The organism is Rhizobium acidisoli (genome assembly GCF_002531755.2).
Classification (GTDB): domain Bacteria; phylum Pseudomonadota; class Alphaproteobacteria; order Rhizobiales; family Rhizobiaceae; genus Rhizobium; species Rhizobium acidisoli.
This window is the reverse complement of record NZ_CP035001.1, coordinates 341,884-709,381: the sequence shown is the minus strand read 5'-3', so window position 1 is coordinate 709,381 and position 367,498 is coordinate 341,884. Positions and strand designations below refer to the sequence as shown.

The following is a 367,498-nucleotide window of genomic DNA, read 5'->3' as shown; positions in this document are numbered from 1 at the left end:
CTCAGGCGGCCTTGTCGTGATCCCAGAAATAAACGGTCGCCGGCTCCGGCTCCCAGACACGGGCATTCTCGATGCCGGGAAGGTTGACCAGCGCGCGGTATTCCGAGCCGAAGGCGACATATTGGTCGGTCTCGGCCATGACGGCGGGCTTACAGGCGATCGGGTCGCGCACCACGCCGAAGCCGGACTTGGTGCCGACGACGAAGGTGAAGAAGCCGTCGAGATCGTCGAGCGCGCCCGTCAGCGCCTGGCCGAGATCCTTGCCCTTGGCCATTTCGGCCGTCAGATAGGCGGCGGCGACTTCGGAATCGTTCTGTGTCTCGAAGGTCATGCCTTCGCGGATGAGTTCGCGGCGCAGATTGTTGTGGTTGGACAGCGAGCCGTTGTGCACGAGGCACTGGTCGGCGCCAGTCGAGAACGGATGGGCGCCGAGCGTGGTGACGGCGGATTCCGTCGCCATGCGGGTATGGCCGATGCCGTGGGTGCCGCCCATGGCGCGGACGTCGAACCGCTTCACGACGTCTTTCGGAAGGCCGATTTCCTTGTAGATCTCGACGCTTTCGCCCGACCCCATCAGGCGGACCGCCGGACGGATCTCTTCGAGCGCCTTGCGCACGGTTCCAAGTTTGGAGGCATCAAGCTCGATGACCGCGTGCGTGCTCTTGACCGAGACATCGGCTTTGATGCCGGCCTTCTCGAGGTCGGTGGCAAGGCCTTCGAAATCCGCGCCCGGATTGGCGGACTGGATGGTGATTTTCGCCCTGCCCTCGGCAGCACCGCCATAGATCGCGATGCCGGCCGAATCCGGTCCGCGATCGGTCATGGTGATCAGCATATCCGAGAGCAGGTTTCCCAGCTGAGATTCAAGGCTCTTGTCCTTGAGGAACAGTCCAACAATGCCGCACATAGCGCGTGCCTCCGTTCATGTTGAGAAACGAGTAGCAGGTCTGTTTCAGGGCATCAACTGGGAAGAATAAATTTTTCTTTTAAGGCAAGTCAGCTTCTGGAGTTCTGCTGGGGATAACTGATGATCGAGAGGTACTTGCTCGGCAGCTTCACCAGCTGTTCCGGCCCATGCGGCGCATCGGCATCGAAGAACAGGCTGTCGCCCGGCTGCATCTGGAAAAGCTGGTCGCCGTGGCGGTAAATGACCTCGCCTTCGAGCATGTAGAGAAACTCCATGCCCTCGTGCTGAAACGTCGGGAAGACGTCGGAATCGGCGGTCAGCGTGATCAGATAGGGCTCGACGATGACGCCGCTGGTATTGTTGTCGATATGGCCGAGCAGATTATATTGATGGCCGGCGCGCGTGCCGCGCCGTTCCAGCTCGATACCCTGGCCCGCCTTGACGAAGACGGCGTTGCGCGGCTCCTCATAGCGGCGGAAAAAGGCGGTCATCGGCACGCCGAGCGCGCGTGACAGCGATTGCAGCGTCGTCAGCGACGGCGAGATGTTACCGTTCTCGATCTTCGACAGCATGCCGAGCGAAATGCCGGTCGCGGCTGCCAGATCGGTAACGGTGATGCCGAGCTTTTTGCGGTAGGCGCGCACCTCATGGCCGATCGCCATTTCGAGGTTGTTTTCCTTCGGTTCCCGAACCGCGTGCGGATCCTGGGAAAAGGGCGTGCGTCCGGCATGCGCCTCTTCCGGTTGATTTGCCGCTTCTCGCTTGGTTTTCATGCTGCCGCCTTCGCTTTTGTCCGAAGCCGACCCTATCGTCATAGTGAAATTTTCTCAACCGTGAAGAAAACCTATTCCCGCCGCGCCTCGCGCGGAGCGATGCCGTAGGCGGCGCGGAACATCCGGGAAAAATGGCTGAGACTGGAAAAGCCGGTGGCGACCGCAATTTCCGAGACCGAAAGCGGGCTCTGTTTCAGCAGGCGATGGGCATGCTGCAGCCTGATCCTGTGATATTGATCGAGGAAGGTGGTGCCGAGATGGGCTGAAAAGAGCCGGTCGAGATGGCGGGTGGTGACGCCGGCGATGCGCGCCATGGCGGCGCGGCCGAGCGGCATCTCGATCGTCTCCTCCATGCGTTCGAGAACGCTGAGCAGCCCCGGATGATGGACGCCGTAGCGCTCGGCGAGCGAGGCGCGCTGCGGGGCGGCGGGCTCGTTGACCTCGGTGTGAAGATACCAGTCGCTGACGCGGCGGGCAAAATCCGGTCCCATGCGCTCGGCGATCAGCACATGCATCATGTCGAGCGGCGCGATGCCGCCGCCGCAGGTGATCCGGTTGCCGTCGATCATGAAACGCGCCTGGCGTGGCGTGAGGTCCGGGAAGGCCTCGAGAAGGGCGGCGGCATGTTCCCAATGGATGGTAAAATCGCGGCCGGCAAGCAGTCCGGCGGCAGCCATCAAATAGGGACCGCCCGAAATGCCGCCGATCCTCACACCTTCGCGCGCCAGCTGCCTCAGGCAGGCAAGCACGCCGGGATAACGCCAGTCGCGCGGCAAGCCGCCGGCGCAGACGAAGGCCGTGCCGAGGCCGGAGCCCCTGGCCGGAAGAGGTTCGGCCGGCACGCTGACGCCAGATGATGAGAGCGCCGGCGCGCCGTCCGGCGAAAAGATCGACAGGCGATAGATTTCCCGCCCGGCCAGAAGGTTTGCCGCCCTCAGCGGCTCGGTCGCCGAGGCATAGGACATCAGCGCAAATCCGGGGATCAGGATAAAGCCGATCTCCTGGACATTTCTGTTATCGGGCGAGGACATGTCTCTTTTCTAACCATTCATGTCCTAATTGCGCAAGTGGCGCGTCGCCTTTCTGGCATCATGCGCTCGTTCCATTCGGATTGACCCATGCGCTATTCCGCTCTTTCGATTTTTCTCAACGGCCTTCGCGGCAACAAAGGCTGGGCGCCAGCCTGGCGCGATCCCGCGCCGAGGCCGCATTACGACGTCGTCATCGTCGGTGGCGGCGGTCACGGTCTGGCCACCGCCTATTATCTCGCCAAGGAGTTCGGCATCACCAATGTCGCCGTGCTCGAAAAGGGCTATCTCGGCTCCGGCAATATCGGCAGGAACACCACGATCATCCGTTCCAACTACCTGTTGCCGGGCAACAATCCCTTCTACGAACTATCGATGAAGCTCTGGGAAGGCCTGGAGCAGGACTTCAACTTCAACGCCATGGTTTCGCAGCGCGGCGTGCTCAACCTCTTCCATTCCGATGCGCAGCGTGACGCCTATACGCGCCGCGGCAACGCCATGCGGCTGCACGGCGTCGATGCCGAGCTGCTCGACCGGCAGGCGGTGCGCAAGAAGCTTCCGTTCCTCGATTTCGACAATGCCCGTTTCCCGGTCATGGGTGGTCTATACCAGCCGCGCGGCGGCACGGTGCGCCACGACGCGGTCGCCTGGGGTTATGCCCGCGGCGCAGACAGCCGCGGCGTCGATATCATCACCCAGTGCGAAGTCACCGGCATCCGCAGCGAAAACGGTCGGGTGACCGGTGTCGAGACCAGCAGAGGCTTCATCGGCTGCGGCAAGCTGGCGCTGGCGGCGGCCGGCAATTCCACCGTCGTCGCCGATATGGCCGGCCTCCGCCTGCCGATCGAAAGCCATGTGCTGCAGGCCTTCGTCTCCGAAGGGCTGAAGCCCTTCATCGACAATGTCGTCACCTTCGGCGCCGGGCATTTCTACGTCTCCCAGTCCGACAAGGGCGGCCTCGTCTTCGGCGGCGATATCGATGGCTATAATTCCTATGCCCAGCGCGGCAATCTGGCTTCGGTCGAACATGTCGCCGAGGCCGGGGTTGCAATGATCCCGTCCCTGTCGCGCGTGCGCTACCTGCGCTCCTGGGGTGGGGTGATGGACATGAGCATGGACGGCTCGCCGATCATCGACCGCACCCATATCGATAATCTCTATCTCAACGCCGGCTGGTGTTACGGCGGCTTCAAGGCGACGCCCGCCTCCGGCTTCTGCTACGCCCATCTGATCGCCCGCAACACGCCGCATCAGACGGCGCGCGCCTTCCGGCTCGACCGTTTCGCGCGCGGCCATCAGATCGATGAAAAGGGCGTCGGCGCCCAGCCCAATCTGCACTGAGGACATTTAGACGATGGCAAGCCTGATTTCTTGTCCCCATTGCGGCGTCCGGCCCAAGGAGGAATTCTCGATCCGCGGCGATGCCGGCCTTGTCAGGCCGGCGCCGGACGCCGGTGCTGATGCCTGGTTCGACTATGTCTATCTGCGCGACAATCCGCGCGGCCGCCACAGCGAATATTGGCACCATTCCTCCGGATGCCGACGCTGGCTGATCGTCGAGCGCGATACCGTCACCCATGCGGTCCATGGCGTCAGGGATGCTGCCCTTGCGAAGCTCGGCGGAGAACCGGCATGACGAGCTTCCGTCTTTCCTCCGGCGGCCGCATCGACCGCGCCACGACACTCGGCTTCAGCTTCGACGACAAGGCGCTCGCAGGCCATCCGGGCGATACGCTCGCCTCGGCGCTGCTTGCCAACAGCGTCCAGCTCGTCGGCCGCAGTTTCAAATATCACCGCCCGCGCGGCATCCTGACGGCGGGTGCGGCCGAACCGAACGCGCTGGTGACGACAGGCAGCGGCGGGCGCACCGAGCCGAATACGCGGGCGACGATGATCGAACTTTACGAGGGGCTGGCGGCAAGAAGCCAGAACCGCTGGCCGTCGCTCGGCTTCGATGTCGGCGCGGTCAACGGCCTGCTCTCGCCTTTCCTCAGCGCCGGTTTCTACTATAAGACCTTCATGTGGCCGGCAGCGCTGTGGGAAAAGCTCTACGAGCCGGTGATCCGCAAGGCGGCGGGTCTCGGCAGAGCCTCCTATGAGGCCGATCCCGACACCTACGAGAAATGCTGGGCGCATTGCGATCTGTTGGTGATCGGCGCCGGCCCTGCCGGCCTTGCCGCGGCACTGACCGCCGGCCGCGCCGGCGCCCGCGTCATCCTCGCCGACGAAGGCCCGGAACTCGGCGGCAGCCTGCTTTCCCACGGCACTGTCGAGGGCAAGCCGGCCGACGCGCTTCTCGGCGAGTTGCTGGCCGAACTCGAGAGCCTTTCAAATGTGCGCCGCCTACCGCGCATGACCGTTTTCGGCTGGTACGACGACAATGTCTTCGGCGCCGTCGAACGCGTGCAGAAGCATGTGGCGCTCCCCGATCCGGAGCGCCCGGTCGAACGGTTGTGGCGCATCGTCGCCCGCCAGGCGATCCTGGCGACAGGGGCAGAGGAACGGCCGCTCGTCTTCGGCGGCAACGATATACCAGGCGTGATGATGGCAGGCGCCATGCGCAGCTATCTCAACCGGCAGGCGGTGGCGCCAGGCAAAAGCACGGTGATCTTCACCACCAACGATGCCGGCTACCGCACCGCCGCCGATCTCGAGGCGGCCGGCCTCGCCGTCGCGGCGATCGTCGACAGCCGCCCCGATGCCGGCAAGGGCTGGCAGGGCCGCGCCGAAGTGCTGAAGGGCGCCCGGGTGATCGATGCGTTCGGCGGCCAGCGCCTGCGCGGCGTCAGCGTTGAAACCACAGGCGGTATCCGCCGCATCGACGCCGATGCGCTTGCCATGTCGGGCGGCTGGAGCCCGATCATCCATCTTGCCTGCCATCGCGGCGGCAAGCCGCAATGGTCGGACGAGGCCGCAGCGTTTCTGGCGCCGGCCGCGCAGGACGGTCTTGCCGTTGCCGGCGCGGCTGCCGGGCTTGCGCAAACCACGGCCTGCCTCGGCGATGGCGCCGCAAAGGCGGCCGCCGCCCTGAAGGCGATCGGTTTTGCAGCGGCGGACCCGGCCTTTGCCGCTGCCCCGGAAGCGGCTCGAGGCTCAAAGCCGCTCTGGTCCGTCAAGGGCTCGAAGGGCAAGGCTTTCGTCGATTATCAGAATGACGTGCATCTCAAGGACCTCGGCCTCGCGGTGCGCGAAGGCTACGGCCATGTCGAGCTTGCCAAGCGTTATACAACATCAGGCATGGCGACCGACCAAGGCAAGCTTTCCAACATCAACGCCATCGGCATTCTGGCTGAGGCGCGCGGCGTGTCGCCCGCCGAGGTGGGAACGACGACCTTCCGGCCTTTCTATACGCCGGTCTCCTTCGGCGCTCTGACCGGGGCATCGCGCGGCAAGGATTTCCAGCCGGCGCGCAAATCGCCGCTGCATGGCTGGGCTAAGAAGAACGGCGCGGTCTTCGTCGAAGCCGGCCTCTGGTACCGATCGTCCTGGTTCCCGCGCGCAGGCGAGGCGACATGGCGCGAGAGCGTGGACCGCGAAGTGCTGAACATTCGCAAAAATGCCGGCCTCTGCGACGTCTCGACCCTCGGCAAGATCGAAATCTTCGGCCGCGATGCCGCGCCTTTCCTCGACCGTGTCTATTGCAACGGCTTCGCCAAGCTTGCCGTCGGCAAGGCGCGTTACGGCATCATGCTGCGCGAGGACGGCTTCATCTATGATGACGGCACCACCAGCCGCTTCAGCGACGAGCATTTCTTCATGACGACGACAACGGCGCTTGCCGCCGGGGTGCTGACCCATCTCGAATTCTGCGCCCAGACGCTCTGGCCGGAGCTCGACGTCTGCTTCGCCTCCTCGACCGATCAATGGGCGCAGATGGCCGTTGCCGGGCCGAAGTCCCGCGTAATCCTTTCGGAGATCGTCGACGAGGATATCTCGGATGCCGCCTTCCCCTTCATGAGCGCCCGCAAGGTGTCGCTATTCGCAGGCCGCCTCGAAGGCCGGCTCTTCCGGATATCCTTCTCCGGCGAACTCGCCTACGAGCTGGCCGTGCCGGCCGGTTACGGCGAGAGCGTTGCCGACGCCATCATGGCGGCCGGGGAAAAGCATGGCATCTGCGCCTATGGCGCTGAAGCGCTCGGCGTCCTGCGCATCGAGAAGGGCCATGTCACCCATGCCGAGATCAACGGCACGGTCACCCCAGGCGATCTCGGTTTTGGCCGCATGATTTCCAGCACCAAGCCAGATTTCATCGGCAAGGCGATGCTTGCCCGCGAGGGCCTGCAGGATCCCGAGCGGCCGCGCCTCGTCGGCGTCAAGCCGCTCAACCCGGCAAGCGGCTTCCGCACCGGCTCGCATATCCTTGCCGAAGGTGCTGCGGCAACGCTCGAAAACGATCAGGGCTATGTCACCTCAAGCGCCTTTTCGCCGACGCTCGGCCATAAGATCGGTCTGGCGCTCGTCCGGCGCGGGCCGGAGCGCATCGGTGAGAAGGTGACGGTCTGGAACGGGCTGCACAATGAATACACCGATGCGGTGCTCTGCCATCCCGTCTTCATCGATCCCGAAAACGAGAAGCTCCATGCCTGATCTTCCCGAGCATCGACCGGTTCTCGCCGGCGCTAGATATAACGGCATGACAGGGGCCAGTCTCCGGATGGAAGCCTTGCCGGAAGGCCATCTGCTGCACGTGCTCGGCGCGATCGAGCCGCCGGCACTGGCCGCCGAACTGGTCAAGGCCGGCTTTACCAACAGTTCGATCCGCAAGGCCGGCTTCCGCCAATGGTTCATCGCCGGCGACGAGCCGCTTGCTTCAGCCGGTCTCGACGCCCTGACGGCAGCGCTGGCCGGAAAGGCCTTCGTCATGGACCAGAGCCACGGGCGCGTCCGTATCGGCGTTTCCGGCCGATCCTCGCGGCTGCTGCTCTCAAAGGGCACCGCCGTCGATCTCGATCCGACCGTGTTTGCCGAGGGCAGTTCGGCAATGACCATGGTCGGCCATCTCTCCGTGCAGATCGTCCGCACCGGCGATGACGACTTCGAACTCACGGTCCTGCGCAGCTTCGCCGAAAGCCTCTGGGACGAGCTGAGGCATATGGCGGCGAGCGCCGAAAAGGATGGCGGCGCATAGGGCCTGCTCCAGCAACACTAAGCAGGTTTCATTTCTATGTGCCTGAGCAGCCCAACCGCCGGACATTGACAAGGCAATACCAGGCTCCTATGTTACATGTAACGCCATAATGGAGCCAAACATGGCAACGCCGGTCAACGAAAGAGTTCAAAAGCGCCGCGAGGCCTTGCGGGCTGCTGGGCTGCGTCCCGTGCAAATATGGGTGCCCGATACCCGCCGCCCCGGTTTTGCCGAGGAATGCCATCGTCAGTCCGTTCAGGCAGCCCTTGCCGACGCCGGAGATCGCGATTTGCAGGATTTCCTCGATGGCGCACTCGCCGATCTGGACTCCGAAGGTGAGGCGTGAGGCGCGGTGACATCGTAACCGTCGCAATCACCGGCGATTTCGGCAAGCCTCGTCCGGCGCTTATCATCCAGGCAGATCAATTCGACGCAACGGGCACGGTTACCGTGCTGCTGATTTCTGGCACGCTCATCGATGCGCCGATCATTCGGCCAACCATCGAGCCGACAGCACTCAGCGGTTTGCGCAAAGTCTCGCAAGTGATGGTGGATAAAACCATGTCCGTGAAACGGGATAGAATTGGCCCGATAATCGGCCGCCTGGAAGATGATGCTCTCCTGGCGGTCACAAGATCGCTCGCCGTTTTTCTGAGTATCGCCTGACGGCAAATCCTGACCCGCTTTCCAGCAGTGGAGTCTGCCAATAGCTTTCAAGCCGTTTCCCGCGCGGCGGGCGTCATCCATTCGGCGCGCTCCGCGCCTTGCAGCTCTTCCACCGCATCGGCAGCGAAACTCGGCACGACCCCGGTCCAGAGCAATGCGCCGTCGGAATTGGAATGGCCGTCGCCTTCGAGCTTATAGATGCTCTCGACGATATATTGGCCGTCATTGTTCAGGCCCTTGATCTCGGAAATCTCGATCACCCGGCGTCGGCCGGTGCGCTTGAAACGGGCGATCTGCACGACGACGTCGACTGCCGAGGCGATCTGGGCGCGCAGCGGCCGGAGCGGCATGTCGATATCCGACATCAGCGCCAGCGTTTCCAGCCGGTGCAGGGCGTCGTAGGGCGTGTTGGCATGCACCGTCGACAGGCTGCCACTATGGCCCGAGGTCATCGCCTGAATCATATCGAGCGCCTCGCCGCCGCGGCACTCGCCGACGATGATGCGGTCGGGGCGCATGCGCAGCGACGAGCGGAACAGGTCGCGGATGCTGGCGCCGCCGCGGCCGAAACGGTCGGGCTTCGTCACCTCGAGATAGACGACATGCTCCTTGCGGATCTGCAGTTCCGAGGTGTCCTCGATGACGATGATCCGCTCGTGGTCGGCAAAGGCCTCCGACAGCGCGTTCAGCATCGTCGTCTTGCCGGTGCCGGTGCCGCCTGAAATGATGACGTTCTTCTGCAGCCCGACGGCCGCCTGCAGCAGCGACAGCGACGCTTCGGTCAGGCTGCCCTGGGTGACGAGATCGCGAATGCTGCGATGTTCTTTCAAGAAACGGCGGATGGAGATGCAGAGCCCGGTGCGGGCGGCCGGCGGCTGGATCATCTGCACGCGCGAACCGTCCGGCAGGCGGGCCTCGACGCTCGGCTCCTCCGGCGTCAACCGCTTGCCGGAGAATTGCGCGATGCTGCGCGCGGCCGATTCCAGATCCTCGCGGCTGGCAAAACGCGTATCGGCGCGCTCGAGCTTGCCGCGCCTTTCGACGAAGATATCGGATGTCCCGTTGATCAGGATTTCCGACACGCTTGGATCCTCGAGCAGAAAGCGGATCGGGCCCAAGAGCTTGTCCAGCGCCCGGGTCAGGACCTGGAAGGTCGCCTGTTCGGCGGCGTCGTCGGATACGGCCTTCATCAGAGCGGCATCCCCACCAGAACCGTGCTCATGCCGAACAGTGTCGCCATCATTTGAACTGCGGTTGGAAAGAACATCATCAATGGAATGAGGACCAATGCAAGTATCAGGATGCTGCTCATCGTTTCCATGGTTCGTTTCTCCGGAACGACTGAAGGGCGAGGCCCATAATGTCGGAGAAGCTTAATCCAGATCGCCAAGCAACGCCATGGCCGCGTCCCGCGCGAGCGGCCGATAGGGCCTGCGCTGTGGTGTCTATTCTATCGCCTTGAAAGAATTGACCAATTATGGGGCAGTCGGCGACAGTTGGCAAAGCCGTCACAAAGTAGCTTCTTCGGGGTAAAACTATAGTGTCTTCAGGCGGTTAGTTGAAAATTACCGCCGTCAACTCCGTTTCATCAAGAGACACCTCCCAGACAATTGGAACCCTTCGTTCCGTTTGCTTGACGGAGGGCTGGCCTTGGGCGCACTCTTGGGTCTTAATGGTGTTGCTCAACAAGCGTTGGCCGCCGGGGAAGAAAAGCTGAAGCAGAACATATCATTGGAACGAGCAACGTGCTGGTTCGGATCGATACCGTATGCTTGGTAATCTTCTCTCAGGTCTTCGATCCGAAACAAACCTAGGAACGAGGAATACGCAGATGTTTGGAAAACTCAAGACTCTCGCAATTGCACTTCACCAGGACGAACGTGGCGACATGGCCCAGATCGTCCTTGCCGTCGCCCTGATCGTCATTCCGCTGATGCTGCTTCTACTCGCATTCGGCAAACAGATCGGCGAATGGTTCAACGAAAAGAACACGGCTCTCTCCGACGCTGAGAGAATTCCCGAGCCGGGTCAATAAGCGGATCCCGTGTCATGGATATGACCTACGATCTGACCCTGATGCCTGCGGCGGCGGCTCTTGCCGTCGCCTGCGCCACGACCGCGGCGGTGCTCGATCACCGCCAGGGTCACATCCCGAACGCCGTCACCTATCCCTGCCTGCTTGCTGGCTTCATGCTGGCGGCAGCCGGTGGAGGTCTCGCAGGGATCGGCCTTGCCTTTGCCGGCCTGATTGCGGCCGGCATGATCTTCATCATCGCCTTCGCAGCCGGAAGCTGCGGCGGCGGCGATGTCAAGCTGATGGCGGCGCTCGGCGCCATTCTCGGCCTCTGGCCCGCCATCGACGTGACGCTCGCATCGCTAATGGTCGGCGGCGTGATCGCCCTGTTCTCGATGGCGCGGCGTGTTCAGTGGAGCGTGCTGGCCGGGAACGTCGGACTGTTCGCCCTGCTGCTGCCCGCCGGTTTCCGCGATGCCGCTTCGGTGCTGAAGCCGCGCGAAACACATCATACCGTCCGCTTCGGCGTTGCCGCCGCTCTCGGACTTCTCTGGTGCCTGTTCATGCCTGATTTCACCCCTCTTTCACTCGTGAGGTAACGGCAATGCGCGCGGAACTCGAACGCCCCCTCTTCGACGGTGCCTTCTGGAGTTCGATCCTGCACTCGCGGACCTTCTGGATCCCCGAGGATCACGGCGCGCTCTTCGGCACCTTTGCGATCGCGATGATCCTGCTTGCCTCGATGCTGCTGCTGCCGCGGCTTTCCGCCCGCCGGCGCCGGATATCAGAGCTGCACGGCGATAGCTCCGGCAGCACGACGATGATGGATTTCGTGCTCGTCACGCCGGTCTTCGTCTTCTTCATGTTCGTGGTGTTCCAGTTCGCGATCCTGGCGAAAAACCACCTCTTCACCCATTATGCCGCCTATGCGGCGGCCCGCAGCGCCCGCGTCTATTTCTGCCCGGCTTTACCGATCACCATCCGGAGCTTCATCGACGCCAAGACCTGCGATGACGATGCCGCACCTGGAAAAGCCGATCTTGCCGCCCGCCTGGCGCTGATCCCGGCCGCCCCCTACGACCAGCTGAAATGTGTCGGCGCCTGCCAGCCGCCGGAAGAAGCGCTGAAGAGCCTTGCCGATGCCTCCGGCCTTTCGAAGAACTGGCGGGCGATGCGCAACCAGGCCCGCTATATGTTCGACCCGCAGAACGTCACCGTGACCGTCGATCGCGCGCCGATGGCGCTCTATGCCGCCATCAACCGCTCGCCGCACGTGCCGGTGACCGCCACAGTCGAAGCGCGTTTCCTGCTGCTCGAATATGCCGGCTGGGTCTTTGCCCGCGGCCAGAGGAAAGACGGCCGCTACTACACGATCTCGAAGGCGGAGGTGAACCTGCTATGACACCGACCCTCATCAAGCGCCTGCACCGCGACGAGCGCGGCTTCCTGTCGCCGATCATTCTCTACATGACGATCGCGCTCGCGCTGATGATCGTCTGGATCCTGAATACGGGACAGATGATCTACGACAAGCAGCGCACCCAGGACACGGCCGACGCCGCCGCGCTCGTCCATGCCGACTGGGAAGCGCGCTATCTCAACATCATGGCGATGAACAACGTCGCCTCCTCGCAGGCAACCGTCGTCATGGCGACCTCGGTCGCCTTCCAGCTGACCACGGCGGAGCTGGCGCTGCGCTCGACCGCCATTCTGGCGAAACTCGCCGAATATTCCTTCACCGAGGGCTTCGGCCCGGCGTCCCTGCTGCCGCCGATGCCGCCGATGCCCTATTGCCCGGGCTGGCAGAAGGTCCCGATCGTCGGCGGCATCATTTACGGCGCCTGCCTGGCGTTTCAGGGGTTCCGGGCGACCGAAGCCACCATTGCCATTGCATACACGGTGAAAGCACAGATCGATTATGATCCCTGGGGCCTCATCGAAAAGTCCAGCGACATCATCGACGGCATGAACGATCTCAACGACTACCTCGTCGAGAGCTTTCCCCAGCGTGTCGGCAACGAAGCCCTGCATCTGGTGCGCCTGAACAAGTCGGATCATGTCGTCTTCCATCCGCCGTGCGAATCCTGCAACGACGCCGGAGAAGGTGCCGGCGGCAACCTTCCGGTCGATCGCGACGGCGTCAATCCCGCTGCGGCCTATGCCGAAATGTGCCTGGCGATGAGCAGGGGCACCGAGGGGCAGGACCCGTTCCTGATGCGCGGCGAATTCGCCAATCGCGGCTTCCCCAACGGCAAGGGTCCGCTGACCGCAGGCGGCGTCGACGGCAGCCATATCCGCGACTTTGTCAACCACAAGAGCGGCATCGACAATACGCTGGTGAACTTCTACATCTTTTATGAAGCCTTCGGCCCGGCTTACCTGAGCAAGATCCCGTTCAAGGCGATCATCGAGCAATATGCCGATCTGAGCTGGTGGGAGGAACTGACGCTCGATGCCAGCTTCTTCGTGGCAGAGGAGTTCTTCGGCATCGAGTTCGGCGTCGTGAACCCCTTCCAGCTGCCGATCGACGTGCCGCCGCGCTATTCCGACAAGCAGACGAAGGACGAGAATGATTTCACCCGCAAGTTCGACATGATCTGGAACCAGGTCTGCGGGCCTGCCGGTGGGGCGATCTCTGTGGCGGGCGCCGCCCTGCCAGTCATCTCCTTCCCCAAGCCTTACTGGCTGAAGGGACGCATCCCCTTCAACTTCACGCCCTTCGGCGGCGAGCAGCTTGACGACTACCAGACGCTGGCGATCGTTTCGCGTGCGCCGCGGGCCCGGTTGCAGATCCGCATCTTCAAGGACAAGACGCCATCCGCCTACGCGCTCGCGCAGAGCTGGGTCCACAATTACACGGCCTTCGATCTCTATACGCAGGACTGGCTGGCATCGCTTGCGCCCGCCACGCTCGCCGACGATACCGGCGAGGTTTCGAACACCATCAAGCAGAGCCCGGCTGCCGATAGTTTCACCGGCCTGACCCGCGTCTTCGACAAGGGAGGAGCCAATGCCTGGGCTGCCGTCAACACACATTGATCCTGCCGGCGTAGCACCAGCCGGCGGCCTGATGATGCGGCTGCACCGCGACAGGCGCGGCCTGGCCTCGATCGAATTCGTGCTCGCCGCACCCGTCATCCTGCTGATCGTGATCTTCATGATCCATGCCAACAGGATTTCCACCAAGAAGGTCGGCACCATGCTGGCGATGCGCAACGCCGCCTTCGCCGAGGCGAATGGGCTGGACTGCACGTCGGATTTCTCGAACGTCTTTCCGCTCCCCTCTCTGCCGGCGCTGCCCGGACGCGATGCCATGAGCTGCTCGCGCACCCCCTCGCATGAGGGCGACGGCGACCCCCAGCGCACCTTCGTCTGGGACGACGTCAATAACACGCTGAAAAGCGACGGCCGCGACTTCGGCGACATGGTCGGCGACCTCGCCAATGAAAAGCCGCAGCTGGTCACCGCGACGGCCGACCGCGTCTACAAGTTCAGGGATTCCGACGACCTCGATACGATCAGGAGCGTCCGCTGGAAGGATGCCTTCACGGTGGACGATGCAACGCTGTTTGCCTCGCACAACAACGATACGACCCGCCGCGGCTACGACCCGACGCTGCGCCGGGAAATCCGCGATGTGGCTGATGATTCCGGCGATCTTTTCGACGGCGTCTTTCCGGGAGCGAAATAAGATGAGACAGGGTGCGCGCATCTCAATTCGTTTCGCCAGCCATCTCGCCGGCATAACTCTCCTCATCGGGCTTGTCGCCATGGTCGCGGCCACGCCGGGCCGCGCCGAGGTCTACAAGGATTTCCGGGCGACGCTGAATTCGATGCTGGCCGGCATTCTCGGCGCGCCGGAGCGGGCGCCGCGCGATCTCGTCATCAACGGCCAGCCGCTCGAATTCACCCCCTATCAGAGCGATCGCAGCATTTCCGAGATCACCGACGAATGGCTGCGGGTGCTGGCCGTCAATACCCGGCCTGCCCTGCCGAAAAGCAATGACAGGCAAGAACTGACCGCCGTCATCGCCGCCAATATGCTGATCGTCCCGAAGACCAGCCGCATCCGCGACGATCTCGCCGTGGTGGTCCGCTTCTTCGACGGCGACGGCGAGGCAGCGCTCGATTATCTCCGACGGCAGGACGCGGCAAATCCCTCGGCAAGGGCGCCGATCCCCGGCGTCTCGATCATGATCCGCAGGCCTGCCGATGCGCCGGTGACCGAGGTGCTGATGACCCGTTTCGAAGACGTGGCCTCGTCGCTGCCGGCCTTTGCCGCACCCGCCGATGCCGGCAAGCTGCCGCCGTCGCTGCGTCCGCCGGCCGGTGTCGAGGTGCTGAGCGATATCGGCGACCGCGACAAGGGCCACACGTCGCGCACGGTCGTCTCGAAAGGCTCGCTGTCGGCGGTGCGCTGGTCGGATGCGCGCGCCGAGCTTCTCACCCGTGACGGCTTCACCATCGAGGCGCCGCCGGCTCAGCGCGGCGGGGTCACTGCCCTTTACGGCCGTCGCGGCAGCGTCGAGGCCAATGTTCTCTACACCAGCAGCAAGAGCGACGGCCGAACCGTCGAGGTCATTCAAATCAGGCAACCCTTCGTAGGGGGAATAACACCATGAACTGGAAGCTCATCGCGGCCGTCATCGTCGGGCTCATCACCGGCGTTTTGCTCTACTTCTGGACCGAGAGCGTCAAGAACGAGCAGGTGGCCTATGCCTTCATGCGGCTCCAGCCAGACCGGAAGGTGACGCGCGGTCAGGCGATCACGCCCGATATGCTCGCCGAACCGGTCATGCTGCCGGAAAGCTTCGGGGCGCTTGCCAAGCTCGCCGTTCCGGCGGCCAGCGCCTACCAGGAATGGCTGAAGGACAGGACGGCCGCCGCCGACATCCCGGCCGGCTCGGTGCTGCTTTTCCAGTATTTCGACGACAATGACGGCGGCCGCCTGACGACGATGATCGCGCCCGGCAAACGGGCGCTCACCCTTCCCGTCAACGCGGCCGCGGCCGTCGGCCACTTCGTCGAGCCGGGCAGCTATGTCGATATTCTCGGCACGGTCGATGAGCCGGTCGAGCCCGTCGCACCGGCCGCCGCGACTCAGCCGGCAACCCCCGGCCAGGCACCCGCCGTTCCGGGCCAGGCGCCTGCTGCAGCCGGGCAGCCGCAGGCTCCGGCCCAGCCGCCCTCGCCGGTCGAGCAGATGCTGAAGAATTATCTCACCCAATATCCGGGCGCCGACGAGAATGACGTCAACGCCTACCGTAAACAGGCGCAGGATTATAAACTCGGCATCAGCTCGCGCACACGCGTCGTCACCCGCACCTTCCTGCAGAATGTCAAAGTGCTGGCCGTCGGCGCGGCGACGACGGCGGAAGGCGCGGTCACCAAGGCCAACAGCACCTATAACAACGTCACCGTCGAAGTGACGCCGGCGGAAGCCGAGATGCTGATTTTTGCCATGGGCCAGTCGAACGGCAGCCTGAACCTCGTGCTGCGCAATCCGGCCGACAATACCGTCGAGGAACTGCCGAGCATCAACTGGACGCGCATGTGAGCGTTGCGGGGGAATAAGCCATGCTGTTGAAGATTTCTTATGAGGACGGCAGCGGCCGGGAGGTGATCCCGCTCTCGGCAAACGAGACCTATTTCGTCGGCGAAAGCAGCACGCTGACGCTGCCGGCCGGCGCCGGCGTCGTGCGGCTGCGCGGCAGCCACGTCTCCTCGCCGCAATTCGTGCTGCGCAAATCCGGCCAGGGCTGGTCGGTGCAGCATCACGGCCGCAACCCGACCCGGGTCGATGATCAGCCGCTGCGGGCCGGCACGCCGGTTGCGGTTTCGGCCGGCATGTCGATCTGGGTGCCGAACGTCACGATCGAGCTCGTCGAACCGGCCGCGGCGGCCGAAGCGGTGACGCAGTTTCCCGATCAGGAACGCGTGCTCGCCTTGCAGATGGAGATCCACGAGCGACTGCTGAAGGACACGCAGTACGACCGGCTGGTGAAATCCTCCGATTTCGGCCGCGAGGACACGCGAAACCGCATCCGCGAACGGCTCGACATGTTCATCAAGGAGGCTCTCGACGGGGCGCCGCAGGATCTCGTCATCCTCGTCATCAAGAACGCCGTCTATCGGTGGCTGGCAAAACGCATCGCCCGTACCGGGCGGCGCGACGCCTCGTCGACTGCCGCAAGCCTGTCGCGCGAGGAGCAGGACAATCGCCGCCTCTTCGATGTCGGCAAGGCGCTGATCTCGGCGCTGCAGCTCAAGCTGAATTTCGAATCCACCCGCGCCGACTTCGCCCAGCTCGACACGCGCTTCAGCGCCGCCTTCCAGTCCCGCCAGGCGCTGTTCAATGCCGGCGACCGCTACGAGATCGCCCATATGCATCTGCGCTCCAATATCGAGGAGCTGATGTACCGCTGGGGGACGATCTCGGAACTGATGGATCTCGACGTCATCTCGGAAATCATGGTGACGCGTTATGATGAGATCTACGTCGAAAAATTCGGCCTGCTGGAGCGATATCCCTTCGCCTTCGCCAATGAGCGGCAGTTGATGAAGGTGATCGAGCGCATCGCCGTCGATTCCAACCGCTCGATCAACGAGAGCGAGGCGATGGCCGACTTCCGCATGCCGGACGGTTCGCGCGTCAACGCCGTCATTCCGCCGCTGGCGGTCAAGGGCGCTTGCCTCACCATCCGCAAATTCGGCGGCAAGTCGCGGCTCGACATCAGCAAGCTGGTGACCGCAGGGGCGCTCAGCGAACCGATGCGCGCCTTCCTCGAGGCGGCGGTCCGTGCGCGCAAGAATATCGTTGTCTCAGGCGGCACCGGCTCCGGCAAGACGACGCTCTTGAACAGCCTGTCGCAATTCATCCCGATCGGCGAGCGCGTCGTTGCCGTCGAGGATACGTCCGAGCTGCAGCTCGACGGCATCCATGTCGTCTATCTGCAATCGCGGCCGAAGACGGCGGAATCCGAAACCAGCGTCACCATCCGCGATCTCGTGCGCAACGCGCTGCGCATGCGCCCCGACCGCATCATCGTCGGCGAGTGCCGCGGGGCCGAGGCGATCGACATGCTGCAGGCGATGAACACCGGCCATGCCGGCTCGATGACGACGGCGCATGCCAATACGCCGCAGGACATGATGACCCGCCTGGAGGTGATGGTGCTGCAGGGCCAGAGTTCGCTGCCGGTCATGGCGATCCGCCAGCAGATCGTCGCCGCCGTCGAGCTCGTCGTGCAGCTGAACCGCCTGGAAAGCGGGCGGCGCGCGGTCACCGAAATATCCGAGGTGATCGGCATCGATCCGGATACCGGCCTCGTCATCGTCGAACCGATCTTCCATCTCGTCGGCCGCGCCGGCGGCCAGGCGGTGCATGCCTTTACCGGCTATCTGCCGAGCTTCGTCGCCGAGCTCGTCGAGTTCGGCGAAGACGGCGAAATCGAAAAACTCGATATGTTCGTTTAGGCGGTTCAGGTTTCGCGGAAGCGAAGAATTACTTTTGTTTTTAAGGGGGAAGCCATGGATATCAGCATTCTGCAGATTTTTACGGTCGCCCTCGGCGCGGTGACGGCGGGGCTGCTCGTCTGGGGCGCGCCGGTGCGCTGGCCGGCGCCGCTGTTGCGCGCCACCGAACGCGATATTGCGCTCGCCAGCGAAGCAGCACAGGTCTTCGGCCGCGATGCCGTTCCGCCCTATACGATGATCCTTGCCTACGGCATCACGGCAATCGTCGTCTTCCTGGTGGTCTCGCTGATTTTCGGGCCGATCTTCGGCATCGTCATCGCCATCCCGGTCGCTTTCTTCCTGCCCAAGGCGGTGATCCGCTATTTCCTGCAGCGGCGCTGGCTGCAGATCGAATCGCAGCTTCCCTATGCCGTAGACCAGATCGTCTCGGCGGTGCGCACCGGCAAGCCGCTTGCCGTCGCCGTCAATGCGGTAGCCGATACCGGCCAGATGCCGGCCTCGCGCGAATTCGAGCGCATCGCCCGCGAACAGAAGCTCGGCATCGGCCTGGTCGAGGCGCTCGACCGCCACGGCCGCACCGTGCCGAGCCTGCACTTCAAGATGGTCGATGCGGCCCTCGGTCTCTTCGCCCGCCAGGGCGGCGACATTTCCGAGCCGCTGACGGAAATGTCGAAATCCTTCAAGGAAATCTGGAAGCTCGATCAGAAGATCACCACCTCGTCGTCGCAGGCGCGCATGAATTTCCGCGTCGTCAATGGCGGTGCCCTGTTCATGATCCTGATGATCTTCTTCGGCCAGCCCGAGCTGATCGACAAGGTGTTCGGCAACGCTATCGGCATCGTCATCGCGATCGTCGGCGCCATTCTCTATGCCACCGGCTTCTTCTGGATGCGCTCGATGATGAAGGTGTCGGTCTGATGTCTCAGATACCCCTCGCACCCATCGCCGTCGTTTTTGCCGGCATCACCGCCGCCCTCTTCGCCTGGTGGATCGGCGATCTGCTCGGCAGCATCCAGGTGGTGCGCCGGTCCCGCGGCGGCGACGGCCCGCCGCCGAATGTCGTCGACAGCATCGGCATGCGCACGCCGGTCGAATTCGTGCTGCTGCATTTCGAGCCATGGCTCGCCGATTACGGCGCCCAGCTCGAGCAGAAGCTGATTTATGGCGGCCGGCCCTTCGGCGGCGTGACGGGCCGCGAATATATCGCGCTTCTCGTGGTGCTGAGCCTCTTCGGCTTCATCCTGCTCGGGGTGCTGTTCGGCATTGCCAGCGGCAGCATCATCGGCGGCCTGGTCGCCGGGCTGATCCTCGGGCTGATCCCCGCCATCTATTTCTGGGTGGTCGCCGATGACAAGATGCAGGACCGCAAGGAACGCATTTCGCGCGAGTTTCCCTATTTCCTCGATCTCGTCGTCATGACCCAGCAGGCGCAGGCGACACTGCCGGAAAGCCTGAGGCTTTATGCCGAGGCTGCACCCGGCACGGTGATGAGCGAAGAGATCGATCAGACGCTGAAGGACGTGGCGCTCGGCACCGGCATGGTCGAGGCACTGCAGCGTTTAGAGCGGCGCATGACCGCCGAGGAGGTTATCCGCGTCATCCGTGCGGTGATCCAGGGCGAGGTCGAGGGCAGCAACCGCGTCGAACTGTTGCGCGAACATGCGCGCGACCTGCGCTTCCGCCGCTGGGAAAAAGCCGACAGGGCCAGTGAAAAGCTGAAAGCCAAGATCGTCATGCCGGCGATGATGATCGTCGTGTCGATCCTGCTTCTGGTGCTGGCGCCGGCAATTGTCGAGATGATGTCGAGTGGGATGTTCTGATCATGGCCTTTTCCTTCTTTCGCGGAAACAAACCCAGCCTTCTGCAGACCGGTCCCGGCGGCCAGAGCCGCAGCCATGTGCTCGACCGGCCGGAGATGTCGATCGGCCGGGCTGGCAATGCCGATATCGTCGTCGACGATCCGTTCCTGGCGCCGATCCATGCGCGCATCGAAAAACAGAGCGACGGCGGCTTCATCATTCGCCGCATGGGGCTGAATCCGATCATGCTGCGCGGCGAAGCGCTGCTGCAGACGGCCTCGCTGAAAGCCGGCGATAGTTTTCGTCTCGGCAAGGATGTCGAATTCCAGTTCGTCGTCAAAGCCGCCGCCAAGGAAGCGCCGAAGAAGGAGGCTTCCAAGACGGGAGACGACAAGCCGAAGAAGCCGCTGCTCAAACAGCCGGCCTTCCTCGCCGGCATGGGTCTTGCCTATCTCGCCATCGTCGGCATCATCGGCTACGTCATCCTGTCGGACAGCGGCAGCACCGAGGGAGGGCCGACGGCCGAGCGCATCAATGCCGAGGCCGCCCGCATCCCGACTTGCATCAAGAACGCCCGCCGCATGCGCCAAGTCTCCGAAGCAAGCTTCAATGGCGCCGTCGGCGGCCGCGTCGGCCGCGATGGCGACGCAACCTATGCCGCCCTTTCGCTGGCGGCCGAACCATCGGACGACGCGGCACTGGCAAAGGCGGCCGAACCGATCGTCGAGGCCTACAAACGCACGGCACTTGCCGCCCTTGCCTCGGAAAACCGCGGCAACAAGACGCTGGCGCTGAGCCTCTACCAGCAGACCTACGATCTCGTGCCCGACATCAACTGCTCGGCGGCGCGCTTTGCGCTGCAACGTCGGGCGGCGGTGAAGCCGCCGGCGCGGCGGTGACGGCTGCCTAAGGCGCGAAGCCGGCAACGATTGGAGTTGCTGCACCTGTTGTCGGCACACCCGCCTCCGCCCTTCGAGGCCCCTACGGGGCACCTCTGGATGAGGCTCTCGTGGACTCCGGCGCTACTTTCTCCGACCCTCGTGATTTGCATATGCCATCTCAAGCGCCTGTTGTTGGGCGCGGCATCCTCCAACGTCCCTCATGCTGAGGTGCGCAGCCGGAGGGCGAAGCCTCGAAGCACGCCTCAACGCTGCTTCTTGCATGGATCAACGCCTGAACACCCGCCTCGTCCTTCGAGGCCCCTACGGGGTACCTCAGGATGAGGCTCTCTTGAACCCCGGCGCTGCATTCTCCGCCTCCCCGTGATTTGCATATGGCATCTCAAGTGCCTGTTATCGGGGCGCGGCGTCCTCCAACTTCCCTCATGCTGAGGTGCGTAGCCCGAAAGGGCGAAGCCTCGAAGCACGCCGCAACGCTGCTTCTTGCGAATATCAACGCCCCGAGCGCCCGCCCCGTCCTTCGAGGCAGCATTCTGCAGAGCAGACACGATCTCTCACCCAACCGGATGATTGTAATCACTGGTCCGAACTATAGTTTAGAGCAGATTCCGGCGACTCCACGTGAAGAGTCGTCGATTGGGCTCGATCTTCGCGACGAACTCTTTTTTTAAAGAGCATGCCCGAGCAAGCCGATGTGGCTGGTGGAAAGGAACCTTCATGGCTGGAGCAGCCTTGATCGGTCCGTAGGCTCCATGTCACCGGATGATGTTTCCGAGCTAAACGACATGCGCAGAACAATAACAGTCGGCCTGGGCGCCTTGATCGCCATGTATGTTCTCGGCGGCGTGACCGCGAGACATGAGATCTTTCCTTGGCCACAACTTTCCGTGCTGCGGAAAACGTTTGGCGCAGAGAAGGCGGCGCCTCCAAGCCGTTACATTTTCGACGACAAGGAACGACTGATCGGAGATGAAACAAAAACGCCTGTAACCTGCCCGACCCAAACGGATCGAACTGCTGTCTTACTCATTCTTGGCCAATCGAATGCGGCCAACGACGGTGGACAACGGCACCGGTCAAATTATGGCGCTCGCGTTGTAAACGCCTTTGACAAACAGTGCTTTATCGCCGCGTCGCCACTTCTTGGATCGACCGATACCAAGGGAGAGTACTGGACGCTTCTCGGGAACAAATTGATCGCATCGGGACAAAATGACAGCGTCATCCTCGCCCCCCTCGCCTATTCCGGATCCGAGGTCGCCCGATGGGCGAAGGGTGGTGATCTCAATCCTGTGCTGGTCGATACACTGAAACAGCTTCACGATTCCGGTTATCGGATAACCAGCGTTCTCTGGGTGCAAGGAGAGAAGGACCTCGTTATCGGCACCACTGCGGAGGCGTATGGGCAACGTTTGATGTCGATGGTTGGCACGTTGCGTCAGCACGGCGTCGGGGCACCCGTTTACATCTCGATCGCATCGAAATGCCTCGAACCGAGCAACGGCGGCTTCAAGGAGCATATTCCAGACAATGCGATAGTGCGGGCGCAACTGGCCCTGTCAAAAAGCGGCCACGGTATTCGAGAGGGTGTAAATTCCGACGCGTTACTCGATGGAGATGACCGCTACGACGATTGCCATATCGGCGGCACAGGCGCGGAGAAAGTGTCGCAGGCCTGGCTGACCCTTCTGCGCGGCGATCGCCGCCTGGAACCCTCGGGATAGTTTTCCTGAACCGGTTTTCGCGCCTGCGCGAGCTTCGGCATCGTGTCCGCAGTCTACGCTCATCGAAGCGCAGCAACCAGCGCACCGCCAAACGGCATGGTTGCTTCTGGGGCTATCCGGCCCCAAGCAAAGCAGACCTGGCATCTGGCATCCGCCCGCCGACCCTGCCATAAATTGATTTCATGAGGGAGGCACCATGATGCAGAAGAATGCGCCGGACTTCAGCCTTGAGGGCAAAGTGACTTTGGTGACGGGAGCCAGCCGTGGCATCGGTCGGGCTTGCGCGCTTGCCTGTGCCGCGGCAGGCTCCGATATTGTTTTGGGAGTCCGCGATGTCGCAGCGTCGGCGGGATTGGTTGCCGAGCTCGAGGGGACGGGACGAAAAGTTCTCGCTGTTGAACTGGATATTCCCAACAAGGCCCATATCGCCCAAGCCGTCGACGCGGCGCTGACGACATTCGGCCGGATCGACGTCCTCATCAACAATGTCGGCGTGGCGCCGGGCAATCTCGCGGAACTCGTCGAGGAGAAGGACCTTGACGAGATCCTCGATGTCAACATCAAGGGCACCTTTCTGATGACGCAGGCAGTCGGGCGTCACATGATCAAGCGCAACGGGGGGCGGATCATCAACATCAGCTCACAGGCCGGCACGGTGGCGCTGCGCGGCGAGGCCATCTATTGCATGAGCAAGGCGGCGATCAATCACCTGACGCGCTGCCTTGCCGCCGAATGGGCAGCCTATAATGTGACCGTGAACACCGTATCGCCGACTTTCATCCACACCGATGGCACAGCCCCTTTTCTATCCGATGCCGACAATCGCAAAGCGACGCTCGATCACATTCCACTCGGCCGGATCGGTGAAACCGATGATGTGGTGGGGGCTGTCGTCTTCCTGGCATCGCCGGCTGCGAGCCTGATCACCGGCGCCAACCTGCTGGTGGACGGGGGATGGTCCGTCGCCTGACGACCGCCTCATCCCCTCCGCACGGTCGTTCGGCCGCCGAGCCTCACACAGACGATGCAAGATGGCCGATTACGCCGCTGCTGAGCTGCCGATCGCCTGCCTGAGCTGGCGTATGTCGCGCACCGGGGGTACGCCGAATTGCCGGAGATATTCGCGACTGAATTGCGAGGCGCTTTCGTAACCGACTGCGAAGGCCACATCTGAAGCGGTTCGGTCACCGGAGAGCAGCAGTTGTCGCGCCTCCTGCAATCGAAGCTGCTTCTGATACTGGATCGGGCTGAGCCCCGTCAGTGCCACGAAGTGGCGGTGCAGGCTGGCGCGGCTCATGCCGCTTGCGTCGCAGAGGGCTTCGATCCGCAGCCGCCCGTTCTGGTGATCGCGAATCCACTCGACCGCACGCCGGATCCGGCCAAGCGCCCCCTCGGGCCGGGCGATATGGCGCAGCAGGCGTCCCTGCGGGCCTTGCAGGAGACGATAAAGCAATTCGCGTTCCGCCATCGGCGCCAGAACCGGAATGTCGCCGGGCGTGTCGAGCAGCGCCAGCAGGCGCAGCAGCGTGTCGCGCAGCGGCGGGGTCATCGGATTGATTGCGAGCCCGATGCCAGGCGTATCGGCGTCGCGCACCGGCGGCATGGTGGACGCGATCTCGGCCAGCAATGCGGGGTCGAGGACGAGCGACACTGCGACATAGGGCCGGCCGCCATCGGCATCGTGGATCTGGCCGCTCAGCGGCAGATCCAGCGCGCTGACGAGATACTGCGAGGAGTCATAGCGCAACAGGGTATCGTGGATCACCACATCCTTCGACCCCTGCAGGATGAAGCAGATCATCGAGCGGTACAGGCACGGCGACGTGCCTGATGTCGCTTGCCCCACGCCGATCTCCAGTCGCTGGATCGGCGTAACGGTCATCCCCGATCGCACGTGGCGCAGGGCGAGGTCGATATGCGGCTGGAGATGCTCGGTCATTAGCCTTCTATGGCACTGTTTTTCGAACAAGCAAAGAGCCTGAGACAATCAGGCAATAGATTGAGAGCATTGGGCGGGCGGGCGCCGCTCGCCCGGCTTATCTGGTTGGCATCGGAACGACGCCGCAGTGGTGCGGCATTCCGGCGAGACCACTCCAGGAAGGACAGACCATGACCAAAAAGATCGCACTCATCACCGGCGCCAGCCGCGGCCTCGGCCGCAGCATGGCGCTGCATCTCGCCAAGCGCGGCGTTGTCATCATCGGCACCTATCGCAGCGGCGCGGCAGAGGCCGATACGCTGCGCCAGGAGATCGAGGCGCTGGGCGGCAAGGCCGCGATGATCGCGCTCGACGTCAGCAATTCGGCGAGCTTCCTGGCATTTGCCGAGACGGTGGCCGACATGCTGAAGACCCGGTTCGGCCGCGAGCAGTTCGACTTCCTGGTCAACAATGCCGGCCAGGGCCTGTACGCGCTGATGACCGACGCGACCGAAGAACAGTTCGACCAGCTGATCGACACGCATCTGCGCGGCCCGGTTTTCCTGACGCAGAAGCTGCTGCCGCTGATCGCCGATGGCGGGCGCATCCTGAACGTCTCGTCCGGCTTCGTGCGCGTGACGATGGCGGGCTACGGCCTCTATGCGGCGGCGAAGGCGGCGATCCAGACGCTGACCAAGTTCATGGCGGTCGAGCTCGGCGCGCGGCAGATCCGCGTGAACACGATCGCGCCGGGCGCTATCGCGACCGACTTCGGCGGCGGCGTGGTTCGCGACGATGCGAACGTCAACGCTTATGTCGCCGGAACCATCGCGCTCGGCCGTGTCGGCGAGCCCGACGACATCGGCGGCGCGGTCGCGGCCATTCTCTCCGACGACATGGGCTGGGCGAACGGCACCACCTTCGACATCTCGGGCGGTCAGGCGATCTGAGCGTTGCGCCGCCCCTTCATCCGGAATTGCCGTCACATCGAGAGGCTATCATGCCCGACCCCAGCCTGACACTCATCAGCCACCCGCTCTGCCCGTTCGTTCAACGCGCCGCGATCGTCCTTCTCGAGAAGAACGTGCCGTTCGAGCGGATCAACGTCGACCTCTCGGCCAAGCCCGACTGGTTCCTGGCGCTGTCGCCGACCGGCAAGGTTCCACTGCTCAAGGTGCACCAGACCGACGAGGAGGACGCCATCCTCTTCGAAAGCATGGTGATCTGCGAGTATCTGGAGGAAACGCGGGGCGGCGCGGCGATGTATCCCGAGGACGCGCTGTTGCGCGCCCGGCAGCGGGCGTGGATCGAGTTCGCCACGCAGACCCTGGCCGATGGCTGGCAGTTTCTCAACGCCACCGATCCGGTGACCGCGGACGCCAAGCGGGCCGCGTTCCGCGACCGGCTCCGGAAGCTGGAGGCCGAGCTGGGGTCGGGGCCGTATTTCGCCGGCGCCGCCTTCGGCATGGTCGATGCGGTCTACGCCCCGCTCTTCCGCTATTTCGCGATCATCGATCCCGCGGTGTCGCAGCCGATCTTCGAAGGCTTCCCGCGTGTCTCGGCGTGGCGGGCGGCACTTGCGGCGCGCGCCAGCGTGGGGAATGCGGTGGTCGAAGACTATGCCGACCGCTTCAGCGCGCATCTGCGCCAGCATCAGGCTCTTCTTGCGGCCTGATGCCGGCCGCTGGGGCTAAGCACCCGAACATCATTCAAACAAAGGAGTAACATCATGACCGACCATGCATCCAAGGAAGCCGGCGCCAGGAGCGCGCTGATCCTCATCGAATACCAGAACGACTGGCTGGCCCCCACCGGCGGCATCAACGGCCAGTTCCAGGACCGCGAGCAGATCGAGACCGCGATCGCCAATTCGAAGACGGTCCTCGAAGACGCCCGGCGCCGCAACATCGAGGTCATCCACGTCAGGATGGTACTCGAGCCGAACTACCGGGTGCTGGGCGAAGGGAAGTACGGGCTGCGCAAGATGGTGCGCGACTACGGCTCGTTCCTCGGCGAGCAGACCGATTTCTTCCCAGGGTTCGAGCCTCGCGACGGCGAATATGTCATCAGCGAGCGCACGGGCGGCAGCAGCGCCTTTGCCGCCACCACGCTCGACAGCTATCTGCGCAATAACCGGATCTTCGACATCTACGTCATGGGCTTCGCCCTGCGCCAGTGCGTCGAGTCGACCGTGCGCAACGCCCACGACCTCGGCTATCACACCAACGTCATCTACGATGCGTCGGCGGCCTTCACCCGGGAGCAGCAGACCTCGTTCCTGAGCGACATCGCACCTTTCTACGCAAATGCGATCACGACACAGGCATTCATGGCGCAAGCTTGAGCCATGGCGATGCCAAGTTCCGCCGAGGCGGCGGCGGGCATCGTTGTTCCGGTCAGCATGCGAGCTGCCAGCCATCGCTGTTGCGCGTCGCCAGCCCGGTGGCGCGCACGGCCGGCACGCGCGTTTGCCGTCGAGCTTCAGCCGGTGCCTCCGCACCGGCACATAAAGGTGGCTCATCGCGTCCCGCTGGCGATTGCTGACTAGGCTCCGGCTGGTACGGGATTCATCGATCGAACTTTTTCGAGTGGATGAAAAGCCGTTCGTCCGCCCCATGAAATGAAGATTCCGGTCCTGCCCTGAAAAGCCAAGGCGTTTGTGTAATAGCAGTCGTTGGTCAGGATGTCGTAGCGGCCCATCGCGTTGCGAAACGCGAAGGCCGTGCTGCCATAGCCCACACCGATCGACATGAGGATACCGAGCGGCAAGGCGAGCAACGGCAACCTGCGCTGCCGAACATCCGCCAGCCAAAGGCCCGCTGCCGCGAGAATGCCTGGGATGACCGAAAAGGCGAGAAAAACGAGATCAGGTGAAGCGAGTGCTCCGAAGTCGTCGTCTACGTAAAGCGCCCGGCCAAACTCCATCACCACAGGCATGAAGAGCCCAAACGCGATGGACAGAATCAGCACACAGATAATGCGAACACGCACGGGTCCGTTCCCAAGCTAAGCCGTCTTCGGCAATACGGCAATCATACGATCAATTGGCTCCGCTGCCATGGACTTGCACCGCCTGAGTTATTTCGAAGTTAATAGTCCATCTATTGAGCTGCAGGATCGTTTGGCGGGATCGGTGAAACCGATGATGTGGTGGGCGCCGTGGTCTTCCTGGCATCGCCGGCTGTGAGCCTGATCACCGGTGCGAACCTGCTGGTGGCGGTGGATGGTCCGCCGCCGGCAGGTGGAGGCAGCGCAAGTCTCATCCAGAGGAAAACGACAATTTCCCTAGTTTAGGATCACCTTACATCACCGGCAAATGCGATGGCTATCCACGATTTCTATCAGCATGACCTGGAGAACAATGGGTGTGCCCGTTTCCGGGCACTTTCCGCGGAGATAGTCCGCCGGGTGTGGCGCGAAGCGATCATCAAATTTATTGAAAGACAGCTTCGCCGCCTCCTTATCAGCCGCAATGGCAGACCTTGCCATTGCCGCAGAGCAGACTTCCGTTCGTTTTGACGTTAGTGCATCTGGACACGATTTGCGGTCATCCAATCGACACGCCAACGCTGCCCCGGTAGTGCTCCGACTTTCGCAGGCCGGCAATCACGACGAGCAGGCAAGGGATCACCTCAGAGCGAGTCGATCAGTCCTCCGTCCACGCGCATGGAAGCCCCGGTCGTCGCGGATGCCAAAGGCGACGCCAGATAGGTTACGAGGTTGGCGATTTCCTCGACGCTTGCAGCTCGCTGGATGATCGAACTGCCACGATGCTTCTTGACGAAGTCTGCCGCGACCTCCTCGATCGGCTTGCCCGTCTTCGCACGCTCTTCGGCAAGCATCGCCTCGACACCTTCGGATAGTGTTGGGCCGGGGAGGACCGAGTTCACGGTAACGCCCGTACCAGCCATGCGCTTGGCGAGCCCGCGGGCAACCGCGATATCGGCGGTCTTGCTGACGCCGTAGTGAATCATCTCCACCGGAATGTTAAACCCGGATTCCGAAGCGATGAAGATGACACGACCCCAGTCGACCTTCTGCATGCCCGGAAGGTAGGCACGCGAAAGCCTGACGGCCGACATGACATTTACCTGCCAGTGGCGATCCCACACCTCGTCGTTCGCCTCGAAGAAGTCGAGCGGCTGAAAAATGCCCGCGTTGTTGATGAGGATGTCCACATGAGGAACCTTGGCGACGAGAGCATCACACCCTTCAGCGGTTGCGACATCGGCTGCGACGGCGGCTACGGTGCCGCCGGCACCTTCGGCTTTCAGGCGTTCGGCGGCATTTGCGGTCTTTTCTTCGGACCGTCCGTTGATCACCACGTCCGCGCCAGCCCTCGCGAGCTGGCGGGCGATCGCGTAGCCGATACCTTCGGTCGATCCAGTAATAAGAGCGGTCTTGCCTGCGAGGTCGATCTGCATTCTGCTGCTCCTTGTGAGGTTGGATTAGAACGTATGAACTGGCGGTCGGTCTCGCAACAGCCCGCAACGTCGATACCCGATCGAATGCCTGGAAATCGATGGTCTGCTTCGCCTTTGACCGCGTCCGATAAGCGCCGTCATAGCGGTCGTCGAGCCACCGGCCGCCGTTGCTGCAAAGCGGCTATGGCGCAGTGACAACGCGGGTCGCCGTTGGGCCAAAAGCCGCCATTCCGCCCCATGCGGGTGGATTAGATCACGAATTCCTCCTCGTAGGTCTGTGGCTCGGGAACGACCGTAACCTCCACCGGAACGATCCAATTGGCCGCATAGCTCTCGCAGTCGGAATGCGGGAGGTCGGGCTGCACGCACCCGGCCCCATCGATCGCGCGACATCGCAGTATATATGGCCCCACGTCTTCAGGGGTCCACATGTACTCCCACAAGCGCCATGCAAAGGGACGTTCTGTTTCGAGGAGCCTTCCCTCGCGCCAGCCCCTGCCATCTCCGGTGCAGACCTGCACCTGCCGGATAGCAGACTCTCCGCTCCAGGCGGCTCCGAAAATCCGATACGGTTGGCCGGCGATGAGACGCGCCCCCTGCACGGGACGCGCGATCTGCGCTTTGACTTCCATCTCCGCAAGGGGGACCAGCCTGGGTTCCCCGAGGCTGCGCTCCCAACGGAAATAGTCGCGCGCCTGCCAGTAGCCAAGGAACGGTTGCTCCACAACCGTGATATGCGTGATCCACTTGACCCAAGCCATGCCGAACCAGCCACCCACGACCGCGCGTAGCGGGTAGCCGTGATCAGGTGTCAACGGCTCCTCGTCCATTGAATAGGCAAGGATCGTGCTGTCAGCGATGGCCTTCTCAAGCGGTAAACTGCGCGCAAAAGCGATCGGGCCGGGAGAAGCCGTTTTCTTGTTCGTGTCGACGACGCCGCTGTCGGCGCCTGCGAGCAGAACTTCACATGCGGTTCGCTTAACGCCGGCCATTTCCAAAATCTCGCGCAGAGGAACACCTGTCCACGCAGCATTGCCGACGGCTCCGTTCTGCCACTGCAACCCCTCCCTCGGCGGCACATAGTAGACGCGCCCGTTGCCTGCGCACTCGACGACGGCAGTGAACGTCGTGCTCCGCATCGCCTTGATGCTGTCGAGGTCAAGTTCGATCGGCCGCTCCACCGCCCCGCCAACGCGTAATCTCCAATCTCGCGCATCGAGGTCCGGCGATGGGAAATGGTTTCGCACGAAGAACAGCTCGGTTGGGATCAGCCAATCGGAAAGTGACGCAAACGGAAACTCGATGTTTGGTGGGGATTTCTGTCGAACTATTAGACTGGGTAGCTCTGGTGTCGGCATCGTCCTTGTCTCCCCTTCCAAGAGCACAATGTTGGCACTCGGTCGCGCGAATTCCGGTTCGATCACACCGCCCCTCGCAGTGCGTCTGTCGCGTTCCGTCTTCGGCCCCATCCTAGCACATACCGCACGTTCCTCGGATCGACCTCGAACGGCAGCAAAGGGCCCGAGTGCTGCTATAGGCCCACGTCTCTTTCGCGCCCGCTTGTCGTTCGGGCACTACGCCGGAGAAGACCAGCAACATATTGTTGGTGGGCATCTCGATCGTCTCGCGGAGATTAAGCCCAGCGGCCTCACCCATTTGTTCAAGATCAGCGATATCACGCACACCCCAGGATGGGTTACGCTCCCTTAGAGCCGCGTCGAAAGCAGCGTTCGAGGGGGCGTTGTGTGCCCCGTCGCGCATGAATGGGCCGTAGAGAAGAAGAAGCCCACCAGCGTGAAGCAAACGGCCAGCTCCTGCGAACAATCCTAAGCTTGCCGCCCATGGCGCGATATGGATCATATTGATCGACACGATGGCGTCAAAATGCCCGGTTTGTTCGACGCCCCATTGTCCTGAGCACACATCAATATCCCGCGGTGCCAGCACATTCTTCAGCCCTGCAAATTTGATCCAGCTAGACGTGCTGGTGCGGGCGTCGGCATCCGGATCGCTCGGCTGCCAAGTGAGGTCGGGCATTGCTCCCGCAAAACACACGGCGTGCTCGCCGGTCCCGCATCCAATCTCCAGCACGGCGCCACGTGTTGGAAGGACACGTTTTAGGACCGCGAGGATCGGCGCCGAATTTCGCGCAGCGGAAGGTGAGAACATGCGCTGGTCGGCGCTTATATCGCGCTGTTCCAGCGCAACAGGCGAACGGTCCTTCTTCTCTGGGGGCATTGGCCTTGAATCCCCTTTGGGCGATGTCTGCCACCTTATAGATTGAACTCCTCCCTTGCTACGGCTTGGACGGCTTCACCAGGGCCCAAAAGATACGAATATCATTTGTTCCCGGACGGCCAGCTGCCGCGAAACACTCCAGCGGCTTGAGTTCGATTGCGCGTATGTTGGCAACGCCGAGTTCCTTCGTCGAGGCGGTCATCAGCTAAACCGTTCCACCAGGAAATCGATCACCGTCCGCAGCATCGCTGTCGGCCGGCGGTTCGGCGCATAGACGAGGGACATCGGAACAGGCTTGTAGGACCAGTCCGGCAGCACCTGTTCAAGCCGTCCTTCGGCGATATCGGCGGCGAGCAGCAGTTCCGGCTGGAGAACGATTCCTGCGCCGCTGAGCGCGGCCATGCGCAGTGCCGCCCCCTGGTTGGTGGAGAATTTTCCGGAAATCAACACATCACGCAGTTCGCCTCCCGGTCCGACAAGGTGCCAGCGATCCTGCATGCGCCAATAGGAGTGGCCGAGGCAGAGATGGTTGGTCAGAGCCTCGGGCGAGACCGGGCGGCCATGGCGGGCAAGGTAATCCGGCGAGGCAGCGAGAATCCGCCGGTAGGGCGTGAGTGGGCGGGCGACCAGGCTGTCGTCGGATAACGGGCCGATGTGGATGCCGAGCTCGAACCCCTCGCCGACGAGATCGTGGACATTATTGTCGAGCGACAGCTCGATGCTGACGTCGGGATAGGCGTTCTGGTAATCGATCAGCGCCGGCACCAGGATCTGCGTCCCGAAGCTGACGGGTGCCACCAACCGAAGTCGGCCGCGCGGCGCCGATTGCAGCTCGCTCGCCGAAGCCTCGGCCAGCGCCACTTCGGAAAGCGCGCGTTTGCAGCGCTCGTAATAGAGCTGGCCAACCTCCGTGAGCTGATGGCGTCGCGTGGTGCGATGGATCAGCTTGGCCCCGAGCCGGATCTCGATGGTCTTGATGTGCTTGGCTACCATGGCAGGCGACACTTGCGCGGTCTCCGCGGCGGCCGCGAAACTGCCATTGTCGATGACCCGGACGAACATCGCCATGCCGGCCAGCTTGTCCATGATTGCCTACCTCTAGGTTTCGAATGACGATACCAGGAGCTTATTTATCAACCTCAGTATTTGCAACATGGTGGTTATGCCGCGCCAACGGCGACGGATTGCCAACATGACCAAGGAGAAAACATGCCCATTCTTCACCTGCAGATGCATCCCGGCCGCACCGACGATCAGAAACGCGCCTTCGCCCGCGAGGCGACCAAGGCCGCCGTCGAAACGCTGGCGTGCCCGCCGGAATCGGTGGAAATTCTGATAACGGAGATCGCCAAGGATTCCTGGGCGGTCGGCGGCAAGTTGAAATCTGACGGCTGAGAGCTGAGAGATGACCCGCAGCATCGAAGGTTCGAGTTGCGGGACGCCGCCATGCTATTGGGCAGGGCGCCGGCACGCGGCAAAGCGATGAATGGAGCGAAGGGCGATAAGTGAAAGGCGTGCCGTGTGCCCCCTCATCCGACCCTTCGGGCCACCTTCTCCCCGCTGGGGAGAAGAGGGGAGAACGCCGCTTCGGCACCGACCCTATTGAACGAAGTGCCATTAAACAGGCGGGTGCGTTCGAGCAAGGTCGGCGCGCCTTGCTCCCTCTTCTCCCCTCGGGGAGAAGGTGGCCCGAAGGGTCGGATGAGGGGGCCGCAGCCTCGGCACCAACAACGATTAGTCTATCCCATGGACGTCTGCTGCTGGCGCGAAGCGGCCCGAGCAGCTTTGCCGCCTTTCGGAAGATGCGAAACAACTTGGCCTTAGCCGTTCAACTGTTTATCGCGAAATGTACCGGCTAGGTGTTCGCCGCTCTGATCAACAGGTTTCCTATGACACATAGCTCTTTACAAAGCGGCATCCAAGAACGCTCAGATGAGGAAAAAGTGCGCCTTTGTGCCGCTAACAATGCCGACCTGTATCAGGCAATATTCCGTGCCCACGGATTGCCCGATCAGCGAACCAGCGCATTTTGGTCAAGTGATGCAGCCGCACCTCCATACTATTCCAACATGACGACCCTCGACCCAGATGCAACTGAGGAGCAACTGATTGAAATCGATCGGCTGACAGATCGGCTAGGATGGCGGCCTGGTATCAAAGACGGCTTTTCCAGGCTGGATCTCAGCAACAGCGGGTTCCGGTTGTTGTTTTCCGCATCATGGATTTGGGCTGAACCTCAGAAAAGTTCATCGCGTGTGCCTCAAGGCTGGGTACGCGTTCGCGATGCGGCAGCGCTGGATCGCTGGGAACGTTCGTGGAAAGAGTCTGGTAGCCCGACCGATGCCAACGTCTTCACGCCTGCCCTGCTTTCCGATCCCGACATGCATATCTATGGTCGATTGGCCGGCGACGGCTTTGATGCGGGATGCATCGCAAATCGATCGCCCGCGGTTGTCGGTATCTCCAATATCTTTAGCTTGAGCGGTACGCCGCAGGCCTTCCGGGATGCAATCTCAGTGGCTGCCATCGCTTTTGCAGCCGATTTGCCTCTTGTCGGATATGATAGCGGTAAAGCGCTAAACGAAATGACAGAGCTGGGTTTCAAACCCGTCGGCCAATTGCGCATCTGGCTAGCCAATGCGGAGGAATAAACACTTTCTTCCTCTGTTTTTTCATCGGCGTTGTTTACCGGGAAAACAACGCGATGCCCTCTTATCGAAGTCCTCAGGCTGACGGGCATCGGCGATGCTGTTTGCCCGCTACGGCTCGGTCACCACGGCGATTGTGTAGAAAGTCGTCTCGAAAACAGGCTTGCGAATCAGATAAGTGTGTGCTTATGTGTCGGCATGATCGAGAATGACTTTTTTCGGGCTTTGGCGGACCCGACCCGCCGTGCGATCTTTGAGAAGCTGGCGGCGGGGAGCATGAACGCCAGCGCCTTGCGCAACGGCATGGAGATCAGCCAGCCGGCAATGTCGCAACACCTTGCGGTTCTGCGGAGTGCAAAGCTCGTGAGGGAACAACGGCAGGGGCGTTTCGTGAACTACGAAGTCGATCCGGAGGGGCTTGCTCTCATCGCTCAATGGCTGGCGAAGTATCGCGCCTATTGGCCCGACCGCATCGCAGCTCTCAAGGTCTTGCTGAAGGACATGGATCAATGAACGAAGAAAAGACCGAAGAGCAGGATAGCGGCATCGAGCTGGAATTTGACTTGGTCGATCCGCCGCAAAAGGTCTGGCGCGCTATCAGTATGCCCGAATTTCGCGAAAGGTGGCTGCCAAAGGAGGCATTGGCCGATCCCGATGCGATCGCCGTCACTCCTGGCGAAGAGGTCCGCTACAAGCTGCGCGACGACAGCCCGCCATTCCTTGAAAGCACCGTGACGTTCACGATCACACCGAACGCGACGGGCGGAACCTGCCTTCGGATCGTCCACGAACTGACGGATGTAAGATTCGACGGAATGGCAAGAGCGCCGGCGAACAGCAACAGCCCGCTCCTCATGCTCGCCGCCTGACGCGGCGAGCCTCACCCTAAAACTCTGGAAGTTTGGAGGTCGCCGATGCGCGAAGCGATGCAGCTCGTCCCTATGGTCGTAGAACAGTCCAGCCGGGGAGAACGATCATTCGATATTTATTCCCGGCTTCTGCGCGAGCGGATTGTCTTCCTCAATGGCGAGGTGAACGACACCGTTTCGGCCCTCGTCTGCGCACAGCTCCTGTTCTTGGAAGCAGAAAACCCCAAAAAGCCCATCTACCTCTATATCAATTCGCCGGGCGGCGTCGTGACCAGCGGCCTCGCCATGTACGACACCATGCGCTACATCCGCGCGCCGGTTCACACGCTCTGCATGGGCACGGCGCGCTCCATGGGATCGTTTCTCCTGATGGCGGGCGAGCCGGGTGAGCGGGCCGCCCTGCCAAATGCAAGCATCCTGATCCACCAGCCATCGGGCGGTTTTCAGGGGCAGGCGACCGATATGCAAATCCACGCCGAGGAAATCTTGAAAACAAAGCAGCGTATGACACGGCTCTACGCGGAACATTGCGGGCGCTCCTATGAGGATTTTGAAAGCGCTATGGACCGCGACCGCTTCATGACGTCGCAAGAAGCATTGGAATGGGGCTTGATCGACAAGATCATGCAGCTCCGCGAAGTCCCGGCCGATCAGTAAGGATGGCCGCGCACGGCCTACACGCGGCTTGCGAAGTCCCTCAGATGCGCCAGACCCTCTGACCAATCACCCAGTTTGCTTTGACCGTTGATGTGGCCGGCCGCGCCGATCGTTTTCAACTCGCTGCCCCATTGCTCCGCTCGCATTTGGGCATACGGCAACGAACCATAGGGATCATCGGTACTTGCCACGATGAGAGAAGGAAATCGGAATTTCTTCTCGGGTGGCCGTGCAAAACTTGATGCCTGAGTGGGGAAAGCCGGAGACGCCGGATCAGGGACAGCGACCAACATTGCACCCTTGATCGGCAAGTCGGACATCTGGTGCCAATGCGCCACGAGCAGGCAGGCCAGGCTATGAGCCACCAGAACCGGTGGCGTATGCGTGGATTGCACGGCCTGATCCAGCGCTGCGATCCAGTCTGATAGATCTGGCTCGTCCCAACTCGAAGGGGCAAAACGGCATATCGACGGATCGGCCTTCTCCCAAAGGGTGTGCCAATGGAGATCGCCGGAATTGCCGATACCCGGCAGATGAATGATTTCAGTCATGCTTCACCTCTTGGTCGTTCTCCGCCAAGGATGATTGTTTACGCAGGCAGAATAAATTGGCATTCATCGGAAAAGGCGCCCCTGTTCCGATGGATTTAAAGTCAATGGCGAAACAATTCGATACTCACGCTGCGTTCGATCCGACCGACATCTCCATGATCGAAATCTTGCAGGATGATGGCCGCATCAGCGTTTCCGAACTGGGGAGAAGGGTCGGCCTCTCTCAACCCGCAACGTCAGAACGTCTGAAGCGGCTCGAAGAACGTGGGGTCATCAGCGGTTATCGGGCTCTTATCGATCCTGCCGCGGTAGGGCTTGGAATGATGGCGATCGTTCGCCTGCGCACCACACACGAATACATCAAAACCTGCCTCAAGCAGTTTTCAGAGATGCCGCAGGTTATCGAGGTCCTTAGGCTGACAGGAGAGGACTGCTTCCATCTGAAAGTGATCGTGCCGTCGCCAGCAGAGCTGGAAAGCATCGTCGATGCTGTTGCGCGGTACGGCTCGGTCACCACGGCGATCGTGTTACGCAGCGAGCCCACCAAACGTATCGGGCGTGAGCTTATGATAAAGGGATAGTTTTGTGATGGGTTCTTCCAATGCTTTTAGGAAGGCCGGAATGCTGCATAAGTCAGGTTTTCGCCTTTTCATAGGCCATGAGTAGATCGGTTACGAGAACGCCATTGATCCGCATCCCAGTAAAATCAGCATCTTTGATGTCTGAACCTGCTAAGGTGGCGCCGCTTATTGTCAATCGCGATAGATTTGCATTGGTGATGGCGGCTCCAGACAGATTGACGTTGTTAAAGCGCGCATCCGCAAGGCTGATATCGTCAAAAACCGCTTCACTTAAATTGCTGTCGGTGAATTTTGCCTTGGTCAAAACAGCGTAAAACTGTGCGTCTGCGAGGTTTACGCCATCGAAATTAGTGCCTGCCATATCGGCGCGTTCGTAATGCATTCCCTGCATCTGAGGGCCATCAAATGGGTTGTGTTCCTGGTGATCGCTCATTGTCGTTTCCTCTGCGATGCCGGCAATGATCGCTTATGGCGCCAACCTACGTTAGCTTCTCGAAATTCGGACTATCTTTGCGCCTTCGACGGCAGGTCCGGCCGCCGCGCTGCGACGCCCTGCGGGACGAGACAGAGAGCGGCGATACCAGCCTCTTCGGCCGCACGCAGAAGCGCTTCCCGGAATTGTTCCGGGGCAATTTTCCCGCTGATTGCGTCGACGCAGGCTTTCACGGCCGCCACATATTCCTCGCCGTCATCGCAAGGCCAATCGTTCATCAGGAGACGCGCCGCGTCTCCAAGCGTCCATACGATCTTACGAGATGCCGGACCTCGCAAAGCAAAACCGACCGGCGTGAATGCTGCTGATGTGTTCCAGCACATTATCCTCGACCCCTCAAGGCGGGAATACTGCAATCCCCACTTTTAATATACGCGCATTTTATGAAAGGTGGAATTGAAATTTCTTGAATTGTACCGCTTGAGCGCGAGGCTGCCGAATGAAGAAAAAGGGCGCTCTGCGACCTCATGTTCAAGCGCTGCGTGGACAAGTGTTGCACCGATTGAGGCATGCGGGATTTCTTCCTTTTCGATCTCAACCCTTCGGTACAGTCACCGCAATTCCGCGGTCACCCGGAAGATGCCGCCGGCTGAAGCGTCCGAGCAAACGACGAAGGTCGAGCCTTCCTGCGCCATGAAGGCGACGTTGCCGCCGGCTTCGCAGGGCGTGGCGCTCCATTGCAGGAGGATGTCGCCATTGTCGGGCAGTTTTTCCGTTTCCATCTTTGTCGCACTGGCCATCCATTCGGTTGCCGACGGCAGGTGGACCGGGGCGTTCAACTGTTTCGACAGCCAGGCGGTATAGTTCTGCGCCACGGCGAGCGGCACGTCGTCGGCCGGCAGCTCGGGGTTGTCGCTGTATGCCTGGGCGCTAGCGGGATCGGAGTTGGCGGTGTAATAGGCCGCCATCTCGGCGCGGGTGACGGCCTTTGCCTGCATGCAGAAGGATTTTTCGACCTTCACGGCGCCATTGGCGACGCCGAGCATGCCGCCGAGCTCCTTCATCGAGGCGGTCATCAGCCGAACATTCTCCAGCGAATAACTTCCCGCCGGCACTTGCTCGAAGGCAAGGGTCGGCGAAACCGGGCAGAAACCGCGCGCCGACAGCGCCTCGAGATCGGCAAGGATCGGTTTGTAGGCGACGACGGCGAGCTTATAGGCCTCGGCGCTATAGCGGCCATCGGCCTCGCCGATTTTCGGCGCGAGTGCGGCAAGCGTCGGATCGGCCGCGCCGGCGCGGGTGGTGATCGAGGCGTTGAGATCGGCGACCTTCTGCTTCAGCGCCGTTGCCTCGTCCTTCGACGCCATGACGTCGGCGATGAGGGCGTCGAAAAGTTTGGCGGCGTCGCCATAGCCCGAGGTCGCCGCCGGCATCTGCCATTGCTCAGCCTTGGCCTTGGCATCGGTCATCAGGCCGCTCGCCTTGGCGACGTCGGGACTATCGCCGGCGCCGATGCGATTGACGGTCTCGCGTTTTGCCGTTGCGTTCTTTTCGGCCGCCGCCAGCGTGGTCAGCGCCTTGGCGAGATCATCGAAAGCGGTTTTCGAGGCATCGTAATTGTCGATGGCGCCGTGCATCTGTTTGGCGGCGGCGCTGTCGGCGGCGGCCTTCATCTTGGCGTCGGCCTCGGCGAAACTCGGCGCCTTGTCGCCGCCGGCAGCCGAGGCTGACGCTTTCGCCTTCTCGGCACTCTCCTTCGAAATGGCGATCAGCGCATTGCCGAGATTGATGGCGGCAGACTGATAGCCCGGAAGGGCTTTTTCATAGTCCTCGTCCTTGAGCAGCGCATCGGCGGAGGTCAGCGCCGCCGCACCGGTGTCGTAGGAAAGCTTGGCCTGGTCGCTGGCCGGGCGTTCCGGCGCCTTGGCGGCGATTGCCTTCTGTTTGCGGCTTTCGGCTTCCTTCTTCCAGGTGCCGACATCGGCGACGAGTTTCGGATCCGGGCGCAACAGTTTCGGGATCGTGACGACGCCGACGCCGATGCAGATCAACAGCAGCGCTGCGATCATCGAGATTTTGACGGGCGTCCATTTTTTCGGTTTCGCCGCCTCCGGCTGCTGCGGCATGCCGCCGCGCGGATCCCAGGACATCGGCTGGATGCCTGTCGTCACCCTTGTGTATTCGCCGAGCGCATCGGCGCCGGTGCGCGGGCGCTGGGCCGGGTCGCGGCTCAGCATCCTTTCAATCAGGCTTGCAAGACCTTCGGGAAAGCCGGGGATCAGCACGTCGAGGCGGGGAAAGATATTGGAGGGATCGAGATGGATGTTCTTCCAGCTCTGCTCGCGCTGGTGCTCGTCTTCCCAGACCATGACGCTGTCGAAGACGCTGTTATAGGTCTGGCGCGGCAGGAAGAGCTTGTAGGCGATCATGCCCATGGCGTAGATGTCGAGAGCTGATGAGGCGGAGAAGGTGCCGCTGGCATAGATCTCCGGCGCCCCGAACTCCGGCACATAGGGCGGGATGATGTGCTCGCCGATCTTCGAGATCAGGTGCAGGTTGCCGATCCGGACCGACAGGCCGGAATAATCCTCGGAGACGTAGATGCACTGATCCGTCAGCGCATTGTGGGCGTAACCGGCGCCGTGCAGCGTCGCCAGGCCCTCAAGGATGTGGCGGCCGATTTCGGCGGCGCGCTCGTAGGCCACCATTTCCGTTTCGTCGAGATACTGGTGCAGCGTTTTCGACGGCCGCTTCTCGACGATGTAGAAATTGTCGTCTTCCGGCGATGGCGGGATCAGGTCCTCGATTTCGACGAAGCGCCGTGCGGTCAGCGATTTCGCCTCGTTGATCGAGGTCCAGACCCGCTCGAAACGCGCCTTGTCCAGTTTCAACGCCACATCGGGGGCGACAATGAAGACCGCATGGTCCATCCGCTTGTCCTGAGCGGGATAGACGATGAACTCGTTCTCATAGACCGGCTCGCCGATCGTGTAGCGGGCGATCAGATCACTTCTCATGCACGTGTCCCCCTGCAATCATTGGCATTTCTATTCACCGGCCAGAAGCGGATCGCCGATCAGGCCTGCGGCGAGCAGCAGGCCGGTTCTTGTATCTCTCAGCGCAAAGGCAAAACGGGCATCGGCAACGACGCGAACGAGCTTCGGATCGATGCTGCGTTCGGTGATTACTGCCGTGGCTGCCGCTGCCTCCGTGCCGTTTTCGTCGAGCTTGAGCATCGTCTTCTGAAGAACGCGCGACAAGCGAATGTTTTCCTTGGTGAAACCCGGGAAAGCCGCATCCTTGGCCTTTCCGGCCGCCAAGCCCATCTGATTGAGCACCGGCATCAAATCACGCCCGTCGCTCAGGGAAAAGCGGGGCAGGAAGATTTCACCCTTGGCAGGTTCGAATTTTTCCCCCTGCAGCCAGGAGGTCAAGGCCTTCAGGTCGGCGCCGCCGACACCCTTGCCGGAGCGCGCCGCCACCACGACCATGCTGTAGCTTTCGCCGGCATAGGCAAGATCGACGGCCGCGAATTTCTCGTCGAAGCGGAATTTCTGCCCATCGCCTGCGAGATGCATCATCGGCACCGAAATCGTCGAACCATCAGGCCGCTGAAAGGGGCTTGCCGGGCTTTCTTTCTCGAAGGAGGTCTTCCAGCGCGCCTTGAAGGACAGTGCGCCCAGGCTGACGAAGCCGCCGCCGGGCGGCGCGTCGAGCATGACGGGAATGGCGCCCCGCGTCGTCTCCTTGACCCAGCCGTTGATATGCTCGACCGAGTTCGGCCCGTCGAGATCTTCGATTGATGGTTTGATCCGGTGGGCGGCGAGCATGGACAGCGCGTCGGGGACGAGCACCAGCTTGTCGTCAAAGACGATGGCAACCGCCGTCGCCAGAGGCGCATCCGCCGCTGCCGGCTTCTCCGGGGTCATCGCACCAAGCACCGTCTCCGGTCCCTTCACCTCGCTGCCGAAACCGAGGCCCTTGGCGATCGCGGCCTTGCCTTCAGCAGAGGCGCCGAGGCTGGCAAGGCCGAGGGCTGCGGCAAGGCTTGCCGGCGACACCATGATATTGGCTGCACCCTCCTTTGCCAGCGTGCGCTCGATGAGCTCGGCGGCAAGCCCCGCCTGCGCGGCGAGTATCGTTTTGTTGTCGCCGGTGTTGTCGGCATGGGCTGGGGCAAGCGTCATCAGCGAAGCGGCAAGACCCGCCAGCAGAGTGGATTTCGGCATGGGTTCCCTCCTCTTCAGCGGATGCGATAGAATTTGGAATCGAACGACCATTTGCCCTGCGCGCCGGTGTCGTCGTCGCCGACGATCCTCAATGTTCGGGCGAGATCATAGACATAGTTGAAGGCGGCACGCTGGCCGACCAGCGGCGTCGGCACATCCGGCAGGTCGAGTACTTCGATCGGCTTGTCGCTGAGGATGGCGACGACCATGCCGACGCCTGAAGGTCCCTCCACCACATATTCGAAACCGGTATAGGGATTGCGCGCATCGGGCACGACGACCGGCCGGGCGGGATCGAGCCGGTTGTCGCCGCTCTTGGCTGTCGGCTTCAGCCCCATCGAGCGCTTGTTCGGGTAAAGCTGGGTCAGCTTGCCGGAGGCGTCGATATCGACGAGGATCAGGTAACCGGACTTCTTTGTGGAGACCCGCATCGCCACCTTGTCGCCGATGCCGACCGAGGTGCCGGGCAGCACGTCGACGGCGACGCCCGCCTCATTGTCGGTCTTCAAAGTATTCTCGACGGCGGCGACGGGGGTTTTCGCCTCCTCGCCGGTGATGACATCGCGGCCGAGCGCATCCGGCTGGCCATAAAATTGCGGCACCGGGGTGAAGCGGCAATCGTCGGCATGCGTCCGGCAATATTCGTCGGATTTGCGCCGGACATAATCGAGCAGGGCGGCATTGCTGACATTCGGCTTATCGGCGGCACGCGCCACCCCATCCTCGACGCCTTCGATGAAGCGGCGGGTGAAGACGCCAACCGGCGGCTTGGCCTCGCGGTCGACGAGCGCCCATTGGCCTGAATTGACCGCCGACCAGACCATGGCGTTTTCGCCGCCGAAGGAGAATTTCGCCTCCTTGCCCGATTTGTTCGGCGTTTCGAGTGCTGCCAGCGCCGGACCGAGGCAACGCACGTTGCCGCCGCTTGGTGCCGCCACCGCGCTGCGGCTGCCGGGCCCGACATGGCAGGCATCGATCAGCAGCGTGACGCGGCGGTCCTTGAGGCTGTTCAGCCGTGCGGCAATTTCCGTCTCGCGGATCTGGTTGGTGACCGTCACCTTGCCGGCCTCGCGCACCAGCTTGGCGTCGGCCGCGACAAGCGTCGGGCTGGTCGTCGCCTCGGCGCCCATTTCCTCCGAGCCCTGGCCGCTGAAATAGAGGAAGACCCGGCTGCCAGGCGTCGACTGGCGCACCAGCCAGTCGTCGATTTCGGCTAGGATCGCCTCGCGGCTCGCCTTGCGGTTGGTCAGCGTGTGGATCTGTTCCGGGCGGTAGGCGAGCGTCTTCACCAGGAAGAGCTGCATCGCCTTGACGTCGCTGGCGGAGCCGGTGAGTTTTGCCTCGCGCATCTCGTAATCGTCGATGCCGATCAGCAGCGCGCGATCGCCGGGAGAGCTTTGGATGCCGGGCGTTTGGCCATCGGGGGCCTGGACAGCGGGCGTCTCGATGGCGGGCGGCTGGACGGTGGGTTCCCCGGCGGCAGGCTTGTCAGCCGGCGCGGGTTCGACGGCTGATGCGTCGGGTGTTTGGCTCGTGGTGGCAGGGGCGGTATCGCCGGCGGGCGGGGTGGTGATGGCGAGATTGGCCAGTTTCTGGCCGGATTGCCTGAGCTTGGTCCCGGGGCCGGTGGTGGTCGAGGCGACCTGATCGCTGGCCGGCGTTTCGACATTCGGCACGTCGCCATCGGTCTTGGCGGCGATCCAGTCGCGGAAGGCGGCGACGCGGGTATAGACGCCGTAATGTTCGGCCTCGGCGCAGCCTGCGCCCCAGCTGACGATGCCGAGCTGGACCCAGCTTTTGTCGGAACGCTGGGCCACCAGCGGCCCGCCGCTGTCGCCCTGGCAGGCATCCTTGCCGCCTTCGGCATAACCGGCGCAGACATTGCGCTCGTCGATCGGGTTCATCCGCATCGAGCTGTCGCGATAGGCCGCACGGCAATCCTCACGCGGGACGATCGGCAGCTCGACTTCCTGCAGCTCTGTCGGCAGGTATTTGTCGTCCCAGCCATGATCGGCCTTGGTGTAGCCCCAGCCGGTGACGACGGCCTTGTGGCCGGCCGCCTCCACCTCGTCATCGGAGGCCGAGGCGAGAATGGCCGGCCTGGAGACGGCGGGCTCGGCCAGTTTGATCAGGGCGATGTCGTTGGCGAAGACCTTGCGGTCGAAATCCTCATGAATGACGACGTCTTCGACGGCAAGGCCGGGTTTATCCGGCCCGTCGACGGAGATGACCTTGTCGATCTTCGACTTGCCCTCGACGATCAACAGGTCGCGGGCGAAGAGATCCTGCTTGCCGGAGCGGCCGCTGGTGACGCAATGGGCGGCGGTCAGGATCCAGCGCGGCGCGATCAGCGAGCCGCCGCAATGGCCGCCGAAGCGGCCGCGCTGTTCGGGATCGGGCGCCAGGATTTTTACCTGCCAGGGCCATTGGCCCTTCTTCGCCGCCTGGCCGCCGATGACACGGCCGCCATCTTCGCCGGCAAAATCGGTATCCTGCTGGGCAAGGACCGGTGAGGCCAGCAGAAGCATGACGGCCGCAACGTTGAGGATGCTGCTGATCGACGCGCTCATAGCTTGGCTCCAGCGGAGGTATAGAGGACGGTAAAGCCGACGCGGGCGCCCTCGGGCAGGACGTCGCCGAGCCGCCTGGCGATATTGCCGGCGGTGCGGCGCCTATCGTTCTGCTTCAGGAACTCGACGAGTTCGGGCATCGGGGTTTCGGAGGTGACGGCGACGAGCAGATCGGTGCCGAAAGGGGCGACGACGGACAGATCGAGGTCGAAATTCGCCGGCATCTCAGCCTCGGCATCTTTCTCGGCGGGATAGAGGAACTGCACGGTGCCATCGCCGGTGACGTCGAAGAGCACGAGCTTGCGGCTGGATAGATCGGAGACCGTGACGCCGACGCGCTCGCCCTCGCGATGGACGGTATCGGAGGGCGTCACCCGCACGGTCTGCGGATTGACCTCCGACAGCCGCTTTAGCGTGTCGAGCGCGGCCATCCGGTCGACGACGAAAGGCATGTCGCCGGCGCCGATGCCGGAGGCGACGACATCGCCGCCGGCAATCGCCTCGTGCTTTTCGGGATCGAAGACCAGTTCGGCCTTGGCGCCATCCGTCAGCTTGAACGGCGTGACGGCCGGCTCGATGCCCTGCAGCACCGGCTCGGCGCCGAGCGCGGCAACGCTGATCGGCGCGGGCTCGGCGGGCGGCGGAACGCTTGATTTCTCCGCCGCCGCCTGTGCCCCCGCCCCCTGGTAATCATAAACGACGGCGCGATCGAGATCGGTTCCGGGCGGGCTTTGGGTGAAGATATTCTGCCGCTGGTCGGTGAACTGATAGACCGCCTGGCGCACATATTCGAAGAGTTCGCGACGGCTGACGGCGCCGTCGCCGTTGCGGTCGGCCGCCCCTTCGAAGGCGCGGGCGGTGGCATAACTCAGCGCGCCGCGTTTCTGCGGGATGCCGGGAATGGAGATTTCGGGCGATTTGGTGTTGTCGTCGACGGCGGCAAGGAAGGTCAGCCGCTTGAAATCGAAGCCGGTGGAAAGTGCATCCGCCGTCGTCGAGATCGGCGCGAGGTCGTCCTCCTCGATCGTATAGGACGGCGCCTGGCGCCAGGTGATCTCGGCGCCGCGCGGATCGACATCGCGGGTCATGCCGCCGGCATGGCAGGTATCGGCGATGAAGACGACATCGGCGCCCTTGGCCTCCAGCTTGTGGATCAGCACCTTGAACTCGTCGCCGAAGATGCGCTCGCGCGATCCGGGCAGGCGGGTATCGAAGCCGGCGAGCACATAGACTTCGTCGCGGCCGCTCGGTTTCGAGCCCTTGACGCGCTCCGGCTCGCTGGAGCCGTGACCGGCAATGCCGAGCACGACAAGATCGCCGGTCCCTGCCCGTTCCGTCACGGCTTCGATCGCATGGAAGATGCCCTCGCGGTCGGCCTCGCCGTTTTTCAACAGCGTCATGTCCTCGACGCCGACCGAACGCAGGGAAAGGGAAAGGTCCTCGGCATCGGCGACGGCGCCGTGCAGCGGCGGAACGTTGCGGTAAAGATCGATGCCGATCAGCACCGCCCGGACGGCGCCGCGCTCCGGCGCCTCGATGGTTTTTGCCAGGGTCTCTGTCGCCGCCAGGCTGAGGAGGGCGAATGCGGCGGCCATGGAAACGGATGCGGACATGGCCAAACTCCCCTCGCCCCGGCTATTCGCGGCGCCATTCGACGCGGCGGTTCAGCGCGTCGACATCGTCTTCGGTGAGGTTTGCCGTTGCCGTCACATCCACCGGCTCGGAGGCGCCGCGGCCTTCGGCGTCGATCGAGGCATCGATGCCGTGGCTCTTCAGGAAATCGGCCACCGCCTGGGCGCGGCGTTCGGAGAGCTTCTGATTATAGTCGTCGCCGCCGCGCCGGTCGGTGTGGCCGATCAGGATGATGCGGCCGGGCTTCTGCTCCTTCAGCGCCTCCAGCAATTCCTCGGCGGCCTCGGTGCCGATCGAGGTGAAGCTCGACTTGTCGAAGTCGAAGGTGATCGGCACCGGAATGGAGACCGGCACGATGCCGCGGACATTTTCGGAATAGATGCCGCCGAGCACGCCGCTGCGGTGGTCCTTCTCGGCCGGCACGAAGCTGCCTTCAGGGTTGTCGCTCGTCGGATTGGCGGCCAGGATGCGGGCCTGGGCGGCGCGCTGGATGAGATCGGAGATCGTGTCGGCCGGCGGCGCCTTCGGCGTGCGGGTCTCGTTCTTGATGATCTCGATCGCCTGCTGGTAATCGGCGGCGGCATCGGCAAAGCGGCGGGCGGAGAAATAGATCTCGCCGAGCGTGGCGGAGGCCTGCCAGAGCACCTGCGGACTGTCGGCGGCGACCAGCAGCGGCTCGTAATCGGCGACCGGCTGGTTGGCGGCCATCATCTCCTGGGCGGCGGAAAGCCTGAGGGCTGCAACGCGGCGCTGGGCATTGACCTGGAACTGGCCGCATTCGGCGCTGACGGCGATCGCATCGGCCTCGGAGGCGGCGGCATTGATATCCTTGGCGGCGACGGCGGTGTTCAGCTTGTCGAGAAGAGCGGTGCATTGAGGTGTATCGGCATTCGCCACTTCGATTTCCTCGCCGGCCTGGCTGGGTTCGGCCGAGCGGCCGAGGTTGAGCTGCGGCATCTTGATGCTGAAGCCGCCGGGAAGTTTGAATTGCGGCATCTTCAGCTGCGGCATCGGCAGCTTCGGCATCTTCGTCTGGGAGGACTGGGTCGGCTGCTTATACTGCGTTGGCCGAGTGGACGAGGTGGCGTCGGCGGGGCCGATCAATTGCAGCTCGTCGGCGGCAAGCTCCTGGCCGGGCGCCAGATTGGTGACGATCTTGTATTTCTTCGGCGGCTGTTGCGCGGCCTGCTCCACAGGCTTCGGCGCGACCGGCTTTGGCGCTGCCTTCGGTTTGTCGACCGTTTCCGGCTTCTTGGCGGCTTCCTGTTTGATCACCGGTTTCGGCTTCGGAGCGGCTGCCGGTTTCGGCGGCTTGGCTGCCTGTTCGACCGGTTTTGCTGCGGGGGCGGCTGCGACGGGCGGGGTGGCCGCGGGCGGCAGCGCCGCCGGGCTGTCGACCGTCGTCAGCATCAGCGTCTTGCTGCTGATCTTGGTGCCGAGGCTGCGGGCCTCTTCCAGGCTGCGGGACACGGCATCCATGCCGCCGTCGACCGAGCGGAACATGCCGCTGCCGCTGCCGCCGAGATCGGCAAAGATGGTCAGCGGCTTGGAGGAATAGAAGACCTTGATCTGCTCCTGACCCACCGGGCCTGAGACCTGCAGCCGGGCGCCGCTGGCCGGATCCGGCACCTGCACGCGCTTGCCGGGCCCGACGAGGGCATCGGTCTGATATTTATTCGGGAAAAGCTTGATGACGGAGCCGTTCGGCGAGACGTTGAGCACCGTGACATAGCTGTTCTCCGTCGACTGGATGAACAGGCCGACGACTTCGCCGATGGCGTATTTGGCCTCGGCGCGATCGAAGGTGATGCTGACGGGACCGGTCTGGGCCGGCGCTTCGGTCAGTGTGCGTTCGTTCTGCGCCTCGACGGCGGGAACCACCGCAAAGAACGAGAGAAAGGTGGCTGCGGCTAGGATGGCTTTGCGGTGCGACATGGGAAAACCTCCTCTTCGAACAATCTCACACTGTGTTGAAGATGAGAATAGCACCGACCGGCGAAATTGGGATGGCTTTGCCTGTCTTGCTTGAGGGAGGGTTACAAATTATTTGGAGCCGCGAAGAAACCGTCCCGGAAAAGACGTGCGCAAGACTCTGGATCGGCAATATCCGCCACCGGATCTCGTCTTTTCGACTTTGGGCCTGCGTTTAGTTCTTGGGTTTCTGCCCGGCTGATTTCAAAATCGAGATCAGGTCGCTCATCCCTTCGGGCGAGGAATTATAGAGCCAGAGAATATCCGGGTTATCGACCGCGAATTCCTTGCCGGGGCCCGAGCCCATGTCGCGGCCGGGCGAGGTCGCGTCCGGGAGTTTGTCTTGACCGGGTGTCAGCCCCTTGGCGCTTTCGTGTTCTGCGATGATCGCAGTCGCTGCGGCAAAGGCCTTTTCGTCATGCTGGCGCAGCGCCGCCAGCGCGGGGTTGCGAGCCGCCAGCGCATCCTCGGCCGGGCCGGCATGGCCAAGCTGAGGCATCTGCAGCGCCAGCAGCAGGCCGATCGACAGGGGTATGAGCCGGGATTTCGTCATCGTCGTCACATCCGTCTTATGGGCGCTACCGCGCGCGACATGCTTGCGGACAATAGGCAGAGGCCGGAAAGATGGCAACGGCGCTCACTGCCAATTGGTTGGGAGGGGTGAAATAGGCTTGGGAGCGTTCGCCGGACAGATCGCACATTCCGCTGGCGCCGGCTTTGGCCGGCGTCATCGCAGACAAGCACATCGGATCGAAACGATGTTCGCAGGGATAGTATTCTCCCGGGGATTAGTCGGTGTCATCAGGTAGAATTTTCTAATCAAAATTGTCGTCTAGCTTATCCCTCCGCTTCTTAACAATATAGCTGGAAGGAAGCAGGTGAGGCCGGCAGCCAAAGGGCATGGTTGGCGCCGTTGCGCCGGCAACAGGCCGGCGTTCCTGGCTTTGATTTGTATCAAGGACACGAGAGGGCTCGCCAGTCCATGTCATTGTAGAAATGTTCGGCTTTTGCATAATTCCAGGGGGAGGAAAATATGATGAAGTCCCGTTTCATGGCTATCGCGGCGGCTTCGCTTGCGGCGTCGTTCATTGCTCCGGCAAGCTATTCGGCAGAGGGCGGCGATATCGGCACGCTGACGCCTGAGAAGGCCGACAAGGCGTTCGCCGGCAAGCCGGTCTACTCGCCCTATGCCGGGCGCAACTTCCCCACTCGGCCGCTGTTTGGCGATACGCACCTGCACACGGGTGCTTCGTTCGACGCCGGCGCATTCGGCGCACGGTTGACGCCGCGCGACGCCTACCGCTTCGCGCGCGGAGAGGAGGTCATGGCGTCGAGCGGTCAACCGGCAAAGCTGTCGCGTCCGCTCGATTTCCTGGTTGTCGCCGACCACTCGGACAATATGGGGATGTTCACCGACCTCTTCGCCGGCAAGCCGGAGGTGATCGCCGATCCGCAGGCCAAGACCTGGTACGAGGAAATCAAAAACGGGCAAGGGGGCAAGGCGGCGCTGGAGATCATCTTCGCCTTCGGCAAGGGCACGTTGCCGCAGTCGATGATCTACGGGCGGGACACGCGTCCCTACAAGAACGCCTGGCAGGACACGATCAAGGCGGCCGAGGAATATAACGATCCGGGCCGTTTCACGGCCTTCATCGGCTATGAGTGGACATCGAACACGGCAGGCAACAACCTGCACCGCAACGTCATTTTCCGCGACAATGCTGACAAGGCCGAGCAAGTGTTGCCCTACACGACGCTGAAGCCGCTCGGCAGCGACAATCCCCGCGACCTGTGGAAGTGGATGCAGGCCTATGAGGAGAAGACCGGCGGCAATGTGCTCGCCATCGCACATAATGGCAACCTGTCCAACGGCCGCATGTTCCCGTTGATCGAATCCTTCACCAACAAGCCGGTGGACAAGGACTATGTGGAGGAGCGCGCAAGGTGGGAGCGGCTCTACGAGACGACCCAGACGAAGGGGACGGGCGAAGCCCATCCGGCGCTGTCTCCGAATGACGAGTTCGCCGATTTCGAAATCTGGGATTTCGGCAATCTTGACGCGAGTGTGAAAAAGACGCCTGACATGCTCGAGTTCGAATATACCCGCTCGGCCCTTCGCAACGGCCTGAAGCTGGAAGCCCAGCTCGGCACCAACCCCTACAAGTTCGGCCTCGTCGGCAGTTCGGATGCCCACACCGGCCTCTCGGCCATGGAAGAGGAGAACTTCTTCGGCAAGACGACGCCGCAGGAGCCGAGCCCCGAGCGCCTGACCGCGACCTTCGTCAAGGACGACAAGACCGGGATCACGGTGATGGACTGGGAGGTCGGCGCCTCAGGTTACGCCGCCGTCTGGGCAACGGAGAATACGCGTGAATCCATTTGGGACGCGATGCAGCGCAAGGAGACCTATGGCACAACGGGATCGCGCATGATGGTGCGCTTCTTCGGCGGCTGGGATTTCGCGCCGGCCGACGCCGAGACCCGCAATCCCGGAGCGATCGGCTACGACAAGGGCGTGCCGATGGGCGGCGACCTGACCAAGGCGCCTGACGGCAAGGTGCCGACATTCCTGGTCGCGGCGCTGAAGGATCCGATCGGGGCCAATCTCGATCGCTATCAGATCGTCAAGGGGTGGTTGGACGACAAAGGCGACACCCATGAACAGATCTATGATGTCGCCTGGGCCGGCGACCGCAAGCCCGGCGCCGATGGAAAGCTGCCGTCGGTCGGCAGCACGGTCGACATCGGGAACGCCACCTGGACTAATACGATCGGCGCTCCTGAACTGATCGCCGTCTGGACGGACCCGGACTTCGATCCGACGCTGAAGGCCTTCTATTACGGGCGGGTTATCGAGATCCCGACGCCGCGATGGACTGCCTATGACGTGAAGCGGTTTGGCAACAAGCCGCTGGAGGGCACATCGATGACCGTGACCGAACGCGCCTATACCTCGCCGATCTGGTATACGCCCTGACACGACGAGAAAACCGGTGCTGAAGCGCGTTCTCAAAGAACCCCTCGTGCATTTTCTGGCGCTCGCGCTTGCGATCTTCGCCGGCTACGCGCTGGTCGGCGCCGGCGAAAGGCAGGAACGAATCGTCGTTACCGCGCCGAAGATCGAGCAGATGGCGACCTTATTCACCAAGACCTGGCAGCGTCCGCCGAGCGCGGCCGAGCTCAAGGGGCTGATCGACGATTATGTGAAGGAGGAAGTCCTCGTCCGTCAGGCGCTCGCCCTCGGGCTCGACAGGGACGATGCCGTGGTCAGGCGGCGCCTTCGCCAGAAGATGGAGTTCCTGAACACGGCGGACGCCGAGGCGCTGGAGCCGACCGACGCGGAACTCGAAGCCTATCTCACCAGCAACGCCGACGCATTCAGGATCGAGGGCATGCTGGCCTTCGAGCAGGTATTCCTGAGCCCGCAGCGGCACGGCGGCCGGGCCAGAGAGGACGCCGGCTCCATCCTCCAGATTCTGCTGTCCGATCCGAAGGCGAACCGCTCGCTGCTCGGCGACGCCACGCTGCTGCCGCCCGAGGCTGCGCTCTCCGACAGCGCTTCGATCACGCAGACCTTCGGGGCCGATTTCGCCAAGGCGCTCGACCAGGCACCCCTCGATCAATGGATCGGGCCTGTCGTGTCCGGTTTCGGGCTGCACCTCGTGCGGGTGACGGAGCGTGTGCCCGACCGTACGCCCTCGCTCGGTGAAGTGCGTGACGCCGTCGCGCGGGAGTGGACGAACGCCAGGCGCAGCGAACTCGAAGACCAGCAATTTGCGAAGCTTCTCGGGGGTTACACGGTGACGATCGAGAGCCTTGCCGGCAAGGAGACCGGCCGGTGAAGCCGATCGGCAGAATATTCGCCGTCCTGCTCGCCGTGCTGCTTGCGGCGGCAGCCCAGGCGCACGAAGTCCGCCCGGCCTATCTCGACATGCGCGAAACCGCCACCGACACGTTCGCCGTCGTCTGGAAGGTGCCGGCGCAAGGCGAGATGCGCCTCGGGCTTCATGCGCGGCTGCCGGCCGCCTGCGCGGAGAATTCCGAGCCGGTTCGGTCGATCGAGCAGGGCGCCTATTTCGAGCGCTGGAACGTCGCCTGCGCGGGCGGCCTGAAAGGCGGCGAGATCAGCATCGACGGCCTCAAGTCGACGCTGACCGAAGCGCTGGTGCGCATCGAATATGCGAGTGGAGATACCGAGCTTGCGCGCCTCCTGCCCGATCGGCCGCGCTTCGTGGCGGCCGGCACGCAGACGAGCATCGAAGTGGCGCGAACCTACTTCCTGTTCGGCGTCGACCACATTCTCTCCGGCCTCGATCACCTGCTCTTCGTGCTTGCGCTCATCTTGCTCATCCGAAACCGCTGGATGCTGCTCAAGACCATCACGGCGTTTACGATCGCCCACAGCATCACACTGGCTGGAGCGTCGCTTGGATATTTCAGCCTGCCCCAAAGGCCGGTGGAAGCCACGATCGCGCTCAGCATTGCGTTTGTGGCGCGCGAACTGGTCAAGACGGAACCGGGCGAGAGGCGGCTGTCCGAGAGCTATCCCTGGCTCGTGGCCTTCGCGTTCGGACTGCTGCACGGCTTCGGCTTCGCCGGCGCATTGAAGGAAACCGGCCTGCCGCAATCGGACGTGCCGCTGAGCCTCTTGGCGTTCAACCTGGGCGTTGAGGCGGGGCAGCTCATCTTCGTTGCGGCGATACTGGTCCTGTTCAGGATCGGAGCCGCTCTCGTCGCCTTGCCGCCGGCGCCGACCCGCCGGCTCGGCGCCTACGCGATCGGGACGGCGTCGATGTTGTGGCTCGTTCCCAGGATCGCCGGTCTCGGGATATGAGAGATGGCGCCGAGCAAGGATCGGCCGGAACCGGCCGCGCTTTAGCTCTTTGTTTTGATGCATGTCGTTATCCCGGAACCGCTGCACACTTCCAGGCGACATGCATTAGAAGTGTATCACCAGCCCCAACATCGGGCCCTGCTGGACGACGTCGAAGACAAAGTCGTCGTTGCTGTAATCCACCCCGAGCGCGCGGTACCCGGCAACGGCCGAGACGTTGTCGGCGAACCGGTAGCCGATCGCAGCGGCAACGTCCCAATCGAGGTCAGCGCCGCCGGCGCCGACAAGTCCCCAGCCGGTCAGGTAGACCTCCGGGGTAATGGCGTAGGTGCCTTTGAAGCCGACCAAGCCGTCCACCCAGGTTGCGCTATCCGTTCTGGAGCGCCCGTCCAGAATGCCGCCGTGGAAGGAAAGCTCGCTTTCCACGGACCAGACACGCAGGCCGCCGACGACATCCAGCCGCGCGGAACTGTCTTCGAAAACGGCATAACCGGCGCCGAGGAAGCCTGCGAAGGTCTCACTCGAGAGCTCGACATCGGTTGCTAGAAACCCTTTCGGGGTGCCGGCTTGACCCGAAATCTTCGTGTACATCACATCGCCAACAATGCTGTAGGGGCCATAGCGGGCTTCCCCGATCGCCATGGCACCAAAATCCAGATGATCGAAGATCTCGCTGAAGCTCGCGTCGACATGCACCTCCGGCAGCCCGAACTGGGCGACATCTCCTGACAGGCCCGCCATCCACAAGTATGGCGCGAACGAGAATGTCCAGCCGCTTTCCGTCGTGGTCTGCTTAACCTCCGGCGTCATTGGCGAGCGGATGTCCGCTGCCATGGCGCCGCCGGCAAGGAGGCAGCCCGCGACGGCTGCCAGAGTGCGCTTCAAGCGAGATTTCATGAAGTCCCCCGATCATGTTCGCCCCCGCGAACAAACTAGATTGGCATCCCATCCGATCATGCTCGAAGACCCGCGATTTGGCCAAACAATTTTCGAGACGCCGTATTATAGCGTCGCTGCCGGGCTACAGTTTTCCGGGTTTTTCCTGGTTTTGCACTATCTTCGACAATCGAAGGGGCGCGTTACTTGACCGAGGCGCCGGTCGATCCTGCGGGCTCCTTTTGCGCCAGCCGAATGCTTCAATCCGTTGCTTTGGCGCCGGGTCAGAGGATCTTCAATTGCTGCAGGCTGAGGCGCAGGTCCCGCAGCATTTCGCCGAAGATCTCCTCGATCGTTCCCGTCGACCAGACGACCATGGTGCCATAGGGCGAGCGCTTGCGCTGCATGAAGCCGGCCGTCTCGAAATCGATCAGCGTCTTGCGGCAGGTCTCGCTCGACATAACCGCCACCAGGAAACGGGCGAGATTGGACTGGTCGATGGCGCCGGATTTCTCCGCCCAGTTCTGGATCAGCCGCGGCTTGGTGTCGGCGGTGAACATCGAGGCGAGCGCGCGATCCTGCGACAGCCCCAGGCGCTGCAGCTTGGCCGGATCGCGGGTGAGCGAAACCACGTAATCATTGTGCAGATCGGCGAAGCGCTCGATATCCTCTGCCGTGTTGATGCCGAAGACCTTCATCGAATAGAGGAATTCGGCCATCAGATAGGTCGGCTCGGAGCGCAGTTGCGCCAGGTGCTTGTCATCGGTGCTTTGCGAGGCGGCGCAGACGCGATCGGAGAAGCCTATCCTTGCGGCGCGCACCTGCTCCAGCAGGCTGATATCGAGCGCCAGTTCGTCACCGTTCCATTCCAGCATAAGCATTTCCCGCCAGCAAATCTTCGAGACGATGTTCTTGTACTATCGCCGGCGCCAATCTCCAAATCGTTTGGAAAGCAACGGCTTGCTGACAAGGCGCATCTATCTTACCATTTCGAAGACTTGACGGTCAGAGAAGGCCGAGCCGGCCTGACATCGTCCTGTTCGGGGGTCGAGGACATGCGTAGTTTTGGGTCGCATATTCTGATTGCCGCGGCACTTGCGGTCGCCTCGCCGGTTTTTGCCAAAGACACGACGATTATAGAGCTTCGCAGCGGCGATGGCGGCCGCTCGGTCGGCATTATTTCCGCCAGTGAGGAAGTCGAGGCATCGGGACCTGCGGCGATCACCGTCGGCGACGACGGCACCATCTATATTCTCGACCAGAACAATGGCCGCGTGCTCGCCATCGACGCCGAGCGCTCGCAGGCCGAGCCCGAAATCCTGCCGCTGCCGGAAAATGCCACCCCGGAAGATCTCGCCGTCGTCCACAACGAACTCTACCTCTGGTCGGACGGTGTCGTGCCGCTCGAACGCTCCACCGAGGCCGATGGAAGGTCGCAGACGCTGCGCGCGGTCGATGGCGGCGATGCCGACGATTACACCCGCTCGGTCTTCGCCTCGATGGGCTCGGTGCCGCCGGGGCCGCTGAACAGCATCGTCGACGAGATCGGCCGCAGCACCAGCCGGCCGGCGGCCCGCCCGCCGGTCATTCAATATGTGCCGAGCCGCGGGCTCGGCGATATCGTCGCCGAAGTCTCGGCTGCAAACGACAAGGCGGAGATCCTGCTGCGACGCAGCAGCTCGGAGGAGAATTTCCTGTCGCTGCCACTGACTGCCGAGGGCCGCATCGGCACCGTCGAACTTCTCGACATCGACACCACGGGCAGACCCTATGCGCTGGTCGAACTCGTTCCCGCCGATCAGGCGGAGCGCACCGGCATGCTGGTGGTGCGCTTCGCGCCGAACGGGGCGATCGACCGGGTCTACGACCTGCCGATCGACCCCGGCACGGTCTTTTCCAGGCGTTTCGTGGCGATCGGTCCGCGCGGCGACGTGCTCTATCTCAAATCGCAGGAAAGCCGGGCGCAGGTGCTGCGGCTCGACGGCCGCGACCCTGGCCGAAAGCTTGCCGTCGCGCGGCCGGCAAAACCGCTCAATGCCGGCAAGCCGGGCAAGGCGCCGAAACTGGCGATCGTGCCGAAGTCGCGCAGCGACGTCATCGAGCGGGCGATCGGCTTCGAGACGCTGAACTGGCTGGTGACATCAACCGCCTATGGCAAGGACCCGGGCCCCGGCTGCATCAACATGAACCGGCTGCGCCGGCCGATCTATCTGATCGGCAAGCGCGGCCAGACGGTGAAGGGCGTTCCCTATTGCTGGGGCTGCAAGACCCGGCTCGAGGATTTCATGGACGGCGTCGAAAAGGGCCAGACCGCCGGCAATGTCTGCACCAAGAGCGCGCCGCAATCCAATATCCTCGGCGTCGACTGCTCCGGCTTCGTCAGCGACGCCTGGGGCCTGAAGATGCACGTGACGACGCGCGCCATTCCCGGCATCACCAAGCGCCTCTCCGACCCCTGGTCAATGCGGCCGGGCGACGCGCTGAACAAGCCGGGCTCGCATGTGCTCTTGTTCATGCGCTTCACCGCCGATAGGAAGGTGGAAGTGATGGAGGCCTCGCCGAACGCCTGCAAGGGCCGCGTTTGCCGCAACACCTATTCGCTCGGCAGCCTGCTGATGCGCGGCTACCAGCCGGTGCGCTTCAAGGGGCTGGATGGGTAAAGGTGTGGTGGAAACTGGGATCGCACCTTATTATTGGAGGCGAGCGGACCACATTGCTGACGCGGGTGTCCACGCTGTGATTTGCCACTTCCGCTACCTCGTTCTCGGTCATACCAGACCTTGAGCCGAGAATCCACGCGGCCGCCACCGGCGGTTGCGGCATGGGCCTCGGATTCCTTCCGCCTGCCGGTCAGCCGCGTGGTCGAACTGGGGTCGCGTCTTGCTATCTGAGGCGTGCGAACCACCTTCCTAACGCGGGTGTCCACGCTGTGATTGCCTCTTCCGCCACCTCGTTCTCCGTCATGCTCGGCCCTGAGCCGAGCATCCACACCACATCCACCAGCGGTTGTGGCGTGGATCCTCGGCTCAAAGCCGAGGATGACGGAGCTTGGGGGATGCGTTTCCGCCGAACTCACTCACCTACCTCGTGTTTTCAGATGCGCGGCACTGTCGGCGCCAGCCGCAGCTAGGGGCCTGAGGTGATGATGCCGCGATGCCTGAGGTTGATCAAATCGCGGCCCGAAAGCGATGGTTGTCCGGACATCGACTAGGGTAAAAGGTGTAAAGCGTCCAAACAGCGTCGTTTGTCACTGATCTGGCAGGAAACCAAGACTCCGCGTCTCACCGGAGTCTTGTGGGGTCAGTCGACGGCTTTCTCGATCATACTGCGGAGAGAACGAAACCTTCTGAAGATACGGCTTGTTTCCGTCGGCGGCAGCTTGCGGCGTTAACCGAGAGCGCTACCGCTATGGCGCTCGCTCCTGACGTAGCCAGCGAAATACCTTCTTCTAGAGAAACCATATCGATGTCGAGATCTGCATAATTCACCATATAATACCCTGACGCAGTCTGCATGACTGCGTCAGGCCGGATCAAAAGCAAGTCCTGGGCCACTGTTCCGATAAAAAGCGGGCCACCCCAAACATAGCGGAATGCGTAGATTGGAATTCCGGAGGGTGAGGTGCCGATGCGACGAACTTGCGTCTTCAAGCGGCGATCTGAACCGTCCCACCCCCCACTGGGGCCACCGCTGTCTGAACCCCCAGAGTCAGAGCCGCCCCCCATGCCACCGCCAGAACTGGAATTTCCACCAGAACCATTTTCAGAGCGGACAAAAGCCGGTTCATTGCTCCTGGCGGCTACCCTTCTGACGGTGGGCGTTCGTTTTTTCGCTGTCGGCTGTGTATTGACGGTCGGTTCTTCACTGGCGAACAATGTCCGGGCGCCAGGATCGAAGATGCAGCTCTGCAGGATTGCGCCTGAGCCTGCGATGAATGTCGAGCACATTAGCACGCGGATGATTGGATTGCTGTTCATGTAGGGCGCCCCCATGTCGCCTTTTTAGAAGAGATCGTACCTTGGATTTCGCTTGACCCATGTCGCTTTGGCGAGCTTGACGAGCCTGTCATCCAGCGACTTTGACTTGGGAAGTGCTTTTTGCTCCTGAGCACTTAGCTCGGCGACAAAGCTTGCCTCTGCTTTCTTCTTCGCGGCAGTAGGTAGTGACTTGAGTCCCGCTAGAGCTTGGTTCTTCGGATCCCCTGTTCTCGGCATGTTGACGGCGGTTGCGAGCGCAAAATAACGCGCCGCAATTGCCGTGCTCTCCGGGTCTGCGACCTCGTCCTTTGCTAGTCTGGCGCGGTCGAGCGCTCCCCAGTAGTCACCACGTTCTGCGCCCATCTCCAGCCACTTTATCGCGGCCGACTTGTCGGCGACAACGCCGATGCCGTCTCTGTACATGCGGCCGAGGTTGGTCGGCGCATAAGGCTGGCCGCCTTCTGCTGCTTTGGTGAAAAGCTCCAGCGCTTTGTTGAGATCCTGAGGCACGGCTTTTCCGAACCGGTAAACCAAGGCCAGGTTATTCATTGAATAGATATCGTTGCGTTCGAGGCCTGCCTCGTAGAAACGAATGCCGCGCTCCGGATCGGCGGGAACGTTGACTCCATTGAGGAAAATATAGCCGAGTTCGTTCATTGCGAATGTATGGCCGAGATCAGCCGATTGCAGCATGAGCTTGAGACCTTGCTGGGTATCGGCCTTAATTCCGCGTCCATAGAAGAGGCTCTTGCCATAGGCGTATAGTGCGTAAGGGTCGTTCTTCTTGGCTCCTGCCTGGACAATTTCATTCGCTTTCGCGGGATTGGCCGGCACAGACGCACCAACGATATACAGGCTGGCAAGCTGCTCGATCGCCCGGACATGCCCGGCATCCATCGCCTTCTTGATCGTCGCAAAAGCCGTCTTGGTGTCGCGGTTGGCAAGCTGGGCGCGGCCGAGCTGGTAGACGAAGCGCGCCACCTTGGGATAGGCCTTGATCGCGTCGGTGCAGGCCGGCAGGGCCTCATCGGGGTCAATCTCGTTCGGCAGCTTGCCTGCTGTGACGCCCTGCAGGTCGAGGGGGGCGGCGGCGGCGGTGTCGCAGGCGTCGAGCGTCGGCTTAAAGGTGATGGTGGCGGGCGGCAGGTCGTCGTTGGCGGCCTGCAGCGTCAGGGCGAGAGGCTGGGTTTCGGTGCCGATCCCCGGCTCGTAGGAAAGGGCTGGAATATCGGCGGCTTCAAGCACGTGGCCGAGCCCGATCACCCGGTCGCCGGCGCGCAGCGTGCCCTTGTCGGGCAGGGCCGCGACCTTGAAGGTCATCTCGGTGGCCGATGCCGGTACGTCAGGCAGGCCGGCCTCGACCGGGCCGACGCCGATCGTCGTGTCGACGTCGCGCGGCAGCGCCTTCAAATAGGCATCCGCATCGGCAAGCCGCACCTGCTTTTGCTGTTCGAGCTGGGCGAGCTTGGCGCCGGCATCCGCCGAGACGGTGATCGCGACGACGCCTTGCGTCGCCTGGCCGTAGGGATCGCTGACGGTGTAACCGATCAGGCCGACGGTGCCGGCGTTAACGCCTGATGAATCATAGGTCAGCGCCGTCAGCGCTGCGGCCGGCATCTTGGCGCCCTGTTCGACCGGCTTACCGTCGAAGCTGAGCTTGCCGGTCTGCGGCAGCTGGTTGAGGGTGACGAGCAGCGCCGAGCCGGTCTCGTCATGCGGCGGGGCGATCGTCAGCTTCGTGGCGGCAGCCCCTTCCGGCACGCTCACCTGCTGCATCGCCTCGACGCTCGGCGGCGGCGGCGCCGGAATGAAATAGAAGCTGTCCATCAGCGAGGAGTTTTCCCACGGGACCTGCTTGCCGTTGGTCATGGCGATCACGTCGCGGCGCACATCGGTCAGGACCTGGCGGATTTCCTTGTTGGGTTCGCTGGCGCGTTTGATGAAGGATTCGGAATAGGGGCTGAGCGCACCGGTACCGTCGAGCGCCACCTGGCCCGGTTCGGTGGAAAAGGCGATCAGGCTGCCGAGATCGCTGTCGATGCGGGCAAGGCCGCGGGTGGCGCCGACCGGCTCCAGTTTTTCCGCCATCCAGAATTTCTGGGCGTTGAAGGGATTGTTGCGGCAGGCATCGAGGAAGATCAGCTGCACCCGCGAATTCTGCTTGAGATGGTTGAGGATGAGGTCGAGCGGCATGGTCTGCGTCTCGACGTCATAGGGCGTCTCCAATGTCGCATCGACCGGCACCAGGAAATTCTGCCCGCCGACCTGGATGCCGTGCCCCGAATAATAGATCAGGCCGGCCTCGGCATTGCTGGTCGAACGCAGAAACCGGCGCACCGTATCTTCAAGGCCGATGCGGTCGACATTGACGCCGATCGTCACGTCGAAACCGGCCGCGCGCAGCGTCGTCGCCACCTCTTCGACATCATTGGCGGGATTGGGAAGCGAGGGCAGTGTCTTATAGACCGAGTTGCCGATGACCAGCGCGACGCGGCGGCCGTTTTCACCTTCGGTGATGGCGGCATATGCGGTGGCCGTCGACAGCAGTATTGCTGCGATGGTCAGCAGATAGGCGCATAGTCTCCGGATGTGATGAAACTTCGGCATGGCTCGATCGCAAACATTCTATTGTTTAAGTTCAATAAAATTTGCTGGCCTGCTGGTGCTGGGCCCCCTCCGCATTCACCGTTTGAAAATATTCCTCACTGCTAAAAAAAGCAAGCTTCGCCCGCCTCCAAGTGAATTGGAGCAGTCCCGTCAGATTGGAAGCCCGTCGGCTGCGGGAAAGACTGTCGGCGTCAAGACATTAGCCTGCGGCCGGCAGCCGATACGTCAATTCTGATGACCTATTCTTCGGGCCCTTCCTCGGTCAGCTTTGACGCCGCGCACTGAGCTCATGCAGCCGCCAGATATCGTTTCCTCAAGAATGCCGTCTCATTGCGATGGTTTTCCTTGCCGTTCTCGACTAGCCATAGGTGTTATAGTCGTTTCGAATTCGTCGGTCCTTTGGGGGGCAACACTTGCAGAGAAGGCTCGCAGCTATTCTGATAGCGGACGTCGTCGGCTATTCGCGTTTAGTCGAGGCGGACGAAAACGGAACGCTTGCGGCTCTCGGCAGCTTGATGACGTCGTCGATACGTCCGGTCATCGCCGCTCATGCTGGACGTGTCGTCAAACTCATGGGCGATGGTCTGGTCGCGGAGTTTACCTCCGTGGTCGAAGCTGTTTCCTGTGCCGTCGCCATGCAGAATTCCGTGGCGAGCCAACAGCGTCTCGTCGATGCCACCAGCAAGATCGTCTTTCGCGTCGGAATCAATCTCGGCGACGTCGTGGTAGACGGTGACGACATCCTAGGGGATGGCGTCAATGTGGCGGCGCGACTGGAGCAAATGTGCCCGCCGGGAGATGTTCTGATCTCCGGTGCAGCCTATGAACATCTGCAGGGCAAAATCGACGCCACGATCGAGTACGTGGGCGAGCAACGCCTGAAGAACATCGCGCGCTCTATAAAGGCGTATCATCTGCCGTTGAGCGGAGCGAAGTTTGCCGTTGCGAGCGCCCCAAAATCCACCGGCCCAGCCATCGCCGTCCTTCCCTTTGAAAACATGGGCGGTGACCCTGAACAGGCGTATTTCAGCGATGGAATGACCGAAGACATCATCATCGAGCTTGCCAGGTTCACCGAACTCATGGTGATCGCAAGAACCTCGTCCTTCGCGTTGGGCGGCCGGACGGGTGACTTGCGGGAGATCGGTCGCATTCTCGGCGCGGATTACGTGGTCGAGGGTAGCGTCAGACGATCGGGCAACCGGATCCGGATCACGGTGCAGCTTGTCGAAACGAAAGGCGGCACTCATCGCTGGGCCGAGCGCTACGATGCGTCCATGGAGGATATCTTCTCTACCCAGGAAGAGATCGCCCGCAGCATCGTGGCCATGGTCGCCCAACGCGTCATCGACGACAACGAGATCACCTCCCGAAGACGCCGCCTGGAAGACATGCGAGCCTACGATCTCTTCCTACAGGGCAACCGCCTCTCCGACGACTTCCGGCCGGGAGCCCAGGAGCGCGCCGAGGCGTTGTTTGAAAGCGCTGCCAAGGCGGACCCTACCTTCGCACGCGCCCATACCGGTCTCGCCTATATCTACCTTAACCGCGCCTCGGACGGCGGCCTCGGTATCCCCAGGGAACGGGACGATAACCGGATCAAGGCTCTTCGATCCGCCGAAGCGGCATTCGCCCTCGACCCGAGCGATCCCCGGGTGCAGTGCACTCTGGGTTACATTTGTTTGACCTGGCGAGACTTCAAAAGGGCGGAGCATCATCTCGACCTCGCAAAGGCGATGAATCCCAATGATGCGACCATTCTGATCCTGTGGGCGTGGATGCAGGGATCACTGGGGCAGCCGCTCAAAGGCTTGGCCGGCGCCGAGGTCGCGTACCGGCTGAACCCGCTCCATCCCCGTTGGTACAATTACTACAAATCCCGTCTTCTGTTCCTTGTGGAACGATACAGCGAAGCCGCGGCGCTACTGGAGCAGCGAACGTTCGACACGCCCGAGATAGAGCCGCGCGACATGGCATGGCGCGCAGCCGCCTACGGTCACCTCGGTCGGATCGATGATGCCAAGAAGTGCGGACAAATCTTTCTTGATGCGGTTGCGACAAGATGGTGCGGAGCGTCGATGGCAGGTCCCGCCGACTACGTCAACTGGCTCGTCGATGTCTCGTATCTGAGTGACGAGCATGATGTGATGCGGCTCCGCGAGGGATTAAGGCTCGCTGGTTTGCCGGGATGAGCATGCCGCCGTATCGGCGGCGGTTAATACCCGATCCCGCACGACGCCCCCATGCAGCGCGGCGCTAACCCCGAAACGTATAGTTGCTGATCGAGGCCGGTTTCATCTCGATCGAGAAGCCCGACCGAGAGGGCGGCATATAGGCGGCGTTCTCAATCCGGCAGGGGTCGAGGAAGTGTTCGTGCAGGTGATCGACATATTCGATGACGCGGCCGTCCTTGATGCCCGAGACGGCGATGTAGTCGATCATCGACAGATGCTGGACATATTCGCAAAGGCCGACACCGCCGGCATGCGGCCAGACCGGCAGGCCGAATTTGGCGGCGATCAGCAGCACCGAGAGAACCTCGTTCAGCCCGCCCATCCGGCAAGAATCGATCTGGACGATGTCGATCGCGCCCTCGGCGATGAACTGCTTGAACATGATGCGGTTCTGGCACATTTCGCCGGTCGCGACCTTCACGGGCGCGATCGCCTGGCGGATCTTGCGGTGGCCGGCGACATCGTCGGGGCTTGTCGGTTCCTCGATGAAGAAGGGCTTGGCCGGGGCAAGCGCCTTGACCCAGTCGATCGCCTGGCCGACATCCCAGACCTGGTTGGCGTCGATCATCAGGTAACGATCGGGACCGATCACCTCGCGGGCAATCCTCAGGCGGCGGATATCGTCTTCCAGGTCGCGGCCGACCTTCATCTTGATATGGTTGAAGCCGGCGTCGATCGCCTCTTGGCAAAGGCGGCGCAGTTTCTCGTCTTCATACCCGAGCCAGCCGGCCGAGGTGGTGTAGCAGGCATAACCCTCCTTTTCGAGGATGGCGATACGTTCGGCCTTGCCGGTTTCGGCGCGCTTCAGGATCTCGACGGCCTCCTCACGCGTCAGCACGTCGGTGAGGTAGCGGTAATCGACGATATCGGCGATCTCTTCAGGCGACATCTCGGCGACCAGCCGCCAGACCGGTTTTCCCGCCTGTTTGGCAAGCAGGTCCCAGATGGCGTTGACGACGGCGCCGGTCGCCAGATGAATGGCGCCCTTTTCCGGGCCGATCCAGCGCAGCTGGCTGTCGCTGGTCAGATGCCGCCAGAATTTGCCGGGATGGGCGAGCACCTCGGCAAGCTCGGTGCCGACGACGAGATGGCGCATCGCTTCGATCGCCATGCAGCAGATGTCGTTGCCGCGGCCGATGGTGAAGGTCAGGCCGTGGCCGGCAAGATCGGGCGTATCCGTATCGAGAATGACATAGGCGGCCGAATAATCCGGGTCCGGGTTCATCGCATCCGACCCATCCAGGCTTTGCGACGTGGGAAAGCGGAGATCGAAGACACGAAGGTCGGTAATGCGGGTCATGGTCTATTCTCCGTTAACGGGATCGGCTGCAGGAGGGGCCGGATCGGCCGGCTGCGTGCCGGGCCACATCGCTGAATCGGCTCAGATCGTCCAGCCGCCGTCGATGGCGATCGCCTGGCCTGAGGTGTAGGTGGCGCCGGCAAGATAGACGGCGAGATCGGCGATCTCCTCGGGCGAGCCGAGCCGGCCCATCGGCTGGCGGGCGATGAAGGCGGCGCGGGCGGCGTCATAATCGCCCTGCGCGCGCATGCGGTCCTGCAGCGACGGGCTTTCCACCGTGCCGGGGCAGATGGCGTTGCAGCGGATGCCTTCGGCGACATAATCGGCGGCGACGGATTTGGTCAGCCCGATGACGGCGGCCTTGGTGACGCCGTAGGCGAAACGGTTCGGCACGCCCTTGATGCTGGAGGCGACCGAGGCCATGTTGATGATCGAGCCGTCCTTGCGCTCCAACATGCCGGGCAGCACGGCGCGGATGGTGCGGATCATCGCCTTGACGTTGAGGTCGAGGGCAAATTCGAAATCGGAATCCTTCATCTCCAGGATCGAGCCAGCATGCACGAAGCCGGCGCAGTTGAAGAGCACGTCGACCGCGCCGATCTCGGCGACGAGGGCCTTCACCGCATCCTCTTCGAGCACGTTCAGCTGATGGGTGGAAACGCCGGTTTCCGCGGCTAACGTCGCCAGCGCCTCGGTATTGATGTCGGTCGCGTGGACCTTGGCGCCGGCCGCGGCAAAGGCTGTCGCCGTCGCCCGGCCGATACCCTGGCCGGCGGCGGTGATGAGAACGGTCTTGCCGGAAAGTCTGTTTGTCATGTCACGGGGCCTTTTCTGGAATTGTCTGCGCGGAACGATGGAATGCGTTTTGTCTGACGAAGGCGGGGCTCACCCTTTCCCATTTTGCGCGCTGTGACCGCCCTGCGGCAAGAGAATGCTGGCAGCCTGCCGCCTGGTTTCGTTTCGGAAGCGCGCTAGATCTCACCGGATGTCAAGTCACGTCTTCAGCTATGATTTGTCTGTTTATAGACAAACAGACGATTAGCCAAGGGTCAAGCGCAAACTTTTCCTTTTCCGGCTGCTGTTCTGCGTATATGCAGAATGATATTCACAGGAGGAAGGAATGGAGACCGAGGAGTCAGACCGCTATCGCGCTCCGGCGCTCGACAAGGGCCTCGATATCCTGGAATTGCTCGCCGGCGTCGACAGCGGCCTCACCCAGGCCGATATCGCCAAGCGGCTCGATCGCAGCCCCAACGAATTCTACCGCATGCTCGACCGCCTGGTGCGCCGCGGTTACGTTACCCGGCTGGATGGCGACCGTTATTCGCTGACGCTGAAGCTCTTCGGCCTGGCGCAATTGCATACGCCGGTGCGCCGGCTTGCTTCCTATGCGACGCCACTGATGCGCGATCTCGCCCAGCGCACGCGCCAGGCCAATCACCTCGCCGTCTTCGACCGCGGTGCGGCTGTCGTCATTGCCCAGCAGGAGGCGCCGGACTATTGGGGCTTCTCGATCCGCATCGGCGCCCATATCAGCCTGTTCGACACCGGTTCGGGGCACGTGCTGCTGGCCTTCCGCAGCGCGGAGGAGCGGGAGATGATGATCTCGGAACATGTGCGCAGCCGCGCGGAGATCGAACTTGGGCCCGATTTTTACGATCGTCTCGACCAGATCCGCGAACGCGGCTACGAGATGATGGCAAGCGCCCAGACATCGGGTGTCTACAATCTTTCCGCGCCCGTTCTCGGGCCGGACGGGCGCTGTATCGCCGCCCTTACCTGCCCCTTCATCGCGCTTGTCAACGCACCCACCGCGCCCGATATCAGCCAAGCGACCATGCTGGTGCAAAAGGCGGCCCACCAGCTTTCGCTGCTTGCCGGCGCCGACGTCGCAAGCCCAGCCTGAGGGGCGGCAATTTTTATTTGAACAATCCATTCACCAGGGATAGCGTGCGGCACAGCCTGTCCTGGAGGAGAAAAGCGTGCTCATCGACACTCATCTGCACATTATCGATCGCTCGGCGCTGCCCTATCCCTGGCTTTCCCAGGTGGCCGATCTCGATCATGATTTTCTCTACGAGACCTACGCGGCCGAGGCGCGGCGCTGCGGCATCACCACGGTGCTGCATATGGAGGTCGACGTCGATCCCGCCGCCATGCAGGCCGAGACCGACCATATCGCCGGCATCGCCAAAAAGACAGGCAGCCTGATTGCCGGCGCCATCGTCTCTTGCCGGCCGGAGGAAGAAGGCTTTGCCGCGTACCTGGAGCGGCAGCAGGACGATCCGTTCGTCAAGGGGTTCCGCCGCGTGCTGCATGTCGTGCCCGACGACGTGTCGGAAGGCGCCCTGTTTCGCGAAAACATCCGCCGCATCGGCGGCAGCGGCCTAACCTTCGACCTTTGCACATTGCCGCACCAGGCGGGCCGCGTCGCAACCCTCGTCGATCTCGCCCCGGATGTGCAGTTCGTGCTCGACCATTGCGGCGTGCCCGATATCCGCTCCGATGCCTACGAGCCGTGGAAGGCCGGCATCTCGGAGATCGCGAGGCGACCGAATGTCGTCTGCAAAGTCTCCGGCGTCGTTGCCTATGCCGATGCCGAGACATGGACGGCGCAGACGCTCAGGCCCTATATCGAGCATGTCATAGCAAGCTTCGGTTGGGATCGCGTCGTCTGGGGCAGCGACTGGCCGGTCTGCACGCTCGGCGGCGGGCTTTCCACCTGGGTCGCTGCGACCCATGCCGTGCTGTCCGGCAGCAGCGAGGCGGAGCGCTCCAGGCTGCTTTTTGCCAATGCGCAGCGCCTCTGGTCGCTTTGACGTCACAAAATCACATGATGTGCTGTGCCTTACAAAAGTGCTACTCTGGCATGTCTTTTGCTTCTGTAAGGATGAAGCGACGCAGTGTATCGGTTTGGGACGACTTACCGCCGAGCAATTGCTAGCTTTAGCCATCTCAGGTAAAAGTTGTCTGACACGGATTTGGCGAATAACTTCAGTCCGTGTCCTCAGGAGGGAAAAAATGAAAGAAGAACCGCATTCCGTCGACGTTCACGTCGGAAAGACTATCCGTATCCAGCGTCTATTGAGAAAAGTATCTCAGACGGAACTGGGCGACCGTGTCGGCGTAACGTTCCAGCAGATCCAGAAATACGAAAAGGGTTCCAACCGCGTTTCCGCCAGCATGCTGGTTGAAATCGCCGGCGCGCTGAAGGTCGACGTCAGGACATTTTTCGACGATCTGTCGTCCCCCGATACGGCCAACGACAACCCGGCTCCCAGCGAGGAATTCATTATCTCGCGCGAAGGCGTGCTTCTCAATGCGGCGTTCTTTTCGATCAAGAACGAAGCTCTTCGCAAGAAGATCCTGAAGCTCGTCCAGGCGATTGCCCATACCGAACAGTTGGACGGCGAAGCGGCCGAATAGGCCGGTTATCCCCCAGGCGATCCGCATGAGGGTCAGTGGCGATCGATCAGGATCAGATTCTCGCTGGCGTCCTTCATTGCGATCTTGGCTTTGCTGCCGAGCAGTTTCTCGAGATTGACGTCTAGTTCCCTGTCGGGATCTATGCCGTCCCAATCGATCACGACCTGCAGCAGCGCCATGTTCGTCAGGTGCATCAGATTCCGCAGCTGAAGCTTTTCAGCCTCCTCCTTGGCTGCCGACAGCAGCCGGAAGATCCTTGCGTATTCGCTGCCTGTACCTTCGTTGCGTTGTTCAAACATCGTTCCCGCCCCTTTGGCCGTGAAACCGTACGATTCCATTACCAATGCATTTTCCGCGGTGACCGTTATTCGAGCGTTACAGGAACCGCATTGCGCGTGACTTCGGCGTGCAGCAGCTCCCAATGCGAGGTCGCGGCAAAGCGCCAGTCACGGTTGACGGGCAGGAATTCGTCCCGGCGCAGCCAATCCAGCACCAGCCGGGCGTCGTTGCGCTTGCGTTCGACACGATGCTGGCGGACAGCGGCGAGGATCTGGTCGCGGCGCGGCTTGCGGAAATGGCACTCGTCGACGACCTTGGCATAGGTGCGCTCGGAAAAATGCAGGAAACGGCCGGCAAGCAGCAGTTTCTTGCGCTCGCTGGACGAGATCTCACCACTGGTCAGAAGCGCCTCGATCGTCGGCTCGAAATCGACCCAAGGCACGGAGAGCGGCAGCCAGCCAAGCGCCTGCGGCGCATGCACCAGCGCGACGGCCTCATCGTCGAGCAGCCGTCCGGCCTCGTAATCCTCGAAGATCGAGCCGAGCCCGACCATGCCGAACGGCGCGCATTCGGCCGCCCGCAACGCGCCCATGCTGGCCCCGCCGGCAACGGCGACATCGTGCTCGAGCGCGAACAGAATTTCCTTGTGCCAGACCGAAGGCAGATCGCCGAAATATCCGTCGACGAGACCGATGGCGGTGGCGCCGTCGTGAACGGCCTTCAGGATGTCGCCGCAGGCAGCCGGCGGCCGGAAATCGATGCGAGGGGATGTGGCTCTTACCGCGGCGAGATCGCTGCCAAGGCTCGGACCGACGAACAGCACCTTCATGATTGGGCTCCCCTCATGGTGTTGACCGCCCGCATGCCGAGCTGGATGTACTGGCCGGAGATATCGACCTCCAGGCCCGGCACGATGACCCTGACGACGGAGACCGGCAGAGCCTGGTGCTCAAACGGCACGACGACGATCTGCTCGATGCCGGTCGCCGCCAGCCGGCCGGCGATATGGCCGATGGTTTCCTGGATCGTCGCCGGGCGGCTCTGACGCGGCTGGAAGGCGCGCATACGGCCGCCACCCTCGCAAAGTTCGACCACCTGCTGCATCGCCGCGCTCTGGTCGAGCCGCTGATAGACGCGCGGCGAGAAATCGTCGCGGCTGCCGGCAATTGCGGTCAGCCGGCTCTGCGCCGCTTCGGTGATGGCGCGCAGCGCGGCGCGCACGGGATCGGGATGGCAGCCGCAGCCGCCGCAAACATGGGCCCAGCGTGCATCGACACGGTCGGAAAGATTGCCGGGCATGATGACGGCGAGAAAGGCGGGAACGCCGATATCGGTGGTCATGTCGAGGAGCAGCAGCCGCATGCCGGCGCGCGCGATCCGGTCGGTCATGACATCGATGACTGCGTCGCCGAAGGAGGCGGGATCGATGCGGCTCTCCTTCAGCCGCTCGGGCGATTTCAGCTGGGTCAGGGCCCAGGCGTCGCGCTCCACCAGTTCGCAGAGCCCGTGCAGGACGGCTTCGGACGGCGTGTTGCCGGAGGCTAGCCCATCGCTCGACTGCTCGAAACCCGGCGGTCTTTCGCCGCGATGGTCGAGGCCGACAAGCCACCAGGGCACGAAGACGCTGCTGCCGGAAAGGATGTCGAGCCCGGAACACCAGGGAATGGGTCCGCTGCCGATCTCGTCGGGCGCGCAGCGGGCAACATTGTCGAGATCGATCATGGCGGCATTTTCCGCCCGCATACCGGCGACGGTCGCCTGCGTCAGGTCGGCGGGCGGGATTTCGGCGATCCGTGTTTCGATCGCTTCCATGGCGGCCGAGGTCATGGCGGCATCATTGTCGATGCCTTTGCCCTGGAAGACCGAGAGCGTATGGCTGTTCGGCCGCGTCGCAAAGGCAACGGGGATGTTCAAGACGTCGAGTGCGGTCAACAGGCCGACGCGCGTGATGCCGAATTCGCGCAGATGCGGCCTGATGGCCGCAAGTGTCTGAGCCGGCGTGACGGCGCGGTCGTGATAATCGCTGACGCCGGCCGATGATCGTTTGAGGTCACCGGCAAGCGTTTCAAGATCGGTGAAAACAGACATCCGTTTCTGTTCCTTAGCGGAACCTCAGCGCATGCGTCAGGCTCTCGAGCGCATTGGCGGAAACGCTGAGTTCGTCTTGTTTCATCGCTGCTCTGGCAGCTGCAGAGAAGCGCAGGGACTGGGTCTGAACTGCGGTGGTTTCAGCATTCGTCTTCATGTTCCATCTCCGATTGGTTGGGCAGCGCTTGCTGCCGTTAACCATCGGAGGGAAACATTGCCTACGTCATTTAAGCGTTACAGGCTTCGTTAAAAGGCGATGCATCAGGGAAGACCGGCGAGTTGCAGGCCTTTTATCAGCGGTTCTGTGAAGGCGGGATCGCGATCGGGAACGAAATGACGAATGTCCTCGCTGCGGAAATCGGGGAAGTTTTCCAGCACCGTCCGGGCATAGTTCTGAGCCTTGCCGGTATCACCTGCCATCGCATGCGAGGCGGCAAGCAGACGCGCCGTCGCCTGTTTGGACTTTACCGGTTCCAGCGCGTCGATTGCCTTTTCATACTCCTCGCGCATGAAGTGGATGCCGCCGAGGTTCCAGTAATAATAATCCGGCGGCAGTGGATTGAGTTTGAAGGCCGCGCGGCTGAGCTCCAGCGCCCGGTCGAAATCGCCGTCATGGGAAAGCGCGTCGGCGAAATCGGCGAGGATGTCGGCATCGTTGGGATTGAGATCCTGGGCCTGCTGGAAATATTCCAGGCTTTCGTCGAAGCGGCGGCGATAAAGCGCCACAAAACCGAGCTCGCGATAGGCCCGGCCGCTGTTCGGGTCGGACTGCTGCGCAAGGCGGGCAGCACCATTCGCCTCGTCGAGCAGTTCCTTGTCGCGCATGCCGCGGATCAGCCATTCCATGCCGAGCGCCCGCGACACGCCGGCGTGGGCGGCGGAGAAATGCTCGTAGCGATTGAGCGAAGATTTGAACCATTTGCGCGCCTGGCGCAGATGCTGCAGGTCGGTTTGGGCGATCAGCCGCTTGCCTTCGAGATAAAGGCGATAGGCGGAAGCCGGCGCATCGCCGATCGGCATTGCCAGTTCGTGGCGCTCGATCGTGTCGGCGAGCGAGGAGACGATCCGGCGCGTCAGATGCGCGAAGGATTCGCTGATCTTCTGCATCACCAGCGGCAGTTCCAGCGCCCAGATCACCTCCGACGTCGTCGTCCGCGTCAGCCGGCAGGTGGCAAAGACATCCTCGTCGCGGCCTTGGATGGTGACGTAGACCGCATAGTCGAAGCTGAGGTCGAGCGGGCCGGGCACGGCCCGCGCCGGATCGATCGAGCGGCTGAGGATTTCGAGGCTCGTATGCGCGGCGATCACCTTGAAGCCGCGCTGCTGACTGAGGCCGATGGTGACGTCTTCGAGAAGCGCCCGGCCGACACGCTCCATCAGCGGATCGGTGAAGATGCTTTCGGGCGGCAGGATGATGATGCGCGGCTGGCCGAGCAGATTGGTGAACATGCCTGATGCAGACGGGCGCTCCGGTGCAGCTGCCTGCGCTGCCGGGATCAGGCCGAGTTCACGGGCAAGCGCGGTGGTGCTTTCCTCCGGCTCGGTATCGAAGTCGTCCTTCAGCTGGCTCTTGCACTTCAGATAGGCCTGGCGGGCCGCGGCCACATCGTTCATCCTGACATAGGTGCGCATCAGGGCCCGATAGGCCGTCTCGCTGGCAGGGTCGAGTTCCAGCAGGCGCCGGGCAAATGCCACCTGCTCGTCATCCGATCCGTCTTCCGATGTTTCGATCAGCCGGGTGAGATGGGCCGAGCGTAATTCGTCGATACGCTGGCGCTCAAAGGTCAGCCAGTCCTCGGCGCCCTGCGTCGGCGATTTGGCGCCCTCCAGCAGTTCGCCGTTCAGCATATCGCTGTCTTCGGGGGCGAGCGGCCCTTTCTGTTTAAGGATATGAACGTCGACTTCCCAGCCATCGGCAAGCCCGATATGGGTGCGGGTCGCGGCAAGCAGGGGCGGAAGATCGGTGGGAATGCTCTGCTCGATACGCGACAGCAGCTGGCGCAGGCTGCCGGCGCGCTTTTCCGGCAGTTCCGATTGCCAGAGCTGCCGCCTGACGGTCTCGCGGTCGAGTTCGAGATTGGCTTCGGCGGTCAGCATGGCGAGGAGAAAATAAGACTTCTCCGGCAAGGGGAGTTCCCTCCCCGCTGCCAGCAGCCTCGGTCTTCCGAGCAGGCACAGCCTGTTCTTCGACATCTGTCCGGATGTCCGTTGCATCCCGGTTCTCACCCCTGAAAGCCATGGCGCGCAAACGTAGCGGTCGCAAAATCATGTTAGAGCTATAAGAGCGCCGCGCATAGCGGTTTTTGTTATGAAGAGAAGAAGTTTCAGCGAATATTTGCATTTTCGCGTACCGCTCGCCGAGAAGATGCTTCGGCAACACTTTCCGATGGGGTGCTGTGGACTTTCTGTGGCGGGAGTTGTTTGAGCAATCGCCAGCTTCAAGACCCAGCCGTCAAGCCGATTACAGCCCTTGTGCAACCCGTTTCGGGCTCGTTTCCGTCGCGGCGGCCTCGATGAAATCGAGCCCGATATCCAGTACCGGCGCGCTGTGCGTCAGCCAGCCGACGGAGATGAGATCGACGCCGGAGGCGGCGATTGCTCCAGCCGTTGCCGGCGTGACTCGGCCCGAAGCCTCGGTGATCGCCCGGCCGGCGACGATAGCGACGGCTTGGCGCAATTGATCCGGCGTCATGTTGTCGAGCAGAACGGCGTCGACGCCGGTCTCCATCGCTTCGCGCAGCTGATCGAGGGTGTCGACTTCGACCTCGATCTTCACCAGATGGCCGACGCCGGCCCGCGCCCGGCGGATCGCCTCGGCGACGCCGCCGGCAATGGCGACGTGATTGTCCTTGATCAGCACCGCGTCATAAAGCGCGAAGCGGTGGTTCATGCCGCCGCCGGCCCGCACCGCATATTTTTCCAGCGCCCGCAGCCCCGGCGTCGTCTTGCGCGTGCAGGCGACGGAGGCTTTGGTGCCGCGTATGGCGGCGGCAATCTCGTCCGTCACGGTGGCGATGCCGGAGAGATGGCCGAGGAAATTCAGCGCGGTGCGCTCGGCTGTCAGCAGGCCGCGTGAGGGACCTTCGATGGTGACGATCACGTCGCCGGGTTTGACCGCATCGCCGTCCTGGAGATGGCGGCGCATGGCGATACCAGGATCGACGAGGTTGAAGGCGAGTTCGGCTGCATCAAGGCCGGCGATTACGCCCGGCTGGCGGGCGGCCATGACGACCGTCGAGCGATGGTCGTGGGGAATGACCGACGCCGAGGTGATATCGCCGGCAAGACCGAGATCTTCGAGCAGGGCTGCCCGGACCAGCGGTTCGACGATCAGGCGCGGAAGCGGAACGAGGCTCATCTCAGGCACTCCTTGCAAGAATATAGAGCGGGGCAAGGGCATAGGGCGATGTGGCGCGGGCAATTTCCAGCGCTTGGGAAAGGCGCATCTGGTGCCGGTCGGTAGCGCCGAGCTTCAGCGGAAAATCGGTGCGGGCATGGGCGCCGCGCGATTCCGTCCGCAGGCTTGCAAAGACGGCAATCAGCAGCGCGACGATAGCAGGATCGGCGGTGGGGCCGTCGCCTTCGGCCAGCGGCAGCAGCGCGGCGATAGCGCCCTCAACGGCGCCGGCATTGCGCAAGACGCCGAGATGGCGCGAGACGATCGGCCGGACGAGCGATGCATCGGCTGGCGCCGGCAGTCTCTCGGCGAAGAGGGTGCCGGGACGGCTCGCCGGCATGGAAGAGAGGTCGCGCGCCGCCCGCATGCCCATCACTGCCGCCTCCAGCAGCGAATTGCTGGCGAGCCGGTTGGCGCCGTGCAGGCCGGTCGAGCCCGCCTCGCCTACGACCCAGAGTCCTGCAACCGAGCTGCGGCCGTTGGCATCCGTCGCAACGCCGCCCATGTGATAGTGAACGGCCGGGCGCACCGGAATGAGGTCCTTCGCCGGATCGATGCCGGCCTCGTTGCAAAGGGCTGAGATGACGGGAAAGCGGGTGGAAAACCGGCTGCCCAGCGCATCGCGGGCATCGAGGAAGACCCGGCCGCCGCGGGCGATTTCGGCACTGATGGCGCGCGCCACCACGTCGCGCGGCGCAAGCTCGGCGCCCGGGGTGCGGGCCATGAAGCGTTCGCCGCGTTCGTTGACGAGCAGAGCCCCCTCGCCGCGCACCGCCTCGCTGACCAGCGCCAAAGGCCTGCGACGGGAATCGAGCGCCGTCGGATGGAACTGGACGAATTCCATATCAGTGAGATCGGCACCCGCTCTCGCGGCGAGCGCGATGCCCTGGCCGAAATTGCCCATCGGATTAGTGGTCGCATCGTAAAGCCCGCCGATGCCGCCGGTGGCGAGCACCACTTTCGAACTCGGCAGGATGGCGGCGCCGTTGGCGGTCGCGCAGAGCAGGCCGGCGACACGCTCGCCATCCATCATGATCCGCCGCGCCTCAAAACCTTCGAGCACTAATATGGACGGTGTCTGCTTCACCGCCCGCACCAGCGCGGCGACGATCGCCGCCCCCGAACCATCGCCTTCGGCGTGGACGATGCGGCGGCGGCTATGGGCAGCCTCCAGCCCGAAAGAGAGTTCACCGGCGGCATTTCTGTCGAAACGGACGCCGGCCCGCTCCAGCGCTGAGATCGCCGCCGATGCTTCGGTGATGATGCCGGCGGCGACCGCGGGATCGCAGAGGCCGTCGCCGGCGACAAGCGTATCGGCAAGATGCAGCGCGGCGCAGTCGTCGGCGCCCATGGCGGCGGCGATGCCGCCCTGCGCCCAGGCGCTCGACGTCTCGGTGCCGAGGGCGGCGCGCGTGACGATGACGCAAGGTTCGGGCGCCAGTGTCAGGGCGGTCATCAGCCCGGCAAGGCCGCTGCCGACGATCACCGTCTGTCCGGCGAGATTGTGGAGAATCTCGGTCATATCGCCAGCATCCTTTCGACGGCGCGGCGCGCCGCCACGGCAATTGCCGGGTCGACGGTCACCTCGTGGCGGTTTTCCTCGAGCGCCGCACGGATATTGGCCAGGGTGATCCGCTTCATATGCGGGCAGAGATTGCAGGGGCGAATGAACTCGACCTCGGGATGATGCACGGCGACATTGTCGCTCATCGAACATTCGGTGAGCAGCACGACGCGCGCCGGTTTCTGCCGGCCGACATAATCCGACATGACAGCGGTGGAGCCGGCAAAATCGGCCTCGGCCACCACCTCGGGCGGGCATTCGGGATGGGCGAGCACCGTCACGCCTGGATGGTTTTCGCGCAGCTGGCGCACGTCCTCTGCGGTGAAGAGTTCATGCACTTCGCAATGCCCGTGCCAGGCGATGATCTCGACATCGGTCTCGCGGGCGACGTTGCGCGCCAGATATTCGTCCGGGATCATCAGCACCTTGGGCACGCCGAGCGATTCCACTACCTGTTTGGCATTGCCCGAGGTGCAGCAGATGTCGGAGGCGGCCTTCACCGCCGCCGAGGTGTTGACATAGGTGATGATCGGCACGCCGGGATGAGCCTCGCGCAACAGCGCGATATCTTCAGGCGTGATCGAATCCGCCAGCGAGCAGCCGGCGGCGAGATCAGGGATCAGCACGGTTTTCTCGGGGTTCAGAAGCTTGGCGGTCTCGGCCATGAAATGCACGCCGGCCAGCACGATCACATCGGCATCGACCTCGATCGCCTTGCGGGCGAGCGCCAGACTGTCGCCGACGATATCGGCCACACCGTGAAAGATCTCGGGCGTTTGGTAGTTGTGCGCGAGAATAACGGCGTTGCGGCGGCGCTTGAGCTCGAGGATGGCGTCGACGTCGTTTTCGAACGTCATCCATTCGGCTTTGGGAATGACGCGGCTGACGCGCTCGTAGAGCGAGGATGCGGAAACAGAATGATTCATGACCGGCTCCTTATTATGCTCTATTTGAGCATATCATGGGCAAATAGATATTCTCACGGTGAGCATATGTCAATTGCGGGAGAGCGGTAATTTCGTTCCGGCGAGCGCCCGTTCTTCGAGCACCGTGTGGCGGAAGCGGAAGAGCTTGGCCGGCCGGCCGCCGGTTTCGCTTTCCGTGCCGCCGGTTTCCTCGACCAGTTCCTGCTGTTCGATCAGGCGGCGGAAATTCTGCTTGTGCAGCGTCAGCCCCGCTAAGGCCTCGATGGTACGCTGCAGCCGCAGAAGCGTAAAACTCTCCGGCATCAGTTCGAAGACCACCGGACGGTATTTGATCTTGGCGCGCAGCCTTGCGATCCCGGTCGCGAGAATCCGGCGGTGATCGGCAAACATCGCCCGGCCGAGATTGGCTTCACCAGCGCATCCGGCTTCGGCAACGAGCCCCGCTTCATAGAGCAGTTCGTAGCGCTGCAGCGCCAGATCCTCGTTCCAGCCGCCGCCGTCGAGGCCGAAGGTGAAATCCGCCCGGCGATGGCGGTGATCGCGCCTGAAAGAATCGGCATCGGCCCAGTGGCTCAGCCGCGTCATGATCTCATCCAGCACGGCCGGCCGGCCCTTCCGGTGGTCTTCCCAGGGAAAATATTCATACCAGCCATGCCATCCCGGCCGGCCGGCGCCCGACTGCTCGTTGACGAGGCCGAGATAGCTGATCGAGATCGTCCGCCCGCCGGGGATATCGTTGTTCCGGTCGCGGTCGGCGAAGGTATAAAGCTGCTCGAGATAGCCGACCGGATGCTCCGTCTGCTCCTGCACCCATTCGCGCAGGCCTGATTGCAGGGTGCGATGGCCCATTTCGAACGGGCCCGACGGCAGCGCATTGCCGGAACGGATCGTCATCACACGCGGCTCGTCCCCCGTCACCGCGACGAGCACCGCAATCAATTCCGCATGCGCAAAGCCGATCGTCACAGGGGACCGAATACTCCGTTCCGAAAGGGTCATTCCTGACACAGGCGGGGGCGGAAGCCAATGGCGGGTTCCCCCTTCTCCCCAACGGGAAGACGGTGCCGGAGGCGGTTGAGGGGGCGACTCGGTGTGCAGCGTTTGCCTTTCGCTTGCCGCTCAAGGCGTTCGTTGCTGGCGCTCCTCACCCCCCCCGCATCTGCCCTACGGGCATCTTCTCCCCGCTGGGGAGAAGGGGGAGCAAGCCGCGCGGTGGCCATTCCTACAGCAAAGGGTCTCAAGAGGAGTGGGACGTTGCCACACCCCCCTTCTCCCCAGCGGGGAGAAGATGCCGGCAGGCAGATGAGGGGGTGAGCGAAGCGAATGCGCTGAGCGTAAGCGAAGGCAACGATCAGGCGGGCACTTATCCTCAACGATTTCCCGTCCCGCCGGCCAGCCCATCCAGGAAAATCTTCAATTCCGCTTCGTCGATGCCGACGAGATGGCGGTTTTCCGGGTAGACGCCAATGCGGACATCCTCGGCGAATTCGGTGAAAGCGGCGATGCGTTCGCGCTGCAGCCGGTCGTGTTCGGCGGCGAAGTTGCGGTAGACCTTGGCATGGCGCGGATAATGGTCGCGATTGGCGCCGAGCACGTCGTCGGCGAAGAGATATTGGGCGTCGCAGCCGCTGCCGGCGCCCATGGAGATCATCAGCATCGCGGTGTTGCTGCTGATGGCGGCGGCGACCTCGCCCGGCACGACTTCGATTTCGGCGGCGAAGGCACCGGCCTCTTCCAGCGCCTTGGTCTGCCGCCAGATCTCGGCAGCACTTGCCGCCGTCTTGCCGACGGCGCGGAAACCGCCGGTCCAGGTTGCCTTCGACGGGATCAGCCCGAGATGGCCGCAGACGGGAATGCCCTCATCGCGCATTCGCCGGATCGTCTGCAGGCTGGCAGCGCAATAGACCGCATCGCCGCCGGCCCTCAGCGCGGCGAAGGCGGCGCGCAGATAGTCCTCGGCCGAGACGTGGTCGCCATATTCGAGCCCCGGAATGGCAAAGGGCGTCGGGGCGATTTCGCGAAAGACCGGGCCGAGCAGCGAGGGCGGCACCGAGACGATGTCGATCCCGGCTTTTTCCGCCGCTTCCGCCTCCTCCAGCGAGGTGACGCGCAGCATGGTGAGCTGGCGCTTGCCCTTTTCCGAAAGCAGATCGGCGACGGTCGCGCGTCGATGTTTCTTCATCGTCAATTCCTTTGAAAATATAGGGTGAATATATCGGGCGGCTCAGGCGGCCAGCAGGGATTTCAGTTTGACGTCATTGGCTGCGAGCGCCGCGGGATCCGGATGGGCGCGGGCTGCGATCAGCATTTCGGCAAGGCGGATGTCGCGCGCCACCGCATTGCCCGGTCCGATGCCGCTTGCGGCGATCAATCGGCCCTCGGCGTCGAGATGGAACAGAATGAAGGCGCCTGCGCTGAGATCGCGGCGCTGATGCGTGACAGCGCCTTCGGCAAGGCCGGCAATTTGCAGCGTCATGTCATATTGATCCGACCAGAACCACGGCACCGCTGAAACGGCTTCATCGAGGCCGAGCATGTTGGCCGCGGCCAATGTGCCCTGCTCCTGGGCGTTGCGCCAGGATTCGAGCCGCACCCGGCGCCCGCCATAGATCGACAGCGGAAAAGAGCAGCAGTCGCCAGCGGCAAAGACATCCGGTGCCGAGGTCTTGAGATTGACATCGACGGCAATGCCGTTTTCGACCGTCAGCCCGGCTTTTTCGGCGATCTCGACGTTCGGCCGCGCGCCGATGCCGACAAGGGCGAGATCGGATTCGATCACTTCGCCGCCCGACAATCGGATCAGGGCCTTCCCGCCTTCCTCGGTCAGCCTTTCGATCGAGACGCCGCAGCGGATATCGACGCCCTCGGCGCGGTGGCGCTCGGTCAGGAGATCGGCGATTTCTTCCGGCACGCCGCGCTTCAGCACGCGTTCCAGTCCCTCGATGACGGTGACCTCGGCGCCGAGCAGCCGTGCGGTTGCCGCAAGTTCCAACCCGATGAAGCCGCCACCGATGATGGCGATATGCTTGCCCGGCTTCATCGCATTGCGCAGTGCCGCCGCATCGTGATGCGTCCGCAACGAGCGAATATGGGCGCTGCCCTCCGGCGCGCCGGGGAACGAACGCGCGGCTGCGCCCGTCGCCAGCAGAAGCTTGTCATAGGAGAGCGTCGTCCCGTCGGAAAGCGTGATTGTCCTGGATGCGATATCCAGATCCCTGGCTTCGAGGCCGGTCAGCAGCCGAATGCCGCTGTCGGTGTATTTTTCCACCGCAGCGATGAATTTCGGATCGCTGGCATCGGCGGAACCCGCCTTCGAAAGCGGCGGCCGTTCATAGGGATGAAGGGGTTCGGCGCCGACAAGCGTTATTTCGCCGTCAAAACCCTTTTCCCGCAGCGCGAAGGCGGCACGCGCACCGCATTCGCCTGCCCCCAGAATGACGAAATGAGCCACACCAGCCTCCGTCAGAGCGAGATGAAGACGGCGCCGCCTTCGATCTTGACAGGATAGGTCTTGAGATTGACGCAGACCGGCGCACCCTTGGCTTCGCCCGTCTTGTAGTTGAAGCGGCCATTATGCTTCGGACATTCGATAATCTCATCCATGACGAGGCCGTCGGCGAGATGGATTTGTTCATGGGTGCAGAGCCCGTCGGTCGCGAAGAATTCGTCGTCGGGGCTGCGATAGACCGCAAAGGTGCGCCCGCCATGATCGAAGCGGATGACATCCTCTTCGTCGATCTCGTCCTTGCCGCAGACCTCGATCCAATTTCCGCTCATCTTATCCTCCCTTAATTGTGATTATTGCGCGGCCGGGGCCAGCTCATTGTGGAATTCCTCGCGATAGGGCCGCGCGGTGGCCGGCAGTTCGCGCTTGAGGAAATAATCCTCGTTGCGCAGCTGGCGCAGGAAGGCCGGGATCATCTCGCGGTAGCCTGACAGGATCGAAGCGTTCGGCGCCGGCAGGTCGTGCTTGATCATCGCGTGCAGCCTGGGCAGCGCGTGGTAGGGCACCATCGGGAACATGTGATGTTCGACGTGGTAATTCATGTTCCAGTAGATGAAGCGGCTGATCGGGTTCATATAGACCGTGCGGCTATTCAGCCGATGGTCGATGACATTGTCGGCCAGGCCGCCATGCTGCAGCAGTCCGGTCAGCACATGGTGCCAGGCGCCGTAGAGGCGCGGCAGGCCGATCAGCATCAGCGGCAGGATCGAGCCCATGGCGACCGCGGCGGCGATCGTGGCAAGATAGATCGCCAGCCAGATGCGGGCGATGCGGATCGCTTTCGGCTGCTCCATCTCGGGAATGAAGGTCTTCTCCGCCGCGCCGATAAAACCGGCGGCGTTGCGCAGCATGTCGACGATCGCATGCCAGACATCGAGAATGCCGAAGAAATTGAGCACCAGCCGGAAGAGATCCGGCGGCCGCATGACGGCGATCTCGGGATCGCGGCCGACGATGACCGTATCGGTGTGATGGCGCGCATGGCTCCAGCGCCAGGTCACCGGATTGCGCATGATCATGAAGCAGGCGATCTGATAGACGGCATCGTTCATCCAGCGCGTCTTGAAGGCTGTGCCGTGACCGCATTCGTGCCAGCGGCTGTCGGAGGCCGAGCCGTAGAGCACGCCGTAGGCGAGGAAGAAGGGGACAGCGATCCAGGAGCCCCGGAAATAGATGCCGAGCCCGGCAAGGACCAGCATGCTGCCAAGCCAGATGACGGTGTCACGGATACCAGGCGCATCGGAGCGCTGCATCAGCGCCTTCATCTCCTTGCGCGGAATATCGGTGTGATACCATTCGGCTGCCGCCAGCCCCGTCTCGACGGCGGCGCGGCCGCTTTCGCCGAGCAGGTCGTAGTCCCGTTTCTGTGCCTCGATCGCCATCATCCGCCTCCTGTTCTGCCGTTGCCGAGAGAATAGGTTGACTTCGGAAGAGGCTCAATGCAGGTTTGATGCAATCTATCAAAAGCTATCATGAATGGCTCGCATTCATGATCGAATCCCTCAGGAACCTCATGCGTCGTCCCACCATATCCGATCTCGCCCGCGCCTCCGGCGTCAGCGTCGCCACTGTCGACCGGGTTCTCAATGCCCGCCACCGCGTGCGGGAGGAGACGGCGCGGCGGGTCTATGATGCGGCCCAGCAGATCGGCTACCACGCCGTTGGCCTGATCCGGCAGCGGGTCTTCGAGGACCTGCCGCAATATAAGCTGGCTTTCCTGCTGCAGAAACCGACGCAGTCCTTCTACCAGAGCTTCGTGCGCGAGATCGAAACCGCAGCGCGTGCGGTGACGACCGCGCGCATCCAGACGCAGGTCGACTTTCCCTCCGCCGCAACGCCGGCGGCGATCGTCGAAAAGATCAGGACGCTCGCCGCCCGCAATCAGGCCGTTGCTCTCGTCGGCCCGGATTATCCGGCGGTGACGACGGCAGTCGAGGAATTGAAGGAGCGCGGCATTCCCGTCTTCTCGCTGCTCTCCGATCTCGCCACCGGCGTGCGCGATGCCTATGTCGGCGTCAACAACCGCAAGGTCGGGCGCACAGCCGCCTGGACGATTGCGCGAACGGCGCGCAAGCCCGGCAAGGTCGCCTGTTTCGTCGGCAGCCACCGTTTCCACGGCCATGAATTGCGGGAGATCGGCTTCCGCTCCTATTTCCGCGAGAATGCGCCGGAATTCGACGTCCTGGATACGCTGATCAACCTCGAGACCGCCGAGATCACCCATGAGGCGACGCTGACGCTGCTGCAGAAACATCCCGATCTCGTCGGCCTCTATGTCTGCGGCGGCGGCATGGAGGGGGCGATTTCCGCGTTCCGCGAAGAGAATGTCGATGGCCGGATCGTGCTTGTTGTCAACGAGCTGACGCCGGAGAGCAAGGCCGGCCTTGCCGACGATATCGTCACCATGGTGGTCGCGACGCCCCTGCCCGCTCTCTGCAAAGAGCTTTTGTCGCTGATGGTCGGCGCGATCGAGCATGGGGAGGCCGCCGTTCCCGGCCAATCCTTCCTGCCTTTCGACGTCTACATCTCGGAGAATATTTGAGGAATGATGGAATTCTATCATTGCGGCTGAAATTCTTTCAGCAATGAGGGCAGTCGCCGGCGATCGCGGATGGATTGCCATCCGAATTCCGCTAGAGATTCGCTCGCCCATTCACGACGAACTGCTCCGCTTACCTCGCGGAGACGAGGAGGATATATCCGTCATGACTTCGATCCGCTTTGCGCTCAACCATATGGCAGCGCCGTCGCTTGCCATCGATGATTTCTTCGCACTGACAAAGTCGCTCGGCATTGGCTCAGTCGAGATCCGCAACGACCTTTCCGGCAACGCCATTCTCGACGGCACCAAGCCCGAAGTGATCAGGCAAGCCGCGGCCCGTCATGGGCTGACGATCATCTCGATCAACGCGCTGCAGCGCTTCAACGAGTGGAATGAAGCCCGCGCGCGCGAAGCGCAGGCGCTGATCGATTATGCCAGCGCCTGCGGCGCCAAGGCGCTGGTCCTCGTTCCGAAGAATGACGGCACCGGCTGCGCCGACGGGGAGCGCCAGGCCAATCTGCGCCAGTCCCTGACGGCACTGAAGCCGATGCTTGAAAAAGCCGGCATCATCGGCCTCGTCGAGCCGCTCGGCTTCGAGATCTGCTCGCTGCGCTCGAAGACAGAGGCGGCCGAGGCGATCAAGGAGTTCGGCGCGCAGTCGACCTTCAAGCTCGTGCACGACACTTTCCACCATCACCTTGCCGGCGAAGCCGCAACCTTCCCGGAGCTTTCCGGCCTCGTGCATATCTCGGGTGTCAGTGACCCCTCTGTTTCCGTGGCCGATATGCGCGATTCCCATCGCGTGCTCGTCGACGGCGACGACCGACTCGACAATGCCGGGCAGATCAAGGCGCTGCTGCAGGCGGGTTACAACGGCCCCTTCTCCTTCGAACCCTTCGCAGCCGAAGTGCATGCGGTCGAGGATCCGGCCGCAGCACTTCGCGCCAGCATGGACTATCTCACCGCGCGGGTTTGAAGCCTGAGCGAAATATCTGACGATCGGCCGCCGGCGAGCGGCCGACCGGACACGTTAGTCGCGACCTCGGAACCGGCGCTGATAGGCCGGATCGTAGAGCGAACTTTCGCGGAAATCTTCTGCTGCGAGCGAAGGGCCGACGAAGATGATCGCAGTGCGTTCGATCGGCTCGGCCGCAACCTTCGCCTCGATATCGGACAGCGTGCCGCGCAGCACGCGCTCATCAGGCCAGGAGGCCTTGACGACGATCGCGACCGGGCAGTCGCTGCCATAAAGCGGCGTCAATTCCTCCACCACCTGCTTCAGCGCATGGATTGCCAGATGGATCGCCAGCGTCGCGCCCGTCGCGCCAAACCTGGCGAGCGTCTCGTCGTTCGGCATCGGTGAAGCACGGCCGGACACGCGGGTGAGAACCAGGCTTTGGGCGACGGCCGGGATGGTCAGCTCGCGCCCGAGCGCCGAGGCTGCGGCGGCAAAGGCCGGCACACCGGGCGTCATCGTATAGGCGATGCCGTGTTTCTCCAGCCGGCGCACCTGCTCGGCGACCGCACTCCAGACCGAGAGATCGCCGGAATGCAGCCGGGCGACATCCTGGCCGGCCGCAGCGGCGCTGAGATATTCCGCCTCGATTTCGTCGAGCGACATCGGCGCGGTATCGACGATGCGCGCATTCGCTGGGCAATATTGCAGCAGTTCCGGCGAGACGATCGAGCCGGCATAGAGGCAGACCGGGCATTGGCCGATGAGATCGCGGCCACGCACCGTGATCAGATCTGCAGCCCCGGGCCCCGCGCCGATGAAATGCACCGTCATCTCGTCATCCTTTTATCCAGCGCCACTGGGTCACCGGCATGGCCGGCCGCCAGCCGCTCATGCTGCCGACAGGGCCCGCGCGCGATATGTCGATCCGCGTCAGCGAGCCGCCGTGTTTTGCCTGTTCGGAAAGCAGCATGGCTTCCATCTCCAGCGTCACGGCATTGGCAACCAGCCGCCCTCCCCGCTTGAGCGCAGCAATCGCGGCATCGATGACGCCGGGCTCGCTGCCGCCGCCGCCGAGGAAGATCGCGTCCGGTTCCGGCAGGCCCGCCAGCGCGCCGGGCGCCGTGCCTTCGATGACGGCAAGATGCGGCACGCCGAAGGCGGATGCGTTGCGGGCGACGCGCGCGGCCCGCTCCGGCGACTGCTCGATGGCAATCGTCTTCAGGGAGGGATCGGCCAGCATCCATTCGATGCCGATCGATCCGGAACCCGCGCCGATATCCCAGAGCAGCTGACCGTGACACGGCGCCAGCGCCGACAGCGTCACCGCTCGGATTTCGCGTTTGGTGATCTGCCCGTCATGCTCGAACAGCTCATCCTCGAGCCCGGCGGCGAAAGGCAGAATTCGAGCCCCCTCCCCTGCTGCGATTTGTAGGGCGCAGACGTTCAACGGGTCGATGTCGGCGAGATCGAAATCCTCGGCCAGGGCATTTCTCCGCCGTTCCCGCACTCCGCCAAGCGTCTCGAGCACTGTAAGCCGCGACTGACCGAAGCCGGTGGCGGCAAGCAGCGTTGTCAGCTCGCCGGGCCCCTTTTCGTCGGAGGTCAGCGCGAGGATGCGCCGCCCGGGGTGCAGATGCGGCCGGATCAGGTCGATCGGCCTGCCATGCAGCGAAATCGTCGTGACATCCTGCAGCGGCCAGCCAAGGCGCGACGCGGCAAGGCTGAAGGCCGAGGGCGCCGGGATGGTGTGCATCTCCTCGGCCGCCACATGGCGGGAAAGCGTTGCGCCGACGCCGTAGAGGAACGGGTCGCCGGAGGCGAGCACGACAACGGGCGTGCCGCGCCTTTGAAGGAGGGCATCGACCGAGCGTTCGAACGGGCTCTGCCAGTAAAGCCTTTCGCCTGTGATAAGTGACGCGGCAAGCGCATGGTGCCGCGCCCCTCCGAAGACGGCCGGTGCGGTAGCGATTAGCCGCCTCGCCTCTTCGCCGAGCCCTTCTGGACCATCTTCGCCGATGCCGATAATAGTCAGCCAGCGCGGGCCTGAAGCAGGAGAGACATCAGACATGGGAAGACCTCGCATCCTGATCCTCGGCGGCACCGGCGAGGCGCGGCTGCTCGCCGTAGCGCTGGCGGCACGGGGACATTGCGACGTTCTTCTGTCGCTGGCCGGCCGTACCGAAAAACCGGCCGCGCAGCCGGTTCCAGTCCGCATCGGCGGTTTCGGCGGTGCTGCGGCGCTCGCCGATTTTCTGAAGGCGGGCGGATATGACCTGCTGATCGACGCCACGCATCCCTTCGCCGAGCGTATTTCCGCCAATGCCGCCTTTGCGGCCGAGGCCAGCGGCATCGCTGCGATCGCTCTCTGCCGCCCCGAATGGCAACGCCTGCCGGGCGATCGCTGGCGCGATGTGCGGAGCATTCCGGCGGCGATCGAAGCGCTCGGCCCCTCCCCCGCCACGTCTTGCTGGCGACGGGGCGGCAGGGCGCGCATTTTGCCGAAGCGGCGCCGCAGCATTTCTATCTCATCCGCAGCGTCGATCCCGTCGCGCCGCCGCTGGCGCTTGCCAATGTCGACTATCTCCTCGACCGCGGTCCGTTCACGCTGGAAGGCGAGTGCGCTTTGCTGAAGCAGCACGACATCGACGCAATCATTGCCAAGAACAGCGGCGGTGCCGCCACCTATGCGAAGATCGAAGCGGCTCGCCTGCTCGGCATCGAGGTGATGATGGTGGCGCGCGCAACGGCATCCACAGTCAAAACGGTCGAAACTGTCGAGGCGGCGCTGGCGGCGGTCGATCACCTCGTCGCCCCCGCCATGAAGCGCGGCGTGTAGACAAGGTCCAGCCGGCCGGGCCGCGCGACGATGCGGGTCTCGGCCGAGCCGATGATGACGCAGGTCGCCATATCGGCCATCGAGGCATCGGCCTGTGACAGCTGCTCTACGGCGATGCGCTCGTCCGGCCGGCCGGCCGCTCGCCCGAAAATGACCGGCGTCGTTGCCGGCAGATGCTCGCGCAACAGCTTGAAGGCTTCGCCAAGCTGCCAGGGCCGCGCCCGGCTGATCGGATTGTAAAGGGCGATGACGAAGCCGGCCTTGGCCGCCAATTCGAGACGGTTTTCTATTATATTCCAAGGCTTTAGATTGTCTGACAGCGAAATGGCGCAGAAATCGTGGCCAAGCGGCGCCCCGGCTCTCGCCGCCACCGCCAGCATGGCGGTGATGCCGGGCAGGATGGTGAGATCGACGGCGCGCCAGGCTGCCGGCCCATTCTCGATCGCTTCGCAGACGGCGGCAGCCATGGCGAAGACACCGGGATCGCCGCCGGAGACGACGCAGACCTTGGCGCCATCGGCCGCCATCGAAAGTGCGGCCCCTGCCCTGTCGAGCTCTTCGCGATTGTCCGAAGCATGCCGTAGCTGATCGTCGCGGAGCTGCAGCCTGTCGAGATAGGGTCCGTAACCGAAGAAATCCGTCGCCGCCTCGACAGCAGCCAACGCTTCCGGCGTCATCTGCTCGGGATTGCCGGGGCCGGTGCCGATCACGAAAAGCGCTCCGCTCATCGGCTGCCCTCCCAGCCCGGCACCAGCACGAGCGAAAAATACGGCGCCTCGCCATCAGATCTGTCGGCAAGCTTTTCCATCGCGGCATTCGCCATGGTGCCGCGTTCGACATAGACGGCTTCCGTCAGCCGGCCGGCGGCTTCCAAGGCCCGGCGGATTTTCGGCAGATTGCGGCCGACCTTCATGATGACGGCGGCTTGCGTATCGGCCAGCCGGCGCGTCAGCTCGGTCTCAGTCATCGTACCGGGCAGTACGGAAAGCACATCATCCCCCTGGACGATCGGCATGCCGGCCAAGGACCAGCAGCCCGACATGGCGCTGATGCCGGGGATCACTTCCGTCGGGTAGCGCTGGGAAAGTCTGACATGCAGGTGCATGTAGGAGCCATAAAACAGCGGATCGCCTTCGCTGAGCACGGCGACAGTCAGTCCGGCATCGAGATGGCCGGCGATGGTTTTGGCGGACCGGTCGTAGAATTCTGTGATCAGGCTCTGGTAGCGTTCGTCGTTCTTGTCGATCTCTGTGGTGACGGGATAATAGAGCGGCAGCAGCGTCACGCCGGATTTCAACAGCGGCTCGACAATCGCCTTGCCGTTGCCGCCCCTCCCCTGCTTGGCAAAATAGGCAATGACGTCGGCGCCTTCGATGGCGCGGACAGCTTTAAGGGTCAGAAGCTCCGGGTCGCCGGGACCGGTGCCGACGCCGATGAGACGGCTGCTTGTCGTCATAGGCCTGGCCTCGCCAGCGCATTGAGCGCTGCAGCCGTCATGGCGCTGCCGCCGAGCCGGCCGCGGACGATGGCAAAGGGTACGCCGTAGGAATTCTCCGCCAGCGCATCCTTCGATTCCGCCGCGCCGACAAAGCCCACCGGCATGCCGAGGATGGCTGCGGGTTTCGGGGCGCCGTCGCGCAGGAGTTCGAGCAGGTGGAAGAGCGCGGTCGGCGCATTGCCGATCGCAACGACGCTGCCGCCGAGCCGGTCGAGCCACAGATGCATGGCGGCAGCCGATCGCGTATTGCCGGTCTTAAGCGCCAGTTCCGGTGTGGCTGGGTCGCGCAGCGTGCAGATCACCTCGTTCAGCGCCGGCAGCCGCGCCCGGGTGACGCCCTGGGAGACCATTTCCGCATCGCAGAAGATCGGCGCCCCGCCCTTCAGCGCCGCGCGCGCAGCGCCGACGAAATTGGCAGAGAACACAAAATGCTCGGCCGCCTCGACCAGTCCGCATGCATGAATCATGCGCACGGCGATGTCGGCTTGATCCTCGGTGAAGCGCGAAAGATCGGCCTCGGCACGGATGATCGCAAAGGAACGCTCGTAGATCGCGTCGCCGCTGCGGATGTAATCGTAGTCTGGCATTCTTATTCCTGTCGCAGCGCCTTCGAAACGCCGATTGCGCCAAGCCGTGTAAGGCAGGCGGCGGCCGATTCGCCAGCGCCTCTGTTGTCTTCGATGGACCGGGCGAGCCTCTCTATAGCGAAATCGATCCGACCGCCAGCGATCCGTTCGTCCGGCCGATCCGCCGCTAACCCGTCGAGGATGAGGTCGTAACCTGTCGCTGTGCCCGTCAGCGTCAGTGCCGGCCGCGCATGTGCGCAGCCCTTGGCACAGCCGGAGAGATGCAGCGTAAGCGAACCGTCGAAGAGGGCAGGTGCTGCGGCGGTGATGCGGCGAGCCAGGGTTCGGGTCTCGTAGAAGGCGGAACCGCAGGCGCCGGCTCCGGCGCAGGCGGCGATATGTTCGCTGGTCTCGCCGGGCTGCGCGCTGAAGCCATATTTGGCTGAGGCGATCTGCATAGCCGGCACTCTATCAGCCTGTAGGCCAAGGAAGAAGAAACCGCGACCGGGCGCCAGCCGAATGGCCGTTGCGCTGTGGGCTTCGGCGAGATCGAGCAGAGCGATCAGATCGGACGCCCGCATCTGCCCGAATTCGGGCCTGACGCCGAGTACAGTTTTGCTGTCTGCCAGCCGATGGAGGCCGGAAAGCGGTATGCTTGCTGCGCGAGACGGAATGCAGCGAATGTTATCCACAGCCGGAAAATACGCCCGCAGACGCGCCGGATCGATATCTCGTGTCCGGCTGCCCTGGCCGAGGGCTGCCAGCAGGCTCAGAATGTTGCCGACGGCTGATACCGCGGCCTCGATTGGCCCGACGGCCACCGGCATTGCAGTTTCACCGTCGCCATTGATCGCGACAAGCCAACCCGTGTCCGGTTGCGCGACCACACGGATATCGGCGGAAAGCGCCGACAAGCCGAAGACACCACCGCCGTCGACAACGATCGACAGTTTTGGCGCGAGCCGCGGCGAGGCGATGAGATCGTGAAGCGTGCGGCGCAAGGCCATTTCCATTACGGCCGGATCGCTCCGCTCTTGCGGGTCGATACCATGCAGCGGCGAAATCTCGATCCCCGGCCCGTCCGGCACGGTGATCCCGGCGGCATCGATATCGGCGGCAAGCTGTCCGACGGTCTCGGCCCGCAGTCCGCGAATCTGCAGATTGCCGCGGGCGGTGATTTCCAGAATACCGTTTCCATGCGCAGCGGCTGAGCGGGCAAGGGCTGCGAATTGCGGCAGCCTCAGCGAGCCGCCGGCCGGCCGCAGCCGCACCAGCAGGCCGTCACCGGTCGGCATCGGCGTGGCCAGAGCGGGGCAGGCGCCGCGCCTGCGCATCGCCACCGCCGGGCGGCCGTGCAGATCCGCCTCGCCTGTCCCGTCGATCGTCGTTGTGGCCTCATTGCTCATTCGTGATCCTCTGACCATTTCTTACATGATCGCAGCGGCGCGGCAAAACATGTGGAAAACGTCCGGCCAACTATTCCTCGAAATCCCGTCCTTTTCGCAGCAGATAGATATCCATAATCCAGCCGTGCCGTTGCCGTGCCTCGGCGCGGAGCGCCTGAATCTCGGTGGCGATATCCCCAAGCCGTCCCGCTCTGACGATCTCGTCCTTGGTGCCGAGATAGGCGCCCCAAAAGATTTCGGCGTCGGGATCGTCGATCTTCGCAAAAGCCTGTTCACCGTCGAGCATGACGACCGTCGTGGAGGCCTGGAGCCCGTCCCGCGCCAGCCTGCGCCCGGTGGTGATCTCGACCGGCTTTCCCACCAGGTTGACCGAGATCCTGTGGCTGGCCGCCAAGGCCTGAATGCTGGTGATGCCGGGAACGACGCTGTAATCGAAATCCAGCCCGGTGTCCTGCCGCACCCGTTCGATGATGCGGATGGTGCTGTCGTAGAGGCTCGGATCGCCCCAGACGAGAAAGGCGCCGCGGCCGTCATCGGGGAGGCCGGAGATCAGCTCATTATAGATAAGGGCAATCTCGGCATGCCAGCTATCGACGCTTTGCGTGTAGCTTCTGTCAGCAGTCTGCCTTTGCGGCAGGGCGAATTCTGAAATCCGAATCCCCGGCCGGGTGGCATATCGTTCGCAAATGTCTCGCCGGACCTCGGCAAGCTCTTCCTTGGCTGCGCCCTTCAGCGGCAGGAATATCACGTCGGCGGCGATCATTGCGTTGATTGCCTGTATGGTGACGTGCTCCGGATTGCCCGTGCCGATACCGATGATATGGATGTGCTTCAAGCCGATAGTCCCCGTGAGTCCCGGCGGTCTTGCCGAAAAAGGCGGTGTTCTGCAAGGGCGATGGCAGAGAGTTGGCCGCGGCCAACCGGGCCGGAATGCGTCTCGGCCCCTATTGTTGCCGCAAATTGCGAATCGTGTCACCTTCAATACGCTTTTTGACGCTATGTTGACGAAAAAGCGCATCGAAAAGGATTGGGTGTTTTGGACAACATTAGCGTATCGACGACAGATGTGCGGATCGAGCGGCATGCGAACCAGCTTTCGCGGCAACTGAAGCTGTTGCGCGAGAAGCTGTTTCCGCCGCTGTCGCAAAAGACGCTGCGCACATTTTCCTCAGGCGAGGCCGCCCAGATGATCGGCGTCTCCGACGGCTATCTTCGCCAGCTTTCGCTGGATGGCAAGGGGCCGCAGCCGGAACTTTCCCAGAATGGCCGGCGCTCTTATACGCTCGGCCAGATCAATGAATTGCGCCATTATATGGCAAAGCTGAAGCCGAAGGATGCGCTGTCCTACCTTCCCTGGCGGCGCGCCGGCGAGAAGCTGCAGACGGTTGCCGTCACCAATTTCAAGGGCGGCTCGGCCAAGACCACGACGACACTTTATTTGGCGCAGTATCTGGCGCTGGCGGGTTATCGGGTACTCGCCATCGATCTCGATCCGCAGGCATCGCTCTCGTCCATGCTCGGCGTGCAGCCGGAATTCGATCTCTCCGATGGTGATACGCTTTATGGCGCAATTCGCTATGATGCCGATCGCAAGCCGCTGAAGGACATTATCCGCAAGACTTATTTCGATGGTCTCGATCTAGTGCCGGGCAATCTTGAATTGATGGAATTCGAGCATGAGACGCCGCGGGCGCTCAGTGATCGCCAGCGGCCCGGCGAATTGTTCTTCCGCCGCGTCGGCATGGCGATTGCCGAGGTCGAAGCCGATTACGACGTCGTGGTGATCGACTGCCCGCCGCAGCTCGGTTACCTGACGCTCGGCGCCGTCTGTGCCGCCACGTCGCTGCTTATCACGATCCATCCGCAGATGGTCGATGTTGCCTCCATGTCGCAATTCCTGCTGATGACCTCGGATCTGCTTTCGGTCGTGCGCAAGGCCGGCGGCGATCTGCAGCACGATTTCATAAAATATGTCGTGACCCGTCACGAACCTTTCGATGCCCCGCAGTCGCAGATCGTCGCGCTGTTGCGCAGCCTGTTCAGCGATGACGTGTTGACGGCGACCATTCTCAAATCGACGGCGATCGCCGATGCCGGCCTGACCAAGCAGACGCTCTTCGAGATCGAGAAGGGGCAGGTGCGTCGCTCGACCTATGATCGGGCGCTGGAATCGGTCAATGCCGCCAACGGCGAAGTTCTCGCCGGTATTCACAAAGCCTGGGGCCGCACATGAGCAGACGCGATCGCCTGAAAGGTCTCTTCGACGACACGGCGCAAGAGTTGGCCGCGGCCAACTACGACGAGACCTCTTTGCGCGGATCGGCCGGGCCGGTTCGGACGATGGCGTTGACGCTTGGACGCATGGAGGAAGAGAGCAGGGCGATGCAGGAGGCTTTACTCTCCGGCGAACGCATCGTCGAGCTCGATCCCGACCTGATCGATTCTTCCTTCGTCCGCGATCGCCTTGCCGATCAGCCGCTCGATATCGAGGATGAACTAGTGCGGTCGATTGCCGAGAACGGCCAGGAAGTGCCGATTCTCGTTCGCCGCCATCCCGATGATGAGAGCCGCTACCAGATCGCTTACGGCCATCGCCGCCTGCAGGCCGTCAAGCTGCTCGGGCGCAAAGTGCAGGCGATCGTCCGCAAGCTCGACGATGTCGATGTGGTCATCGCCCAGGGCATCGAAAATTCGGCGCGCCGGAACCTTTCCTATATCGAGCGGGCTGTCTTTGCCCTCAATCTCGAACTCAAGGGTTTTGAGCGTCCCGTTATCATGAAGGCGCTGTCGACTGACAAGACCGAGCTTTCGAAGCTGATCACCGTCGCCAAGGCGATCCCGGCCGATATCGTCAGGTCGGTCGGCGCTGCACCCGGTATCGGGCGTCGTAAATGGATGGCGCTTGCCCAGGACTGGAACGGAATGACAGCGGCGCGGCTTGCCAAGCTCGTCGGTTCGCAACGGTTCACGGCTGAGGAAAGCGACCGCCGCTTCGAGCTTCTGGTTGCCGAGCTGGCCAGGAAAGAGGCGAAGCCCGAACCCACGGAATATGACTGGAAGCCGAAGAGCGGCGGCAAGATTGCCGGCCGAATCAAGAGCGCCGGCAATTCCTTTACGATCGCGTTGAAAACCGGCGACGCGCCGGATTTCGGCGCTTACATTTCACGTCGTCTCGATGAGCTTTACGAAGCCTATCGGGCCGGTAGATTAGAAGCAGGAGAGTAGGCCGCAAAAGAAAAAAGCCTCCGAACGTTGCCGCCGCGGAAGCCTTTCTCATATCTGGACAATCTGAGAATCGCACTTCCTCGAATCGCTGTCAAGCATCTTCGGCATCCTTTTGGGTGGTAGACTTCTTTTGCCTTGAGAAAAGGTGAGGGACATGGAGCCTCAATATGTATCGACGCCCTTTGGGCGGCGATCGATGACGCTTGGCATGCTGGCAAGCCAGGAAAATGCCAGCAAGGTCGAATCCGACGCATCGGTCGACAAGTGGAAGATCTTTCGCGCGCTCTGCGAAGCAAAGGACATGTTCGGCGTATCGGACCGTGCGCTCGCTGTTCTCAACGCGCTGCTGACCTTTTATCCGAAGAACGAGATTGCCGAGGCCAACGGTTTCGTCGTCTTTCCGTCGAACGAGCAGTTGTCGCTGCGGACGCATGGCATGGCCGGCACGACGTTGCGGCGGAACCTGGCGGCGCTGGTGGAGGCCGGCCTGATTATCCGGCGGGATAGCCCGAACGGCAAACGTTTTGCCCGCCGTAACGGCGAGGGCGGGCTTGGAGAGGCGTTTGGCTTCAGCCTGGCGCCCCTCCTGGTGCGCGCCGGCGAGATCGAGGCGCAGGCGGCTCAGGTGCTTGCCGGCAAGCTCGAATGGAAGCGTTTGCGGGAGCGGCTGACACTGTGCCGGCGTGATATCACCAAACTCATCGAGATCGCCCTGGAAGAGGAAATTGCCGGCGAATGGATCGAGATGCAGACGCAATTCAATCTGCTTTCGGCAAGCCTGCCGCGCCGCCCTTCGGCCGCCGAGATGGAAAGCCTGCTGACCGATCTCGAAGCGTTCCGCGAATTGATCGTCAAGACGCTGGAATTGAAGACGAAAACAGAAAAAACAGACGCCAATGACAGCCAGAACGGTCGGCACATACATAATTCAAACCCAAACCACATATCTGAACTTGAACCAAGCTTCGAACCGAAGCAGGGGGAAAAGCCGGAGGAAGAAGCGCGGCCGTGGCGGGAGCCGCCAAAATCCTTCCCGCTTGCCATGGTGCTGCAGGCCTGCCCGGAGATCGTCGCTTATGGGCCGGGCGGCGGGATCGGCAGCTGGCGGGATCTGATGGCCGCGGCCGTCATAGTCCGTTCGACGCTGGGCGTCAGCCCGAGCGCCTATCAGCTAGCCTGCGATGTGATGGGGCCGGAAAACGCCGCGACGGTGATCGCCTGCATCCTGGAAAGGGGCGGCCATATCAACTCGGCCGGCGGCTATCTGCGCGACCTCACACGGCGGGCCGAGCGTGGCGAGTTCTCGCTTGGGCCCATGCTGATGGCGCTGATGCGGGCAAATGGTCCGGCAGCAAGGAAAACCGGATGAACGGCGATGAAAAAGTTTCGCGCCAGCTGCGCCAGCTAGAAGATATGCGGAGCGCCGCTCAGCCGTCTCGACCGCTTCCTTCCCCGACCATTTTGTTGAAATGCGCCGTTAACCATGTCATAGATGGCGGAAGGAAACGTCTCCTTTGCTTCCATTTGTGAAAAACCGTAAAGCTTAACAATGCGCTACGAAATCGACGCTGCGATGCTTCAAACCCTGCTTTCATCCTTTGCGGCAGCAGAGGATGCGCTGGCACGGCTGGATGAGCGGGTGGTGCGTTCGCCGGTTGGCGAGGGGTTTGCCGAACGCAGTCATTTCTTCGATGCCGCCGGCGCGCTGTGGGTGGCCGGCGAACTTGTGCATGTCGAGGATCTGGTTTTGCACGATGCGCATATGGACAGCCGGGCGCCGAGCCACGAACTGACGATCGCCCATTCCGTGCTGCGGGCCCGCCGGCGCATCTGGACCGGAGAACCCGCCTGGGCGCTCGGAGCCTCGGGGCTTGCGACGCTGACGGCGACGCTCGGGGAAGGGGAGGGGGCGGCGCCTGAAGTAAAGAGCCCGGGGGTTCCGGCCGAGACCGACGAAGAGGGCGGGGATGAGGACGGGCCGTTGGCTGCCGAGATGGCCGAGATCGATGCGCTGCTTGCCCGCTCGCAGAAGCTGCTCGACATCCATACGGGCAAGGTGACGGTAAGCGAGACGGCCGCCGCTGCCCCGGCGAGGCGTAATGACGATCCTCTCGGCCTGCTGGGGGATGACGAATGGGACGAGGAACAGCGGCTTGCCGAGTGGCGCGGCCTATTGCCATTGGCCGACAGCTTGCCGCCGGTTCTCGGCGCGATCATTCTTTTCGAAGCCTGGGAAAGGATCGAGCCATTGCGGCGTCAGCACTGGCTCGGCGGTCTTCTGGTTGCAGGCCATCTCCGCGCCCGCGGCAAGGTCGCCTCGCATCTCTTTTCTTTTTACGGCGGGCTGAAGCTGGTGCGCCACGAACGTCGCCGGGCGCGCGACCGGGCGACGCGGCTGCAGGCCTTCCTTGAGGCGATGCATCTGGGGGCTGCCGCCGGACTGAAGGAACTCGACCGGTTATCGCTCGCCCGCACGCAGATGGAGCTGCGCTTTCGCGGCCGCCGCTCGAATAGCAGCCTGCCCGACCTTGCCGATTTCATCCTGTCGCGGCCGATGGTCTCGGCGGCGATGATTGCCCGCCATCTGCGCATTACGCCGCGCGGGGCGCTGAACCTTGTCAACGAGATCGGCATTCGTGAAATCACCGGCCGCGGTCGCTACCGCGCCTGGGGCATCATCTGAAACGAAAACGGCCGGGTTGTCGACCCGGCCATCTCCTTTTAAGTGAGCACCCGATCCGCCATCCTGTCATAGACTGCAGACCAGGCGCTCTTGCGCTTCCATTGCCCCCAGAAGCGCAGTCCTATTCCCGCTCGCCCGTGAAGTTGAGCAGAAGCTGGAAGATGTTGACGAAGTTCAGGTAGAGCGAGAGCGCACCGAAGACGGCGAGCTTCTGGTTCGATTCCTGATCGTAGTTTTCCGAATACTGTTCCTTGATGTTCTGCGTGTCGTAGGCGGTGAGGCCGACGAAGACGACGATACCGATCACCGAGATGGCGAACTGCAGCGCGGACGAACCCAGGAAGATGTTGACGATGCTGGCGATGATAACGCCGATGAGACCCATCATCAGGAACGAGCCCATGCGCGACAGGTCACGTTTCGTCACATAGCCGTAAAGGCTGGTCGCGCCGAACATCGTGGCGGTGATGAAGAAAGTCCGCGCGATGCTCATCCCGGTGAAGACCAGGAAGACGGAGGCAAGCGACAGACCCATCACGGCGCAGAAGGCCCAGAAGGTGATTTGCGCGGTGCCGGCCGACATCGTCTGGATGCGGAACGAGAAGAAGAAGACGAAGGCGAGCGGCGCCAGCATCACCACCCACTTCAGCGGTGAGCCGAAGATCGGCACGTAGAGGGCGGGCGTCGAGCCGACGACGAAGGCGACGAGGCCGGTGATGACGAGGCCGAGAGCCATGTAATTGTAGACGCGCAGCATGTGCTGGCGCAGGCCTTCGTCGAAGACGGCCTGGGTGCCGGCGACGGCGCCGTAGCGGGAATTGATCGGGTTCATGCTGATCTCCTCGGTTTGAACTAATAGAGAGAACGGGCGAGCCGTTCGGCCGCCTGATCGAGATTGAGACCGCTTTCGTCGGCGATCAGCGCATAGGCGACCTCGCCGATCTGCCAATAGGCGGCTTCGGCCTTCTCAAGTGCGAGATGGCTGACCGGCTTGACCTCGAAGGCGCCCGGGCGGACGGCGAAAAGCGATAGCCGCTTTCCATCCGATTGCTCGATCGCCATCTCGACGCTCGGGCCGAATTCGGATGGGAAGATCTGTACGTCGGCGACCTTCCAGTCCTTCGGCAGTTCCGGCATCACGATGGCGGTAGCGGCGCGGATATCATCGGCGCTGTAGGTAGCCGGCGTCTGCGGGGGCATCGATTGGCGCAGGGCCGCAGTCTGAAAGGCGCGGACGGCATCCTCGACATAGGCGGGTGCCGGCACCGATGCCGAAACCTCGGTTGCCGAGAAAGCGCCGAAGGAATTATGCGCCACCCAGCCGGCGGTCACCAGAATGCCGACGGCGGCAATGCGCTGCATGGAATGGAAGATGCGACCATAGGAAAGCCCACGTTCCAGCCGGCGGGCCGCATCGCGCGTCTCCGGGCGGCCGAAGGCGCTTTCTCCGGCCAGCGCCAGGCGCAGCTCGCCCTTGACGCTGAGGTCGGCCATGACCTTGGCGGCAATCGCCGGATGGTCGGAGAGATAGGATTCCACCTGGATGCGGCGGGCGACATCGAGTTCGCCATCGACATAGGCGTCGAGATCGGCATCGAGGATCGGATCAATTGCTTTCATTGCCGTCTCCTCCGATCAGTCTCAGATGCGACTTGCGCGGCGTCTTCTCCTCGAATGCGCGCAATTGCGCGCGGGCGCGGGAGATGCGCGACATCAGCGTGCCTATCGGAATGCCGAGCGCATTGGCGGCTTCCTGGTAGGAAAGGTCTTCGATCGCCACGAGATGCAGCGCCTCGCGCTGTTCCTCCGGCAGGTCGAAAAAGGCGTCGCGCACCTGCTGCAGGCGCACGGCATGTTCTTGGCCGGCCGGTAGCGACTGCTCGGCCTCGACCGCCGCCTCGTCGTGACGGCGCGCCAGCGACCGGTTCTGGCGCAGACGGTCGATATGAGCATTGTGCAAGATGGAGAGCAGCCAGGTGCGCAGATTGCCGCCGCTGCGGAAGCTCTTTTTTTTCTCGAGCGCACGCACCAGCGCATCATGCACCAGATCCTCCGCCTCGTCCGAATTGCGCACCAGCGAGCGAGCATAGCGCCTCAACGCTGCAAGCTGTCCGATGACGTCGAAGGGGCGTTCTTTGCGTTCCATGATTGAGTATACGCAAGCGCGGCCGATTTTATTCCCGGCGCGGCTAAAAAATCATGAGGGTCGAAGATGCCGTCGCCGCGCCTCAAATCCGCGATTGTTTATGACAACTACATGACAGATCATGACGCCGCTGATTTGAGGGGAAAATAAAGAATGAAAGATAAGAAGCGGGTCTACGAAGCTCTCGTAGACGGCGCCATGGAAGGGCTGACGGATCAGGCGCTCTATGATTTTGTCAAAGCGCGTTGTCCAAACGCCACCAGCAAGAAAATCGTCCGGGCCTCGCTTCTCGCCCTGATTGATCCTCATCTGCGAGACCGCAATATCCTCGACGTGATCTACGCGCTTGCGATCAAACATCGGCTGGATGACGGCGAGGGAGAGCGAACTCCATCCGCGCTGGCCGCCAATCAGAACATGCCGCAGCTTTCCTGAACAGCGCCGTCTGCGTCTCCCGACATGGTCAACCGCCGTCCGAAAGTCCTTCGAGGATCGGACAGTCTGGCCTGTCATTGCCGTGGCAGGCATGCACGAGATGCTCCAGCGTGCGCCGCAGTTCCGAGAGCTCGCGGATTTTGCGGTCGATCTCGGCAAGTTTGGTCTCGGCGATATCCTTGACGTCGGCGCTTGCCCGGCTTTTGTCCTCGTAGAGTGCCAGCAACTGCCGGCATTCCTCGACGGAAAAGCCGAGACCGCGCGAGCGCTGCAGGAAGCGCAGCTTGTGAACGTCGGTCGCGGCATAGTCGCGGTAGCCGTTTCCGCCCCTTTCGGGGCGGATCAGGCCGATATCCTCGTAATAGCGGATGGTCTTTGACGGCAGGCCTGAGCGTTCCGATGCTTCGCCGATATTCATCGCCATCTCCTATAATTTTGCAAAGCGCAGTCTCAGCGCATTTGAAATCACCGAGACGGATGAGAGGCTCATCGCCGCCGCCGCGATCATCGGCGACAGCAGCAGCCCGAAGATCGGATAGAGCACGCCGGCTGCGACCGGCACGCCGAGTGCGTTGTAGCCGAAGGCGAAGCCGAGATTCTGGCGGATGTTGCGCATCGTCGCCTCCGCCAGCCGGCGCGCCCTGACGATGCCGGTGAGATCGCCCTTCACCAGGGTAATCCCGGCGCTCTCCATCGCCACATCGGCGCCGGTGCCCATGGCGATGCCGACATCGGCAGCAGCGAGCGCCGGCGCGTCGTTGACGCCGTCTCCGGCCATGGCGATGACGGCGCCCTTGGCGCGCAGTTCGTCGATCAGCGCGCTCTTGCCCTCCGGTAGCATGTCGGCGCGGACCTCGTCGATCCCCAGGCTTTTTGCCACGGCCCGTGCCGTGCGCTCATTGTCGCCGGTCGCCATGATGATCTTCAGGCCGCTGTCGTGCAGCGCCTTGATGGCGGCTTCCGTCGTCGGCTTGATCCGGTCGGCAACGGCGACGAGGCCGGCAAGCGCGCTGTCGACCACCACGAACATCACCGTCTTGCCGTCGCCGCGCAGGGCTTCGGTCTTCTCGGCAAGCGCCGAAGAATCGATGCCGAGATCGGCGAGCATCGCCGCATTGCCGAGCGCCACCATCGTGTCGCCGGCAAGGCCCTGAACACCCTTTCCGGTCTTCGCCTCGAAGCCGGTGACCTCGACGAAGGCGATGCCGCGCGCCTCGGCGCCGGAAACGATTGCCTCGGCGAGCGGATGTTCTGAGCCGCGCTCCAGGCTGGCGGCCAGAGACAGCAACCGGTTTTCGTCGGTTCCATCGAAGGCGACGATGTCGGTAAGCTTCGGCTTTCCCTCGGTCAGCGTGCCTGTTTTGTCGACGATCAGCGTATCGACCTTGGAGAAACGTTCCAGCGCTTCGGCGTCCTTGATCAGCACACCTTCTCCAGCGCCGCGCCCCGTCGCGATCATGATCGACATCGGTGTGGCAAGACCGAGTGCGCAGGGGCAGGCGATGATCAGAACGGCGACGGCGGCCAGCAGCGCGTTGGCAAGGCTCGGCTCCGGGCCGACCGCTGCCCAGACGATGAAGGCAAGGATGGCCGCGGCGACGACGGCCGGCACGAAGAAAGCCGACACCCGGTCGACCGCCCCCTGGATCGGCGCCCGTGAGCGCTGCGCCTTGGCGACCATGTCGACGATGCGCGACAGCACCGTGTCGGCGCCGACCTTCTCGGCCGACATGACGAGCGAACCGTTCTTGTTGATCGTGCCGCCGGTCAGTCCGTCGCCTTTTGACTTCTCCAGAGGCAGAGGCTCGCCTGTAATCATCGATTCATCGACGGTCGACTGGCCCTCGAGAACGGAGCCATCCACCGGCACACGTTCGCCCGGGCGCACCCGCAGCCGGTCGCCGGCCTCAATCTCGTCCACCGGCACGTCACTCTCGCTGCCATCGGCACCAATGCGGCGCGCCGTCTTCGGCGCGAGATCGAGCAGAGCGCGGATCGCCGAACCGGTGCGCTCGCGTGCCTTCAATTCCAGCACCTGGCCGACGAAAACGAGGGCGACGATGACGGCGGCCGCCTCGAAATAGACGGGAACGGCCGCGCCGTGACCGCGGAAACTCATCGGGAAAATGCCGGGCGCAAGCGTGGCGACGAGGCTGTAGACATAGGCGGTGCCGACGCCGAGACCGATCAGCGTCCACATATTCGGGCTGCGGTTGACGACAGATGCCCAGGCGCGGCGGAAGAAGGGCAGGGCCGCCCACAGCACCACCGGCGTTGCCAGCAGCAGTTCGAGATAGGTCGCCTGCGGCTCGCCGATCATCTCCCGGAGAGGCAGGCCGAGCATCGGTCCCATGCCGAGGGCGAGTAGCGGCAGAGCCAGGATGGCGCTGACCCAAAGCCGTCTGGTGAAGTCGACAAGTTCCGGGTTCGGGCCTTCGTCATCAGGCGGAATGCCCATCGGCTCCAGCGCCATGCCGCATTTCGGGCAGTCGCCAGGCCGGTCGCTGACGACTTCCGGATGCATCGGGCAGGTATAGAGCGTGCCCTTCGGCGCCGGCTTTGCCGCCGGGCGGTTGCCGTCGCGATAGGCCGAGGGATCGGCTTCGAATTTTGTCTGGCAAGCGGCCGAGCAGAAATAGAATTTCTCGCCCTCGACTTTTAGAAAATGTTTCGCCGTCGAGCGATCGACGGTCATGCCGCAGACGGGATCCTTTGCCGTCAGGTAATCCTGCGGGGCGGCCGCAAACTTCGTCCGGCAGCCTTCCGAGCAGAAATGATAAAGGCGGCCGTCATGATCGAGCGAAGGCTTGCCGGCCTCCGGATCAGCGGTCATGCCGCAGACCGGATCACGGGTTATGACGCCGGCAGTCTTTTCCCGGCCATGCCCGCAACAGCTGTGATCGTCGCTATTGATGTGGCCGTGATGGTGATCGTGGTCGTGTTTGATATTCATGACTATCTCCTATGCCCTGGGGGCAGTTGGAGAGGCTTATCCACCTTCCAGCAACTGGAAGGTCAAGCGCTAATTTTGACAAGGCCGATTTTTTGAAGCCGCCGCTCTCTCGCCCGATCCTCAGATCGGGCTGATCAGCCCGACCGGCTGGCTGCCGAGCAGGGCGGCGACAGCAATGCTGCCGCCGGGTTCGATCGTCTTGCCGGTCACCAGATCCGCCTTCAGCCCATGGAGAGGGGAGGGGACGGCGATCGCCGTATCCTCCCAGAATTCCGGGCCGGCAAAGAGCACGCCAGGGTCGAGCCAGCCGAACATCAGCCGGGGTGCGGCGACGATCGCGAAATTGTCTTTGTGCACCCGAGCAAACGCCAGCACATGCTCGCGCCGGCTGCCCGTCACCTTCAGCGGCAGATAGTCGCCTTTGGCAAAGAGCCCCGGCTGCCGTTGGCGCAGCTGCAGGCCGATCGCGACGATGCGCTGCTTCAACGCGGCCGCCTGAAGCTTGGCGATCGGCCCGGCTTCCGCGAGCCAGGCGGTGAGCCGTTCGTGATCGGCCGGCCGGCGATTGTCGGGATCGACGAGGCTGAAATCGAAACCCTCGGAGCCCTGGTAGATGTCGGGAATGCCGGGCGCCGTCAACTTGAGGAGCGTCTGCGACAGGCTGTTGAGGTAACCGGCGGCGATGAAGGGCTGCAGCACCCTTTCGAAATCCTCGAGGAAGGCGTCATTCTCGGGTGAAACCAGCGCCGCCGCATAGGCCCTCACCGCGTCTTCATAGGCGGCATCCTGTTCGATCCAGCCGGTGTGGAGCTTCGCCTCGCGCACCGCTTTGACCGCGTAATCGGTGAAGCGCTCGTGAAGTTCTTCCGTTCGCCCTCGGTCGAAATCTTCCGGCCAGATGCCGGCCAGCGCCTGATAGAGCATCCATTCGACATTCGGCTCTGGTGCTGCGCCCTCCGGCAGCTCCGTCAGCCATGGCCGGTTCATCTCACGCCAGCGCGCCACCGCCTGCGCGAAAACATCCGCCCCTTCGCTCAGCGCATAGAGCCTGGCGCGCGCATCCTCGCCGCGTTTGGTGTCATGGGTGGCACTTGCCGACAGCCCGTCCGGCTGCAGCCGTGCCCGCTCGGCCATGCGGCGATGAAAACCCTCCGGGCCATCGGGCGCCTTGCCGGGTTCACCGCCGACTTCGTTTGCGGCAAGCAGCCTGTTGTAGCGGTAGAACAGCGTATCCTCAGTCGCTTTCGCCATCACCGGCCCGCTCAATTGCTGAAAGCGGATGCGGAACTCATGGGCGGCATCCCCGTCGACCTTGCCTTCGAGAAGCCGCAGCACATGATCGAGGGCACGCCGATCATCGAGTCGGCCCATGACCTGCGATGCGGTTGCAGCAAGGACGGCTGAATCCTGCCAGGCGAGCGGACCGCCGTCGCCATAGGTGCGGTAGACCGGGAAGGCGATCAGCAGCTCGGTCAGCGCCGTCGCGATCTCGTCTGTATTGATCTCGGGAAAGATCCCTGCGGCGATCGTTGCCAGTCTGCCGGTCTCGCCGGCGAAGTTGCGCTCGACCATAAGCCGCTTGGCAAGCCGCCGGCCTTCCTCGAGATCGCCGGTCTCGCCGGCGAGGCTACGATAGGCATCGTCCAAGCGGCGCAGGCCGCTGCCATCGACGAAGAGTTCGCTGAGTGCAGCGATGAATTCATATCCCGTGGTGCCCGAGACCGGCCAGCTCTCCGGCAGCGCTTCGCCGGCCCCGAGGATCTTTTCCACGACGATATAGGTGTCTGGCCCAACCGCGTCCCTCAGCCGGTCGAGATAGGCCTTGGGTTCGGCGAGCCCGTCGACATGGTCGATGCGCAGGCCCTGGACCTTGCCATGGCGCACTAGCTCGATCGTCAGCCGGTGCATGTCCTCGAACACGGAGGGATTTTCGACGCGGGTTCCCACAAGCCCGGTGACCTCGAAAAAACGGCGATAGCTCAGATGCCGCGCCGCTTCCTTCCAATGGGTGAGCCGCCAGTGCTGTGCCTCATGCAGGCTTTTGACGAAGTCGCGATCGGCCGAGATCTCGTCGAGCTTTTGTCGAAGAATTGCCCGGTCTCCGCCTTCGAAGAGGATGTCGCGCATGGTGCGGGCAAAGTCCTCGCCGGAGGTTACGGCCGCAGCCTCCGCCATTCTCGTTGCCACCGGATCGTCGAGCCGGTTTGCGATCGCGCCGTAACTGCTGGGGTTAAGCGGCAGCAGCGTGTCGAAATAGGCGAAGGCGAAATTGCCATGCGTTTCGTCGAGCACAATGCGCAGCTCGCCGGCAGCAAGTGCCGCCTCGAAATCCTGGCCGAGCTGCGGCAGGGTCAGCGGCTCGCTCCAGTCGATGTCGAAGTGGCCGGCATATGAGCTCTGTTGGCCGAATGCCAGCACGTCGCGCCACCAGCCGTTTTCCGGCGAGGCGGCCATGTGGTTCGGAACAATATCGAGGATGAGGCCCATGCCGGCCGCAGCGAGGCTTTCCGTCAGCCGCTCGAACCCCGCCCGGCCGCCGAGCGCCGGATCGATGTCGTTGGCGTCGGTGACGTCATAGCCGTGGGTCGAGCCGTTAACGGCGGTGAAGATCGGTGAGGCGTAGAGGTGGCTGATGCCGAGCGTCTTGAGGTAGGGAATAAGGCCGCACGCACGATCGAAGGTCATGCCGTTGCGGAATTGTATCCGATAGGTCGCGGTCGGAAGTGTCATGAGGCCGTCTGACGTTGGAGGGAGACCCTTTCCAACGGTTGTACCGGGGGTTTGGTTCCCTTACAGCGCCGCGCGTCTTTTGAGACGCGCAAAGCACGATGCGCTAGTCGATGAAAACGCCCACGCTTGCGGCGCGTCCGGCCGAGTCGATAACGGTCAGTTTCGAGTAACCGCCGCCATCCGGCAGCCACTGCTGCGTGCGCCGGCGCGAGAGATCGGGCAGCGGCTTGCCGTTGGCAAGCCAGCGGAAGGGAGCGCGGCCGCCCTGCAGCTTCAGCATCAGCGGCGACAGGTCGCCTGCGTCGGCGCCGAGATCGATATGGGCACCCTCGGGCGGATAGACGATTTGGGGCGCGGGCTCGCGGCCGGAGGCGACGAGCAGGCCGCTGGCATTCAGCGCAAACCGCCGCTGGCTGATCGGCAGCTCGGACTGGGCGATGCGCACGGCGCCGGCCGGCGGGCGGGGCAACGGCGTCGTGGCGATGCCGGATTTGGCGAAACCTTCAAACAGGATGGGGGCGGCGGTACCATAGCCGGTCAAACCAGGCACGGCGCTGTTATCCGGCCGTCCGACCCAGACGCCGAGCACATAACGCCCGTCATAGCCGACCGACCAGGCGTCGCGATAGCCGTAGCTCGTGCCGGTCTTGTAGGCGATGCCGCGCTGCGGCGCGCCGGCGGGGGGAATGACGCCGGAGAGAATATCGGCGACGTTCCAGACCGCCACCGGCTCCAAAAGCGGTTCGCCGTCGAGTTTGCCCGGTTCACCGGTGATGCCGTCGCCGAGCCTTGCCGGCTGGCCGCGATTGGCGAGCGCCGTATAGAGCTGCACCAGGTCCTTCAGAGTGATGCCGACGCCGCCAAGACCGATCGCCAGCCCCGGCGTTTCGTTCGGTGGCAAAGCCGGGCGCACTTCGGCGCGGCGGAAGCGCACCAGTAGCCGCGACGGCCCGACGGCGTCGAGCAGTTTGACCGCCGGTACGTTCAGCGACAGCTGCAATGCCTCGCGCACGGTGACATCGCCCTGATAGCTCATGTCGAAATTGCGCGGCCGGTAACCGAAGAAATCGGCCGGCCGGTCCTCGATGATCGTCTCCTGGGAGACGAGACCCTGCTCGAAGGCGAGCCCGTAGATGAAGGGCTTCAGCGTCGAGCCGGGCGAGCGGTTGACGCGCGTCATGTCGATCCAGCCGGAGCGGCTGGCGTCGAAATAATCGGCCGAGCCGACCTCGCCGACGATCGCGCCCGTCTGCGCATCCGCCATCACCATGGCGAGTGAGAGCTTCGGCCCGAGTTTCATCGCCGCCGCCCGGGCGACCGCCTCCAGCCCCTGCTGCACCTGCTTCTTCAAGGTCGTCTGGTGTTTGAGGACCGAAGGCTCCTTGCGCAGAGCCGCTTCGCCGACATGGGCGGCCAGTGCCGGCAATTGCATGCGCCGCGGCGGGATGGCGACAACCTCAGCCCGCGTCGCCTCGCCGTCGCCGACGGCCTCCGCCACGGCGACGCGCTCGAGCACGCGCTTACGCGCCTCATGCGCCGCCTGGAGATTGCGGTCCGGCCGGCGCCGTTCCGGCAATTGCGGCAGGGCGACGAGCAGGGCGGCCTCGGCGACCGTCAGGCGCCGCGGCTCCTTGCCGAAATAGGCAAGGCTTGCGGCGCGCACGCCTTCGAGATTGCCGCCATAGGGCGCATGGGTGAGATAGAGGTCGAGGATCTGCTCCTTCGACAGCCGCCGCTCGATCTGCACGGCACGCACCAGCTGCAGCAGTTTTGCCGAAAGCGAACGTCCGGCCCGCGGCTCAATCAGCCGCGCCACCTGCATCGACAGCGTCGAGGCCCCGGAAACGATGCGGCCGTTGCGGATGAATTGCAGGCTCGCGCGCCCGAGCGCCCAGGCGTCGACGCCGCCGTGATCGTAGAAGCGCTGGTCTTCATAGGCGATCAGCATGCGCAGGAATTGCGGATCGACGTCGGCAACCGTGGTCTTCAGCCGCCAGCGGCCTTCCGAGGTCGCGAAGGCGCGCAGCAATTGGCCGTCGGCATCGAGCACCTCGGCGGAGACCAAATCCGCTTTATCGAGTGGTGGCGGAAAGGCCTTGTCGGCGGCGTCGAGCGCGAAAAGGGCCGCGCCGGCAAGAAGGATGCCGGCGGCGGACCCGATCGCGATCTTGCGCCACAGTCTCATTGTTGCGCTGCCACGACCTCCATCTTGCCGGTCGCGGTACGGGCCGAAAGCTCCGGCCGGTACATGTCCTCGACGCTGGCGGCCGGATGGTCGTAGGTGCCGGGGGTGACGGCGCGCACGACATAGGCGACGTTGAATTCGCGCTCGTCGCCCTGGGCGCGGTTGAAGGCGGCGACGAAGCGGTCGTAGCGGAATTCGGTATGGGCGGCCGCTATCTCGCCGATCCAGTCGAAATTCGTCATCTGGGCGCTGTCGACCAGGTTCGGATTGTCGATCTCGAAACCGGCCGGCAGAAGGTCGGTGACGACGATACGCGACGGCCAGTCGTTGGTCTCGCGCACATGGATGACGACGACGTAGCGTTCGTTCTGCTTGGCTTCGCTGACATTCGCTTCTTCGCCGTCGAGCGTGTAATAGGTGCGCTCGACAATGAAGCCGTCGCCGCCGGCCGGCAGGGGCACGGTCGGGGCGGCAACGGTGGTGACGACAGCCGAGACTGCGTCGCTCGTCTGGTTGGTCAGCGTCAGCGGATGATCGGCGAGCGCATCGCCGCTCATGCGGGCCATATAGGCGCCGGTATGGGCCGCGCCGTTGACATCGACCTTCAACCCGTCATCGCCGCCCTGAATGGCGCGCGCGGCAAGCAGCATCCAGGTCTCTTCCTGAGTGCTCTTGTATTTGCTGCGACCCCATTCCTTGGCGACGGCCTTGGCAAGATCCGGGATGACGGGCGGCACCGGCCGGCTTTCCGCAGCGAGCGCCAGGATCGCCGCGCCATCGCGCAGGATCGTGCCGTAGTCGGTGCGCGACAGATTCACCCGCGACACCATCGATTGCTGCGACATCTGCAGCGCGTCGACGAAGATGTTCTTCGAACGCTGGGCATCGCCATAGAGCGCCAGTGCGGCGGCGATATGCGCCTTGGCAAGCGGCGTCGGGAAGTCGTTGATCATCGTATCGGCATAATAACGCAGATCGCTGATCGCCGCCTTCTTGTTGCGGGCGAGCACATAGATGGCATAGGCGATCTGGTCGCCCTGGCCCTTGATGTCGGTGGTGTAGGAGAGGGTATTCTGCAGGTTTTCGAGCGCCTGCACGAAGGCCTTTTCCGGCACGTCATATTTCATTTCGCGAGCCCGCGTCAGGAAATCGGTGACGTAGCTATCGAGCCAGACGTCGCCTGAATCCGGTCCCCAAAGGCCAAAGCTGCCAGCAGAGGCCTGGTAGGAGAGCACGCGGTAGATCGCGTCCTGCACGCGCTTGTGCACGTCGTCGTCATTTTCGATGCCCGCCTGCTTCGCCACTTCGGCGAGATAAAGCAGCGGCAGCGCCCGGCTGGTGGTCTGCTCGGCGCAACCGAGGGGATAGCGATCGAGCGTCATCAGCAGGGCGGGAATATCGAAGGCGGCCGAACGGGTGACGTTGACGCTGATCGAGGCGCCGGGCAGCACGCTGTCGGCAAGCAGGTTCTTGTCGACGGTGAGTTTGGCCCCGGGCTTCAGCGCCAGCACCCTGCGTTCGGTGATCGGCAGGGATGACGGGCGCACCGGTACGTCGACAGTCTGATCGAGCGAGAGGCCGGAGGCGTCGGAGAGGTTGATCGAGACGCTGCCGGCGCCCGGCTGTTTACCGATGAGCGACAGCGTCAGCTCGGATTTCGCCCCGGCTTCCAGACGGATCGTCTGGGCGGCGGAGGCTTGGTCGATGCCGACCGCGTCATTGCCGGTCAGCTGCAGCTTGTAGTCGCCGGCCGGCGCATCGGTGTTGGCGATGTCGAGGCGCAGATTGGCCTTGTCGCCGGGGGCGAGGAATTTCGGCAGACTCGCGGTGACGACGACGGGATCGCGGATGATGACATCCTTGACGCCGTGGCCAACACCGGTCTTTGACCATGCCACAGCCATGACACGCGCCGTGCCGTTGAATTGCGGGATGTCGAAGGAGACATTGGCCTTGCCTTCGGCGTCGAGCTTCACCGGTCCTGAGAAGAAGGCGACGAGCTTTTGCGTCGGTGGGCTTGCCTGCAGCGCAATGGCACCGCCGTCGCCGCCGGTCCTGAGCTTGCCGGTTGCACCCAGCGAGCCGTCGATCAGCCGGCCATAGAGGTCGCGGATTTCAAGGCCGAGCTGGCGCTGGCCGAAATACCAGTCCTCCGGGTTCGGCGGTTCGTAGCGTGTCAGGTTGAGAATACCGACATCGACGGCGGCAACCGTCACATAGGCATCCTCATTGGCGCCCGCCCCCGCCACCTGCAGGCCGATGTTCAAAGGTCCGCGCGGCAGCATCTTTTCGGGCGTGTCGAGCTTGACCTGCAGCGCCCGCTGCTCGGGATCGACCTTCAGCCATTTGATGCCGATCGAACGCATCGGCATGTGACTGTCCTGGGCATCGCCGGGGCGGAAGAGCGTCGCGGTCACATAAGCGCCGGCACCCCAGTCCGCGGTGACGGGGATGTCGACTTCGCCGCCGGTTTCTCCCATCGTCGCATTTTGCACGGCAACCAGTTTTTCGGTTCCGGCCATGACCATCAGCTCGCCGCCATAGCGCGAGGTGACTTTCAGCTTGGCGGTGTCGCCGACCTTGTAGCTGTCCTTGTCGAGGGCGATTTCCAGCCCGTCGGGTGTTTCGGTCGAGGTGGAGGCCACGAACCAGCCGGCGTCGAATTCGACGCTGGAGGTCGGGCCGTCGGCATCCGGGCTTTCCACTTCGAGGCGATAGCGGCCCCATTTCACCGGCACGGAGATCTTGCCGCCGTCCGCCGTCGCGTCGACGCTGCCATTGGCGATTTGCTCGGCGGTGTAGACTGGCTCGTATTTCCACGCCGTTCCCTCGCGATACCATTGGTATTCGCGGTTGAGGCTGTAGAATTTCCAGCGCAGGCCTTTGGCCTCCTGCCTCTCGCCCTCGGCATTGACGCCGATCACCGTGAAGTTGGCGATCGAATTCTCGGGCAGATCGCCGGAAAATTCCGGCTTGATGCCGATCGAAGCGCGCTCATTCTTCACCGGCAGGGTGAGCGAACGCTCGATGGCACGGCCGCCGGCCTCCTGCATGCTGATATAGACGGTGGCGTTGAGCAGCTGCGTCGTTGCCGGCAGGTCGCCGACGGTCAGATCGGTCGAGGCTTCGCCGTTCTCGTCGAGTTCCGGCAGGCCGTCGATCGACAGGCGCGAATCCTCGCTCGCCTCCTCATCGGCAAGCCCGAAGAGGAAGCCCTGATAGGCGGCGCTCTCGCGCGTCGGCTTGACGACGACATTGCCTTCGAGCGTCAGGCCGGCGGCCGGGGCGCCATAGAGATATTTGCCGGAAACATTGATCGTGGCCGGCGTATCCGGGCCGATTTCCTTGGCCTCGGTCGTGATTTCCATGTCGGTGCGATCCGGCACGAAATCGTCGACCAGGAAGCTCTTGGTGGCGATCGCGCTGCCCTTGGGATCGGTATAGATGTTCATCGTCCAGGTGCCGCGCATGGCGTTTTCCTGGGTCGGGAAATCGATGCTGTAACCGCCGAGATTGCTGGTCTGGCTGACAATCCGCCGATCTTCGACCCCGTCGGGACGGCTGAAGATGAAGGTGAGCGGCAGGTTCTCGATGGCGTTGCCGTCGGTGTCGCGGGCGAGCGCCTGGGCATGCACCGTTTCGCCGGCGCGGTAGATGCCGCGTTCGGTGAAGGTGAGCACATCGATCGCGCCGGGTGCGGCGCGGCCGGTGACGCCGCGGTCGGAGAGGTCGAAGCCGGCCCGCGTCATGTCGAGGAAGACGTAGTCCGACGCGCCGTTCTTGGCGGTAATGACGGCGGGCGTCAGCGCCGCCGTGCCGCGGATCAGGCCGGCGGTGAAGGTGGCGCGGCCGTTTTCGTCTGTGGTCGCGGTGCCGAGCACCTCATTGTTCTTGGCAAGCAGCTGCAGCTCGACGCCCGATATCGGCTTTGCCGAGGCGAGCGAACGGGTAAAGACATTGAGGCCATCGGTGCCGGCATAGGTGGTGACGCCGATATCGGAGACGAGGAACCATTGCGTCGCCTGGGAATCCCATTCCTGCGTCGGGCCGTTCGGGCCGGTTGCAGTCATGACATAGATGCCCGGCTTGCGCTCGGGCAGCGCCTCGTCGACCGGGAAGCTGGTGACGATGTCCTTGTTGAGCTCGTTGGCGATGTCGATCGAACCCTGCCAGACGAGTTCGCCGTTCTGATCCTCGATGTTCTGGGCGCTGTAGCCGTCGAGCTGGCTCAGGAACTGCGAATTGGTCAGGAGCGGGGCGATGGCGCGATCGCCGATGCGGTAGAGCTTGAGGTTGGCAGAGGCCAGGTTGACCGAGACGATCGGAATGCCGCGGCGCGCCGTCGAGGGCAGCACGAAGCTGTCGCCGGTGAAGCGCACCATCTGGCTGCGGTCCTTGATATAGACGTCGATGCTGACAGGTGCTTCGAGCGCTTCGTCGACGGATGACGGCAGGCCGGTGCGGAAGGCGATCTTGTAGGTCTCGCCATGCGTCAGCCCCTCGACGCAGATCTGCTTGTCCTTGGTTTCGAGCGCCTTGGGGGCGGCGCCGTTCAGCGTCACGAAGGGCGTGTAGTCGGTGGTCTTGACGAGCGCCTCGGAGAAGGTGACGCAGGCGCGCGGCGTGGCGCTGTCGGCATCGACCGTGTGTTCGGTGATGCGGAACCCTTGCGTCGATTTCAGCTGCAGATAGGCTGTCTGCACATCATCGGAGGCAACCAGCGCCAGGCTCGCCTTGTAGGCGTCGAGCGCCGGGCGGTAATTGGCGTTTCGGTCAAGGGCGTCGGCGAGGACGGCGAGCGCTTCGGCGCGCTTGGGCTTGGTGCGCGTCAGCTCGTAGCCGTTCAGCGCGTCGAGCACGGCCTGGCCGCTCGTACCGCTCTCGGCGGTGCCGAGCGAAGCTGCGGCGCGGGCGGTTTCGAGCCAGAGATCGGCGTCGTCAGGGGTGATCGACAGCGCGCCATGGAAGGACTTGAGCGCGTCGGCCAGATTGTTGGCGGTGAGGTCGAGACGGGCATTGGCGGTCAGGCTGTCGGCGCCCTGGCCCTGCTGGTCGTCGGTCAGCTCGAGATTGTCCTTGAAGTCGCGGGCCTGCTGGATCAGGTCGTTGGTCAGGAAGGTCAGGCGCGGCGCGGCGCCGAGATCCGGCTCCTTCTGAGCGGTGGTTTCGACGATCTTGCCGGCAATGGCGCCGGGGAAGGCATTCATCGTCTTGAAATCGGATTTCAGGAAACACCATTTCACCTTGGGATTGTAGGTGAAGGCCTTGCAGCTCTTATCGCCGATGCAGGAGGTCTTGCACTGATCGAGCGAGACGTTCTGCTCGGTGCGAAGATCGAAGCCGAAGAAATCGGCGTCCTTGATCGTCTGGATGTCGCGCTTGGTATCCGCAGCGGCTGCGGGAAAACTGACCGCGATCATGGAAAATGCGATTGTCGCGAAAGCAAAGAACGAGCGCACGGACATAAGGTTCCCCCCGGAAATGCAGGCTCTAACCGGCGGCACTCTCCTCACTCCTCACGGGATTGTCAACTCAGGTTGTAGGCTGTTTCAACTTCACACAGACGCTTTCGTCCGGCTGTCACATCGGCGTGAGTGATCGCCTTGTGATTTGCGGCCTCGAAAGGAATAGGCAAGGATTTGGACGATCGCAGGGAGTAGCGCCATGTCCATGTCTTACCGCCGCCGGAGCCTTGCCGCGCTGGCCGCCACTCTTCTTTCAATCGGTGCGAGTGCCGCAGGCGCGGCTGAAGACGCCGTCGTCATCCCGCCGCCTGCCGTCGACGAGGCCGCCGGGGCAGGGACCGAGACCGCCATTTTCGCCGGCGGCTGCTTCTGGGGCGTCCAGGGCGTCTTCCAGCACGTCAAGGGCGTCAAGAGCGCCGTCTCCGGTTATGCCGGCGGCAAGGCGGGAACGGCGCAATATGAAACCGTCAGCACCGGCGCGACCGGTCATGCCGAATCCGTCGAGGTGACATTCGATCCGAAAGAGGTGAGCTACGGCAAGTTGCTGCAGATCTTCTTCTCGGTGGCGCACAATCCGACGCAGCTGAATTTCCAGGGGCCGGATCAGGGAACGCAGTACCGCTCTGCGCTGTTCGTCGCCGGTCCCGAGCAGCGCAAGGTCGCCGAGCACTATATCGGCCAGCTGGACAAGGCCCATGTCTTCGCCCAGCCGATCGTCACCAAAGTGTCGGACACCACCGGCTTCTATCCGGCCGAAGCCTATCATCAGGATTTCCTGACGCTTAATCCGACCTATCCCTATATCGTCTACAACGACCTGCCGAAGATCGAGAACCTGAAATCGCTGTTCCCCGCCGACTACCGCAGCGAGCCGGTCCTCGTCAGGAAAGCCAAGGGGTGATCAGGGCATGATGTCGATGGGCGTATGATCGGGGACGCGAGCCCAGATATCGCGCATCTCGGCGTTGGTGACGGCAATACAGCCATCCGTCCAGTCCCACAGCCGATGGGCTTGCCCGAACATGCCCCAGCCGTTGGGGAGCCCGTGGATCATGATATTGCCGCCGGGCGGAAAGCCGTTGGTTTCGGCATTGCGCTGGTCGTCGGGGCTCGGATAGGAAATGTGCAGGCTGAGATGCGCCATGGACTTCGGATTGCGCCAGTCGATTTCATAACGCCCTTCCGGTGTTTTTTCGTCGCCTTCCCGTTGCTTGGGGCCGGCGTGGGCAGCCTGCCCAAGGGAAACCCGATAGGTCGAAATCGGAACATCCCTTTTGAGAAGGACCATGCGGCGTTCGAACTTATAAACGCGGATGAGGTCGGCCTGTTGCGCGAGCGGGGCGTCCGGAGGCGGTGAGCCCGAGCCGATCCTAGCCATCAATTTCGTATAGGCGAAAAGGCTGACGATCACGATGGCCAGCGCGATAAGCTATTTTCTCAACGTGATCCTCGATCTCAAGCCGACGGAATAATCATATCGTGTCATTGCGCCACCATCCAGACGTGCGCTCGGGATTGAGAGCAATCCGGCGCCAGTTTTTCTTCGCCGGCTTTCTTGTTAAGAATTTATCAACGTTAACAATACCTTAAATCAGAAAAATCGCGTTCCACCGCGGAACATATCGTCAAGTTGCCCGTTACGACAAGGAGTTCCGAGCAGGGACAGCTGCTGGAGCGGATGCCTCTTTCGAAGTATGGCGTAACAAGGGGACGTATCATGGCCACCAATGTCGTGCGGCGCTGGCAACGAGATGATCTCATGAAGCAGAGAGTATTGATCGTCGAAGATGAATTCCTCATCGCCCTGGATCTCGGGGCGACCGTCGAAGGCATGGGAATGCAGGTGGCAGGCCTTGCGAGCGATCGCGAACAGGCGCTGCGGCTGGCGCCGCTCGCCGATATCGCCTTCGTCGACATCAATCTCGCCGACGGCCCGACCGGACCGGAGATCGGCCGGCGGTTGGCGCAAGAGCACGGCATTGCGGTGGTCTTCATGACCGGCAATCCGGAGGTCGTCGCCGACGGCGTCAAAGGTGCGGTCGGCGTGGTGCAGAAGCCGGTCATGCCTTCTGTCGTGCAGCAGCTGGTGAATTATCTTGCCGCACGCCGCGTCGGCATGTTCGCGGTCGTGCCCTCGCAGATGATGGTCTTTGCCTGATCAGGAGGGCTGACCGAGACGCCGGTCAGCCGGCTATGGCGGCAAGCTCCGGCGGACGGCCGCCAATATCCGCCCCAAGCCTGCCATAGGCCTTGAGAAACGTACGGACGGCATTGCGTGCCGCCTTATCAAGCTCTTCATCGCTGGGTGTTTCGCCGAAAAGCGTCATCATCTGGAGGTCGGCATTGGCAAGCGCTACGAACTGCCGGGCGGCGATGTCGAAATCGTCGATGGCGAGCGCGCCCTTATGGGCGAGCCGCGCGAGAAGCGCGGAAAGGGCATTGGTCAGCTTGCCCGGGCCCTGCTGGCGCCAGCTTTCGAACAGGTGCGGATAGCGCTCACCTTCCGTCTGCACCAGCTTGCGCAGGAATTTTCCGTCATGATTGCAGATGCAGTTCTTGTTGAGGCGCACGGCAAAGGCCGTCAGCCCATCCTCCAGATCGTCTGCCTTCTCAGGGAAGCTCGACAGCACGGAGAACAGCATGGCATTGGCGCGGGTCATGACGTCCTCGACGACGGCAACGAACAGCGTCTCTTTTTCGCGGTAGTGATTGTAGATCGTCTGGCGGGAGACGCAGGCGACGGCGGCGATCTCGTCGATGCTGGCGCCGGCAAAACCCTGGCGGCAGAAGACGTCGGCGGCGGCATCGAGGATCGACATGCGCTTGGCGCATTGTCCGCGCTGCGTATGCCCCCCCATCCGGACTGCCGGTGTCATGCGATCTTTCATGACCGCGAAGATAAGGCGTCTTGACCTTTTAGACAATGGCGTCTAGTTTACATCAGTGTCCAAATTTATTGACACGGCTGCTTCCCAGCTGAAGATATGAGTTCCCAACTTCGTCTTCGCGCGAACGATCATCATTGAACCTTTAAGAGCCATGCGGCGGAGCGACGATCCGGCGCTTCCGCTGCGCTTTTATGAAAGATCACCCTTATGACGGCTTCCTTCTTTCGCATGGCCCTCATTCTCGGCCTGCTCTCGGCCATCGGGCCTTTCGCCATCGACATGTATCTTCCGGCGCTGCCCTCCATCGGCCAGGACCTGCATGCCGATAACAACGTCACTCAGCTGACCCTTCTCGCCTTCTTCATCTCCTTTGCACTCGCCCAGCTTGTCTACGGTCCACTGTCGGATATGTGGGGCCGCAAGATGCCGCTTTATCTCGGCATCGGCATCTTCGCCGTCGCTTCGATCGGCTGCGCGCTCTCGACCAATATCGAAACGCTGATCGCCTTCCGCTTCGTCCAGGGCATCGGCGGTGCCGCCGGGATGGTCATCCCCCGCGCCATCGTCCGCGACATGCATACCGGCGTGCAGGCCGCGCGGCTGATGTCGCTGCTGATGCTGGTCTTTTCGATTTCGCCGATCCTGGCGCCGCTGACCGGCAGCGCCGTCATCGAATTCTACGGCTGGCGCGGCGTGTTCTGGGCGGTGACGATTGCCGCCTTCATCGGCCTTGTCTTACTCGCTACCCAGCTTGAGGAAACCCGGCCGGCCAAGGAGCGCAGCGGCAGCGGCCTCAAGAGCGCCATGACGGCCTACCGGCTGCTGCTTTCCGATCGCAATTTTCTGACGCTGACCTTCATCGGCGGCCTCGGCATTTCGAGCTTCCTCGTCTATCTCGCCAACTCGCCCTTCGTGCTGATCCAGCACTACGGGCTGACGCCGACGCAATACAGCTTCGCCTTCTCGATCAACGCGGTCTCCTTCTTTGCGGTGTCGCAGGCGACCGGCTGGCTCGGCGAGCGTTTCGGTCTGGTGCGCGTCATGCGGATCGCGGTCAGCGCCTTCGCGCTTGCCATGGTCGTCATGGCCGTGGTGATGGCGGCGGGCTTCAACCAGCTGCCGGTCATGGCGAGCTTCCTGTTCATCGGCTACGGCTTCCTCGGCCTCGTCATTCCGACGAGCGCTGTGCTGGCGCTCGAGGATCACGGCGCCATCGCCGGCACGGCCTCGTCGCTGATGGGCACGCTTCACTTCGTCATCGCCGCCGTCGCCATGGTGATATCGAGCCTGTTTTTCGACGGCACGGCCGTTCCGATGGCCGCCGGCATCGCCGTCTGCGCCTTCGCAGCCTTCGTGCTGACCCAGGCAACGATCGGCCGCCGTGCCGCGGTTGCCGCCGCCGAATGATCAGGACAAGCCGCACCTGAACCCCGGGCGCGGCCACCAATCAGGGTTGCGGCATCGGAGAAAATACCTCGCGCAATTGAATATTGACGGGCGGCGCTATCTACGTTCCGACCTAGCAATGTCATTCCGGAGAATACGCAATGGTCGATGAGAAGCGGCTGATCTCGAAAATCACCTGGAAGCTGATGCCGTTTCTCGGCATCCTTTATCTCATCGCCTATATCGACCGGCAGAATGTCAGCTTCGCCAAGCTGCAGATGGTCGATGCGCTGGGTATGAGCGAATATGCCTACGGCCTCGGCGCTTCGCTGTTCTTCATCGGTTATTTTCTTTTCGAGGTGCCGAGCAACCTCTTCCTCGACAGGCTCGGCGCCCGCGTCTGGTTCGCCCGCATCCTGGTCTCCTGGGGCATCGTCACCGTTGCCCTCGCCTTCACGCAGAATGCGACAATGTTCTATATCCTGCGCTTCCTGCTCGGTGTCTGCGAGGCCGGCTTCTTTCCGGGCGTGCTCTATCTGCTGACGCTGTGGTTTCCCTCGGTCTATCGCGGCAGGATGGTCGGGCTGTTCATGATCTTCAGCGCCATCGCCAATGCCGTCGGCGCGCCGCTCGGCGGCGTGTTGCTCGATCTCGACGGCCTCTACGGCTTTGCCGGCTGGGAGTGGGTGTTCCTGGCGACCGGTATTCCCGCCATCATCGCCGGCATCGTCACCTTCTTTTATCTTCCCGGCCGGCCGGAAAATGCGAGCTTCCTGACCGGTGCGGAAAAGGACTGGCTCGAACGTCGGCTCGCCGCGGAAAATGCCGGCATGGGCGAACATGCCGGAAACGGCTTCAAGGCGCTGATCGACCCGCGCGTCCTGCTGATGGCGCTTTGCTATGTCGCCTTTCCGCTGTCGGCCTACGGGCTGAGCTATTGGCTGCCGACCATCGTCAAGGCCTTTGGCGTCAGCAACACGGTCAACGGTTTCCTCAACATCATTCCCTGGCTGCTGGTGGCGGTGGCGCTTTATGCCGTGCCGGCGATGGCCGACAAGGCGCAATCGAAGACGCCCTATATCGTCATCCCCGCCTTCATCGGCGCCGCCTGCCTGCTGCTCTCGGCGCTGATCCCGAACCACGCGCTGCAATTTGCCTTCCTCTGCGTCGCTGCCGCCGGGATCTTCGCGCCGCAGCCGGTGTTCTGGAGCCTGCCCTCGCGCTTCCTGAAAGGTGCGGGGGCAGCCGCCGGCCTTGCCGCCATCAATTCGGTCGGCAATCTCGGCGGTTTCGTTGCCCAGAACGTCGTGCCCTGGATCAAGGATCAGAGCGGCAGCACGATCGCGCCGATGTTCTTCCTCGCCGCCTGCCTAGCCGCCGGCGCCCTCCTGGTCTTCTTCGTCACACGTCAGCTGTCGAGCCGGGAGCCCCCGGCGGCACCGAGCCGGGTCTGAGGAGCGTTAGGGCGAAAGGGTGAAAGCATCGCTTTCGCCGGGAACGAGTTCCAGCGGCCAGATCCGGTTGCGGGCGCCCTGCGGATAGTGCTCGGCATAGGCCGGCATGCTGGCGAGCAGGGTTTCGCCGAGCTGGGCGCCGAGATCGCGCAGCGACATGCGGAAAGAGGTCAGCGACGGCTGCAGGAAATGCGTGCGCGGCTCCTCGCGGAAACCGACGACGGCGAGGTCGCGGCCGGGCACGATGCCGGCCTCGGCCAGCCGGCGGTAAAGCCCGATCGCCATCAGCTCGTGGATCAGGATGATCGCGGTCGGCCGATCCTCGATCATCAGCAGTTCGTGGCCGGCCTGATAGCCGCCCTGTTCGCTCGACTTGACGCGGATGACCAGCGCCGGGTCGAAGGCAATATCGTGGCGTTGCAGCGCCTGACGGTAACTGTCGAGGAAGATATAGCCGAGGTTGATGTCGGAGGAGGGGGCGGCGACCGCGATCCGCCGATGGCCCTTTGCCACCAGCCGGTCGACGCCGCGGGCCGCAACGCCCTCGAAATCGAGATCCATCCAGGTATAGCTGCCGCCGGACGCGCTGCGGCCGAGCGCCACGAAGGGAACGCGGGCCTTTTCCAAAAGCTCGATGCGCCGGTCGGTGCGGCGCGTCGCCGAGATGATCAGCGCGTCGACAAGCCGGCGCGCCACCATGCGTTTCAGATATTCATGCGGATCCTCGTCATCCGGGCAGGGCAGCATGACCAGATCGAGCTTGTGCCGGGAAAAGACGCTCTGCAGCCCGTCGGTGACGCCGAGGAAGAAGTCGTCGCTGTTTTCGACCGTCTCGCGGCTGACCTCGAGCATCAGCCCGATGACGTTGGTCATGCCCTGGCGAAGGCTGCGACCCGATTGGTTGGCGACATAACCGAGCTCTTCGGCAGCAGCGAGCACGCGCCGGCGCGTTTCGTCATTGACGTCGGGCTTGCCGTTCAGCGCCCGGGACACGGTCCCGATCGAAATGTCGAGATGCTCGGCGAGCTGGCGAATTCCCTTCATCTCCGACGATTTTCCTCCCGATCGGATCGCATTTGTCCTTTCTTGCCACAGGATGGCGGCTGCGAAAAGTCGGGGGAGGGATTATGGCCTGAAGCTCTGGCGGATGACGAGTTCCGGAATGACGCGTTCGGAAGCCGGCGGAGCGTCCGGGTTTTCAAGCCGCCGCTCCATCAGCGCGACGGCGCGTTGCGCCATAACAAGCGGGTCCTGGCGGAAGGTGGTGAGCTGGTAGCTCAGCCAGGCGGATTCCGGAACGTCGTCGAAGCCGATGATGGCGAGATCTTCCGGAATGCGCAGCCGCGCTTCCTGGCGCGCGATATCCATCAATCCGAAGGCGATCAAGTCGTTGGCGCAGAAGACGGCGTCGGGCTTTAATTTTTCTGAGAAGAGCGCGCGGCCGGCGGTGACGCCGCCCTGATAATCGGAATCGTCGCCGCGTGCGACAACGACGGATGCGCCGAGCGATTCGGCCGCCGACAGGAAGGCGCTTTCGCGCTCGACGATCGCAGGCGTTCCCGAATGGGAGCCGATCACCGCCAGCCGCCGGCGGCCGCTTTCGTAAAAGGCCGTCGCCGCCCTGCGGGAGGCTTCGGAATTGCCGGCGCGCACGTGGTCGGCGTCGGGTTCCGACCGGCCAATGACGACGAGCGGCTGGCCGTTTCGCTGGGCGAGTTCGAGGAAACTTGCCGGCGGCGAGCCGGAGAGGATTATGATCGCCTCGGCGCGGTGGCCGATCAACATCTTCTGGGCGGCGAGCAGCTCCTCTTCCGTCTGGCCGGTATTGACGAGGATCGGAATGCTGCCGCGGCCGATCAGCGATTTGGCAAGGGCTGCGGCCAGATGCGCGCGAAAACCGACTTCCGGCCGGGTCGCGACGATGCCGACGAGGCGGCTCTGATTGGCGAGCACGCCGCGCGCCAGATCATTGACGTGATAGCCGAGCTCTTCAGCGGCCCGCAGCACCTTTTCCCGCGTTGCCGGCGCAACGCTTGCGCCCGGCGTGAAGGTGCGCGACACGGCGGAGCGCGAAACGCCCGCCCGTTGCGCCACCTGCTCGGCGCTGACAAAACGCATGCGCTCTTTTTTCGGCACTTTGCCGTCGTTCACGGGACCATCATTCATTGGTTCTCAGCTATTGCTCGTCTCTGACAGTTGCATGACAGGCGGGCGGCGGGGGAATTTTTTGCAGAGAAAAGCCGAGACTGCGGAAGCAGCCTCGGCCGAGGGATAAAGCAGCGGCGATGAGATCACGCTGCCAAAGCTTAAGTCTTTACTCGCAGACCCGCACGGTTTCGGCGTGGTAGCCGCCGTCATAGCGGTTGCGGACGTCGCGGTCCTCGTACCAGCATCTCGGCTGCGGTTCGACATAGCGTGGGCTCTCCACATAACGCGGGCCTTCATCGACGTAGCGAGGGCTGCCGTTGGCAAGCGCGCCGCCAATCAGGCCGCCGACAACCCCTGCGGCGACGCCGCCGGCAATGATGCGGCCGGTATTATTGTGGTGATGGTGGTCACGCGCGGCAGCGGGCTGAATAGCCGATCCAACTAGGGCCGTCGCGATCAACAGGCTGCTAACAATTCTCTTCATAATGTTCTCCTCAGTGGTACCGGCCCCCGATTAAGAGGGAAATGCGGCAGCAAGGCGTTGGTTCGTTCAAACTTTGCAACATGCGTTAATGCATGTCATCCGTCTTTAGTCTTAGAGCCTTTCCTGGTTAGATTGAAGGATTCTGCCGGAGCAGGTTTTCGTGAGGGCAGAGGCGATCGGCGACGGGCATAGGTACGTCCGAGCCGATCGCCTCTGAGCTAGGCTAGAGAGCCCGGCCCACCGGCCGGACCGCTTCGCTATGGCGAAGCGATAAGTGCGTCCGGCGATTCAAGGGTCTTGCAGATTTGCCAGGCAAATCTGCGGTAAGGTGGCTGAAACGGGCCGCCTGATCGACCGGCCGGCTTGGCCGTAGAGCTTGGCTACGACGCGGCCGGCCGGTCACCATCCGACTCCGTTTGAGCCAACAGAATGCTTCAATCTAACCAGGGAAAGGCTCTAGGTCGCCGATTGCGTCGCGGTCGTCTCTTCCAGCACGTCTTCGGGAATATCGTCGAACGAGGCGTAGTTGAGATTATAGAGCTTAGAATACAGCTTGCCGTTCTTCATCAATTGCCGGTGGTCGCCGCTTTCGATGACTTCGCCGTTCTGCAGCACGATGATGCGGTCGGCCTCGCGGATGGTCGCCAGGCGATGGGCGATGACGAGACCGGTGCGATTTTCGAGAAGCTTTACCAAAGCCTTCTGGATCAGCATCTCGGTATAGCTGTCGATATTGGCCGTCGCCTCGTCGAGCACCAGGATCTTCGCATCCGCCACCAGCGCGCGGGCAAAACTCAAAAGCTGGCGCTGGCCGAGCGAAAGATTGCCGCCGCGTTCGCCGAGAACGCTGTCGTAGCCATCGGGCAGGCGCATGACGAAATCATGGGCGCCGACCGCCTTGGCCGCCTCGATCACCTGTTCACGCGTCGCCTCAAGCTTGTGGTAGCGGATGTTTTCGAAGACGGTGCCGGTGAAGAGGAAGGGTTCCTGCAGCACCATGGCGATCTGCGCACCCAGCGAATCCTGGGTCAGCTCGCGCACATCGTGGCCGCCGACCCGCACCTGCCCCTGCTGCACGTCGTAGAAGCGGTGGATCAGCGACATGCAGCTCGATTTGCCGGAGCCTGTCGGACCCACAAGCGCCACCGTCTCGCCAGGATTGACCTTGAAGCTCACATGTTTCAGCACCGGATGTTTCGGATTGTAGCCGAAGACGACGTCCTTGAATTCGACCGAGCCGTCCATGTCGCGAGACAGGGCTTTGGCGTCGGGCGCGTCCTTAATGTCGACGGGCACGTCGAGCACCTCGGTCAGCCGCTGGCCGGAAGCCATGGCGCGCTGCATCACCGAATATTGCAAGGTGAGCGAACGGATCGGGTCGAAGAAGCGCTGGATGTAGAACAGGAAGGCGACAAGCACGCCGACATCGAGGGCCTGGTTCAGAACGCGGGCGCCGCCGACGACGATGACGAGCGCCATCGCCACACCGGTCAGGCTGTCGACGATCGGCACCATCACCTGGGCATAACGGGCCGCCGTCAGATGCGTCCTGAGGTTCGCATGCGCCTTGTCGTCGTAAAGCGTGAAGTTGACGCCCTGCCGATCCATGCTCTGGACGGCGCGGACCCCGTGGATAGCTTCGGCAAGCGCACCATTGGCCACCGAATTGGTCTCGTGCGCGGCCATGAAGGATTTGCGGGCGAGCGGCAGCCAGAACAGCCGGACGATGAACAGCACCGGCAGCACCGAGAGCGTCAGCAGCCCCAGCTTGAAATCGAGATAGAGCATGACGAAGACGATGCCGAAGAGCAGCACGATGTCGCCGACCGAGAGAACCGAGGTTTCGAGGAATTCCTGCATCGAGTTGACGTCGCCCTGCAGGCGCGACATCAGCCGTCCGACCTCGGTTTTGTCCATGAAGGAGAGCGAGACGCGCTGGAGATGCGAAAACATCGCCCTGCGGATATCGAAGAGCACGTCTTCGGCCACGCCGCCGACCAGCGTCTCCTGCGCGTAGCTTGCCGCATAGTTGATAAGGATGGCGATGGCGAAGGCGGCGATCGACCAGATCAGCGCCGAAGGGCTGCCGCCCGGCGACATGCCGTGATCGATGGCGTAACGGATGATCAGCGGGATCAGCAACTGCATCATCGTGAAGGTCAGGACGGCGACGACCGACCAGGCGACCTGGCGGCGATAGGGGTGAACGAAAGCCCAGATGCGCTTGACGATATTGCCGTCGAAGGCCTTGCCGAACATTTCCTCCTCGACGCGATGCGAACCGACGACTGCTCGCGGTGGGCGGCGCCCATCTTCGCGAACGTCGGGACGCTCGGTTTCCAGTTCCTCGGCCATCCCATTCCTCCCGCGGCCATGACGTCGGATGGCCTGCATTTCATTGCCTTCTCTTCCCGGTTGGGAGGAGAAAGTTACGCGCTCAACACTTCGTCGCCCGGCCGCACCTGCAGCTCGTAGAGCGCCTTGTAGCGCCCACCGAGCGCCAGCAGCGCCGAGTGCGTTCCACGTTCGACGATCCGGCCGTCTTCGACGAACAGGATCTGATCGGCATGCATCAGTGAACTCAGGCGGTGGGCGACGATGATCGTGACGCGGTCGGCGGCATAGCGGCGCATGGCGCTGCGGATGCGCTGCTCGGTGGCCGCGTCGATCGCCGCCGTCGAATCGTCGAACACCATCACTGCCGGCTTCAGCATCAGCGCGCGGGCGATTGAAAGACGCTGGCGCTGGCCGCCGGACAGCGAAACGCCGCGCTCGCCGACGACGGTGTCGTAGCCGGTGGGCAGGCCGAGCACGTAATTGTGCAGCTGGGCGCTCTCGCTGGCGCGTTCGATGCGGCCTTCCTTCGCCCAGGGGTCGCCATAGGCGATGTTGTTTTCGATCGTCGTGGTGAACAGGAAGGAATCCTGCTGCACGACGGCAACCGCCCGGCGCAGCGATTGCAGCGTCGCCTTGCGGATGTCCTGGCCGTCGATGGTGATCTTGCCGCCACTAACGTCATAGAAGCGCGGGATCAGATGGGCGATGGTCGACTTGCCGCTGCCCGGAGGCCCGACGATGCCGATCGTCTGGCCGCGCCTGGCTTCGAAGGACACATCATGGAGGACAATGCGCTTTTCCGAGCCGGGATAGGCGAAGCTGACATTCTCGAAGCGCAGCACGCCGCCGGTCACCGCCAATTCCCTGGCATCCGGCGCATCCTTGATCGCGATGGCGAGGTCGAGCAGGCTGAAGAGGCGTGAGCCGCAGGTGGAAGCGCGGGCGAAAGCATTGACCATCAGGCCGAGCTGGCGCACCGGCATCTGCAAAATGGTCATGAAGGTCAGGAAGGAGGCGAGCGTGCCGACGGTGATCTCGCCCGACATCACCTTGCCGCCGCCGACGAAGAGCACCAGGCCCATCGCCGCGAAGAAGGAGAAGGTCATGGCGCTGGTATTGCTCACACGGATGCCGACGCGCTGATGGGCGAGCGCCAGCGCGTTTTTCGACGCCGCTTCGAATTTCGACATTTCGTGGTCCTGCGCGGCAAAGGCGCGCACGACGCGGATGCCGCCGAGATTTTCCTCCATGATGCGGGTCAACACCGACAGCCGCTCCTGCAGGTCGAGCCATGTGGCGCGCAGCCTGAGCTGCGTCACCGAGGAGCGCCAGCCGACGAAGGGTACGAAGGAGAGCGCCAGCAGGCCGAGCACGATATCGGTCGACAGCAGCATATAGGCGCCGATGCCGATCAGGATCGACAGCAGGATCATCCGGACGAGCGCCGTGGAAAAATACATGCGCACGCCTTCGAGATCGAGCAGGCCGATGGTGATCAGGTCGCCGGAATGCACGGTGTCATGGAAGCTGAAGGAGAGCCGCTGGATCTTCTCGTAGCAGGCCAGCCGCAATTCGTAGCCGATATGATGGCCGACGGCTTCGCTGTAATAGTTCTGGACCATGGTGAAGAGGCCGCGCAGCACGCTGGCGCCGAGCAGGAGCAGCGCCGTGGTCAACAGCGCGTCCTGTGCCGCCTGGCCGGCCGCGCCGCCGCTCATCGCCATCTGCGTGTGGTCGACCGCCTGGCCGAGAAGACGGGGGATCATCAGCTGGAAGGTGGAGGCGACGAGCGTGGCGCCGATCGCAAAGCCCGATTGCCAGGGGTGACGGAAGGCCATCATGGTGATGCGGACCAAGGTGAAGAGGCCTCGGCCCCAGCCTGCCGCAGTTGCAAGCGCCATCGAAGCCGAAGGCTTCGTCGCGCGTATTAACGCATCGCTGCTCACGGTATTTTTTCCAATAGATGTGTGATCGGACGCTGGCCCGAAAAGACGGCAAATCCATGAAAGGATTGATAGCACCATCACTTTTGCCGATTCCATTTGGGGGTTCAAGTAAAGAATTCACCAACTGGTTATTTTTACGTGAGGTCCCCTCGCATCCCCATGGGAACAATCGGCGCGCGGGTGGGTTGCGGCAGACAACCCCCGTGGGGCAATCATTTCCGGAGAGAGACCATGCCGCTGAAAGCCCTCGCTCTCAATGCAACTTTGAAATCAAGTGATGCCAAGGCGCCGTCTTCGACCGACCGGATGATCGGTCTCATCGGCAAGGCGCTTTCGGCCTATGACGTCAAGACGGAGGTTCTCCGGCTTGCCAATTTCAACGTCAAGCCGGGCGTCACATCGGACGAGGGCGAAGGCGATGACTGGCCGAATATTCGCGCCAAGCTGCTCGCCGCCGATATCCTGATCATGGCGACACCGATCTGGCTCGGCCAGCCCTCCAGCGTCTGCAAGCGGGCGCTGGAGCGCATGGATGCTTTCCTTGACGAGACCGACGATCAAGGCCGCATGATCTCTTACGGCAGGGTCGCGGCGGTCGCCGTCGTCGGCAACGAGGATGGCGCCCATCATGTGTCGGCCGAGATCTACCAGGCGCTGAACGACGTCGGCTTCACGATCCCGGCCAATGCCGTCGCCTACTGGGTCGGCGAAGCGATGGGCTCCACCAATTTCGTCGAGCTCGACAAGGTCCCGAAAGTAGTGACCAAAGCCGTCGACATGCTGGCCCGCAATACAGCGCATCTGGCGGGCCTTCTAAATGCAAAGCAATATCCGGGCGAGGGCGGCTGAAGCCGACAAAACGCCTCGATACTTCTAAATCCCGTTATCTTTCAATGGCTTGAATCGCCACGGCAAGAAAGCTCTTGCCATGCGCGAGATTTAGCGCTTTGATACACGACTAGTTTTATAGACTATAGACCGAGCGTGATTGCTCCGCTCGGGCACTGTCGAGGCCTCCGGCTCGGACCTCGATGCTGCGGCAGATGTTCGTAAATGGCCGTATGAGCCTCATCAACGCATGATCCGCTTCTATGCGTTGAAACCTCGATCGACACACGGTGCGGATGAAGCCGCAAAGGAGTTGCGATGACGGTTCAGGGACTTTTTTCCGCCAGAGCTAATGTGGCGGCACAGATATCGGCCGTGCCGCGTATCGCGATCGTCGGCCGCGGCTTTTCGGGCATGATGGCGGCCATCGCCTTGATGAAAACGCTGCGCGCGCCTTTCCATTTGCAGCTGTTCGATCCGAATTCGTCGGTCAGCGGCGGGCAGGCGCTGGCGTCAGCGCGGGCCTCGACGATCCTCAATACCCGCGTGCGCGATCTCTCGGTGTCACTCGGCGACAATGACGATTTCAACGACTGGCTCTGCAGCAATGCCGCCTTCCGCGCCGCGGTGCCGGCCGCCATCCCCGGTTTCCGGCAGATCTTCGTGCCGAAGGAAATCTTCAGCGACTACGTCTATCAGCGTTTCTCGGAAGCGCTTGCCGCGCGCAGGGACATTACCGTCCAGGTCTGCAACGATCCGGTCGTGGCAATCCGCAGGAGCCATGGCAACCGCTTCCTGCTCGAGAGCGCCAATCCTGCCAATCCGCTATTCGATACGGTGATTCTTGCAACCGGCTACGGACTGAACGATCCCGATGCCGGGGAGCGGCAGGCTTCGCCGGTCAGGGCCCAGCGCCTCGTGGCACGGCCGCATGCAGTGCTGCTCGGCAGCGGCATCCGCGTCGTCGACCAGCTGCTGCAGCTGCGCGATTCCGGTTATGCCGGCCAGGTGACGATCATTTCCCGACGCGGCTTCCTGCCTCAGAGCCATACGCCGAATTCAGCCGATCCGGTGTTTCCGGCCGAAGCGCTGCCCGAGAGCCTTCCCGCCATCGTCCGCTTCATCCGCCAGGCCTGCCGCGAGGCTGAAGAAGAGGGTCGTAGCTGGCAATCTGTGATGAACGGCCTTAGGAAACATGCCCGCTCGCTCTGGCGATCGCTGCCGGCCCGCGACAAGCACCAGTTCAACCGGCATTTGCGGGCAATCTACGACAGCCATCGCAACCGCCTGCCGGAGGCGATGCACTTGCGCCTGAAACGCGAGCTTGCCGAAGGCCGCACGGTGCTGCGCCGCGGGCGGGCCGGCCGCCGAGGCCTGAGCGGCCTGTTTTTCACGCCGGCCGGTTCCTCCGCCGAGGAGATCATCCATGCCGAGCGCATCATTGATTGCCGCTGTCAGGCGCCGGATCTTTCGGCGCCGCTGATCCAGAGCCTGTTTTCCGCCGGCCTTGCCATGCCGGACGAGCTCTCGCTCGGGCTGGCGGTGAACGCGCGCGGCGAGCCTTTTTTCGAGGACGGCTCGGCAATCGCCGGGCTTTTTGCCATCGGCCCGCTCGGCCTTGGCAGCTTGCCCGATATCGATCTCGTGCCGGAAATCGTCTCGCAGGCCTATGCCGCTGCCGAGCGGGTCGGTGAGCGGTTCTATCCACAGGTCAAGGCGGTCTGAAAATTAAAGCGGCTTCGGAACTATCCGGCCGCGGCCGCGTTATACAGCGCTGGTGATCAAGAGGGCCTGATGGAAGCGCTGAATCGACAAGACCCGTCTCTTAACGACGAGGGGCGTTTTCGCCTTTTGGTCGATGCCATCACCGACTACGCGATCTACATGCTCAGCCCCGAAGGCATCATCACCAGCTGGAATACCGGGGCTCAGCGTTTCAAAGGTTACACGCCTTCCGAAATTCTCGGCGAGCATTTTTCCCGTTTCTATTCGGAAGAGGACCGCGCCGCGGGCATTCCGGAGCGCGCACTCGCGACCGCCAGGGAGCAAGGCCGGTTCGAAGGGGAGGGCTGGCGCCAGCGCAAGGACGGCAGCCGCTTCTGGGCCCATGTGATCGTCGATCCGATCCGCCGTCCCACCGGCGAACTTATCGGTTTTGCCAAAATCACGCGTGATTTGACCGAACGCCGGGCCGCTGAAAACGCAATCCGCCAGAGCGAGGAACAGTTCCGCCGGCTGGTCCAGGGCGTCTCCGACTATGCGATTTACATGCTCGATCCCGACGGCAATGTCAGCAGCTGGAATTTCGGCGCCGAGCGGATCAAGGGTTACCGGCCTGATGAAATCATCGGCCGACATTTCTCGACCTTCTATACCCCAGAGGATCGCGCCGCCGGCATGCCGCAGACCGCACTTAGCATCGCCCGCGCCGAAGGGCGGTTCGAGAGGGAAGGGTGGCGCGTGCGCAAGGATGGCACTCGTTTCTGGGCGAGTATCGTCATCGACGCCATCCTCGACGATGACGGCCAGGTTCTTGGTTTCGCAAAGATCACCCGCGATATCACCGAGAAGATGGAGACTCAACGGGCGCTGGAGCAGGCACGGGAAGAGCTGTTCCAGTCGCAGAAGATGGAGGCGATCGGCCAATTGACCGGCGGTATCGCCCATGATTTCAACAATCTGCTGATGGCCGTGCTCGGCAGTCTCGAAATCCTGAAGAAACGCATGCCGCAGGATCGGTCGCTGACATCGCTTGTCGACAATGCCATGCAGGGTGCCCAGCGCGGCGCGGCGTTGACGCAACGCATGCTGGCCTTTTCCCGCCGGCAGGAACTGCATATGGAGCCGATCGACGTCTCCGGCCTGGTGCGCGGCATGATGGATATGCTGAGCCGTTCGCTCGGCCCCCTCACCAGGATCGAGACCTCCTTTCCTATCCGGCTGCCGACGATCCTTACCGATCCGAACCAGCTGGAGATGGCAATCCTCAATCTCGTCGTCAACGCCCGCGACGCCATGCCGTCCGGCGGGCGGATATTGCTTCGCGCGGCCGAGGAATCAGTGCCGCCGGGCAAGGGGCCGCTGCCGTCCGGCCGCTATGTCCGCATCGCGGTGATCGATGATGGCGAGGGCATGGATGCGAAGACGATGGAGCAGGCAATTACGCCGTTCTTCACCACGAAGGGTGTTGGCAAGGGCACCGGTCTCGGCCTTTCCATGGTGCAGGGTCTTGCCTCCCAGTCCGGAGGCCGCCTGATGCTGAAGAGCCGCCTCGGGGAAGGCACGACAGCTGAATTGTGGTTCCCGGTCGTCACGCTCGAGCAAGCGACCGAGGTCCCCGCCGACCCGCCGGAACGTGTGGAAAATACGCCGCGCGGGCTGCGCATCGTCGCCGTCGATGACGATGGTCTGGTCCTGATGAATACGACGCTGATGCTGGAGGATCTTGGTCACACCGTGTTCGAGGCGATGGCAGGTCCCGAGGCGCTTGAAATCATGCGCAAGCAGCCGGTCGATCTGGTGATTTGCGACCATGCCATGCCGCGTATGACTGGTGCGGAGCTTGCCGAGGTGATCCGCGAGGAATGGCCGGAGATGCCGATCATTCTCGCAACGGGTTACGCCGAGCTCCCGGAAGGCACGCGCACCGCAAATCTGCCCCGCCTCGGCAAGCCCTTCTCGCAGGCGCAGCTCGCCGACGCGATCAGCCGGGTCGCTTCTTAGCAATTCCTGGAAAAGATTGAAGCGGTTTTCCGGAGTTGCGTAAAAGCGAAAAAAGCTGGAGCGGCTGTGCTATGCGCGACGCTTCTGGTCGCCTCTATCCCCGTCTTGGTCGGCTCCCTCCTGGCGTTCAACCGCTGTGTCTGCCGGCGCGCTGCTCAGCAGGCGCTTCTCGGTCACTTGCAGGTCGAGGATCGCCTGTTCGATCCGCTCAGCCGGAATGTCGCGTGCCGTGAAGCGCCACCGATGATGCTGCCATAGGCCGACGAGCAGGCGTCGGCTCGGGACTTCTATCGTCTCGTGCAGGAACCATGCTCCTCCCACGGCAATGACAAGCGCGACGGCGATCAGCGACGCTTCCGGCATCAGAGATTCAAAACTCCGATGCACCAGGAACATTATCGGCACGTGGAAAAGATAGAGTGAGAAGCTGATCGTGCCTAAAAACCGCATAGGTGCAGCTGCCAGGACATGGGCTGCGATGGGAGGTTGTCGAGCAACGAGCGCAACGATGATCGCTGCGGCGAAGGCGCTTTGCAGGCTCCAGAATTCGGGGGAAAAACCGGGCACGAGATGCCTGTACGTGAAGAACGCCGCCAGAAGAAAGAGCGTGAAAATGCCGGTGAGGGCGGATAGCGTCCATTTATCCCCGTAGGAATGCATCTTCCCGGCAAGGGCGCCGAAAAGAAAATAGGGGAGCTTGGAAAGGAGCATGATTCCAGGCCCCGGCAATTCCAGCAGGCCATCGACAACGACGACCACCGCGAAACCGACAATCAGGCCGCTGTAGCGCTGCGGGCGGGCTAGGCAAAGCCACAGGATCGGAAAGAGCAGATAGAATTGAATTTCGGGTGGAATTGACCAGAAAACGCCACTCGAGCCCAGAAGAAGGACATGGCGGATTAAGTCGGTGCCGCCGGTGATCGGCTGGACGAAGTCTAGATTCTGCATGCCGGACAGTATCGCCACGAGCAGAACGGCAGCCAGATAAACCGGATAGATGCGGGCAAAGCGGCTGACCAGAAAATCCAGGACGTTTTCCTTTGTCACCGGGCGCGAACCGTAGAGATGAGCCATCAGAAAGCCGCTAAGGGCAAAAAACAAGCCGACGGCTTCGGTGCCCATGGCGGTCAAATGCTCGGATGCACTGGGAAAGATAAGTCCGACATGCGCCAGAACGACCAGCAGCGCGGCGATACCGCGCAGGCCATCGAGACTGGGAATGTAATCCGGCCGGTTCATGGGCAGCTTCTAAATATTCTGTCCCGGTAAGCAGTATCGGACATCGCTTTACACTGTGTTAATCCGGTTGCGCGCAAGCGCCCGGCGCAACCACGTGCCGGAGCTCAGACTATTGGCGGCGGCCTCTTCCGATCTCGCCGCGAAGGATAAATACCAGCAAGGCGACCGCCATTGTCGCCAGCCCGTACCAGGTGATCGCATAGACGAGATGGTTGTTGGAGAAATGGATGACGGTCAGGCCGCCGACGGGCAGACCGCCCGGATTTGCGGTCGCATCGGCATCGATGAAATAGGGGGCGACCGCTCCGACGCTGCGCTTTCCAGCGATCGCCGCGACATCGCGCGAATACCAGCGGTCGGCCGCGGCATCGTTGGATTGCAGCAGCGATCCCTTCGGTTCGGTCATCCTGATCAGACCGGTAATCTCGACCGGGCCTGACAATTCGCCCGCGCGGCGCGTGGCCGGATCGCGTCTGTCCATCGGTACGAAGCCGCGATTGACGAGAATGGCAGTGCCGTCGGCAAGGGCCAACGGCGTCATCACCCAATAACCCGGGCCGATCGCGGTCGACGCATAGACCAGCGTCTCCTTGTCGTTTGCCAAAGTCCCGGTCGCACTCACCCGCCGATACTCGTCCTCGGCGGCATTGACCTTATCCCAATCGGCCTGCCCCGGCGCCGGAGCCGGTGCCGCATGCACACGCTGATCGACGCGGGCGATGAGGTCGCGCTTCCAGGAGAGGCGCTGCACCTGCCAGGTGCCGAGCGCTGCGAGGGCTGCGGCAAGCAGCACCAGGCAGACGCAGAAGAACGCCCGTTTTGCCCGGGAAGGCCGTCTTTGCGATTTGTCCGAAGGAGCCACGCTCATGGGCTGAACCGATGCCGGCGGCGCTGCCGCCGGCGCTCCGTGATCGTCACGGCATGTTCTTCATCATCTCGGGGCTCATCGGCATCATGTTGGTGTTGAGATGATGCATGACCCAGAGGGAACCGGAGAGCGCGATGGCGACGATGATGATGGTGAAGATCAGCGCCATCATCGTCCAGCCGCCCTCGCTGCGCGGGTTCATGTGCAGGAAGAAGACCATATGGACGACGATCTGGATGGCGCCGATGCCCATCACCAGCACCGCCGTCACCAGCGGGCTGGCGAACACGCCTGCCATGACGAGCCAGAAGGGAATGGCGGTCAGGACGACGGAGAGGGCGAAGCCCGTCATATAGCTGCGGAAGGTGCCGTGGCCGGCCTGATGGCCGTGGCTGTGGCCGTGATGGGCCTCGTGGGCATCCTCATGTGCGGGTGCTTGCGAACTCATCCGAGAACTCCCAGGAGATAGACGAAGGAAAAGACGCCGATCCAGACGACGTCGAGGAAGTGCCAGAACATCGACAGGCACATCAGGCGGCGGCGGTTGGCTTCGACCAGCCCGTGCATCGACACCTGCACCATCAGCGTGATCAGCCAGACGATGCCGAAGGTGACGTGCAGCCCGTGCGTGCCGACCAGGGTGAAGAAGGATGAGAGGAAGGCGCTGCGCGTCGGCCCGGCGCCATCGTGGATCAGGTGGATGAACTCATAAAGCTCAAGCCCGATGAAGGCCGCGCCGAACAGGCCGGTGACGGCAAGCCAGAACAGAGTTTCCGCCTTGGCGTTGCGCTCCATCTGCAGCATGGCGAAGCCGTAGGTGATCGAGGAGAGCAGCAGCATCGAGGTGTTGAGGGCGACGATCGGCAGATCGAAGAGATGGGCCGGCGAGGGGCCTGCGGCATAATTGCGGCCGAGCACGCCGTGGGTGGCAAACAGCACCGCAAAAATCAGGCAGTCGCTCATCAGGTAGAGCCAGAAGCCGAGATTGGTGCTGTTCTCCGGATGATGGTCTTCCGTCAGGTAGAATTCAGGCTTTTCGGCCGTGTCGATGGTTTGATCGCTCATGGTCATTACACCTGCTCGGCAAGCAGCGCGGTGCGCTTGCCTTCCGTTTCGGTCACCTCTTCGGCGGGGATGTGGAATTCGCGTCGGTAGTTGAAGGTATGGCCAATCGCCACGACCAGCAGACCGACGAAGGAGACGACGACCAGCCACCACATGTACCAGATCAGGCCGAAGGCGAGCGCGACGCTGATGACCGAGAGGATCGCGCCGGTGCCGGTATTCTTCGGCATATGGATCGGCTTGAAGCCTCCGAGCGGGCGCTCGTAGCCGCGGTTCTTCATGTCGTACCAGCTGTCATGGTCGTGCACGACAGGCGTGAAGGCGAAGTTGTAGTCCGGCGGCGGCGAGGCGGTCGACCATTCGAGCGTCCGGCCGTCCCAGGGATCGCCGCTGTCGTCGCGCAGTTCCTCGCGCTTCATGAAGCTGACGACGATCTGGATCAGGAAGGCGGCGATGCCGAGCGCGATCAGGCCGACGCCGAAGGCGGCGATGATGAACCAGATCTGCAGCGACGGGTCCTCAAACTGGCTCATGCGGCGGGTGACGCCCATCAGGCCGAGCACATAGAGCGGCATGAAGGCGAACCAGAAGCCGATTTGCCAGAACCAGAAGCTCAGCTTGCCCCAGAAGGGATCGAGCTTGAAGCCGAAGGCCTTCGGGAACCAGTAGTTCACGCCGGCAAACATGCCGAACAGAACGCCGCCGATGATGACATTATGGAAGTGGGCGATGAGGAACAGCGAATTGTGCAGCACGAAGTCGGCCGGCGGCACGGCGAGCATGACACCGGTCATGCCGCCGATGACGAAGGTCACCATGAAGCCGACCGTCCACAGCATCGGCACCTCAAAGCGGATGCGGCCGCGATACATGGTGAAGAGCCAGTTGAAGATCTTCGCGCCCGTAGGGATCGAGATGATCATCGTGGTGATGCCGAAGAAGGAGTTGACGGAGGCACCCGAGCCCATCGTGAAGAAGTGGTGCAGCCAGACGATATAGGACAGGATCATGATCACGCAGGTCGCGTAGACCATGGACGCGTAACCGAAGAGGCGTTTGCCGGAGAAGGTGGCGACGACTTCCGAGAAGATGCCGAAGGCCGGCAGCACCAGGATGTAGACTTCCGGATGGCCCCAGATCCAGATGAGGTTGATGTACATCATCGGGTTGCCGCCAAGGTCATTGGTGAAGAAGTTCGTTCCGGCATAGCGGTCGAGCGACAACAGGGCGAGCGTGGCGGTCAGGATCGGGAAGGAGGCGACGATCAGCACGTTGGTGCAAAGCGCCGTCCAGGTGAAGACCGGCATCTTCATGAAGGTCATGCCCGGTGCCCGCATCTTGACGATGGTGGCGATCAGGTTGATGCCCGAAAGCGTCGTTCCGACACCGGCCACCTGCAGGCCCCAGATATAATAATCCACCCCGACGCCAGGGCTGTAGGCGGCACCCGACAGCGGCGGGTAGGCGAGCCAGCCGGTCTGGGCGAATTCGCCGATGAACAGCGACAGCATGATGATGATCGCGCCGGCGGTGGTCATCCAGAAGGAGAAATTGTTGAGGAAGGGGAATGAGACGTCGCGCGCGCCGATCTGCAGCGGCACGACGAAGTTCATCAGGCCGGTGACGAAGGGCATCGCCACGAAGAAGATCATGATGACGCCGTGGGCGGTGAACACCTGGTCGTAATGGTGCGGCGGCAGGTAGCCCTCCGACCCGTTGAAGGCGATCGCCTGCTGGATGCGCATCAGGATGGCGTCGGAGAAGCCGCGCAACAGCATGATGACGGCGAGGATCACATACATGATGCCGATCTTCTTGTGATCGACGCTGCAGATCCAGTCGTTCCAGAGCGGCCCCCAGAACTTGAAATAGGTGATGAGGCCGAGCACCGCGATGGCGCCGATGACGACGCCGATGAAGGTCACGACCAGGATCGGCTCGTGATAAGGGATGGCATCGAGGGTCAACCGGCCGAAGACGAACTTCAGGAGGTCAGGATTGGAAAACATGGAACAACCCGTTCATTATGTCTTGCGACGCAAAGCGCCAGGTTAATTGTTGTTGTTGAGCTGCGCCGGCGCAGGATCGGCGCCGTTGTTCATGCCGGGCATGGAATGGCCGTCATGCTGCATGTCCATCCCGGGCATGCCCTGCATGCCGGGCATATCGTGCTGCATGCTGTTGCCATCGCTTGACTTGGCCGGTTCGCTGCGCGCCGGAGCACCCGTTGCCGGCACGGTGGCGGCAGGCGCCACGATGCCTTCGTCGGCATGGCGGTTGTCATATTGCAGCTTGTCGCGATTCTCGGCGCTTTCCTTGCCACCGCCGCCCGTCATGTCGATGTGCATCATCTCGTTCATGCACATCTTGCCTGGTGTGGCGCACATGTTGAGGATGGCGTCGTAGAGATCGGCATCGGCGCCGGCATAATACCGCACCGGCTCCTTCTCGCTCGGCTTTTCGAGCTTCAGATAGGCGTCGCGGTTGAGCATGGTGCCCTGCTGTTTGACCTTGGCCACCCAGGCGTCGAAGCCTTCGCGGGTGAGGCCGTGGAACTTGAAGCGCATATGCGAGAAGCCCGAGCCGCTGTAATTGGCGGAGAAGCCCTCATACTCGCCCTCTTTGTTGATGACGGCGTGCAGCTTGGTCTCCATGCCCGGCATGGCGTAGATCTGGCCGGCAAGGGCGGGGATATAGAAGGAGTTCATCACCGAGGAGGAGGTGATCTTGAAATTGATCGGCATGTCCACGGGCGCGGCGAGCTCGTTGACGGTGGCGATGCCGAGTTCGGGATAGAAGAACAGCCACTTCCAGTCGAGCGCCACGACCTCAACGGTCAGCGGCTTGGTATCGGCCGGGATGGCGCGCGCCGCATCGAGGCGGTCGAGCGGGCGGTAGGGATCGAGCTTATGGGTGGAAATCCAGGTGACGGCGCCGAGCGCGATGATGATCGCCAGCGGTGCCGCCCAGATGACGATTTCGAGGCGGGTCGAATGGTGCCATTCCGGCGCATAGGTTGCGGCCGTGTTGGAGTGGCGGTAGCGCCAGGCAAAGAGCAGCGTCAGGAAGATCACCGGGATGATGATCAGCAGCATCAGCACCGTCGAGATCACGATGAGATCGCGCTGTTGCACGGCGATGTCGCCGGACGGCGCCATGACCACCATGTTGCATCCTGCCAGGAAGAGCAGCGGCAAGACGGATAGAAGGCGGGAAAACTTCATGAGTTTTGGCACGTCTCTAAGCTCTTGTTGTTTCGTTTGTTCCGCGACTAAAGCACTGAACCAGATCGCGACATGAGGTGTTTGGTCGCAGTGCAGCAAGCATGCCGCACTGCGGCGTAAATGCTGTTGTTCTATAGCGTTGAAATCCTGAGGATATCCAGAAGGATTCTTTCGCCAGCGCATGTTTCAGTCCAATATATCCGCAAGTGCCGGCCAGGCCAGCATTTGCAGGGGAAATCACCGTCCGGATCACGCAAATTTTTCCCATCCACGCTTCATTTGCGCCGCGATGATCAACTATTTCAGTCTTACGGACTTGATAAGCCTGCGGGTTTGATCAAGATCACGCTTGGGGCGCCTTGCCGGAAGCGCCTTAACGAGGAGGTGTCTATGGCAACAACATCGCATTACGGACCGTCGTCATCGTCGCTGGAACGCGACGCGCGGCGTATTCACGACGACAAACCGGTTTCGCCAGGCAGCATCGCCATCGGCGTGGTCATCGGCCGCATGTCGGAATTCTTCGATTTCTTCGTCTACGGCCTCGCCTCCGTCCTGGTCTTTCCACAGCTCGTCTTCCCCTTTGCGCCAGACCGGCTGACGGGCACGCTCTATTCCTTCGCCATCTTCTCGCTCGCCTTCCTCGCTCGCCCGGTCGGCTCCGTCGTCTTCATGACCATCGACCGGATGTATGGGCGCGGCACCAAACTGACGATCGCGCTTTTCCTGCTCGGCGGCTCGACGGCCTCGATCGCCTTCCTGCCGGGTTACGAGGAGATCGGCGTCTGGTCGATCGCGCTCTTGGCGCTCTTCCGTCTCGGTCAGGGTTTTGCGCTCGGCGGCGCCTGGGACGGGCTTGCCTCGCTGCTGGCGCTCAATGCGCCGGCCAATCACCGCGGCTGGTATGCGATGATCCCGCAGCTCGGCGCGCCGATCGGTTTTGCCCTGGCAAGCACGCTGTTCGGTTATTTCGTCGCCAATCTTTCCAGCGAGGATTTCCTCTCCTGGGGTTGGCGTTATCCGTTCTTCGTCGCCTTCGCGATCAACGTCGTGGCGCTGTTTGCGCGTCTGCGCCTGGTCATGACCAAGGAATTCGGCACGTTGCTGGAACAGCACGAGCTGGAAGCTGCACCGATCCTCGACGTGCTGCGCGTTCACGGCCGCGACATCCTGATCGGCGCCTTCGTGCCGCTCGCCAGTTTTGCGATGTTCCACCTCGTCACCATCTTCCCGCTCGGCTGGATGAGCCTTTACGGCAACCAGCCGATCGGCGCCTTCATGGTGGTGCAGGTGGTCGGCGCCATGGTCGGCATCGTCGCCATCGTCGCGTCGGGCCTGATTGCCGATCGCATCGGCCGGCGCGCCCAGCTTGCCATCTGCGCCGTCCTGATCGCCGTCTTCAGCTTCGTCGGCCCGATCCTGATCGCCTCTGGCAACAGCGGCCACGACGCCTTCGTCATCATCGGCTTCGGCGTGCTCGGCCTGTCCTTCGGCCAGGCGACCGGCTCGATCTCGTCGCGCTTCGGCCGCGGTTATCGCTATACCGGTGCTGCATTCACCTCGGATCTCGCCTGGCTGATCGGCGCCGGCTTTGCGCCGCTGGTGGCACTCAGCCTCTCCAGCCGCTTCGGCCTGACCTTCGTCGGTTACTACCTTCTCTCCGGCGCTATCTGCACGCTGGCAGCGCTCGCCTTCAGCAGGGCGCTGGAACAGCGCGAATAGGCGGGCTTGAAGACACGGCCTGCATGGGAAACCGTGCAGGCTGGGCTTGCTGATAATTCAAACTTCGATCTTCACTCGGCGTCATCCTCGGCCTTGTGCCGAGGATCTGCTACATATCAACCGGTTGCAGATGCTCGGGACCAGCCCGAGCATGACGAAAGAGGGGTTGGTCCGGCTTTGTCAGTCGTCTGGGCATCCATGGGAAATCATGCAGGCCGCGTTTTCGAACTGCGCAATTCCAATTATTGAATGCATTGCAATCTATAATTAAATGCATTGCAATCTATAATTAAATGCATATCCTTGTCGGCCTGAGAGAGGATATTCCATGACCGCAGAAACCATCGATCATGCGACCCTTTCCCGTCTTGTCGATGCAGGAGCGGTCGAGGCCGCGCATGTCGTCGGCAAAACTGGCGGCTGGTCCGTCGTCATCCGCTACGGCAAATCAGAGCGCTCGCTCGCCGCCCAACGCAGCCGGCAGGTGCGGGTGTTCAAGCGCATGGATACCCTGGTGTCCTATCTCAAGGATGTCGGCATCTCGCAGTTCGATGTCGATGCAGCCGATTACGTTTCCGAGACAACCTCGCGGCCGGATCGGGCCGCCGCTCTGCGCCGGACCCATGAGGCGGCGGAATACGACAAGTGGTTCCGCGAACAGGTCGAAGAGGCGATCCGGGAAGCAGACGATCCGAACGCGGTCTGGATCCCGCACGAAGTCGTCGAAGAAGAGATGGCGCGGGAACGGGCGGAACTGCTGGCGCGGCTTAACGGCGAGGCCAAGTGAAGCTTCTCTGGAGTGCGAAAGCTGCATCCGATCGCAAAAGAGTAATTCAGTTTATCGCCGAACAGAATGTCGGCGCCGCGATAAACCAGCTTGATGAGATCGAGCGTCAGACTGATTTGCTCATTGATCAGCCGGAGATCGGCCGGCCCGGACGAATCGATGGAACGCGCGAACTGGTCGTTTCACGCACATCTTTTATCGTGATCTATCGTGTCCGCCAAAAACTCAAACAGGTGGAAATATTGCGCCTCGTCCATGGCGCGCAAAAATGGCCACCGGCATCCTGACCTGAAATCTTATTGCGCCATCTGCGGCTGCTTTGCCGCGCGGGCCGCGGTCAGTTCCGCGGTGGTGTGGTTCAGGCGGTCGGCCAGCACCCGCATGATTTCCACGGCCATCTCCGGAAAGTCGCTGAGCAGCTTCAGGAAGTGTTCCTTGCTGATGCGCAGCACCTCGAGCGGCGAGGTGGCGCGAACGGTTGCCGTGCGCGAGACATCGCAGAGGATGGCGATTTCGCCGACGATGGAGTTGAGTTCGACATCGGCGACCTTGATCTCGCCGGCGGGCGAGGAGACGATGATATCGGCGGTGCCGGAGAGAATGACATAGGCGGCGTCGCCGACATCGCCCTGATGGAAGAGGTTCTGTCCGGCCTTATAGGTCATGCGGTCGGAGGTGAAGGCCAAAAGCTTGAGCTTGGCTGGCGCGATCCTCGAAAAGATCGGCACCCGGCGCAGCATTTCCACTTCGTCTCTCAACAGCATGAGCGTTTCAATCCCCTGACGCAGGGTTCTTGGAACCTGGCGCCTTCAATTCCTGGCGTCCCCCCGGGAACGCCGACCATCGCCGCCGCTATAGAATATTACGATAACAGTTCCTTGAACATCCCGTTTTTCTCGGAAAGTTCGGGATAGTTTCCGGCTTCGGCCAAGCCGCCGCGGTCGAAGAGCAGGATCCGGTCGAACATCTCGGCAAGGCGCGCATTGGAGAGCACCCAGATGATTGACGGCCGCTGGCCTTCTTCGTGCAGGTCCTGGACGATGTTGCGGGTGATCTGGTCCTGAACGCGCTGGTCGAGCGCCGATAGCGGCCGGTTGAAGATGAAATAGTCCGAGCGTTTCAGCAGCGCACGCGCCAGGTTCAGCTTCTGCCGCTGCACCATGGTCAGCCGCTTGCCGCCGGAGCCGACGTCGAATTCCAGCCCGATCGCCAGGACATCGTCATAAAGATCGAGCGCGTCGAAAAGTTCGCCCATGATGGCGCGGATGCGGTCGGAGGCGTCGGCCTGCTGGTAGGCGATGCGACCGAAGAGCACATTGTCCATCAGGCTTGCCGACGGCGTAAAACGCTCGGCGTCGTAGCGCTCGATCAGCTCGCCGAGGTCGGCCGGGATATGCTCGTGGAACTGCTTGCGGGCGCTGACGATCTTGTCCATCAACTCGTCGGTCAGCAGGCCGAAGCGGTGCCGCGGCTCGATATAGGCAAAACTTAAGCGGATGATGGCCGAACGCTCCTCGGGCGTCGCATCCTCGAAGCGGCGGCTTTGCAGCTTCTGCAGCAGCGCCTGATAGGTCGGGATGTCGTCGGCCGTCATGAAGGTCAGCTGCTGGAAGAACGGATGGTCCGGCGGCAGGTCGTGGAAGAGTTCGACGGCATTCTCGGCGATCTCAAGGCCCATGGCGTAGAGGTCGGTGCTCAAGCCCGTCTCGCGGAACAGCTGCTGGAAATAGGGATGGGCGGCAAGCCGGCGATTGGTCATCAGCGGCCGCTTCATCGTGCCGAAGAGCAGATTTTCGCCGACCGTTGCCTGGGCGTTATAGGCGTCGAAATCGAATGGCACGACGATGCCGTCGAGCCCTTCGTCGCGCAGCCGGTCTCTCAACGAGGCGCGCAGGGCGACGACATGTTCGCTGACGGCGACATGCACGTCAGTGTTGACGGTCGAGCGCAGCGCCAGATCGAGGATATCCTGCGAGATCAGCACGGCATCGAGCACCGGCCGGATGGCTTTCAGCAAATCCTCCGGCCCGCTGGCGCCCGCTGCCTGGTAATCCACCCAGTCGCTGTTGAGATCGAGCGTCGGATTGCCGGCCTTCACCGCCTCGACGGAGTGCCATTTATATTCGAGCGCTTCCTTCTCGTCGTAGACAGGATCGGTCATCGGCGCGTGCTTGAGGCCGTAGAGCAGATTGCTAGCGAGCGTGCCATGAAAGAAAAAGGTATCGGCCGAGGCATAGGAAATGCGCCGGCCGGTGATCGATTCCGGCAGGTCCAGCAGGTCGCGTCCGTCGATGGTGATGCGGCCGGAATCGGGCCAGACCATGCGGCCGAGCGCTTCGGCGAAGGCTTCCGCACCGCTGCCGTTCGGGCCGACGATCGCCACCGTCTCGTTCGGCTTGATCTCGACGGAGACGTGGTCGACGAGACGAGCGCCGCTGTCGTCGGAGAGCGAGAGATTGGTGATGACGAGCGCGCTGGTCAGCGCGCCGACGGGGGCGGTCGCCAGCTCCTGGATGCGGCTGTCGATCAGCGGTTCGACGTTGAACTGCTCGTAGACCTGCTGGTACTTCACCTGCACGTCCTGGCGCATCTGGTCCCAGTCGATCAGTTCCTTCAGTGGCCCGGGCAGGTCCTTGTAGGCCGATATGACGGCGACCAGCTGGCCGATGTCGAGCCTGCCCTGCAACGCCAGGTAACCGCCGATCGCGTAGAACAGGAAGGGCGTCACCTGGGCGAGGAAGTTGTTGATGAACTTCACCAGGAACTTCCACTGGTAAAGGTCGTAGCGGATCGAAAAGATCCGGCCGAGCCGCGAGGCGATGTCGGCGCGCTCGAGGTTGGACGTGTCGTTGCCGTGGATCGTGCCGATGCCGTCGACGATTTCGCCGACACGGCCGGAAAGCTCGCGTGCCGTCAGCTGCCGCTGGCGGCCAAGATCCAGCAGCCGCTTGCGCATGCGGGGAATGACGATGGCCTGGACGCCGACGATGCCGGCGGCAATCATGCCGAGCCAGAAATTCTGGACGATGATGAAGGCGAGCGCGGTGATCGCCTGGCCGCCGAGAAGGGCAGGCGAGACGAAGGCGTCGCCGGTGAAGCCGCCCATCGGCTCCACCTCGTCCTTGATCATCGTGGCGATCTCGGCCGATTTCACCCGCTTGAAGTGGATGGGCGGAAAACGCAGCACCCGGTCGATCAGTTCGAAGCGGATACGGCGCAGCATGCGCTCGCCGAGCCGGCCCTTATAGGTGTTGATATAGAACTTGAAGAGACCGTTCAGCACCACCAGCGCCAGAAACACCAGGCTGAGGGCCATCAGCATCTGGAAGCGGTTGAGCTGCAAGCCTTGAAAGAATTCGACATGGCCGATCAGCGGAATGTCGTAGGCGATGTGCATGAAGGTCTGCCTTGCGCCGGGACCTTCGAAACCATCGCCCTGGATCGGTCCGTTGACGATCTGCTTCGGCAGGTCGAAGGACAGGAAATAGGGCACCATCGAGGCGGCGACGACAGCCAGAATCCACAGCTGCTGCAGCCGCGTGTTCTTCCAGATGTAGCGGGCGAGGCTTTTTTCCATGGCTAACCGTCAGCGTGCTGGGAAATTCCGGGGGCCGGGATGGGGAGCAATTCTGAGAACAGGACCATGCAGCCGGACCGCCGATATCGCAATGAAAACAAGGCGAAGAGACCGGCTGCAGAAAGGCCGATTCTCGCCGGAACTTTGCTTATATCACAGGAATTTTGGATTGCAGCGCCATGCGTCTGAAAAGACGCGAAAAGGGCATCGCAACACTTGGAATTGCTGGATAATTTTATCCATGAATCGATTTCGATTGACGGGATATGCAGCGGCAGGCGGCTCGGCGAGTATCCGGAGATCGGCGCTGCGGGCAAACGAAACCCCCGGAAAAATCCGGGGGCTCGTCGTTGAAGATCTCAAGAGGGGTCGCGCTTAAGCGGCGACCGCTCGCGGCGCGGCGTTCGGATAGGAGCAGCTCATCGCTTCCGCGATCATATCGGCGTCCTCATTGCTGATGCCGAACAGGCCGAAGCGAAGCTGGTAGCCCCAATTGGGGCCGACCCGTGTGAAGGAAAGCCGGTCGAGCAGAGGCCGGATCGGCGTTTCCTCTGCCGACTGCCAATCGACATCGCGCCGCCAGGGCCTGAAACCGCTTTCCATCTCCACCTGGTAAGGCGCACCGTCGCGTGCCGCGCCGATCGCGGTGAAGGCCTGCAGGCGGTCTTTGCCGCCAAAGACGACGGTGGGCGAGTAGTAAATCACGCGATCCCCGGGCGTGATCCGCCTGAGGGGTGATGCCTTGCCGTGACAGACCTGCATGAAGCCGGCTTGACGGCCGATGCGGACATGCTCTGCGGAAGCGACGGCGATCCAGGCTTTGGCCATGGCTCAAGCCTCCTCGGTCACGGTGTAGACGCGCAGACGATGCCCATCGGGATCGGCGGCGACGAAGCTTCGGCCGAAATCGAGATCGGTTGGCGCCATGACGATGTTTGCGCCCTTGGCCTGCCAATCGGCATGGGTCGCATCGACCATGTCTGATGTCGCGACCTTAAATCCTATGTCGCAGCCGCCGCCCGCTGCTGCCGGCGCCGGCTCCACGCCCGCTTTGCCCCAGAGACCGAGCCCCAGGCCGGAAGGCAGGATGAACATGGCGAAGGTCGCGCTCGCCTCCACGGGCTCCTTCCCGAGCAGGCTGGTGTAGAAGCGGGCGCTCGTCGGGGCGTCGGTCACGTAGAGAAGAATGCTGTTGCTGGCGGTCATAAGGCTCTCCTGTTGTTCGTTGGACAGCAGAAGCTTATGGCCAGACACTGCCAAATTCTGGCAGTATCATACGTCTCGATGCGATATTCCCTGGATCTCCCGCCATTGTTTCAGCAGCGCCTGCCGGCGCTTCGGATACCGGGCGTCGAGCACTTGCGCATGCACGATTCGATCCGTGCGAAACGAGCGGAAATCCTGGCGGAGTTCGCACCAGCCAAGGAGGAGGCGCACCTGGTCGAAAAAAGCAAGCGCGAACGGCCACACCACACGCTCCGACGCCACGCCGGCTCCGTCGCTATAGGAGATCAAAAGCTTGCGTTCGGTGCGGATCGCCTTGCGCAGAAGTGCCGGATCGACCTGGTCGACAGGGAGTTTGACGCCAGGCCCCACCAGGAGAGCGGATGCATCCAGTGCGTCGCGCAATTCGGGCGGCAGCACGGCGGCAATCCGCGCCAGCGCATTTCGCGCCGCATCGCGCAAGTGATCGTCCCCTCTGTCCGCCACCCACCGGGAGCCGAGGACAAGCGCTTCGATCTCCTCCGGCGGAAACATCAGCGGCGGCAGGAGAAACCCGGGTTTCAAGATATAACCGACACCCGGTTCGCCCTCGATCGCCGCGCCCTGGGCCTGAAGGCTGGCGATATCCCGATAGAGGGTGCGGATACTGACGCCTATCTCGTCGGCCAGCACCCCGCCACTCACCGGCCGACGGTGGCGGCGCAATACCTGGAGGAGGTCGAGGAGGCGTTCGGAGCGGGACATGCGGCAACTTATACAGGCTTGCTGCTGCCAGATAGTGGCAGCATAAGATTTGGGCGGCTTTGCCGAAGCCGTTGGTTACCCACCTGTGCTCATCGACATCCTCAAAGCTTCGAGTCGCCGGCAATGATGGAGCGAATGATGCCGGCGGTTTTCTCAGCCCCGTCGAGATCGAGCGAGACTGGCCCGGTCCGCGGCGTGGCGAGTGCCTTTTCGACGGCTTCCTTCACATGGCCCGGCGTCAGTCCCGTTTCCGGCAGAATGTCGGCGAGACCAAGCGCCTGCAGCCGCTCGGCGCGCACCGTCTGTTCGGTTTCGCCGCCGGCGACGAAGGGGATGAGGACTGCCCGGCATTCGGTGCGCAGCAGGTCGCCGACCGTGTTGTAGCCTGCCTGGGAGATCGAAACCTTGGCGCCGCGCAGCAGCGAGGGGAAATCCCTGCGGAAGCGGACCAGCGTCACGTTTGGCGCCGCATCCTCAGACAGTGCAGCGAAATCGGCTTCCGGCAGGTTCGGGCCTGCTATCAGCAGCCAGCGAAGATTGCCGGGCAGGAGGGCCGCCGCCTCTTTTGCGGCGCCGATCAGCGCCGCCCCGACCGCGCCGCCGCCTGCCGATGCGATAATGTCGAAGGTTTCGGTCGGTTCCGGTGCCGGCGGCGCTGCGACGAGGCCGGTATAACGCAGCCTGTCGGCGATCTCTGCCGTCAGCGGAAAAGTGTCCTCAAGCCTGGTGAAACCGGGGTCGCCATGGACGAGCACCGCATCGAAATGATCCTTGACCAGGGCCGCAGTCTCCGCGTCGCGGCCGGCCTTGCGGTTTTCCTGCAGGATGTCGCGCACGGAGCTGAGGAGCTTCGGCCGCGGCTCCGCCTTGTCGATCGCCGCAAGCAGCGGCAGCAGTTCGAAGCGCATTTGCCGCCGGCCGAAGGGGAAGGCTTCGATGATGACGACATCGGGCCTGGCGGCGTGGAAGGCCTCAAGCAGCAGATCGCGGCGGGCATTGAGGAAATCCTCGCCGGCGGGGCGGCCCTCGGCATCGGCGAGGCCGGAAAAACCGGCATTGCTGGCGACGACCGGCTGCAGGGCAACGGTCCTGACGCCGTCGCCGGGAAAACCCGGCACCGGCAGGCCGCCGGTGACGACCGTGACGTCGAAGCCGTCCTTGACGAGCGCGTTGGCGATGCGGCTGGCGCGGGCAATATGGCCGATGCCGAGCAGGTGCTGGACGTAGAAGAAGATGCGCGGTGCCGTCATGACGCCTTCTGCCATTCGGCCTCGAACAGGCCGGTGAGCTGCCGGATGCTGGAGTGATAATCGAAATCGTCGCGCACCCGCCTTTCGGCGGCGTCGCCGAGGCGCTTGCGGAGCGCCGGGTTGCGGATCGCCGTCTCGAGCGCCTTGGCCAGCAGCGCCGGATCCTCCGGCGGTACGACAAGGCCGTTTTCGCCGTCCTCCAGAAGTTCCGGAACGCCGGATACCGCCGTCGAGAGGCAGACGAGCCGCTGGCTCGAAGCCTCCACCAGCACGTTCGGCAGGCCGTCGCGGTCGCCATTGGCGGCGATCCGGCAGGCGAGCGCGAAAAGGTCGGCGCGGCGGTAGTGATCGAGCACGTCTTCCTGCGCCATGGCCCCCTTCCAGACGATGCGGTGGGAGAGGCCGAGCTTGCCGGCGAGCGCCTTCAGCTTGGCAAGCTCCTCGCCGCCGCCAATATGGTCCATGCGCCAATGCAGGTCAGCGGGCAGCAGCGCCAGTGCACGCAGCAGCACGTCATAACCCTTCTTCTCGACGGCGCGGCCGACGCTGAGGATGAAGGCGGGATCGTCGGAGTCGCTGCCGGTTCTCTCTGAACGCTCGCCGGCAAAATGGCCGAACCGGGCAAGATCGAGACCGTGGTAGCTCAAGTGCACCGCATCCTTGCGGGAGGTCAGCTTGCGCATATGCTCATAGCCCGTCCTGGTGCAGGTGACGGCCCAGCGGGCGCTGCCGAGTTTTTCCTGCAGCTCCCAGTCCGGCGACGTCCAGATGTCCTTGGCATGGGCCGAACAGGTCCAGGGTGTGCCGGTGAGGATGCTCGCATATTCCGTCACCGAGGCCGGCGTGTGGATGAAATGGGCATGCAGCCATTGCCCGCCATCCGGCCACTCGCGTCCGAGCACCAGCGCCTGGCCGAGACGGCGGAAGCGGTTGCGGGAGATGTCGCGCTTGAGGTCAGCGAGGAAACGTTTGATCAGGACCTTGAAGCCGGGTTTGGAGAACCCGGCGACCAGGCCTTTCAGCACGCGGATCGGCTCCTCGTGCAGATATTCCGGCAGGTAGACCACCCGCGCCCTGATCTCGTCATGCACGGGGTGGCGCTTCTTGTCGGTCGGCCGGCGCATCGAAATCAGCGTCAGGTCAAAGCCGGCCTTTTCCAAGCCGAGCAGCTCCTGGGCGATGAAGGTTTCCGAAAGGCGGGGATAGCCTTTCAGCACGACGAGGATCTTGCGGCGTGGCGGCAAGGCTGTGCCCTATTCCGCGACGAGGGAAAGGTGGCTGGCGCGGCCGTCAATCCATCGCCCGACCGTCTGCGAGATGTGGTCCAGCCCTTCAAGATGCATGTTGCTGCCGCTCTTTGACGGCGGCAGGCGGGAAGGCAGACGTTTCAGCGCCTCGGACATGATGGTGGGATCGGCCGATTGTTCCGGCAGAAGCATATCGACGAGGCCGAGCGCGCTTGCCCGCTGGGCACGCAACAGCTGTTCCTCGCGCGGCTTGACGCGCGGCACGATGAGCGCCGGCTTGTCGAAGGAGAGGATTTCGCAATAGGTGTTGTAGCCGCCCATGGCGACGACGCCGGTGGCGCCGTCGATCAGCTCTTCCATGTGGTTGTCGAACTCGATCACCTCGATATAGGGAATGGCTTCGCCCTTTTGCACCAGCTTGGCGCGCTCGGCCGCCGGCATATAGGGACCGAGCACGACAAGCGCCTTCTGCGTCAGCGTCGGATCGGCCTCGTAGGCGTTCATCACGTCGTGGACGAGATCGGAGCCGTCGCCGCCGCCGCCTGTCGTGACCAGGAGGTAATTATCCTTGCGGGCGTTGATCGAACTCTTGCCCTTGGAGACGCTGCGCTGCAGGAAGCCGACGAAATCCATCTTTCGGCGCAGGCTCGCTGGCACGTCGAGACCGACAAGCGGATCGTAGAAATCCGGCGGACCATAGACCCAGACGCTGTCGTAATATTGGTCGATCTTTTGCATGATGCCGTTCCGCTTCCACTCGGCGTCGAGCAGATGCGGCGCGTCCATCACCTCGCGCAGGCCGAGCACCAGCACGGTGCCGCGGGCCTTGAGATAGGCAAGCGTATCCTCGACCTCGCCCTTCAGTCCCATCGGCTCCTTGTCGACGATGAAAATATCGGGCTGGAAGGTCTCGGCCGTGTGGCGAATGCTCGATTCGCGCATCTTCAGCGTCTCGTGCAGATCGATATGGCTGGCAAGCGAGGTATATTCGCCGTTGCGCAGCTTGATGACGCTCGGGATCTTCACGAAGTCGACGCGGGCACGATAGTCGAAGGCGCCGGCGATCGTCGCACCCGAAATGATCAGAATGTTGAGGCCGCGATAATCCTCGACCAGCGCATGGGCGATCGCGCGACAGCGCCTGAGATGGCCGAGGCCGAAGGTGTCGTGACTGTACATGAGGATGCGCGCATCTTCGAGACGTCTGGCCATGGGTGGTGTTCCCTCCGGGGTGAACAGCATGCGTTAGTACCCCCACCGTCCGGAGGCCACGTGGCGGGGGCGGTACCATAAGGCGCCGCCGGGTTTTCTGCTATTTGTAGGGATCTGCCGCATCACGCAAGCCGTCTCCCAGAAAGTTGAACGCCAAAATGACAAGAACAACAGGAATGATCGGATAGAGCAGCCAAGGATAAAAGGCGATGACGCTGACGCTTTTTGCCTCGGTCAGCAGGATGCCCCAGCTGGTGATCGGCGGGCGAAGGCCGAGGCCGAGGAAGGAGAGCGCGGTCTCGCCGAGAATCATGCCGGGGATCGAAATCGTCGCCGAGGCAATCAGATGCGACATGAAACCCGGCACCAGATGCCGTCCGATGATGCGCGGCGTGCTGGCGCCCATCAGCTGTGCCGCCTGGACGTAATCTTCTTCGCGCAGCGCCAGAAGTTTGGAGCGCACGGCGCGGGCAAGCCCCGTCCAGTCGATGATGCCGAGGATGACGGTGATCCCGAAATAAATGACGATCGGGCTCCACGTCACCGGCATGATGGCGGCCAGCGCCATCCATAGCGGCAGGCTCGGCAGCGATTGCAGCACTTCGATCAGGCGCTGGACGACGAGGTCGAAAATGCCGCCGCGATAACCGGCAAGGCCGCCGATGACGATGCCGAGCAGGAAGCTGATCGAAATGCCGATCAGGCCGATCGTCAGCGATATCCGCGCGCCGTAGAGGATGCGCGAGAGCACGTCGCGGCCGAGCCGGTCGGTGCCGAGCAGGAACATCTGCCCGCCGATCGCCGGGCAGACCAGATGATAGTTCGAGGCGGCAATACCCCAGAATTTATAGGCATCGCCACGGCAGAAGAAACGGATCGGCTGTACGTCGTTCGGCTTGTCCTTATAGACGCGGTGCAGCGTATCGAGATCGAGCGTCATGCTGCGGCCATAGACGAAGGGACCGACGAAATTGCCCTTGTCGAAGAAATGCACACGCTGCGGCGGCGCGTGAATGAAATCGACATTGCGCGTATGCAGGCCGTAGGGCGCCAGGAACTCCACGATCAGGATCATCAGGTAGACGGCGGCGAGAAAGATGCCGGAGATCAAGGCGAGCTTGTGCTGCTTGAACTTCCACCACATCAGCTGCTTCTGCGAAGCTAGATGGATGCGCGATTGCGCCGCCGTCATGGTTTCGGTCGCCAGCGGATCGAACGGCGCGGTCGAGACGTAATGGGGAAGCGGCGCGCCGGGTGCGGGAAGGGGCGACATTATTTGGTGCTCCTGCCTTGCAGACGGATGCGGGGATCGAGGAAGCCGAGGGCGATGTCGGAGATCAAAACGCCGATGACGTTGAGGAAGGCGAGGAACATCAGGAACGAGCCGGCAAGATACATGTCCTGGCTCTGCAGCGCCTTGATCAGCATCGGCCCCGTCGTCTCCAGCGACAGCACGATCGCGACGATCTCGGCACCGGAGATGATCGACGGCAGGATCGAGCCGATATCGGCGACGAAGAAGTTGAGCGCCATGCGCAGCGGATATTTCAGCAGCGCCCGTATCGGATGCAGGCCCTTGGCGCGCGCCGTCGTCACATATTGCTTCTGCATCTCGTCGAGCAGGTTGGCGCGCAGCCGCCGGATCATGCCGGCAGTCCCTGCCGTGCCGACGATGATGACGGGGATCCACAGGTGGGAGAGAATTGAGCGCGCCTTCGCCCAGCTCATCGGCGCAGAGATATATTGCTGGTCCATCAGATGGCCGATCGAGATGCCGAACCAGATATTGGCGAAATACATCAGGATCAGCGCCAGCATGAAATTCGGAACGGCGATGCCGAGCAGGCCGAGGAAGGTCAGCCCGTAATCGCTCCAGCTATACTGGTGCGTGGCCGAATAAATGCCGATCGGAAAGGCAATCAGCCAGGTGAGGAGGATCGTCGTGAAGGAGACGAGGATCGTCAGCCACAGGCGCTCGCCGACCACATCGGAAACCGGCATCTGGTATTCAAAGGAATAGCCGAAATCGCCGTGCAGCATGCCGCCGACCCAGTAGAAATAGCGCACGATTTCCGGCTTGTCGAAACCGTATTGCTGTCGCATCTCCTCGATTTCCTGGAGGTTGGCGGTCTCGCCGGAAGCGCGCAGCTCGGCGATCTGGCTCTCGAAGAAGTCACCCGGCGGCAGCTCGATGATGGTGAAAACCAGCGCCGAAATGACGAAGAGCGTCGGCACCATGGCGGCGACGCGCCAGAGAATGTATCTGAGCACGCCTCAGGCCTCCTTGTACCAGAATGCATCCGGCATGTAGATGCCGAGATAGGAGGTGGGATCGAAGCCGTAGAGGGCTTTCTCCGGCAAGTTCTGCAGCTTTGCAGCGCAAAGGACCGGCTGCAGCGTGCTGTTGATCAGCCCGATGGAGAACACCTGCTGTGTATAGAGCGCCAGCATCTTGTGCCAGATCACCTGGCGCTCCTCGAATTTTGCGGTCGAGCCCCACTGGCCGAGCAGGTCGACCAGTTCGGCCGCCTCAGGCAGGTCGGGCGCTGTGCCCTCCTGGCCGGCGGAGAGGTAATGCATGCCCCAGAGCGGCCATTGCAGCTGATCGTCGAGGGTCGGCGCCAGTCCGGAGGGCGACATGTCGGCCGTGGGAACACCATTGTCGAGGCCGTACCAGATCGACATCATGATCGAGCCGCTCATGGCGCGGTTACGGAAGACGTCGCGCTGCGAGGTGCGGGTATAAAGCGCAAGGCCGATATTGGCCCAGTGATCGTGCACCAGTTCCAGCACGTCGGTGTCGAGATTGCTCTCGCCGGCAGTTTCGACGGTGATCTCGGCGCGCCGCCCGTCCGGCAGCAGCCTTATGCCGTCATCGCCGCGCTTTGTCAGGCCGACCTCGTCGAGCAGCCGGTTGGCCTCGTCGGCATCGAACTTCACGAAGGCATCGGCATATTCCTGCTTGAACAGCGGGCTGTCGGGCAGCACGGTATCGGCACTTGGCGTGCCCAAGCCATAGAAGGCGACCATATTGATCTCGTGCCGGTCGATCGCCAGCGACAAGGCGCGGCGCAGGCGCACATCGCGGAAAAGACCGCGCCATACCTCGTCGGCACAGTTGAGGTTAGGCAGCAGCGTGATGCGCGAACCGCGAGCCACCTTCCAGAGATTGACCTTCACCGGGAAGCGCTTCTCAGCTTCTTTCAGAAAGGTGTAGTCGTTGAAGTCGATGCCGGTCGCCTGCAGGTCGGCTTCGCCGGCACCCGCCTTGGCGGCGATGATCGAGGAGGAGGAGACGTTGAGGATGAACCGGTCGAGATAAGGAAGCTGCCTTCCGGTCTCGTCGACGCGGTGGAAGAACGGGTTGCGCTCGAAAACGAATTGCTCGGCCGGTAGCGCCGTCGTGTTGCGCCAGGGATCGAGCGTCGGCAGGTTGGGATTCTCAGGCCGGTAGGAGCGGGCCATCTTGATGTGCAGGTCCTGCCATTTCTTGACGCGGTTGGCCTGCATCATCTGTTCCATCTTCGCCTGGTCGGGCTGGAACTTCTTATGGAACTGCTTGAGATAATGCGCCGGCCCGACGATGACGAGCGGGATCGGCCCTGCCAGCGTCGGCAGGAACATCGGGTTGGGCTTTTCCCAGGTGTAGCGGACCGTCAGCGGATCGAGGACCTCGAAACGCGGCAGGCTGCCGTGCGGGCGAAGCTCCAGCGCGCCGCCGCCCGGCGTCAGCTTGTCGTTCAGGATGACGTCTTCCCACCAGTAGCGGAAGTCGTCGGCCGTGAACGGCTCTCCATCGGACCATTTATGGCCCTCGCGCAGCGTGAAGGTGAAGATAGTATCGTCTTCCGAGTGGAAATCGGCGAGGATATCGGGCTGGAACTGTAGGTGCTTGTTGTAGCCGATCAGCCGGGCATAGCCGTAAATCGTCATGAAGCGGATGTCGCGCTGGCTGCCGATGATGGTGCGCACCGTGCCGCCGTAGCTGCCGGGAGCGAGCCCCATCTCCTTCAGGTTGACGATGCGCGGGCGGGCGGGAATACGCTCGGCCATACCAGGCAGGCTGCCCGATGCCAGCCGCTCCTTGAGAAACTCAGGCTCGCCGGCCGGCTCCGCCCGAAGCACCGCGGGGGCGATTGCCGCGCCGACAAGGCCGCTCAGAAAGGTGCGACGCGTCACCATCCTCGCAACTCCTTGGCATCGGCGCCTTTGCGGGCGCGCACCAGATGGCCGTCGCCGAGATCGGCATAGGCAAGCTCGGCGGCGTCGTCATGCTCGGCGGTGAAGGTCACGCCCCAGTTCTGCTTGTCGGCCGCGCCGTTTTCCCGGAGCGCCTTGAAATCGAGCGGCCGATCAAGATCGGGGAAGGGGACGGCGGCGAGCAGCGATTTCGTATAGGGGTGCACCGGATCACGCAGGATGATTTCACGCGGCGCGATCTCGACGATGCGGCCCTTGCACATCACGGCGATGCGGTCGGCCATGTAATCGACGACGGCGAGATTGTGCGAGATGAACAGATAGGTCAGCCCCAGCTCCTTCTGCAGGTCCTTCAACAGGTTGAGGATCTGCGCCTGGACGGAGACGTCGAGCGCCGAGACCGGCTCGTCGAGGATGATGAGCTTCGGGCCGAGCGCAAGCGCACGGGCAATGCCGATGCGCTGGCGCTGGCCGCCGGAAAAACTGTGCGGGTAACGGCTGAGGTAACGCTTGTCGAGGCCGATCGCCGCCATCAGGCCTTCGACCTTGCGCTTGCGCTCGTCACTGTCGCCGCGGTCGTGGATCTCCAGCGGTTCGCTGAGGATGTTGCGCACCGTCATGCGCGGCGAGAGCGAGGAGACCGGATCCTGGAATACCATCTGGATCTTGGTGCGCATATCCTGCAGTGCCTCGCCGCGCACCGAAAGCACGTCGATCACGTCCTTGCCGTCGTTGAACTCCACAGCGCCGCTGTCGGGTGTGATGGCGCGCATCAGGATCTTGCTGAGTGTCGTCTTGCCGCAACCGGATTCGCCGACAAGGCCCAGACATTCGCCGCGGCGGATGTCGAAGCTGACGTCGTCGACGGCGTGCACGACGGCGGCTTCGTGCTTGCCGAGGAAACTGCGCTTGCGGGTCTTATAGGTTTTCGAGAGGTTGGCGACCGAAAGCAGCGTGCCCGGCGCCTCCGCCTGCAACGGCTTTTTCTTGCCGACGAGGGTCTCGAGATTGACCGGCACGTCGCGCAATGCCTTCAGCCGCTCTCCGGGTTTCATGTCGAAATGCGGAACGGCGGCCATCAGCGCCTTGAGATAGGGATGCTGCGGATTGCGGAAGATCGCCTCGACCGGCCCGGCTTCCATGATCTCGCCGTGATAGATGACGACCACCTCGTCTGCCATGTTGGCGACGATGCCGAGATCGTGGGTGATGAGCAGCATCGCCATGCCGAGCTTGGCCTGCAGTTCGCGCAGCAATTCGAGGATCTGCGCCTGGATCGTCACGTCGAGCGCCGTCGTCGGCTCGTCGGCAATCAATAGCGCCGGCTTGCAGATCAGCGCCATGGCGATCATCGCGCGCTGGCGCATGCCGCCCGACAGCTCGAACGGATACATGTCGTAGGTGCGGTGCGGATTGGTAAAGCCGACGAGGCCGAGCATTTCCTCGGTCTTCTCACGCGCTTCCTGCTTGTCGATCTCAGTATGGATCAAAAGCACTTCGCTGATCTGGTTGCCGACCGTGTGCAGCGGCGAAAGCGAGGTCATCGGCTCCTGGAAGATCGTCGCCATGCGCCGGCCGCGCAGATCGCGCATTTCCTCGCTGTCGCGCGAAAGCGACAGGATATCCGTCGTGCTGCCGTCGAGCGGATCGGTGAAAAGGATGCTGCCGGAAGCACTGGCCGGGTTGGGCAGGATGCCCATCACCGACTGGCTGATTACCGATTTGCCGGAGCCGGATTCGCCGACGAGAGCGGTAACCTTGCCTGGAAGAATGCGAAGATTGGCTTCCTTTACGACACGCAGCCGGTCGCCGAAAACCGAGAAGGAGATGTCGAGATTTTCAATACGCAACAAATCGGCTGCAGACGCCATACCAATGAAATTCCCCAGTCTTCTATGTTCCCGTTAAGGCACACTATCGCACCGCAAACGGGGTGTCTAGCAGATGACAGTCAAGGGAAAACCACTGCATCTCGCCGAAGTTCCCCAGGCGAGACGCGCAGATTCATTGCAGGCATTCGAGTATCTACTGGATGAACTTCTCCATGGTTGTACGCTCCACGTGTTTCTTCGCGTCCCGGTGCAGGAGAATGACTTGCTCGGCCTCGGAAAGCCCGTTCTGCACCGACTCGCGGAAGCCCTCGTCGACGTTGATCTCGGGGGCCGGCGCCCGCGGCTGTAGTACGGTCACCTTCTGGCGGATGCCGCGCAGCTTTTCTTCGCCGAGCGTCGTCCATTCGCCGCCGCAATAACCGGCGAAAGCCTGGCTGGCGACGACCTCGCGGCCGTATTTCTTAGTCAGGATCTGCAGCCGCTGGACCTCGTTGACGGCCGAGCCGAAGGCGGAAAAGGTCAGCCGGTCTTTCAGGCCGACATTGCCGAACATGACGTTGCCGACATGCAGGCCGATGCCGTAGCCGACTTTGCTCAGGCCTTTCGCCTCGCGGTCCTTGTTGAGTTCGGCGACCCGCGCCTGCGCCTGATGGACGGCGGAAAGCGCTGCCTCGCAGGCTATTTTCGACGGGTCCTTGTGGCGCCCGCAGGGATAGACGGCGAGGAAGCCGTCGCCGAGGAAGCTCAGGATCTCCCCGCCGTTGCGGTTGAAGGGCGCGGCGATCGCGTCGAAGAACTGGTTCAGCGTGTCGATGTAGGCCTGGCGGCCTTCCTTTTCGGCATACATTGTGGATTCGCGCATGTCGCCCATGACGAGTGCCGCACGGATCGTCTCGCCGTCGCCGCGGCGGATCTGGCCATTCAGCACCCGCTTGCCGGCATCGCCGCCGAGATAGGTGGTCAGCATGTTGTTGGCGAGCTTGCCGAGCACGGCCATCTTGGCGGCGACCGCCAGATGGTTCTGCATCCGAAGAAGCGCGTCGATCATGTCGTCGGAGAAGCCGTTGTGGTGGTCGGTCGACCAGGAGCCCATCATGCCCTGCACCGAGCCGTCGCCGAAGGGCTGCACGAAGGCGAGGTAATCGGTGATGGCGTCCTTGCGCAGGTCCTCGAAGATCGGAAATTCGGCCGGCCCTTCCTGCATCAGGCGGCGGCGGATGTGCTGCAGGTTGTTGTCGAGCAGGTAATAATAGGGGCTCTGCAGAAAACGGTCCGGCTTCTGCCCTGCCGGCATGCGGAAGCCCTCGATGGTGACGCCGCTCGCGCGCCGCCAGGTAAAGCTCAAGGCGTCGTAAAGCGGATGCAGCATCGAAAAGGTCAGATGCACCCGTGCGATCGGCAGGCCGGCCGACGCAATCCTCTCGCAGAAACCGCGCACGATGTTTTCAAGCTCGTCTCCGGCCAGCGAAGAGTTCGTCAGCCACTCAGCGACCCGGTCCAACAGGATGGAGGACACGCTGGATTCGATCGTGCTCATTCTCGGTATGATCCTCATAAGGCACGCCATCCCCAAGAGCCAAAAATCCCCTGCCGGCACATTTTCATGCGCAGGTCACAAGGAAATCAGGATGTACGAGCGGTATTATTTGTCAACGATCTGCCGAGAGCCCGACAGCGGCACCCCTCTGCTCCCCTATGGAGGACCGGACGGGCAGTCCTTTCACGGCAGTTTATTGTTGAAAGCCAAAATAGGGATGCTGCAAATGCGAAACAATGGGATCGGGATTTTTTTGTGCGCTCAAGTTGCAACAAAGGATTGTGCCGGGGCATTTCGGCCACACCCGGGTAAGGGATTTTCGATGTGGATATCGGCGAGACCGACCTTCGTCCCGCTCTGAGGGCACGGCTGGGTGGTCGACCAGGAGCGAAGGCAGATGGCGACGGCAGCGCGTTGAACCAGGAAGTGCGATCCGTCATCCGTTGCGCCAACGTCGAGTTTGGCAGAACAGACCCCCATACTCCGTCATCCCAGGCCTTGAGCCTGGGATCCATGCCTGCCGCTGGTGTGAAGGCGCGTGGGTCCTCGGGTCAAGCCCGAGGACGACGGAGCGTGGGGTGGCTTATGGAGCAAGACGGCGAAGAATATGGGACCAGCTGCGACTTTTACGTGAGCTTTGCCGGCGCCTTCATCTTCTTGACGCCCACCGATCCCGGTCGAGGGTGACTGGAACCGGTGAGCGGCAGCTTTTGGGCGCTAACCGGACGGCATTGCCGCCGGGAGAAAAGGACCCGGGTTTAATTCACCGCGATCATGCATTAGATCAGCTTCCTCTTCCCGTTTGAAAGATCCCGCCTTGGCCATCTCCACCTTCGACACGCTCTTGCAGAAGATCGAAACCCGCAACGCCCGTGCCGGCGTCATCGGGCTCGGTTATGTCGGCCTGCCGCTGGCGATGGCGGTGGCGCGCAGCGGTTTTGCGGTCACCGGCTTCGACATCGATCCCTCCAAGATGGTGGCGCTCGATGCCCGCCGTTCCTATATCGACGCCGTCAGCAATGAGGCGCTTGCCGCGGAGATCGAGGCTCGCCGCTTTCAGGCGACCACCGATTTCGCCGGGCTCGCCGAGTGCGACGTCATCATCATCTGCGTGCCGACGCCGCTGACCAAACATCGCGATCCCGATCTCTCCTTCGTCGAGGCGACGTCGCGCTCGATTGCTGGGCATCTGCGCCCTGGCCAGCTCGTCGTGCTGGAATCGACCACCTATCCCGGCACGACCGACGATATCGTCAAGGTCATCCTCGAAGGCACCGGGCTGAAATCCGGTTCGGATTTCTTCGTCGGCTTCTCCCCGGAGCGCGAGGATCCAGGCAATCAGCATTATCATACCGCCACCATCCCGAAGGTCGTCGCCGGCGACGGGCCCGAGGCGCTGTCCTTGATGAAGGCCTTTTACGGCGCGGCGGTATCGACCGTCGTTCCGGTCTCCTCGAATGCGACGGCCGAGGCAGTCAAGCTCACGGAGAACATCTTCCGTTCCGTCAACATCGCCCTCGTCAACGAGCTGAAGACCGTCTATGCGGCGATGGGCATCGACGTCTGGGAAGTGATCGACGCAGCCAAGACCAAGCCCTTCGGGTATATGCCCTTCTATCCCGGCCCCGGCCTCGGCGGCCACTGCATCCCGATCGATCCCTTCTACCTCACCTGGAAATCGCGCGAATACGAGCTCCCAACCCGCTTTATCGAGCTCGCCGGCGAGATCAATTCGGCGATGCCGCGTTATGTCGTCGGCAAGCTTGCCGAAGCGCTCGATATCCGCGCCGGCAAGGCGCTGAGCCGCAGCAAGGTGCTGGTGATCGGGCTCGCCTACAAGAAGAACGTCGCTGATATTAGAGAGAGCCCGTCGCTGCGGCTGATCGAGATCATCGAGGAACGCGGCGGACGGGCGGATTATCACGATCCCTTCGTCGCCGAGATCCCGCCGACACGCGAATACCAGGCGCTGAAGGGCCGCCGATCGGCGGCGCTGACGCCGGAAGCTGTGAGCGGTTACGATGCGGTGCTGATTGCGACCGACCATGACAGCGTGGATTATGCGGCGCTCGCAAAAAGCGCTACGCTGATCATCGACACCCGCAACGTCTTCAACCGGCTAGGCCTTTCGGCCGATCACGTCATCAAGGCATAAAAGCAGCGCGACGGCATAAGCCGAGTCGATCCGCTATGATGACGGCGACAAAGAAACCACCCCGACCGGTCGTTGCCATTTCAAATAAGTCCTTCCCTAAATCAGGATAAGATCAGCCCGTCGCCTCAAAGCGGCGGGTTTTGCTTTGTGCGCCCAGCATGGGCGCATTCTTGTGGGTGGAAGTCCCACCGTAAGCTGGTCATGGCGAGCGAAGTGAAGCGCAACTGCGGAAGGGCGACCGACCGTGGGGAGGAAGCGTGGATCGAAACTGCGGGCCGATGGACAAGAACCGGATATGAGGCGGTGCCGACCAGGGCGAGCGGGCAAAGAACCGCGAAGCTCTTGTGACCAAGGGGCGGTGGCGTAAATCCGGCGGTCGTGCAGGGAAGGAGTGCGTTCTTACCTGGGGAGATCTCGCCTTGTGCCTGAAAGGGCGACGGTGTCGAACCGGAGCGAGAAGTCAGCAGAGGCCGTAGTAGGGAGCGCCTTGGCGCGAACGAAGGGCCGAACGAGAGAGAGTGAAGTTCCCACCGAGGATGAGCAAGGCCATGCGTCAGATGCCGGGACAATCCGGGAGATCGGAGAGGCAAGCGGGTGAAGCCCGTCGGTGCTGCGATCTCGACGAAGCCGCGCCCCCGCCACGGACTGGCAACGACACAGGTGCGGGGCTGCTTGAGGCGGCCCTGAGGCGAGAGAACCTTCAGCGGGCATTAAAGCAGGTACGAGCCAACAAGGGTGCTGCGGGTGTGGACGGCCTGGACATCGACCAGACGGCTGCGATGCTGCGCCAATGCTGGCCTGCCATCCGCGACAGTCTGCGGGAGGGGACGTATCGGCCACAGCCGGTGCGTCGCGTGATGATCCCGAAGCCTGGGGGCGGCGAGCGTGAGCTTGGCATCCCCACGGTGCTGGACCGCCTGATCCAACAGGCGCTCCTGCAAGTCCTCCAGCCGATCCTTGATCCGACCTTCAGCCCGCACAGCTACGGCTTCCGCCCAGGACGCGGTGCGCACGATGCCGTCTTGGCGGCGCAATCATTCGTACAGTCCGGACGGCGGGTCGTGGTGGACGTGGACCTGGAGAAGTTCTTCGACCGGGTTGACCACGACATCCTGATCGACCGTCTGCGCAGGAAAATCCCCGATCCTGGCGTCATCCGCCTGGTTCGGGCTTACCTGAACGCCGACATCGTCGATGGGGATGCGGTCATCAAGCGGACCTGTGGCACGCCGCAGGGCGGGCCATTGTCACCGCTGTTGGCCAACCTGCTGCTGGATGAGGTGGACAAGGAACTCGAACGGCGGGGCCATGCCTTCTGCCGCTATGCCGACGACTGCAACATCTATGTGCGGTCGCGACGGGCAGGCGAACGAGTGATGGCTCTGCTGCGGCGTCTTTATGGCCGGCTTCACCTGACGGTGAACGAAACCAAGAGCGCCGTTGCCAGCGTCTACGGCCGCAAATTCCTCGGCTATGCCTTTCGGCAAGCCGGGGGTGTGGTCAAGCGACGGGTGGCCGACAAGGCCATAAGAGCGTTCAAGGATAAGGTGCGTCATCTGACGACCCGGGTAACGGGGCGGTCCTTGAAGGCGGTGGTCGAACGGCTGGGTGCCTTCGTGCGCGGATGGAAAGCCTACTTCAGACTGGCACAAACACCTCGGGTCTTTAACGATCTGGACGAGTGGATGCGCCATCGTTTGCGGGCTATTCAGCTCAAGCAATGGAAGCGAGGCTGGACGATCTTCCGGGAACTGACGGCAAGGGGAGCAAACCTCAATGCGGCGCGCCAGGTGGCGGGTAATTCCCGTCGCTGGTGGCGCAACAGCGCCAAGCTCCTCAACTCTGTGCTCACGATTAAATGGGCCGATCAACTCGGTATGCCCAGACTCGCCTAACCTCAATCTCTCGAACCGCCCGGTGCGGACCCGCATGCCGGGTGGTGTGGCAGGGGTGCGATCAGCTATGATCGCCCCCTATGCCGTTTTCGGAGCGCCTCTCAAATGACGCTCGGCGCTGCAGAAAGTGATTTGCCGGTCATCCGGCTGGCGGCCACCGCATAACCGCCCGAAGCGCCGTCGATGAAATGCATATGGTCGCGCGAAATCGGCGTCGGCACGAAGCAGGTCATCAGCGCCGAGGCCTGGCGATGCAGCCCGTAGCGTGCAATGCCCTTGGCGCGTGCCGCTTCCAGCAGCGTCTCGATCCGTTTCAGATGTTCGGCGTCGACGTCGACCGTCATCTTCAGCCCGTCGTCGAATTTGCGGAAATCGGAATTGCCGGCGACGTCGCGCTTATAGCGGCGCGCATCGAAGCGGCCGAGCGGAATACCGAGCCGATAGCAGATCACCGTGATGGCGAGCTGCAAAAAGATGATGAGCTTCTGGCGCAAGCGCCGACCGGCGGGGGCTGTGGCCTTGGCCTCGCGATTGATGCCGTGCAGCGAGAAGGCAAGCTCCGGGCCGTCGGCCGGCACCGGATGGCTGCCGCGGTTCTGCTCGCTGGTGATGGCGACGATACCGTTCACGAGGTTGCGGAATTCCTCGCCCGGCCTGCCTTCGCCGGGCACCGCGATGATCGAGACGATCTCGCCGTTCTGCGCATCGATCGGGCTCCAGCGGCAGGAAAGGCCGGTGAGATCGGGGCGTGTTCCGGCCGCTGCGCGCTCGACGGCGTAATGGCCGAGCTTCATCTGTCGTTCCGCCCAGCTGGTGCCGCCGCCCCAGAACATCGCATAGGTGACGTGCGGGCTTGCCGAATAACGCGCGACGCGCACGTCAAGCCCCTCGGCGCGGGTGTCGGCGACCGGAACGATGGCGACGCGCAGCATCAGGCCGAGATCCTCCTCGACCCAGATCTGCACGGCGGAGAGGGCGTCGCGCGCCGCCTGCTCCAGCGAGCCCGGAAGCGCAATCAGCGCGCCGTCGCCGCCGAAGACGAAGGGATAATCGCCCTTGCCGACGGCATTCAAGACAGCCGAAATGACGCTGGCGCCCGCCATGTTGACGTCCTTGTAGCGTCCGCCGGCGATTGCCTGCGTCGAGCCGACGATATCGGCAAGCGCCAGCACCCAGCCATCCGGCAGCGGCCGATAATTGGCGGCATCGGTCACGCCCTCGAAGGCGCTGAACAGCGGCACGGCGGCAAAGAATTCTTCGTCGGTCACGGTTTTCATGTCATCCAGCTTAGCACAGACCCATGTTGCCACTGCAACGCCATTTCCCATGTACGGCAATCGACTTGGCAAGGTTTCATGTGTTAGCACCCGCGGACGATTTTTCATCACGGATACGGATTAGATGAGCCGCCTCGACAGCTTCATTCGCCGGTTGACGGCCCAACGCGACATTTTGAACGCGATCATCGATCTGGTCGGCGAAATGGAAGGCCCGGTGTTGGAATTCGGCCTCGGCAACGGCCGCACCTATGATCACCTGCGCGAAAATTTCCCCGGCCGCCGCATCGTCGCCTTCGACTGGGAGGTCCGCTCCTATTCGGCCTCGACGCCAGCGGCGGAAGATATGGTGACCGGCAATATCCGCGAGTCCGGCCAGGCCTTCCTCGGCATCGGCGCGGCGCTCGCCCATGCCGATATCGGCACCGGCCATGACGAGATCGACGCGGTAACGCTGACCTGGCTGCCGCATCTAATGGCCGGCGTCCTCGCCCCAAACGGCATCGCCGTCAGCGGCCTGCCGCTGGAGCATGCCGAGTTGGTGGCCCTGCCGCTGCCGGAGGGGATCAAGGAAGGGCGGTATTTTGTGTATCGGAGGACATAAGCGGGCGGATGAGCCGGCTACGCGGCGGGGCGAGGCATGCAAAGCACCACATTGTATGAGCGAATCCCCGGCACGTCGCGAACCAAGCCCATCTCGTGGCCATCGAAGTTAAAAGCCTCTCCGCCCAAGCGTCGCTTTTGAACGCCGACGCGGCAGAGCTGCCTCATTGCAATTTATGCGTTTGACACGCTGAGGTCCGACGATCGCAAAGCGGCAGCCATGTTCCTTCGTGACGTGACGAGATCAACATGCGGTTTCACGCCAGAATCGGCAATCAAAGCTGCAACCGCTCTTGGAATGTCGGATCTTATAGCGAGCCAGGGCTTTTGGCGGTGTCTGCCGTATGTGAAGAGGTAAAGAGGGAAAAGGCAAAACCATCGATATCCGGGTTCCCGACAATCGGAAAGTGATTTGGAAAGTCATCCTTGAAAGAGCGAAGTGGTGGCAGGAATGATGTGACCGCCAGCAGTTTTTCCGGGAAGCTCTGCGAAATATCGTGAGCATTCCCGGACAGAGGCAAGGAAGCATCGTTTGATGCGAACTCTTTCAGCTTCGCGGCATTTCGCCACCTGACAACTGATCCAGAAATCGGGATGACGACGACCTGCCAGCGAGGTGCGGGGACTTCACCGTCGCCAGTTTTCAAGTTGACCGCCGTTGGCAATGCCATTCGTCCGATTGGCATACTGCCTACTGGCCGATGGGGCTGATTGGGTCTATAATCATCGATCACCGTATTGGCCGGGGGAGAGCCAGATGCGTGAGTTGATCGGAAGCCTTCTCATCTATTTGAGCGCTGCTGTAGCCGCCCATGGCGGCCCGCTTCACGACGCGGTCAAGAGCGGCGACCTGACGGCCATCGCGGCGGCGCTTGATGCCGGTGCCGACATTGAGGAGCAAGAGAAGGACGCTACACCTCTCTTTCTGGCAATTCGCAGCGGCCATCCCGAAGCAGTGGAATTGCTGATCAAGCGCGGGGCCGGTGTGAACAGCCAGTCGTCGCTCGGCCTGCCGCTTACAGGCGCCGTTTTGACCAACGCCGTCGATATCATGCGCCTGCTGTTGGCGCATGGTGCTGACCCGAATGCCGCAGCCAGGGGTGAGCGCATGCTGCATTTCGCGGTCGCGAACAGCTGTCTGGATTGCGTCAAGGTGCTCGTCGAAGCCGGGGCAGACGTCAACGCCGTCTGGATCCGGGGTGACCCCGCCCGTCTACCGGCTATCATCACGGCCTATCATCTTGCAAAGCATGACGATCATGCCGACATCGCCGCCTATCTGCTGGCGCATGGCGTCACCATTTTGAAACCCGAGCCGATTTCCGCGAAGCTGGCGGACGGCGACCCGGCAAAGGGCGCGGCGTTCTTTGCGCCCAACTGCTCCTCCTGCCATGCCACCCGTGCCCAGGGTGGACCTACTAGGGGACCGAGCCTTTGGAACGTCGTCGGGCGCGACAAGGCTTCGACCAAATTCGACGGCTACTCCAAAACGCTGTCCGCTTGGGAGGGGACCTGGACGTATGAAGATCTCAATATTTTTCTAGCCGGTCCCACTTTGACGACGCCTGGCGTCGACATGGAAATCCGTGGCGCGCCGGATGAAACCGATCGGCTTGATGTGATCGCCTATCTCAGAACGCTCGCTGACACGCCGGTTCCGCTGCCTTGACGGCATGGTGCGCAGCCACGCCGGCGAGGGTGTCGCAGCGTCGCTGCCGCTCCTGGCCGATATCGTTGATTTACTCGGACAAATGGGGCGGGCCGGCATGAGGCTCCTTTTTGAACGCGCGCTTGAGCGCATCGAGGACGACACGAATGGACGGAACGTCCTTGATCTCCGAGTGCACGACCAGCCACAGCTCCCTTAGCAGAGCATGTTCGCCCTCGATGCGCTGGAGATCTCCGGGGACTGCGAAATCGGGTAGCATGACGACACCTCCGTCGAGCCTTGCGGCCGCGACCTGAAACTCGAGAACGGATGATCTCAATGCAATTGGGCGGCCGGCGGCCACTTCCTTGAGACGCAGCTGCTGCGGCGAGGCATTCATCGCTTCGTCGTAGCCGATGAAGGTCCATTCGGACGGCGCAACGGTTTCGAGATAACGCTTCGAGGCGAAGAGATTGAAAGTCAGCTCGTGGAGCTTGGTGATCGAATAGTCGCCATCTTCCGGTCTTGACAGTCGGACCGCGATGTCAGCCTCGCGCCGGTTCAAAGACGTAAACCGTTTCTCGCCAACAAGCGTAATTTGAACACCCGGATGATCGCGCCGGATAGCGACGATCGGTTTTGCCAGAAGCACGCTCGAAAGAGCGGGAGGGGCGCTGATCCGCACATGGCCGCGCACTTCCGTCGCACTGCTGCGCCCAATCTGCTCGACCGCGGCAGTTTGCAGGGCGATGACAGCGGCATGTTTGGCAACCTTCTCCCCTTCCAGAGTGAGAATGACGCGCCGCCCGCGACGGTCGATGAGCTTGCGTTCCAGCTTAGCCTCAAGCGATGAGACGCGCCGGCTTATGGTCGCGTGTTCGACCCCCAGCTGCTTTGCCGCGCCGAGAAACGTTCCCGACTGCGCCAGCGCCAGAAAATGCCGCAAGTCGTCCCAATCGAGTTGTGTGAATTTGTTCCCACTCATTGTGCAGCAATAGGGAATTTTCACAGGTTTGGCCAGCCGGTAGCCTGTGCGCATCAAGGAGATCTCACGATGACAGATCAGATCGTAATGTTGAACGCCCCCGGCGACGTCACGCGGTTTCAGGTACAGGATCACCGTCCGGCCGCTCCCGGTCGAGGCGAGATAAAAATTCGTCATGAAGCGATGGGGACCAACTTCCTGGACATCTATCATCGGAAGGGCATCTATCCGATGCCCTTCTATCCGGCGGTGATCGGTGCTGAGGCTGCGGGTGTCGTGGCAGCGGTCGGTCCTGACGTGACGGGCTTGCAAGAGGGCGACCGGGTGGCGTATGCGGGGCCGCCGGTCGGAGCCTATTGCTCGACAAGGACCATTGCCGCTGAAAGAGTGATCAGGCTTCCCGAAGCGGTTTCGGCGAAAACGGCTGCAAGCTCGCTGCTCAAGGGCATGACGGCCTACATGCTGCTGAAGAAGACGTGCGATGTTCGCGACGGAAGTCGTATTCTGATCCACGCGGCCGCTGGTGGGCTTGGAAGCATCCTCGTTCGCTGGGCCAAGTCGCTCAATGCCACGGTGATCGGCACCGTCAGCACGCCCGAAAAGGCGGTGCTCGCCAAGTCCTTCGGCGCGGATCATCTCATCATCGGGCGCGAGGCCGATATTGTCGCGGAAGTCCAACTGCTTACGAATGGCAACGGCGTTGACGTCGCCATTGACGGAATTGGCGGCGATATGCTGGTCAAAAGCCTTCGTTCGGTCCGAGCCTTCGGGATGGCTGTGACCATCGGGCAAGCCGCCGGACCGGTTCCTCCGGTTCCGGTCGAGGAGCTTCGGCCCGGCAAGTCGCTCTCTCACCCGAGCATCATGGCCTGGTGCGCCGATGTCGACAGATACCGCGAGGCGGCGCAGGCGGCAGTCCAGGCCATGGAAGCAGGGATCGTCTGCCAGATCGCGGCCGAGTTCAGCCTGGCAGATGTTGCAAATGCGCATATCGAAATGGAGTCAGGGCGGGCCGCAGGCAGTATTTTGCTGATCCCTTAAGGCGTGGCGTGCAAAGGGATGGCTCCGTAGCCGCCCCTACGGCAGAAGCAGCACGTTATACTGATCGAATTCGCCGGGCAGATCGCGCACCTTCATCTCCTCCTCGCGGTCCTCGAAGAGGACGAGGCAGTCCTCATAGTAGCTGGCGAGCATGGAGATGAAAGCTCTCGTTCCCTCGGTTCCGTAGAAGAGCGGGGTGATTTCCATATGGAGCGGTACGCGGCGGGCAAGCAGGGGCTGCATCGAGCGGCAGGCGATCGGTTCATAGCCTTCGATATCCATCCAGACGAGGCCGATTGCTCCAGGATCGATCGAAAGGCCGGCGAGGATTTCGGAGACCGGCTTCACCGGCACGCTGATCTTCCTGTCGGTCGGGCTCTGGCGGATGGCGCTGCTCTTGCCGTGATTGTTGCGGTTGAGGAAGAAGTCGATCTCGCCTTCGCGCTCGCCGGCGGCGCAATTGACGAGGTGGACCTTTTCTTCCAGCCGGTTCTGGCGGATGTTAAGTTCAAGCAGCGGGAAATTGCGCGGGTCGGGCTCGATGCTGACGATCCGGGCGTAAGTGCCACTCAAGGCGAAATAGACAGTCTGGGTGCCGATATTGCCGCCGATCTCCAGCAGCGTCGCATCCTTTCTGAGGAGGCCGCGCTCGCGCAGGATGACGATCAGCCGGTCGACCGCGTCGCGCTCGAAATGGCCCTTCCGGAAGACCTTGCGGCCGATATAGTCGCCGGGCGAGAAGGTCATCAGATGGTCGCCGGCGTCGACCGTCATCGAGATGACGCGCGGGCCGATATTTTCGACCAGCAGGCGGCGGCCGAAGCGGGTGTCGAAGAATCGCGAGGCTGCGGTGTTGCGCGCCTTGCGCAGGCGGCGGCTCCAATATTTGGCGGTGAGCCAGGGCTTGCCGGACATCAGTCTTTTCCTTCGAGCGGTTCTGCCGCTTTCTCTCTCGGAATGACGTAGACTTTCAAGGGCAGGGCGCGGCCGCGCACGCTGATTTCACGGCTTTCGATGCCGGAAAGATCAGCGCCGGAGAGGCTCGCCACCGGCTCGGAGATGACAATCGCCGCCTCGAATTCCTTAGCGGCACTTTCCAGGCGGCTCGCGACATTCACGGTATCGCCGATCGCAGTCATGCTGCGCACCCGGCCATAGCCCATTGTGCCGACGACGGCCGGGCCGGTGTGGATGCCGATCGCAATGCGCAGCGGCAGCGCCAGTTCCTCGGACAGCTCCGCGGCGAGTTTCTCGATCTCGGCGACGATCGCCGCGGCCGCCTTCAGCGCCTGGCGGCAGGCTTCCTCAGGCGCGGTGTTGAGGCCGAAAAGCGCCATGGCGCCGTCGCCGATGAACTTGTCGAGCCGCCCGCCCGCCTGCTCCACCGCCTTGCCGATGATGGCGAAATAGCGGTTCAGCAGGAAGACGACGTCGAAGGGGAGGCGCGTTTCCGTCAGCGTGGTAAAATGGCGAATGTCGACGAAAAGCACGGCGATCTCACGTTCGCGCCCCGGGCTGGTCTCCTGGCTGTTGGCGGGAAGGGCGGCTTCGAGCGCCGGCACCAGCAGCGGCGCGACCGCGACATCGCGGTTCGGGCGAAGCTGGCAGGCAAGCCGCACATCCGGGCCGGCATTGATGCGCCTCAGGGTCGTCTGTTCCATCTTGTCGGGGACCGGCAGGTGTTCGTAGTCGCCGAGGATCTGCACCCGACAGGTGGAGCACTGGCCCTTTCCGCCGCAGACGGAATAATGCGGCAGGCCGCCGAGCCGGCTTGCCTCAAGCACCGAGAAGCCGCGCGGCACACGGATCACTTCGCCACCCGGATAATGCACGGCCACCTGGTCGAGGGCCTCCTTCAGCCTGCGCCGGGCGCGGGCTGCGACGACGATCAGGAGCGCGGCCGAGAAAGCGCCGTAAAGCCCTGCGCGGATCGTCGAAACCTGGCGGAGAACCTCCGGGTTCGAGGCATAACGGGAGTTGACCGTCGCCTTATAGGGGCTGTTGGCGATCGCCTGCTGATAGGCGGGGTCGGCAAGCGTGCGGCCCATTTCGACGAAGCCGAGCAGCGAGAGCACCGGCACGAGGATTGCCAGCGCCAGCAGCAGCGGCGCCAGGCCTGGATACCAAGGGCGGTAGCGCAGCCAGAAATGCAGGCCGATGCAGCCATGGATCCAGACGGCGAGGAGACCGAACGCCTGCCGCAGGCCGTTTGCCGGAGCCCGGATCCACAGCGAGCCGACGACCGTCTCGTAGTCATCGATATAGCCATAGAGCTCGTGGGCGATCCGCGTGCCGATGACATGATCGATGAGAAGCAGCGGGATCAGCAGGCCGAGCACGATCTGCGCCATTTCGCCCTTTGGCATGACCAGGCTGCGGCGCATATAAATGGCCCGCAGCACCAGCGCTATATGGATCAGAACCGACGAATAGAAGATGGTCGTGCCGACAGGGTTGCGCCAGATCGCCATGAACAGGCGGGCGGCCTTATCGGCGGCCGAGACGGAAATCAGGCCGATCGCATGGTTCGACAAATGCATGAGGACGAAGATGAAAATGACCAGGCCGGAACCGAGCCTTGCCCTTCTGATCGTACGCTCCGAAAAAATCCCTGTGGCCGAGACCGTCGTCATTCATTCCCGTTCTTGTCGATGCAACCGCAGGCTCATAGAGATTGAGAAAGAGGCGGAATTGCTTCCATCGCGATCACATTCCATATGCTTATGCGCAAGTTTTAGGGAAATGGACAATAGCGGAGTTTCGCCACCGGGCATGCCGGCCGGAAACACTGTGTCTTCATATGAGGGTTGTGCATGCGGGTGGCCTTTTACGCGCCGATGAAATCGCCGAACCATCCGGTGCCGTCGGGCGACCGGCTGATGGCGCGGCTGTTGATCCGAGCGCTTGAAATGGCCGGGCATGACGTCGAGGTCGTCTCCGAATTCCGCACCCATGCCGCGACACCGGAGGCGGCAGCCGACCTCGAACCGGCGATCGGTGCCGAACGGCAGCGGCTGCGGGAAAAATGGGCATCCACGCTGCGACCCGAGCTCTGGTTCTGCTACCACCCCTATTACAAATCGCCCGACCCTTTAGGGCCGGTGATCTCCGCCGAATTCGCCATCCCCTATGTCACCGCCGAAGCGTCCTACGCGGCAAAACGCGATAACACCGGCTGGGCAGACGTGCAGAAAGGCGTAGGCGAGGCGATCCTGCAGGCGGCGGTCAATATCAGCTTCACCGAACGCGACCAGGCGGGCCTTTCAGCCGCCTTTCCGCAGGCGCGGCTTGCCCGCCTGAAACCCTTCATCGACACCGCGCTGTTCGAGAGGGTGTTGCCGACGCCACATCCGCTGCGGCTGACGACGGTGGCGATGATGCGGGCCGGCGACAAGATGGCAAGTTTTACCACGCTGGCAAAAGCGCTGCGGCTGATCGAAGACCGACCCTGGACGCTTGCCGTCATCGGCGATGGCCCGATGCGGCACGAGGTGCAGGCGCTGTTTGCCGGTTTCCCTGCCGGCCGCATCGAATGGCTCGGCGAACGGGATGCGGCCGAGATCGCCGGTTTGCTCGGGCGCGGCGGCCTCTATGTCTGGCCCGGCTGCGGCGAGGCCTACGGTCTTGCCTATCTGGAAGCCCAGGCCGCCGGCCTGCCCGTCGTCGCGCAGGAGACGGCAGGGGTGCCCGCCGTGGTCGAGGCGGGGGTGACCGGCCTGCTGACACCGGATGGTGATGTCGCCGCCTATGCCGCGGCCGTGGCTGCCCTGCTTGACCAGAGGGAAAGACGCGACGCCATGGGGCAGGCGGCGCGTCGCCTCGTGCTTGGGGAGCGCTCGCTGGCGACGGCGGCCGAGCGGCTGGATGGAATTTTGCGGGATTATGCAGGAACAGGAGTGATGGGATGACCGACAGGATGAGCTGGGAGCCGCTGCGCCGCGAGCTCGACCGCTGGCAGGCCGCCGGCCGCGTCGCCCGCTTCTGGCTGCGGGACGACGACGCGATCGAGCCGACGCCTGATCTGGAGAGGCTGCTGGCATCGACCGGCGACAACGCGGTCCCGCTGACGCTTGCCGTCATTCCCGCCCTCACGGGAGAGGCATTGGCGGCGCGGCTGGCGGAGGAAGCAGGTGTCAGCGTCGCGGTGCACGGCTGGTCGCATACGAACCATGCCGGGCCGGAGCGGAAAAAGCAGGAACTCGGTGGTGACCGGCCGGCGGACATCGTGCTCGGCGAACTCAGCGACGGGTTCCGGCTGCTGCAGCGGCTGCATCCGGCCCGCTTTCTGCCGGTGCTGGTGCCGCCGTGGAACCGGATCGACGCGGCCCTCATCCCGGTACTGCCGGACCTCGGCTTTGCAGCGCTTTCGGTCTATGGCCGGGCAAGGCAAAGCGGGGCGATGCCGCTGCTCAACACCCATGTCGACATCATCGATTGGCGCGGCACGCGCGGCGGCCGAGCCGAGGAGGAACTGGTGGCCGAGCTGGTGGCGGAGTTGGAAGACCGGTTTGCCGGCAGCGACGAGCCGATCGGCGTGCTGACCCACCATCTGGTGCATGATGCCGCGGCCTGGGATTTCCTGTCGGCCTTGTTTGCAACGACCGGCCGGCATCCTGCCGTTCATTGGTTGCCGGCAGCGGGCCTTCTAAGTCCATGACCAGCGCCGATCAGGCGTGAACGCGCCCGAGAAAATCTCGCCGGCGACGGTGATCCGGCGATGCCGGACGAGGGCCGCCACGCTTTCGACGTCGCCGCTCATTTTCGGTCTTCCGCAAACTGCTCGGCGCCCTCGACCGGCTGCAGCCACGGCTCGCGGCGTTTGATCCAGAGCTCATAGCGCGGAACCAGCGGCGTCGGCGCTTCGGACAGGATGCCGAGCTTGATTTCCGCTTCCTCGTCATCGACGGAAAACAGCCGCGAACCACAGCCGGTGCAGAAATGCCGGCCTTGGAACGCGCCGGTTTGCCCCGAATGTTCGAATTGGCCGGCGGGCCAGATGCCATAGAAGGTGAAGGCCGAACCGCTTTCCTTCCGGCAGTCCATGCAATGGCAGATACCGACACGGATGGGTTCACCGCGGACAGAGATGCGCACCTGCCCGCAAAGGCATTGTCCGGAAAATACGGTCATGGCTGATCCCCGTTTCGATCATCTTGCGATGCCGGGAAAACGGGCGGGCTCGGGATCGGTTCCGCAGCAGGCTCAAGCGAGGGCCGACTGCAGCCGGCGAAAGCGGCCTGCAGCCTGTCAGATCACCACGGTCTGATTGTCGCGGGCGGCAAAGGATTCGGGGAAGGCGGCTTGGGCCTGGACTTCCATCTGCGCCAGCTGTTCATCGGTGCGCGAGGGGGCATGGTGGAAGAGCGCGAAGCGTTTGGCGCCGGCGATCTTTGCCAGTTCGGTGCCGTGCTGCCAGGTCGAATGGCCGAAGCCTTTGAAACGCTGCATCTCGTCTTCATTATAGGTGCAATCGTAGACGACGAGATCGGCGTCCCGCATCATCTCCAGCGAGACCGGGTCGTAACTGCCGGGAATATGCTCGATATCGTAGATCAGAGCGACAGAACGGCCCTGCCATTCGATGCGGTAGCCGATGGCGCCGCCCGGATGGTTGAGCATGAAGGTCTTGATCTCGATGCCCTTGTGGGGCGTCAGCGCCTGGCCGGGATGGAAGTCGCGGAAGTTCATCGTCGCCTGACAGATGTCGGTCTTCACAGGAAACCACGGCGGGCTGATGAATTGCTCGACCATCTCACGCGTGCTCATCTTGCCGTCGAGGTGGCCGGACCAGATGTTGACGTTGATCGAGGGATAATAGATCGCCTTGAAAAAGGGCAGGCCGATGATGTGGTCGTAGTGGCAGTGGCTGAAGAACAGGTCGACATCGCTGACGCCGTCGGCGAGCAACGACAGGCCCGCCTCGCGCAGGCCGGAGCCGGCGTCGAAGATCATCCTGTGTTCTCCGCAGCGAATTTCGATGCAGGAAGTATTACCGCCGTAGCGGTCGAACTCGGGGCCTGAGACGGGAATACTGCCGCGGACGCCCCAAAATTTTACCTGAAACAGTTCTGTCGTCATCGTTCTTCAAACCGGCCTTCCCGCATCGCCATCGTAAACATAGTTTATCCCGATGCGAAGCAGCAGAATTCCACGGGTTTGCCTGTGTCCCCTTTCATTCTCCTAACCGCTAGCGGAAGAAGAAGTAGATTTTCCTAAGCAATCGGCTTTCGCCTCGGAAAGCAACCCAGTATGGTTGGTTTTCGGTAAACGTGCTGTTGGGGCGGGGACATTTTCCCGTAATCATGCATATTAGATGGTTGCGCGCGATCGAAAAAACAATTGCCGCCCATCCGAGCCCGAATCCACGATCAAACCCTCGCGCTAGAACTCTCTAGGACGGCCGAAAGGTACGCGCATGCGTGGCTGCGGCGAGGCCGGATCCTCATTCCGGTTCAATCTCGGTAGAAAACAGCATCCTCTGAGAAAATGTGCACGCTGAGGCACGAATGTTTCCTTGATCGGTATTGCCGAAGCGCGATATATCCGATGATGTGAAAAATATAAGAGACTCGGTGGATGTTGCAGCCTGTCGTAAACGAGACCATCGCCGAGAGCAGTTACCGGCGCATTCGCGCCGACATTATTTTCGGGCGGCTGGCGCCCGCCCAAAAACTCAAGCTGGAAAGCCTGAAGGAATCCTACGAGACCAGCATCAGTACGCTGCGGGAGGTGCTGAACCGGCTCTCCTCCGAAGGGCTTGTGGTTGCCGAAGGACAGAAGGGGTTCGAAGTCTCTCCGGTATCGGTTTCCGACCTCAAGGAGACGGCGGCCATGAGACTGCTCCTCGAGAGCCATGCGCTGGAGCAGTCACTTGCGCGTGGCGACGTGGAATGGGAGGCGCCGCTGGTTGCGGCCCACTACAAACTGGCGCGGATGGAGCAGGTGATGTCATCCGGCGATACCAGCAGGGCCGAGGATTGGAAGCGCTACGACTGGGAGTTCCACCAGGCGCTGATTTCGGCCTGCGGATCGAAGCTGCTGATGCAGACCCATTCGGTCATCTTCGACAAATATCTGCGATATCAGATGGTTGCCCTGTCTTACCGGGGCGACGTCGCCGCCGAAGAACATCAACAGCTTTTGGATGCGGCCTTGCGACGGGATGCCGAGACCGCCAAGCGGGTGCTTGCCTTCCATATCCAAGGCGGGGTCGAGCATGCTTTGGCGCGGGGGACGTTGAAATGACGACGGATGTTCGCCGGGCCACCACACCAGGAAAAGCCATGCTCAAACACGTCCACGACCCGGCTGAAACCGTAAGCGATGTCGTTTTCCGGCAGATCCGCGAGGATATCATTTCGGGGGTATTGCCGCCGGGGGCGAAGATCAAGCTGGAGCAGGCAAAGGAGCGCTACTCCATCGGCATTTCGTCGCTGCGCGAAATTCTGAGCCGCCTGACCACGGAGAACCTCGTCCTCGCCGAAGGGCAGCGTGGTTTCGAAGTCAGCCCGGCTTCGCGGCGGGAGCTGCTGGAGCTTGCCGATCTGAGGATCGTTCTTGAAACACATGCGATCGGCCTTGCATTCGCTGCGGGAAATCTCGAATGGGAAGGGCGCATCGTCGCGGCTCATCACCGCCTGGCTGCCGCCGAACGAAAGCTGCTGGCAGGCGACACCTCGCGCACGGTCGACTGGGTGCGATATGATTGGGAGTTCCATCAGGCGATCGTCTCGGCCTGCAACTCGGAGACGCTGATGGCGACCCTGTCGTCCGTCTTCGACCGCTTTCTCCGTTACCATATGCTGGCCGAAAGCTTTCGCGGAAAACCTGTCGTCGACGATCACCGGCTGTTGTTCGAACTGTCCATCCAGCGTGACGTCGCCGGCGCGACCGAGGTGGTTAGACGGCACGTCCATAGCGGCGTCGAACATGTGCTGAAGAGCGTCCGCATTCTCTAGAGCCTTCCTGCTCCGGCAGAATGCTTCAATCTGACCACGACAGGTTCCAGAACCAGGAATTAATCGGCGTCTTTCGGAATTCCTTCCGGACGCATCTGTCTTTTCAGCGCGGCGATCCGGAAAATTGCGTTCGGCGCGCCATAGCCGCGATAGCCGCGGCGCTCGACGATCTCGAAAAAGAAACCCTCTCCGTAGGTGCCGCTGTAGAGTTGGAAATATTCGCCGTGCTCGTCCCGGTCATAGAGGATGTTTTCCGCTTTCAGCCGCTCGGTCATGGCGGGATCGAGCCCGAAGCGGGCTTCGACGTCGTCGTAATAGTTCGGCGAAATATGCAGGGATCGGAAACCGCAGCTGCGAAGTTTTTCGGCGGTTGCAAAGATGTCGTCAGTTGAAAACGCCAGGTGCTGGATGCCGGACCCGAACTTCTCGGCGATGAAATGGCCGGCCAGCGTGCGGCGATTTTCAGCCCCGTTCATGGTGATGCGCAGCGCGCCCGACCGGTTCTCGACGACCTGGCTGCGGACTACCCCTGCGGGATCGATGATGTCGACCATCGGGGTCTTATGGGTCTCGAAGATCGAAGTGTAGAACAGAAGCCAGGTCAGCATTTCATCATAGCCGACCGTCTGGGCGACGTGATCGACGCGAATAAGGCCGGCGGACGCCGTGTCGGTGTCGTCGGTGACCGGTCGAAAATCGATTTCGGAAAAGCGGCCAAGGGCGCTGTTGTCGTCGATCAGATAGACGATGCCGCCGCCGACGCCACGAATGGCGGGCAGCTCCAGTTCACCCGCCACAACCGGCTGGGCGAAGGGCTCGGCATCGAGAGCAAGCGCACGCGCATATGCTTTTGCCGCATCATCGACGACCAGCGCCATGGCATAGGCAAACGTCCCATGCACGGCATAGGCCGCATTGGCAAATCCCGCCTGATCGACATTGACGAGGATCCGGATCTCGCCCTGCTCGAACAGAGAGACTTTCTTCGTGCGGTGGACGGCGGTCTGCTTGAAGCCGAGGGTGTGCAGCAAAGCTACCAGCTCCACTTCATCCTGTTCGTCCGTGGCAAACTCCACGAAGCCGACACCTTGGACCGCAGCCCGTTCCGGCATCGCCGCCCCGGCCATGCTGCCGGTGCCAAGATGGCGTCGGACCTGATCGCCAAGATAGATCAGCGAGCGGTGGCCGTCGGAAGCGATCGGCCGCGACAGGCCGCCTCGAAACTGGTCGTTGAAAATCTCCAGGGAGAAGTAGCCGTCATATCCGGTGGCAGCGACGGCTTCGGTGAACGCCGTGACGGGAAGGTCGCCTTCGCCAGGCATGTTGCGGAAGTGGCGGCTCCAATAGAGCAGGTCCATGTCGATCAGCGGCGCGTCGGCAAGCTGGACGATGAAGATCTTCTCTTTGGGAATCGAGCGGATCGAATTGACCTCGATCTTGCGCGACAGAGTGTGGAAACTGTCGAGGATGAGGCCGACATTCGGATGATCGGCGCGCCTGACGATTTCCCAGGCGTCGCGGTGGTCACTGATATGGCGACCCCACGCAAGCGCCTCGTAGCCCACCCTCAGTCCGCGCCGGGCGGCACGCTCGCCGAGTTCCCGGAAATCCTCAGCCGCCCGGTCGATGCCGCCGATGGCGGCCGGCGAGACGTTCGAGCAGACCAGCACCAGATCCGTTCCAAGCTGCTGCATCACGTCGAACTTTCGTTCGGCGCGGTCGAAGGTGCGGCTGCGCAGCGGCTCCGGCATGCCCTCGAAATCCCGAAACGGCTGAAACAGCGTGATCTCAAGGCCGTGGTCGCGCACTAGTTTTCCGACATCGGCAGGGCTTCCGTCGAAGGCCAGGAAGTCGTTTTCGAAGATCTCGACGCCGTCGAACCCCGCTTGGGCAATCGCCTCGAGCTTCTCCGGCAGTTCGCCGCTGATCGTCACAGTCGCAATCGAGGTCTTCATATCAAAACCCTTTCTCATCCCACCGTCAGCCGCAAATCGTTATCATCTATTATTACAAATCTCGTGAGGAATTAAAATAGATGGAGGCATTATAAAATCTCATACGATTTTGAAAAACTCTGTTGATTTTAGTACCTGTCTCTGGCAATCATTCTTGCACAGTCAAAGGCGAGGTGGCTGTCCGGTCGAACGACCGCCAAAAGAGGAGGAAACAGAATGTTCAAATCTATGCTGACGCGTCGAAATGCGATGCTTGGAGCCGCGGCCCTGGTGGCTGCCGTCACCTTGGCGCAACCGGCTGCCGCCATCACGCCTGACGAAATCAAGGCTCGCGGCAAGATCATCGTCGGAATTCAGGGCGACAACCCGCCTTGGGGCTTTGTGACCAGCGGCGGCAAGCAGGACGGCCTCGACGCCGACATTGCGACGCAGTTCGCCAAGGAACTGGGCGTTTCCGTCGAGTTCGTGCCGCTCGAAGTCAACAACCGCATTCCGGCCCTGACGGCGGGGCGCGTCGATGTTCTGTTTGCAACCATGGCCATGCTGCCGGATCGCGCAAAGGCGGTGCAGTTCAGCAAGCCCTATGTGGCCAATGCCATCGTCCTGATCGGGCCCAAATCAGCGGAGATCAAGACCAATGCCGACATGGCCAAGTTCACGGTCGGCGTCGCCAAGGGTGCTGCGCAGGACACGCAGGTGACGAAGAACGCGCCTGAGGGTACGACAATTCGGCGCTATGACGGAGACGCTGCGAGCGTCCAGGCCTTGGTGTCCGGCCAGGTCGACACGCTGGGCGGCAACATTTTCTATATGGACCGGGTGAACAAGGCGCGCCCGGGCGAATTCGAAAACAAGCTTGAATTCCAGAAGCTTTACAACGGCGCTTGCACGCGTCTCGGCGAGAAGGAAATCAATGCCGCGCTGAATGGCTTCATCGACAAGATTAAGGCAAACGGCGATCTCAAGGCCATCTACGACAAGTGGATGAAGGTCCCGGTGCCGGAATTCCCGGAAAAGCTGGAAGGCATTCCGTTTGTGGCCAACTGAGCCAACGGCAAGGGACGGCTGCCCCTCACCCTGACCCTCTCCCCGCTCGCGGGGAGAGGGGCTTGCCCTGCGAAAGGTTTGGTTGGGACGGGCAGGTTGCCGCATAGCCCCTCTCTCCGCGAGCGGATGTCCGATGAGGGCGGGCGGCGATCTCCAGACGAGCCTATCATGAAGGTGGGCAGCTTATGACCGTCAACGCAACCGCCATGCCCAAGGCCCAGAGGTGCGACATGACCAGAACCATTTTTGTGCTCAACGGACCGAACCTCAACCTGCTGGGGGAGCGGGAGCCCGCCATTTACGGCTCGACGACGCTAGCCGATATCAGGGACAGATGCGTGGCAAAGGCTGGGAGCCTCGGCTTTGCCGTCGACTTCCGCCAGACCAATTTCGAGGGTGAGCTGGTCGAAAGCGTGCATGAGGCCCGCAAAGAAGCCTGCGGCATCATAATCAACCCGGCCGGTTACACCTTCACCTCGATCGCCCTTCTCGATGCGCTGAAGATGTTTGATCCGCCTAAGATCGAGCTGCACATCTCGAATGTTCATGCGCGCGAAAGCATCTACCACAATTCGCTGATCTCGCGCGTCGCCACTGCCATCATGATCGGCTTCGGCGCCCGCGGTTATGAACTCGCCGTAGAAGCAATGGCCGACATGGCGGGAGCAGCGAAGGCATGAATTACAAGCTCGATTTCACCCCTGTTATCGATGGGCTGCCGAGCCTTCTGCTCGGTTGTCTCGGGACGTTCCTGCTGGCCATTTGCGGAATGCTGCTGGCGATCGTCATCGGGATCGGCGGGGTTGCTCTGCGCGACTCCGCGCTCAAGCCCTTGCGGTGGCTGGTCATCGCCTTCGTCGAACTGATCCGCAACACGCCGTTCCTGGTGCAGATCTTCTTCATCTATTTCGCGCTTCCGCTCACCGGCATCCGGCTGGATCCGACGCCGACAGCGATCATTGCGCTCGGCATCAACGGCGGCGCCTACGCAATCGAGATCATTCGCGGCGGCGTCCAGTCGATCCCGAAGGGGCAGATGGAAGCAGGCCTGGCGCTCGGCCTGCATAAGGCGCAGGTCTTCCGGCTGATCATCCTCAAGCCCGCACTGCGGGCGATCTATCCGTCGCTGACCAGCCAGTTCGTGCTGTTGACGCTGACCACCAGCATTGCCTCGGCGATCTCGGCCTATGAGCTGACCTCCGTTTCCCAGCGCATCGAATCGGAGAGCTTCCGCAGCTTCGAGGTCTACTTCACGGTCACGCTTTTCTATTTCGTGATCTCCTGGGTGATGATGCGCCTGTTTGCGGCGTTTTCCGCTCGCTACTTCAAATATCCCGTCAAGTAGGAGGAATTCCATGGGTCACGACGAGTTCGTCTTCCTCCTGATCGGCCTGCAATGGACCGTGGTCCTGTCCGCGGTCGGCTTCGTCTGCGGCTGTATTGCCGGGCTCGGCGTCGCTCTCGCCCGCGTCTCGGGCAACCCTCTGTTGGAACGCTTGACCGCCGGCTATATCGCCGTCTTCCAGGGAACGCCGCTTCTGATGCAGCTTTTCGTGGTCTATTACGGCCTGGCTCTGATCGGGCTGATGCTCGATGCCTGGGTGGCCGTCGCCATCGGGCTGACGCTGCATGCCAGCGCCTATCTCGGCGAGATATGGCGCGGATCGATCGAAGCGGTTCCGCGCGGCCAGACGGAAGCGGCAAAGGCGCTTAGCCTCAGATATGTCTCGCGCATGAGGGATGTCATCCTGCCGCAGGCGCTGCGCATCTCGCTGCCTGCGACGATCGGCTTCCTCGTGCAGCTGATCAAAGGCACCTCGCTTGCCTCGATCGTCGGCTTCACCGAGCTGACGCGGGCCGGCAACATCATCTCCAACCAGATCTTCCAACCGCTGACGGTCTTCGGCGTCGTCGGCATCCTGTACTTCCTGATGTGCTGCCCGCTGACGATCCTCGGCGCGCGCCTCGAGCGAAAGTTTGCCGCTTCCGCGCGCTGATCCGCATCCCCTTGTTCTTCGATGCGGGCCCTGTCCGCCAATCCTGGAGTTCTACCGATGACCAGCCCCATGCCCACCCAGGCCGCAGAAACCATGATCACCATGGCGCAAGTGGAAAAGTGGTATGGCTCGTTTCAGGCCCTTCACGACATCAACATGACGGTTCGCAGCGGCGAGAGGATCGTCCTGTGCGGGCCTTCCGGCAGCGGGAAGTCGACGCTCATTCGCTGTATCAACCATCTCGAGACCTACCAGAAAGGCGAAATCCGGGTTGGCGGCATCGTTCTCAGCGACCAGGCCAAAACAATCGATGCGATCCGTCGTGAGGTCGGCATGGTCTTCCAGCAGTTCAACCTGTTTCCGCACCTGACCGTGCTGCAGAACTGCATGCTGGCGCCGATGAAGGCGATCGGCGTCGGCAGGGCGGAGGCCGAGGAACGGGCACGCGGGCTGCTCGAGCGGGTCAAGATCCTGGAGCAAGCCGACAAATACCCCGTCCAGCTCTCGGGCGGCCAGCAGCAGCGCGTCGCCATTGCCCGCGCACTCTGCATGCGGCCGAAAGTGATGCTGTTCGACGAGCCGACGTCAGCACTCGACCCGGAGATGGTCAAGGAGGTGCTGGATACGATGATCGCGCTGGCCGACGAGGGCATGACGATGATCTGCGTCACCCACGAGATGGGCTTTGCCCGCCAGGTCGCCGATCGGGTGATCTTCATGGCCAGCGGCGCGATCGTCGAGGAAGCAGCGCCCGCCGAATTCTTCACCAACCCACGGCACGAGCGAACCAGAAAGTTTCTCGGCGAAATCCTGCGGAAATAAGCGGTTTCAAGGCCGATCTCTCGTCAAATTCTGGAGCCGATGATGAAGCCATTGAAGATTGCAGTCATGGGAGCCGGCCTGATCGGCAGACGCCATGCCGAGCGCGTGATCTCCGAGCCCGGAACGCTTCTTTCCGCCGTGATCGATCCGTCCCCAGTCGGTCGCGACTTTGCCGGCAATGCCGGCATCCAATGGTACGCGTCCTTCCAGGACATCGGCGCCGAGGACAGGCCCGACGGCGTCATCGTGGCAACGCCGAACCAGCTTCACGTCGAGAATGCGATGGAAGTTATCGCCGCCGGCCTCCCTGTTCTCATCGAGAAACCGATCGCCGACGACGTCGACGCTGCCGCGGCGCTGGTGAGCGCCGGCGAAAGCGCGGGGATACCGATCCTCATCGGTCATCACCGCCGCCACAACCCGATGATCCAGGTGGCCAAACAGATCGTCGACGGCGGCAGGCTTGGCCGGATCCTCGCGGTGCACGGCACCTTCTGGGTCGCCAAGCCGGACGACTATTTCGACGTCCCCTGGCGGCGGGAAGCCGGCGCGGGCCCGATCTTCGTCAACCTGATCCATGATGTCGACCTCTTCCGATTTCTGTTCGGCGAGGTCGAGGCCGTGCATGCGATGGAATCGCAGGCCGTGCGCCATCACGCCGTCGAGGACACGGCTGTCGTCTCCTTGCGGTTCGCAAACGGTGTTCTTGCGACGCTGACCGGCAGCGATGCGGTGGCCGCGCCCTGGAGCTGGGAGGCGACCACCGGCGAGAACCCTGCATTTCCCCGCTATGCCGGACATTGCTACCAGATCGGCGGCACGAAGGGTTCGCTCGGCATTCCCGATCTGACGCTGTGGACAGCGACGTCGAAGCCGGATTGGCTGGAGCCGCTTGCCGAGGAACGCGTGGCTTACGAAGCCGCCGATCCGCTTTGCCGTCAGCTCAATCATTTTTGCGATGTCATTTGCGGCGAAGCAGCACCCCTCGTCAGCGGGCGGGAGGGCCTTGCCACCCTCAGGGTCGTCGAAGCGATCAAAAGATCGGCGCGCTCGGGGCAGATGATCCAGCTCTCTGACGCCGGCGCCTCTGCCGATCCCCAGAAAGTCTAGCCACATGATTACCGGCACGACCAAACTCATCGCCCATCTCGGCTACCCTACCGAGTCCTTCAAGGCGCCTCTGATCTACAATCCCTATTTCGAGAAGAACGGCATCGATGCGGTCGTCGTGCCGATGGGCTGCCGGCCGGAAGACTATCCGGCGTTCTTGAAGCTTGTCTTCCGGCTCTCCAATATTCACGGCGCGCTCATCACCATGCCGCACAAGATTGCGACGATGGCGCTGCTCGACGAAGCTTCGACCAACGCCAAAGTCGCAGGCTCGTGCAATGCGGTGCGTCTCGATCCGAACGGCAGGCTGATCGGCGACATGTTCGATGGCGAAGGTTTTGTCCGCGGCGTTCTGCGCAAGGGCAAAAAGGTCGAGGGCGCAAATGCGCTGGTCGTCGGCGCCGGCGGCGTCGGCTCGGCGATCGCGGCATCCCTCGCCAAGGCGGGCGTCGCCCATCTGGCGATCGCCGACGCCAACGAGACGACCGCGGCGGCGCTGCTCGACCGGCTGAAGACATATTACCCCCACCTTCACGTCACGATCGGCTCGCTCGACCCGACAGGCTTTGACATCGTCGTCAACGCAACACCGCTTGGAATGCGCCGGGGTGACCCGCTGCCGATCGATGTCGACCGCATTTCCCCATCGACCTTCGTCGGCGAGGTGGTGTTGAGCAAGGAGATCACCCCCTTCCTGGAGGCGGCCCGGGCGCGCGGCTGCACCTTTCAGGTCGGCACGGATATGCTGTTCGAACAAATCCCCGCCTATCTCGAATTCTTCGAATTCCCGACAACGACGGCCGACAATCTGCGGGCAATCGCCAAGCTCGGTTGATCCCTGAGCCGGAATTGTTCAGGATCGCGCCAATATCGATGACGCGGCGCGCACGCAGAGGCAAATGATGAAGATAAAGCGGAAGTTTAAAAGCGCTGCTTTCGAAGCGATCCACAGTGCGGTCGCCGCCATGCACCGTGCCGGGACAGTCGACAAAGAAACGATGCGCTCCTTCGATGAAACGTGCCTCGTTTCCTCTGAGGTAAAAGCGCGAGGCGCGGACCTGAAAGACCGCGACGCGCTTTAGGCCGTTCCAAGCCGCTTGATATTCCCCGTCAGTTCCCCCGCCAGCCGCAGGCTCGCGGCAGTCGCCATTGCCATTTGCGGCAGCAGCAGCCATTCGAGCGTCCAGGCCGCACCCGAGCGTTCCTGTTCATGGACGAGGGACTGGTGAATGCCGGACAGCGCCGTCGCGTTGAAGCGGGCGAGCGAGACCAGGGTTTCGGCGGCGACGGGGTTCTGTTTGTGGGCCATCGCCGAGGAGGTGCCGCCGCCTGCGATTTCGATCTCGTCTCCTGCCTGGGCAAGCAGAGCGATATCCTGGCCGATTTTGCCGAGGCTGCCCGAGATCGAGGTGAACAGGCCGGCGATATCGGCGATTGGCAGACGCCCGCTCTGCCATTGCCTGGTGTCGGTCAGGCCAAGTTCCTGGGCGAGCGAGGCGCGGATGGCCGGGCCTTGTGGCCCGACCTTGTCGAGAGTGCCGGCGGCGCCGCCGAACTGGACGGGGAAACTTTGCTCGGTCAGTCGGTCGCGATAGATCTCCAATGGCGCGCGCCACGCAGTGAGGCGGTCGCTGACGGAAATCGGGATGGCTGCCTGCATGCGGGTATGACCCATCAGCCGGTTGCGGCCGAACCGGCGATCGAGCGCATCGAGCCCGGCGACGATGGCGGAAAGCCGGCCGGCAAAAAGGAAGACCACCGCCTTCAGGCGGATCATCAGGCTGGTGTCGATCACATCCTGGCTGGTGGCGCCGAGATGCAGGCTTTTGGCCGCTTCCTCGCCGACTTCGCGCAGCTGCTTGATGAGCTCTGGAACGACGACGCCGTCCCTTGCCGTTGCCGCACGCAGACGATGCAGATCGGCGGAGAAGCCGGCGCAGATTTCGGCGATCCGCCTTGCGGCTTCGGCGGGTATCAAGCCATGCGCGGCTTCGGCCCTCGCCAACGCGGCCTCGAAGGAGAGCATGGCGCGGATATCGGCCTCGGCGGAGAAATAGGGCGCGATTTCATCGTCGCCGAGCAGGCCGGAGAGGAAGGGGTGGTCGAAGGGCGATGCGGTCATGGATTGCTCGGTTGTGGTCGTGGCCCCCTCATCCGGCTCCGCCATCTTCTCCCCCAGGGGAGAAGAGATTTGGGGCGGTGTCGGCGCTTACAGGCAGCTGTTTTCGTATGGCACTGTTCCCCTCCCCCCTCGGGGAGAGGGCAGGGTGAGGGGGCTCCTTGCACTTAACCTCAAGGACAGGCCGCTGGCCAGCCCCTTCAAATATCCAGAAACACCGTCTCCTTGGCACCCTGCAGATGGATGTCGAAATGGCAGGTGGCGCCGTCGCGGGTGGCGATCAAGGTTGCGACGCGCTCGCGATGCTCAATGCGCAGAAGCAGCGGGTCGGCGGCGTTGGCCTCGGTTTCCTCAGGAAAGTACATGCGCGTGTGCAGGCCGATATTGATGCCGCGGGCGACGATCCAGAAGGTGATGTGCGGGGCTTGTCTGCGGCCGTCCTTGAAGGGGACGCGGCCGGGCTTGATGGTTTCGAAGCTGTAGACGCCGTCTTCAGCTCGGGTCGGGCAGCGGCCCCAGCCGGTGAAATTGGGATCGGCGGCGCCGCGCATTTCCGAGGGGCTGTTGTAGAGGCCGGCGCTGTCGGCCTGCCAGATCTCGATGACGGCATCGCGCACCAGGGCGCCGGCGCCGTCGAGGATGCGGCCGGTGACGGTGATGCGTTCGCCAAGCGTCTTGTCGTTGACCATCGCCGTGCCGAGGTCGCTGTCGTAGACACCCGTTATGTCGCAGAAATTCGGCGTCAGGCCGATATGGACATAGGGACCGGCCGTCTGCGACGGGGTTTCCTTCAGATAACCGAGCTGCTGCATGGTCAATTGCCCTCCAGCCTGTTTTCGAACATCGTCGAGCGGCGGCCGCGCAGCACGATATCGAATTTATAGGCGCGTGAATCCATCGGGATGGTATTGCCCCAGTCGAGCGGCGCGATCAGCTGTTCGATCGCCGCCTTGTCGGGAATGGTGCCGACGATCGGACATTTCCAGATCATCGGATCGCCCTCGAAATACATCTGGGTGATCAGCCGCTGGGCAAAGCCGTGGCCGAAAATCGAGAAATGGATATGGGCCGGGCGCCAGTCGTTGATGCCGTTCGGCCAGGGATAGGCGCCGGGCCGCACCGTGCGGAAATGGTAGCGGCCTTCCTCGTCGGTGACGGCACGGCCGCAGCCGCCGAAATTCGGGTCGATCGCCGCCAGATAGCTTTCCTTCTTGTGGCGATAGCGCCCGCCGGCATTGGCCTGCCAGAATTCGATCAGGGCGCCGGCGACCGGCTTGGCACGCTCGTCGAGCACGCGGCCATGGACGATGATGCGCTCGCCGATGGCGCTTTCGCCGGGCCGCGCATAATTCAGGATCAGGTCGTTGTCGAGCTCGCCGAGCATCGAATGGCCGAAGACCGGGCCGGTGGTTTCGGAGATCGTGCCGTCGAGCGAGAGCAGCGCCCGCTGCGGCGCGCGCAGCACGGAGGTCTTGTAGCCGGGGGTCAGCGCCGGCGCATGCCAGGCGCGGTCGCGGGCGAAGAAGGCGCCGGTCTCCGGCTTGCGGTTCGGTAGTTCGGACATTTCTCCCCCTCAGGCCACCTTTTCGGCGTCCATTTGTGCAAAGGTCTGTTTGGCGATCTTGATCGCATGATTGGCGGCGGGAACGCCGGCATAGATCGCCACATGCAAGAGCGCCTCGCAGACATCCTCACGGCTCGCACCCGTGTTGGCGGTGGCGCGCACATGCATGGCCACCTCATCGTCCTGGCCGAGAGCGGCAAGCAGGGCGATGGTGACGATCGAGCGTTCGCGCTTGCTCAGCGCCGGGCGCGACCAGACATGGCCCCAGGCGGCTTCGGTGATCAGCTCCTGGAAGGGACGGTCGAATTCAGTCGTAGCGGTTGCGGCGCGGTCGACATGGGCGTCGCCGAGCACGGCGCGGCGGGTCGCCATGCCCTGCCGGTAGCGCTCGGAGGAGGCGGTCTCGTTCATCGGTTGGTTTCTCCAGGCGCAAGAGATGTCAGGAAGGCGCGGATGATCGCCGTCAGCGCTTCCGGCTGCTCGACGCAGGGAATGTGGGCGCAATCCGGGATGACCTCGTAGCGGGCGCCGGGGATCAACTTTGCTGTGGAAAGCACGAGATCGGGCGGCGTTGAGCCGTCCTGGTCGCCGACGATGCAGATTGTCGGCACGGTGATCCTCTTGGCCGCTTCGGTGAAATCGGCATCGCGGATCGCTTCGCACGCGGCGATATAACCCTCGACCGGCTGGCGCGTCAGCATATTGCAATAGCCTGAATAGGCGGTGCTTTCGGGCCGGCGGAAGGCCGGGGTGAACCAGCGCTCCATGATGGCGTCGACGATGCTGCCGATGCCGTTCCTCTCGACCGAGGCGATGCGGGCATTCCAGCTTTCAGCCGTGCCGATCTTATGGGCGGTGTCGCTGAGGATGAGCGCGCCGACGAGATCCGGCCGGCGTTGATAAAGCGACTGGGCGATGAGGCCGCCGACGGAGAGGCCCAAGATGACGGCGTCCTTCACCGAGAGCAGATCGAGCAGGCCGGCGAGGTCCGTGGCGTGATCCTCGATCGACGAGGGCAGCTGGCCGACATCGGAAAGGCCGTGGCCGCGCTTGTCGTAGAGCACGATGGCGTAATCGCCGGCAAGCCGCACCACGACATCGCGCCAGATGCGGAAGTCCGTGCCGAGCGAATTGACAAAAACGATCACCGGCCGGTCAGCGGGCGCGCCGATGACCTGATAATGGATCGTCACGTCGTTTATGCGGGCGAATTGCACGTTAATCTCCTCCGTCATCAAGTCAGCTCAGCTAGGGGTGTTCCTCATCCGGCTGCCGCCACCTTCTCCCCGGCGGGGAGAAGGGGATATGCCGCACCGTCTCCGTCAACCTCAACGCCACGTTTGGCACGTCCCCTCGCCCCGCTTGCGGGGAGAGGGTTAGGGTGAGGGGCATTGGCGCCCTTCGTCATGCTCGGGCTTGACCAGAGCATCCATGCGGCACCCACCGGCAGCCGCGGTATGGATCCTCGGGTCAAGCCCGAGGATGACGGAGAGCGGGGGAGGCCCTCCGCCAAACTCGTCCCGGCAAGCCCGTCCAACGTCCATACTCCTAATCGTGAAACTGACCGGTTGATCCGGTTAAGTAAAATGATATTTATCAGCCTTTCGATAACCCTGGAGTTATGTGAGCGATGATCGACAGCCGCGTCAAGTTTCGTCATCTGCAGACCTTTGTCGAGGTGGCGCGGCAGAAGAGCGTCATGAAGGCGGCCGAATTGCTGCATGTCAGCCAGCCGGCGGTGACAAAGACGATCCGCGAGCTGGAGCAGGCGCTGGGTGTCGACGTCTTCGAGCGTGATGGCCGCGGCATCAAGATCACCCGTTACGGCGAGGTCTTCCTGCGGCATGCCGGGGCGGCGCTGACGGCGTTGCGCCAGGGTCTCGATTCCGTCTCGCAGGAACAGTTCGCCGATGCGCCGCCGATACGCATCGGCGCTCTGCCGACGGTGTCGTCGCGCATCATGCCGCGGGCGATGGAGCTTTTCCTCAAGGAACGGACCTGGAGCCGGGTGAAGATCGTCACCGGCGAGAATGCCGTGCTGCTGGAGCAGCTTCGCGTCGGCGATCTCGACATCGTCGTCGGACGTCTGGCCGGGGCCGAGAAGATGGCAGGCTTTTCTTTCGAGCATCTATATTCCGAGCAGGTGGTGTTTGCCGTGCGCGCCGGCCATCCGCTGCTGAGCGGCGGGCAATCACCCTTCTCAGGTTTCGGCGATTACACGGTGCTGATGCCGACGCGGGGTTCGATCATCCGGCCGGTGGTCGAAAATTTCCTCATCGCCAACGGCGTCTCCAGCCTGCCGAACCAGATCGAGACAGTATCGGACTCCTTCGGCCGCGCGTTCCTGCGGTCGAGCGACGCGATCTGGATCATTTCCAACGGCGTGGTCGCCGACGATGTCGCCGATGGGCGGCTGGCGATGTTGCCGGTCGATACCGGCGAGACGAGGGGGCCGGTCGGGCTGACGATGCGCGCCGATGCCGTGCCGTCCGTGCCGCAATCGATCCTGATGCAGACGATCCGCGAGGCGGCAGGAGAGGTTTCCTGAGATAATGGAGGTGGGCCGATGGAGGATCAAAAGAAGAATCTCGGCAGGCGGGCGACGGAAGCGACGGTGAAATTCGTCGCCGTGCTCGCGGTGATGATCTTCGTCGCTGCAGGTTCGCTGTCCTATTGGCAGGGCTGGCTGTTCTTTTTCAATTTTTCCGCCTGGATCGTTACGACGACAGCCTATTTTCTGAAATACGACCGCGCCTTGCTGGAACGGCGGCTGCATATCGGGCCGGCTGCGGAACGGGAGCCGGCACAGAAGTGTATTCAGCTTTTCAACGGCATCGTGCTGATTGCGCTCTTCATCGGCTCGGCGCTCGATTATCGGTTCGGCGGGTCGGCCGTTCCGGCGCCGGTTGTGATTTTTGGCAACATCCTGATCGCAGCCGGCTTTTACGGCTGCTTCCTGGTCCTGCGGCAGAACAACTTCGCCTCGGCGACGGTCGAGATCCGCAGGGATCAGCGGGTCATTTCGAGCGGGCTCTACAGCATCGTGCGTCATCCGATGTATGCGGCGGCGCTTGTGCTCTTCGTTGGCATACCGCTGTCGCTCGGCTCGTATTGGGGCTTGCTTGCCATCCCTCCTGCCTTAGGCGGACTCGTCGCGCGGCTGCTGGACGAGGAGAAGCATCTGGTAAGAGACCTGCCGGGTTATGTCGAATACCGCCGCAAGGTCCGCTACCGGCTACTTCCTGGATTATGGTGACGCCCGAACCGGCGGTCGGAATAACAAGCTCTTGAAATCTGGTTGTGAAATGCCCAGATTTGGACTATGTCTAGTTCAAGACAGGAGGCTATCATGCGGCATGCACGACGCAGGGAGCAACGGGAAAGCCTAGAGCCGCAGCGGCTGGAAACCGGCCGCTTTGCGCCGGCGAACCGTAGAAGGCTGAGTGCACCGGCCTTGCGGACCTTCCTGGCGATCGCCGATCTCTGGGGCTTGAACGAAGAGCAGCGTCTGCTCGTGCTCGGCTACCCCTCCCGGTCGACCTATCACAGCTGGGCCAAGCAGGCGCGCGAGCATGGGGCTTTCACGCTCGATGTCGATACGCTGACCCGGATCTCCGCCGTGCTCGGCATTCACCAGGCGCTCGGCGTGCTGTTTGCCGACGAACGCGCCGGCGTCGCCTGGTTGCGCATGCCGCATCAGGCGCCGGTTTTCGGCGGGCATCCGCCGCTCGATATCGTGACGAACGGAACCCAGGACGGATTGATGACCGTGCGCCGGTTCCTCGATGGCGCAAGAGGCGGTGTCTATATGCAGCCGAATAGGCTCGACGAGGCCCTCACGCCTTACGAAGACGCGGACATCGTCTTCCGGTGAGCGCGCGTTTTGCCGAAGCGCCGCGTCCCTCCTACCGGCTGATCCCATCGCAATTTCCGCCCATCGGGCTTTTCGATGCGGTGACGCGGGCGGCCGATCTCGACGCCGTGATGGACCTCGTCGGCTGGACCAATGATCGCCTCGTCGCCGACCGGATCCAGCGGCTTCCCGAGGATGAATGGGTTTACGGCACGCCGAATGCGAGCATCGTGATGGCGGCGTTCCTGCATGTCGCGGCCGGCGGCATGCGCTTCAACGGCCCTGATCTCGGCGCCTGGTATGCCGCCGATGCTCTGAAGACAGCCGCCGCCGAGGTTGGCCATCATCTGAGGCGCGAGGCCGTCGCCCGCGGGGTGGCGACGATGGCGCGCACCTATCGAAGCTATGCGGCCACTCTGATCGGCGACTATCTCGATATTCGCGGCGAGCAGACATTGCGGCCCGATGTCTATGACGGCGCGAGCTACGCGGCGTCGCAGGTGCTGGGTGAAGAGGTGCGTTCGAGCGGCGGCGCCGGCATCCTCTACGACAGCGTCCGGCTGAGAGGCGGGGTCAACATTGCCGCGCATCGGCCGCGCAACATTCGCGACGTGCTGCAGGCCGACCACTTCGAAATCACCGTTTCCGCCGCCGACCGGCGCATCGATGTCAGGAAGCTCGCCGCCTAGAGGACGAGACGCTCCGCCCAGGCCTTTGCCGTCTTCGCCATCGTGGCGAGATGATCGGCAGCGGAGAAACCGGAGATTGTTTTGCGTGGCTTCAGGTCGTGATCGCCATCCTCGAGCCAGAGGATTTCGATCCTGCTTGAGAGATCGTAGCCCCGCACCTCCTCCCGCGTGCCGAATTCGTCGCGCGTTCCCTGGCAGATCAGCGCCGGCGTCGTCAGCCCCTTGAGGTGAGCGGTGCGCAGTTTCGTCGGCTGGCCGGGCGGATGGAACGGATAGCCGAGGCAGAGCAGGCCAGCGATCTTGCCCCTGCCATGGAGATCGTCGGCGATCATGCTGGCGACCCGGCCGCCCATCGACTTGCCGCCGATGATCAGCGGGCCGCTGACGCCGAGTTCGGCAACCGCTGCTTCATATTCGGGGTTGAGCGTTTCGGCCCGCGGCGGCGGCTTGCGGTCTCCGCTGCGGCGCGCGGCCATATAGGCGAATTCGAATCTGACAATCCTGAAGCCGACGCCGGCAAGCGCTTCCGTCGCTGCTGTCATCGACGCCGAATCCATCGGCGCGCCGGCGCCATGGGCCAGCAGGATGGTGAAGCGCGCATCCTGCGGCCCCTGTAGCAGAAATCTGTCGAGCATCGGCAATCCTCCGTAGCGTCATCGGAACCATCTCGACGGCCGTGACTTCTTGCCTGAAAGGAGACAGACAATGTCGACGAATGACGAAAACGTAAAGCCCGAGCAGCGGCGCCCCAAAGATGTCAGCGCCGTCCCCGACAAGCCGGAGCCTGCCGATGCAGAATCGCTGGCGCCACCGACGGTGCAGCCGGCTGGGGCGGGCGACAAAAGCGAACGGCCGGTCGTCAATCCCGTCACCGGCGTCGCATTTTAGGGATCGCAAGATTATGATGCAGATCGGCCCTTGAAACCGCGGCGGAGAGGCCGCATATACCAGCCCTGCCTGAAAAATGGATGCATGGGGTATCGACGTCGTCGAACTCTTTGCCGTCCGACAGGATAAGGGCGCTCCCCGCAAGGGTCGAGCGCCCTTTTTGATTTTCAGACATTGCATTCGCCGAGGCGTCTGTTTCGATCCGGGCGATCGTGACGAACTCCCACCATACTCTATATAGCACTTCGGAATCCCGAAATTGGTTGGGGCATTGAAATCATTGTCTGTTTTTCCGCGACCACACTGCGAAAAAGCCGGCAGATTTCGGAATCCCGAAGCGGCAGTCCTTCGGGATTCCGAAGTGGGATTTTTTCTTGCCGCCGTTTTTTCGCCGGCGCTGTCGATTTTCGCATCCGCCGATCGTCATCCTAACGATGTGCTGCAATCGTGCGGCAACTGAAGGAGGAAATGTCATGGATCATCAGCATCTCGTCCCCGCCGCTGTGCTTGCGGCAAAGAACGGCGTCCGCTTCCCCAATGAGAGCGAGGCGTATCGCAGCGCCCGCGACGCGCTGCTCGCCGAAGAGATCGAATTGCGCCGCCATATCGAACGCGTGGCCGTCCAGCGCCGGGCGCTGCCGCCGGGCGGCGAGGTGAAGAAAGATTACCGCTTCGAAGGTGTCGACGGGCCGATCAGCTTCAGCGAGCTCTTCGCCGACAAGGAAACGCTGGTCGTCTACAGCTACATGTTCGGGCCGCAACGGGAGCGCCCATGCCCGATGTGCACCTCGCTGCTGTCGGCCTGGGACGGCGAGGTGCCCGATATGCAGCAGCGCGTGGCGCTTGCCGTCGTCGCCCGCTCGCCGCTCGCACGGCTGCTCGCCTTCAAGAAGGAGCGCGGCTGGCATCACCTACCGCTTTATTCCGACACGACCGATGAATACAGCCGCGACTATCATGCTATCGGCAAAGACGGCAGCGATGACGCCGCTTTCAACGTCTTCACCCGGCGCGACGGCACCATCCGTCATTTCTGGGGCGGAGAGATGGGCCAAGTGACGGCCGATCCCGGCGAGGATCCGCGCGGCGCTCCAGATTTGATGCCGCTCTGGACCGTGCTCGATTCAACGCCAGAAGGCCGGGCGCCGGATTGGTATCCGAAGCTGTCCTATTAAGGCTAAGACCAGCCGCGTCGCGCGTCAGCCGGTGGAGCGGTTTCTGGAGGGCTCGGTCCATTCGATGCTGGTGACCGAGGCCTCCGGCAGCGGCGTCGGGTCGATGTCGTAGATATAGCCGGCGAGCATGTCGGCGGCGCGTTCCGCTGCCTTGATCTTCGCCTCGGTTTCCACGACCGCCTTTCCAATCGCCTCGATGCGGGCGCGGAACATGTGAGCGAGCACATCGCGGCCAGACTGCTTTTCGAGCCGCTCCAGATGCAGGCCGATCCGCGAGGCGTGGCGTTCCAACTCGCTCTTGCTGAACCGCGCTTTGCGCAGTTCCTCGGAAAGGCTTTCCTGCATGACGGCGACGGGATCGAAACTTCCGGGCGCCCGCTCGTCGAGCACCGCGTCGGTGACGAGCTTCTCGATCATGACAAGCGCCTGCAGCTCGGCCGCATCGGCGAATTCGACGTCGTAGCCGGTATCGTCGTAGACTTTGCGGCGGACCGGATCGAGAAGCAGCACATAAGCCTTCTGCAGATTGTCGAAGGTTTGCGAATCGCCGCCCGAATCCGGGTGGGCGACTTTTGCATGCCTGCGATAGGCGGCCTTCAGCTGCGCCTCATCCGCATCGCGTTCAACGCCGAGAATATCGTAGGGATCCGTCACGCCCGCTCCATTGCTGCCCCGCACGTCGGGCGGTCTAGGTCTTGTTCTGCATCAGAAAGGCAAAGTTTAGACCGAAAGCGGGAATGACGTCCATGGCCGGAAATCGCAACGGTCCGCGCCAATGCCCGGACCGTTTTTCGATTATCCAATCTTTGCAAGAGGTTGGGCCGAAATTAGCCGGCGTCGATCGATGCAAGATAACAGGTTGCCTCGCCATCGATTTTGAGTTCGATTTCGCCCGCATCCGTGATCAGCAGCGCATCGCCTGATGCAAGCGCGCCGGTTTCACCTCCCTGTGCGAACGACAGGGCGCCGCGGTGGCAGAGCAATAGGCATGTCGACGACGTCAGCGGCAGGGTCCTGCCGCCATCGATTTCGAGCCGCATCAGCGTGTGAACAAGGGCCGCGCGGCGGGTCATGACGTTGAGATCGGTAATCGCACCGTCCTCGAGCCTGGCGCCGACCGGGATATCCGCTGGGAAGGCGAGGGGATCGCTCGCCGTCGTCAGCAGCGCCGGCGCCCAGCCTTCGATGTCGAGCGTCATGCCGTTGCCGTTCAGGATCGCCAGCGTGCGGTCGATCCCGGGAAAGATCGAAAAGGGCCCATCCGTCGCGACGGTCGCCATGCTGACGCGCCAGTCGAAGCCCGCAAGGCCGGCATCTTCGGGCGAAACGGCGATCTCCACCGTTTCGCCGCCGCCATTTTTCCACGGCATGCGCTTGTGATCGCCGGCGCGCAGGATCCTCACCGGTCTTAGTTCCCGAGAATGCCGGGCAGGCGCAGGCCCTTTTCCCGGGCGCAGTCGAGTGCGATCTCGTAGCCGGCATCGGCGTGGCGCATGACGCCGGTCGCCGGGTCGTTCCAGAGCACCCGCTCGAGACGCTTGGCCGCATCGTCGCTGCCATCGGCGCAGATGACGACGCCGGAGTGCTGGGAGAAGCCCATGCCGACGCCGCCGCCATGATGCAGCGATACCCAGGTGGCGCCCGACGCCGTGTTGAGTAGGGCGTTCAGCAGCGGCCAGTCGGAGACGGCATCCGAGCCGTCCTTCATCGCCTCGGTTTCGCGGTTCGGCGAGGCGACAGAGCCGGAATCGAGGTGGTCGCGGCCAATGACGATCGGCGCAGAAAGCTCGCCGTTCCTGACCATTTCATTAAACGCCAGAGCCAGGCGGTGGCGGTCGCCGAGGCCGACCCAGCAAATGCGTGCTGGCAGGCCCTGGAAGGCGATGCGCTGCCTGGCCATGTCGAGCCAGTTGTGCAGATGGGTATTGCCGGGGGTCAGTTCCCGCACCTTGGCATCGGTCTTGTAGATATCCTCCGGATCGCCGGACAGGGCGGCCCAGCGGAACGGGCCGATGCCGCGGCAGAACAGCGGTCTTATATAGGCCGGCACGAAGCCCGGGAAAGCGAAGGCGTTTTCCAAACCTTCTTCCTTGGCAACCTGGCGGATATTGTTGCCGTAGTCGAGTGTCGGAATACCGGCGTTCCAGAAGGCGATCATCGCTTCGACATGTTCGCGCATCGAGGCGCGTGCGGCCTTTTCCACGGCCTTCGGATCGCTTTCGCGCTTGGCCTTCCACTCGGCCATCGTCCAGCCCTTCGGCAGGTAGCCGTTGATCGGGTCGTGCGCCGAGGTCTGGTCGGTGACCATGTCGGGGCGGATGCCGCGGCGGACCATTTCCGGCAGGATTTCGGCGGCATTGCCGAGCAGGCCGACGGATTTGGCTTCGCCGGCTTTGGTCCAGCGGTCGATCATTTCGAGCGCTTCGTCGAGTGTCTCGGCCTTGGCGTCGAGATAGCGGGTGCGCAGGCGGAAATCGATCGAGTCTGGATTGCATTCGACGGCGAGGCAGCAGGCGCCGGCCATGACCGCGGCGAGCGGCTGGGCGCCGCCCATGCCGCCGAGGCCGCCGGTCAGGATCCATTTGCCCTTGAGATTGCCGCCGTAATGCTGGCGGCCGGCCTCGACGAAGGTCTCGTAAGTGCCCTGCACGATGCCCTGCGTGCCGATATAGATCCACGAGCCGGCCGTCATCTGGCCGTACATGGCAAGGCCCTTCTTATCCAGCTCGTTGAAATGATCCCAGGTCGCCCAATGCGGTACGAGGTTGGAATTGGCGATCAGCACCCGCGGCGCATCCTTGTGGGTGCGGAAGACGCCGACCGGCTTGCCGGACTGCACCAGCAGCGTTTCTTCTTCTGTCAGCGTCTTCAGCGTCGCGACGATGCGGTCGAAATCCTCCCAGGTGCGGGCGGCGCGGCCGATGCCGCCGTAGACGACGAGCTCGTTCGGATTTTCGGCGACGTCGGGATCGAGATTGTTCATCAGCATGCGCAGCGGCGCTTCGGTCATCCAGCTCTTGGCATTGAGCTCGTTGCCGCGGGGCGCGCGGATTTCACGGATATTATGACGTGGATTGTTCATGGCGGTTCCCCTGTTCTCAGGTTTCAATCTTCAGCGTTTCAGGCCCGGTGCGATCTGTTCGATGCGCACCAGAATGTCTTTGAGATGGATGCGAAGCCGGTCCGCTTTAGCGCTGTCATAGGCGAAAGGCGGAGTTTCGGTCTGGAGATGCGTCGATTGCGCGAGCTCCATCTGGATCGCATGGACGCCGGTCTCGGGCCGGCCATAATGGCGGGTCGTCCAGCCGCCTTTGAAGCGGCCATTAAGCACACTGTCGTAGCCTTGCGCCGCTTCGACGACGGTCAGCGTCGCCTGCTCGATGGCGCCGTCGCAGGTCTTGCCCATATCGGTGCCGATGTTGAAATCCGGTAATTTGCCTTCGAAGAGGAAGGGAATATGGGAGCGGATCGAGTGGCAATCATAGAGGATTGCGACGCCGTGGTTTGCTCTGACACGCTCGATCTCGGCGGCAAGTGCGGCGTGATAGGGCGCGTGAAAATCCCGCAGCCGGGCGGCAATATCGGCTTCGTCAGGCGCCTGCCCATCCTTCCAGATCGGCTTGCCGTCGAAATCCGTTTCCGGGACGAGGCCGGTAGTGTTCTGGCCGGGATAGAGGCTGACGCCCTCTGGATCGCGATTGGCGTCGATCACATAGCGGTGGAAGGTGGCGCGCACGGTCGTGACATCATCGAGCAGCCCGTCATAGAGCCGATGGATGTGCCAGTCGGTATCGGCGAGGATCCTGCCATTGTCGTTCAGCCGGTCGGCGATCCCGGGCGGCACATCGGTGCCGGTATGGGGGAAGGCGAGGATGACGGGTGAGGTGCCCCGATGAATTTCGTAGGGTGCGGTCATGGCAGAAACCCCTCCCCAACCCCTCCCCACAAGGGGGAGGGGCCAGAGCCAGCCGCATGCTCTGCGTTCAAGACTGAATGCAGGCGGGGCCTGAGGTTAAGCCGCTCCCCCTTGTGGGGAAGAGTTGGGTTGGGGACTTTTTCCATCATCATCTCAACCTTCCAAAACCGGCAGGATGCCATTCGAAACGGCGGCGTTCAGCGCGCCCGTCGCCACCAGTTCGGCGGAGGCGGCGAGGTTATTGGCCATATAACGGTCGCTGTCGAGGCTCGGCACCTTGCTGCGGATTGTGGCGATCGCCTTCAAAAGTTCCGGGCTGGTCGACAGCGGCGCGCGCAGTTCGACGCCTTGGGCGGCGGTCAGCGCTTCGATGCCGATGATGCCGAACAGGTTCTCGGTCATGCCGAGCAGTCGGCGGGCGCCGTGGCAGGCCATCGAGACATGGTCTTCCTGGTTGGCCGAGGTGGGCGTCGAATCGACCGAGGCCGGGTGCGACATCTGCTTATTCTCCGACATCAGCGCCGCCGAGGTGACCTCGGCGATCATCAGGCCGGAATTCAGGCCCGGCTTCTTGGCGAGGAAGGCCGGCAGGCCGTAGGAAAGCACCGGGTCGACCAGCAGCGCGATGCGGCGCTGCGAGATCGCGCCGATTTCGCAGACGGCAAGGGCGATCTGGTCGGCGGCGAAGGCGACGGGTTCGGCGTGGAAATTGCCGCCCGAGACGACGGAATTGTCCGACAGCACCAGCGGATTGTCGGTGACCGCATTGGCCTCGATTTCGAGCGTGCGGGCGACCGAGCGCAAGAGATCGAGGCAGGCGCCGTCGACCTGCGGCTGGCAGCGGATGCAATAGGGATCCTGCACGCGCTCATCGCCCTCGATATGGCTCTGGCGGATGACCGATTGTTCGAGCAAGGCGCGAAGGGCGGATGCCGTGTCAATCTGGCCCTTGTGGCCGCGCAGCGTATGAATATCCGGATGGAAAGGCGCCGACGAGCCCATGGCGGCATCGGTGGACATGGCGCCGGTGATGAGAGCCGCCTGCGCGGCGCGATGAGCGCGGAAGAGACCGGCAAGCGCCAGGGCCGTGGAGGTCTGGGTGCCGTTGATCAGCGCCAGACCCTCCTTGGCAGCAAGCACGACCGGTTTCAGTCCGGCCCTTTCCAGGGCTTCGGCACCAGTCAGACGTTCGCCGGCGAAGAAGGCTTCGGCCTCGCCCATCATTACCGCCGCCATATGTGCAAGCGGGGCAAGATCGCCGGAGGCGCCGACCGAGCCCTTTTCCGGGATCAGCGGAATGACGCCCTTATCCAGCATGCCTTCGATCAGCCGCACCAGCTCCAGCCGCACGCCGGAGGCGCCGCGGCCGAGCGAAACCAGCTTCAGCGCCATGATCAGCCGAACGATATTCTCCGGCAGCGGCGCGCCGATACCGCAGCAATGCGACAGGATGAGATTGCGTTGCAGCGTGGCGACGTCGGCGCTGTCGATCTTGATCGAGGCGAGTTTGCCGAAGCCGGTATTGATACCGTAAACCGGCGCATTGCCGGCGGCGATCTCGGCGATGCGGGCGGCGGCCTTGGCGATGCCGCCATCGAAGGCGGGATCGAGCCTGGCCGGCGCGCCGGTCCAATAGATGGTCTCGAGATCCTTGAGCGAGACGGAGCCCGGGTGGAGCGTAATGGTCATTGACCGTTCCTTTCGCCTTTGAAGACGCGTGCATGAAGCGGGTTGAAGCCGATGCGGTAGACGAGCTCGGCGAGGCTCTCGATATTCCAGACGGCGAGATCGGCGGATTTGCCGGCTTCGAGCGTGCCGGTCTCGCCGATAAGGCCGAGCGCGCGGGCGCCTTCGCGGGTGGCGCCGGCGATGCATTCCTCGACGGTGAGGCCGAAAAGCGTCGCCGACATGTTCATGGTCAGCAGCATCGAGGTGAGCGGCGAGGTGCCGGGATTGCAATCGGTGGCGATGGCGATCGGCACGCCGGCCCGGCGTAGCGCTTCCACCGGCGGCTTCTGTTTTTCATGGATGGCGTAGAAGGCGCCGGGCAGGAGCACGGCGACGGTGCCGGCCGCGGCCATTGCGGCAACGCCTTCTTCGTCGAGATATTCCAGATGATCGGCGGACAGCGCGCCATAGGCGGCCGCCAGCTTGGCGCCACCGAGATTGGAGAGCTGCTCGGCATGCAGCTTGACCGGCAGGCCGAGTGCCTTGGCCTTGTCGAAGACGCGGGCGATCTCGGTAGTCGAAAATGCGATGCCTTCGCAGAAGCCGTCGACCGCGTCGGCAAGGCCAAGATTATACATGTCGTCGAGACCGGGCAGCACGACATCGTCGAGATAGTCGCCGTTGCGGCCCTTATATTCGACCGGCGTCGCATGGGCGCCGAGATAGCTGGTGGCGACGCGGACCGGCCTGACATGGCCGAGCAGGCGGGCGCTCTGCAGCATCTTCACTTCGCCGCTCCGGTTGAGGCCATAGCCGGATTTGATCTCGAGCGTGGTCACGCCTTCGGCAAGCAGCGTATCGAGGCGCGGCAGCGCCGTGGCGACGAGTTCCTCGACCGACAGCGCGTTGGTCGCCTGAACCGAGGAGACGATGCCGCCGCCGGCCCGCGCGATCTCTTCATAGGTCGCGCCTTCGAGGCGCATCTCGAATTCGCGGGCGCGATTGCCGCCGTGAACGATATGGGTGTGGCAGTCGACGAGGCCGGGCGTTACCCAGCGGCCCTCGAGGTCGACGATCTCGGAATGTTCGATGGCCGATGCCGGCAGCTCGCTTTCGGCGCCTGAAAAGGCGATGCGGCCGTTTTCGATCAAAACGGCGCCCTTTTCGACGATGCCGAGCCCCGCTTTGTCAGGCGCAAGCGTCGCCAGGCGCGCATTGCGCCATAGCGCCGGCCTGACGTCGGCGGATGCGGTTTCCTCTGAAAAATTGTTCCCGGTCATCAGCTTTGCGCCTTTCCTTATGCCAAAACATGTATATACATAATCAACAGGTGACAAGAGAAATTTTGCGCGCTCTTCTGGAAAAGAAAGATCGGCAGCGCCGCAGGAGGAGAAGAAGGCCATGACCATACTTCACGCAAGCGCAGCTCTGACGCCGCAAGGCTGGCAGAAGGACGTGCGGCTGACGCTCGAAGCCGGGCGCATCGCCCGGATCGAAGCGGGCGTTTCCGCCGCGCCCAGTGATGAACGCCATGTTCTGATCGTTCCGGCCATGGGCAACCTGCACAGCCATGCCTTCCAGCGGGCGATGGCCGGTCTTGCCGAAGTCCGCGGCCCGGCAAACGACAGCTTCTGGAGCTGGCGCACGGTCATGTACAAGTTGGCTTTGGCGATGACGCCTGAACATGTCGAGGCGGTCGCGGCCAAGCTTTATGCGGAGATGCTGGAGGCGGGCTTTTCCCGCGTCGGCGAATTCCACTATCTCCATCACGACAGGGATGGCGGCGCTTATGCCAACATCGTCGAGCTTGCCGAACGTATTGGTGCTGCAAGTCAGCAGACCGGCATCGGCCTGACCCTGCTGCCGGTCTTTTATGCCCATTCCGGCTTCGGCGGCGCTCAGCCGATCGACGGCCAGCGGCGCTTCATCAATTCGCTCGACAGCTTCGAAAGGCTGATGGAGGGATGCAGGGGGGTGACCGGCCGGCTCGACGGCGCCGAACTCGGGCTTGCGCCACACAGCCTGCGCGCTGCAACGCCCGAGGAATTGGCGAAGCTAGTGCCGCTGGCGGGCGACGGCCCGATCCATATTCATGTCGCCGAACAGGTGAAGGAGGTCGAGGACTGCGTCGCCTGGTCGGGCGCGCGGCCGGTGGAATGGCTGCTCGATCATATGCCTGTGGATCAGCGCTGGTGCCTGATCCATGCGACGCATATGACCGAGGACGAGACGCGGCGGATGGCAAAGAGCGGCGCGATTGCCGGCCTTTGCCCGATCACCGAAGCGAATCTCGGCGACGGCGCCTTTGCCGCGCCGCTTTTCCTTCAAGAGGGCGGACGATATGGCATCGGTTCGGATTCCAACGTGCTGATCTCCGTAACGGAGGAGCTGCGCCAGCTCGAATATTCGCAGCGCCTGGCGCTGCGTGCCCGCAATGTCGTCGCAGCCCCCGGCGGTTCGACGGCGCTTTGCCTGTTCAACCAGGCGCTTGCCGGCGGCGGTGCGGCGCTAAAAGCCCCGGCCGGTCTCGTAGAAGGCCATCACGCCGATCTCGTTTCGCTCGATGCTTCAGCCGTTCCCTATCTCTGCGGCGACCAGATCCTCGATCATTGGCTGTTTGCCGGCGGCGTTTCGGTCGATTGCGTCTGGGCGCGTGGCCGCAAGCAGGTGGCGGGCGGGCGTCATGTCGGGCGCGAGGCCATCGACCGGCGGTTCCTCGCCGCGATGGGCGAATTGCTGGCTGGCTGAAAAAGCGCTTTTCATGAGCGGGCATTCGCTCTAGAGCGGGAGATCAATGGGAACGTGGCGATGAACCAAAGCAGGGATCCCACCTTGCACCAGCGCATCCTCGGCGAGATCGAGGGCCGTATCGTCTCGGGCGAATGGCCGCCGGGGCATCGCATCCCCTTCGAAGTCGATCTCGCCACCCAATATGACGTCTCGCGCATGACGGTGAACAAGGTACTGACCCAGCTCGCCAAGGCCGGTCTCATTGAGCGCCGCAAGAAATCCGGCAGCTTCGTCACCCAGCCGCAGGCGCAATCGGCCGTTCTCGAAATCCACGATATCAAGGCCGAGGTGCAGTCGCTGAACCTGCCTTATTCCTACGCGGTTTCGAAGACGGCGAGCCGTAAGGCCAAGGCCGAAGACAGCCGCCGGCTGGAGCTGCCTGTGGCGTCCTCGGTCATCGAGGTCGTCTGCATCCACAATGCCGGCACGCGGCCCTTCTGCCTGGAGGAGCGGCTGATCAGCCTTGCGACAGTGCCTGAGGCCGCCGATGCCGATTTTCACACGGTGGCGCCGGGTCCCTGGCTACTCAACCAGGTGCCGTGGAGTACGGCCGAACACCGGATCCACGCCGTCTCCGCCAACGCGGAGGTGGCAGCCGCCCTCGATATCGCCCGCAACACCGCTTGTCTCGTCGTCGAACGCCGCACCTGGAGCGGCGCCGGCCCGGTGACGCATGTGCGCTTCACCTATCCCGGCGATCGCCACGCCCTGGTGGCGCGTTTCACGCCGGCCTCACAGTAACCCAAGTTCCATATACAACACGAGCGCTGTTTTCATTCCTCGAACATCTTGCCGCTGCGCGCTTCAAGCCGGTAGCGATAGCCGGGATAGACGAGGCGGGCAGTCGAGACCACCTGTTTTGCCGACCATGTGCGCCGGCGGATCGTCAGGCAGGGTTCAGTCTTGAGGATGGTCAGGAGTTTGCATTCCCAGGCCTGCGGCATTGCGGCCTCGACCACGTGTTCGGAGCCGCTGAGTGGTGCCGCCGCCGTCAGGTAGGCGTTCGGCGTCAAGGTCGAAAAATCCTGGTCGAGATATTCGGGAGCGGCCTCCGGATGGACGAAACGGTCCTCGATTTGCACCGGGACGCCGTTTTCGCTGTGGACGATCAGCGAGTGGAAGACCGCCGCACCGATCGCAAGTTCGAGCGCGTCGGCGATCTCCGGAGAGGCGGTTTCCTGGGCGAGCACGATGACGGAAGCCTCATGGACATGACCGCGTTCGGCGATTTCCTCGGCGATGTTGCGCACTTCGAACAGCGCCGAATAGCCCTTGCGCTCGGCGACGAAGGAGCCGACGCCCTGGATGCGGACGAGCTCGCCTTCGTTGGCCAGTTCGCGCAGCGCTCGGTTGGCGGTCATCTTGCTGACGCCGAGCTCGACGACCAGCTCGTTTTCCGACGGCACGCGGTATTTCGGCGGCCATTCGCCGCTGTGGATACGGTCGAGGATCACCTGCTTGACGCCGGCATAAAGCGGCGTGCTATCATTTTCAGCCAGTTCGCGCTTCATCTCGCCGGAACGCTTCATTGCCTATTCCTTTTGCACGAATGGAATTCGCCACGTAAATCGACTTTCCTCTTGCATATCACAAAATATCTCATATGGTACCATATACAACCCCCCAATCGGTCCTGGACACAGAAATAGGACGGAATGGGCAAGCCGGCGGAGATCGGCGTGGTGCCGCAAGGTCTGTTTCAACTCCAGAGGAGAATTCATCAATGAAATTCAGCACAATCCTGTTTTGCGGCGTCGCCGCTCTTTCCGCCTTCGCAGCACCCGCTTTCGCCAAGGACTGGACGAAGGCGACCATCACACTTGAGGGCGCCTATGCGCCCTGGAACCTCACCAATGCCGACGGCACGCTCGGCGGCTTCGAGCCGGAGCTTGCAAAAGTGCTCTGCGAACGTGCCAAGATCGAATGCACGCTCGTTGCTTCTGATTGGGACGGCATGATCCCGGCGCTGAACGCCGGCAAGTTCGACGTCATCATGGACGCGCTGTCGATCACCGAAGAGCGCAGGCAGGTGATCGATTTCACAATTCCCTATGCCGCCACGCCCGCTGCCTTCGCCACCGCCAAGGACAGCCCGCTGGCGAAGGCCGCCGGCACCGGTGCCACGATCAAGATGACGCCCGGCCAGACCGGCGTGAAGGAGATCGATGCGCTGAAGGCGGCCTTCAAGGGCAAGACAATCGGCATCCAGGCAGCCACCGTCTACGCCAAGTTCGTTTATGACAATTTCGGCGATATTGCCGAGATCCGCGAGTACAAGACCGGCGCCGACCGCGACCTCGACCTGCAGAACGGCCGCATCGATCTCGGCTTCGACGACGCCGTCTATTTCGCCAATGCTTTCAAGAGCGCCAACGGCGCGCTGGACTTCACCGGCCCGGAGATCGTCGGCTCGATCTGGGGCGAGGGTGAAGGCCTCGGCGTCCGCAAGGCCGATACCGATCTGCGCGATAAGTTCAGCGAGGCAATCAAATCCGCACTCGCCGACGGCACCGTCAAGAACCTCTCGATGAAGTGGTTTCAGGTCGACGTCAGCCCGCAGCAGTAAGCGCTTCGGCCTTTTGGCCGCAGGCGCCGGTCCCCGGCTTTGTCGCCGGGGACCGCGTGTTATTCTCGATCCAGAAAATACTGCCACGGACGGGGAACGGACGATATGGCAAGCTTGGAACTGCTTGGCTTCGGCTCGACGGGATGGGGCGCGCTGCTCATTCTCGCCACCTTGATGACGCTCGCCGTCACCGCGACGGCGCTGGCGATCGGCGCGGTGCTCGGCGCGATCGTCGCGGGGGCGAAGCTCTCCGGCAATCCCTTTCTCGTCGCGCTCGGCAACGTCTATACGACCGTGTTTCGCGGCGTGCCGGAACTGCTGATCATCTATCTCATCTATTTCGGCGGCTCCTCGGCCATCACCTCGATCGGCAAGGCGATGGGTTACGAGGGCTTCCTCGGCCTGCCCTCCTTTGCCGCCGGCGCGCTTGCCGTCGGCATCATCTCCGGCTCCTATCAGGCGGAGGTGTTCCGCGGCGCCTTCCTCGCCATCTCCAAGGGTGAGCTTGAAGCGGCCTCGGCGATCGGCATGCATCGCGCCTTGCGCTTTCGCCGCATCATCATGCCGCAGGTGCTGCGGCTGGCCATTCCCGGCCTCGGCAATGTCTGGCAGCTCAGCCTCAAGGATTCGGCGCTGATCTCGGTCACCGGCCTTGCCGAACTGATGCGCACCAGCCAGGTGGCGGCGGGTTCGACCCGGCAATATTTCCTGTTCTTCATCGCCGGCGGCTGCCTCTATCTGATCCTGACCAGCCTTTCCGACCGCATCTTCAACGGTGCCGAACGCCGCGCCAACCGCAGCATGCCGGCATCCGCCATGGGCCAGGCGTAAGGAGGCGACGATGGATTTCACCTTTCTTGCGTCAACCATGGTCACTCTTCTCAAGGCCGTGCCGACGACGCTGATCCTGTTTTCGCTGTCGATCTTCTTCGGCGGTCTGCTGGCGCTCGTCATCGTCTCGATGCGGGTCAGCGGCAACCGCGTGCTGTCCGGCTTTGCGAAGGGCTACATCTTCGTCTTCCGCGGCTCGCCGCTCTTGATCCAGATGTTCCTGGTGTTTTACGGCCTCGGCCAGTTCAGCGTCATCCGCTATTCCTTCCTCTGGCCGTTCCTGCGCGAGCCGATGGTCTGCGCTGTGCTGTCGCTGGCGCTCTGCACCGCCGGCTACACGGCGGAGATCTTTCGCGGCGGCATTCGGGCCGTTTCGCCGAAGGAGATCGAAGCGGCGCGCTCGATCGGCATGTCCGGCTTCCTGCTGGTGCGCCGCATCCTGGCGCCGATCGCCTTTCGCCATGCGCTGCCGGCCTATTCCACCGAGATCGTGCTGATGATGAAGTCGACGGCGCTCGCAAGCCTCGTCACTGTCTGGGAGGTCACCGGTGTCGCCCAGCGGCTGATCTCGCAGACCTACCGCACGATGGAAGTCTTCCTTTGCGCGGCGATCATCTATCTCCTTTTGAACTTCATCATCCTGCAGGGCATGGCCCTGCTCGAATATTCGCTGTCCCGACACCGCCGCGCGGCCCCGCAGCCGCTGAAGGCCTAGGTAGTTCTTGAACCGATTGGAGCAATCATGCCAGGCGTTACCCGACTTTCGGTCCGCAATATCCGCAAGAGCTTCGGCACGCACGAGGTCCTGCGCGGCATTTCCCTCGATGCGGAAGACGGCGATGTAATTTCGCTGCTCGGCGCCTCCGGTTCAGGCAAATCCACCTTTCTGCGCTGCATCAACATGCTCGAAACCGCAAGCGACGGCGAGATCTGGGTCGATGGCGAGCACATCGAGATGGTGCACAAGAACGGGCGCAGCAAACCGGCGAGCCAGAAGCAGGTGGACCATATCCGCTCCGAACTCGGCATGGTGTTCCAGTCCTTCAATCTCTGGTCCCATATGACGATCCTGCAGAACGTCATCGAGGGCCCGATCCATGTGCTGAAGCGGCCGCGCGCCGACTGCATCGCCGAGGCCGAAGCGCTGCTCGAAAAGGTCGGGATCGCCGATAAACGCCATGCCTATCCCGCCCATCTCTCTGGTGGCCAGCAGCAGCGCGCCGCAATCGCCCGCGCTTTGGCGATGAAGCCGAAGGTCATGCTGTTCGACGAGCCGACCTCGGCACTCGATCCGGAACTCGTCGGCGAGGTGCTGCGCGTCATGCGCGCGCTTGCCGAAGAAGGCATGACCATGCTCGTCGTTACCCATGAGATGAGCTTTGCCCGCAACGTCTCCAATCGCGTCGTCTTCATGCGCGAAGGGCTGGTCGAAAGCAGTGGCAAGCCCGACGACATGTTCACCGGCGGCGCCACGCCCGCCTTCCGCCAGTTCATCGGCCATTTCGGAAGCGGTCAATGACGATCACCATCGAGACCGTGCTGACCTGGCGCGATGTCGCACGTGTCGGGGCAGGGGAGGCGATGTCGCTGTCGCCGGCCGCCTGGGCGCGGGTCGAGCAGGCAAGCGGCATCGTCGCGCGCATCGTCGAAACCGGCGTGCGCGCCTATGGCGTCAACACCGGCGTCGGGGCGCTTGCCGATACGGTCGTCGACCGGGCCTCGCAGAGCCTGTTGTCGCGCAGCATCGTGCTCAGCCACGCCTGCGGCGTCGGGCCGCTGCTGGTGGCTAGCGAGGTGCGCGCCATCATCGCCGCCCAGATCGCCAATTTCGCCCATGGCCATTCCGGTGTACGGCGTGAGATCGTCGAGCATCTCACCGCGATGCTGGAGCATGACTGTATTCCCGATGTGCCGTCCAAGGGCTCGGCCGGTTATCTCACCCACAATGCCCATACCGCGCTGGTTCTGATCGGCGAAGGCAGCGCGACACTTGCCGGTCGGCGCTTGAGCGGCCGCGAGGCGCTGGCCGCGATTGGCCTCGAACCGCTGGTGCTCGGCGCCAAGGAGGGCCTGAGTCTCGTCAACGGCACCGCCTGCGCCACCGGCCTGACGGCTATCGCGCTGTTGCGCGCCGAAAAACTGCTCGACTGGGCCGATGTGATCGCGGCGCTGACGCTTGAGGCGGCAGGCTGCCAGATCGCCGCCTTCGACGAAGCCGTGCTGGCGCTGCGCCCGTCTGCCGGGATCGAAAAGGTCGGCGCCACCTTGCGCGCTAGGCTTCGGAACAGCGGCCTTATCGCCGCCGCCTTCGGCCGGCGCACCCAGGATGCGCTGAGCCTTCGCTCGGTGCCGCATGCCCATGGCGCCGCCCGCGATGTCTTCGACAATTCCGCCCGCATCGCCGATCAGGAACTTGCCTCGGTCACCGACAATCCGGCTGTCTCAGGCACGCCGGAGCACCCCATCGTTTCCTCAGAGGCCCACGCCGTCGCCCCGGCCCTGGCGCAGGCGGCCGATAGCCTCGCCATTGCTCTGGCGCAGATCGGCGCGATCAGCGAAAGGCGCATGGACCGGCTGGTCAACCCGCTGGTGAGCGGCATGCCGCCCTTTCTGGCGAGTGACGCCGGCAGCCATTCCGGCTTCATGATCGCCCAATATACCGCGGCAGCCCTCAGCAACGAAAACCGCCGGCTCGCCGTACCCGCGGCCATGGACGGGGGCCTCACCTCCGGCCTGCAGGAGGATTTCCTCGCACATCCGACAGCCGCCGCCGGCAAGCTGCTCGCCGTCATCGACAATGCCGAATATATCCTGGCGATCGAGCTGATGGCGGGGGCCCAGGCGCATGATTTCCTGGCGGCGACGGCGCCGCGGGCGCCAGGTACGGATCTCGTCTATCGGGCGGTGCGGGAGCGTGTCTCCCATTATGGCGACGAGCGGCCGCTCAACGGCGATATCGAGGCCGTGCGCAGCCTGATCCGCGAGACGGTGCCGCCGGCAATCGTCTGAACCAGAAAATGGTGTGAGCGAGAAAAAATTCTTAGAACGGCTTGCTGGTGGCCGAATCCTGCTTGGTTTTTTCGCCGGCTTCAAGCCGTTTGAGGCAATCACGATACGTCGGGTAGAGCTGATCCACCCGCGACAGCGGCAGCGTCCAGTCGCCTTCGTTGCCGGCAAAGGTCACCTGTACGTCAGGGGTTCCGGCAAAGGAATTCTTGATGATCTTCTTCACGCCGCCGCTTCCTTTGCTGGCCGGCGGCCAGAGACGGAGCGTGGTCTTGTCGAAATATTCGGCGGCGACCACTTTCGTCATAGAACGATCGGTCAGCGTCACCTCGGTGGTGGTGCCGGCCGGAATGTCCCAGCTGTCCTTGGTGACCAGCCAGAAAGTTTCGGTGGCGCTCTGGCGGAATTCCATGGTCTTGCCGAGCTCGCTGTTCCACAGCAGCCGGCAATAGGCAGGGCGCTCGCTCGAGAAGCCGACCGACCACTGTCTTGCGCCGCCCATCCATTCGGTCTCGCCCAAAGCAGCGGCCGGCTGCAGGGCCGCAATCAGAACCACCGCTGTCAGAATTTTCATCGCCGAAACCATCTCCAGGACAAATCGGCTCCATCCATAACAAAAGAAGGTTGAGCTTTTGCTACCGGCTGGGAGCGTCCGACGCCTGCGGCCTGAAGCATGGTGCTAAAAAATGTGAGCGATTTTCAGACGGAACATGATTTACTCCTTTATCCCCTTACTCCTCGCATGAGGTGGGCAGAGCCTTCTCCCAGGCCTGATAGGCATCCGCTTTAATGATACGCAGCTCGAATTCCATCCTCTTATATCTGTGACCCGACATTCTCGTCGCTCCCCCTTGAAACGATCCGGCCACTTTCGTGTCCACCGCGACGAAGCTCAACAGACCGGGAGCGGCATCCGTTTTCAGATTTAGGGCCGGCACCGCCCACTCGTGAAAAACATCGTCCGATGTGATTTTGAGCTGCACGATCTTTCCTTGCGGCAGGACAAGCACTTTGCCGGCGAAACAGCGACTGATATCTTTCTGCTCGATGCGGTAGCGCCAGCCATGCCGATAGCCGATGATCGTGATCGAAAGGTCGGGATCTGCAAGAGACGAATCCGAGAGAGGTAGAACTAGGCCCGGGACGAGGTCGATAGGCGAGCGAGAGTTCGGATTGCTTCCGATCGCCTGCCCTGAACACGGGGCGAGACCGGCGAGAATGCAAAAGCCAATAAAAGCAGTTTTTTTCCGATTGAGCCCCAGCAAGGAAACCTCCCACCTGAACCAAAAACGTCGCCATGAATGTTCTTCATCCTCTATCACCGCCGACATCCCAATTGGCAACCCGCGACGCGCAGAATGACTTGGTCGTTCGCCGCGAGATAGCGGGTTGGGGGGGGTGGTAGTGCTCCTCTGCGCCGCAAGGGCTTGAATTTGCGGCTCGCCTTGCCGATCTGCCGTAGATCAACATGAAGTGGAGGAGCGTGACGGCAGGCATGAGTGAGGTTCAACGACGCGGATTTTTGGCAAGGCTCACTGCATATGAGCCGCTGACGCTGATCATGCTGGCAGCGGTCGCTGGCGGGCTATTCGTGCTGCAGCGGCTGACGAGCGAGGTCCTCGAAGGCGAGACGTTCCGTTTCGACGAAACGATCCTGCTGGCGTTGCGACGGCGAGGTGAGCTTGGCGTGCCGATCGGGCCTGGCTGGCTGACGCATGCCGTCGGCGATATCACCAGCCTCGGCGGTGTCACCGTCCTCTCGTTGATGACGGTGCTCGTCACCGTCTATCTGTTGCTCGACCGGCGCTGGCCGATCGCGATCTTCGTCCTTTCTTCGGTGCTGACCGGCTGGCTGGCGAGCACGATCTTGAAGATCCTGGTCGCCAGGCCGCGCCCAGACATCGTCCCGCATCTGGTCGAGGTCAGCGATCTCAGCTTTCCCTCTGGCCACGCCATGGTCTCGGCCGTGACCTATCTGACGCTCGGGGCGCTGCTGGCGCGCACGCAGCGTTATCGGTCGACGCGAATCTTCGTCATGTTCGCCGGCGTTTTCCTGGCCGTCATCATCGGTCTGAGCCGGATCTATCTCGGCGTTCATTACCCAACGGACGTCTTTGCCGGATGGTGCGCCGGTGCGCTCTGGGCGCTCGGCTGCTGGCTGATCTCTAAGCGGTTCATTCCGAGCCGCGCGCCTGACGCTGCCGCCGAAGCCGGAAATGGCGTCGGCGGCACAAGCGCTTGAGTCATCAGGTGCGGGGTTTCAGGTTTTCCGGGTCGTAGATCGGCTTGTAGCCGACGCCGACAACCTCCACCGGATAGGTCTCGGCAAAGTACTCGATATTCAGCTTGCGCCCGACCTGGCAATGCGACCAGGGCAGATAGGCCAGAGCAATGTTCTTTCCGACCGTCGGGCCGTAGGCGATCGAGGTCGTGTAGGACCGGCGGCCGAGCTCGTCGACCAGAACTTCTCCCGTTGCAGGGTCGACGACCGGCAGGTTGCCGAGCGGATAACGCTTCACCCCCGATTTGTCGGTATTCTCGGTCATCACAAGCGTGCAGAGCATGGCCGGCTGGTGGTCACGCGCCTTGTATTCCAGATGTTTTGCCTTGCCGCGGAAATCGGCTTCCTTGACCTTCGGACGGGCGAGATCGGCTTCGATCAGGTTGTACTGGGTGAGCAGGTCGGCGTTCTGCAGGCGCAGGCTCTTTTCCATGCGGCGCGAGTTTGCATAGGTTTCGACGCCGAAGGCCATCACGCCGGTCGCGCGCAGCGCATCCCAGACGGCGAGGCCGTCTTCGTACTTCATGTGCAGTTCCCAGCCCTGCTCGCCGACATAGGAGATGCGGAAAGCGGTGACGGGCTTGCCGGCGATTTCGATCGGCTTGATCGCCGCAAAGGCGAAGTTTTCCTGGTCAAGCCCGGCCGGATCGGCGACAGCCTTTTTCAGCGTATCGCGTGCGTTCGGGCCCCAGATGCCGATCGTCACGAATTTTTCCGAGACGTCGGTGATGGTGACGTCAAGGCCGCGGTCCTGGGCGACGCGCTTCATATAGTGCAGGTCGCGCGGGCCGGCATCGGCGCCGTTGACGAGACGGCAGCGGTCGGCCATGCGGAAGACCGTGAAGTCGGCGCGGACCATGCCTTCGTCGTCGAGGAAGTGGGTGTAAACGCCCTTGCCGATGTTGGCATCGCCGCCGATCTTGGCGGCGCACAACCATTCCATGAGCTCGACATGGTCAGGTCCCTCGATATCGACCATGTGGAAGTGGCTGAGATTGACGATGCCGCAATCCTCGCTCATCGCCAGATGCTCGGCATTCGATACGCGCCAGAAATGGCGGCTGTCCCATTCGTTCTCGCGAACGGGCACGCGGTCGGCATATTTTTCCAGAAGGTGCTCGTTGGCGGCGTAGCCATGCGCACGCTCCCAGCCGCCGAGTTCCATGAAATAGCCGCCCAGTTCCTTTTCGCGCTCGTAGAAGGGCGAGCGCTTAGCGTTGCGGCCGGACGCATAGGGTTCGCGAGTGTGAACAGCCGGGAAATAGATCTTCTGGGCGGCTTCGAAGCAGCGACCCTCGATGAATTCTTCGGTCAACTGATGCGGATAGAAGCGGGCGTAATCGATGCTGTTGTGATCGATTTCAGTGCGGCCGTCGGTCATCCAGTCGGCGATCAGCTTGCCGTAGCCCGGGCCGTCCTTGACCCAGATGGCGACGCAATACCAGAGCCCGCGAACCTTCTGGCTTTCGCCGCAGGATGCGCCGCCGCCGGCGGAGACTTGCAGCAGGCCGTTGAAGGAGTGACCTTCGTTATAGCCGAGTTCGCCGAGGATCGGCGTCAGCTCCATGGCGCGCTCGAGCGGCTCGATGATCTGTTCCATCTCGAGGTCACGCTGCGAGGGCGAAAGGCGGGCTTCGTGTTTTTCGAGAAGATCGCGCGGATGGCACATGCGCGGATTGTTGGCTTCGTAATAGCCCCACTCGATCTGGCCGCCCTCGGTCGTCGCCGGGTCTCCGGTATCCCGCATATAGGCGGAGTTGCCCTGGTCGCGCAGCAGCGGGAAGCCGATCTCCTTGCCGGTGCCTTCGAACTCGTTATAGGGACCGAAGAATGTGAGCGGGTGATCAACGGGCATGACCGGCAGGTCTTCGCCGACCATCTCGGCGATCAGGCGGCCCCAGAGGCCGGCGCAGACGATGACGTGGTCGGCCATGATCGTGCCGCGATGAGTGACGACGCCCTTGATGCGGCCACCTTCGACGATCAGCGACTTTGCCGGCGTGTTGCCGAACACCTGCAGCTTGCCGGCCTTTTCAGCGGCATCCACCAGCTTGCCGGCGACTGTCTGCGAGCGCGGAATGACGAGGCCGGCGTCCGGATCGTAAAGGCCGCCCATCACCTGATCTTCCTCGATCAGCGGGAACTTCGCCTTGATCTCGGAAGGGCTGACATAATGGGCGCGCGTGCCGAAAGCGCGTGCTGAGGAGAGCTTGCGCTTGATCTCTTCCATCCAGGCGTCGTCACCGGTGCGCGCCACTTCGAGACCGCCGATGCGGGCGTAATGGCCCATCTTCTCGTAGAAATCGATCGAATATTGCGTGGTCCAGACCGAGAGATAGTCGTGGCTCGTGGTGTAACAGAAGTCCGAGGCATGGGCTGTCGAGCCGATATCGGTCGGGATGCCGGACTTGTCGATGCCGACAATATCGTCCCATCCGCGCTCGACGAGATGATGCGCGATGGAGGCGCCGACGATACCGCCGAGGCCGATGATGACGACCTTTGCCTTTTCCGGAAATGCTGCCACGTGCTGTTCCTTTTACTGATCGGACGAACTAATTTTGCCAGCCGCCCTCGACTTGCGACGTGGGCATTATGCATGAGGCTCATGATCGCCAATGGTCCTACGCCGCCGAGGACCGGCGTGATTGCGCCAGCCGCGCACGCCGGGCGCCCCCGGGATCACGGCGCTGCAATCGCCCGCAGCCGGTCGATATCCACGAGCACGATGTCGTCGGAAACGGGCTCGCGATTGTGCAGGCGGAACCATTCCACCGCTTCGCGCACGCGGTCTCCATGCGGGCCTGGATAAGCGCCAAGCCCGAGGACCCATTCGCGGACGGTCTCCCGCTCCATCCGCCCGGCCCGGTACCGATCGCAGACGGTTTTCGCCGAGGCGACGAGATCATTGATGCTTTTCACGAATTTTCCTCAGTGGACGGACGGTTCGTCATCGTCGAGAAACGATCGCAGACCGTCGCGCGCCACCACGGCCAGGAATTCGTCGAAGGCTTCCCGGTCGGTGGCAAAGGGCTCGTCCCAGCGGATCAGATCCTCGGCTTGCGTCACCACTTCCATCGTCCAGTCTTCATTGCTGCCGGATGTGCGGAAGATATCGACGAGCACGGTGACCCCGTCATCGGTGAATTCTCCGGCCAGCTCCGAGTGTTCGAGCTTCTGCTTTTTCGTCATCATTCAGCCACCCGCACCAGGCGGCGCGTCGTTTTCGAGATATTCTTCATATTGAACCGTTTCGGTCTCATTGGTGTCGATCGAATTTGCACGTTTGGCAAGCCGGACGCCGGCCCCTCCACCGTTTTCCGGAATGAAAATGACGCCGCCTGCTTCCAGGGCCTGCTTCATGTCCTGAAGGGTCCGGTCATAGGGCGAGCGTTTGCCGGCCTCGAAATTGGCGATCGTCGCCTTGGCGACGTTGGCCGCCGAAGAAAGATCATCCTGCGACCAGGCCAGAAGGGCGCGCGCGGCGCGGCATTGAGCGGAAGATAGGCACATAGTGATAACCCTACATCAAAAGTGTGATTCTGCCTCGCGAAGTTTCCGAACCAGGTGATGGTAAACACGGGCAGGCGCTTGCCGCCGTTCCAATTCGGTCTCCTTAATGAGCGCTGCGGGCAGATACGTGATGCCGGCGGAAATCTTCTGGATTCTTTCGAACTTAATACTGCTGCTCATCTGCGGAAAGGAAAGGTTGATTGACTGAATATTATTAAAGTCTAATTTTTAAACATCTTAAACACGCGCGCGGGAGGAAACAATGCGTGAGCCGGATATGCAGAAACTCGATGCACTGGTTGGCCGGCTGGTCGGCGATGTCGGCGCCGCCATGTCGGGCGCCTTGGTCGTGCTTGGCGACAAGGTAGGAATTTTCAAGGCGATGGCCGATGGCACGCCGATGAACGTCCAACAGCTTTCGCAAAAGACCGGGGTGAAGGAGCGCTACCTCCGGGAATGGCTGAGCGCCCAGGCGGCGGCTGATTATATTACCTATGACGAAAAAACCGACCGTTTCAGCCTCACGCCGGAGCAGGCGATGGTCTTTGCCGAGGAAAACAGCCCGGCCTTCTTCGTCGGCGCCTTCGAGGTCGTGCAATCGATGTGGATGGACGAGCCGAAAGTCACTGAGGCCTTCCGCACTGGCAAGGGCCTCGGCTGGCACGAGCACAGCACCTGCCTGTTTAGAGGAACCGAGCGCTTCTTCCGTCCGGGCTATAACAGCCATTTGATCGCCGAATGGATACCGGCGCTTGCCGGGGTCGAAGAAAAGCTTAAGGCCGGCGCCAGTGTTGCCGATGTCGGCTGCGGCCATGGGGCCTCGACCATCCTGATGGCGCAGGCCTATCCGGCGTCGCGCTTTACCGGCTTCGACTATCACGGCCCGTCGATCGAAAAAGCCACGGCCGCCGCCGCAGACGCCGGCGTTGCTGATCGGGTAACGTTCGAGCAGAGCCGGGCGGCGGAATTTCCAGGCCGCGGCTATGACATGGTCGCGATGTTCGACTGCCTTCACGATATGGGCGATCCGGTCGGCGCCGGCCAGCATGTCAAGGAAACGCTTGGGCCGAACGGCACGTGGCTGATCGTCGAGCCCTTTGCCCATGATCATCTCAAGGACAATCTCAATCCCGTCGGCCGCGTCTATTACGGCGCCTCGACGATGATCTGCACGCCGGCGTCGCTGTCGCAGGAGGTGGGGCTCGGGCTCGGCGCCCAGGCGGGAGAGATGAAGCTGCGCAAGGTGGCGCTCGATGCCGGCTTCACGCATTTCCGCCGCGCCACCGAAACGCCGTTCAACATGGTATTCGAGGTGCGGGCCTGACCTAATGCATGTCGCCCGGAAATGTGCAGCGGTTCCGGGATTATGACATCCATCAAAACAAAGAGCTTTAGGGAAAGCAGGCGGCAGCTATCTCAGCTTGCCGATGCTGGCATACATGCCGGTGGTGCGGAATTCCGTCGGGTTGGTGCCGTAGACTCGGCGGAAGACCTTGGAGAAATAGTTGGGATCCTCGAAGCCGCACATGATGGCGACTTCCTTAACCGGCAGGAAGTCTGCCTTCGTCAGAAGCTTGACGGCGCGCTGCAGCCGCTGCTGCAGCACGAATTCGGCCGGCGGCATGCCCTCGCTCTCGGCAAAGCTGCGCGAGAAATGGGCGCGGCTGAGGCCGACGATGCCGGCGAGTTCGCTGACTGGTAGCGGCTTTTCCAGATTGGCGTTGATATGGTCGATCACCGGTTGCATGACGCTGAGCTCGGCGGCAAAGGCCGGCGACCCGAAGACGTCGTCATAGAGCGCCATCGCCGCCTCATAGGCAATCGCCGAGGCGGCCCCCGGCGAGGTGGCGCCGGTCACGAGGCGCAGGCTGCAATCGGCGAGATGATCGATGGTCGAGGGCTGCAGTTTCAGCACCGGCCCGGCGGTTGACAGGACCAGCTGGTGGATGCGTAGCGTCTCCTCGCCATTCATCGAAATCCAGAAATATTCCCAGCGGTCGCCTTTCTCCAGCCAGTAGCGGTGGTTGTGCGGCACGAGCACCAGCAGCGTGTCGCCGCCCTGAAGCCGATAATTGCGATTCTGGTAGCGCAGCCGGCCGGTGCCGCTGATCGTGTGCTGCAACACGGTGAAGGGCGTCTGGCCGCGCCTGCGGCCATCCCAGTCATAGGGCTCGTTCTCGCGCACTTCATAGCCGGAGCTGGTCGGCATGGCATGCAATCGCTGCCTGCCGCGGGGCAGCGAAACGGTCCTCATCGACTGTCCGTTTGCAATCAAATTTTGCAGCACAAAATTACCCCTGAAAGCATAATCCTTCTCTGGTGGCCTTGCCGATTTCGGGCATAATCCCGCTCGACAAACAGGGAAGGGACCACGGTCGAGAGAGCGGCCGGGAGGAAAACAGGCAGTTTTTCGGCGTTTTCAGCCTCATGTTCCGGCATGCGGGCCGATCCTCCATAAGCATCTTTTCTGTAGCATTCGAATGGGTCGAGGTGAAGATCATGAGTTTCAAAATCGCTATCATCGGTGCGGGCAGCGTTGGCTTCACCAAGAAGCTGTTCACCGATATTTTGTGCGTTCCGGAGTTTCGCGACGTCGAATTCGCGCTGACCGATCTCAGCGAGCATAATCTCGAGATGATCAAGGCGATCCTCGACCGGATCGTCGAATCAAACGGATTGCCGACCAAGGTGACGGCGACGACCGACCGGCGCCAGGCGCTGACCGGCGCCCGCTACATCATCAGCTGTGTGCGGGTCGGCGGCCTCGAAGCCTATGCCGACGATATCAGGATCCCGCTGAAATATGGCATCGACCAGTGCGTCGGCGATACGATCTGCGCCGGCGGCATTCTCTATGGTCAGCGCAACATTCCCGTGATCCTCGACTTCTGCAAGGATATCAGAGAGGTCGCCGAGCCCGGCGCGAAATTCCTGAACTATGCTAATCCGATGGCCATGAACACCTGGGCTGCGATCGAATACGGCAAGGTCGATACCGTCGGCCTCTGCCACGGCGTCCAGCATGGCGCCGAGCAGATCGCCGAGGTGCTCGGCGCAAAGTCGCTGAGTGAACTCGACTATGTCTGCTCCGGCATCAACCACCAGACCTGGTTCATCGACCTTCGCCTCAACGGCCGCAGGATCGGCAAGGACGAGCTCATCGCCGCCTTCGAGGCGCATCCGGTCTATTCGCAGCAGGAGAAGCTGCGCATCGACGTGCTGAAGCGGTTCGGCGTCTATTCCACCGAGAGCAACGGCCACCTTTCGGAATACCTGCCCTGGTACCGCAAACGGCCGGAGGAAATCACCCGCTGGATCGATATGTCCGACTGGATCCACGGCGAGACTGGCGGCTACCTCCGCCATTCCACCGAAACGCGCAACTGGTTCGAGACGGAATTCCCCCAGTTCCTGGAATCCGCTTCAAAGCCGATCGATCCGGCCAGGCGCTCGAACGAACATGCGAGCCACATCCTCGAGGCGCTGGAGACCAACCGGGTCTATCGCGGCCATTTCAACGTCAAGAACAACGGCGTCATCACCAATCTGCCCTCCGATGCGATCATCGAATCGCCGGGCTTCGTCGACCGCTTCGGCATCAATATGGTCTCGGGCGTTACCCTGCCGGAAGCCTGTGCCGCCACTTGCATCGCCTCGATCAATGTCCAGCGCATGTCGGTGCATGCCGCCATATCCGGCGACATCGATCTCTTGAAGCTTGCCGTGCTGCACGACCCTCTGGTCGGCGCCGTGGCGACGCCTGAGGAGGTCTGGCAAATGGTAGACGAGATGGTCGTTGCCCAGGCGCGCTGGCTGCCGCAATATGCCGACGCCGTGCCGGCCGCCAAGGAGCGGCTGTCGAAATCCAAGGTGCAGACCCGCGACTGGGCGGGTGCCGCACGCCGCAACGTTCGCTCGATCGAAGAGCTGCGCGCGGAAAAGGCGGCGCTGAAACAGGCCGTCTGATTATCGTGAAGGAGGGGTCGTCATGGGTTTCCGGGAGGGAAACCCATGGGCCGCCGGCCCACTTTCACGCCGTTTGAGGAACAGGAGCCGCGTGCCCCGCGCTCCGGAACAAGAGGGAGAAACGATGATGAAATTTCGCAAACTTGGCATTCTGGCCGGACTGACGCTCGGCGTCTCAGTCCTGGCGCTGAATGCATATGCCTCCGAAGCCACGGTTCCGCCGGCGCCGGCGGACTTCCCGGCGGAAGGCAAGATCAAATATGTGGCGCGCGACTCCATCCTGGAGTTCAAGGCGCTACCCGAATATCACGAGCCCGACTGGGTCACGAAGAATTTCGTCGCCACCGGCAAACTGCCGGCGGTCAAAGACCGTCTGCCAAAGGAGCCGATGGTCTTCAAGACGGGCAACATGCCCGACGGCATCGGTGTCTACGGCGATACGATGCGCCACGTCATCGGCGGCCGGCCGGAAGGCTGGAACTACGGCGCCGGCCAGACGCAGGGCTGGGGCGGCATCGACATCGGCCTTTCCGAATGCCTGACGCGCACCGCCCCGCTGTTCCAGGTGGAAGCCAAGGACACCGAACCGCTGCCGAACCTTGCCAAGAGCTGGGATTGGTCTGAAGACGGCCACAAGCTGACCATGCACCTGGTCGAAGGCGCCAAATGGTCGGACGGTGCGCCCTTCAATGCCGACGACATCATGTTCTACTGGGACGACGAAGTCATCGATCCGAACGTCTCGCCGCTCGGCGGCGGCGCCTCGCCTGAGGCTTTCGGCGTCGGCACGACGCTGAAGAAGATCGACGACTACACCGTCGAATGGACCTTCAAGGAGGCCTTCCCGAAGCAATATCTCTACACGATGTCCTACCCGAACTTCTGCCCGGGTCCCTCTCATATCTTAAAACCCCAGCATCCAAAATACTCGAAGAACACCTACGACCAGTTCAAGAACGCCTTCCCGCCGGAGTTCATGAACATGCCGGTCATGGGCGCTTGGGTGCCGGTCGAATATCGCTCCGACGACATCATCGTCATGCGCCGCAACCCCTACTACTGGAAGGTCGACGAGAAGGGTAACCAGCTGCCCTATCTCAACGAGCTGCACTATAAGCTCTCGACCTGGGCCGACCGCGACGTTCAGGCCGTGGCCGGATCCGCCGACATCTCCAATCTCGAGCAGCCGGAAAACTTCGTTGCCTCGCTGAAGCGCGCCGCCGAGAAAACCGCGCCCGCCCGTCTGGCTTTCGGCCCGCGCCTCATCGGCTATAACTTGCGCATGAACTTCTCCGCCAACGGCTGGGGCAACCCTGACGAACGCGGCCAGGCGATCCGCGAGCTGAACCGCAATGAGGACTTCCGCAAGGCCGTCACCATGGCGCTGGATCGCAAGGCGATCGGCGACTCGCTGGTCAAGGGACCATTCACCGCGATCTACCCGGGCGGACTTTCCTCCGGCACCAGCTTCTACGACCGCAACTCTACCGTCTACTATCCCTTCGATCTTAAGGGCGCCAAGGCGGAACTGGCCAAAGCCGGCCTCAAGGATACGGACGGCAACGGCATCGTGAACTTCCCGGCCGGCACGGCCGGCGGCAAGGATGTCGAAATCGTCATGCTGATCAACAATCAGTACACGACCGACAAGAGCCTTGCCGAAGGTGTCGTCGCGCAGATGGAGAAGCTCGGCCTGAAGATCGTCATCAATGCGCTCGACGGCCCGAAGCGTGACGACGCCCACTATGCCGGCCGCTTCGACTGGCTGATCCAGCGCAACACGACGGAACTGTCGTCGGTGGTGCAGAATACCGAGCAGCTTGCGCCGATCGGTCCCCGCACCAGCTGGCACCACCGCGCCGGCAAGGACGATCAGCTCGATCTGATGCCGTTCGAAAAGGAACTGAACGACATTGTCGCCAAGTTCACGACGAGCCCGGACAATGACGCCCGCGTCGCCCTGATGAAACAGTACCAGAAGATCTCGACGGAGCACGTCAACACCGTGGGTCTGACGGAATATCCTGGTGCCCTGATCATCAACAAGCGGTTTTCCAACGTGCCGCAGGGCACCCCGATCTTCATGTTCAACTGGGCTGAAGATTCGGTGATCCGCGAACGCCTGTGGGTGGCCGCCGACAAGCAGGGCAAATACGAGCTGTTCCCCGAACAGCTGCCCGGCAAGCCCGGCGAAAAGGGTCCCGTCAACAACTAGCTCCCTCCCAGCTGAAGCGAGATTCAGGCCGCGCGTGGCGCGCGGCCTGATATGACCAACGAGCCGGCCGCGCTGACAAGGAGCGACTGGCGGCAAGGAAAAGCGGACCGCCCGATGTTACGATTCCTGCTCGTGCGCATAGCCTCCGCGATCCCCGTTCTCTTCATCCTGAGCGTGGTGACTTTCGCGATCATCCAGGCCCCGCCTGGCGACTATGCCGATTATATCAGATCCCAGCTGATCAATCAGGGCGGCGCGTCCTACGCCCAGGCCGAAGCCCAGGCCCAGGCCTACCGGATCGAACACGGCCTCGACAAGCCGATGGTCGTCCAGTACGTCAACTGGATCGGCGGCATCATCACCCGCGGCGATTTCGGCTACAGCATGTTCTATAACAAGCCGGTCGCCGACGTCGTCGCAGAGCGGTTGCCGCGGACGCTGCTTCTGGCGCTCGTCTGTCACATCTTCGCTTCCGTGCTCGGCATCGGCTTCGGCATCTGGGCGGCGACGCGGCAATACAGCTGGATCGACAGCACGCTTTCGGCGGTTTCCTTCCTCGGCATGACGGTGCCGCGCTTCCTGATGGCGCTGATCATCGTCTATCTCCTGGTCTTCCAGTTCAACGTGACCGAAATCGGCAGCTTCTTCTCGCCGCAATATGGCGGGGCGCCCTGGTCCTGGGCGAAATTCGTCGATCTCGTCCACCACGTCTGGCCTGTCGTGGCAATCGCCACCTTCGGCGGGCTCGCCTACAATATGCGGGTGATGCGCGGCAATCTGCTCGACACGCTGAACGCCCAATATGTCGAGACGGCCAAGGCCAAGGGGCTTTCCGGCGGCGCGGTGGTGATGCGCCATGCGGTGCCGAACGCGCTGCATCCGCTGGTCATGTATCAGGGCGTCGTGCTGCCCTACATGCTGACCGGCGAAATCGAAACCGCGATCATCTTCGCGTTGCCGACCGTCGGCCCGGCCATCGTCGGCTCGATGGCGATCGGCGATGTCTATGTCACCGCCACCTTCATGATGGTGCTGTCGGCGACGTTGATCGTCGGCAACATCATCGCCGACATGCTGCTGGCGCTGCTCGACCCGCGTGTTCGCCAATTTGAAGGAGCCTGAGATGCTGGCTTTCGACTCCTCGCCGCCACCGCCGACAAAGACCGAGACCGCGGTCAGCAAACCAGCGCGCGGGCATGAGAGCTATATCGCCCTTGTCTGGCGCCGGCTGCGGCGCTCCTGGACCGGCATGGCCGGTCTCATCCTCGTCGGCCTGCTGCTCTTCATGGCGATCTTTGCCGATTTCGTCGCGCCGATGGATCCCAAGGCGACCGATGTCGGTTTTGCGCCGCCGCAGATGATGAGCTTCCACGACAAGGACGGCAATTTCGTCTTCCAGCCGCGCGTCTACGGCCTGGCCGATTCCGAAGCGCTCGACCCCGTCACCTTCCAGCCGATCGTCGGCGTCGATTACGACAACCCGCGCCTCCTCGGCTTCTTCGTCAAGGGATCGGAATACCGCCTTTTCGGCCTGATCCCGGCGGACCGCCACTTCTTCGGCACGACTGACGGCGAGCCCGTGCATTTCCTCGGCACTGACAAGTTTGGCCGCGACGTGCTGTCGCGCGCCATCATCGGCTCGCGCATCTCACTGATGATCGCGCTGACTGTCGTCTTCATCGTCACCGTCATCGGCACGACGGTCGGCATGGTGTCGGGTTATTTCGGCGGCACCTTCGATGTCTGGCTGCAGCGTTTCGTCGAGCTGGTGCTCGCCTTTCCGCAACTGCCGCTCTATCTGGCGCTGACCTCGCTGATCCCGGTGACGGCTCCGACCAACGTCTTCCTCGGCTTCGTCATCGTCGTCATGTCGGCGCTCGGCTGGGCGCAGATGTCGCGCGAGGTGCGCGGCAAGACCTTGGCACTTGCCCGTATCGATTACGTCCGGGCGGCGATGGCGGTCGGCGCCACCGACAAGCGCATCATCATGCAGCATATCTTCCCGAACGTGATGAGCCACGTGATCGTCGCGGTGACGCTCGCCATACCGAGCGTCGTGCTGCTCGAATCCTTCCTCGGGTTCTTAGGCTTTGCCGTCAAGCCGCCGCTGATTTCCTGGGGGCTGATGCTGCAGGATACGGCGACCTATTCGGTCATCGGCTCCTATCCCTGGATTCTCTCTCCCGTCGGCTTCGTGCTCGTCACCGTTTTCGCCTTCAATGCGCTGGGCGATGGACTGCGTGACGCGGTCGATCCTTATTGAGGTGATTGATATGGCTCTCGCACTGGTCAATTCCTTCGCCCCGCCCGTCCGCCACGATCATGATGGCCGCTCCGACACGCCGATCATCGACGCCCGCAATGTCGCGGTTAATTTCAAGGTCGAGGACGGCATGGTCGAAGCCGTCAAGGACGTGTCCTTCCAGCTCTATCGCGGCGAGACAATCGCCATCGTCGGCGAATCCGGCTCCGGCAAATCGGTGACGGCGCGAACGGTAATGGGGCTGCTGTCGAAGCGCGCCGTCGTCTCCGACAAATCGACGGTTGCCTATGACGGCAGCAATATCCTGAAATTTTCCGAGCGGGCCCGCCGCAAGCTGCGCGGCGACCGCATCTCGATGATCTTTCAGGAGCCGATGAGCTCGCTGAACCCAATCTATACGATCGGCAGCCAGATCGTCGAGGCGATCCGTGTCCACCGCAGGATCAGCAAGCGCGATGCGCAGAAGCGGGCGCTCGAACTGCTCGAACATGTGCAGATCCCCGATCCCGCGGCACGGCTGATGCAATATCCGCATCAGCTTTCCGGCGGCCAGCGCCAGCGCGTGATGATCGCCATGGCGCTTGCCAACGATCCCGATGTGCTGATCGCCGACGAGCCGACGACGGCGCTCGATGTCACCGTGCAGGCGCAGATCCTTAACCTGATCCGCAACCTGCAGAAGGAAATGGGGATGGCCGTCATCCTCATCACCCACGATCTCACCGTCGTGCGGCAGTTTTCCGATTACGTCTATGTAATGCAGCATGGCGAAGTGCGCGAGCACAACACCACCGAAGCGCTGTTTGCCAATCCACAGCACGCCTATACAAGGCATCTGCTTGCCTCCGAGCCGCGCGGCGAGGCCAATCCGCTGCCGGAGGGATCGGATGTCATCCTCGATGCAAAGGGTGTGCGGGTTGCCTTCATGCTGCGCCATGGCACCTTCCTCAAGCCGGCGATGCGCGAGCTTGTCGCCGTCGACAGCCTTGATCTGACGCTGCGCCGTCACGAGACGCTCGGCCTCGTCGGGGAATCCGGCTCCGGCAAGACCACCTTCGGCCAGGCGATCCTGCGGCTGAATACGCCAGAGAGCGGCGAGATCCATTTCGACCATCAGCCGATCCACGGGCTTTCCAGGGCCGAGATGCGGCCCTTGCGCGCCCGCATGCAGGTGGTGTTCCAGGACCCGTTCTCCTCGCTCAACCCGCGCATGACGATCGGCCAGATCATTGAAGAAGGCCTCGTCGTCAACAAGCTGGGCGCGACCCGTGCCGAACGGCAGGACAGGGTGCGCGAGGCGCTGATCTCAGCCGGCATGCCCGGCAACATCCTGTCGCGTTTCCCGCACGAATTTTCCGGCGGCCAGCGCCAGCGCATCGCCATTGCCCGCGCCATCGCGCTGGAGCCGGAGTTCATCCTGCTCGACGAACCGACATCGGCGCTGGACCTTTCCGTCCAGGCGCAGATCATCGAACTGCTGCGCAAGCTGCAGGACGAGCGGGGCCTCAGCTACCTTTTCATTTCCCACGATCTCAAGGTCGTCCGGGCGCTTTGCCACCGCGTCATCGTCATGCAGCATGGCAAGATCGTCGAAGAGGGCCCCGTCAACGAAGTCCTATCCCATCCCAAGACCGCCTACACCGAACGGCTCGTCAAGGCCGCTTTCGAGGTAGCATGATTACCGAATGCCGGAGGTTATAATGGCAGTAAATCCCAAGATCACATTCATCGGAGCTGGCTCCACCGTTTTCATGAAGAACATCATCGGCGACGTGTTGCAGCGTCCGGCCCTTTCGGGCGCGACGATCGCCTTGATGGATCTCAATCCGCAGCGGCTTGAAGAAAGCGCCATCGTCGTCAACAAGCTGATCTCGACGCTCGGCGTCAAGGCCAAGGCCGAAACCTATTCCGACCAGCGCAAGGCGCTTGCCGGCGCCGATTTTGTCGTCGTCGCCTTCCAGATCGGCGGCTATGAGCCTTGCACCGTCACCGATTTCGAAGTGCCGAAGAAATACGGGCTGCGCCAGACGATCGCCGACACACTCGGCGTCGGCGGCATCATGCGTGGCCTGCGCACCGTGCCGCATCTCTGGAAGGTCTGCGAGGATATGCTCGCCGTCTGCCCCGAGGCGATCATGCTGCAATATGTCAACCCGATGGCGATCAACACCTGGGCGATCTCGGAGAAATACCCGACCATCCGCCAGGTTGGCCTTTGCCACTCGGTGCAGGGCACGGCGATGGAGCTGGCACACGACCTCGACATTCCCTACGAGGAAATCCGCTACCGCGCGGCCGGCATCAACCACATGGCCTTTTATCTCAAATTCGAGCATCGCCAGGCCGACGGCTCCTACCGCGACCTCTATCCCGACCTCGTGCGCGGCTACCGGGAGGGCAGGGCGCCGAAGCCCGGCTGGAACCCGCGCTGCCCGAACAAGGTGCGATACGAGATGCTGACGCGGCTCGGCTATTTCGTCACCGAGAGCTCGGAGCACTTCGCCGAATACACGCCCTATTTCATCAAGGAGGGCCGCGACGATCTGATCGAGAAATTCGGCATTCCGCTCGATGAATATCCGAAGCGCTGCATTGAGCAGATCGAGCGCTGGAAGGGCCAGGCGGAGGCCTATCGCAGCGCCGACAAGATCGACGTCAAGCCTTCGAAGGAATATGCCTCCTCGATCATCAACTCGGTCTGGACCGGCGAGCCCTCGGTGATCTACGGCAATGTCCGCAACAATGGCTGCATCACCTCGCTGCCCGCCAATTGCGCCGCCGAAGTGCCCTGCCTGGTCGACGCCTCCGGCATCCAACCGACCTTCATCGGCGACCTGCCGCCGCAGCTGACGGCGCTGATCCGCACCAACATCAACGTGCAGGAGCTGACGGTGCAGGCGCTGATGACCGAAAATCGCGAGCACATCTACCACGCCGCGATGATGGATCCGCACACGGCTGCCGAACTCGACCTCGACCAGATCTGGTCGCTGGTCGACGACCTGCTCGCCACCCACGGCAACTGGCTGCCCGAGTGGGCCCGCACCAGCCGTAAAGTACAAGCCGCCTGACCTCTTTCTCCCGGGTCAGGCGTCAAAGAGCCCCGCGGTATCGCAACGACCGCGGGGCTTTTATTTTGAGATGCAAGTCGGCATCAATTACGGGACCCGAACTATGTCGTTGGAAGAAGCGGAGCTTCGGACCCGTTTGGCTGAAATGCGCGGCGCATCAGGAAATGGCTGTGACGCCAGGCTGTTCGGTGGTGTCGCGCCGTGCCAATGTGTGCCGACCGCGGCGCAGTCCACAAGGCCGGCTTTGAGAGCGGCAATCGGCGGCCGTTCGATATGGCCGCCGATCACCTGAAAGCTTGAGCTCCGATCGGCGGGTTGTGAACGAGGTCCCCGATTGCCCGCGAGCCACCGTTCGCGAGACCACGCCTGGTCCGAGCCTTTGCGTTTCCCCGATCGCCGCCCTGGAAGTCGCTGAGATGACTAGTCGGCGTAGCAATTTGGGCACTGCTGGCAATAATGGCATGGAGCTCCCGCAATGTGTCCGAATCCCCAACCATGCAATCGCGCGTAATGTTGCCACCTTGTCGCACTGGTTATCACCGCACTTGAGCCAGAGCGATCTACACATCTCATTGTCGTGGGGCATGGTTGCGGCTTTTCCTGGCGAGAGCACATGATCTCTTGTCGCTGCAGTTACGGCCATCGTGTCCAACGGTCAAAAGACGCATATACCACAGTGTCCTGGAAGTCCGGGCGCGTCATTGAGATGCTTCCGTGGTGAGTTTTTCCACCGCGCCGGGGCGATAGGGACGGTAAACACAGGGAGATTGCCGTTCCTGTTGTCGTGGAATGACGAGCGCCAAGGTCCGCACGCTCACCTTCACCCTGCTTGTCGTACTCCTGGGCTTGCGATGCCAGTGCTCGCGGCAGCAGCGGTGGCGGCGATTTGTGAGCAACTCACAAACAACCAAAATCATCACTTAAAACCGCTGTCATCCGGCTGCGAAAGAACTCAGTTTCGCCAGAAGCGCTTCTGAAATCGAAAACTGGCGGGCCGTTCCACGTCCCATCGAATTTTTGACGATCGTCTCGTCCAGCATCCCCCGTTTGACCAGGAGATCGACTGTCTCTTTGACGCCGGTGCGTGTTAGTGCAGTAATTTCCATGATGCTAGAGAGGGTTAGCTTCTGATGTGCCTGGTTCATACTGTACAGGATCGTCATCATGCCGACCTGTTTCAGCCTTGCCTGAGGCGTCTCGTCCTCGAGCGGATGATCGAGGATTTCATGCAGGATGAGACCTGAGAAGGCCAGGTTACGCCATTGGGTTGTGAGGGCTCTTGTCATGCTCTTTTACTGTGTTATATAAATCAGTATGAACTCACTACAGGCAAACCGCCTCTTCCGCAATGGAATGTCCTCTTGAGGGTCGTACTCATGAAAAACCTTTTGCTCAACTCGGTCGTCGCGGCCTGCTGCATATTGCCACCCTACCTCATTTCCCCTGGCCAGGCGCAAGCAAATGAATGGGGTTGCGAGGTTATCCTGTGCCTTTCCAACCCTGGAGGTGCGACGCAGTTTAGGGCCTGCCTGCCGCCGATCGAGAAGCTGTGGCGGGAGCTTGCCGCGGGACATTCATTTCCGACGTGCAGCGGCGTCGGCTTCCGCAGCTCACGCCCGGGCTATGAGCCGTATTACTGCGAAACGGGTTACCGGCTGGAGAGCGATTATGGGCCGCGCGGGCAAGAAGCAACCTGCGTGTCAAGCGTCCTGCAGCCGGTGAGCAATGCATTCTGCCCCAGTGTTGGTGAACACTACAGTTCCAACAAGAATTCGGTGCGGTCACCACGCTGGCAGCGCCAGGATGGGCGCCGCCAGTGCATGGGCTATTTGACGGCTCGCCCGAACCTGCGCCCGCAGCCCCACTACGTCGATGTCACCATCGACGGCGCGGCGACGCAACGGGTCTGGTACTGAACGATGGCGGTCACTTTCATTGATCTCGCTCAGAATTGCGCACCCATGGTGGAGGTTAGAACGCTTGCCGCCGTCATCAGTCTCGAGAGCCGTTTCAAGCCTATCGCCATTCGTATCAGAAACGCCCCGCCGCTTGAGCGTCAACCGGCGTCGAAAGCGGAAGCGATCGAGCTGGCGACCTCGCTTGCCGCTGATCATCAGGACATTAAGATCGGTCTTGGCGGCCTAGGCACGCAAGAATTGCTCAAGCTGAAGCTTTCGATCTCGGACGCGTTCGATCCCTGCCTGAACCTCAAGGCCACGGCCACTCTGCTCAACAGCTATTATCGCCTCGCATTGCATGCCGGCGCCGACGCGACGCAGGCCGAGAAGGTCATGCTCCAGTCCTATTATGGCCGGAACGATCCGTCAGTCGGCAAGATGGTCAAGTATGACGAGCAGGTCCGCAAGGAAGCGGTTCGCCTGCCTTCCAACCTGGCCTCTGTCGCCATCCCGGGCGAAGAGATCCCTCCTGCTGAACCGGCAGACAGCCGGGCGGCGCAAGCAATCAGAAAATCCATTTTGCAGCCGCGTGAAGCGGCATCGTGGGACGTCTTCAACGCCGCCCGGCGGCAGACCCAGGTTCTCGTGTTTCAGAATGAATGATTGGAGCAAAGCCAATGATCACAGCAGCAACCCTTCGCCCTGTCGCGGCCCGCGCGTTGATGGCAGTCGCCCTTGCAGCCTGCCTGGCAGAACCGGCTTTTGCCCAGGCAGCCGGCGTGGAAACCGTCTTGCAGAACATCGTCGACATGCTGACGGGCAATATCGCCCGGCTGCTTGCCGTCATCGCCGTCATCATCATCTGCATCGCCTGGATGTTCGGCTACATGGATCTGCGCCGGGCCGGCTTCTGGATCATCGGCATCGGCGGGATCTTCGGGGCAACCGAGCTCGTCAACACGATCGTCGGAAGCTGATCAACATGCCGACAACCGCCGCCATCGAGGAAGACACCCTGTTCCTTGCCTGCACGCGCCCGGCAATGATCGCCGGCGTGACGATGGAAGCGATGGGCCTGAACGTCATGCTGACGACCATCCTTTACATCACCGCCGGATCGATCGCCTACGCGTTGGTCGGCGTCGTCTTTCATTTCATGTTCCGCACGCTCGTCAAGCACGACCACAACATGTTCCGGATCCTGATCTCTTGGATCGAGACCCGCGGCCGCTCACGCAACACCGCCTATTGGCGCGGCGCTACACTCTCGCCGCTGACGCTCATCCGGCGTTATGATGAAAGGGATTTGAGCCTTGCCTAGCATCGCATCTCTTCGCTCCCGCGAACTCGGCCCCGAAACCTACATTCCGTACGTTCGCCATGTCGACGCGTCGACGATCGCGCTTGAATCCAGGGCGCTGATGGTGATGCTCGCGCTCGATGGCGTATCCTTCGAAACCGCCGATGTCCTGGACTTGAACAGCCTCCACCGTGACCTCAATACGCTCTACCGCAACGTCGCCGACGAGCGGCTGGCGCTGTGGACACATGTCGTTCGCCGTCGCGACAACGCCTACCCTGACGGAGAGTTCGCCAATCCGTTCTCACAGGGGCTGAACGCGCGATACCGTGAACGCATGATCGAGGAGGATTTGTTCCGAAACGATCTTTACCTCGCGCTCGTCTGGCATCCGGCCCGCAATCCCGCCGAAAAGGCGGCCAATCTGGTTTCGCGCCTGCGCAGGGCAGGCCGCGCCGGCGTCGAAGTCGACGAAGATGGCCTGAAGCACCTGATGGACAAGGTATCCGACGTCACCGCCGGCCTGAAGCGCTTCGAGCCTCGAGTGCTCTCCCTTTACGAGCAGGACGGCCTCATCTTCTCCGAACCGAGCGAGGTTCTGCATCAGATCGTCGGCGGCCGGCGTGAGCGCGTTCCTTTGATGGAGGGCAGGATATCCTCGGCGATCTATTCCGATCGGGTGATCTTCGGGCGCGAGACCATCGAGATCCGTCATGAGGCCGAAAGCCGCTATGCCGGCATCTTCGGGTTCAAGGAATATCCGGCGACGACCCGCAGCGGCATGCTCGACGGCATCCTGACGGCACCCTTCGAGCTCATCCTGACGCAGTCTTTCGCCTTCGCCTCGAAAGCCGATGCGCGCACGATCATGGGACGCAAACAGAACCAGATGGTGAGCGCGGGCGACAAGGCTGCCTCGCAGATCGAAGAACTCGTCTATGCCATGGACGAGCTGGAATCGAACCGCTTCGTACTTGGCGAGCACCATCTGGCGCTGTCGGTCTTTGCGTCGTCGGTGAAGCAGCTGGCCGATCACTTGGCCAAAGCACGAGCCTATCTCACCAATGGCGGCGCGGTCGTCGCCCGCGAGGACCTTGGGCTTGAGGCGGCCTGGTGGGGGCAGTTGCCGGGGAACTTCCGCTATCGCGCAAGATCGGGCGCCATCACCTCGCGAAATTTTGCGGCACTCTCTCCCTACCATTCCTATCCGGCAGGCCGGAAGGACGGGAATGAATGGGGGCCGGCCGTCGCCATGCTGAAGACGGCCTCCGGCTCGCCCTTCTATTTCAATTTCCATCATAGCGACCTTGGCAACACTTTTGTCTGCGGACCGTCGGGCGCCGGTAAGACGGTGCTTTTGAATTTCATGCTCTCCCAACTCGAAAAGCATGATCCTCACATGGTCTTCTTCGACAAGGATCGCGGCGCTGACCTGTTCGTGCGGGCGGCTGGCGGCACTTACCTGCCGCTTCGAAACGGTGTTGCCACCGGCTGCGCGCCGTTGAAGGCACTTGAACTCACCGCGGAGAACAAGGTGTTCCTCGCCCGATGGGTCGGCCAGCTGGTCGGATCGGCAAAGCGCGAGCTGACGGTTCCCGAGCTGCGCGACATCGCATCAGCCATCGACGGACTGGCGGACCTGCCGGTCGACAGACGCTCGATCGGCGCCTTGCGCACCTTCCTCAACAACACCGATCCCGAGGGCATCGCCGCTCGGCTGAGGCGATGGGAAAGGGGAGGGCCGCTCGGCTGGGTGTTCGACAACCACACCGACGATATCGGGATCGGAGCCAGGTTCATCGGTTACGACATGACCGACTTCTTAGACAACGAGGAAATTCGCGCACCGCTCATGGCCTATTTGTTCTTCCGCATCGAGCAGCTGATCGACGGGCGGCGCATCATCATAGTGATCGACGAGTTCTGGAAGGCCTTGCAGGACGCAGGCTTTCGCGATCTCGCCCAGAACAAGCTGAAGACGATCCGCAAACAGAACGGGCTGATGTTGTTTGCGACCCAGAGCCCGCGCGATGCGATCGTCTCGCCGATCGCCCATACGATCATCGAGCAGTGCCCGACCCAGATTTTCCTACCCAATCCGCGCGGCGATCATGCCGATTACGTCGAAGGGTTCAAACTGACGGAGCGCGAGTTCGAGCTTCTCTCCCGCGAGCTTTCGGTGGAGAGCCGCCGCTTCATCGTCAAACAGGGGCACAACAGCGTCGTTGCCGAATTGAACCTCAAGGGTTTCGACGACGAGCTCGACATTCTCTCCGGCCGCACCGCCAGCGTCGAACTCGCCGAGGTGATCCGGAAGGAGGTCGGTGATCGGACCGAAGACTGGCTGCCGGTGTTTCAGCAAAGAAGGAGGACGGATTGATGGGAAGGGTCAGAATAGGTTTTGCTCTGGCGACGATAGCTGCACTGTCGCCCGTTGGAGCGGCTTTCGCACAGGGCATTCCCGTCATCGACGAGACGGCGATCGCCAAGCAGATCGAAAGCATCACCCAGCTGAAATCGCAACTCGATACGCTCAATCAACAGCTTCAGCAGGCGCAGCAGCTTTACGCATCGCTGAACAAGGTCACCAACATGGCCGATGTCGCCAGTCTGCTGAACGACCCTTCGATCCGCAAGGCGTTACCGCAGAATTTTGATGCCATCGAAGGTCTCCTGAAAGGCTCGGGCACGGGGGCGTTGGGCACCTCCGCCTCGAAATTCCTCGCGAATAATTCCACCTACCGCACCGATGCCAATGATTTCTATGCGCAGGAACTGGCGCGCGCCCAGAACCGCAATGCCGGCCAAATGAGCCTCGGCCAGCAGATTTACGATACCGCCACCAAGCGCATGGACGGCATCGATCAGTTGCGCCAGCAGATCTCCAGCGCCGCGGATGCCAAGGATATCGCCGACCTTCAGGCAAGGCTGCAGGCCGAAACCGCTTTCCTGCAGACCGACGTCCTGCGCATGCAGGCTCTCCGGATGGTTCAGCAGGCACAGATTCAGGTCGACGACCAGCGCAAGGCCGAGGATTGGCGCAAGCGTCTGGATGCCATGGGAGAGGCGCTCAAATGAAAGGCCCGCTGCCTGGCACCGTCATGCTCGCCCTTTCTGGCTGTTTCGGCGAGAAAGGCAGGATCTACAGCGTCGACGAGCGGATGGCCGATGAGGTCCTGCCGGCGAAAATCCCAAGCAAATGCCGCACCAACCCCGGCGCGTTGCGGCGGATGCCCAATCGTCAAAACGCCGAAGCGGCGGACTGGACGCTGCGGCTTGGACACATGAACAGGGCGCTTGGAGGCTGAGCGATGTACCAGGTCTTCAGCTTCGTCGACGGCCAATTCAAGGCGCCTCTGGAAAATTTTATCTCGTCGGGCACATCGAACATTGCCAGCTGGATCGGCGGCCCGCTCACCGCGGCGCTGACGCTCTACGTCGTGCTCTATGGCTACCTTGTCCTGCGGGGCTCGATCCAGGAGCCCATTCTTGAATTCGCATTTCGGGCGATGAAGCTTGCGATCATCGTCATGCTGGTGCGCAACGCCAGCGAATATCAGACCTATGTCACCAACATCTTCTTCGAGACGCTGCCGCGCGAGATCTCGCAGGCGCTGAACTCCGGAACGGCGCCGAGCGCGTCCACCTTCGACAGTCTGCTCGACAAGGGCCAGAAATGCGCCACGGAAATCTGGGCGCGTGCCACCTGGCCGGCCGACATCGTCACCGGTATCGGCGGGATGATGGCGATCGGCGCGAGCTTCACCGTGGCGGCGATCGGCTATATCGTCTCGCTCTATGCCCGGCTGGCGCTCGCCATCGTGTTGGCGATCGGCCCGATCTTCGTGGCGCTTGCGATGTTCCAGTCCACCCGCCGTTTCACCGAATCCTGGATCGGTCAGCTGGCCAATTTCGTTATTCTCCAGGTGCTGGTCGTCGCCATCGGTTCACTGCTGATCAGCTGTATCGACACCACCTTCACGGCAGTCGAAAGTTATACCGACGTCATGATGCGTCCGGTCGCCCTTTGCGCCATCTGCCTTGCCGCTCTCTACGTCTTTTATCAGCTGCCCGGCATTGCCTCCGCGCTCGCGGCGGGCGGGGCGTCTTTGACCTACGGCTATGGTGCCAGCCGCGATGCCCATGAAAGTACGCTCGCATGGGCGGCCTCGCATGGCACCAGAGCGGTTGGACGAGGCGCCCGCTTCGTCGGCCGCCGCCTCAGATCCTATGGGGTCGGATGACGACTTCTCCACGACAAACAATTCAGAGGTTTGCATTTCAATGATCCGCATTATCGTCCCGCTCCTCCTTGCCATGGAGCTCACTGGCTGCGCATCGAAGTCCCACCCCTTGCCCAGATGCGATGGCTATTCGCGCCGGCCGATCAACCGCGCCATGTGGCAGTGGGAGGACGACAATCCCGCCAGGCAAAGAGGAAACGAGGAGGTCCCGGCGACCGGGACCGGCCAGGTGTCTTATCTGGAAGAGCTGCTGACGGAGAAGCCCGCCTCCTTAGCGCATTTTGATATCGCGGGTTCTTATCGGTCATGCCAGGAGGGGTGATAATGGTGAGAGAGGAAAGTCTGAAGAGCTATTTCGACAAGGCGCGCCGCTTCGATCAGGATCGGCTTATCCAGGTCGAGCGGTCGGCGCGCATCGCCTGGTCGATCGCGATCGCCGCAAGCTTGCTTGCCGCCACCTCGATCGTTGCGGTTGCCGGCCTCACGCCCTTGAAGACGGTCGAACCCTTCGTGGTCCGGGTCGATAATTCGACCGGTATCGTCGACGTCGTCTCTGCGTTGACCTCGACGGCTGGCAGCTATGACGAGGCGGTCACCAAGTACTTCGCCGCCAAGTATGTGCGTGCGCGGGAAGCCTATGTCTGGAGCGAGGCCGAGGAGAATTTTCGGACGGTCGCCCTGCTCTCGACCCAGCCGGAGCAGGGCCGTTTTGCGGCAACCTACCGAGGCGGCAACCCTGACTCCCCTCAGAACATCTATGGCCGCGGCGCGACGTCACGCATCAACGTCGTCTCGATCTCGCTGATCAACGCGCACGTCGTATCGGTGCGCTACACCAGGACCGTCACCCGCGGTGACGACGTCAGGACCACCCATTGGGTGGCGACGCTCACCTTCTCTTATGTCAACGCGCCGATGTCCTCGACCGACCGGCTGACCAATCCGCTTGGTTTCGCCGTCAGCGAATATCGCGCCGATCCGGAGGCTATCAATTGAAGCAGACTGTCCTGATCGCCCTCCTTGTTGCCGGCCTTTCCACGACGGCGTCGGCACTCGATATTCCGCGCGGCGCATCGCAGGATAGCCGTATCCGTTTCGTCGACTACCAGCATTATAACATCACGAGGATCGTCGGCACCTTGCGGTCCTCGGTGCAGATCGAGTTCGCCGCCGACGAGGAGATCGCCCACGTCGCGCTCGGGAACAGCGTCGCATGGGAAGTGGCGCCTGCCGGCAATATCCTGTTCCTGAAGCCCCGCGAAAACCAGCCCGTGACCAACATTTCGGTCGTCACCACCAGGCGGGACGGCTCGACTCGCAGCTATCAGATGGAACTGACGGTTCGCGATGGAACCGTCGAGGCCGGGCAGAATACCTACTTCTATGTGAAGTATCGCTACCCAGCCGATGAGGCCGACCGCCGGAGGCTGGATGCCGCTGCCCGTGCGCATGCGGCTCAGGCCGGTGAAGCGGACAAAGTCCTCGCGCTTCATGAAGCCTATGGCCCACGCAACTGGCGCTATTCGGCGCAAGGGTCGGCGTCACTTGAACCGCAGACGGTCTACGACAACGGCAAGGTCACCACTTTCGCCTTTGCCGGCAATCAGGAAATGCCGGCGATTTACATGGCAAATTCCGACGGCAGCGAAAGCCTCGTACCGAAGTCCGTCGAGAACAACCTGGTGCTGGTGCACGCCATCAGCCGCAAGTTCATCCTGCGCAGGGGAGGAGACGTCCTCTGCATCTTCAACGAGGCCTATGATCGGATCGGCATCAATCCCGACACCAATACGACCTCACCTTCTGTCGAGCGCGTTGTTGAGACGCAGCCGGCGACCGGACAATAGGAGGACGTCATGGCCGAGCAAGAGATGACCCAGATTCCCGGGGAGCGTGCCGAGACGTCGACCGGCCGGGGCTCCGACAGCAATCCGACGGTGAGGCGAGGCGTGGTGGCGCTGGCGATCATTGCCTTCGTCGGCTTTGCGCTCTGGTCGATGCGCGGGCACGATAAGCCCGTCGACGGGCTCCAGCCCGAACGCGTTGTCATCCGCCAGACATCGGACTTCGAGCCGGCGAAGGAACCGGTCCAACCCGTCGCCATGCCGCCGGAAACAATCCTGCCGACGCCGGGTATGCCCGAGGAGGGGGGCGAGGATGAGAAGCTTCTCGATGCTGCCCGCCGCGCACCGGTCATCGCCTATGGTGCTGAAAAAGCGCCCCAGTCTCATCCTCGAGACCGGGATGCCAGCGCCGATGCCGCCTCGAATTACATCCCGGTTGGAAATAGCCCAGGCGGTCTCTCCGCCCAGGCGGAAAACGAGGACCAGCGCTTCAATCGCCTGCTGGCGCCGACACAGCTGCAGGGCTCTCGCGCCGGTACCCTTGGAAATCGCGATTTCATCGTCGCCATGGGAACCTCGATTCCATGCGTGCTGGAGACGGCGCTGTCCTCCGACCAGCCCGGTTTCACGAGCTGTGTCATCAACCGCGACGTCTTGTCGGACAACGGCCGCGTCGTGCTGATGGAGAAAGGTACGCAGGTCGTCGGCGAATATCGTGGTGGCCTTCGCCGTGGGCAGAAACGTCTGTTCGTGCTCTGGAACCGGGCAAAGACACCGAAGGGAGTGATTATCACCCTGGCGTCGCCGGTAACCGACGCAATTGGGCGTGCCGGTATCGACGGCTTTGTCGATACCCATTGGTGGGAGCGTTTCGGCAGCGCGATCCTATTGTCGATCGTCGGCGACGCGACCTCCTATGCCAACAGGCAGCTGCAGGACAGTGATGTCGATGCTGACAACACGACGAGCGCCGGCAAGCAGGCCGCGACCATCGCCGTCGAGCAGTCGATCAACATTCCACCGACGCTGTTGAAGCATCAAGGTGAGCTCGTCTCGATCTTCGTGGCGCGTGATCTCGATTTTTCCGACGTCTATCGACTTCGCGTGAGCGAACCGCGCAACCGCATCTACGATCGGGCGGCTCTTGGCGATTTCAGGCCAGCCTCGACCCTTGTCGCGAAATAGACCGGCGATGAGCGAGGGAGCAGACGCCGGCGTCGTACGCGAACTGCTGGTACCGCTGTCGCCTTTTCTCCGTGACAAGTCCCTCTACGAGATCATCGTCAACTGGCCAACCCAGGTGGTCACCGAGGGCACGGCCGGCTGGCAAACCCACGACCTGCCCGATCTGTTGTTCGACAAGCTGATGCGTCTGGCAAGGGCGGTTGCCAGCTATTCCAACCAGTCCATCGACGAAACACGGCCAATTCTCTCGGCGACGCTGCCTGGCGACGAGCGGATCCAGATCGTCATCCCGCCGGCGACGACGAAGGGAACCGTAAGCATCACGATCAGGAAGCCCTCTTCAGTGTCGCTGAGCCTGAACGACCTTGATCAAGGCGGCTTGTTCGCCGAGGTGGCAAGGCAAGAGGCGGGCATCCCCCTGGTCGACAGCAGGCTCCTGGAGCTCTATCGAACGGGATCCTACCAGGCCTTTCTTCGAGAGGCGGTCCATGGGCGCAAGAACATCATCATCTCCGGGGCAACGGGCTCCGGCAAGACGACGCTCTCAAAAGCGCTGATCCGCCATATCCCTTCGAGCGAACGCATTATCTCTATCGAGGACACGCCGGAGCTCGTCATCCCGCAACCGAACCATGTTCGGCTCTTCTATTCCAAGGGCGGACAAGGACTGGCGAAGGATCTGCTCGAATCCTGCCTGCGTATGCGGCCGGATCGCATTCTCCTGCAGGAACTTCGCGACGGGACGGCGTTCTACTACATTCGCAATGTGAACTCCGGCCATCCGGGCTCGATCACCACCGTCCATGCCGACTCGGCCATGCTTGCATTCGAGCAGCTGACACTGCTGGTAAAGGAATCCGAGGGCGGGCGGGACCTGGAGCGAAACGACATACGCGAGATGCTAAAGATCGCGATCGACGTCATCGTCCAGTGCAAACGCATCGATGGCCGGTTTCGGGTGACTGAAATCTACTATCGCGGCGCTGCGGGAACCGAGGCCGTCGATGTTGTCCGTGGCGATCGTCGGAACTGCTGACGCCGTGGTTTCCCGCGGGGCAGGACGGAAGAGGCCCAAGGGCCGGAACGCTTGTCATTCATTAAATGCAACGAGCTTTGCGACACGCGATCTTGGGTTGACCACGCAGGCGGACCCCGCACGGGCCAAATCTCCAATTTCCTGATCGCTATCGTGCTGCGGCTTGATATGTTCCGAGCACGCCACCCTGACCAAACCAGGCAGCACGGCGCGCTTGCCGACAGTTGAGCGCCTCCGCGGCGGATTCAGGACTTCTATCATGCGATGTGAGTTGAGTGGCCGGGCGGAACCATTGCCGTTCGCCGAGGTTCGCCATCTCGCCCGCACCGGTGCAATCCGGCTTGGGCCAACAGGAAACAGATCGGGAAGATGGCGAAGGCACTGGAAGATAAACTGAACGACTGCGTTGTCATCGGGGGTGGTCCAGCGGGCCTCACCGCGGCGATTTATCTGGCGCGCTACCATCTTTCGGTAACGGTCTTCCACGATGACTCCAGCCGGGCTTCCATCATTCCGATGTCGCACAACCACGCCGGATTCCCGGGCGGCATCAGCGGCACCGAGCTGCTGGCGAGAATGACAGCACAGGCTCAGCTCTACGGGGCAGCCATTCGACGCCGCAAGATCACGACGCTGCAAAAAATCGGCAATGGGTTCGTGGCGGAATTCGAAAACGGCAGCATCCGCTCTCGGGCCGTACTCTTGGCTACCGGTGTGGTCAACCGGCGGCCTGCCATGCCGCAGGCAACCCATGATGAAGCCGTGGCTCGTGGCCTCCTGCGCTACTGTCCCGTCTGTGACGGCTTTGAGGTGACTGACAAGCCTGTCGGTATCATCGGAACCGGGACGAAGGGGTTCAAGGAGGCCGTTTTCCTTCGCAGTTACACGAAGGACCTCACGCTGATATCGCCCGAGGACGTCCATGATCTATCCGAAGTCGAGATGTCGTCCTTGGCTCACCTCGGAATAAGAGTGGAGGTCGGCCCCATAGCTTCGACCAATCTCGACAATGATATGATCCGCGTCACAACGCCCACGGAAACCTACGCATTCGCTTCCATATATCCAGCTCTCGGATCTGACATATGTTCGCACCTGGCATTACAAATTGGTGCCCGGGTATCGGACGAAGGATGTATCACCGTCGATGGCCACCAGAGGACCACGGTGCCAGGGTTTTATGCCGCGGGAGACGTCGTCGCCGGTCTTGACCAGATCAGCCATGCCATGGGCCAGGCAGGGGTTGCTGCTACGACCATCCGCAACGATCTTGGCGATCAGGCACCGTTGGTGCGTTGTTGACCTCAATTTCTCCGCGGCCCATTTTGGCCGGCACGTAAAAGCGTATAGCTGGCGTCGCCGTTTGCTTAAGAAGGGCAGGGTCCTCAAACAGCCGGTTGGCGCTAGGCGCCGGTCACTCCAAGTCGAGCGACTGCTTCAGTTCGTCGATGCGCTTGGACGCCTCCGCCTTGGTCAAACTGTCGGCATAAGCGTCAGGCTTGTGCGCCTGTTCTGACAATGTCTTCAGATAGGAGCGCTGCGCGCCGGTCATCGGCTCATCGCCGCTGACCCAATCGTCGGGGTCCTTCTGGGTGTTGGACGATGTTGCGGTCTTCGGATTATCACTCATGGCGTCCTCCTGGATCTGTTCTCTAAACGTTCCAAGGGCCGCTCCGGTTCCAGTCGATGTCGATCATCGCGTACGCCTCGATTGTCGGCCTCTCGTTGGGACCAAGCCGGCGCCGGAGCCTATGCGGAAACGTCGGGCCCCTGCAGACGGTGATGCGCGCCTGCTGTGAGGAAGACTGCGAAACATGCGAGCAAACGCTGCAAATTCGGCATCATCCTAACGTCGATGGCCGGTAACATCCTAGACCCTGTCTTCGCCGCGCGCCTCGCCAGCCACACGTCCCTTCGCCGCAACGGCTGATCAGGAGACTTCGCGGGCGCCGTGGCCGGTTGCTTGTCAACGAGGCAAGTTTCGTAATCGGGCAGGAAATCGCCGTGGAGGCCTACCGTCTTCCGCCCTTACGCGGACATGCTGAGGGGCCAATGATTGCACTGATTGAGTGGGGTGAGCCGTGCGTTCGGCACTAGTTGCTGTCGGGTTTGAGCGTTTCGAGATGCTCGGAACAAACTGTTTTGACTAGGCCGAGCAAAACCGTCGTCTGCTCGCTCAGCCAGGTGAGCGCCTCTCCGCTGATCTCATAATGTTTCGAATAGCGCGCCTTCACATATGCTTCGTTCAGTGAGTTGAACCAGGCGCGTTCTTTGTGCTGATCACGCGGAAAGGCTTCGGCCAGCCGGCGGTCCTGCTCCTCGGCGAGTGAGCGAAGGAATTTGATGTTATGCGATGGTGGGCCGTAATTGGTGAGAGTGAGTAGAACGCAAGAATAGGCTTGCTCAAGCGATTGATGCATCAAGAATGCTGCCTCGTTGAACATGCTGCATTGCTTCGCAGAGTTTGCGAGGGCATTCAGATTTTGTGCCGTGTTAAATCTGTGCCGGAAGTGATCCGTCGCTAACGTCAACCGGTCTTCAAGAGTGAGTGGTGCAGGCTCGGCCAGCCGCTCGTCGTCCAGTTCGTAGAGAACAATGCCTTCCTTGCGAATGTCTGAGAAGAAGTACTGTCCCTCTCTAAGGTAGTTATTCACCTCTCGCCTAGAATGGACGATGAAGCTTACCGGGGTTTCGATCGAGGCGTCGTGGATCAGGCGGTCGGCTGCCTTGTACCAGTATTCGGCGAACTCGCAGAGCTTGCGGTTATTGACGATGATCAGCAGATCGAAATCGGAGCGGTACCCCTTCATAGTGAACGGTTCATCAACCCACCCGCCCCTGGCGTAAGAGCCGAACAGAATGATCTTCAGGATCCGGCCGCGCTTCTTGAAATCCGCCGTGCCGTCCCTCAAGGCATCCTCGAATTCCTCATGCAGGATTTCCAGGACCCGTCCAATCTCGCGCTGTTTGCGAAGCGGCATATGATCGAGAGACGACTTCATGGTACTATCGATAGGCGAAAGATTCAGCACCGTCCACCCACAGTTTTGAAGGGGTCTCTAATGTGGAAGCTGCCTGGATCCGTGGCTTGAAGGATGTTGGCGGCACCGCGACGGAGGTTTGGGCCCATGAGCGACTTCGGAAGCGTCCGGCTGGTAAGGGCGATAAGAAAAGCCTGCGGGCCGCGTCGAGAAATTGCGGCGAATGCGGAAAAAATCTCGATACCGATGCGATCCTGGCACCGAGGTTGGCATGACGGGCGCCAGTGTCGTCAACCGTGACAAAGGGAGCCGAGACCAGGCCCGCATGCAGCACGGCAGCATCCTCGGCATGAAAGCCATCCAGCCGCTCTGTCAAAAACCGGATGACCTGGCGTTTGGAAATCTCGACGCCGACATCGTTCAGCAAGGTCGTCAATCGCTGCGTCGTCACCTGCCCATGGCTATGAAGCATCAGGCAGAAGCGACGCAGACTGGCGCCGTAGCCGCCCTTTATCCCCGCAGGCAGCGGCGCGACGATCGTGCGTCCATCCGGAGTCACCCAGCATTCGCGGCGATAGCGCACCACTTCGGCCCGCACGACCAGATCCCGCACCACGCAATCCTTGTAGCCCTTGAAGCGCGATCCGGGTGGTGCGTTGGCAGGCAGCACCTCTTCGCGCGTGACGCTGCCCTTGTCGCCTTTCGGCCCGCGACGCCGCGCAGGCTTTCGGCTGCCGGCAACCGTTTTGTCACTCGTTGCCTGTTCCATGCCCGATGGCCTGAAGGGTGGGCGCGGCGGCAGGTTTTTGAGCCGCGCAATCTCGTCGCGCAGAAGCTGGTTGTCGACCTTCAGCCGCGTGTTCTCTACCCTGAGCAGGTCGTTTTCTTCACGAAGCTTTCGGTTGTCAGCCTCAAGCTTCTCGATCCGGATTTCTGCCCGATCAGCCCGCTCCACCAGACCAGTCACCAACTCCCGCAGCGCCTTCAGCGACAGCGTGTCGGCATGCTCGACCATGGGGAGGCGGCGCTTCGTCATAAAGGAAGTGAATCATGATTCACAAAAAACAGGAATCCCTTCTGCCACCAGATCTGCTCCAGTTACTGTTGCAGTGTTGCAGCCGGCCTTCGACGCCGGTGTCGCGCTCACGCGTCTTGACGAGCGCATCGCCCGTTCGCCGGTCGGCGCGGGCTGGATCGAACGCGCCCACTTTGCCGACGCCTGCGCCTCGCTGTGGTTCGACAGCGAACTCGTCCATCTCGAAGACCTGGTGCTGCACGACGCCACGAAAGACATTCGTGCGCCGACCCACGAGTTGACCATCGCCCACGACGTTCTGCGAACTCGCCGGCGCATCGCCGCGCAGCCGCCGGACTGGGCCTTGTCCGCGGAGGGTATCCGAACCTTGCTACAGACCCAGGCGCGGCCTGGACCAACTGATGATCCTGACAGCATAGCGAATGGCTCTGGCACCCGATCCGGCAAAATGCTCGAGAGAAGGGGAGGGGGCGAAGATGCGGACATCGGAAATCTCCCTGGCGTCGATTATCCCGTCATCGATGCGCTGCTGGCGCGCTCTGACGCCGCGATCGAACGAGCCAAAAAGCCCGACCGGGCTCCGGCCGATCCCATGATCTATGATCTCTACAGGGATGAAGATGCCCGGCTCGACGAATGGCGCGGCGTCCTGCACCAGGCCCAACGTCTGCCGGCGGTGCTGCAGGCTATCGTCGCCCTCGATGCGTGGACCGAACTCGCCGTACTTCAGCACGCGCCCTGGCTCGGCCGGCTGTTGGCCGCGTCGATTCTCCGAGAAACCGGCATCACGTCAGGCGCCCATCTCGCCGCGATCAATCTCGGCCTGAAATCCATCGCCGTCGATCGGCGCCGGCTTCGCGATCGCGAAACCCGGCTGCTGGTCATCGCCCACGGCTTCTTGGTGGCCGCCGAGATTAGCATGAAGGAGCATGCCCGGCTGGCGTTGGCGCGCACGGTGTTCGAACGGAGGCTAGAGGGGCGCCGCACGACGTCAAAGCTGCCGGAGCTGGTCGAGCTGGTGATGGCGAAGCCGTTGGTGTCGGCCGGCATTGTGGCGAAGACGCTCAATGTGACGCCGCAGGCGGCGCGGCGGATTGTTTTGGAGCTCGGCCTGAGGGAGATGACCGGGAGGGGGAGGTTTCGGACGTGGGGTATCGCTTGACTCACAGGCCGTTTGAGCGAGTTTAGATTGTTCGCGTCGTGGATGGGCGGCGCGATCTTCCGCATCTCTCTGAGTGAATTGAGATTTACAAGCAAGCTCTCACCGCATCGGCCTTAGTCAGCCTTGGCCTGACGACTGGCCCAGTACGACTTGTATTTGGGCCCTTTGGAATCGGGCGGCGACGGTGGCTCGTGAATCAAAACAGGCACCGGCGCGGGAAGGTCTGGCCCGACGATTATGGCTTCACCAGGGGCGAGAGTCGGAATAAACAGAGCGGCGTTGCGATCAAGATCGCCGCAGGCCTTTTCGACCGCATTGCGATCTTCTTCATTGGTCAGGCGATGCACAACCAGTGTGCCAAGTTGGCTGAGAACATCGGCCGGAATATCGCGAGGGCGTTGTGTGGCAAGGATGGTGGTCAGTCCGTATTTACGGCCTTCTTTGGCGATAAGCCCAAACGCTTCAAGTTTCACGCTGGCGTATTCGTCGCCGATGGTTCGGCCGAGGAATTGGTGGGCTTCATCCAGCAGTGTGATCATCGGCTTGTCGCGAAAGGTGTTCTGCCGGGCACGGGCCAGGAGAAAGCGCCCGATAACGTTCATAAGGATTTCGCGCGTGTTGTGCTCGAACCGGACGTTTTTGAAGGAAATGCGGAGGATATCCTGGTCTTCGGAGGCGAAGAACGCTTCCAGAACCGCGACTAAGGACTGTCCGCCCTTGCCGAATAGGCATTCAAGCTCAGGGGAATGGATCAACGTGCGCATGCGCGCGATCAGGCTTTCGCAGTAGCCGACGGCCTGCTCATTGACCTTACCCCAGTGGGTCGGATTGTCCCAATCCGTCGGTTGGACGCACTCCTGCTGAACCTGGTCGGGAAGGCTTTCAATGTCGAAGTGGCAAAGCGGACTGTGAATGACGTCGCTGTGCACTTCCAAAGCTTTCAGGAAGGGCCGGCGATCCTTCTGCTTCTTAAGGAGCAGCTTTTTCTCATAGATCGTCACGCCTTCAAGCTGTCCCTCACTTTTTGCGACAAGCTTGAGGCTCTTGATCGCTTCGCGAAGCTTGGGTCCCTGGCTTTGTCCTGACGGGCGAAACAAGGCAAACAGGTCGTCTTCGGTCATGAACTGATAGGGGAAATGAACCTGCTGGCTGCCGGCTTCTTCGTGGTCGAAGGCATAGTGCGCTGATATGGCGGGGATCTCTGCAAATTCGCCGGTTGGATCAAAGAGAATGCATTTGCCGCCAGCAGCTTTGATCTGCTGGAGTATGGTGGCCAAGGTCCAGCTCTTGCCGCCGCCCGTGGCGCCAAAAACGCCGCAGTGGCGGCCGAAGAGCTTCTCGGGCGGCAAGCGCAAATGTACACCACTGCCCGCATCGAGCGTGCCAATGTCGAGCGCGCTAGTGCTGCTCGCCACCAATGAATTTGCCATCAGCTCACCAAACGTCAACGGATCCGCCAGGTAAACCGCGTCACCGACGCGGGGATGGTGGCGGATGCCACGCATGAGTTTGTTCTGTCGATGATCTACCGAGGCCAGCAATTGCACCCTGCCGACCGGGTGAGGTTCGGGCTGCGTCCCCAAAGTCGGTTCGACGCGTTCTGCGTCCGGTAGCTTGACTTCGACCAGTCGGCCGAGGAGCTTGACGAGCTCGCAATCTACGAACACGAAGTCCCCGACGGCGCCGCGTGCAAGCGCACGTCGCTCTGGCCGAGCGGTGGCATAAGGCAAGTTCACTTGCACCGTCGACGCGGTCACGACGGAAATCGTGCCGACGTAGCGATCCGGATCAACCAGGCTGTGTTTAATCACGACGGCACTCCATCGCCGAAACCTCGCGCAGCCTGCATGCGGTCAAGATGGCGTTCGCGTTCGGTTTGCGCGACAAGATCGGGGATGGCGAGCGCCAGATCCTCAAAGCGGCCGCTGAGTAGCGTAATGCGCTGATCGCCAGTCCGAACCAGCTGTTTAAATCTCTCAAAGTAGCTGCTGACGCGATCCCGCACAGTGCTTGCCTCGGCAATGGTATGATCGCCTTTCATCAGGACGTCGTCTCGAAGAAAGGCCACATCACACACGATCAGCTTGAGGCTCATATTGGCCTCCAGCGCTGCCATCACCGGCTTGCTCAGGTGGTCGTCGTTGAAGCCGAAACCTGAGACAATCAGGGCCGTATCGGGCTCGCGCAGCGCGCTTTGAAATGCGCCCATCATGTCGAGGTAGGGCGGCTCGAAAGCTTCCTGGTATTTGCTGTCGCGCGGAAAGATCAGTAGCGGCGGCTCAGAGCCTTCCGCACGCACGATGTCGGCACCGCGACGCTTCCAGTCGATCGAGCCGTGCAGCTTGTAAAGATGGAAGACATTCTCGATATAATCTGGCCCTTCCTTGGCATTCTCGCGGCGCACGATGTCGTGTGAGAAATTGCCGCGATCGTAGATTTGCGGCATTGAATGGGAAAAGCCATCGATGATGGTAAAGCGCTGGGCCTGTGCTGCGTATTCAAAGCATAGATCATAGTTGGTCGTGAAAAATTTGGCGCGCGGCTTCCGAATGCCGCGTCGCGCGATCTTGCGGATCAACATTCCGTGCGCCTTGAGGTCGGTGTCTTCGCTGACGAAGCTGACGCGCGTGGAGATCGCCTTTTCGGCGGTTTCGATGAAGGTTTCGATTGTTGCGCTATCAGCGTTGTCGAAGAGCTCGACGTAGATTTTGCATTGGGTCAGCAACTTTTCGATGTTGGTGTCGGTGGCCTTCGCCTTGGGAATGAGATCGATGACTTCCTGGAAGGTTTTGTCGGTGGCGGCGCCTTTGACAGCGTTCCAGAGGTCGCCCATGCCGGGCGCGGTAAGCGTGTCCTTTACTGGATTTCTTGCGCAGAACGACGCGCCGGCCCCGGTCAGTACCATAAGGTTCGATGCGTTCAAAGCGACGCTCAACGCAAGGTCGATATCGCGGCTAGCGCCAAAGCTGGTGGCCTTGCCGTCGCCATCAACTTGATCAGCAAACTGAACCCAACCCTTGGCTGGATTGAACAGGCGCAGATTATCGGCAGATGCCGGCAAGACGTCCCAATATCCCAACGAATTTCCCCTCATTTGCGAACGCGATACGATACGCGCTATGCCCGTCATCGGAGCATCGCCGCAGACTACACGTCAAAATAAATTGTGTAAGTGTATCCTGATAGAATTTGAACGATTGGCTGTCGAAAGACGTTGATATTATTGCATATGATCGTTACGCAGGCTCAGAAAGCAAAGCCATGCCAGCGGATGCTCGGTGCGGATGCACTCGGTTGCCTTGGCGAACAGCAGTTCACCGGCGTCTTCACGAAGGCTGATACCATCGCGTGATCCGCGACCGTATCGGCTGGGATTACGGGTTGATTGCTGAAGGGTGATCTGGACAGGTGGATACCTCTGATAATCGGATGGTTGTCGTTCTGCGCTCAAATTGATCCACCTTTGCGGTTCGACGAGAACTACTTCCACAGCGAGTAACCTTGTAAAGTCACTCCCCTGAGTTGCATTGGCCGGTTTAGCGCGAAGTGGAGAAATGCTGCCGAAATTTAACATCCTCTTCTATGTGAGTTAAGTAAGCGCTCAGCGGGCACCCACTTGAGCTGGTCGGGACAACAGAGTTTCATCCTCTCAAGGTGTTGCAGGGCGTCTCTTCGATTTCGACGCCATTTGCCGTCTACGTCTTCACATCGACGCGTTTTCGTTCTACCTATGTTCGCGAGATTATTGGAAGGAAAGCGGCGAACGCTATGTTGATCTACCGTCGAACCAGCCTGCTCGAGTCCTCCGCCCAGACACTGGTCAACACGGTGAATTGCGTTGGAGTCATGGGTAAAGGAATCGCAAAGGAGTTCCGGAACCGCGAGCCGCAGATGTATGCGGCATATCGCAGGATCTGCGAGCAAAAGCTCCTTCGGCCAGGAAAGCTGTGGCTTTGGAAAGGATCGACCCAATGGGTACTGAACTTTCCGACGAAGGATCATTGGCGCAATCCGTCGAAACTCGAATGGATCGAGCAGGGCCTTCAGAAGTTCGTGAGTGGATTCTCCGAGCTCGGTATCCGAGAGATCTCGTTTCCGCGTCTGGGTTGCGGCAATGGAGGGCTTAACTGGGATAACGTGCGGCCGGTCATGGAGCACTATCTAGCCCCCCTGAAAATCCAGATCTTCGTTCACGACTTCGATAAGAAGATCGGCTTGCCTGAACACCTGGAGCACATACCATCTGCTTTGGCAAGTCAGATCGATACGGCACCCTCGTACACCGAGTTTCTGTCGATGCTCCCGCGTGCCATCGAGCTCGCCGGACCGAATTTCATCGACCTGAGCTCGCACGAACGGCTCAGCGCTGAATATGACGGGACCGAACTCCGGCTATCGACGCGGGATGTCGAGTGGGCGTTCGACGCCGAAGACCTCTGGGGCATCTGGGTTTCCCTCCAGAGAGGCTTTCTCACACAAGAGAAGGCCGGGTGGGCGGCCTTCGAAAGCGGGAGCGCGCTGATATCGCTTCTCTCACTGCTACCATTCGTCCGCCTCATCGAAATACAGCGCTTTGGCGACGCGGCATCCGAGCTGGCACTTGAACTGGCCCAGCCGGCAACGAGCATTGCCCCAGCCGATGCGAGGTCAACCGAACAGATGACTCTGCAATGGCACTGAGCGGTGCTTTTGTAGACAGCCATATCACCGCTTGGTCGGCAACTCTGGCGGCGAGCTACCGACCCTATCGTGGTCGGTGGCCGGCAAGGCTTTTTCATCATGCGCCAATCGAAAACGCGGTGGCAATTCTGCGAGACGGGAATCTCCGGTCGAGAAACGACGCCCAGAATGTACGGGTGAGGGATGTCGCCGGCGTCGGCGTGATCGACGCACGCAACCATGCACACGAGTTCGGTCGGATCTATTTCCGGCCGCGTACTCCGACGCAATGGCATATCGAGGGCATCCGTAAGCATGGCGAGTGCGCCCATGGCGAGAACGCCCATGCCCCCATCCTGATCATGTTCGTTTTCGACGCTCGGAGCGTCCTTCTTCAAGATGGTGTGTGCTTCAGCGACCGAAACATGCAGCTCGCGTCTGCTTCCGTGGGTGATACCGAAGCCTATTTCTCGTCGATACCCTTCGACAAGGTCTATCATGAAGGCGATATCGCAGGTGATCGTTCGATCATTGATCACCGCTGTGCGGAGGTTTTGGTGGCTTCGCCGATGCCATTGGCTCAAACCTTGCAGTGGATTTACTGCAGGACAGATGCAGAGGCATCGACGCTCCTCCATATGCTCGGACCTGACGCCAACGGTTGGCGTGACCGCGTGCTGGTATCTGATGACCTGCTCGTATTCGACAAGCGTTTCGTTTACGTCGAAAAAGTCGCGATTGCGCGTGATGGCGTCATTGCGCAGTTGAGCCCTCGCCAGGATTACGCACCCATCGATATCCATGTCGAAGTTTGGTCGTCTGACGGGGTAAAGCGCGTCGATTACCGAAATCTCGCAAGCCCAGCGCGACCACCCCTGCCGTCAACGAGCTGGCGGTTTCCTGCGCAGCTTCAAGATGGCAATTACCTGGTGAAAATTCATCTCGAAAGTCATCTTGGCTTCGCGTCGTTTATGGACGTCGGCAATAACATTTTCCTCTGACGACTATCGAGTGAAGGACGATGACTTGAGCTGGCCCGGCGTAGGGCGGTGATATTTTTCAATAGCTTAGCTAGTTGGACTAGGGGCCGGCGGTTCTTATCCTCTTCACGTGAACCGATCCGATTTTTTAGGCTGTGGGTTGTCGTCTTTAACAGTGACGTCGCGGCCAAGCGCGGGCCGCATGCTTCGCCCCATTGCCGTCGTTCACAATGCCCGGCTTCGTACCCGGAACCAGACTTAGCGGAACTCTCAAGCGCAAATCAACCAATGCGTGGGCAGGATGGACTCGCCAGCATTCAACGTGTATCGACCCAGGTCAACCTGGGGAAGTTAAGATGCCCGGATTGGATAGAAGGATCATCGCGCAATTTGACCACGAGAGCGTCATCGCTCACGTGAAGGCGGACATTCGCAGCGACTTCATCCTGGCCCCCCACTACAACGCGATCTTCAGCCACGCTGGCGAAGAGCTGTGGGAGCAGGTCAAGCAGCAACTGCGCGCGGGGACTTACCAGCCCGAACTGCCTATCACCATGAGCGTGCCGAAGGAGCGCTTTTTCACGCGACCCGGAAGCATCCTCAGGCCCGCCGACCGCTTCATGTACCAAGCTCTCGTTGACAATGCCATGCAGCAGCTGGAAGGGGGCCAGGACCGCAGCCGTTCATTCAGCCACGTTCCGTCGGAAGAGGAAGGACAGATGTTCGTTCCCAACCACCAATCTTGGGAACGATTCCAGGAGCGGGTCGCCGAAATCTGCGGGGATAGCGATTTCATACTGAAGGCGGATATCTCGAACTACTTCGAGCGGCTGCCGCAGCACCCTCGTGAATCTGATGTCGGCGGCCGGCTGCGCTCCGGAGTTTGTAAGCCTGCTGGAAGAAATGATGCTGGCGTTTCGCGAGCGAAACTCGTTCGGCATCGTCCAGGGTGTGTATCCTTCCGACGCGCTCGGCAACTTCTTCCTCTCCGACTTCGACGCTTACTGCGAGCTCGCCGAGATTATGTCGGCGCGCTACGTAGACGACATCTACATGGGTTTCGCGTCCGAAGCGGAGGCCCGCCAGGGCCTCGCTGAACTTATCGAAACGCTGCGCAAAGACGGCCTGCACCTCAACGAATACAAGTCCAAGATCATGCCAGCCCACGAGGTCATCCAGGAAGAGACTGCGATCGACCGGCTGTTCGACGAAATCCGCGAGGAAATCGAGGATGATGACACCTACAATCGCGCCAGCCCGTACGGCTTTGAGGTCGAGTGGGAAGACGAGGAAGACGAGGCAGAAGCAGGCAACGACGACGAGGATCAGCTTGAGAACGCTGCCGTCGAGCGTCTGATGGACAACATCGGCGACTACGCCAACCAGGAGGACCAAATCGAGAAGTTCTGCCTTCCCATCCTGCGCTCTGCCCAATCAGAAAGCGCCGTCGAGCACGTGCTCGGAAAGCTGAAGGACAAGCCGCACCAGACACGGCTGTACTTTTCCTACATTTCCACGTTCGTCCGGACGAGCCAGGATGTAGTCGGCGCGTTGGAAGAACTGGTGGCGGACGACACCGTGTCCGACTACCAGCGGATGTTCCTTCTGGCCGCGCTTGTCAGGGCAAGGAATGTCAGCCGCCCGACGGTGAATACGGCCCTTCAGTGGCTCCAGAACCGCAGGGTCGCGAAGGAGACACGCGCTATGGCTGCCATTTTCGCCGCGAAGCACGGCGTGGCGCAGCAAAAGCGGACGGTGCGCACCTCTTACGAGGACGAGCCCTCCGACTACGTGCGCAGCGCGATACTGTTTTCAGCGAAATACCTCACCGCGGTGGAGCGCAAGACTTGCAAGCGGGCCTGGGGCGGGCACACCCCGATTAACACGCTGATCGCTCAGACCATCTGACGAAAGAAGCCGAGAGCATAGCGCAACATGCGAAGCGGGTGGATGTATGCTCTTTTGAATCGTCTCTGGCGAGTCGACAGTCCGCTTTCGGCCCCCAATCGGTCATTCATCGAGCCAAAATCCGCCACCGAAGAATTTCAGATACATAGTTCTCGTAACGACGTGGTTGTTAGTTCGATTCCGTTCAAGGCGGCCATAGGTGGGCGAACGTTGTAATCCTGGTCAGGTTCGCTTCGGCTTTCGTCCTGCTCGCAGTGGTTTTGACCTTGCCCCCAGGTTTTATCCAGCTTTGAGTTCGCTCCAGCGGTTTGTGAGGTGCTCCCCGATTTTGGGCCAGCGGGAGCTGGAATTTCCGGGATTATTGGCTCAGCTCGGCGGGGGTGCCGAGGAGCCGTTCATAAGCGAAATCGGCACTTTGTTGCCGATCGCTATAGCGCGGGGATCAGGATGAGACGTCTCATCCTGATCCCCGCATTATGACGGACTGTCCGATTCGTCGGTCGGAGTGGCCGCCTGGATTATCGAAAACTTCCGATCGTGGAGCGATTGCGATGGCAACCATCGTCCCTACCGGGACCCCTTGAAAAGCTTCGGGCTGCCGGACAGCTGCGCGTACAGCTTGGCGAGACTTCTTCTCCCTCAACATTTCCGGCGAGACTGTATCCGAAAAGGGGCGCGATTATCTTACGAAAGGTGGGCGGATCGATCGTTAGTATGCAGATCCGCAACGAGAACATAAGCTTCGTGGGACAGTCGTGATGATCCCTGCCAAGAGCGCGAAGAGGAGACCTCGCGTATCCACACGAATAGTCACCGACCCTTTCGCGAAGAACAGACCAGTACGAAGCAAGCTGCTGTGGGGCCAACGCTCTAACTGCCGTCGGCGAACGCGTCCCTAGAAGGACCGTAGCCGAATGACGTTGTCCAGTGATTGAATGTTGGTCGTATGGGCGGCGCCAAGAGCGGCGGCTTTGCTGCGCCGCACTTCCGGCGCTGAGCAGGGCGGCAGATAGTTCGCCCATCCCGGAGTTCCCTGTGGCAGGGCAGGGGTATACTCCCAGCGTTTACCAACTTTTACGCCCTTGAAAGAGTCCCTGATGCAGATCGGCAGAAACGTGAACGATACCTGGTTCAATGCTTGTCGCTTGTGATTGAACAGTCCCTCTCCGGAATTTGGTCCCACAAAGTGTGTCAGCTCCCAATTGGGGCCACCACTTATGGAAGTGGTGGTGGTGAAGTCGATGACGGCATGGATTTGACCGACAGTGTATTCCCCTCCGACCCCTGCGTCAGGCGCGACGCCCGAGTTCGACGCGTTCCTTGGCCAGACCGAGAGGTCGTTCATCTTGGATGCGACGATCCCCATTTGAAGATTGTCTTTAATCCCCAGTGGCCCGGATAGTTCTGCCCCCCTTCCACATGGCAATGTTGGGGGGGTCGCAGTGCTCTGCTCCCGTGCCGTCCCTTTGACTAGACGTTCGAAGTCGACTGAATGGTATGTGGTATTAGCACGATGGCCCTTTTCGCTGACGCTCGCATCCAGACCGATCGTCAAAGGACGAGCCGCAGAGCCAAGACCGGGGAAGGATAACGAGGGGCTACTGCCCGTTGTCTGCTCAGCGTCGACCATAAGCTGAACCTCGCCGACATATTCGATAGCTCGAAAGATGTTCTGGAGATTAAAGACCCGCCATGGCTCCGGTGGCTTGTGATCTTCCTTCTTCAACGGGATGTCGGTTTCGAACTGAGGCATAGGTTCCTTATCGTTAGCGGCCGTCCAAAGCTCGCACTTGAGGTTCGCCATGGTTGAAGCGATCCGCATGATTGGTGCGCCGTATGTTTTGTCGCTGACAGCCAAATCGAAGGGAGGGGCCGCAGTGCACCCAGCCAACAATCCTGCCGTCGTTATAATCGCAAGAAGTCTAAACATCGTCCCCTCCGTAAAAGTACGAAGAATGCGAAGCATTTGATCGGAATGCAACCTGCAATATACAGGTTGCGACTAATTACTTGTGATTACTCAATCGCAAGCAACAGCCAGTCCATTGAAAACACTTACACTACTGTCATTCTCTCGCCTCCAAGAAATTGTATTTGACAAATATTGAATGGGACGCCCGGCGTTCCTTACATTATTATGGGTAGGCATACGCGCTGGGGTGCGGCGCAATGAAAACGCACCGCTTGGTGGGAGATCCCAAATGGCATCTAACGTTCCCAGTGCTCAGATTAACAAGAAGGCAATGTTCATCGACCCGGCGTTCCGGATGTTTGCCAGGGGGTGGGGGTACGCTAAACAGATATTCATCGATCCCGATTTTCGAAGCCGGGTCTTTCACGCGGCTTTTTTTTCGAGCCGGTTTAGCCGCCGTAAACTCGCAACAATCGCGGGAGTTCTCGTGATTGTTGGCGGAGCTGCAGGAAATTTCAACGACATCGTCGAGGCAGGTTCCACGGTGTGGCAGACAACGCGCAGCGTTCTGGATCCTGGTTCGGCACAGCAAGAGAAAGCGGCAGTTGCTCACCAACAGAAGATCGACTTCGAAGAGAAAATGTCCAGTGACATGTTCGAGGATGTGAAACGCTTGCAGTCCATCGTTACCGAGAAAACCAAGGCCGCTCAGATCGCGCCCACGAACACAGAGTCGCCGCGTACCGGTCGAGCCCTGGCTCCGAGAAGGAGCTGATAACACAACGCCAGGAGAAGATTGCCGCTCTCTTGCAATCTGACCCGGCAACCGCAAGCGCTGCAAACCAATTGTTGGACCTGATGGATAAGGCGGCCGCGTGCGGACCTGACAAGTGCGACCTCGACACCTGGACAACCGACTACGCAAAACAGTCTTGCCAAGTTGACCGAACTCTCGCGCTCTGGATTGTCAAAATGCGCGAAGCTGACCCGTCATTTGTACCTTCCTTCACAAAGAGAGCTGGCACGCTCGATTGCGACACCTTACTGTATAAGGCCGCCGCGCCGGGTGCCTAATAGATATCTAGAGAAGTTCTGAAGGCACGATCCTATGACAGTCGCTGACGATCAGTCGTAAGCGCGATTTTCCATGCACATTGACGTTGGCGGCATCTCCGAACGGGCTCTTTTTGCGAAGCGATATCCGGCTCTATCAGTCGGCGGAGGGTTTGGAGAAGTTGAACGGCAGCAGGTTGCCGATGTCGTCGGCTTCTTTGCGCTGAGGCAACTCAGTGAGCACGTGGCGCAGCCAGGAGAGCGGATCGACGCCGCAGGCTCGGCAAGTTAGCATCAGGCTGTAGATCACGGCGCTTGCCCTGGCTCCGTCGGCGGTATCGCTGAACAGCCAAGATTTTCTTCCGGTCGCAAAAACTCTGATGTCGCGTTCCAGAATGTTGTTATCGATCGGCATCATGCCGTCGCTGGTGTAGCGCGTCAGATAATCCCATTGGTTCAGGGTGTAGGACACGGCATCGCCTAGCTTGGTATCCGGTACGACCTTTGGCGCGATATTGTCGAGCCATGACTTGAGTGCGGCCAGGACAGGCAAGCTATGCTGTTGCCGGAAACGGCGAACGCAATCGGCCTGCGTTTCACCGGTGTTGGGCTTGCTCTCTCGTGCCTGCTTTTCGATCCGATAGAGCTGCTCGAAGAAGCGGAGCGCCTGCTCCGGCGGTCCGCCTCCATTCTTCCTGGTTTTGAGAGCCTCGACAAAGCGCCGCCGTGAATGAGCCATGCATCCGACATGGGTTGCGCCATGCAATGTGCGCCAGGCTGTATAGCCATCGCTCACCAATATGCCGCGGTAGTCGCCGAGAAAGGTCTGCGGGTGGACCTGACCGCGGCCCGGTTGATAATCGAGAAGCACGATTGGCTCGTCACTGTCCTCGCTGCTGCGGTATGCCCACATGTAAGACGTGCTGGTGGCTTCCTTGTTCTTTTCTTTCAGGACTTGAACGGTCGTCTCATCGCCATGAACAAGAGGCTGCGATCGAAGCCGCAGCTTCAGAGCGTCATAAATACGATGCAGGTGCTTCTCACTCGAGCCAATCACCCAGTGAGCGAGAGCACCTCGGCTGATCGGAACGCCGGCACGCTCGAATGTCTGAGCCACGCGGTAGAGCGGCGTTCCATCGACGTATTTGTGGACGAGCGCGAAAGCCAGTGTCGAGGCGGTGGCAATGCTGCCCGGCAATGGTTGCGGCGGCATCGATGCGATAACGACAGGCGTGTTGATCCCGGTACGGTCGCAATGGCGGCAGGCGTACTTGAACCGCACATTCTGCAGGACCTTTGCCTTGACCTCGATATGGAGCTGCTCGGTAACGGCCTCGCCCATGCGATGCATTTGGCTGTTGCAGCATGGACAGGCCTTCTGATCGTGGGGAAGGTCGTATTCGACACGCTCGCGCGGCAGGTCTTCTGGTAGAGGTCTGCGGCCCCGCTTTTTACCCACGGCGCCATCGACTGCTGGCAGGCCTGTATCCGGGAGATCGGCAACGCCGTCGCCATAATCACGATCACTCTCGTCCGCGGCTTCTTCGGCTTCGTTGAAGAGGCGGTCAATGTGCTTTTCGCTGCGCGGCGCAAATCGATGCAGCCTTGCGAGCGCCAGTTCTTCTTCCAGCTTGACGACCCGTCGCGAGAGCGCTTCCTTCTCAGCTTTGAGCGCAGCGATTTCGGCGGCATTTGCCGCCAACTGCGCCATCAGTGTTGGTTTCCACGCGGAACTGAGCCGGTTTTTCCACCGAGAAGTGAGCCACCTCTGAGTATGGTTTTCTGATCAGGGTTTGGTCAAGGGATTGGTTTTTTCTCCTTTCCTCTGTGCTGCGGCAGCCGAGCTGGCTTTGAATCGGAAGCTGTCGTTGCCGGTTTCCAGGATATGACAACGATGGGTCAGGCGGTCGAGCAGAGCGGTCGTCATCTTGGCGTCCCCAAAGACGGTGGCCCACTCGCTGAAGCTGAGGTTGGTGGTAATGATGACGCTGGTGCGTTCATAAAGCTTGCTCAGCAGATGGAAGAGCAGCGCTCCGCCTGAGGCACTGAACGGAAGGTATCCGAGTTCATCGAGGATCAGCAGATCGAGGCGAACCAGCGTCTCAGCGATCTGGCCCGCCTTGCCTTTGGCCTTCTCCTGCTCGAGCGCATTGACCAATTCTATGGTCGAGAAGAAGCGAACTTTTCGGCGATGATGCTCAATCGCCTGGACTGCGAGGGCGGTCGCGACATGTGTTTTTCCTGTGCCCGGTCCGCCGACAAGCACAATATTATGCGCTCCGTCCATGAACTCGCATCGGTGCAACTGGCGCACCGTCGCTTCGTTGATCTCGCTGGCGGCGAAGTCGAACCCGGAGATGTCCTTGTAGGCTGGGAAGCGAGCAGCCTTCATGTGATAGGCGATGGAACGGACCTCGCGCTCGGCCATCTCGGCCTTCAGCAACTGGGACAGGATCGGCACGGCCGCATCGAAAGCCGGGGCTCCTTGCTCGATCAGGTCAGTGACAGCCTGGGCCATGCCATACATCTTCAGGCTACGCAGCATGATGACGACTGCGGCGCTGGCAGGATCATGACGCATGGCGACCTCCGATCCGGACGCGCAGACCATCGTAGCGCTCGACATTGGCCTTGGGTTCGTGAAGCAAGGTCAACGCGTGTGGCGTATCGATATCGGGGCCATCGGTCGTCTTGCCGTCGATCAGCCGATGCAGCAGGTTCAGCACATGCGTCTTCGTCGCTACGCCCGCATCCAGAGCCAGTTCCACAGCCCTGACGACGACCTGTTCGTCGTGATGAAGAACGAGAGCAAGGATATCGACCATCTCACGATCACCGCCAGGGCGGCGAAGCATCTGGTCCTGCAGCCGTCGAAAGGCCAACGGCAATTCCAGGAAGGGCGCACCATTGCGCAGGGCACCAGGTTTGCGTTGGATGACCGCAAGGTAATGCCGCCAGTCGTAAATCGTTCGCGGCGGTTTGTCGTGACTCCTCTCAATAACCCGCGCATGCTCGCATAGGATATTGCCCTCGGCCGCAACGACCAGCCGCTCCGGATAAATCCGCAGGCTGACGGGCCGGTTAGCAAACGACGCGGGCACGCTGTAGCGGTTCCGCTCGAAGGTAATCAGGCAAGTCGGCGAGACGCGCTTGCTCTGTTCGACAAAGCCATCGAAAGCGGCAGGTAATGCCATCAGAGCAGCCTGCTCGGCGACCCAGATGTCCGCAATCGTGCCGGGCAAAGTGCCGTGCTGGGTCTCGCGCCACAGGTCTTGGCAATGCTGTTCCAGCCATGCGTTCAACGCCAATAAATCCGGGAAGTCCGGCATCTGTTGCCACAGCCGCGGTCGGGCATCCTGGACGTTTTTCTCGACCTGACCCTTCTCCCAACCCGCGGCGGGATTGCAGAACTCAGGCGCAAAGACGTAGTGGTTCGTCATTGCCAGGAAACGGATATTGACCTGTCGCTCCTTGCCGCGGCCAACACGGTCGACTGCAGTCTTCATGTTATCGTAGATGCCGCGACTAGGCACACCGCCGAACACGCGGAAGCCGTGCCAATGAGCGTCAAAGAGCATCTCGTGGGTTTGCAGCAGGTAGGCCCTGATCAGAAAAGCTCGGCTGTGCGATAGCTTGATGTGGGCGACCTGAAGCTTCGTGCGTTCGCCGCCGATCACGGCATAGTCCTCACTCCAATCAAATTGGAATGCCTCGCCAGCGCGGAAAGACAGCGGAACGAATATGCCGCGGCCCGATATCTGCTGCTCAATCCGCCACTCACGGGCGAAGGCGGCGACCCGGCCGTAGGACCCGGTAAAGCCCAGAGCCATCAGATCGGCATGAAGTTGCTTCAGCGTTCGGCGCTGCTTGCGTGACCTCCCGGCCTCGGTCTTCAGCCAGCCAGCGAGTTTGTCGGCGAACGGATCAAGCTTGCTTGGTCGTTCCGGTACCGTGAACTTCGGCTCGATCGTGCCGGCGCTCAAATACTTCGCGATCGTATTGCGCGACAATCCGGTTCGTCGGCTGATCTCGCGGATCGACTGCTTCTCCCGAAGCGCCATCCGACGGATGATATTTAAAAGTCCCATGTGGATCACTCCGTTGCCCCCGTCGCTCACCGCGTTGGGGGAAGGTTCACATGGCTCAATTCTCAATGGAAATTATGCGCCTAACCGGCTCAGTTCTGCGTGGAAACCAACAGCCGGAGTTTTTTTGTCGTCATTTCACCGATGATGTCTGCAAAACGCTGGCATCTGTTTTCGACACCGAACCACCGTTTCCAGTGTGGAAAATTGAGCTTTTGTACATTGGTCGTGCCGCGATCAGCCTCCATCCGGATCAGCCCTTCGAGATCGAAAGACTTGCCCTTGGCCTGGAGCTTCTCACCTTTGGCTTTGGCGGCCTTCTCAAGTGTGAAGCGCGAAGAGGGCAGTCCCCAGCGGGCGTGGACGAGCTGCTTTTTCTCGTCGGCGGTTTTGCGGACAATCGGCCCCATCTGATCGGGGTTCATCTGGTAGGCCGGCACCAGATCGATCAGGCTTTCGGCGTCCTGGGCCCATCTCGCGACCCAGTCCTTGTCTTCTATGCGATAAGGATTGCACATGCCAGCTATTTACTCCGCCCCGCTCTGATGGACGACAATCTAGCGTATGGCTCCGATTTCGCTAGTCGAGCTGGAAGACGTCGGCATTGTCCTGTCGTTCTCGCAAGCCTGGTAGGGCGGATGGCGAAGCTTACCGTCCGTCGTCCAGGCGCGAAACTCGATCTCGGCAATCAGGGTCGGCTCAACCCAGACAATATCGGCACTGCCGGAATAGGGCAGGGGCGGCTGCTTCCGCTTCCAGCGTAACTTATCCAGCATCTTGCGCAGTCGGATGGGCATGCCAATCGCCGCGCCGATTGCCCCCTTGACTGGCAATAAAGCGTCTTTAGCAGCTCCGTTTTCGGTCCCATGATGCGAATTGCGTCGTCTGCGACCTAGAGGCGCTGTGCCAGACCATCGCGGGCAAGAGGGCAAAAGAAAATGTTTCTATGTTTGCAAAATTCTCGACTTCCTTTCGCGTCTAAGCCTGACATTTGCGACAGCGTAGATGTCACGACGCCGGCAGTCTCATCAGAAGTTTCAGCGGCTCGGAAACAAGCGTGGGATCAATGGATCCCTCCCGCAGGGCCCGCAGGATCTCGAAGTGAGAGGGGATTTCGTTGAGGACTTCTTCGGGCAAGGCGATCGCCACAGCGTCGAAGGGTACCGCCTTTGCGGCCTCTTTCGAGCGACGCTTTCGGCCAGCTTTACCAAGCCCCTCATCGGAACGCAGATCTCGTGGCTGCGCCTTGATTTCGAACGATCGTTTCACTGGTTCCAGGTTGAAAGCGTCAAAGACAACGAGCTCTGGGTTCCGGGCCTTCAAAAGTTCCGCAGCCTCCTCAAAGGAGCACGTTTCATCGGCGCGCAAGAAAACCATGCCGTGACACGACAGAAGCGTGATCCGTGACCGCGAAAACGGGCTGGCGCCGAGGACGTCCGACGTCGCAAAAACTGCGCCGCCGATCAGACAATCACTCAACTCAAGGTCCGAGCCGTCGGCAAGCCAGCGATCGCAGGACTGAAAATAGCAGCTCGATTTCTCGAACCGGACGCGGCGCGTCGCCAGCTGAACATCGCCATCAACAATGACGTGGCCACATTGGATAAAGCTGACATCGCCGAGCGACGAATTACTCCGCAGCCGGATCTTGCATTCGACAAAGCTGCTCATATCTATCGAAACGTTGCGCCCACCCAGGATGAGAGACGACTGGGACAGCTCCAGACCTTCGGCAGCAAATCCATTGCAATCGGCGACAACTGTACTCTTTTTGAGGACGACAGAACGCAGCTCGCCATGGTCGAAAGCCACGTTGTTGAGTTTCCAGTCTGCTCCCTTTACCTTCGTAAAGGCGCATCTGCGTAGCTGCACCCCGTTGAAGTGGACCTGGTCGACATTGATCTTCGAGAGTTCAGCACCGATAATATCAGTATCGATCAAGTTGACGTGCCGCAACAGGACGCCTGATACAAAGGCCAGCTTCTGAAGGCCCGCTCCTGCGGTCTTGCCGGCCCTCAACTTCTGGCGGAGAAAGTCTGCAAAATCGTTCTGGTCCCGCACGAAGCTGCTCAGAAAATACAGGATTTCCCGATCATTCAGAGCGTTCAGTATGTCGAAAAACTGCTCCGGATTGTCGGTTGCGGTAATCATCATGGATTGGGCAAAGAAGAACTCGTAGAATGAGCGGTGGGTAAACGAGATTGTTCCGTCGTCGACAAACCGAACGAACGAGCAGGTTCGAATGTCAGTGATCGCGCCATCGATATCGATCCGCCCCGACTGGCGATTTCTCGACCCTGGCTTGATCACCCCGGCGACGCAGGTTGCAAGTTCATCGATCGAGAGGACGATCTCGCCTTTCTCCTTCATGCGCTGTGCCATGGCGCGGCACGCATCGAGCCGCTGCTCCAGCTTCAGGTACTGGCCAAGCTCTCCTTTGCTCTCGTCCCGTTGTGCCGCCATCTGCGTGTAGATGTCATACAATGTCGCGGCACCAACCTTTTCCGTCCCGCGTATATCGATCGCTCCCTTGATCGTCGTCTTCAGAATCATATCAAGCAGGAGCGGCCGCCGCATCAGATCTTCGAGATCATAGATCTCGCAGAGCAGCCCATAAAAGTCATCGACCGTCATATTCAGCAGTGTGCGGATCTCGTCGGCCCGGACCCTTATCGCTTGCAGGATGGTGGCGGGATCGAGCTGTGAGATGGTCACGACATTGGCGCTGCTTGGCTGTCTCAGAGGCGCAATCGCCCCGCCGGACAAAACCTCTTCCAGTTTGGCCCGGTCGATTCCGCTTTTCGGTAAATGTTTCAGGGTCGGCTGGTTGTCCAGGTGGTTCCGGGCGAGTTTGTAGACCTCCGCGATAGACTCGAAGAATGTGGGACGGCTTGTCAGGATGCAGGCCGACGGGGAGCGTATGATGGGCGAGAGGATCGCCAGATAGCGGGCACGGTCTTCGACCGTCGCACCGGTGAATATTTCATCGAACCCGTCGAGAAAAACGATTAGCCGCCCCACGGTAAGCTCCGCCTCCCAGATCGCGCGGGGAGGGGTGATGTATTGATGGTCGCGAAGCGCCGCCTCCACGAAACTCCAGAGCCCATCATGCTGACGCAGCGACTTTAGCCGCAACATGACGGGAAAGGGTGCCGTGTCATTCTTCAGCTTGTTTTGAGCCGCCTCGTAGAAGGCTCGATCGACGATAGTCGTTTTGCCCGAGCCAAAATCTCCGACGATAACCAACATGGAGCTGTGTGTTCTCGCCCACTGCAGGCAATGTTCGGAGATATCGTCGACCTCGATTGTCTCGATGCGCCCTGCCAACGGATAATATTGCTCGAAGATGCGATTGGTCTGATAGTCCCTGCTGACGCGCAACAAGGATTCGGAGCTGTTGAAAAGGTCCTTTTCGAGCGCGTCGATATGCACAGCTCGAATGATGTCGGTCGGAAGAGATATTTTCGCCTCCCGAGTGATCTTCGCGTCGGTGATCAAGATCGCCGAATTGATGATGCGGGCGTTGAGTAGATCCTCGGCGGCACCCTTGAAATTCCTGACGTCATTGACGCCAAGCGGTTTTCCTCGAACCTTAGCCTCGACCATGATCGAAACGTGACCGATCCCGCCCACATATTTGCGGGCCATGATGTCGACCTGATGCCCGAGGATCAGATGGTCGCGGCTTATGCTATAGCCGAGTGCCTCGTAATATCGGACCACTCGCAGTTCAAAGGCGTCACCCTTCACAGTCGATGCACGCCCTCTTGCAGCCAATTGCTTTTTCGGTGGCATCTGATTCCCCCTGCCGCTCGTCGAGTTCTAGCGGATCGGCCGTCGGGCCGTAAAGGTCCTCCTCCTCGCCGATCCGCTGCTGGGCGATGGCAGCAATTTCCGCTCGAAAGCGGACGGGGTGCTTCAGAACGATCGCCTCATAGCTATCTTGGCCAGAAGCCACTCCTTGATTCCGGACCGCCGCTCAATGACCTGGATTGCTCCATGCTCTCGAATATCTCGCGGCTCATAGCCGATTGAGCGCGGCTGCCCACGCGAAGCCTTAATATTTTGGTAAACTTTTAGAGTGCGTTCGAGTTCGCGTGCGACTTTATCGCTACTGCTGGCAAGCTCGTCCAACGTCCGACATGACACCTTCCCTGCATCGCTTTGGTACCCTGCGTTAGACGATTTCATTCATTTTTAATTTCTGCTTTCGGCGGTTGGCCTATCGATGTCGCAAGAGACCGCAGTGACCATGATGGCCGCTGCATGTTTAAATTGAATAGTTTGCCAAGACCTGTCCTTGGCCTGCCGTTGAAAACGCCTAGATCTGACGAATGAGCACTGCAGCCCGCTACATTTTCGTAAGCGAGATTTTCCATGCACATTGACGTTGGCGGCATCTCCGAACGGGCTCTTTTTGCGAAGCGATATCCGGCTCTATCAGTCGGCGGAGGGTTTGGAGAAGTTGAACGGCAGCAGGTTGCCGATGTCGTCGGCTTCTTTGCGCTGAGGCAACTCAGTGAGCACGTGGCGCAGCCAGGAGAGCGGATCGACGCCGCAGGCTCGGCAAGTTAGCATCAGGCTGTAGATCACGGCGCTTGCCCTGGCTCCGTCGGCGGTATCGCTGAACAGCCAAGATTTTCTTCCGGTCGCAAAAACTCTGATGTCGCGTTCCAGAATGTTGTTATCGATCGGCATCATGCCGTCGCTGGTGTAGCGCGTCAGATAATCCCATTGGTTCAGGGTGTAGGACACGGCATCGCCTAGCTTGGTATCCGGTACGACCTTTGGCGCGATATTGTCGAGCCATGACTTGAGTGCGGCCAGGACAGGCAAGCTATGCTGTTGCCGGAAACGGCGAACGCAATCGGCCTGCGTTTCACCGGTGTTGGGCTTGCTCTCTCGTGCCTGCTTTTCGATCCGATAGAGCTGCTCGAAGAAGCGGAGCGCCTGCTCCGGCGGTCCGCCTCCATTCTTCCTGGTTTTGAGAGCCTCGACAAAGCGCCGCCGTGAATGAGCCATGCATCCGACATGGGTTGCGCCATGCAATGTGCGCCAGGCTGTATAGCCATCGCTCACCAATATGCCGCGGTAGTCGCCGAGAAAGGTCTGCGGGTGGACCTGACCGCGGCCCGGTTGATAATCGAGAAGCACGATTGGCTCGTCACTGTCCTCGCTGCTGCGGTATGCCCACATGTAAGACGTGCTGGTGGCTTCCTTGTTCTTTTCTTTCAGGACTTGAACGGTCGTCTCATCGCCATGAACAAGAGGCTGCGATCGAAGCCGCAGCTTCAGAGCGTCATAAATACGATGCAGGTGCTTCTCACTCGAGCCAATCACCCAGTGAGCGAGAGCACCTCGGCTGATCGGAACGCCGGCACGCTCGAATGTCTGAGCCACGCGGTAGAGCGGCGTTCCATCGACGTATTTGTGGACGAGCGCGAAAGCCAGTGTCGAGGCGGTGGCAATGCTGCCCGGCAATGGTTGCGGCGGCATCGATGCGATAACGACAGGCGTGTTGATCCCGGTACGGTCGCAATGGCGGCAGGCGTACTTGAACCGCACATTCTGCAGGACCTTTGCCTTGACCTCGATATGGAGCTGCTCGGTAACGGCCTCGCCCATGCGATGCATTTGGCTGTTGCAGCATGGACAGGCCTTCTGATCGTGGGGAAGGTCGTATTCGACACGCTCGCGCGGCAGGTCTTCTGGTAGAGGTCTGCGGCCCCGCTTTTTACCCACGGCGCCATCGACTGCTGGCAGGCCTGTATCCGGGAGATCGGCAACGCCGTCGCCATAATCACGATCACTCTCGTCCGCGGCTTCTTCGGCTTCGTTGAAGAGGCGGTCAATGTGCTTTTCGCTGCGCGGCGCAAATCGATGCAGCCTTGCGAGCGCCAGTTCTTCTTCCAGCTTGACGACCCGTCGCGAGAGCGCTTCCTTCTCAGCTTTGAGCGCAGCGATTTCGGCGGCATTTGCCGCCAACTGCGCCATCAGTTCTGCAACGCTCGGCTCGCCGGTTCGGGTCATCCCAGTTTTGAATCTGAACCGCCCCGTTGCGTCAACAGTTCAATTCGCCGCCTTCAACCGGCGATCTGATATTGCCGCACCGGATGACGGATCATCGCGTCGATATCAATCCCGTCGAGAATCCAGTGGAGCTGCTCGGTCGTCAGTGTAACCACCGCCGCCTCTCGGCGCGGCCATCGGAACTTGTCTTCCGTCAACCGCTTCAGGATCAACACAAAGCCCGAGCGGTCAAAGAACAGCAGCTTAACCCGGTCACGGCGACGATTGCAGAAGGCAAAAACTGCGGGAGCAAACGGGTCCAACGCCATCGTCTCCTGGACCAGGACCGCAAGGCTGTTGATGCCGGCCCGGAAGTCGATGGGCTCTCGATGCAGGTAGACCTTCAGATCAGCGCCCAGTCTGAACATGACCCAACGCTCCTATGATTGCGATCAGTCGACTCTCATCGTCGCACTCGACGGTCAGGCTGATCCCGTTGGGTAGGAGTGCGCTCACCTTGGATGCATGACACGGCTTGCCCGCCGCCACGCTCTTCGTCAGTAAATCGCCGCCAGAACCCGGCCGCATAGCTGGAGCAATCTGAACTGGAACAAAAGCCGAGACCGATGGCGAAGGATGCTGCTCCAGTTCCTTCTTTATCCACTTACGAACGAGATTGGCATTCACACCGTATTCCCGTGCTAGCCGAGAGACCGAAACGCCGGGTTCTAAACACGCTGCAACGAGCAGATCACGAGACGCAGGGTCATATCGACGGCGGCCATCGCGACCAACAAGCCGCACCTGCAGTTTAGGAGTATCGTTCATGATTTGGTGTCCACCTATTTTTGGTGGACACTTCATGCATCAGAGCACTGCGCCTCAGAAGGCGCATAGAAATTCGCGCTTACACATTTTCCACCTGATAACGCCGGTCGGCGCGGTGAACGATCTTGCGAAAGCAGATTTTGCCTCTTTGGACGATGCTCGCGCAGAAGCCATGGCGCTTGCAAAGGAGTATATGAGGAGGGCGGCCGGCGACGGGCGGGATGTTTCGGGTTATGCAATTGAAATTTGCAATGAGGCCGGCATAACCCTTTCTGTCGTGACGTTCCGTCAGGCTCGCTAGCAATTTGGGAGTGGGGTCGCAGTCGCAGTTGTGACCCGCGGCTCACGTGTTCCCGTCTACATCCCCGTCTTTATCTAGCATATGCACCGGCAGATAGGTGTTCTTAGCCATCCATTCCCTGACGATGAACCTGATGGTGTCGTTGCGCGTCAGTCCGAACTCGCCAGCCAGGTCACGAAGGACTTCTTCCACATCATCATCCATCGAGACGGCCGAGGCGTTGCGCAGCCTCAGCGCAGCCCGCCGAAGCATGATCTGCAGATCTGGTCGGGAGATGTCAGCAATCCGATCGGCGGCGTCTTCGAGGAGGGTGGCGGTGTCGGTTGCGGTCATTTCTTAGATCCGGTTAGTGACGCGGACGAACGTCCGCCGGGAACCGTGGATATTGACACGTTGCATGTTGCGCAACTTCCGTAGTTTTTCACGGTAGCCTTACCGAAAGGAGAGGATGGTTGCAGCCATCTGACCTTGCCCCCAAGTTTTATCCAATTTTGAGTTCGCTCCAGCGGTTTTTGGTTTCGGTATTCGGGGCGGTAGCGGCGGGTTGCGGTGCGGAGCCGTTCCGGCTGCGCAGCACCGCATCACGTCGCGGGTTTATTGTCTGAGCGAACTCGGCAGGTGTCAGCCAGCCAAGGCCTGAATGCGGGCGTTGCGCCCAAGCTAACAGCGATGCCCGTACAGATGTCAAGCACTGTCCAGTGGTGATCAAGCCGCGCGGCGGAGGCGGTAGCGTCTGAAATTTGGGTACAGCGTGCACAGCGGTCCGCATCATTGAACTGTGCAAAAGTTGGAGTGCATTTTCCGGAAATCAATGCTCCTAATCTAATCGTGTTCGGCAGCCCTGCCTGAGCGACTTCAGAGGCTGCTGTCGAACGAGGCGTTGAGTTAGGCGATCTCGTAGAGAAGATCGCAAATTAGGTCTGCAATTATGCTTGCCTGGGTGTCGCTCATGTAAGCTGCTGTCTCAACCGCCACAGCTTCGACGTCACCGTGATCGACTGCAATCAGGTCGAGCAGCCGGGTAAACTTGATCGTCAGCTCCAGATCGCCAGCAAATTCTTCGATGGTGACGGCGAGCAAGCTCCTCGTGGCTTCGATCAATCGCGACTGGATGGAGTCGGGGGAAGTCGACAGAGCCCTGACGGCTTCAAAAATATCGGCTCTCGTCTTCGGGTATTTTACGTCCATTCAATTCTCTTTCTTGGGAAGCTATCGCGAACGGAGCCTAGTTGGTGAAACGGGCTCTGATCTTGGTGCTGGATGATCGTCGATCCCTCCTATCACGAAGCGTCGTCTTAGTGCCGCAAAATATGGAGCGCTCGGGATAAGCCAGAGGCAGCTCGAGATTTCATGGATCGTTTCCGACGCTCTTCGAATACATTGGCAGGGAGACTGGCGGGATCGGCATCACTGAACCCACGCAAACCGGCTTCGGATCGAGACTGACAAGACGGACAGTTGAAGTTCAATTCCAAGGGACAGCTTCCTATAACTGGAGGGCGGATGGACTGACAGCCACCTTTAGGCTGCCACTGCGCTATCTTTGTTGAATAAAGGCGTGTCGTCAGTTCGACCGGCTTGTTCCCACTTGAACGCTGGCGGAATCAAACTTACGCTACCGCGCCGCGAACGATCCCGTGCAAGCTCATCGGGATATTTAGTTTTGTTTCAACCTGATACCGGAGGCACGAGTTGGCGACCCGAGACGACCACTCCCTTTGGAAAGAAAACCATCTGCGAAGCGCGATCGATGCAGCCGGGGTCGCTCTGTGGTCGTGGAACGTCGAAACCGACAAGTTCGCGATGGATGAACGGGCCTTCGAAATATGGGGCCTGCCTCAAAGTCCGGAGATCACGTTCGAGGATCTGTCGTCCCGGATTCATCCCGCCGACCGCGATCGCGTCAGAGCAGCCTTCTCCGCCACAAGGGCCCAGGTCGGGCGCTACGAAATCGATTTCCGCATTCTGCTGAACGACCTCGTGCGCTGGGTGTCGGCGCGCGGGCAGGGGAGCGACCTGGGTAAGGTCAAAGATACGATGTTTGGGATTTTTCTCGATGTCACTGGCCGAAAACAGGCCGAGGAGGGGCATGAACTGCTCGCCGGCGAAATGAGCCATCGCGTAAAGAATCTTCTGACCATCACCACCAGTCTTACCACCATGACGTCCCGCTCGACATCGACGACAACCGACATGGCCCGCGAACTGATCCAGCGGCTGACGGCCTTGGGCCGCGCCCATGACTTGGTTCGGCCTTTGCCGGGTCACGAGGGAAAGGCAGCGTTGATCGGTGATCTGATAACCGTGCTTCTTGCACCTTACGACGACAATGGCGCGTTCGATCGGCGCATCAGGGTCTCGGTGCCACGGATGAGCGTCGGTGAAGGAACGGCAACCACGATGGCGCTGATCATTCACGAGCTCGCCACCAACTCGCTCAAATACGGCGCCCTTTCCGTTCCTGCCGGCACCCTGGATGTATCCGGCAGTGACGGCGAACAGGACCTGACGATCATATGGACGGAGCGTGGCGGTCCGCCTGTCAAAACCCCGAACGGCGGAAGCGGTTTCGGCAGTTCTATGGTCAGGAGGGCCGTTGCTGGTCAACTTGCCGGCACCATCAGTTACGACTGGTCCGAGGCAGGAGCAATCATCACCCTTGTTATCAGCAAGGCCCGTCTTGTCGCCTGATGGCGACTGAGCTGGCTGAATTCTCCATAGGTCCCATTGCCTTGCGGCCTGCTTTGCCGCTGCTATGTTTCGGCATCATTTCTTAGCCCCGTTCTGAAGTCGTCTACTCTTGACGTGGCCGGGAGCCGAAGCAATCTAAAGGTGAATCTGCGAGGACCCGAAAACTTTTCGTTGACCGGCTCGGCCGGTTCGCCTATAGATGTCGTCATCGAGATTTGCTTGCTGAGCTTTGGTTACCGCGCGATTGGCACCGCGCCTTGAACGAACTTCCCTTTCAAAAATCGCTATCACCGTCTGCAGCGCCTCTTACGCTGCGGTTATCTATCGCTATTGCTACGAAAGGGTTCATCATGACCACTGGCACAGTAAAATGGTTCAATTCCACCAAGGGTTTCGGCTTCATTCAGCCTGACAACGGCGGCGCTGACGCCTTCGTTCACATCTCTGCCGTCGAGCGCGCCGGAATGCGTGAAATCGTCGAAGGCCAGAAGATCGGCTACGACCTCGAGCGCGACATGAAGTCGGGCAAGATGTCGGCCTGCAATCTGCAGAACGCCTAATATCGATATCTGCTTTCCTTTGACCACGGATGTACTGGCACTGCCGGAAGCACGATATCAATTCAAAGGCCAGGCTCACCGCCTGGCCTTTTTGCTTGCACCCTCCGAACTTCGCGGACTGGAATTCCAATGACTGAAACATACAGCAAATCGCGCCAGCAGGCGGAAACCGCCTTCGGCAACCTCCAGGCACGATCGTGTCCCGGCAAGTGGTGTAGCTGACGGGAGGTAGCAAAGCCGAGTGCCCGCGCGCTTCTCGCTGCGCTGTAGCGGGTGATCGGCTTTGCGGGCGGCCATCAGTGTTTTCCGCTAGGGTCGGGTTGTTCAAGACCAACCTGACGGAAAGACCACCGATGACCAATGACATGATGAACGTGCGCTCCCTCGTTGAGAAGAGCGCGGATGCAGATTTATTGCGTGAGATGATTGGCTTTGCCGCCGAGCGGCTGATGGAGTTGGAAGTCGGCTCGGCCACGGGTGCTGACTTCGGTGAGAAGAACCCGATGCGGCTCGCTCAACGCAATGGCTACCGTGACCGCGATTGGGAGACGCGCGCCGGAACCGTCGAGCTTCGCATTCCGAAGCTGCGCAAGGGCAGCTACTTCCCGAGCTTTCTCGAACCGCGTCGGATGGCGGAAAAGGCCCTGACGGCGGTTATCCAGGAAGCGTATATTCAAGGGATATCAACACGCTCTGTCGACGACTTGGTCAAGGCCATGGGCATGTCTGGCATCTCCAAAAGCCAGGTGAGCCGTCTATGCGAAGAGATCGACGTCAAGGTCAAAGCGTTCCTCGACAGGCCAATTGAAGGCGAGTGGCCGTATGTATGGGTGGATGCGACCTACCTCAAAGTCCGGCGCGGCGGCCGCATCGTTTCCGTTGCTGTTATCATCGCCGTCGGCGTCAACAGCGATGGTCGACGCGAGGTCCTGGGAATGGAAGTCGGCACGTCGGAAGCCGAGCCGATCTGGACGGAATTCCTGCGCAGGCTGACACGTCGAGGATTACGTGGTGTGAAGCTTGTTGTCTCCGATGCGCATGAAGGGCTCAAGGCCGCCGTCACCAAGGTTCTCAACGCCACCTGGCAACGGTGCCGGGTTCACTTCATGAGGAACGTACTGGCGCATGCTGGAAAGAGTGGCAGGCGGGTCGTCTCGGCCTTCATCGCCACCGCCTTTGCCCAGGAGACGCCGGAGGCCGCCAGCGCTCAATGGCGCAGCGTCGCTGATCAGATCAGACCGAAAGTGCCGAAGCTCGCCACCATCCTGGACGACGCTGAAGAGGACGTGCTCGCCTACATGACCTTCCCGAAAGAGCACCGGGCGAAGCTTCACTCAACGAATCCAATCGAACGTCTCAACGGCGAAATCAAGCGACGAACGGAGGTCGTCGGCATCTTTCCCAACGACGAAGCCATCGTCCGTCTCGTCGGTGCACTGCTGCTCGAACAGAATGATGAATGGGCCGTCCAGCGCGCCAGGTACATGACGCTTGAGACCATGGCACAAATGAGCGATGATCCCCAAATCAGTCTGCCCGCTGTGGCACGCTGAAATCCCCTCCGACCCAACGTCGGAAAGCACGGCAATCAGCCGTCAGCTACACCACTCCCATGGACACGATCCCAGGCACCGTTTTTCGCCAAGGACAAGGCGAAAGAGGAACTGGACGCCGTCGCGCAATCCCGCGATGCGAAGACGTTGCGCCTGCGCGAGGCCCGTCTCGCGAAGGAATTTGCCGATCACGCTTCGGCGATGTTGGCGTCTGCGAAACGCGTCAAGCGAAGCTGATCGTCTCCTCTTGATGGGGCGGCCTGCTAAGCTTCACTCTAACCAAGGAGCTTCGAAGTGCCTGATACCAAAGACATCCAGGCGATCAACACATCCTGGCAGATCGCGATTCAGGAAATATTGCGGATGATCATCCGCGACATGTACCATGCCGGCGGTGAGGACGCGTTCAAAGGGCATATCAAGCGGATCGAAGAAGCCGCGGTCGATAGCATTTACACCGACCTAAGGCTCCGCGGCACGGACGAATGGACCGAAGTCCTGGTCAAGGAACGCGCCAGCAATTTCGTAACAACGCTACTGACTTCCTTTACCTACTAGCGCGTGAGCAGCGTTGTTTAGTCGCCGGTGTGACCAGTTCTCGGCGCCCATGGGAAGTCATATTTCGGTTTACGCTCGACAGCAGCACCATCGACAGCTTCGCTGGAACTGAGCTCGACCAGGATGTCACGGAGAGCTTGTCCTTGTGGATGACTGCCGGCGATCTCAAGAAATCTTCCTACCTGCATCCTCGTTTCCGCCCCGCCGGAAGCCATGTTCGCGCGATGAAGGACGGTCGGCTCACCGGTCACTCCATCGTAGACAAGGTGCCATGTGTCACCATTCGAGCTGGCAAAAAACTCTTTTGGGTCATTTGACATGTCGATAGCCTCGGCCAACACGGCGGCGAGTTGATCTTGGGTGAAGGGCTTGGCAAGCCGGATCGACGTCGTGTCCCCACCCTTCGGCAGCTCCGCGTATCCCGTCGCCAAGACGACCTTCATGTCAGGCGCGTTTGTGAACCTCCGCGGCCAGCTCGAGCAACGTAAGCATGCGTTTGGCCAGGATCAGCGACATACGAAAGAACTCAGACAAGCGCGTTTGAGGTCTTGCAGCGCGGAGCAGATGCGCGATTATCTGGCCTGCAGGCTTGCCTCGGGACATTTGCTGATATGCCATATCGCCAGTAAAGCTGTCGGCGGACCTTCGACGATGGGCAGACGAACGTACATCATTTGTTACTTCGCACTTGCGGTAATTGTCATACGATTCAAAACCCTAAATAATAACAAAAATCAGTTGCTTAGTCTGGGTTTCTCGACTACGTTTTTTTACAGAAGAGCTCCGAAATAACCGACCCTCGGAGGCGAAACTCAACGGTCGTTTAACCTCGCTTGAGGGAGGATGATGACATTGTTTGTCCGACTTCGTTTCTTCGCAATGGTGCAGCGAGTGCGTGATCTCGTCTCGATCCGATACCGACCTACGACGTAGATGCGTCTCGTCGTAGACCCTTTGTTCCGTTTTCTAAGATGGTGCTCCCGTGCGGCGCGCCCGAGGTTCGGCATGCAAAAGCAAGCTGTCGTATTCAACGGTCAGGAAGTCGGGATCGCGGTCCCTGTCGAAAACCGCCTCAAATTCATCGCTGTCCGCTTCAATGTCATCGACTTGGACAACAGGCTCTTTGACACGGTTACCGAAATCCGGCGCGCCATTACAGAGCATCTCGCGTCCAGCGGTCGCGCGATTACCTCTCACTGAGTGGCAGGAGATATTCTTCAACGCCACGGCACGACTGGGACCGCAGGTTCGTTGCGAGAAGCGGTGGGGCGCAGCTGGAATCCGGCCACAACGTTCAGAGCTTCCGAACGCGCGAACCGGCTCGCTAGTTCTTGAAAACTTGGCGGTCGATCGACTGAACATCGAAGGCAGTCTGTGGTCGGTTCCGCAAACGCCGGCGAAGGGGCGCTGTGTCGATGTCGGACAGGGGTGAGGGGCGCACACGAATGGATCATGGCCCTCATCCCAGTTTCGGCCTTTCAATTCAGCCCTGAAAGGCTCCAGTGCGCCGGGCTACTTGGCAACATGCCAAACGCCGCCGACGCCATCGCCGGTCATATCGCCAGGCTTCTTGTCTCCGACGAAGGTGTAAAGCGGCTTACCTTCATAAGCCCACATTTCCTTGCCGTCGGCCGCCTTGACGAGTGACCATTCGCCTTCGGCCTTGGCCTTGGCGGCGGCGTGGAAGGCCGGCCATTTCTTCAAGCAGGCATCGTCGCAGTTTGATTTGCCCATGGCGTCCTTGTCGAACGTATAGAGTGTCATACCTTTGGCGTCTGCCAGGATCTTACCCATCTTCGTATCGACCATTTTTGCCGGTTCCGCTGCAAAGGCCGAAAAGACGGTTGCAGCCAACAGGCCAATGGAGACGATCAGCGTTTTCATGATTACCTCCGGTTCGGAAGTGCCAGCGGGATGCCGGTAGTGTCCGATGTGAGCAAGAAACGCTTCGGCGAGGTGGCGGTTCCGCGATCTGACCGGCGGCGATACACATTCGGATTTGTCTTATGACCGGCCGAGGTTCCGAGGTTTGAATTGCGGGTAAGCCATGGATGAAAGGACGTGACCTCGCCCCGACTGTTGTGAGTTGCCTTACCAGCCATAGCTGAAGGTAGCGCCGCTGCCGTTATCCCCATCCTGCACCACGTCGGTTTCAGTATTTCGCCCATACTGGAAAATGCCATAGGCATTGTTGTTGCCATTCTGCCGCAAGGTTGCGGAATGACCGCTGCCCCGTTGCTGGATGAAGCCGAGGTTGCCGCGGCCGATTTGGGCGATGCCGGCGGCGTTACCCCGGCCCAACTGCCGGATGTCGGCGTCTTTCAGGCCGCGGTAGAGCGAATAGACGTGCAGTCCGCTTGAGAAAAGACCCCCATCCTCGGCATTATCAGGCGCAAGATTGAACGAGATCCGGCCGCCGGCATAGGCCGGCACAGACAAGGCTATTTGCCCCAGGCTCGCGGCAAGAAGAGTGACGGTAAGGGTCTTAAACACGTTGCGGGTCATCCTGATCTCCATTTGCCGGCTGGACTTGGCCGATGATCGACTTTCGCATCTTCAAGCTGAACCCGTTCGGAATTGCCCGTTCAGTTGTCGTTCAGTCGTTGCCGCCTGGTCGAAGAAAAAGGGCGCCAAAACCGGCGACCCTTTTCAAGAGATCTGCAGAGTGTGGAGGCCGTTCAGTTGCCGCCGGTCTTCGTGCAACTGAAACGCTTATCCCCGATCACGACATCCAGTGTCGCCTTGTATTCGGTTCCCTTGGAGTCGAGCGAAACGGAACTGAGGACAGCCGTATGTCCCGCTATGGAATCGAAGTCGCCACCCTGGTTGATCGTGGAGCTTCCGCCATCCCCTGATTTCTCGACATGGAAGGTGTAAGTACCGCCAACGTGCTTGTCGGCGCGGACGAGCGCATCCAATCTCACCATACCTGCTCCAGGCGTTGCTTTGATTTCGCAAAGCTGCGCCTCGTCAGATTGGTTGGGAGTCGTCACGGCCGCAACGGCGCCGACGGGAAGCAGGACTAGCGCGAGAATCGCCATCAGGCGGCGTGGATGTTTGATATTATTACGCATGGGGCGTCCCCTAATGGCATGCTGTTGCGATCTGACCTCTTTTTACGTCACCGCGCAGCCTGCTTATGGGCAGGCCTGGACGAAGGCCGCGACATTGCCGTTGCCGCCCTGACTGACATTGGCATTGCAGCCACGACCGACCTGGACACCAGCCGCGATGTTGCCATTGCCGTCCTGGGTCAGGATGGTCGTGTGGTTGGAGCCAAACTGGCCGATCCCGGCCACGTTGCGGTTGCCGTTCTGATAGGTGGCGCCATAGTTGTCATGCCCTTCCTGACCGACAGCCGAAAGGTTATGGCGACCATATTGACGGCCGACAATCCGGTTGTAGCCACCGCTCTGGTAGGTTCTGATCCGGTTTGCGTATCCTTCCTGCGCGCCACCGGCAGAGTTCGACCATCCATATTGTTCGATGCTCACATCGTTGGCCATGGCGGGAGCTGCGGCGGTGAGGCCAACGAGCGCGACGAGGGCGGTTGCAATGAAAGACGTGCGGATCATGACTGTGTCTCCTCAGGGCGGATAGGACCGCGGTTGAACGACTTCCTTCTAGACGTCCTCACTGGAACGGAAGCTGAAGGCACCATTCAGTCGGGGTTCATTGGCAGAGATCGGAGCCCGCTGAATTGCGGAGCTGATGCTCGGAGAAGTTTGAGCCAGTCGCTGGAATTCGAAATTCAGATGGCAGTCGTGAGGGCCAGCATCCAACTCGGCAGAGCGTCAAGCAGAACTGTTTGAACCGTGCGATCGAGGCCGGTGAGCGTCATGGCGCCGGCAAGAACGAGCAGCACTCCGAGCGCGATCTTGAGGCCGCTGGCTGTGGTAATCATGCGCCCGCGCCAGCGCAACAAAGCTTCGCGCGACAGCATCGACAGCAACAGCAATGGCAAGGCCGTGCCGATGCCGAAAGCGAGCATGGTCAATGTGACCATGCCAAGATTTTCGCCGCGGGCAGCCATGATGGAGGCAGCGCCCAGGGTGGGGCCGACACACGGCGTCCATACCGCGCCGAGGAGCAGGCCGACACCGAACTGTCCGGAGATGCCCGACGTCGACAGGCCGCTGAAGCGGTTTTGCGTCCAGTTGCTCACTGGACCTGCCGCGGTGGCAAAACCAACCTGCAGACGCGGCACCAGCAGCACCGCGCCGACAAGGATCAGCAGCAAGGCCGCACCGGTGCGGAAGACTGTCATGTCCAGGCCGATCGAGAAGCCGATGGTGGCAACCAACAGGCCGATTGCCGTGAACGATAGCGCCACGCCGGCTGCCAACGCCAGCGGCGCAAGCCGATGCTCCGCCACGGCGCCGGTCAACACGACGGGGATCAGCGGTAGGACACAGGGCGACAGGATCGACAGGATACCGGCGAGCAGGGCGAGCAGCATCGATCTACAGCGCCTTGCGCATGATTGCCTCGATTGCGGCGGGGTTGGTCTTGCCGGTCATCCGGTCGACCTCCTTGCCGCCCTTGTAGACGATCAACGTGCTTTGCATCTGGACATGCAGCAGTTTCAGCACGTCCTTCTGCGTATCAAAATCGACCTGGAACTCTTTCATGTCCTTGAAATCGGGTGTGCTGAGAAGCTTGGCGACGACCGGCTTCTGCAGCTTGCATTCCCCGCACCAGGGGGCGGTGACGTGCACGATGATCGGTCCGCCGGCGGCAACCGCCTCCTTGAAACCAGGCAGCGGGTCATTACCGGCAGCAAAGACGGGTATCGCGATCGCGAGGGCGACAGCGGCGAAGGAAAGAAGGACGTGACGGCGGTTCATACAGGAGTCTCCATGGTGCGAGATGCAGGGGGGAAGTGTGTGAATAGGTCATCAGCAGCGGCGGCTGCGGCCTGTGGCGCGGTGATAGTGACGAACACGCCAGCGGCGTCGTGCGTCAGGTCGAAGGTCAGGAAGGCGCAGCAAGCCTGCTCCGCGCGCACCAATTCGCTGACCTCGGCAAGCGCGTCGGGCGCATAGGTCAGGTTCAGGCGCAGGCCGGTTCGGGTTGCCTGCCGAAGATGGCGGGACGTCAGGGCCCGGATGAACTCGGTCCGCGCCTTGAATGCGTTGGCGTCCAGCGTGCAGGCAATCGGGGCTTCTTGCTTGACGTCGGTGCTGCAAGAGCCGCAGCCACAGCTGTCCGCCGCCATCAGGTTTTCGACGTCGGCCGGTGGCGCAGCCTTTCGCCGCCACAGCAACAACAGGCCAGTTGCAGGCACAACGAGGAGGATCGCGACGGCGCCCCATTTGACAAGTGCGCCGACCAAAACAGCGCTGGCGCTGGCGAGCATAAGAGGCAGGACGCTACAGCACGCGGCACAGGCCGCGACTGCAGCACCTGTCAGCCTCATTCCAGTGTTCATCGTCGACTTCCGCTTTTCAGACTGGTCGAAGCCTACGCCTTCAAGTAACTTGAAGGGCAAGGAGATAATCTGCCATGAACGTTCACATCCGCGTGTTCAGCATCGGCGCCTTGGCAAAGGCGACGGGCACCAGCACGCCGACCATCCGCTACTACGAGGAAATCGGTCTGCTGCCACCGGCAAACCGGACGGCAAGCGGACAGCGCACCTACGACGAAGCCGACATCGGCCGGCTGACCTTCATCAAGCAATGCCGTGACTTCGGCTTCAGCATCGACCAGGTTCGCGTGCTGGTCGATCTGTCGATCAGTACAGCGCGGGCCTGCACCGAGACGCGGGATATCGCACAGGCGCATCTTGATGAGGTCCGCGCCAAGATGCTTGAACTGCGGGCCTTGGAGGCTCGCCTGCAGGGTTTCGTCACGCGATGCAATGACGCCTGCGCCGGTGGACCGGGCAGCGACTGCGTGATTTTCAAGGACATGGCAGCGCCGCAGACCAAAGGCTGCTGCGGCTGAGTGGAGCTCCGCGACGCCTCAACCGCGCCATGGGCATAAGATGCCGCAGAGAGCGATGGCGGTTGCGGCTTCATAATGCCGCGTTCGGTTGAATCCTAATCTGGAAAAGTCTCCATTTTCTCCCTTGCCGCTGCACGGTGGCAGGGGACGGCGCGATGGCGACGGAGAGCCTCGATCCTTGCTCCGAACCATCGGGATAGCGGCACGCCGAGCCGACCGAAATCTGCCGTCGGGCGTTTTGCATGCCGATGCATACGCGTTCTCGCAGACCGGCGCGATGGAAGTTTTAGGCAGCGGCGCGATGGTCATCCCGTGCCGCGTCCCAGACTTCTCTCGCTGCATCCATGTTCATTGCAGCGATGCCAAGACCGACGATCAGGTCTGGCCACGCCGAACTCCAGACAAAGGCGGTGACGAGGCCCGCTCCAATGATGGCGATATTGGCCAGCGCATCATTGCGTGCGGAAAGAAAGGCAGCCCGCGTGAGGCTACCGCTCTCGTGACGGAAAGCCGCAAGCAGGAAGGCACGGGACGGATTGATGGCAAGCGCTCCAGCGCCCGTGACGGTCAACAGAAAGGGCTGCGGCGGCGCCGGATCGATGAAGCTTCGATAGGCCGTCCGAGCAGCAACGGAGAAAAGCACCCATTCCTCGATGATCTTGCCGATGACGCCGAGCTGAGAGGGACGGTTCTGCGCCGCCCGGTTCGGGTCGAGACAAGATCAAGCACGCGGTCGAGGCTGTCGGCTCGTTCTACTCCTCGCAGACGCCCCCTTCTATGGGGCGATCGATCAGCGCCATTTCCTGCAATACAAGGCAACACTTCGCACGGGCTTCGATCTGGAAGCGGTTGGCGTCATCGACCGTGACGAGACCGGACTCGTTCGGCGCGTGACGATGACGTTTGCGCCTGGCTTGCTGACCGCAGCCATCGCGCCGACCTTACCCAGCAGATGGAGCTGAAACGCTCCCTTGGCCGCACCAATACACTGGGACTGAGCATGTGATTTGATGCGCGAAGGCCGACGTTGGCAATCAAGCCGATATCTTTCCGTCAGCCTCGACATCGCCATCGTCGAACCTCTTCCAGGGTCTCGATCAGGACGGACGGTCAAGCATGTCAGTCTCGATCGTAGCTCGGCCGCCAGCCACGCGTGATGCCGCGGCTCATAGCGCCCTCTGCCAGTGCTAGCTGCCGGCGGAGGTGGCGGATATCCTCCAGCAAGGTTCCGACCGCCGCGCGCGCGTCGCCCCCATGGTAGGCGATCACTTCCTCGCCCTGATCAACCACGGCTTCTCCGATCGGCTGCTCGCGCGTATCCGTGCTCCATTCTTCGGTTCAGATTGGCGGCCGCCTCGCCGATGTTCTTATTATGTTCGCACGTGGAGGGGAGTCAAGAGCGCGTGAGAGATTCGGCTACGGTCGGCAATGAGCGACTTCAGCGCTTCTGTCGCTGCTGCCACGGGATGAGATTGCCTTGCTTGTCCCGTAACCCCAGCTCGCATTCATCCGAAATCCTTTGCCGATGCTCCTCGGCTGTGCCTGCAACAGGTAGAAGCGTTCTAACAACGCTTGAGCCTCTTCGGTTGGTAGGCCCATCCGGCGTAACCGCTCAATCAAAGCTATCTGGTGAGCGAGATGCTTCTCGCCCTCCAATACGTGCCTTGCTACCATCTCCGCCGGCGTCTCATAGGTGCCCATGCGACACTGTACCCCGCCACGATCCTTTTGGCGACGACGGACTAATTCAAGCAATTCGTGACGGTTTCGTGGATCTCCGAAATCCAAACACCTGCTCGGGTGCAGCCGACAGCGCCGGTGACTGTGAGGAAGAAAGGCCCCACGATTGCGGGGATTAAGCGGAGGGGTGTTTTCTAGTAGCCGCGCCAGGCGCGACAAGGAGAATATCGCTAAAATCCCTTAGATTTGCAATAGATATTACTTTTTAACCTCCCGATCTCCACCTTTTGATCAAAGATTCGGAACAGACCCGAATTGTACGTGACCGTGCAGAATAAGAAATTCCATATCTATTTGCCCGATTTTATTATAGCCGACATATTGATGTGATACTTCTCATTTGGCCGCTCAACGTTAGTTGCTAGACCCCAAGCAGTTAGATCTCCTGTGCGTTGGGCGGTCACCTAACCTATGAAGAGATCTGTGCAGCAAATCAGCCTCCGCCTAAGAAATACTGACGTTTCGCGTGGCGGCGGGGCGCATAATCAATCTTGGTCAGTTGCTTTTTAAGGCATTGCTGATGAACTGTCGGCATGACAAAGCCGCCTCGCATACCTACACAGCCGCTGCTCGGTGACGTTGACGCATCAATCCGCAGCCGGGCGCGCCGCCGCCGCGATCCCACCCAGCCGCAACTCCCCCTTGATCCTATGCCTGCTCGCATCGATCCGTGCCTCGCGCTGCTGAAGCCACGGCCACCGAAAGGCCCGCAGTGGGCCTTCGAGGTGAAGTGGGACGGGTACCGCCTGGCCGTCCACATTGCGCCATCTGGCGTCCGGATCCTGACGCGGGGAGGGCATGACTGGACCGATCGCTTCCCGGCCGTTGCGGCCGAGGCCAAAAGACTCTCAGTTTCAACAGCTATCCTGGATGGCGAAGCCGTCGTTCTCGACCACCATGGTCGGTCGGATTTCGGTATGCTTCAGCAATCGCTCGGCGGGCGCGGCGGCAAGCGGATGTCCAGAGAGGCAATTTTCATGGCGTTCGATCTTCTCTATTTCGACGGCCATGACCTAACCGAGACGGATCTCGCCTCCAGGCGTCATCTCCTCGAGGGGCTGGTGCCGCCCGCGGGGGAAGATGCCATCCGGCTTTCCGAAGAGATCGATGCGGACGGCGAAACGCTTCTGCGCATTGCCTGCGAACACGACCTCGAAGGCATCATCGCGAAAGACCGCAACAGCACCTATCGCAGCGGCCGCCTCGGGGACTGGGTGAAGATCAAATGCGTCCAGAGCGATGGCTTCTTGATCGTTGGGTATGAGAAGTCGAAAGCCTCATTCGGGGGCATCGGGCGGCTGCTGCTCGCCGCGCGCAAGGGAAACGAGCTCGTTTATGTCGGAGGAGTGGGAACCGGCTTTAACGAACGTTCCGCGGGCCAGCTTCGGAAGCAGATGGACGAACTGATCATTGGCAAGGCCGCTGTCGACACAGGACGGAAGCGTAATGCGGTCTTCGTCGATCCGAAAATTGTTGCCGAGATCGAGTATCGTGCGTGGACACATGATGCGAAGCTGCGGCATGCGTCATATAAGGGGTTGCGGGATGTGGCCGATGAGGCGACGGTTTACGAGCTGGAATAGCTCGGGATGCTATCGGCGCTTCACTTCGCTGCGGGTGTGGGGTGGCGTGGACTTTTCGCAGGAGCGCCCTACATCCACTTTATCGTCAGCAACCGAAAACGTAGGCGCTGATGGCCGAGGGTTACGATGTGCTCCCGCCTGCAAATAGCGGTGTGCACCCAATGCGCAACTCCCCTCTCGAAACTACCTTGTCATCCTCCCGTGCTCTTCTAATCCGATCATACGAGTTGCTGAAATCAACCGATCGTCTTGTAGCTGGAGGACGCTCATCCTCGGAACTGCCGGCAAAAGGCGATCCAGATCCCGCGTCAAGGCAAAGCGACGCCAACTCCGCCGAAAAGGGATAGCTGGTCGTCGCCCGATGACGGAGGTTCGCCAGCATAACGCGGATCAGGCATTGCCGTCGACATCTCCGTCTTCGTCCAGGTGATGCACTGGCTCCTCCCTTGCAACCCGGCCCAGCCGGTCGGATCGGGCGCTGACCGTCAGAGCTAGGACAGCCAGAGCTTCGCATTTCTAACTGGCCAGCGGCGCTGCATCTCTAATCAGCTTTGACAACACTGAAAATAGGGGGGTCGACGGTCCTGTTCCTTTCAAATTGTAAGCGGCTATTTCGGCGTGTCGGCTTTGTTGGCGCGCGCCTGAATTTGCGTGCATCGCTCGAACAGGTGCTCGAACGGCTCGGAATCGCCGAGCAGCAGACCGTCGTCTACCATCCGCGCGTAATCTTCGCCGAGCGCGCGCAGACCTTCTCCGGATGGCGTGAGAACCAGATTGCCGTTGACGGCTGCGGCGTAGTCGATAGGTGAGCGGTCGGCCGCCTTTTGCGCAAAGAACATGGATTTGTGTTTGGCCACGACATTGGCAAGCTGCCGATCCGCGAATGCTTTGTCGGCGAAACCGGCATCATCCAGCCGAACGACGTCATGCCAGTGGCGGGCAAAACGATCGCCGCGGAGACGTTCCTGCAGGCAGAAGACATGGATTGCGGTCGCTTTCTCCCAGAACGTCCGCTCCGCGTGCATGACGCGAGGGCTCGTTTTCGGAAATTCGACACCATCGACGTGACCCGAAGCGTCGCAGCCGACATCGCGGATACTGGCTGGCTCACCGGTTGACCGTGCGCCGAATTCGAGCATGACGCTCGGGGCGACATAGCCGGATCCGCTGCTCACCGCGTCATAGTCCAGATAGAGCGTATAATCCTCGAGGCGAATTGCCGCCGGAAGAGATTGATCGTGCAGCGCGCCGGCGATCACCGGCTCCACCGAGTCCGAGACCCAGACCGGAAGCCGCTTTCGCACTTCGCTGGTCCAGCGCTTCTCCTCACTGCGGGTTTTCGGCAGCGCCTCATCATTGTCGCTGACCAAGTCCGGTGCCAGGGCGCGGATATCATAGGTCAGGTCGACGTCCTCGGAGAACCTTTTGATGACGCCGTAGGCTTTCGAAAGCGAAGTGCCACCCTTGAAGACGAGGTGCTCGCCGAGCTTGGACGAAAAGAGCGTCTGCAGCGTCCAGACGACCCAGACATCCTTTTCGAGCAGGTGAATGGGCCGTCCGGTGCTGTCGGCCGCGACGGCCAAGGCTTCGCGCCGGTCGTCCTTTGACAAGGTCAGGAACTGATCAGCCATGCGCAGCCTTTCCCACGCTTCTTGCAAGCCAGGTCGGGAACTGCGGTGCCGCCGCCACTAGCTCGCCGAACGCGTCTGGCGGCAGCTTTCGCTTGATCCGCGGCAGTGCCTCATCGGCCTTCTCGGGCCCAAGCCAGGCGAGCGCACGGACCGCCACGCCGGCGGGCCGATCGGCCAAGGCCAGTTGCCAGCGAGGCACATGCCTGAGCTCGACCGTCTGCTGTCCAAGGTTCATCGTCCGGCTGCGGCCGGATGTCAGGTAGACGGAGCGGACCGGGACCTGGGTGGTCAGGCCTAGGGAATTCGCAGCGGCGGCGCCGTTTGAGACGATGACCTCGCCGCGTTGCCGCGCCACGGCCTCCACCGCCTGTTCAACTGTCGGCGGCCGGCTGCCAAAACGGCTTTTGACAGGCCGCATATAGATGCCGCGGCCGGCCCGGACGAGCTCGCCGCGCTCGGCCAGGCGCGACAGAGCCTGGTCCAGGGCGGCACGATTTCCGAGATGCAAAAAGCTCTTTGCCGAAAGCGCGGACCCTTCCGGCAGTCGTTCAGCATGGCCCATGATTTGTGACGTCAGCTTTTGCATGACATGTCTCCTGTTAGAAATATATGCAGTTTTCTGACGGTTTGCAATGAGAGGGGAAAGACGACGCGTGTCATACTGGTATTTCTCGCCGCGTTCGTATTCTTTCTGGGAGGATCGAGGAAGGCGCCCGCTGCCTATGCAGGGCGTTGAACGTCGTTGGCAGGCCAGAGCTCTCGAGGCCAGCGACCGGCTTGTTGCCATAGAGTTCGCGTTTTAGGCCAGGAAGATCGCATAATGGATCGAAGGGAACCGGCCATAGTTGCGAAGCAGGAAAACGCACTGCTTGCCAAGCACATAGGTATTTCGCGGCAGTGACCGCGGTTCGAATCCTTTCAAGGCGCAGGGTATTATCGCTCGTTAGGATTCGACTGTGCCCAGGCAAAATTAACCTCTGCGACATCCTGCTCTCCGAGCGTCACGTTTTTTGGGGCCCGACCTGAAGTTCAATGCCCCTACCAGAACCGCGTCCAGCCGCCCAGGCTTACCAGGAACGGATCTCAGCAGCGGACACAAAAGGTTAAAACGTTTTCAGGAGCCGCAGTAGCGCAACGGTCTCGGTGGGGGTCCCGCGTTTAAAGCCAATATAAGTTTGCACCTCCTTGCCATGAAACCTGCGCTTGAACGCGGCTTGGCCTTGAACGTTGAAAATCCTGCGGTTAACCAGCGATGAAACGAACGCGCGCTGATAGAGGTAACGCCAGACGGTGCTATCACGAAATTGGCTTTTCTCGACGCCGGCGAGAGGCGACAAGCCGAGGGTCATGATCTCGGAGCCTTCTTGTCTGAAACGATCGGCAGCATACTTCGTAAGCCCGATTTCAGCATGGGCAGTGGTGCCGGGGAATTTTCGCTTGAAAGCTGCCGTGTAGCCAACGGCTTTGCCGCCGCGAAAGAGCGGGTCGAAGTCGAGCAGGGCGATTGGCTTTGCATGAGGTGATAAAAGAACGAACCGCCGCATCCCCGGCGTAAGGGACAGACGAAATGGTCGGTTCAAAAACCGCATCTCGCGGCGCCGGACAATTCTTCCAGCGCGCCAGTCATCAGAAATCTTCGTAAGCTCGGCGACAAATTCGCCGTCTCCGCACTCGTGTATAGTATAGCCGTTTTTATGCAACCAACGTTCGGAGTACCGGAGAGTTTCGTTGCGCTTGCCCGTGAACGAGTGGGTCGGCAATGAAAGGGCGCTGTCTTTGCCCATTTGATTTAGACGATAACCGTGCGATGCAAGCTCCGCGGCGGTTGATGCGTGAATTTGAACGAAGCAAGGCTTTCCGGATTGGGCGATGAATTGCGCGAGGTAATGGGCCCTTCGGCCTGGGCTGGCGACCGGATCGCCAAGAGCAAAAACATGCCCCATTTTTGTAGCGTAGGCGATGTAGCCGTCTTCGTCGCCAAAGTAGTTGAGATCAGGCTGAACGGCCGTGGAATATGCCAGGGAAAAATCGCCGTACTGGCGGCACAGTGACAGTCGCTGTTCGACCGTCAAATTTACCGACGAGATTGCAGGTAAGCTCCGATCAAGACAGGTATCGATAAATTTTCTCAGGCGCGCCATTTACAACATTTCAAGTCGGAGTTTTGTACCGTCGATGCGTTCGGAAAGAATGTCAATGAGAATCAACTGGATATATCGTGATACAAGCAAATGAGACTGAATCCACCGTAGTCGTGGGGGCTGGTACGGCTGGTCTGATCGCCGCTTTCGAATTGCGGAAGGTTGGAATTTACCCACGGATATTCGAGAAGGCTAGCCGCGTTGGTGATCAATGGCGTGCGAGGCATCCTCAGCTCACGCTCAATACTCACCGGGATCTTTCCTACCTGCCAAGCATGCGGTATCCAGCAGGAACCCCAGCTTTTCCAAAGCGCGATGCCGTGGTCGCCCACCTTGAAGACTTCGTTGCCAAAGAATCGATGCCAATCGAATTTGGGGTCGAGGTCGATCACATATCGATTAGTGAGGGCGTTTATAGGCTCGCGACGAACAAAGGGACGATCACGGCCCGGAACGTCGTTATCGCAACGGGCCGAGACCGCAAACCAATCATACCAGCGTGGACCGGCCTCGAACGTTTCCAAGGCAAAGTCATGCATGCTGCTGAATTTCGCAACCCATGTGATTATGATGGCAAACGCGTTCTCGTCGTCGGATCCGGCAATTCCGGATTTGACGTCCTTAATCATCTGGCGAAGCAAAAAACAGCCGCTCTTTGGCTGTCGTCAAGACATAGCCCGACACTCGTGCCAAAGCGCCTTTTCGGTGTAACCGTCCATCGGCTTTCCCCCTTTCTAGCCTGTTTTCCGACGCGACTGGTCGATGCGGCACTTGCCGCCACGAGCTATGTCGCTTTCGGTGATCTGGGACGGTTCGGTATCGGAAAGCCGGCGGCCGGCGGTGCGACCAGACTAAGAGAAGGTATAGCATTGGCATCAGATGATGGCGCCGTGAAGGCGATCAAAGCGGGGACGATCAAGGTGGTGCCGGAAGTGCAATCGTTTGATGAGGATCACGTCAATTTCAAAGAGGGTCAATCCTGTTCACCAGAAATCGTCATTTCGGCGACTGGATACGCACCCGATCTCGAAGGGATGCTGGGCAGCCTCGGTCTGCTAGATGAACAGGGGCGAACCCTGATCAATGGACCGCAACAATTATCTTATCTTCCCGGGCTTTATTGTATCGGCATGCGAGCGAGCATTGTTGGTGATATTGGAAGTGCGAAGGTTCAGGGGCGCGCAATTGCGAGAGCGATAAGGCGTCGGCCGACGCGATGAATCACAGATGGCAGCGTCTCAAAAGATGCCCGCCTTTGCGAAGGTAGCACCCATTGCCCGCTCCCCTGCGAAGCGCACCATTCGTGGCTTTAGCTGTTCTAAAAAAGACCTAGCCGAAACTTGATGCCGCCTCCGAGCGCCGGAGGCGGCGCGATATAGGTTACTTGGCCTTCATTACGAATTCCGTCGTGTACGTCTTTGATAAGTCGACCGTCTTACCTTGAACATTTTTCGAGAATTCCGAGAGAACGGCGAGAACCGTTTTCGGTCCGTCTTCCGGCATCACACCGTCCGGCGTGAACATCGCCTTGCCATTTTCCAGCGCTTTCACGTAGCCTTCCTTGTCGCCGACGTAAAAGTCACTTGGCATCTTGTCGGCGATCTCGGACGCAGAGTGCGTATTAATGAAGTGCAGCGTCTTGACGAAAGCGTTCGCGAGCTTCTGCACCTCCTCCTTGTGTGCATTGACCCAGTCGGCGTCCATATAAAGAGACGCGGCCGGATAAGTGCCACCAAGGACCGCCTTGGTTCCAGCCATCGTCCGCATGTCGATCAAGACTTTGGCCTCGCCGGTTTTGAGCATACGGGAGATCGTCGGCTCGGTGGTCATTCCGGCTTGAATGGCATCCTGCTGGATGGCGGCGATGAAAGTCTGGCCGGCACCGACGGGAACTGAGGTGAACTCGCCGAGCTTTAAGCCATTCTTGACAGCCAGATACTGCGTCAGGAAATTCGTGGACGAACCAAGTCCGGTGACGCCGAGGTTCTTGCCCTTGAAATCAGCGGGCGACTTGATCTCCGGGTGTTTGCTGGACACCAGTTCGACTTCCCCTGGCGCCTGACTGAACTGCACAACGGATTCGACGAACTTGCCCTTGCCCTGCAGGTCGATGCAATGGTCATAGAAGCCGACCACACCCTGAACGGCGCCGGAGAGCATCTCGTTTTCCGCGTCCACGCCGGCCGGTTCGTTGAGAAGCTCAACGTCGAGATCTTCGTCTTTGAAGTAGCCGAGCGCTTCCGCAAGCTTGGCCGGCAAATAAATCTGCTTTTCATAGCCGCCCACCATGATGGAGATCTTGTCGGCAGCTTGGGCTGCCGTGGCCCCGAGCGAACTGGTTGCCATCGCCAAGGCCAGGCCCGCAGAATAAATGAAAACGCGTGATGAATGCATGAAAGTCTCCTCCTGAACAGGATATCGCCCGCCGCGCTCCTCACGGCGTCCTCTACGAGATCCACATGTGACCGTAACTGCCCCAAGCTTTCAGTGAGCTTTCAATCTAAAGATACGACAACGCCGAAAGCGACGAGTGCTGTGTTAGAGGACGCCTGGCTGCCGATCTCAAGGCGCGGATGTCATCTCAGCCTTCTTCTCCGGCAGAAGCCAAACTTTCGTTTTCATTGGCCGCTGCCAAATCGCCATCCTCCCAGATCTCAACGAATTCCTCGCCTTCATGCCGTAGGCTCATAAAGACGACGATCGCCACGATGGCCGCTAAAAAGATCGCACTTGTTATAATCGTGCCGAGGCCGAGGCCGCCGTATTGCGTCGGCTGAGACATCAGGTCACCGAATGAGGCACCGAGAGGTCTGGTCAGAATGTAGACCAACCAAAAGCCAAGTACCGGATCGAGGCCGAGAAAGAAGTAGCCGATGGTAAGCGAGATGATGACCATGCCGAATAGGACGCCAGTCGCCAGATATCCCAGTGCGAACTTCTCGGCCACCAGATCGCCGGCGGCTGTGCCGAGCGCAAAGGTGAACAGAATAGCGAGCCAATAGAAGGCCTCGCGCCGACCCGTGAATATAGAGTGTATTGAAAGCGTGCGCTCCGTCTGAAACCAGAGCAAGAAAGTCAGCGCCAAGGCGATCGCGAAACCTATCGTGGTATCCACCAGCGGCACATTCAAGTTGTCCACCAGATTGTCCGTGATCAAAGTGCCAACGATGCTGATTAACACAACCGAAAGCCAATACGCAGCGGGAACATATCTCTTTTGGGCAAATTGCCAAATCAACGCCCCCGCGAGAACAACGGACATGATCAGCGATGTCGCCGTCAGACCGACGCCCATCTGCACATTCAGATAATCGGCTGCCGTTTCGCCCATCGTGACAGCCATAAGTTTAATGAGCCAGAAGTCTGGCGTGACGCGGGGGACACGATTGTAAACGACAGCTTTGACGGTTTCGGTGGTGGCGGGCATTGTGGGTATCCTTGAGAAAGCGGTAATGGTCATTGAGGTTGGACAGCGCAGGCATTTCAAGCGCACGTGAGATCCAATGCGACCTCGCCCTATTGAGGAGGGTTAGCAGGATCGTCGAGCTCCACCATAAGGGCAGCGAGCGCCTTATTGACCTTGTCGGCCGATGGGGCTGATTGCCGTAGCGCCTTGAGCGCCGCGTCCGAAGCGACGTCAATATTGTCCCAGTCGGTCGGGTTTAGCGGACGGATCGCTGTCTCGGCCTGGTCCCAAGCTGTTTCGTAGTCGGTAATTCGCTTTGCGGCGGCTGACAGATCCCCCTTGGAACAGAGGGTTTGAACGTCGGCTATGATTGTCTTGAACGATGACAGATCACCAAGGTCTGCCGTTTCGGCGGGTGCTTTGTTGGCATAGAGTTCAAAACCGGTGAAGGCAGCTACCGGTGCAACAATAAGTGCAATGGCGAGAATAATCTGTTTCATCAGCGGATTCCCAATTTCTGGCAGGCTCGAGTGGCAGCCCGCGGCGGTTGGGTGAGCCCCCCTGCCTTGCCACCGGCGTGCGGTTTACATGAGATGACTACGTGGATTCTATTAGCTGAGAATTAGAGCGGTGACGGCGTGAAGGTCGACAGGCAGTAAATCCGCAGCAAATAACCTGCAAAAGGGGCGGCCGTTGATGTCACCGGCCGCCCGAAGTCTCACTTCTTCTGCGAGGTCATTTGCGAGACGACCGCTTTTCTGCCTTTGATCGTGTAAGTCAGCTGGACCTTCTCCCCGACGCGGAGTTTGGTGTCCTCGATTCCCTCGGGCAGGTTGTAGGTCTTGCCGTCCGACAGCGTGATCGTATCGGCATTCTTGCTGATCGCCGTGATCTTGCCGGACGCTTGGGCTGCCAAGGCCATGCTTATCGACGCGAGCGTTAGAATTGCGGTCATAAGGATCTGTCGTTTCATTCTACTTCTCCATTTATGGTTTGGGCCGCCGATATTTTTGCTTTCCCGCAATACGGCATGGGTTGCGCGGAAAGCATGCCCTCACTCACCTCTGAGCTTCTGCGTGACGTGTGTCCGGCTGCGCATTGCTTCGTTCATCGCGGCCAGCAAAGAGGTCCCCCCGGCGGCGGCAACGAGGGTAGCGAGATAGAACCATGGCACCGAAAGCACCTGGGGTGGGGGGTCGAACACTCCGGTCAACAGCTTGACGAGCACATAGGCAATCAGCGTGCCCGCCATGAGACCCAGGACCATACCGCTGCCGGTGACTAATATTGCTTCGCTCCAGACAAAGGCCCCGAGTTGTCGTGGCCGGGCTCCGAGCGCGACGAGGAGCGCGAAGGAGCGCTCGCGATCGACAAACCCGAGACCTAGCACCAATCCACCCGAAGCGGCCAGCATGACCAGCGCGAAGACCAGCTCGAGCCGTGTCAAGCCGGCGAGGTCAACTGCGGTGAGGCTCGACCCGATCAGGGCGACGGCATCGCCGATCTGGCTGACCTTGAGTCCAGGTAGACCCGCAGTCGCGTTTCGGGCGGCCAGAGCGACGCGGGCCGGATCGCCGCTCGAACGGAGAAGGACGATCTCGCTTACGGCGGACCCGGTCTGCTGTGCAATGTAAGCGGCGTTGGCGACCAGAAACGAATCCTTGGGTGCGGTCGGGAATTCGCGCACTACGCCCATAATGTGGAAGGGTACGACATGGTATTGGTGATCGGCCGCGTTTTGCAGGCGAAGATTGATGCTGTCGCCGCGACTGAGTTGATAGTCGTTCACCGTTTCCTGCGATACAAGCACGCCGTCGGGTGTTTGTGCGAGGTCGGTGAGCATCGCCCTGGCGTCGCCGTCGGCGAAATAGGCGTCGGACATCGTCGTGGCTGTGCCGATGCGCGTTGGATCGATGCCAAAGAGATCCTGAAGGTCTGTTCCGACGTAAGCGTAGCGGTGTTGCATCGGCTGCGCGGCCGCCACGCCCGGCAGCCGGTAAAGATGATTGAGCGCCTGGGAAGCGGGCACGGCGGATGTGCCCGTGACGGTGACGTCGGCTCCGTTGGTGAGTTCAGCGTCGACCTTTGCCTGAGCCTCATAGGTCGCGTTGAAAATCGCAGTCGATACGGCGAAGGCAAACGCAAGCGCGGCTAAACCGATGCCAGCACTCAGTCGCCGGCCTTGCCGTCCAAATGTCGCAGCCACCACACCCGCGAGACGTCCGGCGACCGGTCGCAAGGTCCTGGCGATCACCGAGCCGCTTTGCCGCAACGCGGCCCCGACGAGCCTCATGGCCAATAGGGCCAGGCCGATCCATAGCAACACAGGGACGAGGAAGGCCGTGTAGTCGACCGCCGTCGCTGCCACGCCCTCCGGCGCGAGAACAACCTGGTATCCGCTCGCTGCCGAACGCCAGTAGAGCGCCGCCGCCAAAGCCAGCAGGGCCGGATCGAGATAGAAGCGCGCCCAGAGCGGTGCCTGGTCATAGCCGACTGGCCGCCGGGCGGCCGCAATGGTCGAGCCGCGGGCGTCGCGCCAGGCTGGGATCAGGATCGATGCGAGCGAAAGCGCGATCCCGGCCACCGCCACAGCGCAAATCAAGGGAATTGCTCCCCTGCGCAAGAGCGCCACCCCGAGGATGAAATGCGCGGCAAGAGCAGCAAGGAGAATACCGAGGATCGCACCGCCGACACCCGCAACTGCCGCTTCAGCGGCAGCCATGCGAAGAACCGTATCGACGGCTGCTCCTCGCAGGCGCAGCAACGCCTGATCGTGGCGGCGCCTGTCCCGCCCAGCGCCGGCGACCGCAAGCGTCAGCAGGATGGCGAGGATGGCCCCAGGGGCGCCGAGGAAAAGGAATACCAGCCGCGCATAAAGGGCATCCTCGCGCACCGCCGCCAATCGGGCCGCCAGGTTGTTTGCAAGCAGCGCGGTTCCGGCGACGCGAGCCTCGAAATTGTGGCCGCGCTCGGTTGCTGCGGTGCTGGCGGCGACCGGGTCGGATGATAAGTCATGATGATCGAGCTTGACGTGGAACTGGGTCCGAATTGTATCGGGCCGGCTCGCGCGCTGCTCCTCGAACATCTGCTTCCACTGAGGCAAGGGCAACAGCAAAACATTGTCGGGCGGGGCTTGTGGTGTGGCGCCAGCCGGGACACCGATCGCCTGAAACATCGCATCGGCGTTCGGCAAATCGACGATGCCGACGATCGTAACGCTGAAATCAGGCGCTTGGTGCCGGTGGATGGTGACCTGATCCCCCACCGCGACATGCAGGTTGGCCGCAGTCTGTTGCGCGATCAGAACGCCGTCGACCGATCCTACGAGCCGTCGAACCTGTGCTGGGAATTGTTCGAAATAGCCTGGTCCGATGCCAAGTACCGTGCCGCCGCCCGTGGTCTGCACGGTGCCTCCCGTGTTCGCCTCAAAACCAGGTACGTCGGCATAGTCGATCGACTGCAGACCGGTTACCGGGGCGGCGGAGCGGATCACAGCCTCGACCGCACTATGATCCGTTCCCGTCAGCGGTTGAACCTGCCAGTCGACGGGGACCTGGGCGACCGACCGTGCGGTCTTCTGGGCCGCGCTGAATTGCAAAAACGCGCCTAGGCACGCGATGAAGGCGACCGTCAGCGCGACACCGCCGATGGTGCCGACCAATCGGCCGGAACGCGTTCGGACAAGTCCGATCAGCCAGCGCCTGTACATGCCGACCTCTCAACCATGCTTTCGAATTTGCCGTGACGCATCCACCAGATGCGGCTCATCTTTGCCGCCATGCGCTCATCATGCGTCGCGATCACTATGGCGCTTCCCGACTGCCGACCCCAGGCGAGGAGTCGGTCGACCAGCAACACGGCACTGGCCTGATCAAGTTGGCCTGTCGGCTCGTCGGCGACGATCAATTGCGGATTGGTCGAAACGGCCCGCGCTACGGCGACCCGCTCGGCCTGGCCGCCGGAAAGCTGCTCCGGCAACTTTGCCGCCAGCGCTTCGACGCCGAAAGTGGCAAGTGCCGTCAGGGCGCGCGTCTCGGCGTCGGGGCCGCTAGTGAGAAGGATCGGTAACGCGACGTTCTCGACGGCGGTGAGTGCCGGCATCAGGTTCGCAGATTGGAAGACGACGCCGATCCGCTCGGGGCGCAATGTGTCGAACGGACCGAGCCCAGGCCAATCCAATTGTCCTGAGCTTGGCACGTCCAGCCCTGCGATCAAGTTCAAAAGCGTCGTCTTTCCGCAGCCGGAAGGTCCCATGATGGCGATGGTTTCGCCTGCGTGAATCCTGAAGGAGCAGCCCTGAATGGCCGTCACGATACCCCGCTCGCGCTGAAAGCTGCGCCACAGATCCGTGGCCACCGCCAAAGTCTTAGCCATGCACGATGCCTCCATCCCGAATGTCCACAATGCGATCGGCCCGTGCGGCGAGTGCTGGGCTGTGCGTGACGATCAGGACGGCGCCGCCGCTCCGGCAGTTTTCGACGAGGCGATCAATGACGAGTTGTTCTGTCGCCGCATCGACTTCGGCGGTCGGCTCATCGCAGAGCAGGATTGCCGGGTTTGCAGCGAGCGCCACGGCCAAGCCAGCGCGAGCTGCCTCACCGCCTGAAAGGTGGGAAGGTAGTGCGTCGGCGAGCCCGTCGAGGCCCAACCCGCCGACAAGGCCATCGATTTCGTCCGGTCTGCCGCGACCGGAAATCTCCATCTGGAGACGAATGTTGGCCCGGACCGTCAGATGCTCGAACAGATTGCCGGATTGCATGAGCATGCCAAAATGGCGAGCCCTAAGCCGAGCCCGCTCCGGCTCGGGGCGTCGGGTCACGCGCTCGCCCAGGACAGACACGACGCCACCGTCCGGCTCATCGATCCCGGCCAGGCAGGCAAGGAGCGTCGATTTTCCGCTGCCCGACGGGCCTCTCAACGCGGTGAATTCTCCGGCATCGAGCGTGAGGGCCACCCCGCGCAGAGCCACGACTTCGTCGTCGCCGGCATGAAAGAAGCGGTAAAGCTCGGTCGCCTCCAGCGCAGCCATGAACTCACCTCCACTGCAAGGAATTGGAGATCAGTTGCCATTGGTCGACGTTGTCGGCACCGGCCGGAGCGGCAAGATCAAGCGTGACCGCCTTGCCATTCTTGAACAGGATGAAGCGCTCGTGCTCGAGCCTGATCTGTTTGCTCGTGACCGAATTAGGCGCCGAGCTCGACACATAGCTGATGCGGACACCCGCTCCCGCTGCGAGCCTTACATCCTTGACCGCCGTGACTTTGACAGCGTGCTCGGCCGTCTTGAGGTCTGGGATCTCGTGGGCCCTTGCTGAAGAAGCCGTTGGCGCTGCATTCGCGATGCCAACGGTAGCAACTATCTCATCGTATTTATCGAAGAACCGAACGCCATGGTCGATCGCGGACCGCGACCATCCCTCCGGCACCTTCAGATCAAATCCGTCGGGAGAGTTGTAGGTAACGAAGACTTGGTTGTCCGGAATGTCCCCCGGCGGGTTCGTCTCAGGCGCAACGAGTTTCTTCTGCGCCACAGCGGGAGCAAATGCGCCGGATGATACCATGAGCAGCACACCCAATGCGGCGGATATTCGATAGCGGACAGTCATGATCGGCGCTCCTCTGCAAACCTGAGAAGGCATATGACGCCAGCAGAATTAGAAGGGTCTTAGATGATCAGCCGGAATGCAGTCGGCTGCATCAGAATCTGTGCAGGAGAAATCGGTTTAGGTTATCTTGAAACATGCGTGTTCTTGTGATCGAAGATGATGTCATGCTTGGCCGGGCTCTCGTGCAAGCCCTCGACGATGCCGGCATGTCGGCAGATTGGGTGCGTGACGGGCACCTCGGGGGCGAAGCCGTCGCCGTCGGCGGCCATGGTCTTGCGTTGCTCGACCTCGGTTTGCCCGGCCGCTCGGGCCTGGAAATCCTGCGTTCGCTCCGGATGGCCGGCGACAGGAGACCAATCCTGGTGATCACCGCCCGTGACGAACTCGACGATCGCGTCACGGGGCTCGACCTCGGGGCCGATGACTACCTGGTGAAGCCGTTCGAGGTCAAAGAACTGCTGGCGCGCATGCGTGCCGTACTGCGCCGACATGGAGGTCAGGCGGTTTCGATCCTCTGCACGAGCGAAATCGAGCTCGATCTGTCGAGCCATGAGGTGAAATATCGTGGGTGCGGCGAAGTGTTGCCAGCGCGCGAGTTTGTCTTGATTCAGGCACTATTGGAACGTCCCGGCACCATTCTATCGCGCAGCCAGCTCGAGGAAAGGCTCTATGGTTGGGGTGAAGAGGTGGAAAGCAACGCTGTCGACGTGCTCATCCATTACGTGCGGCGCAAGTTCGACAAGGACATCATACGCAACGTCCGCGGGGCCGGCTGGATGGTTCCCAAGTGAAAGGCACGATTTCGATCCGACGCACGGCCTTCATATGGCTTGCCGGGTTAATGGCGACCATCGGCGTCTGCGCGGCGACAACATCGTACTTCCTCGTCAGGAACGAGGCATCCGACTTCCTCGACAATCAGCTACGGCAGATCGCGCTCTATGTCGGTGATGCGCGTTCATCGCCAGAAACAGGCCCAGATAGCGGCGCGCCGCACGATCCCGAAGACGACTTCGTCATCCAGGCCTGGGATGCGGCGGGCAAGCCGTTGCGACAATCGCATCCCGCCGTTGGTATTCCCCGCCAACCAGCGACCGGGTTTGTCGACATTTCGACCGTCAGCAACTATTGGCGGGTCTACACGCTGGCCGCGCCGGATCGAACTGTTCAGGTCTCCCAGGATATGAGCGTCCGGGAGGAACTGGCGGCGAATGCGGCGCTCCAGGCGGCGCTTCCTATTATCGTTCTGATTCCGCTATCATTGCTGACGCTGAGCTGGATTATCGATCGGATCATGGCCCGGCTCAATCGCCTGGCCGTCGCGGTCGCCTCCCGGGACACAACCGTGGACAGCCCTGTTCCGATCGATGACGTGCCAGCTGAAGTCGTTCCGTTCGTAAGTTCGATCAATCTGCTGCTCGCCCGGCTACGCGCATTGCTGGAGAGACAGCGGCGGTTCATCTCGGATGCGGCCCATGAACTGCGCACACCGCTCTCGGCGCTTCAAATTCAAATCGACAACCTTCGGCACGACGACCGCGACGGCCGTTTTTCTCAGGGTTTAGCTGAGCTCGACGCCGGAATCGGCAGGGCCACCCGCCTCGTGAACAAGCTCTTGCGGCTGGCGCGCTACGACGCCCATGAGACCGCGCCCACGTCGCAGGCGATCGACCTTGTCCAGCTCGCGCTCGACACGGTTGCGCGCCTCACCCCCCTTGCCGAGAGCCGGGGGATTGACCTGGGCATCACACGCCAGGACAAGGCTTTCACCATCGGAGCGCTGGCCGACTTCGAAATCATTCTTGAAAACCTCATCGAGAACGCCGTTCGATACACGCCTGCGAGCGGAATCGTCGACGTCGCGGTGCTGACTGGCGGGCAAGAAATTCGAATCGAAATCCGCGACACCGGTCCCGGCATCGCGGAGGAAGACTTGCCGCGCGTCTTTGAACGGTTCTTCCGGGCAGGGCCTCAGGACAGCGAGGGAAGCGGTTTAGGGCTTGCCATCGCGAAAGCGGCAGCCGAACGACAAGGGGCGCGCGTCACGCTCGCTCCTCGCGAGGAGCGGCCTGGGCTTATAGCATCTGTCATTATCGATCTGCCTGAATAACTGCATCCGCTAGCTCTTTGTCCAACCAGATCGAAGGTAACGACGCTTGGCCGAGGAATAGATCGCCAGCCGGCCGTCGCGCAACTCTCTCTCGTTGAGCCTGGCCTTGGGTAACGATGCCGTTATGCAGGGCGGGTTTGCTGGGCGACAGCAGGTGGCGGTAATGTAGCTCTGGAGAAATTCGGGATTTCCTCGATGGTATCAAGCATGTCGACATTGAGTATCGGTCACGGAGAAGTGTCCCCGTGTCTCGGGTCTGATGTGACGGATTGGGTAAGCGGGAGAGTCATCGCCTGTCCAGCTAGGTCCGCGCGGAGCCGGTTGAGTTGGTCGAGGCTGGCAACAGTCTTTTCAGGCATTAGTGTCGCCAGTCCGACGAGCAGGGTTTCAAGGAAGGCCAGCGTCGCGCTGTGTAGGCTGAAATCATCGGCCCGGCCGCGCGGGACTGTCACGACCCGGGTCACACGCCCCGCCAGTTCCCTTTCGAGACTGTCCGTCACGAGGACGGTCTGCAAGCCAAGAGCCTGGGCATGGTTGAGCAGGACGGACAGTTCCCGGTATACCCGGCTGTAGGCCATGATGAACACGACGTCGCCGGCACGCAGCGGCAGAAGTTCGTCCGCCAGAGATAGGCCGGTGGAGGTTAACGCCCGTCCGCTCAGGCCGAGTCTGCCGAGTTGGGTGCAGAAGTATTGGGTCATAGCCGATGTGGGACCAACCCCGAACACAACGATTTCGCGGGCGCCGGTTAGCGCATGGACGATGGCGCGAAAGCTTTGGGCATCGAGGGTGGATCGCAGCGTGGAAATCGCCTCTGCCTGGGCTGTGAGTGTCTTTTCCAGGGCCTGCTCGAGATCTCCGGCATTCTTCAGGATCGTCCGTGACAACCGTTCAGGCAACGTCAGTTGGGCGCTGAATTCGTCGGCGATCGCCCGGCGCATTCCGTCCAAACCCTCGAACCCGAGGGCTCTGGCGGTACGGATGATCGAGGCGTCGCTGGTCCCAATAGCATTGGCGAGCTCGATCGCTGTGTGCACCAAAATCTGATGCAGGTTTTCTGCGAAATATCGCGCCACACGATGTTCGGTGCGGCTGAGGTTGGGGCTACGGGATGCCACCAACTCGGCGAAAGAAGACGCCTGGTTCATTTGATCTCCTTGACCTGTTATACATACTACACCATTATTCTCCAGTGTTGTCACCACAACAATCGGAAAGAGAGCATGCAGAGTTTATCCTGGGCCATCGCCGCGCCGGCCATTGGGGCAGCCTTCATGGCGTCGATTGTTGAAGTGGCCGAGGCATTTACAATCATTCTGGCGGTAGGCACGCTCCGAGGATGGCGCCCTGCTGTCGCCGGTACGGTGGCGGCACTCGCGGTGCTGGCTATAGTGGTCCTTGCCCTTGGCCCCCTCCTCGATAACATTCCGCTGCGTTCGCTGCAGCTCGTAATTGGGGTCCTGTTGCTGTTGTTCGGCATGGGATGGCTGCGCAAAGCCATCCTGAGATCGGCGGGGATCATTCCGCTGCATGACGAGATCGCGGCCTTCCGCGCCGAGCAGGCATATTTGTCGGATGCGATCGCACGCCACCAGACGTCGCTTAACTTACTGGCCGGCATGACAGCCTTCAAAGGCGTGCTGCTCGAAGGTCTGGAAGTGATCTTCATCGTGATCGCCGTCGGTTCCGGCCGAGGCCTCACCTGGGCGGCCTCGCTTGGGGCGCTGGCCGCCTGCCTGCTGGTATTGCTAGTCGGCGTCATCGTCCACAAGCCGCTCTCACGAGTCCCAGAAAACATGCTAAAGTTTTCAGTGGCCATCATGCTGTCGAGCTTCGGAGTCTTCTGGACCGGTGAAGGTCTGGGCATCGAATGGCCGGGGCAGGACCTGATGCTTTTTGTTTTTGCAGCATTGTTCCTGATGACCGGGCTCGCCATGTCCCGCGTCCTGAGATCCGAAGCTGAGGAACTGCTCCAATGACCGTCATCGCGGATGTGTTCAAAGAAATCTTTAGCATGTTTGTCGCCGATGTTTGGTTGACACTGGCGGTACTGGTACTCGTGCTGAGCATTGCAATCGGTATCTATTCCACTCCCAGTTCAATGCATCTGCTGCTGGGCTTCACCATGTTAGCCGGCTGCTTGCTCATCATCGTTGCCGCAACGGTGCGGAATACGCGGCGCATGAAGCGACAAAAAGACCAATGAAACCGTCAAAAACTTTGAAGGCAATCCTCTGCTATGGCGGAGGGAGTGTGATCGCAATGGCTGCCATGATCGCCTGCTATGTCGGCTGGCTTATCCTAAGCGGCAACTTCAATACGGTTGTCTCGGGAGAAGTTTATCGCTCGGCACAGCCGACAGCCGCTGCCCTCTCAAACTATGTCAAAGAGTACGGCATCCGGTCGATCATCAATCTGCGCGGCCAAAATATCGGTAAACCCTGGTACGACGAGGAGGTTGCGGCGAGCAGCGGTCTCGGCATTACGCACTACGACTTCCGGATGTCCGCCGGATCAATCGTGACACAGGAGAGAGCCGAACAACTTATCGCCCTCATGATAAACGCCGAAAAGCCTCTCCTGATCCACTGTCAGGCCGGCGCGGACCGCAGCGGCCTTGCCAGCGCGCTCTATCTGGCCGCCATCGCCAAGGCCGGAGAAGCCGCAGCCGAAAGCCAGATATCGCTTCGATATGGTCATATTTCGCTGCCCTATCTCAGTGCGGCTTACCCGATGGACGTGAGCTTTGAGCAACTTGAACCCTGGCTGGGTTTCGCGCGCCGCTCACTGCAGTGAGGCTTGATACGTCGCGCAGCCTGCTAGTATTTGCGTCTCCGCGGGAAAGAAATAGTGCGACGCCGCATGCTCTGGATGCCCCTAAGGCAGTTGGCATAGAAGGGAAATTTGCTTTAAAAGATTGCAGCGGCGCCGCCTCAGAAAGTGGATCGTTCGCTGGCTTTGAGGTACGGAGTAGGGCGTTTATGGCCTCATCGAACACGGCATTATTCCGGGCGGCGGCGGTATCGTTGCTGCTACTACTCCTGGGGTCTCGTTCGGCCTTGAGCCAGGATGCAAAATCCTCCGATAACCAGTGGATCATAACCCTTGGCGGATCCGTCGAATACGGTCCTTCCTATGAAGGATCGAAGCACCTTTCCTTCAGCGGTATGCCGTCTTTCGATTTTCGTCGTCTCGGCGAAGCGCCCGAATACGGCGCGCCGGACGATAATATCGACTACGGGATGTTCGATATCGGTGGTGTCGATATCGGCCCTGTCGTCAGCCTGAGAGGAGGGCGGTCGGCATTCGACGAATCCGAACTGCAGGGTCTGCATTCGGTCCAGTGGAACTTGGACGCCGGTGTCTTTGCGCAATTTTGGCCGATAGAGGATCACCTGCGTGTGCGGGCGGAAACGCGTCAGGCGCTGTGGGGCGGCGACGGTTTGCTTGCCGATCTCTATTTCGATTGGTTCCAGCCGGTCGGCGATCGCTGGCTGCTGTCTGCCGGTCCGCGCATGTCTCTGGCAAACGGCCCCTATATGCGCAACAATTTCGCGGTGTCCGCCGAGGAAGCTGCCAAGAGTGGTCGCGTCGAGGCGTTCGACGCGAATGGCGGTCTCAAATCCATCGGTTTCACGGTGGCCGCCACCTATACGCTTTCACCGGTCTGGAGCGTGCAGGTCTACGACAAATATAACCGCCTGGTGGGCGATGCCGCCGATAGCCCGATCACCTCAAGGCTTGGCTCAGCCGACCAGAACGTGATCGGTATCACGCTCAGCCGTTCCTTCCAGATCGGCTTTTGAACTTTGCGCCGCCGCTGTTTCATGCTGGGCGATATAGTCTCGCGTCACGGGAATGACGTCGTTGCGCTTGCTTAGCTGGATCTGAAAAACCACCAGATCTTCGTAACGGAATGCGGCTTCGGCGCTGGCAAGGTAGAATTCCCACATGCGGCAGAAGCGTTCGTCGTAAAGTGCGGCAGCCTCCTGCCAGCGGGCCAGGAAGCGCTTTCGCCAATGTGCCAGCGTCCAGGCATAGTGCAGGCGCAGGACCTCGATATCGGCAACCGCAAGACCGGCCTTTTCAATTTCGGGCAGGATTTCCGAGAGCGCGGGAATATAGCCGCCGGGAAAGATATATTTGTCGAGCCAAGGCGTGGTGAAGCCGGGCGTCGCCGAACAGCCGATCGTGTGCAGAACCATGATGCCGTCATTTTCCAGCAGGTCCGCACATTTCTCGAAGAAGGCGCGGTAGGATGCGAGGCCGACATGCTCGAACATGCCGACCGACACGATCCGGTCGAACCGTCCGCTCAGGCTGCGATAATCCTGCAGGACAAACTGGGTGCCTGCCTCCACCCGCTCGTGTTCGGCAAGCCGCTTCTGGGCGTAGCCATGCTGCTCCTCAGACAGGGTGATGCCGAGCACATGCCCGCCCTGCACATGCCTCGCCATGTGCAGGGCGAGCCCACCCCAGCCGCAACCGATATCGAGCACGCTCTTGCCGGGCCCAAGCTGCAATTTCGCGGCGAGATGCCGCTTCTTGGCGTGTTGCGCCGCATCGAGCGATTGGTCGGGGCTCTCGAAATAGGCGCAGGAATATTGCCGGTCCCCGTCGAGGAAGAGTTCGTAGAGCCGGCCATCGAGATCGTAATGGTGGGCGACATTGGCTTTGGAGCGCGCCGGAAAATTGCGATGGCGGAAGATGCGCAGCCAGGTGCGGGCGCGATCGACCACCCTGGCGACGAGCGGATGCTTGGCGTTCTGCGCCTCACGCAGCATCATCGCCAGGAAGTCGTGGAGCGAGCCCCGTTCGATGAGAAAGCGGCGATCCATATAGAGTTCGCCGAGCCGCAGATCGGCATCGATGAGAAATGCCCATTGCGCTGCAAGATCGGCAAAGCTGACATGTATCTGCTCTCCGGACCCGTCGCCGAAGGAGAGCTGCTGCCCATTGGATGTTGTGACGTTGAGGCAGCCGCGGGTGACGATGCGCGCGAGCGCACGCTCCAGAACCCGATTGCTGAACGCCGATGCAGCGCCCTTCGCATTACCGAGGATGAAATTTTGTGTTGGCTGCATCATCGATCCTTGCTGACATGGGCGTGCGGCAGGATCGGTCCAACATCGTTGTCACTGACGGAGCCCGTTTTTTCGGATGCGCCGGCGATCAGCCAGACACCGGCGAGGATCAGAGCGCTGCCGACGATCTGAAGGCTGACGATCGGTTCGCCAAAAGCAAACCAGCCGGTGGCAATGATCAGGACGTAGCTGATGCCGGAAAGCGGAAAGGCCTTGCTGAGGTCGAGTTCGGCGAGCACCGTCATCCAGATGAAGAAGCAGACGATCTCGACCACGACGGCTGCCAGGATCCAGTGCGAGCTCAGCGCATCCTTAAGCCAGGTCGTCCCCTCGGCATTGCCGAGCTGCGTCGCGCCAAGCTTGGTGAAGATCTGGAAAAGCGTGTTGAGGACGGGCACGGCGAGCCATGTCAGGCGCATGGACGTCATTACTTGGCCTCATCCTGCGAAAAGAGCGGGGAGACCAGCCGCAACAGCGCCTGCAGCAGCCGATTGCGGTGGCGGAAGAACATGGTGTTTGTCGTAAGCTGGCTGCCGAGCCGGACCTTGTTTTCATAATAGGCCTGGCCGCTCTGATAATGGGAAAGGCCGCGATCGAGGCAATAGCGCAGATTGGTGAACCAGCTGAGGAAATAAAGGTTGTAGGGCCGTCCTCGCTCGCCGTCCATGCAGAAGAACTTGTCGATCGCGACGCGATCATCATGAAAGATGAGATTGGCAGCCAGCAGCTCGTCCTCGACAAAATAGAGGACGCAGAACGAACGGCCGCGCATATGGGTGAGTATCCCTTCAAAATATGCCGGCGTCAGCTCTTCGAACTGCCATTCGCTGCGATCGCGGGTGTCGTGGTAGAGCGACATGATACGCGGCAGCACGTCACCCACATCCGTTCTGATCTCGACCCTGACGGCGTCGAAGGACTTCATCTTGCGCCGCATGTCCTTGCGCGTGCCCGCAGACAGCTTGGCCATATATTGGTCAATCGTCCGAAAATCGATATCGAGCCAGGCGGATGGCAGGCCGCCGATTGTCGCATAGCGCCGTTCTGAAAACAGGGTGCCGAACTCCAGCGCGACCGGCGCGGGAATATCCTTAACCCCCATCAGCGCGCAGGCTTCCCGAGCCGCAAGACTTTCGAAGGCGTCGAGCAGGTCGCCGAGCAGTGCCTCACGACGTGCCTCGGGCACCTCGGCATGAAAGCCTATGACGCCGTTTTCGGTGCACGGCGAGCCGAGGCAGGCAAGCCGCAGCACTAGGAAACCTGAAACGTGTCGTCGCACGCGGCGGATCAGCCGGCGCGGCAAGCCCTCTTCCAGTGTCGTGTCCAGCGGATAGGGGCAGAGGAACGCCGGCATGGCGGCGCTGATCCTTCCGTTCTCGACGATCGCAATGTAGCGCCAGTCGAATTCGCCGATGCCGGCGTCTTCGATCGCGAGCAGGCAATCATAATCTTCGACATGACCGCGATAGCAGGCGTTCCAGGCTTCGCGGCCGATGGCGCGGATCGTGTCGTAGACCTGTGCAACCGGCCCGCCACCTTCGGCAACAAACTGTCTATAGGCGAGCTTCAGCATGGCCTGCCTCAAAGAAATTGGCGGTGAATTCCGCGACCTGTCGATGCTGGCGGTCGAGATGGATCATGTGGTAGCTGTCCTTGATCCACCTGAGTTCATGCGGACCGCCGATGTGATCGGATATGTAAAGCGCATGCCGGGGGTTGCTGAGATCGTCCTCTTCGGCGTGGAGGATCAGCGTCGGTGTCTGGATCTGCGGCAGGGCTCCGCGCAGTGCCTTGCCCAATCGATACATCTCGACGATGCCGCGGCCGGGGAATTTCTCGAGCATGCCTTCGCCCGCCATGCCTTCGACCATGCGCCGCATCCGCTCGTCCTTGATGCCGAGCGATTGGTTTTCGCTGAAGTTGAGGCGGTCGAGAAAAGGTACCCGCGATAGCCAGCCGATATGCGGCGACAGCATCGTATAGTGTCGCGGAACGTCCCAACCGTCGTAGTGGAAGCAGGGCGAGTAGATCGCGACAGCCTTGATCAGGTCCGGCCGGTGCTTGGCAGCCAGCAACGACAGCTTGCCGCCGACACAAATGCCGGCGGCAAAAACCGTCTGCGTGCGCTCTGCCAGGAATTCCGATCCCCGCACGACGCTTGCCAGCCAGTCTTCCCACTGCGTGCGACGCAGCGTCTTGACGTCTTCGCCATGACCGGCCAGCAACGGCGCGTGAACGCTGTAGCCGCGCCGATTGACCCGGCGCGCCACGAGCTTCATTTCGGCTGGGGCGCCCGTCAGGCCGTGGATCAGCAGCACACCTTTGCCATTGGTTCCTGGCAGGAAGAAGCTCAACTGCTCAGACCTCATGCCGAAGCTCCATCTCGCGGTTTTCCGGAGCCATGAAGCCGAGGGCATGGCAGGTGCTGATCACATGCGTGCCGGCCTTTTCCTGTTCCTCCCTGATCTGTTCGTGCAGTGCCGCAAGCTTCGTCCAGTGGGTGCGTGGCCGGTAATGATGTTCCGCATGGTAACCATTGCCGAACCAAAGCCAGTTGTAGAACGGCTTGTGGCTGCTCACGCCCCAGGCAATCGGTTCGTCCGGATCGCCATGCAGGTGTTCATAATAGCCGTTGAGCGACGACAGGCAGTTGCCGGCATAGTAAAACGGCACGAAAAACAGCACGGCCTTCCAATCGTAGATCAGCGCGATTGCCGCTAGGCCGAGGAAAGCAAGCAGTTCGAAACGGCCCCATGCGGCATCGAAAGGACGGTTCTTGGCGATGCCTTTGTGAATATCGCCGAGACTGTCGCGGAAGAAGCTCTTCAGCGTGTAGGACCAGACATTCTCCGGCTCGCCGTTTCGGCCGTAGCGGTAGATCGACAGTAGATCGATCGTACCGCCGTTTTCATCCGGCCGGTCGCTGTTGCCGGAGTGATGGCGCATATGCACCCAATGGTAATAGGTCTGAGAAAAACCGATCGCCACTGACTCCAGCAGGCTGAAGCCGTAATTCATCCAGCGCGGCTTGAAATACGGCGTGTGGATGAAATTGTGCGAGATGCTGTTGATGTTCCAGGATATCGATACGGCATAGAGGCAGCCCAGGATCGCGGAGATCCAGAGCGGCCGGCTTTCGAAACCGACGATCAGGTAGACGTCAAAGGCGAGATGGGCAAAGGCCGCAAGCACGGGGGCGACATCCCATCTGGTATGAGCAAAGATTTTCATAGTCCGGTTGCTCCCACACAGGCCACGCCGGCGGTAATGAGAAACACGCCCGTCGCGTGGCGAAGGTTGATCTTTTCTTTGAAGACGACCGCGCCGGCGACCACGGTCCCGACGTAGCTGAGCGCCATCAGCGGAAAGGCGGTGGTCAGCGGCACGCGGGCGAGCACGGCCGCCCAGGCAAGCAGCTCGATCGCCCAGAAGGCGATGCCGAGCCAGGTCAGCGGCTTGGCCAGGGTTGCCAGAACGGCGCTGTCGCTGGCCGCCTGCTTGAAGCAAACCTCGCGGGCGGTTTCCGCGACCACGCAGAACAGGATCAGGCCGAACGTCGGCAAGGTGAGGCCGCCAGTCATTCCATTGCTTCCGCCAGGACTTCCAGCAACGCGTGATTTGCGGCGCTGTTGATGTTGCGCACGGCGTCCGCCGCCTGCCGAAGCCGCGGCTGATCGATGAAGATTTCCGCCTGCTTCAGGAGCCGGGTCGTGAAGCCGCCAGCATAGCTCGGCACCGAATAGTCGCCGATGACATCGGCGCCGATGATGCGATGGCGGCTGCCGATCTCGCTGATCAGCGCCATCAGATAGGGCAGCCGCATGCGCCCCTGATCCCAGTTGGTCACGGCGTCATCGGCGGCCAGCACGTCCTTGTCGACCGTGACATAAACTGCTTCGGTGCCGATACGGCTGAGGATCCGGTCGATGAAATTGTCCTCGCCGATCGCGGAGATGGAATTCCAGTACAGGGCGCGCCCGTCCTGCCGGTAGCTGGCGCCGCTGCCGTATTCGGCAGAGACACGGCTTGGCGGATGCTCGTAAGGGTAAAGCTCCAGCTTGCCTTCCCTCAGCCAGCGCAGATTGGCTCCCTTGCGTTCGGGGTTGCGCAGATCGCCGCTGCAGACGCCGACCGTGACGACCTTGTCTATCTTGGGGTTCGACAGGGCGCTGTTGATCCACGAGCCGCAATGCATGCCGCCCTCGAAGTTCACCCAGTCCGGGTGATTGTCGAAATGAACGAGGGTGGTCGAAACCGGCCGCCGTTCGAGGGCCGTGTCGAGAAGCAGAGCGGTCACATGGTGGAAATCGCCCGAGCCCATGAAGGCAAGCTGCGGACCCCTGCCTCGAGAGGGCAGTGACCGGGAGATATCCCGGCCAAGGTCGGAGAGCATCTTCTGCTTGCCCCACAATCTGATTGCACTGCCGCCCCGCTTGTCGACATGGTGGTACGCGCCTGCAAGCGTGCAGGCGCGCACGAAATCAGGCTGCAACTCCAAAGCATCGTCGAGATGAAGGAGGAGAAGCTGCACCGTGCTACCTCAGGGCCGCGCGCGTGAAGAGCTGGTCGAGCAGCGTCAGCGCCAGATCGATCTCTTTGTGTGAGATCAGCAGGTTCGGCGCCAGGGTGATGACGTTTTTGTGGTAGCCGCCGACATCGAGAACGAGGCCATAGACCTTGTGCCCGACCTGGAGGTCGCCCTTCATGCCTTCGTCGCAAAGCCAGTCCATCGTCGCCTTGTCGGGCGTGAAACCGTCTTCCTTGCAGATTTCGCATCTCAGCGCCAATCCGAGCCCGTCGACGTCACCGACGATCGCATGGCGCTTCTGAAGCTGCTTCAGGCCATCGAGGAAATAGGCGCCTTTGGCCATGATCGCCGCGCCAAAATCCTCCTCTTCCAGCATCTTCATGGTTTCGAGCGCAACGGCCGTTCCCATCGGATTGCTGGCGAAGGTGGAATGGGTGGAGCCAGGCGGGAAGACGGTCGGATTGATCATTTCCTCCCTGGCCCAGACACCCGAGAGCGGGTTAAGCCCATTGGTGATCGCCTTGCCGAATACGAGAACGTCGGGCGAGACGCCGAAATGCTCGATCGACCAGAGTTTTCCGGTCCGGTAGACGCCCATCTGGATCTCGTCGACGACAAGCAGGATGCCGTGCTGATCCAGGACCTTCTTGAGTTCGGTGAAGAAGTTCTTCGGTGGAATGACGTAGCCGCCGGTGCCCTGGATGGGCTCGATATAAAAGGCCGCATATTCGGCACTGCCGACCTTGGGATCCCAGACGCCGTTATATTCGCTTTCAAAGAGGCGAGCGAACTTGCGGACGCAATGCTCGCCGTATTCCTCCTTCGTCATGCCCTTCGGGCCGCGGAAATGGTAAGGAAACTCGACGAATTGCGCCCTTTCGCCGAAATGGCCGAAGCGGCGGCGATAGCGATAGCTTGACGTGATCGCGGAGGCGCCCAGCGTGCGGCCGTGATAGCCGCCTTCGAAGGCGAACATCAGGCTTTTGCCGCCGGTATAGTTCCGCACCAGCTTCAGCGAATCCTCGATTGCCTGGGATCCGCCGACATTGAAATGAACGCGCCCCTTGCGGCCGAACTTGCGCTCGGCATCCTGCGCGATCATCGTCGCAAGCTCAACCTTCTCGCGATGCAGATATTGCGAGGCGACTTGCGGCAGCCGGTCGAGCTGCCGATGGACGGCGGCATTCAGCCTTTCGTTGCGATAGCCGAAATTGACGGCGGAATACCACATCTGCAGATCGAGAAACGCGGTCCCCTTTGCGTCATAGACGTAGGAGCCTTCGCATTCTTCGAAGAATTTCGGTTCCACCGCGTAGTGGACCGTATCGCCATGCGAGCAATAGGTCTCCTCCAGAAACCGCAGCTCGGCTTCCGACTTTTCGGTGAGCGCCGTATTTTCCTTGAAGGTGTCGGCGTTGACAATGTTCATGGTGAACCTCTCGGTCTGGTTATGCGATTGAAGATTGGAGCATTGCGCGGGGGGCCCGCGCAATGCCGGGGAGGGCGGCTTGCATCTTTGGGATCAAGTCGGTGAAATCGTCGAAGCCGATGTAGGAAATGCCCTGGTCGCTGCAGTAATCGGCGAGCTTGCCCTTGGCGAAGACGAGGCCGGCCCGGCCGGAGACGCAGAAATCGCTGCGTCCATCGCCGATATAGATCTGCCGCTCGATGCCGCCGATGACCTTGCATTTGCACACGCCCGAGCCTGCCGAACAGCCGGCTGTCGCCGGCGAAGGTGCAAGCGCATAGGTGTGGTGACCATCGACGACCCGATGGGTCAGGATATTGGCGATGACGGGCAGATCCCTGATGCCGTTCAGCGCCAGCACGTGGCGAATGAAGTAATCGACGCCGTCGCTGACGACGGTGATCGGCAGGCCGTTTTCGCGGCAGTAATCACGGAAGGCCACGAAGCCTGGATCGATTGCCACGGTGTCGAGGAGTGCGTCGAGCTCGGGCCGGTTTGCCCGGATGAGGGCGATCTGGCGGCGCATGCACTCGGCTGAGCCGATACGACCGTCCTTCCATTCCTGCTCGATCTCTTCCCACTCGGAATCGGCAAAGCAGGACAGGACGATATCCGTCACATCCTGAATGGAAATCGTGCCGTCAAAATCGGAAAATATTTGCATCCAATGGCCGCCCTTCGACTTGATCCGCGGCTGTGTCTACCGAGAGTCGATGAGGCAAGCCTGAGGGCAAAATGATGCGAAAATGAAAAATGAACGGACGCCGGTAGCAGCGCCTCAGTCTCTGGGCAGGCGCAATTCAACCCGCAGGCCGTTACCCCAGGGAGGTGTCGAAAGCGCGATCGACACAGAAAGTCGTTCGGCGGTATCGGCGACGATCGCAAGCCCAAGGCCGGCACCCTCGGCATGGAGCGTGTCCAGGCGATAGAACCGCTTGAACACGGCCTCCCGGTCCACGGGGGCTATGCCCGGTCCGCTATCGCTGATCGATACCAGCCAGAACTCCCCTTGAGAGGAGAGGATGACCTCAATGATGCCGCCGACAGGCGTATATTTGATCGCATTGTCTAGGAGGTTGCTGACCATCATCTGCAGCAGTGATTCATCCGTCCTGATCTCGGCTGATTCCGGCCCTTCCAGCGAGACGTCGAGATTGCGGCTATTGATGATGTTGCCAAAGTCCGCCACGGTCGACGCGATCATGTGATACAGCGGAACCGGCATTGGATTGAGCGGATGGTGGCTGACCCTGGCAAGGCGTAGCAACTGCTCGATGAGATGGGTGGCTCTGTTGTTGCTGGTCACCAGATCCGAGATGATCGCCTTCTGCTCCTGCTGGTCATCGGTGCTTGCAAGCATCTGCAGCAGCAGCTTGACGCTTGCCTGCGGCGTGCGCAGCTGGTGGGCCGCCAGATCGGAAAAACGCCGCTCAAGGGTCAGCGACCGGCCGAGCTTTTCGAGAAGCTGGTTGATCGACCGGCCGAGAGGCAGGAGGTCCCTGGGCAGGCCCTCCACGGCAATCGCTGAGAGATCGTCCGGCGAACGGGTGCGGATCTGATGCACAAGCCCGTGGATGGTCCGCAGGCCATTGTTGATCCCGAGCCAAATCAGAAAGCCGATCACCGGCACCAGTACGAGCAGCGGAAAGACCAGGTTCAGAAGGATGTTGGAAACGAGAGTGTATCGTAGGGACGTCTTTTCACCGACTTCCATGACGATGCCTGAAGCCGGGATCGGCAACGAATAGACCCGCCAGTTCTCGCCGCGGTAAGAAAGGTCGGTGAAGCCCGCCTTCTGGTACGGCACGTCGGAGAGAAATGCGGTGCTGGAGTAGAACATGATCTTCCCGTCCACCCAGGCGCGGAACATATGCGCATCGGCATAGTCGTCCGCGTCCTCGTTGAAAGCGAGCTGATTGTCCATGCTGAAATCGATGTCATCGATCTGTTGGGGCGTGCGCTCCGGCGAGTGGCGCAACCGGTTGTGCAACAGTCCCCACAAGACGTTCGCATCGTTGATGAGCTGCGCGTCGTAGATATTGTTGATCTCGCGCGTGGCGCTGTTGAAGGCGAAGGCGCCGATCACCAGGATTGTCACCACGACCACGGGGGCAATCCTCAGGAAGAGCTTGCGCGTAAGGGTTGACGGGCTCATCGTTCGATCATGTAGCCGATGCCGCGGATCGATTTGATGAATTCGGTGCCTAGCTTTTTGCGCAGATTGTAGATGGTTACCTCGATGGTATTGCTTTCAACGCTGCTATAGGCATCGTAAAGCGCGTATTCGATATCGTTCTTCGTCACGTAGCGACCGCTGCGCTCCATCAGGAGCTTGAGCAGGTGAAACTCCTTTGCCGTTGTGTGTACCTGTATATTGCCTTTCCGCGCGACCATTGCAGACGGATCCATTTCGACATCGCCGCACCGAAGCAGGCTTTCAGTCCGGCCGTCGCGTCGTCGGATTAGCGCGCGCAGGCGGGCAAGCAATTCGTCGAGATCGAACGGTTTGACCAGGTAGTCGTCCGCTCCCTCGTCGAGACCTTCGACCTTGCGCCGGACGTTGTCGAGCGCCGTCAAAAGCAAGATGGGCACGGTGTTGCCTTTGCGTCTCACGCCTTTAAGAACCTCGATTCCGCTAAGCAGCGGCAGGTTGATATCGAGGATGACGGCTGCAAAAAGCAACTGCTCGGCCGCCTCGAGCCCCGACTCGCCGTCTCGCATCCAGTCGACGCCGTAGGCGTGCTTCTCCAGTGCCCTTTTTAGTGACGAGCCGAGAATACTGTCGTCTTCCACAAGCAGAATGCGCACGTTCGATCCGTCCTGACGCAGGCAAATGAGCGAATGTGGACTCCGATTTGAAGCAGAGTTGTGGCGAGCCTCCCCAGAAACGATTAGATGGACGACAATTTCACCTGGGAGATGTCCGAACCGCGTTGGCCGACATAGGCGCGGTTCGCCATCTCCGTCGTATCTCGAATCATCCAATCTTTCGGTTGGTTGCCACGACGGAGCGGAGGTCCCATCAGAGCAGCCGGTGCACCACCGCTGTGGCGATGACCGTTTTCCAGATAGGACAAATGGCCTCGCCGTTAAATTGGTACGTTCTATCCGGCGCTCGCGGAGGTAAGTTGAAAATGCGAGGCGGTCACCGCGATGTCAAACGACATTCCGCAGTCGGCTTGTGATCCACAGGAGCCGATCCTGTCTGGCGGATCCGCCCCTCTCAAAGCGTCTCACATGCTCCCCGAAATCCCGTGCAAAGCCGCCACGACCTGTTGGTGATCGTATTGCTTCGGAAAAAACACGGTTCTCACCGGAATGTCGCGGTCGCCTAGGCGGAAATGTCCCGAGGTGATGATGATCTGGATCGGCGCCCAACGGTCGCGGATCGCGGCCGCTAGCTTCAACCCGTTCATAGATCCCGGCAGGTCGCGTCTTTGAACACGATCGTAACGTCCCGCCACGCTTCTAGGCTCCGAAAGGATGTAAGCGACGAGAAGGCGAATGCCCATGAAAGCCGCGCGGTGATCCATCGGCGCCTCGACGAGCAGGGGCGCAGATCAATCTTCTCGATAAGGCCCTGGTGATAAATGCCGGCGTGGACGCCCAGGTTCGCGATGAACTGAAAGCATCAAGGAAACGGTGCAGATGAACTACGAGTACGTGCAGCCGACTGAAGAGTGGCAGCGCATGAAAGCTATCGGCTATGGATCTCAAGTTTGATCGCTTTCGCCGGCCTCACGATCGGCGGGATGGTGGCTTACGCCAGCGATGGGGCCGTGGCATGGCTTCGGCACTGGCTGAAGATCAACTGACGCGATGCCTTCAGCTTTAGTGGTGGCAGACCCGAGTAATCAACGACCTGAGTTCTGCGCCACAGATAATTTCTTCTCGTTGCCCGCCGTTGTGGATGAAAACCTCAAGAGCGCTCAGTTCATCCGCATGCTTTCCGGCGTATTCGATTGCTTTTTCGAGAGAGCGGAAAGTCTTATTCTCCGTCTGTGTCGACCAGCAGCCGCCATTCAATATTTGATACTGCTCGATGGGCCGCTCAGCTATCATTTGCTAACCCCAAGCATTTAAAATCTCCTGTGCGCTGGGCGGCCCCCTAATCTATAAAACGCCATCTTTTGTTGCATTCGTCTGGTTGGCAGTAGTTGCAGTCACAGAGTCGCTGTCGGGCAACCGTGGTGGCGCGCACGATTAATTCAGCGATCATCCTTGCTTCCTCGCGCTCCGTTGTTCCGCATCAGCATGTGGTAATATTCCTCAACCTTTCGGATAGCCTTCCGCGGTTCGGCTTCGAAACCTTGCTGCGGCGTCAGCCGTTGACGGACATGCGGGCCGAGGCCGCTCCATCGCCACTGGCCATTCTTTGGACCGCCGCTCTCCATTCGGATCCTCCCGATGATGATTTCACCGTCATAGCCCAGCCAGTCGAGATCCGTCGGATCGTCGTTCTCATCGATCTTCGTGCCGCGCCATGTGTAGAGGGGTTGGTATCGAATGGGCATATTCTACAGCAGATCCGACGGTAGGGACGTGACATCGTCAAAGATGGCTTGGCCAAGTCAATAGTCAATCTGGGTGAATTGCTTTATGAGCCATTGCCGCTGAACTTCCGGGATGACAAAGCCGCCTCGCTCACGTTCGAAGCCGCTGCTCGGTCATGCCGAGGCGCCGATCCGCAGTCGGCCGCGCAAGAAGCGCGATCCGGCGCAGCCTCAGCTCACCCTTGATCCCATGCCGGCGGGCATTGATCCATGCCTGGCGCTGCTGAAGTCGCGGCCGCCGAAAGGCCCGCAATGGACATACGAGGTGAGATGGGATGGCTATCGCCTGGCCGTCCACATCGAATCGTCGGGCGTCCGCATCCTGACCCGCGGCGGCCATGACTGGACCGAACGGTTTGCTGCTATCGCCGCCGAGGCAAGACGGCTTCCCGTATCGACGGCGATACTGGATGGCGAAGCGGTCGTATTCAACGAGCAGGGCCGGTCGGACTTTGCTTCAACAGTCGCTAGGCGGTCGGGGCGGAAAGAACGCGTCTCGCGAAGCGGTGCTGATGGCATTCGATCTCCTCTATTTCGACGGCCATGATCTTATCGGGATTGATCTTGTCTCCGGCGCCACCTCCTCGAGGGGCTGGTGCCAATCCTTTCCGTCTTTTCTTGCAGCATATGTGATTTGCCCCCCACAGATTGTGCCGCGGTTTTCAAGTCCGCGATTTCATCCGCCTCGATTTTCTCGAGGTTGCGATCCTATATAACGAGGTCGGTCGGGTAGCCCGGCTTTAGCATGCCCTTCCAGCTGTCGGCGAATTCGGCAAACGCGCCGCGATTGGTGTTGGCGTCCAGCACTTCCATGAGCGTCCGGCGACTGTCCGGAAGATCGTCGCTCCATGGCTTTCTGGTCATGGCGGAGTGCATGGGGAGACGGGCCAGTCGGTCGAGAAAATCAGGTGATACCAGCATCGCCGATTTGGATCTCTCGCTCCTCAGGCTTGTTGCCATGGTGTTCACGTTCTGGGCGAAGGTTGTTCAAGACCAACCTGACGGAAAGACCACCGATGACCAATGACATGATGAACGTGCGCTCCCTCGTTGAGAAGAGCGCGGATGCAGATTTATTGCGTGAGATGATTGGCTTTGCCGCCGAGCGGCTGATGGAGTTGGAAGTCGGCTCGGCCACGGGTGCTGACTTCGGTGAGAAGAACCCGATGCGGCTCGCTCAACGCAATGGCTACCGTGACCGCGATTGGGAGACGCGCGCCGGAACCGTCGAGCTTCGCATTCCGAAGCTGCGCAAGGGCAGCTACTTCCCGAGCTTTCGAACCGCGTCGGATGGCGGGAAAGGCCCTGACGGGGTTATCCAGGAAGCGTATATTCAAGGGATATCAACACGCTCTGTCGACGACTTGGTCAAGGCCATGGGCATGTCTGGCATCTCCAAAAGCCAGGTGAGCCGTCTATGCGAAGAGATCGACGTCAAGGTCAAAGCGTTCCTCGACAGGCCAATTGAAGGCGAGTGGCCGTATGTAAGGGTGGATGCGACCTACCTCAAAGTCCGGCGCGGCGGCCGCATCGTTTCCGTTGCTGTTATCATCGCCGTCGGCGTCAACAGCGATGGTCGACGCGAGCTCCTGGGAATGGAAGTCGGCACGCCGGGGGTCGTCGCGGACGCATTGACCGCAGCATCCGGCCAAGGTTGACCAACTTTGGCGAAGTAAGCAATAACTGGTCTTGGCGCTTCGGTGCCATGACAGTGTCCGGCTCATCGCGGATCAAAGATGAACATGTTGGATAGCGCCGCCTTTGCCGTCACGGGGCCGATGTCGTTGGCATATACCGATCGCCAATGGTGCAGCCGATCCTTCGCCATCCTCCGTGCAGGCAGCGCGTAATCAGCAGGTGACCCGCCTCGACAAAGATCCTGGAACCGAGAGACAGGTGGTACGGGCATTGGGGTGGCCATTGCCCATCGTATTGCAAGATCCAATGATGCCAAGCTTCGGCTTTATCATCGAGAAGCAGGTGGGCTGACTGCCGAGCTCACGTTGCATGAAATTTGTGAAAAGGTCCGGGTTCGGGATCGAGCGGCGGCCTGTTTATCCACAGCGGGCGCGTTCGGACCGTATGGATTGGCGCGGCCCTTCGAAACGAGAGGGACAGTTCTTTTGACATCCTTTATTCGAAAGCCGACAATGCGCGCTATGAAGCGAAGTCGGCCGGTCGAAATCGGGTATGCTTTGATAATTCGTCACCATCGCCCTCGAAAGTCGAATGCCAACCTAGAGGCTTGAGCCGAGTTGTGCGAAATGACTACCAGCGGCAGATGCGCTTTTTGGTGTAGATCCACCGATGGTGGTGACGATGGCGAACAACCTTCACACGACAGCGTGGACCGCGGCGATAATAATCACGCCCATGGTAGCGACGCCAATCGCGCCGATCGTGGTCTCCATGCCATGACCTACCGTGGCTATCACCAATCGTTACCGTTACACTATCGGCCAGACTTGGGCTGGCTGATGTGAAGATCGACGCCAGCCCAATCATGCTCGCGATAGATAACGTTTTCATTTTGGTAACTCCCTAAATGGCTTCAGCCACAAAACGCGACCTTCAAATGAGAGTTCCCCGGGTCAGGCTTTGGTCCTATCAATCATCGAAAAGATGCTCGACGCCTTGCCGAGTCACGATGCGCTTACCGCCGGAGCCCACGCGTGATCGCCGCTGATCGCCTCGATCGGCAATCGGCCAGGCTGCTCGTCGTGGAGGCGGACGGCACGATGCGCGACCTGCAGAGGGCTAACCTCGAGACGTTATTCGATCCTGGCGATCTGGTTGTCGCCAACGATGCCGCAACCTTGCCTGCCAGGCTGCACGGCACGCATCTCCGATGTGGAAAGATAATCGAGATCCGCTTGGCCGGCTGGCTGTCAGCTTCCGCTCAAGTCCGCTTCCTTGCGATCGTCTTTGGCTCTGGTGATCACCGCACCCGCACGGAAGATCGGCTGCCGCCGCCTGCGCTGTCATCAGGCGATCGCCTCCAGCTCGGCCCACTTGAAGCCAGGGGTCGAGCGCGTTCTCGACCATCCTCGCCTTGTCGAGCTCAGCTTCGAAGGCACCCGAGCAGCCATGTTTGCAGGACTGGCGCAGCATGGCAGGCCGATTCAATACGCGCATGTTCCGGAGCCGCTGGCACTGTGGGATGTTTGGACGAGAATTGCCGCCCGGCCGGTCGCGTTCGAGGCGCCATCGGCTTCCTTCGCGCTCGACTGGCGCACACTGCAAGCTTGGCGTCGGCGCGAGATCGGTTTTGCAACACTCACGCATGCCGCGGGGATTTCTTCCACCGGCGATCCCGCACTCGACTCGCGCCTTCCCTTCGACGAGCCGTACCACATCCCTGAATGTACCGTGGCGCAGGTAGCGCGGGCGCAGCTCAGGGGCAGCCGCATCATCGCGATCGGCACGAGCGTCGTGCGCGCACTTGAAGCAGCCGCCAATCCCGATGGCAGCGTGCGTGCCGGAGATGGTATTGCGACAGGGCGCATCGCATGTGGCACTCCGCTCCGCGTCGTCGATGCGGTTCTCACTGGCGTCCACCAGCCCGGCGAAAGCCATTTCGAGCTGTTGCGCGCCTTCGCGGACGACGGCCTCCTCGCCAGTGCCTCCACCGCTCTAACCGCATGCGGTTACCGTGCACATGAATTCGGCGATTCAATGCTGCTCAACCTTCAACCGCCACTTTATTGGCGCGAACCTTAGATGGATAGAGCAGCTTGCATCGCCGTTCCTTGGCTGGCCCGCCGGCACTGAAGCGTCGCGTAAGCCCGGTTGGAACATCGGCGCGCTCGCGCAAGGTGGTGCTCGGCACCATCATGATCAATGGCAGGATTCAGCAGGAGGGCGATGTGGAACACCTCGTCGCTCAGTAGATCTTCGATCTGTCGTGCCTGCCGGGCGCGACAGTGAATTCTGGCCGCCGACCGGACGCGGCGGCGACGTGTTCGCACACGGCTCTTCAGGCAGCCCGGATTCTCGCGAACGGCCGGCGCCGGGGCTTCGGCTGAGAGATATGTTTGTGCCGGACCTTTGATATCGATACCGTGAAGATCAAGGGCAGGAATTTTCAGTAGATTTGCTGCTGACTAATGGTAGCCACGGCGCAGCGGTGGTTCGATTCCCGTCAAGGCGACTACCTTCGAGCCCGCCTGGTCGGCGCGACATAAGAGAATTGCACCAAATCTGCGTCAGAGCCAGTTTCGGACGCCTATTGACAGTTAGAATGAGCGCCCCGTCTTCGCGCGTTCTCAACCTTTTTTACACACCCTTCGACCTTCGCGATCAGGACGTCGAAGTCAATAGGCTTCGTCAAGTAATCGTCGGCGCCGGACCTCGGCGCCTCCAGCATGGTCGCTTTGTCAGTCAAAGCGGTAAGGAAATGAACGGCGTGCCGGCGAGGCTGGGATAGTTCAACTGGATTTCAGCAACCAGTTCTGAGCCGTTCATTTCGGGCATGGTGATGTCGCAGATCACGATGTCTGGCCAGTTCGAGATCATCAGCTCCAAGCTCTCCCTGCCGGTAGAGGCTTCGTACGCGCCAAAGCCCGCTTCGCTCAATTCTTCGACGATCAGTTGCCTGACTTCTTGTTCGTCATCAATGCAAAGAACACTTATCGTTTCAGCTGTTCCTTTGTTTTGGGAGCCCTGTTCGCGGGATGTGCTGCCGAGGCGGCCGCGGGCAAGGAAACTGTGAACGTAGAACCATGCCCTTTTCTGCTAGCGACGCTTACGGTACCTTCATGGAGCTCGACTATCTGCTTGACGAGGTTCAAGCCAATACCCGTCCCGGCGATGCCCGAGGACGTCCGCGCACGAAAATAGCGCTCGAACATTCGCGGCAAATCGTCCTCGTCGATGCCAATGCCGCGGTCTCTTACAGTCACATATACATTCTGCGCGTCGCTCCACGCCCGCACCTCAATTTCGGGGGAGTGAGGAGAATATTTCGCAGCATTTGAGAGCAGGTTTGTGAACACCTGCTCCAGAGCAGACGCATCGGCAGCAACGTTCTTTGGAAGCGGCTCGAGGCGCAGGGAGACATGGTGCTTTCTGTCCCAGTCATGATGGCGGTCGCAGCAAGCACTGAGAATATCGCCGATGGAACAGGGCTTCAGCGCTATGCTTATCTTTCCCGCTTCAAGTCTTCCGAATGACAGGATGCTTTCCATCAACTCAACCATGCGCGCTACCGACGAACGAATTTGCTCAGCCTTGGTTGACACGAATTCAGCGTCTAGCTGGTCACGGCGGCGGGTCAACCGCTGCGCGGCGCCGTCAATGATCGTCAGAGGCGTCCTAAACTCGTGACTGGCCATGGCGACGAACTGACTTTGGAGGGCGTTCACTTGCCGCTCACGCTCCAGCGCGGCCTCCAATTGTCGAGACGCTTCTTCGAGTTCCGAAGCCCGTTGCCCAAGAGCCTCCGCCCGCCTCCGCAGTGTGATGTCGCGGGCGACGCCGATGATTCCGATAATCTGACCCGAGGCATCACGCAGTGGCATCTTGCTCGAAGAGAGCCACTTCTCCTGTCCCGTCGCGTCAACGACCTTTTCCTCCCGATCGAGCATGGCAACTCCGGATTCGAGAATTTCGCACTCAGTCGACCGAAAGAGGTGAGCTGCCTCCTGACAGTGTAGATCGAAATCGGTGAGGCCGACCAGTTGGCTGGGATGCGAAAAGCCATGGTCTTTGGCCAAAGCAACATTGGCGAAGACGAAACGACTGCTCTTGTCCTTGACCCAGAGATAGTCATGCACTTGGTCGATGAGAGACTGAAACGAGATGAGTTCGTTGATCGCGCCAACCCTTTGCAGCTGTTCGATCTCGCGCACATGGCGGGTGCACCAGCCGCCTGTCGGCAGTCCGTGATGCACGATGCCGATCCGAGTCCCATTGGCAAGAGCGAGGGTGCACTCCTCGATCTCGCCCGTTTTGAGTTCCGTCGGCACCAGACAACGCGAAGCAGCGATTTGGCTACCGCATGCGGGGACGAGCAGAAGCGAGAGTTTCTCCGCAGTGCTGCCGAGGTGTTGATCCGTCACAGGCTGCCCATAAAGATGGCAGAAGGCCGGATTGGCATATTGAAGCCTGCTCGAGGCATCAAATATGGACACTGCCGCCTCGTCCAAATTGAGCGCAGCTCGAAAAAGGTCCGATTGATCAACATCTCCAAGACGATTGTCCTGGCGGTTTGAACCCTCGCCGATATGTGAAGTTCGGTTGTTTCGTTGCCACATTCAGAAATCACCCAGGTTAGATGACAGAACACAACTTGGAGCCGCTTCGTCACGTCACAACTAGAATTGGTATCCTAAAAATCATAACCGGTTGTAAATTTCAGTTGCTGCTAATGACCATTCGGTGTGCCCGTGCTTGATGTCTTGAGGAGGCCGGGACGGCCCGCCGGCGGGATGGCTGTGCGCCTTGGCGGAGGTGCAGATCCGATGAACGAGATAGTGGAGCGATCGCAGTTGAGCATCATCGGTCCCGATAGCCGCTTTTTCCTCAGAGCTTGTAGGGCGCGTCTTAGTCTATCGAGGGACGGCGACCAAGGATGCATCCGAAACTCATCAAGTACTTGCAGCATCCTGAATGTGGCCTCCAACGATTCATACTTCCTGAAACAAAGGAGTGTTTACTGATGGTTGAAACACTTTATCCATTTTTGAAATTCGAGGCGGCGCCAGCCATGCGGAAAAGAATAAGGCTGCAGGAATTGCGGGTAGGGATGTTCGTCGATGAGGTTGAGAGCGGCAGCCAGGACGCCTCGGTGCGGTTCAGCCCGTTCTTGGTTTCCTCCCCCACCGACTCCATCGCTGAAGGAGCGATGGCCGCGCACCCTGAAGCAACGGCGATACCTACGGCGCCTTCGACCATAATGCCGATGTGCGTTCCGGCCGTTGCGGGCCGCTTTCGGCAGTTGGGCCGGGGACTAGTGACCTTAATTTGACGTCCTGTAAGCCAGGGACAACGATCGTGTCCATGGGAGTGGTGTAGCTGACGGCTGATTGCCGTGCTTTCCGACGTTGGGTCGGAGGGGATTTCAGCGTGCCACAGCGGGCAGACTGATTTGGGGATCATCGCTCATTTGTGCCATGGTCTCAAGCGTCATGTACCTGGCGCGCTGGACGGCCCATTCATCATTCTGTTCGAGCAGCAGTGCACCGACGAGACGGACGATGGCTTCGTCGTTGGGAAAGATGCCGACGACCTCCGTTCGTCGCTTGATTTCGCCGTTGAGACGTTCGATTGGATTCGTTGAGTGAAGCTTCGCCCGGTGCTCTTTCGGGAAGGTCATGTAGGCGAGCACGTCCTCTTCAGCGTCGTCCAGGATGGTGGCGAGCTTCGGCACTTTCGGTCTGATCTGATCAGCGACGCTGCGCCATTGAGCGCTGGCGGCCTCCGGCGTCTCCTGGGCAAAGGCGGTGGCGATGAAGGCCGAGACGACCCGCCTGCCACTCTTTCCAGCATGCGCCAGTACGTTCCTCATGAAGTGAACCCGGCACCGTTGCCAGGTGGCGTTGAGAACCTTGGTGACGGCGGCCTTGAGCCCTTCATGCGCATCGGAGACAACAAGCTTCACACCACGTAATCCTCGACGTGTCAGCCTGCGCAGGAATTCCGTCCAGATCGGCTCGGCTTCCGACGTGCCGACTTCCATTCCCAGGACCTCGCGTCGACCATCGCTGTTGACGCCGACGGCGATGATAACAGCAACGGAAACGATGCGGCCGCCGCGCCGGACTTTGAGGTAGGTCGCATCCACCCATACATACGGCCACTCGCCTTCAATTGGCCTGTCGAGGAACGCTTTGACCTTGACGTCGATCTCTTCGCATAGACGGCTCACCTGGCTTTTGGAGATGCCAGACATGCCCATGGCCTTGACCAAGTCGTCGACAGAGCGTGTTGATATCCCTTGAATATACGCTTCCTGGATAACCGCCGTCAGGGCCTTTTCCGCCATCCGACGCGGTTCGAGAAAGCTCGGGAAGTAGCTGCCCTTGCGCAGCTTCGGAATGCGAAGCTCGACGGTTCCGGCGCGCGTCTCCCAATCGCGGTCACGGTAGCCATTGCGTTGAGCGAGCCGCATCGGGTTCTTCTCACCGAAGTCAGCACCCGTGGCCGAGCCGACTTCCAACTCCATCAGCCGCTCGGCGGCAAAGCCAATCATCTCACGCAATAAATCTGCATCCGCGCTCTTCTCAACGAGGGAGCGCACGTTCATCATGTCATTGGTCATCGGTGGTCTTTCCGTCAGGTTGGTCTTGAACAACCCGACCCTAGCGGAAAACACTGATGGCCGCCCGCAAAGCCGATCACCCGCTACAGCGCAGCGAGAAGCGCGCGGGCACTCGGCTTTGCTACCTCCCGTCAGCTACACCACTTGCCGGGACACGATCGGGACAACAGTCGTACGGCACCAGATCGTCGAGCTGTCATGGGTGAGGACAATACCGCCCGGACACTGGCGAGGATGCCGCGGCGCGCCCTCGAGTCGCTGTGCCAGCTTCAGGGCGGGCACAAGACGGCGATCGTTCGGATTGAGGTTGAGTTCGCGGACATTGCGATCGCAGGCCTCCACCAACCAAGACCACATGCCTGAAGACACGACGTCTTCCGGCAGCCGAGTGCCTTGCCGACACCACGGATCGCGATTTTAGCAAACCTGCGGTCCATGGAAGACTTCCTCCTGATCAAGCTCGAGAAATCTTACAGACCTGCGGTGATGCGATCTAGCGAAGCGTGCCGCTGATCACCATGTTCGAGACGAAGGCCGCCAATAGGTCGGGATCGAAGTGACCCGGCGACTTCATCATCATGTTGGTGGCTTCGGCCTGCGACCAGGCGGGCTTGTAAGGCCTTATCGTCGTCAGCGCATCATAGACATCGCAGATCGCCGCGACCCGAGCCACGTATGGAATCCGCTCTCCAGAAAGGCCGGAAGGATAGATTGGACGCAACGATAAAATAGCGTGATAGATTGAGAGCTGTCCGTTCAAGTACGATAAGTGTGTACCAGCAACATCTGCTTGAGATCATACGCTGAGACAATCTAGACGTTGTGGGCGGATTCTAAAAAACGTCAGCCCCCCGCACCGCCGGCGGCCGTGCTGCCCCTGCCGGCCAGGGCGAGTACGCGCGCCCACCGATATGAGCGAGGCGCACGGCGCCTTCGCCGCCGGCATCGCCCTGCTGCTGGCGCCAGCGGCTGGCGTTGAGACGCCATCGAGATATGGGGTCGGTCCGCGTTTGATAGCCTGCGCCAAGGCTGCCGGCTGGCGAGGACAGTACCCTGCCGGGCGCGCGCCTATTTCCAGTCGCGTAGAAGGTGCACCGGTACACTGCAGGTTAATCATACAGGATACTTGTCTATTAAATTAAGGTGATCTCAACAGGGAATTGGGAGAGTGGACCATGGGTTTCTAGGCAAAGAGAAGAATGTTTTCGGTCGTCAATTGCATCACAACGCAACATAACATCTGGCTTGTTCTGGTCGCCGCTCTAGTCTGTGTTTCAGGAAGTTGGGCGGTCCTTCGCCTTTTTTCGCGGGGGCGGAGCGTCAACGGCGCGGAAGCGGTCGGCTGGCAGTTTCTCGCCGCAACGGCCGCAGGCGCGTCCATCTGGTCGACACATTTCATCGCCATCATCGCCTACCATGCCGGCACGCCTGTGACCTTCGATCCGGTACTGACAATCATTTCCTTGCTGATCGCTATGGCTGGCTCATTCTGCGGCTTGACGGTAGCCGGTATGATCCGCACCTCCTGGTCACCTGCTGTCGGCGGCGCCTTAGTTGGACTGTCAATCGCCATCATGCACTACACAGGTATGCTGGCTTATGTTGCCCAAGGCACGGTCGATTGGGATATGAGATTCTTGATCGCGTCCATCTTTCTCGCCGTGACTATCACTTCCGCTGCGATACAGGTTGCCAGCCGTGACTATAGCGCCGCCAGCAAGATCATATCGGTTGGATTGCTCACGCTGGCGATCGTCAGCCTCCATTTCACGGGCATGACTGCGTTCAAGCTCACACCGATCTTTATGGACGACAGTTATTCCAATCCAGCGGCTCTGCAGGCTATGGCCCTGGCGATCGCTCTGCTCAGCGTCATCATTGTCGGTGCCGTAGCAGCGAGCTACTTGATTGACAATCAAAACCGCGTCCGTTCGGTCAGCGAGCTGGAGCATATGGCGCTCAATGACGCGTTGACCGGGCTTGCCAATCGTGCGTGCTTCAATGATCGCCTCGCTGCGCAAATCGAACTGGGCAACAATGGCGGACCGAAATTTGCGCTGGCAGCCATCGACCTCGATCGTTTCAAGGAAATCAACGACATAAAGGGGCATTCGGCGGGCGATGAGGCGCTGAAAATCTTGGCGCAGCGCATGCGTGATTCAAACGATGGCACCATGTTCATCGCACGCACGGGCGGCGACGAGTTTTCAATTATTGCGCCTGTCGCGAGTCGCGGCGAGTTGCGCGAGGCGCTCCTGCGGTTGCGGGCCGAGATCATCAGGCCGTTTATGCTTGACGGCTTCCACGCCTCAGTTGGCGCGAGTTTTGGCGCCTGCATCTTCCCTGACGACGCTCAGGAAAGGGAGACATTGATTAACAACACCGACTTGGCGCTTTATCGGGCCAAGAGCGAAATTGGGGAAAAGATCTGTTTTTTCGACAAGAAAATGGACGACACCGTCCGTAACAAGCGCCAACTCGCGATCGATCTTCGTCACGCTCTGGAAAACAATCAGCTCGAAGTCTACTATCAGGTTCAGACGCTAGTATCGGATAGTTCGGTCATCGGCTATGAGGCGCTGCTACGCTGGCAGCATCCGCAACGTGGTTTCATCCCACCGGTCGAATTCATTCCCCTCGCCGAAGAAAACGGCCTTATCCTGCAACTTGGCGAATGGGTTCTTCGAACTGCCTGTAGCCAATGCTCGTCCCTGGGCCTGAACATAAGAGTCGCCGTCAACCTCTCACCGGTGCAGTTCCTCCATCCCAACCTGCCGGGATTGGTTGCCGGCGTTCTCACCGACACCGGACTGAGACCGGAAAATCTTGAACTTGAGCTCACGGAGTCGGCCATCATCCAAGACAAGGAGCGTACCCTCCTTCAGTTGCAGCAGATCCGGAAGCTGGGTGTGACGATCGCTCTTGACGACTTCGGGACGGGTTACTCTTCGCTCGATACGCTCCGTGCTTTCCCGTTCGACAAGATCAAGCTCGACCGCAGCTTTATGGGTGAAATCGAATCCAGCAAGTCAGCGCGCGCAATCATCCGTGCCGTACTTGCGCTTGGACGCAGCCTCGAAATTCCTGTCCTCGCAGAAGGTATCGAAACTTGCGACCAACTTGCAATCCTGCATGCCGAAGGCTGTGAATCTGCCCAAGGTTATTTGTTCGGGCGACCGGCACCGTTCGCAGATATCCTCTCCGGACACAAAGGCGATCCGCGGGCGCAAGCCCTGCGGTCTGTGCCAAGGGAAATGAGCGGGAATAAGGAGCGCGCTATGACGGCGGCGGCCCCACCCGTCCATTGCCTTGCTTGAATATCGGCTTCCTTCAAAGACATTTTCCTGCGCAAGGAGATCCTGAGTACGAGACCGTACCCGGAACAGGCCCCGCCGGCTCTTGTTACATCAGCAGGGCCGTACGGGAGTTCCTCGCTAGATAGCTCTGTTTGTACGAACTTGCCCGGTTTCGGCGGGGCATTTCTGGCGCAGAAGAAAATCACCACTTCACGCGGATGCCGGCAGTGCCCGCCTATTGGGCTAGTATCGCTGAAACTCTTCAGCGAAGACGGAGTCGCCAGCTACCAAAGGCCAAACTCGAAACCCGCGGCTAACCGGACAGCCGCGAAGGCCGCCGTGACGAGGGCTTCGCGCGCTTTAAGCCGACCGAAAATTGGCGTTCTGCACTCACTGATCTTACCCCCAATTGGCATGACGCCCGCAGAGAAGCGGAAAGCTCTCGCGCATCTGATAGGTCACCACGAGATGAGCGAACGGGGGGCGTGTAAAGCCATGGGCTTTTGCCGAATGACGATCCGCCACGAAACCAGACGCAGCGATGACCATGGCGTTCGCGAGCGGATGAAGGCGCTGGCGCGTGAACGCCGTCGCTTCGGATATCGACGTCTTCATGTGCTGCTCAGACGTGAGGGGCATTTTGTAAATCACAAGCGGCTCATCAGGCTCTATCGCGAGGAGAAGCTGACAGTGCGCAAACGTGGTGGCCGGAAGCGAGCGATCGGCACACGCGCACCGATGCTGCGAAAACAGCAACAAACCGCTGGAGCGAACTCAAAATGGGATAAAACTTGGGGGGCAAGGTCATCACCACTTTACATTGAAGCTAACCTTCCCGCCAAACGAGTAGCTGTCACCAAAGTCATGGAGGCTGGTGCGCGCGAATGCTTCGCCGTTGATGGAATAGCGCTCGTCCCACCAACTGTAGGAGCCACCGAGGCCCAATCCGCCCCACAGCGCCCGGTTTTCGCTGACGAATCTCGTTCCCGAGACGTCGACATCGGATCCGTCGAGGAAGTCGTAGTAGAGATTGGCGATCCCGTAGACGCTTGAGCGGCTCACCAGCCCTGCGGCATCCTTCCAGTCGTTGTCGTAGTCGGCGGAGACGCCGAGGCGGCCGATCAGCGTGTCGCCATCGCGCAGTGACACTGCGCCGCCATAGGGATCGGTGAAGTCGCCGAAGCGCACGGATAAATAGAAAAGCTGGGCTTGCGGTGTCAGCGACCAACGCGTACTAAGCCCGATCTTCTGTCCGGCTTCGATGCTCAATGCGTAGCCGAAACCGTCGTTGCCCTTGTCAGCGTCCTGCTCAAATCGTCGGAATGAAGATCGCTGTCATACCAGGTCAGTTGCCCCTGAGCGTCGATGTAGAGGCCGCTATTGCCGTACCAGGTCGGCGTGCCGCCAGGGCCATCGCCGGTGCTGTCGATGTCGCCGGTGCCGAACAGAGAGGATGCATCTGCGGAAACCGTGCCAAAGTGAACGCTGAACCCGCCAATCAGGGCGCCGGCCGCGCTTTCGGCCAACGCCCCGTCCGCGCCCGTCTCGAGCTTCCAAATGCCTGCTTTCCCAATCGTTTAAGCATCTTTTAGATCCTGCTGTCAAAGTGGGCGGCCGCTTGGCAGCAGTCGCATTTCACCATTCGTCGTCAACTGCGCTGCAGACAATTAAAAAAAGCCCCACCGAAGCGGGGCAATTGGGGAAACGGGGAGTTGAAGTGGGATTGTGCGGGCAGGAACTGCGATAGCTCTTTGTCATCCACCCGCGCGATCCAAAGCACTAACCAGCGGCGGTTCCTCTGGTTCCGCACCTTCGGGAATAAGTTGATCCACACGGCTGAGCGGCGGACCTAGCCAGATACCCTCCTGCCGCTCAACGCAAAACAAGCTCCATCATGTCGACTTTCAGATGACGGTCAGATCAGGAGCCGCACCAGCGCGTCCTCACGCCCTCACCCTTTACCCCACGTTGAAACGACTGGATGATCCGGCTGGCCAGTTCTTCGCAGTCGCGGTCGGTCTTGACCTGTCGAACAGAACTGACGTGGTCATACGCTCGCTGGCAGAGAGCGACTTCTTCTCGCTCATGGCCGTTTGCGTTTCCGTTACCTTGGATCGGGTCATGATCGCCCCTCACTTTCCTTAGATCAGGGGAGGAGCCGATTGATGTATCCCGACAAGCCTACACCAGGATCGCGATCTGGATAGTTTCTCTAAGCGCGGGTACGTGGTTGAAGTGGCGGCGCGACCAAAAAATTTGCGGTTGTCGTGGCGCAAGTGCCTTAATGGGTTCCTCGAAAGGCTGAAGGCAGGAGCGGCGCTGACACATGGCGACTCATGCGGGCTATGCCATGAGGGTCGTGAGCCGTGGTCTGTTCCCGCCGTTGCGCCGCGAGGAGAACTTGCTGTCGTGTCCTTCGACGACGCTGCTGACGTCATAAAGACCAAATTGCATGGGTTTGAATGCCACACGGCCGCATCCGAGGCTACCTCCGCAGAGTTAGACCAAGGGCAGACGATAGCGTTTCCTGCATTGTTTTCGCGGAGAAGGGCTTGCTCAACACTGGCGATCCAGAGAGTTCAGTTGGCAAGCCACCCGCTCCATACCCAGTGCTGAAGATAAAAGGCACCCCTCGTTCAAGCAGGATTTCAGCGACCGGGAAGCTCTGCTCCCCTCCGAGATTGATATCGAGAACAGCCAGATCGACTTCGGCGGTGGCCGCGACGCTACAGGCTTCCTTAAGCCCAGCCACGGATGCAACGACCTCGCATCCCAGATCCTGAAGCATATCCTCAATCATCAGTGCAACAAAACCTTCGTCCTCAACGATAAGGACCTTGATGCCGCTGAACTCACTCATGCAGGGCCGCCTGCGGCTGAGAAAGACATGCGGCACACCACCCCCGACGGTTCGAAGGCAAGGTCAAAGTGACCGCCCAGGTCACGCTCAATAGCTCGCTCCATCAGCCGGCTGCCGGTTCCGCGACGAATCGGTGGAGCTACGGGCGGACCCCCGCGCTCGCGCCATTCAAGGATCAACCGCGGTTTCAGGTCCGACCCCGCTTCCAGCCGCCAAGTCAGCGCCAGCGTGCCAGCTTCTGAGGACAGGGCTCCGTATTTGATTGCGTTAGTTGCGAGTTCATTAAGGACCATCGTGACGTTCAACGCCGTGCGAGGGTCGAGATCAACGAACGGTCCATTAATCTCCACCTGCCGCCCTGCGTTATCGGCCAATGCCGTCAATACTTCACGGGTGAGCGTGTCCAGGGAAACACCCTCCCAATTGCGTCTCGTCAGCAAATCATGAGCGCGCGATAGAGCGAGTAGTCTTGCCTCGAACCGAAGCGAGAAATCCTCAAGGCTTTCAGCTTGCCGCGCGGTTTGAATCGCCAGCGACTGCACAGTCGCCAACGTGTTTTTCACACGATGGTTGAGTTCATCGATTAGCAGCCTCTGCCGGTTCTCCGCCTGCTTGCGCTCGGTGATATCCACCAGCATGTTGATCGCACCGATCAGTTTGCCGTCCGCGTCATGAAGAGGTGTGGGGTAGGGGATGAATGGAATGCGTCTGCCGTCCGGCCGTTCGGCGATTGCCTCGGCGCCGCGAACAGGACGATTTTCCTTCAGTGCCACCGCCATAGGGCATTGATCGTGAGGAAGCAGTGTGCCGTCGGTATTGTAAAGTCGCCAGGTCACGCACCACATATCGCCGATTTCGGGCGTGCGGCCGGACATCTCCACGGCTGCGTTATTGAAGAAGGTGATACGACCTATTGCATCGGTTGTATAAACCGCCGCCGGCAGCGCCTCCAACAGATCGCGCAGGTGCTGTTCGCTCTCGCGTATCCGGTCCTCCATCCGCTTGGCCGCAGTAACATCCTGGAGTACCCGCACTCCGTAGCGGAAGCTCCCCTCTGCATCCAGAACAGACGAGCTGTAAACATCCAGATAGACCGTACTGCCGTCGGGCCTCGTGGCCCGTTTACGCAGGGCATAATTGTTGATTTCGCCGGCCATCTGGCGCGCATAAAGAGCACCGTCCTCCTTCTGGTCCTCTTCTTGTGTATAGTCGAAGAAGGTCATGTTGAGCAGCTCCTCACGGGAGCGTCCCAACATCCGGCAGAGAGTGTCGTTGACGCGCAGCAGCCGGCCGTCTTTGTCGGCTTCCGCAATCCCGATCGTGGCGGCGTCGTAGGTTGCGGTCAGTCGCTCGTCGCTTTCACGGCGGGCAGTCTCGGCCTCACGAAGATCGGTCACGTCCGTCGTAAAACAGCGCGTGCTGATGAACTTGCCCTCCTCAAAACGGCTATTGGAGGTGATTTGCACCTGCTTGATGGATCCGTCTTTGGCACGCAGACGTGCGGGATAACGGTCGAGGTTTTCGCCGCAGGAAAGCTTGTGGAGAATGTCGCCGATGACCGGTGCGTCCACATGAAACTCGACGATATGTCGCCCCACATATTCCTCTGCCGTATAGCCGAGAAGCGCAAGCTCGGCCTTGTTGGCGCGCTGGATGATGCCATCGCCGCCGACGATATGGAGTCCGATCGCACTGTTTTCGAAGAAATCCTCAAGATCGGCATTCTTCTGCCGGATTGTCTCCTCCAGCTCTTTATGTCCGGAAATATCCTGGAAACAGTTGATGGCGCCCTGGATTTTGCCTTCATGGTCCTTCAGCGCGCGGATATTGACGAGTGCTGTGAAGCGCGACCCATCCGCCCGCTCCATGACGACCTCGGCATTCCGCGTGGATGTGCCGGCAAAAACAGCAGTTGCCATGGGACAGACGTCATGTGCAAGCGGCGTGCCGTCGGGGAGGAAGAGAGCATGGGATCCGCAGAAGCGGGGACGTTTGTCGCCAACAGGGGGAGTTTGTCCCCACAGCTCCGCCGCCTCGGCATTGTAACGCACGAGCCAGCCGTCCTGGTCGCAGAGATAGACCGCGCCGGGGACCGCGTCGAAAACACTTGGCGCAGCTGCCGTGAGCGCCTCGAACTCGGTCAGCCGTCGGGCGGCTGCAGGAAACTCTTCGATATTGGACATGCAACTTATCCCCTCGGACCGTGAGCCCGGAACAGAGCGCCAGCTACAGTTGGACCCCGTCCGCCCCTAGCCCTTGCCCGATTCACTGAGCTTAACCACGACAAACGCAACAATGGAGAATTGGTTCCACGCGCCATAGAAGGCGACCGCGTAATTATTCGTGCTTCCCACAAGCTGGGGATTTGGCGGCAGACCACCGGGTTCGGCCTAGGGTTAAGGTACTCGACGGCTGCCCACAATGTTCCTATGTTCACCCAGCCTGGCGGTAGGAAGCCCAGGGGAGCAGTGGGTTCTCGCACCAAAGTCGGAGGAATCCTGTCGGTTATAGCAAGGAACAATGTCACGGTGCGGGGCGAAGGACGGCGCCCCATGGTGTTTGCGCACGGCTTCGGATGCGACCAGAACATGTGGCGGCATGTCACGCCGGCCTTTGAACAGGATTATAAGGTCGTCCTCTTCGACCATGTCGGCTGCGGCAAGTCCGACCTCAGCGCCTATGAGCATGCCAAGTACTCCAGCCTGCGGGTTACGCGGCTGATGTCGTCGAGATAGGGCAGGCCCTGGATATCATAGGTGGCGTATTTGTCGGCCACTCCGTGAGCGCCATGATCGGCATTCTCGCTGCAAGTGACGCACCTGATCTGTTCAGCGAGCTTGTCCTGATTGGTCCGTCGCCCCGCTACATTAACGACGAAGGTTACGAGGGTGGGTTTACCCGGGAGCAGATCGAGGAATTGCTGGAATTCCTGGACGATAATCACATGGGATGGTCCGCCGCCATGGGGCCGGTTATCATGGGCAATCCTGATCGTCCGGAACTGAGCGAAGAGCTGGTGAACAGCTTCTGCCGGACGGATCCCGACATCGCCAAGGCATTCGCACGCGTCACCTTTCTGTCCGACAACAGAGGGGACCTTTCACGCTGCCAGGCCCGCGCGCTTGTGATACAATGCCACCAGGATGTCATCGCTCAACAGGGGGTCGGGGAATATGTGCGAGATCATTTGCCGCAGGGGGAGATGGTCATCATCGATGCAACAGGGCATTGTCCGAACCTGAGCGCGCCTGCCCAGGTGATTTCAGCGATCAAAGCCTTTGTGTAAAGCGGAACCTCAAGCAGGGCTGGAGGGAATCGTGGAGGATCTGGACGATCTCTATGAGAACGCCCCCTGTGGTTACCTGTCGCTCGCAGCCGATGGCGTGATTGTCAAGGCTAACCGCACGCTTGCCGGATGGCTTGGCGTGCAGAGCTTCGACCTCCTCGGCAAGCGATTTTACGATCTACTCAGTGTTCCAGGGAAGATTTTCTACGAAACCCATTTTGCGCCGCTGTTGCGAATGCAGGGACACTTCAATGAAGTCGCTCTGGATCTTGTCGGTCCGGATGGACAAAAGCTCCCCGTTTTGGCGAATGCAGCCGAACGCCGCTCGAACGACGGAGGTGTTCAGTTCACCCGTATAACCCTGTTCCAGGCGGTGGATCGACGCAGATACGAGCGCGACCTGGTGGATGCAAGGAACGCCGCCGATCGAGCCCGCCGAGAGCTCGAGGAACTGAACCGAACTCTGGAAGAGCGTATCGATGCAGGTATTGCCGAGCGGCTCAAACTTGAGCAAGGGCTGCTTGCGGAAAAGGAGGTGGCGCACTTAAGGGAGCAGTTTGTCGCGATCCTGGGGCATGACCTGCGCAATCCGCTGGCTTCCATCGCCGGGGGGCTAAACATTCTGTCGCGGGAGCCTCAGTCCGACAAGGGCCGGCGCGTTCTGACGATGATGAACCAAAGTACAGAGCGCATGTCCAGCCTGATCGAGGACATGCTCGATCTTGCGCGCTGTCGAGCTGGTCAGGGCATTGCAGTCGACCCTAAGCCAACCGACTTGCGCGTCGTACTTGAGCATGTTGTCCAGGAATTACAGACCGCAAATCCGGAGCGGGACATCCAGAGTTCACTGGATATTCCGGACCAGGTAGCTTGCGACGGCGGCCGGGTGGCTCAGCTGGTATCCAACCTGATCGGTAACGCGCTGACACACGGGGCGCCGGGGCTCCCGGTCACGGTCGTTGCGGCTCCAGGCCCGAACGAAATCATCATTACGGTTGCGAATGAGGGCGATCCAATTCCCCGACATGTGAGGGACCACCTGTTCGAGCCCTTCTTCCGAGCCACAGGTTCTGCGGAAAAGCAGGGGCTTGGCCTCGGTCTTTTTATCTGCAGTGAGATTGCTCGAAGCCATGGCGGTCGTTTGGAGGTGCACTCCGACACAAAGCAGACCGCCTTCCTGTTCCGTATGCCGGTCTAACAGCGGCCGCAGAGGATTTGCGCGACAACGGTGGGACCGACTCGCCGCCTTGGCATTGCGCGTCTGAGACAGATAGAATCAATCGTGTTGCCGAATTCGCCGACGGCCCGGTAAAGGTACGCCACGAACCTTCACATAGGTCGCATCGACCCGCCAGCTTGTTGCCTGTGGCCGTCGCCAGTGCCAACGCAGCCCCTTTTCAATCTCTGGCGCGTATTTCTGGGCCCAGCGATAGATTGGCGAATGATCGACAATCACGCCCCATTCGCCCATCAGATTGCGGTAGCGCAGCGGCAATACCACCGCACTGCCCACAAAATCACATCACCCTGAAAATGGCGCCACTTGAAATCGCTTACCAAAAATCTCGCAGAAAATCCTCGGCGCTCTTTCAAACGTCAATGGGATTTTTGCAACGGAGCCCATTTGCAGGCAGTCTCTTTGCCCGTGCGGTCACCTCCCGCACGCGATGCCATAGAGATCGTCAAGTGAGGTACGTCACAACCATTGCCGAGGTCACACTGCGCCCTAATTGCAAAGACTTGGCGAGAGCGACCGACACATCGATGTCTTCGAGCAACGCCAAAGATCACGGAGGCGGAATTGGAAAATGACCTCGGCCCCCGTCGCGTCTATTCGACCTCGCCATCCTCCCCTTCACGCATGCCTGCCTTCGTGAGTGTATTCGCTGTTATTGCTATTCTGTATTTCGGCAAGGAAGTACTTCTTCCTCTAGCAATCGCAGTCCTGTTGACATTCGCATTGGCTCCCATTTCCTCTCGCCTTCGAAAGCTTGGCCTGCCCCGTATTTCGGCGGTAATAATCACTGTCGTGATCGCTTTTCTTGTCCTCGTCCTGTTCGGGCTTGTCGTAGCAGGACACGTTGCCGAAGTGGCCCAGAACCTTCCGGCCTACCAGGGCAACATCATTGCAAAAATTCGAACTCTGCAGGAAAGTGGAACGGACAGCGGTATTGTGCGGCGCCTGACGTCCGTCATTGAGAGCGTCGGTCGTGAGCTCAGTAACGCCGACGAGCGCCCAGTTGCTCCCGGTACCGCATCAAGACCAAGGGAGCCTGTGCTCGTTGAGATATTCGCGCCGAGTAGACCAATTGAAACGCTGACTAGCCTGATTGGTCCGCTGCTCGGCCCCATCGCCTCATTGGGCTTGATCATCGTCGTCGTAATATTCATGCTTTTAGAGCGGGAAGAGCTTCGCGATCGCTTTATCCGGCTCGTTGGCTATGGCGATCTGCATCGCACAACAGAAGCCATCCAGGAGGCAGGTAGCCGCGTCGCGCGGTATCTTCTTATGCAGCTGGTGGTGAACTGCGCCTACGGCGTCCCATTGGCGCTCGGACTATGGGCGGTTGGCATTCCAAATCCAGCGCTCTGGGGGATGCTAGCCATCGTCCTTCGATTTGTCCCTTATATCGGGCCTGTAATCGCGACGGTTCTGCCGCTGTTCCTGGCCTTTGCAGTTGACCCTGGCTGGAGCCTTGTTCTCTGGGTTGGGGCCATCTTCCTCGTGCTGGAATTGACCAGCAACAACGTCATCGAGCCCTGGCTTTATGGTTCTCGTACCGGCCTCTCTCCGCTGGCAATCATCGTCGCGGCGATTTTTTGGGCATGGCTGTGGGGACCAGTCGGTCTTGTGCTGTCCACGCCGCTGACCGTGTGTCTTGCAGTGTTGGGCCGGTATGTCCCGCAGTTCGAGTTCCTCGAGGTGGTTTTTGGTAGTGACCCGGTGCTCGATCCCAAGGAGCGGCTGTACCAGCGGCTTCTTGCCGGCGATCCCGATGAGGCGACCGATTACGCTGAGGAATTCCTCGAGGAGGATTATCTGGAGGATTACTATGGCAAGGTTGCCATTCCCGCCCTTCTACTCGCGGAGAAGGATAGGCGTCGAGGCGTCTTGACTGCGGAGCAGATGGAACAGGTGTTCGGGACCGCCATTACACTGGTCTCGAACCTCGCGGAAATCGCGGAGGAAGAAGAGCAGGAAGAGGAAGAGGAACAGAAGGAGACGGAAGCGGCAGGTGGGCCTAGCCCCCCCAAGGAAGGGAATGGGGATGAAAGCGAACTACCTGACGGACGGGGCAAGACCGTCTTTTGCGTCGGAGGCAGGGGCCCGCTCGACGACGCGTCGGCTGCGATGCTTGCCCAGATTCTTCAGGTACAGGGCGCCGAGGTGGTCGCAGCGAGGCATTCTGACATCCCCAATCGCCGTGCCATGAGCCTCGTTCCGAAACAATCGAACGCCATCGTAGTTTGCTTCCTCAACGAGGACTCGGCAAGGCATGCCACCATACTTGTTCGTCGGTTCAAGCGCATATACCCAACTATTCGCGTCGGCGCGGTCCTTTGGGTGGAAAACGAGAAGGAAAGGCAACCGCCTGCGCTTCGGGACCCGGATTTCGTTGCCACCACCTTGACCTCGGCTGCCCGCGAGGCACTCGCCGATGGACCAGCATCATTGGTGACGCCCGCGCGCAAGATTCGTACCAGGCGGTCCTCGAACAAGACAGGCATAACCGCCGCGCGGTCCGAGCTTTAGCCGGCAAGCCTTGGAGGGTATACATGAGCGATATGGGACCCGGAACCAGATGTGATGGGACGAGAATCTGGTTTACCGTATTCGTCGACGCCCCTCGGAGGCCGACACCAACGCCGTCTGCGGAGGCGAGAGCTCGGACCCCTTTCGGCTCGAAGCGCCAGACAGAGGCGGCCAATGATCCTTCCTCTTTCACTAGGGCGTGGTGACGATTTAACGATTTAGGATTCCCGGGGCGGAGCAAATCAGATTCAAGGCTAATTTTTGGAGATTGGCCATGGATTGCGATGCGCTTCGGGATGATCAGTGGGAACGGATCAAAAGATTTGTGCCAGGCGGCACGAAAGGCAAGCGCGGTCCGCGCACGAACAACCGGCTGTTCCTGGAGGCGCGGTTGTGGATGGCCCGCTCCGGTGGTCGCTGGCGTGACCTGCCGGAACGGCTCGGCGATTACCGCTCGGTGAAACGACGTTATTACCGTTGGATCGAAATTGGCGTCCTTGACGAGATGCTTTCGGTTTTGGCCCGCGAAGCCGACCTCGAATGGCTGATGATCGACAGTACCGTCGTGCGGGCGCATCAGCATGCGGCGGGCGCTCGTAAGGTCAAAGGGGGGCAGATGCCCAGGGCCTGGGTCGGTCTCGGGGCGGGCTGAGCACCAAAATCCACGCCGCCACCGAGGCGCTCGGCCTTCCAGTCCGTTTGATCGCCAGCCCGGGGCAGCGCAACGACATCGCCTTTGCCCATGCTCTCGTCGAGGGTTTCGACGCCAAGGCCACCATCGCTGACAAGGGATATGACGCAGATCATCTCATCGACAGGATCGATGAGGCCGGAATTGACGTCGTCATCCCACCCAAGCGTAACCGGAAAGTCCTGCGCCCCTACGACGCCGATCTCTACAAGGAGCGCAACAAGATCGAACGCTTCTTCAACAAGCTCAAGCAGTTTCGACGCGTCGCAACCAGATACGACAAGCTCCTCGCCAACTTCATGGGCTTCGTCAAACTCGCCGCTATCGCAATCTGGCTCAAATAGTTAAATCGTCACTGCGCCCTAGTTCTCCAGCACCCCGCGCGTTGTTGACGACGGCACGATCTGGTGGCGCCTTGCCAGGGTCCTGCACGAGCCGTTCGATGTTGGCATCCGTAAATCGAAATCGCACGATGTGGGTGAAATCGAAGCCGAGAAAGGCTGCTCGAAAGTTCTCCCGCTTGGCCTCGATCGTACGCTAGCTCAAACCGCATTGAAAACCTTCCAGGCAAAGCTTTTCGAATAGGCGGTTGTCATTGTCGACAGGTTGCCGGAGTCTTTAGCCGGCGATTCAGAAAACCTATGACAATCCTGATCTCGATCGTTTCGAGGCAAGCGTTAACGAGCTCGTGACCTCGGTGCGCTTCGGCGTCAGTAAGGCACAGCGCTGTGTTTCGGCGTGCAAATTTGACCCCCTTGGCGGGGTAATCGGCGTCCAATTTTGGCTCTGACGCAGATTTGGTGCGATTCTCTCATGTCGCACCGATCAGCCGGGCTTGAAGAAGATCAAGCTTTCCGCGTCCGTACATTTGGCGTTTCACCAGCTTGAGCTTGGTGATCTGCCCTTCGGTTTGTCCATTGGACCAGGGTGAGACGATAGCTGCCCGGACAGCCTGAATGTCTTTCACCACGCCATTGCCAAAGGAGGAAACCAGACTGTCGCGGGCGCGGTCGATCCAAGACGTGAGTTGGTTTTCCGCTTTGCGCCGGATCATCAGATGGAAGTCGGTAATGATATCGCGAGCCGCAATGAGCAACGGGACGCCGCTTTCGATGGCCGCGATGGTGACGGTCTCGGATTTCGTCAGGTTGTCTCTGTTGGTTGTGAGAAGGCGGGCAATCGTGCGGGCGGATGGAACGCGGGTCAACGATTCCGCATCGGCCTTGTCGGCCCGCTTCCGCCTTGTGGCCCATTCACTCACGACCCGGCGCGAACCCCGAAAGCCCTGTGTTTTCAAACGCCGCCATAGCTCAGTGCCGTTCCGCTTACCGACAGCCCATTGTGCGTCGAGCCATTCCAGATACATTTCCAACGAACTTTCTCGGGACCGAAAAACATCGTTTCGTTGCCCTCTGAGCACCTGGCGGACCAAGCCGCGGCTATGCCCGGTGCGACGCACGATTTCCTTGATCGTCATGCCGTCCTTTGCTAGCGCCATGATGGCCGCGTTGGCTTGTTCGCGTCGGAGAGGCGTTCGGCCGCGGTCAGCAGCTTCGGATTGATACGCGTTGCGCCGAGCGTCTTGCGGATTTGCCGCATCGACTTGCGGACGGCGTCCAGGAACGCACGGCTGGCATTCTCCATCAGATGCCATCGATCAGCTACCTGCACCGCATCAGGCAACGCCTTTGCAGCCGCCAGCCCGTAAGCGCCACCGCGGTCGCGAGCAATGATCTGGATTTGGGCATTCTGCCGCAGCCAGGCCTCTGCCGTCGCCGGCTCCCGGTCCGGCAGTAGACTGACCGGCCGCCGACGTTCCAGGTCGCACACGATCGTGCCGTAGCGATGGTTGCGCCGCCATGCCCAGTCGTCGATGCCGATCACCGAGGGCGCGGTCGACGGCGGAAGTCCTTGCCTGCGGATAACGCGGAGCAAGGTATCGTTGCTTACGGGAAGCATCAGCCGTTGGGCAAAACGCGCCGCCGGTCTTCCGCCAAGCGCAAGCCCTAAATGGTGGACGAGATGCTCGAGGCGTCCGGTTCGTCTGGCATAGGGAAGCAAGACAACGTAATCTTCTCGGTCGAGCCGTTTTCTCTCTTATGTCCGCGTCCCCGCGAGATCAGCCGGGCGAGAAATTTCCAGGGAGACGCCATCTATCTGACCTAGTGTTTTATCCCGCAAGCAGGCAATGACCCCTCTGGTGATCGCCAAACCGCTCAGCGAATATCTGTCTGCCGCAGAGCACGGCATCGCAAGCGAACCTTCGTGTCTGCACGAGCAGCCTGACGCGTTTCCCCGAGAGGGGAAGGTCCGCGACTTGGCGGCAATAGCGACTTCGAACAGTTCGCGACATTCGTCCGCATCGCCGGACGCGTTGGCTATTGCCGCTCCGACTGAAACGCTTGACGAGGAGAGCTTGATTCGTGCCGCTCGACCGGCAAGTGAGGAGCTACCTCGTCACGATCATGCCGCTGCAATCTCCGCAGTGCCTGTGCATTCCGAAGAGGCCGAAAACGATGTCCGCGACACCGTGGACGGCGAAGTCGCCAAAATGGTGGAGGTCGCTAATCCGGCTATATCCGGTGGTATTGGTATCGACGTCACCGCTGCACATGATACCCCTGGGATCAAGCGAACTGTCGAGGTCGCACCGCGCAAGCAAAGGAGCCGCGGCAAGGAAGCGATGGCGATAGCGAACGAACGACAGTTTATCCATACTGCAAACGAGATAGGCCTCGATGACGAGATCAAGGTGCTGAGGGATCAGTTCGCCAGGAAGCTGAAGCTGCAAAACGCGCAGTTGAGAAAAATGCTGGACCGGTTTGAACGCTGAATGTGGCGCGCTGCCTGTCCATTTAACCCCGGATCGATTGCAAGCCTTCGCCAGTTCAGATCCCGTCAAGGCGGTCGAACGTGGTGAGGCTTATTTAAGAGCGCCTACCTTAGCTTTCTCCTTATTTAAATAAAGCCGCGCTTGCTTAAATAGCGGCTGAAACCCATACTCGCGTCATGTCTGATTCCGAACCCAATCAGCGGCGGGGCCGCTTTGTCGAAACATCAGTTGCCGGCGAAACAGTGCGGGCATTCATACCACCTGCGTTGCCGCCGCTACCTGCCATTGACGTGCTTTCACTCTTGGAACGCCTTAGCTTGGCAGAGCGAGCTCTCGGACGGCTAGATGGCATCACGATGCTGCTTCCTCGTCAGGAACTCTTCCTTTATATGTATGTCAGGAAAGAGGCTGTTCTATCTTCGCAAATCGAAGGGACGCAGTCGACCCTATCCGATCTCCTGCGTTTTGAGACCGAAGCCCAGGCAGGACAGCCCATCGACGATATCCGCGAAGTTTCTAATTACGTCGATGCCATGATGTATGGTTTGGAGCGACTAGAAGCGCTGCCGATGTCGCTGCGTTTGATCCGCGAAATGCATGCGCGATTGCTGCACAGTGGGCGTGGTGGCACCAAAAATCCGGGAGAATTCCGGCGTTCGCAAAATTGGATTGGCGGGACGCGGCCTGGCAACGCCCTCTTCGTCCCACCGCCTGTCACGGAAATGGACGCCTGCCTGGATGCCCTTGAGCGGTTCATGCATGAAGATCGGTCGAGACTACCGGCACTAATTAAGGCTGGCCTTCTCCACGTCCAATTCGAGACGATCCATCCATTCTTAGATGGCAACGGGCGAATCGGTCGCCTCCTTGTCACGTTGTATCTTTGCACGAACGGGGTTCTGCGTAAGCCGCTTCTCTACCTGAGTCTCTATCTGAAGGCCCATCGGACGGAATATTATCGACTGCTTCAGGAGGTTCGCGAACAAGGCAATTGGGAAGCCTGGCTCGACTTCTTTCTCACTGGCGTTGCCGATACCGCCAACCAGGCGTTTCACGCGGCGACCCAGATCGTCGACGTATTTAAGGAAGACCGCGAGCGCATCACATCCGAAAGCGACCGAGCGGGCTCGGCGCTTCGGATCCACGACCTTTTTCAGCAAAATCCGTTTATGACGGCCAATCAGCTCGTTCAACAGACAGGCCTTTCCGCGCCCACCATCAATGCGGCACTTACAGACCTGGAGCGTTTCGGTGTAGTTGAGGAGGTCACTGGCCGCAAGCGAGGTCGCGTTTTTAGCTACCGGCGGTATCTCGCGATCCTTAGCGAAGGCACTGATCCTTTGCCCCCAACCGCGTGAACATACCAATAATCTATGGGTCGACGGTTCGAACCCCTTCAAGGCGGCCGTCTTGGAACTGCTGAGCCGTCGGTTGGACTCCCATCCAGGCGTGAGAGCTCACCGCTGCGATAGATCTGCCATCGTCGCGTCCATTAAATTCCGGAGCAAGGTGCTTCGGACCTACAACGTAGAGCACTGCGGTCCAGCCTCCCAACCAACAAGCTTCGTTAGGTGGCGTCGCGCAATTGTGCGGCGCGTTCGGTTGCGCACTCAAATCGGAGGCAAGGGAACTCGCGTCCCCTGCGCTGGTTTGTCGGGACGAAACGAATGGAGGTCCTTAATGGACAAGGTCATCGACGTCGATTTCCACGTCACCTGGCAATCGCCCGTCTTCGTCCGGATCGGCGACGGCATGCGGGAACGTATTGACGGGCCGGACGCGGCATTGGCGGCGCTTCTCCATCGCTGGCCCTCGACCAGTCAAGCGGGATACGCCGTCGCCAAGCGCCGCTGCGTCGACGCGATCGCGAAGCGCGGCAGCCCGGAGCTTGCCCGCGAGGCTTTCGTGGAAGCGGCAGTCTCGGCTAGGGTGCTGGGATGATAGGATTGGAGCGGCGGCCCGCACGAAGCTTACCACTGTCCGCCGGCCTGCTCTTGGGCCTCGGACTCGGAGGCTTCTTCGACGGCATTGTTCTTCACCAGCTTTTGCAGTGGCATCATATGCTCAGTTCCTGGTACCCGATCACATCGATCGAGAACCTTGAACTGAACACCTTCTGGGACGGCGTCTTCCATTCTGGTGCCTACGTCTTCGTGCTCGCCGGTCTCTTCATCCTTTGGCGGTCCGGTCGCCTCGGCCATTTCCGCTGGTCGACGGCCGACCTCGTCGCGACAATGCTCATCGGCTTCGGAGCATTCAACCTGATCGAAGGCATTGTCGATCATCAGGTTCTCGGCCTCCACCACGTCAACGAAACCGTTCCTCGCGGAGAGTTGCTCTTCTGGGACCTCGGCTTCCTTGCCTGGGGGGGGGCGATGGTCGCCATCGGCGTAATGATCATGAGGCGACGACATGTCTGAGGTGCTTCGTGAACTCCGCACGGCAATGATCTGGGCCGCGTTCGGTCTTGGTCTTGTCTTCGCGACCCGACCGGTGTGGTCGTTTCTTCTCTTCGGCCCAAACCTCACGCTTGAGCACCTACTCTCATTGCGGTGCTTTGGCCTGCCGACATGAAGCGCCCGTCGAGCGCGCGACCTGTCCCTAGCGATCTAGGGAGCCCATCCATGACTGCGTATCCTGACCGAAATGGCCTTGATGCCGTACACCGTGCCTCCCGCCATGTCGTCATCGTCGGCGGCGGTTTCGGCGGCCTGGCCTGTGCCATGGAACTGAGCAACGCCCCAGGATAATGATGTCACGGTCGTTGACCGCCGCAATCACACCCTCTTCCAGCCGCTGCTGTATCAAGTGGCGACCGCCGCCCTGTCGCCGGCGGACATTGCCGAACCGATTCGCAAAACGCTTGCCAGTTTCAAGAACATCAACTTGATCATGGCAGAGGTCGTCGGAATTGACCCGCGGTTGCACAAGGTGTCACTTTCTGATGGCGACCCGCTTTCCTACGACAAGCTCGTCATCGCCACCGGCTCCGATTACAACTATTTCGGCCATGATGAATGGCGGCAGTTCGCGCCCGGGCTAAAAAGCATTCATGAGGCGCGGCATATCCGTCATCGGCTGCTTCTGGCCTTCGAAAAAGTAGCGTGAGCGAAGAGCGAGCCAGAGAAACAGGCATTGCTCACCAGCATTGTCATCGGCGGTGGACCAACGGGCGTCGAAATGGCCGGCGCCATCTCCGAACTCGGTCGCTTCATGATCAGCCGCGACTTTCGGGACCTCCAGCCCGACAATCTGAAAGTGGTACTCGTGGAGGCGGGACCACGGATACTCGCCGCCTTTCCCGAACATCTTTCTGCATACGCCAAGTCCTATCTCGAGAATATCGGCGTCGAGGTCCGCACGGGCAGGCGGGTGATGGATATTCGCGAGGATGGGGCCGAGATCGAAGGTGAGTTCGTTCCCGCCGGATCGATCATATGGGGCGCGGGCGTCAAGGCGTCCCCCGCCCATTCATGGCTCGGGATACTCGGACTGGCGGGTGGACGGATCCCTGTCGATGATCATCTCGTGTCCTGGGGTTCGATGACATCTACGCCATTGGAGACACATCTGCGCTCACCGGGGCGGACGGGAAGCTCCTGCCAGGTCTAGCGCAGGTCGCCAAGCAGCAAGGCACATATCTCGGAAAAGCCTGCGAATGGGCAAAGCCGTTTCAGGTTTCAAATTCAAGAATCGCGGTAGTACCGCGGTGATCCGTCGGAATGCCGCCGTCTTCGACTTTGGAAAATGGACGTTGAAAGGCAGGGCGGCCTGGCTGCTTTGGGCGCTTGTCCATGTCGACCTCCTGATCAACTTCGAGAAGCGCCTTCTTGTCGCCATCCAGTGGGTAGGGCGGTACCTCACGCGGCAACGCGGCGCGCGGATCATCGACGAGACGGCTGAGGGAGCCGATGACGGTCCCGGCGCTCCTAACCGCTCTACTGCGGAGCCGGAGAGTATTGAGGCTAACAGCTCATTCGTTCACCAGTGCATGACCGGGCGCAGGAACTAACTGGGCAAAATTTGGTTTTCCGCAGGCTGAGACGCGGCGCCTTTGCCCATGGAGGCCGCTTCACAGCACCTGATAAGCAGGAATAGAAGAGCGGGAGCGAGATGAAGCAAAACTGGCCAAAACAAATCTGGATCGTGCGCCACGGTGAAAGCGCCGGCAACGTCGCCCGGGACGCCGCCGACCTTGCAGGCCATGCCCGCATAGAGATCGGAGGACGAGATGTCGACGTCCCCTTGAGTGCGCTTGGCCAACAGCAGTCTGACGCCTTGGCGGCATGGTTCAGCGACCTGACTTTATCGGAACAGCCCAAAGTCATTTTGGCATCGCCGTACAAACGGGCCGTTCGAACCGCGGAAACAATCGCCCAGCATCTTTCGCCTTCGGAGGGCCTTTCCGTCAGCATCGACGAGCGGCTGCGAGAAAAAGAGTTCGGAGTTCTGGATCGGCTGACTCGGCGGGGCATCGAGGAGCTGCACCCGGATCAGGCAGAGTTCCGGCGAATACTGGGAAAGTTCTATCATCGGCCGCCGGCCGGTGAGAGCTGGTGCGACGTCATTTTGCGGCTGCGAAGCATGCTCGATACGATCAGCCTTCATTACGCCGATCAACGCGTCCTCATCGTTGCTCATCAGGTTGTCGTCTTGTGCATGCGTTACATCATCGAGAATCTCTCCGAGGAGCAGATCCTGGAGATCGATCGGGAAGGCGACGTGGTGAACTGTGGTGTGACCGAATACGTCGCCAACGCCGGCAAGGAGGTCGGAGGCGGCCTGGTCCTGACACGGTATAACTTTGTCGCGCCGCTTATCGAAGCGGGAGCGCCGGTGACTGCTCAAAAAGATGCCAACGTGGCTGCTCGATGATGAGCATGCAGATCATCGATGCACAATTTCTTGAATCTCTGCCGCTGCCGCAACCTGCGGAAGGCAGCAAGGAAGAACGGGGACGGGTGTGCATCATCGGCGGCAGCAGAGAAGTTCCGGGAGCCGTTCTCCTGGCCGCACTGGGCGCCATGCGGGCCGGTGCTGGAAAGCTTCAGATTGTCACCGTCGAAAGCCGCGCCGGCGCTTTGGCCGTGGCGATGCCCGAGGCATTGGTCATCGACGTGCCGGAGACGCCAGCTGGCGGACTGCTATGTAGCCCGGTTGCGTCCATGGCGTCACGGTGGGATAGCGCGCACGCTTTGCTCGTTGGACCGGGAATGGTGGAAGAGGCCGATGGCCACGAGATCCTTAAATCTTTACTCGATCGCACCGGCGAAGCAGTCATTGTCGTCGACGCCGGTGCCCTGCCGCGGATTACCGAGCTCGGCGAGAGCCTTCACAGGCGTACCGGCCGGGTCATCATCACCCCTCACGCGGGAGAGATGGCGAACCTGTTGGGCGTAGACAAAGCGGCCGTCGAGACCGATCCTACGTTGGCGGCTTCACGCCTGACGGAGGAGTTCGGCCTTATCGTCATCATGAAGGGCAGCCAGACGATCATAACCGCACCGGAAGGGATCTGGCGCTACGAAGGCGGCGGCGTCGGGTTAGCGACCTCCGGCTCTGGTGATGTTCTCGCCGGGCTCGTGGCTGGACTAGCGGCGCGTGGCGCGGAACCAGTGGCCGCCGCCATGTGGGGTGTTTTTCTTCACGGCGAAGCAGGCTCGCAACTGGCAATGAAGGTCGGACCCCTCGGATTTCTCGCCCGTGAAATTCCCGACCTGATACCGAACCTGATGAGCGAACAGCCTTAAGGCGAGCGCGCGCAGCCGCAGCAAACATGGTGGTCGGCCTGGAGCAAATCAGTCACACGATGGGGCAGGCCGGCGTGGCTGCAACCACCATCAGGAAAGATCTTTATGATCTTGCGCCGCGGATCCAATGAACGGAGTCGCGGGCGAGATCAGTTGCCAAGCGCCATCGTTTTGACGAGCAGCAAAGCGGGAAAGCTGGCGACGACAGTTGCCGCGACCGAGGCAGCAAGGATTTTCAAGATGTAAGCTCTGCGAGCCCTTCGCGTATCCCACTCGTAGACCATCAAACGCGCTCCCGATCGAACGTTATTGATCCTCGCCACGCATGAGCGCCCGAATGATGTTCGTGCCGGCCAGGAGCCGATCATTGCGCTCGGCCTTGTCGGGCCAGCCTTGTCCTACAACATGCTCGTTCAACGCTTCGCCACTGCCAGCCGCGATCCAGCGTAGGCGGCCGGGGAACATCTCGGCAAGCGTCGCGACCAGATGTGCGAGAACGGCAGGGTGATATCGCCATCCTCCCGGAATAGCCAGGCTTCCAAATGGAAGGGAAGTGGCCATCATCGCCGCTCCGAGCCACGCCCAATTGTTGCCGGCGTTCGCCTGCCGCTTGCTCCAGGGCGCGATATGGTCCGACGTCATGATTGCGTGGAAGCCGGCCGTTTCTGCGGCCTTCACATAATTTAGCAGCTCGCTCGGGGAGAACTGCTCGTGGGACGCATGATAACCCAACATCATCTAGCCGCGTGCTCATTTGCGCTGCCAAGGTGGAATGAACCGGCGGCCCTGGTAATCAGGGAGTAACCCGGAATGGACGGGCTGCAACCAGAGCAAGTTGGCGACCCCGCGAAGTGACAAATTTTGTTTAACGCAAACGAACATCACCATCCCGCATTGTCGACGCGGTGAAGGCGGAAGAAGTAACACCGGTCGTCGCCTTTAACCACCATCATGCCCGCCACTTCGTTGTCATCGATCCGACGGAAGTAATCGACGATCGGCTGGCGGTCATACACCATTGCCGCTGTCTCATTGAAATCGACAGAGCGTAGTTTGACAGTCGCCGTTGGCCCCTTAGCGCGGAAGGCTCTCTCGAGGTAGGAGAACCAGTTCCTTGCGATAAACGTCCTACCGAAGCTTGCGAAGCGAAGAACGAGTCTGATCGGAAAGACTGACGGTTCGATTGGAACTAGACGGCCCGGTTGCCACTGGAACAGGAGGGCGTCGGCCCGGAAATCGGCGTGGAATCGTTTACCGAACCAGTTTAAGTTCTCCAGGACGCCATCCAACGGATGACCTGATGAAATGCCCTCTCCTCGCCAAATACCAACCATCTCCGTAGGGAGCACGGGGGGAAGCGTGCGGAACCAGGCGGCGGCAGAAGCCTGATCAATCTTACCTGAATCACTTGCCACTAACTCGGTCACGTGGAGCCCTTCGCTGAAAGAGATTTCTAGGTTTATTAGGGCGCGGTGACGATTTAACGATTTAGGATTCCCGGGGCGGAGCAAATCAGATTCAAGGCTAATTTTGGAGATTGGCCATGGATTGCGATGCGCTTCGGGATGATCAGTGGGAACGGATCAAAAGATTTGTGCCAGGCGGCACGAAAGGCAAGCGCGGTCCGCGCACGAACAACCGGCTGTTCCTGGAGGCGCTGTTGTGGATGGCCCGCTCCGGTGGTCGCTGGCGTGACCTGCCGGAACGGCTCGGCGATTACCGCTCGGTGAAACGACGTTATTACCGTTGGATCGAAATTGGCGTCCTTGACGAGATGCTTTCGGTTTTGGCCCGCGAAGCCGACCTCGAATGGCTGATGATCGACAGTACCGTCGTGCGGGCGCATCAGCATGCGGCGGGCGCTCGTAAGGTCAAAGGGGGGCAGATGCCCAGGGCCTGGGTCGGTCTCGGGGCGGGCTGAGCACCAAAATCCACGCCGCCACCGAGGCGCTCGGCCTTCCAGTCCGTTTGATCGCCAGCCCGGGGCAGCGCAACGACATCGCCTTTGCCCATGCTCTCGTCGAGGGTTTCGACGCCAAGGCCACCATCGCTGACAAGGGATATGACGCAGATCATCTCATCGACAGGATCGATGAGGCCGGAATTGACGTCGTCATCCCACCCAAGCGTAACCGGAAAGTCCTGCGCCCCTACGACGCCGATCTCTACAAGGAGCGCAACAAGATCGAACGCTTCTTCAACAAGCTCAAGCAGTTTCGACGCGTCGCAACCAGATACGACAAGCTCCTCGCCAACTTCATGGGCTTCGTCAAACTCGCCGCTATCGCAATCTGGCTCAAATAGTTAAATCGTCACTGCGCCCTAATGCAATCCCCGTTCCCACACCTAACCTGAGACGCCAAACTCATACTCTTCGATATGATCGGCGTGGCTCCCTGGTAGGCCGGCTTCGTCAAGCCATCGCATTGCAATCTCGGCGTCGGACTTTCCCGCGTCTGTTCGTACCTTCATCGATGCGGTGGAAAATTCCAGCATCTTGCCGCCGACTTCCCGTTCGCCCTTGTAGGAGATATGAAGTGCGGAGATTGGCACCGGCCAGCCTGATGCCCGGTGTTTCAGTAACTCCATCGACCGTTGGCTTTGATTGGCCAATAACAGGTCCTGCATGCGGTGGACCGCGTCGTCGAGGGTATTCGGCACGGGTCCGTTCGCTTGAACCAGATCGAAGGCCAAACACTTGACGGGGCAGGCCGGCGGCTCCCGAAACAGCGGAAGGATCGGCAGATTGGCGGCCAGGCCACCGTCAACCATATGCCGATCACCCACCGGCTCGGACGGGAAAAGCACGGGAAATGCCGAAGACGCCATCAGATGGTCGATGGTGATTTCCATTTGAGAGGTGTCGTAAACCTGCTCTTCCCCCGTCGAGACATCCGTCGCACTGACGACAAGGCGAACGTCTCCGCCGTTGAGATAGTCGAAATCGACAAGCCGGGTAACCGTCTTCCAATGCCCGAGCGCTCGAATAGGGATGGTGACGGCAGACCGCTCAGGCGCCGCCACCACAAGCCGAGAGACGGCTGAAACAAACGCGGTCGACCGTGAAGCAGGGTGCCGAGCGACGAGGCAATCTTTGATCCGTCCCAGAGGTGGGCGAAATTAGCGATGGCAACATCGCTGGCGGTCAGTTGCCAAAACTCATCCAGACGCGCTAGCCGGTCCTCAGGCTTGTTTCCGGCGATCAACGCGCCGACGACCGCGCCGACCGATGTCCCTGCAACACGCTCGGGGCGGATGCCCGCTGCGTGCAGGGCGCGATACGCCCCGGCGTGGTAGGCGCCCAGGGCATTGCCTCCCGACAGGCAGAGCCAGACTTCCGATGAGGCGTTGATGGCCGTCAAATCATGATCTCGCCACCTGTGACGGGGATGACCGCGCCGGTCATATAGCTTCCAAGCTCAGATGCCAGGAGGACATATGCGCCGGCGAGCTCCGCCGGCTGTCCGGCTCGCTTCAGCAGCGTTTGCTCACCGAACTTGGCTGCTTTTTCCGCCGGCATGGTCGAGGGGATCAGGGGCGTCCAGATCGGGCCTGGCGCCACCGCGTTCACCCGGATACCTTTTTCGGCGAGCATTTCCGCGAGCCCAGCGGTAAAATTCGAAACCGCTCCCTTGGTGGACGCATAGGCAAGGAGTTGAGGCGACGGCTGGCGCGATTGTATCGAAGTGGTGTTGATGATCGCGCTGCCGGGCTTCATGTGCGGAGCCGCTGCCTTCGACAGGAAGAAGGGCGCGTAGATGTTCGTCCGGAACGTCTCGTCCCATTCATCGGCTGTAATGTCGGCGATGTCGGCATAGGTCCGCTGGAAGGCGGCGTTGTTCACCAGAATATCGAGACTACCGAGCTCATCGACGGCGCGTTGCACGAGCGTGTTGCAGTGTTCCTCGGATTTGATGTCGCCTGGCACCACCAGCGCTTTGCGCCCGGCCTCCTCGACCCATTTAGCCGTATCTTGGGCGTCTTCATCCTCGTTGAGGTAGGAGATGACAACGTCGGCGCCTTCGCGGGCAAAGGCGATCGCCACCGCTTTGCCGATCCCGGAGTCGGCGCCGGTGATCAAGGCCACCTTGCCTTCTAGCTTGCCGTTCCCCTTGTAGGATTTTTCGCCGTGATCGGGGATGGGGTCCATCAGCGCCGTCTCGCCCGGCGGCTCCTGCTGCTGTTCGCCGTAGGGAGGGGAGGGGCGACGAATGTCAGTCATGGCAAAGCTCCTGGTTTGATTGTAGCGGGCTGCAAACCTTGGGAAGGGCACAAGGTTCCGTAGCAAATCGCCGATGAGGCAGAGGAACTATTTCTCGCATTGGCGCTTCTCGAAGTTGCATCCCTTGCAACGTGCTTTTGGAAAGAAGCTGCATGGACGAGGCGAGCCGTCGGCTTGTACGTTAGAGATCTATGAAAACACGCGCTATTTGGCAGGAGCCCATCTCACAAGGAAGGGCCAGCCAGGCGATGGCTTATACCGATTTGCCGGACAATGCAGTCTGAAAAAGGAGCCCGAGAACCGACTTCGCTTTGTCTCTTGAGCGCATCCCCTAAGGGAGCGTGCTCTATCGCCCCGCACCTTGTCGCTGCTTCTCTTGACCAGGCACTGCTCCACCGAACCCTGAAGCGGTTTCGGCCCATGCGGGTTGCGATCACATTGCGCGACTAGCCCAGCCAGGCGTCGCCGAGATCGGGAGGGCGTCGGCGCGCGCGCTTCTGCGAGGAGCATCAGCATTGACCGGAGCGCCCGGAGCGTCGCTTCGCTCATATAGTCACGGTGAGCCAGCGAAGGACACAATGGAAAAAGCATGCTCGCAGCTTCTCGGCCTTTGACATCTGAGCGAAGCTTATCGGTCAGACCACTACCAGACCAACGGAGTACGTTAGGCGGCCGACGGTCCGGGGTCGTCCGGTTCCTCCGGCGGTCTTGCGCTGCACACAGGTTCGACCCCTTGCGTCAACCTCAGCACCGGCTTGTCGGCCAGTCTGATCCTCACTGGAAAGCCGTCCGATCTGCGCATCATGCGTTCCGGCTGGTAGTTCACCGCGTCCAGCAGGATGGTTTCTTCAAACCCGTCGGCATTTTCGATGACGATCATCTGACCTTCTCTCAGGCCAAGGAGTGCAAGACCGCGCAACGTGTCCACCGGAAGAAGCATTCCGACCGGCGTCGTCATGCGGCCGGTGGTGAGAACCCGCGTATCGCGCCGACCGCCGATGCTGAAAGTCACACGACTGTTCAGGCTGGCGACGTCCTCCGGCAGATCCTCCCTGAACATGACGATGGCGGAAGCCATCTTCCGCCTGAGGAGGGGGATGAGGGTGGTGTCCCGGACGAGCGGGTCGTCGAGCATCGCCTCGAGCAGGGTGAAGTCCTTAGTGGTCAGCAGGAATTGGTCGTTCATCGCAGTTCTCCATCGCCCGGTTAGGGGCGTTCAAAATCGACATGGATGGAGTTCCCCTGGCCGCGCACGGCACAGGGGTCAGGGTCCTGCGGTGATGCACCCTCCAGGAAGAAGGCGGGGACGGTTGATGGTAATCATAGCACCTGCCCAAGTTCCGCGGGCGCTGCCACCGTTTCGACAGTCAGCCGGTGCAGCCGGCCGTCACGAGCGGTCCAGTCGATTGACTGGCCGGCTTTCAGACCGATTAGCGCGGCGCCGATCGGCGTGAGTATGGAGATCTTCCCTTCGGCGATGTCCGCCTCTCCGGGAAACACGAGGGTCACCTGCTTTTCTTCGCCCAGGTCGCTCGTAAAGCGAACGTTGAGCCCATATGGACGACGTCGGGTGGGAGCAGGTTGTCGTCGACAAGGCGCGCCCGTTCCAGTTCTTGAAGGAGCTCGTCGGATACTTCAGGGTTTTTGGACGCATGCGCCTCGGCGAGCTTGATCAGCCTTCCGTGCTCCGAGCGGCCGATAATGATCGCAGGCCTCCTCGAGGTCTTGTCGCGTGTCATTTGATAACTCCTGTGCGCCGCGAACTAGGTTCTGCGACAGCGAACGATGGAATTGTTGAGAGAATGTCAGTGAGGCTTCCCAGCCTTATCGACCGGCTGCCAACGCCCTCGGCGGGCGCGACGCGGCCAGCCGGGGCTCAAGTTCCTGCGATGAGGAACACCCGCCTTACGACGATATCATGATGCAAGATCAACATGTGATGAATATGGTGATGAGCCACCGATGAATCAAGGACGGGGTGTTCTGCCGGCGGCAGGGGACGGCCCTCGGACGATGAAAATCAATCGGGGAGTGTTGAGTTGTTCGGCTGTGCAGCGCAGGAAGCATCTGCGGGACGATAATCACCATGGCGTAAGCGCTCGGCCACGATTGTTTTCATGTGGATTGGCTGGGCCTTGGCGGCGAAACCGATTGGAAGCTAATGCCGTGAATCATCGAAGAGGTTTCACGTTCGTAACGATGTGAAGGCATTCATCGAAAAGAAACTTCACGAGGGCGAGCCGGAGGGTTTGGGAGCGCTTTCGCTGCGAAGTCGCAGACGCTTCTCAGACTTCACCTTCAGGCGCTGCTCGGAGAGCTTCCGCGGCCGTCCCCTGGCGGGATGGGCCGCAGCCCATATCTCGGCAAGCTCCACCATGCTATTGTGGCGTCGTCGCTCGGGGACGAATTTCTCATCAGCCGTGGAGCAATCCGGCCGGTTCGAAGGGACCGCATGGCCATGCGATCCAATGCCATGAGATCTGCGGAAAAACGGGAGATGTTGGCGATTACTCCTGAAGATTTTCCCGTGATCCTGAGGGCAACAGAAGCCGTTCGCCTGCCTCGGTAAAATTAAGACTGCACGGGCTTCGGTGAAAGCGGTGAAACAGGCGAAGTTTCAGGTTTGCCGCCTAGGGTCGATCCGCTACGGATCGTCCTTGGGGCCCCGCCCGCATACACGGGCGGGGCCTTCTTGATGCTAGAAGTCCATACCAGCGCCAGCAGGCAGCGCCGGAGCAGCTTCCTTCTTCGGCTTCTCGGCAATCATGGCTTCGGTCGTGACCAGCAGGCCGGCCACAGAGGCTGCATCCTGAAGCGCGGTGCGCACCACCTTTGCCGGGTCGATGACGCCCTGGGCATAGAGGTCGCCGTACTCGCCCGTCTGGGCGTTCCAGCCAAACGACAGGTCGGTCTTTTCGCGCAGCTTGCCGACGATGATCGAACCTTCGGCTCCAGCATTTTCGGCGATCTGACGGACAGGAGCTTCGATCGCCCGGCGGACGATATCGATCCCGACACGCTGATCGTCGTTGGCTGTAGGGAGGCCATCAAGTGCTCGAACCGCGCGCAGCAGCGCTACGCCACCGCCGGGCAGGATACCTTCTTCGACGGCGGCACGGGTCGCATGAAGGGCGTCATCGACGCGGTCCTTTTTCTCCTTCACTTCGACTTCCGTCGATCCGCCAACACGGATAACGGCAACGCCGCCGGCGAGCTTCGCAAGGCGTTCCTGCAGCTTCTCGCGATCGTAGTCGGAGGTGGTCTCCTCGATCTGGGCGCGGATCTGCGCAACACGACCATCGATGTCGCCCTTGGAGCCAACGCCATCGATGATGGTGGTGTTTTCCTTCTCTATCGCCACCTTCTTGGCGCGGCCGAGCATCTCGAGCGTGACGTTCTCCAGCTTGATGCCGACATCCTCCGAGATGACTGTGCCGCCCGTCAGGATGGCGATGTCCTCCAACATGGCCTTGCGGCGATCGCCGAAGCCCGGAGCCTTGACGGCAGCAATCTTCAGGCCGCCACGAAGCTTGTTGACGACAAGCGTCGCAAGCGCTTCGCCTTCAACGTCCTCGGCGATGATCAGCAGAGGCTTACCTGACTTCACCACAGCCTCTAGCACTGGCAGCATTGCCTGGAGATTGGAGAGCTTCTTTTCGTGGATGAGGATATAGGGATCCTCAAGCTCGACCCGCATCTTGTCCTGATTGGTTACGAAATAGGGGGACAGGTAGCCTCGATCAAACTGCATGCCTTCGACGACTTCGAGTTCTGTCTCGGCGGTTTTGGCCTCTTCGACGGTGATCACGCCTTCGTTGCCAACCTTTTCCATGGCTTCGGCAAGATAGCGGCCGATTTCTTCGTCGCCGTTGGCGGAGATGGTACCGACCTGGGCGATTTCAGAATTGCTGGTGATCTTGCGGGCGTTGGTCTTCAGTTCTTTGACCACTGCGTCGACGGCAATGTCGATGCCGCGTTTCAGGTCCATCGGGTTCATGCCGGATGCTACCGCCTTGGCGCCTTCCTTGACGATAGCTTGGGCCAGAACAGTCGCGGTGGTGGTGCCGTCGCCGGCGAGATCGTTGGTCTTCGATGCCACTTCACGCAACATCTGCGCGCCCATGTTCTCGAACTTGTCTTCTAGTTCGATTTCCCTGGCGACGGAGACGCCGTCCTTGGTGATGCGCGGTGCGCCGAACGACTTGTCGATGACGACGTTGCGGCCCTTAGGGCCGAGTGTGACTTTCACGGCATTCGCCAGAACATCGACCCCTCTCAGCATGCGTTCACGGGCATCGGTGTTGAACTTGACTTCTTTCGCAGCCATTTCTTTAACTCCTCAATAGGCAGCTATTTGACTGATGGTTTCGACAGGGTAGGCTCAGGCGGCTTTCTTCTGCTCGACCTGGGCTTCGATGATACCCATGACGTCACTTTCCTTCATGATCAGCAGGTCTTCGCCGTTGATCTTGATCTCAGTGCCAGACCACTTGCCGAACAGGATGCGGTCACCAGCCTTAACGTCGAGCGCCTGGATCTGGCCCGCCTCGTTACGCGCGCCGGGCCCGACGGCGACGACTTCGCCTTCCTGCGGCTTTTCCTTGGCGGTATCGGGAATGATGATGCCGCCCTTGGTCTTCTCTTCGGATTCGACGCGGCGGACGAGAATGCGATCATGAAGCGGTCTAAACGACATGTTTTCCTCCATGGACAAACAGTGATGACGTTCCCCTGTCCGGATGGGAGTGCCCGCATCCGGACAGGAACGAAACCTCTTTGAGCGTTTCGCGAAAAAAATTTATTTTCGCATTTTTTCGATTTCAAGAGGGCGATTGAGAAAAATTAGCACTCGTCCTTTGCGGCTGCTAACACGCTGGAAAGGAACAATAATGTGAATTTTTCCGTTTCGGACAGGTTGATCATGGCGCATACCTGCGCGATCATCCCTATTGTCACGAAACGGAGATGAAGCATGAACTTTTCATCTGATCTCGAGCGCCAGCTCAATGGGTACGGACTGACCACCGCGCATATACTTTATCGCATCCCGGATTTCGAATCCGTCCTGCAGACCTATGTCTGGCAGGAATACGATCTCGCCCCTGACTTTCCCGAAATGCGCAGGTTCCTGGATTTCTGGCAGGCTTCCCTCGATGGGCCGCTGCATTCTGTTCGCTACAGCCACCATCGCCTGGTCGGCCCCAATGAGTGGCGGCGCGTCGATGGTGAATTAAAACTGCACTGAGGCTTGAAATTGATTTTCTCACTCCCCAGCTCATCGGCCGGCCGAGGCTTGATGAGCTCGGTGACTTTTCCACGTCTGTATGGAGCGAGACCGCATGGAAGAAAACATCAATATCATCAAAAGCGCCAGCATCCCTGAGCGGGAGGAGATCATCGTCGATTTTGCCCGTTGGCTTGAGACCGCCTCACAGGAGGCTGTGGTTTATGGCGAGGGACGCTTTGCGACGATGTCGGCCAATATGGCAGAAGCAATCCGCATCAATGCCGATGAACTTGCTCGTGACAGGCCCGAGGTTGCCGAGCGGGTCTTGCAGCAGGCCTTTGCGATGATATCGCAATTCAAGGCAGCTTATCCGCATCGGGTTATCAGCCAGTCTGTCCATTAAGCGCATTGGAGACAATGGGACAAGCCGATCTGTTCGCATGGACGATCGGAGAAGTCTCTGCCGCGGGCAATTGAGGAAGTCCATGTCCCGAAAAACGAGGTAAATTTTCTCGACGTCCGCCCTTGAATCGCAACTGCCTGACGTGACAAACAAGCGCCTTGTTCAGGCGTCCACGAACAACGCGACATCGCCGGGCCAATAGGATCCCTTCGTTATTTGGATGATCCACATTCCCTGTGAGACGCCGGCCACGGCTTTCCACTGCACGATGCGGCCATGTGCGTAGGCTTTCGGGGTCAGCTCTTGCGTTTCGTGGGAACACCATAACTAGAAGCCAAAAGCTGGCGGCAGGCTGTTGAGGGTATGGAGTGGCAGCGGTAATCGTTATTTCCGATGTATCAGCATTTACTAAACCCATCCGAGAATTCTCCAAGCCAATGGCTCGATCACGCGTCCGATAGCGCACCAAACTCCAGACTGAGGAACCTGGCAGCGGCGCCCTTGTTTCCCTGGGAATGTCAACAGGAGGTCTATTGTGGAAAACGTTATCGACGTCGCCTTCCACGTCACCTGGGACACACCGGTATTTGTGCGGATAGGCAACGGCTTCCGCGAACGGATCGATGGCCCCGACGCGGCGCTGTCTGAACTCCTCCACCGCTGGCCATCGAACGGTTGTCCAGAATATGCCGCGGCCAAGAGAGGATGCTTGGACGCGATCGCCCGTCACGGCAGCCCGGCGCTGGCCCGGAGCGCATTCATAGAGGCCGCGGTCGTAGCGAAGGTCCTGGCATAACTGGCATAGCAGGCGGCGATAGAAGAAAGTTCCCGATGTCCGCCGGTCTTCTTCTGGGAGTAGTACTCGGCGGTTTCTTCGATGGCATTGTCCTTCACCAATTGCTCCACGTGGTCAGCTCCTGGTATCCCATCACCTCCATCGAAAACCTCGAACTTAACACCTTTTGGGACGGTGTCTTCCATTCAGCGACTTACGTTTTGGTGCTTGCCGGACTCTTCATTCCCTGGGGGTCCAGCCGCCTTAACCACTTCCGTTGGAGTGGCAGATGCCAATCCGGCTCGGCGAGCCTCGGACGGCAAGTCGAACGTCCCCGCACTTGCAAGATCCAGTCAGCGTCGTCATCTCGTCGAACCCTTGGCGTCGTCGTCCACGACCTCGGTATCCGGTCGGTCGCCGCCATCCACGTGTTCCGTCTGCCAGCTCCCATCGGCAACTTGATAGGATATCTCGGCGTCGCGGCCTTCGAGGTGCTGCCGGTCCGCTGCAGATTTAGCGGCTCTGAGCGCCGTGTCATGAGTAGGAAAGGTCTCGGACCAAACGTCGCCGAGCCTGTATCCAAAACCGCCGTCATGCTCGCCGACATGATATGTGAGCTTCGTCATGCAAATTCCTCCGGTGGAGGACGTATCTAGTGCGGCGGAGGGACGGTCCAACCCCATCTTTCGGTGGCAGGTTGAAGCTCTTTTTCACAGTCCTACGTGTTGGAGGCTGGAAGGAGTGCTTGAATGAAGAAAGAGCTCGAAAAGCCCGACTTTAAGACGATGTCCGAAGCCGTGCAGGCTTGGCGGCGTGCCCGGTGCGCTAGGCGTCATCCAGAAACCGGTCCTCGATCTCGAGCACGTCGAAGTGATCCAATACGTCGCCGATCGAAGGGCGGGTAATACGGACATACACCGCCGAAATTTTTTATTGAATATCCGCCGCTCGGCTCTGCTGCACCGTAGCACCTAGCCGGGACGTCAGCCCGAAGTGCACGACCTTGCCTGCGTGAGCAGCTCGCGATATCGCGCCAGGCTTGCTCTGTTTGGCCGAAAGATCAACTCACCACGGCAGCGATCCCGGTCTTATCGGCATGAGCGATCACCGACCGCATCTTGGTTAGGAAGATCGCATGATGGATCGATCGGAACCCTGCGCTGAGGCGGCTCACAACCAGCTCGATACAGCATTTAGTTTCGCGGGTTGTCAGGGGTGTGCAGTGAAGCCCCCGCCTTTTCGGCCGCTGCCCGCAGACGCTTGTCTCTGGTCCACAGCGCCGCTCGTTGGTCGAGGAGAACTGAGGCCATCAAGTGGGCATCTGTGTAGCCAATGCCCATGCTGAAAATGGCGTGGCGATCAATCATCATCATAACTTCGTCGTGCGTCGCGACGAACGCTTCGCGCTGGGCCGCCAGGAATGCTATCACACTACTGCGATCCCCAAGGCTGCCAAGTGCGAGCTCTCCGATTACGGCTGGATGGCATAAGAGACGGTCGTCCTCAATAATCCTACGCAGCTCTGAATCGGCATGCCGGAAATGATCGATCCAGATGGAAGTGTCGGCAAGTATCACTTGGCAGCTACGCTCCGGCGGCGTGGAGCCGCTTTCGCATCCGGCATAGTGCCGCCGAGCGCGATTAGGCGTTTTCCCGACTCCACACGAACAAGCGTCTCCAACGCTTGGCGGACCAGAGTGGCGGTTTCTTTCGTGCCCGTCAGAGACCTAGCCCTTTCCATAAGGGTGTCGTCGAGATTGATAGTCGATCGCATCGTCCGGCTTCCTGATTATGGTGCTATGAATAGCACCATTTGGTGATAAAATCTACGCCTGACCTCCACTCCAATTCGTCGGCCGTCGGATGTGCAAATCCAGCTGCGCAATATTTTGCTGCAGGCGCGCGGGTTCCTGTGGCGGGGTCGGTGGTTCGTATAGGAGAGTGGGGCGCTCGGAATGGTTGGCCGCCCCAGATGCGGATTGATCAGGCCGGAACGCGGATGACGGTTTTTCCTGCGCGCCGCTCCGTTGAGGTGAGCGCGGCGACAGCGTCGGTCAAAGTTGTGATCTTGCCGAGATTTGTACGCAGTCTGCCATCGCGGAGCCGCTGCACGATCTCGAACAGTTGGTTTCCATCGGCCTCGCCAGGCGGCGACGATGGTATCCGCTGCATCTTGAAATTGAATAGTTTACCAAGACCTGTCCTTGGCCTGCCGTTGAAACCGCCTAGATCTGACGAATGAGCACTGCAGCCCGCTACATTTTTCACCTGATAACGCCGGTCGGCGCGGTGAACGATGTTGCGAAAGCAGATTTTGCCTCTTTGGACGATGCTCGCGCAGAAGCCATGACGCTTGCAAAGGAGTATATGAGGAGGGCGGCGGGCGACGGGCGGGATGTTTCGGGTTATGCAATAGAAATTTTTGTGAGGCCGGCCGAACCCTTTCTGTCGTGACGTTCCGTCAGGCTCGCTAGCAACTTGGGAGTGGCGTCGCAGTCGCAGTTGTGATCCGCGGCTCACCTGTTCCCATCTACATCCCCGTCTTTATCTAGCATATGCACCGGCAGATAGGTGTTCTTAGCCATCCATTCCCTGACGATGAACCTGATGGTGTCGTTGCGCGTCAGTCCGAACTCCCCGGCCAGGTCACGAAGGACTTCTTCCACATCATCATCCATCGAGACGGCCGAGGCGTTGCGTAGCCTCAGCGCAGCCCGCCGAAGCATGATCTGCAGATCCGGTCGGGAGATGTCAGCAATCCGATCGGCGGCGTCTTCGAGGAGGGTGGCGGTGTCGGTTGCGGTCATTTCTTGGATCCGGTTGGTGACGCGGACGAACGTCCGCCGGGAACCGTGGATATTGACACGTTGCATGTTGCGCAACTTCCGTAGTTGTTGCACGGTAGCCTTACCGAAAGGAGAGGATGGTTGCAGCCATCCTCTCCCCACGCGGGCGTAGCGCCAAGGCGAAAGGGCGTCCAGAATGGTTGGCCGCCCCAGATGCGGATTGATCAGGCCAGAACGCGGATGACGGTTTTTCCTGCGCGCCGCTCCGTTGAGGTGAGCGCGGCGACCGCGTCGGTCAAAGTTGTGATCTTGCCGACATTTGTACGCAGTCTGCCATCGCGGACCCGCTGCACGATCTCGAACAGTTGGTTTCGATCGGCCTCAACCACAAAATCAACGGTGGATCCGTTTGCAGGCCGAACATCGGTTGGCCCGACCGCAGTCACAAGCGTTCCGCCGGTTCTGATCAGGGCAGCCGACCGCTTCTGGATGTCCCCGCCGATGACGTCGAAGACCAAGTCCACGCTGCCTATGTCTTCAAGGCTGTCGTTTGCAAGATCGACGAACTCATTCGCCCCGAAGTCGAGAACCTTTTGACGGTCGGCGGTGCGCCCCGTACCGACGACATAGGCACCGGCTTCCTTCGCGAGCTGCGTCACGATCGAGCCGACGGCGCCGGCTGCACCGTGCGCCAGAACTGTTTGTCCCGCCTGAAGTCGGCCATGCTGGAACAGACCCTGCCAAGCGGTGAGGCCCGAGATCGGCAGACTGGCACCGACAGTGAAATCGACATCACCCGGCAGCGGCGCCAGATTGCGTGCCTCCAGAGAGACATATTCGGCAAGCGTGCCGTCGCGGTACCAGTCAGCCAGGCCGAATACGCGCTGGCCGATCGACAGTCCTGTGGTGCCGTAACCCAAAGCCGTGACCACGCCAGCCACCTCATGACCAAGGATTGACGGCGTCCGATCATGCGAGGTCCGATCGGTCCAGGTAGAGGGCCATTCAAGTTCGGTATTGACGAACCCCGCCGCATGAACCCTGACAACGACGTCGTTGATGGCGGCCGTTGGCTCGGGTCGTTCCATCAGTTTTAGACCGGCAAGCTCCGCCTCCGGGTTGGTTGCTACAATGGCTTTCATGGGACGCACTCCTTAATTTCCGTTGCATTGAAAGATTTGAGGACCACAAGCCAATATCGGCCTTGTGCAGGCAGTTGCCGCTCGACTGTGGCTTGTTTGACCGGATGCCGACGGACGAGCCTCAATAATTGGCAATCACAGGTCCGATACCGGCGAGCGCTTCATCAGCAAGAGGTCTTTGACATCCTGCAGATCGCTTCCATCCGAGACGGGAAGCGTCAGCCATTTTCCATCGACATAGGTTCTAGCGTTGTCGTAGAGGGTGACCAGTTCAGGCGTGCCGGGTCCCGGAGACATCCACGCTGGCGGCCCGGACACTCAACCATTCCGCCCCGGGCGGCGAGAAGCGCCTGCCGCGCCACTGCCGCATGTTCCCAGCCGAGGAACGCGGTGCCTTGCAGCGGAAAGAATTATTGCGTCTTCAGCCCGATCGAGCTCAGCGACAGGGACAGGTAGGGTGTGAGAAAATCGGGTTGGTTCGCTCTTTCACCGGTGTAGAAGGCGCCCGAAGCGACTCCGATAAACACAGGACGGTCATGGAGCAGTCCAACCTTTTCCGCCGGAGTCGATTTCATCGTGCGGCCGACGCGCAGGATCTGGTCGATCCAGGCCTTGAGAACCGAGGGAATGGTCAGATTGTGCATCGGCGTTCCGATTACAATCATGTCCGCCGCTTCGACCTCCCCGATAAGTATTTCGTGGGAGCCCGCAGGCGGCGCTGCCAAGCTCGCCGGTGATGCCAACGCGGCGGCATATAACAGCGTGGTCTGGGGCAGGGGATCTGCCCCGATGTCACGCCGTGTGATGCTTGCCGTGGGTGCAACCTCAAGAAGCTTCTCGACGATCGCCGCCGAAAGCGCACGACTATGCCATTCCAGACGCTGGCTGCTATCAATATGGAGGATGTTCATGGGATTGATCCAACGGCTTCATGAGGGTGCGAGAGAGCGGAACTCAGATCGCGCCAGCTGGCGCAACGGCGGGAAAGTCCTTGTCGGGATCGAAGACATTGTTGAACAGGTTCGTCAGCGTGTACATGGCTACCAGAGCGACGTGCGGACGGCGATAAATCGCCAGTTCTGAAGATGGAATGATGTCGGCGCCGACGTGCCGATGCGCACCAGATCCCGGATATGATCGTCGCTCAATGTGGCGGTGGTGTCGTAATATTTGGCGGCGCTGCGGCTGAGGATGGTGTCGATAACCGCATTCGTCGGCGTAGTTTCGGAGGCTGTGTTGCTGATGTAGTTCATTGGGTGGCTCCCTCATCAAGTGATTACGGAGCCGATTTTACGAGCAGCAATGATATTATCGAGACTGAATTGCCTCAATCTAATGCTCAAAAGGATCAAGCTTTAGCCCAGCACCAACCCTCACTTTTCCCGCCGGTCTGCGCCAGCCTTCGCCATTCCCCTGGCGTCATCCCCATCTTCTCGGTGAACACGCGGCGGAATGCCGAAACGGATTGATAGCCGACCGTTTCGGCGATTGCCTCGGTACTGACCGCCGGCTTCTTGAGATCGTTGGCGGCCAGGCTCATGCGCAAATCAGTCAAGAGGTCGAGCGCGGAGCAACCGAGCCTGTCCTGGAAGCGGCGCATGAACGTAGCGCGGGACATGCCGCACAGATCTGCCAGATCGGGCAATTTCCAGGGCTTTGCCGGGTCGGCGAGCATTGCGGTGACTGCAGGCGCCAGTCTTGGATGACCGGCGAGCGCCAACAGTCCCTCGGGGGCTTTTTTCGATTCACTTGCTGCTCTCAGCACAAGGGTAAACAGAACTGAAGACAGGGCGTTCAAAACGGCGCGGCCACCCACCAGGTCGCCGGCCGCCTCCATGCGCATCAACCCCACCAGACTGGCCAGTTGATCGGTGGCGGAGCCCTCACCGTCCACTTCACGACGGTCGATTGCACGCGCCACCACGTCTGTGGGCAGGTAGGTGCGGATCAGCCGATCATGGGGCGGCGCGATGAAGAAGCGGCCGCACAAAAGATCGAGTTGCTCGTCATGGCTATCGTTCTCGCTCAGCATCCAGCCAGCGGTTCCCCGGTGCTGTCGCGTTGCGATAGGTGTTTCCCCGCTGCCATCATGGAGCATGTGCGGCGCGCCGTGAGGCAGCAATATGATATCTCCCGCGCAAAGTTCTTTCGTCGATTTGGTCTCCGGGTGCTCGAAGATGGCCCGACCCTTGACGATCACGTGGTATGGGATCTCATTCGCCGCAGCCCGCGGCCACGCAACTCGCCACGGTGCACCATATGAACACCGGACCTCGAGTTGGCCGGTCACGCTGACGATCTGCAGGAGATGACTCAACCAGTCGACTTCGGACATGGAATCTCGTGGGTTTTCAGTTAGACATCCCACGTCACTTGTCACGTTTTTCATATTTTCTCCATCTCCCTGCAGACAACATCCCGTGAGCGGCCCAAGCGCAGAAATCAAGAAGGTAGCGCGGGGAGGCAAGACTAGATGTCGACTTGTCAGGGCCATCCTCTTTGTCCCGAAGCAGCAACACTGGATGGAGAGCTGACATGCACATCGATGGCGCATGCCAATGCGGAAAGATCACATATGAAGCCGAGGTCGATCCGCAAGACGTCGCGATCTGCCATTGTACCGACTGCCAGAGATTGACTGGCACCGCCTATAGGGTGACCGTCAGCACACAACGTAGCCAGTTCCATATCACGTCAGGTGAGCCCAAGCTTTATGTTAAGACCGCCGACAATGGTCGTCGGCGGCTGCAGTTCTTCTGTTCCGATTGCGGATCGCCCATCTATACGGCGGGAGAGAATGAAGACGCCGAGCAGGTCGGTGTCAGACTGGGAACGGTCAATCAGCGTCAGGAGCTGAAACCCCATTCGCAGATCTGGTGCTCTTCGGCGTTGGCATGGGCGCAGGATCTGACTGGACTTCCAGGTCGACCGGGCGATTGAGCGCCCCAGCAGAGACGTAACGGAACGGTTTTCGGCTTTTCCCAACAAGGAAAGCGACGAAGGTCGTGCGCCAGCGCGTCGTCCAGCGGCTCCCGGTAGATGCCTTGAAATTGGCCGTCACCGCGAGATCGAAGTCGAGCCGCCGTCATTGCCATCAGCCGCCGAGGCATACATATTTTTGTGTATCCAGATCGATTGTTAAATCGCCATAGGAGAAAGCATGGCCCGCCTTTCGAACATGATCGCAGTCGTAACTGGCGGCGGCAGAGGAATAGGTCGAGAGATCGCTCTGCAGCAGGCTAGGGAAGGGGCGAAGGTCGCCGCGTTGGCGCGAACGGCGACCGAGATTGAGGAAACAGTCTCTCTCATTGAGGAAGCGGGCGGTGAAGCGATCGCTGTTTCGACGGACTTGATTGACCTTGCCGCCGTTGAAAGTGCCTTTGCTCGCGTTGCGAGCGAATTGGGTCCGATCGACATTCTCATCAACAACCACGGCTCATTTCAGGGCTTTGGTCCTATTTGGGACTGCGATCCCCTGGTTTGGTGGCGGGATGTCGAGATCAATCTGCGTGGTACATTCAACACTTGCCGCACGGCCGCCCCTATGATGTTGGCGCAGGGCAGCGGCCGAATCGTAAACCTCGTTGGTGGCGGAACGGGCAACAGCTTTCCTCATGGCTCTGGCTACGCGTCCAGCAAGGCCGCCATTATGCGTTTCACCGAATGTCTGAACGACACAACCATTGGCAACAACGTGCGCGCGTTCGCCGTCGATCCCGGTCTTGTTCGCACTGCGATGACCGAGTTGCAGCTATCGTCGGAGGCCGGGAAAACCTACTTGCCCGGGATCCAGAAGCTTTTTGAGGATGGTGTCAACATCGAACCGTCACGGGCTGCACTCTTGATTGCCGACATCGCTGCCGGACGTTTCGATACTCTGGCTGGCCGTCTCTTGCGCGGTGTCGATGATCGCGATGCGCTCGCAGAGGAGATGGATGCGATAGTCGCGGCAGACGGCAGAGCACTGCGTTTTAGCTCCGTCGAACAAGCTAAGCTCTGAAGATATTCTTAGAGGTTGGAGAGGCCCGTTTGCAGAGTGCCTGAATGAACAGGCGGCGAACCGCTGCACTCAGTCTCGACGTCCTACCGAACCGTCGTCATCACGGAGGTCACAGGCGAGATCATCGACCCGGCGGGCAGCGCGTAGCATCACCCGGATGCGGGCGCCGAGCATGTCTCGGCGGATGGCGAGCGGCCACGTTGAATAACTCGCCTATACGTGGCCGATAAAGTCGGAGCCTTTAGAGCAGGCAGACAAACGAAAGTCGGTGCGGTTTCGCCCCGGCTTTTTTGTTGCGTCGGCAGTCAGGCCGGACGCACGTTTTCCGCCTTGGACTTTCCGGTCTTGCGATCCTGGCCTACCTCGTAGCTGACCGCCTGGCCGTCGCGCAGCGATCCGCCTTGCACCGCGGAGATGTGGACGAAGACGTCCTGCCCGCCGTTATCCGGCGTGATGAAGCCGAAGCCCTTGTCCTGGTTGAAGAACTTGACGGTACCGTTTGCCACGCGATTTTCCCTTTCCGGATTGACTGGCGAATGTCATAGCTCTCTGGGATCGACTTCGCAACGACCCCGCTGCCAGGCACGTTTCGGACTGACCGCGATACCGCAGCGCCTCAACTACCTTGACGAAGGCCGGCGACGTCTGATGCTGGCTTGGATATTGGAGGTATTACCCGTCCCACGGCGGATCTAAAGCCGTCAAGACGTCTCAATTTTTAAGCAATCGGATAACTCGATCTGAAAGCGGGGCTGATAGGTAGCTATCTCCTTTTCGAGACGGTGCATGATGATACTCACCTTGCAGAACGCCATTCTTGAGATGATCGCCAAGGGAGAGCCGTTGGCGACGACAATGGCGGAGCTCTGCTTGAGGGTCGAGTCCGCGGTCCCCGGCATTTCCGCCTCGGTTCTGGCATACGATGGCCGCTGCCTGCATACGCTCGCGGCCCCGTCGCTTCCGGCGTCCTATTCGGCCGCGATCGAAAACCTGAAGGCCGGACCATTGGCTGGTTCCTGCGGCACGGCTGCGTACTATGGAGAGCCGGTGATCGTCGCCGATATCGCGACGGACCCACGTTGGCAGGATTATCGGTCACTCGCTATGCCAATCGGTATTCGTGCCTGCTGGTCAAGCCCGATCAAAAGTGGCGACCGCGTCGTCGGGACCTTCGCCTTCTATTATCGCGAGGTGCGAACCCCTAGCGATCTCGAGCAAAAGGTCATCGACGCCTGCGTCCACCTCTGCTCAATTGCTATCGATCGCGAAGAGCGTGTCAGAGAGCGCCAGCGCCTGACTTACACGGACGCTTTAACCGGCCTACCAAACCGGGCTGCCTTCGATCGGGTCTTGAACCAAGAACTTGACATCTCCGAGCGCGCTTGGGGAATTTTGCTCGCTGACCTCGATAATCTGAAACTCGTGAATGACACCTTCGGTCACGCGGCCGGCGACGCACTGATCAATACGGTCGCAGTTCGTCTTCGCGCCGCCGTGGGGGCAGAAGCAGCCTTCAGGCTCGGCGGCGATGAATTTGCCTTGATCGTGTTTCCGATGCAGAGCCTCGGTCTGGAACGGACGGCGACTGAGATCCTTGCTGCGTTGGCATTACCCGCCGAATGTGACGGTCATGTCGTCGTTCCTGCCGCAACCATCGGCGGAGCGTTACCAGAAGACGGCTTGACGCCCGACCAAATCCGCCGAAACGCCGACGTGGCTCTTTATCATGCAAAGGAAAACAATCGGGGGAAGTATTTGCAGTTTCACCGCGGCCTCGGCACGGCGCTAACGAGGCGTTTCAGAGCGGTTCGGGACGTCAGTCTTGCGCTCTCGCAAGGTCGCATCAATCCGCATTATCAGCCCATCGTGCGCATCGACACCAGAGAGATTGTTGGCTTTGAAGCCCTGTGCCGGATGACCACGCCGTCGGGCGAGGTCATCGCCGCTGCACACTTCCAGGAAGCCGCGAAGGATGCTCGCGTGGCCGCCGAACTGACCCAGCGGATGATGACAAGCGTGGCGCACGACATGCGGAGCTGGCTTGATGCTGGTCTCCCTCTGCAGCATGTCGGCATCAATCTGTCCGCCGCAGACTTTCGCGCCGGAGCCCTAAGGGAAAAGATCTGCAAAGCTTTTGACGAGGCTGAAGTTCCGCTAGACCACGTCATACTGGAGGTGACGGAATCGGTCTACCTCGGGCAGCGCGATCATGTTGTTGCGGCGGAGATCAAGGCCCTGCGCGCAGAAGGAATTAAAGTGGCCCTGGACGATTTCGGGACCGGATTTGCCTCCCTTACCCACTTGCTGACCATACCCGTCGATATCCTCAAAATCGATAAGTCCTTTGTCGATCGGTTGACGCCTGGAGATGCTGGCTTATTCATCGTCGAAGGGCTGATCGGCATTGCCAGCAACCTCGGCGTCCGGGTGGTAGCAGAAGGAATAGAATCTGAAGCCCAGGCCGAACAGCTGGAAAAGCTCGGCTGCAAGCTCGGGCAGGGATATCTTTTCTCAAAGGCAGTCAACCGCGTAGAGGCAACAACGTTGCTCAGAGACCGCGCACAGCGGCCTCCCCATCAAACTGCGGCCAACGGTGTTAGATCAAGGCAGGGTTCTTTACCGCGCCACGAGTTTATTTAGCTATTTGGTATCCAGGGATAGAGAATGCAGAAGCGGATTCAGGTGAACCAGCTACGGGTTGGGATGTTCGTAGAAGACGTCGAGCTCGGCGGCCATGGTGATGCAGTCAGATGCGAGCCATTTCTGATCAGGTCCAATAGCGACGTCAGACGCATCATAGCAAGCCACGTCAAAAGCGTGGTCATCAATGTCGCCAAAGGCATCGATCTTGATCGAAACCCGGCTCAAGGGGAGGACGCTGCGAGCTATGAGGCAAGGCTGCTCGTGGTGTTCACTCCGCAGGAGATCGGGCGAGCGCGACAGTCTATTAGGGAAATCGATCCACACCTCCGGCAAGTTCTCAGCGACGCCCGCTTGCAAGCTTGCTTCGCTGACGGACCGGCCAGCACAGCCGTGGAGCGGATCATGTCCGCATCACTCGATAATGCTGGAGCTCTGATTGCTGTTGCCAAGCTGAAGGAGAAGGACGAGGTGACCTTTCTTCATTCGCTGGCGGTCAGCGCGCTTATGGTTGCGTTCGGACGTAGCCTCGGCCACAGCGAAGACGATATCCGCCTGCTTGGCCTCGGCGGCCTGGTGCATGATCTGGGCAAGATGACGCTCTCCGACGACATCCTTACCAAGACCGGCAAACTGACTGCCGAGGAGATGGAGCTTGTTCGACGACATCCGCAGCTTGGCTACGAGATGTTATCAAGAGCGGGCACAGCGCCAAAAGAGGTTCTGGATATCTGTCGCTATCATCACGAACGGTATGAGGGCGGCGGTTACCCCGGCAGACTTTCCGGCAGAAGCATACCGTACGTCGCGCGGCTGGCGGCCATCTGCGACGTCTACGAGGCACTCACCACAATCCGGCCTTATAAGCGTGCGTTCTCGCAAACCGAGGCCATCAACATGATGATGAATTCGCCGGGGCATTTCGATGCGAAGCTCTTATCTGCCTTCGTTTCAAAGATGGCCATCAGCGGCACGATCCACTAGCCGAGCACCGCAACTAGCGCCCCAATCTCCCCTGGCAAGCACCGGACCACGCCAAGTCACGTGACGATGCCGCAACATGTTCTTGTTGTCGAAACTTGCGTCCGGCATCCAGCATGGATGACGGCGGCTGTGCAAATCCATATACCGTGAGCGTCGAAACCAGTGTTTAGACTTCGTTAACCATACTCCGCTAATGTGGTCTCCACGCGATTCTCCTCCCTATGCTGTCGATTGAAAAACTACGGCCGTGAGACTTTGTCTCCGGCCTTTTTGGGTTTCAGCCGCCATTGTCGCGCTCTACGGCACCCTCTGTCACAGCTTCAGCATCCTGCCGCCGGATATGGCGGCGAATTTCGCGTAGTGGACGGAATGGATCTTTGGCGCGTTGTCGATCTGCTACGGTCGGATGAAGAGGAAGAGGTTTGGAAAGGCGGGTGACCTGCCTCCGGAACCCTCTCTTCATCAGGCCGTGATGAGCACCTGAACATTGCCCTGGCGATTGATCACGTCGACAACGACCTGGTCTCCCGACCGGCGAACGGCGACGTCTGCCGAGCCGCTACCGATCAGCAGGCGTCGCAAGATCACCTCGTCGAGGAAAGAGGGAAGTCGCGGCATATTGAAGCTGATGAGTGGGCCGTTCGGGTCGAAGTCGAGGCCGAGACAGGATTGCAGCAGAGACAAGGGTGCTGCTGCCGCCCATGCTTGAGGCGAGCAGGCGACCGGATAAAAGGTGGGCCCTCGTGCCCGCTGGCGCGGCATGCCGCAGAGGAGTTCGGGGAGTCGTCGCAGGTCGATATAGGTCGCGGCGGCGAACAACCCCTCGAAGATCCGCGCCGCTTCGACGCGGTAGCCGTAGCGCGCAAGGCCACTGGCGATCAGGGCATTGTCATGTGGCCAGATCGAGCCATTGTGATAGCTCATCGGATTGTAACGTGCTTCGGTGGAGGGGATGGTACGAATGCCCCAGCCGCAGAAGGACGATGCGCTCATCAGAGTGCGGGTAAGCTGTTGGACCCGTTCAGGATAAGCAATGCCGGTGAACAGCGAATGGCCGGCATTTGAGGATCGAATGCGGCAGGGTCGTTTGTCTCCGTCGAGGGCCAACACATATGTGCCAAGCTCCTCGTCGAAGAAGCTGATGTCGAAAGCCCGGCGCAGTCCCTCCGCCCGCGCGAGAAAACTCGCGGCTCGTTCCGGCCTGCCCTTCCGCCTGAAGATTTCGGCAGCACTTTGCCACGCGCCGTAGACATAAGCCTGGACTTCGGCGATCGCGATCGGCCCCCGGGCCAATGTGCCGTCGGCATGGAAAACCGAATCGTGGCTGTCTTTCCATGCCTGATTGATCAGTCCTTCTTCCGTCAGCCGTCCATATTCAACGAAGCCGTCGCTGTCGCGATCGCCATATTCGTCGATCCACGTCAGCGCCGCTTCGACATATGGCAGGAGCCGGTCGATCGTCGCAAGATCACCGGTTCGCTGGAGATAGGCGCCAGCCAGCATTACAAATAGCGGCGTTGAATCGACGCTGCCGTAATAACGTCCGAACGGAACCTCGCCAAGTTCGGCCATCTCGCCGTAGCGCGTTTCGTGGAGGATCTTGCCAGGCTCGGCGTCCGAAGCAGGATCGACAGTCGTCGCCTGGTTGGCTGCCAGATGACCGAGAACGCCGCGGGCGATCTCCGGATCGAGCCAAAGTGTCTGAAGCGCGGTGATCAGAGCGTCACGGCCGAAGACGGTGCTGAACCAGGGGATGCCGGCATAGGGATAGGGACCTTCTGCCTTGTCGGTCATCAACATGTACAGGTCGGAGACGCTGCGGCGCGAGACTTCGTTGAAGACCTCGTTGGAGGTTGCAATCAACGCCGCGCGCGAGGAAGAGGCGCGCAACGCACGACGGGCATCCCGCAAGGCCAGGAAGAAAGAAAGGCGGCTCAGTCGGTCGGCGGAGGTCTGGTCGCAGCCGATCTGGATGAACAGCGACTTGGTCTCGTGCGGCTCTAGATGGAGATCGAAGGTGACAAGATCGCTCCGAATCTCGGTCGGTTCCGGCATGAAGGAAAGTCGCACCGACCTCTTGCGATCGTCCAAGCCAATATAGGAAAGGAGGATGCTATCCTGTTCTATGACGGCAGGAAGATGGCGCCCTCGCCTTGCCCTTGCGGTTCCCCGGACTTCGAAAAGGTCAGCGAAATCGGCATCAAACGCGATCTGGATGCGGACATGTTGCCGACGCTCGTCATAGTTCCTCACGGCCAGCCGTTCATAACAACAGGCGTTCCAGAGAAAGCGCGACCTTCGCAGATGAATGGTGTCATGGCCGAGAACCAGCCTTCCCTTGTCATCGAATTGATCAGGATTGGTGAGATCGCAGGTCAGCGTGGCATTGTCATCGCGAAGTGTCGACGACAGGAGCATCGGCCGCTGACCGGTGATCGTCAGGTAGAGATGCGAGAGGTAACGGGTATCCCGGTGAAAGAGACCTTCCGGACTGCCGGGACCGGAAAGAGCGTCGCCATTGTGGTCGAAGACGGCGAAAGTATCGCCGTGCTTCAGGGTGCGCGGCCGGCGCTCCTGCAGCGATGCGGCGGCCGGAATGAAAAACTGAGCGACCGCCGCCGCCGGGCCCGGCGATGCCGCGGCGGAGTTGCCGTCCGCAGAAATGTTTGACATGTCTCCTCCTTGACGTCAGGCAACGGCCTGCAGGTCGGGCGCCTGACCATTCGACCGGCGGATTGGCGCGGCTTTGGTACGAACGCCCGGCAAGTTGCGGTAGATGTCGACATAGTCGCACGCCATCCGTTTCGCGGTGAAGCGCTTTTCGAATGCCGCCCGTACCCTTTGCCGATCGAGCCGCAGCGCCAATTCGACGTTCTCAGCCGCCTCAGTGACACTGTCGACGAGAATGCCGGAAATGCCATTGTCAATGACCTCGGGTACCGAGCCACAGCCGAAAGCGATCACTGGCGTGCCGCAGGCCATGGCCTCGATCATCACCAGCCCGAAGGGCTCCGGCCAATCGATCGGGAAGAGCAGAGCGCCAGCATTACCAAGGAAGTCAGCCTTCTGATGTTCGTCGATCTCGCCGATGAATTCGACATTCGGATGGCTCTTCACCATCGGCTCGATTAGGGTTTCCCAATACGCCTTGTCGGCATTATCGATCTTGGCGGCGATCTTCAGCGGCATTCCAATCTTTGCCGCGATCTGGATCGCGCGGTCGGGGCGCTTTTCCGGAGAAATCCGCCCAAGGAAGGCAAGGTAATTGCCCCTAGGGTTCTGCGTGAAGGGAAGAAGGTCGGCAGGCAAACCGTGATAGACCGTTCCGCGCCAGTCGACCGGTGGCATCGGGCTGCGCTGGTCATCGGAGATCGACACCAGCGGAACATCCGGAAACGCCGTGTAGAACGGCTTCAGATCCGGCAGGTCGAGTCGCCCGTGCAGCGTGGTAACCGTGCGGTCGGCGAAATCGTGGATCAGCGGGAAATGCAGGAGATCGATGTGGAAATGCAGCACATCGAACTCATGCGCCCGCCGGCGGATCTCCTCCAGCATCACGACCTGATGCGGCAGATGGTCCTTGATGGCCGGATTAAGACGCAACGCGACATCGGAGCATCCTACGAGGCGCGCGCCGGTAACAGAATCGCAGCTGGCAAACAGCGTGACATCATGGCCCTGACGGACCAGTTCTTCGGTGAGATAGGAAACAATGCGCTCGGTTCCCCCATAAAGCTTGGGCGGAACGCTTTCAGCAAGTGGTGCGATCTGAGCGATCTTCATCGGCAAAACCTCCTCAGCTAAGGGTCGTCGGCAAAAACCCTGTTCGTATCCTCCAAGCACACGGGTGTTACGTCGAAGTCCACATCTCAAATGGCTGTCAGCATCGATCTCCTTTCCGGTAGCCGGAGAGGCCAAGGCCACCAAATCGGCGCGCTCCCGCTCTGCGGCGGCGTGCCCTGCGGACGTCAATGGATTTAGGCGAGTCTTGACCCCCAGATTGCAGATTGTGCCCGTCAAAAGTTTTCAGCGCTTCAATGATCTCGTCATAGGGGACGGCTTCATCCGCACCGGGATAAAGACGAACCGCCGGAATAGACTCGACGGCAAAGATGTCGGATGCCCACGACGCGAGAATGGCGCGCTTTTCGTCATCGCCGATATCGTTGGCGGTAAGCACGTCACGCGGGTGACCAAAATGTTTCGCCGGATGCAGCAGGTGGTCGGCGCTGATCGCTGCCCTGGCTTCGTCCGGTATCGAATTACTGGCGATTTCCTTTCTCATGGTCTGGCTCCATTAGCCTCCGGTTGGCCGGACCGGATGACCAGCCCGGGCGGGTGCAAAGCCTGTTGTCGAGCATTTTGCGCGAAAAGATTTGGTTCGGACATTTTTCGATTTCAAGAGAGCGAAACGAAAAATTAGTATACATGCTCCTGCGCTGCTAACCCGCTAAAAAGGAACAACAATCCCGTCAATGGCCACAAATCTTGCGCCACCCTCGCAATTTCAATGAAAAGGCAATGAAGCCCTCGAAGGGCGCTCCATTCCATCAGCTATACCCAATCAGCGTCTGACCCGAGCCAACGAATGGCGCCGTGTCGAAGGTGAGCTCAAGCTTCGCTGAGGTCTTGAAACAGAAATTCTCCCTTCTTAGCTGTTTTGCTTCCCGAGGCTCGATGAGCTCGGGCAGCATCGCACAAACACATTAGACGCCAGTTTCTTACGCTGCGACGGCGTGACAGCAATGGTCGTCCGGAGACAGCGTCATATCAGGATTTATGTTAGACCCTCCATTTACCGCCGGATATCTCAATGCAAGCCGAACCTACGTTCCAGATCACCTACACCCTGCCCGCGTGGGATTATGCCGCCATGGCGCGGGGGCTCACCCGTCGCCCTTGGCGCCGCAGCATGGTTACGGTGGTTCTTTGGCTGTTTTCCGTCTGGTGTCTTCTGGCCTTCTTCACGGATCTCTACAATCCACTAACCATGATCAACGCCGTCGCTGACAGCAATTCCTGGCTTTGGCTACCTGCCGGCCTCGTCGTCGTCGTGCTGGTGTCGCTGGCCACGCACTGGCTGGCCTGGGGAGCATCGTTTCTGTCCTATCGGCAAATCGCGTCCGCGGACGCCACCATCACCATATCCTTCAACGATGCCATTCATGTGAAGTCAAATGTCGCAGATTCGACCGTTCCCCGGGGCGAGTGTGAAACGCATCATTCGTGAGAAAGATTATCTGATGCTGCCGATATCAAAGCGGGAGGCTTTTATTCTACCCAGACGCAGCTTCGAGAATCAAAAGCGTTTTGAGGACGCCTTTCGGTATGCGAGCGCGCAAATTTCGGCAGGTTCGGCTGGCGCCGGGGACAGGCATCAGTAGCTTTCCGTCCGTTTCCCCTAGGCGATAGACAACGGAGCATCGAGCGCTCGTTTGCTCACTAGAGTACCCGCTGATCGCATTCGGCATCTCGGTCTCCCGATGCTGGAGCAGATTCCGAAACTGATCGATCCATACCGACGTCGTGTCCGCGATCGTCGCCGGAGACGCAGTCAGGCAGAAGCGGCTCTCAAGCTTCACTTGCGTGAGATATCGAGAATCTGTGCCTTCGGAGCCAGTCAGAGACGCTACCGTTTCCTGCTGCCGGTCATCCCGAAGTTTCGGCGGCGCTACCCCGACATAGATATCGGTTTCAATGATCGCCTCGTCGATGTGGTCGAAGACGGGTTGGATGCGGTGATCCGCAGCGGCGCGCTGCATGATTCACGCTTGATGTCGCACCGCCTGGGGTCGTTCTGTTTCGTCCTGTGCGCGTCCCCGTCCTGTCTAGAGCGGAACGGTTTCCCACAAGCTCCACACGATCTGGAAACGCACGACTGTCTTCGATTCCGCTTCCCGACGTCGGGCAAGCTCCAGGCGTGGCAGCTCAAGAATGCGGATGGCGTCGACCTTCCGTCGTCCCTCGGCCCTGACCTGCAACAAAATGGAGGCTTTGCGCGGGGCAGCCATTTCCCGTTTGGGAATCGCCTACATGCCGGATTTCCTAGCAAAGGATGCGCTTGGACGCCGGCCTGCTTCACACCGTCTTGACACTCATCTCGCGGATCCTGGGCATTTCAACATTCTGTGGCCGTCCAACCGGCTCGTCTCGCCGCGCCTACGGGTGTTCATCGATATCGTGGCGGACGCGCTGTTTCGGGATAACCGGTAGCGCCAATCCGGCGTTATGGCGTCAAGCTACATCTCGTCATCGGCCTGCGGGAACTTGCCGGGGGTGCAACAGTTCAACAGGTCGCAGGCGACCTGTGGTACGAATCCAAGACGGACTTCGTCGTCATGTTCAAGCGTTTGGCACACGCCATCGCGCTACTTTGCCGATCGGCGAGCGCCGAGCGCGCGTGACAAATTGTATCGGCGGCGACAATCCACTATCCGGCTGAAGCCGGAGCGCGCCATCCAACATGCACCCAGCAGGGATCTTCGCGGACTTGACCAGGCTTGCTCCGAGCCTAGAATCGCGGCTCGCACACTGGGCCGTGAGACACTGTCTCTGGCCTTTTTTTGCGCCAACCTCGGTCCGCTTTGGTGCAATGCAATCGGCATGCGACCTGTGCAATTCGATCCCTGTCGAGTGCACGCCGGCCTCCCGGACTGGAGGCCAGCGTGCAGAAGGCTGGTAAGGATCATCTCATCGGCTTGAACGCAGCTCGCAACTCCTCTGCAAAGATCTGCGGTTGCTCCCAGGCGGCGAAATGACCTCCCTTTGCCGCTTGATTGTAGTAGACCAGCGACGGGTAGGCCTGTCTGCTCCAGCTTTCCGGCGCCTTATAGATTTCCTTTGGAAACGCGGTGATAGCCACCGGAACCTTAATGTCACGGGTTTTCTGGGTGTCGGAACTGAAGTTGTTGTTGTTGTTTTCCCAATAGAAGCGGGAGGATGAGGCGCCGCTGTTGGTAAACCAGTAGAGCGTGATGTCGTTTAGCATTTCATCCCGCGAAAGCACGTTTTCCGGGACGCCGTCGCTATCCGTCCACTGGTCGAATTTTTCATACATCCAGGCTGCCATACCCGACGGTGAATCCGCCAGCGAGTAGCCAATGGTCTGCGGCCGCGTCACCATGATCCCGCCATAGGCCGCATTGCGTCCGAAGAACGTGCTCAGGGATTGGTAGGCGTCACGCTCCGGTGCGGACAAGCTTGCTGGTGGCGGGTCCCCTGCATTGATACCTTTCATCAAGTCCCCCGGTACGGTCGCCGGCATGTTGAGATGGATGCCGATCAGGCCCTTCGGAGCCTGTCGCGCCAGAGCATCGGAGATCACCGACCCATGGTCTCCGCCCTGTGATACATAGTTGGTGTAACCGAGACGCTTCATGAGGAGATCCCAGGCCTTGGCCACGCGGTCCGGCCCCCAGCCAAGTTCGGTCGGCTTGCCTGAGAAGCCATATCCGGGAATGGACGGGATAACCACATCAAACGCATCCTCCGGGCGCCCTCCATAGGCAGTCGGGTCGGTGAGCGGGCCGATCACCTTAAGGAATTCGAACTGCGATCCCGGCCAGCCATGGGTGAGGATGACCGGCAGAGCGTTCGGATGACGGGAGCGAACATGAATGAACTGAATGTCGACGCCATCGATGGTGGTGATGAATTCCGGCAGTGCATTCAGCTCCTGCTCAGCCTTTCGCCAGTCGTAATCGGTTCCCCAGTATCGAACGAGCTTCTGAACACGATCGAGCTGAATGCCTTGAGAAATATCCCCCACCGTCTCCTTGTCCGGCCAGCGAGTATCTGCAATCCTTTCGCGAAGATCATCCAGCTGCGACTGTGGAACATGAATGCGAAACGGCCGGATGCGTTCATCGGCATTCTTCTCTGGGGTGGAGACAGTTACTGGGTCTGCAGCATTGGCGCTCTCAAAGCCGACCACGGGGAACAGCAACATTGAGGCCGTTGCGACTGCGATTACGCGGCCCGATAAACGGACCTGATTAAACATTAATTTGTTGGCGCGCATACTGCTTCTCCTTGGTTATGCCGTTGTCAGGGCACTGGCGCGGAGGAGAATTTACGGATCTCATGTATCCGGCTTGTTTCGGGATTCGTTGAAGTTGTATCAAATCGTATGATCCAGGAAACGAACCGACCTGTCGCCATCGCATATCAATGCAAAATGTCTGATGGGTCGCTATCGGCAAAGGTCAGACGGCCGAATTTAACAGAGAGAAGGGAGGGAAAGTACTTCTCTAACAATCTAAACCGTGAGATAGCCAATTGCCCCAGTCCCAAGAGATGCGTTTTAAGACCAAATTTATTAGTAACTTAGCTCCTTAAAAAGGTGTTGCAGGTTCAGACCCTTCAAGGCGAGTGGGGCGCTCGGAATGGTTGGCCGCCCCAGATGCGGATTGATCAGGCCAGAACGCGGATGACGGTTTTTCCTGCGCGCCGCTCCGTTGAGGTGAGCGCGGCGACAGCGTCGGTCAAAGTTGTGGTCTTGCCGACATTTGTACGCAGTCTGCCATCGCGGACCCGCTGCACGATCTCGAACAGTTGGTTTCAATCGGCCTCAACCACGAAATCAACCGTGGATCCGTTTGCAGGCCGAACATCGGTTGGCCCGACCGCAGTCACAGGCGTTCCGCCGGTTCTGATCAGGGCAACTGACCGCTTCTGAATGTCCCCGCCGATGAGGGCGAAGACCAAGTCCACGCCGCCTATGTCCTCAAGTCGATCGTTCGCAAGATCGACGAATTCCTTCGAAGGTCGAGAACTCGCGACACTGCTGCCCTCGGGACTGGCAATCGTCAGTGTGCTGTTTCCCGATACGCGCCTGCGCGCGCGTGCCATCGGCATCTTCGCCGTGACGTTCGCAGCCGGCTTCGCCATCGGTCCCCTTTTAGGCGGCATGCTGCTCAGCCAGTTCGAGTGGAATGCTGTGTTCCTTATCAACGTGCCAGTCGTGCTTGGCTTCCTGATCGCCGCGCCGGTTCTGCTTCGGGAAATGCGCTCGACCACCCATGGCCGAATCGACCTCCCGAGCCTCCTGCTGTCATTCGTCGGCATCCTGCTGTTTACCTGGTCGCTCAAGAATGTCGCAGCGGAGGGCTTTACAGCGACTCAATCCGTCGCCGGAATCATCGGTATTCTTGCCCTCGCGCTGCTTCTGCGCCGACAGACCAGGATCGACTATCCACTGCTCGATCTCAACCTGTTTCGGGATCGCATCTTCTCAACCGCGATTATGACCGGCCTTCTGTCGCTCCTCGTCTGGTCGGCCGCCAGCTACCTCTCCGGCATCTATCTGCAATCGGTGCTTGGCTTCGATGTTTTCACGGCCGCTTTGCTGACGTTGCCGGGGGCGATTGTGCTGACGGCGACCTGCGTGGGCAGCGACGCACCTGCTGATAAGCGCGGGCGTCTTCCTGCTGCTGTTCATCAGCACCGAGGCCGGCGTTGCGGCCTTCATCGCTTCAACCGTGATCGCCGGTGTCGGATACGGGCTGTCTTTCAGCCTTGTGGCCGAAATCGCGGTCTCGGCGGTTCCTGCCGAACGAGCTGGAGCTGCCGGTTCGATTGCCGAGACCAGCAACGAGTTGGGGAATGCGTTTGGTTATTACGCTCCTCGGATCGTTGGCCGCGCTGAGCTTTCGCCTGCTCGGTCCCGGCGTTGCCGGCACGCTCAACGAAACTCTCGATCAGTCAGGCCTTGCTTCCGAAACTTTCATGCAGGCCAAGGAGGCCTTCCTGACCGGCCTGCATATTGCGGTCGGGACGGGCGGATTGTTGACCTTGGCAGGTGGCATCATCACGTGGCTATGGCTTCCGAAGAAGTTGCCGGAATGAACTGAAGGCCGATAGGCCGGCCTTGGGCGCTGTTCGGGAGACATGATGCTGCTGTTGAGAGGGGTCGTAGCGTTGCGCACGCCGCGGACTCTGCCGAACGCTTTGCCAATTATTCGAGCGGGGATAGTCTTCGGTTGGTGTCGCCCTTTATTGAGGGACGGCTACCTAGTGGCTACCCATAATTGGCCCGCCAGCAGTCGTGCTTAAAGTGCCTGATGTGAAGAGTAGCCGCGACGGTGCTTTGCCCCTATAAGGGGAATTCGTCACTGAAGTTGAACTCTGCGACGCGAACGAGCGCGAACCTCGAACAGGACTTGTTAGACACGCTGCGAAATCAAATCGAACTGGATCAGCGGATGGACAGCACAGCGGTTGAAGTTAGGAGCTACTCCGGGGAAGTAGAGCGCCACCGGCACGATTTCCATCAGGTGATCTTGCCTTGCTCGGGCGTACTCGAAATCGAAACAGGGCGCCGCGCCGGTCGTGTGGGAGGAACCATAGCGTCCTTCATACCCGCTGAGTGCGAGCATACTTTTTCTGCTGAGCCCGAAAACAGCTTCATCGTTTTGGATGTACCTCCTGGGGTTTGGACGCGGGCCATTGATCATGAGATCGTGCCGCCTTTTTTCGCGATCGGTTCCGCCGTTCAGGGGCTTGTCGATTACATAAAAGCACTTAGCCCTCAGGCTAGGCTTTCATCGTCGCTCTGTGAGGCCTGGTCCACGCTTCTTCTGGAACGGCTCGCCCAACAAAGTGATCAGCTTGATCGGGTGGAACTGGCGGTGAGGCGAGCCGTTGCCTTTATGAAATGCAGACTGGCCGATCCAATTCGCGTTCATGATATTGCTCAGGCAGCCGGCTTGAGCCAAACCCGCCTCCACGAGGCTTTCCTGAACAAGCGGGCGACAACACCTCACGCTCAACTGGTCGAGCTCCGCCTTGATGCGGCCGAACGCATGCTTGCCATTCCGACTCTATCCATTGCCGAAATAGCGATCCGAAGCGGTCATTCTGACCAGAGCGCATTGACGCGCGCCATGCGTAGGGAGCGTGGTGCAACCCCAGCGGAGGTTCGGTGCAGCCTGCTTGGAGGAAATGCCTGAAGTCCGGAAGGTTATGTCAAGACTCTTTCCCTGTTCTTGTATCCCTATGCCGTTGTGTGGCTGGGGGAAAGAATGATAAATCAGCGAGCGGGTAAGGCGACGGCTGTCGGGCTGATTGCCATCGGGTTATGGTCCGGGCTGGCTTTATTTACAGTCGCGGCGGGGGGCATTCCGCCATTTGAACTCCTGGCACTGTGTTTTGGTGTCGCCTTCGCCAGCGGAAGAGTTGTACTCGTGTTAGGTGGGGCTCCCTCCGTCGGCCGACTTTGCCGGCCGCCGGCAGCGTCGCTCCTGGCATTCTTCGCGATTTTTCTCTACCACGCGCTTTATTTCTTTGCGCTCGCGACGGTTCCACCTGCGCGTGCCAGTTTGATTGCCTATCTATGGCCGCTACTCATCGTGCTCTTCTCCGCTTTGGTTCCTGGAGGCGACCGGTTGGGCTACCGGCACCTCGTGGGCGCAGCTCTGGGGTTCATTGGGGCGGCCATTATTT

The 367,498-nt window shown here is 61.0% G+C and carries 338 protein-coding genes and 33 pseudogenes (1 of these 371 cut by a window edge); 167 read left to right on the top strand and 204 right to left on the bottom strand.

What is annotated here, in order from left to right:
• Position 1 precedes the first annotated feature (1 nt).
• From CO657_RS32450 to CO657_RS32440, 3 genes are all read right to left on the bottom strand, one after another.
• Positions 2-907 carry a class II glutamine amidotransferase gene (locus CO657_RS32450; RefSeq protein WP_054184586.1) on the bottom strand — a complete coding sequence of 302 codons (906 nt, stop codon included), beginning with the start codon at positions 905-907 and terminating at the stop codon, positions 2-4.
• Between the two features lie 89 nt (positions 908-996).
• A complete protein-coding gene (locus CO657_RS32445; protein ID WP_054184615.1) occupies positions 997-1,680 on the bottom strand; it encodes a helix-turn-helix domain-containing protein in 684 nt (227 codons plus the stop codon).
• 71 nt (positions 1,681-1,751) lie between these two features.
• The gene (locus CO657_RS32440) at positions 1,752-2,711 is read right to left on the bottom strand and encodes a GlxA family transcriptional regulator (protein WP_054184587.1); all 960 of its coding nucleotides are present in this window, start codon (positions 2,709-2,711) and stop codon (positions 1,752-1,754) included.
• Between the two features lie 87 nt (positions 2,712-2,798).
• On the opposite strand from CO657_RS32440, the gene CO657_RS32435 reads away from it, so the two are divergent.
• The 6 genes from CO657_RS32435 (at position 2,799) to CO657_RS32410 (ending at position 8,502) form a co-directional block, all read left to right on the top strand.
• Positions 2,799-4,049, top strand: a complete 1,251-nt coding sequence (locus tag CO657_RS32435; protein ID WP_054184588.1) for a sarcosine oxidase subunit beta family protein — start codon at positions 2,799-2,801, stop codon at positions 4,047-4,049.
• Positions 4,050-4,062: 13 nt separating this feature from the next.
• Positions 4,063-4,344: a sarcosine oxidase subunit delta gene (locus CO657_RS32430; protein ID WP_054184589.1), complete on the top strand. Its 282-nt coding sequence runs from the start codon at positions 4,063-4,065 to the stop codon at positions 4,342-4,344.
• A complete protein-coding gene (locus tag CO657_RS32425) occupies positions 4,341-7,295 on the top strand; it encodes a sarcosine oxidase subunit alpha family protein (RefSeq protein ID WP_054184590.1) in 2,955 nt (984 codons plus the stop codon). The genes CO657_RS32430 and CO657_RS32425 overlap by 4 nt, the downstream gene beginning before the upstream one ends.
• Positions 7,288-7,836 carry a sarcosine oxidase subunit gamma gene (locus tag CO657_RS32420; RefSeq protein WP_054184591.1) on the top strand — a complete coding sequence of 183 codons (549 nt, stop codon included), beginning with the start codon at positions 7,288-7,290 and terminating at the stop codon, positions 7,834-7,836. The genes CO657_RS32425 and CO657_RS32420 overlap by 8 nt, the downstream gene beginning before the upstream one ends.
• A gap of 121 nt (positions 7,837-7,957) precedes the next feature.
• Complete coding sequence (locus CO657_RS32415) at positions 7,958-8,182, top strand: antitoxin MazE family protein (RefSeq protein ID WP_054184592.1); 225 nt, start codon at positions 7,958-7,960, stop codon at positions 8,180-8,182.
• Positions 8,179-8,502: a type II toxin-antitoxin system PemK/MazF family toxin gene (locus CO657_RS32410; RefSeq protein ID WP_054184593.1), complete on the top strand. Its 324-nt coding sequence runs from the start codon at positions 8,179-8,181 to the stop codon at positions 8,500-8,502. Before CO657_RS32415 ends, CO657_RS32410 begins: the two co-directional genes overlap by 4 nt.
• Positions 8,503-8,549: 47 nt before the next feature.
• Here CO657_RS32410 and CO657_RS32405 read toward each other — a convergent pair.
• A pseudogene (locus CO657_RS32405) lies at positions 8,550-9,861 on the bottom strand (TadA family conjugal transfer-associated ATPase).
• Positions 9,862-10,333: 472 nt separating this feature from the next.
• Between CO657_RS32405 and CO657_RS32395 the strand changes: the two are divergent.
• The 13 genes from CO657_RS32395 to CO657_RS32335 all read left to right on the top strand — a co-directional run bounded on the left by CO657_RS32395 (position 10,334) and on the right by CO657_RS32335 (position 23,384).
• Entirely contained in the window at positions 10,334-10,537 is a 204-nt protein-coding gene (locus tag CO657_RS32395) for a hypothetical protein (RefSeq protein WP_003563674.1), read from the top strand.
• A 14-nt stretch (positions 10,538-10,551) separates the two neighbouring features.
• Positions 10,552-11,115 (top strand): A24 family peptidase, encoded by a 564-nt coding sequence (locus CO657_RS32390; protein ID WP_054184595.1) that lies wholly within the window; start codon positions 10,552-10,554, stop codon positions 11,113-11,115.
• 5 nt (positions 11,116-11,120) lie between these two features.
• The gene (locus CO657_RS32385) at positions 11,121-11,918 is read left to right on the top strand and encodes a TadE/TadG family type IV pilus assembly protein (protein WP_054184596.1); all 798 of its coding nucleotides are present in this window, start codon (positions 11,121-11,123) and stop codon (positions 11,916-11,918) included.
• A complete protein-coding gene (locus CO657_RS32380; RefSeq protein ID WP_054184597.1) occupies positions 11,915-13,555 on the top strand; it encodes a Tad domain-containing protein in 1,641 nt (546 codons plus the stop codon). The genes CO657_RS32385 and CO657_RS32380 overlap by 4 nt, the downstream gene beginning before the upstream one ends.
• Positions 13,527-14,207, top strand: a complete 681-nt coding sequence (locus CO657_RS32375) for a TadE/TadG family type IV pilus assembly protein (RefSeq protein ID WP_054184598.1) — start codon at positions 13,527-13,529, stop codon at positions 14,205-14,207. The genes CO657_RS32380 and CO657_RS32375 overlap by 29 nt, the downstream gene beginning before the upstream one ends.
• 1 nt (position 14,208) lies before the next feature.
• A complete protein-coding gene (locus CO657_RS32370) occupies positions 14,209-15,138 on the top strand; it encodes a hypothetical protein (RefSeq protein ID WP_054184599.1) in 930 nt (309 codons plus the stop codon).
• On the top strand, positions 15,135-16,073 hold the full coding sequence (cpaB, locus tag CO657_RS32365; protein WP_054184600.1) for a Flp pilus assembly protein CpaB: 939 nt from the start codon (positions 15,135-15,137) through the stop codon (positions 16,071-16,073). The genes CO657_RS32370 and cpaB overlap by 4 nt, the downstream gene beginning before the upstream one ends.
• A gap of 20 nt (positions 16,074-16,093) precedes the next feature.
• Complete coding sequence (locus CO657_RS32360; RefSeq protein ID WP_012555018.1) at positions 16,094-17,992, top strand: TadA family conjugal transfer-associated ATPase; 1,899 nt, start codon at positions 16,094-16,096, stop codon at positions 17,990-17,992.
• A 54-nt stretch (positions 17,993-18,046) separates the two neighbouring features.
• Positions 18,047-18,910: a type II secretion system F family protein gene (locus CO657_RS32355; protein WP_003594911.1), complete on the top strand. Its 864-nt coding sequence runs from the start codon at positions 18,047-18,049 to the stop codon at positions 18,908-18,910.
• Positions 18,910-19,812 carry a type II secretion system F family protein gene (locus tag CO657_RS32350; protein WP_197283911.1) on the top strand — a complete coding sequence of 301 codons (903 nt, stop codon included), beginning with the start codon at positions 18,910-18,912 and terminating at the stop codon, positions 19,810-19,812. The genes CO657_RS32355 and CO657_RS32350 overlap by 1 nt, the downstream gene beginning before the upstream one ends.
• A gap of 2 nt (positions 19,813-19,814) precedes the next feature.
• Positions 19,815-20,690 carry an FHA domain-containing protein gene (locus CO657_RS32345; protein ID WP_054184602.1) on the top strand — a complete coding sequence of 292 codons (876 nt, stop codon included), beginning with the start codon at positions 19,815-19,817 and terminating at the stop codon, positions 20,688-20,690.
• A gap of 785 nt (positions 20,691-21,475) precedes the next feature.
• On the top strand, positions 21,476-22,414 hold the full coding sequence (locus CO657_RS32340) for a sialate O-acetylesterase (RefSeq protein ID WP_054184616.1): 939 nt from the start codon (positions 21,476-21,478) through the stop codon (positions 22,412-22,414).
• A gap of 199 nt (positions 22,415-22,613) precedes the next feature.
• Positions 22,614-23,384, top strand: coding sequence for an SDR family NAD(P)-dependent oxidoreductase (locus CO657_RS32335; RefSeq protein ID WP_054184617.1), 771 nt, complete (start codon positions 22,614-22,616; stop codon positions 23,382-23,384).
• Positions 23,385-23,453: 69 nt separating this feature from the next.
• Here the strand turns inward: CO657_RS32335 and CO657_RS32330 are convergent, their stop codons facing one another.
• Positions 23,454-24,353, bottom strand: a complete 900-nt coding sequence (locus CO657_RS32330; protein WP_054184603.1) for an AraC family transcriptional regulator — start codon at positions 24,351-24,353, stop codon at positions 23,454-23,456.
• Between the two features lie 170 nt (positions 24,354-24,523).
• Between CO657_RS32330 and CO657_RS32325 the strand changes: the two genes are divergently transcribed.
• Genes CO657_RS32325 through CO657_RS32315 form a run of 3 tightly spaced genes read left to right on the top strand, consistent with a single transcriptional unit; the run spans position 24,524 to position 26,676 of the window.
• A complete protein-coding gene (locus tag CO657_RS32325) occupies positions 24,524-25,282 on the top strand; it encodes an SDR family NAD(P)-dependent oxidoreductase (RefSeq protein WP_054184604.1) in 759 nt (252 codons plus the stop codon).
• A 50-nt stretch (positions 25,283-25,332) separates the two neighbouring features.
• Entirely contained in the window at positions 25,333-26,007 is a 675-nt protein-coding gene (locus CO657_RS32320) for a glutathione S-transferase family protein (RefSeq protein ID WP_054184605.1), read from the top strand.
• A gap of 54 nt (positions 26,008-26,061) precedes the next feature.
• Positions 26,062-26,676, top strand: coding sequence for a cysteine hydrolase family protein (locus CO657_RS32315; RefSeq protein ID WP_054184606.1), 615 nt, complete (start codon positions 26,062-26,064; stop codon positions 26,674-26,676).
• 200 nt (positions 26,677-26,876) lie between these two features.
• On the opposite strand, the gene CO657_RS32310 is transcribed toward CO657_RS32315, so the two are convergent.
• Positions 26,877-27,323 (bottom strand): hypothetical protein, encoded by a 447-nt coding sequence (locus CO657_RS32310; protein WP_054184607.1) that lies wholly within the window; start codon positions 27,321-27,323, stop codon positions 26,877-26,879.
• Positions 27,324-27,455: 132 nt separating this feature from the next.
• Here CO657_RS32310 and CO657_RS32305 point away from each other — a divergent pair.
• Positions 27,456-27,568 (top strand): annotated as a pseudogene (locus tag CO657_RS32305) (SDR family oxidoreductase); the annotation flags it as partial.
• Positions 27,569-27,964: 396 nt separating this feature from the next.
• On the opposite strand, the gene CO657_RS32300 reads toward CO657_RS32305, so the two are convergent.
• The 4 genes and pseudogenes from CO657_RS32300 to CO657_RS32285 form a co-directional block, all read right to left on the bottom strand.
• Entirely contained in the window at positions 27,965-28,756 is a 792-nt protein-coding gene (locus CO657_RS32300; protein ID WP_054184609.1) for an SDR family NAD(P)-dependent oxidoreductase, read from the bottom strand.
• A gap of 248 nt (positions 28,757-29,004) precedes the next feature.
• Complete coding sequence (locus tag CO657_RS32295; protein WP_281026231.1) at positions 29,005-30,114, bottom strand: sulfite oxidase; 1,110 nt, start codon at positions 30,112-30,114, stop codon at positions 29,005-29,007.
• Positions 30,115-30,337: 223 nt separating this feature from the next.
• Positions 30,338-30,994 (bottom strand): annotated as a pseudogene (locus CO657_RS32290) (DUF938 domain-containing protein); the annotation flags it as partial.
• A gap of 201 nt (positions 30,995-31,195) precedes the next feature.
• Positions 31,196-32,080 carry a LysR family transcriptional regulator gene (locus CO657_RS32285; protein ID WP_054183978.1) on the bottom strand — a complete coding sequence of 295 codons (885 nt, stop codon included), beginning with the start codon at positions 32,078-32,080 and terminating at the stop codon, positions 31,196-31,198.
• Between the two features lie 123 nt (positions 32,081-32,203).
• Between CO657_RS32285 and CO657_RS32280 the strand changes: the two genes are divergently transcribed.
• The 5 genes from CO657_RS32280 (at position 32,204) to CO657_RS32255 (ending at position 35,168) form a co-directional block, all read left to right on the top strand.
• Entirely contained in the window at positions 32,204-32,389 is a 186-nt protein-coding gene (locus tag CO657_RS32280; RefSeq protein ID WP_012555417.1) for a 4-oxalocrotonate tautomerase, read from the top strand.
• 494 nt (positions 32,390-32,883) lie between these two features.
• Entirely contained in the window at positions 32,884-33,645 is a 762-nt protein-coding gene (locus CO657_RS32270; RefSeq protein WP_054184120.1) for a hypothetical protein, read from the top strand.
• A gap of 195 nt (positions 33,646-33,840) precedes the next feature.
• Positions 33,841-34,155 carry an ArsR/SmtB family transcription factor gene (locus CO657_RS32265; protein ID WP_012555415.1) on the top strand — a complete coding sequence of 105 codons (315 nt, stop codon included), beginning with the start codon at positions 33,841-33,843 and terminating at the stop codon, positions 34,153-34,155.
• The gene (locus CO657_RS32260; RefSeq protein WP_054183979.1) at positions 34,152-34,511 is read left to right on the top strand and encodes an SRPBCC family protein; all 360 of its coding nucleotides are present in this window, start codon (positions 34,152-34,154) and stop codon (positions 34,509-34,511) included. Before CO657_RS32265 ends, CO657_RS32260 begins: the two co-directional genes overlap by 4 nt.
• A gap of 45 nt (positions 34,512-34,556) precedes the next feature.
• Entirely contained in the window at positions 34,557-35,168 is a 612-nt protein-coding gene (locus CO657_RS32255) for an ATP-dependent Clp protease proteolytic subunit (protein WP_054183980.1), read from the top strand.
• Between the two features lie 17 nt (positions 35,169-35,185).
• Here the strand turns inward: CO657_RS32255 and CO657_RS32250 are convergent, their stop codons facing one another.
• Complete coding sequence (locus CO657_RS32250; RefSeq protein WP_054183981.1) at positions 35,186-35,719, bottom strand: RBBP9/YdeN family alpha/beta hydrolase; 534 nt, start codon at positions 35,717-35,719, stop codon at positions 35,186-35,188.
• Between the two features lie 104 nt (positions 35,720-35,823).
• Here CO657_RS32250 and CO657_RS32245 point away from each other — a divergent pair, with 104 nt between their 5' ends.
• Positions 35,824-36,300, top strand: a complete 477-nt coding sequence (locus CO657_RS32245) for an Lrp/AsnC family transcriptional regulator (protein ID WP_054184121.1) — start codon at positions 35,824-35,826, stop codon at positions 36,298-36,300.
• A gap of 52 nt (positions 36,301-36,352) precedes the next feature.
• On the opposite strand, the gene CO657_RS32240 is transcribed toward CO657_RS32245, so the two are convergent.
• The 8 genes from CO657_RS32240 to CO657_RS32205 form a co-directional block, all read right to left on the bottom strand.
• Positions 36,353-36,733 carry a pentapeptide repeat-containing protein gene (locus CO657_RS32240; RefSeq protein ID WP_054183982.1) on the bottom strand — a complete coding sequence of 127 codons (381 nt, stop codon included), beginning with the start codon at positions 36,731-36,733 and terminating at the stop codon, positions 36,353-36,355.
• A 71-nt stretch (positions 36,734-36,804) separates the two neighbouring features.
• A complete protein-coding gene (locus CO657_RS32235) occupies positions 36,805-37,116 on the bottom strand; it encodes a DUF982 domain-containing protein (protein ID WP_003594936.1) in 312 nt (103 codons plus the stop codon).
• Positions 37,117-37,344: 228 nt separating this feature from the next.
• Complete coding sequence (locus CO657_RS32230) at positions 37,345-39,750, bottom strand: protein kinase domain-containing protein (protein WP_054183983.1); 2,406 nt, start codon at positions 39,748-39,750, stop codon at positions 37,345-37,347.
• Between the two features lie 30 nt (positions 39,751-39,780).
• On the bottom strand, positions 39,781-40,962 hold the full coding sequence (locus CO657_RS32225; protein ID WP_054183984.1) for a serpin family protein: 1,182 nt from the start codon (positions 40,960-40,962) through the stop codon (positions 39,781-39,783).
• 14 nt (positions 40,963-40,976) lie between these two features.
• On the bottom strand, positions 40,977-43,532 hold the full coding sequence (locus CO657_RS32220; protein ID WP_054183985.1) for a trypsin-like serine protease: 2,556 nt from the start codon (positions 43,530-43,532) through the stop codon (positions 40,977-40,979).
• The gene (locus CO657_RS32215; protein ID WP_054183986.1) at positions 43,529-45,145 is read right to left on the bottom strand and encodes a caspase family protein; all 1,617 of its coding nucleotides are present in this window, start codon (positions 45,143-45,145) and stop codon (positions 43,529-43,531) included. The genes CO657_RS32220 and CO657_RS32215 overlap by 4 nt, the downstream gene beginning before the upstream one ends.
• Before the next feature lie 22 nt (positions 45,146-45,167).
• Entirely contained in the window at positions 45,168-47,099 is a 1,932-nt protein-coding gene (locus CO657_RS32210) for a DUF4384 domain-containing protein (RefSeq protein WP_054183987.1), read from the bottom strand.
• 211 nt (positions 47,100-47,310) lie between these two features.
• A complete protein-coding gene (locus tag CO657_RS32205) occupies positions 47,311-47,688 on the bottom strand; it encodes a hypothetical protein (RefSeq protein ID WP_054183988.1) in 378 nt (125 codons plus the stop codon).
• A gap of 498 nt (positions 47,689-48,186) precedes the next feature.
• Between CO657_RS32205 and CO657_RS32200 the strand changes: the two genes are divergently transcribed.
• Genes CO657_RS32200 through CO657_RS32190 form a run of 3 tightly spaced genes read left to right on the top strand, consistent with a single transcriptional unit; the run spans position 48,187 to position 51,969 of the window.
• Positions 48,187-50,112, top strand: coding sequence for a DUF3604 domain-containing protein (locus CO657_RS32200; protein WP_097609954.1), 1,926 nt, complete (start codon positions 48,187-48,189; stop codon positions 50,110-50,112).
• Between the two features lie 16 nt (positions 50,113-50,128).
• Positions 50,129-50,977 (top strand): peptidyl-prolyl cis-trans isomerase, encoded by an 849-nt coding sequence (locus CO657_RS32195; RefSeq protein ID WP_054183990.1) that lies wholly within the window; start codon positions 50,129-50,131, stop codon positions 50,975-50,977.
• Complete coding sequence (locus CO657_RS32190) at positions 50,974-51,969, top strand: HupE/UreJ family protein (RefSeq protein WP_097609952.1); 996 nt, start codon at positions 50,974-50,976, stop codon at positions 51,967-51,969. The genes CO657_RS32195 and CO657_RS32190 overlap by 4 nt, the downstream gene beginning before the upstream one ends.
• A 105-nt stretch (positions 51,970-52,074) precedes the next feature.
• Here the strand turns inward: CO657_RS32190 and CO657_RS32185 are convergent, their stop codons facing one another.
• Positions 52,075-52,866, bottom strand: a complete 792-nt coding sequence (locus CO657_RS32185) for a hypothetical protein (RefSeq protein WP_054183991.1) — start codon at positions 52,864-52,866, stop codon at positions 52,075-52,077.
• 263 nt (positions 52,867-53,129) lie between these two features.
• Positions 53,130-53,720 carry a hypothetical protein gene (locus CO657_RS32180; RefSeq protein ID WP_054183992.1) on the bottom strand — a complete coding sequence of 197 codons (591 nt, stop codon included), beginning with the start codon at positions 53,718-53,720 and terminating at the stop codon, positions 53,130-53,132.
• A gap of 180 nt (positions 53,721-53,900) precedes the next feature.
• Here CO657_RS32180 and CO657_RS32175 point away from each other — a divergent pair, with 180 nt between their 5' ends.
• A complete protein-coding gene (locus tag CO657_RS32175; protein WP_054183993.1) occupies positions 53,901-55,505 on the top strand; it encodes an NHL repeat-containing protein in 1,605 nt (534 codons plus the stop codon).
• A gap of 660 nt (positions 55,506-56,165) precedes the next feature.
• On the opposite strand, the gene CO657_RS32170 is transcribed toward CO657_RS32175, so the two are convergent.
• Together CO657_RS32170 and CO657_RS32165 are read right to left on the bottom strand one after the other, a co-directional pair.
• Complete coding sequence (locus CO657_RS32170) at positions 56,166-56,822, bottom strand: tail fiber domain-containing protein (RefSeq protein WP_082366307.1); 657 nt, start codon at positions 56,820-56,822, stop codon at positions 56,166-56,168.
• A gap of 24 nt (positions 56,823-56,846) precedes the next feature.
• Positions 56,847-59,429 (bottom strand): caspase family protein, encoded by a 2,583-nt coding sequence (locus CO657_RS32165; RefSeq protein WP_054183994.1) that lies wholly within the window; start codon positions 59,427-59,429, stop codon positions 56,847-56,849.
• 413 nt (positions 59,430-59,842) lie between these two features.
• Between CO657_RS32165 and CO657_RS32160 the strand changes: the two genes are divergently transcribed.
• The gene (locus CO657_RS32160) at positions 59,843-61,621 is read left to right on the top strand and encodes an adenylate/guanylate cyclase domain-containing protein (protein ID WP_054183995.1); all 1,779 of its coding nucleotides are present in this window, start codon (positions 59,843-59,845) and stop codon (positions 61,619-61,621) included.
• Positions 61,622-61,685: 64 nt separating this feature from the next.
• Here the strand turns inward: CO657_RS32160 and CO657_RS32155 are convergent, their stop codons facing one another.
• Entirely contained in the window at positions 61,686-62,963 is a 1,278-nt protein-coding gene (locus CO657_RS32155) for an L-fuconate dehydratase (protein WP_054183996.1), read from the bottom strand.
• Between the two features lie 81 nt (positions 62,964-63,044).
• Positions 63,045-63,779 (bottom strand): SDR family oxidoreductase, encoded by a 735-nt coding sequence (locus CO657_RS32150; RefSeq protein ID WP_054183997.1) that lies wholly within the window; start codon positions 63,777-63,779, stop codon positions 63,045-63,047.
• A 304-nt stretch (positions 63,780-64,083) separates the two neighbouring features.
• On the opposite strand from CO657_RS32150, the gene CO657_RS32145 reads away from it, so the two are divergent.
• The 3 genes from CO657_RS32145 to CO657_RS32135 all read left to right on the top strand — a co-directional run bounded on the left by CO657_RS32145 (position 64,084) and on the right by CO657_RS32135 (position 66,389).
• Positions 64,084-64,869 carry an IclR family transcriptional regulator gene (locus CO657_RS32145; RefSeq protein WP_054183998.1) on the top strand — a complete coding sequence of 262 codons (786 nt, stop codon included), beginning with the start codon at positions 64,084-64,086 and terminating at the stop codon, positions 64,867-64,869.
• A 76-nt stretch (positions 64,870-64,945) separates the two neighbouring features.
• Complete coding sequence (locus tag CO657_RS32140; RefSeq protein ID WP_054183999.1) at positions 64,946-65,782, top strand: amidohydrolase family protein; 837 nt, start codon at positions 64,946-64,948, stop codon at positions 65,780-65,782.
• Positions 65,783-65,984: 202 nt separating this feature from the next.
• Positions 65,985-66,389: a helix-turn-helix domain-containing protein gene (locus tag CO657_RS32135; protein ID WP_054184000.1), complete on the top strand. Its 405-nt coding sequence runs from the start codon at positions 65,985-65,987 to the stop codon at positions 66,387-66,389.
• A 32-nt stretch (positions 66,390-66,421) separates the two neighbouring features.
• On the opposite strand, the gene CO657_RS32130 is transcribed toward CO657_RS32135, so the two are convergent.
• From CO657_RS32130 to CO657_RS32075, 13 genes are all read right to left on the bottom strand, one after another.
• Positions 66,422-66,688 carry a hypothetical protein gene (locus CO657_RS32130; RefSeq protein ID WP_003594963.1) on the bottom strand — a complete coding sequence of 89 codons (267 nt, stop codon included), beginning with the start codon at positions 66,686-66,688 and terminating at the stop codon, positions 66,422-66,424.
• Positions 66,689-66,753: 65 nt separating this feature from the next.
• The gene (locus CO657_RS32125) at positions 66,754-67,497 is read right to left on the bottom strand and encodes a TfuA-like protein (protein WP_012555396.1); all 744 of its coding nucleotides are present in this window, start codon (positions 67,495-67,497) and stop codon (positions 66,754-66,756) included.
• Positions 67,494-68,756, bottom strand: a complete 1,263-nt coding sequence (locus tag CO657_RS32120) for a YcaO-like family protein (protein ID WP_054184001.1) — start codon at positions 68,754-68,756, stop codon at positions 67,494-67,496. Before CO657_RS32120 ends, CO657_RS32125 begins: the two co-directional genes overlap by 4 nt.
• Positions 68,757-68,769: 13 nt before the next feature.
• Entirely contained in the window at positions 68,770-68,913 is a 144-nt protein-coding gene (locus CO657_RS36975; protein ID WP_164918697.1) for a hypothetical protein, read from the bottom strand.
• Positions 68,914-69,017: 104 nt separating this feature from the next.
• A complete protein-coding gene (locus CO657_RS32115) occupies positions 69,018-70,970 on the bottom strand; it encodes an AfsR/SARP family transcriptional regulator (RefSeq protein WP_054184002.1) in 1,953 nt (650 codons plus the stop codon).
• A gap of 247 nt (positions 70,971-71,217) precedes the next feature.
• Positions 71,218-72,114, bottom strand: coding sequence for a carboxylating nicotinate-nucleotide diphosphorylase (nadC, locus tag CO657_RS32110; RefSeq protein WP_054184003.1), 897 nt, complete (start codon positions 72,112-72,114; stop codon positions 71,218-71,220).
• Between the two features lies 1 nt (position 72,115).
• On the bottom strand, positions 72,116-73,675 hold the full coding sequence (locus CO657_RS32105) for an L-aspartate oxidase (RefSeq protein WP_054184004.1): 1,560 nt from the start codon (positions 73,673-73,675) through the stop codon (positions 72,116-72,118).
• Complete coding sequence (nadA, locus tag CO657_RS32100; RefSeq protein WP_012555391.1) at positions 73,672-74,643, bottom strand: quinolinate synthase NadA; 972 nt, start codon at positions 74,641-74,643, stop codon at positions 73,672-73,674. The genes CO657_RS32105 and nadA overlap by 4 nt, the downstream gene beginning before the upstream one ends.
• Positions 74,644-74,712: 69 nt before the next feature.
• Positions 74,713-75,642: an NUDIX hydrolase gene (locus CO657_RS32095; protein WP_425349943.1), complete on the bottom strand. Its 930-nt coding sequence runs from the start codon at positions 75,640-75,642 to the stop codon at positions 74,713-74,715.
• A gap of 370 nt (positions 75,643-76,012) precedes the next feature.
• Positions 76,013-76,825, bottom strand: a complete 813-nt coding sequence (locus tag CO657_RS32090) for a 3-methyl-2-oxobutanoate hydroxymethyltransferase (RefSeq protein ID WP_054184005.1) — start codon at positions 76,823-76,825, stop codon at positions 76,013-76,015.
• A gap of 42 nt (positions 76,826-76,867) precedes the next feature.
• Positions 76,868-78,094 carry an NAD(P)/FAD-dependent oxidoreductase gene (locus tag CO657_RS32085; RefSeq protein WP_054184006.1) on the bottom strand — a complete coding sequence of 409 codons (1,227 nt, stop codon included), beginning with the start codon at positions 78,092-78,094 and terminating at the stop codon, positions 76,868-76,870.
• Positions 78,095-78,105: 11 nt separating this feature from the next.
• Positions 78,106-78,420 carry a MocE family 2Fe-2S type ferredoxin gene (locus CO657_RS32080; protein ID WP_003594985.1) on the bottom strand — a complete coding sequence of 105 codons (315 nt, stop codon included), beginning with the start codon at positions 78,418-78,420 and terminating at the stop codon, positions 78,106-78,108.
• A 21-nt stretch (positions 78,421-78,441) separates the two neighbouring features.
• The gene (locus CO657_RS32075) at positions 78,442-79,530 is read right to left on the bottom strand and encodes a fatty acid desaturase family protein (RefSeq protein WP_054184007.1); all 1,089 of its coding nucleotides are present in this window, start codon (positions 79,528-79,530) and stop codon (positions 78,442-78,444) included.
• A 131-nt stretch (positions 79,531-79,661) separates the two neighbouring features.
• Here CO657_RS32075 and CO657_RS32070 point away from each other — a divergent pair, with 131 nt between their 5' ends.
• Together CO657_RS32070 and CO657_RS32065 are read left to right on the top strand one after the other, a co-directional pair.
• The gene (locus CO657_RS32070; RefSeq protein ID WP_054184123.1) at positions 79,662-80,690 is read left to right on the top strand and encodes a LacI family DNA-binding transcriptional regulator; all 1,029 of its coding nucleotides are present in this window, start codon (positions 79,662-79,664) and stop codon (positions 80,688-80,690) included.
• Positions 80,691-80,853: 163 nt separating this feature from the next.
• On the top strand, positions 80,854-81,666 hold the full coding sequence (locus CO657_RS32065) for a TIM barrel protein (RefSeq protein WP_054184008.1): 813 nt from the start codon (positions 80,854-80,856) through the stop codon (positions 81,664-81,666).
• A gap of 54 nt (positions 81,667-81,720) precedes the next feature.
• Here the strand turns inward: CO657_RS32065 and cobM are convergent, their stop codons facing one another.
• Together cobM and CO657_RS32055 are read right to left on the bottom strand one after the other, a co-directional pair.
• Positions 81,721-82,479 (bottom strand): precorrin-4 C(11)-methyltransferase, encoded by a 759-nt coding sequence (gene cobM, locus CO657_RS32060; protein ID WP_003594990.1) that lies wholly within the window; start codon positions 82,477-82,479, stop codon positions 81,721-81,723.
• 4 nt (positions 82,480-82,483) lie between these two features.
• On the bottom strand, positions 82,484-83,716 hold the full coding sequence (locus CO657_RS32055) for a bifunctional cobalt-precorrin-7 (C(5))-methyltransferase/cobalt-precorrin-6B (C(15))-methyltransferase (RefSeq protein ID WP_054184009.1): 1,233 nt from the start codon (positions 83,714-83,716) through the stop codon (positions 82,484-82,486).
• On the opposite strand from CO657_RS32055, the pseudogene CO657_RS32050 reads away from it, so the two are divergent.
• Positions 83,715-84,484 (top strand): annotated as a pseudogene (locus CO657_RS32050) (cobalt-precorrin-6A reductase). The gene CO657_RS32055 and the pseudogene CO657_RS32050 overlap by 2 nt on opposite strands.
• On the opposite strand, the gene CO657_RS32045 reads toward CO657_RS32050, so the two are convergent.
• From CO657_RS32045 to cobF, 5 genes are all read right to left on the bottom strand, one after another.
• The gene (locus tag CO657_RS32045) at positions 84,448-85,212 is read right to left on the bottom strand and encodes a precorrin-3B C(17)-methyltransferase (RefSeq protein WP_054184011.1); all 765 of its coding nucleotides are present in this window, start codon (positions 85,210-85,212) and stop codon (positions 84,448-84,450) included. The pseudogene CO657_RS32050 and the gene CO657_RS32045 overlap by 37 nt on opposite strands.
• A complete protein-coding gene (locus tag CO657_RS32040) occupies positions 85,209-85,940 on the bottom strand; it encodes a precorrin-2 C(20)-methyltransferase (RefSeq protein ID WP_054184012.1) in 732 nt (243 codons plus the stop codon). Before CO657_RS32040 ends, CO657_RS32045 begins: the two co-directional genes overlap by 4 nt.
• A complete protein-coding gene (locus tag CO657_RS32035) occupies positions 85,937-86,569 on the bottom strand; it encodes a precorrin-8X methylmutase (RefSeq protein WP_054184013.1) in 633 nt (210 codons plus the stop codon). Before CO657_RS32035 ends, CO657_RS32040 begins: the two co-directional genes overlap by 4 nt.
• A 2-nt stretch (positions 86,570-86,571) precedes the next feature.
• The gene (gene cobG / locus CO657_RS32030; RefSeq protein ID WP_054184014.1) at positions 86,572-87,954 is read right to left on the bottom strand and encodes a precorrin-3B synthase; all 1,383 of its coding nucleotides are present in this window, start codon (positions 87,952-87,954) and stop codon (positions 86,572-86,574) included.
• Between the two features lie 70 nt (positions 87,955-88,024).
• A complete protein-coding gene (gene cobF / locus CO657_RS32025) occupies positions 88,025-88,789 on the bottom strand; it encodes a precorrin-6A synthase (deacetylating) (RefSeq protein WP_054184015.1) in 765 nt (254 codons plus the stop codon).
• A gap of 201 nt (positions 88,790-88,990) precedes the next feature.
• Here cobF and repA point away from each other — a divergent pair, with 201 nt between their 5' ends.
• The 4 genes from repA to CO657_RS32005 all read left to right on the top strand — a co-directional run bounded on the left by repA (position 88,991) and on the right by CO657_RS32005 (position 93,862).
• Positions 88,991-90,187: a plasmid partitioning protein RepA gene (repA, locus tag CO657_RS32020; RefSeq protein WP_003594998.1), complete on the top strand. Its 1,197-nt coding sequence runs from the start codon at positions 88,991-88,993 to the stop codon at positions 90,185-90,187.
• Positions 90,184-91,179 (top strand): plasmid partitioning protein RepB, encoded by a 996-nt coding sequence (gene repB, locus CO657_RS32015; RefSeq protein WP_054184016.1) that lies wholly within the window; start codon positions 90,184-90,186, stop codon positions 91,177-91,179. Before repA ends, repB begins: the two co-directional genes overlap by 4 nt.
• Positions 91,180-91,333: 154 nt before the next feature.
• Positions 91,334-92,548, top strand: a complete 1,215-nt coding sequence (gene repC / locus CO657_RS32010; protein ID WP_054184017.1) for a plasmid replication protein RepC — start codon at positions 91,334-91,336, stop codon at positions 92,546-92,548.
• A gap of 180 nt (positions 92,549-92,728) precedes the next feature.
• Positions 92,729-93,862: an RHE_PE00001 family protein gene (locus tag CO657_RS32005; RefSeq protein WP_054184018.1), complete on the top strand. Its 1,134-nt coding sequence runs from the start codon at positions 92,729-92,731 to the stop codon at positions 93,860-93,862.
• 121 nt (positions 93,863-93,983) lie between these two features.
• On the opposite strand, the gene CO657_RS32000 is transcribed toward CO657_RS32005, so the two are convergent.
• The 3 genes from CO657_RS32000 to CO657_RS31990 are packed head-to-tail and all read right to left on the bottom strand — an operon-like array spanning position 93,984 to position 96,008.
• Positions 93,984-94,694, bottom strand: coding sequence for a Bax inhibitor-1/YccA family protein (locus CO657_RS32000; RefSeq protein WP_054184019.1), 711 nt, complete (start codon positions 94,692-94,694; stop codon positions 93,984-93,986).
• Between the two features lie 20 nt (positions 94,695-94,714).
• Positions 94,715-95,482, bottom strand: a complete 768-nt coding sequence (locus CO657_RS31995) for an anti-sigma factor family protein (RefSeq protein WP_054184020.1) — start codon at positions 95,480-95,482, stop codon at positions 94,715-94,717.
• A complete protein-coding gene (locus CO657_RS31990; RefSeq protein WP_054184021.1) occupies positions 95,469-96,008 on the bottom strand; it encodes a sigma-70 family RNA polymerase sigma factor in 540 nt (179 codons plus the stop codon). Before CO657_RS31990 ends, CO657_RS31995 begins: the two co-directional genes overlap by 14 nt.
• Positions 96,009-96,161: 153 nt before the next feature.
• On the opposite strand from CO657_RS31990, the gene CO657_RS31985 reads away from it, so the two are divergent.
• A complete protein-coding gene (locus CO657_RS31985) occupies positions 96,162-96,443 on the top strand; it encodes a hypothetical protein (RefSeq protein ID WP_054184022.1) in 282 nt (93 codons plus the stop codon).
• 28 nt (positions 96,444-96,471) lie between these two features.
• On the opposite strand, the gene cueR is transcribed toward CO657_RS31985, so the two are convergent.
• The 5 genes from cueR to CO657_RS31960 form a co-directional block, all read right to left on the bottom strand.
• Positions 96,472-96,861, bottom strand: coding sequence for a Cu(I)-responsive transcriptional regulator (gene cueR / locus CO657_RS31980; RefSeq protein WP_003595010.1), 390 nt, complete (start codon positions 96,859-96,861; stop codon positions 96,472-96,474).
• Positions 96,862-96,870: 9 nt separating this feature from the next.
• On the bottom strand, positions 96,871-99,396 hold the full coding sequence (locus tag CO657_RS31975) for a heavy metal translocating P-type ATPase (protein WP_054184023.1): 2,526 nt from the start codon (positions 99,394-99,396) through the stop codon (positions 96,871-96,873).
• A gap of 120 nt (positions 99,397-99,516) precedes the next feature.
• The gene (treY, locus tag CO657_RS31970) at positions 99,517-102,126 is read right to left on the bottom strand and encodes a malto-oligosyltrehalose synthase (protein ID WP_054184024.1); all 2,610 of its coding nucleotides are present in this window, start codon (positions 102,124-102,126) and stop codon (positions 99,517-99,519) included.
• Between the two features lie 103 nt (positions 102,127-102,229).
• Positions 102,230-104,311 carry a penicillin-binding protein 1C gene (gene pbpC / locus CO657_RS31965; protein ID WP_054184025.1) on the bottom strand — a complete coding sequence of 694 codons (2,082 nt, stop codon included), beginning with the start codon at positions 104,309-104,311 and terminating at the stop codon, positions 102,230-102,232.
• A complete protein-coding gene (locus CO657_RS31960; protein ID WP_054184026.1) occupies positions 104,308-109,776 on the bottom strand; it encodes an alpha-2-macroglobulin family protein in 5,469 nt (1,822 codons plus the stop codon). Before CO657_RS31960 ends, pbpC begins: the two co-directional genes overlap by 4 nt.
• Before the next feature lie 199 nt (positions 109,777-109,975).
• Between CO657_RS31960 and msrA the strand changes: the two genes are divergently transcribed.
• The gene (gene msrA, locus CO657_RS31955; protein WP_054184027.1) at positions 109,976-110,677 is read left to right on the top strand and encodes a peptide-methionine (S)-S-oxide reductase MsrA; all 702 of its coding nucleotides are present in this window, start codon (positions 109,976-109,978) and stop codon (positions 110,675-110,677) included.
• On the opposite strand, the gene CO657_RS31950 is transcribed toward msrA, so the two are convergent.
• Positions 110,678-111,154, bottom strand: coding sequence for a L,D-transpeptidase family protein (locus CO657_RS31950; RefSeq protein ID WP_054184124.1), 477 nt, complete (start codon positions 111,152-111,154; stop codon positions 110,678-110,680). It abuts the gene before it with no gap.
• Between the two features lie 339 nt (positions 111,155-111,493).
• Between CO657_RS31950 and CO657_RS31945 the strand changes: the two genes are divergently transcribed.
• Positions 111,494-111,934, top strand: coding sequence for a response regulator (locus CO657_RS31945; protein ID WP_054184028.1), 441 nt, complete (start codon positions 111,494-111,496; stop codon positions 111,932-111,934).
• 25 nt (positions 111,935-111,959) lie between these two features.
• Here CO657_RS31945 and CO657_RS31940 read toward each other — a convergent pair whose 3' ends face one another.
• Positions 111,960-112,700, bottom strand: a complete 741-nt coding sequence (locus tag CO657_RS31940; RefSeq protein WP_054184029.1) for a TetR/AcrR family transcriptional regulator — start codon at positions 112,698-112,700, stop codon at positions 111,960-111,962.
• Positions 112,701-112,871: 171 nt separating this feature from the next.
• On the opposite strand from CO657_RS31940, the gene CO657_RS31935 reads away from it, so the two are divergent.
• Positions 112,872-114,071, top strand: a complete 1,200-nt coding sequence (locus CO657_RS31935) for a multidrug effflux MFS transporter (protein WP_054184030.1) — start codon at positions 112,872-112,874, stop codon at positions 114,069-114,071.
• Between the two features lie 140 nt (positions 114,072-114,211).
• Positions 114,212-115,504, top strand: coding sequence for an MFS transporter (locus tag CO657_RS31930; protein WP_054184031.1), 1,293 nt, complete (start codon positions 114,212-114,214; stop codon positions 115,502-115,504).
• 6 nt (positions 115,505-115,510) lie between these two features.
• Here the strand turns inward: CO657_RS31930 and CO657_RS31925 are convergent, their stop codons facing one another.
• From CO657_RS31925 to CO657_RS31905, 5 genes are all read right to left on the bottom strand, one after another.
• Positions 115,511-116,548 carry a LacI family DNA-binding transcriptional regulator gene (locus CO657_RS31925; RefSeq protein WP_054184032.1) on the bottom strand — a complete coding sequence of 346 codons (1,038 nt, stop codon included), beginning with the start codon at positions 116,546-116,548 and terminating at the stop codon, positions 115,511-115,513.
• A gap of 81 nt (positions 116,549-116,629) precedes the next feature.
• The gene (locus tag CO657_RS31920) at positions 116,630-117,670 is read right to left on the bottom strand and encodes a LacI family DNA-binding transcriptional regulator (protein WP_054184033.1); all 1,041 of its coding nucleotides are present in this window, start codon (positions 117,668-117,670) and stop codon (positions 116,630-116,632) included.
• A 148-nt stretch (positions 117,671-117,818) separates the two neighbouring features.
• A complete protein-coding gene (locus tag CO657_RS31915; protein WP_003595032.1) occupies positions 117,819-118,136 on the bottom strand; it encodes a hypothetical protein in 318 nt (105 codons plus the stop codon).
• Between the two features lie 456 nt (positions 118,137-118,592).
• Positions 118,593-120,491, bottom strand: a complete 1,899-nt coding sequence (locus CO657_RS31910; protein ID WP_054184034.1) for an ABC transporter ATP-binding protein — start codon at positions 120,489-120,491, stop codon at positions 118,593-118,595.
• 74 nt (positions 120,492-120,565) lie between these two features.
• Positions 120,566-122,527 (bottom strand): ABC transporter ATP-binding protein, encoded by a 1,962-nt coding sequence (locus tag CO657_RS31905; protein WP_197283904.1) that lies wholly within the window; start codon positions 122,525-122,527, stop codon positions 120,566-120,568.
• 123 nt (positions 122,528-122,650) lie between these two features.
• On the opposite strand from CO657_RS31905, the gene CO657_RS31900 reads away from it, so the two are divergent.
• The 3 genes from CO657_RS31900 to CO657_RS31890 all read left to right on the top strand — a co-directional run bounded on the left by CO657_RS31900 (position 122,651) and on the right by CO657_RS31890 (position 126,970).
• Positions 122,651-123,268, top strand: coding sequence for a flavodoxin family protein (locus CO657_RS31900; protein WP_054184035.1), 618 nt, complete (start codon positions 122,651-122,653; stop codon positions 123,266-123,268).
• Positions 123,269-123,565: 297 nt separating this feature from the next.
• Positions 123,566-124,972, top strand: a complete 1,407-nt coding sequence (locus CO657_RS31895; protein ID WP_054184036.1) for an FAD/NAD(P)-binding protein — start codon at positions 123,566-123,568, stop codon at positions 124,970-124,972.
• A 69-nt stretch (positions 124,973-125,041) separates the two neighbouring features.
• Positions 125,042-126,970 carry a hybrid sensor histidine kinase/response regulator gene (locus CO657_RS31890; RefSeq protein WP_054184037.1) on the top strand — a complete coding sequence of 643 codons (1,929 nt, stop codon included), beginning with the start codon at positions 125,042-125,044 and terminating at the stop codon, positions 126,968-126,970.
• Positions 126,971-127,039: 69 nt separating this feature from the next.
• Here the strand turns inward: CO657_RS31890 and CO657_RS31885 are convergent, their stop codons facing one another.
• The 6 genes from CO657_RS31885 to cyoA form a co-directional block, all read right to left on the bottom strand.
• Positions 127,040-128,209: an acyltransferase family protein gene (locus CO657_RS31885; RefSeq protein WP_054184038.1), complete on the bottom strand. Its 1,170-nt coding sequence runs from the start codon at positions 128,207-128,209 to the stop codon at positions 127,040-127,042.
• A gap of 109 nt (positions 128,210-128,318) precedes the next feature.
• On the bottom strand, positions 128,319-129,077 hold the full coding sequence (locus CO657_RS31880) for an SURF1 family protein (RefSeq protein ID WP_054184039.1): 759 nt from the start codon (positions 129,075-129,077) through the stop codon (positions 128,319-128,321).
• Between the two features lie 46 nt (positions 129,078-129,123).
• Positions 129,124-129,525: a cytochrome o ubiquinol oxidase subunit IV gene (cyoD, locus tag CO657_RS31875; protein WP_003595044.1), complete on the bottom strand. Its 402-nt coding sequence runs from the start codon at positions 129,523-129,525 to the stop codon at positions 129,124-129,126.
• Positions 129,522-130,142: a cytochrome o ubiquinol oxidase subunit III gene (gene cyoC / locus CO657_RS31870; RefSeq protein WP_054184126.1), complete on the bottom strand. Its 621-nt coding sequence runs from the start codon at positions 130,140-130,142 to the stop codon at positions 129,522-129,524. Before cyoC ends, cyoD begins: the two co-directional genes overlap by 4 nt.
• A gap of 5 nt (positions 130,143-130,147) precedes the next feature.
• The gene (gene cyoB / locus CO657_RS31865; protein ID WP_054184040.1) at positions 130,148-132,151 is read right to left on the bottom strand and encodes a cytochrome o ubiquinol oxidase subunit I; all 2,004 of its coding nucleotides are present in this window, start codon (positions 132,149-132,151) and stop codon (positions 130,148-130,150) included.
• A 42-nt stretch (positions 132,152-132,193) separates the two neighbouring features.
• The gene (gene cyoA / locus CO657_RS31860; protein WP_054184041.1) at positions 132,194-133,378 is read right to left on the bottom strand and encodes a ubiquinol oxidase subunit II; all 1,185 of its coding nucleotides are present in this window, start codon (positions 133,376-133,378) and stop codon (positions 132,194-132,196) included.
• Positions 133,379-133,756: 378 nt separating this feature from the next.
• Between cyoA and CO657_RS31855 the strand changes: the two genes are divergently transcribed.
• From CO657_RS31855 to CO657_RS31840, 3 genes are all read left to right on the top strand, one after another.
• A complete protein-coding gene (locus tag CO657_RS31855) occupies positions 133,757-135,088 on the top strand; it encodes an MFS transporter (protein ID WP_054184042.1) in 1,332 nt (443 codons plus the stop codon).
• Positions 135,089-135,416: 328 nt separating this feature from the next.
• Positions 135,417-135,875, top strand: coding sequence for a hypothetical protein (locus tag CO657_RS31845; RefSeq protein WP_054184043.1), 459 nt, complete (start codon positions 135,417-135,419; stop codon positions 135,873-135,875).
• A complete protein-coding gene (locus CO657_RS31840) occupies positions 135,872-136,162 on the top strand; it encodes a type II toxin-antitoxin system RelE/ParE family toxin (protein ID WP_054184044.1) in 291 nt (96 codons plus the stop codon). The genes CO657_RS31845 and CO657_RS31840 overlap by 4 nt, the downstream gene beginning before the upstream one ends.
• Positions 136,163-136,171: 9 nt before the next feature.
• Here the strand turns inward: CO657_RS31840 and CO657_RS31835 are convergent, their stop codons facing one another.
• The 13 genes from CO657_RS31835 to CO657_RS31775 form a co-directional block, all read right to left on the bottom strand.
• Positions 136,172-136,639: a cyclic nucleotide-binding domain-containing protein gene (locus CO657_RS31835; protein ID WP_003563501.1), complete on the bottom strand. Its 468-nt coding sequence runs from the start codon at positions 136,637-136,639 to the stop codon at positions 136,172-136,174.
• A 98-nt stretch (positions 136,640-136,737) separates the two neighbouring features.
• Complete coding sequence (locus CO657_RS31830; RefSeq protein ID WP_054184045.1) at positions 136,738-139,452, bottom strand: ABC transporter ATP-binding protein; 2,715 nt, start codon at positions 139,450-139,452, stop codon at positions 136,738-136,740.
• A gap of 375 nt (positions 139,453-139,827) precedes the next feature.
• On the bottom strand, positions 139,828-140,280 hold the full coding sequence (locus tag CO657_RS31825) for an EVE domain-containing protein (RefSeq protein WP_054184046.1): 453 nt from the start codon (positions 140,278-140,280) through the stop codon (positions 139,828-139,830).
• 3 nt (positions 140,281-140,283) lie between these two features.
• Positions 140,284-140,658, bottom strand: coding sequence for a VOC family protein (locus CO657_RS31820; RefSeq protein ID WP_003595058.1), 375 nt, complete (start codon positions 140,656-140,658; stop codon positions 140,284-140,286).
• Between the two features lie 66 nt (positions 140,659-140,724).
• On the bottom strand, positions 140,725-141,420 hold the full coding sequence (locus CO657_RS31815) for a helix-turn-helix transcriptional regulator (RefSeq protein ID WP_054184047.1): 696 nt from the start codon (positions 141,418-141,420) through the stop codon (positions 140,725-140,727).
• Between the two features lie 101 nt (positions 141,421-141,521).
• Positions 141,522-142,670 (bottom strand): glycosyltransferase family protein, encoded by a 1,149-nt coding sequence (locus CO657_RS31810; protein WP_054184048.1) that lies wholly within the window; start codon positions 142,668-142,670, stop codon positions 141,522-141,524.
• Positions 142,667-143,914, bottom strand: a complete 1,248-nt coding sequence (locus CO657_RS31805) for a glycosyltransferase family 4 protein (RefSeq protein ID WP_054184049.1) — start codon at positions 143,912-143,914, stop codon at positions 142,667-142,669. Before CO657_RS31805 ends, CO657_RS31810 begins: the two co-directional genes overlap by 4 nt.
• A 9-nt stretch (positions 143,915-143,923) precedes the next feature.
• On the bottom strand, positions 143,924-145,129 hold the full coding sequence (locus CO657_RS31800) for a glycosyltransferase family protein (RefSeq protein WP_054184050.1): 1,206 nt from the start codon (positions 145,127-145,129) through the stop codon (positions 143,924-143,926).
• Positions 145,130-145,229: 100 nt separating this feature from the next.
• A complete protein-coding gene (locus CO657_RS31795; RefSeq protein WP_054184051.1) occupies positions 145,230-146,402 on the bottom strand; it encodes an ABC transporter permease in 1,173 nt (390 codons plus the stop codon).
• Positions 146,402-147,400: an ABC transporter permease gene (locus CO657_RS31790; RefSeq protein ID WP_054184052.1), complete on the bottom strand. Its 999-nt coding sequence runs from the start codon at positions 147,398-147,400 to the stop codon at positions 146,402-146,404. Before CO657_RS31790 ends, CO657_RS31795 begins: the two co-directional genes overlap by 1 nt.
• Positions 147,401-147,403: 3 nt before the next feature.
• Complete coding sequence (locus tag CO657_RS31785) at positions 147,404-149,311, bottom strand: ABC transporter substrate-binding protein (RefSeq protein ID WP_054184053.1); 1,908 nt, start codon at positions 149,309-149,311, stop codon at positions 147,404-147,406.
• Positions 149,305-151,200: an ABC transporter ATP-binding protein gene (locus CO657_RS31780; RefSeq protein ID WP_054184054.1), complete on the bottom strand. Its 1,896-nt coding sequence runs from the start codon at positions 151,198-151,200 to the stop codon at positions 149,305-149,307. The genes CO657_RS31785 and CO657_RS31780 overlap by 7 nt, the downstream gene beginning before the upstream one ends.
• A 154-nt stretch (positions 151,201-151,354) precedes the next feature.
• The gene (locus CO657_RS31775) at positions 151,355-152,698 is read right to left on the bottom strand and encodes an adenylate/guanylate cyclase domain-containing protein (protein ID WP_003595075.1); all 1,344 of its coding nucleotides are present in this window, start codon (positions 152,696-152,698) and stop codon (positions 151,355-151,357) included.
• Positions 152,699-153,515: 817 nt separating this feature from the next.
• On the opposite strand from CO657_RS31775, the gene CO657_RS31770 reads away from it, so the two are divergent.
• Positions 153,516-154,853 carry a nucleotide sugar dehydrogenase gene (locus CO657_RS31770; RefSeq protein WP_003595077.1) on the top strand — a complete coding sequence of 446 codons (1,338 nt, stop codon included), beginning with the start codon at positions 153,516-153,518 and terminating at the stop codon, positions 154,851-154,853.
• 536 nt (positions 154,854-155,389) lie between these two features.
• Entirely contained in the window at positions 155,390-156,748 is a 1,359-nt protein-coding gene (ltrA, locus tag CO657_RS31760; RefSeq protein WP_054184056.1) for a group II intron reverse transcriptase/maturase, read from the top strand.
• 101 nt (positions 156,749-156,849) lie between these two features.
• On the opposite strand, the gene CO657_RS31755 is transcribed toward ltrA, so the two are convergent.
• A complete protein-coding gene (locus CO657_RS31755) occupies positions 156,850-158,025 on the bottom strand; it encodes a DUF3095 domain-containing protein (RefSeq protein WP_054184057.1) in 1,176 nt (391 codons plus the stop codon).
• A gap of 124 nt (positions 158,026-158,149) precedes the next feature.
• Between CO657_RS31755 and CO657_RS31750 the strand changes: the two genes are divergently transcribed.
• On the top strand, positions 158,150-158,629 hold the full coding sequence (locus tag CO657_RS31750) for a class I SAM-dependent methyltransferase (protein WP_054184058.1): 480 nt from the start codon (positions 158,150-158,152) through the stop codon (positions 158,627-158,629).
• A 307-nt stretch (positions 158,630-158,936) separates the two neighbouring features.
• On the opposite strand, the gene CO657_RS36970 is transcribed toward CO657_RS31750, so the two are convergent.
• Positions 158,937-159,299, bottom strand: coding sequence for a hypothetical protein (locus tag CO657_RS36970; RefSeq protein ID WP_156339789.1), 363 nt, complete (start codon positions 159,297-159,299; stop codon positions 158,937-158,939).
• Between the two features lie 86 nt (positions 159,300-159,385).
• On the opposite strand from CO657_RS36970, the gene CO657_RS31740 reads away from it, so the two are divergent.
• Positions 159,386-160,297, top strand: coding sequence for an ankyrin repeat domain-containing protein (locus CO657_RS31740; protein ID WP_054184059.1), 912 nt, complete (start codon positions 159,386-159,388; stop codon positions 160,295-160,297).
• 70 nt (positions 160,298-160,367) lie between these two features.
• Here the strand turns inward: CO657_RS31740 and CO657_RS31735 are convergent, their stop codons facing one another.
• Positions 160,368-161,261 carry a LysR family transcriptional regulator gene (locus CO657_RS31735; protein ID WP_054184060.1) on the bottom strand — a complete coding sequence of 298 codons (894 nt, stop codon included), beginning with the start codon at positions 161,259-161,261 and terminating at the stop codon, positions 160,368-160,370.
• 69 nt (positions 161,262-161,330) lie between these two features.
• Here CO657_RS31735 and CO657_RS31730 point away from each other — a divergent pair, with 69 nt between their 5' ends.
• The gene (locus CO657_RS31730) at positions 161,331-162,302 is read left to right on the top strand and encodes a quinone oxidoreductase family protein (RefSeq protein ID WP_054184061.1); all 972 of its coding nucleotides are present in this window, start codon (positions 161,331-161,333) and stop codon (positions 162,300-162,302) included.
• A 36-nt stretch (positions 162,303-162,338) separates the two neighbouring features.
• Here CO657_RS31730 and CO657_RS31725 read toward each other — a convergent pair whose 3' ends face one another.
• Together CO657_RS31725 and CO657_RS31720 are read right to left on the bottom strand one after the other, a co-directional pair.
• The gene (locus tag CO657_RS31725) at positions 162,339-163,217 is read right to left on the bottom strand and encodes an FkbM family methyltransferase (protein ID WP_054184062.1); all 879 of its coding nucleotides are present in this window, start codon (positions 163,215-163,217) and stop codon (positions 162,339-162,341) included.
• Positions 163,217-164,935, bottom strand: a complete 1,719-nt coding sequence (locus CO657_RS31720; RefSeq protein WP_054184063.1) for an adenylate/guanylate cyclase domain-containing protein — start codon at positions 164,933-164,935, stop codon at positions 163,217-163,219. The genes CO657_RS31725 and CO657_RS31720 overlap by 1 nt, the downstream gene beginning before the upstream one ends.
• 180 nt (positions 164,936-165,115) lie before the next feature.
• Here CO657_RS31720 and CO657_RS31715 point away from each other — a divergent pair, with 180 nt between their 5' ends.
• Entirely contained in the window at positions 165,116-166,210 is a 1,095-nt protein-coding gene (locus CO657_RS31715) for a glycosyltransferase family 4 protein (protein WP_054184064.1), read from the top strand.
• Positions 166,207-166,959: a polysaccharide deacetylase family protein gene (locus CO657_RS31710; RefSeq protein WP_054184065.1), complete on the top strand. Its 753-nt coding sequence runs from the start codon at positions 166,207-166,209 to the stop codon at positions 166,957-166,959. Before CO657_RS31715 ends, CO657_RS31710 begins: the two co-directional genes overlap by 4 nt.
• Positions 166,960-167,057: 98 nt before the next feature.
• Here CO657_RS31710 and CO657_RS31705 read toward each other — a convergent pair whose 3' ends face one another.
• On the bottom strand, positions 167,058-167,432 hold the full coding sequence (locus CO657_RS31705; protein ID WP_054184066.1) for a GFA family protein: 375 nt from the start codon (positions 167,430-167,432) through the stop codon (positions 167,058-167,060).
• Between the two features lie 117 nt (positions 167,433-167,549).
• Complete coding sequence (locus tag CO657_RS31700) at positions 167,550-168,380, bottom strand: MBL fold metallo-hydrolase (RefSeq protein ID WP_054184067.1); 831 nt, start codon at positions 168,378-168,380, stop codon at positions 167,550-167,552.
• A gap of 498 nt (positions 168,381-168,878) precedes the next feature.
• Between CO657_RS31700 and CO657_RS31695 the strand changes: the two genes are divergently transcribed.
• Positions 168,879-169,547 carry a GntR family transcriptional regulator gene (locus CO657_RS31695; protein ID WP_054184068.1) on the top strand — a complete coding sequence of 223 codons (669 nt, stop codon included), beginning with the start codon at positions 168,879-168,881 and terminating at the stop codon, positions 169,545-169,547.
• Between the two features lie 38 nt (positions 169,548-169,585).
• Positions 169,586-170,260 carry a GntR family transcriptional regulator gene (locus CO657_RS31690; protein ID WP_054184069.1) on the top strand — a complete coding sequence of 225 codons (675 nt, stop codon included), beginning with the start codon at positions 169,586-169,588 and terminating at the stop codon, positions 170,258-170,260.
• A gap of 59 nt (positions 170,261-170,319) precedes the next feature.
• Here the strand turns inward: CO657_RS31690 and CO657_RS31685 are convergent, their stop codons facing one another.
• Positions 170,320-172,215, bottom strand: a complete 1,896-nt coding sequence (locus CO657_RS31685; RefSeq protein ID WP_054184070.1) for a bifunctional sugar phosphate isomerase/epimerase/4-hydroxyphenylpyruvate dioxygenase family protein — start codon at positions 172,213-172,215, stop codon at positions 170,320-170,322.
• Positions 172,216-172,431: 216 nt separating this feature from the next.
• On the opposite strand from CO657_RS31685, the gene CO657_RS31680 reads away from it, so the two are divergent.
• The 8 genes from CO657_RS31680 (at position 172,432) to CO657_RS31645 (ending at position 178,273) form a co-directional block, all read left to right on the top strand.
• Positions 172,432-173,262, top strand: a complete 831-nt coding sequence (locus CO657_RS31680) for a transporter substrate-binding domain-containing protein (RefSeq protein WP_054184071.1) — start codon at positions 172,432-172,434, stop codon at positions 173,260-173,262.
• A 230-nt stretch (positions 173,263-173,492) separates the two neighbouring features.
• The gene (locus tag CO657_RS31675; protein WP_054184127.1) at positions 173,493-173,942 is read left to right on the top strand and encodes a type II 3-dehydroquinate dehydratase; all 450 of its coding nucleotides are present in this window, start codon (positions 173,493-173,495) and stop codon (positions 173,940-173,942) included.
• A complete protein-coding gene (locus tag CO657_RS31670; protein ID WP_012555312.1) occupies positions 173,939-174,607 on the top strand; it encodes an amino acid ABC transporter permease in 669 nt (222 codons plus the stop codon). The genes CO657_RS31675 and CO657_RS31670 overlap by 4 nt, the downstream gene beginning before the upstream one ends.
• 10 nt (positions 174,608-174,617) lie before the next feature.
• Positions 174,618-175,259, top strand: coding sequence for an amino acid ABC transporter permease (locus CO657_RS31665; protein ID WP_054184072.1), 642 nt, complete (start codon positions 174,618-174,620; stop codon positions 175,257-175,259).
• Positions 175,260-175,316: 57 nt separating this feature from the next.
• Positions 175,317-176,081 (top strand): amino acid ABC transporter ATP-binding protein, encoded by a 765-nt coding sequence (locus tag CO657_RS31660; protein WP_054184073.1) that lies wholly within the window; start codon positions 175,317-175,319, stop codon positions 176,079-176,081.
• Between the two features lie 42 nt (positions 176,082-176,123).
• Entirely contained in the window at positions 176,124-177,191 is a 1,068-nt protein-coding gene (locus CO657_RS31655) for a Gfo/Idh/MocA family protein (RefSeq protein ID WP_054184074.1), read from the top strand.
• 4 nt (positions 177,192-177,195) lie between these two features.
• Positions 177,196-178,026, top strand: a complete 831-nt coding sequence (locus CO657_RS31650; protein WP_054184075.1) for a shikimate dehydrogenase family protein — start codon at positions 177,196-177,198, stop codon at positions 178,024-178,026.
• A 64-nt stretch (positions 178,027-178,090) separates the two neighbouring features.
• Positions 178,091-178,273, top strand: a complete 183-nt coding sequence (locus tag CO657_RS31645; protein ID WP_425349944.1) for a hypothetical protein — start codon at positions 178,091-178,093, stop codon at positions 178,271-178,273.
• Here the strand turns inward: CO657_RS31645 and CO657_RS31640 are convergent.
• The 5 genes from CO657_RS31640 to pcaD all read right to left on the bottom strand — a co-directional run bounded on the left by CO657_RS31640 (position 178,270) and on the right by pcaD (position 182,091).
• Positions 178,270-179,313 carry a 3-carboxy-cis,cis-muconate cycloisomerase gene (locus CO657_RS31640; protein WP_054184129.1) on the bottom strand — a complete coding sequence of 348 codons (1,044 nt, stop codon included), beginning with the start codon at positions 179,311-179,313 and terminating at the stop codon, positions 178,270-178,272. The genes CO657_RS31645 and CO657_RS31640 overlap by 4 nt on opposite strands.
• A gap of 197 nt (positions 179,314-179,510) precedes the next feature.
• Positions 179,511-180,122, bottom strand: a complete 612-nt coding sequence (gene pcaG, locus CO657_RS31635; protein ID WP_054184076.1) for a protocatechuate 3,4-dioxygenase subunit alpha — start codon at positions 180,120-180,122, stop codon at positions 179,511-179,513.
• Positions 180,123-180,124: 2 nt separating this feature from the next.
• Entirely contained in the window at positions 180,125-180,874 is a 750-nt protein-coding gene (gene pcaH / locus CO657_RS31630) for a protocatechuate 3,4-dioxygenase subunit beta (RefSeq protein WP_054184077.1), read from the bottom strand.
• Between the two features lie 9 nt (positions 180,875-180,883).
• Positions 180,884-181,285: a 4-carboxymuconolactone decarboxylase gene (gene pcaC, locus CO657_RS31625; protein WP_054184078.1), complete on the bottom strand. Its 402-nt coding sequence runs from the start codon at positions 181,283-181,285 to the stop codon at positions 180,884-180,886.
• Positions 181,282-182,091 (bottom strand): 3-oxoadipate enol-lactonase, encoded by an 810-nt coding sequence (gene pcaD, locus CO657_RS31620; RefSeq protein WP_054184130.1) that lies wholly within the window; start codon positions 182,089-182,091, stop codon positions 181,282-181,284. The genes pcaC and pcaD overlap by 4 nt, the downstream gene beginning before the upstream one ends.
• A 413-nt stretch (positions 182,092-182,504) precedes the next feature.
• Here pcaD and pcaQ point away from each other — a divergent pair, with 413 nt between their 5' ends.
• From pcaQ to CO657_RS31600, 4 genes are all read left to right on the top strand, one after another.
• On the top strand, positions 182,505-183,422 hold the full coding sequence (gene pcaQ, locus CO657_RS31615) for a pca operon transcription factor PcaQ (RefSeq protein ID WP_054184080.1): 918 nt from the start codon (positions 182,505-182,507) through the stop codon (positions 183,420-183,422).
• A gap of 18 nt (positions 183,423-183,440) precedes the next feature.
• Positions 183,441-184,130 carry a methyltransferase family protein gene (locus CO657_RS31610; RefSeq protein ID WP_054184081.1) on the top strand — a complete coding sequence of 230 codons (690 nt, stop codon included), beginning with the start codon at positions 183,441-183,443 and terminating at the stop codon, positions 184,128-184,130.
• Between the two features lie 93 nt (positions 184,131-184,223).
• Complete coding sequence (locus CO657_RS31605) at positions 184,224-184,748, top strand: MbcA/ParS/Xre antitoxin family protein (RefSeq protein WP_054184082.1); 525 nt, start codon at positions 184,224-184,226, stop codon at positions 184,746-184,748.
• Positions 184,745-185,416, top strand: coding sequence for an RES family NAD+ phosphorylase (locus CO657_RS31600; protein WP_054184083.1), 672 nt, complete (start codon positions 184,745-184,747; stop codon positions 185,414-185,416). The genes CO657_RS31605 and CO657_RS31600 overlap by 4 nt, the downstream gene beginning before the upstream one ends.
• Here the strand turns inward: CO657_RS31600 and CO657_RS31595 are convergent.
• Positions 185,413-186,051: an alpha/beta hydrolase family protein gene (locus tag CO657_RS31595; protein ID WP_054184084.1), complete on the bottom strand. Its 639-nt coding sequence runs from the start codon at positions 186,049-186,051 to the stop codon at positions 185,413-185,415. The two genes, CO657_RS31600 and CO657_RS31595, sit on opposite strands and share 4 nt — an antisense overlap.
• A 70-nt stretch (positions 186,052-186,121) precedes the next feature.
• On the opposite strand from CO657_RS31595, the gene CO657_RS31590 reads away from it, so the two are divergent.
• A complete protein-coding gene (locus CO657_RS31590) occupies positions 186,122-186,304 on the top strand; it encodes a hypothetical protein (protein WP_054184085.1) in 183 nt (60 codons plus the stop codon).
• Between the two features lie 473 nt (positions 186,305-186,777).
• Positions 186,778-187,479 carry a DUF899 family protein gene (locus CO657_RS31585; RefSeq protein ID WP_003595138.1) on the top strand — a complete coding sequence of 234 codons (702 nt, stop codon included), beginning with the start codon at positions 186,778-186,780 and terminating at the stop codon, positions 187,477-187,479.
• A gap of 24 nt (positions 187,480-187,503) precedes the next feature.
• Here CO657_RS31585 and CO657_RS31580 read toward each other — a convergent pair whose 3' ends face one another.
• The 6 genes from CO657_RS31580 to hutI form a co-directional block, all read right to left on the bottom strand.
• On the bottom strand, positions 187,504-188,133 hold the full coding sequence (locus CO657_RS31580) for a J domain-containing protein (protein ID WP_054184086.1): 630 nt from the start codon (positions 188,131-188,133) through the stop codon (positions 187,504-187,506).
• A gap of 173 nt (positions 188,134-188,306) precedes the next feature.
• Positions 188,307-188,882, bottom strand: a complete 576-nt coding sequence (locus CO657_RS31575; RefSeq protein ID WP_003595140.1) for a HutD/Ves family protein — start codon at positions 188,880-188,882, stop codon at positions 188,307-188,309.
• Positions 188,883-188,887: 5 nt separating this feature from the next.
• Positions 188,888-190,561: a urocanate hydratase gene (hutU, locus tag CO657_RS31570; protein ID WP_054184087.1), complete on the bottom strand. Its 1,674-nt coding sequence runs from the start codon at positions 190,559-190,561 to the stop codon at positions 188,888-188,890.
• 30 nt (positions 190,562-190,591) lie between these two features.
• Positions 190,592-191,395: an N-formylglutamate deformylase gene (hutG, locus tag CO657_RS31565; RefSeq protein ID WP_054184088.1), complete on the bottom strand. Its 804-nt coding sequence runs from the start codon at positions 191,393-191,395 to the stop codon at positions 190,592-190,594.
• Between the two features lie 153 nt (positions 191,396-191,548).
• On the bottom strand, positions 191,549-193,084 hold the full coding sequence (hutH, locus tag CO657_RS31560; protein WP_054184089.1) for a histidine ammonia-lyase: 1,536 nt from the start codon (positions 193,082-193,084) through the stop codon (positions 191,549-191,551).
• Positions 193,081-194,343 (bottom strand): imidazolonepropionase, encoded by a 1,263-nt coding sequence (gene hutI, locus CO657_RS31555; protein ID WP_054184131.1) that lies wholly within the window; start codon positions 194,341-194,343, stop codon positions 193,081-193,083. Before hutI ends, hutH begins: the two co-directional genes overlap by 4 nt.
• 121 nt (positions 194,344-194,464) lie before the next feature.
• Here hutI and CO657_RS31550 point away from each other — a divergent pair, with 121 nt between their 5' ends.
• Together CO657_RS31550 and hutC (CO657_RS31545) are read left to right on the top strand one after the other, a co-directional pair.
• The gene (locus CO657_RS31550; protein WP_054184090.1) at positions 194,465-195,811 is read left to right on the top strand and encodes a formimidoylglutamate deiminase; all 1,347 of its coding nucleotides are present in this window, start codon (positions 194,465-194,467) and stop codon (positions 195,809-195,811) included.
• A gap of 60 nt (positions 195,812-195,871) precedes the next feature.
• Complete coding sequence (hutC, locus tag CO657_RS31545; protein ID WP_054184091.1) at positions 195,872-196,594, top strand: histidine utilization transcriptional repressor HutC; 723 nt, start codon at positions 195,872-195,874, stop codon at positions 196,592-196,594.
• Between the two features lie 32 nt (positions 196,595-196,626).
• On the opposite strand, the gene hutC (CO657_RS31540) is transcribed toward hutC (CO657_RS31545), so the two are convergent.
• Positions 196,627-197,382 (bottom strand): histidine utilization transcriptional repressor HutC, encoded by a 756-nt coding sequence (gene hutC / locus CO657_RS31540; RefSeq protein WP_054184092.1) that lies wholly within the window; start codon positions 197,380-197,382, stop codon positions 196,627-196,629.
• Positions 197,383-197,576: 194 nt separating this feature from the next.
• Here hutC (CO657_RS31540) and CO657_RS31535 point away from each other — a divergent pair, with 194 nt between their 5' ends.
• The 5 genes from CO657_RS31535 (at position 197,577) to CO657_RS31515 (ending at position 202,259) form a co-directional block, all read left to right on the top strand.
• A complete protein-coding gene (locus CO657_RS31535) occupies positions 197,577-198,419 on the top strand; it encodes a transporter substrate-binding domain-containing protein (RefSeq protein WP_054184093.1) in 843 nt (280 codons plus the stop codon).
• A 105-nt stretch (positions 198,420-198,524) separates the two neighbouring features.
• The gene (locus CO657_RS31530) at positions 198,525-199,250 is read left to right on the top strand and encodes an ABC transporter permease (RefSeq protein WP_054184094.1); all 726 of its coding nucleotides are present in this window, start codon (positions 198,525-198,527) and stop codon (positions 199,248-199,250) included.
• Between the two features lie 10 nt (positions 199,251-199,260).
• Positions 199,261-199,965 (top strand): ABC transporter permease, encoded by a 705-nt coding sequence (locus CO657_RS31525; RefSeq protein WP_054184095.1) that lies wholly within the window; start codon positions 199,261-199,263, stop codon positions 199,963-199,965.
• A gap of 27 nt (positions 199,966-199,992) precedes the next feature.
• Positions 199,993-200,769 carry an ABC transporter ATP-binding protein gene (locus CO657_RS31520; protein WP_003595156.1) on the top strand — a complete coding sequence of 259 codons (777 nt, stop codon included), beginning with the start codon at positions 199,993-199,995 and terminating at the stop codon, positions 200,767-200,769.
• The gene (locus CO657_RS31515; RefSeq protein WP_054184096.1) at positions 200,766-202,259 is read left to right on the top strand and encodes an HAL/PAL/TAL family ammonia-lyase; all 1,494 of its coding nucleotides are present in this window, start codon (positions 200,766-200,768) and stop codon (positions 202,257-202,259) included. The genes CO657_RS31520 and CO657_RS31515 overlap by 4 nt, the downstream gene beginning before the upstream one ends.
• A 31-nt stretch (positions 202,260-202,290) precedes the next feature.
• Here CO657_RS31515 and CO657_RS31510 read toward each other — a convergent pair whose 3' ends face one another.
• A complete protein-coding gene (locus CO657_RS31510) occupies positions 202,291-202,830 on the bottom strand; it encodes a hypothetical protein (RefSeq protein ID WP_054184097.1) in 540 nt (179 codons plus the stop codon).
• Between the two features lie 157 nt (positions 202,831-202,987).
• Entirely contained in the window at positions 202,988-203,521 is a 534-nt protein-coding gene (locus CO657_RS31505) for a cytochrome c oxidase subunit II (RefSeq protein ID WP_054184098.1), read from the bottom strand.
• Between the two features lie 230 nt (positions 203,522-203,751).
• Between CO657_RS31505 and CO657_RS31500 the strand changes: the two genes are divergently transcribed.
• Positions 203,752-204,498, top strand: a complete 747-nt coding sequence (locus CO657_RS31500) for a phosphatase PAP2 family protein (protein WP_054184099.1) — start codon at positions 203,752-203,754, stop codon at positions 204,496-204,498.
• A 4-nt stretch (positions 204,499-204,502) separates the two neighbouring features.
• Here CO657_RS31500 and CO657_RS31495 read toward each other — a convergent pair whose 3' ends face one another.
• The 4 genes from CO657_RS31495 to CO657_RS31475 all read right to left on the bottom strand — a co-directional run bounded on the left by CO657_RS31495 (position 204,503) and on the right by CO657_RS31475 (position 208,050).
• Positions 204,503-207,064, bottom strand: a complete 2,562-nt coding sequence (locus CO657_RS31495) for a GcvT family protein (protein ID WP_054184100.1) — start codon at positions 207,062-207,064, stop codon at positions 204,503-204,505.
• A 155-nt stretch (positions 207,065-207,219) separates the two neighbouring features.
• On the bottom strand, positions 207,220-207,459 hold the full coding sequence (locus CO657_RS31485) for a hypothetical protein (protein ID WP_003595168.1): 240 nt from the start codon (positions 207,457-207,459) through the stop codon (positions 207,220-207,222).
• A gap of 9 nt (positions 207,460-207,468) precedes the next feature.
• On the bottom strand, positions 207,469-207,729 hold the full coding sequence (locus CO657_RS31480) for a hypothetical protein (RefSeq protein ID WP_037074441.1): 261 nt from the start codon (positions 207,727-207,729) through the stop codon (positions 207,469-207,471).
• 3 nt (positions 207,730-207,732) lie between these two features.
• Positions 207,733-208,050, bottom strand: coding sequence for a helix-turn-helix domain-containing protein (locus CO657_RS31475; RefSeq protein ID WP_003595174.1), 318 nt, complete (start codon positions 208,048-208,050; stop codon positions 207,733-207,735).
• A 262-nt stretch (positions 208,051-208,312) separates the two neighbouring features.
• Here CO657_RS31475 and CO657_RS31470 point away from each other — a divergent pair, with 262 nt between their 5' ends.
• Entirely contained in the window at positions 208,313-209,374 is a 1,062-nt protein-coding gene (locus CO657_RS31470; protein WP_054184101.1) for a class I SAM-dependent methyltransferase, read from the top strand.
• Positions 209,375-209,461: 87 nt separating this feature from the next.
• Here the strand turns inward: CO657_RS31470 and CO657_RS31465 are convergent, their stop codons facing one another.
• Positions 209,462-210,304, bottom strand: coding sequence for an AraC family transcriptional regulator (locus CO657_RS31465; RefSeq protein ID WP_003595176.1), 843 nt, complete (start codon positions 210,302-210,304; stop codon positions 209,462-209,464).
• Between the two features lie 245 nt (positions 210,305-210,549).
• Here CO657_RS31465 and melA (CO657_RS31460) point away from each other — a divergent pair, with 245 nt between their 5' ends.
• The 6 genes from melA (CO657_RS31460) to melA (CO657_RS31435) all read left to right on the top strand — a co-directional run bounded on the left by melA (CO657_RS31460) (position 210,550) and on the right by melA (CO657_RS31435) (position 219,565).
• On the top strand, positions 210,550-212,016 hold the full coding sequence (gene melA / locus CO657_RS31460; RefSeq protein WP_054184132.1) for an alpha-glucosidase/alpha-galactosidase: 1,467 nt from the start codon (positions 210,550-210,552) through the stop codon (positions 212,014-212,016).
• A 124-nt stretch (positions 212,017-212,140) separates the two neighbouring features.
• On the top strand, positions 212,141-214,231 hold the full coding sequence (locus CO657_RS31455; protein WP_054184102.1) for an ABC transporter substrate-binding protein: 2,091 nt from the start codon (positions 212,141-212,143) through the stop codon (positions 214,229-214,231).
• Between the two features lie 114 nt (positions 214,232-214,345).
• Complete coding sequence (locus CO657_RS31450) at positions 214,346-215,353, top strand: ABC transporter permease (RefSeq protein WP_054184133.1); 1,008 nt, start codon at positions 214,346-214,348, stop codon at positions 215,351-215,353.
• A 1-nt stretch (position 215,354) separates the two neighbouring features.
• Positions 215,355-216,494 carry an ABC transporter permease gene (locus CO657_RS31445; RefSeq protein ID WP_003595180.1) on the top strand — a complete coding sequence of 380 codons (1,140 nt, stop codon included), beginning with the start codon at positions 215,355-215,357 and terminating at the stop codon, positions 216,492-216,494.
• 10 nt (positions 216,495-216,504) lie between these two features.
• Positions 216,505-218,172, top strand: a complete 1,668-nt coding sequence (locus CO657_RS31440) for an ABC transporter ATP-binding protein (RefSeq protein ID WP_054184103.1) — start codon at positions 216,505-216,507, stop codon at positions 218,170-218,172.
• A gap of 22 nt (positions 218,173-218,194) precedes the next feature.
• On the top strand, positions 218,195-219,565 hold the full coding sequence (gene melA, locus CO657_RS31435; protein ID WP_054184104.1) for an alpha-glucosidase/alpha-galactosidase: 1,371 nt from the start codon (positions 218,195-218,197) through the stop codon (positions 219,563-219,565).
• A gap of 932 nt (positions 219,566-220,497) precedes the next feature.
• Here the strand turns inward: melA (CO657_RS31435) and CO657_RS31425 are convergent.
• Positions 220,498-220,851 carry a transcriptional regulator gene (locus tag CO657_RS31425; RefSeq protein ID WP_054184105.1) on the bottom strand — a complete coding sequence of 118 codons (354 nt, stop codon included), beginning with the start codon at positions 220,849-220,851 and terminating at the stop codon, positions 220,498-220,500.
• Between the two features lie 90 nt (positions 220,852-220,941).
• Between CO657_RS31425 and CO657_RS31420 the strand changes: the two genes are divergently transcribed.
• The 14 genes from CO657_RS31420 to CO657_RS31355 all read left to right on the top strand — a co-directional run bounded on the left by CO657_RS31420 (position 220,942) and on the right by CO657_RS31355 (position 232,374).
• Positions 220,942-221,481, top strand: a complete 540-nt coding sequence (locus tag CO657_RS31420; RefSeq protein WP_082366304.1) for a hypothetical protein — start codon at positions 220,942-220,944, stop codon at positions 221,479-221,481.
• A 3-nt stretch (positions 221,482-221,484) separates the two neighbouring features.
• Positions 221,485-222,126 (top strand): transglycosylase SLT domain-containing protein, encoded by a 642-nt coding sequence (locus CO657_RS31415; protein WP_054184107.1) that lies wholly within the window; start codon positions 221,485-221,487, stop codon positions 222,124-222,126.
• A gap of 14 nt (positions 222,127-222,140) precedes the next feature.
• Complete coding sequence (locus CO657_RS31410; protein ID WP_054184108.1) at positions 222,141-222,440, top strand: TrbC/VirB2 family protein; 300 nt, start codon at positions 222,141-222,143, stop codon at positions 222,438-222,440.
• 5 nt (positions 222,441-222,445) lie between these two features.
• On the top strand, positions 222,446-222,784 hold the full coding sequence (locus CO657_RS31405) for a VirB3 family type IV secretion system protein (protein WP_054184109.1): 339 nt from the start codon (positions 222,446-222,448) through the stop codon (positions 222,782-222,784).
• Positions 222,777-225,143 (top strand): VirB4 family type IV secretion/conjugal transfer ATPase, encoded by a 2,367-nt coding sequence (locus CO657_RS31400; protein ID WP_054184110.1) that lies wholly within the window; start codon positions 222,777-222,779, stop codon positions 225,141-225,143. Before CO657_RS31405 ends, CO657_RS31400 begins: the two co-directional genes overlap by 8 nt.
• Positions 225,143-225,841, top strand: a complete 699-nt coding sequence (virB5, locus tag CO657_RS31395; RefSeq protein WP_054184111.1) for a P-type DNA transfer protein VirB5 — start codon at positions 225,143-225,145, stop codon at positions 225,839-225,841. Before CO657_RS31400 ends, virB5 begins: the two co-directional genes overlap by 1 nt.
• Positions 225,838-226,071, top strand: coding sequence for an EexN family lipoprotein (locus CO657_RS31390; RefSeq protein WP_054184112.1), 234 nt, complete (start codon positions 225,838-225,840; stop codon positions 226,069-226,071). The genes virB5 and CO657_RS31390 overlap by 4 nt, the downstream gene beginning before the upstream one ends.
• Positions 226,072-226,074: 3 nt before the next feature.
• Positions 226,075-227,007, top strand: a complete 933-nt coding sequence (locus tag CO657_RS31385; RefSeq protein WP_054184113.1) for a TrbL/VirB6 family protein — start codon at positions 226,075-226,077, stop codon at positions 227,005-227,007.
• Positions 227,008-227,047: 40 nt separating this feature from the next.
• Positions 227,048-227,329 carry a hypothetical protein gene (locus CO657_RS31380; RefSeq protein WP_054184134.1) on the top strand — a complete coding sequence of 94 codons (282 nt, stop codon included), beginning with the start codon at positions 227,048-227,050 and terminating at the stop codon, positions 227,327-227,329.
• A 2-nt stretch (positions 227,330-227,331) separates the two neighbouring features.
• Positions 227,332-228,003 carry a VirB8 family type IV secretion system protein gene (locus CO657_RS31375; RefSeq protein WP_054184114.1) on the top strand — a complete coding sequence of 224 codons (672 nt, stop codon included), beginning with the start codon at positions 227,332-227,334 and terminating at the stop codon, positions 228,001-228,003.
• Entirely contained in the window at positions 228,000-228,854 is an 855-nt protein-coding gene (virB9, locus tag CO657_RS31370) for a P-type conjugative transfer protein VirB9 (RefSeq protein WP_054184115.1), read from the top strand. Before CO657_RS31375 ends, virB9 begins: the two co-directional genes overlap by 4 nt.
• Positions 228,855-228,863: 9 nt before the next feature.
• Positions 228,864-230,036, top strand: a complete 1,173-nt coding sequence (gene virB10 / locus CO657_RS31365) for a type IV secretion system protein VirB10 (protein ID WP_054184116.1) — start codon at positions 228,864-228,866, stop codon at positions 230,034-230,036.
• Positions 230,037-230,043: 7 nt separating this feature from the next.
• Positions 230,044-231,072, top strand: a complete 1,029-nt coding sequence (virB11, locus tag CO657_RS31360) for a P-type DNA transfer ATPase VirB11 (protein WP_054184117.1) — start codon at positions 230,044-230,046, stop codon at positions 231,070-231,072.
• A 369-nt stretch (positions 231,073-231,441) separates the two neighbouring features.
• Positions 231,442-232,374, top strand: a complete 933-nt coding sequence (locus tag CO657_RS31355; protein ID WP_082366305.1) for an NAD(P)/FAD-dependent oxidoreductase — start codon at positions 231,442-231,444, stop codon at positions 232,372-232,374.
• A 112-nt stretch (positions 232,375-232,486) separates the two neighbouring features.
• Here the strand turns inward: CO657_RS31355 and CO657_RS31350 are convergent, their stop codons facing one another.
• The 3 genes and pseudogenes from CO657_RS31350 to CO657_RS31340 form a co-directional block, all read right to left on the bottom strand.
• Positions 232,487-232,702 carry a DUF3072 domain-containing protein gene (locus CO657_RS31350; protein ID WP_054184118.1) on the bottom strand — a complete coding sequence of 72 codons (216 nt, stop codon included), beginning with the start codon at positions 232,700-232,702 and terminating at the stop codon, positions 232,487-232,489.
• 463 nt (positions 232,703-233,165) lie between these two features.
• A complete protein-coding gene (locus CO657_RS31345; RefSeq protein ID WP_054184119.1) occupies positions 233,166-234,074 on the bottom strand; it encodes a nucleotidyltransferase and HEPN domain-containing protein in 909 nt (302 codons plus the stop codon).
• Positions 234,075-234,318: 244 nt separating this feature from the next.
• Positions 234,319-235,089, bottom strand: a pseudogene (locus CO657_RS31340) (cell division protein ZapB); the annotation flags it as partial.
• On the opposite strand from CO657_RS31340, the gene CO657_RS31335 reads away from it, so the two are divergent.
• Complete coding sequence (locus CO657_RS31335) at positions 235,067-236,251, top strand: RHE_PE00001 family protein (RefSeq protein ID WP_128715640.1); 1,185 nt, start codon at positions 235,067-235,069, stop codon at positions 236,249-236,251. The pseudogene CO657_RS31340 and the gene CO657_RS31335 sit on opposite strands and share 23 nt — an antisense overlap.
• Before the next feature lie 113 nt (positions 236,252-236,364).
• Here CO657_RS31335 and CO657_RS31330 read toward each other — a convergent pair whose 3' ends face one another.
• Together CO657_RS31330 and CO657_RS31325 are read right to left on the bottom strand one after the other, a co-directional pair.
• Positions 236,365-238,062: an ATP-binding protein gene (locus tag CO657_RS31330; protein ID WP_054186269.1), complete on the bottom strand. Its 1,698-nt coding sequence runs from the start codon at positions 238,060-238,062 to the stop codon at positions 236,365-236,367.
• Entirely contained in the window at positions 238,059-239,381 is a 1,323-nt protein-coding gene (locus tag CO657_RS31325) for an SIR2 family protein (RefSeq protein ID WP_245293109.1), read from the bottom strand. Before CO657_RS31325 ends, CO657_RS31330 begins: the two co-directional genes overlap by 4 nt.
• 638 nt (positions 239,382-240,019) lie before the next feature.
• On the opposite strand from CO657_RS31325, the gene CO657_RS31320 reads away from it, so the two are divergent.
• The 3 genes from CO657_RS31320 (at position 240,020) to CO657_RS31310 (ending at position 243,798) form a co-directional block, all read left to right on the top strand.
• Complete coding sequence (locus tag CO657_RS31320) at positions 240,020-240,931, top strand: macro domain-containing protein (RefSeq protein WP_054186271.1); 912 nt, start codon at positions 240,020-240,022, stop codon at positions 240,929-240,931.
• Positions 240,922-241,911 carry a DarT ssDNA thymidine ADP-ribosyltransferase family protein gene (locus CO657_RS31315; protein WP_082366424.1) on the top strand — a complete coding sequence of 330 codons (990 nt, stop codon included), beginning with the start codon at positions 240,922-240,924 and terminating at the stop codon, positions 241,909-241,911. Before CO657_RS31320 ends, CO657_RS31315 begins: the two co-directional genes overlap by 10 nt.
• 834 nt (positions 241,912-242,745) lie before the next feature.
• Entirely contained in the window at positions 242,746-243,798 is a 1,053-nt protein-coding gene (locus CO657_RS31310; RefSeq protein WP_245293110.1) for an RNA-directed DNA polymerase, read from the top strand.
• Positions 243,799-244,693: 895 nt separating this feature from the next.
• Here CO657_RS31310 and CO657_RS31300 read toward each other — a convergent pair.
• Complete coding sequence (locus CO657_RS31300) at positions 244,694-245,728, bottom strand: hypothetical protein (protein WP_054186275.1); 1,035 nt, start codon at positions 245,726-245,728, stop codon at positions 244,694-244,696.
• A 271-nt stretch (positions 245,729-245,999) separates the two neighbouring features.
• Here CO657_RS31300 and CO657_RS31295 point away from each other — a divergent pair, with 271 nt between their 5' ends.
• A complete protein-coding gene (locus CO657_RS31295; protein ID WP_054186276.1) occupies positions 246,000-246,485 on the top strand; it encodes a hypothetical protein in 486 nt (161 codons plus the stop codon).
• A gap of 435 nt (positions 246,486-246,920) precedes the next feature.
• On the opposite strand, the gene tnpC (CO657_RS31290) is transcribed toward CO657_RS31295, so the two are convergent.
• The 9 genes and pseudogenes from tnpC (CO657_RS31290) to tnpA all read right to left on the bottom strand — a co-directional run bounded on the left by tnpC (CO657_RS31290) (position 246,921) and on the right by tnpA (position 257,685).
• Positions 246,921-248,474: an IS66 family transposase gene (gene tnpC / locus CO657_RS31290; RefSeq protein WP_063856487.1), complete on the bottom strand. Its 1,554-nt coding sequence runs from the start codon at positions 248,472-248,474 to the stop codon at positions 246,921-246,923.
• 75 nt (positions 248,475-248,549) lie between these two features.
• Positions 248,550-249,344, bottom strand: a complete 795-nt coding sequence (gene istB / locus CO657_RS31285; protein WP_054186382.1) for an IS21-like element helper ATPase IstB — start codon at positions 249,342-249,344, stop codon at positions 248,550-248,552.
• Positions 249,334-250,851, bottom strand: coding sequence for an IS21 family transposase (istA, locus tag CO657_RS31280; protein ID WP_128715576.1), 1,518 nt, complete (start codon positions 250,849-250,851; stop codon positions 249,334-249,336). The genes istB and istA overlap by 11 nt, the downstream gene beginning before the upstream one ends.
• A 161-nt stretch (positions 250,852-251,012) precedes the next feature.
• A pseudogene (locus CO657_RS31275) lies at positions 251,013-251,366 on the bottom strand (SOS response-associated peptidase family protein); the annotation flags it as partial.
• A 61-nt stretch (positions 251,367-251,427) separates the two neighbouring features.
• Positions 251,428-251,636, bottom strand: a pseudogene (locus tag CO657_RS31270) (ATP dependent DNA ligase); the annotation flags it as partial.
• Between the two features lie 220 nt (positions 251,637-251,856).
• Positions 251,857-254,643, bottom strand: a complete 2,787-nt coding sequence (locus CO657_RS31265) for an NACHT domain-containing protein (protein ID WP_082366437.1) — start codon at positions 254,641-254,643, stop codon at positions 251,857-251,859.
• A gap of 645 nt (positions 254,644-255,288) precedes the next feature.
• A complete protein-coding gene (gene tnpC, locus CO657_RS31260) occupies positions 255,289-256,878 on the bottom strand; it encodes an IS66 family transposase (RefSeq protein ID WP_128715614.1) in 1,590 nt (529 codons plus the stop codon).
• 53 nt (positions 256,879-256,931) lie between these two features.
• Positions 256,932-257,285, bottom strand: coding sequence for an IS66 family insertion sequence element accessory protein TnpB (gene tnpB, locus CO657_RS31255; RefSeq protein ID WP_054186397.1), 354 nt, complete (start codon positions 257,283-257,285; stop codon positions 256,932-256,934).
• Positions 257,266-257,685 carry an IS66-like element accessory protein TnpA gene (gene tnpA, locus CO657_RS31250; protein ID WP_082366448.1) on the bottom strand — a complete coding sequence of 140 codons (420 nt, stop codon included), beginning with the start codon at positions 257,683-257,685 and terminating at the stop codon, positions 257,266-257,268. Before tnpA ends, tnpB begins: the two co-directional genes overlap by 20 nt.
• A 34-nt stretch (positions 257,686-257,719) precedes the next feature.
• On the opposite strand from tnpA, the gene CO657_RS31245 reads away from it, so the two are divergent.
• Entirely contained in the window at positions 257,720-257,986 is a 267-nt protein-coding gene (locus CO657_RS31245) for a DUF6894 family protein (protein WP_054186358.1), read from the top strand.
• Positions 257,987-258,028: 42 nt separating this feature from the next.
• Here CO657_RS31245 and CO657_RS31240 read toward each other — a convergent pair whose 3' ends face one another.
• The 3 genes and pseudogenes from CO657_RS31240 to CO657_RS31230 form a co-directional block, all read right to left on the bottom strand.
• Positions 258,029-258,319, bottom strand: a complete 291-nt coding sequence (locus CO657_RS31240; RefSeq protein WP_054186359.1) for a hypothetical protein — start codon at positions 258,317-258,319, stop codon at positions 258,029-258,031.
• A gap of 148 nt (positions 258,320-258,467) precedes the next feature.
• A pseudogene (locus CO657_RS31235) lies at positions 258,468-258,638 on the bottom strand (IS3 family transposase); the annotation flags it as partial.
• A 233-nt stretch (positions 258,639-258,871) separates the two neighbouring features.
• Positions 258,872-259,174 carry a hypothetical protein gene (locus CO657_RS31230; RefSeq protein ID WP_054186360.1) on the bottom strand — a complete coding sequence of 101 codons (303 nt, stop codon included), beginning with the start codon at positions 259,172-259,174 and terminating at the stop codon, positions 258,872-258,874.
• A 504-nt stretch (positions 259,175-259,678) separates the two neighbouring features.
• On the opposite strand from CO657_RS31230, the gene CO657_RS31225 reads away from it, so the two are divergent.
• The 4 genes from CO657_RS31225 (at position 259,679) to CO657_RS31210 (ending at position 263,348) form a co-directional block, all read left to right on the top strand.
• Positions 259,679-260,677 (top strand): sensor histidine kinase, encoded by a 999-nt coding sequence (locus CO657_RS31225; protein ID WP_054186361.1) that lies wholly within the window; start codon positions 259,679-259,681, stop codon positions 260,675-260,677.
• Between the two features lie 350 nt (positions 260,678-261,027).
• Positions 261,028-261,237, top strand: a complete 210-nt coding sequence (locus CO657_RS31220) for a cold-shock protein (RefSeq protein WP_054186362.1) — start codon at positions 261,028-261,030, stop codon at positions 261,235-261,237.
• Between the two features lie 353 nt (positions 261,238-261,590).
• The gene (locus CO657_RS31215; RefSeq protein WP_128715534.1) at positions 261,591-262,790 is read left to right on the top strand and encodes an IS256 family transposase; all 1,200 of its coding nucleotides are present in this window, start codon (positions 261,591-261,593) and stop codon (positions 262,788-262,790) included.
• 294 nt (positions 262,791-263,084) lie between these two features.
• Positions 263,085-263,348: a hypothetical protein gene (locus CO657_RS31210; protein ID WP_054185974.1), complete on the top strand. Its 264-nt coding sequence runs from the start codon at positions 263,085-263,087 to the stop codon at positions 263,346-263,348.
• Between the two features lie 17 nt (positions 263,349-263,365).
• On the opposite strand, the gene CO657_RS31205 is transcribed toward CO657_RS31210, so the two are convergent.
• The gene (locus tag CO657_RS31205) at positions 263,366-263,791 is read right to left on the bottom strand and encodes a hypothetical protein (RefSeq protein ID WP_054185975.1); all 426 of its coding nucleotides are present in this window, start codon (positions 263,789-263,791) and stop codon (positions 263,366-263,368) included.
• A 562-nt stretch (positions 263,792-264,353) separates the two neighbouring features.
• On the opposite strand from CO657_RS31205, the gene CO657_RS31200 reads away from it, so the two are divergent.
• A complete protein-coding gene (locus CO657_RS31200) occupies positions 264,354-264,548 on the top strand; it encodes a hypothetical protein (protein WP_003577126.1) in 195 nt (64 codons plus the stop codon).
• 312 nt (positions 264,549-264,860) lie between these two features.
• Here CO657_RS31200 and CO657_RS31195 read toward each other — a convergent pair whose 3' ends face one another.
• The 7 genes from CO657_RS31195 to CO657_RS31165 all read right to left on the bottom strand — a co-directional run bounded on the left by CO657_RS31195 (position 264,861) and on the right by CO657_RS31165 (position 268,707).
• The gene (locus tag CO657_RS31195; protein ID WP_054185976.1) at positions 264,861-265,232 is read right to left on the bottom strand and encodes a COG4315 family predicted lipoprotein; all 372 of its coding nucleotides are present in this window, start codon (positions 265,230-265,232) and stop codon (positions 264,861-264,863) included.
• A gap of 207 nt (positions 265,233-265,439) precedes the next feature.
• Positions 265,440-265,853 (bottom strand): curlin, encoded by a 414-nt coding sequence (locus tag CO657_RS31190; RefSeq protein ID WP_054185977.1) that lies wholly within the window; start codon positions 265,851-265,853, stop codon positions 265,440-265,442.
• 173 nt (positions 265,854-266,026) lie between these two features.
• A complete protein-coding gene (gene csgH, locus CO657_RS31185) occupies positions 266,027-266,422 on the bottom strand; it encodes a curli-like amyloid fiber formation chaperone CsgH (protein WP_054185978.1) in 396 nt (131 codons plus the stop codon).
• A gap of 63 nt (positions 266,423-266,485) precedes the next feature.
• Positions 266,486-266,923, bottom strand: a complete 438-nt coding sequence (locus CO657_RS31180) for a curlin (protein ID WP_054185979.1) — start codon at positions 266,921-266,923, stop codon at positions 266,486-266,488.
• 176 nt (positions 266,924-267,099) lie between these two features.
• Positions 267,100-267,807, bottom strand: coding sequence for a cytochrome c biogenesis CcdA family protein (locus tag CO657_RS31175; RefSeq protein WP_054185980.1), 708 nt, complete (start codon positions 267,805-267,807; stop codon positions 267,100-267,102).
• A gap of 4 nt (positions 267,808-267,811) precedes the next feature.
• Positions 267,812-268,195: a thioredoxin family protein gene (locus tag CO657_RS31170; RefSeq protein WP_054185981.1), complete on the bottom strand. Its 384-nt coding sequence runs from the start codon at positions 268,193-268,195 to the stop codon at positions 267,812-267,814.
• On the bottom strand, positions 268,192-268,707 hold the full coding sequence (locus tag CO657_RS31165; protein ID WP_128715638.1) for a hypothetical protein: 516 nt from the start codon (positions 268,705-268,707) through the stop codon (positions 268,192-268,194). The genes CO657_RS31170 and CO657_RS31165 overlap by 4 nt, the downstream gene beginning before the upstream one ends.
• A 146-nt stretch (positions 268,708-268,853) precedes the next feature.
• Here CO657_RS31165 and CO657_RS31160 point away from each other — a divergent pair, with 146 nt between their 5' ends.
• Positions 268,854-269,297: a MerR family transcriptional regulator gene (locus CO657_RS31160; RefSeq protein ID WP_054185983.1), complete on the top strand. Its 444-nt coding sequence runs from the start codon at positions 268,854-268,856 to the stop codon at positions 269,295-269,297.
• Between the two features lie 286 nt (positions 269,298-269,583).
• Here CO657_RS31160 and CO657_RS31155 read toward each other — a convergent pair.
• A pseudogene (locus CO657_RS31155) lies at positions 269,584-269,907 on the bottom strand (cation transporter); the annotation flags it as partial.
• Between the two features lie 509 nt (positions 269,908-270,416).
• Positions 270,417-270,599, bottom strand: coding sequence for a hypothetical protein (locus CO657_RS37785; protein ID WP_054185984.1), 183 nt, complete (start codon positions 270,597-270,599; stop codon positions 270,417-270,419).
• A gap of 971 nt (positions 270,600-271,570) precedes the next feature.
• Between CO657_RS37785 and ligD the strand changes: the two genes are divergently transcribed.
• The gene (gene ligD, locus CO657_RS31135) at positions 271,571-272,620 is read left to right on the top strand and encodes a non-homologous end-joining DNA ligase (RefSeq protein ID WP_054185985.1); all 1,050 of its coding nucleotides are present in this window, start codon (positions 271,571-271,573) and stop codon (positions 272,618-272,620) included.
• A 608-nt stretch (positions 272,621-273,228) separates the two neighbouring features.
• Here ligD and CO657_RS31130 read toward each other — a convergent pair.
• From CO657_RS31130 to CO657_RS31120, 3 genes are all read right to left on the bottom strand, one after another.
• Positions 273,229-274,251 carry a nucleotidyl transferase AbiEii/AbiGii toxin family protein gene (locus tag CO657_RS31130; protein ID WP_054185986.1) on the bottom strand — a complete coding sequence of 341 codons (1,023 nt, stop codon included), beginning with the start codon at positions 274,249-274,251 and terminating at the stop codon, positions 273,229-273,231.
• Positions 274,244-274,837 carry a DUF6088 family protein gene (locus tag CO657_RS31125; RefSeq protein ID WP_054185987.1) on the bottom strand — a complete coding sequence of 198 codons (594 nt, stop codon included), beginning with the start codon at positions 274,835-274,837 and terminating at the stop codon, positions 274,244-274,246. The genes CO657_RS31130 and CO657_RS31125 overlap by 8 nt, the downstream gene beginning before the upstream one ends.
• A gap of 517 nt (positions 274,838-275,354) precedes the next feature.
• Positions 275,355-276,392 (bottom strand): phosphatidylglycerol lysyltransferase domain-containing protein, encoded by a 1,038-nt coding sequence (locus CO657_RS31120; RefSeq protein ID WP_054185988.1) that lies wholly within the window; start codon positions 276,390-276,392, stop codon positions 275,355-275,357.
• A gap of 77 nt (positions 276,393-276,469) precedes the next feature.
• On the opposite strand from CO657_RS31120, the gene CO657_RS31115 reads away from it, so the two are divergent.
• On the top strand, positions 276,470-277,612 hold the full coding sequence (locus CO657_RS31115) for a flavin-containing monooxygenase (RefSeq protein ID WP_082366396.1): 1,143 nt from the start codon (positions 276,470-276,472) through the stop codon (positions 277,610-277,612).
• Between the two features lie 160 nt (positions 277,613-277,772).
• On the opposite strand, the gene CO657_RS31110 is transcribed toward CO657_RS31115, so the two are convergent.
• From CO657_RS31110 to CO657_RS31075, 8 genes are all read right to left on the bottom strand, one after another.
• On the bottom strand, positions 277,773-278,786 hold the full coding sequence (locus CO657_RS31110; protein WP_054185990.1) for an ABC transporter substrate-binding protein: 1,014 nt from the start codon (positions 278,784-278,786) through the stop codon (positions 277,773-277,775).
• A gap of 187 nt (positions 278,787-278,973) precedes the next feature.
• A complete protein-coding gene (locus CO657_RS31105) occupies positions 278,974-279,819 on the bottom strand; it encodes a COG4705 family protein (RefSeq protein WP_054185991.1) in 846 nt (281 codons plus the stop codon).
• A gap of 89 nt (positions 279,820-279,908) precedes the next feature.
• Positions 279,909-280,298, bottom strand: coding sequence for a hypothetical protein (locus CO657_RS31100; protein WP_037146808.1), 390 nt, complete (start codon positions 280,296-280,298; stop codon positions 279,909-279,911).
• Between the two features lie 218 nt (positions 280,299-280,516).
• Positions 280,517-280,771 (bottom strand): DUF1344 domain-containing protein, encoded by a 255-nt coding sequence (locus tag CO657_RS31095; RefSeq protein WP_054185992.1) that lies wholly within the window; start codon positions 280,769-280,771, stop codon positions 280,517-280,519.
• 81 nt (positions 280,772-280,852) lie between these two features.
• Positions 280,853-283,507, bottom strand: coding sequence for an ABC transporter permease (locus CO657_RS31090; RefSeq protein WP_054185993.1), 2,655 nt, complete (start codon positions 283,505-283,507; stop codon positions 280,853-280,855).
• A complete protein-coding gene (locus CO657_RS31085; RefSeq protein WP_063856472.1) occupies positions 283,489-284,172 on the bottom strand; it encodes an ABC transporter ATP-binding protein in 684 nt (227 codons plus the stop codon). Before CO657_RS31085 ends, CO657_RS31090 begins: the two co-directional genes overlap by 19 nt.
• Entirely contained in the window at positions 284,165-284,827 is a 663-nt protein-coding gene (locus CO657_RS31080; protein ID WP_054185995.1) for an ABC transporter ATP-binding protein, read from the bottom strand. The genes CO657_RS31085 and CO657_RS31080 overlap by 8 nt, the downstream gene beginning before the upstream one ends.
• A 4-nt stretch (positions 284,828-284,831) precedes the next feature.
• The gene (locus CO657_RS31075; RefSeq protein WP_037146823.1) at positions 284,832-285,404 is read right to left on the bottom strand and encodes a hypothetical protein; all 573 of its coding nucleotides are present in this window, start codon (positions 285,402-285,404) and stop codon (positions 284,832-284,834) included.
• 134 nt (positions 285,405-285,538) lie between these two features.
• Between CO657_RS31075 and CO657_RS31070 the strand changes: the two genes are divergently transcribed.
• Entirely contained in the window at positions 285,539-286,195 is a 657-nt protein-coding gene (locus CO657_RS31070; protein WP_054185996.1) for a response regulator, read from the top strand.
• Positions 286,192-287,514, top strand: coding sequence for an ATP-binding protein (locus CO657_RS31065; protein WP_097609987.1), 1,323 nt, complete (start codon positions 286,192-286,194; stop codon positions 287,512-287,514). The genes CO657_RS31070 and CO657_RS31065 overlap by 4 nt, the downstream gene beginning before the upstream one ends.
• Positions 287,515-287,741: 227 nt before the next feature.
• On the opposite strand, the gene CO657_RS31060 is transcribed toward CO657_RS31065, so the two are convergent.
• Entirely contained in the window at positions 287,742-288,662 is a 921-nt protein-coding gene (locus CO657_RS31060; RefSeq protein ID WP_054185997.1) for a MurR/RpiR family transcriptional regulator, read from the bottom strand.
• 75 nt (positions 288,663-288,737) lie between these two features.
• Between CO657_RS31060 and CO657_RS31055 the strand changes: the two genes are divergently transcribed.
• The 4 genes from CO657_RS31055 to CO657_RS31040 all read left to right on the top strand — a co-directional run bounded on the left by CO657_RS31055 (position 288,738) and on the right by CO657_RS31040 (position 291,320).
• Complete coding sequence (locus tag CO657_RS31055) at positions 288,738-289,493, top strand: COG4280 domain-containing protein (protein ID WP_054185998.1); 756 nt, start codon at positions 288,738-288,740, stop codon at positions 289,491-289,493.
• On the top strand, positions 289,490-289,720 hold the full coding sequence (locus CO657_RS31050) for a hypothetical protein (RefSeq protein WP_054185999.1): 231 nt from the start codon (positions 289,490-289,492) through the stop codon (positions 289,718-289,720). Before CO657_RS31055 ends, CO657_RS31050 begins: the two co-directional genes overlap by 4 nt.
• Before the next feature lie 56 nt (positions 289,721-289,776).
• Entirely contained in the window at positions 289,777-290,310 is a 534-nt protein-coding gene (locus CO657_RS31045; RefSeq protein WP_245293078.1) for a tyrosine-protein phosphatase, read from the top strand.
• A 185-nt stretch (positions 290,311-290,495) separates the two neighbouring features.
• A complete protein-coding gene (locus CO657_RS31040) occupies positions 290,496-291,320 on the top strand; it encodes a MipA/OmpV family protein (protein WP_054186001.1) in 825 nt (274 codons plus the stop codon).
• Here CO657_RS31040 and CO657_RS31035 read toward each other — a convergent pair.
• The 12 genes from CO657_RS31035 to CO657_RS30980 all read right to left on the bottom strand — a co-directional run bounded on the left by CO657_RS31035 (position 291,261) and on the right by CO657_RS30980 (position 302,127).
• A complete protein-coding gene (locus CO657_RS31035) occupies positions 291,261-292,598 on the bottom strand; it encodes an SAM-dependent methyltransferase (RefSeq protein ID WP_054186007.1) in 1,338 nt (445 codons plus the stop codon). The two genes, CO657_RS31040 and CO657_RS31035, sit on opposite strands and share 60 nt — an antisense overlap.
• Positions 292,598-293,026 (bottom strand): EamA family transporter, encoded by a 429-nt coding sequence (locus CO657_RS31030; RefSeq protein WP_054186002.1) that lies wholly within the window; start codon positions 293,024-293,026, stop codon positions 292,598-292,600. Before CO657_RS31030 ends, CO657_RS31035 begins: the two co-directional genes overlap by 1 nt.
• The gene (locus CO657_RS31025) at positions 293,026-294,171 is read right to left on the bottom strand and encodes a GNAT family N-acetyltransferase (protein WP_054186003.1); all 1,146 of its coding nucleotides are present in this window, start codon (positions 294,169-294,171) and stop codon (positions 293,026-293,028) included. Before CO657_RS31025 ends, CO657_RS31030 begins: the two co-directional genes overlap by 1 nt.
• Positions 294,152-294,967 (bottom strand): alpha/beta hydrolase, encoded by an 816-nt coding sequence (locus CO657_RS31020; RefSeq protein WP_054186004.1) that lies wholly within the window; start codon positions 294,965-294,967, stop codon positions 294,152-294,154. Before CO657_RS31020 ends, CO657_RS31025 begins: the two co-directional genes overlap by 20 nt.
• Positions 294,957-295,829, bottom strand: coding sequence for a fatty acid desaturase family protein (locus CO657_RS31015; protein ID WP_054186005.1), 873 nt, complete (start codon positions 295,827-295,829; stop codon positions 294,957-294,959). The genes CO657_RS31020 and CO657_RS31015 overlap by 11 nt, the downstream gene beginning before the upstream one ends.
• Entirely contained in the window at positions 295,826-296,179 is a 354-nt protein-coding gene (locus tag CO657_RS31010; protein WP_054186389.1) for a DMT family transporter, read from the bottom strand. The genes CO657_RS31015 and CO657_RS31010 overlap by 4 nt, the downstream gene beginning before the upstream one ends.
• Complete coding sequence (locus CO657_RS31005; protein WP_054186388.1) at positions 296,176-297,129, bottom strand: arginase family protein; 954 nt, start codon at positions 297,127-297,129, stop codon at positions 296,176-296,178. Before CO657_RS31005 ends, CO657_RS31010 begins: the two co-directional genes overlap by 4 nt.
• A gap of 4 nt (positions 297,130-297,133) precedes the next feature.
• A complete protein-coding gene (locus tag CO657_RS31000; RefSeq protein ID WP_128715637.1) occupies positions 297,134-298,555 on the bottom strand; it encodes an aspartate aminotransferase family protein in 1,422 nt (473 codons plus the stop codon).
• 19 nt (positions 298,556-298,574) lie between these two features.
• Positions 298,575-299,258: an MtnX-like HAD-IB family phosphatase gene (locus CO657_RS30995; RefSeq protein ID WP_054186332.1), complete on the bottom strand. Its 684-nt coding sequence runs from the start codon at positions 299,256-299,258 to the stop codon at positions 298,575-298,577.
• Positions 299,259-299,372: 114 nt separating this feature from the next.
• On the bottom strand, positions 299,373-300,749 hold the full coding sequence (locus tag CO657_RS30990) for a sensor histidine kinase (protein WP_054186331.1): 1,377 nt from the start codon (positions 300,747-300,749) through the stop codon (positions 299,373-299,375).
• On the bottom strand, positions 300,746-301,402 hold the full coding sequence (locus CO657_RS30985) for a response regulator transcription factor (RefSeq protein WP_054186330.1): 657 nt from the start codon (positions 301,400-301,402) through the stop codon (positions 300,746-300,748). The genes CO657_RS30990 and CO657_RS30985 overlap by 4 nt, the downstream gene beginning before the upstream one ends.
• A 425-nt stretch (positions 301,403-301,827) precedes the next feature.
• On the bottom strand, positions 301,828-302,127 hold the full coding sequence (locus tag CO657_RS30980) for a response regulator (RefSeq protein ID WP_054186329.1): 300 nt from the start codon (positions 302,125-302,127) through the stop codon (positions 301,828-301,830).
• On the opposite strand from CO657_RS30980, the pseudogene CO657_RS37780 reads away from it, so the two are divergent.
• Positions 302,032-302,409, top strand: a pseudogene (locus CO657_RS37780) (hypothetical protein). The gene CO657_RS30980 and the pseudogene CO657_RS37780 sit on opposite strands and share 96 nt — an antisense overlap.
• 393 nt (positions 302,410-302,802) lie before the next feature.
• Here the strand turns inward: CO657_RS37780 and CO657_RS30970 are convergent.
• The gene (locus CO657_RS30970) at positions 302,803-303,108 is read right to left on the bottom strand and encodes a hypothetical protein (RefSeq protein ID WP_054186328.1); all 306 of its coding nucleotides are present in this window, start codon (positions 303,106-303,108) and stop codon (positions 302,803-302,805) included.
• 112 nt (positions 303,109-303,220) lie between these two features.
• Between CO657_RS30970 and CO657_RS30965 the strand changes: the two genes are divergently transcribed.
• Complete coding sequence (locus CO657_RS30965; protein WP_280950524.1) at positions 303,221-303,694, top strand: ATP-dependent DNA ligase; 474 nt, start codon at positions 303,221-303,223, stop codon at positions 303,692-303,694.
• A gap of 161 nt (positions 303,695-303,855) precedes the next feature.
• On the opposite strand, the gene CO657_RS36965 is transcribed toward CO657_RS30965, so the two are convergent.
• A complete protein-coding gene (locus tag CO657_RS36965) occupies positions 303,856-304,011 on the bottom strand; it encodes a hypothetical protein (protein ID WP_156339819.1) in 156 nt (51 codons plus the stop codon).
• Positions 304,012-304,163: 152 nt separating this feature from the next.
• Between CO657_RS36965 and CO657_RS30960 the strand changes: the two genes are divergently transcribed.
• The 4 genes and pseudogenes from CO657_RS30960 to CO657_RS30950 form a co-directional block, all read left to right on the top strand.
• On the top strand, positions 304,164-304,805 hold the full coding sequence (locus tag CO657_RS30960) for a transposase (RefSeq protein ID WP_425375999.1): 642 nt from the start codon (positions 304,164-304,166) through the stop codon (positions 304,803-304,805).
• 1,014 nt (positions 304,806-305,819) lie between these two features.
• Positions 305,820-305,969 (top strand): annotated as a pseudogene (locus CO657_RS37775) (S-adenosylmethionine:tRNA ribosyltransferase-isomerase); the annotation flags it as partial.
• Between the two features lie 112 nt (positions 305,970-306,081).
• The gene (locus CO657_RS30955; protein WP_245293118.1) at positions 306,082-306,867 is read left to right on the top strand and encodes an S-adenosylmethionine:tRNA ribosyltransferase-isomerase; all 786 of its coding nucleotides are present in this window, start codon (positions 306,082-306,084) and stop codon (positions 306,865-306,867) included.
• 83 nt (positions 306,868-306,950) lie between these two features.
• Positions 306,951-307,238: pseudogene (locus CO657_RS30950) on the top strand (hypothetical protein); the annotation flags it as partial.
• Positions 307,239-307,527: 289 nt separating this feature from the next.
• Here CO657_RS30950 and CO657_RS37770 read toward each other — a convergent pair.
• Both CO657_RS37770 and CO657_RS30940 read right to left on the bottom strand, forming a co-directional pair.
• On the bottom strand, positions 307,528-307,722 hold the full coding sequence (locus CO657_RS37770) for a response regulator transcription factor (protein WP_245293117.1): 195 nt from the start codon (positions 307,720-307,722) through the stop codon (positions 307,528-307,530).
• A gap of 53 nt (positions 307,723-307,775) precedes the next feature.
• Entirely contained in the window at positions 307,776-309,401 is a 1,626-nt protein-coding gene (locus CO657_RS30940; RefSeq protein ID WP_082366436.1) for a sensor histidine kinase, read from the bottom strand.
• A gap of 404 nt (positions 309,402-309,805) precedes the next feature.
• Between CO657_RS30940 and CO657_RS30935 the strand changes: the two genes are divergently transcribed.
• Positions 309,806-310,114: a DUF3391 domain-containing protein gene (locus tag CO657_RS30935; protein WP_128715636.1), complete on the top strand. Its 309-nt coding sequence runs from the start codon at positions 309,806-309,808 to the stop codon at positions 310,112-310,114.
• Between the two features lie 93 nt (positions 310,115-310,207).
• On the opposite strand, the gene CO657_RS30930 is transcribed toward CO657_RS30935, so the two are convergent.
• From CO657_RS30930 to CO657_RS30920, 3 genes and pseudogenes are all read right to left on the bottom strand, one after another.
• Positions 310,208-311,407: an IS256 family transposase gene (locus tag CO657_RS30930; protein WP_128715534.1), complete on the bottom strand. Its 1,200-nt coding sequence runs from the start codon at positions 311,405-311,407 to the stop codon at positions 310,208-310,210.
• 169 nt (positions 311,408-311,576) lie between these two features.
• Positions 311,577-311,838 (bottom strand): annotated as a pseudogene (locus CO657_RS37765) (hypothetical protein); the annotation flags it as partial.
• A gap of 62 nt (positions 311,839-311,900) precedes the next feature.
• Positions 311,901-312,116, bottom strand: a pseudogene (locus CO657_RS30920) (HD-GYP domain-containing protein); the annotation flags it as partial.
• Between the two features lie 490 nt (positions 312,117-312,606).
• Here CO657_RS30920 and CO657_RS30915 point away from each other — a divergent pair.
• A complete protein-coding gene (locus CO657_RS30915) occupies positions 312,607-314,724 on the top strand; it encodes a putative bifunctional diguanylate cyclase/phosphodiesterase (protein ID WP_054186264.1) in 2,118 nt (705 codons plus the stop codon).
• Positions 314,725-315,117: 393 nt separating this feature from the next.
• Positions 315,118-315,448 (top strand): annotated as a pseudogene (locus tag CO657_RS30910) (IS3 family transposase); the annotation flags it as partial.
• Between the two features lie 62 nt (positions 315,449-315,510).
• Here the strand turns inward: CO657_RS30910 and CO657_RS38155 are convergent.
• The 5 genes and pseudogenes from CO657_RS38155 to CO657_RS30890 form a co-directional block, all read right to left on the bottom strand.
• Entirely contained in the window at positions 315,511-315,972 is a 462-nt protein-coding gene (locus CO657_RS38155) for an autotransporter outer membrane beta-barrel domain-containing protein (RefSeq protein ID WP_054186262.1), read from the bottom strand.
• Entirely contained in the window at positions 315,969-316,229 is a 261-nt protein-coding gene (locus tag CO657_RS38150; protein WP_054186261.1) for an autotransporter outer membrane beta-barrel domain-containing protein, read from the bottom strand. Before CO657_RS38150 ends, CO657_RS38155 begins: the two co-directional genes overlap by 4 nt.
• Positions 316,230-316,623: 394 nt before the next feature.
• Positions 316,624-316,826: pseudogene (locus CO657_RS37760) on the bottom strand (hypothetical protein).
• A gap of 362 nt (positions 316,827-317,188) precedes the next feature.
• A complete protein-coding gene (locus tag CO657_RS30895; protein WP_016736134.1) occupies positions 317,189-317,563 on the bottom strand; it encodes a response regulator in 375 nt (124 codons plus the stop codon).
• Positions 317,560-319,746: a PAS domain-containing sensor histidine kinase gene (locus CO657_RS30890; RefSeq protein ID WP_054186259.1), complete on the bottom strand. Its 2,187-nt coding sequence runs from the start codon at positions 319,744-319,746 to the stop codon at positions 317,560-317,562. The genes CO657_RS30895 and CO657_RS30890 overlap by 4 nt, the downstream gene beginning before the upstream one ends.
• Before the next feature lie 315 nt (positions 319,747-320,061).
• Here CO657_RS30890 and CO657_RS30885 point away from each other — a divergent pair.
• Together CO657_RS30885 and CO657_RS30880 are read left to right on the top strand one after the other, a co-directional pair.
• A pseudogene (locus CO657_RS30885) lies at positions 320,062-320,849 on the top strand (alpha/beta fold hydrolase).
• Positions 320,850-320,880: 31 nt separating this feature from the next.
• On the top strand, positions 320,881-322,047 hold the full coding sequence (locus CO657_RS30880) for a PAS domain-containing sensor histidine kinase (protein ID WP_082366423.1): 1,167 nt from the start codon (positions 320,881-320,883) through the stop codon (positions 322,045-322,047).
• A gap of 36 nt (positions 322,048-322,083) precedes the next feature.
• On the opposite strand, the pseudogene CO657_RS30875 reads toward CO657_RS30880, so the two are convergent.
• Positions 322,084-322,409: pseudogene (locus CO657_RS30875) on the bottom strand (DDE-type integrase/transposase/recombinase); the annotation flags it as partial.
• A 145-nt stretch (positions 322,410-322,554) separates the two neighbouring features.
• On the opposite strand from CO657_RS30875, the pseudogene CO657_RS30870 reads away from it, so the two are divergent.
• Positions 322,555-324,603, top strand: a pseudogene (locus CO657_RS30870) (AI-2E family transporter).
• A 274-nt stretch (positions 324,604-324,877) separates the two neighbouring features.
• A protein-coding gene (locus CO657_RS30865) for an IS5 family transposase (RefSeq protein WP_097609998.1) occupies positions 324,878-325,638 on the top strand; the annotation gives its coding sequence in 2 pieces (ribosomal slippage) (positions 324,878-325,217 and positions 325,217-325,638; 762 coding nt in all).
• A gap of 7 nt (positions 325,639-325,645) precedes the next feature.
• Here CO657_RS30865 and CO657_RS37755 read toward each other — a convergent pair.
• Both CO657_RS37755 and CO657_RS30855 read right to left on the bottom strand, forming a co-directional pair.
• Positions 325,646-325,900, bottom strand: a pseudogene (locus tag CO657_RS37755) (DNA-3-methyladenine glycosylase I); the annotation flags it as partial.
• A gap of 205 nt (positions 325,901-326,105) precedes the next feature.
• A pseudogene (locus CO657_RS30855) lies at positions 326,106-327,656 on the bottom strand (ISL3 family transposase); the annotation flags it as partial.
• Between CO657_RS30855 and CO657_RS30845 the strand changes: the two are divergent.
• The 10 genes from CO657_RS30845 (at position 327,612) to CO657_RS30815 (ending at position 333,877) form a co-directional block, all read left to right on the top strand.
• On the top strand, positions 327,612-328,127 hold the full coding sequence (locus CO657_RS30845; RefSeq protein WP_054186300.1) for a hypothetical protein: 516 nt from the start codon (positions 327,612-327,614) through the stop codon (positions 328,125-328,127). The pseudogene CO657_RS30855 and the gene CO657_RS30845 sit on opposite strands and share 45 nt — an antisense overlap.
• 176 nt (positions 328,128-328,303) lie before the next feature.
• Complete coding sequence (locus CO657_RS30840) at positions 328,304-329,485, top strand: Fic family protein (RefSeq protein ID WP_054186297.1); 1,182 nt, start codon at positions 328,304-328,306, stop codon at positions 329,483-329,485.
• A 322-nt stretch (positions 329,486-329,807) separates the two neighbouring features.
• Positions 329,808-330,068: a DUF982 domain-containing protein gene (locus tag CO657_RS30835; RefSeq protein ID WP_041684018.1), complete on the top strand. Its 261-nt coding sequence runs from the start codon at positions 329,808-329,810 to the stop codon at positions 330,066-330,068.
• A gap of 86 nt (positions 330,069-330,154) precedes the next feature.
• Positions 330,155-330,547, top strand: coding sequence for a DUF2243 domain-containing protein (locus CO657_RS30830; protein WP_245293114.1), 393 nt, complete (start codon positions 330,155-330,157; stop codon positions 330,545-330,547).
• Positions 330,548-330,751: 204 nt separating this feature from the next.
• Positions 330,752-330,877: a hypothetical protein gene (locus CO657_RS38000; protein WP_280950522.1), complete on the top strand. Its 126-nt coding sequence runs from the start codon at positions 330,752-330,754 to the stop codon at positions 330,875-330,877.
• A 46-nt stretch (positions 330,878-330,923) separates the two neighbouring features.
• A complete protein-coding gene (locus CO657_RS37750; RefSeq protein ID WP_342637205.1) occupies positions 330,924-331,235 on the top strand; it encodes an FAD-dependent oxidoreductase in 312 nt (103 codons plus the stop codon).
• A 27-nt stretch (positions 331,236-331,262) separates the two neighbouring features.
• Positions 331,263-331,739 (top strand): NAD(P)/FAD-dependent oxidoreductase, encoded by a 477-nt coding sequence (locus CO657_RS37745; protein ID WP_245487185.1) that lies wholly within the window; start codon positions 331,263-331,265, stop codon positions 331,737-331,739.
• A gap of 46 nt (positions 331,740-331,785) precedes the next feature.
• Entirely contained in the window at positions 331,786-332,139 is a 354-nt protein-coding gene (locus CO657_RS37740) for a hypothetical protein (RefSeq protein WP_245293113.1), read from the top strand.
• A 101-nt stretch (positions 332,140-332,240) separates the two neighbouring features.
• Positions 332,241-333,002, top strand: coding sequence for a histidine phosphatase family protein (locus CO657_RS30820; protein WP_054186295.1), 762 nt, complete (start codon positions 332,241-332,243; stop codon positions 333,000-333,002).
• Positions 333,003-333,007: 5 nt separating this feature from the next.
• Positions 333,008-333,877 carry an NAD(P)H-hydrate dehydratase gene (locus CO657_RS30815; protein ID WP_342585742.1) on the top strand — a complete coding sequence of 290 codons (870 nt, stop codon included), beginning with the start codon at positions 333,008-333,010 and terminating at the stop codon, positions 333,875-333,877.
• A 315-nt stretch (positions 333,878-334,192) separates the two neighbouring features.
• Here the strand turns inward: CO657_RS30815 and CO657_RS30810 are convergent.
• A pseudogene (locus CO657_RS30810) lies at positions 334,193-334,615 on the bottom strand (LLM class flavin-dependent oxidoreductase); the annotation flags it as partial.
• 143 nt (positions 334,616-334,758) lie between these two features.
• Positions 334,759-335,304, bottom strand: a complete 546-nt coding sequence (locus tag CO657_RS30805) for a GXWXG domain-containing protein (protein ID WP_054186293.1) — start codon at positions 335,302-335,304, stop codon at positions 334,759-334,761.
• 116 nt (positions 335,305-335,420) lie between these two features.
• On the opposite strand from CO657_RS30805, the gene CO657_RS30800 reads away from it, so the two are divergent.
• A protein-coding gene (locus CO657_RS30800; RefSeq protein ID WP_128715635.1) for an IS5 family transposase occupies positions 335,421-336,181 on the top strand; the annotation gives its coding sequence in 2 pieces (ribosomal slippage) (positions 335,421-335,760 and positions 335,760-336,181; 762 coding nt in all).
• A 42-nt stretch (positions 336,182-336,223) separates the two neighbouring features.
• On the opposite strand, the gene CO657_RS30795 is transcribed toward CO657_RS30800, so the two are convergent.
• The 9 genes and pseudogenes from CO657_RS30795 to groES form a co-directional block, all read right to left on the bottom strand.
• Positions 336,224-336,901, bottom strand: a complete 678-nt coding sequence (locus CO657_RS30795) for a patatin-like phospholipase family protein (protein WP_342637204.1) — start codon at positions 336,899-336,901, stop codon at positions 336,224-336,226.
• A pseudogene (locus CO657_RS38145) lies at positions 336,895-337,239 on the bottom strand (patatin-like phospholipase family protein); the annotation flags it as partial. The pseudogene CO657_RS38145 and the gene CO657_RS30795, both read right to left, overlap by 7 nt.
• A complete protein-coding gene (locus CO657_RS30785) occupies positions 337,236-338,099 on the bottom strand; it encodes an SDR family oxidoreductase (protein WP_082366316.1) in 864 nt (287 codons plus the stop codon). The pseudogene CO657_RS38145 and the gene CO657_RS30785, both read right to left, overlap by 4 nt.
• 664 nt (positions 338,100-338,763) lie before the next feature.
• Positions 338,764-339,285 carry a GreA/GreB family elongation factor gene (locus CO657_RS30780; protein WP_054184619.1) on the bottom strand — a complete coding sequence of 174 codons (522 nt, stop codon included), beginning with the start codon at positions 339,283-339,285 and terminating at the stop codon, positions 338,764-338,766.
• Positions 339,286-339,419: 134 nt separating this feature from the next.
• Positions 339,420-339,608, bottom strand: coding sequence for a GreA/GreB family elongation factor (locus CO657_RS38140; RefSeq protein ID WP_342585722.1), 189 nt, complete (start codon positions 339,606-339,608; stop codon positions 339,420-339,422).
• The gene (locus tag CO657_RS38135; RefSeq protein WP_342585723.1) at positions 339,605-339,838 is read right to left on the bottom strand and encodes a GreA/GreB family elongation factor; all 234 of its coding nucleotides are present in this window, start codon (positions 339,836-339,838) and stop codon (positions 339,605-339,607) included. Before CO657_RS38135 ends, CO657_RS38140 begins: the two co-directional genes overlap by 4 nt.
• 488 nt (positions 339,839-340,326) lie before the next feature.
• A pseudogene (locus tag CO657_RS38335) lies at positions 340,327-340,476 on the bottom strand (DUF433 domain-containing protein); the annotation flags it as partial.
• 321 nt (positions 340,477-340,797) lie between these two features.
• Positions 340,798-342,426 (bottom strand): chaperonin GroEL, encoded by a 1,629-nt coding sequence (gene groL, locus CO657_RS30770; RefSeq protein WP_054184621.1) that lies wholly within the window; start codon positions 342,424-342,426, stop codon positions 340,798-340,800.
• A gap of 54 nt (positions 342,427-342,480) precedes the next feature.
• The gene (groES, locus tag CO657_RS30765) at positions 342,481-342,795 is read right to left on the bottom strand and encodes a co-chaperone GroES (protein WP_054184622.1); all 315 of its coding nucleotides are present in this window, start codon (positions 342,793-342,795) and stop codon (positions 342,481-342,483) included.
• 276 nt (positions 342,796-343,071) lie between these two features.
• Between groES and CO657_RS30760 the strand changes: the two genes are divergently transcribed.
• From CO657_RS30760 to CO657_RS30750, 3 genes are all read left to right on the top strand, one after another.
• Positions 343,072-343,344 carry an usg protein gene (locus CO657_RS30760; RefSeq protein ID WP_054184623.1) on the top strand — a complete coding sequence of 91 codons (273 nt, stop codon included), beginning with the start codon at positions 343,072-343,074 and terminating at the stop codon, positions 343,342-343,344.
• 94 nt (positions 343,345-343,438) lie between these two features.
• Positions 343,439-343,729 carry a hypothetical protein gene (locus CO657_RS30755; RefSeq protein ID WP_054184624.1) on the top strand — a complete coding sequence of 97 codons (291 nt, stop codon included), beginning with the start codon at positions 343,439-343,441 and terminating at the stop codon, positions 343,727-343,729.
• 535 nt (positions 343,730-344,264) lie between these two features.
• Positions 344,265-344,525, top strand: coding sequence for a DUF982 domain-containing protein (locus CO657_RS30750; protein ID WP_082366318.1), 261 nt, complete (start codon positions 344,265-344,267; stop codon positions 344,523-344,525).
• On the opposite strand, the gene CO657_RS38330 is transcribed toward CO657_RS30750, so the two are convergent.
• Positions 344,456-344,710 (bottom strand): hypothetical protein, encoded by a 255-nt coding sequence (locus CO657_RS38330; RefSeq protein WP_054184625.1) that lies wholly within the window; start codon positions 344,708-344,710, stop codon positions 344,456-344,458. The two genes, CO657_RS30750 and CO657_RS38330, sit on opposite strands and share 70 nt — an antisense overlap.
• On the opposite strand from CO657_RS38330, the pseudogene CO657_RS30745 reads away from it, so the two are divergent.
• A pseudogene (locus CO657_RS30745) lies at positions 344,627-344,821 on the top strand (DUF2243 domain-containing protein); the annotation flags it as partial. The gene CO657_RS38330 and the pseudogene CO657_RS30745 sit on opposite strands and share 84 nt — an antisense overlap.
• Before the next feature lie 45 nt (positions 344,822-344,866).
• Here CO657_RS30745 and CO657_RS30740 read toward each other — a convergent pair.
• From CO657_RS30740 to CO657_RS37735, 4 genes and pseudogenes are all read right to left on the bottom strand, one after another.
• On the bottom strand, positions 344,867-345,130 hold the full coding sequence (locus CO657_RS30740; protein WP_054184626.1) for a hypothetical protein: 264 nt from the start codon (positions 345,128-345,130) through the stop codon (positions 344,867-344,869).
• 567 nt (positions 345,131-345,697) lie between these two features.
• Positions 345,698-346,081: a type II toxin-antitoxin system VapC family toxin gene (locus CO657_RS30735; RefSeq protein WP_054184627.1), complete on the bottom strand. Its 384-nt coding sequence runs from the start codon at positions 346,079-346,081 to the stop codon at positions 345,698-345,700.
• Positions 346,078-346,278, bottom strand: a complete 201-nt coding sequence (locus CO657_RS30730) for a type II toxin-antitoxin system VapB family antitoxin (RefSeq protein ID WP_054184628.1) — start codon at positions 346,276-346,278, stop codon at positions 346,078-346,080. Before CO657_RS30730 ends, CO657_RS30735 begins: the two co-directional genes overlap by 4 nt.
• Positions 346,279-346,487: 209 nt before the next feature.
• A pseudogene (locus CO657_RS37735) lies at positions 346,488-346,646 on the bottom strand (NADP-dependent oxidoreductase); the annotation flags it as partial.
• Positions 346,647-346,742: 96 nt separating this feature from the next.
• Between CO657_RS37735 and CO657_RS30720 the strand changes: the two are divergent.
• Positions 346,743-346,958 carry a DUF6894 family protein gene (locus tag CO657_RS30720; RefSeq protein ID WP_054184630.1) on the top strand — a complete coding sequence of 72 codons (216 nt, stop codon included), beginning with the start codon at positions 346,743-346,745 and terminating at the stop codon, positions 346,956-346,958.
• A 62-nt stretch (positions 346,959-347,020) separates the two neighbouring features.
• Here CO657_RS30720 and CO657_RS30715 read toward each other — a convergent pair whose 3' ends face one another.
• The 7 genes and pseudogenes from CO657_RS30715 to CO657_RS30685 form a co-directional block, all read right to left on the bottom strand.
• Positions 347,021-347,311: a hypothetical protein gene (locus CO657_RS30715; RefSeq protein ID WP_054184724.1), complete on the bottom strand. Its 291-nt coding sequence runs from the start codon at positions 347,309-347,311 to the stop codon at positions 347,021-347,023.
• A gap of 203 nt (positions 347,312-347,514) precedes the next feature.
• On the bottom strand, positions 347,515-348,432 hold the full coding sequence (locus tag CO657_RS30710; RefSeq protein ID WP_054184631.1) for an NADP-dependent oxidoreductase: 918 nt from the start codon (positions 348,430-348,432) through the stop codon (positions 347,515-347,517).
• A gap of 135 nt (positions 348,433-348,567) precedes the next feature.
• Positions 348,568-348,750, bottom strand: a complete 183-nt coding sequence (locus CO657_RS30705; protein WP_245292997.1) for a DUF3788 family protein — start codon at positions 348,748-348,750, stop codon at positions 348,568-348,570.
• A 17-nt stretch (positions 348,751-348,767) separates the two neighbouring features.
• A pseudogene (locus CO657_RS30700) lies at positions 348,768-349,343 on the bottom strand (FMN-dependent NADH-azoreductase); the annotation flags it as partial.
• A gap of 43 nt (positions 349,344-349,386) precedes the next feature.
• Positions 349,387-349,485, bottom strand: a pseudogene (locus CO657_RS37730) (carboxymuconolactone decarboxylase family protein); the annotation flags it as partial.
• Positions 349,485-349,685 (bottom strand): annotated as a pseudogene (locus tag CO657_RS30690) (nitroreductase family protein); the annotation flags it as partial. The pseudogenes CO657_RS37730 and CO657_RS30690, both read right to left, overlap by 1 nt.
• Before the next feature lie 95 nt (positions 349,686-349,780).
• On the bottom strand, positions 349,781-350,767 hold the full coding sequence (locus CO657_RS30685) for an AraC family transcriptional regulator (RefSeq protein WP_054184632.1): 987 nt from the start codon (positions 350,765-350,767) through the stop codon (positions 349,781-349,783).
• A 200-nt stretch (positions 350,768-350,967) separates the two neighbouring features.
• Here CO657_RS30685 and CO657_RS30680 point away from each other — a divergent pair, with 200 nt between their 5' ends.
• Together CO657_RS30680 and CO657_RS30675 are read left to right on the top strand one after the other, a co-directional pair.
• The gene (locus CO657_RS30680; RefSeq protein ID WP_054184633.1) at positions 350,968-351,372 is read left to right on the top strand and encodes a GFA family protein; all 405 of its coding nucleotides are present in this window, start codon (positions 350,968-350,970) and stop codon (positions 351,370-351,372) included.
• A gap of 220 nt (positions 351,373-351,592) precedes the next feature.
• Positions 351,593-352,432: an SDR family NAD(P)-dependent oxidoreductase gene (locus CO657_RS30675; RefSeq protein ID WP_054184634.1), complete on the top strand. Its 840-nt coding sequence runs from the start codon at positions 351,593-351,595 to the stop codon at positions 352,430-352,432.
• 305 nt (positions 352,433-352,737) lie between these two features.
• Here CO657_RS30675 and CO657_RS30670 read toward each other — a convergent pair whose 3' ends face one another.
• On the bottom strand, positions 352,738-352,938 hold the full coding sequence (locus CO657_RS30670) for a cold-shock protein (RefSeq protein WP_003595315.1): 201 nt from the start codon (positions 352,936-352,938) through the stop codon (positions 352,738-352,740).
• 283 nt (positions 352,939-353,221) lie between these two features.
• Between CO657_RS30670 and CO657_RS30660 the strand changes: the two genes are divergently transcribed.
• Positions 353,222-355,072, top strand: a complete 1,851-nt coding sequence (locus CO657_RS30660; RefSeq protein WP_054184725.1) for a sensor domain-containing phosphodiesterase — start codon at positions 353,222-353,224, stop codon at positions 355,070-355,072.
• A gap of 24 nt (positions 355,073-355,096) precedes the next feature.
• A complete protein-coding gene (locus tag CO657_RS30655) occupies positions 355,097-356,056 on the top strand; it encodes an HD-GYP domain-containing protein (RefSeq protein ID WP_054184635.1) in 960 nt (319 codons plus the stop codon).
• Between the two features lie 462 nt (positions 356,057-356,518).
• On the opposite strand, the gene CO657_RS30650 is transcribed toward CO657_RS30655, so the two are convergent.
• The 3 genes from CO657_RS30650 to CO657_RS30640 form a co-directional block, all read right to left on the bottom strand.
• Entirely contained in the window at positions 356,519-358,729 is a 2,211-nt protein-coding gene (locus tag CO657_RS30650; protein WP_054184636.1) for an amylo-alpha-1,6-glucosidase, read from the bottom strand.
• A gap of 15 nt (positions 358,730-358,744) precedes the next feature.
• Positions 358,745-359,839: a glycosyltransferase family 4 protein gene (locus CO657_RS30645; RefSeq protein ID WP_054184637.1), complete on the bottom strand. Its 1,095-nt coding sequence runs from the start codon at positions 359,837-359,839 to the stop codon at positions 358,745-358,747.
• Between the two features lie 97 nt (positions 359,840-359,936).
• A complete protein-coding gene (locus CO657_RS30640; RefSeq protein WP_054184638.1) occupies positions 359,937-360,341 on the bottom strand; it encodes a hypothetical protein in 405 nt (134 codons plus the stop codon).
• Between the two features lie 528 nt (positions 360,342-360,869).
• On the opposite strand from CO657_RS30640, the gene CO657_RS30635 reads away from it, so the two are divergent.
• The 4 genes and pseudogenes from CO657_RS30635 to CO657_RS37725 form a co-directional block, all read left to right on the top strand.
• Entirely contained in the window at positions 360,870-361,286 is a 417-nt protein-coding gene (locus CO657_RS30635; protein WP_054184639.1) for a hypothetical protein, read from the top strand.
• Positions 361,234-361,440 (top strand): YcxB family protein, encoded by a 207-nt coding sequence (locus CO657_RS38325; protein ID WP_082366319.1) that lies wholly within the window; start codon positions 361,234-361,236, stop codon positions 361,438-361,440. The genes CO657_RS30635 and CO657_RS38325 overlap by 53 nt, the downstream gene beginning before the upstream one ends.
• A gap of 246 nt (positions 361,441-361,686) precedes the next feature.
• Positions 361,687-362,269: pseudogene (locus CO657_RS30625) on the top strand (LysR substrate-binding domain-containing protein); the annotation flags it as partial.
• Positions 362,270-362,280: 11 nt separating this feature from the next.
• Positions 362,281-362,434: pseudogene (locus CO657_RS37725) on the top strand (helix-turn-helix domain-containing protein); the annotation flags it as partial.
• Between the two features lie 307 nt (positions 362,435-362,741).
• Here the strand turns inward: CO657_RS37725 and CO657_RS30615 are convergent.
• Together CO657_RS30615 and CO657_RS37720 are read right to left on the bottom strand one after the other, a co-directional pair.
• Positions 362,742-364,058, bottom strand: a complete 1,317-nt coding sequence (locus tag CO657_RS30615; RefSeq protein WP_425349959.1) for an epoxide hydrolase family protein — start codon at positions 364,056-364,058, stop codon at positions 362,742-362,744.
• Between the two features lie 410 nt (positions 364,059-364,468).
• A pseudogene (locus CO657_RS37720) lies at positions 364,469-364,819 on the bottom strand (zinc-binding dehydrogenase); the annotation flags it as partial.
• A 13-nt stretch (positions 364,820-364,832) separates the two neighbouring features.
• On the opposite strand from CO657_RS37720, the pseudogene CO657_RS30605 reads away from it, so the two are divergent.
• The 3 genes and pseudogenes from CO657_RS30605 to CO657_RS30595 form a co-directional block, all read left to right on the top strand.
• Positions 364,833-365,902: pseudogene (locus CO657_RS30605) on the top strand (MFS transporter); the annotation flags it as partial.
• 356 nt (positions 365,903-366,258) lie between these two features.
• Positions 366,259-367,005 (top strand): AraC family transcriptional regulator, encoded by a 747-nt coding sequence (locus CO657_RS30600; protein ID WP_063856449.1) that lies wholly within the window; start codon positions 366,259-366,261, stop codon positions 367,003-367,005.
• A gap of 72 nt (positions 367,006-367,077) precedes the next feature.
• Positions 367,078-367,498, top strand: partial view of a DMT family transporter gene (locus CO657_RS30595; protein ID WP_054184644.1) — the start only. The gene runs 482 nt beyond the window's last position; 421 of the gene's 903 nt are visible here — the first part of the coding sequence; it begins with the start codon at positions 367,078-367,080; its stop codon lies beyond the right edge, outside the window.

Excerpts from the sequence above, each read along its gene's own strand:
- CO657_RS32450 (WP_054184586.1), bottom strand. The coding sequence starts at position 907 with ATGTGCGGCATTGTTGGACTGTTCCTCAAGGACAAGAGCCTTGAATCT.
- CO657_RS32445 (WP_054184615.1), bottom strand. The coding sequence starts at position 1,680 with ATGAAAACCAAGCGAGAAGCGGCAAATCAACCGGAAGAGGCGCATGCC.
- CO657_RS32440 (WP_054184587.1), bottom strand. The coding sequence starts at position 2,711 with ATGTCCTCGCCCGATAACAGAAATGTCCAGGAGATCGGCTTTATCCTG.
- CO657_RS32435 (WP_054184588.1), top strand. The coding sequence starts at position 2,799 with ATGCGCTATTCCGCTCTTTCGATTTTTCTCAACGGCCTTCGCGGCAAC.
- CO657_RS32430 (WP_054184589.1), top strand. The coding sequence starts at position 4,063 with ATGGCAAGCCTGATTTCTTGTCCCCATTGCGGCGTCCGGCCCAAGGAG.
- CO657_RS32425 (WP_054184590.1), top strand. The coding sequence starts at position 4,341 with ATGACGAGCTTCCGTCTTTCCTCCGGCGGCCGCATCGACCGCGCCACG.
- CO657_RS32420 (WP_054184591.1), top strand. The coding sequence starts at position 7,288 with ATGCCTGATCTTCCCGAGCATCGACCGGTTCTCGCCGGCGCTAGATAT.
- CO657_RS32415 (WP_054184592.1), top strand. The coding sequence starts at position 7,958 with ATGGCAACGCCGGTCAACGAAAGAGTTCAAAAGCGCCGCGAGGCCTTG.
- CO657_RS32395 (WP_003563674.1), top strand. The coding sequence starts at position 10,334 with ATGTTTGGAAAACTCAAGACTCTCGCAATTGCACTTCACCAGGACGAA.
- CO657_RS32390 (WP_054184595.1), top strand. The coding sequence starts at position 10,552 with ATGGATATGACCTACGATCTGACCCTGATGCCTGCGGCGGCGGCTCTT.
- CO657_RS32385 (WP_054184596.1), top strand. The coding sequence starts at position 11,121 with ATGCGCGCGGAACTCGAACGCCCCCTCTTCGACGGTGCCTTCTGGAGT.
- CO657_RS32380 (WP_054184597.1), top strand. The coding sequence starts at position 11,915 with ATGACACCGACCCTCATCAAGCGCCTGCACCGCGACGAGCGCGGCTTC.
- CO657_RS32375 (WP_054184598.1), top strand. The coding sequence starts at position 13,527 with ATGCCTGGGCTGCCGTCAACACACATTGATCCTGCCGGCGTAGCACCA.
- CO657_RS32370 (WP_054184599.1), top strand. The coding sequence starts at position 14,209 with ATGAGACAGGGTGCGCGCATCTCAATTCGTTTCGCCAGCCATCTCGCC.
- cpaB (WP_054184600.1), top strand. The coding sequence starts at position 15,135 with ATGAACTGGAAGCTCATCGCGGCCGTCATCGTCGGGCTCATCACCGGC.
- CO657_RS32360 (WP_012555018.1), top strand. The coding sequence starts at position 16,094 with ATGCTGTTGAAGATTTCTTATGAGGACGGCAGCGGCCGGGAGGTGATC.
- CO657_RS32355 (WP_003594911.1), top strand. The coding sequence starts at position 18,047 with ATGGATATCAGCATTCTGCAGATTTTTACGGTCGCCCTCGGCGCGGTG.
- CO657_RS32350 (WP_197283911.1), top strand. The coding sequence starts at position 18,910 with ATGTCTCAGATACCCCTCGCACCCATCGCCGTCGTTTTTGCCGGCATC.
- CO657_RS32345 (WP_054184602.1), top strand. The coding sequence starts at position 19,815 with ATGGCCTTTTCCTTCTTTCGCGGAAACAAACCCAGCCTTCTGCAGACC.
- CO657_RS32340 (WP_054184616.1), top strand. The coding sequence starts at position 21,476 with ATGCGCAGAACAATAACAGTCGGCCTGGGCGCCTTGATCGCCATGTAT.
- CO657_RS32335 (WP_054184617.1), top strand. The coding sequence starts at position 22,614 with ATGCAGAAGAATGCGCCGGACTTCAGCCTTGAGGGCAAAGTGACTTTG.
- CO657_RS32330 (WP_054184603.1), bottom strand. The coding sequence starts at position 24,353 with ATGACCGAGCATCTCCAGCCGCATATCGACCTCGCCCTGCGCCACGTG.
- CO657_RS32325 (WP_054184604.1), top strand. The coding sequence starts at position 24,524 with ATGACCAAAAAGATCGCACTCATCACCGGCGCCAGCCGCGGCCTCGGC.
- CO657_RS32320 (WP_054184605.1), top strand. The coding sequence starts at position 25,333 with ATGCCCGACCCCAGCCTGACACTCATCAGCCACCCGCTCTGCCCGTTC.
- CO657_RS32315 (WP_054184606.1), top strand. The coding sequence starts at position 26,062 with ATGACCGACCATGCATCCAAGGAAGCCGGCGCCAGGAGCGCGCTGATC.
- CO657_RS32300 (WP_054184609.1), bottom strand. The coding sequence starts at position 28,756 with ATGCAGATCGACCTCGCAGGCAAGACCGCTCTTATTACTGGATCGACC.
- CO657_RS32295 (WP_281026231.1), bottom strand. The coding sequence starts at position 30,114 with ATGCCGACACCAGAGCTACCCAGTCTAATAGTTCGACAGAAATCCCCA.
- CO657_RS32285 (WP_054183978.1), bottom strand. The coding sequence starts at position 32,080 with ATGGACAAGCTGGCCGGCATGGCGATGTTCGTCCGGGTCATCGACAAT.
- CO657_RS32280 (WP_012555417.1), top strand. The coding sequence starts at position 32,204 with ATGCCCATTCTTCACCTGCAGATGCATCCCGGCCGCACCGACGATCAG.
- CO657_RS32270 (WP_054184120.1), top strand. The coding sequence starts at position 32,884 with ATGACACATAGCTCTTTACAAAGCGGCATCCAAGAACGCTCAGATGAG.
- CO657_RS32265 (WP_012555415.1), top strand. The coding sequence starts at position 33,841 with ATGATCGAGAATGACTTTTTTCGGGCTTTGGCGGACCCGACCCGCCGT.
- CO657_RS32260 (WP_054183979.1), top strand. The coding sequence starts at position 34,152 with ATGAACGAAGAAAAGACCGAAGAGCAGGATAGCGGCATCGAGCTGGAA.
- CO657_RS32255 (WP_054183980.1), top strand. The coding sequence starts at position 34,557 with ATGCGCGAAGCGATGCAGCTCGTCCCTATGGTCGTAGAACAGTCCAGC.
- CO657_RS32250 (WP_054183981.1), bottom strand. The coding sequence starts at position 35,719 with ATGACTGAAATCATTCATCTGCCGGGTATCGGCAATTCCGGCGATCTC.
- CO657_RS32245 (WP_054184121.1), top strand. The coding sequence starts at position 35,824 with ATGGCGAAACAATTCGATACTCACGCTGCGTTCGATCCGACCGACATC.
- CO657_RS32240 (WP_054183982.1), bottom strand. The coding sequence starts at position 36,733 with ATGAGCGATCACCAGGAACACAACCCATTTGATGGCCCTCAGATGCAG.
- CO657_RS32235 (WP_003594936.1), bottom strand. The coding sequence starts at position 37,116 with ATGTGCTGGAACACATCAGCAGCATTCACGCCGGTCGGTTTTGCTTTG.
- CO657_RS32230 (WP_054183983.1), bottom strand. The coding sequence starts at position 39,750 with ATGAGAAGTGATCTGATCGCCCGCTACACGATCGGCGAGCCGGTCTAT.
- CO657_RS32225 (WP_054183984.1), bottom strand. The coding sequence starts at position 40,962 with ATGCCGAAATCCACTCTGCTGGCGGGTCTTGCCGCTTCGCTGATGACG.
- CO657_RS32220 (WP_054183985.1), bottom strand. The coding sequence starts at position 43,532 with ATGAGCGCGTCGATCAGCAGCATCCTCAACGTTGCGGCCGTCATGCTT.
- CO657_RS32215 (WP_054183986.1), bottom strand. The coding sequence starts at position 45,145 with ATGTCCGCATCCGTTTCCATGGCCGCCGCATTCGCCCTCCTCAGCCTG.
- CO657_RS32210 (WP_054183987.1), bottom strand. The coding sequence starts at position 47,099 with ATGTCGCACCGCAAAGCCATCCTAGCCGCAGCCACCTTTCTCTCGTTC.
- CO657_RS32205 (WP_054183988.1), bottom strand. The coding sequence starts at position 47,688 with ATGACGAAATCCCGGCTCATACCCCTGTCGATCGGCCTGCTGCTGGCG.
- CO657_RS32200 (WP_097609954.1), top strand. The coding sequence starts at position 48,187 with ATGGCTATCGCGGCGGCTTCGCTTGCGGCGTCGTTCATTGCTCCGGCA.
- CO657_RS32185 (WP_054183991.1), bottom strand. The coding sequence starts at position 52,866 with ATGAAATCTCGCTTGAAGCGCACTCTGGCAGCCGTCGCGGGCTGCCTC.
- CO657_RS32180 (WP_054183992.1), bottom strand. The coding sequence starts at position 53,720 with ATGCTGGAATGGAACGGTGACGAACTGGCGCTCGATATCAGCCTGCTG.
- CO657_RS32175 (WP_054183993.1), top strand. The coding sequence starts at position 53,901 with ATGCGTAGTTTTGGGTCGCATATTCTGATTGCCGCGGCACTTGCGGTC.
- CO657_RS32170 (WP_082366307.1), bottom strand. The coding sequence starts at position 56,822 with ATGAACAGCAATCCAATCATCCGCGTGCTAATGTGCTCGACATTCATC.
- CO657_RS32165 (WP_054183994.1), bottom strand. The coding sequence starts at position 59,429 with ATGCCGAAGTTTCATCACATCCGGAGACTATGCGCCTATCTGCTGACC.
- CO657_RS32155 (WP_054183996.1), bottom strand. The coding sequence starts at position 62,963 with ATGACCCGCATTACCGACCTTCGTGTCTTCGATCTCCGCTTTCCCACG.
- CO657_RS32150 (WP_054183997.1), bottom strand. The coding sequence starts at position 63,779 with ATGACAAACAGACTTTCCGGCAAGACCGTTCTCATCACCGCCGCCGGC.
- CO657_RS32145 (WP_054183998.1), top strand. The coding sequence starts at position 64,084 with ATGGAGACCGAGGAGTCAGACCGCTATCGCGCTCCGGCGCTCGACAAG.
- CO657_RS32135 (WP_054184000.1), top strand. The coding sequence starts at position 65,985 with ATGAAAGAAGAACCGCATTCCGTCGACGTTCACGTCGGAAAGACTATC.
- CO657_RS32130 (WP_003594963.1), bottom strand. The coding sequence starts at position 66,688 with ATGTTTGAACAACGCAACGAAGGTACAGGCAGCGAATACGCAAGGATC.
- CO657_RS32125 (WP_012555396.1), bottom strand. The coding sequence starts at position 67,497 with ATGAAGGTGCTGTTCGTCGGTCCGAGCCTTGGCAGCGATCTCGCCGCG.
- CO657_RS32120 (WP_054184001.1), bottom strand. The coding sequence starts at position 68,756 with ATGTCTGTTTTCACCGATCTTGAAACGCTTGCCGGTGACCTCAAACGA.
- CO657_RS36975 (WP_164918697.1), bottom strand. The coding sequence starts at position 68,913 with ATGAAGACGAATGCTGAAACCACCGCAGTTCAGACCCAGTCCCTGCGC.
- CO657_RS32115 (WP_054184002.1), bottom strand. The coding sequence starts at position 70,970 with ATGCAACGGACATCCGGACAGATGTCGAAGAACAGGCTGTGCCTGCTC.
- nadC (WP_054184003.1), bottom strand. The coding sequence starts at position 72,114 with ATGAGCCTCGTTCCGCTTCCGCGCCTGATCGTCGAACCGCTGGTCCGG.
- CO657_RS32105 (WP_054184004.1), bottom strand. The coding sequence starts at position 73,675 with ATGACCGAGATTCTCCACAATCTCGCCGGACAGACGGTGATCGTCGGC.
- nadA (WP_012555391.1), bottom strand. The coding sequence starts at position 74,643 with ATGAATCATTCTGTTTCCGCATCCTCGCTCTACGAGCGCGTCAGCCGC.
- CO657_RS32095 (WP_425349943.1), bottom strand. The coding sequence starts at position 75,642 with ATGACCCTTTCGGAACGGAGTATTCGGTCCCCTGTGACGATCGGCTTT.
- CO657_RS32090 (WP_054184005.1), bottom strand. The coding sequence starts at position 76,825 with ATGAAGAAACATCGACGCGCGACCGTCGCCGATCTGCTTTCGGAAAAG.
- CO657_RS32080 (WP_003594985.1), bottom strand. The coding sequence starts at position 78,420 with ATGAGCGGAAATTGGATCGAGGTCTGCGGCAAGGACGAGATCGACGAA.
- CO657_RS32075 (WP_054184007.1), bottom strand. The coding sequence starts at position 79,530 with ATGGCGATCGAGGCACAGAAACGGGACTACGACCTGCTCGGCGAAAGC.
- CO657_RS32070 (WP_054184123.1), top strand. The coding sequence starts at position 79,662 with ATGCGTCGTCCCACCATATCCGATCTCGCCCGCGCCTCCGGCGTCAGC.
- CO657_RS32065 (WP_054184008.1), top strand. The coding sequence starts at position 80,854 with ATGACTTCGATCCGCTTTGCGCTCAACCATATGGCAGCGCCGTCGCTT.
- cobM (WP_003594990.1), bottom strand. The coding sequence starts at position 82,479 with ATGACGGTGCATTTCATCGGCGCGGGGCCCGGGGCTGCAGATCTGATC.
- CO657_RS32055 (WP_054184009.1), bottom strand. The coding sequence starts at position 83,716 with ATGTCTGATGTCTCTCCTGCTTCAGGCCCGCGCTGGCTGACTATTATC.
- CO657_RS32045 (WP_054184011.1), bottom strand. The coding sequence starts at position 85,212 with ATGAGCGGAGCGCTTTTCGTGATCGGCACCGGCCCCGGCAATCCCGAG.
- CO657_RS32040 (WP_054184012.1), bottom strand. The coding sequence starts at position 85,940 with ATGACGACAAGCAGCCGTCTCATCGGCGTCGGCACCGGTCCCGGCGAC.
- CO657_RS32035 (WP_054184013.1), bottom strand. The coding sequence starts at position 86,569 with ATGCCAGACTACGATTACATCCGCAGCGGCGACGCGATCTACGAGCGT.
- cobG (WP_054184014.1), bottom strand. The coding sequence starts at position 87,954 with ATGAGCAATGAGGCCACAACGACGATCGACGGGACAGGCGAGGCGGAT.
- repB (WP_054184016.1), top strand. The coding sequence starts at position 90,184 with ATGAGCAGACGCGATCGCCTGAAAGGTCTCTTCGACGACACGGCGCAA.
- repC (WP_054184017.1), top strand. The coding sequence starts at position 91,334 with ATGGAGCCTCAATATGTATCGACGCCCTTTGGGCGGCGATCGATGACG.
- CO657_RS32005 (WP_054184018.1), top strand. The coding sequence starts at position 92,729 with ATGCGCTACGAAATCGACGCTGCGATGCTTCAAACCCTGCTTTCATCC.
- CO657_RS32000 (WP_054184019.1), bottom strand. The coding sequence starts at position 94,694 with ATGAACCCGATCAATTCCCGCTACGGCGCCGTCGCCGGCACCCAGGCC.
- CO657_RS31995 (WP_054184020.1), bottom strand. The coding sequence starts at position 95,482 with ATGAAAGCAATTGATCCGATCCTCGATGCCGATCTCGACGCCTATGTC.
- CO657_RS31990 (WP_054184021.1), bottom strand. The coding sequence starts at position 96,008 with ATGGAACGCAAAGAACGCCCCTTCGACGTCATCGGACAGCTTGCAGCG.
- CO657_RS31985 (WP_054184022.1), top strand. The coding sequence starts at position 96,162 with ATGAAAGATAAGAAGCGGGTCTACGAAGCTCTCGTAGACGGCGCCATG.
- cueR (WP_003595010.1), bottom strand. The coding sequence starts at position 96,861 with ATGAATATCGGCGAAGCATCGGAACGCTCAGGCCTGCCGTCAAAGACC.
- CO657_RS31975 (WP_054184023.1), bottom strand. The coding sequence starts at position 99,396 with ATGAATATCAAACACGACCACGATCACCATCACGGCCACATCAATAGC.
- treY (WP_054184024.1), bottom strand. The coding sequence starts at position 102,126 with ATGACACTTCCGACCGCGACCTATCGGATACAATTCCGCAACGGCATG.
- pbpC (WP_054184025.1), bottom strand. The coding sequence starts at position 104,311 with ATGAGACTGTGGCGCAAGATCGCGATCGGGTCCGCCGCCGGCATCCTT.
- CO657_RS31960 (WP_054184026.1), bottom strand. The coding sequence starts at position 109,776 with ATGTCCGTGCGCTCGTTCTTTGCTTTCGCGACAATCGCATTTTCCATG.
- msrA (WP_054184027.1), top strand. The coding sequence starts at position 109,976 with ATGTCCATGTCTTACCGCCGCCGGAGCCTTGCCGCGCTGGCCGCCACT.
- CO657_RS31950 (WP_054184124.1), bottom strand. The coding sequence starts at position 111,154 with ATGGCTAGGATCGGCTCGGGCTCACCGCCTCCGGACGCCCCGCTCGCG.
- CO657_RS31945 (WP_054184028.1), top strand. The coding sequence starts at position 111,494 with ATGGCCACCAATGTCGTGCGGCGCTGGCAACGAGATGATCTCATGAAG.
- CO657_RS31935 (WP_054184030.1), top strand. The coding sequence starts at position 112,872 with ATGACGGCTTCCTTCTTTCGCATGGCCCTCATTCTCGGCCTGCTCTCG.
- CO657_RS31930 (WP_054184031.1), top strand. The coding sequence starts at position 114,212 with ATGGTCGATGAGAAGCGGCTGATCTCGAAAATCACCTGGAAGCTGATG.
- CO657_RS31925 (WP_054184032.1), bottom strand. The coding sequence starts at position 116,548 with ATGAAGGGAATTCGCCAGCTCGCCGAGCATCTCGACATTTCGATCGGG.
- CO657_RS31920 (WP_054184033.1), bottom strand. The coding sequence starts at position 117,670 with ATGAATGATGGTCCCGTGAACGACGGCAAAGTGCCGAAAAAAGAGCGC.
- CO657_RS31915 (WP_003595032.1), bottom strand. The coding sequence starts at position 118,136 with ATGAAGAGAATTGTTAGCAGCCTGTTGATCGCGACGGCCCTAGTTGGA.
- CO657_RS31910 (WP_054184034.1), bottom strand. The coding sequence starts at position 120,491 with ATGGCCGAGGAACTGGAAACCGAGCGTCCCGACGTTCGCGAAGATGGG.
- CO657_RS31900 (WP_054184035.1), top strand. The coding sequence starts at position 122,651 with ATGCCGCTGAAAGCCCTCGCTCTCAATGCAACTTTGAAATCAAGTGAT.
- CO657_RS31895 (WP_054184036.1), top strand. The coding sequence starts at position 123,566 with ATGACGGTTCAGGGACTTTTTTCCGCCAGAGCTAATGTGGCGGCACAG.
- CO657_RS31890 (WP_054184037.1), top strand. The coding sequence starts at position 125,042 with ATGGAAGCGCTGAATCGACAAGACCCGTCTCTTAACGACGAGGGGCGT.
- CO657_RS31885 (WP_054184038.1), bottom strand. The coding sequence starts at position 128,209 with ATGAACCGGCCGGATTACATTCCCAGTCTCGATGGCCTGCGCGGTATC.
- CO657_RS31880 (WP_054184039.1), bottom strand. The coding sequence starts at position 129,077 with ATGAGCGTGGCTCCTTCGGACAAATCGCAAAGACGGCCTTCCCGGGCA.
- cyoD (WP_003595044.1), bottom strand. The coding sequence starts at position 129,525 with ATGAGTTCGCAAGCACCCGCACATGAGGATGCCCACGAGGCCCATCAC.
- cyoC (WP_054184126.1), bottom strand. The coding sequence starts at position 130,142 with ATGAGCGATCAAACCATCGACACGGCCGAAAAGCCTGAATTCTACCTG.
- cyoB (WP_054184040.1), bottom strand. The coding sequence starts at position 132,151 with ATGTTTTCCAATCCTGACCTCCTGAAGTTCGTCTTCGGCCGGTTGACC.
- CO657_RS31855 (WP_054184042.1), top strand. The coding sequence starts at position 133,757 with ATGGCAACAACATCGCATTACGGACCGTCGTCATCGTCGCTGGAACGC.
- CO657_RS31845 (WP_054184043.1), top strand. The coding sequence starts at position 135,417 with ATGACCGCAGAAACCATCGATCATGCGACCCTTTCCCGTCTTGTCGAT.
- CO657_RS31835 (WP_003563501.1), bottom strand. The coding sequence starts at position 136,639 with ATGCTGTTGAGAGACGAAGTGGAAATGCTGCGCCGGGTGCCGATCTTT.
- CO657_RS31830 (WP_054184045.1), bottom strand. The coding sequence starts at position 139,452 with ATGGAAAAAAGCCTCGCCCGCTACATCTGGAAGAACACGCGGCTGCAG.
- CO657_RS31825 (WP_054184046.1), bottom strand. The coding sequence starts at position 140,280 with ATGGCCAAAGCCTGGATCGCCGTCGCTTCCGCAGAGCATGTCCGCATC.
- CO657_RS31820 (WP_003595058.1), bottom strand. The coding sequence starts at position 140,658 with ATGACCGCCAGCAACAGCATTCTTCTCTACGTGACCGACGCCCCGACG.
- CO657_RS31815 (WP_054184047.1), bottom strand. The coding sequence starts at position 141,420 with ATGTCCCGCTCCGAACGCCTCCTCGACCTCCTCCAGGTATTGCGCCGC.
- CO657_RS31810 (WP_054184048.1), bottom strand. The coding sequence starts at position 142,670 with ATGACGGCACCGCGCATCTTCTTCTACGTCCAGCACCTGCTCGGCATC.
- CO657_RS31800 (WP_054184050.1), bottom strand. The coding sequence starts at position 145,129 with ATGGCCAGACGTCTCGAAGATGCGCGCATCCTCATGTACAGTCACGAC.
- CO657_RS31795 (WP_054184051.1), bottom strand. The coding sequence starts at position 146,402 with ATGTCGCCCCTTCCCGCACCCGGCGCGCCGCTTCCCCATTACGTCTCG.
- CO657_RS31785 (WP_054184053.1), bottom strand. The coding sequence starts at position 149,311 with ATGGTGACGCGTCGCACCTTTCTGAGCGGCCTTGTCGGCGCGGCAATC.
- CO657_RS31780 (WP_054184054.1), bottom strand. The coding sequence starts at position 151,200 with ATGGCGTCTGCAGCCGATTTGTTGCGTATTGAAAATCTCGACATCTCC.
- CO657_RS31775 (WP_003595075.1), bottom strand. The coding sequence starts at position 152,698 with ATGAGCACGATCGAATCCAGCGTGTCCTCCATCCTGTTGGACCGGGTC.
- ltrA (WP_054184056.1), top strand. The coding sequence starts at position 155,390 with ATGAGCAAGGCCATGCGTCAGATGCCGGGACAATCCGGGAGATCGGAG.
- CO657_RS31755 (WP_054184057.1), bottom strand. The coding sequence starts at position 158,025 with ATGAAAACCGTGACCGACGAAGAATTCTTTGCCGCCGTGCCGCTGTTC.
- CO657_RS31750 (WP_054184058.1), top strand. The coding sequence starts at position 158,150 with ATGAGCCGCCTCGACAGCTTCATTCGCCGGTTGACGGCCCAACGCGAC.
- CO657_RS36970 (WP_156339789.1), bottom strand. The coding sequence starts at position 159,299 with ATGGCATTGCCAACGGCGGTCAACTTGAAAACTGGCGACGGTGAAGTC.
- CO657_RS31740 (WP_054184059.1), top strand. The coding sequence starts at position 159,386 with ATGCGTGAGTTGATCGGAAGCCTTCTCATCTATTTGAGCGCTGCTGTA.
- CO657_RS31735 (WP_054184060.1), bottom strand. The coding sequence starts at position 161,261 with ATGAGTGGGAACAAATTCACACAACTCGATTGGGACGACTTGCGGCAT.
- CO657_RS31730 (WP_054184061.1), top strand. The coding sequence starts at position 161,331 with ATGACAGATCAGATCGTAATGTTGAACGCCCCCGGCGACGTCACGCGG.
- CO657_RS31725 (WP_054184062.1), bottom strand. The coding sequence starts at position 163,217 with ATGTCCGGCAAGCCCTGGCTCACCGCCAAATATTGGAGCCGCCGCCTG.
- CO657_RS31720 (WP_054184063.1), bottom strand. The coding sequence starts at position 164,935 with ATGACGACGGTCTCGGCCACAGGGATTTTTTCGGAGCGTACGATCAGA.
- CO657_RS31715 (WP_054184064.1), top strand. The coding sequence starts at position 165,116 with ATGCGGGTGGCCTTTTACGCGCCGATGAAATCGCCGAACCATCCGGTG.
- CO657_RS31710 (WP_054184065.1), top strand. The coding sequence starts at position 166,207 with ATGACCGACAGGATGAGCTGGGAGCCGCTGCGCCGCGAGCTCGACCGC.
- CO657_RS31705 (WP_054184066.1), bottom strand. The coding sequence starts at position 167,432 with ATGACCGTATTTTCCGGACAATGCCTTTGCGGGCAGGTGCGCATCTCT.
- CO657_RS31700 (WP_054184067.1), bottom strand. The coding sequence starts at position 168,380 with ATGACGACAGAACTGTTTCAGGTAAAATTTTGGGGCGTCCGCGGCAGT.
- CO657_RS31695 (WP_054184068.1), top strand. The coding sequence starts at position 168,879 with ATGTTGCAGCCTGTCGTAAACGAGACCATCGCCGAGAGCAGTTACCGG.
- CO657_RS31690 (WP_054184069.1), top strand. The coding sequence starts at position 169,586 with ATGCTCAAACACGTCCACGACCCGGCTGAAACCGTAAGCGATGTCGTT.
- CO657_RS31685 (WP_054184070.1), bottom strand. The coding sequence starts at position 172,215 with ATGAAGACCTCGATTGCGACTGTGACGATCAGCGGCGAACTGCCGGAG.
- CO657_RS31680 (WP_054184071.1), top strand. The coding sequence starts at position 172,432 with ATGTTCAAATCTATGCTGACGCGTCGAAATGCGATGCTTGGAGCCGCG.
- CO657_RS31675 (WP_054184127.1), top strand. The coding sequence starts at position 173,493 with ATGACCAGAACCATTTTTGTGCTCAACGGACCGAACCTCAACCTGCTG.
- CO657_RS31670 (WP_012555312.1), top strand. The coding sequence starts at position 173,939 with ATGAATTACAAGCTCGATTTCACCCCTGTTATCGATGGGCTGCCGAGC.
- CO657_RS31665 (WP_054184072.1), top strand. The coding sequence starts at position 174,618 with ATGGGTCACGACGAGTTCGTCTTCCTCCTGATCGGCCTGCAATGGACC.
- CO657_RS31660 (WP_054184073.1), top strand. The coding sequence starts at position 175,317 with ATGACCAGCCCCATGCCCACCCAGGCCGCAGAAACCATGATCACCATG.
- CO657_RS31655 (WP_054184074.1), top strand. The coding sequence starts at position 176,124 with ATGAAGCCATTGAAGATTGCAGTCATGGGAGCCGGCCTGATCGGCAGA.
- CO657_RS31650 (WP_054184075.1), top strand. The coding sequence starts at position 177,196 with ATGATTACCGGCACGACCAAACTCATCGCCCATCTCGGCTACCCTACC.
- CO657_RS31645 (WP_425349944.1), top strand. The coding sequence starts at position 178,091 with ATGATGAAGATAAAGCGGAAGTTTAAAAGCGCTGCTTTCGAAGCGATC.
- CO657_RS31640 (WP_054184129.1), bottom strand. The coding sequence starts at position 179,313 with ATGACCGCATCGCCCTTCGACCACCCCTTCCTCTCCGGCCTGCTCGGC.
- pcaG (WP_054184076.1), bottom strand. The coding sequence starts at position 180,122 with ATGCAGCAGCTCGGTTATCTGAAGGAAACCCCGTCGCAGACGGCCGGT.
- pcaH (WP_054184077.1), bottom strand. The coding sequence starts at position 180,874 with ATGTCCGAACTACCGAACCGCAAGCCGGAGACCGGCGCCTTCTTCGCC.
- pcaC (WP_054184078.1), bottom strand. The coding sequence starts at position 181,285 with ATGAACGAGACCGCCTCCTCCGAGCGCTACCGGCAGGGCATGGCGACC.
- pcaQ (WP_054184080.1), top strand. The coding sequence starts at position 182,505 with ATGATCGACAGCCGCGTCAAGTTTCGTCATCTGCAGACCTTTGTCGAG.
- CO657_RS31610 (WP_054184081.1), top strand. The coding sequence starts at position 183,441 with ATGGAGGATCAAAAGAAGAATCTCGGCAGGCGGGCGACGGAAGCGACG.
- CO657_RS31605 (WP_054184082.1), top strand. The coding sequence starts at position 184,224 with ATGCGGCATGCACGACGCAGGGAGCAACGGGAAAGCCTAGAGCCGCAG.
- CO657_RS31595 (WP_054184084.1), bottom strand. The coding sequence starts at position 186,051 with ATGCTCGACAGATTTCTGCTACAGGGGCCGCAGGATGCGCGCTTCACC.
- CO657_RS31590 (WP_054184085.1), top strand. The coding sequence starts at position 186,122 with ATGTCGACGAATGACGAAAACGTAAAGCCCGAGCAGCGGCGCCCCAAA.
- CO657_RS31585 (WP_003595138.1), top strand. The coding sequence starts at position 186,778 with ATGGATCATCAGCATCTCGTCCCCGCCGCTGTGCTTGCGGCAAAGAAC.
- hutU (WP_054184087.1), bottom strand. The coding sequence starts at position 190,561 with ATGAACAATCCACGTCATAATATCCGTGAAATCCGCGCGCCCCGCGGC.
- hutG (WP_054184088.1), bottom strand. The coding sequence starts at position 191,395 with ATGACCGCACCCTACGAAATTCATCGGGGCACCTCACCCGTCATCCTC.
- hutH (WP_054184089.1), bottom strand. The coding sequence starts at position 193,084 with ATGACCATTACGCTCCACCCGGGCTCCGTCTCGCTCAAGGATCTCGAG.
- hutI (WP_054184131.1), bottom strand. The coding sequence starts at position 194,343 with ATGACCGGGAACAATTTTTCAGAGGAAACCGCATCCGCCGACGTCAGG.
- CO657_RS31550 (WP_054184090.1), top strand. The coding sequence starts at position 194,465 with ATGACCATACTTCACGCAAGCGCAGCTCTGACGCCGCAAGGCTGGCAG.
- hutC (WP_054184091.1), top strand. The coding sequence starts at position 195,872 with ATGAACCAAAGCAGGGATCCCACCTTGCACCAGCGCATCCTCGGCGAG.
- hutC (WP_054184092.1), bottom strand. The coding sequence starts at position 197,382 with ATGAAGCGTTCCGGCGAGATGAAGCGCGAACTGGCTGAAAATGATAGC.
- CO657_RS31535 (WP_054184093.1), top strand. The coding sequence starts at position 197,577 with ATGAAATTCAGCACAATCCTGTTTTGCGGCGTCGCCGCTCTTTCCGCC.
- CO657_RS31530 (WP_054184094.1), top strand. The coding sequence starts at position 198,525 with ATGGCAAGCTTGGAACTGCTTGGCTTCGGCTCGACGGGATGGGGCGCG.
- CO657_RS31525 (WP_054184095.1), top strand. The coding sequence starts at position 199,261 with ATGGATTTCACCTTTCTTGCGTCAACCATGGTCACTCTTCTCAAGGCC.
- CO657_RS31520 (WP_003595156.1), top strand. The coding sequence starts at position 199,993 with ATGCCAGGCGTTACCCGACTTTCGGTCCGCAATATCCGCAAGAGCTTC.
- CO657_RS31515 (WP_054184096.1), top strand. The coding sequence starts at position 200,766 with ATGACGATCACCATCGAGACCGTGCTGACCTGGCGCGATGTCGCACGT.
- CO657_RS31510 (WP_054184097.1), bottom strand. The coding sequence starts at position 202,830 with ATGAAAATTCTGACAGCGGTGGTTCTGATTGCGGCCCTGCAGCCGGCC.
- CO657_RS31500 (WP_054184099.1), top strand. The coding sequence starts at position 203,752 with ATGAGTGAGGTTCAACGACGCGGATTTTTGGCAAGGCTCACTGCATAT.
- CO657_RS31480 (WP_037074441.1), bottom strand. The coding sequence starts at position 207,729 with ATGACGAAAAAGCAGAAGCTCGAACACTCGGAGCTGGCCGGAGAATTC.
- CO657_RS31475 (WP_003595174.1), bottom strand. The coding sequence starts at position 208,050 with ATGTGCCTATCTTCCGCTCAATGCCGCGCCGCGCGCGCCCTTCTGGCC.
- CO657_RS31470 (WP_054184101.1), top strand. The coding sequence starts at position 208,313 with ATGCGTGAGCCGGATATGCAGAAACTCGATGCACTGGTTGGCCGGCTG.
- CO657_RS31465 (WP_003595176.1), bottom strand. The coding sequence starts at position 210,304 with ATGAGGACCGTTTCGCTGCCCCGCGGCAGGCAGCGATTGCATGCCATG.
- melA (WP_054184132.1), top strand. The coding sequence starts at position 210,550 with ATGAGTTTCAAAATCGCTATCATCGGTGCGGGCAGCGTTGGCTTCACC.
- CO657_RS31455 (WP_054184102.1), top strand. The coding sequence starts at position 212,141 with ATGATGAAATTTCGCAAACTTGGCATTCTGGCCGGACTGACGCTCGGC.
- CO657_RS31450 (WP_054184133.1), top strand. The coding sequence starts at position 214,346 with ATGTTACGATTCCTGCTCGTGCGCATAGCCTCCGCGATCCCCGTTCTC.
- CO657_RS31445 (WP_003595180.1), top strand. The coding sequence starts at position 215,355 with ATGCTGGCTTTCGACTCCTCGCCGCCACCGCCGACAAAGACCGAGACC.
- CO657_RS31440 (WP_054184103.1), top strand. The coding sequence starts at position 216,505 with ATGGCTCTCGCACTGGTCAATTCCTTCGCCCCGCCCGTCCGCCACGAT.
- melA (WP_054184104.1), top strand. The coding sequence starts at position 218,195 with ATGGCAGTAAATCCCAAGATCACATTCATCGGAGCTGGCTCCACCGTT.
- CO657_RS31425 (WP_054184105.1), bottom strand. The coding sequence starts at position 220,851 with ATGACAAGAGCCCTCACAACCCAATGGCGTAACCTGGCCTTCTCAGGT.
- CO657_RS31420 (WP_082366304.1), top strand. The coding sequence starts at position 220,942 with ATGAAAAACCTTTTGCTCAACTCGGTCGTCGCGGCCTGCTGCATATTG.
- CO657_RS31415 (WP_054184107.1), top strand. The coding sequence starts at position 221,485 with ATGGCGGTCACTTTCATTGATCTCGCTCAGAATTGCGCACCCATGGTG.
- CO657_RS31410 (WP_054184108.1), top strand. The coding sequence starts at position 222,141 with ATGATCACAGCAGCAACCCTTCGCCCTGTCGCGGCCCGCGCGTTGATG.
- CO657_RS31405 (WP_054184109.1), top strand. The coding sequence starts at position 222,446 with ATGCCGACAACCGCCGCCATCGAGGAAGACACCCTGTTCCTTGCCTGC.
- virB5 (WP_054184111.1), top strand. The coding sequence starts at position 225,143 with ATGGGAAGGGTCAGAATAGGTTTTGCTCTGGCGACGATAGCTGCACTG.
- CO657_RS31390 (WP_054184112.1), top strand. The coding sequence starts at position 225,838 with ATGAAAGGCCCGCTGCCTGGCACCGTCATGCTCGCCCTTTCTGGCTGT.
- CO657_RS31385 (WP_054184113.1), top strand. The coding sequence starts at position 226,075 with ATGTACCAGGTCTTCAGCTTCGTCGACGGCCAATTCAAGGCGCCTCTG.
- CO657_RS31380 (WP_054184134.1), top strand. The coding sequence starts at position 227,048 with ATGATCCGCATTATCGTCCCGCTCCTCCTTGCCATGGAGCTCACTGGC.
- CO657_RS31375 (WP_054184114.1), top strand. The coding sequence starts at position 227,332 with ATGGTGAGAGAGGAAAGTCTGAAGAGCTATTTCGACAAGGCGCGCCGC.
- virB10 (WP_054184116.1), top strand. The coding sequence starts at position 228,864 with ATGGCCGAGCAAGAGATGACCCAGATTCCCGGGGAGCGTGCCGAGACG.
- virB11 (WP_054184117.1), top strand. The coding sequence starts at position 230,044 with ATGAGCGAGGGAGCAGACGCCGGCGTCGTACGCGAACTGCTGGTACCG.
- CO657_RS31355 (WP_082366305.1), top strand. The coding sequence starts at position 231,442 with ATGGCGAAGGCACTGGAAGATAAACTGAACGACTGCGTTGTCATCGGG.
- CO657_RS31350 (WP_054184118.1), bottom strand. The coding sequence starts at position 232,702 with ATGAGTGATAATCCGAAGACCGCAACATCGTCCAACACCCAGAAGGAC.
- CO657_RS31345 (WP_054184119.1), bottom strand. The coding sequence starts at position 234,074 with ATGAAGTCGTCTCTCGATCATATGCCGCTTCGCAAACAGCGCGAGATT.
- CO657_RS31335 (WP_128715640.1), top strand. The coding sequence starts at position 235,067 with ATGGGGAGGCGGCGCTTCGTCATAAAGGAAGTGAATCATGATTCACAA.
- CO657_RS31325 (WP_245293109.1), bottom strand. The coding sequence starts at position 239,381 with ATGACGGGCATAGCGCGTATCGTATCGCGTTCGCAAATGAGGGGAAAT.
- CO657_RS31320 (WP_054186271.1), top strand. The coding sequence starts at position 240,020 with ATGTTGATCTACCGTCGAACCAGCCTGCTCGAGTCCTCCGCCCAGACA.
- CO657_RS31315 (WP_082366424.1), top strand. The coding sequence starts at position 240,922 with ATGGCACTGAGCGGTGCTTTTGTAGACAGCCATATCACCGCTTGGTCG.
- CO657_RS31310 (WP_245293110.1), top strand. The coding sequence starts at position 242,746 with ATGTCGGCGGCCGGCTGCGCTCCGGAGTTTGTAAGCCTGCTGGAAGAA.
- CO657_RS31300 (WP_054186275.1), bottom strand. The coding sequence starts at position 245,728 with ATGTTTAGACTTCTTGCGATTATAACGACGGCAGGATTGTTGGCTGGG.
- CO657_RS31295 (WP_054186276.1), top strand. The coding sequence starts at position 246,000 with ATGGCATCTAACGTTCCCAGTGCTCAGATTAACAAGAAGGCAATGTTC.
- tnpC (WP_063856487.1), bottom strand. The coding sequence starts at position 248,474 with ATGGCGCAGTTGGCGGCAAATGCCGCCGAAATCGCTGCGCTCAAAGCT.
- istB (WP_054186382.1), bottom strand. The coding sequence starts at position 249,344 with ATGCGTCATGATCCTGCCAGCGCCGCAGTCGTCATCATGCTGCGTAGC.
- istA (WP_128715576.1), bottom strand. The coding sequence starts at position 250,851 with ATGGGACTTTTAAATATCATCCGTCGGATGGCGCTTCGGGAGAAGCAG.
- CO657_RS31265 (WP_082366437.1), bottom strand. The coding sequence starts at position 254,643 with ATGCCACCGAAAAAGCAATTGGCTGCAAGAGGGCGTGCATCGACTGTG.
- tnpC (WP_128715614.1), bottom strand. The coding sequence starts at position 256,878 with ATGACCCGAACCGGCGAGCCGAGCGTTGCAGAACTGATGGCGCAGTTG.
- tnpB (WP_054186397.1), bottom strand. The coding sequence starts at position 257,285 with ATGTTCAGACTGGGCGCTGATCTGAAGGTCTACCTGCATCGAGAGCCC.
- tnpA (WP_082366448.1), bottom strand. The coding sequence starts at position 257,685 with ATGAACGATACTCCTAAACTGCAGGTGCGGCTTGTTGGTCGCGATGGC.
- CO657_RS31245 (WP_054186358.1), top strand. The coding sequence starts at position 257,720 with ATGCATCAGAGCACTGCGCCTCAGAAGGCGCATAGAAATTCGCGCTTA.
- CO657_RS31240 (WP_054186359.1), bottom strand. The coding sequence starts at position 258,319 with ATGACCGCAACCGACACCGCCACCCTCCTCGAAGACGCCGCCGATCGG.
- CO657_RS31230 (WP_054186360.1), bottom strand. The coding sequence starts at position 259,174 with ATGGACGTAAAATACCCGAAGACGAGAGCCGATATTTTTGAAGCCGTC.
- CO657_RS31220 (WP_054186362.1), top strand. The coding sequence starts at position 261,028 with ATGACCACTGGCACAGTAAAATGGTTCAATTCCACCAAGGGTTTCGGC.
- CO657_RS31215 (WP_128715534.1), top strand. The coding sequence starts at position 261,591 with ATGACCAATGACATGATGAACGTGCGCTCCCTCGTTGAGAAGAGCGCG.
- CO657_RS31205 (WP_054185975.1), bottom strand. The coding sequence starts at position 263,791 with ATGAAGGTCGTCTTGGCGACGGGATACGCGGAGCTGCCGAAGGGTGGG.
- CO657_RS31200 (WP_003577126.1), top strand. The coding sequence starts at position 264,354 with ATGCAAAAGCAAGCTGTCGTATTCAACGGTCAGGAAGTCGGGATCGCG.
- CO657_RS31195 (WP_054185976.1), bottom strand. The coding sequence starts at position 265,232 with ATGAAAACGCTGATCGTCTCCATTGGCCTGTTGGCTGCAACCGTCTTT.
- CO657_RS31190 (WP_054185977.1), bottom strand. The coding sequence starts at position 265,853 with ATGACCCGCAACGTGTTTAAGACCCTTACCGTCACTCTTCTTGCCGCG.
- csgH (WP_054185978.1), bottom strand. The coding sequence starts at position 266,422 with ATGCGTAATAATATCAAACATCCACGCCGCCTGATGGCGATTCTCGCG.
- CO657_RS31180 (WP_054185979.1), bottom strand. The coding sequence starts at position 266,923 with ATGATCCGCACGTCTTTCATTGCAACCGCCCTCGTCGCGCTCGTTGGC.
- CO657_RS31175 (WP_054185980.1), bottom strand. The coding sequence starts at position 267,807 with ATGCTGCTCGCCCTGCTCGCCGGTATCCTGTCGATCCTGTCGCCCTGT.
- CO657_RS31170 (WP_054185981.1), bottom strand. The coding sequence starts at position 268,195 with ATGAACCGCCGTCACGTCCTTCTTTCCTTCGCCGCTGTCGCCCTCGCG.
- CO657_RS31165 (WP_128715638.1), bottom strand. The coding sequence starts at position 268,707 with ATGCTCGCCAGCGCCAGCGCTGTTTTGGTCGGCGCACTTGTCAAATGG.
- CO657_RS31160 (WP_054185983.1), top strand. The coding sequence starts at position 268,854 with ATGAACGTTCACATCCGCGTGTTCAGCATCGGCGCCTTGGCAAAGGCG.
- ligD (WP_054185985.1), top strand. The coding sequence starts at position 271,571 with ATGACAAAGCCGCCTCGCATACCTACACAGCCGCTGCTCGGTGACGTT.
- CO657_RS31130 (WP_054185986.1), bottom strand. The coding sequence starts at position 274,251 with ATGGCTGATCAGTTCCTGACCTTGTCAAAGGACGACCGGCGCGAAGCC.
- CO657_RS31125 (WP_054185987.1), bottom strand. The coding sequence starts at position 274,837 with ATGCAAAAGCTGACGTCACAAATCATGGGCCATGCTGAACGACTGCCG.
- CO657_RS31120 (WP_054185988.1), bottom strand. The coding sequence starts at position 276,392 with ATGGCGCGCCTGAGAAAATTTATCGATACCTGTCTTGATCGGAGCTTA.
- CO657_RS31110 (WP_054185990.1), bottom strand. The coding sequence starts at position 278,786 with ATGCATTCATCACGCGTTTTCATTTATTCTGCGGGCCTGGCCTTGGCG.
- CO657_RS31105 (WP_054185991.1), bottom strand. The coding sequence starts at position 279,819 with ATGCCCGCCACCACCGAAACCGTCAAAGCTGTCGTTTACAATCGTGTC.
- CO657_RS31100 (WP_037146808.1), bottom strand. The coding sequence starts at position 280,298 with ATGAAACAGATTATTCTCGCCATTGCACTTATTGTTGCACCGGTAGCT.
- CO657_RS31095 (WP_054185992.1), bottom strand. The coding sequence starts at position 280,771 with ATGAAACGACAGATCCTTATGACCGCAATTCTAACGCTCGCGTCGATA.
- CO657_RS31090 (WP_054185993.1), bottom strand. The coding sequence starts at position 283,507 with ATGTACAGGCGCTGGCTGATCGGACTTGTCCGAACGCGTTCCGGCCGA.
- CO657_RS31085 (WP_063856472.1), bottom strand. The coding sequence starts at position 284,172 with ATGGCTAAGACTTTGGCGGTGGCCACGGATCTGTGGCGCAGCTTTCAG.
- CO657_RS31080 (WP_054185995.1), bottom strand. The coding sequence starts at position 284,827 with ATGGCTGCGCTGGAGGCGACCGAGCTTTACCGCTTCTTTCATGCCGGC.
- CO657_RS31075 (WP_037146823.1), bottom strand. The coding sequence starts at position 285,404 with ATGACTGTCCGCTATCGAATATCCGCCGCATTGGGTGTGCTGCTCATG.
- CO657_RS31070 (WP_054185996.1), top strand. The coding sequence starts at position 285,539 with ATGCGTGTTCTTGTGATCGAAGATGATGTCATGCTTGGCCGGGCTCTC.
- CO657_RS31060 (WP_054185997.1), bottom strand. The coding sequence starts at position 288,662 with ATGAACCAGGCGTCTTCTTTCGCCGAGTTGGTGGCATCCCGTAGCCCC.
- CO657_RS31055 (WP_054185998.1), top strand. The coding sequence starts at position 288,738 with ATGCAGAGTTTATCCTGGGCCATCGCCGCGCCGGCCATTGGGGCAGCC.
- CO657_RS31050 (WP_054185999.1), top strand. The coding sequence starts at position 289,490 with ATGACCGTCATCGCGGATGTGTTCAAAGAAATCTTTAGCATGTTTGTC.
- CO657_RS31045 (WP_245293078.1), top strand. The coding sequence starts at position 289,777 with ATGGCTGCCATGATCGCCTGCTATGTCGGCTGGCTTATCCTAAGCGGC.
- CO657_RS31040 (WP_054186001.1), top strand. The coding sequence starts at position 290,496 with ATGGCCTCATCGAACACGGCATTATTCCGGGCGGCGGCGGTATCGTTG.
- CO657_RS31035 (WP_054186007.1), bottom strand. The coding sequence starts at position 292,598 with ATGCAGCCAACACAAAATTTCATCCTCGGTAATGCGAAGGGCGCTGCA.
- CO657_RS31030 (WP_054186002.1), bottom strand. The coding sequence starts at position 293,026 with ATGACGTCCATGCGCCTGACATGGCTCGCCGTGCCCGTCCTCAACACG.
- CO657_RS31025 (WP_054186003.1), bottom strand. The coding sequence starts at position 294,171 with ATGCTGAAGCTCGCCTATAGACAGTTTGTTGCCGAAGGTGGCGGGCCG.
- CO657_RS31020 (WP_054186004.1), bottom strand. The coding sequence starts at position 294,967 with ATGAGGTCTGAGCAGTTGAGCTTCTTCCTGCCAGGAACCAATGGCAAA.
- CO657_RS31015 (WP_054186005.1), bottom strand. The coding sequence starts at position 295,829 with ATGAAAATCTTTGCTCATACCAGATGGGATGTCGCCCCCGTGCTTGCG.
- CO657_RS31010 (WP_054186389.1), bottom strand. The coding sequence starts at position 296,179 with ATGACTGGCGGCCTCACCTTGCCGACGTTCGGCCTGATCCTGTTCTGC.
- CO657_RS31000 (WP_128715637.1), bottom strand. The coding sequence starts at position 298,555 with ATGAACATTGTCAACGCCGACACCTTCAAGGAAAATACGGCGCTCACC.
- CO657_RS30995 (WP_054186332.1), bottom strand. The coding sequence starts at position 299,258 with ATGCAAATATTTTCCGATTTTGACGGCACGATTTCCATTCAGGATGTG.
- CO657_RS30990 (WP_054186331.1), bottom strand. The coding sequence starts at position 300,749 with ATGAGCCCGTCAACCCTTACGCGCAAGCTCTTCCTGAGGATTGCCCCC.
- CO657_RS30980 (WP_054186329.1), bottom strand. The coding sequence starts at position 302,127 with ATGGATCACCGCGCGGCTTTCATGGGCATTCGCCTTCTCGTCGCTTAC.
- CO657_RS30970 (WP_054186328.1), bottom strand. The coding sequence starts at position 303,108 with ATGCCCATTCGATACCAACCCCTCTACACATGGCGCGGCACGAAGATC.
- CO657_RS30965 (WP_280950524.1), top strand. The coding sequence starts at position 303,221 with ATGACAAAGCCGCCTCGCTCACGTTCGAAGCCGCTGCTCGGTCATGCC.
- CO657_RS36965 (WP_156339819.1), bottom strand. The coding sequence starts at position 304,011 with ATGACCAGAAAGCCATGGAGCGACGATCTTCCGGACAGTCGCCGGACG.
- CO657_RS30960 (WP_425375999.1), top strand. The coding sequence starts at position 304,164 with ATGACCAATGACATGATGAACGTGCGCTCCCTCGTTGAGAAGAGCGCG.
- CO657_RS30940 (WP_082366436.1), bottom strand. The coding sequence starts at position 309,401 with ATGTGGCAACGAAACAACCGAACTTCACATATCGGCGAGGGTTCAAAC.
- CO657_RS30935 (WP_128715636.1), top strand. The coding sequence starts at position 309,806 with ATGGTTGAAACACTTTATCCATTTTTGAAATTCGAGGCGGCGCCAGCC.
- CO657_RS30930 (WP_128715534.1), bottom strand. The coding sequence starts at position 311,407 with ATGACCAATGACATGATGAACGTGCGCTCCCTCGTTGAGAAGAGCGCG.
- CO657_RS30915 (WP_054186264.1), top strand. The coding sequence starts at position 312,607 with ATGTTTTCGGTCGTCAATTGCATCACAACGCAACATAACATCTGGCTT.
- CO657_RS30895 (WP_016736134.1), bottom strand. The coding sequence starts at position 317,563 with ATGAGTGAGTTCAGCGGCATCAAGGTCCTTATCGTTGAGGACGAAGGT.
- CO657_RS30890 (WP_054186259.1), bottom strand. The coding sequence starts at position 319,746 with ATGTCCAATATCGAAGAGTTTCCTGCAGCCGCCCGACGGCTGACCGAG.
- CO657_RS30840 (WP_054186297.1), top strand. The coding sequence starts at position 328,304 with ATGTCTGATTCCGAACCCAATCAGCGGCGGGGCCGCTTTGTCGAAACA.
- CO657_RS30835 (WP_041684018.1), top strand. The coding sequence starts at position 329,808 with ATGGACAAGGTCATCGACGTCGATTTCCACGTCACCTGGCAATCGCCC.
- CO657_RS38000 (WP_280950522.1), top strand. The coding sequence starts at position 330,752 with ATGACTGCGTATCCTGACCGAAATGGCCTTGATGCCGTACACCGTGCC.
- CO657_RS37740 (WP_245293113.1), top strand. The coding sequence starts at position 331,786 with ATGGGCAAAGCCGTTTCAGGTTTCAAATTCAAGAATCGCGGTAGTACC.
- CO657_RS30820 (WP_054186295.1), top strand. The coding sequence starts at position 332,241 with ATGAAGCAAAACTGGCCAAAACAAATCTGGATCGTGCGCCACGGTGAA.
- CO657_RS30815 (WP_342585742.1), top strand. The coding sequence starts at position 333,008 with ATGCAGATCATCGATGCACAATTTCTTGAATCTCTGCCGCTGCCGCAA.
- CO657_RS30785 (WP_082366316.1), bottom strand. The coding sequence starts at position 338,099 with ATGACTGACATTCGTCGCCCCTCCCCTCCCTACGGCGAACAGCAGCAG.
- CO657_RS30780 (WP_054184619.1), bottom strand. The coding sequence starts at position 339,285 with ATGAACGACCAATTCCTGCTGACCACTAAGGACTTCACCCTGCTCGAG.
- CO657_RS38135 (WP_342585723.1), bottom strand. The coding sequence starts at position 339,838 with ATGACACGCGACAAGACCTCGAGGAGGCCTGCGATCATTATCGGCCGC.
- groL (WP_054184621.1), bottom strand. The coding sequence starts at position 342,426 with ATGGCTGCGAAAGAAGTCAAGTTCAACACCGATGCCCGTGAACGCATG.
- groES (WP_054184622.1), bottom strand. The coding sequence starts at position 342,795 with ATGTCGTTTAGACCGCTTCATGATCGCATTCTCGTCCGCCGCGTCGAA.
- CO657_RS30760 (WP_054184623.1), top strand. The coding sequence starts at position 343,072 with ATGAACTTTTCATCTGATCTCGAGCGCCAGCTCAATGGGTACGGACTG.
- CO657_RS30755 (WP_054184624.1), top strand. The coding sequence starts at position 343,439 with ATGGAAGAAAACATCAATATCATCAAAAGCGCCAGCATCCCTGAGCGG.
- CO657_RS38330 (WP_054184625.1), bottom strand. The coding sequence starts at position 344,710 with ATGGAAGACACCGTCCCAAAAGGTGTTAAGTTCGAGGTTTTCGATGGA.
- CO657_RS30740 (WP_054184626.1), bottom strand. The coding sequence starts at position 345,130 with ATGACGAAGCTCACATATCATGTCGGCGAGCATGACGGCGGTTTTGGA.
- CO657_RS30730 (WP_054184628.1), bottom strand. The coding sequence starts at position 346,278 with ATGCGATCGACTATCAATCTCGACGACACCCTTATGGAAAGGGCTAGG.
- CO657_RS30720 (WP_054184630.1), top strand. The coding sequence starts at position 346,743 with ATGAGCACTGCAGCCCGCTACATTTTTCACCTGATAACGCCGGTCGGC.
- CO657_RS30715 (WP_054184724.1), bottom strand. The coding sequence starts at position 347,311 with ATGACCGCAACCGACACCGCCACCCTCCTCGAAGACGCCGCCGATCGG.
- CO657_RS30710 (WP_054184631.1), bottom strand. The coding sequence starts at position 348,432 with ATGAAAGCCATTGTAGCAACCAACCCGGAGGCGGAGCTTGCCGGTCTA.
- CO657_RS30685 (WP_054184632.1), bottom strand. The coding sequence starts at position 350,767 with ATGTCCGAAGTCGACTGGTTGAGTCATCTCCTGCAGATCGTCAGCGTG.
- CO657_RS30680 (WP_054184633.1), top strand. The coding sequence starts at position 350,968 with ATGCACATCGATGGCGCATGCCAATGCGGAAAGATCACATATGAAGCC.
- CO657_RS30675 (WP_054184634.1), top strand. The coding sequence starts at position 351,593 with ATGGCCCGCCTTTCGAACATGATCGCAGTCGTAACTGGCGGCGGCAGA.
- CO657_RS30660 (WP_054184725.1), top strand. The coding sequence starts at position 353,222 with ATGATACTCACCTTGCAGAACGCCATTCTTGAGATGATCGCCAAGGGA.
- CO657_RS30655 (WP_054184635.1), top strand. The coding sequence starts at position 355,097 with ATGCAGAAGCGGATTCAGGTGAACCAGCTACGGGTTGGGATGTTCGTA.
- CO657_RS30650 (WP_054184636.1), bottom strand. The coding sequence starts at position 358,729 with ATGTCAAACATTTCTGCGGACGGCAACTCCGCCGCGGCATCGCCGGGC.
- CO657_RS30645 (WP_054184637.1), bottom strand. The coding sequence starts at position 359,839 with ATGAAGATCGCTCAGATCGCACCACTTGCTGAAAGCGTTCCGCCCAAG.
- CO657_RS30640 (WP_054184638.1), bottom strand. The coding sequence starts at position 360,341 with ATGAGAAAGGAAATCGCCAGTAATTCGATACCGGACGAAGCCAGGGCA.
- CO657_RS30635 (WP_054184639.1), top strand. The coding sequence starts at position 360,870 with ATGCAAGCCGAACCTACGTTCCAGATCACCTACACCCTGCCCGCGTGG.
- CO657_RS38325 (WP_082366319.1), top strand. The coding sequence starts at position 361,234 with ATGTCGCAGATTCGACCGTTCCCCGGGGCGAGTGTGAAACGCATCATT.
- CO657_RS30615 (WP_425349959.1), bottom strand. The coding sequence starts at position 364,058 with ATGTTTAATCAGGTCCGTTTATCGGGCCGCGTAATCGCAGTCGCAACG.
- CO657_RS30600 (WP_063856449.1), top strand. The coding sequence starts at position 366,259 with ATGGACAGCACAGCGGTTGAAGTTAGGAGCTACTCCGGGGAAGTAGAG.